The organism is Faecalibacter sp. (assembly GCF_057177045.1).
This window is the reverse complement of record NZ_CM169987.1, coordinates 922743-1384115: the sequence shown is the minus strand read 5'-3', so window position 1 is coordinate 1384115 and position 461373 is coordinate 922743. Positions and strand designations below refer to the sequence as shown.

390 protein-coding genes, 13 tRNA genes, 1 rRNA gene, 3 pseudogenes and 4 riboswitches (2 of these 411 running past the window's edge) are annotated in these 461373 nt (G+C 32.6%); of the genes and pseudogenes, 230 read left to right on the top strand and 177 right to left on the bottom strand.

Annotation, left to right across the window (positions count from 1 at the left end):
- Together AC1QSP_RS06275 and AC1QSP_RS06270 are read left to right on the top strand one after the other, a co-directional pair.
- Nucleotides 1–168, top strand: partial view of a SusC/RagA family TonB-linked outer membrane protein gene (locus AC1QSP_RS06275; RefSeq protein WP_484080267.1) — the final stretch only. The gene continues 2781 nt to the left of window position 1, outside the view; the window shows 168 of its 2949 coding nt (coding positions 2782–2949); its start codon lies beyond the left edge, outside the window; the stop codon is at nucleotides 166–168.
- A gap of 10 nt (nucleotides 169–178) precedes the next feature.
- A complete protein-coding gene (locus AC1QSP_RS06270) occupies nucleotides 179–1819 on the top strand; it encodes a RagB/SusD family nutrient uptake outer membrane protein (protein WP_484080266.1) in 1641 nt (546 codons plus the stop codon).
- 58 nt (nucleotides 1820–1877) lie between these two features.
- Here AC1QSP_RS06270 and AC1QSP_RS06265 read toward each other — a convergent pair whose 3' ends face one another.
- The 4 genes from AC1QSP_RS06265 to rlmH are packed head-to-tail and all read right to left on the bottom strand — an operon-like array spanning nucleotide 1878 to nucleotide 4673.
- Complete coding sequence (locus tag AC1QSP_RS06265; RefSeq protein WP_484080265.1) at nucleotides 1878–2798, bottom strand: ribonuclease Z; 921 nt, start codon at nucleotides 2796–2798, stop codon at nucleotides 1878–1880.
- A gap of 3 nt (nucleotides 2799–2801) precedes the next feature.
- Nucleotides 2802–3380 (bottom strand): RdgB/HAM1 family non-canonical purine NTP pyrophosphatase, encoded by a 579-nt coding sequence (rdgB, locus tag AC1QSP_RS06260; RefSeq protein WP_484080264.1) that lies wholly within the window; start codon nucleotides 3378–3380, stop codon nucleotides 2802–2804.
- Complete coding sequence (locus AC1QSP_RS06255; protein WP_484080263.1) at nucleotides 3380–4207, bottom strand: lysostaphin resistance A-like protein; 828 nt, start codon at nucleotides 4205–4207, stop codon at nucleotides 3380–3382. The genes rdgB and AC1QSP_RS06255 overlap by 1 nt, the downstream gene beginning before the upstream one ends.
- Nucleotides 4200–4673 carry a 23S rRNA (pseudouridine(1915)-N(3))-methyltransferase RlmH gene (gene rlmH, locus AC1QSP_RS06250; protein ID WP_484080262.1) on the bottom strand — a complete coding sequence of 158 codons (474 nt, stop codon included), beginning with the start codon at nucleotides 4671–4673 and terminating at the stop codon, nucleotides 4200–4202. The genes AC1QSP_RS06255 and rlmH overlap by 8 nt, the downstream gene beginning before the upstream one ends.
- Before the next feature lie 27 nt (nucleotides 4674–4700).
- Between rlmH and AC1QSP_RS06245 the strand changes: the two genes are divergently transcribed.
- Nucleotides 4701–5678 carry a YihY/virulence factor BrkB family protein gene (locus AC1QSP_RS06245; protein ID WP_484080261.1) on the top strand — a complete coding sequence of 326 codons (978 nt, stop codon included), beginning with the start codon at nucleotides 4701–4703 and terminating at the stop codon, nucleotides 5676–5678.
- On the opposite strand, the gene AC1QSP_RS06240 is transcribed toward AC1QSP_RS06245, so the two are convergent.
- Nucleotides 5675–6508 carry an ion transporter gene (locus AC1QSP_RS06240; RefSeq protein ID WP_484080260.1) on the bottom strand — a complete coding sequence of 278 codons (834 nt, stop codon included), beginning with the start codon at nucleotides 6506–6508 and terminating at the stop codon, nucleotides 5675–5677. The two genes, AC1QSP_RS06245 and AC1QSP_RS06240, sit on opposite strands and share 4 nt — an antisense overlap.
- A 72-nt stretch (nucleotides 6509–6580) precedes the next feature.
- On the opposite strand from AC1QSP_RS06240, the gene AC1QSP_RS06235 reads away from it, so the two are divergent.
- Genes AC1QSP_RS06235 through AC1QSP_RS06225 form a run of 3 tightly spaced genes read left to right on the top strand, consistent with a single transcriptional unit; the run spans nucleotide 6581 to nucleotide 11230 of the window.
- Nucleotides 6581–7471, top strand: a complete 891-nt coding sequence (locus AC1QSP_RS06235) for a TIGR01777 family oxidoreductase (RefSeq protein ID WP_484080259.1) — start codon at nucleotides 6581–6583, stop codon at nucleotides 7469–7471.
- 49 nt (nucleotides 7472–7520) lie between these two features.
- Nucleotides 7521–9368 (top strand): DUF3857 domain-containing protein, encoded by a 1848-nt coding sequence (locus AC1QSP_RS06230; RefSeq protein WP_484080258.1) that lies wholly within the window; start codon nucleotides 7521–7523, stop codon nucleotides 9366–9368.
- An 8-nt stretch (nucleotides 9369–9376) separates the two neighbouring features.
- Nucleotides 9377–11230, top strand: a complete 1854-nt coding sequence (locus AC1QSP_RS06225; RefSeq protein ID WP_484080257.1) for a DUF3857 domain-containing protein — start codon at nucleotides 9377–9379, stop codon at nucleotides 11228–11230.
- A gap of 41 nt (nucleotides 11231–11271) precedes the next feature.
- Here AC1QSP_RS06225 and AC1QSP_RS06220 read toward each other — a convergent pair whose 3' ends face one another.
- Both AC1QSP_RS06220 and AC1QSP_RS06215 read right to left on the bottom strand, forming a co-directional pair.
- Entirely contained in the window at nucleotides 11272–12258 is a 987-nt protein-coding gene (locus tag AC1QSP_RS06220; RefSeq protein ID WP_484080256.1) for a LuxE/PaaK family acyltransferase, read from the bottom strand.
- A 34-nt stretch (nucleotides 12259–12292) separates the two neighbouring features.
- Nucleotides 12293–13936: a Na/Pi cotransporter family protein gene (locus AC1QSP_RS06215; protein ID WP_484080255.1), complete on the bottom strand. Its 1644-nt coding sequence runs from the start codon at nucleotides 13934–13936 to the stop codon at nucleotides 12293–12295.
- A gap of 289 nt (nucleotides 13937–14225) precedes the next feature.
- On the opposite strand from AC1QSP_RS06215, the gene AC1QSP_RS06210 reads away from it, so the two are divergent.
- The 5 genes from AC1QSP_RS06210 to AC1QSP_RS06190 all read left to right on the top strand — a co-directional run bounded on the left by AC1QSP_RS06210 (nucleotide 14226) and on the right by AC1QSP_RS06190 (nucleotide 14675).
- Nucleotides 14226–14302: transfer RNA gene (locus tag AC1QSP_RS06210), tRNA-Thr, on the top strand.
- Between the two features lie 15 nt (nucleotides 14303–14317).
- Nucleotides 14318–14399, top strand: a tRNA-Tyr gene (locus AC1QSP_RS06205).
- A gap of 7 nt (nucleotides 14400–14406) precedes the next feature.
- Nucleotides 14407–14480: transfer RNA gene (locus AC1QSP_RS06200), tRNA-Thr, on the top strand.
- A 32-nt stretch (nucleotides 14481–14512) separates the two neighbouring features.
- Nucleotides 14513–14594, top strand: a tRNA-Tyr gene (locus tag AC1QSP_RS06195).
- A gap of 7 nt (nucleotides 14595–14601) precedes the next feature.
- Nucleotides 14602–14675: transfer RNA gene (locus tag AC1QSP_RS06190), tRNA-Thr, on the top strand.
- A 144-nt stretch (nucleotides 14676–14819) separates the two neighbouring features.
- Here the strand turns inward: AC1QSP_RS06190 and AC1QSP_RS06185 are convergent.
- Nucleotides 14820–15578, bottom strand: coding sequence for a 5'-methylthioadenosine/adenosylhomocysteine nucleosidase (locus tag AC1QSP_RS06185; RefSeq protein ID WP_484080254.1), 759 nt, complete (start codon nucleotides 15576–15578; stop codon nucleotides 14820–14822).
- Between the two features lie 203 nt (nucleotides 15579–15781).
- Between AC1QSP_RS06185 and AC1QSP_RS06180 the strand changes: the two genes are divergently transcribed.
- The gene (locus AC1QSP_RS06180; RefSeq protein WP_484080253.1) at nucleotides 15782–16432 is read left to right on the top strand and encodes a YceI family protein; all 651 of its coding nucleotides are present in this window, start codon (nucleotides 15782–15784) and stop codon (nucleotides 16430–16432) included.
- A 282-nt stretch (nucleotides 16433–16714) separates the two neighbouring features.
- Here the strand turns inward: AC1QSP_RS06180 and AC1QSP_RS06175 are convergent, their stop codons facing one another.
- The 4 genes from AC1QSP_RS06175 to AC1QSP_RS06160 all read right to left on the bottom strand — a co-directional run bounded on the left by AC1QSP_RS06175 (nucleotide 16715) and on the right by AC1QSP_RS06160 (nucleotide 20865).
- Nucleotides 16715–18067, bottom strand: coding sequence for a UDP-N-acetylmuramate--L-alanine ligase (locus tag AC1QSP_RS06175; protein WP_484080252.1), 1353 nt, complete (start codon nucleotides 18065–18067; stop codon nucleotides 16715–16717).
- 18 nt (nucleotides 18068–18085) lie between these two features.
- Nucleotides 18086–18982: a lysophospholipid acyltransferase family protein gene (locus AC1QSP_RS06170; RefSeq protein ID WP_484080251.1), complete on the bottom strand. Its 897-nt coding sequence runs from the start codon at nucleotides 18980–18982 to the stop codon at nucleotides 18086–18088.
- Nucleotides 18983–19000: 18 nt separating this feature from the next.
- Entirely contained in the window at nucleotides 19001–19639 is a 639-nt protein-coding gene (locus tag AC1QSP_RS06165) for an NUDIX hydrolase (protein WP_484080250.1), read from the bottom strand.
- 74 nt (nucleotides 19640–19713) lie between these two features.
- The gene (locus AC1QSP_RS06160) at nucleotides 19714–20865 is read right to left on the bottom strand and encodes a hypothetical protein (RefSeq protein WP_484080249.1); all 1152 of its coding nucleotides are present in this window, start codon (nucleotides 20863–20865) and stop codon (nucleotides 19714–19716) included.
- A gap of 191 nt (nucleotides 20866–21056) precedes the next feature.
- Here AC1QSP_RS06160 and AC1QSP_RS06155 point away from each other — a divergent pair, with 191 nt between their 5' ends.
- Nucleotides 21057–23162 carry a M3 family metallopeptidase gene (locus tag AC1QSP_RS06155; protein WP_484080391.1) on the top strand — a complete coding sequence of 702 codons (2106 nt, stop codon included), beginning with the start codon at nucleotides 21057–21059 and terminating at the stop codon, nucleotides 23160–23162.
- A 48-nt stretch (nucleotides 23163–23210) separates the two neighbouring features.
- Here AC1QSP_RS06155 and AC1QSP_RS06150 read toward each other — a convergent pair whose 3' ends face one another.
- Nucleotides 23211–23486: a DUF2798 domain-containing protein gene (locus AC1QSP_RS06150; protein ID WP_484080248.1), complete on the bottom strand. Its 276-nt coding sequence runs from the start codon at nucleotides 23484–23486 to the stop codon at nucleotides 23211–23213.
- A 44-nt stretch (nucleotides 23487–23530) separates the two neighbouring features.
- Complete coding sequence (locus tag AC1QSP_RS06145) at nucleotides 23531–23695, bottom strand: DUF2798 domain-containing protein (RefSeq protein ID WP_484080247.1); 165 nt, start codon at nucleotides 23693–23695, stop codon at nucleotides 23531–23533.
- 216 nt (nucleotides 23696–23911) lie between these two features.
- On the opposite strand from AC1QSP_RS06145, the gene AC1QSP_RS06140 reads away from it, so the two are divergent.
- From AC1QSP_RS06140 to AC1QSP_RS06115, 6 genes are all read left to right on the top strand, one after another.
- Nucleotides 23912–24643: a YebC/PmpR family DNA-binding transcriptional regulator gene (locus AC1QSP_RS06140; protein WP_484080246.1), complete on the top strand. Its 732-nt coding sequence runs from the start codon at nucleotides 23912–23914 to the stop codon at nucleotides 24641–24643.
- 92 nt (nucleotides 24644–24735) lie between these two features.
- Complete coding sequence (locus tag AC1QSP_RS06135; protein WP_484080245.1) at nucleotides 24736–25947, top strand: multidrug effflux MFS transporter; 1212 nt, start codon at nucleotides 24736–24738, stop codon at nucleotides 25945–25947.
- Nucleotides 25948–26083: 136 nt separating this feature from the next.
- Nucleotides 26084–26818, top strand: coding sequence for an MBL fold metallo-hydrolase (locus AC1QSP_RS06130; protein ID WP_484080244.1), 735 nt, complete (start codon nucleotides 26084–26086; stop codon nucleotides 26816–26818).
- 141 nt (nucleotides 26819–26959) lie between these two features.
- Nucleotides 26960–28225, top strand: a complete 1266-nt coding sequence (locus AC1QSP_RS06125; protein WP_323674090.1) for a putative DNA modification/repair radical SAM protein — start codon at nucleotides 26960–26962, stop codon at nucleotides 28223–28225.
- Nucleotides 28225–28989 carry a TIGR03915 family putative DNA repair protein gene (locus AC1QSP_RS06120; protein WP_484080243.1) on the top strand — a complete coding sequence of 255 codons (765 nt, stop codon included), beginning with the start codon at nucleotides 28225–28227 and terminating at the stop codon, nucleotides 28987–28989. The genes AC1QSP_RS06125 and AC1QSP_RS06120 overlap by 1 nt, the downstream gene beginning before the upstream one ends.
- Before the next feature lie 141 nt (nucleotides 28990–29130).
- Nucleotides 29131–29215 (top strand) — tRNA-Ser (locus tag AC1QSP_RS06115).
- Between the two features lie 123 nt (nucleotides 29216–29338).
- Here AC1QSP_RS06115 and AC1QSP_RS06110 read toward each other — a convergent pair.
- Both AC1QSP_RS06110 and AC1QSP_RS06105 read right to left on the bottom strand, forming a co-directional pair.
- Entirely contained in the window at nucleotides 29339–30970 is a 1632-nt protein-coding gene (locus AC1QSP_RS06110; protein ID WP_484080242.1) for an ABC-F family ATP-binding cassette domain-containing protein, read from the bottom strand.
- A gap of 91 nt (nucleotides 30971–31061) precedes the next feature.
- A pseudogene (locus AC1QSP_RS06105) lies at nucleotides 31062–31267 on the bottom strand ((4Fe-4S)-binding protein).
- Nucleotides 31268–31407: 140 nt separating this feature from the next.
- On the opposite strand from AC1QSP_RS06105, the gene AC1QSP_RS06100 reads away from it, so the two are divergent.
- Together AC1QSP_RS06100 and AC1QSP_RS06095 are read left to right on the top strand one after the other, a co-directional pair.
- Nucleotides 31408–31650: a hypothetical protein gene (locus AC1QSP_RS06100; protein ID WP_484080241.1), complete on the top strand. Its 243-nt coding sequence runs from the start codon at nucleotides 31408–31410 to the stop codon at nucleotides 31648–31650.
- Between the two features lie 78 nt (nucleotides 31651–31728).
- Nucleotides 31729–32787 carry a hypothetical protein gene (locus AC1QSP_RS06095; RefSeq protein ID WP_484080240.1) on the top strand — a complete coding sequence of 353 codons (1059 nt, stop codon included), beginning with the start codon at nucleotides 31729–31731 and terminating at the stop codon, nucleotides 32785–32787.
- 28 nt (nucleotides 32788–32815) lie between these two features.
- On the opposite strand, the gene AC1QSP_RS06090 is transcribed toward AC1QSP_RS06095, so the two are convergent.
- The 6 genes from AC1QSP_RS06090 to AC1QSP_RS06065 form a co-directional block, all read right to left on the bottom strand.
- A complete protein-coding gene (locus AC1QSP_RS06090; RefSeq protein ID WP_484080239.1) occupies nucleotides 32816–33085 on the bottom strand; it encodes a hypothetical protein in 270 nt (89 codons plus the stop codon).
- Entirely contained in the window at nucleotides 33082–35982 is a 2901-nt protein-coding gene (locus AC1QSP_RS06085) for a T9SS type A sorting domain-containing protein (protein WP_484080238.1), read from the bottom strand. The genes AC1QSP_RS06090 and AC1QSP_RS06085 overlap by 4 nt, the downstream gene beginning before the upstream one ends.
- 469 nt (nucleotides 35983–36451) lie before the next feature.
- Nucleotides 36452–36724 (bottom strand): hypothetical protein, encoded by a 273-nt coding sequence (locus tag AC1QSP_RS06080; protein ID WP_484080237.1) that lies wholly within the window; start codon nucleotides 36722–36724, stop codon nucleotides 36452–36454.
- Between the two features lie 68 nt (nucleotides 36725–36792).
- Nucleotides 36793–39579 carry a hypothetical protein gene (locus AC1QSP_RS06075; RefSeq protein ID WP_484080236.1) on the bottom strand — a complete coding sequence of 929 codons (2787 nt, stop codon included), beginning with the start codon at nucleotides 39577–39579 and terminating at the stop codon, nucleotides 36793–36795.
- A gap of 115 nt (nucleotides 39580–39694) precedes the next feature.
- Nucleotides 39695–41140, bottom strand: a complete 1446-nt coding sequence (locus AC1QSP_RS06070) for a glyceraldehyde-3-phosphate dehydrogenase (protein WP_484080235.1) — start codon at nucleotides 41138–41140, stop codon at nucleotides 39695–39697.
- A 207-nt stretch (nucleotides 41141–41347) separates the two neighbouring features.
- Nucleotides 41348–44101 carry a T9SS type B sorting domain-containing protein gene (locus tag AC1QSP_RS06065; RefSeq protein ID WP_484080234.1) on the bottom strand — a complete coding sequence of 918 codons (2754 nt, stop codon included), beginning with the start codon at nucleotides 44099–44101 and terminating at the stop codon, nucleotides 41348–41350.
- A gap of 261 nt (nucleotides 44102–44362) precedes the next feature.
- Between AC1QSP_RS06065 and AC1QSP_RS06060 the strand changes: the two genes are divergently transcribed.
- The 9 genes from AC1QSP_RS06060 to AC1QSP_RS06020 all read left to right on the top strand — a co-directional run bounded on the left by AC1QSP_RS06060 (nucleotide 44363) and on the right by AC1QSP_RS06020 (nucleotide 55407).
- Nucleotides 44363–44447: transfer RNA gene (locus AC1QSP_RS06060), tRNA-Ser, on the top strand.
- A 470-nt stretch (nucleotides 44448–44917) separates the two neighbouring features.
- The gene (locus tag AC1QSP_RS06055; protein ID WP_484080233.1) at nucleotides 44918–45427 is read left to right on the top strand and encodes a hypothetical protein; all 510 of its coding nucleotides are present in this window, start codon (nucleotides 44918–44920) and stop codon (nucleotides 45425–45427) included.
- 121 nt (nucleotides 45428–45548) lie between these two features.
- Nucleotides 45549–46229, top strand: a complete 681-nt coding sequence (locus tag AC1QSP_RS06050; protein ID WP_484080232.1) for a response regulator transcription factor — start codon at nucleotides 45549–45551, stop codon at nucleotides 46227–46229.
- Between the two features lies 1 nt (nucleotide 46230).
- Nucleotides 46231–47568, top strand: coding sequence for a sensor histidine kinase (locus AC1QSP_RS06045; protein ID WP_484080231.1), 1338 nt, complete (start codon nucleotides 46231–46233; stop codon nucleotides 47566–47568).
- Between the two features lie 83 nt (nucleotides 47569–47651).
- On the top strand, nucleotides 47652–48905 hold the full coding sequence (locus AC1QSP_RS06040; RefSeq protein ID WP_484080230.1) for a TolC family protein: 1254 nt from the start codon (nucleotides 47652–47654) through the stop codon (nucleotides 48903–48905).
- A gap of 4 nt (nucleotides 48906–48909) precedes the next feature.
- Complete coding sequence (locus AC1QSP_RS06035) at nucleotides 48910–50007, top strand: efflux RND transporter periplasmic adaptor subunit (protein WP_484080229.1); 1098 nt, start codon at nucleotides 48910–48912, stop codon at nucleotides 50005–50007.
- A 4-nt stretch (nucleotides 50008–50011) separates the two neighbouring features.
- Nucleotides 50012–53101, top strand: coding sequence for an efflux RND transporter permease subunit (locus tag AC1QSP_RS06030; RefSeq protein WP_484080228.1), 3090 nt, complete (start codon nucleotides 50012–50014; stop codon nucleotides 53099–53101).
- Between the two features lie 105 nt (nucleotides 53102–53206).
- Complete coding sequence (locus tag AC1QSP_RS06025) at nucleotides 53207–54160, top strand: catalase family protein (protein WP_484080227.1); 954 nt, start codon at nucleotides 53207–53209, stop codon at nucleotides 54158–54160.
- 188 nt (nucleotides 54161–54348) lie between these two features.
- A complete protein-coding gene (locus AC1QSP_RS06020) occupies nucleotides 54349–55407 on the top strand; it encodes a 3-oxoacyl-ACP synthase III family protein (protein WP_484080226.1) in 1059 nt (352 codons plus the stop codon).
- A 55-nt stretch (nucleotides 55408–55462) separates the two neighbouring features.
- Here AC1QSP_RS06020 and nhaA read toward each other — a convergent pair whose 3' ends face one another.
- A complete protein-coding gene (gene nhaA / locus AC1QSP_RS06015) occupies nucleotides 55463–56644 on the bottom strand; it encodes a Na+/H+ antiporter NhaA (protein WP_484080225.1) in 1182 nt (393 codons plus the stop codon).
- A 127-nt stretch (nucleotides 56645–56771) separates the two neighbouring features.
- On the opposite strand from nhaA, the gene AC1QSP_RS06010 reads away from it, so the two are divergent.
- The 7 genes from AC1QSP_RS06010 to AC1QSP_RS05980 all read left to right on the top strand — a co-directional run bounded on the left by AC1QSP_RS06010 (nucleotide 56772) and on the right by AC1QSP_RS05980 (nucleotide 64635).
- Nucleotides 56772–58052 carry a DUF389 domain-containing protein gene (locus AC1QSP_RS06010; RefSeq protein ID WP_484080224.1) on the top strand — a complete coding sequence of 427 codons (1281 nt, stop codon included), beginning with the start codon at nucleotides 56772–56774 and terminating at the stop codon, nucleotides 58050–58052.
- Between the two features lie 411 nt (nucleotides 58053–58463).
- Nucleotides 58464–58766 (top strand): cold-shock protein, encoded by a 303-nt coding sequence (locus tag AC1QSP_RS06005; RefSeq protein WP_484080223.1) that lies wholly within the window; start codon nucleotides 58464–58466, stop codon nucleotides 58764–58766.
- A gap of 402 nt (nucleotides 58767–59168) precedes the next feature.
- Nucleotides 59169–59296: riboswitch (cobalamin riboswitch) on the top strand.
- A 123-nt stretch (nucleotides 59297–59419) separates the two neighbouring features.
- Complete coding sequence (gene cobT, locus AC1QSP_RS06000; protein ID WP_484080222.1) at nucleotides 59420–60448, top strand: nicotinate-nucleotide--dimethylbenzimidazole phosphoribosyltransferase; 1029 nt, start codon at nucleotides 59420–59422, stop codon at nucleotides 60446–60448.
- 1 nt (nucleotide 60449) lies between these two features.
- On the top strand, nucleotides 60450–61256 hold the full coding sequence (locus AC1QSP_RS05995; RefSeq protein WP_484080221.1) for an adenosylcobinamide-GDP ribazoletransferase: 807 nt from the start codon (nucleotides 60450–60452) through the stop codon (nucleotides 61254–61256).
- Nucleotides 61223–61774: an alpha-ribazole phosphatase gene (gene cobC / locus AC1QSP_RS05990; protein WP_484080220.1), complete on the top strand. Its 552-nt coding sequence runs from the start codon at nucleotides 61223–61225 to the stop codon at nucleotides 61772–61774. Before AC1QSP_RS05995 ends, cobC begins: the two co-directional genes overlap by 34 nt.
- Nucleotides 61775–61912: 138 nt before the next feature.
- Nucleotides 61913–62848 carry a hypothetical protein gene (locus AC1QSP_RS05985; protein ID WP_484080219.1) on the top strand — a complete coding sequence of 312 codons (936 nt, stop codon included), beginning with the start codon at nucleotides 61913–61915 and terminating at the stop codon, nucleotides 62846–62848.
- 221 nt (nucleotides 62849–63069) lie between these two features.
- The gene (locus AC1QSP_RS05980) at nucleotides 63070–64635 is read left to right on the top strand and encodes a MutS-related protein (RefSeq protein ID WP_484080218.1); all 1566 of its coding nucleotides are present in this window, start codon (nucleotides 63070–63072) and stop codon (nucleotides 64633–64635) included.
- A 43-nt stretch (nucleotides 64636–64678) separates the two neighbouring features.
- On the opposite strand, the gene AC1QSP_RS05975 is transcribed toward AC1QSP_RS05980, so the two are convergent.
- Nucleotides 64679–65266: a hypothetical protein gene (locus AC1QSP_RS05975; RefSeq protein WP_484080217.1), complete on the bottom strand. Its 588-nt coding sequence runs from the start codon at nucleotides 65264–65266 to the stop codon at nucleotides 64679–64681.
- A gap of 59 nt (nucleotides 65267–65325) precedes the next feature.
- Nucleotides 65326–65424, bottom strand: a riboswitch (SAM-I-IV-variant riboswitch).
- Nucleotides 65425–65513: 89 nt separating this feature from the next.
- Between AC1QSP_RS05975 and AC1QSP_RS05970 the strand changes: the two genes are divergently transcribed.
- Together AC1QSP_RS05970 and ccoG are read left to right on the top strand one after the other, a co-directional pair.
- Nucleotides 65514–66398 carry a helix-turn-helix domain-containing protein gene (locus AC1QSP_RS05970; RefSeq protein WP_484080216.1) on the top strand — a complete coding sequence of 295 codons (885 nt, stop codon included), beginning with the start codon at nucleotides 65514–65516 and terminating at the stop codon, nucleotides 66396–66398.
- 153 nt (nucleotides 66399–66551) lie between these two features.
- Nucleotides 66552–68012 (top strand): cytochrome c oxidase accessory protein CcoG, encoded by a 1461-nt coding sequence (gene ccoG / locus AC1QSP_RS05965; RefSeq protein ID WP_484080215.1) that lies wholly within the window; start codon nucleotides 66552–66554, stop codon nucleotides 68010–68012.
- Between the two features lie 30 nt (nucleotides 68013–68042).
- Here the strand turns inward: ccoG and AC1QSP_RS05960 are convergent, their stop codons facing one another.
- From AC1QSP_RS05960 to AC1QSP_RS05950, 3 genes are all read right to left on the bottom strand, one after another.
- Nucleotides 68043–68378, bottom strand: a complete 336-nt coding sequence (locus tag AC1QSP_RS05960) for a hypothetical protein (protein WP_484080214.1) — start codon at nucleotides 68376–68378, stop codon at nucleotides 68043–68045.
- A 53-nt stretch (nucleotides 68379–68431) separates the two neighbouring features.
- Complete coding sequence (locus AC1QSP_RS05955; protein WP_484080213.1) at nucleotides 68432–68668, bottom strand: hypothetical protein; 237 nt, start codon at nucleotides 68666–68668, stop codon at nucleotides 68432–68434.
- A gap of 159 nt (nucleotides 68669–68827) precedes the next feature.
- Nucleotides 68828–69622: a helix-turn-helix domain-containing protein gene (locus AC1QSP_RS05950; RefSeq protein WP_484080212.1), complete on the bottom strand. Its 795-nt coding sequence runs from the start codon at nucleotides 69620–69622 to the stop codon at nucleotides 68828–68830.
- Between the two features lie 170 nt (nucleotides 69623–69792).
- Here AC1QSP_RS05950 and AC1QSP_RS05945 point away from each other — a divergent pair, with 170 nt between their 5' ends.
- Both AC1QSP_RS05945 and AC1QSP_RS05940 read left to right on the top strand, forming a co-directional pair.
- Entirely contained in the window at nucleotides 69793–70125 is a 333-nt protein-coding gene (locus AC1QSP_RS05945) for a HopJ type III effector protein (RefSeq protein ID WP_484080211.1), read from the top strand.
- 5 nt (nucleotides 70126–70130) lie between these two features.
- Nucleotides 70131–70571 (top strand): energy transducer TonB, encoded by a 441-nt coding sequence (locus AC1QSP_RS05940; protein WP_484080210.1) that lies wholly within the window; start codon nucleotides 70131–70133, stop codon nucleotides 70569–70571.
- A 33-nt stretch (nucleotides 70572–70604) separates the two neighbouring features.
- On the opposite strand, the gene AC1QSP_RS05935 is transcribed toward AC1QSP_RS05940, so the two are convergent.
- Both AC1QSP_RS05935 and AC1QSP_RS05930 read right to left on the bottom strand, forming a co-directional pair.
- Nucleotides 70605–71027, bottom strand: coding sequence for a LexA family protein (locus tag AC1QSP_RS05935; protein ID WP_322969231.1), 423 nt, complete (start codon nucleotides 71025–71027; stop codon nucleotides 70605–70607).
- Nucleotides 71027–72325 carry a Y-family DNA polymerase gene (locus AC1QSP_RS05930; protein WP_484080209.1) on the bottom strand — a complete coding sequence of 433 codons (1299 nt, stop codon included), beginning with the start codon at nucleotides 72323–72325 and terminating at the stop codon, nucleotides 71027–71029. Before AC1QSP_RS05930 ends, AC1QSP_RS05935 begins: the two co-directional genes overlap by 1 nt.
- 112 nt (nucleotides 72326–72437) lie before the next feature.
- Here AC1QSP_RS05930 and AC1QSP_RS05925 point away from each other — a divergent pair, with 112 nt between their 5' ends.
- A complete protein-coding gene (locus tag AC1QSP_RS05925; RefSeq protein WP_484080208.1) occupies nucleotides 72438–72764 on the top strand; it encodes a hypothetical protein in 327 nt (108 codons plus the stop codon).
- 24 nt (nucleotides 72765–72788) lie between these two features.
- Here AC1QSP_RS05925 and AC1QSP_RS05920 read toward each other — a convergent pair whose 3' ends face one another.
- The gene (locus AC1QSP_RS05920) at nucleotides 72789–73277 is read right to left on the bottom strand and encodes an SPOR domain-containing protein (protein ID WP_322969234.1); all 489 of its coding nucleotides are present in this window, start codon (nucleotides 73275–73277) and stop codon (nucleotides 72789–72791) included.
- Nucleotides 73278–73641: 364 nt separating this feature from the next.
- Here AC1QSP_RS05920 and AC1QSP_RS05915 point away from each other — a divergent pair, with 364 nt between their 5' ends.
- Genes AC1QSP_RS05915 through AC1QSP_RS05890 form a run of 6 tightly spaced genes read left to right on the top strand, consistent with a single transcriptional unit; the run spans nucleotide 73642 to nucleotide 82261 of the window.
- A complete protein-coding gene (locus AC1QSP_RS05915) occupies nucleotides 73642–75060 on the top strand; it encodes a c-type cytochrome (RefSeq protein WP_484080207.1) in 1419 nt (472 codons plus the stop codon).
- A 22-nt stretch (nucleotides 75061–75082) separates the two neighbouring features.
- Complete coding sequence (locus AC1QSP_RS05910; RefSeq protein WP_484080206.1) at nucleotides 75083–78241, top strand: TAT-variant-translocated molybdopterin oxidoreductase; 3159 nt, start codon at nucleotides 75083–75085, stop codon at nucleotides 78239–78241.
- A gap of 33 nt (nucleotides 78242–78274) precedes the next feature.
- On the top strand, nucleotides 78275–79678 hold the full coding sequence (gene nrfD / locus AC1QSP_RS05905; protein WP_484080205.1) for an NrfD/PsrC family molybdoenzyme membrane anchor subunit: 1404 nt from the start codon (nucleotides 78275–78277) through the stop codon (nucleotides 79676–79678).
- Nucleotides 79665–80228 carry a DUF3341 domain-containing protein gene (locus tag AC1QSP_RS05900; protein ID WP_323674092.1) on the top strand — a complete coding sequence of 188 codons (564 nt, stop codon included), beginning with the start codon at nucleotides 79665–79667 and terminating at the stop codon, nucleotides 80226–80228. Before nrfD ends, AC1QSP_RS05900 begins: the two co-directional genes overlap by 14 nt.
- Entirely contained in the window at nucleotides 80228–80905 is a 678-nt protein-coding gene (locus AC1QSP_RS05895; protein WP_484080204.1) for a c-type cytochrome, read from the top strand. Before AC1QSP_RS05900 ends, AC1QSP_RS05895 begins: the two co-directional genes overlap by 1 nt.
- A gap of 48 nt (nucleotides 80906–80953) precedes the next feature.
- A complete protein-coding gene (locus AC1QSP_RS05890; RefSeq protein WP_484080203.1) occupies nucleotides 80954–82261 on the top strand; it encodes a hypothetical protein in 1308 nt (435 codons plus the stop codon).
- Between the two features lie 221 nt (nucleotides 82262–82482).
- Here AC1QSP_RS05890 and AC1QSP_RS05885 read toward each other — a convergent pair whose 3' ends face one another.
- Complete coding sequence (locus tag AC1QSP_RS05885; protein WP_484080202.1) at nucleotides 82483–82704, bottom strand: hypothetical protein; 222 nt, start codon at nucleotides 82702–82704, stop codon at nucleotides 82483–82485.
- Nucleotides 82705–82995: 291 nt separating this feature from the next.
- Between AC1QSP_RS05885 and AC1QSP_RS05880 the strand changes: the two genes are divergently transcribed.
- The 3 genes from AC1QSP_RS05880 to AC1QSP_RS05870 are packed head-to-tail and all read left to right on the top strand — an operon-like array spanning nucleotide 82996 to nucleotide 86755.
- Entirely contained in the window at nucleotides 82996–83256 is a 261-nt protein-coding gene (locus AC1QSP_RS05880) for a hypothetical protein (protein ID WP_484080201.1), read from the top strand.
- Between the two features lie 50 nt (nucleotides 83257–83306).
- Nucleotides 83307–84116 carry a GLPGLI family protein gene (locus AC1QSP_RS05875; RefSeq protein ID WP_484080200.1) on the top strand — a complete coding sequence of 270 codons (810 nt, stop codon included), beginning with the start codon at nucleotides 83307–83309 and terminating at the stop codon, nucleotides 84114–84116.
- 14 nt (nucleotides 84117–84130) lie between these two features.
- Nucleotides 84131–86755 (top strand): carboxypeptidase regulatory-like domain-containing protein, encoded by a 2625-nt coding sequence (locus tag AC1QSP_RS05870; protein ID WP_484080199.1) that lies wholly within the window; start codon nucleotides 84131–84133, stop codon nucleotides 86753–86755.
- Between the two features lie 224 nt (nucleotides 86756–86979).
- On the opposite strand, the gene AC1QSP_RS05865 is transcribed toward AC1QSP_RS05870, so the two are convergent.
- The 10 genes from AC1QSP_RS05865 to AC1QSP_RS05820 form a co-directional block, all read right to left on the bottom strand.
- Entirely contained in the window at nucleotides 86980–87291 is a 312-nt protein-coding gene (locus tag AC1QSP_RS05865) for a hypothetical protein (RefSeq protein ID WP_484080198.1), read from the bottom strand.
- 179 nt (nucleotides 87292–87470) lie between these two features.
- A complete protein-coding gene (locus AC1QSP_RS05860) occupies nucleotides 87471–87992 on the bottom strand; it encodes a SixA phosphatase family protein (RefSeq protein ID WP_484080197.1) in 522 nt (173 codons plus the stop codon).
- Between the two features lie 156 nt (nucleotides 87993–88148).
- On the bottom strand, nucleotides 88149–89294 hold the full coding sequence (locus AC1QSP_RS05855; RefSeq protein ID WP_484080196.1) for an acyl-CoA dehydrogenase family protein: 1146 nt from the start codon (nucleotides 89292–89294) through the stop codon (nucleotides 88149–88151).
- Between the two features lie 53 nt (nucleotides 89295–89347).
- Nucleotides 89348–90904, bottom strand: a complete 1557-nt coding sequence (locus AC1QSP_RS05850; protein ID WP_484080195.1) for an acyl-CoA dehydrogenase family protein — start codon at nucleotides 90902–90904, stop codon at nucleotides 89348–89350.
- A gap of 17 nt (nucleotides 90905–90921) precedes the next feature.
- Nucleotides 90922–92607: an AMP-binding protein gene (locus AC1QSP_RS05845; protein WP_484080194.1), complete on the bottom strand. Its 1686-nt coding sequence runs from the start codon at nucleotides 92605–92607 to the stop codon at nucleotides 90922–90924.
- 46 nt (nucleotides 92608–92653) lie between these two features.
- A complete protein-coding gene (locus AC1QSP_RS05840) occupies nucleotides 92654–93424 on the bottom strand; it encodes an SDR family oxidoreductase (RefSeq protein WP_484080193.1) in 771 nt (256 codons plus the stop codon).
- A gap of 2 nt (nucleotides 93425–93426) precedes the next feature.
- Nucleotides 93427–94287, bottom strand: coding sequence for a beta-keto acid cleavage family enzyme (locus AC1QSP_RS05835; RefSeq protein ID WP_194183487.1), 861 nt, complete (start codon nucleotides 94285–94287; stop codon nucleotides 93427–93429).
- A gap of 36 nt (nucleotides 94288–94323) precedes the next feature.
- Nucleotides 94324–95142 (bottom strand): enoyl-CoA hydratase-related protein, encoded by an 819-nt coding sequence (locus tag AC1QSP_RS05830; RefSeq protein ID WP_484080192.1) that lies wholly within the window; start codon nucleotides 95140–95142, stop codon nucleotides 94324–94326.
- Nucleotide 95143: 1 nt separating this feature from the next.
- The gene (locus tag AC1QSP_RS05825) at nucleotides 95144–97099 is read right to left on the bottom strand and encodes an acetyl/propionyl/methylcrotonyl-CoA carboxylase subunit alpha (RefSeq protein ID WP_484080191.1); all 1956 of its coding nucleotides are present in this window, start codon (nucleotides 97097–97099) and stop codon (nucleotides 95144–95146) included.
- 25 nt (nucleotides 97100–97124) lie between these two features.
- A complete protein-coding gene (locus AC1QSP_RS05820; RefSeq protein WP_484080190.1) occupies nucleotides 97125–98720 on the bottom strand; it encodes an acyl-CoA carboxylase subunit beta in 1596 nt (531 codons plus the stop codon).
- 244 nt (nucleotides 98721–98964) lie between these two features.
- On the opposite strand from AC1QSP_RS05820, the gene AC1QSP_RS05815 reads away from it, so the two are divergent.
- The 6 genes from AC1QSP_RS05815 (at nucleotide 98965) to AC1QSP_RS05790 (ending at nucleotide 105754) form a co-directional block, all read left to right on the top strand.
- A complete protein-coding gene (locus tag AC1QSP_RS05815) occupies nucleotides 98965–99597 on the top strand; it encodes a TetR/AcrR family transcriptional regulator (protein WP_484080189.1) in 633 nt (210 codons plus the stop codon).
- Nucleotides 99598–99633: 36 nt separating this feature from the next.
- On the top strand, nucleotides 99634–100833 hold the full coding sequence (locus tag AC1QSP_RS05810) for an acetyl-CoA C-acetyltransferase (protein ID WP_484080188.1): 1200 nt from the start codon (nucleotides 99634–99636) through the stop codon (nucleotides 100831–100833).
- A 17-nt stretch (nucleotides 100834–100850) separates the two neighbouring features.
- Nucleotides 100851–102998 (top strand): 3-hydroxyacyl-CoA dehydrogenase NAD-binding domain-containing protein, encoded by a 2148-nt coding sequence (locus AC1QSP_RS05805; RefSeq protein ID WP_484080187.1) that lies wholly within the window; start codon nucleotides 100851–100853, stop codon nucleotides 102996–102998.
- Between the two features lie 29 nt (nucleotides 102999–103027).
- Nucleotides 103028–104176 (top strand): acyl-CoA dehydrogenase family protein, encoded by a 1149-nt coding sequence (locus AC1QSP_RS05800; protein WP_484080186.1) that lies wholly within the window; start codon nucleotides 103028–103030, stop codon nucleotides 104174–104176.
- Nucleotides 104177–104293: 117 nt separating this feature from the next.
- Nucleotides 104294–105343: a CaiB/BaiF CoA transferase family protein gene (locus tag AC1QSP_RS05795; protein WP_484080185.1), complete on the top strand. Its 1050-nt coding sequence runs from the start codon at nucleotides 104294–104296 to the stop codon at nucleotides 105341–105343.
- Between the two features lie 102 nt (nucleotides 105344–105445).
- Nucleotides 105446–105754 carry a hypothetical protein gene (locus tag AC1QSP_RS05790; protein ID WP_322969264.1) on the top strand — a complete coding sequence of 103 codons (309 nt, stop codon included), beginning with the start codon at nucleotides 105446–105448 and terminating at the stop codon, nucleotides 105752–105754.
- Nucleotides 105755–105811: 57 nt separating this feature from the next.
- Here the strand turns inward: AC1QSP_RS05790 and AC1QSP_RS05785 are convergent, their stop codons facing one another.
- Both AC1QSP_RS05785 and dnaG read right to left on the bottom strand, forming a co-directional pair.
- The gene (locus AC1QSP_RS05785) at nucleotides 105812–106294 is read right to left on the bottom strand and encodes a septal ring lytic transglycosylase RlpA family protein (RefSeq protein WP_484080184.1); all 483 of its coding nucleotides are present in this window, start codon (nucleotides 106292–106294) and stop codon (nucleotides 105812–105814) included.
- 225 nt (nucleotides 106295–106519) lie between these two features.
- Nucleotides 106520–108463 carry a DNA primase gene (dnaG, locus tag AC1QSP_RS05780; RefSeq protein WP_484080183.1) on the bottom strand — a complete coding sequence of 648 codons (1944 nt, stop codon included), beginning with the start codon at nucleotides 108461–108463 and terminating at the stop codon, nucleotides 106520–106522.
- Nucleotides 108464–108703: 240 nt separating this feature from the next.
- On the opposite strand from dnaG, the gene AC1QSP_RS05775 reads away from it, so the two are divergent.
- From AC1QSP_RS05775 to sucD, 3 genes are all read left to right on the top strand, one after another.
- Entirely contained in the window at nucleotides 108704–109492 is a 789-nt protein-coding gene (locus AC1QSP_RS05775) for an META domain-containing protein (protein ID WP_484080182.1), read from the top strand.
- A gap of 84 nt (nucleotides 109493–109576) precedes the next feature.
- Complete coding sequence (locus tag AC1QSP_RS05770; protein ID WP_484080181.1) at nucleotides 109577–110503, top strand: UDP-3-O-(3-hydroxymyristoyl)glucosamine N-acyltransferase; 927 nt, start codon at nucleotides 109577–109579, stop codon at nucleotides 110501–110503.
- A gap of 154 nt (nucleotides 110504–110657) precedes the next feature.
- Nucleotides 110658–111527, top strand: a complete 870-nt coding sequence (gene sucD / locus AC1QSP_RS05765) for a succinate--CoA ligase subunit alpha (protein WP_322969269.1) — start codon at nucleotides 110658–110660, stop codon at nucleotides 111525–111527.
- Between the two features lie 67 nt (nucleotides 111528–111594).
- On the opposite strand, the gene AC1QSP_RS05760 is transcribed toward sucD, so the two are convergent.
- The 7 genes from AC1QSP_RS05760 to scpC form a co-directional block, all read right to left on the bottom strand.
- Nucleotides 111595–112041 carry a KTSC domain-containing protein gene (locus tag AC1QSP_RS05760; protein ID WP_484080180.1) on the bottom strand — a complete coding sequence of 149 codons (447 nt, stop codon included), beginning with the start codon at nucleotides 112039–112041 and terminating at the stop codon, nucleotides 111595–111597.
- A gap of 83 nt (nucleotides 112042–112124) precedes the next feature.
- Complete coding sequence (locus AC1QSP_RS05755; protein ID WP_484080179.1) at nucleotides 112125–113114, bottom strand: hypothetical protein; 990 nt, start codon at nucleotides 113112–113114, stop codon at nucleotides 112125–112127.
- A 35-nt stretch (nucleotides 113115–113149) separates the two neighbouring features.
- Nucleotides 113150–113821, bottom strand: a complete 672-nt coding sequence (locus AC1QSP_RS05750; RefSeq protein WP_484080178.1) for a DUF4240 domain-containing protein — start codon at nucleotides 113819–113821, stop codon at nucleotides 113150–113152.
- A gap of 13 nt (nucleotides 113822–113834) precedes the next feature.
- Entirely contained in the window at nucleotides 113835–114974 is a 1140-nt protein-coding gene (locus AC1QSP_RS05745; protein ID WP_484080177.1) for a glutathionylspermidine synthase family protein, read from the bottom strand.
- Nucleotides 114975–114982: 8 nt separating this feature from the next.
- Nucleotides 114983–115375, bottom strand: a complete 393-nt coding sequence (locus AC1QSP_RS05740; RefSeq protein WP_484080176.1) for a hypothetical protein — start codon at nucleotides 115373–115375, stop codon at nucleotides 114983–114985.
- 7 nt (nucleotides 115376–115382) lie between these two features.
- Complete coding sequence (locus tag AC1QSP_RS05735; RefSeq protein ID WP_484080175.1) at nucleotides 115383–115664, bottom strand: hypothetical protein; 282 nt, start codon at nucleotides 115662–115664, stop codon at nucleotides 115383–115385.
- 91 nt (nucleotides 115665–115755) lie between these two features.
- Nucleotides 115756–117267: a succinyl-CoA:acetate CoA-transferase ScpC gene (scpC, locus tag AC1QSP_RS05730; protein ID WP_484080174.1), complete on the bottom strand. Its 1512-nt coding sequence runs from the start codon at nucleotides 117265–117267 to the stop codon at nucleotides 115756–115758.
- Between the two features lie 191 nt (nucleotides 117268–117458).
- Here scpC and AC1QSP_RS05725 point away from each other — a divergent pair, with 191 nt between their 5' ends.
- Nucleotides 117459–118280, top strand: a complete 822-nt coding sequence (locus tag AC1QSP_RS05725; protein WP_484080173.1) for an AraC family transcriptional regulator — start codon at nucleotides 117459–117461, stop codon at nucleotides 118278–118280.
- A 5-nt stretch (nucleotides 118281–118285) separates the two neighbouring features.
- The gene (locus AC1QSP_RS05720) at nucleotides 118286–118945 is read left to right on the top strand and encodes an alpha/beta hydrolase (protein WP_484080172.1); all 660 of its coding nucleotides are present in this window, start codon (nucleotides 118286–118288) and stop codon (nucleotides 118943–118945) included.
- A gap of 42 nt (nucleotides 118946–118987) precedes the next feature.
- Here AC1QSP_RS05720 and truB read toward each other — a convergent pair whose 3' ends face one another.
- The 4 genes from truB to AC1QSP_RS05700 are packed head-to-tail and all read right to left on the bottom strand — an operon-like array spanning nucleotide 118988 to nucleotide 121770.
- Nucleotides 118988–119689 carry a tRNA pseudouridine(55) synthase TruB gene (gene truB / locus AC1QSP_RS05715; RefSeq protein ID WP_484080171.1) on the bottom strand — a complete coding sequence of 234 codons (702 nt, stop codon included), beginning with the start codon at nucleotides 119687–119689 and terminating at the stop codon, nucleotides 118988–118990.
- A 4-nt stretch (nucleotides 119690–119693) separates the two neighbouring features.
- Nucleotides 119694–120575, bottom strand: coding sequence for an undecaprenyl-diphosphate phosphatase (locus AC1QSP_RS05710; protein ID WP_484080170.1), 882 nt, complete (start codon nucleotides 120573–120575; stop codon nucleotides 119694–119696).
- Complete coding sequence (locus AC1QSP_RS05705; protein WP_484080169.1) at nucleotides 120575–120877, bottom strand: DUF3098 domain-containing protein; 303 nt, start codon at nucleotides 120875–120877, stop codon at nucleotides 120575–120577. Before AC1QSP_RS05705 ends, AC1QSP_RS05710 begins: the two co-directional genes overlap by 1 nt.
- Complete coding sequence (locus tag AC1QSP_RS05700; protein ID WP_484080168.1) at nucleotides 120877–121770, bottom strand: cell division protein FtsX; 894 nt, start codon at nucleotides 121768–121770, stop codon at nucleotides 120877–120879. The genes AC1QSP_RS05705 and AC1QSP_RS05700 overlap by 1 nt, the downstream gene beginning before the upstream one ends.
- 96 nt (nucleotides 121771–121866) lie before the next feature.
- Between AC1QSP_RS05700 and rsmA the strand changes: the two genes are divergently transcribed.
- Both rsmA and mgtE read left to right on the top strand, forming a co-directional pair.
- Nucleotides 121867–122634, top strand: a complete 768-nt coding sequence (gene rsmA, locus AC1QSP_RS05695) for a 16S rRNA (adenine(1518)-N(6)/adenine(1519)-N(6))-dimethyltransferase RsmA (RefSeq protein ID WP_322969283.1) — start codon at nucleotides 121867–121869, stop codon at nucleotides 122632–122634.
- Between the two features lie 4 nt (nucleotides 122635–122638).
- On the top strand, nucleotides 122639–123994 hold the full coding sequence (gene mgtE / locus AC1QSP_RS05690) for a magnesium transporter (protein WP_484080167.1): 1356 nt from the start codon (nucleotides 122639–122641) through the stop codon (nucleotides 123992–123994).
- A 56-nt stretch (nucleotides 123995–124050) separates the two neighbouring features.
- On the opposite strand, the gene AC1QSP_RS05685 is transcribed toward mgtE, so the two are convergent.
- Entirely contained in the window at nucleotides 124051–125094 is a 1044-nt protein-coding gene (locus AC1QSP_RS05685; RefSeq protein WP_484080166.1) for a sensor histidine kinase, read from the bottom strand.
- A gap of 265 nt (nucleotides 125095–125359) precedes the next feature.
- On the opposite strand from AC1QSP_RS05685, the gene AC1QSP_RS05680 reads away from it, so the two are divergent.
- From AC1QSP_RS05680 to AC1QSP_RS05670, 3 genes are all read left to right on the top strand, one after another.
- Complete coding sequence (locus tag AC1QSP_RS05680; RefSeq protein WP_484080165.1) at nucleotides 125360–128140, top strand: 2-oxoglutarate dehydrogenase E1 component; 2781 nt, start codon at nucleotides 125360–125362, stop codon at nucleotides 128138–128140.
- A 10-nt stretch (nucleotides 128141–128150) separates the two neighbouring features.
- Complete coding sequence (gene odhB / locus AC1QSP_RS05675; RefSeq protein ID WP_484080390.1) at nucleotides 128151–129401, top strand: 2-oxoglutarate dehydrogenase complex dihydrolipoyllysine-residue succinyltransferase; 1251 nt, start codon at nucleotides 128151–128153, stop codon at nucleotides 129399–129401.
- A gap of 116 nt (nucleotides 129402–129517) precedes the next feature.
- Nucleotides 129518–130249 (top strand): hypothetical protein, encoded by a 732-nt coding sequence (locus tag AC1QSP_RS05670; RefSeq protein WP_484080164.1) that lies wholly within the window; start codon nucleotides 129518–129520, stop codon nucleotides 130247–130249.
- A 62-nt stretch (nucleotides 130250–130311) separates the two neighbouring features.
- On the opposite strand, the gene AC1QSP_RS05665 is transcribed toward AC1QSP_RS05670, so the two are convergent.
- Both AC1QSP_RS05665 and AC1QSP_RS05660 read right to left on the bottom strand, forming a co-directional pair.
- Nucleotides 130312–131892: an FMN-binding glutamate synthase family protein gene (locus tag AC1QSP_RS05665; RefSeq protein WP_484080163.1), complete on the bottom strand. Its 1581-nt coding sequence runs from the start codon at nucleotides 131890–131892 to the stop codon at nucleotides 130312–130314.
- A gap of 229 nt (nucleotides 131893–132121) precedes the next feature.
- Nucleotides 132122–133708 (bottom strand): ABC transporter substrate-binding protein, encoded by a 1587-nt coding sequence (locus tag AC1QSP_RS05660; RefSeq protein ID WP_484080162.1) that lies wholly within the window; start codon nucleotides 133706–133708, stop codon nucleotides 132122–132124.
- Between the two features lie 67 nt (nucleotides 133709–133775).
- Here AC1QSP_RS05660 and mtaB point away from each other — a divergent pair, with 67 nt between their 5' ends.
- From mtaB to AC1QSP_RS05640, 4 genes are all read left to right on the top strand, one after another.
- A complete protein-coding gene (mtaB, locus tag AC1QSP_RS05655; RefSeq protein WP_322969291.1) occupies nucleotides 133776–135116 on the top strand; it encodes a tRNA (N(6)-L-threonylcarbamoyladenosine(37)-C(2))-methylthiotransferase MtaB in 1341 nt (446 codons plus the stop codon).
- Nucleotides 135117–135137: 21 nt separating this feature from the next.
- The gene (locus AC1QSP_RS05650; RefSeq protein WP_484080161.1) at nucleotides 135138–135776 is read left to right on the top strand and encodes a porin family protein; all 639 of its coding nucleotides are present in this window, start codon (nucleotides 135138–135140) and stop codon (nucleotides 135774–135776) included.
- 99 nt (nucleotides 135777–135875) lie between these two features.
- Nucleotides 135876–136400, top strand: coding sequence for a DUF4136 domain-containing protein (locus tag AC1QSP_RS05645; protein WP_484080160.1), 525 nt, complete (start codon nucleotides 135876–135878; stop codon nucleotides 136398–136400).
- 67 nt (nucleotides 136401–136467) lie between these two features.
- Nucleotides 136468–137067 (top strand): porin family protein, encoded by a 600-nt coding sequence (locus AC1QSP_RS05640; RefSeq protein ID WP_484080159.1) that lies wholly within the window; start codon nucleotides 136468–136470, stop codon nucleotides 137065–137067.
- A 51-nt stretch (nucleotides 137068–137118) separates the two neighbouring features.
- On the opposite strand, the gene AC1QSP_RS05635 is transcribed toward AC1QSP_RS05640, so the two are convergent.
- Nucleotides 137119–138198: a TerC family protein gene (locus AC1QSP_RS05635; protein ID WP_484080158.1), complete on the bottom strand. Its 1080-nt coding sequence runs from the start codon at nucleotides 138196–138198 to the stop codon at nucleotides 137119–137121.
- Nucleotides 138199–138300: 102 nt separating this feature from the next.
- Between AC1QSP_RS05635 and AC1QSP_RS05630 the strand changes: the two genes are divergently transcribed.
- The 4 genes from AC1QSP_RS05630 to lon all read left to right on the top strand — a co-directional run bounded on the left by AC1QSP_RS05630 (nucleotide 138301) and on the right by lon (nucleotide 145041).
- The gene (locus tag AC1QSP_RS05630) at nucleotides 138301–140043 is read left to right on the top strand and encodes a glycoside hydrolase family 3 protein (RefSeq protein WP_484080157.1); all 1743 of its coding nucleotides are present in this window, start codon (nucleotides 138301–138303) and stop codon (nucleotides 140041–140043) included.
- A complete protein-coding gene (locus AC1QSP_RS05625; RefSeq protein WP_484080389.1) occupies nucleotides 140037–141176 on the top strand; it encodes a serine hydrolase domain-containing protein in 1140 nt (379 codons plus the stop codon). The genes AC1QSP_RS05630 and AC1QSP_RS05625 overlap by 7 nt, the downstream gene beginning before the upstream one ends.
- A 21-nt stretch (nucleotides 141177–141197) precedes the next feature.
- A complete protein-coding gene (bshA, locus tag AC1QSP_RS05620; RefSeq protein ID WP_484080388.1) occupies nucleotides 141198–142322 on the top strand; it encodes an N-acetyl-alpha-D-glucosaminyl L-malate synthase BshA in 1125 nt (374 codons plus the stop codon).
- A 304-nt stretch (nucleotides 142323–142626) separates the two neighbouring features.
- Nucleotides 142627–145041, top strand: coding sequence for an endopeptidase La (gene lon / locus AC1QSP_RS05615; RefSeq protein ID WP_484080156.1), 2415 nt, complete (start codon nucleotides 142627–142629; stop codon nucleotides 145039–145041).
- A gap of 50 nt (nucleotides 145042–145091) precedes the next feature.
- Here lon and pncB read toward each other — a convergent pair whose 3' ends face one another.
- Both pncB and AC1QSP_RS05605 read right to left on the bottom strand, forming a co-directional pair.
- Nucleotides 145092–146294, bottom strand: a complete 1203-nt coding sequence (gene pncB / locus AC1QSP_RS05610; protein WP_484080155.1) for a nicotinate phosphoribosyltransferase — start codon at nucleotides 146292–146294, stop codon at nucleotides 145092–145094.
- A 90-nt stretch (nucleotides 146295–146384) separates the two neighbouring features.
- Nucleotides 146385–147113, bottom strand: coding sequence for a hypothetical protein (locus AC1QSP_RS05605; protein ID WP_484080154.1), 729 nt, complete (start codon nucleotides 147111–147113; stop codon nucleotides 146385–146387).
- A gap of 70 nt (nucleotides 147114–147183) precedes the next feature.
- On the opposite strand from AC1QSP_RS05605, the gene AC1QSP_RS05600 reads away from it, so the two are divergent.
- A complete protein-coding gene (locus AC1QSP_RS05600; protein ID WP_322969300.1) occupies nucleotides 147184–147576 on the top strand; it encodes an RNA-binding S4 domain-containing protein in 393 nt (130 codons plus the stop codon).
- 10 nt (nucleotides 147577–147586) lie between these two features.
- Here the strand turns inward: AC1QSP_RS05600 and AC1QSP_RS05595 are convergent, their stop codons facing one another.
- Together AC1QSP_RS05595 and AC1QSP_RS05590 are read right to left on the bottom strand one after the other, a co-directional pair.
- Nucleotides 147587–148099 carry a shikimate kinase gene (locus AC1QSP_RS05595; protein ID WP_484080153.1) on the bottom strand — a complete coding sequence of 171 codons (513 nt, stop codon included), beginning with the start codon at nucleotides 148097–148099 and terminating at the stop codon, nucleotides 147587–147589.
- A 22-nt stretch (nucleotides 148100–148121) separates the two neighbouring features.
- A complete protein-coding gene (locus AC1QSP_RS05590; RefSeq protein ID WP_484080152.1) occupies nucleotides 148122–148724 on the bottom strand; it encodes a hypothetical protein in 603 nt (200 codons plus the stop codon).
- A 277-nt stretch (nucleotides 148725–149001) separates the two neighbouring features.
- On the opposite strand from AC1QSP_RS05590, the gene AC1QSP_RS05585 reads away from it, so the two are divergent.
- The 10 genes from AC1QSP_RS05585 (at nucleotide 149002) to typA (ending at nucleotide 156666) form a co-directional block, all read left to right on the top strand.
- Nucleotides 149002–149074 (top strand) — tRNA-Lys (locus AC1QSP_RS05585).
- Nucleotides 149075–149197: 123 nt separating this feature from the next.
- Nucleotides 149198–149270: transfer RNA gene (locus AC1QSP_RS05580), tRNA-Lys, on the top strand.
- A gap of 50 nt (nucleotides 149271–149320) precedes the next feature.
- Nucleotides 149321–149393 (top strand) — tRNA-Lys (locus tag AC1QSP_RS05575).
- Nucleotides 149394–149443: 50 nt separating this feature from the next.
- Nucleotides 149444–149516: transfer RNA gene (locus AC1QSP_RS05570), tRNA-Lys, on the top strand.
- 50 nt (nucleotides 149517–149566) lie between these two features.
- Nucleotides 149567–149639: transfer RNA gene (locus AC1QSP_RS05565), tRNA-Lys, on the top strand.
- A gap of 50 nt (nucleotides 149640–149689) precedes the next feature.
- Nucleotides 149690–149762: transfer RNA gene (locus tag AC1QSP_RS05560), tRNA-Lys, on the top strand.
- A gap of 93 nt (nucleotides 149763–149855) precedes the next feature.
- Nucleotides 149856–152981, top strand: a complete 3126-nt coding sequence (locus tag AC1QSP_RS05555) for a hypothetical protein (protein WP_484080151.1) — start codon at nucleotides 149856–149858, stop codon at nucleotides 152979–152981.
- Nucleotides 152982–153045: 64 nt separating this feature from the next.
- Nucleotides 153046–153699, top strand: coding sequence for a DUF2306 domain-containing protein (locus AC1QSP_RS05550; RefSeq protein WP_484080150.1), 654 nt, complete (start codon nucleotides 153046–153048; stop codon nucleotides 153697–153699).
- The gene (locus AC1QSP_RS05545) at nucleotides 153692–154612 is read left to right on the top strand and encodes a YARHG domain-containing protein (RefSeq protein ID WP_484080149.1); all 921 of its coding nucleotides are present in this window, start codon (nucleotides 153692–153694) and stop codon (nucleotides 154610–154612) included. The genes AC1QSP_RS05550 and AC1QSP_RS05545 overlap by 8 nt, the downstream gene beginning before the upstream one ends.
- A 248-nt stretch (nucleotides 154613–154860) precedes the next feature.
- Complete coding sequence (gene typA / locus AC1QSP_RS05540) at nucleotides 154861–156666, top strand: translational GTPase TypA (RefSeq protein WP_484080148.1); 1806 nt, start codon at nucleotides 154861–154863, stop codon at nucleotides 156664–156666.
- A gap of 452 nt (nucleotides 156667–157118) precedes the next feature.
- Here typA and AC1QSP_RS05535 read toward each other — a convergent pair whose 3' ends face one another.
- From AC1QSP_RS05535 to AC1QSP_RS05525, 3 genes are all read right to left on the bottom strand, one after another.
- Entirely contained in the window at nucleotides 157119–157430 is a 312-nt protein-coding gene (locus tag AC1QSP_RS05535; protein WP_484080147.1) for a hypothetical protein, read from the bottom strand.
- A 3-nt stretch (nucleotides 157431–157433) separates the two neighbouring features.
- A complete protein-coding gene (locus AC1QSP_RS05530) occupies nucleotides 157434–159707 on the bottom strand; it encodes a choice-of-anchor L domain-containing protein (protein WP_484080146.1) in 2274 nt (757 codons plus the stop codon).
- A gap of 136 nt (nucleotides 159708–159843) precedes the next feature.
- On the bottom strand, nucleotides 159844–160239 hold the full coding sequence (locus AC1QSP_RS05525; RefSeq protein WP_322969317.1) for a hypothetical protein: 396 nt from the start codon (nucleotides 160237–160239) through the stop codon (nucleotides 159844–159846).
- 41 nt (nucleotides 160240–160280) lie between these two features.
- Between AC1QSP_RS05525 and AC1QSP_RS05520 the strand changes: the two genes are divergently transcribed.
- The 3 genes from AC1QSP_RS05520 to AC1QSP_RS05510 all read left to right on the top strand — a co-directional run bounded on the left by AC1QSP_RS05520 (nucleotide 160281) and on the right by AC1QSP_RS05510 (nucleotide 161950).
- The gene (locus AC1QSP_RS05520) at nucleotides 160281–160874 is read left to right on the top strand and encodes an NUDIX hydrolase (RefSeq protein WP_484080145.1); all 594 of its coding nucleotides are present in this window, start codon (nucleotides 160281–160283) and stop codon (nucleotides 160872–160874) included.
- An 18-nt stretch (nucleotides 160875–160892) separates the two neighbouring features.
- Entirely contained in the window at nucleotides 160893–161462 is a 570-nt protein-coding gene (locus AC1QSP_RS05515) for a DUF4920 domain-containing protein (protein ID WP_484080144.1), read from the top strand.
- 83 nt (nucleotides 161463–161545) lie between these two features.
- Nucleotides 161546–161950, top strand: a complete 405-nt coding sequence (locus AC1QSP_RS05510; RefSeq protein ID WP_484080143.1) for a hypothetical protein — start codon at nucleotides 161546–161548, stop codon at nucleotides 161948–161950.
- Nucleotides 161951–161975: 25 nt separating this feature from the next.
- Here the strand turns inward: AC1QSP_RS05510 and AC1QSP_RS05505 are convergent, their stop codons facing one another.
- Nucleotides 161976–162809: a GH25 family lysozyme gene (locus tag AC1QSP_RS05505; RefSeq protein ID WP_484080142.1), complete on the bottom strand. Its 834-nt coding sequence runs from the start codon at nucleotides 162807–162809 to the stop codon at nucleotides 161976–161978.
- Nucleotides 162810–162890: 81 nt separating this feature from the next.
- On the opposite strand from AC1QSP_RS05505, the gene menA reads away from it, so the two are divergent.
- Nucleotides 162891–163817 (top strand): 1,4-dihydroxy-2-naphthoate octaprenyltransferase, encoded by a 927-nt coding sequence (gene menA / locus AC1QSP_RS05500; protein ID WP_322969322.1) that lies wholly within the window; start codon nucleotides 162891–162893, stop codon nucleotides 163815–163817.
- Nucleotides 163818–163832: 15 nt separating this feature from the next.
- Entirely contained in the window at nucleotides 163833–164513 is a 681-nt protein-coding gene (locus tag AC1QSP_RS05495) for a metal-dependent hydrolase (RefSeq protein WP_484080141.1), read from the top strand.
- Nucleotides 164514–164569: 56 nt separating this feature from the next.
- On the opposite strand, the gene AC1QSP_RS05490 is transcribed toward AC1QSP_RS05495, so the two are convergent.
- Entirely contained in the window at nucleotides 164570–165940 is a 1371-nt protein-coding gene (locus AC1QSP_RS05490; protein WP_484080140.1) for a hypothetical protein, read from the bottom strand.
- A gap of 384 nt (nucleotides 165941–166324) precedes the next feature.
- Between AC1QSP_RS05490 and AC1QSP_RS05485 the strand changes: the two genes are divergently transcribed.
- Both AC1QSP_RS05485 and AC1QSP_RS05480 read left to right on the top strand, forming a co-directional pair.
- A complete protein-coding gene (locus AC1QSP_RS05485) occupies nucleotides 166325–166576 on the top strand; it encodes a type B 50S ribosomal protein L31 (RefSeq protein ID WP_322969325.1) in 252 nt (83 codons plus the stop codon).
- 153 nt (nucleotides 166577–166729) lie between these two features.
- Entirely contained in the window at nucleotides 166730–167896 is a 1167-nt protein-coding gene (locus tag AC1QSP_RS05480) for a proline dehydrogenase family protein (protein WP_484080139.1), read from the top strand.
- 50 nt (nucleotides 167897–167946) lie between these two features.
- On the opposite strand, the gene AC1QSP_RS05475 is transcribed toward AC1QSP_RS05480, so the two are convergent.
- Both AC1QSP_RS05475 and AC1QSP_RS05470 read right to left on the bottom strand, forming a co-directional pair.
- Nucleotides 167947–168249: a hypothetical protein gene (locus AC1QSP_RS05475; protein WP_322969327.1), complete on the bottom strand. Its 303-nt coding sequence runs from the start codon at nucleotides 168247–168249 to the stop codon at nucleotides 167947–167949.
- A gap of 170 nt (nucleotides 168250–168419) precedes the next feature.
- Nucleotides 168420–168956 carry a hypothetical protein gene (locus AC1QSP_RS05470; RefSeq protein WP_484080138.1) on the bottom strand — a complete coding sequence of 179 codons (537 nt, stop codon included), beginning with the start codon at nucleotides 168954–168956 and terminating at the stop codon, nucleotides 168420–168422.
- 64 nt (nucleotides 168957–169020) lie between these two features.
- Here AC1QSP_RS05470 and priA point away from each other — a divergent pair, with 64 nt between their 5' ends.
- The 8 genes from priA (at nucleotide 169021) to AC1QSP_RS05430 (ending at nucleotide 182507) form a co-directional block, all read left to right on the top strand.
- Nucleotides 169021–171480, top strand: coding sequence for a replication restart helicase PriA (gene priA, locus AC1QSP_RS05465; RefSeq protein WP_484080137.1), 2460 nt, complete (start codon nucleotides 169021–169023; stop codon nucleotides 171478–171480).
- A 112-nt stretch (nucleotides 171481–171592) separates the two neighbouring features.
- Nucleotides 171593–172282 (top strand): ABC transporter ATP-binding protein, encoded by a 690-nt coding sequence (locus tag AC1QSP_RS05460; protein WP_484080387.1) that lies wholly within the window; start codon nucleotides 171593–171595, stop codon nucleotides 172280–172282.
- 12 nt (nucleotides 172283–172294) lie between these two features.
- Complete coding sequence (locus AC1QSP_RS05455; protein ID WP_484080136.1) at nucleotides 172295–173524, top strand: ABC transporter permease; 1230 nt, start codon at nucleotides 172295–172297, stop codon at nucleotides 173522–173524.
- Complete coding sequence (locus AC1QSP_RS05450; protein WP_484080135.1) at nucleotides 173524–174777, top strand: ABC transporter permease; 1254 nt, start codon at nucleotides 173524–173526, stop codon at nucleotides 174775–174777. Before AC1QSP_RS05455 ends, AC1QSP_RS05450 begins: the two co-directional genes overlap by 1 nt.
- Nucleotides 174778–174798: 21 nt before the next feature.
- Nucleotides 174799–175929: an efflux RND transporter periplasmic adaptor subunit gene (locus AC1QSP_RS05445; RefSeq protein ID WP_484080134.1), complete on the top strand. Its 1131-nt coding sequence runs from the start codon at nucleotides 174799–174801 to the stop codon at nucleotides 175927–175929.
- Between the two features lie 451 nt (nucleotides 175930–176380).
- Nucleotides 176381–179413 (top strand): SusC/RagA family TonB-linked outer membrane protein, encoded by a 3033-nt coding sequence (locus tag AC1QSP_RS05440; RefSeq protein WP_484080133.1) that lies wholly within the window; start codon nucleotides 176381–176383, stop codon nucleotides 179411–179413.
- Nucleotides 179414–179426: 13 nt separating this feature from the next.
- A complete protein-coding gene (locus AC1QSP_RS05435) occupies nucleotides 179427–180857 on the top strand; it encodes a RagB/SusD family nutrient uptake outer membrane protein (protein WP_484080132.1) in 1431 nt (476 codons plus the stop codon).
- A 444-nt stretch (nucleotides 180858–181301) separates the two neighbouring features.
- On the top strand, nucleotides 181302–182507 hold the full coding sequence (locus tag AC1QSP_RS05430) for an IS256 family transposase (RefSeq protein WP_225539945.1): 1206 nt from the start codon (nucleotides 181302–181304) through the stop codon (nucleotides 182505–182507).
- Nucleotides 182508–182872: 365 nt separating this feature from the next.
- On the opposite strand, the gene AC1QSP_RS05425 is transcribed toward AC1QSP_RS05430, so the two are convergent.
- Nucleotides 182873–184135 (bottom strand): exo-beta-N-acetylmuramidase NamZ family protein, encoded by a 1263-nt coding sequence (locus AC1QSP_RS05425; protein WP_484080131.1) that lies wholly within the window; start codon nucleotides 184133–184135, stop codon nucleotides 182873–182875.
- An 83-nt stretch (nucleotides 184136–184218) separates the two neighbouring features.
- Here AC1QSP_RS05425 and AC1QSP_RS05420 point away from each other — a divergent pair, with 83 nt between their 5' ends.
- From AC1QSP_RS05420 to lptB, 3 genes are read left to right on the top strand one after another with little or no spacing between them, the layout of a single operon-like run.
- Entirely contained in the window at nucleotides 184219–185448 is a 1230-nt protein-coding gene (locus tag AC1QSP_RS05420; protein WP_484080130.1) for an ABC transporter permease, read from the top strand.
- A 28-nt stretch (nucleotides 185449–185476) separates the two neighbouring features.
- Complete coding sequence (locus AC1QSP_RS05415; protein WP_484080129.1) at nucleotides 185477–186838, top strand: pyridoxal-phosphate dependent enzyme; 1362 nt, start codon at nucleotides 185477–185479, stop codon at nucleotides 186836–186838.
- Nucleotides 186839–186864: 26 nt separating this feature from the next.
- Nucleotides 186865–187593 carry an LPS export ABC transporter ATP-binding protein gene (gene lptB / locus AC1QSP_RS05410; protein ID WP_323674096.1) on the top strand — a complete coding sequence of 243 codons (729 nt, stop codon included), beginning with the start codon at nucleotides 186865–186867 and terminating at the stop codon, nucleotides 187591–187593.
- Between the two features lie 62 nt (nucleotides 187594–187655).
- Here the strand turns inward: lptB and AC1QSP_RS05405 are convergent, their stop codons facing one another.
- Both AC1QSP_RS05405 and AC1QSP_RS05400 read right to left on the bottom strand, forming a co-directional pair.
- Nucleotides 187656–187877: a hypothetical protein gene (locus AC1QSP_RS05405; protein ID WP_322969342.1), complete on the bottom strand. Its 222-nt coding sequence runs from the start codon at nucleotides 187875–187877 to the stop codon at nucleotides 187656–187658.
- 93 nt (nucleotides 187878–187970) lie between these two features.
- Entirely contained in the window at nucleotides 187971–188105 is a 135-nt protein-coding gene (locus AC1QSP_RS05400; RefSeq protein WP_322969343.1) for a 30S ribosomal protein THX, read from the bottom strand.
- A gap of 112 nt (nucleotides 188106–188217) precedes the next feature.
- Here AC1QSP_RS05400 and AC1QSP_RS05395 point away from each other — a divergent pair, with 112 nt between their 5' ends.
- The 4 genes from AC1QSP_RS05395 to AC1QSP_RS05380 are packed head-to-tail and all read left to right on the top strand — an operon-like array spanning nucleotide 188218 to nucleotide 193539.
- Nucleotides 188218–189093 (top strand): bestrophin family protein, encoded by an 876-nt coding sequence (locus tag AC1QSP_RS05395; RefSeq protein WP_484080128.1) that lies wholly within the window; start codon nucleotides 188218–188220, stop codon nucleotides 189091–189093.
- 9 nt (nucleotides 189094–189102) lie between these two features.
- Entirely contained in the window at nucleotides 189103–189288 is a 186-nt protein-coding gene (locus AC1QSP_RS05390; RefSeq protein ID WP_484080127.1) for a hypothetical protein, read from the top strand.
- Nucleotides 189289–189291: 3 nt separating this feature from the next.
- Nucleotides 189292–190497, top strand: coding sequence for a metallophosphoesterase family protein (locus tag AC1QSP_RS05385; RefSeq protein ID WP_484080126.1), 1206 nt, complete (start codon nucleotides 189292–189294; stop codon nucleotides 190495–190497).
- 3 nt (nucleotides 190498–190500) lie between these two features.
- Entirely contained in the window at nucleotides 190501–193539 is a 3039-nt protein-coding gene (locus tag AC1QSP_RS05380; RefSeq protein ID WP_484080125.1) for an AAA family ATPase, read from the top strand.
- A 232-nt stretch (nucleotides 193540–193771) separates the two neighbouring features.
- Here the strand turns inward: AC1QSP_RS05380 and AC1QSP_RS05375 are convergent, their stop codons facing one another.
- From AC1QSP_RS05375 to AC1QSP_RS05365, 3 genes are read right to left on the bottom strand one after another with little or no spacing between them, the layout of a single operon-like run.
- On the bottom strand, nucleotides 193772–194155 hold the full coding sequence (locus AC1QSP_RS05375) for a hypothetical protein (RefSeq protein WP_322969348.1): 384 nt from the start codon (nucleotides 194153–194155) through the stop codon (nucleotides 193772–193774).
- A gap of 1 nt (nucleotide 194156) precedes the next feature.
- A complete protein-coding gene (locus tag AC1QSP_RS05370; RefSeq protein WP_484080124.1) occupies nucleotides 194157–194372 on the bottom strand; it encodes a VF530 family protein in 216 nt (71 codons plus the stop codon).
- 42 nt (nucleotides 194373–194414) lie between these two features.
- Entirely contained in the window at nucleotides 194415–195320 is a 906-nt protein-coding gene (locus tag AC1QSP_RS05365; protein ID WP_484080123.1) for a hypothetical protein, read from the bottom strand.
- Between the two features lie 154 nt (nucleotides 195321–195474).
- Between AC1QSP_RS05365 and rlmF the strand changes: the two genes are divergently transcribed.
- Complete coding sequence (gene rlmF / locus AC1QSP_RS05360) at nucleotides 195475–196392, top strand: 23S rRNA (adenine(1618)-N(6))-methyltransferase RlmF (protein ID WP_484080122.1); 918 nt, start codon at nucleotides 195475–195477, stop codon at nucleotides 196390–196392.
- Between the two features lie 60 nt (nucleotides 196393–196452).
- A complete protein-coding gene (locus tag AC1QSP_RS05355) occupies nucleotides 196453–196731 on the top strand; it encodes a DUF1294 domain-containing protein (protein WP_322969352.1) in 279 nt (92 codons plus the stop codon).
- Between the two features lie 47 nt (nucleotides 196732–196778).
- On the opposite strand, the gene AC1QSP_RS05350 is transcribed toward AC1QSP_RS05355, so the two are convergent.
- Nucleotides 196779–198350: a M20/M25/M40 family metallo-hydrolase gene (locus tag AC1QSP_RS05350; RefSeq protein ID WP_484080121.1), complete on the bottom strand. Its 1572-nt coding sequence runs from the start codon at nucleotides 198348–198350 to the stop codon at nucleotides 196779–196781.
- A 262-nt stretch (nucleotides 198351–198612) separates the two neighbouring features.
- On the opposite strand from AC1QSP_RS05350, the gene AC1QSP_RS05345 reads away from it, so the two are divergent.
- A complete protein-coding gene (locus AC1QSP_RS05345) occupies nucleotides 198613–199110 on the top strand; it encodes a hypothetical protein (protein ID WP_484080120.1) in 498 nt (165 codons plus the stop codon).
- Nucleotides 199111–199173: 63 nt separating this feature from the next.
- Here AC1QSP_RS05345 and AC1QSP_RS05340 read toward each other — a convergent pair whose 3' ends face one another.
- Both AC1QSP_RS05340 and AC1QSP_RS05335 read right to left on the bottom strand, forming a co-directional pair.
- Nucleotides 199174–199602, bottom strand: a complete 429-nt coding sequence (locus tag AC1QSP_RS05340; RefSeq protein ID WP_484080119.1) for an Hsp20/alpha crystallin family protein — start codon at nucleotides 199600–199602, stop codon at nucleotides 199174–199176.
- Between the two features lie 174 nt (nucleotides 199603–199776).
- Nucleotides 199777–200568 (bottom strand): S1/P1 nuclease, encoded by a 792-nt coding sequence (locus AC1QSP_RS05335; RefSeq protein ID WP_484080118.1) that lies wholly within the window; start codon nucleotides 200566–200568, stop codon nucleotides 199777–199779.
- Nucleotides 200569–200817: 249 nt separating this feature from the next.
- On the opposite strand from AC1QSP_RS05335, the gene AC1QSP_RS05330 reads away from it, so the two are divergent.
- From AC1QSP_RS05330 to AC1QSP_RS05310, 5 genes are all read left to right on the top strand, one after another.
- Nucleotides 200818–201159: a PadR family transcriptional regulator gene (locus tag AC1QSP_RS05330; RefSeq protein ID WP_322969357.1), complete on the top strand. Its 342-nt coding sequence runs from the start codon at nucleotides 200818–200820 to the stop codon at nucleotides 201157–201159.
- On the top strand, nucleotides 201152–202912 hold the full coding sequence (locus AC1QSP_RS05325) for a PspC domain-containing protein (protein ID WP_484080117.1): 1761 nt from the start codon (nucleotides 201152–201154) through the stop codon (nucleotides 202910–202912). The genes AC1QSP_RS05330 and AC1QSP_RS05325 overlap by 8 nt, the downstream gene beginning before the upstream one ends.
- 117 nt (nucleotides 202913–203029) lie before the next feature.
- Nucleotides 203030–203590, top strand: a complete 561-nt coding sequence (locus tag AC1QSP_RS05320) for a 1-acyl-sn-glycerol-3-phosphate acyltransferase (protein ID WP_484080116.1) — start codon at nucleotides 203030–203032, stop codon at nucleotides 203588–203590.
- A 2-nt stretch (nucleotides 203591–203592) separates the two neighbouring features.
- Nucleotides 203593–204015, top strand: a complete 423-nt coding sequence (locus AC1QSP_RS05315; protein ID WP_484080115.1) for a PaaI family thioesterase — start codon at nucleotides 203593–203595, stop codon at nucleotides 204013–204015.
- Nucleotides 204005–205012 carry an isochorismate synthase gene (locus AC1QSP_RS05310; RefSeq protein ID WP_484080114.1) on the top strand — a complete coding sequence of 336 codons (1008 nt, stop codon included), beginning with the start codon at nucleotides 204005–204007 and terminating at the stop codon, nucleotides 205010–205012. Before AC1QSP_RS05315 ends, AC1QSP_RS05310 begins: the two co-directional genes overlap by 11 nt.
- 6 nt (nucleotides 205013–205018) lie before the next feature.
- Here AC1QSP_RS05310 and AC1QSP_RS05305 read toward each other — a convergent pair whose 3' ends face one another.
- Genes AC1QSP_RS05305 through AC1QSP_RS05285 form a run of 5 tightly spaced genes read right to left on the bottom strand, consistent with a single transcriptional unit; the run spans nucleotide 205019 to nucleotide 209987 of the window.
- Nucleotides 205019–205906 carry a Ppx/GppA phosphatase family protein gene (locus tag AC1QSP_RS05305; protein ID WP_484080113.1) on the bottom strand — a complete coding sequence of 296 codons (888 nt, stop codon included), beginning with the start codon at nucleotides 205904–205906 and terminating at the stop codon, nucleotides 205019–205021.
- Entirely contained in the window at nucleotides 205896–207962 is a 2067-nt protein-coding gene (ppk1, locus tag AC1QSP_RS05300) for a polyphosphate kinase 1 (RefSeq protein ID WP_484080112.1), read from the bottom strand. The genes AC1QSP_RS05305 and ppk1 overlap by 11 nt, the downstream gene beginning before the upstream one ends.
- Complete coding sequence (locus AC1QSP_RS05295; RefSeq protein WP_484080111.1) at nucleotides 207959–208444, bottom strand: SixA phosphatase family protein; 486 nt, start codon at nucleotides 208442–208444, stop codon at nucleotides 207959–207961. Before AC1QSP_RS05295 ends, ppk1 begins: the two co-directional genes overlap by 4 nt.
- A gap of 50 nt (nucleotides 208445–208494) precedes the next feature.
- Nucleotides 208495–208932 carry an acyl-CoA thioesterase gene (locus AC1QSP_RS05290; protein ID WP_484080110.1) on the bottom strand — a complete coding sequence of 146 codons (438 nt, stop codon included), beginning with the start codon at nucleotides 208930–208932 and terminating at the stop codon, nucleotides 208495–208497.
- A 20-nt stretch (nucleotides 208933–208952) separates the two neighbouring features.
- On the bottom strand, nucleotides 208953–209987 hold the full coding sequence (locus AC1QSP_RS05285) for an AI-2E family transporter (protein ID WP_484080109.1): 1035 nt from the start codon (nucleotides 209985–209987) through the stop codon (nucleotides 208953–208955).
- Between the two features lie 213 nt (nucleotides 209988–210200).
- On the opposite strand from AC1QSP_RS05285, the gene AC1QSP_RS05280 reads away from it, so the two are divergent.
- Entirely contained in the window at nucleotides 210201–210977 is a 777-nt protein-coding gene (locus AC1QSP_RS05280) for a hypothetical protein (protein WP_484080108.1), read from the top strand.
- Between the two features lie 4 nt (nucleotides 210978–210981).
- Nucleotides 210982–211560 (top strand): hypothetical protein, encoded by a 579-nt coding sequence (locus tag AC1QSP_RS05275; RefSeq protein ID WP_484080107.1) that lies wholly within the window; start codon nucleotides 210982–210984, stop codon nucleotides 211558–211560.
- Between the two features lie 49 nt (nucleotides 211561–211609).
- Here AC1QSP_RS05275 and AC1QSP_RS05270 read toward each other — a convergent pair whose 3' ends face one another.
- On the bottom strand, nucleotides 211610–212494 hold the full coding sequence (locus tag AC1QSP_RS05270; protein ID WP_416233880.1) for a NifU family protein: 885 nt from the start codon (nucleotides 212492–212494) through the stop codon (nucleotides 211610–211612).
- A 58-nt stretch (nucleotides 212495–212552) separates the two neighbouring features.
- Between AC1QSP_RS05270 and AC1QSP_RS05265 the strand changes: the two genes are divergently transcribed.
- Both AC1QSP_RS05265 and AC1QSP_RS05260 read left to right on the top strand, forming a co-directional pair.
- Nucleotides 212553–213065, top strand: coding sequence for a gamma carbonic anhydrase family protein (locus tag AC1QSP_RS05265; protein ID WP_484080106.1), 513 nt, complete (start codon nucleotides 212553–212555; stop codon nucleotides 213063–213065).
- A complete protein-coding gene (locus AC1QSP_RS05260; protein ID WP_484080105.1) occupies nucleotides 213065–213391 on the top strand; it encodes a hypothetical protein in 327 nt (108 codons plus the stop codon). The genes AC1QSP_RS05265 and AC1QSP_RS05260 overlap by 1 nt, the downstream gene beginning before the upstream one ends.
- 38 nt (nucleotides 213392–213429) lie before the next feature.
- Here AC1QSP_RS05260 and AC1QSP_RS05255 read toward each other — a convergent pair whose 3' ends face one another.
- The 4 genes from AC1QSP_RS05255 to AC1QSP_RS05240 form a co-directional block, all read right to left on the bottom strand.
- The gene (locus AC1QSP_RS05255) at nucleotides 213430–213771 is read right to left on the bottom strand and encodes an MmcQ/YjbR family DNA-binding protein (RefSeq protein ID WP_484080104.1); all 342 of its coding nucleotides are present in this window, start codon (nucleotides 213769–213771) and stop codon (nucleotides 213430–213432) included.
- 12 nt (nucleotides 213772–213783) lie between these two features.
- Complete coding sequence (locus AC1QSP_RS05250; RefSeq protein WP_484080103.1) at nucleotides 213784–214368, bottom strand: DUF5715 family protein; 585 nt, start codon at nucleotides 214366–214368, stop codon at nucleotides 213784–213786.
- A gap of 109 nt (nucleotides 214369–214477) precedes the next feature.
- Nucleotides 214478–215140, bottom strand: coding sequence for a DUF5715 family protein (locus tag AC1QSP_RS05245; RefSeq protein WP_484080102.1), 663 nt, complete (start codon nucleotides 215138–215140; stop codon nucleotides 214478–214480).
- Between the two features lie 261 nt (nucleotides 215141–215401).
- Entirely contained in the window at nucleotides 215402–218116 is a 2715-nt protein-coding gene (locus AC1QSP_RS05240; RefSeq protein ID WP_484080101.1) for a T9SS type B sorting domain-containing protein, read from the bottom strand.
- A gap of 145 nt (nucleotides 218117–218261) precedes the next feature.
- Here AC1QSP_RS05240 and AC1QSP_RS05235 point away from each other — a divergent pair, with 145 nt between their 5' ends.
- The 5 genes from AC1QSP_RS05235 (at nucleotide 218262) to AC1QSP_RS05215 (ending at nucleotide 221844) form a co-directional block, all read left to right on the top strand.
- Nucleotides 218262–219137 (top strand): carbon-nitrogen hydrolase, encoded by an 876-nt coding sequence (locus AC1QSP_RS05235; RefSeq protein ID WP_322969377.1) that lies wholly within the window; start codon nucleotides 218262–218264, stop codon nucleotides 219135–219137.
- A gap of 22 nt (nucleotides 219138–219159) precedes the next feature.
- Nucleotides 219160–219864, top strand: coding sequence for a BlaB/IND/MUS family subclass B1 metallo-beta-lactamase (gene bla, locus AC1QSP_RS05230; protein WP_484080100.1), 705 nt, complete (start codon nucleotides 219160–219162; stop codon nucleotides 219862–219864).
- 1 nt (nucleotide 219865) lies between these two features.
- Nucleotides 219866–220927, top strand: a complete 1062-nt coding sequence (locus AC1QSP_RS05225; RefSeq protein WP_484080099.1) for an agmatine deiminase family protein — start codon at nucleotides 219866–219868, stop codon at nucleotides 220925–220927.
- Between the two features lie 66 nt (nucleotides 220928–220993).
- Nucleotides 220994–221260 carry a hypothetical protein gene (locus tag AC1QSP_RS05220; RefSeq protein WP_484080098.1) on the top strand — a complete coding sequence of 89 codons (267 nt, stop codon included), beginning with the start codon at nucleotides 220994–220996 and terminating at the stop codon, nucleotides 221258–221260.
- Nucleotides 221257–221844 carry a hypothetical protein gene (locus AC1QSP_RS05215; protein WP_484080097.1) on the top strand — a complete coding sequence of 196 codons (588 nt, stop codon included), beginning with the start codon at nucleotides 221257–221259 and terminating at the stop codon, nucleotides 221842–221844. The genes AC1QSP_RS05220 and AC1QSP_RS05215 overlap by 4 nt, the downstream gene beginning before the upstream one ends.
- A gap of 34 nt (nucleotides 221845–221878) precedes the next feature.
- Here AC1QSP_RS05215 and AC1QSP_RS05210 read toward each other — a convergent pair whose 3' ends face one another.
- Both AC1QSP_RS05210 and AC1QSP_RS05205 read right to left on the bottom strand, forming a co-directional pair.
- A complete protein-coding gene (locus AC1QSP_RS05210) occupies nucleotides 221879–222781 on the bottom strand; it encodes a T9SS type A sorting domain-containing protein (protein ID WP_484080096.1) in 903 nt (300 codons plus the stop codon).
- Between the two features lie 92 nt (nucleotides 222782–222873).
- Nucleotides 222874–223641 carry a glycerophosphodiester phosphodiesterase gene (locus tag AC1QSP_RS05205; protein ID WP_484080095.1) on the bottom strand — a complete coding sequence of 256 codons (768 nt, stop codon included), beginning with the start codon at nucleotides 223639–223641 and terminating at the stop codon, nucleotides 222874–222876.
- Nucleotides 223642–223793: 152 nt separating this feature from the next.
- Here AC1QSP_RS05205 and AC1QSP_RS05200 point away from each other — a divergent pair, with 152 nt between their 5' ends.
- The 3 genes from AC1QSP_RS05200 (at nucleotide 223794) to AC1QSP_RS05190 (ending at nucleotide 230248) form a co-directional block, all read left to right on the top strand.
- Nucleotides 223794–225356, top strand: a complete 1563-nt coding sequence (locus AC1QSP_RS05200; RefSeq protein ID WP_484080094.1) for a calcineurin-like phosphoesterase C-terminal domain-containing protein — start codon at nucleotides 223794–223796, stop codon at nucleotides 225354–225356.
- Nucleotides 225357–225578: 222 nt separating this feature from the next.
- Nucleotides 225579–228785, top strand: coding sequence for a SusC/RagA family TonB-linked outer membrane protein (locus AC1QSP_RS05195; RefSeq protein WP_484080093.1), 3207 nt, complete (start codon nucleotides 225579–225581; stop codon nucleotides 228783–228785).
- A gap of 20 nt (nucleotides 228786–228805) precedes the next feature.
- Complete coding sequence (locus AC1QSP_RS05190) at nucleotides 228806–230248, top strand: SusD/RagB family nutrient-binding outer membrane lipoprotein (RefSeq protein WP_484080092.1); 1443 nt, start codon at nucleotides 228806–228808, stop codon at nucleotides 230246–230248.
- A gap of 51 nt (nucleotides 230249–230299) precedes the next feature.
- On the opposite strand, the gene AC1QSP_RS05185 is transcribed toward AC1QSP_RS05190, so the two are convergent.
- Nucleotides 230300–230701 carry a DUF2314 domain-containing protein gene (locus AC1QSP_RS05185; RefSeq protein WP_484080091.1) on the bottom strand — a complete coding sequence of 134 codons (402 nt, stop codon included), beginning with the start codon at nucleotides 230699–230701 and terminating at the stop codon, nucleotides 230300–230302.
- A 230-nt stretch (nucleotides 230702–230931) separates the two neighbouring features.
- Here AC1QSP_RS05185 and AC1QSP_RS05180 point away from each other — a divergent pair, with 230 nt between their 5' ends.
- Nucleotides 230932–231561: a murein L,D-transpeptidase catalytic domain-containing protein gene (locus AC1QSP_RS05180; RefSeq protein WP_484080090.1), complete on the top strand. Its 630-nt coding sequence runs from the start codon at nucleotides 230932–230934 to the stop codon at nucleotides 231559–231561.
- A 363-nt stretch (nucleotides 231562–231924) separates the two neighbouring features.
- Here AC1QSP_RS05180 and AC1QSP_RS05175 read toward each other — a convergent pair whose 3' ends face one another.
- Complete coding sequence (locus tag AC1QSP_RS05175; RefSeq protein WP_484080089.1) at nucleotides 231925–232383, bottom strand: MaoC family dehydratase; 459 nt, start codon at nucleotides 232381–232383, stop codon at nucleotides 231925–231927.
- 219 nt (nucleotides 232384–232602) lie between these two features.
- On the opposite strand from AC1QSP_RS05175, the gene katG reads away from it, so the two are divergent.
- The 9 genes from katG (at nucleotide 232603) to AC1QSP_RS05130 (ending at nucleotide 246091) form a co-directional block, all read left to right on the top strand.
- Nucleotides 232603–234876 (top strand): catalase/peroxidase HPI, encoded by a 2274-nt coding sequence (gene katG / locus AC1QSP_RS05170; protein WP_484080088.1) that lies wholly within the window; start codon nucleotides 232603–232605, stop codon nucleotides 234874–234876.
- A 656-nt stretch (nucleotides 234877–235532) separates the two neighbouring features.
- Nucleotides 235533–236528 carry a helix-turn-helix transcriptional regulator gene (locus tag AC1QSP_RS05165; protein WP_484080087.1) on the top strand — a complete coding sequence of 332 codons (996 nt, stop codon included), beginning with the start codon at nucleotides 235533–235535 and terminating at the stop codon, nucleotides 236526–236528.
- Complete coding sequence (locus AC1QSP_RS05160; RefSeq protein ID WP_484080086.1) at nucleotides 236525–238153, top strand: AAA family ATPase; 1629 nt, start codon at nucleotides 236525–236527, stop codon at nucleotides 238151–238153. The genes AC1QSP_RS05165 and AC1QSP_RS05160 overlap by 4 nt, the downstream gene beginning before the upstream one ends.
- Entirely contained in the window at nucleotides 238143–239213 is a 1071-nt protein-coding gene (locus tag AC1QSP_RS05155) for a hypothetical protein (protein ID WP_484080085.1), read from the top strand. The genes AC1QSP_RS05160 and AC1QSP_RS05155 overlap by 11 nt, the downstream gene beginning before the upstream one ends.
- A 159-nt stretch (nucleotides 239214–239372) precedes the next feature.
- Nucleotides 239373–243020 carry an AlbA family DNA-binding domain-containing protein gene (locus tag AC1QSP_RS05150; protein ID WP_484080084.1) on the top strand — a complete coding sequence of 1216 codons (3648 nt, stop codon included), beginning with the start codon at nucleotides 239373–239375 and terminating at the stop codon, nucleotides 243018–243020.
- Between the two features lie 418 nt (nucleotides 243021–243438).
- On the top strand, nucleotides 243439–243993 hold the full coding sequence (locus AC1QSP_RS05145; RefSeq protein WP_484080083.1) for a hypothetical protein: 555 nt from the start codon (nucleotides 243439–243441) through the stop codon (nucleotides 243991–243993).
- Nucleotide 243994: 1 nt separating this feature from the next.
- Nucleotides 243995–244654, top strand: a complete 660-nt coding sequence (locus AC1QSP_RS05140) for a hypothetical protein (protein ID WP_484080082.1) — start codon at nucleotides 243995–243997, stop codon at nucleotides 244652–244654.
- Nucleotides 244655–244939: 285 nt separating this feature from the next.
- Entirely contained in the window at nucleotides 244940–245497 is a 558-nt protein-coding gene (locus AC1QSP_RS05135) for a hypothetical protein (RefSeq protein WP_484080081.1), read from the top strand.
- Between the two features lie 18 nt (nucleotides 245498–245515).
- Complete coding sequence (locus AC1QSP_RS05130; RefSeq protein WP_484080080.1) at nucleotides 245516–246091, top strand: hypothetical protein; 576 nt, start codon at nucleotides 245516–245518, stop codon at nucleotides 246089–246091.
- 35 nt (nucleotides 246092–246126) lie between these two features.
- Here AC1QSP_RS05130 and AC1QSP_RS05125 read toward each other — a convergent pair whose 3' ends face one another.
- Complete coding sequence (locus AC1QSP_RS05125) at nucleotides 246127–246729, bottom strand: hypothetical protein (RefSeq protein ID WP_484080079.1); 603 nt, start codon at nucleotides 246727–246729, stop codon at nucleotides 246127–246129.
- Nucleotides 246730–246821: 92 nt separating this feature from the next.
- On the opposite strand from AC1QSP_RS05125, the gene AC1QSP_RS05120 reads away from it, so the two are divergent.
- From AC1QSP_RS05120 to AC1QSP_RS05040, 17 genes are all read left to right on the top strand, one after another.
- A complete protein-coding gene (locus AC1QSP_RS05120; RefSeq protein ID WP_484080078.1) occupies nucleotides 246822–247541 on the top strand; it encodes a hypothetical protein in 720 nt (239 codons plus the stop codon).
- 64 nt (nucleotides 247542–247605) lie between these two features.
- Nucleotides 247606–250107, top strand: a complete 2502-nt coding sequence (locus AC1QSP_RS05115; protein WP_484080077.1) for an N-6 DNA methylase — start codon at nucleotides 247606–247608, stop codon at nucleotides 250105–250107.
- Nucleotides 250094–251329, top strand: coding sequence for a hypothetical protein (locus AC1QSP_RS05110; protein ID WP_484080076.1), 1236 nt, complete (start codon nucleotides 250094–250096; stop codon nucleotides 251327–251329). Before AC1QSP_RS05115 ends, AC1QSP_RS05110 begins: the two co-directional genes overlap by 14 nt.
- 83 nt (nucleotides 251330–251412) lie before the next feature.
- On the top strand, nucleotides 251413–252960 hold the full coding sequence (locus AC1QSP_RS05105; RefSeq protein ID WP_484080075.1) for a type I restriction-modification system subunit M: 1548 nt from the start codon (nucleotides 251413–251415) through the stop codon (nucleotides 252958–252960).
- A complete protein-coding gene (locus tag AC1QSP_RS05100) occupies nucleotides 252957–254132 on the top strand; it encodes a restriction endonuclease subunit S (protein WP_484080074.1) in 1176 nt (391 codons plus the stop codon). Before AC1QSP_RS05105 ends, AC1QSP_RS05100 begins: the two co-directional genes overlap by 4 nt.
- Before the next feature lie 436 nt (nucleotides 254133–254568).
- Nucleotides 254569–254868 carry a GIY-YIG nuclease family protein gene (locus AC1QSP_RS05095; protein ID WP_291049589.1) on the top strand — a complete coding sequence of 100 codons (300 nt, stop codon included), beginning with the start codon at nucleotides 254569–254571 and terminating at the stop codon, nucleotides 254866–254868.
- A complete protein-coding gene (locus AC1QSP_RS05090; protein ID WP_484080073.1) occupies nucleotides 254858–255340 on the top strand; it encodes a hypothetical protein in 483 nt (160 codons plus the stop codon). Before AC1QSP_RS05095 ends, AC1QSP_RS05090 begins: the two co-directional genes overlap by 11 nt.
- Before the next feature lie 55 nt (nucleotides 255341–255395).
- Complete coding sequence (locus tag AC1QSP_RS05085; protein ID WP_484080072.1) at nucleotides 255396–258497, top strand: type I restriction endonuclease subunit R; 3102 nt, start codon at nucleotides 255396–255398, stop codon at nucleotides 258495–258497.
- A 155-nt stretch (nucleotides 258498–258652) separates the two neighbouring features.
- A complete protein-coding gene (locus tag AC1QSP_RS05080) occupies nucleotides 258653–260182 on the top strand; it encodes a hypothetical protein (RefSeq protein WP_484080071.1) in 1530 nt (509 codons plus the stop codon).
- Nucleotides 260169–261911, top strand: coding sequence for a hypothetical protein (locus tag AC1QSP_RS05075; protein WP_484080070.1), 1743 nt, complete (start codon nucleotides 260169–260171; stop codon nucleotides 261909–261911). Before AC1QSP_RS05080 ends, AC1QSP_RS05075 begins: the two co-directional genes overlap by 14 nt.
- A gap of 4 nt (nucleotides 261912–261915) precedes the next feature.
- Nucleotides 261916–262752 carry a hypothetical protein gene (locus tag AC1QSP_RS05070; protein ID WP_484080069.1) on the top strand — a complete coding sequence of 279 codons (837 nt, stop codon included), beginning with the start codon at nucleotides 261916–261918 and terminating at the stop codon, nucleotides 262750–262752.
- Entirely contained in the window at nucleotides 262749–267890 is a 5142-nt protein-coding gene (locus AC1QSP_RS05065; protein WP_484080068.1) for a DEAD/DEAH box helicase, read from the top strand. Before AC1QSP_RS05070 ends, AC1QSP_RS05065 begins: the two co-directional genes overlap by 4 nt.
- Nucleotides 267891–268235: 345 nt before the next feature.
- Nucleotides 268236–269948 carry a RecQ family ATP-dependent DNA helicase gene (locus AC1QSP_RS05060; RefSeq protein ID WP_484080067.1) on the top strand — a complete coding sequence of 571 codons (1713 nt, stop codon included), beginning with the start codon at nucleotides 268236–268238 and terminating at the stop codon, nucleotides 269946–269948.
- 104 nt (nucleotides 269949–270052) lie between these two features.
- On the top strand, nucleotides 270053–271429 hold the full coding sequence (locus tag AC1QSP_RS05055) for a helicase-related protein (protein ID WP_484080066.1): 1377 nt from the start codon (nucleotides 270053–270055) through the stop codon (nucleotides 271427–271429).
- Between the two features lie 4 nt (nucleotides 271430–271433).
- The gene (drmB, locus tag AC1QSP_RS05050; protein ID WP_484080065.1) at nucleotides 271434–273719 is read left to right on the top strand and encodes a DrmB family protein; all 2286 of its coding nucleotides are present in this window, start codon (nucleotides 271434–271436) and stop codon (nucleotides 273717–273719) included.
- Nucleotides 273720–274193: 474 nt separating this feature from the next.
- Complete coding sequence (dcm, locus tag AC1QSP_RS05045) at nucleotides 274194–275474, top strand: DNA (cytosine-5-)-methyltransferase (protein ID WP_484080064.1); 1281 nt, start codon at nucleotides 274194–274196, stop codon at nucleotides 275472–275474.
- A gap of 59 nt (nucleotides 275475–275533) precedes the next feature.
- Nucleotides 275534–276931 carry a Sau3AI family type II restriction endonuclease gene (locus AC1QSP_RS05040; RefSeq protein WP_484080063.1) on the top strand — a complete coding sequence of 466 codons (1398 nt, stop codon included), beginning with the start codon at nucleotides 275534–275536 and terminating at the stop codon, nucleotides 276929–276931.
- Between the two features lie 1631 nt (nucleotides 276932–278562).
- On the opposite strand, the gene AC1QSP_RS05035 is transcribed toward AC1QSP_RS05040, so the two are convergent.
- Both AC1QSP_RS05035 and AC1QSP_RS05030 read right to left on the bottom strand, forming a co-directional pair.
- A complete protein-coding gene (locus AC1QSP_RS05035) occupies nucleotides 278563–278757 on the bottom strand; it encodes a cold-shock protein (protein WP_322969403.1) in 195 nt (64 codons plus the stop codon).
- A 57-nt stretch (nucleotides 278758–278814) separates the two neighbouring features.
- Nucleotides 278815–279951: a DEAD/DEAH box helicase gene (locus AC1QSP_RS05030; RefSeq protein ID WP_484080062.1), complete on the bottom strand. Its 1137-nt coding sequence runs from the start codon at nucleotides 279949–279951 to the stop codon at nucleotides 278815–278817.
- Nucleotides 279952–280961: 1010 nt separating this feature from the next.
- Nucleotides 280962–281098, top strand: a riboswitch (cobalamin riboswitch).
- A 102-nt stretch (nucleotides 281099–281200) separates the two neighbouring features.
- On the opposite strand from AC1QSP_RS05030, the gene AC1QSP_RS05025 reads away from it, so the two are divergent.
- Nucleotides 281201–281773, top strand: coding sequence for a DUF6580 family putative transport protein (locus AC1QSP_RS05025; RefSeq protein WP_484080061.1), 573 nt, complete (start codon nucleotides 281201–281203; stop codon nucleotides 281771–281773).
- A gap of 73 nt (nucleotides 281774–281846) precedes the next feature.
- Here AC1QSP_RS05025 and AC1QSP_RS05020 read toward each other — a convergent pair whose 3' ends face one another.
- A complete protein-coding gene (locus AC1QSP_RS05020) occupies nucleotides 281847–282983 on the bottom strand; it encodes a YncE family protein (protein WP_484080060.1) in 1137 nt (378 codons plus the stop codon).
- A complete protein-coding gene (locus tag AC1QSP_RS05015) occupies nucleotides 282980–284974 on the bottom strand; it encodes a TonB-dependent receptor (RefSeq protein WP_484080059.1) in 1995 nt (664 codons plus the stop codon). Before AC1QSP_RS05015 ends, AC1QSP_RS05020 begins: the two co-directional genes overlap by 4 nt.
- A gap of 109 nt (nucleotides 284975–285083) precedes the next feature.
- Nucleotides 285084–285269, bottom strand: a riboswitch (cobalamin riboswitch).
- 1375 nt (nucleotides 285270–286644) lie between these two features.
- Here AC1QSP_RS05015 and AC1QSP_RS05010 point away from each other — a divergent pair.
- The 5 genes from AC1QSP_RS05010 to AC1QSP_RS04990 all read left to right on the top strand — a co-directional run bounded on the left by AC1QSP_RS05010 (nucleotide 286645) and on the right by AC1QSP_RS04990 (nucleotide 293512).
- Nucleotides 286645–287217: an NINE protein gene (locus AC1QSP_RS05010; RefSeq protein ID WP_484080058.1), complete on the top strand. Its 573-nt coding sequence runs from the start codon at nucleotides 286645–286647 to the stop codon at nucleotides 287215–287217.
- A 4-nt stretch (nucleotides 287218–287221) separates the two neighbouring features.
- Complete coding sequence (locus AC1QSP_RS05005) at nucleotides 287222–288883, top strand: GIY-YIG nuclease family protein (protein ID WP_484080057.1); 1662 nt, start codon at nucleotides 287222–287224, stop codon at nucleotides 288881–288883.
- A 111-nt stretch (nucleotides 288884–288994) separates the two neighbouring features.
- Nucleotides 288995–289708, top strand: a complete 714-nt coding sequence (locus tag AC1QSP_RS05000) for an HNH endonuclease (RefSeq protein WP_484080056.1) — start codon at nucleotides 288995–288997, stop codon at nucleotides 289706–289708.
- Between the two features lie 61 nt (nucleotides 289709–289769).
- On the top strand, nucleotides 289770–291836 hold the full coding sequence (locus AC1QSP_RS04995) for an ATP-dependent nuclease (RefSeq protein WP_484080055.1): 2067 nt from the start codon (nucleotides 289770–289772) through the stop codon (nucleotides 291834–291836).
- The gene (locus AC1QSP_RS04990) at nucleotides 291827–293512 is read left to right on the top strand and encodes a UvrD-helicase domain-containing protein (RefSeq protein ID WP_484080054.1); all 1686 of its coding nucleotides are present in this window, start codon (nucleotides 291827–291829) and stop codon (nucleotides 293510–293512) included. Before AC1QSP_RS04995 ends, AC1QSP_RS04990 begins: the two co-directional genes overlap by 10 nt.
- 1311 nt (nucleotides 293513–294823) lie before the next feature.
- On the opposite strand, the gene AC1QSP_RS04985 is transcribed toward AC1QSP_RS04990, so the two are convergent.
- Nucleotides 294824–295900 carry an HpaII family restriction endonuclease gene (locus AC1QSP_RS04985; RefSeq protein WP_484080053.1) on the bottom strand — a complete coding sequence of 359 codons (1077 nt, stop codon included), beginning with the start codon at nucleotides 295898–295900 and terminating at the stop codon, nucleotides 294824–294826.
- A complete protein-coding gene (locus tag AC1QSP_RS04980; RefSeq protein ID WP_484080052.1) occupies nucleotides 295897–297156 on the bottom strand; it encodes a DNA cytosine methyltransferase in 1260 nt (419 codons plus the stop codon). The genes AC1QSP_RS04985 and AC1QSP_RS04980 overlap by 4 nt, the downstream gene beginning before the upstream one ends.
- 532 nt (nucleotides 297157–297688) lie before the next feature.
- On the opposite strand from AC1QSP_RS04980, the gene AC1QSP_RS04975 reads away from it, so the two are divergent.
- Nucleotides 297689–298666 (top strand): IS110 family RNA-guided transposase, encoded by a 978-nt coding sequence (locus AC1QSP_RS04975; RefSeq protein ID WP_484080051.1) that lies wholly within the window; start codon nucleotides 297689–297691, stop codon nucleotides 298664–298666.
- Nucleotides 298667–298710: 44 nt separating this feature from the next.
- Here AC1QSP_RS04975 and AC1QSP_RS04970 read toward each other — a convergent pair whose 3' ends face one another.
- Together AC1QSP_RS04970 and AC1QSP_RS04965 are read right to left on the bottom strand one after the other, a co-directional pair.
- Entirely contained in the window at nucleotides 298711–299562 is an 852-nt protein-coding gene (locus tag AC1QSP_RS04970) for a S1 family peptidase (protein WP_484080050.1), read from the bottom strand.
- Nucleotides 299563–299783: 221 nt separating this feature from the next.
- Nucleotides 299784–301586: a hypothetical protein gene (locus AC1QSP_RS04965; RefSeq protein WP_484080049.1), complete on the bottom strand. Its 1803-nt coding sequence runs from the start codon at nucleotides 301584–301586 to the stop codon at nucleotides 299784–299786.
- Between the two features lie 460 nt (nucleotides 301587–302046).
- On the opposite strand from AC1QSP_RS04965, the gene AC1QSP_RS04960 reads away from it, so the two are divergent.
- Nucleotides 302047–303024: an IS110 family RNA-guided transposase gene (locus AC1QSP_RS04960; protein WP_484080048.1), complete on the top strand. Its 978-nt coding sequence runs from the start codon at nucleotides 302047–302049 to the stop codon at nucleotides 303022–303024.
- Between the two features lie 230 nt (nucleotides 303025–303254).
- Here the strand turns inward: AC1QSP_RS04960 and AC1QSP_RS04955 are convergent, their stop codons facing one another.
- Nucleotides 303255–304460 (bottom strand): IS256 family transposase, encoded by a 1206-nt coding sequence (locus AC1QSP_RS04955; protein ID WP_225539945.1) that lies wholly within the window; start codon nucleotides 304458–304460, stop codon nucleotides 303255–303257.
- An 85-nt stretch (nucleotides 304461–304545) separates the two neighbouring features.
- On the opposite strand from AC1QSP_RS04955, the gene AC1QSP_RS04950 reads away from it, so the two are divergent.
- The 16 genes from AC1QSP_RS04950 to AC1QSP_RS04875 all read left to right on the top strand — a co-directional run bounded on the left by AC1QSP_RS04950 (nucleotide 304546) and on the right by AC1QSP_RS04875 (nucleotide 319968).
- Entirely contained in the window at nucleotides 304546–305502 is a 957-nt protein-coding gene (locus tag AC1QSP_RS04950; RefSeq protein ID WP_484080047.1) for a helix-turn-helix domain-containing protein, read from the top strand.
- A 124-nt stretch (nucleotides 305503–305626) separates the two neighbouring features.
- Nucleotides 305627–306382 (top strand): hypothetical protein, encoded by a 756-nt coding sequence (locus AC1QSP_RS04945; protein ID WP_484080046.1) that lies wholly within the window; start codon nucleotides 305627–305629, stop codon nucleotides 306380–306382.
- On the top strand, nucleotides 306379–306795 hold the full coding sequence (locus AC1QSP_RS04940; protein WP_484080045.1) for a DUF5675 family protein: 417 nt from the start codon (nucleotides 306379–306381) through the stop codon (nucleotides 306793–306795). The genes AC1QSP_RS04945 and AC1QSP_RS04940 overlap by 4 nt, the downstream gene beginning before the upstream one ends.
- Nucleotides 306782–307003, top strand: coding sequence for a hypothetical protein (locus AC1QSP_RS04935; RefSeq protein ID WP_322969465.1), 222 nt, complete (start codon nucleotides 306782–306784; stop codon nucleotides 307001–307003). Before AC1QSP_RS04940 ends, AC1QSP_RS04935 begins: the two co-directional genes overlap by 14 nt.
- A complete protein-coding gene (locus tag AC1QSP_RS04930; RefSeq protein ID WP_484080044.1) occupies nucleotides 306993–307166 on the top strand; it encodes a hypothetical protein in 174 nt (57 codons plus the stop codon). The genes AC1QSP_RS04935 and AC1QSP_RS04930 overlap by 11 nt, the downstream gene beginning before the upstream one ends.
- 558 nt (nucleotides 307167–307724) lie before the next feature.
- A complete protein-coding gene (locus tag AC1QSP_RS04925; RefSeq protein ID WP_484080043.1) occupies nucleotides 307725–309095 on the top strand; it encodes a hypothetical protein in 1371 nt (456 codons plus the stop codon).
- A 4-nt stretch (nucleotides 309096–309099) separates the two neighbouring features.
- Entirely contained in the window at nucleotides 309100–309495 is a 396-nt protein-coding gene (locus AC1QSP_RS04920) for a hypothetical protein (protein ID WP_484080042.1), read from the top strand.
- 2 nt (nucleotides 309496–309497) lie between these two features.
- The gene (locus AC1QSP_RS04915) at nucleotides 309498–311015 is read left to right on the top strand and encodes a hypothetical protein (protein ID WP_484080041.1); all 1518 of its coding nucleotides are present in this window, start codon (nucleotides 309498–309500) and stop codon (nucleotides 311013–311015) included.
- Nucleotide 311016: 1 nt separating this feature from the next.
- Nucleotides 311017–314382, top strand: a complete 3366-nt coding sequence (locus tag AC1QSP_RS04910) for a hypothetical protein (RefSeq protein WP_484080040.1) — start codon at nucleotides 311017–311019, stop codon at nucleotides 314380–314382.
- Nucleotides 314372–315496, top strand: coding sequence for a hypothetical protein (locus AC1QSP_RS04905; protein ID WP_484080039.1), 1125 nt, complete (start codon nucleotides 314372–314374; stop codon nucleotides 315494–315496). The genes AC1QSP_RS04910 and AC1QSP_RS04905 overlap by 11 nt, the downstream gene beginning before the upstream one ends.
- Nucleotides 315489–317141, top strand: coding sequence for a hypothetical protein (locus tag AC1QSP_RS04900; protein WP_484080038.1), 1653 nt, complete (start codon nucleotides 315489–315491; stop codon nucleotides 317139–317141). Before AC1QSP_RS04905 ends, AC1QSP_RS04900 begins: the two co-directional genes overlap by 8 nt.
- Nucleotides 317134–317856, top strand: coding sequence for a hypothetical protein (locus AC1QSP_RS04895; RefSeq protein WP_484080037.1), 723 nt, complete (start codon nucleotides 317134–317136; stop codon nucleotides 317854–317856). The genes AC1QSP_RS04900 and AC1QSP_RS04895 overlap by 8 nt, the downstream gene beginning before the upstream one ends.
- Nucleotides 317849–318421, top strand: a complete 573-nt coding sequence (locus AC1QSP_RS04890; RefSeq protein WP_484080036.1) for a retropepsin-like aspartic protease family protein — start codon at nucleotides 317849–317851, stop codon at nucleotides 318419–318421. The genes AC1QSP_RS04895 and AC1QSP_RS04890 overlap by 8 nt, the downstream gene beginning before the upstream one ends.
- Complete coding sequence (locus AC1QSP_RS04885) at nucleotides 318421–318975, top strand: thermonuclease family protein (RefSeq protein WP_484080035.1); 555 nt, start codon at nucleotides 318421–318423, stop codon at nucleotides 318973–318975. The genes AC1QSP_RS04890 and AC1QSP_RS04885 overlap by 1 nt, the downstream gene beginning before the upstream one ends.
- A gap of 2 nt (nucleotides 318976–318977) precedes the next feature.
- The gene (locus AC1QSP_RS04880; RefSeq protein WP_484080034.1) at nucleotides 318978–319304 is read left to right on the top strand and encodes a DUF6804 family protein; all 327 of its coding nucleotides are present in this window, start codon (nucleotides 318978–318980) and stop codon (nucleotides 319302–319304) included.
- A gap of 43 nt (nucleotides 319305–319347) precedes the next feature.
- Complete coding sequence (locus tag AC1QSP_RS04875; protein ID WP_484080033.1) at nucleotides 319348–319968, top strand: hypothetical protein; 621 nt, start codon at nucleotides 319348–319350, stop codon at nucleotides 319966–319968.
- A gap of 49 nt (nucleotides 319969–320017) precedes the next feature.
- On the opposite strand, the gene AC1QSP_RS04870 is transcribed toward AC1QSP_RS04875, so the two are convergent.
- The 13 genes from AC1QSP_RS04870 to AC1QSP_RS04810 form a co-directional block, all read right to left on the bottom strand.
- Nucleotides 320018–321589, bottom strand: coding sequence for a hypothetical protein (locus AC1QSP_RS04870; protein WP_484080032.1), 1572 nt, complete (start codon nucleotides 321587–321589; stop codon nucleotides 320018–320020).
- A gap of 108 nt (nucleotides 321590–321697) precedes the next feature.
- The gene (locus tag AC1QSP_RS04865; protein WP_484080031.1) at nucleotides 321698–322693 is read right to left on the bottom strand and encodes an ADP-ribosylglycohydrolase family protein; all 996 of its coding nucleotides are present in this window, start codon (nucleotides 322691–322693) and stop codon (nucleotides 321698–321700) included.
- Between the two features lie 74 nt (nucleotides 322694–322767).
- Nucleotides 322768–323394: a vWA domain-containing protein gene (locus tag AC1QSP_RS04860; RefSeq protein WP_484080030.1), complete on the bottom strand. Its 627-nt coding sequence runs from the start codon at nucleotides 323392–323394 to the stop codon at nucleotides 322768–322770.
- Entirely contained in the window at nucleotides 323375–323647 is a 273-nt protein-coding gene (locus AC1QSP_RS04855) for a hypothetical protein (protein ID WP_484080029.1), read from the bottom strand. Before AC1QSP_RS04855 ends, AC1QSP_RS04860 begins: the two co-directional genes overlap by 20 nt.
- 243 nt (nucleotides 323648–323890) lie before the next feature.
- On the bottom strand, nucleotides 323891–325153 hold the full coding sequence (locus AC1QSP_RS04850; protein ID WP_484080028.1) for an ADP-ribosylglycohydrolase family protein: 1263 nt from the start codon (nucleotides 325151–325153) through the stop codon (nucleotides 323891–323893).
- Between the two features lie 246 nt (nucleotides 325154–325399).
- Nucleotides 325400–326416: a helix-turn-helix transcriptional regulator gene (locus AC1QSP_RS04845; protein WP_484080027.1), complete on the bottom strand. Its 1017-nt coding sequence runs from the start codon at nucleotides 326414–326416 to the stop codon at nucleotides 325400–325402.
- On the bottom strand, nucleotides 326417–329572 hold the full coding sequence (locus AC1QSP_RS04840; protein ID WP_484080026.1) for a UvrD-helicase domain-containing protein: 3156 nt from the start codon (nucleotides 329570–329572) through the stop codon (nucleotides 326417–326419).
- A gap of 1 nt (nucleotide 329573) precedes the next feature.
- Nucleotides 329574–332558, bottom strand: a complete 2985-nt coding sequence (locus tag AC1QSP_RS04835; protein WP_484080025.1) for an exodeoxyribonuclease V subunit gamma — start codon at nucleotides 332556–332558, stop codon at nucleotides 329574–329576.
- Nucleotides 332559–334340 (bottom strand): exodeoxyribonuclease V subunit alpha, encoded by a 1782-nt coding sequence (recD, locus tag AC1QSP_RS04830; RefSeq protein WP_484080024.1) that lies wholly within the window; start codon nucleotides 334338–334340, stop codon nucleotides 332559–332561. It abuts the gene before it with no gap.
- Nucleotides 334341–334392: 52 nt separating this feature from the next.
- Nucleotides 334393–335175 carry a hypothetical protein gene (locus tag AC1QSP_RS04825; RefSeq protein ID WP_484080023.1) on the bottom strand — a complete coding sequence of 261 codons (783 nt, stop codon included), beginning with the start codon at nucleotides 335173–335175 and terminating at the stop codon, nucleotides 334393–334395.
- 67 nt (nucleotides 335176–335242) lie between these two features.
- Nucleotides 335243–335845, bottom strand: coding sequence for a hypothetical protein (locus tag AC1QSP_RS04820; protein ID WP_484080022.1), 603 nt, complete (start codon nucleotides 335843–335845; stop codon nucleotides 335243–335245).
- Nucleotides 335838–336542 carry a hypothetical protein gene (locus AC1QSP_RS04815; protein WP_484080021.1) on the bottom strand — a complete coding sequence of 235 codons (705 nt, stop codon included), beginning with the start codon at nucleotides 336540–336542 and terminating at the stop codon, nucleotides 335838–335840. Before AC1QSP_RS04815 ends, AC1QSP_RS04820 begins: the two co-directional genes overlap by 8 nt.
- Nucleotides 336543–338623: 2081 nt before the next feature.
- Nucleotides 338624–338821, bottom strand: coding sequence for a cold-shock protein (locus AC1QSP_RS04810; RefSeq protein WP_484080386.1), 198 nt, complete (start codon nucleotides 338819–338821; stop codon nucleotides 338624–338626).
- A gap of 3098 nt (nucleotides 338822–341919) precedes the next feature.
- Between AC1QSP_RS04810 and sbnA the strand changes: the two genes are divergently transcribed.
- The 6 genes from sbnA (at nucleotide 341920) to AC1QSP_RS04780 (ending at nucleotide 349811) form a co-directional block, all read left to right on the top strand.
- Complete coding sequence (gene sbnA, locus AC1QSP_RS04805) at nucleotides 341920–342906, top strand: 2,3-diaminopropionate biosynthesis protein SbnA (protein ID WP_484080020.1); 987 nt, start codon at nucleotides 341920–341922, stop codon at nucleotides 342904–342906.
- Nucleotides 342882–344696, top strand: coding sequence for an FAD/NAD(P)-binding protein (locus tag AC1QSP_RS04800; protein WP_484080019.1), 1815 nt, complete (start codon nucleotides 342882–342884; stop codon nucleotides 344694–344696). The genes sbnA and AC1QSP_RS04800 overlap by 25 nt, the downstream gene beginning before the upstream one ends.
- Nucleotides 344697–344708: 12 nt before the next feature.
- Nucleotides 344709–346124, top strand: a complete 1416-nt coding sequence (locus AC1QSP_RS04795) for a Y4yA family PLP-dependent enzyme (RefSeq protein ID WP_484080018.1) — start codon at nucleotides 344709–344711, stop codon at nucleotides 346122–346124.
- A gap of 358 nt (nucleotides 346125–346482) precedes the next feature.
- On the top strand, nucleotides 346483–346857 hold the full coding sequence (locus AC1QSP_RS04790; protein ID WP_322969472.1) for a hypothetical protein: 375 nt from the start codon (nucleotides 346483–346485) through the stop codon (nucleotides 346855–346857).
- Nucleotides 346858–346962: 105 nt separating this feature from the next.
- Complete coding sequence (locus AC1QSP_RS04785; protein WP_484080017.1) at nucleotides 346963–348681, top strand: S41 family peptidase; 1719 nt, start codon at nucleotides 346963–346965, stop codon at nucleotides 348679–348681.
- A 170-nt stretch (nucleotides 348682–348851) separates the two neighbouring features.
- Nucleotides 348852–349811, top strand: a complete 960-nt coding sequence (locus AC1QSP_RS04780) for a fasciclin domain-containing protein (protein ID WP_484080016.1) — start codon at nucleotides 348852–348854, stop codon at nucleotides 349809–349811.
- 61 nt (nucleotides 349812–349872) lie between these two features.
- Here AC1QSP_RS04780 and AC1QSP_RS04775 read toward each other — a convergent pair whose 3' ends face one another.
- Entirely contained in the window at nucleotides 349873–351333 is a 1461-nt protein-coding gene (locus AC1QSP_RS04775; RefSeq protein WP_484080015.1) for a ligand-binding sensor domain-containing protein, read from the bottom strand.
- Nucleotides 351334–351592: 259 nt separating this feature from the next.
- On the bottom strand, nucleotides 351593–352138 hold the full coding sequence (locus AC1QSP_RS04770; protein ID WP_484080014.1) for a GNAT family N-acetyltransferase: 546 nt from the start codon (nucleotides 352136–352138) through the stop codon (nucleotides 351593–351595).
- A 138-nt stretch (nucleotides 352139–352276) separates the two neighbouring features.
- Between AC1QSP_RS04770 and AC1QSP_RS04765 the strand changes: the two genes are divergently transcribed.
- Complete coding sequence (locus tag AC1QSP_RS04765) at nucleotides 352277–354073, top strand: chloride channel protein (RefSeq protein WP_484080013.1); 1797 nt, start codon at nucleotides 352277–352279, stop codon at nucleotides 354071–354073.
- A 14-nt stretch (nucleotides 354074–354087) separates the two neighbouring features.
- Here the strand turns inward: AC1QSP_RS04765 and AC1QSP_RS04760 are convergent, their stop codons facing one another.
- From AC1QSP_RS04760 to AC1QSP_RS04715, 10 genes and pseudogenes are all read right to left on the bottom strand, one after another.
- Nucleotides 354088–354600 (bottom strand): hypothetical protein, encoded by a 513-nt coding sequence (locus AC1QSP_RS04760; protein ID WP_484080012.1) that lies wholly within the window; start codon nucleotides 354598–354600, stop codon nucleotides 354088–354090.
- Between the two features lie 54 nt (nucleotides 354601–354654).
- Entirely contained in the window at nucleotides 354655–355200 is a 546-nt protein-coding gene (locus AC1QSP_RS04755; RefSeq protein WP_484080011.1) for an RDD family protein, read from the bottom strand.
- Nucleotides 355201–356554: 1354 nt separating this feature from the next.
- Nucleotides 356555–357148: a hypothetical protein gene (locus tag AC1QSP_RS04750; protein ID WP_484080010.1), complete on the bottom strand. Its 594-nt coding sequence runs from the start codon at nucleotides 357146–357148 to the stop codon at nucleotides 356555–356557.
- A gap of 53 nt (nucleotides 357149–357201) precedes the next feature.
- Nucleotides 357202–357363, bottom strand: a pseudogene (locus AC1QSP_RS04745) (IS30 family transposase); the annotation flags it as partial.
- A gap of 306 nt (nucleotides 357364–357669) precedes the next feature.
- Nucleotides 357670–358161 carry a hypothetical protein gene (locus tag AC1QSP_RS04740; protein ID WP_484080009.1) on the bottom strand — a complete coding sequence of 164 codons (492 nt, stop codon included), beginning with the start codon at nucleotides 358159–358161 and terminating at the stop codon, nucleotides 357670–357672.
- Between the two features lie 94 nt (nucleotides 358162–358255).
- Nucleotides 358256–358402: pseudogene (locus tag AC1QSP_RS04735) on the bottom strand (IS30 family transposase); the annotation flags it as partial.
- A gap of 275 nt (nucleotides 358403–358677) precedes the next feature.
- Nucleotides 358678–359013: a hypothetical protein gene (locus AC1QSP_RS04730; protein WP_484080008.1), complete on the bottom strand. Its 336-nt coding sequence runs from the start codon at nucleotides 359011–359013 to the stop codon at nucleotides 358678–358680.
- Nucleotides 359014–359065: 52 nt separating this feature from the next.
- The gene (locus tag AC1QSP_RS04725; protein ID WP_484080007.1) at nucleotides 359066–359803 is read right to left on the bottom strand and encodes a hypothetical protein; all 738 of its coding nucleotides are present in this window, start codon (nucleotides 359801–359803) and stop codon (nucleotides 359066–359068) included.
- Nucleotides 359804–360076: 273 nt separating this feature from the next.
- Nucleotides 360077–360997, bottom strand: a complete 921-nt coding sequence (locus AC1QSP_RS04720) for a tetratricopeptide repeat protein (protein ID WP_484080006.1) — start codon at nucleotides 360995–360997, stop codon at nucleotides 360077–360079.
- Between the two features lie 236 nt (nucleotides 360998–361233).
- Nucleotides 361234–361821: a DUF6155 family protein gene (locus tag AC1QSP_RS04715; RefSeq protein ID WP_484080005.1), complete on the bottom strand. Its 588-nt coding sequence runs from the start codon at nucleotides 361819–361821 to the stop codon at nucleotides 361234–361236.
- Between the two features lie 181 nt (nucleotides 361822–362002).
- Between AC1QSP_RS04715 and AC1QSP_RS04710 the strand changes: the two genes are divergently transcribed.
- From AC1QSP_RS04710 to AC1QSP_RS04610, 21 genes are all read left to right on the top strand, one after another.
- Complete coding sequence (locus tag AC1QSP_RS04710; protein WP_484080004.1) at nucleotides 362003–363592, top strand: IS1182 family transposase; 1590 nt, start codon at nucleotides 362003–362005, stop codon at nucleotides 363590–363592.
- An 813-nt stretch (nucleotides 363593–364405) separates the two neighbouring features.
- Nucleotides 364406–365413, top strand: coding sequence for an IS110 family RNA-guided transposase (locus AC1QSP_RS04705; RefSeq protein ID WP_484079968.1), 1008 nt, complete (start codon nucleotides 364406–364408; stop codon nucleotides 365411–365413).
- A 240-nt stretch (nucleotides 365414–365653) separates the two neighbouring features.
- Nucleotides 365654–366160, top strand: a complete 507-nt coding sequence (locus AC1QSP_RS04700; RefSeq protein WP_484080003.1) for a site-specific integrase — start codon at nucleotides 365654–365656, stop codon at nucleotides 366158–366160.
- A gap of 88 nt (nucleotides 366161–366248) precedes the next feature.
- The gene (locus tag AC1QSP_RS04695; protein WP_484080002.1) at nucleotides 366249–366503 is read left to right on the top strand and encodes a type II toxin-antitoxin system Phd/YefM family antitoxin; all 255 of its coding nucleotides are present in this window, start codon (nucleotides 366249–366251) and stop codon (nucleotides 366501–366503) included.
- Nucleotides 366504–366761, top strand: a complete 258-nt coding sequence (locus AC1QSP_RS04690; protein ID WP_114999210.1) for a Txe/YoeB family addiction module toxin — start codon at nucleotides 366504–366506, stop codon at nucleotides 366759–366761.
- Nucleotides 366762–366951: 190 nt separating this feature from the next.
- Entirely contained in the window at nucleotides 366952–367281 is a 330-nt protein-coding gene (locus AC1QSP_RS04685) for an ArsR/SmtB family transcription factor (RefSeq protein ID WP_484080001.1), read from the top strand.
- Between the two features lie 58 nt (nucleotides 367282–367339).
- Nucleotides 367340–367807, top strand: coding sequence for a DUF6428 family protein (locus AC1QSP_RS04680; RefSeq protein ID WP_484080000.1), 468 nt, complete (start codon nucleotides 367340–367342; stop codon nucleotides 367805–367807).
- 15 nt (nucleotides 367808–367822) lie between these two features.
- Entirely contained in the window at nucleotides 367823–368437 is a 615-nt protein-coding gene (locus tag AC1QSP_RS04675) for a low molecular weight phosphatase family protein (RefSeq protein ID WP_484079999.1), read from the top strand.
- Between the two features lie 1017 nt (nucleotides 368438–369454).
- Nucleotides 369455–370141 carry a hypothetical protein gene (locus tag AC1QSP_RS04670; protein ID WP_484079998.1) on the top strand — a complete coding sequence of 229 codons (687 nt, stop codon included), beginning with the start codon at nucleotides 369455–369457 and terminating at the stop codon, nucleotides 370139–370141.
- Nucleotides 370142–370203: 62 nt separating this feature from the next.
- Nucleotides 370204–370761 carry a hypothetical protein gene (locus AC1QSP_RS04665; RefSeq protein WP_484079997.1) on the top strand — a complete coding sequence of 186 codons (558 nt, stop codon included), beginning with the start codon at nucleotides 370204–370206 and terminating at the stop codon, nucleotides 370759–370761.
- A gap of 218 nt (nucleotides 370762–370979) precedes the next feature.
- The gene (locus AC1QSP_RS04660) at nucleotides 370980–371264 is read left to right on the top strand and encodes a helix-turn-helix domain-containing protein (RefSeq protein ID WP_322969519.1); all 285 of its coding nucleotides are present in this window, start codon (nucleotides 370980–370982) and stop codon (nucleotides 371262–371264) included.
- A gap of 304 nt (nucleotides 371265–371568) precedes the next feature.
- Nucleotides 371569–373911 (top strand): VapE domain-containing protein, encoded by a 2343-nt coding sequence (locus tag AC1QSP_RS04655; RefSeq protein ID WP_484079996.1) that lies wholly within the window; start codon nucleotides 371569–371571, stop codon nucleotides 373909–373911.
- Nucleotides 373912–374664: 753 nt separating this feature from the next.
- Nucleotides 374665–375390, top strand: a complete 726-nt coding sequence (locus AC1QSP_RS04650; RefSeq protein WP_484079995.1) for a hypothetical protein — start codon at nucleotides 374665–374667, stop codon at nucleotides 375388–375390.
- Nucleotides 375391–375585: 195 nt separating this feature from the next.
- Entirely contained in the window at nucleotides 375586–376314 is a 729-nt protein-coding gene (locus AC1QSP_RS04645) for a hypothetical protein (protein WP_484079994.1), read from the top strand.
- A 306-nt stretch (nucleotides 376315–376620) separates the two neighbouring features.
- Nucleotides 376621–376860, top strand: a complete 240-nt coding sequence (locus tag AC1QSP_RS04640) for a helix-turn-helix transcriptional regulator (protein ID WP_484079993.1) — start codon at nucleotides 376621–376623, stop codon at nucleotides 376858–376860.
- 31 nt (nucleotides 376861–376891) lie between these two features.
- A protein-coding gene (locus AC1QSP_RS04635) for an IS3 family transposase (protein ID WP_484079992.1) occupies nucleotides 376892–378249 on the top strand; the annotation gives its coding sequence in 2 pieces (ribosomal slippage) (nucleotides 376892–377227 and nucleotides 377230–378249; 1356 coding nt in all).
- A 106-nt stretch (nucleotides 378250–378355) separates the two neighbouring features.
- Nucleotides 378356–379846: an Eco57I restriction-modification methylase domain-containing protein gene (locus tag AC1QSP_RS04630; protein WP_484079991.1), complete on the top strand. Its 1491-nt coding sequence runs from the start codon at nucleotides 378356–378358 to the stop codon at nucleotides 379844–379846.
- 5 nt (nucleotides 379847–379851) lie between these two features.
- Nucleotides 379852–380760, top strand: coding sequence for a DUF5655 domain-containing protein (locus AC1QSP_RS04625; RefSeq protein ID WP_484079990.1), 909 nt, complete (start codon nucleotides 379852–379854; stop codon nucleotides 380758–380760).
- A 139-nt stretch (nucleotides 380761–380899) separates the two neighbouring features.
- Nucleotides 380900–381982, top strand: a complete 1083-nt coding sequence (locus AC1QSP_RS04620; RefSeq protein ID WP_484079989.1) for a nucleotidyltransferase-like protein — start codon at nucleotides 380900–380902, stop codon at nucleotides 381980–381982.
- A 1-nt stretch (nucleotide 381983) separates the two neighbouring features.
- Nucleotides 381984–382907, top strand: a complete 924-nt coding sequence (locus AC1QSP_RS04615; protein ID WP_484079988.1) for an STING domain-containing protein — start codon at nucleotides 381984–381986, stop codon at nucleotides 382905–382907.
- A gap of 1073 nt (nucleotides 382908–383980) precedes the next feature.
- Complete coding sequence (locus AC1QSP_RS04610) at nucleotides 383981–385996, top strand: BCCT family transporter (RefSeq protein ID WP_484079987.1); 2016 nt, start codon at nucleotides 383981–383983, stop codon at nucleotides 385994–385996.
- Nucleotides 385997–386759: 763 nt separating this feature from the next.
- On the opposite strand, the gene AC1QSP_RS04605 is transcribed toward AC1QSP_RS04610, so the two are convergent.
- The 4 genes from AC1QSP_RS04605 to AC1QSP_RS04590 form a co-directional block, all read right to left on the bottom strand.
- The gene (locus tag AC1QSP_RS04605) at nucleotides 386760–387008 is read right to left on the bottom strand and encodes a hypothetical protein (protein WP_484079986.1); all 249 of its coding nucleotides are present in this window, start codon (nucleotides 387006–387008) and stop codon (nucleotides 386760–386762) included.
- Nucleotides 386995–387261, bottom strand: a complete 267-nt coding sequence (locus AC1QSP_RS04600) for a hypothetical protein (RefSeq protein WP_068599396.1) — start codon at nucleotides 387259–387261, stop codon at nucleotides 386995–386997. The genes AC1QSP_RS04605 and AC1QSP_RS04600 overlap by 14 nt, the downstream gene beginning before the upstream one ends.
- 11 nt (nucleotides 387262–387272) lie before the next feature.
- Entirely contained in the window at nucleotides 387273–387725 is a 453-nt protein-coding gene (locus tag AC1QSP_RS04595; RefSeq protein WP_484079985.1) for a DUF5675 family protein, read from the bottom strand.
- Nucleotides 387726–387796: 71 nt separating this feature from the next.
- Entirely contained in the window at nucleotides 387797–388600 is an 804-nt protein-coding gene (locus tag AC1QSP_RS04590; protein ID WP_484079984.1) for a hypothetical protein, read from the bottom strand.
- A 95-nt stretch (nucleotides 388601–388695) separates the two neighbouring features.
- On the opposite strand from AC1QSP_RS04590, the gene AC1QSP_RS04585 reads away from it, so the two are divergent.
- Complete coding sequence (locus AC1QSP_RS04585) at nucleotides 388696–389187, top strand: thermonuclease family protein (protein ID WP_484079983.1); 492 nt, start codon at nucleotides 388696–388698, stop codon at nucleotides 389185–389187.
- A gap of 187 nt (nucleotides 389188–389374) precedes the next feature.
- Here AC1QSP_RS04585 and drmB (AC1QSP_RS04580) read toward each other — a convergent pair whose 3' ends face one another.
- The 4 genes from drmB (AC1QSP_RS04580) to AC1QSP_RS04565 form a co-directional block, all read right to left on the bottom strand.
- Nucleotides 389375–391312 (bottom strand): DrmB family protein, encoded by a 1938-nt coding sequence (drmB, locus tag AC1QSP_RS04580; RefSeq protein WP_484079982.1) that lies wholly within the window; start codon nucleotides 391310–391312, stop codon nucleotides 389375–389377.
- Nucleotides 391312–394902 (bottom strand): helicase-related protein, encoded by a 3591-nt coding sequence (locus AC1QSP_RS04575; protein WP_484079981.1) that lies wholly within the window; start codon nucleotides 394900–394902, stop codon nucleotides 391312–391314. Before AC1QSP_RS04575 ends, drmB (AC1QSP_RS04580) begins: the two co-directional genes overlap by 1 nt.
- The gene (locus AC1QSP_RS04570) at nucleotides 394895–397339 is read right to left on the bottom strand and encodes a hypothetical protein (RefSeq protein WP_484079980.1); all 2445 of its coding nucleotides are present in this window, start codon (nucleotides 397337–397339) and stop codon (nucleotides 394895–394897) included. Before AC1QSP_RS04570 ends, AC1QSP_RS04575 begins: the two co-directional genes overlap by 8 nt.
- A 243-nt stretch (nucleotides 397340–397582) precedes the next feature.
- Nucleotides 397583–397927, bottom strand: coding sequence for an SdpI family protein (locus AC1QSP_RS04565; protein WP_484079979.1), 345 nt, complete (start codon nucleotides 397925–397927; stop codon nucleotides 397583–397585).
- Nucleotides 397928–398283: 356 nt separating this feature from the next.
- Between AC1QSP_RS04565 and AC1QSP_RS04560 the strand changes: the two genes are divergently transcribed.
- Nucleotides 398284–399291 (top strand): IS110 family RNA-guided transposase, encoded by a 1008-nt coding sequence (locus AC1QSP_RS04560; protein WP_484079978.1) that lies wholly within the window; start codon nucleotides 398284–398286, stop codon nucleotides 399289–399291.
- Between the two features lie 229 nt (nucleotides 399292–399520).
- Here the strand turns inward: AC1QSP_RS04560 and AC1QSP_RS04555 are convergent, their stop codons facing one another.
- The 10 genes from AC1QSP_RS04555 to AC1QSP_RS04510 form a co-directional block, all read right to left on the bottom strand.
- Nucleotides 399521–399922: a DUF5958 family protein gene (locus AC1QSP_RS04555; RefSeq protein ID WP_484079977.1), complete on the bottom strand. Its 402-nt coding sequence runs from the start codon at nucleotides 399920–399922 to the stop codon at nucleotides 399521–399523.
- Nucleotides 399922–400209 (bottom strand): hypothetical protein, encoded by a 288-nt coding sequence (locus AC1QSP_RS04550; protein WP_484079976.1) that lies wholly within the window; start codon nucleotides 400207–400209, stop codon nucleotides 399922–399924. Before AC1QSP_RS04550 ends, AC1QSP_RS04555 begins: the two co-directional genes overlap by 1 nt.
- Nucleotides 400210–400415: 206 nt before the next feature.
- Entirely contained in the window at nucleotides 400416–400871 is a 456-nt protein-coding gene (locus tag AC1QSP_RS04545; RefSeq protein ID WP_484079975.1) for an SMI1/KNR4 family protein, read from the bottom strand.
- Between the two features lie 238 nt (nucleotides 400872–401109).
- A complete protein-coding gene (locus AC1QSP_RS04540) occupies nucleotides 401110–401640 on the bottom strand; it encodes a hypothetical protein (protein ID WP_194184013.1) in 531 nt (176 codons plus the stop codon).
- Nucleotides 401641–401866: 226 nt separating this feature from the next.
- On the bottom strand, nucleotides 401867–403105 hold the full coding sequence (locus tag AC1QSP_RS04535; RefSeq protein ID WP_484079974.1) for a hypothetical protein: 1239 nt from the start codon (nucleotides 403103–403105) through the stop codon (nucleotides 401867–401869).
- Nucleotides 403106–403346: 241 nt separating this feature from the next.
- Nucleotides 403347–403766: a hypothetical protein gene (locus AC1QSP_RS04530; RefSeq protein ID WP_484079973.1), complete on the bottom strand. Its 420-nt coding sequence runs from the start codon at nucleotides 403764–403766 to the stop codon at nucleotides 403347–403349.
- Between the two features lie 229 nt (nucleotides 403767–403995).
- The gene (locus tag AC1QSP_RS04525) at nucleotides 403996–404598 is read right to left on the bottom strand and encodes a hypothetical protein (protein ID WP_484079972.1); all 603 of its coding nucleotides are present in this window, start codon (nucleotides 404596–404598) and stop codon (nucleotides 403996–403998) included.
- A gap of 223 nt (nucleotides 404599–404821) precedes the next feature.
- Nucleotides 404822–406234 carry a M1 family aminopeptidase gene (locus AC1QSP_RS04520; RefSeq protein WP_484079971.1) on the bottom strand — a complete coding sequence of 471 codons (1413 nt, stop codon included), beginning with the start codon at nucleotides 406232–406234 and terminating at the stop codon, nucleotides 404822–404824.
- A 243-nt stretch (nucleotides 406235–406477) separates the two neighbouring features.
- Complete coding sequence (locus tag AC1QSP_RS04515) at nucleotides 406478–407290, bottom strand: hypothetical protein (RefSeq protein ID WP_484079970.1); 813 nt, start codon at nucleotides 407288–407290, stop codon at nucleotides 406478–406480.
- A gap of 208 nt (nucleotides 407291–407498) precedes the next feature.
- Nucleotides 407499–408728 (bottom strand): WG repeat-containing protein, encoded by a 1230-nt coding sequence (locus AC1QSP_RS04510; protein ID WP_484079969.1) that lies wholly within the window; start codon nucleotides 408726–408728, stop codon nucleotides 407499–407501.
- 244 nt (nucleotides 408729–408972) lie between these two features.
- Between AC1QSP_RS04510 and AC1QSP_RS04505 the strand changes: the two genes are divergently transcribed.
- Entirely contained in the window at nucleotides 408973–409980 is a 1008-nt protein-coding gene (locus AC1QSP_RS04505) for an IS110 family RNA-guided transposase (protein WP_484079968.1), read from the top strand.
- A 241-nt stretch (nucleotides 409981–410221) separates the two neighbouring features.
- Here AC1QSP_RS04505 and AC1QSP_RS04500 read toward each other — a convergent pair whose 3' ends face one another.
- The gene (locus AC1QSP_RS04500) at nucleotides 410222–410608 is read right to left on the bottom strand and encodes a DUF2750 domain-containing protein (protein WP_484079967.1); all 387 of its coding nucleotides are present in this window, start codon (nucleotides 410606–410608) and stop codon (nucleotides 410222–410224) included.
- A 434-nt stretch (nucleotides 410609–411042) separates the two neighbouring features.
- Here AC1QSP_RS04500 and AC1QSP_RS04495 point away from each other — a divergent pair, with 434 nt between their 5' ends.
- Nucleotides 411043–412020, top strand: coding sequence for an IS110 family RNA-guided transposase (locus AC1QSP_RS04495; RefSeq protein ID WP_484079966.1), 978 nt, complete (start codon nucleotides 411043–411045; stop codon nucleotides 412018–412020).
- Between the two features lie 39 nt (nucleotides 412021–412059).
- Here the strand turns inward: AC1QSP_RS04495 and AC1QSP_RS04490 are convergent, their stop codons facing one another.
- From AC1QSP_RS04490 to AC1QSP_RS04400, 19 genes are all read right to left on the bottom strand, one after another.
- A complete protein-coding gene (locus AC1QSP_RS04490; protein ID WP_484079965.1) occupies nucleotides 412060–412479 on the bottom strand; it encodes a hypothetical protein in 420 nt (139 codons plus the stop codon).
- 173 nt (nucleotides 412480–412652) lie between these two features.
- Nucleotides 412653–413819, bottom strand: coding sequence for a tetracycline-inactivating monooxygenase Tet(X) (gene tet(X) / locus AC1QSP_RS04485; RefSeq protein WP_330557606.1), 1167 nt, complete (start codon nucleotides 413817–413819; stop codon nucleotides 412653–412655).
- A 150-nt stretch (nucleotides 413820–413969) separates the two neighbouring features.
- Nucleotides 413970–414833, bottom strand: coding sequence for an aminoglycoside 6-adenylyltransferase AadS (locus AC1QSP_RS04480; protein ID WP_003013318.1), 864 nt, complete (start codon nucleotides 414831–414833; stop codon nucleotides 413970–413972).
- Nucleotides 414834–415062: 229 nt separating this feature from the next.
- Nucleotides 415063–415665, bottom strand: coding sequence for a DUF4468 domain-containing protein (locus AC1QSP_RS04475; protein ID WP_484079964.1), 603 nt, complete (start codon nucleotides 415663–415665; stop codon nucleotides 415063–415065).
- A gap of 924 nt (nucleotides 415666–416589) precedes the next feature.
- On the bottom strand, nucleotides 416590–416994 hold the full coding sequence (locus AC1QSP_RS04470) for a hypothetical protein (RefSeq protein ID WP_484079963.1): 405 nt from the start codon (nucleotides 416992–416994) through the stop codon (nucleotides 416590–416592).
- A 231-nt stretch (nucleotides 416995–417225) separates the two neighbouring features.
- Nucleotides 417226–417909 (bottom strand): hypothetical protein, encoded by a 684-nt coding sequence (locus AC1QSP_RS04465; protein WP_484079962.1) that lies wholly within the window; start codon nucleotides 417907–417909, stop codon nucleotides 417226–417228.
- A gap of 214 nt (nucleotides 417910–418123) precedes the next feature.
- A complete protein-coding gene (locus AC1QSP_RS04460; RefSeq protein ID WP_484079961.1) occupies nucleotides 418124–418489 on the bottom strand; it encodes a hypothetical protein in 366 nt (121 codons plus the stop codon).
- A gap of 223 nt (nucleotides 418490–418712) precedes the next feature.
- On the bottom strand, nucleotides 418713–419096 hold the full coding sequence (locus tag AC1QSP_RS04455) for an NTF2 fold immunity protein (protein ID WP_484079960.1): 384 nt from the start codon (nucleotides 419094–419096) through the stop codon (nucleotides 418713–418715).
- Between the two features lie 729 nt (nucleotides 419097–419825).
- The gene (locus tag AC1QSP_RS04450; protein WP_484079959.1) at nucleotides 419826–420305 is read right to left on the bottom strand and encodes a hypothetical protein; all 480 of its coding nucleotides are present in this window, start codon (nucleotides 420303–420305) and stop codon (nucleotides 419826–419828) included.
- 231 nt (nucleotides 420306–420536) lie between these two features.
- Nucleotides 420537–421238: a DUF6994 family protein gene (locus tag AC1QSP_RS04445; RefSeq protein ID WP_484079958.1), complete on the bottom strand. Its 702-nt coding sequence runs from the start codon at nucleotides 421236–421238 to the stop codon at nucleotides 420537–420539.
- 229 nt (nucleotides 421239–421467) lie between these two features.
- The gene (locus AC1QSP_RS04440; protein WP_484079957.1) at nucleotides 421468–422076 is read right to left on the bottom strand and encodes a DUF417 family protein; all 609 of its coding nucleotides are present in this window, start codon (nucleotides 422074–422076) and stop codon (nucleotides 421468–421470) included.
- A gap of 79 nt (nucleotides 422077–422155) precedes the next feature.
- Nucleotides 422156–422629 (bottom strand): helix-turn-helix domain-containing protein, encoded by a 474-nt coding sequence (locus tag AC1QSP_RS04435; RefSeq protein WP_484079956.1) that lies wholly within the window; start codon nucleotides 422627–422629, stop codon nucleotides 422156–422158.
- 484 nt (nucleotides 422630–423113) lie between these two features.
- Nucleotides 423114–423641 carry a hypothetical protein gene (locus AC1QSP_RS04430; RefSeq protein ID WP_484079955.1) on the bottom strand — a complete coding sequence of 176 codons (528 nt, stop codon included), beginning with the start codon at nucleotides 423639–423641 and terminating at the stop codon, nucleotides 423114–423116.
- Nucleotides 423642–423859: 218 nt separating this feature from the next.
- On the bottom strand, nucleotides 423860–424606 hold the full coding sequence (locus AC1QSP_RS04425) for a hypothetical protein (RefSeq protein ID WP_484079954.1): 747 nt from the start codon (nucleotides 424604–424606) through the stop codon (nucleotides 423860–423862).
- Nucleotides 424607–424824: 218 nt separating this feature from the next.
- Complete coding sequence (locus tag AC1QSP_RS04420; RefSeq protein WP_484079954.1) at nucleotides 424825–425571, bottom strand: hypothetical protein; 747 nt, start codon at nucleotides 425569–425571, stop codon at nucleotides 424825–424827.
- A 215-nt stretch (nucleotides 425572–425786) separates the two neighbouring features.
- Nucleotides 425787–426173, bottom strand: a complete 387-nt coding sequence (locus AC1QSP_RS04415; RefSeq protein WP_484079953.1) for a DUF2750 domain-containing protein — start codon at nucleotides 426171–426173, stop codon at nucleotides 425787–425789.
- A 210-nt stretch (nucleotides 426174–426383) separates the two neighbouring features.
- Nucleotides 426384–427166 (bottom strand): lincosamide nucleotidyltransferase Lnu(H), encoded by a 783-nt coding sequence (lnu(H), locus tag AC1QSP_RS04410; protein WP_051021433.1) that lies wholly within the window; start codon nucleotides 427164–427166, stop codon nucleotides 426384–426386.
- Between the two features lie 339 nt (nucleotides 427167–427505).
- A complete protein-coding gene (locus AC1QSP_RS04405) occupies nucleotides 427506–428234 on the bottom strand; it encodes a class I SAM-dependent methyltransferase (protein WP_484079952.1) in 729 nt (242 codons plus the stop codon).
- Nucleotides 428235–428449: 215 nt separating this feature from the next.
- Entirely contained in the window at nucleotides 428450–429019 is a 570-nt protein-coding gene (locus AC1QSP_RS04400; RefSeq protein ID WP_484079951.1) for a hypothetical protein, read from the bottom strand.
- Nucleotides 429020–429184: 165 nt separating this feature from the next.
- On the opposite strand from AC1QSP_RS04400, the gene xerA reads away from it, so the two are divergent.
- On the top strand, nucleotides 429185–430252 hold the full coding sequence (gene xerA, locus AC1QSP_RS04395; protein ID WP_484079950.1) for a site-specific tyrosine recombinase/integron integrase: 1068 nt from the start codon (nucleotides 429185–429187) through the stop codon (nucleotides 430250–430252).
- Here the strand turns inward: xerA and dinB are convergent.
- The 4 genes from dinB to AC1QSP_RS04375 are packed head-to-tail and all read right to left on the bottom strand — an operon-like array spanning nucleotide 430247 to nucleotide 435388.
- Complete coding sequence (gene dinB / locus AC1QSP_RS04390) at nucleotides 430247–431329, bottom strand: DNA polymerase IV (protein WP_484079949.1); 1083 nt, start codon at nucleotides 431327–431329, stop codon at nucleotides 430247–430249. The two genes, xerA and dinB, sit on opposite strands and share 6 nt — an antisense overlap.
- A gap of 20 nt (nucleotides 431330–431349) precedes the next feature.
- Nucleotides 431350–433668 carry a monovalent cation:proton antiporter family protein gene (locus AC1QSP_RS04385; protein WP_484079948.1) on the bottom strand — a complete coding sequence of 773 codons (2319 nt, stop codon included), beginning with the start codon at nucleotides 433666–433668 and terminating at the stop codon, nucleotides 431350–431352.
- A 29-nt stretch (nucleotides 433669–433697) separates the two neighbouring features.
- Entirely contained in the window at nucleotides 433698–434405 is a 708-nt protein-coding gene (locus AC1QSP_RS04380; RefSeq protein WP_484079947.1) for a class I SAM-dependent methyltransferase, read from the bottom strand.
- Between the two features lie 23 nt (nucleotides 434406–434428).
- Nucleotides 434429–435388, bottom strand: coding sequence for a YpdA family putative bacillithiol disulfide reductase (locus AC1QSP_RS04375; protein ID WP_484080385.1), 960 nt, complete (start codon nucleotides 435386–435388; stop codon nucleotides 434429–434431).
- A gap of 136 nt (nucleotides 435389–435524) precedes the next feature.
- Between AC1QSP_RS04375 and AC1QSP_RS04370 the strand changes: the two genes are divergently transcribed.
- From AC1QSP_RS04370 to AC1QSP_RS04345, 6 genes are all read left to right on the top strand, one after another.
- The gene (locus tag AC1QSP_RS04370; RefSeq protein ID WP_484079946.1) at nucleotides 435525–436112 is read left to right on the top strand and encodes a TetR/AcrR family transcriptional regulator; all 588 of its coding nucleotides are present in this window, start codon (nucleotides 435525–435527) and stop codon (nucleotides 436110–436112) included.
- Between the two features lie 14 nt (nucleotides 436113–436126).
- The gene (locus AC1QSP_RS04365) at nucleotides 436127–437458 is read left to right on the top strand and encodes a TolC family protein (RefSeq protein ID WP_484079945.1); all 1332 of its coding nucleotides are present in this window, start codon (nucleotides 436127–436129) and stop codon (nucleotides 437456–437458) included.
- Between the two features lie 19 nt (nucleotides 437459–437477).
- A complete protein-coding gene (locus tag AC1QSP_RS04360; RefSeq protein ID WP_484079944.1) occupies nucleotides 437478–438548 on the top strand; it encodes an efflux RND transporter periplasmic adaptor subunit in 1071 nt (356 codons plus the stop codon).
- Nucleotides 438549–438557: 9 nt separating this feature from the next.
- Nucleotides 438558–441722 (top strand): efflux RND transporter permease subunit, encoded by a 3165-nt coding sequence (locus AC1QSP_RS04355; RefSeq protein WP_484079943.1) that lies wholly within the window; start codon nucleotides 438558–438560, stop codon nucleotides 441720–441722.
- 72 nt (nucleotides 441723–441794) lie between these two features.
- Entirely contained in the window at nucleotides 441795–442589 is a 795-nt protein-coding gene (locus AC1QSP_RS04350) for a hypothetical protein (protein WP_484079942.1), read from the top strand.
- 61 nt (nucleotides 442590–442650) lie between these two features.
- Nucleotides 442651–443382 carry a hypothetical protein gene (locus tag AC1QSP_RS04345; RefSeq protein ID WP_484079941.1) on the top strand — a complete coding sequence of 244 codons (732 nt, stop codon included), beginning with the start codon at nucleotides 442651–442653 and terminating at the stop codon, nucleotides 443380–443382.
- Nucleotides 443383–443417: 35 nt separating this feature from the next.
- On the opposite strand, the gene AC1QSP_RS04340 is transcribed toward AC1QSP_RS04345, so the two are convergent.
- Nucleotides 443418–444002 (bottom strand): PhnA domain-containing protein, encoded by a 585-nt coding sequence (locus AC1QSP_RS04340; protein WP_322969552.1) that lies wholly within the window; start codon nucleotides 444000–444002, stop codon nucleotides 443418–443420.
- Between the two features lie 94 nt (nucleotides 444003–444096).
- On the opposite strand from AC1QSP_RS04340, the gene AC1QSP_RS04335 reads away from it, so the two are divergent.
- Entirely contained in the window at nucleotides 444097–444948 is an 852-nt protein-coding gene (locus AC1QSP_RS04335) for a restriction endonuclease (protein ID WP_484079940.1), read from the top strand.
- 34 nt (nucleotides 444949–444982) lie between these two features.
- Here the strand turns inward: AC1QSP_RS04335 and AC1QSP_RS04330 are convergent, their stop codons facing one another.
- Nucleotides 444983–445462: a DUF4268 domain-containing protein gene (locus AC1QSP_RS04330; protein ID WP_322969554.1), complete on the bottom strand. Its 480-nt coding sequence runs from the start codon at nucleotides 445460–445462 to the stop codon at nucleotides 444983–444985.
- Between the two features lie 104 nt (nucleotides 445463–445566).
- On the opposite strand from AC1QSP_RS04330, the gene AC1QSP_RS04325 reads away from it, so the two are divergent.
- From AC1QSP_RS04325 to AC1QSP_RS04305, 5 genes are all read left to right on the top strand, one after another.
- Nucleotides 445567–446061, top strand: coding sequence for a TlpA family protein disulfide reductase (locus AC1QSP_RS04325; RefSeq protein WP_322969555.1), 495 nt, complete (start codon nucleotides 445567–445569; stop codon nucleotides 446059–446061).
- A 13-nt stretch (nucleotides 446062–446074) separates the two neighbouring features.
- Nucleotides 446075–446680 (top strand): thioredoxin family protein, encoded by a 606-nt coding sequence (locus AC1QSP_RS04320; protein ID WP_484079939.1) that lies wholly within the window; start codon nucleotides 446075–446077, stop codon nucleotides 446678–446680.
- Nucleotides 446681–446906: 226 nt separating this feature from the next.
- Nucleotides 446907–447866 (top strand): zinc metalloprotease, encoded by a 960-nt coding sequence (locus AC1QSP_RS04315; RefSeq protein WP_484079938.1) that lies wholly within the window; start codon nucleotides 446907–446909, stop codon nucleotides 447864–447866.
- 99 nt (nucleotides 447867–447965) lie between these two features.
- Nucleotides 447966–448421 (top strand): hypothetical protein, encoded by a 456-nt coding sequence (locus AC1QSP_RS04310; protein WP_484079937.1) that lies wholly within the window; start codon nucleotides 447966–447968, stop codon nucleotides 448419–448421.
- 1 nt (nucleotide 448422) lies between these two features.
- Complete coding sequence (locus AC1QSP_RS04305) at nucleotides 448423–449322, top strand: MBL fold metallo-hydrolase (RefSeq protein ID WP_484079936.1); 900 nt, start codon at nucleotides 448423–448425, stop codon at nucleotides 449320–449322.
- Nucleotides 449323–449351: 29 nt separating this feature from the next.
- Here the strand turns inward: AC1QSP_RS04305 and AC1QSP_RS04300 are convergent, their stop codons facing one another.
- From AC1QSP_RS04300 to AC1QSP_RS04290, 3 genes are read right to left on the bottom strand one after another with little or no spacing between them, the layout of a single operon-like run.
- A complete protein-coding gene (locus AC1QSP_RS04300) occupies nucleotides 449352–449627 on the bottom strand; it encodes a hypothetical protein (RefSeq protein ID WP_484079935.1) in 276 nt (91 codons plus the stop codon).
- Nucleotides 449627–450388, bottom strand: coding sequence for a GH12 family glycosyl hydrolase domain-containing protein (locus AC1QSP_RS04295; protein ID WP_484079934.1), 762 nt, complete (start codon nucleotides 450386–450388; stop codon nucleotides 449627–449629). The genes AC1QSP_RS04300 and AC1QSP_RS04295 overlap by 1 nt, the downstream gene beginning before the upstream one ends.
- A 54-nt stretch (nucleotides 450389–450442) precedes the next feature.
- The gene (locus tag AC1QSP_RS04290; RefSeq protein WP_484079933.1) at nucleotides 450443–451384 is read right to left on the bottom strand and encodes an NAD(P)H-dependent flavin oxidoreductase; all 942 of its coding nucleotides are present in this window, start codon (nucleotides 451382–451384) and stop codon (nucleotides 450443–450445) included.
- A gap of 168 nt (nucleotides 451385–451552) precedes the next feature.
- On the opposite strand from AC1QSP_RS04290, the gene AC1QSP_RS04285 reads away from it, so the two are divergent.
- From AC1QSP_RS04285 to AC1QSP_RS04275, 3 genes are all read left to right on the top strand, one after another.
- Nucleotides 451553–451774 (top strand): DUF2795 domain-containing protein, encoded by a 222-nt coding sequence (locus tag AC1QSP_RS04285; protein WP_019976296.1) that lies wholly within the window; start codon nucleotides 451553–451555, stop codon nucleotides 451772–451774.
- A 131-nt stretch (nucleotides 451775–451905) separates the two neighbouring features.
- Entirely contained in the window at nucleotides 451906–455025 is a 3120-nt protein-coding gene (gene secA, locus AC1QSP_RS04280) for a preprotein translocase subunit SecA (RefSeq protein WP_322969563.1), read from the top strand.
- 57 nt (nucleotides 455026–455082) lie between these two features.
- Complete coding sequence (locus AC1QSP_RS04275) at nucleotides 455083–455595, top strand: YqiA/YcfP family alpha/beta fold hydrolase (protein ID WP_484079932.1); 513 nt, start codon at nucleotides 455083–455085, stop codon at nucleotides 455593–455595.
- A gap of 48 nt (nucleotides 455596–455643) precedes the next feature.
- On the opposite strand, the gene AC1QSP_RS04270 is transcribed toward AC1QSP_RS04275, so the two are convergent.
- From AC1QSP_RS04270 to AC1QSP_RS04260, 3 genes are read right to left on the bottom strand one after another with little or no spacing between them, the layout of a single operon-like run.
- Nucleotides 455644–455976 (bottom strand): hypothetical protein, encoded by a 333-nt coding sequence (locus AC1QSP_RS04270; protein ID WP_484079931.1) that lies wholly within the window; start codon nucleotides 455974–455976, stop codon nucleotides 455644–455646.
- Complete coding sequence (locus AC1QSP_RS04265; protein ID WP_484079930.1) at nucleotides 455966–456316, bottom strand: phage holin family protein; 351 nt, start codon at nucleotides 456314–456316, stop codon at nucleotides 455966–455968. The genes AC1QSP_RS04270 and AC1QSP_RS04265 overlap by 11 nt, the downstream gene beginning before the upstream one ends.
- 54 nt (nucleotides 456317–456370) lie before the next feature.
- Nucleotides 456371–456718, bottom strand: coding sequence for a YtxH domain-containing protein (locus AC1QSP_RS04260; protein WP_322969568.1), 348 nt, complete (start codon nucleotides 456716–456718; stop codon nucleotides 456371–456373).
- Between the two features lie 100 nt (nucleotides 456719–456818).
- On the opposite strand from AC1QSP_RS04260, the gene AC1QSP_RS04255 reads away from it, so the two are divergent.
- The 3 genes from AC1QSP_RS04255 to AC1QSP_RS04245 all read left to right on the top strand — a co-directional run.
- Complete coding sequence (locus AC1QSP_RS04255; RefSeq protein WP_322969569.1) at nucleotides 456819–458018, top strand: pyridoxal phosphate-dependent aminotransferase; 1200 nt, start codon at nucleotides 456819–456821, stop codon at nucleotides 458016–458018.
- Between the two features lie 67 nt (nucleotides 458019–458085).
- Complete coding sequence (murB, locus tag AC1QSP_RS04250; protein WP_484079929.1) at nucleotides 458086–459105, top strand: UDP-N-acetylmuramate dehydrogenase; 1020 nt, start codon at nucleotides 458086–458088, stop codon at nucleotides 459103–459105.
- 1288 nt (nucleotides 459106–460393) lie between these two features.
- Nucleotides 460394–461373: ribosomal RNA gene (locus AC1QSP_RS04245) — 16S ribosomal RNA — on the top strand; it runs 537 nt beyond the window's last position.

Genomic DNA, 461373 nt, shown 5'->3' with positions numbered 1-461373 from the left:
ACGTCTAAAATGGGTGTGAAAGGTTTAGGGATTTATATCTCAGGAGATAATTTATGGACTTCAACAAAATATACTGGATCCGATATTGAGGCTGCAATATCAGGTGATAGAACATCAAATTATCCAAACCCTAAGCGTTTTACGATGGGTGTTAATCTAACTTTTTAATACTTAAGAAATGAAGAAATCAATATATTTATTAGCATCGATTGCTCTTTTAGGTTTTTCGTCTTGCGAATTAGATTATGAACCTTACAATAGCTTACCTGAAGGACAAGTGGACATGATTCAAGGTTCAGCGGAAAATATTACCATTGGAAATTATAGCCAGTTAAAAAATTGGGTAGAAAATTGGCATCGAATAACAGAATATCCAGGGGATAATGTAGCATTAAGTGGAACAACGACTGATAACTTAATGTATAATTACAATTACAAACGCATTGTCAACAATTCACGCGTCAATAATTATTGGGCGTATTCCTATCGAATTATTGCAGGTACAAATACAGTATTAGCCCGTTTAACAGAAGGAAGTAGTGAGGCTAACGATCAGATTATTGCTGAAAATTTATACATCAGAAGTTTAATTTATTTCTATTTAACGAATGTATTTGGTAAGCCTTATAATCAAAGCCCTGCCACGAACTTAGCTGTTCCATTAAAATTAAATGATGATCCGAATGAAAATTTACCAAGAAATACAGTACAGGAGGTGTATGCTCAGATTTTAACGGATCTGCTTAAGGCTGAAAATTTATTTACCAACGAATCGCGTGATAAAATTTATGCTTCTAAGGAAGCGGTACAAGCCTTATTAGCACGAGTGTACTTGTATATGGGCGATAACCAAAAGGCTATTGAGTATTCCGATAAAGTCATCAATTCGGGGAAATTTTCATTGATTACAACGGATAAATACAAAGATTTTGCAGTAACGACACCAGAAAACAATCCAGAAAATATTTTTTCAATCAAATTTTTAAAAGACACAGATTATCCTAACAACGGTTGGTATACCATTGGATCGATGTATGCAAATATTGATGGATCAGGTTGGGGAGAAATGTATGCATCTCGAAAATATTTAGAATTGGTTCGCAAGTACCCAGAAGATGTTCGTTACAGTTTAATCCAACCAGTCGTGGTTAACGAAAACGAATTACATGCTTATTATGTCAACGATAATTACGCTTATAGTAGTGTTGTGGTGACTAAAAATGGGGATGACTATACTTATTTAGATAATGGAACAACAAAAAATTTAATAAAACGTTCGAATGGAGCAGGTGCATTTCAGTATTTTATCTCTATAAATGGGATTGAAAAAACAGTCTTAATTGATAAGAAATTAGATAACCGAAATGGATATTTAAAATATTATATCCTAAAATGTTCAGGACAAGAAGGGCAAGCACAATTATGGTCTCCAGTTATTTCAAGATTAAGTGAAATGTATTTAATTCGTGCGGAAGCTAATGCTAAGCTTGGTAATGATGCAGCAGCATTAAATGATGTGAATATCATCCGTTCGCGTGCTGGAATTCCAAATGAAGGACTATGGACAATGGCTAATTTAAATGAACTTTCTGTAATGGATGTTGTGATGCAAGAACGACAATTGGAGTTAGCTTGGGAAGGACATCGTAAATTTGACGTTTATCGCAATGGATTGACGATGGATCGTCGTTATCCAGGAACCCATTTATCAGGTACAGATCCATATTATGAAATTTCACCAACAGCAAATTATATCGTAGAATACATTCCAGAGCAACAAATAATTTTATCGAATGGAGTTTTAGTCCAAAATCAATAAATCAATAAATAAAAAACCGTCGATAACGACGGTTTTTTATTTAATATAGAAAATAAGATTATTCTTTGATTTTAATCGTACCAATTAATTTCGGTAAAACAGTATTTTCAAATTCTTGTTTTGCTTCTTCTAATAAAACACTGTAATCATGATAACGATTAGAAAAATGACCTAAAACCAATTTTCCGACTTCGGCTTGTTTAGCAATCATTCCTGCTTCTTTGGCTGTGGTATGACCAGTATAAGTTGCCAATTCTTTCGCTTCGTGTAAGAATGTGCTTTCATGATACAATAAATCGACTCCTTTTATCAGCGGAACGATATCTGGTTTATAGCGCGTGTCCGAACAATAGGCATAGCTTAAGGGACGAGGTCCATCAAATGTCAAGTCCTCATTCTCGATGATCGATCCATCTTCCATAACAAAATCACGACCATTTTTTAGATTTTGATAATCGCAAATTTCAATTTCTGGATATTGTTCGATGGCGTCCATATTTAATTTACGCTGCTTTGGTTTTTCACGAAACAAATATCCGTTGGTGTAGATGCGATGATTTAATGGAATAGAAAAGACCTCTACTTTTTCATCTTCGAAAACCAATACTGATTTTTTTCCTGATAATTCATTAAAATTGATCTCAAAAGAGCAATTCGATTCGGTCAATCGCAATTGCGTCATAATGAATTCTTCAATTCCTTTTGGTCCATGAATGTATAAGGGAGTATCACGTCCTAATAATTGTAAAGTAGAAATTAACCCTACTAAACCAAACACATGATCTCCATGTAAATGCGAAATAAATATATGATTAATTCGATTGAATTTCGCTTTGGCTTTCCTTAATTGCACCTGAGTTCCTTCACCACAATCAATTAAAAAATAGCGTTCTGCGATATTCAATAATTGTGATGTTGGATGCGTGTACGCTGTGGGGACAGCCGAGTTAAATCCAAGAATAGTTAATTCTAAACTCAATGTTTATGCGTTTATGTTGGTTAAATAATGATTTAATTGTTCAACAGCTCTTCCTCTATGGCTCATACTGTTTTTTTGTTCAGCAGTCATTTGTGCAAATGATTCGGTATAGCCTTCTGGAATAAAAATCGGATCGTATCCAAAGCCATCTGCTCCTAATATTTCTGTGGAAATCGTTCCATTTACTCGTCCTTCAAAGAAATGTTCTTCTCCATTTAAAATTAAACAGAATACAGCAATAAAGTAAGCCTTACGGTTTTCAATCCCTTTCATTTCTTCTAACACCTTTGCAATATTATCTTCTGACTTTCCCGTACCTGCATAACGCGCTGAGTAAACGCCAGGAGCTCCATTTAATCCTTCAATTACTAAACCAGAATCGTCAGCAAATACATGTACTCCTGTTTTTTGGTAAATGGTTTGAGCTTTGATGCGGGCATTTTCTTCAAATGTATCACCTGTTTCTTCTATTTCATCATGAAAATTAATTTCAGTTAATGATTTGAACTGGATATTTTGAGGAAGCATTTGTTTAACTTCTTCTAATTTATGTTGATTATGTGTAGCAAAAATAAGTTCCATTATAAGTTGATTTTTTTATGTGTTATACGGTATAAAATGAAGCAAAAAACCAATGCGAAAAGGGTGAATATACTAATACTTATAAAATCAGAAGTATCAAAAACACTTTCTTCCATGGAGTTGCTTTGCATCATGAGCGTGTAGGATAAAAGATTGTTTAAGGCATGTAAAGCAACCGGTAATCCCAATGATTTGGTACGATAATAAACAAATCCAAATATACATCCTAAAAGGCCAGCGCCTACAAACTGCCAAGGATTAAGGTGAGCCATACCAAAAATAATTCCGCTAATCAGAATCGCTAATACGGGATTAACTTTATAATTAAGCATTCCTTTTAGGATAATTCCGCGGAATAGAACTTCTTCTAACAAGGGCGCAAGAATGCAAACCATTATAAATCCTGCTACTTTATAATCCAATAGCATTGTAAAAGAAGTCTCAAAATTTTTGTACAAATCACTTAAAACCCCATCTGTTGGAATCAATGTGGTTAAAAATTCGCATAACGGTAAAAAGCTAATCCAAATGACCACAGACAAAATAATTTCGGTGATCGAAACTTTTGTTTTGAAATCCTGAATAATGTATTGAGAATTGGTTCGTAAAGTTCCTAATAGAATTCCAATTGCTGCGAATAACCCTAGCCCAAATCCAAATGGTAATAATACATGGTTGAGTATGGGGTAGTAAAAGGTAGGGAATTGGATAACAGCACCTAAAATTTGTAACGTAAAAACAGCAATTAAGCTATAAAAAAAGGCTCTTCCGATTCCGAAAGCAATAGGAGAATTACTTGTCAATTTCGAATCATTTGTGTTATTCATGGTGGTATGGTTTACCCTGCAATATACTAAATCCGCGGTAGATTTGTTCAGTTAAAAATAATCGAACCATTTGATGAGTAAACGTCATATTAGAAAGTGACATTTTTTTATTTCCACGGTTATAAACTGCTTCATCAAAACCATAAGGACCACCAATGACAAAAACCAAATTTTTCACCGATTGATTCATATAATTTTGGATATCTTGAGCAAACTGCATAGATGTAGGTTGCTTTCCTTTCTCATCCAAAATAATCACATAATCGGTATTCACAATTTTAGCTAAAATTTGTTCAGCTTCTTTTTGTTTTTGTTGAATTTCAGATAGATTCTTCCTATTTTTAAGGTCAGGGATTTCAATTCGTTGGTAGTTGATATGAGATGGTAATCGATTTTCATATTTCTGAAGAAGCATTTCGATGGCTTTTTCGTCTGTTTTACCGATGCAGATTGTTGTAATATTCATGAATGCAAAAATTCGAAGTACAAAAATATGAGCATTATCCAAACTTTTAAAACTTATTCAGGATATAATTCAATTAAAAGTTGGACACAATCCACAATGATTAATGCTGAATTGCATATTTCCATGTACGATTTCTTAAAAGTGTTTTGGATTCGTGTAATGAAAGGTAATTTTCCATTACGTTCAGCAGCCGTATCATGGATTATTTTCTTTAGTATGTTTCCTTTTATTTTATTCTTGTTTAGTATTCTACCGCATTTGCCCTATTATTTAGAAATCAAAAAATTGTTATTCACCCAATTTTTACCTCAATTACTTCCGCATCATGTCAGTAATGAAGTGATTGCATATGTTGATAAAACAACGACTGAACAGGGAAATAAAAAAGTGGATTGGTATTTAATTTTGGTAACTATATTTATGTCATCCAATGCCATTCAAGGAATTATCAATTCTTTTAATGTTTCATACCAAAATGTTTACATTAAACGAAAGAATTCAACTTCTCGCATTATATCCATCGTGTTGACTTTATTCTTTACATTTTTTATTATTATTCAAGTGGGGATTGCTTATTATTCTTCAGTCATTTGGAAATACATGACCAAAGTAGATTTTCTATCCATATTGGGGCAATTTTCATATTTAATCAATTATTTTTCGATTTTTATGTTTTATTTTATTTCCATGTGTATGTTGTATACGTTTGGACCAAACCATAAAAAGACTAAAAGTACAGTGATCCCTGGAGCATTATTAACATCGATTTTATTTGTGTTGACTGTGATTGGATTTAATTTGTATCTAAAGAAATTTACCAACATCGATTTATTGTACGGCTCATTAGGATTAGTAATGATTATGATGATTTTTGTCTATTTTAATGTCATTCTAATGTTGGTAGGGTACGAATTAAATATGTCGATTAATTATGCAAAAAACTATTCGAAATTAAGCGATATCAAAAGTGAAAATGTAATTCGATTAAATACAGAAGAAATTTAATAATTTAATTTGCCACCACAAGTTTTACAATATTTAGCGCCATCCAAATGATAATCATCTCCACAACTCGGGCACATTTCAGTATTTTTTGGAACATCTTGATTTGAAAATTTATTCATTTCCATCGTCACTATACCAGTAGGAACAGCAATGATTCCATAACCGATAATCATCACTACAGAAGCTAAAAATTGTCCAAATCCTGTAACGGGAGAAATATCACCATAACCAACAGTTGTCAGCGTAACAACAGCCCAATAAATACTGATTGGTATACTCGTAAAACCAGATTCGGGATGATTGCGTTCGACCATATACATGATGGATCCAATAACAACAACAATAAGCATAACAAAAGAAAGGAAGACAATGATTTTGTTTCGACTTTCTTTTAACCCCAACACAAGTACATTTTTACCATGTGTGAATTGTGTTAATCCAAATATACGGAATACACGAAGTAAACGTAGAATTCGAATGTTGGCTAAGAATTTTCCTGCTGGGAAAAATAACCCTATATAAAATGGTAAAATGGATAATAAATCGATTATTCCATAAAAACTAAAAATATATCGCCATGGTTTTTTGACCGAAAAAATACGGAGACCATATTCGATGGTAAATAAACTGGTTAAAATCCATTCAGAAATGATTAAAACTTTATGGTATCGAGCATTGATGGATGGAATAGATTCAAGCATTATCATTCCAACGCTGATAAGTATAAGAAGGAGTAAACAAATGTCAAATAATTTGCCTTGTCGCGTATTCGCTTCAAAAACGGTATCGAAAATACGTTGTCTTAAACGTTCTTTTTCGTCTTTTTCCATTTTTAGAAACGGAAAACGGTTTTTTAACATTGTTTAGGATTTAGTTTATACTAAATTAGAAAAAAAATAAATATGAATATACTTCTTACGGGTGGAACTGGATTTATTGGTGATCAATTAGTACGTCAATTAATTGAAAAAGGGCATAAAGTTCGTATTCTAACACGCGAAAAAGAAGTGGAACCGCCCTATTATTCTTGGAGTAAATCATCAATTGATGAAAAAGTATTTGAAAATTTGGATGGTATCATTCATCTAGCGGGTGCTCCATTATTAAATTCGTGGACCAAATCATATAAAAAAGAAATAATAGATAGCCGTGTGGATACAGCAAATTTATTATTTAATAAAGTAAAAGAATTCAATATTCCGTTGAAATTTTTTGTTTCTGCAGGGGGGGCTAGTTACTATGGTCAAAATACATCAAACCAAATTTTTGAAGAAGGAGACTCACCCGGAAATGATTTTTTAGCGGAAGTATGCGTTCAATGGGAAAATGCCGCATTTCAATTTGAGCAATTAGGAACTCGTGTTGTGGTGATTCGCACACCGATGGTATTGGATCGAAAAGCAGACGCCTATCGTAAAATGAAAACTCCTACACAATTTGGTTTGGGAGCTTGCTTAGGTTCTGGGAAACAATGGACAACTTGGATTCATTTAGAAGATTTGTGCCGAATTTATAGTGCTGCCATCGAAAATGAAAATTACAAAGGTCCAATAAATGCAGTAACAAATGATCAGATGACGCATAAAACATTTATGGATAGATTAGCACATCATTTACATACGAAGATTCGTCTTCCGAATATTCCTTCAGTTTTGGTGAAAATCGGAATGGGAGAGAAGGCAGTTATAATTTTAGAAGGATCACGATTATCGAATCTGAAATTAAGTCAAAACCATTTTACATTTAAATATCCCACATTAGATAAAGCTCTAAATGAAATAATTGCAAAATGATTATTTGTTTCATTTATATATAATTGTATTTTTGAGCAATCAATTCATTATGCAATTTAAATTACTACTACCTACACTATTAATTGGAATGTTATTCTCTAATGTTTCAGGCCAAAAATCATTACCGAATTTTAAAAAGTTAACACCTCATCAACTTGAACTAAAAGAAGTTTCGTTCGAAAAAGATGCTTCTGCGGTTATCCTCGATGAAGATGGATTCTTGGATCTTTCGGACGGAGGTTATCAATTAACCACCAAAAGGAGAATTAAAATTTTAGATGAAAGCGCGATAAATGAAGGCAATATCCGGTTGATATTTTATGGTAAAGATAAAATACAGCACATAGGTTCGGTAAGAGCTCAAGCTATTAATCTGGTAAATGGAGAATACGTCAGCACTCCTGTTCAAGACAAAGATATTTATACCGTAGATATTAACTCGTTGTACAAAGCGGTTCAATTTGCTGTTCCTAATGTTAAAGTGGGAACAATTATCGAATATCAATACATTTTAAGTAGTCAACCAATTTATAAAATTGATGCATGGGAATTTCAACATGATTATCCTACGCTAGAAAGTACCCTGAAAATTAAAAATATGTTCAGTACAGGTTATGGGAAATTATTTTCTGGAAATAAATTATTGAGCAAATACAACAATAAAATAGAAGGAGATACGTGGACTTTAAATGATATTCCAAGTTCTAAACTAATTAAATATGTTCTGAATCCAAAAAACCAACTGGAAGCGATTTATTTGCAATCTTCAAATCTACGTCATTGGACTGATCTTAAAAAAGATTTAAAAGATATATACTACTTAACGGAGAATCCTTCATCTGTTAAATCATTTGCAAATGCTATATCGAATGGAGCTACAGAAAAAGAAACATTAGATCAAGTGGTGAACCATTTTAATAACCATTTTACATGGAATAAAATTTACGGGATTTATGCCTCAAAATCTCAGAAGGACATTATTCTTGAACGTACCGGAAATCAGGCGGAACTAAATTTATTGTTTCGACAAGTTTTAAAACAAAAAGGAATTAATGCTGATTTGGTATTACTTTCTTCGCGCAAAAACGGAAAATTATTAACAAAATACCCTTTTCTTCAACAATTTGATAATGTAGTGAATAAGGTAGTGCTAAATGATGGTTCTAGTTATTTGATAAATATTGTTGATGTTCCGAAAAATGATTACAAGTATGCCCCACTTTATCTCTTCAATGATTATGGATTTGTTATGGATGATGGTAAAGAGGAAAAATTTGTACAAATGCATCAATTTTTATCCGTACATGATGTAGACTTCAAATATAATTTTCAAGATGGAAAATTGAAAGAAGTCCGTAAAGATCATCTGATAGGATATCATTACAATGAACAAATTTCTGATGCTAGAGAAATGATTTCAACGCATGTGAAATCACCTGTTTCTATGAATTATGATGGTACGAGTAATGCTTTACAATTTAAAGATGGTAAATATTCGATTACCCATCAATCAGAAGTAAATACATCTTCATTAGGTACATTTTATACCTTACAAAATCCGTTAAAAAATTTCATATCCTTATATACGTTTGACGAAGAAAAAAGATTATACCCTATAGAATTTAATTTTCCTTACTATTATAAAATATTAGTAACATCAGAAATTCCAGATGGTTTTGAAGTTTTAATTTCAAATAAGTTTAATCAAACCATTCGTACGAATGATCAATTAATATATAGCCAAACCTTTGCTCAAAAAGGGAATGTTTTACAAGTATTATATGAATTTTATTTAGGCCAATCCAATTTTCCTGCTTCGGATTATCAAGTATTGAAAGAACATTTTGCTAAAATTCAAACGGAAATCCAAAAAGAAATTACTCTAAAAAAGAAATAACTGATTGTATGAAGAAAACCAATCCTTTGCAACTATTTTTAGTCACTTTATGTTTCGCAATACCTACCTATGCCCAATTATCGTTAGATGGATTTTCTAAGATTACGAATGAACAATTGGAATTAAAATCAGTGGAATTTGAAAAAGATGCTGATGCGGTAATTTTAGATGAAGAAGCTTTTTTTAATGTATATGTAGGAGGCTATCAATTAAAAGTGAAGCGACGCATTAAAATTTTAAATGAAAAAGCATTTGATGTTGCAAATATTGAAATCCTATATTATTCGAAAGATAAAACAGAAAAAATTTCAAAAATAAGTGCGCAAACTATTAATTCTGTTGATGGATCATTTGAACATTTACCCGTTAATAGTAAAGATATTTTTGATGTTGAACATCATCGGGATTATAATGCAATTCGATTTACTTTTCCGAATGTTAAGGTGGGTTCTATTTTAGAATATCAGTATACTTTGACAAGTAATAACATTTATTTTGCTGATCCATGGTATTTTCAACATGAAATTCCAACCCTAAAAAGTAAGTTTTCTTCTAAGATTCAAGTCAATGGATTACACACGAAATTATTGATAGGGAATCGAATCATGTCTAAATATCCGAAGTTTGATAAATGGCTAAATGAATTTGAGTTATCCAATATACCAAGTTTAAAAGAAGTAAAGTATGCGTATAATCCAAAAAAACGAGCTGAAAGCATTCGACTTCAATTCACAAAATTTGATACGTATCCTGAATTCAAAAAAGATTTTGAAAAATACAATCTTTTGAATGAAAGTGAATTTGCAATTAAAAAATACGCTCAAGATATTCCTGATGGGAAAACAGAAATGGAGACCTTATTTAATGTCATGAAGCAATTCAAAAAAGATTTTAGATGGGATAATTACAGAGGTATTATTGCAAATAATTCACAACGCGTAACATTAAATACGAAAGTTGGAAATTTAGCGGAATTGAATACAATTTTAAAAGATATCTTAAAACAAAAAGGATTTAAAACCAATTTAATTCTCTTGTCGTCTCGTATACATGATAAAAATTTAAATTCAATACCTTATATTGATAGTTTTGATTATTTGGTCAACTATATCGAATTAAAAAATAGGGATAACTTTATCGTTAATGCAGTAGATATTCCAGAAAATGATTTACGTTTTGCAGATTTAAATCTTTACAATGATAAAGCATTTCTGTTGGATGATTCAAAAGAAGGTCGAATTGTCGTGTTGAACCAATTTTTATCAGAGTATACAGCTGATTTTAAATACACATTTCGTAATGGTCAAATCACTGAAATTCGAAAAGATGCTTTCAACGGTTTCTTTTATGATAAAAATGAAAAAGATGCAAGTGTAATGGTGCAGCAATACATCAAGGCGCCAATTGCTGTCGATCAAACAACTCAGAATGCACCATTAAATTATAGCAATAACCGTTACGTAGTAGGACATTTTTCTAAAAGTCCCATCCCGACCAATACAACGTTTTTTCAGATTGAAAATCCTTTAGAAGATTTCTTAATGCCACTTCGATTTGATGAATTGGTAAGGCAAAATCCAATTGAATTTGACTTTCCATATTTATTTAAAATTAATGTGATGGTTGAAATTCCTTCAGATTATGAAGTAATTGTACCTACTCAATTTGAACAAACAATTCATCAATCCAATGACTTAGTCTATGCACAGCGAATGATTCAAAAGGAGAATCAATTGAATATTTCGTATGAATTATATTTAGGGAAAGCAGTTTTTGAAGCAAAAGATTATGCTTTAGTGAAGCAATTTTTTGAGACAGCTCAGAAAAAGGCTGTTCAACAAATTACACTTAAAAAGAAATGATAAAAAAGAAAAACCTCAGTAATTCTACTGAGGTTTTTTTATTATTCATTAATGACCATTAAATTGCATCCGCGTACATCCGAATGGTCAAAACGGCCTAAAATTTCAAATTGGTTGTCACTTACTTTTTTACCAAGATCATCAGTCGCAATAAATGAACACGAATTAACATTAGCTAGATCAATCACATTCACACCTCCTGTTTTACCCATGTCCACATAATGCATTGGATCTTCCGTTTCGCGAATCATCATTTTCATCCATTGAGGCGTTTTAAACGTTAAATCACCACGAGAATAGCCTTGACTCAATAATTCGGTCATTCCATATTCGGAATGAATTTCATTAGTTCCAAAACCTTCTTTTAGGATGCGATGTAACTCCTCTCGAGTAATTTCCTTTTTACGTCCTTTCATTCCACCAGTTTCCATCACGATGGTATTTTTAAGCTTCATTTGATAGTTTTCTACAAAATCCATCAAAGCAAAGGAAACACCAATTAAAATGGCCTTTTTGCCTGTTTTTTCATGGGCGATGAGGTGATCATATAATTCGTCATGATTATACAAATAGAATCCATTTTCAGGACGACCTGATTTTTCAATCCAGTATTCTACCATATCAATCAATGATGAACCTGTACGTTCTAGATAGGATGGAAGCAAAGCAAAGATGGTATAATCCGTTAAAGGACCGTAAAATTGTTCAAAACATTTTTCCAAACTGTAATGATACAGGGCCAAATCGCTAACTAAGTGTCGACTTGTAGTCATTCCTGTTGTTCCTGAGCTGGTGAATATTTTTTCTGCAGGCTGATTCCCAGTGACAATATCGTATTGTTTAAAAAACTTTATGGGTAAAAATGGAATTTGCTCTAAAGTTTTTACGTCTTCAATAGCAACACCTAAATGTTTAATAAATGTACGGTATACGGGATTTTCAGTCGCTTGAAATTGGAAAACTTCTAACGCTTTCGTTAAAAATTCACGCTCATTTTGTATCGAAAAAATACTTTTTACATCTTGCATGCTGCAAAATTACAAACTAATCAGTATTATCAAACTATTGCTCATTTAGTTTTGCAATTGTTTTATTGGCGCGGAATAAATGATCTCCCAACTGCTCGTAATGCTGAATCATTTCTTTGTAATACAATGCACTTAGCGTTGCTAACTTTTCTTTATCAATCGTACGCATCAAATTGTTTTCTGCATCTTTATACGTAGCATTGATAGAACGTTCAATGATTTCGGCTTCTTTTATGGATATTTCGAATTGATTTTCGCTAATATTTTGATTGAGTATAGTGGTCGCCTGATCCAATTGATTCTGTAAAACAATTAAATAATCTCTCATTCTTGGCGTAAAATAACTGTTTGTGATTCGTCGTTTGCGATGGATGGATGCTATTTTAATGGCAATATCGCCTACCGATTCCAGATGATTACATAAAGTAATTAATTGATGGACCTCAAAACGGTTTTCATTCGGCAAATCCAAATCAGAGATTTCATTTAAAAATGTTTTTACTTCATATTCTAAATCGTCTCCATCTTTTTCCAGTTGGTAGATGCGTTCCCTAAAAATAATCATTTTTTCTTCATCACTTTCTGTAATCATTCGGCCCAAGGTATGTACTATTTGACGGGTAGTACCTGCTAAACGAATCATCTTTTTATTGGTTTCGTGGCGGTATAAATCAGAATTTGTACCAAATGGAATGGAAAAGAACTCTACTTTTTGTTCATTAATATAAGTGTTAGCTTTTAATTTTTGATGACAAAATTTAACGATTTGACCTAAAAAGGGATAAAAAAGAATGACTCCGATGATATTGCAAAGGATATCAAAAGTAATGAGTAGGATGCTATCATTGGAAGTAAACATTTTAATGAAAGCTATGAGGTATTCGCCCACAAACAAAAATAAGAGCGCACAAACAATATTGAAAATTGTATGAAATCCGGCAACCATCTTGGTTTGGTAATTTCCAATAACAGCAACCAAATGTGCAGTAATGGTTGTACCAATATTTGCTCCTAAAACCATCATGGCCGCCAATTCAATGGGTAAGCCTTTACCAATTAATAATAGAGCAATTGTAATAGTTGCAGTTGAAAAATGCACCAGAAGGGTTAACCCAAACCCAATTCCAATAAATATCAATTGAGTTAATATTCCGTATTGATTCAAATTAAGAATGAGATGTTGAACATCTTCTCCTTCAAAACTCGGTAAAAATAATTTGATAAAATGGATAGCAATGAAAAGCAGCGAGAGTGCAATAAGAATTCCACCCGATTTACGAATGTTTTTCTTTTTAGCCCAATATAAAGGTAAGGCCAAGAAAAGAAGAGGCAAAGCAATCATCAGAAAATCGAATGTTAATCCTAAATAAACAAACCAAAGGGTAAGGGTTGTTCCAATGTTTGCACCTAAAATTAATCCAAAAGCTTTTTTCAAATTAATTATACCAGCATTGATAAATCCCAATATAAATACAGATGCAGCAGAAGAGGATTGTAATGTGGTTGTAAATAATGTTCCGGCTACAATAGTCGAAAAATTATTAGGAGTAATCGAATTGATTGTTCGTTTAAAATTAGAGCCCGATATAGCTTGTAAATTTTCGCTCAAAAATTTTATCGCAAAAATAAACAAGGCAATCGCGCCTAAAATCTGTAAAATTTGGATCAGAATGTGCATCTAAGTTTTAATAGTGTACAAAAATAAATCAAGTTTTGTTAACTGAATATTATGTTTGCATCGAAAAAACAGAAAAGGAGCAAAAAAAAGTTGAATTTTTTTTAAAACGTAAAAATTTGAAAATCAAATTCTATGCTAAAAAACCAAAAAAAAGTTGAATTTTTTTTTCAAAAATACTTGCGTGATAAAAAAACTCGCCCTAATATTGCACCACGAAAACGATACGACAGTGGTTAACACAACAGCGTTGAGGTTTTCAAATTTGAAATTATTATTTTAAATATTTTTCGCCGATGTAGCTCAGTTGGCCAGAGCAGCTGATTTGTAATCAGCAGGTCGTGGGTTCGAATCCCTCCATCGGCTCCAGAAAAATTATAGGTTGGGGAGATACTCAAGCGGCCAACGAGGACGGACTGTAAATCCGTTGGTTTCACCTTCGCAGGTTCGAATCCTGCTCTCCCCACACAATTGCCGATGTAGCTCAGTTGGCCAGAGCAGCTGATTTGTAATCAGCAGGTCGTGGGTTCGAATCCCTCCATCGGCTCAACAATTTTTTTGAAATAATATTTACAAGGCGGGGAGATACTCAAGCGGCCAACGAGGACGGACTGTAAATCCGTTGGTTTCACCTTCGCAGGTTCGAATCCTGCTCTCCCCACGCAAATGCCGATGTAGCTCAGTTGGCCAGAGCAGCTGATTTGTAATCAGCAGGTCGTGGGTTCGAATCCCTCCATCGGCTCAAAAAAAGAAGTATATACGATATGCTTCTTTTTTTTATATCTTTATTTTACTAAAAATCTTCAAATTATTTCTAACTTCATTTAAGTTTTAAATTTTTTATTAATGTGTGCATCATAAAAAAAAGCCCTTTTTTAAGGACTTTTTATTTGATGATGTGTTTAATTATTTCAATCGAATAGATATTCGAAATTTTCTCTGTAAATCGTGTGAAATCAATAGTGGAATGCTGATCGGCTTCATCTGAAATCGTACGAATAATTACAAACGGAATCCCAAATTCATAACATACTTGAGCCACTGCAGCACCTTCCATTTCAACACATAAAGTTTCTGGTAATAATTCTAACAAATGATCTTTTTGGGTTTGATCTCTAAAAAACTGATCTCCTGAAGCAATTAATCCAATATGTAAGGATGGTTGATGAATATGAAATTGTTCTAAGTCGTCACTCGATATGACATGATGCAAATAGTTTTGATCAAAAATATGTTGGATACTCTCATTGGCTTGTTGAATAAGATCGTTAGCACTTTTAAAATGTGATTTGCCAATCAAAGGGATTTCAAAAGTGGGGAATAATGGATAAGCATCCATATCATGTTGCACCAATTCTGATCCAATTACAATATCCCCAATCTTAAGATGATTTGAGATTCCTCCAGCAACACCCGTAAAAATTAATTCAGTGATATTAAATTTTAAAATTAACGTTGAAACGGTTGCTGATGCAGCAACTTTTCCGATACGTGAATAAACGACCACCACTTGCTGATCGTTAATTGTACCTTTATAATACGTTCGTTTTCCGATTCGGTATCCTTCTTTGTCTTTTAATAATTCAATTACCCCTGTGATTTCTTCCGGTAAAGCGCCCATTATACCAATAATACGCTGCGTCATATAACTGTTATTTTCTGTATTTATAAATTGTGCAATAAATCTCGTACATTAAGATGAACGGAAGACATAAAATGATTAATAAAGTATTAAGGATATGTTTTATTGCTTTCATCGGGTAAAGGTAGAGATTAATCAGGAATTGATAAAAATCAATAGTTAATATCGTCTTTGTTGATGTATATTCGTATGAGTTTATAATCGATATGAAAAAAATTGCAATAGTATTAGGAGTAATTGGAGTAACCATGTTTAGTTGTTCTGAAAATAAAACAGAGCAAGTGGTGGATACCGCAGTAGAAGAAATTGAAGTGTCTCAAGAAGAACCATCGGATATTGTAGAAGGTGTTGTAAAAAACTCTACAGTTCAATGGACAGGATTTAAAACAAGTGAAAAAGTTGCCGTATCTGGAACATTTCATGCAGTACAAGTAACGGATACAAAGGAAGGAAAAACTCCAGAAGAAGTTCTACAAGGGGCTAAAGTCCGTGTGGTTGTTTCATCCATTAATTCAGGCTTAGAAGATCGTGACGGGAAACTAAAAATGATCTTTTTTGGAGCAATGGAAAACACATCAGATATTTATGGTGTAATTAATTTTAAAGGAGGTAAAACCTACATTACTTTTACTTTAAACAATGTATCAAAAGAATACGAAGTAACATCAAAATTTGAAAATAACATCTTTACAATAAATACAACGGTTGATTTAGTTGATTTCAATGCTAATCCAGCAGTAGAAGCTTTAAACAAAGCGTGCGGTGATTTACATAAAGGTGCGGATGGAATCTCTAAAACATGGACTGAAGTTGAAATCCAAGGTCAAATTGAATTTACAGAAGATTTCGGTAAATAATTGATTTTATGATAAAAAATAAAAAGCTGTAAGATTTTCTTACAGCTTTTTTGTGCTTTCAAATTTAATTAAGTTATGAAACAAAAACAGTTATATATTTTTTATTCGTTTTCTTAATATTATCTAAAATAATCAAAAAAATAAGTTAAACAATATTTTTTTACGATTATTTTTTATTGAAATACTTGTTTTTGTGAAATTATTTCCTTAAAAATTCATTAACTATCTGATTCTTAGAAAATAAAAAAGCGAAATCTATGGATAGATTTCGCTAAAAAAAATTTATGATTGAAATACTTCATTTAAGTTCATTCCGCCAAAACTACCTGAACTCATCATCAAAAAGACTTTGTTAGACTTGTCCATTTGATTCAAATATGCATGTAATTCTTGTGAAGATGTAAAGACTAAAATGGAATCGTCACCAAATGCTTTTTTAATATCTTCTGGAGAGATCATTTCCATACGCTTTATTTTTAAAGCTTCAGGATCATAATTTACAATTTTAATATCAGCTTTATCTAATGCTCCTTTGTATTGAACTAAGAATTCAGGATTCAAAGAAGAATATGTATGGATTTCTAAGCAAGCTATCACTTCTTTGTCTTGATACTGCGCTTTTACAGCATTTGTAACCGATGTTACTTTACTTGGCGCATGTGCAAAATCTTTATAAGCTACAAAATCTTTCGTACGATTAATCAGCTCTAAACGTTTTGAGGCTCCTTTGAACGATTGAATGGCTTCGTTGAAGTCATCGTCCATCATTCCAAGTTGTTTACAAATGGCGCGTGCACCTTCTAAATTCATTAAATTATGATCTCCAAATACTTCTAATGGAATCGGTCCATCTTCAGTTTCTAAATAGGTGATTCCATCTTGAATGGTAGATTCAGGAATTTGATAAGGGAATTTTTTAAGCGCTCGTTCCGCTTTTTCTACGACATCAACGACTTCAGCATCGGTTTGGTTATAGATTAAAGCACCACCATTTACAATACTATCGATAAATTTAGAAAATTGTTCTTTATAGGATTCAAATGTGGGAAATACATTAATATGATCCCAAGCAATACCAGAAATTAAGGCAATATTTGGTTGGTATAATAAAAATTTTGAACGTCGATCTAAGGCCGATGATAAATATTCATCACCTTCCATAATCATAAATTCATTTTCCTCAGTTAATTTGACCATCACATCAAAACCTTCAAGTTGTGCACCTACCATATAATCAACATCGATACCATGGTAATGTAAACAATGTAAGACCATGGAAGTAATGGTTGTTTTACCATGTGATCCCCCAATGACTACACGCGTTTTATCTTTCGATTGCTCGTAAAGGTATTCGGGATAAGAATAGATTTTGATGCCTAATTCTTGGGCACGTAACATTTCTGGATTATCGGCATGGGCATGCATTCCTAAAATTACCGCATCTAAATCGGTAGTAATTTTTTCAGGAAACCAACCCATTTCTTCGGGTAACAATCCTCTTTGAGCTAAGCGGGTTCTCGAAGGTTCAAAAATGGCATCATCAGATCCTGAAACCTGATATCCTTTTTCATGCAATGCGATGGCTAAATTGTGCATTGCACTTCCACCAATCGCAATAAAATGTACTTTTTTCATTTCGTTATGGGATCGAAATTATTCGTTGTGTTTTTCTTTTTCTGCTTCGTTTAATGTTGCGATTTCTTCATCTTCATCATAATCTTCATCATCTTCGTTTAAGTAATCATCTAAAGACTTGTCTTTGATTTCTTCTAAGATTTCTTCAATTGGACGAACTTTATTGAATTCTGGAGATTGTTCTATCGCATCCATGATTTTTTTCATGATATCATCAGACGATTCATTTTCAAAATCAAATTGCAATGGATCTTTAAAGGTCATTGTAGCATTAATACCGCGTTTCTTAATTTTTAAACCTTTTTTATCAAAGGCGCGACGGAAACCATCAATCACAACAGGAATGACAATAGGATTGTTTTTACGAATTAAATGGGCAGTACCGCGACGACCAGGAGCAAAAGCTTTTGTTGTTCCTTGCGGAAATGTCACTACCCATCCATTTTCCAATGCTTTATCAATGTTATTAACTTCCGTTAAATCCACTTTACGATTAATGTCCTGACCTTTGGCACGCCATGTACGTTTTACAGTAACTGCTCCTGTATAAGCAAACAATTTGGTTAAAACATTATCTTTCATCGTTTCCTCCGCAGCCACATAATAAAAGTCAATCTTCGGATTTAACAAGTAAACTGGATTTTTGATGGTATCGATAAATCCATTTTTTACACTACAAAAGACATGATACATGGCGAAAACATCCGCAAAGTATGTCTGATGATTAGATACAAATAAGACATTTTGTGAAGGTAAATTCACTAATTTTTCAGTTCCAGAGACTTTTAATTTATTAAAGCCATTGTATCGGTTGTATGTAAATGAACCTAATAAAAAGATTAATGAACGTTTTAAAAAATATAAATGTCCAAATGCATCTCTATAAAAGTTCTTTTTCTTTGATTTCTGTGCCAATTTATTCGTTTTATTGGTTTATAAATTTAAGTGATATTTGATCACATCTTTAAACTCTTCTAAGATCATTGCTGTAGCTCCCCATATGAATTCATCATCCCCGATGTTATAACCTGGAATTTCAACTTGATGACCTGAAAATTCTTTGACAAATGTTTCAGGTTCAGCGTTTAAAAATGCTTCTAAATCAAGAGGAATTACATATTCTACTTCTGACTCATCAGGTACAAATTGAGGAGTTCCGTGATGAACGCCAATAAAAGGATAAACAATGAAATTGCTTGGAGGAATAAAGATTTCTGAAAGTTGTTTAACAATTTCAATATCCTCATCGAAAACACCCAATTCCTCTACGGTTTCTCGAATAGCCGTTTGATCCAATGAAATATCTTGTTCTTCAAATTGCCCACCTGGCAATGAAAATTGATGCGAATGTGCACCATCGTAAGAAACGCGCATGGTAATTGGAAATTCGATTTCACCATAGTCATTTTCATACAACATAATTAATACAGACGCTACACGTGGATTGGTACGTTTAATTAATTCTAAGTCATATTTTTCTCGATAGGGTGGAGATAATTTCTCATGAGAATCCCAAGCTGGTAAAGGTTCTACAGATTCGGATAAAATATATTTAAGTTCTTCTAAATTCAAAATAGGATTTTTAATCTAAATGAAATTCAAAGGTAATTATTTTATACCAAATAATAATTTGTTGATCTGTAAATCTACCCGCTTGTTATTTTAGTTTTTCGCGTTCGTAATAGAGGAATAATAACGAGGATAAAAATAATACCAATGGTACCGCCAATGATGTAATACATGTTTCTTCCAAAGAAGGTTTTATTTACTTTTCTTTCGTTACTGTTAAGGTATTTTTTAATGTTTTCTGTTAATTGTTCTCCTTTCGATTGAAAGACCAGGATTTCGTTATCGCAAATTTTTTTGTATTCCAACATCTTTTCCTCATTTCCCATTAAACGATAAGAATCGCTTAAATTACAAATGATTTTATTATAAATATTGGTTTTAAAATTATGATTCAGACATAATTTTTCACCTTCTAAACCATAAATTAAACCTTTATCTGCTTGATCCGTAAGATTATGCAAGTGATTAATGTTGCTTAAAATGGCAATGCGTAAACGTAGATCATCATTTCCGGTATAGCGTAGCGCTTTTTTAAACATCATAATGGCATGATTGTTATCGATATTTACATAAGAAATGGCCAGATGATTATAGCGGTGTGCAAGCATAAGACTAAAATCAATTTCACTAAAAAATCGCTGAACATTTTCGATATTTTCAATACTACGTGTAATGTTTTTCTGTTTAACATCAATAGTGTTCCCTTTCACACGCAATCCAACAAGATAATCTGCAATTGACTCGACGTATATTGCTTCTTTATCGTCTAAATGTGGAATGATAGAACGTATTTTTTCAAGTATACGATCACACTCATTATTGATGTTATGAAGATAAAAGAAATGATAGAACCGATTTAGTAAAAGGACATATGAAATCGAATGTTCATATACAGGGTTATTAATCGTCTCATCATAAAGTTCAATCAATAACTTATAATTTTCTTGATGATTATAATATTCAGCGAGAAGTTGATTAAATGTATTGATATAATGAGGATTTTTTTCTTTTATACTTTGATCAATATTTTGATGCAATAATTGATGATCCTTTGCTAAGAAGCGTAAAGATCTGAAATTGGTTAAAATTTGGTTATAATGATGTTCAAATTTAGCTTCAAAATGAGGTTTTTCTGATGGGAATAATTCTCGTGCATTAACGATAAAGAGATTAAAAAATAAAAATGCAATAAAAATATTGACTTTATAAAATAGACGTAAAGGCCTCATATGATTTATTCTGTACTGCTTGAATTTGATCAAAATATTACATGAAAGATAGGAATTAGTTTTTACATATAGAAAAGGAATTGATAAAATCAATAAATGGTTTAATGAAAAAAGCCAGAACAAATGAGAATTTAAAAGATAGTTTGTGAGTCGTTATTTTATCGCTTAATTTAGCTTCAAAGAAATGAATGATGTATAGAAAAAAACTATTTTTTGGAATGCTTATGGGTTCTACACTATTGATGAATTCTTGTTCTAAAACTGGAAATGCGGTTTGGGATGAATCAAATTATTTTTATAAAGTAAGTACTTTACCATACGGAACAACTGATTTTAGCAAGATCAAGACAGAAGATTTTAAACCTGCTTTAATCGAAGGAATGCGTCAACAAATTGAAGAAATCAATGCGATTGCCAACCAAAAAGATGCACCTACTTTTGAAAATACGATTGTAGAATTAGAAAAATCAGGACAATTATTAAATCGTATTTCTCCTTCATTTAATGTTTTAACGGGAACTGAAACCAACGAAACATTACAAGCCTTAGAAGAAGAATTATCACCAAAATTTGCCGCTCACAGTGATGCCATTTACTTAAATACGGCATTATTTAATCGTGTAAAATCGGTATATAACCAAAAAGCGCAATTAGATTTAGATACAGAATCAGCTCGTTTATTAGAAACGTATTATAATCGTTTTGTGTTAGCGGGAGCTGCTTTACCAGAAGCTGAAAAAGTAAAATTGAAAAAAATTAATGAAGAAATCGCTTCATTAAACACAAAATTTGGAAATCAGTTATTGAATGCGACAAAATCGGGGAGCGTAACGTTTACTAAAGAAGAGTTAGACGGTTTATCGGATCAAGATTTAGAAGCATTAAAACAAGCGGATGGTACATACAAGGTAGCACTTTTAAACACAACACAACAGCCAGAATTACAAAGTTTAAACCGTAAAGATACGCGTCAAAAATTGTATGATGCAGCTTGGAATCGTACGACGAAAGGGGATGCCAATGATACGCGTCAAACGATTTTAGATATCGCGAATAAAAGAGCAGAGAAAGCGAAATTATTAGGATACGAAAATTATGCGCAATGGTCGTTAAAAAACCAAATGGCAAAAACACCTGAAGCGGTAAATACATTCTTAGGAAATATGATCGCCGTTTCATCTAAAATGGCTGAAAAAGAAGCGGAGGAGATTCAAAATTTAATCAATCAAGACAAAGCGCCATTTGAATTAACTGCGGCAGATTGGAATTTCTATTCTGAAAAAATTCGTAAAGCAAAATACGATTTAGACGAAAATGAAATCAAACCCTATTTAGAAGTTTGGTCGATTTTAGAGAACGGAGTTTTCTTTATGGCGAACAAATTATATGGAATGACATACGAAGAGCGTAAAGATATTCCAACATGGAACAAGGATGTTCGTGTCTATGAATTATTCAATGAGGATAAATCTTCAATTGGATTATTTTATGTGGATTTCTTTAAACGTGATTCAAAACAAGGAGGGGCTTGGATGAGTAATATTGTAGAGCAATCAACTTTATTCAATCAAAAACCCGTGATCTACAATGTATGTAATTATACAAAAGCACCAGAAGGTCAAAAAACATTGATCACATTTGACGATACGATTACCATGTTCCACGAATTTGGACATGCTTTACATGGTTTATTCGCTACGCAAAAATACCCTTCATTATCTGGAACGAATGTGGCACGTGATTTCGTAGAATTCCCATCACAATTTCATGAGCATTTTGCCTCTTATCCGGAAGTATTAAAGAATTATGCAAAACATTACCAAACAGGTGAAGTGATGCCAGATGCTTTAATTTCGAAAATGGAAAAAGCGAAAAACTTTAACAAAGGATACGCATTAACAGAGATTTTATCTGCTGCTGCTTTAGACATGTCTTGGCATACAATCGGTGCAGATCAGAAAATTACGGATGCTGAACAATTTGAGACGGAAGCTTTAATCAAAAATAATACAGCATTAAAAGCAGTTCCACCTCGTTATCGTTCAACATTTTTTAGCCATGTATTTGGTGGAGGATATGCTGCTGGGTATTATGCTTATTTATGGGCAGAAATGTTAGATCATGATGCTTTCCAATGGTTAAAAGAAAACGGAGGGATGACACGTGAAAACGGTCAAATTTTAAGAGATAAGATTTTCTCTCGTGGAAATTCAGAAGACTATACAGAAATGTATAAAAAATTCAGAGGAAAAGAAGCGTCAATTGAACCAATGTTACAATACCACGGTTTAAAATAATTCGTGCACCATCATACAAAAAAGGCGAAACATTAGTTTCGCCTTTTTTTATTTTTCTATTTCTACGATTGTGCCTAAAGGAAACAATTTTCGAAAGATTATTCCGACAAATGGTCCCGCTAAAATAACTTGTAACGGATATGCCATGATAAAATTAGTAGGAATTGCTTTAAGCCAATTGAAGAACCATTCATCATTAAATTCAGAAAATAACAACGAACAAATGGTCGACATGATGATCACCATTTGAGTGACGAAACATAAAGCTGAAATTAAAATTTTCTTTGGTAAAGGATCCGTCTCTTTTACAAATTTAGAAATCAAATACATAGCTGATTTGCCGACGAAAAACCATTCTACAGCAAAAGCTATCGGATAGGTAATTGGAAAAAGTAGTCAAGTTTTTTTAGAGCTTCTAGCGTAAACCCTTCGTGTTGAATAACGTTATAACTCGTCATTCCTAAACACATCACAATAACCATCAAAAAAGTGTACACCAAGTGTTCTCTTTTGTTTACTGGTATTTGAATCATATTGATTTGTTTTAAATATTAAATTGAAGAAGTAAATTTAATAGATTAGAATTATGATTATTTAGCTTAATCATCAATTAAAATTATAAAGATTATAGAATCTTTTGATGCGATCTTTTAATTTGTAGAATTTTAAAAATGGGAAGAAAAAATTAGAAGACTTGTACTTGCATTTTTTTTGTTAAAACGATAAATTTGCACAACAAAATATTAATCATGGGAAGAGCTTTTGAATTTAGAAAAGGGCGTAAATTGAAACGTTGGGCAGCTATGTCTAAAGCGTTTACTAAAATTGGGAAAGATATCGTAATGGCAGTAAAAGCTGGAGGACCTGACCCACATTCAAATTCACACTTACGTGCAGTAATCCAAAATGCGAAAGCTGCAAACATGCCAAAGGATAATATCGAGCGTGCAATTAAAAAAGCATCAGATAAAAATACTGAAAACTATAAAGAAGTAATTTTCGAAGGGTATGGACCTCACGGAATTGCAATCTTAGTAGAAACTTCAACAAACAACAATAACCGTACAGTAGCAAATGTTCGTTCTTACTTCAACAAATGTAATGGACAATTAGGAACTCAAGGTTCTGTAGAATTTATGTTCGATCACATCTGTAACTTCAAAATCCAAAAACCTGAAGGAGTGGATATGGAAGAATTAGAATTTGAAATGATCGATTACGGGGTAGAAGAAATCTTCGAAGACGAAGATGGAATCGTTTTAATTGCTCCATTCGAAAATTACGGGACAATCTTCAAATCGTTAGAAGAAGGAGGTTACGAAATTATTTCTTCTGAATTTGAGCGTATTCCTCAAACAACAAAAGAATTAACGGAAGAGCAAAAAGCAGACATCGAAAAATTATTAGAAAAATTTGACGAGGACGAAGACGTGAACAACGTTTACCACACGATGAAAGAAGACGAGGAAGATGAAGCTTAATTGCTTTTACTCGTAAAACTTATAACCAAAAGCCTTTCCATTGGGAAAGGCTTTTTTATTTTGTATATTTAATACCCCATATTTTTTTAATTATGCCAACTCCACTATTGATTCCTCAAAAAAACTTAGGAAAAAAAGGATTGATCTTTTTGATTTTCCTATTAAATATGACTGGTCCAATTTCCACGGATATGTATCTCGCGGCATTTCCTACTTTATTGCGAGAATTTAATACGACTTCCTCAATGCTCAACTTTACCTTAGTTGGTTTCTTTATCAGTTTTGCAATCGGAATGCTTTTTATCGGTCCATTAAGTGATAAGGTGGGGCGTAAGCCCGTTTTATTGGGTGGAATTTTCATCTACGGTTTGTCTTCCCTTTTTTGTTCCTTTTCAACTTCTGTCGAAATGATGATTTTCTTTCGAATCACCCAAGCCATAGGAGCGGGTGGGATGATATCCGTTTCTACGGCTATGATAAAGGATACTTTTTCAGATGAAGAAAGGCCTCGTATCATTGCATTGCTTCAGATGTTAGGGGTTTTTGCACCAACCATTGCACCGTTAATTGGAGCGCAAATTATTCAATATTTCTCTTGGCAAGTAACGTTCGACGTATTGGTCGCTTTGTCTATCCTTTCGTTTACAATAAGTTTATTTGTGACCGAAACGCTACTTCCTGAAAAACGATTAGCCGGTAATATTTTCCAAAGTATTTTATCATTAGGTGATATTTTAAAAAACAAACCTTTTATGACCTTTTTGGTTGCGATGGGTGGAACTGCAATTATCTATATGGCATTTCTAGCCGTAAGTTCTTATATCTATATTGAATGGTTTAAACTGTCCGAAACAGAATACAGTTTTTTCTTTGCCGCTAATTCTTTATTATTAATTGTGGGGCCTAATGTCTACCTGAAAGTTAGAAATCGATTCACTTCTGCTCAGATTATTCAATTTACATTTGCGCTGTTGGTCTTAGCAGGATTCTTAATCATATTCGTTGGGAAATATTCGCCTTATTTATTTTTACTAACTTTTTTCCCTGTTACGTTTAGTAATAGTTTTTTAAGAGCTTTTGCTTCTAATATTTTATTGGGACAGAAAGAAATGAATTCGGGAGGAGCAGCATCCATTATTAATTTTTCAAATACTGCATTGGGATCATTAGGAATGATGATTGGTGCTATCGGATGGTCGAATTATGTAGAGGGGCTTGGATATACTGCGTTAATTGCCATGATGATAAGCATTTCGTGTTGGGTAGTTTTTGTAAAAAAAGGCTACAAATTGCATGGGATATGATGCCTTAAATTTTTTACCATCTTACGGGTATAGCATAGTTATTTCGTTTTAAAGCATAAATATATTCAATCGGTTTCTGTAGAAATTTAATGAAATCGTCGTATTTTTGCGGTCATTTTGTCGTAATAAAGTAAGAATGATTAAAATTTATCCGTTAAGAGAAGTACAATATCAAGTGAATAAATCCAAAGAATTTAACCTTGTTGAAAACATAGACTTAGTTGATGAAACCAATGGCTATGTCTTAACGGTACGTCCCTTTTTAGTTCATTATAATGATGAATTAATTTTAATAGATGCTGGTTTTGGATTACATCAAGACGGACGATCGGCTTTGGTTGATCGTATCGAAGAAATAGGATTTTATCCATCAGCCATAACTCGCATTTTAGTTTCACATTTACATAAAGATCATGTGGGTGGATTAGGTCAAATGAGCAATGGAAAATTAACGACATATTTTCCTAATGCTAAAATTTATATCCACGAAGATGAAATGATTTATACAATGGCGTTGGATGGACATACGTCGTATAATTATGATATCATCAAAGGATTACAATATCATCCTCAAGTAGTGTATATACGAGAGGAAGCAGGAGAAATTATTCCTGGTGTTCGATTTGAGAAAGTAGGAGGTCATGTTCCACATCAAATGGTTTTCTGGATTACAGACGAAGAGGATATCGTTTTCTATGGTGCTGATAATCTTCCACAGTTAAGCTATCTGAAATATGATATGGCATTTAAAAATGATGTGGATGGTAAAGTAGCACAAGAATGTCGCCGTGTATGGGTGGATCAAATGAACCAAGAACATTGGACAGTTTTATTCTATCACGGTAAACGTACAGCAATTAAAAAATTTTAACAACTATATCAGGAGCTCTAAATTGATTTAGAGCTTTTTTTATAGGTTTTATTTAAGACGAAATTGATTCAAATTTAACGTTTACCACGACATAGGTTGACTTCATTGCTGTTTATTTTTGCTTTGCAAACAGTTGATATGATGAATTTTGATCGTGTAAGTGAAAAACTGAATATTCTGGCAGATGCTGCGAAGTATGATGTGTCTTGTTCTTCAAGCGGAGGAAGCCGAAAAAATACAAACAAAGGGTTAGGAGATTCAAAAGCATCAGGTATTTGTCATACCTATACAGAAGATGGTCGATGTGTATCCTTACTTAAAATTCTTTTAACCAACCATTGCATTTACGATTGTGCTTTTTGTGTATCTCGTAAAAGTAATGATGTTCAACGTGCCGCGTTTACTGTTGATGAGGTGGTTGATCTTACCATTAATTTTTACCGCAGAAATTATATTGAAGGATTATTTTTAAGTTCGGGAATCTTTAAAAACGCTGATTTTACAATGGAGCGTTTGGTTCGTATTGCAAAGAAACTTCGTTTAGAACATCGTTTCAACGGTTATATCCATCTTAAAACCATTCCAGGTGCTTCAGAAGAATTATTGACCGAAGCAGGTTTATATGCCGATCGTATGTCGATTAATTTAGAAATGCCTACAGAAGCCGGTTTAAAATTAGTGGCACCAGATAAATCACATGAAGATGTGAAAAAGCCATTGAATTTTGTAAATCATAAAATGATTCAGTTCAAGGACGAGAAAAAGTTAATCAAATCGGTTCCAAAATTTGTACCTGCAGGTCAATCGACTCAAATGGTCATTGGGGCAACACCCGAAAATGATTTTCAAATCATGTCTACAGCTCATCAGTACTACAAAGATTTTAATTTAAAGCGGGTGTATTATTCCGGATTTATTCCTATTAATCACAACGATCAATTGCTGCCTTCGATTGGGACACAACCTCCTTTGTTGCGCGAAAATAGATTGTACCAAACGGATTGGTTGATGCGTTTTTATCAATTTGATGTCCATGAGATTTTAAATGAATCCAATCCTCATTTGGATACCGATATCGACCCTAAATTAAGTTATGCATTACGCAATTTAGACCAATTTCCGATTGATATCAATACGGCGGATTATCATCAAATTTTAAGAATTCCAGGCGTAGGGGTGAAGTCGGCGAAGAAAATTGTAGCAGCACGTCGTTTTGGAAAGATTAGAACGTATCAATTAAAAAGCTTAGGGATTGCGTACAATCGTGCCCGATATTTTATGCGCTGCGAGGATGATCAATACCAACGATTAGAACTTTTACCCACTCAAATCAAAAGTCGAATTTTAGGGAACTCCCAAAGTAAATACTTGAAAACAAATCCGAATCAATTGCAATTGTTTGTGTAATGGAAAATTATGTGTTCGATGGATCATTAGACGGTTTATTAACGTTGATTTTCGATTTTTATAACCGAAAGCCAGGTCAAATTAAAGTTTGGTCTGAACGCGATTTTATGCCTTCAATGTTTGATACGACATACGAAGTTGTAACAGATGAAGAAAAGGCCAATCGTGTCCGAAAAAAATTGAAATCCAAATTATCGAAACAAGGTTGGCGAAATTTATATTGTACCTATTTATCAGAACAAGCAGAAGCCTATCAGCATATTTTCGAATTTGCCCGATATGTAATTGATTCCCCTGTAGAGGTGGAAACAAATTTTGGGAACGAACATGTTTTGTATTTGGCCCAAATGGAACGTAAAGTAAACCGCGAAAAACACCATTTCGAAGCATTTATTCGTTTTGAAGCATTACCCGATGGCACTTTTTATTCAACGGTTGAACCCAAGTATCATGTATTGCCTTTGCTTTTAAACCATTTTAAAAATCGATATGCCGATCAAGATTGGATCATTTACGATTTGGTTCGTAAAACAGGTTTACTTTATTCAAAAGTAGAGGAGAAGGTGATGCCGATACATTTGGAATTTGCGCCCAAACAAAATCATTCGATTGTCAAATCTTTTGAACCAACAGAAGAGCAATACCAACATTTATGGAAAGGGTATTTTAAATCGGCCAATATTCCAGCCCGTAAAAATACCAAATTACACGTTCAATTGTTGCCTAGACGCTTCTGGAAATACCTTACGGAAAAAGAATTTTAAATTATTTTAAAATTTATTTTCCTGAATACGTTTAAGTTAAGAAAAACTTTAAAAAAAAGTCACAAAAACGCTTGGAAAACCCGATGAAATGGGCTTATATTTGCACCAGCAATAACGCAAAAGACCGCGTTTAACACAACTGGAGAGTTGGCAGAGTGGTCGAATGCGGCAGTCTTGAAAACTGTTGAGGGTCACACCTCCGGGGGTTCGAATCCCTCACTCTCCGCTAAAAGCCTTGAAGTTTCTACTTCGAGGCTTTTTTTATGTACCTTTATGAGAATGATTATCCATAAAAAATCCCTGCATTCAATATGCAGGGATTTTTATTAATATACAATATCGTAATTTGTTACTTTTCAATCTCACTTAAAGATTCCATTTTCTTCAACGCTAAAAAACCTTTGATATCTTCAAAGTGCTCTTTTACCCGTTGATTCCCAAATTCAAAAACTTTTTCGGCTAAACCATCCAAGAAATCACGATCGTGTGAAACTAAAATTACAGTTCCTTCAAAATCACGTAAAGCATCTTTAATAATATCCTTTGTTTTCATATCCAAATGATTTGTTGGCTCATCTAAGATTAAAACATTGTAAGGTTCAAGTAATAATTTAACCATCGCCAATCGTGTTTTTTCACCACCAGACAATACTTTTACTTTTTTATCAATATCATCCCCTTTAAACATAAAAGCGCCTAAGATATTTTTGATCTGCGTACGAACATCTCCTTCTGCGATACGATCAACTGTTTCGAAAATCGTTAAATCCTCATCCAATAACGACGCTTGATTTTGCGCGAAATATCCAATTTGTGCATTGTGCCCAATTTCTAATTTCCCTTCGAAATCAATTTCACCCATAATAGCTTTGATCATCGTTGATTTACCTTCTCCATTTTTACCAACTAACGCGACCTTTTGCCCTCTTTCAATAACCATGTTAGCATCTTTAAACACCACATGATCACCATAAGCTTTCGATAAACCTTCTACCGTCACAGGATATTGCCCTGAACGTGCAGCTGGTGGAAATTTTAATTTTAACGCGGATGTATCTACCTCATCAATTTCGATAATTTCTAATTTTTCTAACATGCGTACACGAGACTGTACTTGCTCTGTTTTGGAAAATGTTCCACGAAAACGCTCAATAAATGCTTTGTTTTCGGCAATAAATTTTTGTTGCTCATCATAGGCTTTCTGCTGATGCATGCGACGATCTTGACGCAACACTAAATAATCTGAATATTTAGCTTTATAATCATAAATACGTCCCATCGTAACTTCGATTGTACGATTGGTAATATTATCCACAAAGGCACGGTCATGCGAAATCACCATCACTGCTTTCGCTTGATTTTTCAAAAAGTCCTCTAACCATTGAATCGAATCAATATCCAAGTGATTGGTTGGCTCATCCAACAAGATTAAATCAGGTTGTTGCAAAAGGATTTTGGCCAATTCGATACGCATACGCCATCCTCCAGAAAATTCAGAAGTTGGACGATCCAAATCTTCTTGTGCAAATCCCATCCCTTTCAGAACTTTCTCGACCTCTGCTTCGTAATTCACTTCTTCGATGGAATAAAATTTTTCACTCACTTCCGTCATGCGTTCAATTAACTTCATATAATCATCACTTTCATAATCAGTGCGAATCGTTAATTGTTCATTGATTTCATCAATCTCACGCTTCATCGATAAATAGGCCTCAAATGCTTTAGAGGTTTCTTCACGAACAGTACAATTATCTTCCGTTAATAAATGTTGTGGTAAATAAGCAATTACTGCTTCTTTAGGTGCAGCAATATTTCCTTGTGATGGTTTATTAATTCCTGCAACAATTTTTAATAGTGTCGATTTTCCTGCACCATTTTTACCCATTAAGGCAATTTTATCATTTTCGTTTATCACGAAACTAACACCACTAAATAAAGTTGTTGAACCAAATTGTACGGCAACATCATTAACTGTAATCATAACGTATTCTAATAAATTCGTGCAAAGATAATTGAACATTTCATACCTTATGATACAAAATCACTTCCCCTCACGAATAAAAATGTACGCTCTACTCTTTAATGCTTAATGCTCCTGAAGGACATTGTGCCACTTGAGCTCGTAATTCGTCCGAAGTTGCATTTTCGGGTTTTATCCAAGTCTCGCTTTTGGATTATAGACTCTTGGCAATAATTGCACACAGTTTGTCGCATGCTGACATAACTTTGGCTTCCATAGAATGGTTACTTCTCCATTCGAATATTCGTGTACATCCATAATTTTATTTCTTTTTCTTAAAGATAAAACATAAGAAATCAATCCGTTAAGAAGATGTGTTAAAAAATCATAGAATTTTATATATGATTAACACATTAATTTATTGAATAGCCGTAATTTTGTAGCCTACAATAGTAATTATGGAAGAGATTAAAGACGAGGTAACTCTTAAATTCTTAAAATACTGGGAACAGCGTTTTAAAATGATATTTGAACAAAATACCAATTGGACAAAATTATTTTTAACGATTGAACAGCAAAATTTACCTAACGGACTAACGATTGAAAAGTTTTGCACAACTTACAGTCAAGAATTTCAAATGAACATTTCATTTAAAAAAGACGAAAACGCGAATCATTACGATTTAACGATAACACGCTAAACTCAGTTTTTAAAACTGAGTTTTTTTTTGTTTTAAACATCGATTTTCCTTCCTATTTTAGTGCATTAGACCATTCTTATGAAAGATGTAAAAATTGAATTTAGAAAACCCATTTATCCCATCAATGAAACATTAGATGCGTATCTTCAGAAATACAATCGGAAAACCAAATCGAGTTTACAATATGACGATTTGTTACGTTTCAGTGGATATGTAGCATTAGAAGACAAAGATGGCAATGATACGCATTGGTTGGGCGTATATTATTCGGAATTTGAACATCAGGAAATCGAAGCAAGTTTAAATAAAATCTATACACTGCTGCATTCTGATGGGGATGAAGATACATTACCTTATTTAACCGTTGATTCGATTGATTACTGCACATTTGGAAATTCTAAACCTTTTCGAATCCGAGTGCGTAATATTCTAAATGATAATTACACCAATTATTACATCAAGAAGGCCGATGCCTCACGGGTTTATGGATTAGAGATGGAAGAAATTCTATCCCCTCATCGCATCAACTTTTTGGTCGATGGAGATACTTTGATCGAAGAACATATTCTTGGAATTCCGGGAGATGTATTTATCTCAAAATTCTTAGACAAATGCTCGGAATTGGAAAAGAATCAGATTGCAAAAGAATTTGTGAAATTTAATGAACGTTGCTTTATTGGGTTATTAGGCGATATGCGATCGTATAACTATGTTGTGATTCCGATGCACGATTTCGATCAAGTATTTTACCGCATACGCCCCATCGATTTTGATCAGCAATCGTATGAAGGCAATTTAAAGATTTACCGACCACAATATTTTAAAGAAAATAAAGTGATGGTGGATTTGGTGATGAATCGTTTAAAACCCAATTCAATTGAACAATACCGAAAAGAAGTTCGTTCATTAATTGTTAAGCGGGTTTCGAACAGTAATAAACGATTCAAAGATTTAATGAAAGTGATGAAACAGGACCATATAGCTCCTCCCCATCATATGGAACAATTAAAAACAGGCTTCAAAAAATTCCTGCGCAACTCCAGGTTCGAGCAGTGTCAAAATATGGGAGAAATTACAGAGCTTGCCATTGCCGTGACCATCGAAAATTATAATTCCTCGAAAGATCAGATCAAATAAAAAAGCCTCCCATCAGGAGGCTTTTATTTTAATTGGATTTTATGGTTTGATTTAATTCTTTTCTGTAATAGAACCCTAATCCCACAGCTGCTACGGCTAAAAGCGGTAGGTAGTCGTTGATGGGGGCTACAGGAAAGGGTGGCGTGAAATTTTCGGTTTCATCATTCTCAACTTTTTGATCTTCTATTTCAATAGTTTCATTTGTGAAAAATCCAAGAGAATTTTGTTTTTGTTCATTATCAAATTGGCCAAATACAAGATTTAAGCTGAAAATATATAATATTATAAATCTTATCATTTTACTATTTTTCGTTTAATTACTCGACCATCTTCTAATTCAAAAGAAACATAATATACTCCTCGAGGCAAAAGTTTATTAATTTGAACTTCTTTAGAATTCAATAAGTTTTTATATTCTATTTTAGATCCATTCGAATTAAAAATAGTGATTGCTTTTATATTTTTTATAGCTTTAGCAAATAGTTCTTGATCTTTTTTATACACTATTAAATCCTGATTATAATCTACTGTAGTTAGGTCTAATGTATTTTGTCCTTTGTAAAATACAACAAATCTATCAGTAAATTCACCCGCTTCAGATTCAAAAGAATACTCTGGAGTTAAAAATAGATCGATAATTTCTTCTGTATAAAGATCTTTTAAATACAACCCTTCTACTTCGTCAAAAACACCATCAAAATCATTAAGTTTTATTTTATAATTTCCACTTTCTGATAATTTTAATAGAAATTGAACTTCATCTTCTACTTTTAATGGGAATTCTCGACCTTCAATTAAATAATGATTTTGATTATTTAAGATGACAAATTGATTAGATTTATTTTCTAAGACTTTAAAATCATATAACGGGTCATAGCTATTGGTAGCACCATCTATATAAGAAACTAAGACTGTATTTATTTCGTTAAGATCTTGATATAAACCTAAAATATAGCGGGACTTCTCCTCTTGAACACGTTCATTGACAAACGTTTTAGTCATGTCATAAGATTTCTGACTATGTTCGAACTTTACAACGGCAGATGTAGGAGGAGTAGCTGATAACACTCCTACGAATCCAACACCTACATCTATTTTATCGATGTTCAAATTATTTTCACATCCTGATAAATTACAATTAATCCAATAATCATTAGAAGTATAATTTCCTATCGCAAAATCCCAATGATTACTATTTTTCCATATTCTCACTCCTTGTAAAACAGTACTGTTACTATTTAAAAAGCGAGTAATACTTAATGGTGCGGTATAAGGATTTCCTAAATTATAGCTTCCCGAATTAACAATTGGAGATAAAGTGATTAATGGATTTGTATTGTTCGGTACACCATAATATTTACTTTCAACTATAGTAGGGATATTTGTAGAGTTGGTAGATAAGTATCTATTTCCATTTTGTCTTTGTAAACCTAAACCTATTCCTAATGAAAAAGTATTATTAGTAGTATAATCTATCCAACTATTTGTAGAAGGACTAAAAGTAAATACCCTTACATTATTATCAGAAAATGCTCCAGCATTAATATCTCCTTTTATAAGTTGACCAGCAACAGGTGAGGAGAACATGTTTGTATCATATCTAAAATAATCTATTTTAGTTTTAAAAGCTGCGTTTCCAGTGACTTCGGCATTTTCATCTAATAATAGATAGGCTCCTTTTTCAAAAGTTAATGTTGCTTGGGGATTAATTTCTAGTTTCTCTGCAACTCGTAAATAGTTACCCTCTTTTACAACGATATTGCCTTTTTCTACAACTAAATCCCTTGCAATAACATCTGTGTTGATATCTTGTCTTAAAATAGCTTTACTATTAATATTAGGTTCACCTTTATCCCATGTATTATCTTCCCAAATCGTTACATTTGCTGGGGTGCATTGGATTTTAATATTTGCAATAAAAACAGCATTTTTATTTGAATCAGATGGACTTCCAATATATAAACTTGAATTTAAAGGTACATTAGTAAATATATATGAATAAGTTTCATAATCTGAATTATTACTTGGAAAAGAATCAATAGTACACCTTGTACAATTTGAAGCTCTTTTTATGGATTGAATATGCTGAGGTCTTATAAATTGATTATTATCATTAACAAATCCGATAGTAACTTTCGGAGCTACGTTATTCTCAGTTCTACCTGAAACTTGATATTCGACAACTACAGTACCTAAAATATTCCCTAAAGATTTGGTTTTTATAGAAGCACCAGATTTAAGTAAAAGTTTTCCATTCCCATTCCCAAACAAAATATCACCTGAGATTTTACTAAAAGCATAATCTTCAGGGAAAATAGTTGAATTATTATTATTTAGGAAAGAATGATTAAAACATATATTCTGAGGATTAATAATAGTTACAGTAATTGTTTTTTTATAACTCGGCACATTATTGTGGGCTGCAACAGTAGCAACAATATCTACAGAACCAATTTTAGTATAACTTATTCTTCTAGTTGTATTATTAATATTAGCATTTCCATTAATATCGGAATGATTTAATAATTGGTAAGTTATAGCTCCTCCAGTTTCGGAAACACTTGGTAAGAATTCACTAAAACCTTGATTTACTGTTTTATTCTGCAACTCATCCAATTTTATCTGTCTATATAAATTTATATCAGATGATGAACTTACTAAAGTTACATTATTGCCGTCAAACTTCATGTACTGTTTATCATGATTAGTATAATTACTTTTAACTGAATTATGAAAAATCGTCCAATAATGATTGGAGTTATTTTGATTAAAAGAGTTAGACCATCCATAATTTACATAATGTACAATAAATCTGAAATAATCATTTATTAAATAACTTTGATTACCGGTATTAAAAATACTATAAGTATTTCCTTCTCTATTTTGTAACGTCCATTTTATAGCATTGTTTCCAGGAGCATGGGTAAAATATTCTTTACCATCTAAAAATTGTTTCGTAACTGGAGTGCTTCCTAACACATCCACATCGAATAAACGCGTAGGTAATGAATTATTAACTGCACGAGTTCCAGCTTGATTAACAATTAAATAATTAGAATTTATAATTTCATTATTGTTTGTGACTTTAAAATATGCATCATAAACATTTATATCAATCTGCCCTAAAACAACATGTGATATAAGCATCAATTTTAAGCTCAATAAGCTCATCAGAAGATGTCGAAGTTTTTTCATAAGCTTGTTTTTTATTAGTTAGTTTTATTTTTATTCATTCAAAATTGAATGTTCAAAATTAAATAAAATTGTTAAAATAAAACATACCTAATAAAAGGTAACTCATTTATAATCAGTTATTATCGTTTAACTTATTGATATTGTTGTATATTCAGTTTACTAATATTGCAAAATATTTTATTTCATTAATTTAATTGATTAAATCATAAAAAATACTTATAAATTCTTAAACTTTTAAAGTACTATTCAATAATATTTTAATCATTTTAAACGTTTATTGTTTTTAAAACGGATATTATGGAATTTTCATTTAAATCATCCATTTTTGCATTTAATCCCTTTTTTCATCTAAAAAAATGTAAAAAAAATAACATCAATTTTAACTAAAGATATTGTTCGGAGGTATCGAAAGTGAACCTTATGCAAAACCATATTTGGATTAAATCATATTTAAAATAGCCTTATATTTTTATGTTCTCAATTTGGAATGTAAACGAGAAATAAGATACACACCAATCCAAAGCAATACATAAACTTTATGATGGATTGAAACGGGAATTTCGATATCCGCTGGATAACATTCATTGGTTAAAGGATCTACTACACATTCCTTGATCAACTGTACCTCATCTAGTTCATCTTGCTTAAAAGCATTAAAAAAGGAATTGGAAGGGTCTTCCGTTGGAGTAGGATCAGAAAAAAAATCAATGCGATTGTTCTCTATAGTATTTGAAACACTCATTGAATGTTTATTAGCAGAAAATGTTATTAAATGAATCATTACAAAAGCAGTAAATACAAACCTCTTTTTCATAAGATAATAGATTTATGTTTTACTCGACCATTCGATAAAGTTAACCGCAAGTGAAATACACCTCTTCCAAACATTGGAAGAGGTATATGTTTGGCATAAATATTTTCTTCATAATGAACCTGCTCCCCTACACTTGAAAATACATTTAAGGAAAGAATTTCTTGAGTCGAACGTATTTCCAACTGATGATTATTCCGATAAATAATCAAATCATCGGATACCTCATTAGAAGGAAGGCTCAAAAAAGAATCTTCCTCATATTCGATATAAAAACGAGAAGGATAATCGCCTGCTGTGGCGCCAAATTCATAGGGATCCTCTTTACTCAGATTAAACTTGATCTGATTTTCTGTATCCACCAAATAAATGGGGTTCGATTCAAAAACTCCTTCCTTTTGTTCTAATTTAATCGCATATTCTCCCGAAGCATTTGCTCTAAAATATAATGGCACACGATCTCGGATATCAAAAGGAGCTTGTCGACCTTCAATAATCATTGGCTGTTGATTCGAATAAGAAAGAATAAAAGAATATGGAAGCGATAGATGACGCGCATCAAATTGCTCATCAAAACCATTTGTTGCCCCTTCTACATATCCAATTAAGATTTGATTTTCCTGATTTTCCTGAAAATTTAAACTTAACCAATACCGATCTTTGGAAAGGGATGGTCGATTCAGCGTGATAGAGGAAGAAGTTACTTCACGCATCGAATCCTCGAATACCATGGTGGTATCTTCTGAAATTCGGGCTATAAAACCTACACCTGGTCCAATATGAGTTGCTGCCCCCATGGAACTTCCTGTACGATTATAAGCATACCAAGTTTGGGTATGATAACGTGCTGGAGACGACCCAGGGACATAATGGGCATGTTCATTCCAAAAATATAAGGTTTTTACAAGTGGATTCTTAGCTAAAAATTTTTCCATGGAAAGAGGAGATGGATAAGGATTTCCAACACCATGATCCCCTAAACCATTTGCCGATTTTGTCGCAGGAATATGATATGTACCATGATGAGGTACTCCAGTAAACTTCCCTGTAAAAGGTATCCCTAAATCATTTCCCATAAAAGGATAATTCGTCCCTACTTGAATGGCCGTACCTTTTGCGGGTTGAAAAAACAAATCCGTAGATCTAATCCAATGGCGATTCGCTTCATCATAATTATAGACCGCTGAGGGATTAAAAATAAATCCTGTATCATCATTTTCAGCAGATTTTAAAATTTTTTGCCCCGATACAGGTGACGACCAAAATTTAGAATCATATCCATAAAAGCGTGCATTTCGTATAAATGTGGCATGTCCTTTATTCATTGCTGACGAATTTCGTTGCACTAAATAGGCTCCTTCTTGAAAAACAACTGAATGATGAAATGAATTATCATATTCATTATCTAAAACAATGGAAGTCGCAGATGGAATAACGATATCCTCTTCGATATGCAATGATTTGGCCTCAAATGAAGTTAACCGACTTCCCTCCCCTCTTAAAATTGCAACTTTATTGATCAATGGTTCACCATACAGCCATTCATTCCCATCCCATACGACACCATCCTTTGTTTTCAATTCAATTTCATTGGACAATGCCGAAGAAAGCCCTTCTTTTTTTGCTCGAACAGTATAGAAATAGGTCGTGTCTGGTTCTAAATCTAGGATCGGAAAAGAAGCGCTCATACTGGTCATGGAATAGGGAGATAAGGGAAGCAATTCTTTGACTACTCCTTCCGAAACAATGGTTAAATCATCCAAATACAAAACTCTCGACCCATTCTTGAAGATAAATTGTGCTTCATCAGGAGGATTCGGAATAGCATAAGTAAATAATTGAAATTGATCATTTGTTATCGGAAAGTTTATTAGATCAATTATCTCATCATTGACCATCACACGAAGCGTAACACTTGTATCATTTGTCCCTTTTTTGGCATAAAAGGAAATCGATTTTGGCTTAAAAAATACAGGAGAAGTCAATTGACCTTGATCAGCTTGTAATTGCGCCCCATAATTACCTGAATAACGTTGAGTTGTTCGCAATACATGATCTAAAATCCATCGGCCACCAATCAAATCAGCTTCCCATAATGCTTCATATCCTGTTGTATCTAAACCATGCTCAAAACTTTCGGTTTGAGTAATGACTCTATTTTTATAATCAAAAACATTGATTTCAATAGAATCATACGCATGAGCATACTCCCAATTTGGAATAAAATGATCGACACTTACATAAGAAGGAGACAAAGCAATTGGAGCGGGTAAAACCGAAGTCCATGCAACGTTATCAATGGTTACATGGCGATTTCCGTTGGCAATTGAGGTCGGAAAAGCAATTCGAATGACCACATTACCTTCCTTAAACACCGGAATGGTTTGCGTATAAATGGTTGAATCTTCTCCACTTGTATTCCCAAAAATGGGCGACAAAAAAACTTCTTCTTGATTGACAGTGACGGTTAATATTCGATTATTGCCTCCTGTAAATGCTTTTCGGTATTGAAATGAAAATTCACCTACACCATTCGGAATATGAAATTCAACCGCGCTCGGACTTGGATCAGCATCATTTCGCCGTAACATAATTCCTTTTCCTGAAATCGGATAATCACCTGCATTTCGGCAATGATAATAGACCACTGTTGTTCCTGAAGTTTCACTTCCAAAACTTCCATCTTTAAAATTTTCAGTTAAGTCTGTGGTATTAAAACGCTCGATTCCTTGAGCGAAAAGGAATGGAGTTGTAAATAGAAGTAAAATTCGTACAAATCTTTCCATAAGCACGTATAGTTCTAATATTCAACAACTTAAATTTATAATATTTTTTTAAAAACAAAAAAAAATCCGCCAGTAAATACTGACGGATTAATTTTAATAAAGGGAAAAAATACTATTAATAGTATGTATATCTTCTAACTTGTGCAATATATTTCGCTAAACGCATCACTTGGTGGCTGTATCCGTATTCATTATCATACCATACATACATCACCACGTTTTTACCATCTGCTGAAACAATTGTCGCATTACTATCAAAAATAGAGGGTGCTGAAGTTCCAACGATATCCGAAGAAACCAATTCGTTATTTAACGAATATTTAATTTGTTCCACTAATTTACCTTCTAACGCGGCATTTTTCATGATTTGATTTAAACCTTCGACTGAAGTTTCTTTTCCAACTTCTAAGTTTAACACCACTAAAGATCCATTTGGAACTGGTACACGAATCGCATTCGACGTTAATTTACCAGCCAATACTGGTAAAGCTTTTGCCACTGCACTTCCTGCTCCTGTTTCTGTAATAACCATATTTAAAGCGGCAGCACGACCACGACGGTATTTTTTGTGCATGTTATCCACTAAATTTTGGTCATTCGTATAAGCATGAATGGTTTCTAAATGCCCTTTCACTACACCCAAATGATCTTCGACTACTTTTAAAATTGGAGTAATCGCATTTGTTGTACAAGAAGCGGCAGAGAAAATCTTCACTTCTTCCGGATTATAATCTTCGTGATTAACTCCGTAAACAATATTTGGAACTCCTTTACCTGGAGCTGTTAATAACACTTGAGAGGCACCTTTCGCTGTTAAATGACGCGATAAAGCGGCTTCGTCTTTAAATACACCTGTATTATCAATAATTAAAGCATTATTGATTCCGTACGCTGTATAATCAATATCTTCAGGTTGAGCTGCAGAAATCATTGTAACAGGAACACCATTAACGATTAACGCATTGTTTTCAATATCGGCTTCTACCGTTCCATTGAAATCACCGTGTACAGAATCTAAACGTAATAATGAAGCTCGTTTTTCTAATAAAACAGCATCCACTTTATCACGTGTAACGACTGCACGTAAACGTAATTGCCCACCTTTACCTGCTTGAGAAGCTAATTCTCTTGCCAATAAACGTCCAATACGACCAAATCCGTACAATACAACATCTTTTGGTGCTATCGTTTTATGATTTTTGCTATCTTCTAATTTAGATTGAACAAATGCCTCTACAGAATCGAAAGCGTCTTTTTCTGTAATATATTCTGATGCTAATTTACCGATATCTAAACGTGATGCTGGTAACTGCGCACCTGAGATGGCTTTCGCAATAGCTAATGTATCATGAATTGTAATTGGTTTTCCTACGAACTCTTCAGCATATTGGTGTAAGTTGATAATATCACTGACGTTACGATCAACAATTTGGTTACGGAAAATAACTAATTCAATTGATTGATCATACCATAAATCAGAAACGATTTTAATGAATTCAACAACTTTTTTATTCTTCTCCGTTTGTAAAGCAAGTTGCTGCTCATAAGAAGTATTACTCATTACAGATTTGTTTTTTGTGTTATAATTTATTTGCACACAAAAATAATCAATTATAACGATTTCGTGAATTTATTTTCGTTTTTCTAACAATAATCATATTTCAATGAAAATGTCTAAAATACGTGAAACGCTTAAAACCAATTTCCCTTTGATAATCAAGAATTAAGATCTTTTAGCCTATTTAAATCATTATAATAGATATGGGGATTATTTTTTATTTTTTAATAAAACACTTCCTGTAAATGTGGTATGACCTGGAATTTTAATCACATACCAATAGGAATCGGAAGGCTGAATTTTAAGCTGATATTTCCCATCCCAGACTTCATTTTCGTAGGACATTACTTTATCAACAAGCAGTTTTCCGAAACGATTAAAAATCTGTACATGTACATCTGTATATCGCTCCAATCCCTTTAATCTCCATACATCATTATAATAATCCGTATTAGGCGAAAGGAAATTCACCCATTTAAAAATAACCACATTATGGTGTATTGTAATACATCCTTTTCCACTTCGTACATATATCGTATAAATACCTTCCGAAAGATTTACGAAAACGTTTTCGTATTGCCAATTTTCACCATCGATACTATACATTAAATCTTCACCTTCTGCTGTGATAATAATCTGACGGTTATCATTTACTTTAACTTCCGTAATGAGAACGGGAGGATAATCAGTAACTGTAAAATCAATAGCTCTTCGACAACCGTTTTCGTTCGTTACCACTAATGTATAGCGTCCTGGATTTTGAAGGATTACCGAAGCGTGATCAAGCTCTTGATTGGCATCTTCACCAGTTAGTCCAATCCATTGGTAAGTATATCCTTCGTGTACAGGCCCCGACACTTCAATACGATCTCCCATACATTTTTCAATATCTTCAATCGTAAACAAAGGCACTTCTGAAGGTTGAAAAGTCAATTCCACCACCTCATCACATAAACTTCCAAATAGTTTAACTTTTGCATACACTTTTTTTGTTTCATTTAATATTCGAAGGGTTGTAATAGAATTTCTATTCGCTTCAAGATCGTCAATGGATTCAAAATATTGAATATGCAATACAGATGATGTTCCTAATAACGCTTCAATGCGTTCATTGTAATTCGATAATTGTAAGACTTCTGCTTGATCATACGCAATACAAATCACAATCGGTTCTAAACTATGGTAAGTTGTTTGCGCATGGTTTAATGTAATAGTCGTTATCCCCGTACAACCTGTTTCTGTTACTGCACGAACATAAATAATCTCATTGTTCACGGTAGATTCATACAAAGACGGTAAAGGATTTATATTTTCTAAAGCCTCTTCTTCTGTTAAATGATAGGTGTAGGCATATTGTTCTTCTGCATTGATTTGTTCTTGAGCGCTATCCAAATCAAATAATAGGCTTCCATCCAAATCGGCATCACATGCTTCTAGTGTTGCCGATTGTAAAACGGGTAATGGATTAACAACAGCCACAAAATACACTTCTAGTTCGCCAAATTCTATGGTTTGTACAATTAATTTTATTTCATACAATCCTGGTGTTGTGTAATAATGAATAGGCGATGCTTCCGTTGAAGTACTTCCATCACCAAAATCCCAAGCATACGATTGTACCGTCATGCCTATTTCTTCGTAAAATGAAAATTGCACTCCATTGCCTAAACACAAGGTTGATAAACCACCCAAAGGAACACAATCGATACGGAAAATACCTGAACTAAAAAAAGGAGGCAGTCCATAACGGGTATTTACATTGTACGTATAGTAAGGAAAAACCACTCCTCTCTCTTCAAACATTGGATTGCTATAGTCATCTGCATTCGCGATATGCGACAAATAATCCTTATAATCTCTACTGTAATAAATTTTCTTGTTTATCGCCAATTGTAATGCTCCACGTGCTGTAAACAGAGCGCTCGGCGTGTCCAATACCGAATAACGATTTAATACACGTTTGGTTGCTTTAATCGGATCAGCACCACCCGTATATGAAGGATTATTTAAAAGGTTTTTATATACCATCAACTCCCCATGCGACCATTCTCCTACATTATTGATTAGGGTATGATAATCCACATTGGCATATAAATTTTCGTTGTTGCTTGAAAATTCGATTCCGTAAGGCGAACCTGATGTGTCCAATACCGTTTCATCGGTAACTCGCCCATTGGAATTATCAAATCGATACAATCCTAAATATCCAGGATAAGCATTGGCATAGGGACCATTGGTCGGATAATAATCATCTGAAGGCGTCATTTGACCAAAGGGGATGCTATCATAATTCAAATTGGTTAAATGTGCTATGGCTAACGTACGCCCATTCGGTGAGATTTTTAAATAACCTCGTGCATTCACTGGATAGGTTCTTTTATCAATCTGGGGTCCAATGATTGAAAGTATAGGTTGATGCTGTACTCCATCTGCCGTCACCAAATAACTGTAGAATTTATCCTCAAAATGGGTAACCACCCAAAAGTCTTTTAAGTTTCGATGCCGAACAGCTGCAATTTTTTCTGAGACAAGGGGTAATAAATTATTATTCGTGGGATGAATAACTTCTCCCATCCCTTGATTTAGATTCATATCTACCACATAATAATTTAACCCTTCGTTTGTGGTATAGGTCGGTGTAGCACGATCATCTGCTCCTACCGTAAAAATAATATATTTCTTAGGCTGCGAAGGATAGGGTACAACAATAGCTGATTGCGTACTGGAAGAATTCCCTTTCAAACGAGTTCCATTTACCATGACTTGATGCTCTCGCGTATACACGGTCGTACCATCAGTATAAAATTGGAGATTTCCTTGTTGATCTGAAATGGATGCACAACCTTCTCCTGTATATAACTGTCCTCCTTCAACAGGTATGGCTTGATCTCCCTCGAATCGTAATCCCATATATTGTCCAAAGTACCAATTAATGGTTTCCAATTGGGCTTTTGCAGTAGTCATAAATAAAAAGAGAATGAGACAGGAATAAAAGATTTTGAGCATATATGTTATGGATTTACTTTATTGTTTTACAAATTTAAACGAATATTAAAATCAGAGTTGAAAATTTCAAAAAAAATAAGTTTGATATTTAATTGTAATCCAAAGTATTAAAAAATATTTTAAAATTTATTGAAAGTTTTTTTAAAAAAACATTTGGAAAAACAAAAAAGCATTCTATATTTGCACTCGCAATAACGCAATAGACCGCGTTACACAACTGGAGAGTTGGCAGAGTGGTCGAATGCGGCAGTCTTGAAAACTGTTGAGGGTCACACCTCCGGGGGTTCGAATCCCTCACTCTCCGCTAAAAGCCTTGAAGTTCTACTTCGAGGCTTTTTTTATGCCTTAAAATTACTTCTTTTTATCATCCTCCATTATAAAATCAAAATAAACCATTACCGAAATTAAATTTTAAAGATCTCTATTTATTACATTGTAAAAATTAATGATTGTTACTTTTAGCAGTTATTAATATACTTCCATTCAGTCTAAAGTCTACAATATATCAACCAATAAATGCAATATTTATTAGTAAAATAAAAGCAAAATTTTCCCTTAGTATGACATAAAAAAACTTTTTCTTCGATGTCTATGATGGATTTATTTTTGAATAATTTGTTAAATATAAATCTTGTTTAAATAATTAATCTTTAAAATAATAAACAATTAAAAATAATTAATTAGACATCAAACGAATTGATTGTTAGTCTTTTATTTTAATATATGTTTGCTTAATTCGTATATTTACAAAATTAAAACTAACTAAACTTAACCATGTATAAACTTACAACGATATTATTCGTAATTATATCTGGAATTCTTGCTTATACGACGTATTCTTATAAAGATCAGTATGATTTAGTCAAAGAAGAACGAGATGTTTTAAAAATTGAAATTTCAAACCTTGAAGAAGATAAAAAAAATCTGAATGCTAAAGTAAAAGATCTAGAGGATGTACTAAAATCTTTAGGGAAAGAAGTAGAAGTTTTAGAACGCAAAGTTTCAGGTGAACAATCTTTATATCGCGTCAATGATCGATTGACGCAGCGCAATTCAAATGCATCAAATAATATCATTGAAACAAAAATTGATGGAACTTTTAATGGGTGGAATGGTGAGTCAATTTTCAAAATGAAAAATGGTTCTGTTTGGCAACAAGCAAGCTATGCTTATCAATATCATTATGCTTATAATCCTGATGTAACAATTTATCTAAAAGATGGTAAAAATTACATGAAAGTTGAGGGAGTTAATGAAGCACTTCATGTCAAACGTATTAAATAATTTGCGAATCATTTGTAATGCGGGTCTAAGACTATTTTAGGCCACATTAAAATTTGATTAGAATCATTGTATACGTTTTCATTTTACATGCTATACTATAATTTTGTAAAAAAGAAAAAGGATGCAAATTATTCTCATCGAAGACGATAAACGAATTAGCGATTTTATTCTAAAAGGCTTAGAAGAAAACGGTCATTTTGTAACATTATGTAAAAGTGCAGAAGACTTTTTGAAAAATCATATTTACACACCATCGGATTTGATTATTTGTGATATTATGCTTCCGGGGATGGACGGTATGCAGTTGGTACAAACCATTCGCTACAAAAAAATCTATACGCCTATTCTGATGTTAACAGCTCTAAGTTCGGTGCAAGATAAAGTATCAGCGCTAGATTTTGGTGCCGATGATTATATGACCAAACCTTTTCATTTTGATGAGTTATTATCTCGAATCAATGCTTTAACCCGCCGTTTTCAGTATGCTCAAAAAGAAGAAAAATCGAATGTATTTCTTTTTGGAGACGTTGCAGTAGATGTACAACAACATCAAGTTAAAGTTGCCGATGAAGAAGTGGTATTATCCCCGCGCGAATTCAAATTACTAAATTATCTGATTGAAAATGCCAATAAAGCCGTTTCAAGAATTCAGATTTTAAATGCCGTTTGGGGAATTACATTCGAAAACCACACCAATGTCGTGGATGTTTATATTTCGTATTTGAGAAATAAAATCGAGAAAAATCAAAAGTATATTTTCACAATCAAAGGCGTAGGTTATATGTTAAAAACAGCGGAATAAGATGAAATTAAGAAATCGTTTATCCCTTTATGCAGTTTTAATATTCAGTATTATCATTCTGACGGTGTCGGCTATCGTCTACTTTACGTTTTATTCCACGATGGAGAAAAAGGAGATGAAAGCCTTGGAAAGTAAATCGCTTCTCGCAGCCATCTACTATTTGGAACAAGATGAGTTATCTTCTACTGAACACGAAAATATTAAAAGTCAATTATTAAAAACGATTTCTCGTAAGAATATTGCCATTTATAGCATCAACGATCAAAAAGTAAATGGAGAAATGCAGCAAGATACAAGCATCTCTGACGAATTTTTGAGTTTAGTTCGCCAGGAGAAAGAAGCTGCCTTTCAAACCGATGATTATTTTTACCACGGATTATTTTACACCGATAACCAAGGGGATTTTGTCGTCATTGCGCGCGAACCCAAAGTCGAATTCAACGACCAAATGCATTCCTTATTGCAAATTATCACCTTTGTTTCTCTTTTAGGTTTGGCTATTATTTTTGTTTTCTCTCAATATTTAGGCTACATCGCCTATCAACCCATCACGCATTTTATCGCCCAAATTAAAAATAGAAACGGTATCAATTTCAACGAGCCTATCGTTCTTCAAGATTCTTATACAGAGATTAAAGAATTAACCTCGACGTACAATACCTTTATCAATCAATTGGCGCAAACGTTTCACGTGCAGAAAAATTTTATCGACTACGTTTCCCACGAATTACGTACACCCATTACCGCATTAATGGGAACTTTAGAAGTAACGAAACAAAAAGCAAGGACGTCAGAAGAATACCAAGATGCTTTACAACAACTGAAACAATATACTACCGATTTACAAGAAACCATCGATCAGATGATGTTACTTTCGGGCGCGAAAACTAACTTTGAATTATCTCCTATTCGCATCGACGAAGTTATTTGGGAAATTATCGAGAATCAGATTGTTTATCATCAAGCCGATATTAAAGTAGATTTGGATGTAGCCAACGACCAATTGCTCACTGTGAATGGAAACAACCAATTACTGAATGTCGCCATTGGAAACTTAATTTCGAACGCAATTAAATATTCGGACAATCAGCAAATTCAAATTCAATTCACGACAGCTGAAAATCGTTTAATTCTTCTCATTAAAGACACCGGAATTGGAATTGAAGCAAACGATTTACCGAATATTCGTCAAAACTTCTTCCGTGGGAAAAATACAGCCAATTACCAAGGAAAAGGAATAGGTCTATCCATTGCGGATATTATATTTAAAATACACCATATCGAATTGGAGATTTTACCTAATCATCCGAAAGGAAGCATTATGCGCTTAACTTTCTAGTGCAATTCTAATCATTTTCTAATCTACCTTAAAATTTACCTTAATGTTAGATATCTAGTTTTGAACCTTGTTAAAATCTAGATATGAAACATCTTTTATTTTCTGTCGCTATTGTTTGTGCCGCATCAGAAATACAAGCACAAACCATCACCTTAACCGATCTCGAAAATCAATTCATCCAAAACAATACGCAACTTTTAGCGTCAAAGTTTACTATTGATAAAGTCCAAGCGGAAATCATTCAAGAAAAGCTTTGGCCTAATCCTACACTTTCGATTTCTGAAGTGAATCTTTGGAAAACGTACAATATTGAAACGCAACCTTATTTGTTCGGAAAGTATGGTCAAAATCAACAAATCGCTGTTGAATTGGAACAATTGATAGAAACGGCTGGTAAACGTAAAAAACGTGTGGCCTTAAAACAATTGGAGCAACAATCCGCAGCTTTTGATTACGAAGAAATTTTGCGTGAACTCCGCAAAGATTTGCGTCTGGCTTTTCATCAGTTAAACCGTATTCAGCAAGAAGCAACACAGCTCAAAGAAATGGTAACGTTGTATACGCAAATGAGTGAACAATACCAACGTCAAGCGCAATTGAAAAATATTGCAACAGCGGATCTCTATCGCGTACAAACCGAATTAATGGGGTTACAAAAAGAGCAAATCGAGTTGGAAAATGAACGTTTAGAAGCGTTGAACAAACTCCGAATCTTAACCCATAATCCTGCATTAGAAATCGATCTGATTTCATTTCCACAAAATCAGATTCAACTTTCGAAAAATCTTCCGTTCAATCTTCTAGAAATCGCCCAAAAACAAAACGTGGGGTTGAAACGCCAAGAAAACGAAGAAGCCAAAGCACAACAAGTATTGACTTTAGAAAAAGCACAGAAAACACCGGATTTGAGAGTTCAAATGAATTATGATCGTGGGGGAAATATTATGCGCGATTTTATAGGCGTTGGGATCAGTTTTGATTTACCCGTTTTCAATACCAATAAAGGAAATATCAAAGCGGCGGAAATCGGAATACAGCAACAGCAATTCAATAAACAAACTTTAGAAAATAATCTGACGCAATCCATTCATCAACTGCAAAACCAATTGATCCGAATGGAACAGATGCTAGAAAATTGGCCGAATGCTCAACGAGAAAACCAGAAACAAATGGTGGAGATTTACAAAAAGCATTTGCAAAACAAACAAGTGACTTTATTAGAATTTATTGATTTTACCCAAGCCTATCGCGAAGCCAATCAAGCCTATTTGCAATTGCAACAAACCTATCAAAACACATTCGAAGAATTACAATATATCGTAGGACAAGATTTTTAATCGCATGAATAAATCCATATACATTTTAGCTGCATTGCTAGTTATTTTAAACAGCTGTCAGCAAAAGGAAGACCAAAAACCCGTTGAAACAAACAAAAAAGAAACCTTTTGTTTGAATGAACAATTGAAGAAATCAACGACGATTTCCACGATTTCAGAACAACCGATTTACGAGCAATTAACACTTTCGGGGAAAGTAGAATACAATGAAAATGACTTAGTAGCTTACAAAAGTTTACTCCAAGGTGTAGTCAATAAAGTCAATTTTGAATTGGGAGATTATGTGCGCCAAGGACAAGTTTTAGCGGTAGTCAAATCGACAGAAGTACAATCGATGGTGCAAGAACGCCGCTATTACCAAAATCAAATCGATGCATTACGTAAACAAATCAAATCCAAGAAAGAATTATTAAACGATGGAATGGCTGCTCAACCCGAAGTATTGGCTTTGGAACACGAATTGCGTGCTGCTCAAATTGAGTGGGATAAAGTAAATGCTACCTTGAATATGTATCGTGCTATTGGTGATGGTCAGTTCCAAATTCTTTCGCCTAAAAACGGCTACATCGTCCAGAAAAACATAAGTGCAGGGCAATCCATTGCCAATGATGCGGATGAAGCTTTGTTTTCGATTTCTAATCTAAAACAGGTTTGGGTCATGGTAAATATTTACGCCAGCAACCTGAAATATGTCAAACAAGGTGATCGTGTGAAAGTAAAAACCGTGGCTTTCCCGGATCGTATTTATACCGGTAAAATCGATAAAATCTACAATGTTTTTGATGATAATGAACACGTGATTAAAGCACGCGTAGTGTTAGAAAATCAAGATTTAAACCTGATGCCTGGTTTAAGTGCAGACATCATCATTGACAAAGAAAATGTAATAGGGACCGCTTTTGCCATTCCAAATGCAGCCAAAGTGTTTGAAAACAACAAAGAATATGTAGTCGTGTACAAAGACGATTGTACGATGGAAGTGCACAAAATTACGCCCATCGCTTCCAATGCAGAATTCACTTATGTGGAAGAAAAATTTGCAAAGAACGAAAAGATCATCAGTTCCAACGCTTTGCTTTTAGTGGAAGAATTAAACAAATAAGCCGATGCAGAAATTAGTACAAGCCGTCGTAACCTTCTCGTTACGCAATACAACATTTGTTTTATTTGCCACCTTGGCCTTGTTATTTGGTGGGATTTATGCGTTAAAACATACGCCAATTGAAGCCTTTCCGGATGTAACCAATACTAGAGCACGTATTATTACGCAATGGCCGGGACGAAGTGCCGAAGAAATGGAAAAATTGGTGACACTACCCATTTCGAAAGTGATGAACAGTATTCCGCATAAATCCAATATTCGTTCGATTTCCTTATTCGGGTTGTCGGTGGTAACCGTTCAATTTGAAGATGGAGTCGATGATTTTTATGCGCAACAATATGTGTCCAATAAATTAAGTGGCGTCGATTTACCGCAAGGTGCCGATGCTTCTATCGAACCGCCTTCTGGTGCGACAGGAGAAATTTTTCGTTATGTGATCAAATCGGATTTACCGATTAAAGAAGTCACAGCCATACAAGATTGGGTGATTGAGCGTGAATTGCTTTCGGTACCTGGAGTGGCCGATGTGGTGAGCTTTGGTGGTGAGGAAAAAACCTATGAAATTAAAATCAATTCTACGGAACTTAAGAATTATGATTTATCGCCTTTGGATGTGTATGAAGCCGTTTCAAAATCGAATATTAACGTAGGTGGAGACGTGATTCAACAAGGGGATCAAGCGTATGTGGTACGTGGAGTTGGTTTGTTGGATAAAATCCAAGACATCGGAAATATTACAGTAAAATTAAACGGTTCTACCCCAATTTTGATTAAAAATGTAGCCGAAGTAGTCGTTTCAAGCAAACCACGCTTAGGTCAGGTTGGCTACAACCAACAAGACGATTTGGTAGAAGGTATTGTCATTATGTTACGAGGTGAAAATCCATCGGAAGTTATTGGCAATTTGAAACAAAAAATCGAAGAATTAAACGAACGTACTTTACCAGATAATGTAAAAATTGAAACCGTAGTCGATCGTACCAAATTGGTGGATAATACTGTAAAAACCGTAGCAAAGAACATCGTGGAAGGTGTTTTATTGGTTTCCTTAATCGTCTTTATTTTCTTGTACAACTGGAAATCAACGTTCATCGTTGCTTCCGTGATTCCTTTAGCGTTCTTGTTTGCTATTATTATGCTTAAAATCCAAGGATTGCCTGCGAATTTAATTTCGATGGGAGCTTTAGATTTTGGTTTATTGCTTGAAGGAACATTGGTGATTGTAGAAACGGTATTTGTGGCTTTAGCGACGATGCAACATAAAGTTGGTCTAGAACGCTTTGCGAAAATGAGTAAAATGGGGGTGATTAAGAAAAGTGCCGGAAGTGTTGCTTCTTATATTTTCTTTGCCTTAATCATTTTAATTGTAGCCCTGTTACCCATTTTCTCTTTCCAAAAAGTAGAAGGGAAAATGTTTACGCCTTTAGCATTTACGTTAGGATACGCTTTATTAGGTTCCTTAATCTTGAGTTTAACCTACGTTCCCGCGATGTGTAAGTTGTTGTTCATCAAAAACATTGAAGAAAAGGAAAACATCATTTCAAGATTTTGCTCGAATGTAATCTTTAAATTATTTACGATTTCGTTCAAAGCCAAAACGATTACAATAGCGGTATTTATTGGTTTGCTTTCTATTTGTGTCGTGAAATTTATGAACTATGGATCTGAATTTTTACCACAACTGAACGAAGGGTCGATTTACGTGCGTGCAACATTGCCGAATAGCATCAATTTACAAGAATCAACACGTCTAACGAAAGAAATGAAAACCTTGTTGATGAAAGATGCCGATGAGATTGATTTTATCTTAACGCAAACGGGTAGACCAAACGATGGAACCGATCCTACAGGCTTCTTTAACATCGAATTCAACATTCAATTAAAAGATGCATCAGCATGGACAAGAGGATTATCGAAGGATGAAATCATACAAGAAATGCGTCAGAAATTAGCGAATTATCCCGGGATTACCTTTGGGTTTTCTCAACCAATTCAAGATAACGTCGAAGAATATGTAGCTGGTGTAAAGAGTTCGTTGGTGATTAAAATTTTCGGGGATGATTTGTATGATTTAGAACGCTATGCGAACAAAGTAGCAAAGTCAATTGAAAAGGTGCAAGGAATAACCGACATCAATGTCTATAAAAACATTGGTTTACCCGAATTGAAAATTCAATTGCACGATACCAAAATGGCACGTTACGGCATCAATACGGCCGATGTTCAAGCCGTAATTGAAATGACAATTGGTGGGCAAGCGGCAACGAAATTCTATGAAAACGACCGTCAGTTTGATGTTATTCTTCGTTTTGAAAAAGACTACCGCGATTCGCCAGAGAAAATTGGGAATATCTTGATTCCAACCAGCAACGGACAAAATGTACCGCTTCAAGAAATAGCTACGATTGGCTACAAAACCGGACCTGCGTTTATTTACCGAGAAGGGAATAGCCGTTATATCGGTGTAGGATTTAGTATTGATGGTCGTGATTTAGGTTCTACCATTGCTGAAGCGAAAAAAGTTGTTGCCAAAGAAGTGCAATTGCCAAAAGACAATTATATGGAATGGGCGGGTGAATTTGAAAGTAAAGAACGTGCGTCGAAACAATTGATGACGGTAATTCCGATTTCATTGATTTTGATTCTGTTGCTTTTATACAGCAATTTCGGAAATATGAAAGATACGGCTTTAGCTGCCATTACAATTCCATTTGCCTTTATCGGCGGATTTTTATCGTTATGGATGACAAATACGATCTTCGGAATTTCAGCCGGAATTGGATTAATTATCCTATTTGGAGTAAACACGATTAACGGAATTATCTTAATTGCAGTGATGAAAGAAAATCTGAAAGATTATCCTTTGGTACAAGCCATTACTTTAGGTGTAAAAAGCCGAATCCGTTCCATCTTAATGATTGCTTTAATGGGTTCATTGGGATTATTACCCGCAGCCTTATCGACAGGAATGGGATCCGAGATCCAAAAACCTTTAGCGATTATGATTGTGGGTGGGTTAATGATTTGCTTGGTCTTATCGTTTACCGTTTTGCCAGCGGTGTTTTATATGGCGTATAGGAAGCAAAAACAATAATTTTAAATAATATTAATAAATAAACCCGTTATTCAAATTTAGAGTAATGGGTTTTATTTATGTGTAAATCATATTTTTATGGATTTAAATTTGATGAGGTAAAGTATGAAGAATAAATTAATTTATAATCCAACATATGACCATTTATCCGATGTAGAAATAAAAATATTGGCTGAACTTGGTGATGCTATCCAATCATATGTTCGAAAAACTCCTCAAGTAAACGACATTAATTACAAAACAAGAGATGTACATGCAACAACATATGGTGCTCTAAAAGGTAAAATATTATTTGATAATGAAATTATAAATGAAGGTTTATTCCCTCAAGAGGAATTAGATGTTTTGTTACGTATTTCTAATTCACATCTCAAATTGGTCAATGGATTTCATTTACCAGCCTTTGGCCTTGCCTTAAAAATTTTAAAAGGGAACGAAACTTGGGCCAATTATCCTTTGGTTAATTTTCCATTATTTCCATTTACAAAAGTAAAGCATTTTTTAAAAGTATTTATCCATATTAATGGGCTATATTCACAAAAAGGGTTAAAAAAGTTGAATCATTTGTTGGGGTTAAATTATCATTTAATCACATCACTTCCAGCGATGATGTATAAAGATCTTTTTAAACATGGATTTATATTGTTCAAGAATCGGAACAAATTTATCATGCATTTTGATTATCACTCCATTGGAGTTTATCGTTGGGGCCATCATTTGATTAAAATAAAATTAAAACCAATTTCAGAAGTTGGTGAATATTCTTCAATTGAAGAATTTATGAAAGTAAATAAAGCCTATCACGCAGACTTATATATTCAATTTGCATATAATGAAAAAAAACAGCCCATAAATCGACTGAATAAGGAATGGACAAATTCACCTTTTATAAAAGTTGGAAAAATTATTTGTGATGAGTTATTAGATCCTTTAAGTGCTGACGTAGAAGCATTGTCCTTTAATCCTTTTGAAAGTAAAGTAAATTTGAGACCAGTAGGAAGAATACAAAAATTACGGAATTATGCTTATCAATCATCCCTAAAAGCGCGTCAATCGTAATGTAAATAATTGATTTAAAGAAATGTTTGTTTTATTGAGTAATATTTGTATATCAATAATATTCATTCGATTTTTTTTGAAATTTGATAATAGGCATGATAAAATTTTGTTAATTACCGTAATTTTAGTTTTAACAATTAAAAATTTTGCAAATTGTATCCGATTACGATTACAATCAGAATACAAATATGCCAAATTTTTTTACTGGAGTAGGTCACTACATTCCTACCCAAACCATTTCCAATTTATTCTTTAACGAACACACTTTTTTAAACGAACAAGGAGAAACTTTAACACAAGACAATGCGACGATTGCCGCAAAACTAAAGCAAATTACAGGCGTTGAGGAACGTCGTTATGCTAGGGAAGATCAAGTAACTTCTGATTTAGGGTATATGGCAGCAACAGCAGCAATATCTGATGCGGGCATTGATCCTGAAACTTTAGATTATATAATTTTTGCTCACAATTTTGGTGATGTGAAATTCAATACCATTCAATCGGATACTGTACCAAGTTTAGCTTCACGAGTAAAGCATTTGCTTCAAATTAAAAATCCATATTGCGTGGCTTATGATATTTTATTTGGATGTCCAGGTTGGGTTGAAGCTGTTATCCAAGCGAATACTTTTATTAATGCTGGAGTTGCCAAAAGATGTTTGGTGATTGGAGCAGAAACACTTTCTCGCGTTGTTGATCCACACGATCGTGATACGATGATTTATGCAGATGGAGCAGGAGCTGTAGTGATTGAAAAATCAAATGATGAAAAAGGAATAAAAGCACACTTATCTGCATCATTTGCAAATGAAGAAAAAGATTATTTATTTTTTGGAAAATCATATAACAATTCCAATTGTCCAAATACAAAATACATTAAGATGTTTGGACGCAAAATTTATGAGTTTGCATTAACTCAAGTGCCTCAAGCCATGAAAAAATGTTTGGATGATAGTCCGTATGAAATTCAAGACATCAGTAAAATCATAATCCATCAAGCTAATGAAAAGATGGATGAGGCGATAGTTAATCGTTTTTATCGTCAATTTAAAATGCCAGTTCCGGAAAATATTATGCCTATGGTGATTCAAAAATTAGGAAATAGCAGTGTTGCAACAGTGCCTATTTTATTAAAAATGATATTGAACGGAGAGGTAGAAAATCATGAAATTAACGAAGGAGATGTCGTTATATTTGCATCAGTGGGTGCCGGTATGAACATCAATACTTTTATCTATCAATTTTAGAAATTAAAATAATTGAAATAAAAAAAAGCTCAGAAACCTCTGAGCTTTTTGTGTTTTATATTTTATCTTTATTTGGATTTCCTGCCATTTTAAGCACGATAAATCCAATAATTCCTGCAAGAAGTGAAGTTAAAAGAACTGCAAGTTTAGCTTCTTCCACATGAAGAGGATCACTGAACGATAGAATGGAAATAAAAATCGACATCGTAAATCCAATTCCTGCTAATAAACCGACACCTACCATATGCATTAAATTACTATTTAATGGCAATTGACCAATACCTAGTTTGGAACATATAAAAGTCGTGGTAACAATACCTATTGGCTTTCCTATCAATAAACCTAATCCAATTCCTAATCCCAAAGGAGAAGTTAATCCTTCGATCATTTCTGATTGTATAGTAATATTTGTATTAGCGAATGCAAAAATGGGAATAATTAAAAAATTGACAGGTTTTACAAGCGCATGCTCGAGTTTTTCTAAAGGAGATTCGACATCTGTCTCATTGGTAGGTAATGTTAATGCTACTAATACACCAGCAATGGTAGCATGTATACCTGAATGATGAACAAAATACCAAATAAATACACCTGGAATAAGGTATAAATAAGGATTTTGAACTTTCATTCGATTCATGACAATTAAAACTATCATCCCTATACCTGCATATGCTAATGCGTCAAAATGTATCCCTGAAGAGTAAAAGATGGCAATAACTAAAATCGCAATTAAATCATCAACGATGGCTAAAGCAGCTAAAAAGATTTTTAAACTTGTTGGTACCCGTTTATCCAATAAAGAAATCACCGCTAAGGCAAAGGCAATATCTGTAGCCATAGGAATACCCCAACCTTCAGATGTATCTAAACCATTATTTAAGAAAATATAAATCAATGCTGGAACAATAGCGCCTCCTATAGCAGCTAGAATGGGTAAGATGGCTTTTTTAGGAGAAGAAAGTTCACCTTCTACAATTTCTCGTTTAATTTCTAGTCCTACAAGTAAAAAGAAAATAGCCATCAAACCATCATTTATCCAGAGACTGATGCTATACTTTAAATGAATATTTTCATTTTCATACCCAATTGTAGTGTCTAAAATACTTTGAAGTGTTTCGGCTAAAGGTGAATTAGCGACAATAAGAGATAAAATCACACAGATAAAGAGCAAAGCTCCACCAAAATTACTCGATTGTACAAAATCTTTAAAAACCTTTAAATTGATTTTTTGCGTCATATTTAATAGTTATAATTGATAATTGCGCAAGATATAACATTTAAAATATCTATAATAATATCAAGATATTTTACTAGATTAGAATATGATAATTTAAGACTTAACCTAAACTTAAAAATAATCGATAATGAAAATCTATAATCTATTCAATTTACATACAGGCGAAGAGAATAAAGATAAAGTACGTGAGGATGTAATTAAGAATATATCCTTTAAAGGTGCCAACCTTTGGATTTTGGCTTGTGCAATTTTGATTGCTTCGATAGGACTTAATGTCAATTCTACGGCAGTTATTATTGGAGCCATGTTAATCTCTCCTTTAATGGGACCCATTGTAGGATCGGGTTTTTCGTTGGCAACTTATGATTTTAATTTGTTGAAACGTTCCGTTAAAAATCTATTGATAGCCACCGTGGTTGGATTTATAGTTTCCGCACTTTATTTTTATATCAGTCCTTTCAAAGATGTACAATCCGAATTATTAGCGCGTACTTCTCCAACAATTTATGATGTACTGATTGCATTTTTTGGAGGAATTGTTGGAGCAGTTTCTATTACCAGAGAAGATAAAGGAAATCCTATACCGGGTGTTGCGATAGCCACAGCGCTTATGCCTCCACTTTGTACAGCAGGATTTGGTTTCGCTACAATGAATTTTAAATTCGTTGCAGGAGCATTATACTTATACAGTATCAATTGTTTTTTTATTGGGATTTCAACATTTTTAGTCTTAAAATATTTAAAATATCAACCCGTTAAAACTCAAAATGAAGCATTTGATAAAAAAGTTCGGATTGCTATTACAGTTTTGGTTTCATTATTGGTCATTCCAAGTTTTTATTTGGCTTTTAATCTTTTAGAAGAAAAGAAATTTACGCAAAATGTAGAACGTTTTATTCAAAATGAATTTGCCGATAAAGGTTATACTCTGATTTATAAAAAAACTAATTTTAATCAATCCCCTAAAAAGATTGAATTAGCGTTCTTATCCAAAAAATTTGATTCCATAGAAATTAAAAATCTTAATGAACGATTAAAAAATTATCAAATCAACGGAACTCAATTGGATATTCGCCAAAATTCATCTGATTTGAAAGATGAAATATTAAAAGAATTACAAACAAATAATTCATTAGATGCCGAAAAAGATGTTCGTATCAAACAATTGATCAAACAATTGGAGGATCAAAAAGTAGGGGATTATAAAACGGTGGAAGAAGTAAAAATATTATTTCCTACGATTCAGTCCATTTCTTTTGGAAAGACCACGCAGTATATAACAAAAGATTCCATAAAAGATCATTTGGTCGTAGTGTATTCATCCAATGCATCCATTGATGATAAAAAATTAAAGGATTGGTTACAATCAAAATTTGAACGTGATAGTTTATTTTTAATTAAAAATTAGATCAATTTTATTGAAGAAATGGATATATCCTTCTTCTTAAATCATTGGAATGATTAAAATATTTTAATTGGATTTTATCTTAAGTGTGATTTTATATTTTATTAAAATTTTAATATTTCAAATGTTATAATTTTAATAAAATCGAAATATTTAAACTAATTTCTTATAAAGTTGTTATTTATCCAATTATTCATTGTATATTTGTACCAATATCAGAGTTTAGATATTATAGTTATAAACTTAATTGTTTACATACATTTTTTATATGTTTTGACTGCGGTCATACACTTCTTAAAACAATTGTATTTTTCCATTAAATTATTACCTAAAGTATTTTCAATTTTATTGAATTTTAATTCTCCAATATTACGTGCTATTATCACACGCTAAACGATAATAAATCCGGGGGAATTGAAGGAGAAGTACTCATTTTATTTTAATCGTCTAGTTCCTTTAGATATTTCGGTGAAACAATTCGAATATTCTCCCATTTATCATGTAGAAATACAAAAAATTACAATTATGCAAGAAGGAACAGTAAAGTTTTTTAATGAAACAAAAGGATTTGGTTTCATTACAGTAGAATCAACAGGAAAAGAAGTATTTGTTCATACTTCAAATTTAATCGATAGTATCAGAGAAAATGATAGAGTATCTTTTAACGTAGAAGAAGGTCAAAAAGGACCTATGGCTACACGTGTTAAAAGAATCTAATATCCATATATATCTTCTAGATTTAGAAAATAGTTTTCGTACTATAATCTTTATATGAAGGTAAAATATTTTTATTATTCATTAAGAAATCGAGCTGTTTCAATTCATTTGAAATGGCTCTTTTTTTTGTCCATTTTTTCTTTCATCGGATTAATCAAATTTACGTTGTTTAAATATTCATCCATTTAATCTTTTAATGGAAAAAATCAAGGGTATACGATTAAGTGTAAACCCTTGAATAACTAGTAAAATTGAATGATATAATAATACTAAAAATGATTTATATAATTGATATTTAATTATTTATCAAAATATATTCCACTTCAAAAAAATTGATATCAACGAGATGTTATATTGATAAACGTTTTATTTTTAGTTTTTTCCTCTATTTCAGAAATATCAATTACATTTACATTAGAGTATATTACAACGATGTAAATAGGGAATCGTGTGAAATTCACGAACTGTCGCGCAACTGTAAGTAGGTTTAATCTACAAGTCAGGATACCTATGCTTTACTATAATTCCGCGGGATGATTTATGGTGATCCACTTCAAGTTGTTGAGGTGAATTTCTTTCATGCATTTCAATCGTAACAAAATAATGTTACTGGAATTTTAGGTTAACACTGAAATCATTAAAACGATAAAATAATGCAAGCTGAAACACAAAAAGAAATCACTTTCGACCAATCTTTACAGAGCAAAATCGATCTTAAAACAAAACCATTAGGGGCTTTAGGAATGTTAGAAGAACTGGCCTTTAAAATAGGTAAAATTCAACAATCGTTAGAACCCGAATTAAAGAATCCTCACATTTTATTATTTGCAGCAGATCATGGAGTTGCAAAAGCAGGAGTAAGTGCTTATCCACCTGAAGTCACTTTTCAAATGGTAATGAATATTTTACAGGGTGGAGCAGCGGTGACCGTTTTTGGAAAACAAAATGGTTTAACCATTAAAACCATTGATGCGGGAGTTAATTATGATTTTGGTAACATTAAAGGATTAATTGATGCTAAAGTTGGATATGGAACCAAAAACTTTATAATTGATCAAGCAATGACAAGAGAGCAATTAAATCAATGTTTAACATTATCTGCTCAAATTGTACAAGAAGTAAAATTAACAGGTTGTAATGTAATTGGTTTTGGAGAAATGGGAATTGGTAACACTTCCTCTGCTTCGATGATTATGCATCAATCTACGGGTATAGACTTGGACGAATGTATTGGGCGTGGAACAGGATTAGATGATGAACAATTAGAACGTAAAAAAGCGTTGTTGCAACAAGCGAATGATTATCATGGAGTATTATCAGATCCAATGGAAATTTTACAAACCTATGGAGGTTTTGAGGTGGCCCAAATATGTGGGGCAATGATCGAAGCATACAAACAAAAAATGATACTAATGGTAGATGGATTTATCGCAACCAGTGCATTTTTAGTCGCTTATGCAATGCATCCTGAGATAATAGATTACGCTGTATTCTGTCATAACAGTAATGAAATTGGTCATCAAAAAATGTTAGCTCATTTGGGTGTTCAACCCATATTACAACTCAACATGAGAGTTGGAGAAGGAACCGGTTGTGCCTTAGCTTATCCCATGTTAGAAAATGCTGTTGCATTTCTAAATAAAATGGCAAGTTTTGATAGTGCAGGAGTATCAAACAAATAAAATGAAACATCAATTTCAATTATTTCTAATCGCCATTATGTTCTATACTCGAATTCCTATACGAGTGAATGTAGCGTATACGGATGAAAAACTAAATGCTTCGACACGTTACTTTCCATTGATAGGTTATGTAGTAGGGGCGATTTCATTTATAGGATTTTATTTGACTCAATTTATTCTTCCTATAGAATTAGCCATACTTGCATCTTTTATTGTAGGGATACTAACTACAGGTGCTTTTCATGAAGACGGTTTGGCAGACTTTTTTGATGGATTTGGAGGGGGATGGACAACAGAGAAAATCCTTGATATCATGAAGGATTCTCGTGTGGGGACCTACGGAATGGTTGCATCCCTTGTTCAACTGGCTATTAAATTTTATACGTTGTTTTATTTAGTAAATATGATGCTTCCGTTCGGTATGCATTGGATTTTTTTACTATTTATCATTTATCACAGTTTAGCACGATTTACGGCTATTCAACTTTGTTTTTTATTGGATTATATTCGATTGGATGAAACCAGTAAAGCAAAACCTATAGCTAAAAAACAATCATGGAAAGAAATTTTAGGAGTATACATTTTTGGTTTATTTCCTGTGAGCATTTTGATACTCCAATTTCCTCTTTTTTTAGGGGTGTTTATTCCAATTATGTTTTTGATTTTTTATTTCAAATCCTATCTGAAACAATGGATTGGTGGTTATACGGGTGATTGTTTAGGTGCAGTTGAACAAATTGCGGAAGGAGTTATATTGCTAACCATACTTGCCTTATGGAAATATATATCATTCGACATACTTCCGTAGCAGTTCCAAAAGGAACTTGTTATGGTCAATATGATGTGGATTTAGCTGATACATTTTTGGATGAAGTTATAGATTATCAACAAAAATTACCTCAAAGTTTTGATGCGGTCTATAGTAGTCCGTTAAAACGTTGTATGGCTTTAGCAGAGCAAATCGCTAATAATGTTATTATGGATGAACGATTGCAAGAAATGAATTTTGGTAATTGGGAAATGAAACATTGGAATGATATTCCTAAAGAAGAATCCATTAACTGGTCTCAAAATTTTGATGTAATTTCTCCACCTCATGGAGAAACGTATCAAGAGGTGTATGATCGTGTATTTGATTTCTATCGTTCATTGAAGGCAAATCTTAGCCATGATAAAGTTTTAATTGTAACGCATGCGGGGATTATACGCTGCTTCTGGGCTATAATTTTAGAATTAAAGCTAAAAAATGCGTTTAAAATTCCAATCCATTTTGGTGAAGTGCTGGTGATCGATTCAACGTATGATTTAATTCTACAAAAATCTTAACGCGCAAATCAGTTACAATTTAAATGATTTGTGAACGAAGGTTAAGAATGTTATATACTATAAAATGAAAGGATAATCACGGTTCAGATTTATGAATCGTGTTTCTTTTTTCAGTGGAATTGAGACTATCTTTACACCATGAAAAAAGTACTTTTCATTATTTTATGTGTGCTCGAAATTTTATGGATTTCTACGGTTTCGTTTGAGTTTTTCTTACGTGCAATCCCGAATGATTTTACTCGAAAACTACATTCTTTTGAAAAGGTAAAAGATGAAGTTGAAATTTTGATATTGGGAAGTTCTCATACGTATGTGGGGCTGAATCCAATATTTTTCGATCAAAAGACGTTCAATTTAGCTTATTCGTCTCAATCCATCGATTTAGATGCTAAAATATGGGATAGAGTAAAATCTCAACTCCCGCGCCTTAAAACCATCATTATACCAATTTCTTATTTTAGTTATGGTTATGCATTAGAAGATGGAAATTCTGCCCATAAAATTAAAAACTACAATATTTATTATTCAATTTATTCGCATACGTTTCAAGTTGAAAACCAATTGGAAATTTTAAATCAATCCATTCAGCGCAATGGGCAACGTTTGAATCGAGCATCTAAAAATACAGAAGCTTTTGTTTTTGTCGATCACAATGGTTTTAATGACCGGAGAATTCCTAAAAAAGAGATCGATTGGGAAAAAAGTGCGGCTCATGCCGTACAGAATCATACCCAAAATTTGAAGGATGATAAAATCAAAACTAGAATTCGGATGCATGTAAATCTTTTGGAAGAAATGATGCAATGGAGTGCTAAGCGAGGGATTAAAATCATATTGATTTCTACTCCGGTAACTCATTTTTATTATTCGCGAATAAATCCCCAACAATTGGATCATTGGAGAAGAACCACCTTAGACTTAAGTACAAAATATAAACATGTAGAATGGTTAAATTATTTCGAAAATGATTCTATTTTTACAACTCAAGATTTTCAAGATGCAGATCACCTCAATAAAAACGGTGCAGCGAAATTATCACTTCTCGTAAATCAATTCATTAATCAAAGCAACTAATTATAATAATGGAACAATATTCCAACTTACAATCTCAATTTCAAACCGACTTAAGCTTACTTAAAAATCGAAAAAGTATATTGAGTAATCTTCGTTTATTATTTTTTGTACTTTTTGCAGTAGCGTTTTATTTCTATGTTTCAAAAGATAATTTGTCAATTTTATTGGTTTCGTTCGCTTTATTTTTTGTGTTTATGGTATTCGTGGTGAAATCCACGAATGTGGGAAAAAAAATCACGTATTTAGAGGACGCTTTACATGCTTTGGATGTTATTTTTAAAGATGATCAGCCCAATTTATTTCATCATTTTGATGGAGAATTTTTTAACAATGTATACAACAAAGATTTAGATATCATTGAAGGGCAATCCTTGTTTAATCGCATCAATAAAACTCAGTCGGCTATAGGAAGTTTTCGTTTAAAGCATTTTTTGTCGCATGTGTTATTGAATAAAAATCAAATTCTTCTTCGTCAAAAAGCATTTTCAGAACTGAAAGAGAAAAGATCATTTATCGTTGCGTTTTTAACATTATCCAAACGTGCAGGAATTCAACAACGTGAAATATTTGGTGCCATTCAACGTCAATTTTTAGGGAAAAATATTCAACTTATTCCAATCATTTTCACGTTTATTCATAGTGTATTTTTCATTTATTTAGCTACAATTGGTTTTGATAAAAAAGCTGTTTTTTTCTGGATTGTAATTTCGATTCCAATTGGCTTTATCACTAATTTATTGTTTAAAAATAAAGTGAATCAAGCCCTTTCTTACGCTTTTGTTACAGCTGATCAATTACAAAATTTGATTGATTTATTTGCACTTGTGGAAAAAGAATCTTTTCAAGAGGAATTGAATCAAACGGCACAAAAACAATTAATTTCAGATTCGGATAAAGCATCAGATCAATTGAGAAAGGTTCGTTCCTCTCTAGAAAGTTTAGAAGCGGTAGGTTTTCCAATTATCGGATTTTTATTGAATAATTTTTTATTGTGGAGGTTGTTTTTTACAGTTCAAATCGAAAAACGAATAGAGAATGTAGCTGTAAATAATGTCCAATGGATTGATGGGATTTCTAATTTGGAAGCTTACATCTCATTCGCCATTTTCAATGATAAATTTTCATCTTTCACTACACCAATGGTATCGGATCATGTTTTTGATCTTCAATTGCGACAGGCGTTTCATCCTCTATTGAATGAAGAAATCGCTGTGAAAAATAGTTTCAAAAGTCAACGAAAAAATAATATTGCGATAATTACAGGAGCCAATATGGCCGGTAAAAGTACGTTTTTGCGTACCGTTGGTACCAATTTGGTGTTAGCAATGAATGGAGCGAATGTCAGTGCAGAGGAGATGGTATTTTATCCGATGGATATTTTTACAAGTATCCGTACAGTGGATAATCTATCGTCAGGAGATTCGTATTTCAAAAATGAAATCAATAAATTGAAAATATTAATTGATCGTTTGGATCAAAATTTACCACAATATATTATTCTGGATGAGATTTTAAAAGGAACAAATTCCCAAGATAAATTGATTGGTTCACAAAAATTTTTAGAAAAATTAATGCAACATCCAACCAATTTGTTGTGTTTTATCGCAACACATGATTTAGAATTAACGAAGATGGAAGAAGAACATCCTAATCATATTGTGAACTACTGTTTTGAGCTAAAAAATGTAGATGAACATTATTATTCGGATTATCAATTACGAAAAGGTACAACTCAAGTGATGAACGCGATTTATTTAATGAAAGAATTTAAAATCATCGATGCATAATATCAAAAAGACCTTCTTAGAAGGTCTTTTTTTTAAAAATTATTTATTTTTCCCAGATGGCAATAACTTCATTATTTCGGTAAACAGTTGCTTTTTGTAAACCTCGATAAAAAGGTCCTTTATCGATAATAATTTGCAAAGGTAAATGGCTGATTTGTTTACGAATTTCCTCATTTGGGAATGTTTGAACTTGATTTCGAAAAGCGATAAAAATATCGTTTTCTTTGAGAAATTTCAGATCATCTTCTTGGATGATTTTTACATCTTGTTCGCTTAAGAAAAATTGATCTAAGATGTAATCAAATGTTACTTTTCTTTTACCTTTTAACTCAGGATGTTCGTTCAAGAAAATTCTTAATTCATTCAGAATTTTGTAAAAAGGACCAATCATTGGCGGCTTAGGAATCTTAAGTTCAAATAAATTGCCATCAATTAAGCGCAAAGGTTGATTTAATTGCAATTGATTTTGATACAATAGATGCTGATAATTAAAACCACGTTCAATAAATGATTCTTTGATTTGATCCAATAATTCTTCATTACGAATCGGAACCAATTGATTGATAAATTCAATTAATTCGACGTTTTCTAATTGTTGAAATACGACATTCAACGGGCTTGCTGTTGACATACAATAAAAATGTTTAAATGAATAAATGTTTTATTGTATTTCGATAAATAAGAAGGGAAATGTTACGTTTATTTTGGATTGTAATCCCGTATTATTTGACCACCGTGGAGACTTCTCTCGGTTGGTATCGCGCAAATATGCGATTCGAAATACTAGGCAAATCTACGAGTTATTTTTAATTTTCCAAATTCAATGTACATTCAAACGCAAATTTTTACCTTTAACCTGTAGATAAAAAAACGTAAAGATGAAGGATAAACAGGAATTTCCCACGTTTGATATTTGTAATTTAAATACAGATAAAAATATTAACGAATTATTTTCTGTCGATCGTTTCAAAGGATATGTGGATAGTAATCCTCATTTAAAACAAATGCACAATCACCATTATTTTCATTTGGTTTACTTTACGGAAGGGAGTGGAGAACATATTATTGATTTTGAGAGTTTTCCTGTGCAATCTGGTATGATTTATTTTATGCGTCCTGGTCAAGTGCATCAATGGCGATTTAAACATCAATACGATGGATATGTCATTAATTTTAGTGCGAATTTTTTTGATTGGTTAGGTATTCACTCAGGGATTTTGCATCAATTTTCATTTTTTAAAAGTATGCAATTGCATCATCAAGTCACTATGATTAACGAAGAACAATCGGAGATCGTAGTGCCAATTTTCGAGCATATTTTGAAAGAACATGCCATGAATCATTCTTCTTCAAATCTTAAAATTGCAACTTTATTACTACAATTGTTTATTGATGTTAATCGTTTTTTTAACCCAATGGAAAATTCGCTTAACGAATATCAATCGGTATTAATTCATAATTTTAAGGATCTGATTGAGCAATTTTTTAAAGAGAAAAGATTGCCAAAAGAATATGCAGAAATGTTATACATTACTCCTAATCATCTCAATGCATTATGCAAGGATGTTCTCGGAATTTCAGCTGGTGAATTAATAAGAAATCGCGTGGTATTAGAAGCAAAACGATTATTGGTAAATAAAGAAATGACTGTCAGCGAAGTAGCTTATGTATTAAATTTTCAAGATGTTTCTTATTTTGTGAAATTCTTTAAAAAATATACTGCATTAACACCAGAGCAATTCAGGAAACAATACTATTTATAATCACTATATTTTCTTTTTTTATTGTTTTTCAATATGTTATAAATTGCTAATTTTTGTTTTTATTCAATCCGTAAAAAGTACCATATAATCGTCGAATAAGACAATGGTTAAGGGATTTGCACCTTCTAACTTTGTTTGACAATTTGATGTTATATGAACAAAAAAACTGAACAACATTTCTCATGGGAATATGCTGAGGAAAATGAAGCTTTCCGAAATGCGGTTGCTACCATGGAGAAAAATGGAACAAGAAAGTGGGTGTATGCGAAAAAGCCTGCAGGGAAATATACCAATTACCGAACAATTCTTTCTGTTATATTATTAGCCTTATTGGTTATTTTACCTCTTATTACATTGCCTAATGGAAATCCAATTTTCAAATTTGATGTGTTCAATACTCAATTCGTTTTGTTTGGATATCCCTTCTTTACAACAGATTTTTTCTTGCTTGCGTTTGGAATGATTATATGCGTTGTTTTTGTGATTTTATTTACAACCGTATATGGTCGAATATTTTGTGGCTGGTTTTGTCCTCAAACTATTTTTTTAGAGTTTGTATTTCGTAAAATTGAATATCTCATAGAAGGAGATCGTAACAAACAAATGCGATTAGATAAGCAAGAATGGAATGAAGAAAAAATAATTAAACGTGGATCAAAATGGTTTATTTATTACCTCATTTCTTTTTTTGTAGTGAATATCTTAATGGCCTATATCGTGGGAATGGATTTTTTAAAATCAATGTATAGAGATTCACCCTCAGAACATATTGGGAAATTTATAGGAATGTTCATTTTCAGTTGGCTGTTTTTCTTTGTTTTTGCATGGTTTAGAGAGCAGGCATGTACTCTTGTATGTCCATATGGCCGCTTACAAGGTGTATTAATTGATAAACATACCATGCAAGTTTCTTATGATTATAAGCGAGGTGAAGGACGTTCGAAATTTAGAAAAAACGAAGATCGAAAAGCATTAGGTAAGGGCGATTGTATCGATTGTGGGCAATGTGTGGCAGTATGTCCTACAGGGATTGATATTCGAAATGGATCACAGTTAGAATGCGTCAATTGTACAGCATGTATGGATGTATGTGATGAAGTGATGGAAAAAATTAATTTACCCAAAGGTTTGATTCGTTATGCATCGGAAGATAACATTAAAGAAGGTAAACCTTTTCAGGTTTCGATTCGAATGGTAGCATTTTCAGTAATATTGATAGCAATGGTTGCTGGATTAGGTGCTTTTGTAATGAACCGAAGTGATGTAGAAGCAAAATTTTTGCAGATTCCTGGAAGTGATTATAAAGAAGAAGGAATTTTGATTGTTAATACGTTACAGTATAGTTTGATGAATAAAACGAATCAATCGCATCAATTAAAAGCAATTGTATTATCTCATCCTAAAAGTAAAGTAGAATTAGTGTCAGATCGTCATCAAATGATTTATATAGAACCAGGTGAGTTGAAGCAAGGGTTTGTGAAAGTAAAAATACCTCGTTCCGAATTGTCTTCATATAAAGAATTAATTCATATTCAATTAGTCGATGAAAATAACCGTACAATTGATACTTATAAAATCAGTTTTATGGCACCCTTTGATATTGGGATTGAATAAAAAAAAACACCTCTATTAGAGGTGTTTTTTTTATGGAATTGATTTAATCTCTTGTTTATTTTTAAGCATATGTTGTACAAAAACAAAGAACTCAAAAACACCAATGAATAGAATGAAATAGGCAAATAATTCTGTACATTCTTCAGCCGCATTTTTAACATCACGTGTATAGTTTTCGGTTCCTTCGACTACTATCCAAAATTTTTTTCGACCAAACATTCGCGAGAAAATCAATAATGTTGTAAAGCCCAAAAAGAGTATTCCAGATGAGGCGGAACTTATGAATTTTTCAAGTTCAGTAAGAATGGATTTTCGATGTTTGTAAATATAATAAGAAAGTAAGATGGTGTATGTTATGCTTATCATTTTCCAACTGTGTTCTCCAATGGTAGAGTCTAAAAATGCATCTTGTTCACGGATTAAAAAACACCAAAAATTAAAAGCAAGAGATATCGAATGCCATGAAATCCTTTGGTAAAAGCAAGAAAAATTAGCATTAAACCTAACAATACATTTTGTAGTTTTTCAACATAACTGGATTCGGCAATCTTTACAATATCATCGTCGTATAAGGCATCGAGGTGCATAACTTCCATTAAACCATAAACTATTGCTGCATAAATAATATAGCGTAAAAAAGTAAATTTCATCTTCATATAATCATTGTCATTTATTATATTCTTTAAAAATAATTGTAGTGCGTTTGAATCATTATGGAGCGTAAAGCATAATGATAAAACAGAAAGAATGCCGGCAAAAGTAGAGGAAATTTAAATTTACAAAGTAGTTTAAATTTCGTTAAAAATGGTTTCTAATTAACCTACTTCGTAGGATGATTTTTGATACGTTTTTGGGGTGATGTTAGTGTTTCGCTTAAAAAATTTTGTAAACGAAGAGGCATCAGAAAAGCCAAGTTTATCGGCTACATTTTGAATGGATAGGTTTTCGTCCTTTAATAGTTTTTTAGCTTCTGATAAAATCATTTGATCAATAATTTTTCGAGGTGTTTCTTGTGTTGTGGCTTTGACAGAACTGATGAGATGTTTAGGAGTGATATTTAATTGGTCTGCAAAATATTCCACACCTTTCAATTGATTGATGTTGAGTAAAACAAAAAAGTTAGAGGTAATAATTTGAGCTCGTGATAATTCTGTGATGTGATGCTGTTGATGGTTAAGGAATAATTGGATGATTTCGTAACTGATTAAAGTAAAGACTGATTTAATTTTTTGAAAACTGAATAATGTTTTGGCTTCTGTTAATTTTTCTTCAAATAAATCAAATAATCGATTAAAATAAACGTATTGATCAGGGGTTAAATTTTCTTTGGAAAATTTTTTAATACGAAATAAATGTAAAGGTTCAATCGAGTAAAACGGCTCAGAAAATAAAGGCACTAGATTGTTGTGTACGCCGATAATAGTTACCTCACAATCTCCAGATGCCTCTACCAATTTTATAGTAAGAAAAGGTCTAAATCCAATTAATTGTTTTGAATTAACGGTTGTGATTTCATTTTCGATTGTAAGCGTTAAATTTCCTTTATGACAAACTAAAATACCAGAATATTCTTGATTAACTTCTTGCATCTCTGTTGAGAGGCATGACATTAATCCTTTTTTGATGAAGAATGATTCATTTAAAGATGTGCTGCAATTATTCAAAACATAAAGTTTAAAAAGAACAAAATTACAACGAAGTCTCCATTCGTGTGTAACTGAAGTTACCTATCGATGATGGATGGGATTATTTAATTATTTTTGTTTAAAACATAAATCGTATGGCGCAAGAAATTTTAAAAGGCTTAGAAGAAGGGAAAGTGATTTTTAATGATGTAATCGCTTATATTGAATCAAAATATATTCATACACCAACAGCTTTTAAAAATGGGATGCAGAAAAATGCTGCAGATCAAAATCAAGGAAGTGCAAAAGTGTTAGCTTTTGGTCAATTAGAAAATTTATCCGTAGAGGATACGTTAAAATTATTTGCAGAACATTATCAGTCTGTTTTAGATTCACCAGAAGGAGAAGATCATCAAAATATACGTCAGTTTATGGCCAATGGATGGGAAGGTGTATCTTTTGATGGTGAAGTTTTGATTTTAAAATAATCACAATGAAACAATTAACACTATTATTTTTATGCTTTGCCGCTTTATCGTGTGCACAAGAGACGAAGACACATGGATTAAAAGCAGAATCAATCACTTATACTTCTAAAGAGGTTGATCAAATGGCTGTTTTTGAGGGTTGTGATTTGTATCCAACCACTCAGGAAAATGTAACTTGTTTTTCGAATATGATGAATCAAATATTCATTCAGTTTTTTAAAACTAAATTTGATGTTACAACATTACCGAAAGGAGTGGTTAAAATTACCTATGTGATTGGTAAGGATGGAAAATTGAAAGATTTTAAAGGACAAGGAAATGAAGAACTAATTCCTTATGCTTTAGAAGTTTTTGAAGAAATAAATCAAACGATTTCGTTTCAGCCAGCAACTAAAAATGGTGTTTCGGTTGATGTTAAATTTGCAATGCCAATTAAGAATGAATAGTATAAAAAGGAAGCTAACATAGCTTCCTTATTTTTATACATGTTTAATGATATATGTGACTATTCCCCATACCATAAAATCATTGTCTTCTGTAATACGTATGGGTGAAAATTTTTTGTTATACGGAATAAGCCAAAGGCAATCACGATCAACTTTGATGCGCTTTACAGTAAATTCACCATCCACCATACAAACAGCAATTTTACCATTTGCAGGTTCTAGACTTTTATCGATTACTAAAATGTCCCCTTCGTCCATATCGGCGTCAATCATCGAGTCTCCTTTTACACGTGCATAAAAAGTTGATTCTCTATTTTTTACCAAGGCAACATCCAAACTAATTTTGTCGGTTTTAAAATCTTCAGCAGGAGATGGAAATCCGGCTTGTATAGGATTTTCCATAAGAATGGCTTCTCTTCCTTTAACGATTTGTGGGGAGTTAATTATTAATTTCATTAGGCGATATTTAAGTCAATTTGTATTAAATCATTAATATTTGTTGTGAAATTTTTCGATAGATGTGCTTGACGCATTTTCCATGTGCGGTCCAAATCTTGAATGCCTAATTTTATTTTAGGTTCACCCATTTTTCGGTTCAGTCTATCAATGGCTTTCATTAAATCGTTGTGGCGATAATCTTGTTCATCAAAAAGGTTAAGTTGTTTTTCGCTTGCTTGACTAAAAGAAGTTACAATGACACCGGCTCTTTTATAGGCATATCCTTCTCTGAAAATCATATCCAGCGCTTTGATCGCATAATTGCATAACGTGAGATTCGAATTACTTCCATAAGGCAATTGTAAAGTAACCGTTCGTCGGTATTGCATGGTTTCTTTTTGTGGATTGGTTTGGATCAAAACAGAAAGAAGATGAGCATCCGAATTTTGTTTGCGTAATTTTTCAGCACATGAAATAGCAAATGTAGCGACACGTTCTTTCACAAATTCATATTCCCGCTCGTCTCTTTCAAATGATCGGGTAGTGGCAATGGATTGTTTGGTTTTGATGTCTTCTAAACGGAGAACAGATTCTCCAAGTAATTCTTTTTTTAATCGGAGTTCAACAATTGAAAATTCTTTTTTAACATAGCTATCGCTCAGTTGTGTAAAATCGTACGCTGTATTAATATTAAGTGAACGTAATCGAGCTGCTAAACGTCTGCCGATTCCCCAAACTTCTTCAATGGTTAACCATTTTAAAGCTTTGATTCGTTTTTGATCCGTATCCAAAAGATAAACACCATTCAACTGATCCGGAAATTTTTTTGCGATTTTATTAGCAACTTTAGCTAATGCTTTGGTTGGAGCCATGCCAACACATACGGGAATACCTAAGCTTTTTTTTAGATCTTGTTTGATTTGCCTTCCGATGGTATCCCATTCATAAAAATGCTCGAATCCATTAAATTCTAAAAATGACTCGTCAATAGAATACACTTCAAAGTCTGGCGTGTAACGTTGCAAAATATTCATGACGCGTTGGCTCATATCTGCATATAAATTATAATTGCTTGAAAAAACTTTTACATTATGTTTTTTAAACAATGGTTGATATTGATATGCAGGAGCACCCATAGGTATTCCTAATCGTTTCGCTTCATCTGAACGAGATACAACACATCCATCGTTGTTGGATAATACAACGACAGGTTTGGAAAGGTATTGAGGATTAAACAACCTTTCGCAGCTTACGTAGAAATTATTACAATCGATTAATGCATACATGCCGACAAAACTATTGGCTATTACGGACAATGTATGGCGTTGAATAAAAGTATTGTAAATATTTGTTAAAGATTGAAAATTAGAATGATAGCTTAAATTAATTTGGTTAAATTCATCATAATAATATAAAAACCAACTGATTATGTTTGAATGTAAACAATACCATTATGCTTCATCGAGTAAAGCGTTGTCGCGATTAAAGAAAAAAGGTTATGAAGTCGATTTTAATTTACTCCAAAATCGAATATTGGATTATCCACAAGATTTTAAAATCATTTATATTTTTCGTTATGAAGGAGAATCGTCACCCGAAGATTGTTCTACAGTGTACGGAATAGAATGTGTATCCAGTGGAGAAAAAGGAGTATTTGTAATGGGGAATCCCGCCTATGATGGTTCAGGTGCTTCGAATCTTTTGCATCAGATCGAAATAGAAGGTCGATTAAATCAAAAAAGAGAAATTGCATAAAAACAATTTCTCTTTTTTTATCTCTTATTTAGCGCGTCGGCATAAAACCTTATAAGGTATAGCGAACGAACTGTTGTATTTTGATTTTAATCTTCGAATGTCTGGGTTGGCAGAAGATTTTGTAAAATAATCTCCAACTAATACACGGTAGTCAGGAGCGAAATAAACAACTTGTGCACTCATGCCTGGGTAAGCTCGTTCAAATTCATTCTTTACTTTATCAGCATCTCCGCGGTTTTTCGAGTAATAAATTTGAATCTTAAATCCATTAATTTGTGTTTGAGTTGCACACGGATCTGAAGCATTGGCTTTAGGAGGGTCTTTTTTTACCACCACTTTTTTTACAGGAGCAGGGCAAGAGGCATCCTCTTTTGCTGTGATCACTTGATTAATTCGCTGATCTAACTCTATTTTTAATGTTCCTTTATTTTGAATAATGACGGTATCTATTTTTTCCTGTGAAAAAACGACCGTTGTAAAGAGCATTAAGAGTAATGCAATAAAATTTTTCATGAATGAATTAATTTAGGCAAATATAGTTTGAACTTTAATAGTTACAAAAAATTAATCTTTCCAAAACAAAAAGCATGCTAAAATGATAAGAAGATGTTATGTTAAACAGAAAAAAATGTAAAAAAAATCATTTAAAGCGGGAAATAATTCGTTTGATTTTGACTGATTTGAATAAGCATTGAACTCATTTATATTTCAATAGGAAAGCGGTATTAATTTAGAATCTTTTTAAATTAAGATGAATGACAAAGTTCAGTATAGAATCTTTATGATTTTATTAAGTATTGAAAGTATTTTTGCTGTTAGTTAAGTGTTCAAAATAAAAACTAATTAAAAGTAAACAACGAACTGAGAAATTAAGTAAATGAAGGCAAGATTTCTAACGAGAATACGTTTATGGAGTGCCGCGGTTCTTATGGCCACGTTCTCCCTTACTCAAGCCCAAGACGCTGGAAAAGGCTACGAGTTATTCGAGCAAAATTGTACAGCTTGTCACCAGATTGATGGCAAATTGATTGGACCAGAATTACGTAACGTTGAAAAACGTCTGATGGACGAACAAGGTTTAGGTAAGGAATGGTTACACGCTTGGATCAAAGACAACAAAGCATTACGTGAGTCAGGTGACGCGTATGCGAACAAGGTTTATGCTGAAAATAATAACACAGAGATGTTAGCTTTCCCAGGGCTTTCAGAAGGTGATATTGATAATATTTTAGCATATACTGCAGACCCAGATGGTGGGAAAGCTGCTTTCGAAGCTGCTAAGGCAGAAAAAGAAGCGGCAGAAAAAGCTGCAAAAGACGCTTCTAAACAAGGAGGTGGAGGAGCTTCAACAGGAATTATTGCTGTTGGTTTCGTCGTTTTAGCTGCATTATTATTATGGATTTTAGCACGTGTTAATGCATTAGTGAAAGCTACTTCATTAAACGAATTAGATCCTAAAGTTGCAAAAACAGCTCAATCATTCTCAGCTACTTTTGAGAAATACAAAAAAGTTGCTGGTTTAGCTGTAGGTGTTTTAGCATTCTTCGCATTATTTAATGTATACTGGGGAATGATGGGAGTTGGTGTTGATAAAGGTTATGAGCCTGAACAACCAATTTATTTCTCTCACAAAGTTCACGCTGGTGTTCAAGGAATCGACTGTCAATACTGTCACAGTTCTGCGAAATACGGTAAAGTATCTGGAATTCCATCTACTAACGTATGTATGAACTGTCACAAGTCAATCAAAGAATACAAAGGGGAGTACTTTGAGGAAGATTTAGTAGCTTCTGGAAAATTTGCTGATGGGAATGAAGTTAAAAAGTTCTATACAGGAGAAATCCAAAAAATGTATAAAGCGATTGGATGGAACCCAGAAACGAATAAATATGAAGGTACACAAAAACCTATCGAATGGGTACGTATCCACAATATGCCAGATTTCGTTTACTTCAGCCACGCACAACACGTTGTTGCTGGTGAGCAAGCTATCTTAAAAGCAATTAAAGAGGGAACTATTCCAAATGCTGCTGAATTAAATATCGGTGGTGGAGATCAAGTATGTTTTGCATGTCACGGACGCGTTGATGAAATGAACGAAGTGAGAATGGCAAATGACTTCACTATGGGATGGTGTATTGAGTGTCACAGAACTACTGAGGTAGATATGGACAACGGGTATAACAAAGAATATTACGCAGAACTACACGAGAAGTTGAAAAAACAATACGGTGACGCTACTAAAGTTACAGTAGATGCTATCGGAGGTTTAGAGTGTGGTAAATGTCATTATTAATATAAAAAAGAGAGGAGTATAAATGGCTTCGAAGAAAAATTACTGGAGAAGTTTTGAGGAGTTAACTGACAATACTTTAAATGAAAAGTTAACTACCAACGAATTTGCAGAGGAAATTCCTGTAGATAATTTCTTAGGGAATGAAAGCGCCATGGAGAATAACCAAACTTCACGTCGTGACTTTTTGAAGATTTTAGGGTTCAGTACAGCTGCTGTTACATTAGCAGCCTGTGAAGCTCCAATCGTAAAATCTGTTCCTTACGTAGTTAAACCAGAGGATATCAATCCAGGTGTACCTACATATTATGCATCAACAATTTTTGATGGATACGATTATGCTAACGTATTAGTACGTACTAGAGAAGGTCGTCCAATCCGTATCGATGCAAATAAAGGAGCAAAATATTTTGGTTCTACAAATGCTCGTGTTCAAGCATCTGTATTATCATTATATGATTCAGATAAAATTAAAACACCATTAGTAAATAGCGGTGATAAATTCAAACAAACTTCTTGGGAAGATGTGGATGCTAAAGTAACAAAAGCTTTAGCTTCATTAGGAGGTAAAAAAGCAGTGATCTTAACTTCTTCTATTCCTTCACCATCAACGAAGAAATTAATTGCAGAATTTGCTGCTAAATATCCAACAGTTCAACACGTAGTTTATGATGCTATTTCTTATTCAAATGGATTAGATGCTGCACAAGAATTCTATGGAAAAAGAGAATTACCTTACTACGAATTAGCAAATGCTGAATTAGTTGTTTCTTTTAACGCTGATTTCTTAGCTGATTACAACGGAGGTGGTATGGAAGGATCATACGCTGCAGCTCGTAAACCAGGAGCTTCAATGTTACGTCACATCCAAGTTGAATCTGTTTTATCTTTAACTGGTGCTAATGCGGATACACGTTTCCCATTAAAACCAACAGAAACTGAAAAAGTTTTAGCAGAAGTTTACAATGGATTACAAGGTGGATCTGTTTCTTCTAAAGAAGCGAAAGCGATTGTAGCAGAGTTACAAGCAAAAGGATCTAAAGCTGTTGTAATGGCTGATGGTTCTAAAGAAGCTTATACTTTAGCATTTGCTATCAACCAAATTTTAGGTTCAGTAGCTGTTTCTAATAAAGCAGTATTATTAAAAGAATCAAATGACGCGGTATTTAATCAATTCATCAACGAAGCAAAAGCAGGTCAAGTTGGTGTATTATTCACTTACCAAGTTAACCCAGTATACAATAGTAATAAATCTAAAGATGTTGAAGCGGCATTTAAATCTATTGGTTTAAAAGTGGCAATGGCAGAAAAATTAGATGAAACTGCTTCTTTAGCTGATGTTGTAGCACCAGTAACACACGCATTAGAGTCTTGGAATGATTTTAACCCTTTAACAGGAGTTTATTCATTACAACAACCAACAATTCGTCGTGTATTTGATTCTCGTCAGTTCCAAGATTCATTAATCGCTTGGATGACAGGAGTAACAAAAGTCGTAGAAACTGAAGATCCAAATGATCCAATCATGCAAATGGCTGTTTCTGCAACAAGACAAAAAGTTTCTCCTTACTTCTTATACGTTAAAAACAACTGGGAATCAGCAATCTTACCTCAATTAGGTGTTGATTTTAACAAAGCTTTATACAACGGATACAATGAATCTCAAGAAGCAACTTCATTTGCAGGAAATAGCGGAGTAGCTGCTGCAGCTGCTGCAAAATTAGCTGCTGGAAAAGCTTCAGAATGGGAAATTCAATTCTATGCTAAAGCTGGATTAGGAGATGGTACACAAGCAAATAACCCTTGGTTACAAGAGTTACCAGATCCAATTACAAGAAACTCTTGGGATAACTACTTAACAGTAAATCCAATGGATGCTGAGAAGTTAGGAATCAAAATTCAAGATAACTACAATGTAACAAACGGAAGAATGCAATTCGATGGTGAATTCGTTAACGTAACTGTTAATGGAAAAACAATTGAAGTTCCAGTATTCATCCAACCAGGTCAAGCGTTAGGTACTGTAGGTTTAGCCTTCGGATACGGACGTACAAAAGCTGGTAAAGTTGCAAATGGAGTAGGGGTTAATGCTTATGAAATTTATGCAGGAAATGTAGGTGCGACTAACGTGAAGATTGAAAAATCTTCTCGTACAGACAAACACCCATTTGCTAACATGCAACAACAACCTACTTTAATGGGACGTTACGAAATCGCTCGTGAAGTTTCTTTAAATGATTTCATCAATACAGATCGTCAAGAATGGAACCCATCAGCTATTATGCCAACATGGAGAGGAACTACTCCAACAGGTGAAGTAGATATTTGGGCATCATTTGATCGTTCAGTAGGACCACACTTCAACTTATCAATCGACATGAATGCATGTACGGGTTGTGGTGCTTGTGTTATCGCTTGTCAAGCGGAAAACAACGTTCCTGTTGTAGGTAAAGATGAAATGCGTCGTTCTCGTGATATGTACTGGTTAAGAATCGACCGTTACTATTCTGATGTTACTTACCAAGATGAAGCAGGTCGTTTAACTCAGAAAATTGCGTTAGAGTCTGATCCAGATAACGAGCCACAACAATACAAACGTTTAATTAAACCAGAGGCTGAAAATCCAGACGTGATCTTCCAACCAATGATGTGTCAACACTGTAACCACGCTCCTTGTGAGACTGTATGTCCAGTTGCTGCAACATCTCACGGTCGTCAAGGTCAAAATATGATGGCATACAACCGTTGTGTTGGTACTCGTTACTGTGCAAACAACTGTCCTTATAAAGTACGTCGTTTCAACTGGTTTAACTACAACTTCAACGAGAAGTTCGATTTCCACATGAACAATGACTTAGGACGTATGGTATTAAACCCAGACGTTGTCGTACGTACGAGAGGGGTTATGGAAAAATGTTCTTTCTGTATCCAACAAACTCAAGCAGCGATCTTAAAAGCTAAGAAAGAAGGACGTCGTGTTACTGATGCTGAATTTAAAGATGCAGCAGCTTGTGCTGGAGCTTGTGGTTCAGGAGCAATGAAGTTTGGTGACATCAATGATGATAACTCTGAAGTAAGACAATTATCAAAAGATAAACGTTCTTATGTGTTATTAGAAGAGATTGGTACTAAACCTAATGTTATCTATCAAGTAAAAGTTAGAAACAGAAAAGAGAACGCATAATTAATTTATTAAAGAATCATAAGGTAAACAAATATGTCACATTACGAATCACAGGTAAGAGAGCCCCTTATTAAAGGACATAAAACCTACCACGATATTTCTAATGACATCGCACGCCCGATTGAGAGTAAAGCAGGTAAACTTTGGTGGACTGCTTTCGGGATTGCATTCGTTGCATTCTTATTAGGTATTGGATGTATCGCCTATACAGTAGGTACTGGTATCGGTGTATGGGGATTAAATAGAACAATTAACTGGGCATGGGATATCACTAACTTCGTATGGTGGGTAGGTATCGGACACGCCGGAACGTTAATTTCAGCCGTTTTATTATTATTCCGTCAAAAATGGAGAATGTCGGTTAACCGTTCTGCGGAAGCCATGACAATCTTCGCCGTTGTACAGGCAGCGTTATTCCCTGTAATCCACATGGGTCGTCCATGGTTAATGTACTGGGTATTCCCAATTCCTAACCAATTCGGTTCATTATGGCCAAACTTTAACTCACCATTATTATGGGACGTATTCGCGATCTCGACTTATTTCTCTGTATCAGTAGTATTCTGGTTCATTGGATTAATTCCTGACTTCGCATTAATTCGTGACCGTGCAACTAAACCATTTGCTAAGAAAATCTACGGAATCTTATCATTTGGATGGGGAGGTAAAGCGAAACACTGGCAACGTTTTGAGGAAATCTCATTAGTATTAGCTGGTTTATGTACACCATTAGTATTCTCTGTACACACTATCGTATCTTTTGACTTCGCAACGTCAGTAATTAAAGGATGGCACTCAACAGTATATCCTCCTTACTTCGTAGCGGGTGCGATTTTCTCAGGTTTCGCGATGGTACAAACATTATTAGGAGTTTTACGTAAAGTATTCCACTATGAAGCTTATATTACACGTAAGCACATCGAGTACATGAACATCGTAATCGTTGTAACTGGAGGTATGGTAGCAGTAGCTTACTTAACTGAGTTATGGATTGCATGGTACTCTGGATCTCGTTACGAAGACTTTACATACTTCTCTCCAGGTGCTGCTACAGGACCTTATTGGTGGGCTTTCTGGGCGTTAATTTTATGTAACGTATTAATCCCAGGTTTATTATGGATCCGTCCAATTCGAAGAAACTTCTTCTGGACTTTCATCATTTCAATCGTAGTTAACGTTGGTATGTGGTTCGAGCGTTTCGATATCATCGTAATCAACTTATCTCGTGACTACTTACCATCAAGCTGGACTATGTTTATGCCAACGTTCGTTGACGTAGGTATCTTCGTAGGAACAAACGGATTCTTCTTTGTATTATACTTATTGTACGCACGTACATTCCCAGTATTACCACAAGCTGAATTAAAAACTATTTTGAAATCATCTGGCGAAAGCTACAAAAAACATCATACTGAAGATGAGCATCACGAACACTAAAATCGTATATGGTCTTTACGGAGACGACGATGATTTAATGAAAGCAGTAAAGTCAATTCGTAAACAAGGTATTACAATTGATGAAGTGTATACACCATTTCCTGTTCACCATTTAGATAAAGCTTTAGGTTTAAAGAAAACTCGTATTTCTGACATTGGTTTTTTCTATGGTTTATTTGGAACGACGTTAGCAGCGACAATGACATGGTTTATCATGAATCATGACTGGGCACAAGATATTGGTGGTAAACCATCATTCTCTTGGGGTCAAAATATGCCTGCGTTTATTCCAATTATGTTCGAGTTAACGGTATTCTGTGCAGCGCACTTTATGTCATGGACATATTTATTCCGTAATAAATTATATCCAGGTGCAGCACCTCAAAATCCAGATCCTCGTACAACAGATGATAAATTCATGATTGAAATTCACACTACTGATGTAGAGAAAATCAAAAATGTATTTATTGAAACAGGAGCAGAGGAAGTAACTGTAAAAGGTGATTTCCCTCAATCGAATGTTAACAATTTAGTACAAGAAGAAGCATAATGAAAAAGACAGCACTATTTTTAGGATTAGCAGCGGGAGTTCTTGTAACTTCTTGTTCAGATAAAAAACGTACGCCAAGTATCGTTTACATGCCAGACATGTACTATGCAACGGCTTATGATCCTTATCAAAAAGCAAATGCGAAGTATCCAACAACGGATGCTCCATCAGATGTGCCAGTTTTCAATGCACACTACAATATGTCTGCTTTAGAATCTGTTGAAGGTTCTGTAGCGCGTACTGACGGTGACATTCTTCCTTGGCCATATAAAAACAATAACGCAGGTTATGCTCAAGCTAAAGCTGTAACTGCATCTCCTTTACAAGGGGATAAAGCCAAAGATTTAGAAAGAGGTAAAAAATTATTTGGGCAAAACTGTGCGGTATGTCACGGAACAGCAGGAGATGGACAAGGTTCTATTGTTCAATCGAAAGCTTACTCAGGTGTACCTACATATGGTGAACGTGATATTACTGTCGGTTCTATCTATCACGTAATTATGTATGGTAAAAATGCGATGGGTTCTTATGCCTCTCAATTAACACCTGCAGATCGTTGGAGAGTTGCTGAATACGTTATGAGTTTGAAAAATGGTGGGGCAGAAGCTGCACCAGCTGCGGAAGCTCCTGCAGCGGAAGCTGAAGCATCAACAGAACAAACAACTAACGAAAAATAATCAAATAAGTTAATTATCATGCAATATACATTTTCCCCAAAATTGAAAATGACTTCTCTTATCATGATTGTGGTAGGGGTAGTACTTTACGGGATTGGATTTTTCTTACATCAATCTGATGTAGCAAATTCAACTGACTATATTAATGGATTAATTCAAGCAGATCCAACACAATTTTATGGTGATTTCGTATCTGATTCTTATTTATCATTAAATACAGATCACGAAGCACATATGGAACATTTATTAAATTTATTAAAAAACCGTCCTTGGGCTGCTTTTTATGTTCCTGCATATTTTTCTTTTGGTATCGCTGCTTCAGCTTTATTCTACTTATCAATCCAATTCGTTGCTAATGCAGGTTGGTCTATGGTAGTTACTCGTGTAATGGAAGGTATTGCTTCTTACTTACCAGTTGCTTCTGTATTATTGTTAGTAGTTGTAATCGGTTCTGCAATGCACTGGAATCACTTATTCCACTGGATGGCGGCTGATTTAATTGATCCAGAAAGCGCTAACTATGATATTTTCATGGCGAACAAAGCACAGTTATGGTTAAATACTCCATTCTGGGTTATCCGTTGTGTTATCTACTTAGTCGTATTATCAGCAATGGTTCCTGTAATCAAAAATGCAACTCGTAAATTAGATGAAAATCCTGGTGATAAAGGATTATTCTCTTCTTTATATACAAAATCTGTTTTATACATCGTTTTCTTCGCAATCTTCTCTGCAGCATTTGCATGGGATTTCGTAATGTCGTTAGATCCTCACTGGTTCTCTTCATTATTTATGTGGTACGGAATGGTTTCATACTTAGTTTCTGCGGTTTCTATTATGGCAATCATCTCAATCTACTTAAAAAGAAAAGGATCTTTACCATTATTCAATGACAACCACTTACATGATTTAACTAAATACATGTTCGGTTTCTCATTATTATGGTCTTACTTATGGTTCTGTCAGTTCATGTTACAATGGTATGCGAACATTCCTGAGGAAGTTCAATACTTTGAGCAACGTATGGCGCAATACCCTTACTACTTCTGGATGTTAGCAGTAAACTTATTTGCACCATTCTTAATCTTAGTTTCTTCTTCAATGAAACGTCGTTTCAACATTGTATTTGCTATGGGATTCTTAATTGTATTTGGTCACTACTGGGACTTCTACAACCAAATTATGCCAGCAGCTGTTGGACCATTCCACAACTTCGGATTCATGGAGATTGGAGCTTTAGTTGGAATTGCAGGTTTATTTACTTTCGTAGTAATGAATGCAATTTCTAAATTAAACTTAGAAGCTAAAGGTCACCCTTACTTCCACGAATCAAAAATTTACGAATACCCATTCTAATCAGAACGGTTATCATAAATACTTAAAAGCCCGATGCATTTGCATCGGGCTTTTTTTATGTTTTTATATTAAATAGATCTTCTTTTAATTTCTAATTGAATAATGAATTGATAAATTTCATCATCTGTACCAAGAGATCCTAAAACGTACACACCTTTTTCACCAGTTTCGTTGTTTACGATTCCATACACGGATGATTCGTCATCTGGATTAGAAGCTCCTTAGTAACGGTAGATATATGTAATGTCAAATAGTTCTGGCTTAGCTTTAATTTGCTCTTTTTCGATATTATAATCATTTGTATACCCAAGTTCTTTTAATTCTTCTAAAGCGATACTTAAAGATTTGTATCGGTATTGTAATTTTTCTTTCATATTATTTAGGTTTGCTCTATCTTTCTCAAATAACATTCCAATCATTGTTAATAATAAATTGATTATCAATCTGAACTATATTAAATTCTATATTACTTAGCTGTTATTTGTCTTTAAATAGCTTTTTGTTTTTAGTATATATGTAAAAAAATATCAATTTTATATATTAATTTATAAAACTTAACATGATGATAAATAAGACAGTAAGTGTTTAATTATAAGAAAATATTAGTTAATTTATAATATTTGACAACAATAGTTCTATTGATTTGCATATTATTATTGAAGTAATTAACGTTAATGAGATGGTTATAGGTTGCAAACTATAACTAAAGAATTAAAAACTAAATTACTTTAAAAATGAAAAAAATGTTATTAGCAAGTGCTTTTGCTCTTTTCGGAACGTTCGCAATGGCGAATGATACTGATCAAATATTAACTTATCAATTAGAAGAAACGGTAAGGGAATGTGCTACTTTTCAATCTAAAACAGAATGTGGTGGATATTATACCGCTTGTCATAATGGGGAAGGTATTGATACTGATAAATTGGATGCGGGTGATAGAGCTATGTGCGATGCTTTAAAAGAAATTGAGCAGTCAGCTCCTGGTTACGAATAAAATTATTATAGGCTCTATTCTAGAGCCTATTTCTTTAAAACTATAAAATCATGAAGAATTACTTTTTATTATTTTGCTTTGTCATCATTAATTATAATTGCTTTGCTCAGCATAAACTCACTTATGATTATACCTATTATTATGACAGTCTTCGTCCTACTAATGTTATAGCAAATGAAGTTGCTGTAATTCAAACTTTGAAAGAGCGATTTTATTTTGAAGTGAATAAAATAAAAAAAATAGAAGTAGATTATTTAGCATGGAAAAATAAAGAAGATCCTCAAGTAACTTGGGAAAAACAAGGAAATATTCCGTATTCTAAATTAAATAATTATTTCATTCAAGATAATAATGGAATTTCGATATTTCATTCAAGTACCGATCGATTTATAGCTAAACTAAACTTGGATGAAACTCAGCAATGGATCTTATCAGATGCTAAGCATGAGAATACTAATCTAAAGAAGGCAACGACAACTTATTTAGGAAGAAATTGGATTGCGTGGTATGACGAAACAATTCCGATTAATGATGGTCCTTTTTTGTTTAAAGGATTACCAGGTTTAATCGTAGAATTACAAGATGATCATGGATATTTTCATTGGAAGTTGGCATCGTATAAAATGAATTATGATGATAATAATTATACACGAGAATTGTTAGATTACAGAATACCTAAGGCAATGGCAATTTCAGAAAATGAGTTAAAAAATGTGTTTAAACAATTTTTTTACGATCCAGGAACATCGATATCATCATCCGGAATTGTTGTTGATGAAGAAAAGATGAAAAAAATGATTGAATTTCGTAAATCGCAAATTCATCGTTATTTAATCCCTGATTTATGGACGTATTTATAAAATAAGTTAACATTTTGAAACCACAACTTTTCCTACTATTCCTATTTATAGCCCAAATTCTTTTTGCGCAACTTACAATTTCTGGTAAAATTACAAATGAAAAAGGACAAGCTATCGCTGGTGCAAATGTTATTTTATCGCCAAGCGATGAAGATAAAACATTGACTTATTTTATTACCAAAGCCGATGGGAATTTTACGTTAACACTTAAAGAATCCTTGTACGAAATGTACGAGGTAAAAGTGCGAGCCATGAATTATGCCTTTGCTTCCGATTTAGTCAACGAATCAACTTCTAATTTTGATTTTACATTGCAAGAAAAAGCAATTGAGCTAAAAGAAGTGCAATTGAAGCAACCTGCAGTGCGAAAAAAAGGCGATACTATTGCTTACGATGTAACGAACTTTAAAGATATACAAGATCGTACAATAGCTGATGTCATCAAAAAAATGCCAGGAATAGAGATCGAATCTTCTGGTCGTATTTTGTATCAAGGCGAACCCATTAATAAGTATTATATAGAAGGAATGGATCTTTTGGGTGGTAAATATGCTTTAGCAAACGAAAATCTATCCGCAGATGCAGTAGATAAAGTGCAAATTTTAGAAAATCATCAACCCATCAAAATGTTAGATAGTTTGGTTGTTAGTTCTAAAGCTGCATTAAATATCAAACTTAAAAATAAAATAACGTATTCTGGTAAAGCAGAAATCGGTTTAGGTGTTTCGCCATTGTTGTATCAAACCAATATTACACCAATGTTGTTTAAAAAGAAACAGCAAATGATTGGTTCTTACCAATCCAATAATCGTGGTGAAGATGTAACGAAACAAATGGATATATTATCTTTGGAAGATCTTTTAAATCATACTGAACGTTTTTCTAATGAAGGTTGGTTAGGTATATCTTCAGTACAAACGCCTCATTTTAACGAAAAAAGATGGTTGGATAATGCTGTTCAATTAGGTACTTGGAATCATTTGTTTAAATTAAATAAAGAACTCGATTTACGTTTTAATTTGTCGTATACCAACGATTACCAAAAGCAAATAGGGCAAAGTACAAAACAATATTTTTTACCATCTGGAAATTTATTGTTAAATGAACAGAAGCGTAATCATCTTCAATCTGAAAATTTATCAGCAAAAGCGACATTACTACGCAATAGTACAGATAATTATCTTCAAAACGAAATAGAATTTAGAGGTGCATGGAATCGTTCGCATGGTTATTTAAGAAGGAATAATGAATTAGTTGATCAAATCGTTCAAAAACCAAATCAAGAATTTGCCAATCAATTCAAAATCATAAAGAAAATAGGAAAGCAGTTGGTAACTATTCGTTCATCTATTTCTTACAAAGATTATCAAGAAGAGTTATCTATTTCTCCTGGAGTTTTTATTGATATGATTAACCAAAATCAAAACTATCAAAATGCTTTTCAACGCATAGATTTTAATAAATTTTCGACCAACAATTTTATTGAATTTTCGAAAGGAATTCAATCGATTTCGGTGCATTCAAAAATCGGATTTGGATATCTCAACCAAACAATGGAAAGTAATTTGTATGCTGATGAAATGCGTATTGGTAATCATTTTACAAATGATGTGAATTGGTCCATATTTAATTACTATTGGGATAATCGTTTCGAATATAGAAAAGGAAATTTTAGAACCACTCTTTTGTTACCCATAGAAATGAATCATCTTCAGATGAAAAATCTAGTTAAGAATGAAGAAATGAATCGTTTGTTCGTGAATCCGAATTTATTTTTATCATACAAATTATCCAATCAATGGGAATTACGATCTACAAACACATACAAACAGAGTTTAGGAAGTTTATCACAAATACATGAGAATTATATTTTATACAATTACAACACAATACAACAGCGTGACGGAAAATTAAATGAACGTAATTCTTGGATTTCTTCTATAAAAGCTGAATACAAAAATCCAATCAAAGCTAGGTTCATTAATTTGGGGTATAATTATTCGTGGATAGAAAATACTTTATTGAATAATTATCAATTTAATTCAGATGCAAGTTCCATTTTACAAGTTGTAGAACAAACCAATCATCAATTATCCCATAACTTAAATGCTAAGTTTAGTCAATATTTTTCAAAATTAAAATCAACTTTCGAAGTTGAAATTTTTCAACAATGGTCTAAAAATGATGAATATCTCAACAATGCATTTATTGAAGTCAATAACCAAATAACCAACATAAAAACAGGTGTGAAATTTCGTCAGTTAAGTTGGATGACATTTGAATATAACTATTCATGGTTTAACTACAGAAGCAAGATGATGGTTGATCCATCGCGTAAAATAGTCAACCAAGAGCATCAATTGGGGTTCCATTTTTTTCCAGCCGATCGTCATTATATCAAATTGAATATGGATGCTTATATTAATGATGATTCTAGGTTAAATCCAAATTCTTTTTTTGGCGATTTGATGTATCGATACACGTTAAAGAAAAAGAAAATCGATTTCGAATTAACAGCTTATAATCTGTTCAACGAAAAATATTTTTCTCAAAACAGTTTAAGTTCGTATTACGAAATGCGCTATCAATACAAGCTAAGACCAACACAAATTATGCTAACAACACGTTTTACGTTTTAAAATATAAACTTCCTTTTGTGGAAGTTTTTTTTATTTTGGACGTTCCCTTCGGTCGGGTTTCCCTTTACAATTAATGCTATTGAAAAGGATTTCTAACGTTCCTGCAAAGCAAACAATGAAGATAAACCTTAATGAATTTTAATCTTAAATAAGCTACGGATAACAATATTTATAAATGTGATATAAAAACAGCCCGATGCAAATGCATCGAGCTGTTTTTATGTTTAATGTTCAATATTTCTTCTTTTGATTTCTAAATCAATAATAAATTGATCAATCTCATCATCTGTTCCTAATGATCCTAAGACATAAACACCTTTGTCACCATTTTCATTATTAATGATACCATAAACAGAGGATTCATCTCCAGGATTTGTCGCTCCTTCGTAGCGGTAGATATACGTGATGTCAAAGACGTCAGGATTTACTCGAATACAATCCTTTTCAAGATTATAATCAATGGTATAACCTAATGCTTTTAGTTCCTCTAAGGCAATACTTGCAGATTTGTATTGGTATTGAATTTTTTCTTTCATAACATGTAGATTTTAAGTGAATTGGACAAATAATATACCAATTTTATTTCTGGAAACTTAATATCAAATGCACAAGTATAATTCTTGTTCAAACGTACTATTTTTTAATTGGTTTGATGATGAGAATGAACAAAGTAGGGTATCAATTAATGAATGAGAATTTACTAAATCATTGTAAATTATTCTCCATATTTCAATTGAAGCATATTCACAGAATGATCGTTACCGTTGACTTGAATAATATAAACATTATCAAATTCCGTTTCAGGAATCTCAATGTTATGTTGTGTAAGGCGTTCGATATTCACGGGAAGTGTATTAGAATGTCCGACGAGTAAGATGGTTTTACCTTTGTATTTATTTGTTAGATGATCCGTTAATAAACTAAAGGTGGCATCTACATCATAGCTATTAATCTTCAAATTATTTTGTTCCGCTACCATTTGGGCTGTTTGTTGGGTTCTTTTCAGTGGAGTGGTATAAATAGCATCAATTTTGACATTAGAAAGTAGTCTTGCTAGCGCTTGCGCACGTTTTTTACCATTTTCACTCAATTCTGTATTCGGTGTATGATCCGCTTTTTCGGCATGTCTTACTAAAATAAAGGTTGTAATTTTTGAATTATTTGCACTTTGCGCCCATATATTTTGATGGCAAAAAATACATAGAAGGACCAAAATAGATGAAATATAATTTCGCATATATAAATTTTGGTGCAATTTAAATACTATTTTAAGCTAGATGTGAATTATTCAAATGATTTTATGTATTGAATAATTAAAATGTTCATTGGTAGAAATAAAAAAGTACAACCTTGTGAGTTGCACTTCTTGAAAAATCATAATTGCTGTATTTATTTAAGCGGCATCGTACTTTTTATCGTCTATGACCATCTTCGAAATAATTTCAAACATAATTTCTTGTGAACCACCTCCGATGGTACCGATTCTTGCATCACGATACATGCGAGCTAAATAGTGGTCTTCGCGTACGCCTAAATCGTCCATAATCTCGATACATTTGATGATTATTTTATCGGCTAATGCTGTTGCATTTACTTTAGCAACCGAACATTCTAATACCATATATTCACCCTCATTATGATTTTTACAACATTGATAAACATATTGTTTAGAAAGTTCTACATCCGCTACCATTTGAGCTAAATCATGACGTTTTTGTTGATTATCTGCACCTTTCAATAATTTTGCTTTTTGTTGAATGGTATATTCTAAAGCATTTACTGCATCGTTAATCGAACCTAAAGCCATCGAAAGTCTTTCGTATTGAAGTCCTCCCATTAAATAAAAGAAACCGCTTCCTTCTGTACCGATTAAATTTTCTACGGGTACTTTTACATTATTGAATCCTAATTCAGCGGTGTCTGAAGCATGCCAACCCATTTTTTCGATTGGATTTTTCGTAATTCCTTCAGCATCTGCATCAATAATCAACAAAGAAAATCCTGCGAAACCTGCGTTGGGATCAGTTTTTACAACGGTCACATAAAAGTCACCTAAGATTCCGTTCGTGATAAATGTTTTAGAACCATTGACGATGTAATGATCGCCATTTTTTATAGCTGTTGTTTTAGCATTGGCAACATCCGAACCACCACCTGGTTCAGTAATTCCCATGCAACAATTCATATCGCCTTGGATAACAGCTTTTAGGTATTTGTTTTTTAAGAAATCAGATCCATACTTGTGAATATAGGGTAGTGCCATTTGAGTAATCCCAAAAGCAGCATTAAAACCACCACTTCTAATTTTTGAAACTTCCTCTACTAATAAGACATTGTACCAGAAATCGCGATTGGTTCCACCGTATTCTTCTGGAAAACCAAAACCAAGATAACCTCGTTCCCCCATTTTTTTCCAAATGGATTTCGGGATATGTTTTTCCTTTTCCCATTGGTCGATATAGGGTTGAACTTCTTGATCAAAGAATGCTCTTATTTCTTTTCTTTTTTCTTCGTGTTCAGCTGTATAATATCTACTCATAACTAATCCAATTAAAAAAAGGCTGTATTCCTACAGCCTTTTTATTTTAATTTTTAACCTAATAAAGACTGTAATTTCATTGCAACGCCCATATCTCCTTTGATCTGAACTTTTCCGCCCATTACGGCATTCATTGGATTTAATTTTCCAGATAATAAATCAGCTAAATCTTCTTTTGAAACTTTTAACGTACAATCAGTATCTTGATCGTCCTGAGAAACTACGTTAGCTCCACCTTTACCATCGATTACGATAACTTCTCCTCCTAAATCGAATTTTAATGAGTTTCCGATTGCTGATGCTTTTTCTGCGTTCGTTTTGATAACGTCTAATAAATTTAAATCTGACATAATTGTGTTTTTTTCTTGATTAGTATTTGTAGTATGATTATTTGTTGATTGTCCGTTTAATTTTGGTGCAGCATTGTTACTCGCTGGTTTTGTGCTATGTGCTGAATCGTAAGATACATCATCTATCACCATTTTTGCAATAATTTCGCGCATAATTTCTGATGTTCCACCACCAATTGTTCCTACACGTGTATCACGATACATACGAGCGATTTTAAATTCCTCTGTAAATCCATATCCACCGAAGAATTGTAACGATTCGTTGATGACTCTACTCGATAGTTCAGTTGATTGAAGTTTAGCAATTGAACATTCTTTTACCGCATATTCCCCTTCGTTTTGTAATTGGGCACAGTAATAGACATAGTTTTTCGTTACTTCGATATCTGCGGTCATTTGCGCTACACGATGACGTAAAACTTGGAAACGATTAATTTTACGACCAAATGCTTCACGTTGGTTCATATACTCTAAAGCGTAATTTAATGCACATTCAGAAGCAGCAGTTCCCATAATTGCTCCTGCTAAACGCTCTAATTGTAATCCTCCCATTAAGTAAATAAATCCTAAACCTTCTTGTCCTAATAAATTTTCTTTTGGAACTTTTACGTTATCAAAGCTGATTTCTGCTGTATCTGATGAATGCCAACCTAATTTTTCTATTTTAGTTGTCGTTACACCTGCAGATTCACGATCAATTAATAATAAAGAGACGCCTTTTACACCAGCTTCTGGATCTGTTTTCACAACCGTTACATAATAATCGCCGTAGATTCCGTTCGTGATGAATGTTTTTGATCCGTTTACCACATAATGATCTCCTTCTAATTTAGCCGTCGTACGGATATTTGCTGCATCCGATCCAGCACCAGGTTCAGTAATCGCAATGGCAGAAACTTTATCTCCCGCAATTGTTGGCATTAAATAGTTTTCTTTAATGAAATCTGAACCGTGTTTCATTAAATATGGTGAAGACATGTATTGAATTACTGCAAAAGTAATCGCAAACCCTCCTGAAAAGATTGAAGAAATTTCTTCTAAGAAAATCACAGAGTAGTAGAAATCTAAATCCATTCCTCCGTATTGTTCTGGCATATTTAATCCTAAATAGCCCATTTCACCCATTTTCTTGATGACCTCACGAGGTATCTTATTCTCTTTTTCCCATTGGTCGATATAAGGCGTAACTTCTTTGTTTAAAAATTGTTTTAACGAATCTCTAAATGCTTTGTGTTCGTCTGTAAACTTAATATTTTTCATTTTTTGTGATTTTGTTTTTAAGCCCAAATAATTTTTTCAGTTTTGGTAACCCATTGTCCGAATTTATCTTGGTATTTATCTTGAACCAAGTTTCGTTTTACTTTTAGGGTTGGTGTAAGAATCTTATTTTCAATGGTCCATTCGTCACTGATAATGACAATATGAGAAAGACGTTGGAAATTGATTAATTCTTCATTCACACGTTTTAATTCAGGTAAAAGGGTTTCTTCAATTTCTTGTTTTGATTTCGCTTTTCCAATTTCAGAAAGACGGATCAAAGCTAATGGCTGCGCTAATCCTAATCCAACAACGACAATTTGTTCGATGTTTTCGTTGGTTCCGAATTTCCATTCGATAGGAGAAGGAACTACATATTTTCCTTTAGAGGTTTTGAATGCATCTTGAATACGTCCATCGATGTACAAATATCCGTCTTCGTCTAATCGTCCACGGTCTCCGGTGTGTAACCAACCATCTTCGATGACTTCTGCACTTTTCTCTGGATTTTTATAATAACCTTGTAAAATAGAGGGACCTTTTAATAAGATTTCGTGTGTTTCTTCATCAATTCTTAATTGTAAACCATCAATTGGTAATCCAACCGTTCCGGTTTTTTGATTTCCTGGAGGTGTTAAAATCGTAAGACCAGTTGTTTCGGTCATACCATAAACTTCTCGTAAGTGTAATCCTAAATCGGCATACCATTTTTTTAATTCGGGTGGAATAGGAGCAGCCGCTGTAATTGGGTGAACCATGCGTGATAGTCCTAATTTTTGTTTGATTTTTTTCTTTACAATTCCAGAGACAATCGGAATTTTAAATAATAAATCTAAACGTTTTTGTGGCATTTTTTCTAAAACTCCTAATTGGAATTTTGACCATAAATGGGGAACAGTAAACATCAAGGTAGGTTGCGTATCTTGGATATTTTGAACAAACGTATTGATATTTTCTACGAAAGAGATTGTTCCTCCAGTAATCAAACACGCCATTTCAACAGCCATTCGCTCACCAATGTGATTTAAAGGAAGAACGGAAATAAAATGGGCATTCCCAATGATTTCGCGTAAACCAATCACATGTTTTGTCGTTTCAACTTTAATGACATGACGCATGTTGCCATACGTTAAGATTACTCCTTTTGGACTTCCGGTCGTTCCGGATGTAAATAAAATCGTCCAAATATCATCATCAGCAAAAGTTGGTTGATAATCTTTTACCTCAGACGTCTCTATGATTTCATCCCATTTAATTCCTCGATCAATCTTAGAATGACCCGGATGATCTTTAAAGGTAAATATTTCTACATCGGCTGGAATTACTGCCTTAATTTGATCCCATGTTTCTAATTTGCCGACGAATAAGAATTTTGAATCACTTTCTTTTAAAACGACTTCGAATTCCGATGCGTTTAAATTTGGGTAGAAAGGCGTAGAGATTGCCCCTAACATTAAGATTGCTAAATCTGTAATTACCCATTCGGCACAGTTTTTAGAAATAATTCCGACATGTGTATTTTTAGTCACACCTTTTTGTTCTAAGAAATGTGCAAGTTTGCGGGCTTGTTCACCAACTTCTTTGTATGTATAAGTTGTCCATTCGCGGCCTTTTGGCTGGCGAAGAAATACCTCATTTGGTTTTTCTTTTTCCCAATGGAAAAAGAAATCCGTGAATGCGGGATTGTTAAATTGTGGAAATGACATAATAGTGGAAATTTTGTGGTTTTGTGTTATTTCTTGTGGTTATATCCTATAATGTAAATACATCTCCCCAAAGTCTTTGACCGCCGTCAACATACAAGGTTTCTCCCGTAATAAATTTGGCATAAGGACTCGCTAAAAATAATACCGCATGAGCAACATCATCCGTCGATCCTAATTCGTTTACTGGAACTGTTTTGGCAATTCCTTCTACCAATTCCTTTGGATAGCGTTCTAATCCTGTGGATTGGATGATTCCAGGCGCAACCGCATTAATTTTAATGCCTTGTCTTGCCCATTCAATGGCTAATGATTTCGTTAAATTATCTACACCTGCGCGTGCTGCTCCTGTGTGAGACATTCCAGGAAATCCTTTAAAAATATTCGCAATAATGTTGACAATATTTCCTTTCTTTTGTTCTAAGAAGAAAGTATTGGCCATGGTTTGCGTCATATAAAATGTACCGTTTAGATTATTGTTAATCACCGAAGTCCATCCATTGAAAGATAAATCTTTGGCTAATGAAGGGAATTGACCCCCGGCATTATTCACTAATATATCTAAACGTCCATATTTCTCTTTGATGTAATCTGCTAATTGTTGAATTTGTTCTTGTTCGCGAATATCACAGATTTGGTACGTCACTTCTCCTGCATCTTGCAATTTTTCAATCGCTTTTTGCAGTTTTTCTTCGTTACGACCTGTAATCACTACTTTGGCTCCGTTTTCTAAGAATTGTTTCGCAATGCTGAATCCAATTCCACTTCCGCCACCCGTAACTAATACAATTTGGTCTTGAAATGAATCCTGTAAAATCATACTTATGAGATTCTAGGAATGTTTAAAATTTGACGTGTTTCTTCAATAGAAGCAGGTTCTTTTCCTACCATACGAGCTAAACGAACAGCAGCATCAACTAATTCACCGTTTGATTTTGCCATTTCTCCTTCTGGTAAATAGAAGTTATCTTCTAATCCAACACGGAAGTTTCCTCCTAAAGTTAAAGCAGCAGCAGCTAATGCCCATTGCTTACGTCCAATTCCGATAACCTGCCAAACTGAATCTGGTGGTAATGTATTGACTTGATGCACTAAGTTTTGTGTCGTTGGCGCAATTCCTCCTAAAACACCCATTACTAATGAATAGATATATGGTTTTTCCATAATACCCATATCGATAATTGGTAAAGAGTTATTGATATGACCGTTATCGAAACATTCCATTTCTGGACGAGTTCCAGCCGCTTTCATTCTTTCCATAAAGAATTGAATGTCTTTGAATGGATTCGCGAAAACGAAATCGTGGTAAAATTGTTTTTTCTCTTTTGAGTAAATCGCATAATTCATTGAACCCATATTTAATGCTGCCGTTTCTGGCTTTAAAGCATCAATTTGGTGAATACGCTCTTCGTTTGGAATTCCGATTGCTCCAGTAGAATAATTGATGATCACATCTGGACAATGTTTACGCACTTCTTCGTGAATTCTTGTATATGTTTCTACATCATACGCTGGTAATCCATTGTCTTGACGCGCGTGAATGTGAACGATAGACGCCCCAGCTTCTACAGCTAATTTTGCTTCTAATCCAATTTCTTCTGGCGTATATGGAATATATGGACATTGATTTCTGTTTGCTAAGGCTCCAGTTAATGCCGCTGTGATGACTACTTTATTTTTCATTTTTTGTGGTTTTGTGTTTTGATATGTTGTTTTAGTTTATTCTCCTTTCCATTCCGGTTGACGCTTTTCTCTAAAAGCCGCAATTCCTTCTTGTGCATCTTTGGAACCGATGGCTTGCATGAGCATTCCGAATAAATATTCGTTTTCTGCTTTTACGTCTTTTTCTTTTAATTTTTTGTAGGCTGTTAATCCTAGTCGAATGGCGTTCGGTGAGTTTTCGAATAAAGTCGATAAGATTTCGTTTACTTTCTCATCCGTATTCTCTGTTACGTGTGTGATTAATCCATCCGTTAACGCTTCTTCCGCTGAAATACTTTTCCCTGTAATGCACCAATCGATGACTTTACGAGCAGGCATTACTTCCAACAAACTGCTCATGACTTGAAAAGGGTATAAGCCACGCTTCACTTCGGGTAAACCAAATTCTACCGATGGTTTTGCAACGACGTAGTTACAACCTGTCATGATTAACATTCCACCTGCTAATACATTTTTATCGACTTGAGCGATACAAGGTTTTGTTAGATTATTAAAGAACTCATTGATTAAGACTTTATCATTTGGGAATGGAATCGTTGAAACAATTTCTTCCGATCCACCTTGAAATGCTTTTAAATCGGCTCCGGCACAAAAAATATCTCCGTTTGCTTTTAAAACGACTGCCCAAACGTCTTTCGCTTGATTCGCATATTCCAAAGCAAATGCTAATTCATTCACCATATGTGGATGCAAAGCGTTCTTTTTTTCTGGACGATTTAACGTAATCGATAAGGTATGATTTGCTTCTTCAACGATTAAAAATTGAAACGTTTGCTCGTGTAATTTTGCAACTAATTCTGTTTCGAAGTATCCCATTTTATGCAATTTTTAAGAGTAAATAATCCGCTTCGATGCTTTGTGCTTTTTCCACAAAGATTTCTTCTACCACACCATCTTTATCGGCAACCACTGGAATTTCCATTTTCATTGAAGATAAGATAATTAGTGTTTGACCTTCTTTTACTTCGTCACCTACATTCACTCGAATGTCGATGATTTCAGCTGGCATAGGTGAGGTATAACCACCTTCTACCTTTTCTTGTTTTTTTGGAGGGAAACGATCCACATATTTTACATCTAAACTTCCAAAATTTGGATGTTGAATAAAATACGTTTGATCTTTATGTAATACGGTGTATGTTTCTTTTTTACCGTTAATGATCAAATGGATTTGAGCATCTTTAAAATCGATAATAGTAACTTCATAATTTGAATCTCCAATTGAATATGCTAAAGATTTTCCAACGGTACGATAGTTTACTTTTGTTTGATTATCATTGATTTCAAACGTATCCCATTGTCCTTGAGAGAAGCTGTTTCTCCAACCAATTAATGAATGATTATGCTTATTTCTTTCAGCATAACGAGCAGCTGAAACCGCAATTAACGCTTCATTGATGTATGGATCAGTTGACGCTTTTTCAAACGAATAAGATGTTTCTAAGAATTTAGTATGATAATCTCCTGATTGAACGTGCTCATTTTTGATTAAATCCAATAAGAAATCTTGATTCGTCGTTACACCTAAACATTTTGTATGCTCTAATGTATATTGCATCTTACGAAACGCTTCATCACGTGTATTGCCGTGCACGATGATTTTCGCAATCATTGGATCGTAGAATAAAGAAATTTCTGATCCAGATTCAATTCCAGACTCAATTCTTAATCCATCCACTTTTGGTAGTTCGAATAATTCGATTTTACCAGTCGCTGGCATATAATTGTTCGAAGCATCTTCCGCATACAAACGTAATTCCATCGCATAGCCAGAAGATTTTACGTCTTCTTGTTTGATGGCTAAAGCTTTTCCTTCTGCCGAATCAATTTGCATTTTCACTAAGTCTAATCCTGTAATTTCTTCCGTTACGGGATGCTCAACTTGTAAACGTGTATTTACTTCTAAGAAATAGAACGATTCGTCTTTGTCTGAATACACAAACTCTACCGTTCCTGCATTGTCATAGTTTAACGCTTTTGCTACACGACAAGCTATTTCTCCCATTTCCTCTCTTTTCGCTTGTGATAAAATTGGCGACGGAGATTCTTCCAATACTTTTTGGTAACGACGTTGAATTGAACATTCTCTTTCTAATAAATGAATCACATTCCCGTGTTTATCACCAAAAATTTGGAACTCGATATGGCGTGCATTTTCGATGTATTTTTCGATGATTAAATGATCGTCCCCAAAAGCAGATTTAGATTCGCGTTTCGCCGCTTCGATTGCGTTTTCAATTTCGCTTTCGTTGTTGACGATACGCATTCCTTTTCCACCTCCACCAGCAGAAGCTTTTAATAATAAAGGAAATCCAATTTTTAAGGCTTCTTGTGTTAAGGTTTCGATGCTTTGATCGTCTTTATTGTATCCAGGAATAGTAGGAATTTGATGTTCCTCCATAATTTTTTTCGCAATGGATTTAGAACCCATTTGGCGAATTGCATTGGCGTTAGGACCAATAAAAGTTACACCTTCAGCTTCGCAACGTTCTGCGAAATCGGCATTTTCGGATAAGAAACCATAACCTGGGTGGATAGCATCAGCTCCAGATTTTTTAATGATTTCAACTATTTTTTCGACATTGATATACGTATCAGCTGGTTGATTTCCTGGTAAGTGATATGCTTCATCTGCTTGTTTTACAAATAAAGCATCTTGATCAGCATCCGAGAATACAGCGATAGATTTTATCCCCAATTGTTTACACGTACGAATAATACGGCAAGCAATTTCTCCTCGGTTGATAATTATAATGGATTTAATCGATTTCATTTTGTTGTGCATTTTGAGTTTTAAATTACATACGGAAGATTCCAAATTTACCTGAAGCATTAAATGCTTTGTTGTGGATGACTTTCATACAAATTTTTAAGTAGTTGCGTGTTTCCACTGGATTAATGATTCCATCATCAAATTGTTCGCTCGTCGCAAACCAAGCATTTGATTTTTTCTCCGCTTCCATAATCATAAACTGTTGCATCATTTTCGCTTGCTCTTCGTCGTATGGTTTTCCTGTTTTCTCAGCCGCTTCACGTTGGATAATATCCATCACACCTGCTAACTGTTCAGGTCCCATTACGGCGATTTTCGAGTTTGGATACGTAAATAAGAAACGAGGTTGGTACGATTGACCATTCATCGCGTAGTTTCCTGCGCCGTAAGAAGATCCAACCATAATGGTAATTGTTGGTGTTTCACAATTAGAAACTGCATTGATTAATTTCGCACCATTTTTAATGATTCCTTCTTCTTCGTATTTACGACCAACCATAAATCCTGTAATATTCTGTAAAAACAATAAAGGAACATTGGATTGATTACATAACTGAATGAATTGTGCCCCTTTGTTCGCTGATTCAGAGAAAAGAACTCCATTATTTCCGATGATACCGATTTTGTATCCGTTGATGTGTGCCCAACCTGTTACTAATGTATTTCCGTATTCTGGTTTAAATTCAGAGAACTCAGAACCATCTACGATACGCGCAATTAATTCGCGGCAATCGTAAGGCACTTTAATATCTGGACTGATGATGCCTAAAATATCATTTGGATCGTATAAAGGTTCAACTATGGCACATTTATCCGGTTGCATTTCATCCGCTGGACGAATAAATTGAACGATTTCACGTGCAATACGGATTCCATCTACTTCGTCTTCTGCTAAATAATCAGAAACTCCTGAAATTTTAGAATGCATCGCAGCACCTCCTAAACTTTCGTCATCAACTACTTCTTTTGTCGCCATTTTTACTAATGGAGGACCAGCTAAGAATACTTTGGCTTGGTCTTTTACAAAAATGGCATAATCAGACATTCCAGGAACATAAGCTCCACCTGCAGTTGCATTTCCGAAAACAACCGAAATCGTTGGGAAACCTGCTTTAGAACGTCTTGTAATATCACGGAAAGTCGTTCCACCGAAGTTGAAGATTTTTTCTTGTTCTGGTAAATTAGCTCCAGCACTCTCCACTAAATTGATAGTAGGTAATCCGTTTTCCATTGCGATTTCTCCAATACGAATCGACTTTCTTAAGGTCGCATAATCAATAGCTCCACCTTTATTTGTCGCTACGTTAGAAGTAATCATACATAATCTTCCAGAGACTAAACCAATTCCGGCAACTGAAGTTCCTCCAGGTCCGAATCCTTTTCCTTCTAATCCTACTAATGGTAATAATTCTAAAAAGAAACTGTCTTGGTCTAATAATAATTCGACACGTTCTCTGGCTAATAATTTTCCTTTGTCTTTGGCGCGTTGAATGTGCTTTTCAGCACCTTGAAAACGGCTTTCTTCCAGATGAAGATCAAGTTTTTTCAAAAGCTCAAGCATACCTTCTTTGTTCTTTAGGTATTGTTCAGCTTTCGTATTGATTTTAGTTTGAAAGATCATATTTTTTGTGGTTTTGTTTAAATTTTATTTTAGTAATCTTGTACTAAGTTAGAACAAACATACTAAAAAATATTTTTCATTTACAAATTAAATTTTAAAAATATTTTCACTAATATATTGATATACAAAGAATAAATAAACAAAAGATTTAATTATTTAATTAGGACAAAGTTTCAAAAAATTGAAATAATTCTTTTTAAATTAGAACAGAATTACTAATATTGTTGTGCTTGAAAGAATAAAGATGTCAAGGAATACGAAGGATAATATTTTATACAACGCATTAGAGTTGTTTAATACGAGAGGAGAGAGCGAAGTAACATTAAGAGATATTGCTTCAGCTTGTGAAATGAGTTTAGGAAATTTGGCTTATCACTATAAGAATAAGTCCTACATTATTTCAGCATTGTTCAGAAATATGTTGGAAGAACGTAAGCAAATTTTACGTAAAGTAAAAGAATTGCCACGTTTTCAAACACTGAATGATCAATTAGAGCCATTAATTGATTTGAATTACAAATACCGATTTTTCTATTTGGATTCAACGAACATCGAGCGTAATCATCCCACGATTGGTCGTTTACAGAGTCGTTATGCCAAATTCTTGATTCATTATGTGCATTCGGCAATGGAATATACTGTGGCTACTGAAAATATGAAACCTGAAAAAATCAAAGGACATTATATAAAGGTTGCTGAAATCTGTTGGACGTTGTTTAATTTTTCGATTGAACGCACTCGAATTTTAGAAGAATCCAATCACGTCAATGCAAAGGAATTACGATTAATGTTATGGAATGTGATTTATCCTTTGTTAACCGAAAAAGGATTTAAAACCCTTCGAAAAGTATTGGTTCAAGATCTTGAATCACTTTAAAATCAAAACACAAAACCACAAAAAAATAAATAAAGTATGAATGCTTATATCTACGATGCAGTACGAACTGTGAGAGGTAAAGGAAACAAAAATGGAGCCTTACTTCCAATTACTCCGACACAATTAGGAGCGCAGCTTTTAACGCATTTAAAAGACGATAAAAATTTAGATCCAAAATTAGTAGAAGACCTAATGTTAGGTTGTGTTTCTCAGGTAATGGATCAAGGCGCAAATATTGCCAAAACAATTGCTCAAGTTTCGAATTACGGGGATCACTTATGCGGATATACGTTAAACCGTTTTTGTGGTTCAGGATTAGAAGCGATCAATCAAGCAGCAGCTTATACAAAATCGGGGTACAAAAATTTAGTATTAGCAGGTGGAGTAGAAAGTATGTCGCGTGTGGCAATGGGTGCTGATGGTGGAGCAATGGCAGTAGATCCTGCAGCTGCATTATACGGTATGTTTATTCCACAAGGTGTTTCTGCCGATTTAATTGCAACAAGAGAAGGATATTCTCGTCAAGATTTAGATGCTTTTGCTGTTGAGTCGCAAAGAAGAGCGTTGAATGCAGAGAAGAACGGTTATTTCAAATCTAGAATCCCCGTAAAAGATATTAATGGGTTTGATATTTTAACGTACGATGAAAATGTACGTGAATCATCGTTAGAGTCATTGGCTAAATTAAATCCATCGTTCGAAATGATGGGAAAAATGGGCGGATTTGATGCAGTAGCTATCAATCGTTACCCAGAAGTTTCAGAAATTAATCACGTTCATCATCCAGGAAATTCTTCGGCTATTGTCGACGGTGCTGCAGTGGCAATCATCGGAAACGAAGAAGGAGGAAAAGCAGCTGGTTTAACGCCAAGAGCAAAAATTGTTTCGATGGCAATGGTAGGAACTGATCCAACCATTATGTTAACAGGTCCGGTTCCAGCAACCGAATTAGCGCTGAAAAATGCAGGAATGAACATTAATGATATTGATTTATTTGAAGTGAACGAAGCGTTCGCTGCGATTCCAATGTATTTAATGGATAAGTTAAATGTTCACCACGACAAAGTCAATGTTAATGGTGGAGCAATCGCCATGGGACATCCACTTGGAGCTACAGGTTGTATGTTGATGGGAACATTAATCGATGAGTTAGAGCGCCGCGATTTACAAACAGGTTTAGTAACGCTTTGTATAGGTGGTGGAATGGGTATCGCAACGATTATCGAACGTGTTTAACTTTAAATGAAACTGAAATGACAACTAATCAATATTTTACATTAGAAACAGATGAAAATGGAATCGTAATCATCACAATGGATATGAAGGATTATCCTTTTAATATGTTTGTGAGCGATTTCTTAAAATTATACTTCGAAACTTTACAAGTTGAACTAGCAAAACCAGAAGTGAAAGGTTCAATTTTACGTTCGGCTCGTCCAGAATTTATGGCAGGAGCAGACATCAATTTATTATTGAACAAACCTGGAGATGCCGAAGCGTTCTTAAAAGATTTATTAAGCTTCCACGAGCAATCGCTAAAATTAGAAGAGTTCAAAAAACCGATGGTCGTTTTAATTAACGGAAACTGTTTAGGTGGTGGATACGAATTATCATTAATGAATAATCATCGTATCGCTTTATCAGGTTCGTACCAAATCGGATTACCAGAAGCCAAATTAGGATTATTCCCAGGTGGTGGAGGTACCATCAAATTATCTCGTTTATTCGGATTAGAGAAAACAGCTAAAATAGTTTTACAAGGACAAACGTTCCGTCCAGCTGATGCTTTAAAAGAAGGTTTAATTGACGAAATGGTTGATACACCAGAAGAATTATTAGCGAAAGGAAAAGCGTTTATTTTGGCGAATCCACAAGTGGAACAACCTTGGTCGAATCCAAAACATAAAATTCCAGGAGGAGGTTTAAAAACACCATCAGGTTATATGACGATGGTTGGATCAATCGGAAACTTACGTAAAAATTCTTACGGGAATTATCCAGGATTAAACTACGCTTTACAAGCCTTACACGATAGTATCGATTTACCGATGAATCGTGCGTTAGAAATCGAAGCGCGTTATTTTACAAAAGCGTTGTATTCGGATGTAACGACAAACATTATTCGTACAGGATTCTTCGGAATTAACGATGCGAAAAAAGGTAAATCTAAACCAAAAGGATTCGAAAAGAAAACGACTCAAAAATTAGGAATTTTAGGTGCTGGAATGATGGGTGCCGGAATTGCTTATGTTTCGGCGAAAGCGGGAATGGATGTGGTTTTAAAAGATGTTTCGGTTGAAAATGCTGAAAAAGGTAAAGCATACTCAGAAAATTTATTAAAAGGAGCAATAGCAAAAGGTCGTTCGACACAAGAAAAAGCAGATGCACTTTTAAACAAGATATTACCTACAGCTACTGTAGATGATTTAAAAGATTGTGATTTAATCATCGAGGCTGTATTTGAAGACCCTCAATTAAAAGCTATTGTAACAAAAGAAAGTGAACCAATGATTAAATCTGACGGTTTCTTCGCATCTAATACATCAACATTGCCAATTTCTCGTTTAGCAGAAGCTTCTGTCAATCCAGAGAAATTCATTGGTATTCACTTCTTTTCACCGGTCGATAAAATGCCATTGGTTGAAATTATTGTTGGAAAACAAACGTCTGACGAAACATTAGCACACGCAATTGATTATGTGACGCAAATTGGAAAAGTGCCGATTGTCGTGAATGATTCTCACGGATTCTTTACGTCACGTGTATTTGGTTTCTACAATTTCGAAGCTGCGGCAATGGTGTTGGAAGGGATTAATCCACAAACGATTGAAAATGTAGCAAAACAAGCCGGAATGGCAATTGGACCTTTAGCCGTGATGGATGAGGTTTCGATTGAGTTAATCTTACGTGTAATTGCTCAAAAAGAATCGTTAAATGATAACGAAAAACAATTAAAAGATTTCTTCCAAAAAATGGCTGATGCAGGTCGTTTAGGGAAAAAAGTAGGAAAAGGTTTCTACGATTACCCAGAAGGAGGAAAGAAAACACTTTGGAAAAACGAATTCGTTGAAGTCAAAGCAGAACAAACAGTATCGAACGAAGATATTGCGAAGCGTTTAATGCACGCGATGGCTTTAGATAGCTACCGTTGTTTAGAAGAAGGCGTTTTAAACACGACGTTGGATGGAGATATCGGTTCAATGTTAGGTTTAGGTTTCGCACCACATACAGGAGGTGTTTTCTCTTACATTGATATGGTCGGAATCCAACAATTCGTAGCAGATTGTGATCGTTTCTTACCAAACGGAAATCAATGGGAAGTGCCACAATCATTACGCGATTTAGCCGCTCAGAATTTTAAATTCTATACAGGAAATACTCAAAATTGGACAAAAAAATAAGTTTATAAAACACACAAAACCACAAAAAAATGAAATCACTTTATTTTAATGAAGACCACGAATTATTTCGTCAATCGGTAGTTGAATATGTTAATAAAAAGAAACCATTCTTCGACCAATGGGAAGAAGAGCGTCAAGTTCCAAAATCGGTTTGGAAAGAGATGGGAGATATGGGATTCTTAGGTTTAATGTACGATGAAAAGTACGGCGGATCTAATGTCGATTTCTTCTATTCGGTGATCTTAATGGAGGAAATGGCAAAAGCCGGAAATGCTGGTTTATTAGGAGGTTTCTCTGTTCACTCGTATATGGCGACGAACCATATTAATAACATTGGGTCAGAAGAATTAAAACAAAAATATTTAGTACCATCTATTGCAGGTGATATTTTAGGAGCGATTGCTTTTACAGAGCCAAACGCAGGTTCGGATGTACAAGGAATTACAACTTTTGCAAAGAAAGAAGGGGATCATTACATCATCAATGGTTCTAAAACATACATTACAAGCGGATGTTCAGCAGATTATTTCTTAACATTATGTAAGACTGAAGCTGGTTTTGATATTATTGTAATCGATGGTGATGCACCTGGAATTACACGTAATAAATTAAATAAAATCGGTTTACATTCTTCGGATACGGCAGAAATTTTCTTCCAGGATGTAAAAATTCCAACCTCTAATTTAGTTGGAAACGAAGGAATGGGATTCTATTATGTCATGGAGTCTTTCCAATTAGAGCGTTTATGTTGTGCAATTATGGCGATTGGTGCAATGGATACGATTATTACTGAAACACTAGAGTTTATGAAAAATCGTAAAGCCTTTGGTCGTCCAATTGCTTACTTCCAAGTTTTACGTCATCGTCTAGCCGATTATTGTACCGATTTAGAATGTATTCGTTCGTTAACATACGAAACATGTTGGCGTTTTATGAATGGTGAATATGCAATTAAACAAGCCTCAATGTGTAAATTAAAAGCAACAGAATTACAAAACGAAGTGGTAGCTGGATGTTTACAAATGCACGGTGGAGCAGGATATATGGAAGATTATCCAATTGCACGTTATTTCCGTGATGCGCGTGTCGGAACAATTTACGGTGGTTCATCAGAAATTATGCGTGAAATTATCGCTAAAGTAGTCGTGGACGACGTACAATTTGGTAAAGTCTATTAATGTGTTTCTAATATAGATATTTCTTGATTTTTTTATGGTGAAGTCAGAAAATGCGAAAGTAGCAAACGAGGATTGCAGTCCTTGAATGCTACTTTTTTTATAATATAAAAATAATGAATGATGAACATATTAAACGGAATAAAAATACTTGATTTTTCAAGGTTACTTCCAGGTCCAATGGCAACCAAACAATTAATGCAAATGGGCGCGGAAGTCATAAAAATAGAACATCCGAATAAACCAGAGTTAACACGATTAATTCCTCCTTTTGAAGATGGAATATCGGTTTCTTATTTGATGGTGAATAAAGGCAAAGAAGTTCGTCAAATTCAATACGAAACGGAAGAAGGAAGAAATGAAATTTATGAATTGGTAAAAAAAGTGGATGTATTAGTTGAGACATTTCGTCCCGGAACAATGCAAACATTAGGTTTTGATTATGATACTTTAAAAACCATTAATCCGAAATTAATTTATGTTTCCTGTACTTCTTATGGTCAATCTGGACCTTATGCACATTTGGCGGGACACGATCTTAATTTTATGGCGTATTCTGGTTTATTGGCAAATAATGTCAATGCGGATGGAAATATTACGATGCCCTCTTATCAAGTCGCGGATTTATATGGAGGAACGGAGCAAATTATCAATTCGGTTTTGTTAGGAATTATTCAACGTACAAAAACAGCAAAAGGAGATTGGTTTGATGTTTCGATTACGGAAGCAGCATTACCGATGAATGCCCTATTAGCTCCTCCTGTTTGGTACAATGAAAAAGCTCAAGCGTTTGATGTATTAAGTGGTAAACTACCACATTATACTTATTATAAGTGTAAAGATGGAAAGTTCGTAGTCCTTGCAGGATTAGAAGATAAATTTTGGCAAAATCTATGCACGAAATTAGGTCGTGAAGAGTGGAAAAGCGAAAACCTAATGACCTTGATTCACCGTCAAGATATTCGACAAGAATTGATTGATTTATTTTTAACCAAAACTAGAAATGAATGGGTGGAATATTTTCAAGATACAGAAGTATGTTTTTCACCTGTTTTAGAATTTGAAGAAACTTTGACTGATCCGCATTTTGTAACGAAAAAAATTTATGAATATACCGAAGATAGAAAACATATTATCGGTTTTAATCTCGGCATTAAGCAATTGGATTAGTCCATTGTATTTGTTTGTATAATTTGATGTTTAGATGCCTATTTAGGCATCTTTTTGTATTTTGGTAGGATAATTGAAGAATATGATTGTAAAGATTAAAGTATGAGAAGTTTAAGAAAGTTAAGTTTAATTTTATTTGTAGGAATCATCGGATTTTTTGCCACGGGTTGTAATGGTACAACTTCGGTATATGGTTTAGAAAAATCTGGAAAGCATACGCATCACAAAAAACATCCGAAAAAGAAGCCAGGTTATCATACTCGTTATGAGAATCGTAAGCCAATGCCTCCTGGACATAAAAAGAAGGTGTATGGCGATCAATCGGCTAAGCGTCATGCGCCAGGTCAAAACAAATATAAAAAGCATAAAGCGCCAAAACCAAAGAAACATCACAAAGGAAAACATAAATAATAATAAAAGGACGAAACACATGTTTCGTCCTTTCTAACTTTAATATCTAAGAATCGTTTACTTAACGACTTCCATTTCTATATTTAACGTACCAGAATTAACTGATCCGATTTCTTCGAAAGCTGCTCGACTTAAATCTAAAACTCTAGATTTGGTATGAGGGCCTCTATCATTAATCTTTACAATGACAGATTTTCCATTTTTTACGTTAGTAACTTTAACTTTTGTTCCGAATGGTAAAGTTCGGTGTGCTGCTGTCAATTCTTCTTTATCGTAAACTTCACCACTTGAAGTCTTTTTACCGTGAAATTTGTCTGCATACCAAGAAACAATTCCAGTGATTCTGTTTTTTGCTTCTTCTACTACAGCTTCAACTTCATTTGTTGATTTTTCTACTGTAGTTGTTGCAATTTTTAACTCTTTGTCCTTAATTGGATTTTCTGTTAAAATTAACTCAGAGTTAAAATTTTTATTACTCTCAGCTTTTGCTATTGGAGCTATCGTTAGCATTGCTAAAAATGCAAAAATGCTTATTTTCATCCTTTAGATTTTCTGATTACTTTATCTAATATAGGAAACGATTTTAAAAATTCGACATAACTCCTTTTTTTGATGGTGTTATGTATGCATAGTTCTTCTGTATCGTACTGATAGATTGAATTTCAAGAGGTTGTTAAATTATAGTTAAAAAAAATACAGTTTGTTAAAAAAAATAGGAAACTTTTTAAAGATTCCTAGTTAAATTATTGTGTATCAGTGATAAAATCAGATGATTCGGTCAAGATGAGCATTTAAGAAGTTTTTAATCTTTGTTAATTCCATAATTTTTGAAAAAATTGTGGTACGATCTTCGTCTAATAATTCTGTTGATTTGGATTGATCCATTAACATTTTGATTTCGTTTTCCACAAAAATTGTTTTATATCTTAATAATAAATTAAATAGATTTTTTTCTACAGATTCTTCAATACTGGTCACATGAATCCCTTGTTTTTCTTTCCAATTTTCGCTAATCGAATATTTGTCCAACATGAGTGAAGTAGCCAATTGAGAAAGTTCATAATCTTCTGAACGAGAAAAGTACTCTCCCGTACGTAATTCTCCTTGTTCTAATCCTTCTATGACTAAATCGATTATGCGTTGATAAGGAGCATGTGAAAGGGTTAATTCATTATGAAGGAATTGATTAACAATTTCTTCATTTACAGTAGTTTCATACAAATTGTTTTGATCGTCTTTTAATTGAACTTTCAAATTTCCAAATTGCATAATCATTTTAATGATATCTCGCTCAACAATTAAATGTTGATTCACTACTTCATTTTGATTCTTAGTCGCTACAATCTTTAATTTAGAAGGATTGTTGGCAGCAGGTGAAATTGTGGTGTACTGATCAGATGGAGTATTATTTAAACGTTGAGCTAAAGCCTTAAATAAGACTTCTTCTCGTATATCCATAATTTTTGCAGTTTCCATAATATACAATTCACGTTGAATAATATTTGGAATCATGGCAATGGAATTAATGATTTCTCGAATTAACTCCGATTTTTTTGCTGGATCATTTTTCGCTTCATCTAAGAAGATATTGGCTTTGAATTTTATAAAATCCGTAGCTTTTTCTTTAATATAAGCGGATATTTCAGAAGCAGAATGTTTACGCGCAAACGAATCTGGATCTTCTCCTTCCGGAAATAATAATACTTTTACATTTAACTCTTGTTCAAGGATCAAATCAATCCCTCGGAAAGATGCTTTTATTCCCGCTGGATCACCATCATACATGATGACAATGTTTTGAGTCAAACGTTTAATGATTCGAATTTGCTCTTTTGTTAACGCTGTACCCGAACTGGCTACTACATTTTCAATCCCCGCTTGATGCATGGATAATACATCCGTATAACCTTCAACCAAGAAACATTGGTCATTTTTTAAGATGGCTTGCTTGGACTGAAATAAACCATATAAGGTGTTACTCTTGTGGTAAATTTCGTTTTCAGGAGAATTTAGATATTTAGCAGCCTTTATATCATTGCGAAGTATTCGTCCACCAAATCCAATTGGTCTACCTGAAAAACTATAGATTGGAAAAATAACGCGGTCTCTGAATTTATCAAAACGCTTTCCGTCTTCTTTATAGGAAACTAACCCAGAGGCCTCAATGATTTCTTTCGAATAACCTTTCTTTTCTGCATAATCAGCAAAAGCACTCCAAGCATTGGGCGAATATCCTAATTCAAATTTTTTGATGATTTCATTCGTAAAACCACGTTCTTTGAAATAAGACAATCCAATCATTTGACCTTCCTCTGTTTCGTTTAACTGTTGAACAAAGAAATTTTTAGCGACATCTGTTAAAAGATATAAACTCTCTTTTGTTTTTTGAGCCTCAACTTGTTCTGCACTAAAGTCAACATCATCCTCTATTTCGATATTGTAGCGTTTGGCCAACCAACGTAAGGCTTCTGGATAACTGAATTGTTCGATTTCCATTACAAACGATACCACATTTCCACCTTTACCGGTAGAAAAATCTTTCCAGATTTGTTTGGCAGGAGATACGACAAAAGAAGGAGTACGTTCCTCTGAAAATGGGGAAAGTCCTTTAAAATTACTTCCTGCACGTTTTAATTGAACAAAATCTCCAATTACTTCTTCTACACGAGCGGTATTAAAAATTGTATCTATTGTACTTTTAGAAATCAAGGGTATAAATTTTTTTTTAGTCGAATAATAATTCTAGTATTAGATCTAGAGGAATAGATTATTAATGTTTACAAAATTAATTTATATAAATTGATATTATAATAATTTATTCTATAAATCCTGCATCGATTAATTTTAATGAATTCAAATAAGCTGAAAATTAACTTTATTTAGGTGGCGAATTTTTTTTGGTACAATATTCGTTATGTTGCAAATATCATTACAATTAAAGAATTACCTATGAGAAATACTATTTTAAGAATGATGTTTGTTGGAATATTAGCAACTGCATTTACATCTTCTTGCTCAACTACTCTACCAGGAATTACACAACCAACGGATAATAATTCGATTTTAGGAAAATGGGAATTGGATTATATTCAAACAAATGACGGAAAGTCATTAGCTGAAAGTTACCCAATGGGCGCTCCATATTTAAATTTTGTTTCCAATAAAATTTTGAATGCATCAGATGGGTGTAATACATTAAATGGAGGAGTAACTGTATCAAATAATGAAATTTCATTTGGTAATATGGCTGCTACAATGAAAGCATGTGATGGTGTAAACGATCGAGCATTCAGTTCAAAATTACAAGGAATATTGAAATATTCAATTTCGGATGATACATTAACATTAATCCAAGATGATATTGCGATTATGCGTTTCAAAAGACCGATGAATTTACAAGGATCTTGGGTTTTAGAAGAATTTATTGGAAAAGATCGTTCGGCTAAAACTTTAGATCAACGTTTCCCAAATAAAAAACCAACAGTAACTTTCCAAAATGGTCAAATTTCTGGGAATAATGGGTGTAATAACATAACAGGTGGTTATGTTGCAATTGGTAAAACGCTTAAAATAGGGAATATAGCGACTACTCGTATGGCATGTGATGGTGTGGATGAAGTATCATTCAACGAACGCTTTAATGCAGTAGATAGCTACCAAATCGAGAATGGTAAATTGGTTTTATATGCGAATGGTGTAAAAACTATGGTCTTTGGAAATTTAAAACAACCAAGATAATCGTGATAAACCACATCATATATCAGCCGCTCGTATATCGAGTGGCTTTTTTTATTTAGTATATTTGTACATTAAATTTTTAAAATGAAATTTCCAAGAATATATCAATTACAAGAAGTTGCATCGATTATCGACGCAAAATATGTTGGTGATGCTGATTTTCCTGTTCATGGAATAAATGAAATTCATCGTGTAGAAGCAGGAGATATTGTTTTTGTCGATCATCCAAAATACTATGATAAAGCGTTAGAATCTGCAGCAACAATTGTATTAATCAATAAAGAGGTTGAATGTCCACAAGGTAAAGCTTTAATTATATCAGATGATCCTTTCCGTGATTTTGTAAAAATTGGACAGTATTTTTTACCTTTTGAAAAAGCGACAAATCACATTAGCCCTACAGCAGTGATTGGTGAAGGAACAATTATTCAACCTGGAGCATTTATTGGGAATCATGTTACAATTGGTAAAAATTGTGTGATTCATGCGAATGTAACGATTAATGATCATGCAATTATTGGTGATGATGTTATCATTCGTTCGGGAACCGTATTAGGAGCAGATGCTTTTTATTATAAAAAACGTGATACAGGATTTGATCGTTTGAAATCGGTTGGGAATGTAATTATTGAAAACAAAGTCGAAATTGGTGCCAATTGTACAATCGACCGAGGAGTAACAGCTTCTACAATTATTGGAGAGGGGACTATTATGGATAACTTAATTCAAATTGGTCACGATACAGTAATTGGTAAAAAATGTTTAATTGCATCACAAGTTGGAATTGCAGGATGTGTAAATGTAGAAGATGAGGTTTCGATTTGGGGACAAGTTGGAATTACAAGTGGTGTAACCATAGGAGCGAAAGCTGTATTACTTGCGCAAGCAGGGGTAAGCAAATCATTAGAAGGTGGAAAATCTTATTTTGGATATCCGGCGGAGGAAGCAAGAGGATTATATAAAAAGATGGCTGTCACGGAATTAATGGTGAAAGATTTCAAAAGAAAATAATATATTTATTCAAAACCGACATAACGTCGGTTTTTTTTATGATAAAAATCTGCATTCAAATAGAGTGTTTTAGATAAAAACTAGTGTATTTTTTACATTGAATTATTTTTTAATATGATTCAAACTTCTATATTTGTCTAAATTAAAAATCACAATGTCTGTATTAGTAAACAAAGATTCGAGAATAATCGTACAAGGATTCACTGGGAAGGAAGGAACTTTCCACGCTGAGCAAATGATTGAGTACGGAACAAACGTAGTAGGAGGGGTAACACCAGGAAAAGGAGGTCAAACTCACTTAGGATTACCAATCTTCAATACAGTAAAAGATGCAGTTGAACAAGCAGGTGCTGATGTATCAATTATCTTCGTTCCACCAGCATTCGCAGGAGATGCTGTTATGGAAGCTGCTGAAGCAGGAATCAAAGTAATTATTTGTATTACGGAAGGTATTCCAGTAGAAGATATGGTTAAAGTACAAGCGTATGTAGACCAAAGAGATGTTACTTTAATTGGTCCAAACTGTCCAGGAGTAATTACATCTGAAGAAGCTAAAGTTGGTATTATGCCAGGATTTATCTTCAAAAAAGGGAAAGTAGGTATCGTTTCTAAATCAGGAACTTTAACGTACGAAGCTGCTGACCAAGTGGTAAAAGCTGGTTACGGAATTTCTACAGCAATTGGAATTGGTGGTGATCCAATCATTGGAACAACAACAAAAGAAGCTGTTGAATTATTTATGAATGATCCAGAAACAGAATGTATCGTTATGATCGGTGAGATTGGTGGACAGTTAGAAGCTGAAGCTGCTCGTTGGATTAAAGAAAATGGTACGAAACCAGTCGTAGGATTTATTGCAGGACAAACAGCTCCTAAAGGTCGTACAATGGGACATGCAGGTGCTATCGTAGGTGGTGCGGATGATACTGCTCAAGCAAAGATGGCAATTATGGAAGAATGTGGAATCCACGTTGTGGCTTCTCCAGCGGACATTGGTGCTACAGTTGCTAAAGTATTAGGATAATCTTTAGAAAATAGATTTAGTTTATATAGAAAAGGAGAACCATTTGGTTCTCCTTTTTGTATGTCAATTATTCTGCAGTTGCTTTAGCAGCTTTGCGAAATAAATATTTTCCATAAAGGTGACGTTTAGCAAAGCGACTCGCAGAATCAGCGTTACACATTTTACCAAATACATTTTTAGGAACACCTAAATATTCAAATGTAGTACCATCCAAGTGAATAACTGTTAACGTTTGTTTTTCCAGATAGAAATCTTTAATAATGTAATTATTAAATGTCTCATTATATTCTGCTTGTAACTTTTCGTGCGTTTCGTTATTGATACTAACTAAGAAGTGATAGGCTTCAATGACTTTCTTGCTTCGTTCTTCAGCAGCAAGGCGTCCTGGCTCATCATCTACGAATTTATCTGGATGCGCTTCTTTCATCGCGTTACGGTAAATTGTTTTTAATGCTTTTAATGTGACATCTTTATCAACTTCTAGTAACTTTCTGTATTCAATAACTCTTTTCATATAATATAATACCCTAAAATGGCGTGCAAAAGTAGGGCTTTAATTTTACTTTATCATCCTCAAAGCCATTCGTTGTGAAAATATTATGAGTAAAGAGAATTCAATCGATATAATGAATGTCCTATGCCAAACAATGGAGTGATGATAATAATTAAATTAAAAAAAGAATGATCTGGTTCTTCTAAATTTGCATCCAATAGAAACTCGTTCAGATATTTTATTTTTTTAATTGTAACCATATCTCTATTGATAAAATGAGAAGAAAAATAAGGTTGAGTGATTAAATGATGAGCATAATTAAATTCATTCGCATCCACGAAAAGGGTAATGTAGTCTTTCGCGCTCAACAATTTCTCGCGATTAACTTTTGGATAATCTCGTGTACGAACAACGAACATTTTTTTATAACCTTTTAGAAAAATTCGATATTGATAGGTCTTGTTTTTTGTGGATTCTTGAATATATTCTTCGGGAGGATAAGTCATTTTCCCTTGAATTTCTTTTAGCGTATTGGTTTGTGGGATAAAATATTGTTCCAAATTGAAACCTACTGAAAATATAAAAATTGTAATACAAATAAATAGATAAACCAATAGATGTCCTTTAGTTTCAAATTTTTCGTTTGATGGATAATTATAATCAGTAGAGTTGGAATGTTGTTCCAAATAACCTACTAATTCCTCAAAAAGATAAGGGTTGTGGTATTGATTGAATGAATAAACTTTCCGATTTTGATCAAACAATTGAATTTGTTGATATTCCGCGGGTTTAATATAATCTTTACTATTCTTCGAAGATTGTATGATGACATTATAGTAATCGAAGGATATGGATTTTTTTAACCATAAAAATTGAATGTGAAGTTGACGAGGTGAGAAGTGGTAAACTTCTTTTTGTTGACCTAACCAAAAATAAAGTTGCACACCAACTAGAATGGATAAGAAAAAAAAATTATCCCATTCGATAAAATTAGTGAATACAAGGATGATATATAACACAACAGAAATTAGGGATATATTGCGCCATAAGTCTCTATCTGTGGTATACGGAATAAAATTTGTTTTAAAAATCATAAATAAAAAAACGGACTTACGTCCGTTTTCGTATATTATTCGATATCGAATTCATCGCTACGATCTTCGTCATCGTCTTCGTCATCATCTTCATAATGCGTAAGGTTTTCGATGAAAATAGTATATAATCTTGGACAAATAGCCTGATACGTTGTGATGTTATCTTCTTCCCAATTCAATTCGATTTCAGGATAGTTTTCTTCGAAATAATGAAAATTTTCATAATCAATATAATCATGAATGTCTTTTTCAAAAACTTTAAGAAAAGCCTCGTTTGCAATACTTCCAAACATTTCAAATTCATACAGATCATCTTCATTAAATCCGTCTTCAAAATATTTGGCTAAATTGTCTGGATCCATCATGGCATCCGTAAAAATTTGTTTGCCTTGAGAAATTAACCATAATCTGAAATATTGAAAACCATCATCTGAACAACCGTCATTCATGATTGTTGCTGCACACCATAGTTCACTTTGGTACGATTGATACATAAAAAATTCAGTACGCAATCTAAACCCAATAATATCTTCAGCAGTTAATAAACTTAATTCATTGATTAAGTTTTCTTCTTGTTGCTCTAAAGTATCTGCAGTTGATAATGAGTTTTCGATGATTTGCCAATACAAATCAATGTCTAACATCTCAGAAATTTTTTCTGTGGGTAATGATGCAGATGAATTAAATAAATTGTCTAAAAAACTCATATTCTATATAATGTTATTCAATAATATGTGGTACAAATCGACTTTTATCTGTTGTAATGATTTGATCACTTTCTCTTATAGTAATACCACAAGATTCCTGACCAATAATCCAACTTCCAATAATCGAATATCCTGTTTCCTCTTGATGAAGTTCGGCTAAAGCTTGATAAATAAATCCTTCTTCACCGTATTCACCTGTGCTATGTTCTACCAATTGGTCGTTTTTGTAAACTTCGATGTTTGCTCCTTCACGAGATAACAAAGGTTTCTTTACATAATCCTTCAGTTGATGAGGTTGTTCAAAATAACTTTCTAACAATAACGGATGATTTGGATAGAGTTCCCATAATACAGCTAAAATGGCTTTGTTGGATAAAATCATTTTCCAAGCTGGTTCAATCCAATTGGCTTTTATTTCATCATTTTTTATATTATAGGCAAACATTTCATTGACCATCCATTCCCAAGGATATAATTTAAAAATATCTGTAATTGGTTCTTCTTCTAAATCTACAAAATTTATGTTATTCCAACCAATATCATCGATATAAATTAATTTGGTTGTGATACCTGCTTGTATGGCACAGTCTCTTAAATATTCAACATTCGTAAGGTCTTCTAAGGATTCTCTTACACATGTAAAATGCAGTATATCACCTTTTAAATAAGGTTTTAGCATTTTCCAAGTTTCGATTAATTTATCATGTACCGCATTAAATTGATCTTTTGTATCCCCAAAATAATTTTCCATCCAAAGCCATTGCACTACTCCACACTCAAATAATGAGGTTGGCGTATCGGCATTAAATTCTAAAAGCTTCAATTGTTTGTGTTGATCAAATGCAAAATCAAATCTTCCGTAGATGCTTGGAGTATCATTTTCCCAAGAATCAATTAAATAAGGTTGAATAAATTTTGGGATTTTAAACTCATCCAATCGATTGTTTTGAATCACATGTTCTACGGCATTGATACACATTTCCCACAATTGGTTTGATGCTTCAAAAATAGAATCAGCTTCCTTTTCAGTGAGTGAGAAATAATAATCTTCAACCCAATAGGTTTTATTTTGTTCATCAGTATGATATCCAAATCCTATGTTTTCTAATCGTTCTTGCCAATTAGCGTCCTTCTGTAAACGTTTTAATTCCATTTTATGTTTTATGATGATACAGTTCGGGAAGAAGAGGATTTACCAAATCCGCCACGTACAGTCTGACCTTTTAAAGCATTTGCTTTTGCTGTATTTGTTCCAACATTAGATTGTTGATGAAGTCCTGGGCTTGCATAACCCATTCCTCCTGAAAGACTACGAAATGCCATAAACCACAATAAAGATGATCCCATAGAACCCATTCCTCCATTATGATTTTGTTGCGCATAGTTTTCTGTAACGTCTGTATATGGAGCAGTTGAGTCTGCACGCATATAAACTTTTTGTGCATTATTAGTAACGGCTGGTGCATCTTCCACTTTTTTCATGCAAGAGGCTAAAACCGATGAAACCAATACTAAGGTAACCACTTTGCTTGCTTTTTTACTTTTTTGATTCATAGCTTTTTTATTGGATGGTAACATAAATTGGAACAGATGTATTCGCTGAATCAATGATCGGAGCTTTGGCTGTCACCAGTGTATCAATTTTTTCTCCAATGATTTGATTATTTGCCCAAATTTTCTGTTTGGTAATATGTAAAGTAGAATCTCCAATCGTTTTGGTTGTCAAAATCACTTCTCGTGCTGATTTTTGATCCAATTGTTCTAAATTTTGTTCAGGTGTATTTTCCGTCTGACATGCGATAAAGAATGGTGCGATTAGAGCACTAAATACTAATTTTTTCATAATGATTTTGATCTCTAACAAATTTACATTTTTCCCATAAAAAAAGCACCTTCTCTAAAGAAAGTGCTTTAAAATATCTGATTGCTGTTGATTATCCAACTAAAGTTTCAGTTTCTGCTTTTTTCATAGAACCTGTTTGTTTTAAACGTGTGTGCCATGAGAAAGCTTCTTCTAAAATGTGAGGAGTTTGTCCACCTCTTTCAGCACAAGCTCTTTCGAAGTAAGACATTAACTCTTGTTTATAATCTGGGTGAACACAGTTGTTAATGATTTCGATCGCTCTTTCACGTGGAGCTAAACCTCTTAAATCAGCTAAACCTTGTTCTGTAACGATAATATCAACGTCATGTTCTGTGTGGTCTACGTGAGATACCATAGGAACAATAGAAGAAATATTTCCACCTTTAGCTATAGAAGCTGTTACGAAAATTGAAATATAAGCATTACGAGCAAAATCACCAGAACCTCCAATACCATTCATCATATGTGTTCCTGATACGTGTGTAGAGTTTACATTACCATAGATATCACATTCTAATGATGTATTAATTCCAATGATACCTAAACGACGGATAACTTCTGCTGAATTTGAAATCGCTTGTGGACGTAAACAAATTTTATCTTTGTAAAATTCGATGTTACCCATTACACGATCGTAACATTCTTGAGAAACAGTCATTGAAGATGCTGAAGCGAAATTCATTTTTCCTGAATCAATTAAATCGAATGTTGAATCTTGTAAAACTTCAGAATACATCACTAAGTTTTCAAAATCAGAGTGCTCTAACCCACCTAATACAGCGTTAGCAACTTTTCCGATTCCACATTGTAATGGCATTAATTCTTTTGTTAATCGTCCTGCCTCAACTTCTTTTTCAAAGAAATTTACAATGTTTTTAGCAATAGCAGATGTTGCTTCGTCAGCAGGAACAATATCACCAGCCATATCGTGAATATCGTGGAAAACGATACCTACAACTTTAGATGGATCAATTTTAATTGAGTCTGTTCCAATTTTAGAATCACATGAAGTAATATTAATAGGAGTACGAGATCCATAAGCTTCTACTTTATAAATATCGTGTACTCCGCGAATAGAAGTAGGGATAGAAGTATTAATCTCTAAGATAATTTTGTCTGCACTTTCAGCAATATCTACGTTGTTACCTACAGAAGTTGTAGGAACGATAGAACCATCTTCTAAAATTTCAGTTACTTCTAATACAGCAATGTCAATTTTAAATTCACCATTTAAAATATGTTCTGCTGTTTCTCCTAAGTGTTGGTCAATGAATAATACATTACCAGCATTTATATTTTTACGTAAAACAGTATCTACTTGGAAAGGTAAACGTTTTTTTAACGCACCACTTTCAGCTAACGCAGCATCTGTTCCGTGACCTAAAGAAGCACCTGTAATTAAAGTAATTTCTAAATCTTCCGATTTAGCACGCTCTGCAACAGCTTTTAAAACTACTTTTGTATCACCACCTCTAGTAAAGCCACTGGCACCAACGACCATACCATTCTCAAAAAACTGAGCTGATTCTTGGGCAGTCATTACCTTTGACTGTAGGTCAGTTAATTTAATTCTTTCTAACATAATGCAACTTTTTTCTTTACTTTTCAATAATTATACCTTTATTTCTAAAGGGAATTACAAAATTTAGAAAATATTAACGGGTAGCAATATTAAAAAAAGACAATTATTTATCAAAAAAAGACATATTTATTTGTGTATTTTGTACAATATATCAAATAAAGTATTATCTTAGTTTTAACTTATACAAAGCTATGAATATAAACCTAGATACTAAATTAGACACACGTTATTACTTAACAGAAATTGATAAAAATCCAAACTCAATCTTCTGTTATCATAAAGAAATATCGGAAGCTTATGTGGTTGAGCATAAACACGATAAAGGGCAATTTCTTTATTGTGAAGGTGGGATAGTTTACGTAAAGATAGGGAAGGATACGTACTATTTACCTGCTCGACACTTTATGTGGATACCTCCAGGCGCTGAACATAGTATACACCCAAATACACCAGATGTGATAATGAGGAACTTATATTTTCCGATATCAGAGTTGGATCATGTATTTTTTAAGAGAGTAGGAATTTACCCTGCAGATGGATTATTGTTAGAACTACTATTATTTTCTAACAAATGGATGGGAGATATTACAAATGAACAACGCAGTGATTATATTGTGGCACAAGCGTTTAAGGAATTATTGCCTCGAATTAGTAAAAATAGTTTAAAATTAACGTTGCCATTACCTTCTGATGAACGACTAAAAAAGATTGTTCAATTCTTGGAAGATAATATGGATACTTCGATCACAATGAAGAAAATTACTGCTGAATTTGGTTTCAGTGAACGATCATTGTCACGATTATTCCAAAAAGATTTACAAATGACTTTTGTACAATATTTCACAATTTTGAGAATGTTACGTGCTTTAAAATTATTAATTGACGGAACATATTCGATCAGTGAAATTTCATTAATGGTAGGATATAACAGTTTACCAACTTTTAGTAATACGTTCCAGAAAGTAATTGGAGTTCGTCCAACAGATTATTCAAAAAAGAAAGATATCTTATAATATAAATGAAAATATACCAAATTAGTGGGTTAGGTGCAAATGGAAATGCGTTTAGAAATCTACAATTAGAAAAAGATTTCGAACAAATATATGTGCCTTGGCTAAATCCAGAAAAGGAGGAGACTTTAGCCCATTATACGGAAAGAATGTTAGATCATATTAATCCCACAGAAGATTTTCTTCTGATGGGATTATCTTTTGGTGGGATAATCGTACAAGAAATGAATCGTTTTGTTAACCCAAAACATACGTTCTTAATTTCAACGGTAAAGAATAGAGAAGAATTACCTTTATTATTTAGATTTTCTTCTCGTACCAATGCACATAAAGTTATTCCAATGAGTTTTTTAACTTCGGATCATGTGTTTTCTTACATGATGTTGCGCAAATTGTATTACACCAAAAAACAAGATGCATTGGATGATATTTTCGAATTTAAAGACCCTGAATATCTCCGTTGGTCGATTCATAAGATTGTGAATTGGAAACATTCTGAAGCTTACAAAGAAGAAAATTTAACGCATATCCATGGCAACAAAGACATTGTTTTTCCGATTGGGAATATCAAGGATTGTCAAGTAATTGATGGTGGAACACACATCATGGTGATGCAAAAACCAAAAGCTGTGAGCAAAGAAATTAATCAAGTTTTGATTCAATTATAAAAAAATAGTCACCCTTTTGGATGACTATTTTATGATTATATTTTAATCTTCTATATTTTCTTCGAAGTATGATTTTTCAAGTGCTGAATTATCAGCATTAATTACGTCAAATTCTCCGATTTTAGTTCGTCTTAAAGCAGTTAAATATCCACCAGAATTTAATGCTTTTCCAAAATCAAATGCTAAAGAACGAATGTAAGTTCCTTTCGAACATTTTACTTCGAAATCAACAAATGGTAAATCGATTTTAGTGATTTTAAATTCTTCAATGGTAATTTGACGAGATTTTCTTTCAATTTCCTGTCCTTCACGTGCTAATTCGTACAAACGTTTACCATCCACTTTAATGGCAGAGTGCATAGGAGGGAATTGTTCAATTTCTCCAATAAATTGTTTTGTCGTTTCGTGAATTAATTCTTCTGTAATATGTTCTGTAGGAAATGTTTGATTTTCTTCAGATTCTAAATCATATGTTGGTGTTGTTACACCTAATTTAATTGTTCCGGTATAGACTTTTTCTTGCGCCTGAAATTCGTCAATACGTTTGGTCCATTTCCCTGTACAAATTAATAATAAACCTGTTGCTTTAGGATCTAAAGTTCCGGCATGACCAACCTTTATCTTTTTAAGATTATACGCTTTACGAATATTCCAACGAATTTTATTTACAGCATCAAAAGAAGTCCAGTCTAATGGTTTATCAATCAAAAAAACGTGCCCTTCTTGTATCTTTTCTACATTCATAATTTTATTGTTGAATCATTGTGGTTTCAACAGTTGTAGGTTTGTTGTCTTCAGAAGAAGTTTGCGGATTGTTCCAAAAATAGATTAATAAGAATATTCCAATAACAATTCTGTACCATCCCCAAAATTTGAATCCGTATTTAGTTAATACAGAAATAAATGTTTTAACAGCGATTAAAGCAACCACAAATGCAACCACATTTCCGATTAAGAATAAGATAATATGTTCTTGATCTTGAAGAATCATTTCGTAACCTTTCATCGGATTAGCTGTGTTTTCGCCCCATGTTTTTACAAAAACAGAATACACAGTAACAGCTAACATAGTAGGAACAGCTAAAAAGAAAGAAAATTCTGCTGCAGCTTTACGAGATAAACCTTGTGTCATACCACCAATAATAGAAGCCGCAGAACGAGAAGTACCTGGCATCATTGCTAAACATTGCCAAAAACCAATTGTTAATGCTTTTTTAATGGTAATTTCTTTTTCATCATCAATTTTAGGGTTTTTAAACCATTTATCTACAAATAGTAAAATGATTCCACCAAAAACTAACATTCCTGAAATAGCAACTTGATTTCCTAAAACTGCTTCGATTTTATCATCAAATAATTTTCCTAAAATTAATGCTGGAATTACAGCAATAGCAAGTTTGATATAAAAATTGAAATTAAAATTCTCGAAATTGAAGAACTTTTTCCAATACAGTACAACGATCGATAAAATTGCTCCAAATTGAATTGACACTTGGAACATTTTTAAAAATTCACTTTCAGGTAGCCCCATAAGTGCGGCTGTAAATCCCATGTGAGCTGTTGAAGATATTGGTAAATATTCTGTTAATCCTTCTACAATAGCAATGATGATTGCTTCTAAAGTGTTCATTATTTTTCTTTATTCGGGTTGATTAAAATGGCATAAATTTCCACGATGAAACCTGAAATTACTAAAAATGGAGCTAAACGAATTCTGCGCCATGAATAGATGTCTTCGTTCCAATAAGTTGGGTCAAAAGTTCCATCAGGTGTCGTATTTGCATCTGCACCAGTCATTAAGATAAATCCTAAAGCAATTAATGCGATTCCTACACCCATCCAAATGTAATTGCGTTTTCCAAATAAAAAGGTAAAATCAGAACCCTTAGAAGATTCTGATTTTGTAATATTTTGTTTATGAATTGTACTCATTAGTATAATTGGTCAGTTTTTAATCGTAAATATCTCCAAGCTGCAAATAAAGTACTGAATAGAGCGATTAATACGCCTAATCCAACTAATACAGCAATTAAATATCCAAATTGTGGATTCCATAATAATAAACCGATACGTGTAGCCAATAAGTACCATAAGATTCCGATACCGATAATGGCAATTACAGCCGCTAATAATCCTAATAAAGCACCTTCTAATAAGAAAGGTTTCATAATAAATCGGCGACGTGCCCCAACTAATTGCATCGTTTTGATGCTAAAACGTTTGGCGTAAATTTTAAGACGAATCGAGTTATTGATTAAAATAATTACAATGACTAAGAAAATTCCAGCAAAAATCATTAACCAAAACGTAATGGTATTAATACTCTTGTGGATGGCCATCATAGCTTCACGATCACTCTTTACTTCATCAATGATTGGATTTGCACTTAATTTGGTCATAATCGAATCGATTTGTTCAATCGAATTGATTTTTTTAGGATCCAACGTGATTTGTACCGATGGCGGATAAATATTAGCCTCAAATATTTCTTGATCATTGATCCCTAAATCAAGTTTAGCAATCTTAGAAGCTTCTTCTTTACTAATGTATTTTGTTGCTTCTACGAAGTCATATTTTAATTTTAAGGAATCGATATATTCCTGTTGCATTGAAAATTCCTTGTCTTTTAATTTAGGATCATCAACATCATTAAAATAAGCTTCAATTTTTAATTCTCTTTTTAGATGTTCTGCGTAACTTTGTGCATTAATTACAATTAATCCAAATACACCTAATAAAAATAAAACTAAAGATATACTAATAACGACTGTTATGTTAGATGAGCGAAGTCTTCCTTTCTCAAATTTATCGTTCGTTTTTGACATTTGGGCTATTTTTGGGGCTAAGATAAAAAAAACTTATTTCGAAACATACATTATGCCAACGAAATTGGTTAAAGAAAATATAAAATTTAAAGAAATTTGAAAGTAAAAGCAAAAAAACATTTAGGTCAACATTTTTTGAATGATGAGAATATTGCACGTGATATTGCCGAGGGATTAACTTGGGAAGGATATGACCGTGTGTTAGAGATTGGTCCAGGAATGGGAGTGTTGACTAAATATATCTTACAAGCAAAAAGAAATATTGAGGTAGTGGAAATCGATACCGAATCTGTAGAGTATCTACAAGAAGTGTATCAACCATTTTATCCTGGTTTCAAGATCCATTCGGAGGATTTCTTGAAGATGAATTTTGCTGAAAAATTTAATGAACAAGTAGCTATTTTAGGAAACTTCCCTTATAATATTTCTTCACAGATTATTTTTAAAGCTTTAGAAGAACGTGAAACGGTTCCTGAATTATGCGGAATGTTCCAAAAAGAAGTGGCCGAACGTATAGCTTCTAAAAAAGGAACCAAAGATTATGGTATACTTTCTGTATTAGCACAAGCATACTATAAATGTGATTACCTTTTTACAGTTCCTGAAAACGTTTTTACACCTCCACCAAAAGTGAAGTCAGGTGTCATTATTATGAAACGTTACCGAACTGAAATTGAAGGAATCACACAAGAACGTTTTTTCCAAGTGGTAAAAGCAGGTTTTGGGCAACGCCGTAAAACCTTAAGAAATGCTTTAAAATCTTTAGGAATTCCAGAACAATTAAACGATCATGAATTCTTAAATTTACGCGCTGAACAGTTGTCAGTAGAAGATTTTATCGAGTTAACTAAATTGATGCAATAAGCTTATGAATGTAGAAATTACAAAAGACTTTATCGGAGTACTTATAGAAAAAATTAATGAACAAAATGCGAAAGCAGTCAAGGAAATGTTGGATGGATTACATCCCGCCGATATTGCCGAATTGTTTGATGAACTTTCTACCAAAGAGCAAGCTTTTGTAATTGATCTTTTAGAAAATGACACTTCCGCTGATATTCTTTTAGAATTAGAAGAGGATGATCGTAAAAAAATCTTACATACATTTTCGGCTAAAGAAATTGCGAATGAAGTAATTAATGAAATGGATACCGATGATGCGGTGGATATCATTAATGAACTTTCAGATCGCAAGAAGAATGAAGTTATCGCACAAATCGAAGATAAAGAACAAGCAAAGGAAATTGTTGAGTTACTTCGTTATGATGAAGATACGGCCGGAGGTTTAATGGGGAAGGAGCTGATCAAAGTGAATAAAGGCTGGTCGGTTATTACTGCAATTAAACAAATGCGTAAGCAAGCGGAAGAATTAGAAGAGGTTTTTTCAATTTATGTCGTTGATGATGATGATGTCTTATTAGGAACTTTATCGCTAAAAAAATTCTTAACGACTTCTGCCAATACCAAAGTAGAGGATGTATACAATGATAAGATTCAATATGTGAATATTGATACACCTGATTTGGAAGTTGCGAAAGTAATAGAAAAGTATGATTTATATGAAGTTCCAGTAATTGATGAATTGAAACGTTTAGTTGGTGTAATTACAGTGGATGACGTATTAGACGTGATTCGAGAAGAAGCGGAAGAAAATTATCAATTAGCAGCCGGGATTACTCAAAACGTCGATTCAGATGACAGCATCTTAAAATTAACAAAAGCCCGTTTACCTTGGTTAATGATTGGGATGTTAGGAGGTTTAGGTGCAGCGTCAATCATGTCTGGCTTCGAATCCGCTTTAGAAAAATATACCATTTTATTGATGTTCGTTCCATTAATCCAATCTACGGCAGGGAATGTTGGGATTCAATCTTCTGCTATTGTGGTTCAGGGGCTAGCGAATGGTTCAATTAAAGGCGGGATTTTTAAACGATTAGGTAAAGAATTTTTATTGGGATTATTAAATGGTCTTGGTATTGCCTTAGTGGTTTTATTAATTACTCATTTTGTTTTCGGTACATCTTATTATGTATCAATGACGATATGTGTTGCATTGGTTGCTGTAATTATTAACGCAGCGATTATTGGGACGTTTATTCCAATTTTTTTAAATGGTCGAGGCATTGATCCTGCGGTTTCTACGGGACCATTTATTACCACAAGTAATGATATTTTAGGTGTGTTTATCTATTTTATGATTGCCAAATCAATTTTAGGGTTTTAAACGATAACTTAGTTATATAAAAATTAAAAAGCCGATTGCATAGCAATCGGCTTTTTTTATCGCTTCAATGAAATTTTAAAAGTTGTTCCCTTTTCTTTTGAAGATTCAGAAACATAAATTTTACCACGGTGATAATCTTCAATAATTCGTTTTGCTAATGAAAGTCCTAAGCCCCAACCTCTTTTTTTGGTTGTAAAACCCGGTTGAAAAATTTTCTTTTGAATTTTTTGTGGAATTCCGGGACCAGTATCTTTAATCGATGTAACAATAAATTGACCTTCTTGCTGAATTTCAATATCAAGTACGCCTTTATTTTGCATCGCATCAGCGGCATTTTTAATTAAATTTTCCAATACCCAACTGTATAATAAAGGATTAAATTTTACATTGATTTCTTCATAATCGGTGATGAAATTTATTTCGATCCCTTGACTAATACGTTCACGTAAATAATGAAGTGTTGATTGAGTTGCATCGATAAGGTTAATGGTTTGCAATTCTGCAGTTGATCCAATTTTAGAAAATCGTTCAGCTATATGTTTTAGTCGATTAATATCCTTTTCAATCTCTTGGATAGGCGTTTGATCAATCTCTTCAAATTTTAATAATTCGACCCATCCCATCAAAGAAGATAGAGGCGTACCAATTTGATGAGCTGTTTCTTTGGCCATACCTGCCCATAAATAACTTTTTTCAGTATCTCGAATGGTTTTAAAATACCAATACGAAAACAAGAAAAACAAAAGGATAAGTGCAATGATGATGAATGGGAAATATTGTAATTGATTTAATAATTTAGAGTTGGAGTAATACACATGGTTTTTTCCATCTGGTAAATCAATCTCCACATGCATGTTTTGATGAATAATTTTCTCAGCATATTTTCTCAACTTGATTGAATCTTCTGTAATTTCAGAATCAATATTTTTAGTGAAGTTGATATTGTTTTTTTCATCAATCAGAATGACAGGAATGGTGGAATTATCTTCGATTAAACGAAATAAAAAATCTTGAGTTTTAGGATCAATATATTCTGTTTGACTGATTAACTCTAACGATTTCGCATAATTTTCAATTTTTGATTTTTCGACTTGCTTCAATTGGGTGACAATTTGGAGCGAAACCCATATCGTTAGCGCGAAAATTATACAGATTAAAATGAAGCCAATCCATTGATTGGGTAGTTTTTTGCTTAAATATTCGTACATAAAAATCTGAAAAATTTCAAATATTAATATCAAATGTAATAATTATTTGATTATAATATATTTTTATGGCGAGATAAGATAAATATGATGAAAGTAATTTTTTTAAAATAGTTAAATGCTTTACTTTTGTCTCTAAATCTCATAGAGAGTAAAATTTATGGATCGTTTTTCATTTTTAAACGCCGCCCATATCGAGTTTATAGGCGACTTATATGACCAGTATATCCAATATCCGGATAGTGTAGAACCTAGTTGGAAAGCATTTTTCCAAGGGTATGATTTCGCAAACGCGACTTATGATGGAGAGCCATTGTTTGTAGCTTCAGCTCCTGCAAGAGAGACTAAAGTTGTACAGCAAGTGGTAAATCCAGCTGTAGCTCCGCAAATTTCTGAGAATGTTCAGAAGGAATTCAAGGTTATTAACTTAATTAATGCTTACCGTACAAGAGGGCATTTATTTACAAAAACTAACCCTGTTAGAGAGCGCAGAAAGTGGGAACCAACATTAGCTTTAGAAAACTTCGGTTTATCTCAAGCTGATTTAAACCAAACTTTCACAGCAGGAGAAATCTTAGGAATTGGTGGTGCAATCACTTTAAAAGAGATCATCAACCATTTAGAAGAAATGTACTGTGATTCTATCGGAGTAGAGTACATGTATGTTAGAGAACCTCAGAAAATCGAGTGGATTCAGCATTGGTTAAACCAAAACTTAAACCACCCAAAATTATCGAAGGAAGAAAAAGAGAGAATTTTATTTAAGTTAAATCAAGCAACTGCTTTTGAAAACTTCTTAAATACAAAATACGTTGGACAAAAACGTTTCTCTGTTGAAGGTAATGAATCTTTAATCCCAGGATTAGATACATTAATCAACCGTTCTTCTGATTTAGGTGTTGAAGAAGTAATCGTAGGTATGGCTCACCGTGGTCGTCTTAACGTATTAGCAAACATCTTTGGAAAATCTTATTCTCAAATCTTCTCTGAGTTCGAAGGTAAAGCTTTCGACACTGATTTAGTTGCAGGCGATGTGAAATATCACATGGGATCTACAAACAAGATTCAAGCAATTAATGGTAAAGAAATCAAAATTAACTTAGCGCCAAACCCATCTCACTTAGAAACTGTAGATGCAGTTGTTGAAGGGATTACTCGTGCTAAAGCTGAAACAGATTATAACGAAGACTACTCTAAAATCTTACCTGTATTAATCCATGGTGATGCTGCTGTAGCTGGACAAGGTATCGTGTACGAAGTATTACAAATGATGTCTTTAGAAGGATACAAAACAGGAGGTACAGTTCACGTTGTGGTAAATAACCAAATTGGTTTCACAACGAACTATTTAGATTCTCGTTCGTCAACATATTGTACAGATATTGCTAAAGTAACTTTATCACCAGTATTACATGTAAATGCTGATGATGCTGAAGCAGTAGTACACGCTTTCCGTTTTGCAGCAGATTACCGTGCAAAATTCGGACAAGATGTATTCATTGACTTATTAGGTTACCGTAAATATGGACACAACGAAGGTGATGAGCCTAAGTTCACACAACCTAAATTATACGATATCATCGCAAAACACCCAAATCCACGTCAAATTTATTTAGATAAATTATTAAAAGAAGGTGCGATTGGAGAAGATATCGTTAAACAAAAAGAAGAAGAATTTAAAGCTTTATTAGAAGAAAACTTTGCAGCTTCTAAAGAGATTGAACGTAATAAATTATTCCCTTTCATGCCAGAAGAATGGGAAGATTACACAATTGCTGAAGGGGATAAAGTATTCGAAAAAGTAAATACAGCTTACGATGCTGAAGCATTGAAAGAAATTGCTAAGAAAATTTCTACAATTCCTGCAGATAAAAAATTCATTCGTAAAATTGTTCGTTTAGTAGAAGGACGTGCAAAAATGATCGAAGAAGATAAAATCGATTGGGGATTAGGAGAAGCATTAGCATTTGGATCAATCTTAAAAGATGGACGTGATATCCGTTTATCAGGAGAAGACGTTCAACGTGGTACTTTCTCTCATCGTCACGCAGTAATTAAAACTGAAGACACAGAAGAAAAAGTAACATTATTAAATCACATCGCAGAAGAGCAAGGGAAATTTAGAGTATACAACTCTTTATTATCTGAATACGGTGTATTAGGTTTTGATTACGGATATGCAATGGCAAATCCAAAAGCGTTAACTATTTGGGAAGCACAATTTGGTGATTTTATGAATGGTGCGCAAATTATGATCGACCAATACATTACTGCGGCTGAAGATAAATGGAGATTACAAAACGGATTAGTAATGTTATTACCTCACGGATACGAAGGACAAGGTGCTGAACACTCTTCTGCACGTTTAGAGCGTTTCTTACAGGCAACGGCAGATAATAACATGTTTGTAGCTAACATTACAACTCCTGCTAACTTCTTCCATGCTTTAAGAAGACAAGTGGTTACTGATTACCGTAAACCATTAGTAGTAATGTCACCAAAATCATTATTACGTCATCCACAAGCTGTATCTAAATTAGAAGATTTCTCTAACGGATCATTCCAAGAAATCATCGAAGATACATTTGTAGATCCTAAAAAAGCGAAAAAAGTGGTATTCTGTTCAGGTAAAATTTACTATGAATTAGCAAAAAAACGCGAAGAATTAGGAGATACAACTACAGCAATCGTACGTATCGAGCAATTATATCCAATCCAAGAAGGACGTGTGGAAGAAATTGTAGCGAAATACGGTAAAGCTGAATTAATCTGGGCACAAGAAGAACCAGAAAATATGGGAGCATGGGGTTACATTTTACGTAAATTCCGTAAACTTCCTTTCGAAGTAGTTTCGCCTAAAGAATCTGCTGCTACAGCTCCTGGTTCTAGCAAAAGATGGGCTGCAATCTACGAAGATGTAATTAATAGAGTTTTCAAATAAAATAAAGCTAATAGATATGTTAGAAATGAAAGTCCCTTCACCAGGGGAGTCTATCACAGAAGTAGAAATCGCTACTTGGTTAGTTAAAGATGGTGATTATGTAGAAAAAGACCAAGCAATTGCTGAGGTTGATTCAGATAAAGCAACATTAGAGTTACCAGCAGAAGAAGCAGGTATCATCTATTTAAAAGCTGAAGAAGGAGATGTAGTAGAGGTAGGACAAGTTGTTTGTCACATCGATACTGCTGCTGCTAAACCAGCAGGTGCTGCTGCACCAGCTGTAGAAGCTCCTAAAGCTGAAGTTAAAGAAGAAGTTAAAGCTGCTCCTGCACCTGCTGCTGCTCCAGCACCAGCTGCACCTGCGACTCCAGCTCCAACTTACGCTACAGGAACTCCATCACCAGCTGCTAAAAAAGTTTTAGACGAGAAAGGTGTTGATGCTGCTCAAGTAGTAGGTACAGGACGTGACGGACGTATTACTCAAGCTGACGCTGTTCGCTATACTCCAGCAATGGGTCAAGCTCCAGTTTCAGGTGTACGTTCTTCTTCAGAGAAAAAATTATCTTCATTACGTCGTAAAATTGCTCAACGTTTAGTTTCTGTTAAAAACGAAACTGCAATGTTAACAACATTCAACGAAGTTGATATGTCTGCAATTTTCGCATTACGTAACGAATATAAAGACGAGTTTAAAGCAAAACACGGTGTAGGATTAGGATTTATGTCTTTCTTCACTAAAGCGGTTACTCGTGCATTAGAGTTATACCCAGACGTAAACTCTATGATTGATGGTGATTACCAAGTGAAATTTGATTACTCTGACATTTCAGTTGCTGTATCAGGACCAAAAGGTTTAATGGTGCCAGTAGTTCGTAATGCTGAGAACTTAACTTTCCGTGGTGTAGAGCAATCAATTAAAGATTTAGCAATCAAAGTTCGTGATGGAAAAATCACAGTTGATGAAATGACAGGAGGTACATTTACAATCACTAACGGTGGTGTATTTGGATCTATGATGTCTACTCCAATCATCAACCCACCTCAATCAGGTATCTTAGGTATGCACAATATCGTTGAGCGTCCAATCGCTAAAAACGGTCAAGTGGTTATCGCACCTATGATGTACATTGCTTTATCTTATGACCACCGTATTATTGACGGACGTGAATCAGTTGGATTCTTAGTTGCCGTTAAAGAAGGGGTTGAAGATCCAGTAAATGTTTTAATGGGAGGTGATCCTCGTAAAGCTTTAGAATTATAATTTTTTAAAAAGATTATAACATCCATAAATTAAAAGCCGCTCGTAGAGCGGCTTTTTTATTTTTTTAAGTCTTGATTTGCTAATTAATTAATACCTTTAATAGAAATCTAGCAAAAATGAAGAAATTAATAATTTGTATACTCGCTACATTATCCGTTAACTATGTAGATGCACAATTAAATTTAAATAATGAAAATACGGAGTTAGTAATTGAAAATTCTACAATCGAAAAGGTTTATTTAAAGAAAGGAAGTGATAAAATATTTTTGAAAAATGATTCAATTATTTTTCAAAGAGATTATTATAATTTCAATACGAAAGAAACTTACACGTTTGAGAAACAATTAAAGAATCGAGGCTTTAATGTTCCTTTAAATCAATTACAAGATTTAGATAACGGTCAACAAGTCATTGACAGACCACCTATTTATATAGAAACTTATTTTTCGGATGAAACTAAGGGTAAACAAATGATTTACTCTAATGACATAATTGAAGGATTATTTAATAATTTATATAATCAATTGAATAAAGAAATTGATGCGTATTTCAATCAATTACCATCAGGGAAATATACATATTCTACTTTTATTAATCGAAGAGTAAAAGATAATAATTCTGATTTTTATAAAGAGATTGAAAACAACCTAATTGAAAAAGGTATAGAGGATGAAGATATATATAATCAACCAATCATTTACATTAATAAAGTTCAATCGACATTTGATGAATTGAATAAATTAAGAAAAAATGAGATAAAATCCTATAAAGTTATTAAGGGTGAGGATGCAATTAAAATTTATGGATATTCTACTAAAAATGGATTAGTTATTATTGAAACGAAATAGTATAAATAAAAAGCGACTTGAATACTCAAGTCGCTTTTTATTTATATGAATATAATCTTAAATTATCTCGTTAATGCTGAATTCTTTTTGATTTCAGCTAAAACTTCTGCTTTTGGACGACCAAGATATGCTCCTTCTTCTACGATAGGATATAATTGATCGTATGACATAATGCGTGTGTTATCTACGCGTAAATTAACGTGTGTACGGTTGAAATCACGGTGCGATTTAACTCCAGTGGCAGAAATTAATTCAGATAAAATATGCATTGTTTTCTTGTGGAAGTTATACATACGTGTTGCTTTATCTTCTACATCTAATCCTTTCATTAAATCTCGATCTTGCGTTGCAACTCCAACAGGACATGTATTCGTATTACATTGTAACGCTTGAATACAACCTACTGCCATCATCATCGCACGTGCAGAATAAACTAAATCTGCACCAATTGCCATCACACGAGCAATATGGAAAGATGAAATGATTTTACCTGATGCAATCACACGAATATCTTTCTTTAAATTATAACCTCTTAATGTATCTACAGCAAAAGCTAAACCATCTAATAAAGGCATACCTAACGAGTTCGAGAACTCTACTGGAGCAGCTCCTGTACCACCTTCACCACCATCAATAACGATAAAGTCAGGTTTAATACCCGTATTGATAATTGCTTCACAAATTTCAATAAACTCTTCTTTTATACCAATACATAATTTAAAACCTACAGGTTTACCACCAGATAAATCACGTAATTTTTTAATGAAATGTAACATTCCTTCAGCATCAGAGAAAGCCGAGTGAGAAGGAGGTGAGTCTACAGTTGTATATGGTTCTACTGCACGAATTGCAGCAATTTCTGGTGTATTTTTGTTGGCTGGTAAAATTCCTCCGTGACCTGGTTTAGCCCCTTGAGAAATTTTTAACTCAATCATTTTTACATTTGGTAAAGTTGCTCGCTCCACATATTTATCTGGATCAAAACCACCATCAGCTGCACGGCATCCGAAATATCCTGTACCGATTTGCCAAATTAAATCTCCTCCTGGTTGCAAGTGATAAGGTGAGATACCACCTTCTCCTGTATTATGTGCAAAATTACCTAATTTCGCCCCTTTGTTCATGGCTAATACAGCATTTTCACTTAACGATCCGAAAGACATGGCAGAAATGTTTAATAAACTTGCCAAATAAGGTTGTTTACAATCTTCACCACCAATTTTTACACGTGGATCATCTGCATGCTGAATTTTTCCTGCATACATCGAGTGATTCAACCATTCGTATCCAGCTTCGTAAACATCCAATTGAGTACCAAATGGAACTGTGTCAATTACATTTTTAGCACGACGATAAACCATAGAACGCATCAAACGATCGATAGGTTTACCTTCTGTATCTGTCTCAACGAAATACTGCATGATTTCAGGACGAATACTTTCTAACATGTAACGGAAATTTCCAATCACAGGATAGTTTCGACGAATAGCATGTCTTTTTTGAGTCATATCGTAAATTCCTACGATAATTAAAGGTGCTACGATTACAAATGTCCATAGAATCCCTGACCAGAAGTAAGAAATTCCTAAAATAGCAAGAACAAGTACTACAGAAATGATTACAAAACCTTGTCTAACTTTCATAAGTTTTACTTATTTAAATAATAGTTCAATTAAAGTTCAAATATATTTAAAAAAAGGCATTCAAAATTATCTATTTGATATTTTTTGTGGAACTTTTTTTAATTTTTTGATGATGTAAGGTCGGATTCGATTAAAAAGTTTTTAAATATTATTACAGAATAAAATCATTCTTAGAAAGTTTACACTTCAATCTTAAATTATCTCTAAAAAAAAGGATTTTATTTTGATTTTACTTCTCCTTGTAAACACGCGTTAAATCCAAAATTTTGATGGGGCTCATTTGAAAACCTTTCACCTTTTTATTCAAAAAGATCGCTGTTTGATCATAAAATAAAGGCAAAATAGGAGTTGATTTCATCATTAATGCATCCATTTTTTCGTAAATCGCTGCTCTTTCGTCAAGGTTATGGATTAAAAATGATTGTTCATACAATTGATCAAATGACTCGTTTTTATAGTGCGAGTAATTTGGACCTTCAGGGGCTAAATTTTTCGAATAATACAACGAAAGAAAATTCTCAGCATCGGGATAATCTGCCCCCCAATTGGCTCTGAACAATGAGAATTTTCCTGTCGATTTTCCATCACGCATTGTTGGCCCTGGCACAACATTTACTTGTACAGGTAATCCAAGTTTAGCCATTTCAGCGGAGATGTATTCACAAATATCGACGTATTCTTGTACTGTGGTCAGTTCAATAGGTTTTATGGATTTATGATCCTTTTTATAATTTGCGATAAGTGTTCTTGCTTTTTTTGGATCGTATTTAAATCCAGAGTCGGCAGAATATCCTGGTAATCCTTTTGGAATAAATCCACCATCAGCAGGGAAAGCCAAACCTTTCATCATATACTTGATGATTTTATTTTTATCTACACCATAATTTAAAGCTTCGCGTAATCTTGAATCAATGGCATCTTGATGATCCAAATAAAAACATAAGTATACAGTACTTAAATATGGTGATTTTATCAATGAAATTTGATCAGCATATTTTGGATTGAGCTCACCAATAGGATTTAAAATTTCGTCTTTATAAGATGGATCTAAATCGGCCATCATATCAATATTCCCTTTAATTAATTCAAGAAATTCTGAATTCTTTTCCGGTAAAAAGGTAATGTTTACAGCTTCCAAATATGGTAAACGAGTTCCTTTCTCATCAAATTCAAAATACAAGGGATTTTTGCGCAATACCATTTTCACATTGTCATCCCAAATTTTAAATTGAAATGGTCCAGTACCAATGGGATGTTTTAAGAAACCTTCATTCCCGTCTTTAAATAATTCGTGGGGAACAACAGAAGCATACTTCATCGATATTAATCCTAAAAAAGGAGGGAAGGCATCATTTAAATTTATTTGTAGAACCGAATCATTAATGGCTATATAATCTTTAATATTATTCATAATCCATCCGCCCGATCCACCAGCTTTGGGATCTTTTAAACGATTGAATGAAAAGACAAAGTCTTGCGCCACAACATTTCGTGTTGAATCTTTACCAAAAATTTCATGGGAATGAAAAAAAACATCTTGGCGTAGAGTAAAGGTATATGTTTTTCCATCTTCAGAGATTTCCCACTTTCTGGCTATATCTGGTTGTATTTGTAAGTCTTGATCAATTTTAACTAAACTGTTATAAATTAAATTACAAGCCCAGTTATTCGCTTGAGTTCTAGCATTGATTGGATCTAATGAAGAAATATTATCGTATCGATTAAGTTTGAAAATTTGACTCGAATCGATATCTTTTTTTGATTGACAACCGATGAAAGCGAATATTAATAAAATGTAAGATAAGTGTTTAATCATTCTGAAACATGAATTTTTATAGTTCAAAACTATGCAATATTTATTGCAAATGTATAAATTTGCAGCTATGATTAATCAAACAAAAAAAGTTGCATTCCATACGTTAGGATGTAAATTGAATTTTTCTGAAACGTCCACTATTGCTCGAAATTTAAAAGATCATGGATATCAGAAGGTTGAATTTACAGATTCGGCGGACGTCTATGTGATTAATACATGTTCGGTAACAGCAAATGCAGATAGAGAATGTAGAACGATTGTAAAGAATGCTTTAAAAGCAAATCCAGATGGATTTGTTGTTGTGGTTGGTTGTTATGCCCAATTAAAACCTGAAGAAATCGCACAAATGGAAGGTGTTGATTTAGTTTTAGGTGCAGCAGAAAAATTTAATGTCGCTCAATATTTAGAAAATTTAAATAAACAAGAGGAAGCCATTATCCATTCATGTGAAATTGAAGAAGCTGATTTTTATGTCGGATCTTACTCAATTGGAGATCGTACACGTGCTTTCTTAAAAGTTCAGGATGGATGTGATTATAAATGTACGTATTGTACAATTCCTTTAGCACGTGGAATTTCTCGTTCGGATACCATGGACAATGTGTTAAAAAATGCGAGAGAGATTGCTGAAAAAGGAATTAAAGAAATCGTATTGACAGGCGTAAATATTGGAGATTACGGAAAAGGAGAATTTGGAAATAAGAAACACGAACATACCTTCTTAGAATTAGTTCAAGAATTGGATAAGGTGGATAATATTGATCGTATTCGTATTTCGTCAATTGAACCCAACTTATTAAAGAACGAAACAATTGAATTTGTATCAAAAAGTGAGCGATTTGTACCTCACTTCCATATTCCATTACAATCTGGTAGCGACGAGATACTAAAAAAGATGAAACGTCGTTATTTATCTAATTTGTACATAGATCGTGTTACAAAAATTAGAGAAGTTTTACCACATGCTTGCATTGGAGTAGACGTAATTGTTGGTTTCCCTGGAGAAACTGAAGAATTATTTTTAGAAACTTATAATTTTTTAAACCAATTACCAATAAGTTATTTACACGTATTTACTTATTCAGAACGTGATAACACGGAAGCAATTGGATTTGAAGGAGTGGTAGATCCAGCAGAACGTAAACGCCGTAATAAAATGTTACGCATTTTATCGGAGAAAAAACGTCAGGCATTCTATCAAACTCAATTAGGATCAACGCAAAAAGTGTTATGGGAGCATGATAACAAAGAAGGGAAAATGTTTGGATTCACAGAAAATTATGTGAAAGTTCAAACGGATTTTGATGCTTCACTTGTTAATCAAACTCAACTCGTAGAACTAATTCGTATAAATCACAATGGTAACGTCGAAGTAAAAATAAAAGAACAAGAACCTATATTATCATAAAAACTCTATTAAAACTTATACATGAAGACACCTAAACTTAAGTTTTTACTTGTACTAACAAGTATATTTTTATCGTTACCAGCTATGGCTCAATTACAACTTGGAGCGAAACTTGGCGGAGGATTATCGAACTATAAAAATATTCACGAAAATTCTCAGTCACGTATTGCTGTACAAGCCGGTTTTTTAGCAAAGTATCAACTGGAAATGGGATACTATAGAAATTTCCGTAATTATATTCAAGCGGAATTATTATATAGTACAATTGGAGAAGAAAATGGACCTTATAAAATTAATGTCAACTATTTGACAATTCCATTGATGTATCAACATTATTTATCGGATTCAGATAATGATTTCTTTGTGGAATTTGGTCCACAAGTGCAGTTTGTTATTTTTGATAGAATTGATCAGTTCGCATCTCCAAATCCAAACATGCCATGGTTAGGTTCAGATAACAATGTTTTAAACAAGTTTGATGTCGCAATTAATGGAGGAGTAGGATTCTCATACCAACGAAAATTTGAAATTGGATTACGTTACAGTTGGGGATTAGTTGATTCTTGGGATTTTAAATACAAGGACAATGATTTCAATAGAACGTCATTAATATCATTATCGTTATCTTACTTATTAGATTTTAATCCACGTTATTATTAATAATAATCATTTAAAAAACGGAATTTTATAAAATTCCGTTTTTTTTATTCATAATTCTGCAGTATTTTTAGATGAGTTATTAAGTTTTAAAGCAATACTATGAGACAGTTATCTTTTATATTTTTAATGGTGGGAGCTTTTATCCTTACAAGTTGTGGTGCAGTAAGTGTATCGACAGATTATGATCGAACGGCTAATTTCAACACGTATAAGACTTATTCATTTCATCAAAAAGGATTAGATAAATTAAAGGTAAATGATCTTGATAAACGCCGTTTAATTAGTGCAATTGAACAAGAAATGTCCAATAAAGGATTTATAAAAGTAAATTCAGATGCTGATCTTGTGGTGAATGTATTAACAAGTTCGTCACAAGAAGTGTACATTAATAACGATCGTTTTGGAGGTTATGGTTATGGATATTGGGGTGGAATGTATCCTACAGTATCCGATTATACGTCAGGTAAAATTATTCTAGATATTGTAGATGATAAACGAAATATATTGGTGTGGCAAGGAATAGGAAATGGACTAAATGTGGACAACGTTTCAGCTAAATCGGAAAAAATTCCACAAGCTGTAAATGAAATCTTGAAAAAATTTCCACCACAACCTAAAAAATAAAAAAAATGATAGCCCTTGAAATTTCAAGGGTTATTTTTTTTACCTTTATCTAAGTAAAAACCTACTTATGAAAAAACTACAAACGAAATTATTATCTTCTCTATTTATCCTTGCTTCTTCATGTGCATTTTCACAATTCCAATTTGGTGCAAAAATAGGTGGAGGATTGAGTAACACTACTGTTGTACATGGTATTTCAAAAGAACGTATTGGATTATTAGGCGGTTTAGTGGGGAAATATCAATTATCTTCTCGTACAGAAGATCACTACATACAGGCTGAAATTTTATATACCAATCAAGGAGAGTACTCTGTCGATCGCAGTGGAAATAAATACAAAGCTTTTGTGGATTATCTGAATATTCCCATCATGTATAAGTTTTATTTTGATGATCAGGGAAGTGATTTTTTCTTAGAAGCGGGACCACAAGTTGGATTTGTGATATCAGATAAAATTGATCCTTTAGGACCAGAAGCACAAAACAATGATTTAAAATCATTTGATCTTGCTTTTAATGTAGGTGTAGGTTATTCTTATAATCGAACATTTGAAGCAAATATTCGATACGGTATTGGTTTAGTCGATACATATGGTTATAAAAAATGGGAAAACGATATTAATCGCACATCATTTTTAACTTTAGGACTAACATACTTTTTTAATTAAATAGACAAAAGAAGGCATCTTTACAAGATGCCTTTTTTATTGTTATAAATTTTATTCAACTGTTTTTTTGTTGGATAATAATGACCAAATTATAGTGATGAGTAATATTCCTCCAATAATACTTAGTGAGACGGTTGACTCGAAGTGATAGAATGGCATAATGATCATTTTAATCCCAATAAAGGTTAAAATAACGGCTAAACCATAATGCAATTTATTGAATTTGTCCATTGAATTAGCTAAAAGAAAATACAATGAACGTAATCCTAAAATGGCAAATATATTCGAAGAGTATAATATGAAAGGATCATTTGGTGCTATTGCGAAAATTGCTGGGATACTATCTACAGCAAAGACTAAATCTGTAATTTCAATCACAGCTAATGCAACAAATAATGGCGTTGCCATTTTTACTCCATTTTGAACAGTAAAAAATTTATCTTGATCAAAATTTGGAGAAACTTTATAGAATTTATGAACCAATCGTACGCCAAAATTCTTAGATAAATCTTGATCATCATCGTCATTTGAAGAAGACCATGATTTAATTCCGGCTACAATTAAAAAGAACCCAAATAAAGTTAAGATTACATTAGGGCGATAAAATTGTTTCGTTACAAAATTGGCATGTTCTACGGCATCATTGTCTAAAACAAAATTAAAATCCCCAAGTGAAAATGCAGGTAAATAAGTTAGCTTAATTAATTCCACTCCTGCAAATATGAAAATGGCACGGAAGAACAATGCTCCTAAAATTCCCCAGAATAATACTTTATGCTGATATTCTTTTGGAATTTTAAAGAATCCAAATACTAAAATAAATACAAAGAGATTATCGACAGATAGTGCTTTTTCAATCCAATATGCCGCCTGAAATTGTGAAAATTTTTCCATTGCAAAGGCATGACCATCTGCATTTCGAAAAACCATATAAACAATTCCACTAAAAATCATGGCCAAGGATATCCATACAATAGTCCAAGTCAAAGCTTCTTTGTTGGATACAGCATGTGCATTCTTATTGAAAACTCCTAAATCCAATAGCAGCATAACAATTACTGCCACGGCAAATCCAGTAATCAATCCTGGATGGTTTAACATGTTGTCTTGTACGACAGCCATTAACGACATAGATATATAATTTAATTAATTTTTTGATTAAATTTGAAACAATTATTTTGTAAATATAATCTAAATATTAAGGTTAGAATTTACAAAATTTATTATTAATCTATGAAAAAATATTTATTCGCCATACTTTCATCCTTTACATTATTTGTAAATGCACAACAAGATTCACCTTTATATGTAGATTCTATCCAATTGAAATGGGTTGATGATCAATATCAAGCCATGTCTTTGGAGGAGAAAGTGGGACAGTTATTTGTCGTAGCGGCTTATTCTAATCGCGATGTAGCCCATGAAAATGAAATTTTAAAATTAATCCAAGAAGAACATGTTGGTGGTTTGATTTTTATGCAGGATCAAGCTGTAAAACAAATCGAATTAACGAATCGATACCAAGCAGCATCTAAAACGCCTTTAATTATTGGTGTGGATGGAGAATGGGGATTAGCGATGCGCTTAAAAGGGGTAGAACGCTTTCCTTGGAATATGACGTTTGGTGCGTTACAAGATGAACAATTGGTTTTTGAAGCAGGCCAGCAAATAGGGAAACAATCGAACCGTATGGGAATTCATTTTAATTTTGCTCCATCGGTTGATGTAAATGTCAATCCAAATAATCCAATCATTGGAAACCGTTCTTATGGTTCTGATCCAGAAAATGTAGGAAAAAAAGGAGCTGCATTTATGAAGGGACAACAGTCTATGGGGGTATTGGCATCTGCTAAACATTTTCCTGGGCATGGAGATACAGATCAAGATTCGCATAAAACATTGCCTTTAATATCAGCCAATAAAGCGGATTTGGAAAAATATCATGTGGCACCATTTCGCCAATTAATCAAAGAAGGTGTTCAAGCTGTTATGGTAGCACATCTTAATGTTCCTGCTTTAGAACCTGATCCGAAAACACCTTCAACCCTATCTAAAAAAATCATAACTGATTATCTAAAGGGTGAACTTAACTTTAAAGGAATTGTTATTACAGATGCTTTAAATATGGATGGTGTAGCTAAAATGTATGCACCAGGAGAAGTGGATTATCGTGCTTTTGTTGCGGGGAATGATATGTTATTATTTTCTCAAGGGGTAAAAACAGGTAAGCAAAAAATAATTTCTGCTTTTGAAAAAGGTGAAATTACTGAAGAGCGTTTAGCTGAGAGTGTCAAGAAAATTCTGATGGCGAAATATTTGGTAGGTCTTCATCAATTTCAACCTTTAGTAGCGACAAACGTAATCGAAGATTTAAACTCTGATGAAAATTTAGCATTAACGCAAAAGATATTTGAACAAGCTTCTACTGTGGTTAAAAATGATAACCAAATTCTACCTATACAAGATTTAACGTCTAAAATTGCCTTTGTTCCATTAGAACAAAACGATTATAAAGAGTTTTATACACATTTAAGAAAATATGCGGATGTCGAATTGGTTCAAATATCAAATCCATCTCAATTGTCAAAATTAGCAAAATATGACTATGTAATTTATGGTGCATTTTTATCTAATGAAAGTGTATATAAATCATATAAATTATCAGAAAATTCAAAATCAATTCTTAAAGCAACTCCTACTGATAAGAAAACGATTTTTACGTTATTTACAAGTCCATACGGTTTAAAAGATGTGGACTTAACGAATCTAGATGCTGTATTAGTCCAATACCAAAATACTAAAAATACACAGCAAATCGCACCTCAAGTAATCTTTGGAGCAATTGAAGGGAACGGTAAATTACCCGTTGATATTAATGCTCATCTAAAGTATGGACAACAGATTAAAACCAATCCAATTGATCGTTTAGGTTTTACATCGCCAAATAACGTTGGTGTTAGTAAAAAAAAATTCTAAAAATTGACGAAATTGCTCAAGATGCGATCCGAAAAAATCTCACACCTGGAATGCAAATCATCGTTGCAAAACAAGGAAAAGTAATTTATGATCAGGTATTTGGAGTCCAAGATAAAAATTCAAAGAAAGAACTGAAGTGGGACGATCTTTACGATGTTGCTTCAGTGACAAAAGTTACTGCTTCAATTCCTTTAATTATGAAGGAGTTTGAAGCAGGTAAACTTCATTTCAATCAAACCTTAGGGGAAATCGATTCTGATTTACTTCATTCCAATAAATCTTCTTTAAAAGTTCGCGAGGTATTAGCTCATCAATCGGGTTTAGCACCTTGGATCGGATTCTATAAGGAAACTGTAAATGTTAAAAATGCTCGTCTTTATTTGGATTTTTATTCCCGTAAACAAGATGAAGAACATCCTTATCGCGTTACAGATAATATTTACATTATTAAATCGATTAAAGATTCCATATATGAAGATATCAAATTATCACCATTAGGTAAAAAAACATATGAATATTCTGATTTGGGATATTATATTTTTCAGAAACGAATTGAAGGTGATTATAAAATGTCTTACAATGAATTACTGCAAGAGAAATTTTATCGTCCATTAGGAATGTATCGTACGACCTATAATCCAAAAGAGAAATTTGATTTGGATGTGATAGTACCTACGGCTTATGATAAAACATATCGCAATCAATTGATTCATGGATATGTTCATGATCAAGGAGCAGCTATGATGGGTGGAATAGCGGGACATGCAGGACTTTTTTCAAATGCTATGGATTTAGCGAAATTGATGCAGATGTATTTGAATAAAGGAAAATATGGCGGTAGAGAATTTATCAAATCTGATGTAATCAATCAATTTACTGAAAAACAATACCCAACGTCGAACCGAGGAGCAGGATTTGATAAAACATTGGTCAAATCTATACGTGGAGCTTCTACAGAAGCTTATGGCCATACAGGATTTACTGGTACAATGGTTTGGGCAGATCCTAAATATGACTTGATATATATCTTTTTAAGTAATCGAGTGAATATAAGTGAAGAGAATAACCTACTTTCATCAAAAAAAGTAAGAGAAAATATATTGCAAGCCATTTACGACGCATTTTTACCTTAAATTTGAATTATGAAATCAACAATGAAAATCGGAATTGTTTGTTATCCAACATATGGAGGTAGTGGTATTGTCGCTACCGAATTAGGAATAGATTTAGCAGAAAAAGGACACGAAGTTCATTTCTTCAGTACAAATGTTCCTGCACGACTAAATATAAAATTACCCAACATATACTTTCATCGTATTCACGTTGAAAATTATCCATTATTCCAATATCAGCCGTATGATTTGGCATTAAGTACTATTTTATATGATAAAATTTTACACTATGAATTGGATTTAATTCATGTTCATTATGCTATTCCACATGCTTATGCGGCTTATTTTACCAAACAAATGTTAGCACGTAAAGGATATCATTTGCCTATTGTAACTACATTGCATGGAACTGATATTACTTTAGTCGGAAAACATCCGGTATATAAGACCGCTGTTGAATTTTCGATTAACGAATCAGATATTGTGACTTCTGTTTCGGAAAGTTTAAAACAAGACACTTTAAAGATTTTTGACATTACGAATGATATTAAAGTCGTTCCAAACTTTATCGATAACGAACAATATTTGCCAGAAAAATGTGTATGTTGTCGTAATAATTTTGCGGAGCCAAATGAGAAAGTCATTCTTCATACGTCAAACTTGAGAAAAGTAAAACGAATTCAAGATGTGATTTCTACGTTTAATTTAATTCAGAAGAAAATTCCATCAAAATTGATTATTGCGGGAGAAGGACCTGAGTGGGATTTGGCGGACCAAATGATTCAAGAATTTGGAATCCAAGATAAAGTAAAAAGTTTAGGAATGGTGAGTGATTTAAATGATGTTTTAAAAGCTGCGGATCTATTTTTATTACCTTCTGAACAAGAAAGTTTTGGTCTAGCTGCTTTAGAAGCAATGGCGGCTAATGTACCTGTAGTTTCTTCTAATGCTGGAGGTATTCCAGAAGTAAACATTAATGGAGTGACAGGATTTGTCTGTCCTGTAGGAGATGTTGAGATGATGGCAGAAAAAGCCATTTATATCTTAGAAGATGATGCGAGACAACGACAATTCAGTCAAAATGCAAAAGATCAAGCCTTGACATTTGACAAGAATAATATTTTACCTCAATACGAAGATTTGTATCGTCAATTGATTAAACAATAAATTTTAAATCGGGAATATTCCCGATTTTTTTATTCTTAATGAATAAAGATTATTGATTTTTTAATCTTTAGGAGTCGTTCAACGAATCGATATCTATTATCTTTGTTAGCCATCAATGCGCTAGAGAACTGACATTATAGGTCATTGGCATAAAGATTGAATTATTTAACATAAACAAAATCTGACCAAGTTTTTTCAGGTAATTTGCTGAAATTTGGTGGTTAAACCTTTCAGTTGACTTGAAGTGAACTGACAAATTAAATTATTATCAATAAGTAAAGACATATTGTCATTAAATAATAGAATGGAAGAAGAAATTGAATTAATTCCTTTAATGAGTAAGGAAGAAGAAATTAAGATGCAAAAGCAAGATATTCCCTCTTCATTACCCATATTATCATTAAGAAATACGGTTCTTTTCCCAGGAGTTGTTGCTCCGATTACTGCCGGAAGAGATAAATCTATAAAATTATTAACTGAAGCTTATAAAGGTGATCGAATCATTGGAGTATTATCTCAAAAAGATGTGGCTGTAGAAGATCCATCTCCAGAAGATTTATTTCAAGTGGGTACTGTCGCACGTATTATGCGCTTAATTAAATTACCGGATGGAAATATCACGGTAATTCTACAAGGTGTAAAACGTTTTAAAGCGGAAGAATTTACTGACGTTGATCCTTATTTTAAGGGGAATGTTGAAATTCTTACGGAAAAAGTTCCAACAGCTCGTAATAAGGAATATCCTATCATCATCGATTCGATTCGTGATTTAGCGTATCAAATTGTAGAGGAAAATCCAATGTTACCTTCAGAAGCAGCTAATGCTATTCGTAGTATTGAGAGTAAGACATTTCTTATCAATTTTGTAGCTTCTAATCTAACCTTATCGTTAGAAGAGAAACAATTGTTGTTAGAAGTATCTGATCTTAAATTAAGAGCCTTAGAAGTGATGCGTTACATGAACGTAGAGCTTCAAAAGTTAGAATTAAAAAATTCGATTCAGAATAAAGTTCGAAAAGAATTAGATCAGCAACAAAAAGAATATTTCTTACATCAACAAATCAAATCGATCCAAGAAGAGCTGGGTGGAAATACGACGGAAGAAGAAATCAACGAAATGCGTAAACGTGCGCAAAATAAGCGTTGGTCGGAAGAAACAGCAAACCATTTTGATAAAGAAATCAATCGTTTGTCTCGTCTTAATCCTCAAATGCCAGAACATAATATTCAGCGTAACTACTTAGAGTTTATGTTGGATTTACCATGGAACGAGTATACAAAAGATGTATTTGACTTAAAGAATGCACAAAAAATATTAGATTCTGATCATTATGGATTAGAAGATGTAAAAGAACGTATTATCGAACATTTAGCTGTTTTAAAATTAAAAGGCGATATGCGTGCACCTATTTTATGTTTATATGGCCCTCCAGGCGTAGGGAAAACATCTTTAGGGACTTCAATTGCTAAAGCGGTAGGTCGTAAATATGTTCGTATGTCTTTGGGAGGATTACATGATGAATCTGAAATTAGAGGGCATCGTAAAACCTATATTGGTGCAATGCCAGGTCGTATTTTACAATCGATAAAAAAGGCTGAATCTTCGAATCCTGTTTTCGTTTTAGACGAAATTGATAAGATGACTGCAAGCAATCATGGAGATCCATCTTCTGCCATGTTGGAAGTTTTAGATCCCGAGCAAAATAATGCATTCCATGATAATTTCTTAGAGTTAGGATATGATTTATCAAAGGTGTTTTTCATTGCTACCGCAAATAATATTGGAAATATTCCAACGCCTTTACGCGATCGTATGGAAATGATCAATATCTCAGGATATACGATTGAAGAAAAATCCGAGATAGTTAAGAAACATTTATTGCCAAAACAATTAAAAGAACATGGGATTCCTGAGAAATCAGTGGTATTAGGTAAAAAGGAAATTGAATTTTTAATTACTGGATATACACGAGAGTCTGGAGTTCGTAATCTGAATCAAAAAGTAGCGAAATTGGTACGTAATGCAGCCAAACACATCGCGATGGAAGAGGATTACAATACAAAATACTCAATCGATGATATCGAAAAGATTTTAGGACCATCCATTACACCAGAGCGTTATGAAAACAACGAAGTTCCAGGAGTTGTTGTTGGTTTAGCTTGGACAAGTGTGGGAGGTGATATTTTATTCATTGAATCGATTTTATCGAAAGGGAAAGGTGGTTTATCGATCACAGGTAACTTAGGGAATGTCATGAAAGAATCAGCTACGATTGCTTTAGAATACATCAAGGCACATGCTGAAGAATATGATTTATCACCAGAAGTGTTCGAAAATTATAAAGTTCATATTCACGTCCCAGAAGGTGCAACACCTAAAGACGGACCATCAGCTGGGATTACGATGTTAACATCCTTAATGTCATCATTTACGCAACGTAAAGTTAAAGCAAAATTAGCGATGACAGGTGAGATTACATTACGAGGTAAAGTATTACCTGTTGGTGGAATCAAAGAGAAAATTTTAGCTGCTAAGCGTGCAGATATTAAAGAAATCATCTTGTGCGAAGATAACCGAAAAGATGTAGAAGATATCAAACAAGAGTACTTGAAAGGTTTAACTTTCCATTATGTGAAAGAGATGAAAGAAGTACTTGATATAGCTCTTACAAACCAAAAGGTAAAAGGAGCGAAAGACTTTTCTACACTAAAGAAATAATAATAAAAAAAAGCGATCCGATGAGGTCGCTTTTTTTATGTTTTATAGAATTAACTTAATACTTCTGGATTGGCTTTAATCTCTCCTAATTGAAGAATTTCTTTCGCTAATCGAATATCATTTTCTGTACCGGTATGTTTATTTTTTTCGTCTGAAAGTTTCACAACTCCTGTCCATGGAATATCATATGATGAGATTTCAGTTAATTTCATTACAATATTCATTGCACGTAATCCAACATCATTGGTAAGGTTTGTTCCAATACCAAAGGATAATCCAATACGTCCTTTGAAGGCATTTGTGATGGTTTCTACTTTTTCTGAATTTAATCCATCCGAGAAAATAATCGTCTTGTGTTGAGGATTAATACCCATTTTCTCATAATGTGCAATGACTTTTTCTCCAAATTCGATAGGATCTCCTGAATCATGACGAACTCCATCAAATAATTTGGATAATTTCTTATCGAATTGACGGAAGAAAATATCAGAAGTATAAGTATCAGTTAAAGCAATTCCTAAATCTCCATAATAAACTTTAACCCAGCGATCCAAACTCATCGAATTGGCCACTTTATAACCAAAACGAGCTGCGTGGAACATAAACCATTCGTGCGCATGTGTACCAATTGGTTTTACTCCATATTTGTGTGCAAAATGAACATTTGAAGATCCAACAAAACTTTTACCTGAATGATTAACCAATTCGTTCATAACCACATCATGGACTTCGTACGAGTGGCGACGACGAGTACCAAAATCAGCTACAGTTACCCCTAATTGATTGTACAAATCGACTTTATCACTTGTATTATGAGTTACTTCGTCATTACTCATACGTGGAGCTTCTGTTAAGGTATAGAAAACTTCACTAATTAATGCCAATAAAGGAACTTCCCAAAGTATTGTTCGGTACCAATTTCCTTCTACTTCTACAGAAACATCTTTACCATCTTGTGAAATTTTCACTTCACTCGGATCATAACGATACCCTTGTAAAAAATCCAAATAAGCAGGACTGATATATGGACAATTTTCATGTAAGAAATCTTTCTCGCTTTTCGTTAGTGCTAAGTCTGCCATCGCATTCACTTGGCGCTGTAATTCTTCAGCAAAACCTTCCGGAAATTCATGTTGCCCACGATTAATAAATTTATAGCGTGCAATAACATCAGGGTAAAGTTTGGTTACCGCATATTGCATGGTAAACTTGTAGAAGTCATTATCTAGTATCGAGTGGAATATTGTTTTCATTTTTATAGGTCTATTTTACTCAAAAATATAAATTAAATAAAAAACCATCACATGAAATGATGGTTTTTTAGGGATTTATTAAATTTTAACTTATTGTCTTGGCGTTACTTTGTGTAATTCAAAGTTGAAGATAAAAGAGTAATCTCTGTAATATCTATCCGATAAATTTGATCCAGTGTAAACTTTATTACGTCCAAATGCTAAACGTGATGGTAAGATGATTACCCCTTGAAAATTATATAAATCACGACCATTAGTTCCTGTTGATTTAAATTTCTTTAAAGCATCTGCAAAATAGGGTAATTCGATATGCTCTCTTTTTACTCCGTTTTCTATTAAGGCATCTGTTAATTTCGCAAAATAGAATGAAGGATCTTTTACAGCAGAACCATCACCTGAATTGATGGAATTAGCAAAATCCATTACTGATCCATATTTGTATTTATAATCAGTATCGTCCGTAGCTTGGAAAAATTTTGCATCATATGATAATAGAATTTCTGAAGCATCATTACTTACAATCGTTGCACTATCTGCTGTAACACCCGGACGCATTGCATAATAATATCCTGCAGGATCTTTGATGGCTAAATCCTTTAATTTAGGGTATTGATCATCCTCGTTACCTGTTATTGTATCAAATTTGATTAATTTCCCGTTGGTAGGGTTAAAATAGTGTTGCTCTAAATACTCTTCAATGGCTTGATCGTCCAACGAATTTCTTTGTTCTACGCTTAATTCTTTACTATCGTCATCACTTTTACAGCTCGTGAAAAAAGCACTTGTTGCTAATAAAGCTACAAAGAATTTCTTTATCATGTATTTTCGGTTTAAATTGCGAATTTAGAAAAAATATTTATCCCAAAGTTAAGAAATTGTTAGAATTAATATGAGAGTAGATAAATTTCTTTGGAGTGTAAGGTATTATAAGACGAGGGCTTTAGCTACCGACGCTTTAAAAAAGAATCGTGTAAAAATAAATGGTGCAGTAGTCAAAGCTTCTAAAGAAGTGATACCTGGAGATCATGTAGAAGTAAAGAAAGATCAAATTAATCTTTCTTTTAAAGTGATTCAAGTGCCAAAAAGTCGAATAGGGGCGAAGCTTTTGAGCTTACATATTGTGGATACAACCCCTAAAGAAGAGTATGAAGTATTAGAATTGCGTAAATTATCTCAAGATTATTACCGCGAAAAAGGAGAAGGGAGACCAACGAAAAAAGACCGCCGCGAATTGGATGATTACATTTCGGGCGATCAGTTTTTATTAGAAGATTTAGAGTAATCTAAATCTTTTATTTTTTTATCAATGCCATGATTTCATTCAATACTTCGAATGAACTTTGATGAACGATAGAAATGGTATGTTTTGCTTTTTGATAATAAGCATTGCGCTCGAACAAATGTTTGGCAATAAACTCCGTCAATTCTTCTGCAGGTAAATGAGCGATTAAAGGACGCGAATTTTTTTTGTTTTCAAGACGTTTCACCAATTGTGGCAATTGAACGCGAAGAAATATGGATTCTGAGTATTTATTGATCACATCAATATTGTCATAATAAACAGGAGTTCCACCACCTACTGATAATACAATATTTGTATTATGTAAAACTTCATGCAAAGCTTCACGTTCTCTTTTTCGAAATCCCAGCTCACCATAAGTTTCAAAAATTTCTGAAACAGTCATCTGGTATTTTTCTTCAATGTAGCCATCCAGGTCAATAAATTCATACCCTAAAGCTTTAGCTAAGTCTTTTCCTGTAGTGGTTTTCCCACTCCCCATATAGCCAATAAGAGAAATAATCATTTGTTAAAATCGGTATTAAAGTTTAATCAACAGGAAGATCTTCCGAATAGAAAATGGTTAGTTTAGCATACCCACCATAAGTGTTGATTTGATAAGAATAAGAATTTTTTAAATTACGATTATCCCAACGATCAATTTCATAAGTTACTTTGAAATCTTCATTCGTTGCTACAGTGTTCGAACGATAAAAGCGCGCTTTCTTGGCTAATTTTTCAATTTCTATTTTATATTGATTCAGGTATTTAATCGGAAAACTATATTGCAGTTTATAAACGATTTCTTGAGAAATTTCAATAGCTGAAACTTGATTCAGGAAAAAGATTCCTTCCTTTGATTGTTTTATTTTTAATGAATCGGCACGGTCTATATTATAAATGTAAAGATTCTTTCCGTAAGATGCTTTTGTGAAACAATTCTTATCCATATAAGCATCCATCGTTTGCTGATCAGCTTTTATTAAATCTTTAAGTTCATCAAGAGTCATCATACTATGTAACTCATCTGCTTGTTCAGGAGTACATTTAGTGGTTACTGTAGTATTTTCTACAGCACTATCATTTTTCTCTTTGCAAGACTCAAAGAAAAGTGAACTTAATAAAAGTGTAATCAATAATTTTTGACGCATGTTTAATTTTTCCTATTTCAATTATAACTTCAGGAAGGTTGGTTTTACTTTAAAAACGCAACAAATATAAAAGAATTTTAACGTCGGCTCTTTTTATTTTATGGTAAACCTTTGTGAAATTTTAAAAGATTTAGATGAGAACTTACAAAGTTAAATAAAATTTTAAATGATAAGTTTCTATTTTAGAAATGATTAAATTTTTTTCTTAAAAAAAGATGAAGATATGTTTGCAAAATTGAATTTAATCGCCCTATATTTGCAGTCGAATTAAGGAAATGACCTGGTAGCTCAGTTGGTAGAGCACAACACTTTTAATGTTGGGGTCCTGGGTTCGAGCCCCAGCCAGGTCACTAATTCTTGTGACAATTTCCTAATTTGAATGGAAGAGTTCTTTTAGAAAATTTTTAAGAAAAAACTTAATTTTCGTTTTGTAGTGTGAAAATTTTAAATACCTTTGCACTCCGAAAAACGGAGACCTGGTAGCTCAGTTGGTAGAGCACAACACTTTTAATGTTGGGGTCCTGGGTTCGAGCCCCAGCCAGGTCACAAACTTCATGTTACTAAGAAGTCTAAAAACAGTAACACTCCAAAACGGAGACCTGGTAGCTCAGTTGGTAGAGCACAACACTTTTAATGTTGGGGTCCTGGGTTCGAGCCCCAGCCAGGTCACAAACTTCATGTTACCAAGAAGTCTAAAAACAGTAACACTCCAAAACGGAGACCTGGTAGCTCAGTTGGTAGAGCACAACACTTTTAATGTTGGGGTCCTGGGTTCGAGCCCCAGCCAGGTCACAAACTTCATGTTACCAAGAAGTCTAAAAACAGTAACACTCCAAAACGGAGACCTGGTAGCTCAGTTGGTAGAGCACAACACTTTTAATGTTGGGGTCCTGGGTTCGAGCCCCAGCCAGGTCACAAACTTCATGTTACTAAGAAGTCTAAAAACAGTAACACTCCAAAACGGAGACCTGGTAGCTCAGTTGGTAGAGCACAACACTTTTAATGTTGGGGTCCTGGGTTCGAGCCCCAGCCAGGTCACAAGAAGCCAAGCGAATTGCTTGGCTTTTTTTTATGCCATAAACTCCTATCGAATTCACTTCTCTTATCGTGAATAAATGGTCGCCTAGTATCATGAAAAACAAAAAGACAAAATCATCTTACGGGATGAAAATTTTAAAATTACTGTTGGTTATAATGATCAGCGTAGTTTCGCTATTGTTTGTAACGCCTTATCTTTTCAAGGATCAAATAGATCAGGGAATAAAAGAAATTGCTAAAAATTATATCAAAACAGAAGTCAGGTTTAAAGAACTGAATGTCTCTTTCTTTACACATTTCCCAAAGCTTACTGTGACGTTAACTGAATCTTCTATTCAAGGTGCTTCACCGTTTGAAAATGCATCTGTTGTTCGTGCAAAACAAATCGCATTAGGTGTTGATCTTCCTTCTCTATTAGGAGATAAAATTATATTTAATGAATTATTTATCGACGAAGCATCGATTGAGCTTCAAATTGATTCCTTAGGACGCAATAACTATGATGTGATGGTTCCAACTGATGAATTAAATGAACAGGAGTCATCTCCAGTCGGTTTAATTTTAAACGATATTCGAATTACCAATTCCAATGTCGTTTATAAAGATCAAGCCACTAAGGTGGAATTGGATTTAAAGGGGTTAGATTATAATGGTTTACTGGATTTTAGAAACAATCAATTGACGTTGAATGCTGATCTAGCAATTAAGCAATCTTTATTTACATTTGATCAAGAAAAGTATATCAAAAATTTACCATTAGCAGGTCATGTTCACACGGTAATTGATATGGAACGATTGTTTTTTGATTTTAAAGACAATCAATTGAAGTTAGCAGAATTTCCATTTGAATTAAAAGGAACATTCCAATTGCTAGAGGAACAATCGAATTATGATTTAAAAATTACCTCGAATAAAAACCAGCTTTCATCAATTCCTCCAATTGTTCCAGAGGCATATCAAGAGTATTTTAAAGCATTACAATTAGGAGGGACATCCGATATTGTATTCACGATGAAAGGGACAATGGATGAAAAGAATAATCAAAATCCTGATATACGCATCGAGACGGTCATAAAAGACGGACAAGTTAATTATAATCACTCTAAAACACCTTTACAAAAATTAAACGTGAAAGCGTTGGTTGATTTACCATCGTTAAATCCAGACCAATTGAATCTAAAAGTCGATCAATTGGATTTTAAATTATTGGATGGTAACACAAATGCAACATTTGAATTTAAAGCGGGACAAAATTGGTTTACACAAGGAAAAATTAATTCATCATTGGATTTAGAAGCTTTGAAAAATGCAACTGGATTTAAAACCCTAGCAACAAAAGGAGCTTTAAATTTAGAAGGTGAATGGAAAGGAAATTTGATTTTATCCAAGTTGAATCATATTGTCAATGTGCCGACGTTTCAAATGAAGGCAAATTTGGATCAAGGCTATTTAAAGCTAGATGAAATGCCAGCAGCATTAGAGCAAATTTCATTTGATTTAGAAGCGCATAATACAGATGGACGTATTCATCATACCGCGATAAATATTCATCACATCAATGCGAAGGCACTTAACAATTATATTGTAGGAAATTTTAACATTCAAAATCTGAAACAATTTCCAATACAAGCAGCCTTAGAAGCTAAAATTCGATTAGAGGATATTTATAAAATTTATCCTTTGGAAGGAATTGATTTAAAAGGTGATTTATTGGCTTCGATGAAAGCCAATGGGATCTATGACCCTCAACGCAAACGTGTTCCTGTGACGCAAACCAAACTTGTCGTAAAAAATGGTTATTTGCGTATGCATGATTTGCCATCATTACCCATGGAAAATATTTCCATTGAAACCCATATTAAAAGTGGCCGAGGATCATTTCAGGATTTAAATATTAAAGTTCTTCCTATCTCTTTTACATTGGCAGGTAAACCTTTTATGATAAATGCTGATTTAAAAGATTTTAATCACTTGAATTATCGTATTCATTCGAAAGGACAATTAAAATTAGGAGATTTTTATCAACTTTTTCCGATTGAGGGATTGGATGTGGATGGATTAATCACTGCAAATTTAGGCTTACAAGGTAAAAATGGTGCAGCATTAGAAAATATCCAAAACAGAGGTTTTGTAAAACTTGAAAACATTACCATCAATACCAAATTCTTTCCAAGCAAATTTAAAGTGAAAGAAGGGTTGTTTAAATTTAATGGGAAAGATTTGATGTTCCAGAATGTGAAAGCACGATACAGACGCAATCAATTCGTGTTTGAGGGTAAAGTGTCTAATTATATTAATTATGCTTTAAAAGAGAATGAAAATCTTTTAGGTGAAATAAAATTTAATACCAAATCGGTTAACTTAAATGATTTTATGGCTTTCAATTCAGGAACGAATTCAAACGCGACTTCGGATGAAGGTGTGATTTTGCTTCCTAAGAATGTCGCTTTAAAAATTGAAGGGTCAGCAGATCAAGTAAAGTTTAATGATTTGAAATTAAACCATTTTAAAGGAGACCTACAATTGAATAAAGGAACATTGGTGCTCAATGATACGCAATTTGGATTAATAGGTTCATCGTTTTTATTCAATGGTTCATATCGTCCTCTGAATGGGCGCCATGCTCGATTTAGTTTTGATGTAAAAGGCTCTAATTTTGATATTCAGCGTGCCTATAAAGAAATTAGTTTATTCCGAGAAATGGTTAGTGCAGCAGAAAAAGCACATGGTAAAGCTTCTTTGGATTATCATTTGGAAGGAGATTTAGGAGTTGATATGTTTCCTCGTTTAAAGACCGTAAAAGGAAAAGGTGTGCTCATCATCGAAGATGTTCAATTTATGGGATTTAAAGTGTTTAATTCCGTAGCTGAACGTACTTCAACGAATGCTTTACATGATGCAAAATTGAAACAAGTTAAAGTTAAGACATCAATCGAAAATAATGTCATGACCATTGAGCGCACCAAGTTTAAAGTCGCAGGATTTAGACCACGTATTGAAGGGCAAGTGACACTAGATGGATATATGAATATAGGAATGCGTTTGGGATTGCCTCCTTTTGGAATTATTGGTATTCCAATTAAAATTACAGGTCCAGCCGATCAATTTGATGTTGAAGTTGGTCGATATGAAAAAGAGCAATTGAACCAAACCGATGAAGAATATGCAGAATATCAAAAATTGTTAGAAGAAGAAAAGACGAAAGTCACACAACCATAACTTCCTAAAAGGCTTTAGAAATTCTAAAGCCTTTTTTTATGCTATTATTAAGAATGATTTATCTTTGGATAAAACTAAACGATTGAATTTCAGTTCTAAAAATATTTCTTGGAAAAAAGTTTTTGCACTATTGATTTGGATGTATTTTTCGATTTTAATGGTGCAAATTACTTTAGAATATATTCCAATACAATTGGATGTCTCATTTCTATCCATTAAACAAGAGGAAGTCACAGCAGTTTTTGGATATATTCCTATGTTCTACATTCATGTATATTCGTCTCTATTTGTTCTTGTTATCGGAATGGTTCAATTATTTCAATTAAAGTCTATTGTACATCGTGTTTTAGGATATGTATATGTATTTATTTTAATCTTATTTGCAGCGCCTTCGGGTATTTTTATCGGAATTTATGCTAATGGTGGGGGATGGGCTCAGTTGGCCTTTGTTCTACTGGGTGTATTATGGTTATTTTACACCATACGATCAATGATGCGTATTCGAAATCAAGATTACAAAGGACATCAATTTGATATGTGGAGAAGTTATGCTCTTACACTTTCTGCGCTAACCTTACGTGCTTGGAAGGTTGGTATTGTTTATTTCTTTCAACCCAATCCTTTGGATGCTTATATCATCGTAGCTTGGCTTGGATGGGTATTAAATTTGATTGGTATAGAATTATACATCCACCATAAAATAAAAAACTATGAATAAATTAAGCTTCTTCCTTTTACCATTCTTCATCTTAATGGCTTGTAAAAATGAAAAGATTAATCATTTAGAAACCAAAGAACCTATTACAGAACAACAAAACGATATTGTAGAGGTTGATGCAGAAGTTGGATTATGGTATGGTCTCTTTATTGCGGATTCGTTGGACTACGATAACGAAAATTATTATTCGAGCATTAATCGAATCAGTATTTTCATTCAGAAAATTACAAACAATAATCAGGTTGAAGGGTATTCCGTATCTGCAGGAAATAAACGTCCATTCAAAGGGGTATTAACCAAAACAGATTCGACGGATTATATTGTGGTTAGTGAACCTGGAGATCATAAATATGATGGTACGTTTAAATTTAATGTGGCTAAAAACTATGATTCAATCTATGGTATATGGATTTCGAAACGTACAGATATGCCCGTACGCACCCGAAAGTTTAGTTTAAAGAAAACGCAATTTAAATATGATCCTGACTTAATGTTGAAGCCTCAAATCTTTGAGTATGATGAAGGAGTAGAGGAAACATATCCAGTAGTGGATTGGTTTTCGAGTAAAACAAAAAAAGAAGTATATGATGGAGAAGAATATGTAATCAATGTTAATCGGGCAGCTTCAGATGCGATTTATCAGATCAATGCTTCAACGAAAAAATTAACTGAAAAAGATTTAAAAAATCTCCGAAAATTAGATTTAGAAATCATTCGAAATTCCATTTATGCGCGACACGGATATTCTTTTTCCAATAAAGGTGTTCGACAGTATTTTGATTTTGTTGAATGGTATGTTCCCTTATATACGAATGTAGAAGATAAAATTACACCACTTGAAAAAGAAAATATCGTTTTATTGAAACGATTAGAAAAATATGCGGAAGACCATTATGATCAATTTGGACGATAAGATTCGCTATTAGGCAACAAATATCGTACAAAATGGTAAAAATATGATTTTAAGCGTAAAAAATGCTTAAAATCCTCGTGAAATTTATCATTATCCGTTAATCAATCTTTAAAAAAGAGAATGGTTTTCTAAAAATATTTCACAAAATTTACGTTTTTCTAAATAGATATATGAATTGATTAAATTAAATAAAATTTATAGTAATAAAAAATAATTTTATCGTAAATTTGCACCCATAATTTTCAAGAATGCAACAGAACATTAGAAATATTGCGATTATCGCACACGTTGACCACGGTAAAACGACGTTGGTTGATAAAATTCTTCATTCAACAAATGTTTTCAGAGAAAACCAAGAGTCGGGTGAATTAATCATGGATAACAATGATATCGAGCGTGAAAGAGGGATTACGATCTTCTCTAAAAATGCTTCGGTAGAGTACAAAGGAGTTAAAATTAACGTTATCGACACTCCTGGTCACGCGGATTTCGGTGGTGAAGTTGAGCGTGTATTGAAAATGGCTGATGGTGTAATCTTATTAGTTGATGCTTTCGAGGGACCAATGCCTCAAACGCGTTTCGTTTTATCTAAAGCGTTAGAATTAGGATTAAAACCATTAGTAGTAATTAATAAAGTAGATAAAGAAAACTGTCGTCCTGATGAGGTTCACGATAAAGTATTCGAATTATTCTTCAACTTAGATGCGACAGAAGAGCAATTAGACTTCCCTGCATTCTACGGTTCTTCTAAACAAGGATGGTTCAATACAGAAAACGTTCCTACAGAAAATATCTTACCTTTAATGGATGGTATTTTAGAGCACGTTCCAGCTCCAGAGGCTTACGAAGGTACTTTACAAATGCAAATTACCTCTTTAGATTATTCTAAATTCTTAGGACGTATCGCGGTTGGTAAAGTTTCTCGTGGAGTAATTAAAGAAGGAGATTGGATTGCATTAGCAAAACCTGATGGAACTTCTAAAAAACACAAAGTTAAAGAATTATACACATTCTCTGGTTTAGGGAAAGTAAAAGCAACGGAAGTAAAAGCAGGAGATATCTGTGCTGTTGTTGGTATCGATGGTTTCCAAATTGGGGATACAATTGCTGATGCTGAAAACCCAGAAGCATTACCAGTAATGCACATCGACGAACCTACAATGAATATGTCTTTCGGAATTAACAACTCTCCATTCTTTGGTAAAGATGGTAAATTCGTTACTTCTCGTCACTTAGTAGATCGTTTAACTGATGAGTTAGAGCGTAACTTAGCGTTACGTGTAGAACCAACAGAAGATTCGAATACGCAATTAGTATACGGACGTGGTATCATGCACTTATCGGTATTAATCGAAACAATGCGTCGTGAAGGATATGAGTTAACAGTTGGGCAACCACAAGTTATCTTCAAAGAAATTGACGGTGTTAAATGTGAACCATATGAAACATTAGTAATTGATGTTCCAGATAACTACGCTTCTAAAGCAATCGACTTAGTAACTCAACGTAAAGGTGATTTATTAGTAATGGAAGCGAAAGAAGGAATGCAACACTTAGAATTCGAAATTCCATCTCGTGGATTAATCGGATTACGTTCTTTAATGTTAACGAACACTGCAGGTGAGGCTGTAATGGCACACAACTTCTTAGAGTACAAACCATTCAAAGGAGCAATTGCTGGACGTTCTGCAGGAGTAATTATTTCTAAAGATCAAGGTGTAGCAACTCCTTACTCAATCGATAAATTACAAGATCGTGGTAAATTCTTTATCGAGCCAGGTGAAGAAGTATACGAAGGTATGATCGTTGGAGAGCACTCTCGTAACAATGACTTAGTGGTAAACGTAATTGAGGCGAAAAAATTAAATAACATTCGTGCAGCTGGTAAAGATGATTCATCTTCTATTGCGCCTAAAATCGAAATGACTTTAGAAGAATGTATGGAGTACATCCAAGCGGATGAATGTATCGAGGTAACTCCAAACTACATTCGTTTACGTAAAATTCACTTAAAAGAAACTGACCGTAAGCGTTACGAAAAATCAATGGGATAATATCAATCCATATCATATTTTAAAACCTGATCAATTTTGATCAGGTTTTTTTATTTAAGAACAAATCCTCAATTTTATGAAATGTATTCGATATGATAAAATCAATTGTTTTTGAAAATCCAAAATATTTTAAGTTTAAAATAAATGAATAAAATGGCGATAAAAGAATATAATGGGAAATATTACGCCAAAAATCGTTTCGTATTTTAATTGAGAAGCCTGGAGTCTATAGATAGGCTTAGAATTCAAAGAAATTAAAATAAATAATTTGATTTTAAACTATAGAATAACAAATTCTAGTTTGAGTCAACAATTGCAAATTTTTTAAGTTAAAAATTATTAAAAACCAGAAGATTAAACGGTTGAAAAATATTGGGAACAGCAGATACGCTCCCTTCAGACTATAATAGTGTAGCAATAAAAAAGGACGTTCAATAACGTCCTTATTCTATTTATAGAAGTGGTATTAGTCGATTTAATACAGCATTTAAATCGTGCTGAAATGCGCTGTATTGTTGTATTTCACCTTCTGTTTTGAAGGTTGAAAGATTAAAGCCTTCTTCAATATCATTATACCAAATAATAAATGTTTTCCATTTTGCAATAACCCAGAAATTATCATCAATCACGTCCTTACAATGCCATATTTCAGGAGAACATTTGATGCTGTTCCAAAATGTTTCATTGGTTTGTTCTAATTCTTGTTCAGCCATAAAAAGTTCCATCATTAAATCTTTTTTAGGCAATGCTGTCCAATTTTCCATAAATTATTTACTTTTTACCAAGATAGAATTAGTCTGCCTGTTCACTTGTTCAGATCCAGGTTCTGTCCATTCTAATGTATACCAATAATTGCCCGAAGCTACAGTTTTTCCATTAAAAGTTCCGTCCCAAATGAAATGATTAGTTGTCGAACCTTCAAATAAAATATGACCGTAGCGATTGTATACCTGAAATTTTGGATTCAGTTTATACATTAAATCGGAATAATCCAAAACATCATTTATGCCATCAGAATTAGGTGAAATGAAATTCACCATATTAACGATAGAAAATGTTTGAAATACAGGAAGACATTCATTAGAAGGTTGAACTGCAATGGTGTGATTTCCGATCGAAACATTATAAAATATATGAGAATTTTGAAAATTTCCATCATCTAAAGCATACATGTATGATGGATTGGGATTGGCTACAATTACTGTTACCGTATTTCCTGACACGATTATATTTTCGATGACTGGATTTTCTTCAGCATGTACAACTACTTCTTGGGTGTAAAAACAACCATTCAACTCTAATCGAACATGATATGTTCCAACTGGTACATCTGTTATTATTGGTGAAGTGGATCCGTTGTGTAGCCATAAATAAGATTCAAATCCATCGCCAGCATTTAAGGTAGTGGTAGCACCTTCACAAATTGTTTGATCCACTAAAGTTTCAGATCTTTTGGCTTGTTTTAATACAAAAGAAATCGACATAATATTCTCACATAAATCTGCTTGAGAAAAACGGATGTAAAAGGTCATATTTCCTGTTAGAATTTGTTGGTCTCGAATGGGATTTATATTGTTTCTCGCATCTATTTCTGAGGTAAAGAATCGATAATCATCATTTAAATTTGGAATAAATGTGAGGTAATCTTCAAGATTGATCGCTTCTTGATGATCTAATAATTCATCACAAATTTCAATTGTGGGAATTGGATCAGCTGAACTTAATGTTTTTTTTGAAAATGAAATTGGATGAAATACTGAAGAACATCGGTCTGTACTAATCGCCACAAAAATGGTTTTGCTATGTTCTGATGTGGTAAAATCTAATTGATGAATTTCACTTCGATTGGCTTCTGCATCTGCAAGCGTATTATAATACTTTATTTGAACTGTATTTGCATTCGCTATAATTTGATGATTGTAATCCATTAAATTAAGGGTTACACTGCCGTCTAAATCTTCATCACAAAATTCAAAGTGATTTTGTAGTATTAGTAAATTGGAATAATATTCGATTTTTCTTTCAGCAGTAATTGTACAACCTGAAGATAAAAGAATTTCGACTCTATAATTTCCTGGCAAATTTACAATATAAGTTGCATCTGTAGCTCCAATGATCTCTACATTATCCTTATACCATTTATAGGACGTTGCATTGGGTGTTGTAGCATCTAGAATGGTTGTTTCACCAAGACAAAGGGCATTATTTGTCGCTACCAATAAATCTTCACCCAAATCTTTACCTCCCGAAAAACTACCTGCTTTTAAGAAAACACCAGAATCATACAATCCATTGCCTTGATCGGCAATCACCAATTTAATATGGTATTTTTTACCAGGGATAATATTTGCAACCGCGTTTAATACAACAGTTTCACCATTAAAATTGGTAGCAGAATGACCAATATTAAACTGTCTAAAATACTGAGGATTGATAGGAGGGCACAAACCTCCATTACCAAATATTGTTAAAACAGAAACAGGAATTGAGGTATAAGGAATAACCGCAATATTTTGATAATCATCTCTGGAATCAACTTCTTTGATTAAAAAAGCAAAACCATCTGTATAGCCACAGCGACCTTCGGAAGCCGTACGTAAATATTGTTCTGAAGCGAAGATATATTCAAAAGTAATACGATCATCCTGAAGTGAGATAAAATAAAACTCTAGAATCGTGGCATCCAATGTGTTTTGAATTTCTAAAGCTTCTTCCAAATCTCGATCGCCTTCCCAATTATTCGCCGTAAAGCTTTGTAAATAATTATTTGGGCCTACGGCAGCATTTAAATTTCCTGTCGATAGAAGGATACCATTTTCTAATGGAAAATCAGATGTTCCTTTATCAAAATATCCATAACTGATAAATCCCGATTGATGATACCCAGAAATTTCAATCGAACGTTCATCGATTTCTATACAATCTGATCCAAGAAATATATCTTTAACCAATTGTGTGGGAGTATACGATGAATTAACTTGAATGAATTGTGCCTGAACACTGATTGTAAAGAGTAGAAATAAATGGTAAATGTATTTCATATGAATTTCTTCTAATTACAAATTTACGAGAATTATTGCTCCAATCGATTGTTATTCAAGTGTAACAATTGTTAAAATTGGACAAAAAAAATCGCTCCTTTAGAAAAGAAGCGATTGATATCGTATAGAAAATGATTTAGATTTTCCCTAAATTTTCTGCAATAGTATTGATGAATGAAGTTAAAGGTCCTTTGGCCATCATTTCGATCATCATGTTGAATTTTCCATCAAAATCCAATTGAACATCCGATGCATTTTCATCTACCGCTTCGATGTTAATCGTCAACGTATAATCAAATGCTGGAGCTGGAGATTCAAAAACAATTTGTGAGGGTTCATTTGTTTCTTTTAAACGCATTCCAACTTTTGGTAAAGCACCAACTCCTACAGTAAATCCCTTTCCAGACTCGTGAATTTCAAATGATTTCGTGTCTGCTGGCATCAACTGTTCATAGTTTTGCATGTTTACTAAGAAATCGTATGCTTCTTGTTGATTTTTAGAGAAACGTACTTTATTTGTATTTACCTTCATATTCCTGTGAGTTTTTTATAAATTTGTATCAAATCGCTCAAATGTACAAAGTTTTTTTTAATGAGAGTTTATTGACTTTCGATCAAGAATCAAAGCCAGAAGCAAAAAATATTTTATATCATCACGAATCTAATTTTGATGAAGCATTTCATCTGTTATCTAGTTCGGCCGTAAAACATGTAAATATTATAAGTGTTTCGATTGATGAGGTTTGGAATCAGTTCAAGAACTATTTTAAGTTGATTCAAGCAGCTGGTGGTATTGTGCGTAATCCTAAAGATGACTATCTGTTTATCTATCGATTAGGAAAATGGGATTTACCGAAAGGAAAGATGGAAGAGGGCGAAACCAAAGAAGAATCTGCTATTCGAGAGATTGAAGAGGAATGCAGTATTACACCATTAGAGTTAAAACAATTCTTAATGGCTACCTACCATATTTATTACCAAAAAGAATACATCATCAAAGAAACATTTTGGTTCGAAGTGTTCTATGAAGGAACTGAAACGCCTCAACCTCAGATCGAAGAAGGAATAGAAGAAGTGGTTTGGAAAAAGAAAGAGGAGATTGATGCGTTGATGAATAATTCGTATCCAAACATCCAATTATTAGTAAATAATTATTTAGATTTGTAATAAATAAGAAAAATTATCATGAAAAAATATATTTTAGGAGTTTGTGCAGTAATGGCTTTTGCCGTATCAACTCAGGCACAATCTAAAAAAGAAGATAAAAAGGCGAAAACAGAAAAGATTACGAAAGCGCAGAAAAATATCTTAGCTAAAGGTTCAGCTACAGTTTCTGATTTATATGCGTATCAAGTATATGGCGAATCGTTTGATGTTAAAAATACGTTGACTCATACCGAATTAGGGAAGTTATATGACAACATGAAAGATGGCGATGTGATTGAAAATGTTCAATTTAAATCGACAATCGAATCGGTTTGTAAAAAGAAAGGATGTTGGATGAAAGTAGATTTAGGAAAAGGGGAAGAGCAATCATTTGTTCGTTTCAAAGACTATGGATTCTTTATGCCTTTGGAAGGTGAAAAATCAGATGTTATTGTGCATGGTAAAGCCTTCGTAAGTGAAATTTCAGTAGAAAAATTACGTCACTACGCTGAAGATGCAGGACAATCAAAAGAAGAAATTGCTAAAATCACAAAACCTCAATTGCAATTTAATTTTGAGGCTGATGGTGTTTTTGTTAAAGAAAACTAATACTTTTAGCATCTAAAATATTAAAAACCTTTCATTCTTTTGAAAGGTTTTTTTATATCATTTGACCACAAAAATTTATTCGCATGTTTCAAAAGCTATTAGGGAAAAATATATCTAACGATGAGGTTGTTCAATACTTTAAATCCTTGAAAAGTGAGCCTATTCAACGCGAAAATAATGTTTCTAATCTTTATGATTATGAATGGTTATTCAAGGAAGATGGAATTTTAATCACAGTCTTAAATTCAATTATTATTTCGATTAAGGTTTACTTTTCTCCTACACCAATTTGTCAACCATTTCGAGATGAATTTGTATGGGGATTAAGTTATATTAGCTCAGAAAATGATATTAAAAAGCAATTTGATTTTCCAGAAAATTTAAATCGAGAGCCTATGCGTGCGGATAATATCTATCAACATGAAAATTGCACAGTCGCTTTCGATGCTATGACGGGAGAAATAAACTACGGTGAAATTCGACTTTAATGATCTTGGTTCTATTGCTAAGATATTATAACGTCAGATTTTTTAAACCATCAACGGTTCCATTATAAATGTTGACATCCACTTTATATGAGGTTCCTTTAATTTGTGCTTTTTCAGTGAATTGCCAAAAATTCCAATGGGATTTCATGTCTTCTACAAAGAAATTGTAATTGGCAATCCAAATGATATAGCCTTCAAAATGAGGACGTAAAAAATCTTCAAAATATTTATCCGAAGTATAAATAATCGGTTGAATCCCGTAATGATCTTCGATGATGGAACACCAATTTTTTAAACCCTCAATTAATCGCTCCATAGATTGTGTACGAGGCATCGTTTCTATATCCAATACGGGTGGCAAATCCCCAGATTTTAAATTAACATTTCGGATGAAATTTTGTGCTTGTGCAGTGGAATTTTCATCAGGTCGGTAAAAATGGTAAGCCCCACGAATAAAATCGTTTTGTTTCGCTCCTTCCCAATTCTCATCAAATTTTTTATCCGTATTGAATCCACCCATGGTTGATCGGATAAAAACAAAATTAATCGGATAAATGTCGTAAATGGTTTTCATTTGAGCCCAATCAATATCACCTTGATATTGGGAAACATCCAAACCGAATGTTTTTAGATAATATCGATCCATGACTTCAATATTTCTTACATCGTATTTCGTTAATTTTTCTACCGAATTTTCAGTTTCTCCTTTTAGTTTACGTGAAACAGTTTTCATCCAATAGTTAATTCCATGGCGATAATGTACAGTAAAGGCCACGAGAACAATTGTTATTACCCCGAAAAAGATGAATTTATACGGGAATTCTTGTTTTTTTTTCGATGTAGATTTTTTCTTCGCCATAAAATAAAACAGGATTTGGATTTACAATAATACTACGAAAAGATTTACGTTGAAAACGATTTCTTAATTATCTTTGTTTCTATGAAAAAATGGATTCTTGCCGCACGTTTGCGAACGTTACCACTTTCGTTAAGTGGTTTATTACTTGCAGGTTTTATAGCGAAATACGAAGGATTTTACCAAACAGATATCTTTGTATTATCAATGTTGACGACTTTAGCATTCCAAATTTTATCCAACTTTGCCAATGATTATGGTGATGCTGTAAAAGGAACAGATGATCATCGCGTGGGAGAGCAGCGTGCTGTAGCATCAGGACTTATTACTCAAAAAGAAATGAAAACAGCTATAGGATTAATGGTGGTAATCTCATTGGTCTGCATTGCCGCTTTATTATACGTTTCTTTTATCCCTGATCACATGAATTACCTTTATATTTTTATAGGATTAGGAATCGCTTCAATTTTAGCTGCGATGTTCTATACCATGGGAAAAAAACCATATGGATACATGGGATTAGGTGATGTATTTGTATTTATCTTCTTTGGTTTAGTAGCTGTTTTGGGAGGTGAATTTCTGTATTCTAAAATGTTCAATTGGTGGAATGTTCTTCCAGCGGCTGCAATGGGATTTTGGAGTATGGCCGTATTAAATTTAAACAATATGCGTGATGTGGAGAATGATGTGAAAAACAATAAAATTACAATTGCGTCACGTTTAGGTTTTGAGAAAAGCAAAATTTACCAACTAATATTAATGACTTTACCTTTTATTTGTGGAGCTGCATATGTTGTAAATTTACCTGGGAAAGAAGGAAAAGTTTCGGTCTTGGTCTTCTTAATTTTAATCCTCTTAGCTAACAATATTCGCCGAGAAATTTTTAAAGTAAAGGAACCTAAAGAATATGATAAGTTTCTGAAACCTGTCGCTATGATGGCCTTATTCTTCGCTATTTTATTAGGATATGGTTTAATAGGTTTTTCTTTTATAGATACATTAGTTCGATAAAAAAAATCATAAAATATGAAAGTACAATACTTAGGACATGCTTCTTTATTAATTGAAGCCAATGGGAAATCGATTGTAGTGGATCCATTTATTACGCCAAATGAATTAGCGAAAAATATTGATTTTGCCAACCTGAAAGCCGATTATATTGTAATAACACATGCGCACCAAGATCATGTGTACGATGTTGAAGAATTAGCAAAAAGAACAGATGCATTAATCATCTCCAATGCTGAAATTGCAGGATATTACGGAGCAAAAGGTTTAAATGCTCATGGGATGAATACAGGAGGAATGTATGAATTCGATTTTGGTAAAATTAAATCTACTATTGCTTTCCATTCTTCCTCGTTTGCTGATGGAACATATGGAGGAGATCCGAATGGTTACATCATCGAAGCAGATGGTAAACGTATTTACATTGCAGGAGATACTGCTTTAACGTATGAAATGAAATTGATTCCTGAAATGGTAGGGGAAATTCACTTAGCGGTTTTACCGATTGGAGACAACTTTACGATGGGGGCAAAAGATGCTGTTATTGCTGCAGAATTTGTTGGAGCAACAAAAGTATTAGGATATCATTACGATACTTTTCCTCCAATCAAAATTGATAAAGGAATTGCCAAATCAACTTTCTTTAACAAAAATGTAGAATTGGTATTATTAGAAATAGGAGAGGACTTAACCGTATAATCTTTTCATATCAAAGTAAAAAATCCAGTTCGATTGAACTGGATTTTTTTTATTTTTTATTGAAACGCTCCTAATGTTGGATTTGTCCCTCTTGGGATTCCATAATAATCCAAAGGATATTGTTGTGCTATACTCACTTTACCAGCATTTAAAGCAGGCGAATTTTCCAATACGTTTAATTGATTAGCAGTATAGATTGGATTTACAAATAAAGGGTCACCTACAATTGAATTGGAGAATCCTAGTGCAGATAAAACATTTAGTTCTGCAGTATTAACATTCTTGAATAGGTTGGTGTCAAAAGAATAATTAAATCCTACGCCTTCTCGACGATCAAAAACAACTGCGTTAGGAGTTCTTTGGTTATAAAATATGCAATTCCCAAAAGTTGCTTGTGTTAATGCATTCGTATCATCCAGTGTATAATTGCTTAAATATAAACTATATGCTGGTCCAGCTGTTCCTACTAAATTAAAAAAGTTTGCGAAAGTAGAATGGTAAAAGGCATATTCTCCACCATTTTCTACGGCAAAGGAAGCTAAATTAGCATTATTCAAAATCACATTATGACCATTAATTTTCGCATTATTGGCCAAAATACCATAAGATTGGTGATTCACAATAAATGAATTCTGAATATTAAGTTCCGCTTGATTGACTTTAAGTCCGGTATCACCACCAATAATTTTTGCATATTGTATGAATGAACGACTATTTGATTTCAGCTCAATATGTTTCCATTGATTCGGAATTGAATCATATTTTTTATCATGACGTGAAGAACGGAATTTAACTTCATTCCCCAAAGCGCCATTCACATTCAATTCAGCATTTTGATCAATTGTTAAACTCGCATTGGGTTTAAAATATACTTTAGTCCCTTCTGCAATATCCAAACGATTCGTTACGGTTAAATTACCTTCGATAACATGGGCTTGATCTGCATCCCATTGAGCCGAAACAATATTTTCGTTAGCAGAATGAAGTTGTGCTTTTTCAATCCATGAAATTAATTTGACATGTTGTTGGCGTTGCGTAGACTCAATTAAAATCTCATCATCATAAAATGGATTTATTGGAGCTTCTTGTGCATCGATTTCTACGAATACAAATAAACTATCATTCTTGCGGATAGGAATATTTGTAAAAGAAGATCCTGCTTGTCCATCCACATTTATATTAAAGTAGGATTGATCACCTTTGGCTAAAGCAATACGAGGAATGACCAAATCTTTATCTTCGGGATTATAAATTTTTAACACATAGGTCTCCGATTTAGAGAAATTATAAACTGTATCAACAGAAATGGTATCTTGACTAAATCGTAGATCAGAAGAGATGGGATCAAAATCGAAATCCTCACGGCACGATTGGAAAGCGACCAATGATCCTATACCAAGGCCTACAATTAATGTTCTAATATTCATAGATGGGATGTTTATACGTTTAAAACTACTAAAATATTAAAATATTGTTAGAGGATTTACCTAAATGGAAATAATATCGACGATAACAAATTTAACCTATTGATTTGTATCGTTTTTGATGAGTTAAGAAGAAAAATAATGGAAAATTATTTGAAAGGTTTGATTATTAAAAACACAATTTATATATTTGCACGAGTAAAATAATTAACATAAAACTTAATTATCAAACCTCTATTTCCAAGAAGCCCATTACACTCGGAATAGTTGTTTGAAAAGCCAAGTGAAGAAATATAAAATTTCATAATAAATCACTCAATTTATTATATAATTAAATTTTTATTTCTATATTTGCGCCCGATTAAGTTTAGAAAGAAGATTTTTAAAATGAAAAAAGATATCCACCCAACAAATTACCGTTTAGTAGCATTCAAAGATATGTCTAACGAAGAAGTATTCATCACTAAATCTTGTGCTGAAACGAAAGATACTATCGAAATCGAAGGAGTTGAATACCCATTATTCAAAATGGAGATCTCTTCTACTTCTCACCCTTTCTACACAGGTAAAGTGAAATTAGTAGATACAGCTGGTCGTATCGACAAATTCAAAAACAAATACGCTAAAAGAGCTAAATAATAATAGCAATAAAAATATTAAGCACTTTTGCTTAATTAATTACTATTGTTATATTAAGATAGAAAAAACCTACAAGATTCTTGTAGGTTTTTTTATTGCATTATACTTGCATTCTTGTTACATTTGTCTTAACATAAACAAACAAAATATAGAATGTCTTTATTCGACAATACAGAACATGCTTTCAGCTCAAAAAGTGATGCTGAATTAAAAAAAGCACATTACTTATTTCAGTTAATCGGAAATCCTACATTAACGAATTTTGGTACATTGTTTTTTAAGTTGCCTTTTGCAACTAATTTACCGTTGGTAAAACCTGTGATTAAGGAGACGATTTACAAACAATTTGTAGGTGGTGAAACAGCTGAAGAGGGTGTTAAAGTTGCGAAAGACTTATTTAAATATGGAGTAAGTTCTATTTTAGATTATTCTGTAGAAGGTCAAACAGAAGAAGCAGAATTTGATCATGTAAAGGATGTGATGTTGCACTTGGTCGAAATAGCCAAAAACAACCGCGAAATTCCTTTCGTTGTGTTTAAACCAACCGCTTTTGGACGAATCGAATTATTCGAGAAAGTAGGAAAAAAACAAGCTTTATCTGCAGAAGAGCAAAAGAAATGGGAGAATATTCGTTCTCGATTTGATATCGTATGTAAAGCTGGTTTTGATGCTGATGTTAATATCATGGTGGATGCTGAAGAATCTTGGATGCAAGATGCTGCTGATGATTTAACGGATGAAATGATGGTCAAATACAATGTTAATCGTCCATTGATTTGGAATACATTGCAAATGTATCGTCATGATCGTTTGGCTTATCTAAAACAAATGTATGAGAAAGCCAATCGTGAAGGGTATTATTTAGGGTATAAAGTAGTTCGTGGAGCGTATATGGAAAAAGAACGTGAGCGTGCACAGGCAGAAGGATATCCATCGCCAATTCAACCGAACAAAGAAGCGTCTGATCGTGATTATAACGCAGCAATTCGTTTTATTGTAGATCATCATGAACGATTTGGATTATTTGCAGGTTCTCATAATGAGTTTTCGTGCGAATTATTAATCCAATTATTAACAGAAAAAGGAATTCAGCCATCAAACCGTAATTTCTGGTTCGGGCAATTGTATGGAATGAGCGATAACATTTCATTTAACTTAGCGCACTTAGGATATAATATTGCAAAATATTTACCTTATGGTCCAATCAAAGAAGTTATGCCTTATTTAATTCGTCGTGCTCAAGAAAATACTTCAGTAGCAGGACAAACGGGTAGAGAATTAGGATTAATCAAAAAAGAATTAGAACGTCGTAAAAAATAATCGACGATTTAATCGATAAAATATAAGCCATCAAATCATGATGGCTTTTTTTATTGTGAAAAATCTAAAAATAATAGGGCTAATGCGTCTTCTTCCACCTTCACCTGATGGATGACCTTCGCAGGGATTTCGTATTGCTGATATTCCGTTAATGTCACAATTTCAATTTTTGAGTCAATAATGACTTGTCCTTTGATTAAGATCATCTTTGTGATTACAGGTAACCGATGATCCACCAATTTCATGCCCTTCTTTAATCCAATAGCTACAATACGTGTGGTATTATTTCTAAAAATAACACGCATTAAAGGTTTCTCACAAGTCGATAAATTATCAATGATACTTTTCAGCATAATTATAGGTTGGTTTTAATGTAATATACAACCTAATTTTCAGATTTTAAAGAATTTAAATCTTAAAAATTTGATAAGAATTATGTGTTTTATCAAACATTCTAAAGTATGAATATTCACTGTTCATATGATTCTTGGATTAAGGAACGATTAATTATATGAAAATTTGATTACTCAATAGGAGTTATTTCAAGCATATACGGAAGGTTTAATAAACCATATTTTTTTGTTAAGTGAAAGGATTGATTACCGTACAAATAGTTATCATCTCCTTTTTTAATCGCATATTGATGCAGAATTTGATCATCAACTTCATCTTTCTTGAATTGGTATTTATAGGATGCTACAGATGAAGTATACATACGATTGATGTAAAGCATTCCATTAAATAACAGAGAGGATAAAATAGCAGTAATTAATATGATGCCAATGCAACAAGTAGCGATAAACATAAACCAATTTAATCTGAAATAACGTTTAATCACATGATGTTCCCTTTTCTTGAACTTTTTGATGATGGATCTGATGACTATAAGTATTACGATTAAAAATGAGAGAAATATAAAATAATTAAAATAACTCTCGTCTATTTTATCAATAAAGTGTTGATTGTAAAGTTGGCTTAAACCTAATGCTGATTTACTCCACCAACTGATTACAAAATATCCTAAAATATAAAAAAGAGTGGTTTTAAAAAAAGATCTCATTGTAATGCTTTGTACGCTTAAATCTACTAAAAATCTTATTAACTTGCCAAATTAAAAAAGGAGAATGAATACAGGTTACTTTGCTGAAATGATATTACCGCTAAATTTAGAAGGAACATTTACGTATCATCTAACGGACTCTGATTTGCAGCAAATTAAAATTGGACAACGTGTTGCAGTACCTTTTGGTACGCAAAAATTATATACAGGTATTGTTCATTCTATTCATCAAAATAAACCCGAATTATATAAAACCAAAAGGATACATGCTTTTTTGGATGATGCACCGATGGTCACTCCATTTCAAATTCAGTTTTGGGAATGGATCGCTAATTATTACATGTGTTCCTTAGGTGATGTTTTTCGAAATGCCTTTCCATCTGCTCTTAAATTAGAATCTCAAACTTTTGTACGTTTAATAAATCCTGATTACGCTTCAATAGAAGATTTAAATGACCATGAATATTTAGTGTTTGAAGCACTGAAGTTACGTCAAATCATTTCTGTAGAAGAAGCAGCGTTAATTGTCGATGAAAAATCCGCTATTCCTACGTTAAAATTATTGATTGATAAAGGCATTATTCAATTGGACGAAAAGATTCAGGAAAAATATACACCTAAAATTGATAATTATGTAAGAATACATCCCCAAATAAAAGGGAATGACCAAGCTTTTATGGCTGTTTTGGATGGGTTAAATCGTGCGCAGAAACAACGGGAAGCGCTATTGCAATTGATCACTTTAGAAACACAATCGCCTGATCAACCCATTAAAGTAGCAGATTTCGTGAAAATGGGAACTACGAATGCTGTTGTGAAAGCCTTGGCTGATAAAAGGGCTGTTGAAATCTATCAGCATCAAACTTCTCGAGTGGATGAATCTGAATTGGATAAAGAAGAAACGCATCAATTAACTTTAAAGCAAAACGAAGTTTTAGATCAAATCAAAACAGAATTTGCTACTAAAAATACGGTTCTATTACATGGGGTAACATCCAGTGGAAAGACAGAAATTTATTTAAAATTGATGGAGCAGGTTATTAAAAAAGGAAATAAAATTCTGTATCTGTTACCTGAAATTTCAGTCACAACTCAAATTGTTCATCGCATCAAAAAGCATTTTGGAGAGCGTGTTGGAGTATATCATTCCAAATTCAACCAAAATGAGCGTGTGGAACTTTGGCAGAAAACCTTACAAGGTGATTTTGATATTATTATTGGTCCAAGAACTGCGCTTTTTATGCCATTTGAAAAATTAGGTTTGATTATCGTGGATGAAGAACATGAGTCGACCTATAAACAAATGGATGCTAAACCATATTTTCAAGCTCGCGATATGGCCATGCTTTTAGGATCGATGATGAAAGCAAAAGTTCTTTTAGGTTCAGCTACACCTTCCATCGAAAGTTATTACAATGCGATACAAGGGAAATATGGTTATGTGGAATTAAAAGAACGTTTTGGAAATGTCAAATTACCCGATATCCAATTGGTCGATTTAAAGAAAGCACAAAAAGAAAAGGAAATGACCTACGATATTTCTCATGTGTTACGTGATGAAATAATTGAACAATTAAAAGAAAAAAAACAAATCATCTTATTCCAAAATCGTCGTGGTTATGCCCCAATTATGGAATGTAATTCCTGTGGTCATACGCCAGAATGTCCCAACTGTGATGTGAGTTTAACTTATCATAAATTTTCCAACCAATTAAAATGTCATTATTGTGGATATGCGCAAGCAAAACCAAATCGTTGTGTGAGTTGTGGTTCAGTTGAACTCAACACGAAAGGATTAGGAACGGAACAGATCGAAGATCAATTGTTGGAAATTTTTCCAGAAGCTCGTATTCGCCGAATGGATGTGGATGCGATGCGAGGAAAATTTGCTTATGAAAAATTGATCGAGGATTTCGAAAATAAAGAAGTCGATATTTTAGTGGGAACACAAATGATCACCAAAGGATTTGATTTTGGAAATGTGAGTATGGTAGGTGTTATTCGTGCCGATTCTTTATTGAATTTTCCAGATTTTAGAGCGCATGAAAAAGCGTTTCAGTTGTTAACGCAAGTAGCGGGTCGTTCAGGTCGACGATTAGATCAAGGAAAAGTATTGATTCAGTCTTATCAGCCAGAACACCAAATTTTACAAAATGTAACGACCTATAATTACCATCAAACGATGAAGGATATTTTGTATGAGCGAAAAGAATTTTTTTATCCGCCCTTTGCTCGTTTAATTAATTTGAGATTTAAGCATAAGAATAAGGAGCGATTGGATAAAACTGCCGCTCAGTTGGTGCAATTATTAAAACCAAGTTTTGATTCGCGATGTTTGTTAGGACCAGAAGCCCCAGCAATTAGTCGAATTAATAATTTGTACATTACCGATGTTATGATTAAAATATTACCCCATCAATCCCCGGTAAAAGTAAAACAATTGATAAAGAAAGAAATTGAACGTTTGCATACCATAGCGGCATATCGATCAGTTCGTATCGATGTTGATGTAGATCCTATGTAAAAATTGAATCCTGATTTGTTCAGGATTTTTTTGTTTAAAAATGAAACAATATGTTGCAATTAACGACTGATGTTTTATCTTTATTCAATAGACTTAGTTTGTACGTATGGCAATGATATCGATAAAGGATTTGAATAAATCCTATAAGATGGGAAAAAATTCACTTCATGTTCTAAAAGGAATCAATTTAGAAGTGGAAGAAGGAGAATTTGTAGCAATTATGGGGTCATCGGGTTCAGGGAAATCGACATTATTAAATATCATTGGAATGTTAGATGAACACGATACAGGAATTTATGATTTGGATGGGTTTCGTATCGAAAAACTAAACGAAACGAAAGCAGCAAACTATCGCAATAAATTTTTAGGTTTTATTTTTCAATCATATAATTTGATCAACTTCAAAAATGTACTTGAAAACGTTGCTTTACCATTATATTATCAAAAAGTTAAACGCTCGGAACGAAATAAAATCGCTATGGGGTATTTAGAACGTGTAGGACTGCAACCTTGGGCCAATCATATGCCCAATGAATTGTCTGGAGGACAAAAACAACGTGTTGCAATCGCGCGTGCCTTAGCTGCAAGGCCCAAATTATTATTAGCCGATGAACCAACGGGTGCTTTAGATACAAAAACATCCCACGAAGTCATGCGATTAATTCAAGAAATTAATGACGAAGGAAAAACGATTTTAATGGTAACACATGAAGATGATATTGCACAAATGTGTAAACGAATCGTTCGATTGAAAGATGGAGTGATCATCAGTGATGAAAAAATTAATCAAGTACGTGTATAATTTTTTTGCTATATGTTTGATATCGATCGTTGGAGCGAAATATGGGCTTCTATTTCAAGTAACAAATTAAGAACGTCTTTGTCGGGGCTTACCATTGCTTTGGCATTGTTTGTTTTTATCACGTTATTTGGATTAGGAAATGGCTTACAAAAAGGCTTTCAACAACAATTTTTCAATGCAAATTCATTAAATATTACGATTTCCGGAGGGACAACAATGGAATCGTATAATGGATTTACTAAAGGACGACAAATTACCATTAAAGAAGCCGATCATTATTTTATCAAAGAATCATTCAAAGATCAAATTAAATATTCGACAACTACAATTGCAAAATCAGATACAGTAAAAAGCGCTAGTAATTCAGGTAGTTATTCCATTACAGGAGTTACGCCAGATTATATTGAAATGATTAATGAAGAAGTGACTCTTGGACGTTTTATTAATCAAAAGGATATTGATCAACAGCAAAAAAGTGTCGTTGTGGGGCGTTTAGTGGCTCAGGATTTTTATCCCAATCAAATTGCTATTGGTAAATATCTTCAGATAGGGAAAGGGGTTTATCAAATTGTAGGAGTTTTTGAAAGTAAAGATGGGGGAGACAATGCGGAGCGTGCTCTATATGCACCGTTGTCAACCTTTAAAACCATTTATGCAACGGATGATGTTTCCTCAATCATAATTACTCCAAAAGATAATTTATCTTTAACTGATATTAAGAAATTGGCCAATACCATCGAATATAATTTGAAGGTACGTTATTCCATAGCTCCTAGTGATTTTAGTGGTATACGGATACGAAATGCCGCAGAGTCGATGGAAGAGACGGATAGTTTCTTTTTTGCGTTAACCATAATCGTGTTTATTATTGGTGGCGGAAGTCTAATTGCTGGAATTGTAAGTATTGGTAATATTATGGTGTTTAGTGTGAAAGAACGAACGAAAGAAATAGGTATTCGTAAAGCTTTGGGTGCAACACCGTTTTCAGTATTATCACTTATTATGCAAGAAGCGATTCTTATCACTTTAGTTTTTGGTGCATTAGGAATTTTATTAGCATCATTGGTGGTAGAAAATATTGGAGATTCGTTGGAAGATTATTTTATATATGATCCTGGTGTTGAATCAAAATCATTGATATTAGCAACCTTGATTTTATTTATTGCAGGAACAATTTCCGGATTAATTCCGGCATTACGTGCAGCGCGCATTAAACCTATAGAAGCATTAAGAGACGAGTAATGAATTGGAAATTATTATTTGATATAGACGCTTGGAGCGAAGTATACGCTGCTATACGTAAAAATAAATTACGTACCATTCTAACGATGATTGGGGTGGCGTGGGGAATGTTTTTATTTGTGTTGTTGCTTGGTGTAACTCGAGGAATGCAAAATGGATTTGACCGGAATTTAGCTGATGCTGCGACCAATTCTTTATTTGTTTGGGGAGGAACAACATCGATGCCACATCAAGGCTTTCAGAAAGGGCGACTAATTGAATTGAAAATGAGTGATGTTAAACGAATCGAAAATCAATTTCCACAAATCTCATTGATTGCTCCTCGGAACAATATGCCTAATTCTGTGGTTGCTTATGGAACAAAATATAATTTTTACACGGTAAATGGAGATTATCCTGACCAAAACCGAATGTTTGGAAAAGATATTATTTATGGCCGTTTTATCAATGAAGACGACATTAAGACAGAAGCAAAGATTTGTGTTTTAGGAATTGAAATCGTTGAGAATTTCTTCAAAGAGACAAAAGATGCTATGGGAGAACGCATCCGAATAGGTGATAGTTATTATACCATTGTCGGGATTTATGATTCTCCATCATCACCTGTAGAAACCAAAGATCAAATATTTATTCCTTTCACAACATTTCAAAAAGTTTATAATCAAGGTGAAAAAATTCAGTATCTTTCTTTATCATTACCTAATGATTATGATATTGTCGCATTTGAAAAGCAATTAAAATCATATTTAAAACAAATTAAGAATATTGCCCCATCAGATGATCAAGCGTTAGGTGGTTTTAATTTAGGAGAAATGCTGGGTAAAATCATGACCTTTGTAAAAGGAATGCAATTTTTAGCCATTGTAGTGGGAGCGTTAACTTTATTTTCTGGAGTAATTGCCATTTCAAGTATTTTATTAATTACAGTTTCAGAACGCACAAAAGAATTTGGAATCCGAAGAGCTTTAGGGGCTATTCCGACTCAAATTAGAGGTCAAATTTTATTGGAATCTGTCGTCTTAACATTGATTGCTGGTTTGGCAGGGATTGTAGGTGCAGGATTAATTTTAATGGTTTTAAATGAGTTTGTAATTCCAAATAATGATAGCATACCGATTTATAATGCGTCGATCGATTTGTTTACATTATTTGCAGCATTAACGATTATGGTTGTAATGGCAACTTTAGCAGGTTTAATTCCTGCACAACGTGCAATAGCCATAAAACCAATTGACGCTTTAAGAGAAGAATAACAGAGCTATAGATATCAATCGATGAAGAAATTTTTAAAAATAGGTGGGATTATTTTATTTATTGGATTAGTGGTCGGAGTGATTGCTTATTTTGGTAAAAAAAATAGTCAAGAAAATCAAGTCTATGAAGTGACTGAACCTTTTGTAGGAAATATTGAGGTGAAAGCTGTGGCTACAGGAGAAGTTAAACCTGTAGAGACCATTGAAATTAAACCTAATATTTCAGGGGTAATCAAATCAATTAATGTATCTGAAGGGCAATTTGTAGAAAAAGGACAATTAATTGCAGAAATTCGAGTGGTGCCAAATGTGGCCAATTTAAACTCGGCATTACAAAGTATTCGTGCAGCCGAAATTCAAGTGAATCTTCAACAAAAGGAGTTTAACCGTGCACAAACTTTATACAACCAAGGTGTTATTCCTAAAGCGGATTATGATAATGCTTTAGCGGCTTATCAAAATGCACAACAAACACTGCGTCAAGCAGAGGCGAGCTATAAAGTAGCACAAACTGGTGTTGCTCCTGGTTTGGAATCGTATGCAACCACACGTATTACAGCAACAACTTCTGGAGTTATTTTAGATATTCCAGTAGAAATCGGAAATATGGTGCAAGAAATCAATAATTTCTCTACGGGGACTACAATTGCAACAATGGCGGATATCAATAAAATGATTTTTGCGGGTAAAGTAGATGAAGCAGAAGTAGGTAAATTGAAAGAAGGAATGAAGATCAATGTCTCGATAGGGGCGATTCCAGATAAAGTATTTACTGCGATTTTAGATTTTATTTCACCTCAAGGGGTGGCAAGTAATGGTGTTGTACAATTCGAAATTAAAGCACCTATTCAATTGGATTCAAAATATTTTGTTCGTGCAGGATATTCTGCAAATGCAGAAGTGGTAACTTCAAGTGCTTCCAATGTGTTGTTGATTAAAACGGCTCATGTTCGTTACGATGAAAAGCAGAAACCTTACGTGGATGTTTTAAAATCTGGAAGTGGTTCAGATGCAACTTATGAGAAAAAATATATTACATTAGGCATTACAGATGGAGTAAATGTACAAGTAAAATCAGGGCTACAAAAAACGGATAAAATTAAAATTTGGAATACCGATTTAGAAAAACCAAATGGATCAGGTCCTCACTAAATCAAAAAAATATCTTAAAGCGGCAATATTCTTAACATATTGCCGTTTTTATATTTTCATAAATATTCAACACTATAGATTTAACTGCTTAGCATAAAGGCATTAAATCGGTTAAAAATTTCTTATAATCATTCTAAATAGTATATTTATTCATTGAATTTTGTATATATACATTTTAAAGCCTTATTGATTAAATATTATAATTGATTGTAATTCTATATCTTCACGAATTGCATTAACATTAAAAAAAAATATTATTTTAAAAAATATATATCCTTTTAATTAAGGATGTCCTCTTAAATTTTGTTAAAATATTTATCATATAAGCGATAATTATCCATTAAAATAGCTATTTCATAAATTAAATTTTTACGCTTAATTCTTTTTTAAATAAAATTTTAAGTTTTTAAGGTAAATGGTCAACTTTACCCCCTTAAAATTTTTTGACAAAATGAAGAGAAGATTAACATCTTTGAGTTTGTTAGCTTTCCTAGGATTAGGAACGTTAGCTTTTGCTCAGGTAACGGGTGTAGTAAATGATGCTGATGGATTCCCAGAATCTGATGTTGAAGTTACTGTTAAAGGAACTGATAAGGTTGCTTACACAGATATGGATGGTGCTTTTGATATTGATGCTCAAATTGGAGACGTATTAGTCATCAATGGAAAAGAGTTCAACGTAACATCGAATACTTTAGGGACATTAAATTATGTTGATCCTAAAAAACAAGAAACTGTAGAATTAGGTACAGTAAATATTTTAGGTTCAATTAAATTAGATCCTACTCAAAAAATTGGTTCTTTCGAAACAATTAAACGTGATGATTTAGAACAAACTCCAGTAGCTTCTGTGGATGAGGTTTTAAATGGTCGTGTGGCTGGTTTAAACTTCTCAACAGGTGGTGGTCAACCAGGTTCTGCTAACGTTATTGCAATTCGTGGTGCAGGTTCGTTCGTTGGAACAACAAACCCATTATATGTAATTGATGGTGTTGTTGTAGGTAAAGGTGATGATAACTCAGGGGTAATGACTTCATTCAACCCATTATCATCAATTGATCCTAACCAAATTGAATCAATTACAGTTTTAAAAGATGCTTCTTCAACAGCTTTATATGGAGCACGTGGAGCAAATGGGGTAATTGTAGTTAAAACAAAACGTGGTAAATTCAACCAAAAAACAAAATTCAATGTAGCGACAGAAATGTCGATTCAAGATATTGCTTTTGATAAAGCGAAATTCTTAAATTCAGAAGATTTTGTAAAATGGGGTGGATTATCATTCTATAATACAGGAGAATTTTCTTCTCAACTAGAAGCTCAAAATTACTTCTCAGACGATGTTATCGGATGGGATGGTAAAACAAACGAAGATTGGACAAAAGCAATTCAACGTGATATGTCTACTGTTCGTACATACAGTTTCTCTGCAACAGGAGGTTCTGATAACACTTCTTTCCGTACAGGTTTTTCTTACTATGATAATGATCCATTAATTATCAACTCTAAATTCGACCGTTTATCAGCGTCTTTAGCAGTTGATCACAAAGCTTCAGATCGTTTCAAATTAGGAACTAACTTAAACTATTCTCGTGTACAAAATAAAACGTATGCGGATGCAGGAGCGTACTCTAACCCATGGGCTACTCGTTGGACAATTATTCCAACATTACCTGTTTATAATGCGGATGGTTCGTATAATCTAAATTTATTAGGGAATAAAGATTTTAACCCGGTAGGTTTACAAAAAGAAAATAAAGTTGGTGGTACAGTTAACACGTTCTTAGCTTCTGTTTACGGTGACTACCAAATCATCAAAGATTTATCATTCAACTCTCAATTTGGTACACAATACCAAAACTTAGATGAAACGTTATACTGGAATCCATATTTTGGAGATGGTCAACGTACGAATGGTTATATGTACGAATCTCAAAGCCAATATACAGATTGGAACTGGGTAAACACTTTAACTTACAACAAAAAATTTGGTGATCGTCACGAATTAATTGCAAATGCTGGTTGGGAATACCAAGAGCACATTGGAAAAATTCGTGCTCAAGATAAACAAAACTTTATCTTAAACGGAATGTATATGGATAATGCTTCACAAGCTTTATCAATTTCTGGAAACCGAATCAAATGGACTCAAATTTCTTACTTCGGACGTTTAAATTATATTTTTGATGGAAAATATACAGTAAACGGACAAGTTCGTCGTGATGCAAACTCAACATTAGGAATCAATGACCAAGCTGGTCTATTCTGGTCTGTGGGTGGATCTTGGGCAATGAACAAAGATTTAAACATTCGTTTCGTTGATAACTTAACATTACGTGCAAACTATGGTGAAATTGGTAACGTACCTTACGCTGATGGATGGGGTAACCAATACAACAGCTACTCAACGTTAGCAAATACAAGAAACTATGGTGATGCAGGGGTATTAATCGTTGATACTGCAGGAAATCCAGATTTAAAATGGGAAATTTCTAAACAAGCCAACATTGGTTTAGATTACTCTTTATTCAATGGATTCTTATCAGGTACAATTGATGCCTACAACAAACGTACTGAAGATGCCATCTTCCCTGTACAAATTCCTTCAGAAACGCCTTCATCAGCAAATTCTATCATGAAAAATGTGGGTGAAATCGTTAATAAAGGGATTGAGGCAACAGTTACTGTTCGTCCTTTCCGTGGAGATTTCAACTGGAACATTAGTGCAAACTTCGCTTACAATAAATCAGAAGTTGGAGATTTAATTGACAACGATGCTATTTATTTAGAAGGTGGTAATAAAGCTGTTCAATCAGGTCGTTTATTCGGTGAATACTACATGGTAGGATGGGCTGGAGTAGATCAATCAAATGGTAATCCATTATTCTACACTGACGAAACGGAAACAGAAACAACTTCTAACTATAATGAAGCTTCTAAGTATTTCCAAGATAAATCACCATTCCCTAAATATATGGCTGGTTTAAGAAATGACTTAAGCTACAAAAATATTACGTTATCTGTCTTCTTATCTGGACAATTTGAGTATTCAGTAATCGATAGATTCTCAAACTACATCTACAATGATGGAGCTTATTACGATATCAACGTTTATCAAGAGGCATTAACAGACAGCTGGACTCCACAAAATACTACAGCTTCTAACCCAATGCAGGTGTATGGTAACGGTACTGGTTCAAACAAAATGTCAACTCGTTTCTTACGTGATGGTGATCACATCCGTTTAAAAGAAGTAAAATTAGCTTATAGTTTAGGTGATAAGTTAGAAAAATCAGGAATCAGTAACTTAACAGTTTATGTTCGTGCAACGAACTTAGCGACTTGGGCGTTTGATAAAAAATTAACGTTCGACCCTGAAACAAACTCAAACAGCTATTCTTACGGATGGCAAGGTAAAGGGACTTATGATTATACATCTCCAATCATGAGAAGTTTCTCAGTAGGTGTATCAGTTGATTTCTAAAAAGTAGAGTAAAATGAAAAAGATAACAATATTAGCGATTACTGCATTTATGGTAAGTTTTTCTTCATGTTCAGAAGATTTATTAGACCAAACGCCAGTTAATACAATTACATACGATGGTAATTCTACCATCAAATCAGCTAGTGATATGGAAGCTGCCCTTAATGGGATGTACAGCGAATTTGCTTCAGCAGATGCATTAGCAACAGACGGAATCGTTTTAGGAGAGTTAATCTCTGATAACGCTTTTATTTCAAGAAGAAATGATGGTCGTTTCAAGATCACTAATACAATGACTTGGACACCTTCAGATACGAATAATGATTTCGTGATTTACAACAAATTATATGATGTTGTAGGGATGGCTAACTTAATCATCAACTCTGATTTAGAAGAGACTGATGTTGTGAAAGGTTTTAAAGCGCAAGCTTATGCTGCACGTGGTATTGCATTTTACTACTTAGCATCTTTCTATGCAGCAAACCCAACATCTGGAGAAAACCAAGAGTATGGTATTGCAATTCATACAGGTGAATACAATCCTAATGCTTACTATGGTCGTTCGACAGTTGCTGAAACGTATGCTCAAATTATTTCGGATTTAGAAAATGGTATTTCTGAATATAACGAATCGACAGTAAATAAAGGATATTTATCTGCAACAGCTTCTCGTTTAATGTTAGCGAAAGCTTACTTAACTCGTGGAGCTGCAGGAGATTACCAAAAAGCAATTCAGTATGCGGATGAAGCATTAGCTTCTAATACAACTATTACTGCAACAGAATTAAATTCTTATTTCAAAGGAACAACTTCTGGTGAATTAAATAATCAACCAGAAACAGTATTTGAAATTAATATGTCTGTTATTGCAAACCCAGGGGTTAACCGTGCAATTTCTGCATTCTATGACCCTTATGGAGCGAAAAACTATTTAATGTTCCGTGCCGATTTCATCAACTCAATTTCGGATGATGATGCGCGTAAAGCATTATTTACTCAAGAAAATGCATCTGAAAATGATGATCCTAAAGGATACTACGTACAGAAATTTACACAAACAGTTGATGGAACAAACTTCATCGGAAATGTTCGTGTATTACGTTTAACAGAAGCTAAATTCATCAAATGGGAAGCCATGGCTAAATTAGGTCAAGGTGCTGCAGCTTTAGCTGAATTAAATGAATTTGCTGCTGAACGTGGTGGAGCTCAATATGAAGGTGATGCATTAACAGCAATTTTAGCTGAAAAACGTATCGAATTCTTAGGAGAGGGACAACGTTTCCACGATTTAAAACGTAATAACTTAGGATTTGTTAAAACAACAAATGTAGAAGGTAATATTGCTGATGTACCTGCAAACAGCAAGTACTTCTTCTTCCCAATCCCAAGTTCAACGTTGAACTTAAACCGTGCTATGACACAATTCCCAGGGTGGGGTAACTAAAATATCATCCAATTCAATAAGAAAAAGGAGAGCATTTGCTCTCCTTTTTTATGGATTATAATTTCGATTTATATTTTAAATCTTTTCCTTTACTTCGATTACAAACTCATTCGATGAAAATTAGGAATAGATGGTTCGTATTAAAAAGAAGAGAATAAGATAAAAATACTTCTCATGTAGACGAACAGTAAGTTTAGATCTTCGCACTGTTTCTGTGATAATTTCCAGGTGATCATAAAGAAATGGAAATGCAATAAAATCAATGATTAAAGATAAAGTAATCAAGAATACGCGAGAAATTAGGATTAATTTTCGATAATGATTCAGATTATTTATCCATAAAAAATGGCAGTATCCAAAAAACTGTGTAAACATAAAATAGGGTGGGTTATTATAACTCACCTTTATTTTTTTTTTAATTACATTTATAAAACACAGTTTGTTATGAAGAAATCTGTCGGCAAAATGATCAAAGATCAAGGTTTATTAGAAGGCGTTAAAACGCAAGAAGACCTTAGTAAATTACTAAAAGAACTCCATTCAGAATTATTAGAAGCCATGCTCCATGGCGAGCTTGAAGCACATTTAGGCTATTCAAAAAATGAAAAAAGTGATAATTCTAATTCACGAAATGGGACTACTTCCAAACGTATAAAAAGCGAATACGGAGAATCTACAATAGAAGTTCCACGTGATCGAGAGGGTAGTTTTGAGCCTATAATTGTTCCAAAGCATCAATCCAAATCAGTTTCAGTCGAAAATATGGTGATATCGCTATACGCTAAAGGTCTGAGTGTATCGGATATCGAATCGGAACTTTACGAATTATATGGTTATAAACTCTCTACTTCTGCGATATCTATCATCACCGATAAAGTGAATCAGCAAGTATTAGATTGGCAAAACCGTCCATTAGAATCGGTTTATTGCATTGTTTGGATGGATGGTATCGTTTTTAAAGTTCGACAAGCCGGAAAAGTGATAAATAAGACTATTTATTTAGCCGTTGGTCTAAACCGTGAAGGATACAAAGAAATCCTTGGAATGTGGCTTGGAGAGAACGAGTCTGCTGCTTTTTGGCAAGGTGTAATGACAGATTTAAAAGTTCGTGGTGTGGAAGATATTTTGGTTTCTGTAACCGATAATTTGCATGGTTTTACACAAGCAATTAGCAATATTTTCCCTCAAACAAACACGCAAATTTGCGTAGTTCATCAGATCAGAAATTCAGCTCGATATGTGGTGTGGAAAGATAAAAAAGAGTTTACTTCGGATATGAAATTAATTTATAATGCGACAAGCAGAGAAATGGCGGCGCATGAATTAGATCGTTTTGCAGAAAAATGGAATCAAAAATATCCTTATGCAATACAATCTTGGAGAAAGAATTGGGACGAATTAACCGTATTTTTTGACTTTCCGGTAGAAATTAGAAAAATTATATATACCACTAATTTAATTGAAAATCTAAATGGAAAAGTCCGTAAATACACTAAAAATAAGATGGTTTTCCCAACGGATGATGCGCTTAAAAAATCGGTATATTTATCCTTAATGCAGATATCCAAAAAATGGACAAAACCAATTCAAAACTGGGGATTAATTTTAAATCAATTTTTAGCTATATTTGAAAAAAGGGTTCAACTATAAAATAGTCAAACCCATCTGAAATATGTTTACACAAAATTTTGGACAGTGTCTAAAAAATATCCTTCAATAAAAGGCTAACTTCAGAACTTACGATGAAAATGAAAATTTTAGGATATAACCTGGGTAAATCCGCTTTATTTAATTCATCTTCGATCAAATTCGGTTCGAATTCATTAATATTTTCTTCTTTCTCTTTATCAAATATTAATTGGCATTATTTCTTCTTCCGAAAAAGATCTTCCTTTTTCTTTTAAAATTTCAAATGCAAATTCAATTGCTGTAGATGTATAGCGCGAATTAGAAGCAATGTGTTTTTTCAGTTCAGTCGTCAGAATTTTATTTAATACCGATTTTTATCCCATCGATTAATCTTGATACATCAAATATTTTGCTCTTACTTTTTTAAATTCTTCCAAATCCTTTTGCCAAGTCGCTTTGATGCGTTCTTCCGACCATCCTGCTTCAATTTGTTTTCTCAATTCAGCTGTTCCAGATAATTGATCAATCCATAATTTTTTGCCATTCATTGTCCAAAATGGTTGCTTCGTATTGTTTTGATACGCATTAATCAACCATTGCAATGAAATTTCATCCATATACAATTCATCCGATAAATCTTCACCGTAACAAATTTCATCTTTAAACTTTGGACTTGTCGCTCCAGGTTTTGAAGTTGGCGTATATTGGAAAGGCATATTTTTTAAATAAGGTGAACCATAAACCTGAAACTGAAAATCTGTACCTCTTCCTTCGTTTACATTTGTTCCTTCAAACAAACACGTACTTGGGTAAAGGTTAATCGCACGGTCGTTCGGTAAATTTGGCGATGGTTTTACCGGTAAAGTATAACGCATTTTATGATTGTAATCTTTTAAGGGAATCACTGTCAAATCGGCTTTCATTTTATTTTTCAACCAGCCTTCTCCATTAATCATTTGTGCATATTCGCCAATTGTCATTCCGTAAACAATCGGAACCTTATGCATCCCCACAAAGGAAGTAAATTCAGGTTGCATCAATGGCCCGTCGATATAATGTGCATTTGGATTTGGACGATCCAAAACAATCACTTGATTGCCTTGTTCGGCAGCCGCTTCCATAACATAATGTAATGTCGAAATATAGGTATAGAAACGCGCACCAACATCTTGCATATCGAAGAGTAAAATATCAACATCTTTGATTTGATCAGCTGTTGGTTTACGGTTATTTCCGTACAATGAAACAATAGGTAATCCTGTTTTAGAATCTACACCCGATTTGACCTTAGCGCCTGCATCGGCATCACCTCGAAATCCGTGCTCAGGCGAATAGATTTTAACCACATTTATTTTTTGATCCAATAAAAAATCAACCAAATGAATGGTATTGTCCTTATAATCTAAATTTTTTGCATTTGTCCTTAAGATTCCAGTTTGATTGGAAACGACTCCAATTTTTTTCCCTTTTAATAAATGCAAATAGGCTTCTGTATTTTCAGCACCAAGGCCAATTTCTAAACCATAAATCAAATCTAATTTCTTGTTCGCCCCTGCAAATTCGGTAGCATAATCGGTAGTTTGTGAAATTGAAAAAATCGGAGTGCTTAGAAGTAAAGCAATTGATGTATATTTGACAAGTTTTTTCATAGTGATAATAGCGTTATCATGGGGTTGAAACAGAGACGATTTAAAAGATATCGTCTGATTGTATCATTGTAAAAATTAATAATTTGAACTTTTCTTGGTGGTTTTCTAAAAAAATAGCACTTGGTAAAAATACTAAAAATAACTTATCAAGTATTATCATTCGTATTGGTCAAGTTGCCGTGGCTTTAGGAATTATCGTTTCTTTGGTCACGATTTCTACGGGTGTCGGTGCGCGAAAAGCAATCAAAAGTAAATTAGCCGATTTCAACGGTCATATTACGATTCGTAATTATAACAGCAATAATTCTTTAAATTCAGATTCTTTATCGCTTAAGCAAGCATTTTATCCAACATTTAAAAATGTACCCGACGTGGTCCACGTGCAAGCCATTGCCAACAAAAGTGGGGTGATTCGGACAGCCGAGAACTTTAGTGGAGTAGTGTTTAAAGGCGTTGGGACAGATTACGATTCGGTACGATTTGAAAATTTCTTGGTAAAAGGCCATTTTCCACGCGTCAACAAAGACTCAATGACGGATGATGTGGTATTATCCAAGAAAATTGCAGACGAATTAAAATTGGATGTCGACAGTTCATTCGTGATGTATTTTATTCGCGAAGACAGTAACCCTGTTTATCGTCGTTTTAATGTACGTGGGATTTACAAATCCGATATCAAAAACTTTGATGATATCGTAATGTTAGGGGATATCAAACACGTACAAAACTTAAATAAATGGGACAGTACGACGGTGGGAGGATTTGAATTGTTTGTCAAAGATGTAGAAGATATAGAAACTGCTGCAGCTCAAGTCGCTCAAAATATTCCGTATAATTTATTGTCTGAATCCGCGACATCATCCTTTGCACAAATCAACGAATGGATCACCATTTTTGATAAGAATATTGTTATCATTGTCGTGATTATGCTTTTTGTCGTGATCATTAATATGGTGATGGTTTTATTGATTTTGATTTTAGAACGTACGCAATCCATCGGATTATTAAAAGCATTTGGGGCAACCAATTGGAAGGTCAGAACATTATTTATCAATTATGCCATCTTTATTATGTTTCCAGGGTTAGTAGCAGGAAATGTAATTGGATTAGGATTATTATTGATTCAGAAATATTTTAAAATCATCAAATTGCCAGCAGAAAATTATTATATCTCTGTTGCGCCGGTGTATTTAGATTTTGGAACAATCGCATTGCTTAATATTGGTGCTATTATAATTTGTGCAATTGTATTACTTTTGCCATCGTATATGATTGCTAAGATTACACCATCAAAAGCGATAAATTTTAGATAATTTTTTTAAGAAAATAAATAAGTGTAGAATGAAATACGCAAATAATATATTAGAAACAATTGGTAACACGCCTTTAGTAAAATTAAACCATATTACTAAAGATTTACCTTGTACAGTTTTAGCAAAGGTTGAATATTTTAACCCAGGACATTCTTGTAAAGACCGTATGGCTTTAAAGATGGTTGAGGATGCTGAAAAAGACGGACGTTTAGTTCCAGGTGGTACAATTATCGAAGGTACTTCTGGAAATACAGGAATGGGATTAGCTTTAGCTGCAATTATCAAAGGTTATAAATTAATTTGTGTTATTACAGATAAGCAATCTAAAGAGAAAATGGATATTTTACGTGCCGTAGGTGCGAAAGTAGTAGTTTGTCCAACAGATGTTGAGCCAACAGATCCACGTTCTTATTACTCAGTTTCTAAACGTTTAGCAGAAGAAACACCTAACGGATGGTACGTGAATCAATACGATAATCCATCGAATGCTTTAGCCAACTATGAGCAAACTGGACCAGAAATTTGGGAACAAACAGAAGGAAAAGTAACGCACTTTATCGTAGGTGTTGGAACAGGAGGAACAATTTCTGGAGTTGGAAAATACTTAAAAGAGCAAAATCCTAACGTTAAAGTATGGGGAGTTGATACTTACGGATCAGTTTTCAAAAAATACAAAGAGACTGGAATTTTTGACGAAAACGAGGTTTATTCTTATGTAACGGAAGGAATTGGTGAAGATATTTTACCAGAAAATGTAGATTTTGATGTAATTGATGGTTTCACAAAAGTTACAGATAAAGATGCAGCGGTTTACACGCGTCGTTTAGCATTAGAAGAAGGTTTATTTGTAGGGATGTCTTCTGGATCTGCGATTAAAGGATTATTACAAATGAAGGACGAATTTGGTCCAGACGATGTTGTTGTTGTTTTATTCCACGATTCAGGTTCTCGTTACGTAGGTAAAATTTTCAATGATGATTGGATGCGCGATAGAGGTTACTTAGAAGATGAGGTTAAAACAGCTGCGGATTTAATTCAAGAGCACATCGATAAACCATTGGTAATTGCTCGTACTGAAGAATTAGCTTCTCATGCAATCGATCGTATGCGTCGTTTCAAAATCTCTCAAATTCCAGTGGTTGATATCAACGGATTTGCAGGTTCATTAGACGAATCAGATTTATTCCAAGCATTTATGCAAGATCCTAATGTAGCAGAAAAACCAATTCGTGAGATTATGGGTGCAGCTTATCCAATTGTAAAAGCAAATGCTTCAGTTGAAGAAGTTTCTAAATTAATTACGAAAGAAAATCAAGCCGTATTGATTGAGTTAGAGAATGGTAAACACCATATCATTACAAAATACGATATTATCAATTCGATTAAATAAAAACGTATCTTTACGACGATATGGGAATTGTATTAAGAGGAGAAAATTTAATTAAAGATTACGGCAAAAAACACGTCGTAAAAGGAGTTTCTTTCCAAGTAGAGCAAGGAGAAATTATTGGATTATTAGGTCCGAATGGAGCAGGAAAAACAACCTCATTTTATATGATTGTTGGTTTAGTTCAAGCGACACAAGGGCGTGTATTCTTGGATAAACACGATATTACTAAAGATCCCATGTATAAGCGAGCGCAAAAAGGAATTGGTTACTTAGCGCAAGAAGCTTCGATTTTCCGTAAACTATCGGTGGAAGATAACATCAAATCGGTTTTACAATTCACTAAACTTTCGGCGAAAGAACAACAAATGAAAGTTGATGCTTTAATCGAGGAATTCTCATTAGAACACGTACGTCGTAACCGTGGAGATTTATTGTCAGGAGGGGAGCGCCGTCGTTGCGAAATTGCACGATGTTTAGCAACTGAACCTAAGTTTATCTTATTGGATGAGCCATTTGCTGGAGTTGACCCGATTGCTGTGGAAGACATTCAGAAAATTGTTCGTTCTTTAAAAGATAAGAATATTGGAATCTTAATTACCGACCACAACGTATCGCAAACATTAGCCATTACCGATAAAACATACATTATGTTTGAAGGTAAAATCTTAAAATCTGGTTCACCGGAAGAGTTGGCAAATGATCCTGATGTACGTCGTGTGTACTTAGGAGAAAACTTCACGTATCAACAGATTTAGAATTTATTTTAATTCATTTATATAGTAATCCCTTTAACTTTTGATTAAAGGGATTTTTTTATTTAATTGGTTTTATACTGTTCTTTAAATTTCTTTAACCATTCATCTAATTCGTGGCGTTGCACATACAAACGTTTTTCTTCAGTATAACGAGGTGATGTGTAAAAGATCTCGTAGAAAGGCATACTGCCATTGCCTACTTTCTCGATTTTATTGACCACAATATTTAACTGTGCTAATTCGTTTTTGAAGTTTTGAAATTCGTCTAAAACAGATGTTGTCATTTTTTGAAAGTTTTTAGTAATGGCTAAGATAAAAATTGTCCATAAAAAAAGCTGAAAACCAATTTTGATTTTCAGCTTAAAAATTCTAAAATCTTACGCTTTTTTAGACTCCTTTACTTCTGGTTGATCTACATCATCAACATATCGGTAAACTTTGCGAGGACGAGTCTTTCCGTATGATCCATTAACAATTTTTCCTCGACGTGTCTTCTTATCTCCTTTTCCCATTGTGAGTTTGTTTAAAGTGAATAATAAACTTTCGATAGGTTAAATATAGTCGCTTTCATGGATAAAACCAAATTCTTCTTATTTTTGAGTCAAACGATTATTGAATAATACCATGAAAATTTATAACTCAAGAGAATGGCTGAGCGCTGTCACTAAAATTCACCAATCGGATACTTTCCGAAAATTAATTCCGTATATCATTCTGATGGGGTGTTATGCATTTGCAGTGGCTTATATCGAATTGAATTATATCAATCTTAGGGAAAAATCTTGGTTAAAAGAAATTACAACTGTACATTCGCTATTGGGTTTTGTGATCTCTATGCTTTTGGTTTTTCGAACAAATTCGGCATATGATCGTTGGTGGGAAGGCCGTAAACAATGGGGAACATTGACTAATATTTCACGTACTTTCGCCATGAAAATGGATAGTATTTTGCCTTCAGATGATCACGAAAATCGCGACTTCTTTCAAACAATGATTCCAATGTTTTCAAAATCACTGTTTTCCTTTCTTCGAAGTGATTATTCTACTTTTATGTTAGATGAAGACCGTTTTGAGTCGTTTGATTTACAATCCAAGCATGGACCTAATCAAGTGAATCGATTAATGTACAATAAAATCAATGAGTTGCATCAAATAGGATTGTTGACCGGTGATCAATTGATTGTTCTGGATAAAGAATTGACTGATTTTAATAATGTTTGTGGCGCTTGTGAACGAATCAAAAATACACCTATCCCATATTCATACAGTTCATTTATCAAAAAATTTATCGTGTTATATGTCGTAACTTTGCCTATCGGATTAGTATTTTCAATGGGATACTTTGTCGCAATTGCTGTTCCATTTATTTTTTATGTCTTAGCTTCTTTAGAATTAATTGCTGAGTCAATTGAAGAACCCTTTGGAACAGATTCAGATGATTTACCGATTGAACAAATTACCCTTAATATCGAAAAACATGTCGGCGAAATTTTGAATTAGCGACATATTATGGCACAAAAACCCTTTAGATTTACAGCGATGAGTAGAAATACAGATGCAAATAAAAAATTGCATAAAAAGAAATTGGATCAAAAAAAACGTAAAGTACAAGAAGCAGAGGCTGAACGTAAGGCGCGATTAAAAAGCATCAATCAACAATTTAACGAAAAAAACAAACCAACGAACGAAGAATAATTTATGAAGATTCTACATACGGCCGATTGGCATTTAGGGAAAAGACTTGACCATTTTTCTCGACTTGAGGAACAAAAATTAATAATGGATGAGATTGTTCAAATAGCAGATGAACAAAATGTAGATTTAGTTTTGATTGCAGGGGATTTATTTGACACCTTTAATCCGAGTGTAGAGGCGGTAGAATTATTTTATAAAACCCTAAAACGTTTGGCTAAAAATGGACAACGTCCTGTGGTAGCGATTGGCGGAAATCATGATTCTCCTGATCGTATTGATGCACCCGATCCATTAGCCCGAGAATGTGGAATTATTTTAATTGGTCATCCAAACGCTGTGATTTCACCATTTGCCTTAGAAACTTTTAAGATTACCCATTCGGACGAAGGTTTTCTCGAAATGAAATTGAATCATGTCTCTTATCCAATCCGAATTGTACATACAGCTTATGCCAACGAGATTCGATTAAAGCAATTTTTCGGAGAAGAAAAAGAGAAAGAATTGAATCGAGTTTTGCAAGAAAAATGGGGACAAATTGCAAATCTATATTGCGATGAAAAAGGTGTTAATCTGTTAATGGCACATTTGTACATGAACAAACGCGGTGCTGAATTATTAGAAGAACCAGAGGGGGAGAAACCGATTAAAATTGGGAATGCCGATATGGTGTATTCGGATGGGATTCCTGCACAAATTCAATATTCAGCTTTAGGACATTTGCATGGTTACAATAATGTGGGTACGACCGAAAAACCTGTGGTTTATTCGTCTTCTCCATTATGCTATAGTTTCAGTGAAGCGGGGCAAACGAAATATGTATCGATTATAGATGCTGTACCTAATCAACCGGTTCAATTTGAAGCCATTCCTTTAAAGAATGGTCGTGCATTAGTACGTAAAACATTTGATAAGGTTGAAAGTGCAGTCGAATGGTTAAGAGATAATCCTTATACTTTAGTCGAATTAACAATAGAGAGTGATACTTTTCTTAAAGCGGAAGATCGAAAATTAATTTATCAATCCCATGATGGAATCATCCATTTGATCCCTAAAATTAAGAATCAAATGAAGGAAGATTTGGTGTATAAAGAAATTAACTTAAATCAAGACATGAAAGATTTATTCAAAGATTATTTCAAATCGAAGAATGCCAATCAAGAACCGAATGATGAAATAATGGATTTGTTTAACGAAATTTTAAATGCCTAAGCTATGATTCCAGTTCAACTGACAATAGAAGGTTTATATTCTTATCAACAAAGACAAACGATCCAATTTGATGATTTAATCGATGCGGGATTATTCGGTATTTTTGGAGCCGTTGGTTCAGGGAAATCCTCTATTTTAGAAGCAATTACCTTTGCTTTATATGGTGAAACAGAACGTTTGAATGCGAGAGAAAAACGCTCGTATAATATGATGAATCTAAAATCGAATGTATCTTATATCGAATTCGATTTTTTGAATCATGAAGATAAATTATTTCGTATCACCAGAGAGTTTAAACGAAATTCGAAACGATTTGAAGAGATCAAAGCACCTACAGTCGTTTTTTATGAAAAGGTTAATGAGCAATGGATTCCATTGGATCATAGTAATGCTGAGCGTATTATAGGTTTAAGTTATGCCAATTTCAAACGAACAATCATCATTCCTCAAGGTCAATTCAAAGAATTTATTGAGTTAGGTGCAACTGATCGTACAAAGATGATGAAAGAAATTTTTAATCTTCACAAATACGATTTACAAGAGAATGCGGCAAAATTAGCCAAAGAAAATCAAGCCGAATTACATAAAATCGAAGGGAAACTTCAAGGTTTTGAAGCGGTTTCTTTAGAAATCATTCAAGAAAATCAAAATCAATTAAAAATTGAAGAAGGGCAATATGAAACCGTATTAAAAGAATTTAATGCCGTGAATGAATCCTTTCAACGTTTAAAAGCATTGAAATTAGATGTTGAATCTTTAAAAGCCAAGAAAATTCAATTTGATCAATTGCATGGTCAAAAAGAATCCATGGATCAACAACAATTGGCATTAGAGCGTTATGAAAAACTTTACCATGCCTTTCACCAACTGTTAATTGATCAAGTTAAATTGCAACAAGCAAAAAAAGAAGATGAAAATGCTTTAACGCAACAGCAACTACAAAACGAACAAATAGAAAACCAAATCAAAGAAGTGACACTTCAATTAAAAGCCATTCAAAAAGATTTTGAAGCTTTGGCTGACAAACGAGTGGAAGAAAATGATTTGGAACTTATTATTCAAAATTTAGCGTTTTCGAAAGAAATTGAAAAATTAAAAGAGCGTACATCAAATGGAAGTAAAGAAGTTGAAAAAGTTCAACTTCATCAAAAGTCAATTGAGGAACAATTAAAATTGAATGAAATGGAATTCAGTCAGTTGAATCAACAACGATTAGATCCACAAATTTTAATGGCAGTTGATCATTGGTTTACAAAAAATAATTCCATTCAAGAAGCCTTCAAATTACAAGCGAAAAAAATTGAACAATTCAAAGATCAAGCAGATCAGTTGATATCATTTTTTGAGGCTGAAAATATTAATATAGATACGGTTGAAGCTGATTTCGAAGTTTTAAAAGAGAATTTAGCAAAAAATAAAACCACTTTACAGCAACAAAAGAGTGAGGTTGAAGTTCAGCAAAAATTGGCTCATTTCGTACATAATCTACATGATGGTGAAGCATGCCCGTTATGTGGGTCATTAGAACATCCTCATATTGTAGAAATGAATGATGTCACGGCATCTTTGGAGGCTGTAAAAGCTGAAATTCAAGCCATAGAATTCCAACAAGAGGAAATTCAGAAAAGATACACATTAATTCAACAAAAGTGTTATCAATTTCAATTGGTTCAACAACAATTGGATCAAGAGAAACGAAGAATAATAGAAATAGAAGAAGAAAGGAATGTGCACATCAAAACGTTCGAATGGAAAGAATTTGATGCGAATAATTATGAAATTTTTCATTCTAAAAAAGAAGAAGCTTTAGCTTTAAACCAAACATTAGAAAAGAAAAATCAAGCGATTACTTTATTACGCGAGCAATTGGATAAAGCTCGTTCCGATGTAGAAAAGTTCCAAAAATATTTGGAAAACTTTAAATTAGAAGAAGCTGAAAAAGCGAGTCAAATCAAACAAAATATTTCGAATTTAAAAATCTTACGTTTTGACGACTTTGTTCAAAAAGAAAGTGATGAGGTTAAAATTCAATTGGATCAATTAAAGGCATTCAATCAAAAGACTGAAAAAGAGTATCAATTGTACCAGCTTCAGCTTAATGATTTGAATCCGAAATTGGCAGCACAACAAACTTCGATTGCTTTGTTGAAACAACGTATCGAAGATCAAAAAGTGGAAGAACAAACCCTTTATAAAACGATAGAGGCCACGCTAAAAGAAATGAATTTAGAGTCTATCGACGAAGTTAAATTCATTCTTGATCAAAAATTAGATGTATTGACGCTTCGAAAAAGAATGGAAGAATTTAGAATTCAATATGAAACTCTAAAAAATTCTATTGTGGAATTAGAACAGAAGTTAGAAAATCTTTCATTTGATGAGAATATCTTTGAAGAACAGCAGCAGTTATTTTCTCAAGCGGAAGAAAAGTTAAAACATGCCAATGAATTGGTTATTAATCGTAAAACTGAAATTGACCGATTATCTAAAGCGTATGAGGATAAAAAAGAAATTTTAGAAGTACAGCATCAGCTTCAAAAACGAGCAGATTTGCTTAAGTTATTTGGTAATATGTTTAAAGGTGCTGGGTTTGTGCAATATGTTTCATCAATATATTTAAAACAATTGTGCGAAAATGCCAATGTACGTTTCCATCGCATGACCAGAAACCAATTGAGTTTACAAATCAATGAAAACCATGATTTTGAAATCATTGATTATTTAAATGAAGGACGACCACGAAGTGTAAAAACATTATCGGGAGGACAAGCTTTCCAAGTCTCATTAAGTTTGGCATTGGCATTAGCTGAAAGTGTTCAAACGAATTTAAAAGCAGGAAGAAATTTCTTCTTTATTGACGAAGGTTTTGGAACACAAGATGGAGATGCTGTAAATATCGTTTTTGAAACGCTAAATCATTTGCATAAAGAGAACCGTATTGTAGGAATTATATCTCACGTGGAAGAGTTGAAAGAACGTATTCCAGTTGCATTAAATATTGTCAAAGACGAAGAAAAAGGAAGTCAAATTGAGGTGATTTAAAATTTTGGCATAGTTTTGGTTTTTAAGGGGTTACAACTTAATGAAAACCATCCTATGAATACAATGATTAGAAGACAAGATTTACTTCAATTGCTGATGAATACAGGAACTGAAGTAAAGATCGAAGAATATTTAAATGCTTTGTTTAACAGTATAGAAGCTGTAAATTAAGACATAAAAAAATCCCTAACGCGAAAAGGTGTTGGGGATTTTCTATTGATATTTAATTTTTTTATCCAAATAATACGTGGTAGACATCACTATGATTTCGAGGGATGTTACGACATTCAAATCCGCCGGGTTGGGGAATTACTTCAATCAAATCAAACGATTTACAACTTTTAGGTAGCCCTTTAAAAAATAAAGTAAAATTTAAAGAAGAACCTTGAGGAATATGTGTCCAATGAGGATACATGGTAATTCCTTCTGCATGAATCAAAGGATAACGAATACCCGTAAAATTATCAATGATGTAAGTGGATTTCCAAATACGTGCAGCATCTGCAAATTCAGTACAATCCATATGGCAATGAACAATAACTTGCGATTCTTCCTCGATATTCGTTAAAAGCTCAGTCGCAATAAAAATTTCTTTTTCTAATTCAACTTCAGCCATTTTACTTGATTTTTTTTACATATAATTCTTCCACTTTTTTACGTGCCCAATCGGTTTTACGCAAAAATTTAAGCGAAGATTTTAGGCTTGGATTTTCATTAAAGCATTTGATATTAATTTCTCGGCCTAAACCTTCCCATCCGCCATAATACAATACCAAAGCTTCTATAATATCATCTAAACGTTTACCATGCAATGGATTGTTCTTTTGCTCCATAAAAATTAATTAAGTCACAAAATTACAAAATATTCTTGAGGGTTACTTGAGGATAAATTCTAATTCTTTTACAATTTCTTGTTGATCAACTTCGATAAAATCACGTTTGATTTGGTATAATATAACGCCAGAATCGTGTGTAGCCTGAAAAACCTTACTGATATAATCAAAATTTTGAATCTGATCCATATCCTTTACTTCTTTCGAAATAATGGTTTCTAAGGTTGACTTTACTTCGCCCAATAAATTTTGTTCTGTAGGAAGAGTTTCAGAATATAAGGTATAGACCTGATCCTCTGTATTGTAATTTTCAAATTCGATGGAACGATTATAAATGATCTTATTTCGAGTAACGGGATTGATGCTTTCAAATTTTGATTTTGTAGGCGAATTGGTCTTAATTGCATTTCCATAGAACAAGTGAAAGGTATTGATTTTACTTGCAATCAATTGTTCGGTTACATCTTCATTACCAAAGACACGATCCAATGCTGTTTTAAACGCTTCTTTGTCTTTTTCATTCGGGATAGATGTTCCCAATATTTCTACAAAATTCTTGTTGTATGCGACGATTTCCTCAAAATTTAATAAGTCTTGAAAAACACCTTGAGCATTGGTTTTAAATACAAATTTTTGAGGTCCTAATTTTGATTTAAATTGTTCGCGCATCGGCGAGGGTACTTGAGTGTAATCTGGATGTGTAATCCATTCGATGGTATAAGAATGTTCATCTTTTTCAAGAACATTAATCGTTAAATCGAATGTTTTATTTTTTTTAATGATGGTATCTTGATCACGAACTTGATATTCTTTTTCGTTTTGAATGTATTCAAAATTATCACCTTTTTCCCAATACGGTAAAACAGCCACTTGTTTATTGATGCTATCAAATTGGGCCAATAATGGGGTTACGGTTAATAAAAATAGGATATGAAAAAGGAGTTTCATCTTACGAAATTTGTCTTGTAAAAATGTAAGCTAAGTTAAAGGTTTATTCGATAGCAAAGGTTGAAAGTTTGAAGAAATTTAAAATTTTATTCGACAAATCATCGAGAAAAGATAAATCTTAATAAAATGACGTATTTTTGCACAAAATAAAGGTATGAATACATCAGAAGGGAATAAATCGATCAAGAAATTACATTCACGTAATCGTCATTTAGCGCCATATAATTTTGAGAAATTATGTGCAATATATCCTGTTTTACGTCAATACATTATTCCTAATCATAAAACTGATGAACCAACCATTAATTTCTCGGACCGTAATGCCGTTAAAGCATTAAATAAAGCGTTATTAAAAACGTATTATGATATTGATTATTGGGAATTACCAGCGGATAATTTATGTCCTCCAATTCCTGGACGCGCTGACTATATTCATTACGTAGCGGATTTACTTGCCGAAAGTCGAGATGGTGTAATTCCAAGAGGAAAAGATGTAAAAGTTTTGGACGTCGGAGTAGGAGCAAACTGTATTTATCCTATTGTTGGAAATTACGAGTACGATTGGAATTTTGTGGGAGCTGAATTGGATTATTTATCTCATAAAAATGCTTCTGAAATTGTACGTAAAAATGCACGATTACGCAATAAAGTGGATATTCGTTTACAATATAATCCGAGCAATATTTTTACCAATATCATCAAGCAAGGAGAAAAATTTGATGTGTCGATTTGTAATCCTCCATTCTTTAGTTCGAATAAAGAAGTAATGGAACAAACGATGCGAAAATTAAAAAACTTAGGAAATAAATCGGATCAAAAACCTATTCAAAACTTCGGAGGTAACAATTCTGAATTATGGTGCAGAGGAGGTGAGCGCGTATTTATTTCGAATATGATTAAAGAAAGTGTGAAATACAAACACCAAGTGAGATGGTTTACAACATTGGTTTCGAAAAAAGATAATTTACGTCCATTGAAAATTTTATTGGAACGCGTGAAAGCTCGTGAAGTAAAAATTATTAATATGGAACAAGGAAATAAAGTAACACGCTTATTGGTGTGGCGATTTTAATAATGTAAATCCTAATTTCTTTATTGATTTAGGATTTTTTTATTCATCAAACGTTATAGCATGGAATATGTACTGTATTATGGACTGGGAATTAATCTTTTCACCTATGTGTTGTTTGGATTGGATAAAGTGAAGGCACGCAATAAAAAATGGCGAATTCCTGAAAATACATTATTCTTTTTATCATTTATAGGTGGAAGTATTGGGGCTCTTTTGGCGATGAAGAAATTCAGACATAAAACCCAAAAATCAGAGTTTAAAAATGTCATCTATTTAATCCTTACAATACAATTGGCATTACTTATTTTTATCCTTTGGCAATTGTATATTAAAACATAAAAAAACCACTTCATAAGAAGTGGTTTTTTACGTTATAGAAATTTATTTTATTTAAAGTACGCATCAGAAGTACGTGCTGGACCTTTAACCGCTGGCCATTCCATTGGTTTTCCATCTCTACCCATCGGTAAAACACGCTTGTCACGGTTGACTAATGTTTCTTCTTGGTCAGCCATATACGTTAAAGTAGCTGCTAAAATAGCATTACTCTGAATTTCATCAAAAACAATTTTATCGTAGGTATCTTTATTCGTATGCCAAGTATACGTACCGTAACCCCAGTTTAACGAACTTAACATAAATCCTGGTACACCTGCTGCAACAAAAGAAGCGTGATCAGATCCACCTCCACCAGGAGTTCCTGGGAATTCCGTTTTAATGTGTTTTGTGATGTCGTTTGGAACTGCAGATAACCAACGGGTCATGTATTCGTATGATTTTTCGAAACCAGATCCGTTGATGTTTACGACACGTCCCGTTCCATTATCTAAATTGAAAACAGCTTGTGTATTTTTAACGATTTCTGGATGATCTTCAACAAAGGCACGAGAACCGTTTAATCCTTGTTCTTCACTTCCCCATAAACAGATTAAGATTGTTCGTTTGTTGTTTGGGTATAATTTTTTGATGGTACGGATCGTTTCCATCATCGCAATTGTTCCTGTACCATTATCAGTTGCTCCTTGTGCACCATCCCATGAATCAAAGTGAGCCGATAAAATGATGTATTCATTTGGTTTCTCTTTCCCTTTGATTTCACCAATAATGTTGAAGGTTTTAGCAACACCTGTATGCTTTGATTGTGCGTTTAATGATAATTTAGGAGCCGTTCCATTTTCTGCTAAACGGTATAACATTCCATAATCCTCATTCGAAATATCGATCATAGGAATTTTTGTTGTTTTAGCTCCGAAAATGCGGTTTGCTCCCATAATTCCTGTCCAATACGAAATCGCTACTGCTGCTGCACCATTTTCTTCTAAAACAGCTGGTAATGTATTGTTATTGTATCCTGTTACTTTGATAGAGTTAGCCCATGCTTCGTTCGCCTTCTTTTTTTCTGCAGAAATCTTGTCGTATAATTCTTCAGTTCCATACTCTTTGTATTGATAATCTGAACGACCGTGTTTCTGATTCTGAGACATTAAAACAATTTTCCCTTTTACTTTTGGTAACCATGCTTTAAATTCCGCTTCTGAAGAGAAAACTGGCATCGCAATAACTTCGGCATGAATAGCTTTTTTAGTTGCTGGTGACCATGCCAATTGTGTTGCTTCAATGTTTTTTGCACGAGGATAAGTCATATCCACGTGTGTTAATCCTCTTTCCCATGCTTTCCATGTTCCATAGTCTTCACGACGCGCATCAATTCCCCATGCTTTTAATGTTTTTAAAGCCCAATCTCCGGCTTGATCCATTTGAGGAGAACCCACTAAACGTGGTCCAATCCCATCTAATAATTCATGCGCAATTTTTTCCAATTGCGAGTTGTTTTTCACTTCATTTACAAAGCTCTCAACCGTTGGATTTAGCTTTTGTTGAGCAGGCGCCATTTGTGCCTGTACAGTGATTGCAGTACCAAAAATGGCTGCATAAGTCAATGTATTAATCAGTTTCATGTGTTGTTATTTTTAGCTAAAATAAAGGATTAATTCTCGGAATAAAAAGAATTTTTATAAAAATCAATCCTTCTGAAACTCTATTGGTTTAAAGGTATTTAATGTATAAATATTGAATAAGTATTGATTTTAAGAGGTTTAAACTAAATTTTATACAGTTCTCAACTTAGACTAATCCTAAATGTAAACTTTAACGTTGTTTGAACGAGTAATGTGAATATTTGGCAAAAACTTTGTTTATGGTGTACTTCAAAATTGAATCATGAAATTTTTATATATTTTACTCCTTCCCTTGCTTATTTTTTCGTGTTCACGTAAAAATTCATTGGATCATTCCCCAGAAGATAAAATCGAACGAACTGCTATAAAAGTACCTTATGAATTGGGATCGAATTATTTTGTGAAAAATAATGTGGATTTATCGAACTTAAATAAATCATATTTGGATTCAAAAATCATTTTTGATTCTATTTTTGGCATTGCTCGAACAATGAGTAAAGAAAGTGATCCTACACCGATTGATTTTACCCAACAAATCGTTATTCCTATTATTTTAGAAGAAACGAATATAGGTTCAACCATTACGGTGGATTCTGTGAATAAAATTGGAAATCATTTAAAAATTCGATACACTGTAACAGAAGTTCAACCCATTTCGTATATCGTGCAACCATGTGAACTGATAATTATTAATCGAAAAGAAATTTCGGATTTAAATGAACTAGAATTATCATTTGAAAAGACAACAAAAGTGCTATAATAAAAAAATCCAGTCAATAATTTGACTGGATTTTGATAAACAACTAATATGAAAAATAATTTATTAAGCAATGCTTAAACTTCTTTTCTCTTTTTGAGGCTCTTCTATTCTTTTAGGCAATTCGAATTTTAAAATGCCATCGACATAAGCCACTTTAATCTCATCTTGATTTACAATTTCAGGTAAAGCAAATGTTCTTCGGAATGAGGCATAATTAAATTCTTTACGAATATATTTTCCTTGCTCGTTTTCTGAATTTTGTGCACTTTCACTGAAATTGACAATCAATACATCTTCTTCAATCTCTAATTTGAAATCTTCTTTCTTTTTCCCTGGGATAGCTAATTCAATTTCAAATCGATTATCAAATTCTAATATATTTACTGCAGGCATATTTAATGAACTTGCAGGAACTACATTTTGATTAAATACTTCATTTAAAAGGTTAGGTAACCAAATGTTTTTATTTTTTTGTTGATATGATTGTACCATTTTAATATTGTTTTTTGTTTGTACAGCATAATACAAATACAATGCAAATGAAAAATACAAGACAAAATGACTTAATTTTATTATTAAAATCAGACAAAAAGACAGTTTTTATGTTTTTAGAATAAAAAAAACCGACTCTTTTACAGAATCGGTTGATTATGGAATTCGGAAATTTTATCCGAAGATATCGTTTAATACTTTTGATAAGCGCAATCCTCCTTTTAATAATTGACTTTCTACAGTATATTTATTTTCGAAGTGGTAACGGTAACCTAATTTATCATCCATTTTAACATCACCATAAATGACGTTCGCTGCTTGGTATGATTCATAAATCCAATCTAAAAAAGTTCCCTTTTTTAATTCTTCATTTTGTTTTTTGTTAAAAATGTCCAATACATTCGAATATTCTGTATACGAATATCCTTCATAATCAACTAATTTAGAATCCCATACCGCATGAATATTAGTATTGTCTCTAAACCATTGAACTTTAATTTTATTTCCACCTAAATCTTCTAAACGACCTACATGTAGAGGTTGATGAGCATCGCCCATGATGTGGATCAAGAAATATAAGTATTCTCTTTTTGTCTCAATAGAAAGGTTTTTATTTTCTTTCAATTCTTTCATAAAGAAAAGTCCTTTCTTATACATATTCACATCCGAAGAATTTTCTAATGCAACATTATATTCTTCACGGTTCATTCCTGATGGAATATTAACATAGTGATAAGAATCAGCGTGATCCCAGTGGTTATCTGATTTGATAAAATCAGGCCAGTTTGCCCAATATGCCAATTGTTGGTTCCCAATGACTTTCGTAATTTCTTTACGTGCTTTCTTAGAAATGTTTTGTTCAGCGATTTGTGCTACCACTCGGTGTCCTGTTAATCCCCATGCAGAAGCTTTTGATGCCATTAATAAACATGTTAAAGCAAATGCACCCGTAACTAATTTTTTCATGTATTGTATTCTAATTTGATGCAAATGTAAGGTTTATAATCCCTTTGATGGAATGATTTTTCAACATCCCCAAACATAAATATGTTTTTTTTGAAATTTTAACATTTCTCTCCAACCTTTATAAATACTACTTTGCAAGGAAATGAAGACTGAGATTTTAATATAGAACTAAATTTATTTAGGTACTTTGTTTTGCATAATACTATATTTTTTATATATATTTGTATAACAAAATAAAACAACAGAATAATGAATATCGAGAAAACAAAAATTCAGATGCGTAAAGGTGTACTGGAATATTGTATTCTTAGCATTATTAAAAAAGGAGATGCCTATGCATCAGATATCATTGATGAGTTGAAAAAAGCAGAAATGATTGTTGTTGAAGGAACATTATATCCTTTATTAACACGCCTAAAAAACGATAACCTTTTACAATACCGCTGGGAAGAATCAACTGCAGGGCCACCTCGAAAATATTATGCTTTAACAGATGAGGGAGAATTATTCCTTCAAGAATTAGCAGAAACATGGAATCAACTGATTGAAGCTGTAGATAAAGTAACTAAAGAAACACTAAAAAATGGATAAAACAATATCAATAAGTCTTGGAGGATTTTCATTTATCATTGATGAAAATGCTTACGCGAAATTAAAAACATATTTACAAGATGTTCGCAATTCATTACGTGGAACGGAAGGAGTAGAGGATATTATTGAAGATGTCGAAATCCGTATTTCTGAGTTATTTCGTGATCGAATCAAATTTAGAGAAGTGGTAAACGATGATGATGTTAATTTCGTGATTGCGACAATGGGACATCCTAATCAATACAAAGTAGAAGAGGATGAAAATGAGTCAATTTCCAACCCATCATCTTATTCACAGCCGTCATTTGAAACGAAAAACAACAAACGATTATTCCGCGATCCAGATGATAAAGTAATGACCGGTTTATCTGCTGGTTTAGCACACTACTTAGGGTTAGATCCATGGGCTGTTCGTGCGACGTGGTTAGTTCTTGGAATCTTAGGATTATTTACAGGATTTTCATTTTTACTAGTGGTCGTATGTTATTTCATCCTGTTGATTTTCGTCCCAAAAGCGAAGACAACTTCAGAAAAACTACAGATGTATGGGAAACCTGCCAATATCGAAACATTAAAAAAAAACGCCGAACAGGCAAGTGAGGTAGTTATCTCAGGAGGTCGTGAACTAAGCAATAAATTAGGTGGTGCATTCGGTGTATTAGGGAAATTCATCCTTTGGTTTATCGGATTTATTATCTTGATGATTGGTATCGGTTTAATCATTGGGGGCTGTGCTATTGCATTCACAACTTGGATGGATGTACCAACTGAACTATTTGGTTATCTGATTGAGGAGCAATGGATGAGTATTGCGACAAAAATTTTAGGTGGCGTATTAATGATTATTCCTGGAATTCTACTGACGATTCTTGGTCTAAGATGCTTTACAAGAATTAAAACCAGTAAAGCCTTAATCATTGGTTCGATTGTCGCTTGGTTTATCGCTTTGATTACCATCATTGGATTTACGGCGAGTACAGCTGCTAAATTCAAGAATGAAGTAGAATTAAATAAGAATTCAGTTTTAACGATTCCATCGGATACTTTAGTGGTCAATTTTAGAGAAGAAAATTCAGGAGATTATATCTTTAAATCGTTTGATGATTTTGATCAATTGATTGATGAAAATGGAAACCTTGTCATCAAGTTGAGTGATAAAATTACATTGAAATCTAGTGACGATGCCAATTATCGATTAGAGGTCAAATATTCATCTCGTGGAGGAAATTCAAATGAATCAAAGCGAAATTTAGAAGCAATGGTGTATGATTTTAATGTTTCAGGGAATCAATTAACATTAGATGAATTCTTTAAGATTAAACCCGAAGGTAAATTCAGAAAGCAAGACATTAAAATTACATTATATGTTCCTCAAGGCAAATATGTTCAAATGCGATCTGTAGATACAGTAATTTTAACAGATGCGGACGGAGATAAAGATTACTATTATGAAAATAATAATAAGATCTTTAAGAATTTAGGCCAAAAATTCGTATGTTTGAACTGTGAAACAAACGATCATTTTGACGAAGAAAATGACGTAATGTATGATGCGGATGGCATAGAAATACGTTCGAATAATGGAACGAAAAATGCTAAGGTTAGTATTGATCAAAATGGGATTCAAATTCAAACCAACGAAGGAAATGTAGGTATTTCTACTCCATCAAAAAATAAAAACAACCCTATAAACTATAAAGATGATACAGATTCTATTCACATTAACTACGGAGATCATCAAAACAATCGTTAATTTTTTCATCTAACATTGTACGATATAAGACAAAGGATAACCCACAAGGTTATCCTTTTTTTTATTATTTGTTGGAAAGATAATTTGGTTAAATTTACATTCACACAAACAAAAAAAATGAAGAAAACGATTGGTAAACTCATGCTGGATATAGTCGGCTGGAAATTAGACAATCATCTGGATTTATCTGCTATTGATAAATGTGTTTTGGTCTGTGCACCCCATACTTCCAATTGGGATTTTTATTTTACCATTGCTGCTTTTTGGCAAATGGGTATCCCGATGAAGATGTTTATTAAAGATGCTTGGACAAAACCATGGTATGGATACTTTATCAAACAATTGGGAGGAATAGGTATTGATCGTACACAAAATAAAAATATGGTAGAATTTGCTTCTCAACTTTTAAAAAGTTCAGCGCATTTGTACTTAATCAATACACCCGAAGGTACGCGCTCCTATTCGCCAAAATGGAAAACAGGGTTTTATTATATAGCCCAAGAAGCACAAGTCCCAATAGTTTTAGGATATTGTGATTATAAAGAGAAACGAGCAGGATTATCCAAAATTGTCCCAGTAGAAAATCGAACATTGGAAGAAATATTAGCAGAAATAGAAGCTTTCTATCAAAATGTTACCGCTAAATATCCCGAAAAATTTAACAAAAAAATCTATTAACCATGTCAAAAGAAGTCGTTGCACAATTAAATAAAATGTCAGAGAATACTTTAATTTCTCATCTAAACATAGAATTTACGGAAGCAGGAGAAGATTATTTAAAAGCTTCCATGCCCGTTTCATCCATCGTCCATCAACCCTTTGGAATGCTTCATGGTGGTGCAAGTGTGGTCTTAGCAGAATCATTAGGAAGTAGTCTGTCGAATTATATTTTGAATGATCCTCGATATGTTGCCGTTGGTCAACAAATTGATGCCAATCATTTGCGTTCCAAAACCAGTGGTACCGTTTATGGACATGCGACCGTTGTCAAAAAAGGAAGAACGTCCCATTTAATAAAAATTGAAATCACAGATGAACACGGAAAATTAATCTGTTATAGTCATTTAACTAATGCCATCATTCCAAATCCTCATGCAAAATAATTTTCAAGAGCAGTTAAATCAATTGATTGCAAAAGAAACTTCGTTTTTACTCTTCAGAAAACCAAATACCGAAAGGGTAGAGTTGTGGTTTGATGAACAAAAGGGTGAAAATCAATTTGTATTCCATCCTTTTAATCAACAAGAGCCTATCGTCTTTCATATGAATGAAATTATGCATATGCCCATTGCTGATTTGAAGTTGAACATAACGTTGCCATATGCAACACATGATGAAAGTATTACATATGAACAATACCTTCAATTAATAGAAGATACAGTTCATGAATTGAATCATTCGTCTACTCAAAAAATTGTCATTTCGAGAATTAAAGAAATTCCTAATAGGGGTGTGCGATTGGATGAATCTTTAAAACATATTCATCAAACCTATCCTCAAGCCTTTGTGTACTTATGGTATAGCAAAGAAAATGGAGTATGGATTGGTGCTTCGCCCGAATTGTTATTGGAAGAAGAAAATTTAACGATTCAGACCGTATCATTAGCTGGAACTTTACCCAAAGAAGAAGAATGGACTGCTAAAGAAATTCACGAACAACAAGTTGTAACTGATTATATCGTCTCGAAATTACAAGGGTTTAAACACATTCAAGTGGATGGACCACATACTGTAGATGCAGGATTTTTTAATCATTTGAAATCATTTATTTCAGCTGAAGTTCCCCATTACCAAGCGGTAGAAGAAACCTTGCGTCAATTGCATCCCACTCCTGCGGTTTGTGGAATGCCAAAAGAGCAAGCGAAAGCATTTATTTTAGCTCATGAAGGCTATGATCGTAAATATTATGCAGGCTATTTTGGATTCAAAACACCGACAAAATCTCAATATTTTGTGAATTTACGTTGTGCGCAAATTTTTTCAAACACTGTCAAATTATATGTTGGAGGAGGTATTATGCCCGATAGTGATCCAGAAAAAGAGTGGAAGGAAACGGAATTGAAATCAAAAACAATCGGCAACCTATTGGTTACCGATTAAGTGATATTATTTTGAAAGATCACGGTACAAAGCACGAATAATTCCGTCCGAAAGTCCAATTTTCGGAACGTGGATTTTCGTTGCTTTCGACCATTTTAGAACATTCGAATAGATCTCTAAAGCATATACAACAACGTCTGCACGGTCGGGTTTCATATTGAAGTTTTGCATTCGTTCATCCGTTGTCATTGTTTGTAAAACACTGTAATGTTTTTTGACATAAGTTGCACCAAGTGGTGTTCCCAGTTTTACTCCCGAATATTTGTACACGTGGTTGATATTCCCTCCCGAACCAATTAATTCAATTTCTTCAGAGCCAATATTTTCTTTGATCCAAGCATGCATGGCTGGAAAAGTAGATGGATCCACCTGATTATCCAATAATCGTACGGTACCCACTTCAAATGACTTGGATGCAAAAATTTTATTGTCTTTTAATAAGGTTAATTCTGTACTACCACCACCGACGTCGACGTACAAATAGGTTTTATGATCTTTTACAAAAGAACTTAATTCAGTCGAAAATAAAAGTTCTGCTTCCGTTTTTCCATCAATAATTTGGATATCAATTCCGCAGTGTTTTTTTACTTTTTCAACAATTTTAGTTCCATTTTTCGCTTCACGCATAGCAGAAGTGGCAAAGGCACGATAGTGTTCTACGCCATAGACTTTCATCATTAATGCATAGGAATGCATGGCATCACAAATCCGCTCTTTATTGCTTTCTGATACTTTTCCATCGGTGAATACATCATGCCCCAGACGAATTGGCATTCGGACAATACTTGTTTTATTAAATACCGGAGTTTTGCCTTCTTCTTCGTACACAAAATTGATTAATAGTCGAACGGCATTCGATCCGATATCAATGGCTCCAAGTTTTCTAATCTTCATTTATTTCCTCATTTAGTTTTTGTAGATATTCATATGTTGAGAATTGCGAACGATTTGCTGCTTCCTCGTTGCTGCGGTACGTTAGCGATTCATTCTCATCAATTATTCGTGCTTTCACATTATCATGAAAACTCAAGTTAAAAGTATCAATAATTATTTTTTTAATGTTTTGATCATAGATGGGGCAAGCCACTTCGACACGATAATCCAAGTTTCGGGTCATCATATCAGCAGACGAAATGTATACTTTGTCTTCTCCAGCATTTTTGAACCAATAAATTCTTGGATGCTCTAAAAATTTGTCGATAACACTTACACATTCTATGTTTTCAGACAGTCCTTTTTTACCAGGGATTAAACAATTAACTCCACGCACCACCAATCGTATTTTAACTCCTTTTTGAGAAGCTTTATACAGTAAATCAATAATTTCTTTATCTGCTAAACTGTTCAGCTTCATGTTGATTTCAGCTTCTAAACCACTTTTTTGATTTTTGATTTCACGTTTAATGGCTTTAATAATTTTATTTCGAGTTCCATGGGGTGACACCATTAAATGGTGGTAGGTTTGTATCAAATAGTTTTTGTCAAAAAATTTGAAGACTTGGTCGATTTCTTTTGTAATCCCAGGATTCGATGTGATGTAGGTATAATCGGTATAGATTTTAGCCGTTTTGGCATGGAAATTTCCAGTACTAATAATCGCAAAGCGTTCAGCAATGCCTTCTTCTGGAAGACGTTCAATATAACCTATTTTCGAATGCACTTTAAGTCCAGGAACACCAAAAATCACGTTGACACCAGCTTCTTGTAATTTTTTCGACCACATGGCATTGTTAGATTCATCAAAACGTGCGCGCAATTCGAGAATCGCAGTCACTTCTTTCCTATTCATCGCTGCATTGATGAGTGAATGCATGATTTGCGAATCTTTAGCGACACGATAAACCGTTAATTTGATTTTTTTGACTTTTGGATCAATCGCTGCTTCGCGAAGAAATTTTAAAAGCAAAGAGTAATCTTGATAAGGAGCAAAAATCATTTCATCATGTTCCGTAAAGGCCTTAAAATAACTTTTGTATTGCGTTGGACGTTTCTGAACAATTGGTTTAATTTTATCGTAAGTCAATCCTTCGATTCCAAACGATGGAAAACCAATTAAATCGCGTTTATTATGGTATTTACCACCTGGAATAATACTATCGTAATCATCTAAATTTAATTTCTCCAGAAAGAAATTTAAGGTATCTGGTGCTATTGTACGGTCATACACCAAACGCACAGGCTCACCCGTTTTACGTTCTTCTAAAGAATGAATCACTTTTTCATATAAACTGTGCTCTAAATCATTATCAAAGTTCAATTCACTATCCCTTGAAATTTTAATGGAATGTGCTTCGATGGTTTCATATTCAAATGTTCTGAAAATTTCATTCAAGTGATAACGAATGATATCTTCCAAATACATGACATAATATTTTTGTCCCCATTTAGGCAACAAAATAAAACGATCAAATAAATGAGTTGGAACGATGATTAAGGCGTATTCAGGCCCTTCTGAAGTGGTCATTTTTACGGCTAAATAAAAAGATCCATCACGTAAAGGAGGAACTTTAATTTTATCGTTTAAAACAAAAACACCGACATTGTGTATTACTTCATCATTGAAATATTCGGTAATATATTCTTTGTATTTGATGGGTAAGGTTGTATCATCAATTACGAAAATATTATGTTCTTCTAATTGTTTGAACAATTCTTCATACAATTGATCATACTTTTCCCTTTGTTTGGTTACAATGCTGTTGATTTCTTCAATTAATTCTTCATCCGATTGTCCAGGGACAATATTCGAATACACTTTATCGACATCTTTTAACTGTATAGATCGAATAATAGCCGAATAACGCACCGAGTAAAATTCATCTAAATTATTGGAATAAATCCCTAAAAATCGTATTCGTTCAAGCAATGGTACATTTTCATCTGCCGCCTCTTGTAAAACACGGGCATTGAATTTTAACCAGCTTATCTCTCTATTTATGTATCTCTTCATTCTAATTCTTTCGGGAATATTATATGTTGGGTTGTTCCTTTCGTTAAATTGGACCAATTGGCTTCATCAAAGGTAATCCACACCACACCTGATGTGGGGATATTCATAATAAATTCTGATCCTAATTCATATGCAATATCAGTAAATGCTGGATTATGTCCAAATATGATGAGATGATCCATCCTATCATCTTGTGACTTAATCCACTGCAGTAATGCCATATGAGAAAAAGTGTATAAGGCTTTATCGTATTGGATTTCGACCTTAGGAAATGCAATTTTTTGAGCAATTTGTGCCGTTTGTTTGGCCCGATTAGCAATGCTCGAAAAAACATACTGAGGTTCAAAATCCAAAATTAATTTTAATTTTTCGGCAGATAGTGGTGTTCGATGTATGCCCTTTTCATTTAAGGTACGAAACTGGTCGGTTACATTTTCATCCCATCTGCTTTTGCCATGTCGAAATAAAATCAGGTTTTTCATAGGATTGGTTTATAAAAAAAGTCATCAGCAAAACTGATGACTAAATATACTTAATTTTCTAAAGATGGCTCATACGTGATGAAATCATTCTTTAACCAATCGGGTATGGCAATACTTTTTCCGATGGATAAATCAATTAATACCTGTGTACTTAATCCTTTAGCATGTAAAATCGGTTGACCATTCGCATCATCAGATAAAATAATGTATTCAAAATCAAATGATTTGGATCCAACTTTTGAAACGCGCATTCCTACACGTGGATTTTTAGCATCAATTTTTAATTCTTTAGCATAATCACATTCGATGTGCGCAATGACAAACATATTTTTATGCCAATCCCAATTTTTAGATGCCGTTAGCATATAATAACTTCTACCGGTTTGGAAATAATCAAAATAATAGACATTATTGACATGTCCAATGGGATCTAAATCATTCCAACGAATTTCAAGGGGTCTAAAAAAGATAAAATCTTCAATACTCATTTTTTGTTTTTTTGTGGTTATTACTCTTCAGGGTTTGGATCAACAAACTCTGATTTGTATAATTTAATCAACCATAAAAATACAGAAAAAAGGATAGGACCGAAAATAATTCCAATAAATCCAAAGAGATTAATTCCAATAATCACCCCAAATATGGTAACCAATGGATGAACATCCGCCATTTTCTTTTGGAGCATAAATCGAATGAGATTATCCGACAATCCCACTACCACAAAACTATAAATTAATAAACCAATGGCGTTACCGTTATCCCCTTGTACAAATAATACTACGGCTAATGGTATATAAATTAAAGCAGCGCCTACGACAGGAAGCATGGCTGCAAATATGGTTAGGATAAACCATGTAAAGGCACCTTCTACTCCAAAAATGAGATATCCAATGTATGCTATGATAGCTTGTATCAATGCTGTTAAAGGAACACCAACAGCATTGGAAATGACCAATTGACGTAAATCGGAATTCATGTTTTTCAGGTTTCGAATTTTTAAAGGGATGTACTGATAAAATCCTTGTTCTAATTTTTTATGCTTCATCAACATAAAATAAGACAATAAAAAGGCGACTCCTAATTGGACAAACATATCCAAAGAGGCATTCAACAAAGTTTGAAGGATGCTCGTCCCAGCCTGAGTAAGCTTAGAAATATTGTTTTCGCTGAAAATATCAATATTGAATTGTTGATTCAATAAATCAATGAATTTTTTGATTTGAGCCTCGATTTTATCCGTATCATTCAACATGATCATGACCTTATTCGTAAGGGTATGTATTAAAATGTATAAAGGCAAAATGATACAAATAGCACTTGCAAGGATCAGAAGGACCACACTTAAAGTTTTGTTCATTTTTTTGGTTTGGGTCATCCAATTTAAAGGATTAAAAAGGAGAACATAAATACAAATGGCACCTAAGATTCCGGGAAGGAAAGCGAACACATTTTTTAAGATTAAACCAAAAACGATCAGAATCAAAATTAAAAATCCAAGTTGGAGTAAGACGTTATTGGATACGTACTGTTTGTTGTTATTCATAAATGGTTGTTGTAATTAAGGTTACTTTCTCTCAATCAAAATCAATGCAAAAAATGCTGGGTGAAAACAATAAATAAAAATCGATCATTGATTTTTTTAAAAAATGAGATAAAAATGCGGGGAAAATTGGAAATCGGGACAGGTTCAAGCGAAATAGAATTCGATATTTCAATAAAACTTTTATTTTAGCACTCGATTTATAAACATAAAACCATGATCAGAAAAATTTTATTCACTGCTGCTTGCATAGCATCGACTTTTGTAAGTGCTCAACAAACAATTATTGATAACATCAATTTTGATGAAAAAACCCTATTAGTTGGTATGGCGAGTGAATACAATACCGATTCGACTTACCATAAATACAATTTCTATATTGACAATCCAACCAAACTAAACAATGTCAAATTGAATTTAGAATATGGTTATGAAATGCAGAATAAAGTAACCGATCAGAATCATTTTATGATTTATGCGATTAAAGATCGTAAAATTATTGATCAGTGGTTGGTCAATCCTCGTTTGTATAATATTTTTCACAATGGTGTAGCTTATTCTTTTGATGCGGATAAATTAGAAAATGTAGCCAAAGGAAATCCATTGCGTTACCAAGTAGAAACGTTAACGTTTAAAAATCAAAAAGAATACGTAAAGGCGAAAAAAGAATTGGATCGAAATCAAGCCATTTTTTTAATGTATGAGCCTAATTTTACTTATGAAGGTGGTTTTGAAGTGTCGATCAAAAAAACGGATGCCATTGCAACTTCTGAACAAGCGGAACAATTGGTTCGTGATTTGATAAAAACCTATTATAAAAAAGAGGTTTCTGTGCAATATGCGCTAAATGAACGAAACTTAATGGATCGTTCTCAATTTACATTAAGTATTGCTGGTCCAAAAACAGTTTTTGATAAATTTAAAATGGAAAACGCTGAGATAGGAGCGTGGATTCCTGAAATTTATGAAGCTGTCATTGTCAAGAAAAAATAACGTTATGCAATCACAATTTGAAAAGATATTAGAACATTCAAAAAATACTCAATCCATTATAGCCATTTTCCAAGATGCGTCCAATACCGATTTTTGGGCAGGTTATATTGTGGATTATAATGAAGAGTTTTTTATCCTGCAACACATTACCAAATATGGTAAAAAAGATGGTTTAATCATTGAACCTTTTTATAAAATTCGACGCATTGATAAAGATGAATACTGTAAGTGCTTGCAATATGTCTTTAAAAATCATCAGGAATTGGATAAAGAAGAGGCTTTAAATTTAAGCATTGCTAAAGATGATAACTGGGTGTATAATGCATTACAACAAATCAATGGTGAAACAGATTATATTGTTCGAATTTCTGTAGGCAATGATTCTCGATTTGCAGGATTTGTGACAGATGTCACTGAAATTGATTTCAAGCTAAAATGCATTGGTCATGATGGGCAAGATGAAGGAAATTTATATTTCCTTACCGAAGATGTCAATTCGTTTCGCATTAATGATTTAGAAGCAAGAAGACGATTGATGCTTTATAATTTTAGACAATCGGTTGACTTTTATATTGAAGATTAAATAAAAAAACCTCATCCATCGATGAGGTTTTTTTTATCTTAAAAGTTAATTATCCATTAACGGCTTCCACATTGTTCACCACATCGGGTAACATTTGTTTCAATAACCCTTCAATTCCGTTTTTCAATGTTGCAGTTGAAGATGGACAACCCGAACATGCTCCTTGTAATAACATTTTAGCTGTACGAGTTTCTTCATCAAATTCAATTAATTCAATATTTCCACCATCGTTTTGAACCGCTGGCTGAACATATTCATCTAAAATGGCTTTAATTTGTTCTTCTACATCTGTAAATTCTTCACGAGGTTTTACGACAACTTCTTCTGGAGCTTCCGTTTTGAACTCATAGAATTCTTCGAAAACCATTCCACCCGCTTGTAAATAATTTAAGATAAACGAACGAACGTCCATTGTCCACAAATCCCAATCTTCTGAATCATCTTTTGTCAACGAAACATAGTTTTCAGTTAAGAAAATTTCTTTCACAAAAGGATATTCTTTGAAAATGGCAACAGCTAAAGGTACGCCTGCCGCTTTTTCGCGATCTTTAATTTCAATGATTTCAGGTACTAAAGGGGCATTGGCCACAAACTTCATAACCGCTGGGTTAGGCGTCATTTCAGCATATACGGTGTAAGGCTGTTTCTTTTGTTGGTAAAGGATGATTCCTTCCTCTAAATGCTCATTCACGATTTCTAATAAATCATCTTTTACATCATCCCAAGACACACCGTCAATTTTTTCAATTGCAACAAAATTAGCTGTGATAAAAACTTGTTGAATGAATGGTATAGTAAGTAAAACTTGTGCAAGGGGAGATTCAGTAGCCGAAGAATCTTTCGTAAATTCAACGCCTCCTTGTGTTAACGTTTCGTCACAAACGAACTTTAACACATTTTCATTAGGTGTATTTTCTGTATATACTCTCATAATAAATACAAATTTAATGGATTTAGTTGTATATTTTTGTTGATGTATAATAATTTTTTAAATGGCGATTATAAAAGAATTAAATGGGAAACATCCCCAAATGGGAGTGAATTGTTTTGTTGCAGATAATGCAGTAATTGTAGGTGATGTACAAATGGGAGATGATTGTTCCATTTGGTTTTCAGCAGTAATTCGTGGCGATGTTCATTTCATTCAAATGGGGAATAAAGTGAACATTCAAGATAATGCTACAATTCATGCCACCTATCAAAAATCACCAACTATAATTGGAAACAATGTATCGATTGGTCACAATGCCATTGTGCATGGTTGCACGATACGTGATAATGTGTTAATCGGTATGGGAGCAATTGTCATGGATGATTGTGTGGTGGAGTCTAATTCTTTAATTGCTGCTGGAGCTGTTTTAACCAAAGGAACACATGTAAAAGAAGGAGAATTATGGGCAGGTGTGCCTGCAAAGAAAGTAAAAGATGTACCTCAACATTTGAAAGAAGGAGAAATTGAACGTATTGCAAATAATTATTTAATGTACAGCAGTTGGTATAAATAATGGATTTTTCGTTTCAATTACTACATCCTGTTTACGATATTTTAAATGATGAAGTAGATGTCATCGTAAAATTTCATTCAAGTCAAGAAGAATATCACGTTACATTTATGACTTATCAAAGAGCTCAAGAAATTTTTAAAGCGCAACCTTTTTCGATTTTTTCAACCACTGTATTTGTGCAACAACTTACTGAACAGGAAATGGAAAATGCTTTGCAACAGGTGATGAACACTCAGGGAGCTTCTTTCATTTTTTATCCGTTGAATGAGCCATCACGAATAGCATTATTTAGAAAACTTGAACGAGAGAATTCAGGTCATCAATGAAAAAAGCGGAATTTATAATTCTGCTTTTTTATATCATTTTATACAGGTCTTTTGGATTTGGGAAGATTTAGTATCACCAATTCATATGAATCTTTGATCCATTGTTTAATCAGTTTATCTTTTACATCTTCATTTACCCGTATGGTATTCCAATGCTTTTTATTCATATGATATCCTGGTGTTACAGCTTGGTAACGTTCCCGTAATTCAATTGCGAGGTCTGGATCACATTTAACATTTAGTGCTTGAAAGGGATTGATATTGGCTAAGCAAAATAGTTTACCTGCAATTGAAAACACTAATGTGTCATCTCCAAAAGGAAATTTTTCTTCCACGTGTGGAAACGATAAACAATAGGTTCTTAATTCTTCAATATGCATTTATAATACTGTTTATCGAACAACGATATGATAACAACGACTCAAGCGTTCTTTCACAAAATAAATTCGTCCTTGTTTTTGGAATGAGGTTAGAATACGATTTAATGCTTGATCCAAAGTTTGATTGGTAGCTAAATGATGATTAAATCGGACATAAGAAATATCAAATGATGAACCGTAGCTGTGGGCACTATCATTCGACGAGGCATTAGAATTGACACCTCGTAAACGATCTTGATCTTTTAGCGTTCGTGTTAAAGATGTAACCACAAAGAAATTTTGTCCCGTTTCGCGCACAAATTCTCGAGCAATATCGCGCAATGTTTGATTGGCTTTAGGAATCAAGTAGGGATGACTATGAGTTAAATCGGCTGTACGAAATCCATATCCTCTTTGTTTGACTTTGACCAACTTACCTTGGCTAATGTATTTGTCCAAATGTTTTTTATCCTTAATTAATTCTGTGCGATGGGATTTGGCAGCATTCAGATGCTTTTTGTACTCCTCCGTTGGGGGAATGATCACACGTTTTTGAGCCAAAACAATGCAAGTTTGTAACAGGATAAATCCAATAATAAATAATGATTTTCTAGACATAGCGCAAAAATAAGTGGTTGAATACTTATATGGAATAAATCGAAGGTTTAAAATTAATCAAATCGATATAAAAATAAAAAAAATCTCACTTTTCAGTGAGATTTATGAATTATACTGCTGTATTTCTTATGGTCACGTGGAAACAAGGTTGCCTTCTTTCTTTGATGTAATAAATTTTACCCTCTGCTTCCAGCTGTTGTAAAATGTTTTCTACGACACGTTCCAAAGCACTATTTCGGCCCACTTTATCGCCATATTTGGAATAAGAGATATCAAATGAAGCACCATAACTGTGGGCACTATGGCCTTTGGCAGCATTACTGTTTACCCGTCTTAAACGATTTTGACTTTCAATGGTACGAGTTAAAGAGGAAATACTTAATTCTTGATTGGTTTCTTTGTAAAAGAGTGAGGAGATTTCTTTTAAAATCAAATAAGATGTTTGATTTAGAAATGGTCTACTGTGCGTCAACTTTTGTACTTTATAACCTTCACCTTCTTCAGCAACCGGAATCAATTTGTTGGCTAAAATTAAAGAATCCATGTGTTCATTATTCATAATTAAAGGAATATTGAACGATTCAGCCGCATGTAAATGATCCTGATACGTGATTTTTTTTACTTCGTTTGCTTCTGTTTTTACCTCTTCCGAAGAACTAATAACAGAACCACCGAAACTTGAAAATGATGCGTTAGAAACAAAAGAAGCTTCGTTTTGTGCAAATAAGAACGAGGTTCCCAGCAGTGAAAACGTTAGCAATAAATTTTTCATTTAATCTTTTTTATTTTTCAAACTGCTTGCTAAATTATTCATTTATAATTGAAACATTCAGAATTTAATTTTAAACTTTCTTAAATTATTCTTAATAAATGACCAATTTGAATAATAACTATCTTAATTTAAATGGAAAATATTGCTAAAAAATAATTTCGAACCGAGAGTATTTTCTTAAAGATTTGAAGCCACCATTAGATTTGAAAGCCTTATTTTTTGACAAACGTTTGTTTTTGGGGTTTATATTTTATAAAAAAATTAATTCTGATTATTTATCACAACATACCCTTCAAAAATGGTGTGTGTAGAAGTCGTTAAAGTATACCAATACGATCCGGATGGTAAAGGTTTTCCATGGACTCTACCATCCCATAAAATATTCGAATGGTTCACACGGTTTTCGAACAATTGGCGTCCTTGTCGGTTGTAAATTAAAACATCAATCCATTCATATTTTTCAAATCCTTTAATTTGCCAAACGTCATTTATTCCGTCTCCATTCGGACTAATGAAATTGGTGATTTTATTACTGATGATTTTTTCCGTATAAACAATACATCCTGCATCTCCTTTTTGTCTTATCCAAAGCAAATATTCGCCAAGAGGTAAATGAATAGTTGTCCCATTGTTCCAAGTGGTTCCTTCATCGATGCTGAATTCAAAATCATTTGGCATCTGATTACCATAATCGATAATCAGATTCGAATTTTGATCCACTATCGTTCTTACTTGTATGGGAGAAGAGCTTGTGACTTCAAAAGTTGAAGTAAATTGACATCCAGATTCATTGGTTACCGTTACCGAATAATTTCCTGCTTTTGTGATTCGTATGCTTCGTCCGTTGATGTTTTGATTGAGATCTTCCCCTTGTAAATTATTCCATTGTATGTGTTCCGATGGGATGTTATCAGGGAGTGTATAAATGGTTTCACCTTCAAAAGGACAAATTTCTCGCGAATCAAGAGAAAAAAGAGTTGGATAGTTAATATTTAATTGAAGCGCGATGATTTCATCACAGCCTTCAAAGTTTTGTTGACGAACAAATAAAGTGAGTGTTGTTTGATCAGAAGTCAGGCTGATATTATCGGTGATATGATTCTGAAAATTTTCAGCCTCTTGATGCGTCTCAAAAATATAAACGGATTGATGGTACAAAGATTGGATATCTGAAGGTCGAATAAAAAAGACAATATCAAACGAAGCACATAAACGGCTTGTTTGGTCAATAATGGTACCTTCATTAAGTTTAAAGCGAATCTCTGTAATAGAAATACATCCTCCTTTATTAATTATACGTGCCCATATGGAAGGTGTTTCTGTATTCCCTTGAATCATTAAATTTTCTAAAGCGTCACGATTATTCTGTGCATCCGCTTGAGTCGAGTGATAAGACACATGAGCCGCTTGTTCCCCTAAAAAAGTCGTGAAATTTTCAAGATGATATCCTGCTATGCCATCACCATTGGTATCGCATTCAACCATTTCATACACCGGAAGATCAATGGTGTCATATATTTGGATGGTTTTCTTGTAAATTTGCCCATTTATGGTAACCGTAATAGTATAGATGCCTGGATTGGTATATATGTGTTCAGGGACATGCTCTTCGGATGTATTTCCATCACCAAAATCCCAAAAAATAGATAAAATTTCTTGATTATTGTTCACCCAAAATTTCAAAGGAGTATGGATACAAGCATTATCTCCATCAAAAGTGTTGTATATTTTTAGTTCTTCTTTTAAAAAATTTGAAATAAAATTGGGAAGACCATTTTGATTTAATGCTTGCTCATTGATGTTAAAACTTCGATATAAGAATTGAGCCTCATTTAAATCTTTTTCAGGATAGTTAATGACGCTTAATAATTTTGTCCGACGGTCGGTATAATAAATCTTACCATTTACCGCTAATTGCATATCGCCAATCATATTTCTTGGCGAATCCCCATAAAAATACAATTCATGTTTATACAAATTTTCGGTATTGAATTGGAAAATGATATTGACGAGATTATTGGCTCCTTGATAATATAAATATTTGCCTGAAGGGGAAAATTCAATCCCATTATAAACGAAGATATTTCGTTTTTCAACTAAATATTCTTCGGATACTTGACCTGTTATGGGATCAAATTCATATAAAAATAAACGACCAGGATGATTTGAACTTTCATTGGTCGCTTCTAAAAATAATGGAGCAGTGTCTAAAACATCCTCACTTACACTTTCTACAATTACATTATTTTGATGAGCCACAGCTAACTTTTTTCCATTGGTCGAAAATTTCATTTGTCCTTTTGCATTCCCATAATAACCATCAAATTTACTCCAGTAAGGTGTAGTTGAAACAATCGGCATGTGAATACCTTCGGACGTAATTAAATAACTGTAAAAACGATTCTCAAAATGGGTAAGTACCCAAATATCTTTTTGATTGTGATGGTAAGTGGCCGCTAATTTTTGAGAGGAACGATTAAGAAGTATATTATTATCAGGTTTAATAATTGAGCGATTATTATGACTAAGGTCAATGATATAATAATTTAAGCCGAGATTAATCGATTCATCTATAATGTTTAATGGAGCGTAAATTTCTAATGAGCGAATCACGAAAAGATAATATTTATCCCGATGATTAGGTATAGGGACAATTATACTAGATTGTGTACTTTCATGATTTCCTAAAATTTCAAATCCACGAGGAATGATTTCTTGATGCAAATGATCAAAAACTTTTTGACCGTTGGTATAGACAATTAAATTACCATTTATATCCGAATAACTACTCGATCCATGTTGACTAAGCATCCGAGAATTATTTTGTGAAATATTGGGAATTGCATTTCCAAAAGGAAATATGATTTCGCCTTTATTTCCAAAAAACCAATGGGCAGCTTGCATTTGTGCAGAGACCTCTGCAGAAAAGAAAAAAGGAGATAAGAGGATCAATAGAATGTAGAAAAACTTTGACATAGCAGGAGGGTTATTGTTGTAAAAATAATCATTTTAATCCAGTTCTTTGTTAAATCATTGATTTGTGCTTTCGTTGAACGATAAAGTAAAAGAATATCATTATTTTTGTCTTTCATATTAATTTTACGATTTATCAATTTTCGAAATGGCAAAAGTTAAAGTTGGAATGGTACAAATGACTTGTACTAAAGACAAACAAGAAAATTTAAATAAAGCGATTGAGCAAATCAGAGTAGCAGCAGCGAAAGGGGCTCAAATCGTATGTTTACAAGAATTATTTACATCATTATATTTCTGCGATGTTGAAGATTATGATAACTTCGATTTAGCAGAAGCGATTCCTGGACCATCAACTGATGCATTATCTGTTGTAGCGAAAGAATTAGGTGTAGTCATTATCGCTTCATTATTTGAAAAACGTGCCCAAGGGTTATATCATAACACGACAGCAATCTTAGATGCAGATGGTGAATATTTAGGGAAATACCGCAAAATGCACATCCCAGATGATCCTGCATTCTACGAAAAATTCTACTTTACACCAGGTGACTTAGGATACAAAGTATTCAATACAAAGTTCGGTAAAGTTGGTGTTTTAATTTGTTGGGATCAATGGTATCCAGAAGCTTCTCGTATCACAGCATTAATGGGAGCGGACATTTTATTCTACCCAACAGCAATTGGATGGGCTACAGATCAAGACGAAGAAACAAACCAAGATCAATACAACGCTTGGCAAACAATTCAACGTTCGCACGCAGTTGCCAATGGTGTTCCTGTCATTTCAGTGAATCGTGTTGGATTCGAACAAGATGGTGCCATGAAATTCTGGGGAGGTTCTTTCGCAGCAAATGCGCAAGGGAAATTATTATACTTAGCTTCTCACGATAATGAAGAAACGGAAGTGGTCGAATTGGATTTAAATGAATCGGATTATTTCCGTAAACACTGGCCATTCTTAAGAGATCGTCGCATCGAAACTTACGCTCCAATTACGAAGCGTTTCTTGGATGAAGATTAAGATCAATATACAATATTTCAAAATGTATTGGATAGGAATTCTATTGCTATTCAGTACATTTTTATATGCCCAAAATGCACCTTTGATCATCGAACAAATCCATCCCAAAGTATTTGTTCATACCACGTTTAATACATTTAATGGGAAGCAATATGCCGCCAATGGAATGTATTTGGTCACCAAAAAAGGAATTGTTTTATTTGATACACCTTGGGATGAAACCCAATATCAACCGATTTTGGATTCGATTCAAGCAAAACATCATTTGCCTGTAATCGCTGTGTTTGCCTCACATTCACACGAAGATCGTGCAGGTGGATTTGATTATTATAATACCATTGGAATTCCGACTTATGCAACAAAAGAAACCAATGCGATTTTAAAAGCAAATGATAAATCAATTGCAACAAATGAAATTGAATTAGGAAAAACCTATAAAATTGGTGGAGAACGTTTCATAATTGAATATTTTGGAAAAGGGCATACAACAGATAATACGATCGTTTGGTTACCGAAATATCACATCTTAAATGGTGGTTGCTTAGTAAAAAGTACAGAGGCTACCGATTTAGGTAATATTGCTGAAGCGGATGTAAAAGCTTGGCCAACGACGATTCAAAAAATCATGCATCACCATCCAAACATTAAATTGGTAATTGCTGGACATGACGATTGGAAAACCCAAGGGCATTTGGAACATACCTTACAACTTTTAAAACAGAATTAAATTGAACACAATAGATACATCAAAATTTCCTAAAGATTTAGGTTACCGTTTCCCTGCAGAATGGGAAGAGCACGAAGCGACGTGGTTATCGTGGCCACACAAAGAAGCCTCTTGGCCAGATCGTATTCACTTCATTTATCCAGCATATGCACAGTTTATTGCTGAATTATCAAAAGGTGAGAAAGTTCGCATCAATGTAAAAGATGAAGAAATGAAAGCGTTTGCTTTATCACACATCGAAAAAACGGATGCAGATTTATCGCAAGTTGAATTTTACTTTTTCGAAACGAACGATGCATGGTGTCGTGATCACGGACCAGCTTTCTTAGTGAATAAAGAAAATGTTGAAAATCCAAAAGTAATTGTCGATTGGGGATTCAATGCGTGGGGAGGAAAATATCCACCATTCGAAAACGACGATGTAATTCCAACTAAAATTGGAGAAGCATTTAATATCCCAGTTTTCTATCCAGGAATTATTATGGAAGGTGGTTCAGTCGAATTCAATGGAAAAAATACATTGATGACTTCTAAATCGTGTTTATTAAATGAAAATCGTAATCCAGAATATTCACAAGAGCAAATCGAAGAATTTTTAAGAAATTACTACGGTGTTTCTCAAATTCTTTGGGTGGAAGATGGAATTGTTGGTGACGATACCGATGGTCACATCGATGATACGATTCGTTTCGTGAATGAGGATACGGTTTTAACGGTTGTGGAAGAGGATGAAAACGACGACAACTACGAGTTATTACAAGTGAATCTTCGCCAATTACAAGAAATGAAATTGGAAGATGGTCGTCCATTAAACATTATCCAATTACCAATGCCGGATGGCGTTTATTGCGAAGGAGAGCGTTTACCTGCGTCTTATGCGAATTTCTATATTGCCAATAAATCGGTGATTGTTCCAACATATCGTTGTGCTAAAGATGAGGTGGCGTTAGAAATCATTCAAAAATGTTTCCCAGATCGTAAAGTCGTTGGAATTGATTCAACTGATATCATTTGGGGATTGGGATCTTTCCACTGTTTGAGTCAACAAGAACCAAAAATATAATTTGAAATCCGATTCGTTAGAGTCGGATTTTTTTATTCGACTATATTTGCGAAATAACACTATTGAATGATTAGACTATTCTCTTTAATTTTTATGACATTCTTCTTGTGGGGATGTAACAAAATCCCTTTCACCATGGATTGGGAAGGCAAATGGAACTTCAAATCCTATAAAGCCCATGATATTCAAGCGTTATATCAACATTTTAAGATCAGAAAAAGTGGTGAAATTGATGAATTTATGTTGCCTTTAGTAGGAGCTGATTATGTTTTTTTGAATGAAGGTAAAGCATATAGTTTATCCGGAATGCACTATCAGTCGGGGATTATGTGATTCAAGACGATTTTATATGGATCAATGGACAAAAGGCCTTTCAAATCATCGAAGGAAATCCCGATCGCATCATTTTAAAACCATTGGGATTCATTTTTAATCAAGATGATGCCACAGCTAACGATGTATTTTTAACGTACGAAAAAGATCATCAATACACGACTTTTGAATTGGATTATACAGCTCCCAAATACAATGCTTGGCGAAACCAATCCAAGGATAAAGAAAAGCGACAAGATATCATCAACCGTTTAAAACAACAAGTGGAATATTCGCGTATATATTTCGAAAAGGAATCCAAATTGCATCAGATGGTGAAAACCATTGGGGTCGAATTGCCATTTCTTTTTTATAACAATGGGGTAGTCGTAGAAAAATTTCATCCTGCACAGAAATGGTTGAAATATTATCAAAATTATGAAGATCAAACTTTCGCTTATAATATGCTTTTGCATGCGTTTAAACAATCCACGTATGAAATCATAGAAGCCGACGACATCTTAGCGTACAATTCCATTATTTTTAATCGAATGCAAGATTATTTGGAAACGCTTAACGTTTCGATTCCTTCTGAAGAAGAATAAAAAAGCCCAACATTAAGGGCTTTTTTTCGAAGAATTATTTTTTTATGAATTTCTTTGATGTTGTACTTTGATTTGTTTTAATTTTTAGAACATAAGCTCCTGATTGAAGGTTTTGTACCGGAATACTTGAAGCTGTTGTCGATTGAATCAGACGTCCAGTTAAGTCATAAATTTCAGCAGATTGTAGGGCTTCATTTGTTTTGATTTGGATGACATCAATCACAGGGTTAGGATAAATCGAAATCATGGATTTTTTTGTATCCACAGTTCCTAAATTTGCTAAAGGTTGAATTTGAATGTTGTCAACATTTAAACTTGTTCCCATATCAAACATATAAAAATCCAATGCGGCCAATTGCGTTCCCGTTTCAAATGCTTCTTCATAAATAAAGGTATCATTGAAGTATAAACGAAATACTTGTGCATCAAAATCAACATCATATCGAATGGTATACCAACGGTCATTTTCATAGGTTAAGCCTTCAATTTCACTCAACCATCCATTGGTTCCACCATAAATGGTATTGTCGAAGCCAAAATTAAATTGCGCCAAGGATACTAAATTTTCATCCACTAAATCCAATAAAATTTCAGATCCATTATCCAGTCCAGTAAATGTACTTTCAACATAGACATCCATGGAAATACTAAAGTTTTCTTGCACCGGTTGGGTAAAATAAAAACCACCGACATAATCTAGAATGTTTTGAGCTGTAATACGAAACGAACGGTTACCATGAGTTGCTCGTTGGTCAGAAACGATTACTTCAGGCGTATATGTTTCACCTTCGCTCGGATCGTACAATAACCATCCGTTCTGATTTTCTATCGAACCTAAGGTATATCCTTCCGATGCTTCAAATGAAATTGAATTTTGTGCCTGAGACCCATTCGATAGAAATAAAGCAGTGGATAAAAAGAGTAAAATTTTCTTCATGTATTTTTTTTATTAAAAGTACTATAATATTTAATAGAAAAAAATCCTTACCATTGATTTGATAAGGATTGTTCTGAGGAGAATGGATACCGTTAATGTTTCATATTCAATTTCGATTGTAACATAAGCGGTTGATCGGTAGAAATGAATTGAATGTTCTGTTGTATCAACTCATCCATGATGTTTTCATCATTAATGGTCCAGCTGTTGGTTATTAATCCTAATGCATGGGCTTCATTGATCCAAGTGGGATGTTTTTGAAATACTTTATAATGATAATCGATCCCATTCCATCCTTTGGCTTGGACTTCTGATGGCGATAAGTCACCATTCAGGTATGAAACAATAACATTTGGTTGTTGTCGTTTCAATTGATCGCAAATATGAGCACTAAATGAAATATACTCGACTTGATGCTCTAAATTGTATGCTTTAACAAGAGCTAAAATCTGTTTAACCGCTTGTTGCTCTCTTGCTTTCTCTTCATGCGATTTAATTTCAAGAATTAATTTCAAATGAGGGAATTTTTTTCCTTCCTCCAGGTAAGCACTTAAGGTTGGTATTTTCTCCCCATTTTTCAACGTATAATTCTGAAACTCTTCATAATTGGATGTTTCAATCCGTTTACCATCAATTTCATGATCATGGAATACGATTAAAACATCATCTTTGGTCAAATGAATATCCAATTCGCTTCCATAAAATTGATGTTGACCTGCTAATCTCAGTGCCATGATGGAGTTTTGGGCACTCCCTTCCGATTTCCAAAAACCGCGGTGCGCAATAATTTGTGTGGATTGTGCTTGTGCCATCATAGAGGATAAAATAATAAAGCTTGAAGTTATGAATTTCTTGAACATGGAACATTTATTTTCTTGGACAAATGTACTTGGAAAATGAGATGAAAAATCGCTCCTCAAGAGATACAACAATTATTTAAACTAGCGTTAACGATAATTTAAAATACCTTTCATTTCCTTTCTACACCTTTGTTCCATCTAAAAAACAACACATGAAAAGACAACTGATTACCTGTACATTTTTATTGTCTGGTTGGTTTCTACATGCCCAAAATGTAGCGAGAGGAATCATTTACGAAGACCATAATCGCAACGGAATATTCGATCAAAATGAAAAGCGATTACCTCACATATTGGTGAGTAATGGAATTGATATCGTACCATCCAACGACCAAGGAGAATATGAAATTCCAGTAACCGATGAAACCATTTTATTTGTTATCAAACCTTCAAATTATCAATTTGCGGTATTAAAAAATCAATTGCCTCAATCGTATTATATCCACAAGCCTAAAGGTTCACCAGCATTAAAATATGGAGGATCTAAACCTACAGGACCTTTACCGAAATCCATAGATTTTGGTTTGGTACCTACTTCAGAAGGAAATGAGTTTTCTGCTTTGGTATTCGGAGACCCACAAGCGTACACGATGGAGGAAGTGGAGTATTTTTCAAAAGGAATTGTACAAGAATTGAAAGGTGTAAAAAACATGCAATTTGGAATTTCTTTGGGCGATTTGGTTGGAGATGATTTGGTGTTGCATCAGCCGTATATCCATGCTGTTAAAGCCATTGGTATTCCTTGGTACAATGTGATGGGGAATCATGATATGGATTATGATGCTTCAGAAGATCGTTATGCTGATGATACATTTGAAAATAATTTTGGACCAGCGAATTATTCTTTTAATGTTGGAAAGGCACATTTTATTGTATTGGATAATATTTTGTATCCTGATCCTCGCGATAACAAAGGATATTGGGGAGGATTTCGAGAAGATCAATTAAAATTTATAGCAAACGATTTAAAATATGTATATAAAGATCAACTCATCGTTTTAGCATTTCATATTCCCTTGCAACACCATCATGAAGATGCATTTAAAAATGAATCCCGTCAACGATTGTTTGATTTATTAAAAGATTTTCCACATACGGTATCCTTGTCAGCACATACACATTTGCAACAGCAATTGTATTATGGGAAAGAAGAAGGATGGCATCAAGAAAAGCCTCATCATGAATACAATGTAGGGACGACTTCGGGTGATTGGTATTCGGGTGAGAAGGATTCGAATGGTGTTCCAGTATCTACGATGCGTGATGGTACACCAAAAGGATATGCGATTTTAAAGGTCAAAGGAAATCGCTATTCGTTTGATTACAAAGTAGCGAATCAACCCCAAGCGTATCAAATGAATATTTATCACACCCAACGTATTCCACAAGGTTCGAAAAGTAAAGCCGTGTTAATGGTTAATTTCTTTATGGGAAGAGCGGGAGATGTTGTCGAATATCAGTTGAATGGAGGAGAATGGAAAAAGATGAATTATTCGCCTGCTGTGGATTACCATTATTTGAAAACCATCATGAATTTTGATGAAGATGCTCTCCAATTTCAAGGTAAACGACCTTCGGATGCTGTGACTTCCACGCATATGTGGTCGGTCCGATTACCTTCTAAAATTAGTGGTAAGCATCATATTCGAGTGCGTGCGACCGATCAATACGGAAATGTCCATTATGGGACCGCCGATTACGAAGTGGTGAAATAATCCCTTTTTTCTTCGTTTGTTTGATGAGTCTTAAGTGTTCTTAAGGCTCATTATTGTTTTAATAACATGAAGAAAACGTTAATTCCTTCAGCCTATTTCTTAGGATTTAACCATTTCTTTAAAAACGCTTAAAATTCGCTTAATCTCCTTCAGGTGTAAGACCAATAGCTTTGTGACAACTTAACAATACACAGACAAAGCAACTTATTAAGTACTCTACGTATGAAAAAAAGACACCTTCCCATGGTTATCGCTTGTAGTTTAATGACCATGTCCACCGTACAAGCTTATACCAATCATTCCATCACTTATGAAACCTTAGACCTAAATGAGCAAGGACCTATAAAAGGTCGAATTACAGACGCTGACGGTTTGGGCGTCGCCGATGCCGAAATAACGATTTTAGGGACGGATTATGTCACCTATACGGATCCGGAAGGATTTTTTGATTTTGGGATTCATGTCCCGGATGCTAAAATTCTCGTGACCTCGTTGGAACATGATGCTGTCGAAATACAAGTACCAGCCAATGGAAGAATAGAGATTCAATTGAAATCTCCGGAAGTTAACCAACTATCAGAAGTAGTGGTTACTGCCTTAGGGATTAAACGAGAGGAACGAAAATTAGGATTTTCTCAACAAACCATTGGATCAGATGAATTGGCGACAGCAGAAGCTCAGAACTGGTCATCCGGTTTAAAAGGAAAAGTAGCGGGTTTACAAATTACATCAGCTTCTTCTGGGCCGATCAACTCACAAGGAATTAAATTAAGAGGAAATAATTCCCTTGATCAGAATAAAAACTATGCTTTAATTGTGATTGATGGTGTGCCGATGAGTACAGAAATGACTTCTTCGGGCAATGATACGGCTTATATGGGGAACGATTCTCCCGTTGATTTTGGAAATGCCTTATCCGAAATTAATCAGAATGACATCGAAAGTGTAACGGTACTGAAAGGACCAGCTGCTGCGGCATTATATGGTTCACGAGCAGCCAATGGGGCATTAATCATTACTACCAAATCTGGGAACAGTAAAAATCGTTTAGGGGTAGAAATCAAATCCACGACTTCCATCGATGTGGTCAATCATTGGCCCGATTACCAATACGAATATGGACAAGGAACAGGGAAGCAATTGGATGCCCATGGAAATCCATATTACTCCTATGGTGCTACAGAAGATGGACCCAATACTTCAAGCACATCTTCTGCATTTGGCCCACGTTTCGACGGCCAACTTTTCTATCAATATGATCCCACACGGGAAGGACGCGGATTAGAACGAACGCCTTGGATTCCTTATAAAAATACACATCGTGGCTTTTGGAATACAGGATTTACACATCATCATTCGGTAACCTTATCGGGAGGCGGACCACAAGGAAGCTTTAGGGCGTCTCTTGGTCATTTGAAAAATACATGGATTATGCCCAATACCGGATACGAGAATTATACGGCATCCTTGAATGGAAATTATAAATTATCGGACCATATTACCGTTTCATCCGTTGTTAATTATACCCGAAAAACATCCGACAATTTACCGAGTACAGGATATAACAATGGATCGATCGCCTATTTTATGATTATGCATTCGCCGAATATCAGTTTGGATTGGTATAAGCCACGATGGAAACAAGGATTTGATGGTGTACAAATGATTCGGCCATTCAGTTCTTATATCGATAATCCCTATGTCATCGCTTATGAGGCTGTGAACCCAATGCGCAGTTCGCAAATTGTAGGTCATGTAAAGGCTGATTTTAAATTATCCAATAAGTTCAATTTTATGTTGAGGGGTGCCTTAAATACCTTTACCCAATTCCGTGAACAAAAACGTCCATTTGATCTGAATCGGTCTCCACAAGGAAGTTACAGACGCCAAGATATTACAAAAATGGAATCCAATATCGATTTCTTATTGAACTATTCGGATCGATTCGGAGATTTTACCCTAGATGCAAATTTCGGGGGGAATCGCTTAAATTATGAATATACGAGCATGACGGCCATTGCAGATCAATTGAGTGCACCTGGGATTTATAAATTGACCAATTCTCTAACGCCTGTGCGATCAGTGACAGGAGATTCGAATAAAAAAGTGAACTCCTTATATGGAATGGTATCTTTCGGATGGAAGAATCAAATTTTCGTTGACATTACCGGTCGTAACGATTGGTCTTCGACGTTGCCGGCAGGGAATAATTCATTCTTTTACCCTTCGGTAACCACCAGTTTTATTTTATCGGATCTCTTGAAGATAAAGGGGCCATTCGATTACATTAAATATCGTGCAGCATTTGCTCAAGTTGGTAATGATACGGATCCATATCGTACGAATAAATATTACGATAATTCAGTTTTTCCATCGTCGAATGAAGTCGCGAATACATTATATAATTTAAATCTAAAACCAGAAATGGTCACATCTTGGGAAACAGGAATTGAATTCCAAATGTTCAAAAAACGTTTAGGATTAGATTTTACGGTGTATCAACAAAATACAGACCATCAAATTCTACGGGTTCCTATTGATCCTACTTCGGGATACAATTACCGTTACATCAATGGAGGAGAAATTCAAAACCGAGGGATAGAAATCGCTGCAAATCTAACACCGATCAAATCTGGTGATTTTAAATGGGACATGAACTGGACCTGGTCTACCAATGAGAATAAAGTGATTTCATTAGCCGATGGAGTAGAAGGAAATCAACAAATCATTGCTACAGCTGGAACTGTTTCGATGATTGCCGTACCTGGACAATCGTCAACCGCATTATATGGGTATACTTTTGTCCGTAACGAACAAGGTCAAATTATATATGATCCCCATACAGGATTGCCCGTTCGACCAACAGAAATTGAATATGTGGGAGATGCAACACCTGATTGGAGAGCGGGATTAACGAATACGTTTCGATATAAACATTTACGTTTCAGTTTGACTTTCGATGGTCAATATGGTGGAATTGTTTATTCTCAATCGTATCATAAGTTGATGGAACAAGGGAAATTGAAAGATTCATTGCCAGGTCGAAAGGATGGATTTATTGTAGGGGATGGCGTCATTCAGCATGCGGATGGTACTTATTCACCAAATACGAAGGAAGTGGATTTAGCCACTTATTATGGGGATTATTATCGTCGTGCGAATGTAGAATCCAATTCCTTTGATGCTTCCTATCTGAAATTAAGAGAAATTAGTTTAACGTATGATTTTCCACAAAAATTAATTCAAAAAACAGGATTATCCCATGTATCATTAACGGCGTTTGGACGAGATTTATGGATCATCAGTGATTTCCCAATGTATGATCCTGAAACTGCTGCACTGAATGGAAATTCATATGTTCCAGGAGTAGAAATGGGGCAAATACCATCGACAGCTACTTATGGTTTAACCCTAAAAGCATCGTTCTAATCTTAATTCACATCACAACAATGAAAAAATATACAATCACATGCATAACTGCAATTTGCATGACCTTAGGCATAACATCTTGTACCGACCAATTTGAAGAAACCAACATCAACCCTAATTTAATTTCAGAAATCACTTCTGGAGCAGTTTTAAATCCAGTTATTTATACGATGCTCAGCAATAATACGGCTAAAAATTATGATATTACGGCCCAATTGATGCAAGTGCATATTCCTTATCCCAGCAATGCATTAGGAGTACATCGTTATGATATTACCCAAGGGACTGGAAACTCAACATGGACCACGACATATACCCAATTGATTAATCTCGAAGAAATGCTAAAGGTGAGTCGTGAAAAAGGAGATGTGAACTATGAGGCCATTGCTTTGACATTAAGGGCGTGGATGATGTCCAATTTAACAGATATGTTTGGGGATGTTCCCTTTTCGGAAGCGGCTCAGGGAGAATCTGGAAATTTTACGCCAAAATTTGATCGTCAAAAAGAGATTTATGCCCAAATTTTTGAGGACTTAGAATATGCCAATCATTTATATCAAAACAGTTTGGGGATGAAATATGGGGCAGATATTTTATTCCATGGCGACCTTACAAAATGGCGAAAATTAACGAATTCCCTTCACCTTCGTTTATTATTGCGGGTGTCCAATCAACCTGATTTTAATTCGTGGGAACAAATGCAGCGTATTTTAAACGATGAAGCAACATATCCTGTGTTTACATCCAATGAAGATGCAGCTGTTTTGCAGGTAACAGGTATAGCACCTAATCTTTCGCCATGGCAACGCGAACAAGATTATCGTGATAATCGCGCATTCGCTTCTTTTTTTGTGGATGGGCTAAATGCTATGAATGATCCTCGCTTGCCTTTCTTTGTGACCCAAGCGAGTTCCAATGATGGTCAATTGTTAGGCTATCAAGGCATTCCAGCGGCTTATGATGGCAATAGTGCTCAATTTAACTTTACACCCTCGCGTCCCAATACCACTTTTGTAGAGGAACCCATGAAAATGGTCTTAATGTCTTATGCTGAAGTGGAGTTTATTAAAGCTGAAATGGCTTTAAAAGGTTACTTTTCAAATGCAGATTTGCATTATACCAATGGAATAAAGGCAGCTATTGCTTTGTGGACTGGAACTGAACCTACAGAAGATTATCTGTTGCAAGAAAGTGTAGCATTCAATGGGACCTTGGAACAACTGATGACTCAGAAATATTATGCCTTATTTTTTACGGATTTTCAGCAATGGTACGAATACCGACGAACAGGATATCCTGTATTGCCTAAAACAAGCACGATGTTGAATCAGCAGCAAGTTCCCAACCGTTTGCTGTATCCTACTTCTGCCCAAAATTTAAATCCGATCCATTATCAACAAGCTGTGGAAGCGATGGGAGGCGATCGTATTGATGTAAAGGTATGGTGGGAATCCATTCCTTAATTATTTTAGAAATCAGGTATAAAGAAAGACTTTCAAAAGGAGAGTCTTTTTTTATGGAATAGAGTCCCATTTTAATTGCGTTTCAGCATCAAATATTTTTTGTTCTTCTTCTGAAAGGCGTTGACGCATTAATTTCAATGTATATCCTCCTGCTAATAAGTATTGGTTTTCAATCACCATCCAATCGGTAATAAGATCGATCGGGATTTCAATGAGGTCATGCTGTTGAACTTCTGTTATATAGAGAGGTTGATTGTCGACTCGACCTGACAATTGACCGTTTTCTTTAACAACATCCGTAATCCAAAGATGTTCTTTTCCGCCCGGATATAGAATCCCAATTTTAACTGCAAATATTCTGTTTTGTGGGGATTCTATGTAGTTTTCAAAGATGGAAAATTGAACTTTTGCTTGGGCTATGGCATCATTCATTTCTGTATCATCATAGTCCATCCATGTCACATTTCGAGAATTCTGATTCTCCTCCGAAACTGATTTGAAAGGGGGGCTCGGTTGGCATGCCAAAAGGCAATACCACAAACTGATACTAAAAAGGGGTGTTAATGTGGTGGTTTTCATGCGTGCATGGCATTAGTCCCATAAAAATAGAATGATTTTGGGAATCCATGCCATTAAATCTATTTAAATTAAACAATAAAGGATAAAGTTATTAAATTTAATCCATGAACAAAAAACGAATGTTACGATTAATCATAGGTTGTTTATTTCTCCTATGGTCTTGCCAAGAAAATAAAATGTCCGATGGGGAAGAACAACAATCCCCTCTACCGTTAATAACGGAAAAGGCCCAAGAAGCTTATCGCTTTGTTCAAGCCCAAGGGATGAATACCGATTTTTGTATATTGATTGACTTCAGTCTACATTCGGGACGTAAGCGTTTTTTTGTATGGGATTTTCAACAAAATCAAGTCGTGGAATCTTTCCTCGTAAGTCATGGTGCGGGATCTCACCCTTGGAGTGGAACAGCTTCTAAGGAAAGTCCTTCCTTTAGTAACGAAGATGGTAGTCATTTGTCTTCTCTAGGGAAATATGCGATTGGAGAGCGGGGATGGAGCAACTGGGGAATTCATGTGAAATATTTGTTGCATGGATTAGAAGAACAGAATTCCAATGCCTTAAAACGAGTAATTGTGCTGCATTCTTGGGAAAGGGTTTCGGATAATGAAGTCTATCCCACAGGTACACCGGAAGGATGGGGATGTCCCGCAGTTTCCAATCAAGCAATGGAGACGTTAGATGGTTATTTAAAAAATGTAAATCAACCCGTTTTATTATGGGTTTATACGAATTAAAGTAGATTAAAAATGATTTTAAACGCTTATAATTAATTAGTTGAAATTATATTACGCCTAGAAGAATAAATTTTAATTGTTTTATTAACTGAAATATGGGTTTTATAAATCGTCCTCTAAAATCAGTACAAATTGTCGTTTATTTGTATCATATTAATAAGCCTAACCAACTTAAACTTTATATAGCACATTTGATTTATTAGTGTATTTGAAATTCAAGTGTTATTTTTACAAACGTAGAGCGAGTTCAATGCCCCAATAATTGAATTCGCTTTTTTAAATTTTCTTATATTGTGTATTTAAAAAAGGACGATGAATTCCTCATCGTCCTTTTTTTGTATATTTTGAGTTGTTCTGTTTTTGTTAGGCAAAGTGGTACAAGAAAACCACATCTCCTGTATAGGCCGATTTCTTTTCTCCTTTGATTTCTAAATCAGCAGAAATAACCACTTTGATAATTCCTCTAAGATTCGAAATGGATTTTAATTTAGCATTTAAACGCACTTCATTATCGACTAAAACTGGTTGACCAAATTTGATATTTTCAATCCCATAATTAATTTCCATTTTTACATTATGAACCTCAGCAATTTGTTTCCATAAATAAGGGATTAATGACAATGTTAAATAACCGTGTGCAATCGTTGATTTAAACGGTCCTTCGTTTTGTGCTTTTTCCTCATTCACATGAATCCATTGGTGATCCAATGTCGCTTCAGCAAATTTATTGATTTGATCTTGATCAATTTTGTGCCAATCTGAAACTCCAATCGGTTTACCTTCAAATGCTTTGTATTCCTCGAAATTGTTTATGATAACCATTATTCTTAACTTTTAGTTGAGTTTGTCGACCAAAAGTAATGATATATATCTAATATCGGAAAAAAAATAAGGGTCAACCATAATTTATAACATTTTTTCACACTGATGTTAAAAGTTCATCAAAATTTCTAATTCGTCAATAGAGGAAAAGAATTTTTAAAATCAATGATTTCATCCTATCTTTAAATCATTCATAAATCAATACATAAACAATTCAATATGGAAAATCACGGAGGAGACATCTCTAAATGCCCATTTCATAATGGGAGCATGCAACAAGGACAACCGAACAGTGCAGCTGGACGTGGAACACAGAATAAAGATTGGTGGCCTAACCAATTGAACTTAAATATTCTAAAACAACATGATACAAAAACCAATCCAATGGGAGCGGATTTTGATTATGCAGAAGAATTTAAAACACTCGATTTAGAAGCTTTAAAAGCAGACTTACATGCGTTAATGACGGATTCTCAGGATTGGTGGCCGGCTGATTTCGGACACTATGGACCATTATTTATTCGTATGGCTTGGCACTCTGCAGGAACATACCGTGTACAAGATGGTCGTGGTGGTGCTGGAGAAGGACAACAGCGCTTTGCACCATTAAATTCATGGCCAGATAATGTGTCATTGGATAAAGCGCGTCGTTTGTTATGGCCGATCAAACAAAAATACGGACGTAAAATTTCGTGGGCAGATTTAATGATCTTAACAGGAAATGTCGCATTAGAATCTATGGGATTCAAAACTTTAGGATTTGCTGGAGGACGTGCTGATGTTTGGGAACCAAATCAAGATGTGTATTGGGGTTCTGAAAAAACATGGTTAGCAGGTGACGTACGTTACGGAAGTGGTGGATCATCGGGAGTGGAAGGTGATGATGCAATCATTGCGGAAGATAGCAACAGTGAAAAACACCGTACACGTGATTTGGATAATCCATTGGCAGCGGTACAAATGGGATTAATCTATGTGAATCCAGAAGGACCAGATGGAAATCCTGATCCAATTGCTTCAGCTAAGGATATCCGTGATACGTTTGGACGTATGGCCATGAATGATGAAGAAACATTGGCATTAATCGCTGGTGGACATACCTTCGGGAAAACGCATGGTGCAGGACCCGCAGATCATGTAGGAGAGGATCCAGAAGCAGCAGGATTAGAAGCTCAAGGGTTAGGATGGCACAATACCTTTGGTACGGGTAAAGGGGGAGATACCATTACATCAGGTTTAGAAGTAACTTGGACATCGAAACCAACGGAATGGTCGAACTTATTCTTATCGTACTTATTTGGATTCGAGTGGGAATTAACTCAATCACCTGCTGGCGCTCACCAATGGGTAGCGAAAGATGTGGGAGAAATTATTCCTCATGCACACGATCCAAATAAAAAATTACGTCCAACCATGTTAACGTCGGATTTAGCTTTACGTTTTGATCCAGAATATGAAAAAATTGGGCGTCGTTTCTTGGAAAATCCAGCTGAATTTGAAGATGCTTTCCGTAAAGCTTGGTTCAAATTAACACACCGTGATATGGGACCACGTAGCCGTTACTTAGGACCAGACGTACCACAAGAAGAATTTGTATGGCAAGATCCGATTCCAGCAGTGGATTATGAATTAATCAATGAAGATGATATCGCAACCTTAAAACAACAAATTTTAGGCTTAGGTTTATCGGTTTCTGAATTGGTGGGTACTGCATGGGCTTCTGCTTCAACGTTCCGTGGTTCAGATAAGCGTGGAGGAGCGAATGGGGCGCGTATCCGTTTAGAACCAATGAAAAACTGGGAAGTGAATAATCCAGTTCAATTGGCTAAAGTTTTAAAGGCTTACGAAGGCTTACAAGCCTCTTTTGGTAAAAAAGTTTCTATTGCAGATTTAATTGTTTTAGGAGGTGCAGCAGGGATCGAGAAAGCTGCTAAAGATGCTGGTTATGATATGACAGTTCCATTTACACCTGGTCGTGCAGACGCTTCGCAAGATCAAACGGATATTGAATCAATCCAATGGTTAGAGCCGGTAGCAGATGGTTTCAGAAACTATCGTAAATACACTAATATGGCTGTTTCAACAGAGGAATTATTAATTGATAAAGCGCAATTATTAACATTAAATGTACCAGAATTAGTGGTATTATTTGGTGGTTTACGTGCGATTAATATCAATTACAATGGATCAAACCATGGAATTTTCACGGATCGTCCAGGACAATTAACCAATGATTTCTTTGTGAATTTATTGGATATGTCGACTGAATGGAAAGCCATGGATCATTCGAAAGAAACATATTTAGGATCTTGTCGTAAAACAGGAGCGGCGAAATACACAGGGACTCGCAACGACTTAGTTTTCGGATCGAACTCTGAATTACGTTCTATTGCGGAAGTGTATGCTTCTGCAGATGCCAACGAAAAATTTGTCAATGATTTCGTTAAAGCATGGAACAAAGTTATGAATGCCGATCGATTTGATTTAAAATAATTACATCGCATATAAATAAAAAAAGGAGCTTGTATAAGCTCCTTTTTTTATGGAGTTTCCCTTCACTTAAGAACGGTTATCATCAGTTCAAATTAGAATGAGTTTAGATTTGAATAAATATTTAAAAATATTATTACAAAAAGTATTATTGTTTTTTTAACATTTAATATCTTTAAGAGGTATATGTGGATTCACACGTATATAACACCAATTTACTTACATGAGAGCTGCGAACATTCAGTTGTTGGCGGCTCTTTTTGCTTTAGGTTTAAGACTTAAGGGAATTAGGAATGATGAATTAGGAATTAGGAATTAAGGAATTAGGAATTAGGAATGATGAATGATGAATGATGAATGATGAATTGTAAAATGTAAAAAGAATTACGAAATACGAATTACGAATTACGAATTACGATTTTTGCCATACGCCATACGCCATACGCCATACGCCATACGCCATACGCCATACGCCATACGCCTAACGTTTGAGATGGAAAGTGAAAAGTGAAAAAAGAAAAGTGAATAGTGAAAAACGAAAAATTTACTTTTGTTCTAACTTCTAACTTCTAACTTCTAACTTCTAACTTCTAGAAATTTTTAATCTATTTCGGGAGGGAGGGATAAAATAATTACCTTTACGGTATATATGAATAGAGATGGCGAATAATAAAAATTCATTTCAACGCTTAAAATTGTTGGATAATTTATTTCAGAAAAAGAGTGAAAATAACCACGTCGAAGGTATTTTGAGTTATCTTGAAAGTTGTGATATCCATGTGAGTCGACGTACAATTTATGATGATATCAAATTTTTAAAGTCAGAGAATGGATATGCTGCACCGTTGGTGAAAGAAAAAGTAACATTTGGACGTGAAATGATCTATTTTTATAAAGATCCTACGTTTTCCATTGTTCATTCGCCCATTGATCAACAACAGAAAAAAGCGGTTTATGAAGCCATTGAATACTTGGAGCAATTTAAACAAGTAAAGGGATTTGAGACTATGGGTTCCATTGTAACAGAATTACGTTCGAGTTTGGATATGAATGCCAATAAAAAGAAAATTATATCGTTTTCTGAAGTGAAAGATTTGAAAGGAATTGAATTTTTACAACCTTTATTTCAACATATTACTGATGAGAATGTATTAACGATAGAATATCAAACGTTTTATTCGGATGAAGTCCACTGCTTGACGATTTCTCCTTATCATTTAAAACAATACAATAACCGTTGGTTTTTATTTGGATGGAATCATGCTATCTCCAAATTACAGAACCTTCCTTTGGATCGTATTCACTCCATTATCCGTGATTCATCTTCTCGTTATATTCCGACGGAACTTGATTTTACAACGTATTTCAATACCATTATTGGAGTAACATTACCCGATACGCCGATCGAAAAAATTCGACTTCAATTTACACCCCAACGATTGCCTTATGTTAAGACGAAACCCCTTCATATGACGCAGAATGTGCATCAAAATGTGGTTCAAATTACCTTGCGTATTAATCGTGAGTTGATCAGTTTGCTTCAAAGTTTTGGATCAGATGTGGTGGTGCTTGAACCTCAACATTTGGCGGAAACGCTAAAAACATCTTCCACTGATCTTATGGAAAAATACAATGCATTTAACGTGGTGGAATGAGAGTCTCAAATTTTAGAAAGTACAAAAATTCGCCATGGATTGATTTAAAAGCCATTAATTGTTTTGTCGGAACGAATGGTTCGGGGAAATCGACGATGGTAAAAGCCTATTTGTTGTTATATGCTTATTTAAAAGCGAATAAATTATTTGAAATTGATTTTTCCCATGAATTGTTTCAATCTTTATATGTGCAATCGTTTGAAGATTTGTGCTGTAAACAGGATGCTGGGAATGAACTGGTCAAAATTGAATTGGATATCCATGAGGTCGAATATGAATTGCACTTAACCGCGCATCCATTGCCTGGTTTTGCCAAAGTCGCCTACTTAAAAATCGATAATCCGCACGAACAAGTGAAGTATGAATTTTTTCAAAACGATGAACTTGCTCAAAAAACAGGGTATGATAAGCAAATAAAAATTACCTTTTGGTCGAATGATGCTTATGAAGATGAGGTGATGGAGGATCTTGAACATCGGTTGAACCAAAAGACGAAATCTCCAAAGGCTCAGTTGAAAAAATTACTACGTTTTTTTAATTCAAGAAATGCAGAAGATTCAGTCGAAAGGAATTTTGAACGATTATCAGAAGAAATGCCAATGATGTCGATCCATAAAAATGCATCATTTTTGGACAACGCTTTTTTCAATGATCAACCGTTGCATGAATATGTGTACGATTCTAATCATCGTGGAATTGCCCATCGATTTGATAACGAGATTATTGGGAGTTTCAAGTATTTTATGAATTATTTTGCTTACACCAACAAATGGAATTCGGATTATACGTTCGAATATCAGTTTAATAGTTATTTGGAAAATCAAATGGAGGTGAATCAGGATGCCGTAATTGCTCATTATCGTATGAATCATTATTTTCATGGGTTAGGGCTGGCACAGACGTTGGTTGATTTATCGTTGCATTATTTGCCCTTAAATTTCAGAAAGTATAGTCGATTGCTAAAGATTAGTGATCGTGGAGATGATTTGGCCCAGCTTGTTCATCGCTATGCATCTACGGAAAGCGATACGACAGCAGCAGCCCATGCATTCATTACCCAATGGATGGGACCCTCTCGTTTTGGCATTGGGGATGGGTTTAGTATTGAATTGGTGTATCATGATTCATACTTGGTTCGTATAGGAAATGAGGGATTATCCCTTCATGAGCTTGGTTCAGGACAAATCCAATTGATGAAAATATTATTCCAAATGGGGCTAATCATCAAACAAAATAAGGGGGGAGCCACTCTACTTTTGGAAGAACCTGAATTAAATTTGCATCCTTCGCTTCAATCCAAATTAGCGGATTTATTTGTGGATACGTACCATACTTTACAGCGAATCACTAATCGTCCCGATACTTTTTCATTTCAATTGATTTTAGAAACGCATTCCGAGTATATCATTCGACGTATCCAAGTGTTGATTGCGACAGAAGAGGTAAATTCATCTTTATTTTCGATTTATTATTTTCCACAACCATCAGATCAATCGCCTTATGCCATCCAAATGAATGAAATGGGAGTGATGAACAAAAATTTCGGGAAGGGGTTCTTTGATGAAGCCTCTCATCACACCTTAGCTTTAATTAAACGACAATTGAACAATTCCAATGAAGCATAAGATTAAACTTTCGAAACCTATTTTTGAAACTTTGGTAAAGCAATCTACTGCTATGGATGGTTGGATGGAGATGATTCAAAATACCCAACTGGTGGAGGTGGAATTAGACGAACCATTGGCGGAAATTAAGGAAGATCTCCTAAATGTAGACAGCGCCTTGTTTCAATATACGATGGCGAATGGTGGAAAGTTACCCCATACAAAAGATGCTGTTGTGAATCAATTGGAAACCACAACGGTGTATCCTTATACTACGATTTTATTGCCCGGAGAAGAATTATCGCCCATTTCTTCCACAGGAACATTAGGTGTGGCCAGCGAAGAATTGCCGATGAATCCGTATAAGATTCGAAAGTATTTCAAGAAATTCATCAAAAATGAAGAAGTTATTGTCAAATCATCCAAAGGTTGGGAAGCCTTATTGCGTAATCGTATATCCACGATTAATTCAGCGTTAATGATCGATCCCTATCTTTTTCATTTGGATAAACAAGTGGAATCTACAACAGATCAAACGTTAGATGCGCTTGTAGAAAATAACCTTAAGGAATTATTTGATCAACTTCTCCCGAGAACATGTGCAGTTCCTTTTCACCTTTTAATCGCCACCAAACGAGGCGTATTGGATGCTGAATATCATCTGTATTATTCGGCAAACTATTATAAAACCATTTTTGAACGTTTGGTCGATGTTATTTCTTCCTTACGGGATTATCCCATTGAAATTGAGTTGATGGTTCCAAACTATTTGAATCATTCGCGTAAATTAATTACGAATTATTATACCATTACGTGTGATAAGGGATTTAAATTATTTGATGGACATCGGGCCATTGCTTCCAATGATTTTCGCATGGAACCCCATTTTTTAACGACGGATGAAGAGTATGGTGATATACAATTTATGGAAGTGATAAAAATTATGGAAGAATTTTCGGGCTATTACAAACATATGAAACAAAATTTGGAGGCCTTTGGTTGGAAAAACAATGAACGTTATTTGTATTTTTCAACCCAATCTTCTCCACATATACCTTTTAATCGATTGGTGGTACGATAAAATAATTAGGGATGGAAGGCCCTATTTCCGTTGGATGTAGAAGATGTTAGGGATATTTTCTTTCCAAGAAGGATTTACTGTTTTACAGTTATTTTATTCCTCTGCAAAAATATTGCACACTTGAACCATATGTTTGTATTCCACTTTAAAACAAATCATATGAATCAGCATCATTTACATCAAACGTACATTGTCCTATCGCATCATGAAAATTATTCGATGATCGAACATCGTTCTCAGCATACGAAACACCGTTGTTTTGTCCTGCCAGTTGCCGAAAATGAAGAAATTATCTTGTATCATCAAGGGATGCGTTGGGATGGTGAGCCCCAATTTCAAATCAGTATATTAAATTATTACCAGGCCAACCATACCTATACGTTTGAGTTGGTGCGTGAGCAGGAAAAAGCACTTGTGATCACGTCCAATCATCATTTGATGTTAGGTGCACCTTTAGCCATTAAAGAAGATCCTTTTCAAACGGAATTTACACTAAAAGTAAATGATTTGGACTTGGATCAAAATCGATTATTGTTCGCTATGGATCATTTGGTGAAGGCCATTGACTATTCTGTTTTTGAAAAAGAGCACATTTATCATTTGCCTGTGCATTCTGTTTTTACGAAAAAAAATGGAAATCACTATCTTTTGGTTCGTTATCAGAATCAAGATTTTGAAGTTGCACTTCCAGAAGGTTTTCCAGCGGTAGCAGTAGGTACAGAAGTTCCAGTCGTATATAAGACTAAAAAGGGAAAATCATATTTGAATTTAATCAAATCCTATATTATTCAGCACAGTTACGAAGTCAAAAAGGCCTATCCTTTTTTATTGATGGAAAAGAAAGTGGATGAAAATTCAGGACTTATGCGTTGGGTTTTGAAAGATCACTATGGCTTTATTCATTTCTATCAACCGGATTGTGATGTTCATTTTCCGATTGCCTTCGATCAAACGAAGATTGGAGATACCGTGGAATTATATGTGATTCGCATGATAAATGAAGGTTATTTGGAGTTGCGTTCTCAGTTGACGGATTGGTCTGAAAAATCATATGATGTGAAGGATGTATTTGCAAGTATTGGAATGCCAGAAGCGGTGATGTCCCACTTTTACCATCAAGAAAACCAAATTCAAGACTATTTGGCCAACCAACGCCTTGAATTCAATTATTTAGAACAACACGAATTAAAGGAAAATATTTGGGTGTTTTCTTTTATCAATTATTTGGATTTAGAAATTCATCGCATGCTTTCGAAAGAAGAAATTGAGGAAGCTCAAACACGAATTCAGCTCCTTATCCGTTTAGAAGAGTGGGTATTGGGAGGATCAGATTATTTAACCGTATTTTCTCCATTTAAGCAGCAAAATATTATCTCGAAAGCTGAACGTAAATTAGAACAAGTGCGTGGAATGCAAGAAGCCATCGCCCTTTTTATCGCTGGAGAGGCGATCCCTTATTTGGAAAAAATTCATTCCCAATTGGGGCTTAGTGGATATTTGTCTGTAAGACAAGTCCATCAATTGAAATCGATGTTGCAATGTTCAAGTTATGGATATTTTTCGATGAACAATGAAATGATTTTAACGTGCATCGAAATTGGTTTCAAGAAGAAATTATTTTCCGAAAGTGATTTATGGTCGATACAATTATCATTAGGAAAAATTTTAAAAGAATTTTCAAGTCTTTTAAAAGACAGCATGGATGAGGATCATCATTGGAAAGGCAATGCGTCCATCCAAACGGCTATTCATGCCGCCTATGTTTTATTAAAGATTTCCTATCCGACGCTAACGGTGAATGCGCGTGTGCATCAAAGTGTACGGTTGTTGCGTTTTTTCCATTTGTATCACGATGAGAAAGTTTATTTGGATTGTGCAATGGACATGTTGATTCGCCAATGTTATTTGGTCCCGGATAATCATTCGTCTGTGTTTGATTTGACGGTGGATGATATTCGTTTGTCGTTATCGGAACCGATGCATGCTTCCTACCAGTGGTCTAATGCAGGGAAAGTATATGCAGCGGATCAGCAGTTGTATGTTGTACCCAAAAATTTAATGCACCGAAATTTCCATCAGGTTGAAAATTCCTTAATCAATTATCATGGGTTACATGTGGTATCATATCCAGAAATTGCACCCATCAATCTCTCTGCCGATACCACAGATTTGATCCATCAAGTTTTAGATATCATTTATTATAAGCATAATGAACCTGTTCAGCAGGATACTCCTTTCCATGATATACCTCGTGATTTGTTTTATGAGGGGAAAGTTAAATCAAACTTTGCCAATAGTCATTGTTTTTTACGGGTAGAGGAGGAAGAGGTTCGATTTGAATCTTTGCTACACTATAGTGTGCTGCATGGTTCTCGTGTTTTTGAACGGGTGAATGATTATCTTCAACCTTCAGATGTTATTCGTTTTAAGATTGATCATATTAAAGGCCAAAAAGTTCATATCACTCCAGAGCCATTATTGAATGCGTTTGCAGAAAAAGTTCTGGTTCAACCGATCAAAACCACAGCGGTATTGGTACGTCAATATGAGAACCGTTTGTTTTTTGTTACAAAAGAAGGTTATCCGGTTGTTCATTTTACGAATACGCCTCATGCATTTACTGTTCAAAGTTATTATGAAATGACGTTGATTAAGTACAATGCTCCGTATCATTTTTTTGAAGTTTCAGCAGAATCGATCCATCAAATTGGGGAAGATTTAGCGATTGATGCTCGTTCGGCTTATCGCTCGTATTTAATGGCTGCTGATGTGTTGGTTGAAGAGGGGGTATCAACAGAAGAGGAATTGGAGAGGCCAATGGATCAACGTATTCATACAACTTGTTTCACCCTATTTCATGTGATGCAAGCCCGTTTGCGTTATTTGGACGATGTCCATGAATTGATTGTGAATTATTTTTTATTGGCGACTATTACAAGCTATTTAAAAATTGGGAAATCTTTTGAATTTGTGGGGAAATTAGAAGCTTTAAAAGCTTCTTTCCAGCATGATGTTCAGCCATCAACTTTGGACAAAAATGAGGAGTTGACGGCCCATGAACTTTTATCCTATTTGGATTCAGAAGTTACTCAATTGCCGGGGCAACATGCACCAGACTCCCCCTTATTTGCTTTGAAAAAATTAATAGAAGCTCATAATTTGATTCAGAAGCTAGATCCTGCACATCCTCACGAGGGCTATTTAAAACAGTTGATACAAGAACAAATGCTTCAATTCGATGGGGATGATTTGGCGTTGAATTTACGATTAAAAGAACGTCAATCTGTAATGAAAATAGCTCCTGTTACCAATCTGGGAATGGAAAGTAAATCCCAAGAATTTAAATCATCGTTTTATTACTCGGCTTCGGAGGAGAAGCAAGCGGATGTGATTATGCGTACGATTAATGGATTCTTAAATTCGTATGAAGGAGGTCAATTATATATAGGGGTGAATGATAAAGGCGATATTATCGGATTGGAAAAAGACTTTCAATTTCATGGTATTCGTCGTTCAAAAGATCAATATTTAAGCGATATTTTACGATCAATAGATTATACTTTTCCCAAAATGATCAGTACGTTGTATTTGGATTTTAAATTCCACCAGGTAAACCAACGGGAGTATTTGGAAATTTCAATCAAACCTTTTGATCAACCCATACCTCTTCAGAAAAAATTCTATCAAAGACAGGGCAATCGTACGGTTCTTTTAGAAGGAAGTGATTTATTGGACTTTTTCCACTATAAATCTTCAGGGACTGTTCCTATGAAGTCTACCGGAACTTTGGGGATGATGTCGTTGTAAAATGTAAAAAGAATTACGAATTACGAATTACGAATTACGAATTTTGCTTAACGCATAACGCATAACGCATAACGCATAACGCATAACGCTTAACGGTTTTTAAGTGTTTATGTGGTTAAGTTTTGAAGTTGGACGTAAGACCTAAGGAATTAGGAATGATGAATTGTAAAATGTAAGATGTAAAATGTACAATGTAAAAAGAATTACGAATTACGAAATACGAATTTTGCTTAACGCCTTATGCCTAACGTTTGAGATGGAAAGTGAAAAAAGAAAAGTGAAAAGTGAATAGTGAAAAACGAAAAATTTACTTTTCTTCTAACTTCTAACTTCTAACTTCTAACTTCTAACTCCTCCATTTTTATCCGTGAAAATTAATTGCACAGTTGAGCCTTACTTTAGCGGAAACGATTGAACGATGGAAAATTTAGAACAACAAAGAATTTATATTGCTTCTGAACCCTATATTGGGTTGGGTGTGACGACTTTTGATATTATAGAAGAGGAGGAAAGAATTGGCTTTTTTAATGAATTGGAAGGGATTGTTATGAATGGTGAATTTGCACCAGATGAGGTCACGGATATTTTAATCTCCTTTCTTGGATTGGTTTGTTTTGATGAAATATTGGAGAACTTGAATTTAGATTTTTTCGAAGCATATCATTGTCTACATCTTGGGTATTGGATAGAAGAAAAGCAACAATACATTCATAATTTTATTCAAAAGTGGTTAGATGTAGACCGAAGAGAATTTCATCATATGTTGGATTTAACGTATACGACAGAAGGTTTTGAGGATGAAGAATACTATTCCAATGGAAAATTAAAATCCATTTCCGTCATGAATGAGGTAGAGTCTTATGATTTAAATTTTCCAATTGACTATAAAGGGGAATATCATTTTCTTCAATTATTTATTGAAGAATCAAAGTACCATGAATTATTATTTGATTTACATGAATTAATCCGTTAATATGAAAACAATTGAACACTTTAAAAAGACGCGTGAAGTCTTTATCGACGACGAACCATTTATCGCATTGGGAAATTATCCGTATGATGATACTCCTACCTTTTTTGAACAATTGAAATTTGATTCGGCAGAACAAACATTAGCATTTCTCTTAGAAAAGAATCATTTATCCTCTTTTTTTAGAAGTTTAAGTGCTTGTGATTTTTTGGTAGGGAATGGATGGATTGAATTACCTGATCTTGAAGGAGATGCTGATGATTGGGATGAACCCATTGTACCCATTACCTATAAAGATGTACCAGTGGAAGGGTTGGAACAATTAGCGGATACTGTTGGGATGCGATTAGCTCGATACATGCATATTAATCGTCGCGATGTGTATCGATTGGTTGCAAATTGGTCTCGTAAAAATGGATATTTCAATGGAGTTGATGCTACTTGGGAGGAAGTGGAATGTCACGTGGAGGAAGTATATGATGAGAATATGATACACTATGGAATCATTATCGATGGTTATCACGAATACGCCGTAGAATTTCCAGAAACGTTTGAAGGGAATCAAGATACTTTGGAACAAATTTATATTCCAGCTGAAAAATTCGATGATTTTATCCGTCAAGTAAACGTATTTCTTCAAGATTATGTGGCGTTTTATCGTTAAGGAGAAAGAGAATTAGGAATGATGGATTAAGAATTAGGAATTAGAAATTACGAAATACGAATTATGAATTACGAATTTTGCTTAACGCATAACGCTTAACGCCTAACGTTTGAGATGGAAAGTGAAAAAAGAAAAGTGAATAGTGGAAATTGAAAAGTGAATAGTGAATAGTGAAAATCGAAAAATTTACTTTTGTTCTAACTTCTAGCATCTCAATTTTCATCCGTGAAAATAAATTGCATACTTATCCCATACTTTCGCACACGAATTACTTATTTCACTCCTATGAAAGAAATTATACCACAACCTTTACTGATTAATCATACTCCTGTTATTGCCCTAGGAGAGAGCTATTATTTTGCCTATGATGAAAATGGAATTGAATCCATTCAAAATGATTTTGAAGATTATTTAAATGGAAAAGCAATTGAACATTTAATTCCATTACAAATTCAATTTTTACGATTGCTGTATGATTATTTTGAGGGTGAGGATGAAGATAGAGTATTAGCGGATGAATATTTTATGGATGAATGTTGTCCTACAATCGTTCAATTTATTCATCAGAACGATGAGCAACTTAAAGTGGTTGTCGAAAAATGGGTAAATCCCAACAATAAAGATTTAATCCATCTGTTTGATTTGAGTGCTACATCGTTAGATCGTTATTTTGAAGTCGATTATACAGTCGATTCAAAAGCAATTATACCTCTTGTTGATCAGACCTATACCATCGAATTTCCTCCTCATTACGCGGGTAATAAAGTTTATAATCAACTCTTTGTGGAGCAAGCTTATTACGAAGACTTAATGAAAGACATTAAACAAACTTTTATAATTTAAATTTTATACCTCATCCCTATGGAAAATTCATTAAAAAATAGAACCTATATTATTAACGGAGAAGAATTTATAGGATTAGATGGTTATTACTATCATCCAGAAAATAAAAAAGAAGAACGCTTTGAAAATTTTGATTCGTTTGAGCATTATTTAAAGCAAGAACGTGCGAAAGGTAATCCTCATTTTACAGCTTATTTGTTGTATTGTTTCAAAGAACTAAAGCATATGGATTTCGAAGATGAGGTCATTGCGCATCTATTCCCTTTCGTCAAAGAATTCGTATCTAAAAATCAAAATGAAATTGCTGCTTTTGTATCGAAATGGTGGGATGAAGAATCGCAGGCGTATCATCAGGTTTTAGATTTATCGGACGCTGAAGAAGGGATTGAAGATCATCATTTACATTTGGATGATCAGGGGAATGGTTATATCATTGGGATTGTTTTTAATTCAAAAAACAATCAAGATGCCTACTTCTTTGAATATCCTTATGCAAAAACATACGAAGCATGTGATGAATTTCAGTTGTTTATTCCAAAAGAGAAATATGAGGAATTGATGCTGGATTTATACGGGATATTTGAAGAATATTAAGAAAAGCGTCTGGATAGACGCTTTTTATTTATAATCTAAAAATAATATCCCTCCAAATAGTGGTAACCATCGATTTCATCTCTTTGGTTTTTAAAGATCACATAGGGATCATTGGGTTGATCTTCATAAGCCATGTATTCCTCTTCGTTTGTAAACGTTACATCGCGAAGGACAATGTTATATCCCAACAATATGAATTTCTTTTCTAAATCATACGTTTTGTTTTTACCCTCAATCACGGTTTGATCCGATTGCATCTGATCTAGTTCCTTTATAATATCATTGTATAAATTTCCTTCAATTGGAACAAAATGTTTTAAATGCTTTAACTGATAAAAAAGTTGAAATGGAGTAGTTTGAGTAAGTGCATCGTGCATTACTATAAATAATTCTTCTGGATGATTTGTTGCCCCAATTTCAATGTATGCAGCAAAATCTCTTAACTCATAAGTGATATATATTGACTCAGCAGTAGATTTGATTTTGTCCCAATTTTGCACATAGATATCTTTCATTTGAGTCTTGAAGTACTCTTCATTATTTTCGATGTACTGAAAAATTTGCTCAAATAAATCATCAATTTTATCTTCCAATGCTATTTTCGTAGTTGGTTTTAATTGTAAAGTAGGGTAATTCATTTCTTATTTTTAAAACTAATAATGTTCATGTTATTCTTTCGAAATATATATAAAATAAATAATATATTTACGTTAATACTATATTTTATAAAATGACACAAAACTTCTATTTAAAAAAAGTAAATGGCTTATTTGTTTTTGGTCGTCCCTGTCCAATAGAAGGTCAATTTCAAACTATTATTGATGAATCGCAAGTTCATTTGTTGCTCAATGGTATAGATGGACTGGATATTCATGACGATTATTCATCTGATTTTTCAGTTGTTTCTGAAGATTTAGGATTTAATGAACCATACATACAATCTTTAGGTATTGATTTGAAAGGGTATCGTGCAATTGATAGCAATCTTACGATTTCGCGCTTTACGTTGAATCGTAATGAAGAAGGAGATTTACAAGAAGCCGTGCTCATCCAAGAAGATGGCATCAATAAAACCGAATATTTGATCTATACCGAAGATTCACAGTATAAAATGTTGGATGTTTTATTTGATGAACGCGTATTAGCTCAAACACGAGAAGCGGTTATTGAATTTTTAATGGAGGCATTGGAAGAAAATATGTATTATTCTATTCTAGGTTTAGTGGATTACTTATTTACTGAAAAAAAATTATACAGTCTGCTGGAGTTGCATGTACTATGGGTGATTGATGAAATCAACGCGTATTTGACTTCTTATGGACAATCAGAGCCTACTTTTCAATTAACGAATGAAAAATGCGATAAAAATGGAAGTTTGGATTATGGTGATTTTATCGTAGAAGGGAAGTTGAATAAGGCTTTATTGAAAAATTTTAATAAAGAGTATTAATTGAATCAACTATGCAAAACTATTGCATACATTGGTGTTATTTTTACAGTCTAATACTTTTCCTATGAAGAAAGATTTTCTTAAAGTGTTTTCTACTGAGATTAGAAATCATTTTGATTTTGTTGCCGTAGCATTATTTTATCGTTCTATAACAAGTTGTGATTATGGTTTTCATATTCCATTTAAGCATGAAAAAATTAGATCGGTTGAAGATTTTATTAATTCATTAAATGTATTGATTCAACACAATCCAAGTCTTATTGAGGTAATAGATGCTGTAGAATATGGGGTTGATGCATCTGAAATTACTGATGAACAGGTTGAAAAATTCTTTGCTTATGAAGTAGAGTATACAGATCAATATCCGATATTATTTGAGCAAGTAATTGATTATTATATTGAAAATAACCGAAAAGGTTTATACACAACACCCAAAGAAATTTCGGAAATTATTAATCGCCTACTTGCTCTTTCACATACTAGTACTTCTTCAATTAAGATTTATAATCCATGTAGTGGAATTGGAAAATTAGCCTTAGGAATAAAATCTCTACATCCAGAAAATTTGTCGATTTATGGAGAAGAATTGAATTCTAAATTAGTGAAATATGCGAGGATGTTGGCGATTATTCAAAGACGTGAAGATCTGAAATATGCAGTAAAGCATGTGATTACCGACTCTTTAATCCTAGATTCTGAATATCAAAATACATTTGATGTAGTCCTTTCACATCCATCTTTTCGTACAAATTTATCAGATGAAGAGAAATTGTATATCCAAAAAAGATGGGGAGATTTACCTGAGCGAATAATTGGTAGATCTAGTGATGTTGCCTATATTTTGAATGGTCTAGATGCATTAAAAGAAGGTGGTACGCTGTTTTATTTTGTTCCTAAGTTGATTAGTAATATCTTAGAACGATTAGGTTTTACTAAATATTTGCTGGATAACGGTTTAATTGAAGGGATGATTCAATTGCCTTTAAGAATTGTCAATGAAGGTTCCTATGAATCAGTTCTACTTATTCTCTCAAAAAAAGAAAACGATCAAGTTTTTTTTGTAGATGCTAGTCATTCTTTTGAAAAAGATCAATATATTAATCGAATCACCGATGAATCTATTGATCAAATCGTAGAAGTTTGGAAATCCAAAAAACAAATTGATAATTATTCTTTGGCTGTTGGTTACGAAATAATTCGTTCAGAAGGTTTGGTTTTAGATTTTAAACATTATTGGATGATTCATGAATTGGAACATACCTCTAAAAAATTAGTACCTGTTACCTCGTTTTTAAGAAGATTACCTCGTATTGAAGCAGATCCTAAAGGTTTTAAGTTGATTAAAATAAAAGATCTTTCAACCTCACCATTTAATTATAAAATCAATCGAGATGATTTAGAAATATGTACTGAAAATGAACTTGGATTTCAAAAAATTTCTGACAAAGCTCTTTTAATAGCGTCTGCTGGTGAGAGTTTGAGATGTTCTGTTATTTATGCTTCGGAAGAAAATCCTGTTTTTTTATATCGAAATATATTGGCTTTTGAAATAGTACCAGATCAAATTGATGAAGGGTATCTGATGCTTCAATTATTTTCTCCATTCTTGGTAGAACAATTAGATGCTTTTGCTACAGGTCGACAGGGGATAGCAAAATTATTCCATTATAAAGATTTTGTCAAATTACAGATTGAAATCATTAGTCCTCATGTTGAAGAACAGCAATTAATTTACCAAGCGAGTAAATTACAACATGATAAAGACCAAATCAAAGAGGCCAATTTGCAAAGTACAATTGATTTATTGATTCAGCAACATACCAATGAAATCCAATGGCAATTGCACGATCTACGCAATTCAGAATTGTTAGCGATAAAAAATAAATCTCATCTCTTGATGAATGCGTTGCAACAACTGCCAGATATTGGACATCAAATCGTTGACGAGCGTAGAGGTTTAACACTTTCTTCGGTCATTCATAATCTGTTTCATAATGCATCAAATTTGACGCGAAAACTATCTGAAATTTACCAAAATGCAGAAACAATAGGTTTGAAAGAAGAAATAAATATCATTTCCTTTCTGCTTGATTTTGAAAAAAATCAACAGTATATTGACAGAGAAATTGTAAATATTGAATTTATTGGTTTAGAAAAATTTGAGGATCCGGTATGTAAGATCGAATGTTCGGTGGGCGACTTAACGCGTGTCATGAATAATATTTTCGAGAATATATTTCGACATGGATTTGAAAGTGCACCCAAAAAGGATTTCTCTGTTATCCGTATTGAATTTTTATCGATGGGAGATCAAGAATTAACGGTTCAAATTTCAAATAACGGTAATTATATTCCTGTATCTTCAGAAGATTATTTTGCCAATGGTGGATTCCAAGGACGAACAGGTAATACAGGAAAAGGTGGGTATATGATCAAACAATTAATGGAAAGAAATGGAAATACAGTTTCTATAGATGTTTTTGAAACAGATGATCCGATTGATTTTACGTTTCGAATAAATTTAAATTTTCCATTACTAATCGTAGAAGAAGATGAAGAGATATAAAGTACTTTTTATTGATGATAATTATGAGGCAGAATCCATTCAGGATTTTGCTTCATTGGCCTACAATAAATCCATTGATCTAATTTTTGAACGCTATCATTTAGATGGTATGGAAGTATTGAAAAAAGATGTGAATCACGATATACAAGCCGTTATATTGGATGCGACAGGTTTTTTGGATAAAGAAGATAACGAGTACACAAATATAGGATTAAAACATTCCTTAAATACTCTAAAAGATTTATCAAAAAAACGTCAGATTCCTTGGTTTGTCTATACAGGAGCATCGAGAAATTCGACTTCCGAATTTTTACGTGAAATTGGATTATATCAAAAAGAAATTAAGTATGGACGTGAAGCATTAATTATTTATACGAAAACACTACACGAAGACGAATTGTTAGAAGATATTGTCATCGAAATTAATCAAATAGAAAAAACTTCGGTTTTATCTCAGTACAAAGAGGTTTTAGAAATTGCAAAAGAATTGAATTTTACCTCAGATGATCTTTCAGTATTTCGAGAAATTCTATGTGCTGTTCATCTTAAGCATGAATCCAGTAACAGTATTTATCTAAATACTATTCGTAAAATGGTAGAATATGTGTATCGTGGGCTTTACGATTTGAAAATTTTACATGAAAAATGCATCGATGAAAAAGGAAAAATAAACTTATCGGAATCGACTCATTTCCTATCGGGACAAGAGACGAAACATCTTAAGATAAAGAGTAAAAAGCCTCATTTTCCACAGATTTTATCGTTTAGCATTAAAAATGTCAATCATATAGCTGCAGCTAGTTCGCATACGACTAATCAACAAGCTACCGAAAATATGAATTTCCAAATGTATCAACAAGAGATACCGAATTCTTATTTATTGCATCTATTGGTTTTTACGGTTTGTGATTTATTTCTGTGGTATAAAAATTATACTCTGGCGAATCCAGATCCTGCAATTAATCAGTCCTTTTGGGAAGATATTATCGAACCTGAAAAAATAGTACACCAGCCGAAGACCAATTGGATAGAAGGTAAAATTGCAAATTTATATCAAGATGGATCAGGATTTTTTATTTCGAATGATGAAAAATTTAAATTGAAAATCCCTCCATATTTGGTTATGAGTGATTACAAAGAAGATGCTCCAATTAAAATTACAACAAAAGATAGAATCATTAAACATATAGATCAGCTGGAATTAATTCCAATTGAAGATTAAATTTAACCTATGCAAAAAGATTGCATACTTAGCAACTATATTTGCAGATAAATAAATAAACTTAAACGGATAAAATATACTGAATGACAAATACAGCCCAAAGAGCAGAACTACAAGCTAAAATCTGGAAAATCGCCAACGAAGTACGTGGCTCAGTAGACGGATGGGATTTCAAACACTTTGTGTTAGGAACACTATTCTACCGTTTTATTAGTGAAAACTTTACCAATTACATCGAAGGTGGAGATGAAAGCGTAAACTATGCAAAATTAGCAGACGACATTATCACACCAGAAATCAAAGACGACGCCATCAAAACAAAAGGATACTTCATTTACCCAAGTCAATTGTTTTGTAATGTAGTCGATAAAGCACACAAAAATTCAAACTTAAATACAGATCTAAAAGCGATATTCACAGATATTGAAAACTCCGCGAATGGATACGAGTCTGAACAAGATATCAAAGGGTTATTCGCCGATTTTGATACAACAAGTACACGTTTAGGAAATACCGTAGAAGATAAAAACAAACGATTAACTGCAATCCTTAAAGGAGTTGCCGAGTTAAATTTTGGAAGTTTCGAAGATAGTCAAATCGACTTATTCGGGGATGCGTACGAATTCTTAATTTCTAACTATGCAGCCAATGCAGGGAAATCGGGAGGTGAATTTTTTACACCTCAAAACGTATCAAAACTGATTGCGCAATTAGCGATGCACAAACAGACTTCGGTGAACAAAATCTACGATCCTGCCGCTGGTTCTGGATCATTATTATTACAAGCTAAAAAACACTTCGATAACCACATTATCGAAGATGGATTCTTTGGACAAGAAATCAATCATACAACCTACAACTTAGCACGTATGAATATGTTTTTGCACAATGTCAATTACGATAAATTCAATATCCAATTAGGAGATACGTTAACTGATCCTCATTTTATCGACGATAAACCTTTCGATGCCATTGTGTCAAATCCTCCTTATTCGGTAAATTGGGTAGGTTCGGATGATCCCACGTTAATTAACGACGATCGTTTTGCACCTGCAGGAGTTTTAGCACCAAAATCAAAAGCTGATTTTGCCTTTGTCTTACATGCGCTTAATTACTTATCAAGCAAAGGGCGTGCAGCCATTGTATGTTTCCCTGGAATTTTCTACCGTGGTGGAGCAGAACAAAAAATCAGAAAATACTTGGTGGACAACAACTTTGTAGAAACCGTAATTAGCTTACCTGCAAATTTATTCTTCGGTACTTCGATTGGGGTAAACATCTTAGTGTTATCAAAGCACAAATCCGAGAATACCACACAATTTATCGATGCAACAAGTGAAGACTTCTACAAGAAAGTTACCAATAACAACATGTTAGAGGATGTGCATATCGAGAAGATTATGCAGTTATTCGATTCGAAAGAAAATGTAGAACACGTTGCTTTAACGATAGACAATGCGAAAATTGCAGAAAACGATTACAACCTTTCGGTAAGTTCGTATGTAGAAGCAGTAGATACACGCGAAGTGATAGACATTGAAGTCTTAAATACCCAGCTAGCAGAAACTGTAAACAACATTACAACGTTACGCACAGCAATTGATAACCTAATTAAAGAAATCGAAGGATGAGCAAATTAGACGAGTTATTACAAGGGGTTGATGTGGATTGGATTAAACTTGGAAATGAACAGTTTATAGAGATTGCAAATAATGGAAGAAAACCAGTAAAAGCATCTTTAAGATCAAGTGGGGAAATTCCTTATTATGGTGCCAATAATATCCAAGATTATGTTGAAGGATTTACTCACGATGGTGAATATGTATTGATAGCTGAAGATGGTTCATCAAGTCTTGAAAATTATTCAATACAATATACAAATGGTAAGTTTTGGGCAAATAATCATGTACATGTTTTAAAAGGAAAGAATAGTATTGAAACAAAATTCCTTTATTATTATTTAAAAATTATAAATTTTAAACCTTATTTAACTGGTGGTGAAAGGGCTAAACTTACAAAAGGTAGAATGCTTGAAATCCAATTCCCAATCCCTTGTCCAGATAATCCAGAAAAATCTCTTGAAATCCAACAAGAAATTGTTCGTGTTTTAGACGAATTAACTTCTTTAACCAACCAATTAAAAACCGAATTAGAAACGGAACGCCAAAACCGTAAAAAACAATTCGAATTCTTCCGTGAGCAGTTGTTTAGGTTTGAGGAAGGTAAGGCAGAATGGAAAAGTTTAAAAGATGTTGCAGAATATTCAAAGAAAAGAATAAACTTCACATTTCTAAATGAATCAAATTATGTAGGTGTAGATAATTTATTACAAAATAGAGGTGGTAAAATAAATTCAAAACATATACCAACAGAAGGTAATTCAACAGCATTTTTAACTAATAATATTTTAATTGGAAATATTAGACCTTACTTAAAAAAAATATGGTTAGCTGATTGCGATGGTGGTTCAAATGGAGATGTATTAGTTATTAATATTATTGATAAAATAATTCATCATAAATATTTATACCATATTCTTTCAAATGATGAATTTTTTAAATACAATATGCAACATGCAAAGGGTGCAAAAATGCCACGTGGAAATAAACAAAAAATAATGGAATATATTTTTCCAATCCCATCATTAGCAGAACAAGAACGAATTGTAAAACTCTTAGATCAATTCGATGCAACACATACAGCCATCGAAGAAGAAATTACAAAAGAAATTAAACTAAGAACCCAACAATACGAATATTACAGAGAAAAGTTATTAAGCTTCCCGTCATTGCGAACAACGTGAAGCAATCCACATCATTGCGAGCAAAGTGAAGCAATCCAGGAACCAACGCAAAGTGAAGCAAACCACGTAATCACGAGTGTAACAAACGTCATTGTGCACTCACCGTCATTGCGAACAACGTGAAGCAATCCAGGAACCAACGCAAAGCGAAGCAAACCACGTAATCACGAGTGTAACAAACGTCATTGTACACTCACCGTCATTGCGAACAACGTGAAGCAATCCAGGAACCAACGCAAAGTGAAGCAAACCACGTAATCACGAGTGTAACAAACGTCATTGTGCACTCACCGTCATTGCGAGCAAAGTGAAGCAATCCAGGAACCAACGCAAAGCGAAGCAAACCACGTAATCACGAGTGTAACAAACGTCATTGTGCACTCACCGTCATTGCGAGCAAAGCGAAGCAATCCAGAACCCAAACCAGTAAACCAAAATGAAAAAAGGAGGTGTAGTCTATATTATGGCAAACAAAAGAAACGGTACTCTATACACAGGCGTAACAGCCGATCTAAAAAGACGTGTATACGAGCATAAAACAAAATATAATCCCGAATCTTTTACGGCAAAATATAACTGCACAATCTTAGTTTATTACAAAAGCTTCCATTCAATTGAAGACGCAATAACAGAGGAAAAAAGAATAAAAGCAGGTAACCGAAAAAATAAATTAAAACAAATAGAAACACTCAACCCAAATTGGATTGACTTATGGGATGAAATTAATGAATGGTAACTCCACGTCATTGCTCACTCACCGTTATTGCGAACAACGTGAAGCAATCCAATCATTGCTCACTCACCGTCATTGCGAACAACGTGAAGCAATCCAGTCATTGCTCACTCACCGTCATCGCGAACAACGTGAAGCAATCCAATCATTGCTCACTCACCGTCATTGCGAACAGCGTGAAGCAATCCAATCATTGCTCACTCACCGTCATTGCGAACAGCGTGAAGCAATCCAATCATTGCTCACTCACCGTCATTGCGAACAGCGTGAAGCAATCCAATCATTGCTCACTCACCGTCATTGCGAACAGCGTGAAGCAATCCAATCATTGCTCACTCACCGTCATCGCGAACAACGTGAAGCAATCCAATCATTGCTCACTCACCGTCATTGCGAACAACGTGAAGCAATCCATAAAAAAACGCAACATATTGCTCACGTCATTTCGAGCAATGCAATGCAATTTAGAAAGTGAAACAAATTAGAATCTAAACCATACAACCCATTAACAGCTACTAGAATAACATAAGATGTACAAGACTATCGCAGAATCCAACAATTACATTGTATTGGACAAATACACCAAATTCTACGAATTAAATGAAGCTCCAGTGGCTTATCAATCAGAAGCTGCCTTAGAAAAAGAATTCATCCAAGATTTAATTAATCTGGGATACGAAAATCCGACTCATCTCAAATCAACGGAAGCTATGTTAGTCAATGTGCGTACACAATTACAAGCATTGAATAATATGGTATTTACCGATAACGAATGGGCGCGTTTTCTTGTAGAATATTTAGATAAACCAAGTGATAGTTTAGTCGATAAATCGCGTAAACTTCACGATAACCACATCTACGATTTTGTGTTTGATGATGGACACATCCAAAATATCTATTTAGTCGATAAAGAGAATATTACACGTAATAAAGTACAGGTTATCTCACAGGTCGAACAAACTGGTTCGCACGCCAATCGTTACGATGTAACTATTTTGGTCAACGGATTACCGATGATTCAAGTAGAGCTGAAGAAACGTGGCGTAGCCATTCGCGAAGCGTTTAATCAAGTCCATCGTTATTCCAAAGAGAGCTTTAATTCAGATAATTCGCTATTCAAATACTTGCAGTTGTTTGTAATTTCGAATGGAACAGATACACGTTATTTTGCCAATACCGTTACGCGTAACAAAAACAGTTACGATTTCACGATGAATTGGGCAAAAGCAGATAATACCTTAATCAAAGATTTAAAGGATTTTACAGCCACATTTTTTCAAAAAAACACGTTATTAAATGTATTACTAACGTATACGGTTTTAGACATCAAAGATACATTATTGGTCATGCGACCTTATCAGATTGCAGCAACCGAACGTATTTTATGGAAAATTAAAAGTGCTTATCAAACCAAAAAATGGTCATCTTTAGAAAGTGGTGGGTACATTTGGCATACTACCGGTTCAGGGAAAACCTTAACCAGTTTCAAAGCTGCTCGTTTAGCCACTAAATTAGATTTTATCGATAAAGTATTTTTCGTGGTAGACCGTAAGGATTTAGACTTTCAGACCATGAAAGAATACCAAAAATTTTCGCCTGATAGTGTCAACGGTTCAAACAGTACAGCAGGTTTAAAACGAAATATCGAAAAAGACGACAACAAAATTATTGTGACGACCATTCAGAAGTTAAACAACTTAATGAAGGGGGATCAAGAGCTGGATATTTACAATAAACAAGTTGTTTTCATATTTGATGAAGCCCACCGTTCTCAATTTGGTGAAGCCCAAAAAAATCTGCAAAAGAAATTCAAAAAATATTACCAATTCGGATTTACAGGAACGCCAATTTTCCCTGAAAATGCATTGGGTGCAGAAACTACAGCTAGTGTTTTTGGAACTGAATTACATTCTTATGTGATTACAGATGCCATCAGAGATGAAAAGGTATTAAAATTCAAAGTGGATTATCACAATGTTAAACCTCAATTCAAAGGGGTTGAGACAGAAATAGATGAAAAGAAATTGAATGCAGAAGATGCGAAGAAAGCCTTTCTGCATCCTGCACGTATCAGCGAAATTTCGAAATACATCTTACAAAATTACCGCATTAAAACACACCGTACAAAAGGCGGAAATAACGGTTTCAATGCGATGTTTGCCGTGAGTAGCGTAGAAGCAGCTAAACATTATTACGAAGAATTAAACCGTCAGCAAATAGACAGTGAAAAACCGTTGAAGATTGCGACGATTTTTTCTTTTGCAGCGAACGAAGAACAATCAGCAATTGGTGAAATCATAGACGAATCATTCGAGCCTTCTGCTTTAAACAGTACAGCAAAAGAATTCTTAACGAAAGCCATCAACGATTACAATAAGATGTTCAAAACAAGTTATGGTGTAGATAGCGATGAATTCCAGAATTACTACCGTGATCTTTCAGAAAGAGTAAAAAACAAAGAAATCGATTTATTAATCGTTGTCGGTATGTTTTTAACTGGATTTGACGCACCAAAATTAAATACCTTATTCGTTGATAAAAACTTACGTTACCATGGTTTAATTCAAGCATTTTCTCGTACCAATCGTATCTTAGATGCAACAAAATCTTTTGGAAATATTGTTACATTCCGCGATTTAGAACAAGCAACGATTGATGCCATCACATTATTTGGAAATAAAAACACGAAGAATGTTGTTTTAGAGAAAAGCTACAAAGAATATTTAGAAGGTTTTACCGACGCTTCAACAGGTGATGCACGTAGAGGATTTATTGAAGTAGTTAACGAATTAAATACAAAATTCCCAAATCCAGATGCAATTGAAAAGGAGAAGGATAAAAAGGAGTTTACAAAATTATTTGGGGAATACTTACGTGTTGAAAATATCTTACAAAACTACGATGAATTCACAAGTCTAAAAGCCTTACAAAGCATTGACCAAAGCGATACGACTGCTGTAGAAGAATTCAAAGAAATATACCATGTTTCAGATGATGATTTAGCTGTGATGCAAAAGATTCAGTTGTTACCACAACGTGTAGAACAAGATTATCGTTCGACGTATAATGATATTCGTGATTGGTTAAGAAAAGAAAAAGAAGGGAAACAACCAGAAGATGGTGGAATCGATTGGGATGATGTAGTTTTTGAAGTTGATTTATTAAAATCTCAAGAAATTAATTTAGATTACATCTTAGAATTAATCTTCGAGCACAACAAAAAAACAAAAAACAAAGCCGAATTAGTTGAAGAAATAAGTCGAGTAATTCGTGCAAGTATTGGGAATAGAGGAAAAGAATCTTTAGTAGTGGATTTCATTAACGAAACAGATTTAGATTCCATACCAGATAAAGCAACGGTTATTGATTCGTTCTTTAAATATGCGCAAGTCAAACAAAAAGAAGAAGCGACTGAATTAATCGTAGAGGAAAACTTAAACGAAGAAGCGACAAAACGCTACATCGAATCTTCTTTAAAACGGGAATACGCAAGTTCTAACGGTACAGAATTAAATGCCATTTTACCAAAAATGAGTCCGTTAAATCCACAATACCTAACAAAGAAACAAACCGTATTTCAACGCATCAGTGCGTTTATAGATAAGTTTAAAGGTGTTGGTGGTAGAATATAATCAATCCTATTGCACCTCATCATAATATTTAACCTCAATCATTCATTGGTTGAGGTTTTTTTTAAACTATATTTTTGCTTTTATACAATATTTACTATAATTTGCGTTTTCATCTTGAATTAAGGCATAATATTTAATTTTCCAAACCCTTCTCTATGAATTATCGTCTATTTAATCGAGCCGTATATTCCTATTATATTGAAAATCTGATACGAGGTGAATATAATACCCTTACAATTCCCAAAAGTGATTTTGAATCATTAATTGAGGATGAAAGTATTATTAGAACATTTAAAGAAATAAAAGATAACGATTGGTCTTTGTTGTTGAATTATGAAAGTTCAATACCGAAATATTTTGGATTATTAGCCTTACAATGCCATGCTGCATTTATGATGCAAAATGATAGGAATGCAACTGTGGCTAATTTTAGGGATCGATTTATTGTTTTAACGGGTATTTCATCAGCCCAACGATTACAACAGCTATTCTCAGAAAATTATAATGAAAATTTAAATATTCAAGAAAAGTTATGGTTACATGCAAAAAGCTTTTTTGAGCAAAAAGATATATTATTATCTATCCCAGAACCAAAATCGAACGCTGGAAGATATACACAATATCCAGAATCACAATGTATTTTGAATTATGAAGATTTAAAAGAGTATCGAAATTTTTATCAATTTATTTATTCTAATTATGAAACCATACATTTTGATGATTTTATTTCTGAATATAAGAAATATAGATCTCGTTTAATTCAACAACTGACTCGAGAAAATAATTTTAGGATTCTTTCCGAAAATGATGAGAAGATAAAAAGAAGACAAATATTTGATTTCTATATTTCATCGGAATGGATGAAATTCAATAGTGCTTTGCCTAAAAGGAATATTACTACAGAGAACTATATTGCGACAATTGAAAATGATGTGGTTATTTTTTATGATGAAGCTTTTGATGAAGTGGATAATCCATATCCTTTTATCCGAAAAAATGATATTACGTTATTTAGAAAGGATAAAATATATCAAACAGAGTTTTCGATGTGTAAACAAATTGAATTGGAAAATTCTTATATTGTTCTGACTTCTTCTCAGGAATTATATGATCAATTGCAATCAAATATAGTTAAGCCCTTAAAGCTTAAAGAAGGTTTACCTTCAATTTATGCTGTATTGATTGATATAAATGATCAAATTCCTGAATTTCTAAACGATTATCATACCAAAATATATCCGATAAAAATCATTGGAAAAAAAATTAGTACCAAACGACAATATCTTGAATCTAATCCCCCTCGTATTGAATCAATTGACGGAACGCCTTTTCGATTATATCGTGATCAACAAAGAGTAGTTAATAATCAACCAAATGGTTCAGGAAAATATATAATAAAAGTGAATGGGTTTTCAACTTATACATTCGAAATAGTTAAACCAATTTCAATAATGGATCATATCGAATTACCCGAAATTCAACTTGACTTGAAAAAAATGGAATATTCATCTGAAGGTGTTATGCACGGATTTTATATTAATTCGATAGATGACTCAACAGAAGAAGAATTTACCATTAATCAATGGATTAATGTAATAATAGATCCCCAAAAACAATTTAAAAGAAAAGAATCTCAACATATTATAAAAAACGCACTAAACCAATATAACGATGGAAAACATTAATAAAATAATAGCGATAACTTTAGATCGTGCATTTGATGGTAAAGGAGGTAATTGTAAAGTAATTGGAGTTGAAATTGAAAATGAATACATCAATGATCCAGAAAAAATTCAAGAAATATTCCATACCTCAGGAGTTATATTTTCGAATAAAATTTATGAGTATGGAGAGAATATCCAACTAAATGATTTAATTGAAATAACTCCATCAAAAATCAATTTTGATGTAGATACCAATCGAAATATTTATGTTGGTTTAAGAAGTGTTGTTAAAATTGGTATACCTGTTATTGATATTCCTTCAGATTATGTAGCTGAAGATTATTTGGATTTGGAAAATATTTCGAAATTTCTTTTTTCAAAAAATTTATTACCAGAACATTTCACACGAATTTATCTATGTGATAATATAGATATTTTTGGTCCATTTAAAATTGAAAAGAATAGTATTTTACCTCTGGTAGGTAAAGAAACCAATGCGTTTGAATACCATATTGAAGAATTAATTGAAGATGATTTTTTAGAGCATTTGTATTTAATTCGAGAACCCCATACAAAGATAAAAAATGTAGATTGCAGTACACCAGCACAATTGGTTGAATTTTTAAAAGATCGAATATCAATTGATCGAGCAGATTTGAATTTAATTTTAGATGTAAGAAAAAAAATTACTGAAATAAATCAACAAAATACAGGACTAGATGCTGTAAGGCTTAAGCGAGCTGAAAACTACTTGCATCAATTAACCATTTCTTTCAAACAATTAGAGCAACTGTATCAAAATGAGTCAGCATGGTCAATTGTGATTAAAAATACAATTGATCAGCATGTTGAAGAATTTAAGGCTTTAGCGATGAAAGATATAAAAGAGAATATACGCTATCAGGAACGAATCCTAAGTGAGAAAAAGGTTGAATTGGTTTATTATGAGGATTTAATTCAAGAAGAACACAAAAAATTGGAGGCAATTAAAGAACAGATGGAAGTAATGAGTTCAAAAAAAGAAGAAATAGTAGCTTCCATTAAAGTGATGGCGGATATCCAACCACTAACTCATTCAAATATTCAATCCAAGAATTTGATTGAAGACCAAGGTCGTGTTGAATATTTAGATCATTTGGCGGGTAAGCCAAATTTCACAAATTTGTATGATTTTTATGATGATTTGAAAGATGAATATAAATTTCGTATTCCTCACGAAGGAAAATATGAGGAGGGACTAATTCTTTTAAAGAATAATCATTTTTTTTTAGCCAACAATACAGCATTTGTACTTAATTTATTACGTCAGATAGGAGATGCTAAAATTGCAATTCAACATGCAGAGGCAGATTGGTTAAAATTTAAATCATGGCGAGATAATGGATTTTTATCTGTGATAGAGCAGGCTTCTAAGGACACCCATCATCATTATTTTTACATTTTGCAAGATTTTAATATCGCTAGTTTTGAATGTTATGGAAAACCTATTTTAGATATTTCAAATAAAATTAGAGCGACAATTGATGGAGTACATTCTCTTCCATCAAATTTAAAAATTATATTAATCCGCACCGATGAGGAAATTGAGGGATTTGGATTTGAATTAAATGCATCAACTTTTAAAAACTGGAAATGTTTACCACATTTAAATTCGGTTAATCTATTGGATATTCCAACAGAGGAGGTTATTGACTTAAATCTTATTAAGTTCAATAAAGCAGCACAAGACTATAGTGACGAATATTTCTAGAAGTATGGAAAAGTTTTTATATGATGTATTTATTTATAATTATGCATTAGGAAAAACATCAATCAAATTTGAAAAGATTAAAAATTTATTAAGGGAAGAAAATCAAGTTTCTCAACTATCTCCATTTTATGACTTATTACGATTAGGAATAATTGACCAAGTAGATGAAAATAGATATGGTTTAACGGCATCAAAAATATTTACAAGTATTAATGGAGAATATAGTTTAGGGGTTAACTTACCTACTTCTTTTTTAAATGAAAATGTTGAAAAAATACATGCACATTACTTGGGATTAACTGTTTTTAAATTTGTAGAATGGGAGGATAAAAACTATAATGTTGAATATAATTTACATCTAATTTCGAAAGAACTAAAATCATTTAAACAAATGATTAAAAATTGGAATACAATTGATGAGGAGTATATTAATACCTGTATACATTTAGAAAAATATGATTATTTCAAAAATAATTGGATAGCTGTCAAAAAATACGATGATGATTTTGCGCTTTATAAACGATTTATACATCACGAGTCTTTTTTTGAATATGTATTTAAATATTTTAATAAGTTTTATCAAATTAAAGCCAGTGAATCTGAAAAAATATTATTTATACGATTAATAATGGCAAAACAACCATCATTTGTTTATCATCAAAAACTTAAGTTATTAAAGGTCAATAAAGGGATCTTGCTACCTAATTTTATTTATAAAATATTTTTCATTACACATGTTTTAAATTCAGGTGAATTCCCAACTAAAAATCAATTTAATTTAAATAAAAAGCAGGTACAACAAATACTTAATCCTCTTAAACTAGTATATACTAAGCGATGAAAGAAAATTTATTTAATGTTTGGACAGATTTAAAAACTACATATCAAAAATACATTGACACTAGTTTATTTTTTAGTAATAAAAAGTTAGAAGATGAACGAAATGAATTATTGAATTCTGATGACACGATAACAAAATATCCGATAATAGAGTTTACCCCCAAATATGAAAGTTATGATACAATCGAAAATATTTGTGATGAATTAGATCTCGATCAACGGTTTTCATCTTTTGTTAGAAAAGGATTATTCCCAAATTTTGGAACTCACAAAAGTCAACTTTATATGCATCAATTTGAATCATTCAAAACAGCGGTTATTGAGCGTAAAAATTTGATTGTGACTACAGGTACTGGTTCAGGAAAAACGGAATGTTTTTTATTTCCGTTATTTTATGATATCCTAAATGAAAAGTTAAATTCTACAAAAGAGAGGTCTTCACGCCCTGCTGTACGTGGATTAATACTATATCCATTGAATGCCTTAGCAGAAGATCAAATGAGACGTTTAAGACGAACATTATCTACGGCTGAAGTGATTGAATGGTTTGATGAGTCGTTAAATAGTGATTATATTACATTTGCACGTTATACAGGATTAACACCAGTTTCTGGAAATCGAGAAAATCGTACGAGTCAAAATAAGAATAGAAAAGCATTAGAGCAATATGATTCAGAGTGGAATGCTTTAAAATTATTAGTTGAACAAGACCAGGAGATTACTCCAGATTATTTATTAGATATACCGAATCGAGATTATCCTGAAATAGAGTTATGTGATCGTTGGTCAATTCAAGATACTCCGCCTGATATTTTAATTACAAATTACAGCATGTTAAATATTATGCTGAATCGTAAGGAAGAAGAAGGGATATTTGAAGAAACAAGAAAATGGCTTGAGGAATCAGAAGATCATGTTTTTCATTTGGTGATAGATGAATTGCATTCTTATCGCGGCACTGGTGGAACAGAAGTTGCATACTTAATTCGATTATTGTTGCATCGATTAGGATTAGCACCAGATTCAAAACAATTGCAATTTTTGTGTTCAAGTGCATCGATGCAAGATACTCCTCGTGTAAAAAAATTTATATCAGGATTTTTCGGTATTAATGAGACACAAATTAATGAACGATTTACGATTGTAAAAGATTACAAAGTAGAAATACAACCACAAAAAAATATTCTTTCAGCAACAGATTTTATAAATCTGGATCAATTAGATGATGAAGAATTGGATAATTTATTTGAAAAATATAATGTATTAAATCATTTAAAATTTCACTTAATACAGCCAAAAGAAGCAGATAAATTAGCCATTGATCTTTTTCCCCATGATGAATTTAATATTGCAATAGAAGCATTAACTCAAATATTAGCTTCACTTACTTTATTGAAAGATCATAAAGGGAATACTCTTCAGCCCATTCGTTCCCATTTCTTTTTTCGGAATGTCGATGGACTATGGGCATGTGTAAATCCTCAATGTACGCAAGTTGATAAACATTTTCAATTTGATGGTAGAAATGTAGGTAAATTATATAAAAGACCTCAATCTAAATGTGGATGTGGTTCAGTGGTATTAGAAGTATTAAATTGTCGACAGTGTGGAGAAATCTATCTAGAATCTTGGTTAGATAAACAATCAGAAACGACAACTAATTTACATTCATTAATTCAGAATCCAACATTAGATAAAGATCGTTTTATAAGTCGTGTTATTTACAATAATAATAATGGTAAGATTTCAATTGATGATTTAGATGAAAATAATAATAAGGAATTGTCGAATTGGAATTTTATATCGTTAAATCATAAGAACAATGAATGGTCATTTGATCGTATTCATCAAAATGCGTTGGTTTTTAATGTAAATAATGATTATCAAGCGCGATATCCTAATGTATGTGTATGTTGCGGAACAAGTTTAAGAGAAGATCGCTTGGATGAAAATTCATTAACTCCCATCCATCGTCATTATACAGGGGTACAAAAAATAAACCAATTGATGGCAGATGGATTAATGCGATCATTACAAAAAAAAGATTCTAAAACAGCTAAACTAGTATTATTTTCTGATAGTAGACAAGCAGCTGCTAAATTGGCTGCAGGAATTGAATTGGATCATTATAAAGATTTGGTCAGATACTTCCTACTTAAAGGATTAGATAAAGAATCATCTGTATTTGAATTATTAATTGATTTTTTAAATGATGAAATTTCAAAAGAAAATAAACGTTTGTTACGTCAAAAGAAACGAGAAAATGAAAAAATTGAAGTATTATATAATGCTATAGAAGATTATCATGATGAACCTGATGAAAATGTATATCAACGTTTACTTCAAAAAATAAAACAAGATTCGAAAGCTGGTATTTCCATTCAAAACATTGTAGACAAAATTGCAGTTGGATTTTATAAACAGGGAATAAATCCTGGAGGACCTAAAGATTCATTACTTTATGATTCTAATGGCTTACCTTGGCATTTACAAATAGATTTTGAGGTCGAATATTTTAAAGAATTTGAGGATGTACCTTTTTATAAAAAATTGAGAAAATCATTAAATGATGAGATCATTATAAGTTTATTAGCTGGAAGTAGGAGGTCATTTGAATCCTTAAATATAGGGTATTTAAAACCTAATATACAAGGGGACTGTACATATTCGATTTCGTTTATTACCAATTGTATTAAATTATTGGGGGAATCGTATCGAATAGAATCAAGCCAAATGAATACTAATTTTACGTCTTTACCCCAAAAAATATGGAAATATGCAAGGGCATGTTTAGGCTTCAAAGGTTATCGTCATCCTTTTAAAAATGAATTTTTAGCTATTTTACAAAGTAACCGTTTGAATAGGGATAATAAATTTGTATTAACTGGAAGTGGGTTAAATTTCGTATTAAAAGAAGATCATCAAGATACTTTTGTATGTAATACATGTAGTAATATTCAATTAATTAATTTTGAGAATATTTGTACCAATTGTTGCAATCCAACCTTAGAAAAAGCAGAAAATGAAATAATTGAAAGAATATTAAATCGTAATTATTACCTTCATCTTACGAAAATGCAGCGGAATGAAAATTTACGATTGCACTGTGAGGAGCTTTCTGGACAGACAGATTCTAATGAAGCAAGAAATCGTCAACGACTGTTTCAAGGACGGTTGTTAGATCATGAAAATAAATTGGTTGAAGAAATTGATTTATTAAGTGTTACTACGACTATGGAAGCAGGTGTAGATATTGGATCTTTAACTGCTGTTATGATGGGAAATGTTCCACCGCAAAGATTTAATTATCAACAGCGTGTAGGGCGTGCTGGTCGTAGAGGTAGTCCAGTATCGATAGCACTAACAGTTGCTAAAGGAAATTCTCATGATCAAACACATTATAATGAATCTCATCGTATGGTTTCTGCTACACCAGCTGATCCATATTTAGAGATGAATCGTGAGCAAATTTTCTTAAGATTTGTTTACAAAGAAATATTAAATCGTGTTTTTAAAAATGAAAATGTTAATTCTTCAAATGTTCATGGTAATTTTGGGAAAGATTATGAATGGCCAAATAACCGTAAAAAATTAATCTCATTTGTAGAAAACAATCAACATGAGGTATTTCATATTATTGAGAAGTTAAGAATAGGGGCAAATATTGTAATGCCTACTCCTCAGATCTATGAAGAAAAAATTTTGAAGTTAACTCAGGAAATTGATGGTATTTGTGCAAATAAAATTGACTTTCCTCAAATTGATTTAAGTGAAAAATTGGCTAATGCAGGAATTTTACCTTTATTTGGATTCCCTACGCAAGTTAGAGCTTTGTATGAAAGAGCTCCGACACGACTTCCTGCGGAAAATGTAGTTTCAAGAAGTTTATCACTAGCTATATCTGAATTTGCTCCAGGTGGAGAAATAATAAAAGATAAGAAAATATTAAAGAGTGTAGGAATTGTATCTTATGGATATAGTCATGGACAAGTTATTGAAGAAGATTTATCTCATTCTTTAAGAACAGGAGTATATCGTTGTGTTAATTGTAAAACCATTCATTCAATTCCAACAGATGATAAAAAATGTTTACAATGTAAACATTCTTTAAAAGAACTTAATGTTATATCTCCAAAAGGATTTTGTATTGATTATGATCATCCTTCAAAAGATTTTGATGGTCGTTTTGAATTTAATTCCAGAGCAGGTGAAATTTCGTTGGATCCAAATTCTAATTTAACAAATGAAGTTGTTTTAAAAAATATTTTGATTTCATCGAACGTAATACCTGATGAAGGTATTGTTCATCAAATCAATGATAATAATGGTGAATTATTTAAATTAGGAAAGATTCGTAATACAAATCGATGGGTTGTCAAAGACTTGCTTCATGATAAAAATATAAGTGTAATTCAAGAGAATAATTTCGCTTTAATTGCAACTCAAAAAACTGGAGTTCTTACTTTGCAATTACAAAAGATGAATAATAACTATTTTTTTGATCCAACAAATGTATATCAGAAAGCAATTTTTCTATCATGGGGTTATTTAGTTCGTAAGTCAATTTGTGATGAATTAGATATAGAAATTTCTGAATTTAATTTGGGATATAGAATTTCTCCATCGTCACAAAATCATGAAATCTTTCTTGTTGAAACTGCAGATAATGGTGCAGGATACACGAACTACTTAAATGGAAATTCAGATTTAGAAATTAGTCAAAAGGTATTCATATCAAATTTATTACCTGGAGGAAAAATTTTTAATTCTTTAACTAAAGAATCACATCAACACGATTGTAATTCTTCGTGTTATGATTGCTTAAGAGATTATTATAACCAAAATCATCATAATTTATTGAATTGGAGATTTGCGTTAGATCTGGCCATGATATCTGAAAATAGTATGGTCGATTTAGATTTTACTCAAGTTTATTGGGAAGATTATTTTAACAATTTTTTGACTCATTTAATAATGAATAAATATGATTCGAGACTTGTTTATGATGAATACTATTACTATTTTCAACAAAAAGATGGTCTAAAAACGGTTATTATCCATCCTTTTTGGAGTGATGAATATATAAAAACTTTACTTAATCAATCATTTGATGCATCGATTCATTTGATGGAAATATAATATTGATAATATAATTTTAGTTATGCGTGAAAACAAATAAACTATTTTTTTATTACTATAAATAGATAAACTTTAAGATTTAAAAGAGTTTTCAAAATTCAATACTTAAAATCTTTAAAACATTTACGAAATTAATTTTTATCACTAACACCATAAGTTTATGTATTATATAAATGAGTCTGATTAACAATCGGACTCATTTTTTTCAGAAATATTATTGGTTAGCTAATAAATAATATTGCATTTTAATTAATTAGAGATATAACTTCATTTCAATTCATTAATATTAATATCTTTGGTAAAGCATTTAAAAGCATATGTTTTAATCAAAAATACCTCCCAACAGTGTTAGATACATGTTCGCAACAATCGCCTATTGTTTTTATTGATTTGGAAGTACAACCGGAAACCCAAAAAATTATAGCTATAGGTTGTGTCGATCTTTATCATCACCAATCCTTTCCTCATCCCAATGCCTTACTGGATTTCTTGCAATCTTACCAATTTATTTGTGGACATCATATTTTGGAACATGATATTCCAGTGCTAAAATCGTTTTCTCCAAATTGGAATGTATCCGCTTATCACGTGATTGATACGTTAGTATGGTCCCCTTTATTGTTTCCATCTAAAGCTTTCCATCATTTAGGGAAAGATGAAAAATTAATAGCGGATGCTGCCAATAATCCTGTAAGTGATGCTATTAAAGCAAAGCATTTATTTTTTGAATTGGTAAATGCTTTTCATGCATGTGATACACGCTGGCAACAGATTATGTATGGACTATTGCATCGCCATCCTTCTTTTTCTGGTTTTTTTCAATATCTTCAATTTAAGACCAAAGAATTTTCTTTAGTTGAACTTATACAAAGCTATTTTCATTCGGCAATTTGTTCTACAATTTCACTTGAACAGTTCATCGCAAAAGATTCTATCGCGCTCGCCTATAGTCTAGCTTTAATTAATGGATTTATGAAGAATGAAAATGCCCATGCAGTGATTCCACGATGGGTGATCAAAAATTATCCTGAAGTAGAGCAAATGGTTAAACGATTGCGTAATACCCCTTGTGTAAAAGGGTGTAATTATTGTGCACAATCATTAGATGCAAAGTTAGGATTAAAACGTTTTTTTGGGTTTGATTCTTATCGAAATTATGGTGGTATTCCTTTGCAAGAACAAGCTGTTCAATCTGCTCTTGCCCATCATTCATTATTGGCAGTATTCCCAACAGGAGGTGGAAAATCAATTACGTTTCAAGTTCCAGCCTTAATGAATGGTGAAAATAGCAATGCATTAACCGTTATTTTATCGCCATTGCAATCTTTGATGAAGGATCAAGTGGATAATCTTGAAAGGCAAGGGATTACAAGTGCGGTGACGATTAATGGATTATTGGATCCGATAGAACGTGCGAAAGCATTTGAACGTGTGGAAGATGGATCGGCTAAGCTTTTGTATTTGTCTCCAGAAGCTTTACGATCGAAAACCATCGAACGTTTGTTATTGCATCGACAGATTGCCCGTTTTGTGATAGACGAAGCCCATTGTTTTTCGTCTTGGGGACAAGATTTTAGAGTTGATTATTTATATATAGGTGATTTTATAGCCCGTTTACAAGCTTTAAAAACATTAGAAGAGCCTATTCCTGTCTCATGTTTTACTGCAACGGCTAAGCAAAATGTCATTGAAGATATACAATCTTACTTTAAAGAAAAGTTAGGGTTAACGTTGGATTTGTTTACTGCTTCTGTAGAAAGAGTTAACTTAAAGTATAAAGTATTTCGGAAAGAGAGTGAAGAAGATAAATACCTTACGTTAAGGGATTTGTTGGAAGAGAAGAATTGTCCTACCATTGTATATGTCTCTCGTACCAAAAAAGCATATGATTTATCCGAACGTTTGAGTAAAGATGGTTTTAATGCGAGACCTTACCATGGGAAGATGGATAAGCAAGAAAAGTCAGAAAATCAAAATGCCTTTATACGAGGTGATGTCCAAATCATGGTAGCTACTTCAGCTTTTGGTATGGGCGTAGATAAAAAGGACGTGGATTAAGAGGAAATTATTTACCTCCAGATCTAATTATTCAAGACGAATTACATTTATTAGTGGGGCCATTAGGGTCTGCAACAGGATTATTCGAGACAGCTATTGATGTATTGACAACCAGAGAAGATGGAACAAGGGCTAAAGTTATTTCATCAACAGCAACAACGCGTAATACCCAAAGTCAGATTGCCGCACTTTTTGGTCGTGATGTTTCGATTTTTCCTAAACCAGGTGTAGAAGCAGATGATTCTTTTTTTGCTTTTTATAAAAGAAAAAAAGATAATGAAGGTAATATACAATATATTTCAAAAAGAAAGTATTTAGGGATGTTACCTACAGGACGTACACAGGTTTGGATGCAATTTCGTATTGCTGCATTAGCACTTGTTCATAGAGCTATATTTGAAACAGAAAATGGACCTAAGAAGATTATAAATTTTGAAGAATTTGATGCATCATACACCGAAGCAATCAACTATTATTTTTCGGTTATATCCTATTTTAATAGTTTAAAAGAGGTTGGGAAAACTCAAGCACAAGTACAAACCTATTTACTAAAAGAGGTTCGTAAATTGTTCCATGCGAATAGTTATCCAAATAATTTATTAGAATGTTTCTATACATATGGCCCTATTAATGAAACAGAATTAACAGGGAGATTATCTGGGGAAGAAGTCGTTAAGGAATTGGATAGAGTTAAAGCAGATTGGAATCCAATCAAACGTTTTGCTTTAAAAGATGCCGATGGGAAAATTATAAGGGGTAGTATTCCTCCTGAATTTATTGTTGCCACGAATATGATTTCTGTTGGATTAGATGTAGGTCGATTCAATACGATTATTATGAATTCAATGCCAAGAAATACAGCTGAATATATTCAGGCTAGTAGCCGTGTTGGGCGTAACAAAGAAGGTATCGTTTTTACAGTTCATCACCCTTATAAATCAAGAGATATTTCTCATTTCGAGAAATTCGAAGAGTTTCATGAAAAAATGTATAGTTATGTAGAGCCAATTTCTATTACACCTTATACAAAAAAAGCATTAAAAAAATATTTAGGTTTATACTTAGCTACAATGTTAAGACATCATTTAGATTTTCCTAATAGAAGAGATGTTGAAAATATAATTAATGCTGATATAGAAATTTTGTTAAATAACCTTTTAGCTCCTTTCAATAAAAGAAAAGAGATGCTACAAAAAATAAATCCTACTTTATTACAGTTATTAAATGATTCTAATTTAGAAGACATTAAATCAATTCTTTTGGAGGCTTTAGAATATTGGAATACCACCGTTTCAAAACATTTAATTGATAATAAGGTTACTGTTTTTAATAACGCAGTAAATAATAAAAATCAAAATCAAGAAAATCTTTTTATAGATATAGATGAATATGATGGGAATTATGAAAATTCACTATGGAGAATTCCAGGGTCGTTGCGTATTGTTGAACCAGAAGCTGTAATTAAAATCTCTACGAATTAATTTTATGAAAATTATAAATAACAATCAATTTAATCAAGGAATTAGTAAATATAAATTACTTTCTTCTACTGCTGGTGTTGGTTCTATAATCACAACAAAATTTGGGAATTATGTCTTAATAAAAGATATTAATAAATGGACATTTTTTAATAAATTAAATAATAAAATAAATTCAATTAAATCATCTTTAAGTAATGAAAAAGATATTGTTAATTCAATTTATAGTTATTGTACTGAAAATGGTTTAGATGTTATAGAAGATCATCGATTTGTTAAATTTATAAAAAAAGAGAAGGACTTAGATAATTTAACCAGTTTAGTCGGGATTCCTCATATTTCATTAAACGATTCTTTTAATACGCCTAATTGGAACAACCATCCAATAAAAAAAGCTAATCCAGATGCAAGTGTAAATAATTTTTTAATTAATGGAACTTTATTTCCTAAGTGGTTTAGAAATAATAAAGGCGAATTCAAAGAATTATATAAATGGGAGCAAGATTGGAAAATGAAATGTGAGAAAGATTCTACAATTACCCGTCAACAATTTGCACCACCAAGAGATGCTAAGGCGATTCCTTATCATACAAAAAATATTAAAAATGTAGAAGGGCGTATCGTTCAATATTCAGAATATCCTCTATTAACACAAAGTAATTTAATTTTACAATGCCACAACGGGCATTTGTCTGATATTCCTTGGCCTAAATTTTTAAGATGGAAAACTGAAAAAATTCTGAATAGGAATAAGGAGATAGAGGAGGATCATGCTGAAAATTTATTTAAAATAGAAAATTGTTGTGCTTCTCCTGATATTAAATGGACTGAAAATAAAACGAAGGCAGACGGATATGGTAGTGTTTATATCGAATGTAAGAAATGCGGTCATGGTACAGGTAAAGATGGTTATCCTAAAATTAATCTAGAAGGGATTACAAATATTAATCCATTATGTAAAGGGGAAAAACCATGGGAAAACAGTTTTGAAGATGGTGAAAACTATTTTTCAAAGGAAAGATGCGAAAAAACGAAAACAACAACTTGTTGTGCTAAAAACAGTCATGAAGAAGAACACATGAAGGTGGCATTAGTTACAGCAAACAATACCTATTATGCCAACACCTTTTCAAGTGTATATGTACCTGAATATTTAGTGAGTGGGGTTGATAAGATTTATGATGATATTTTAAAGGTGTTAGAAGAAGATTTTGAAGCAGACCATAAAGATGATAATCAGTTAACTAAAGAAGAATATTTTGAAAATTACAATTTAAAATCATTTAAGAATTTTTTAAAATTAAAGAACATTAATTTTGATGATGAAATTGAAAATTTATTTAATGAAATCAAGATATTATTTTTAAATTCTAAAGTTAAAGAAGAGAGTGATAATGATAATAAAGATTTAGTTGATACACAATTAAATTATCGTTATGATGAGTTCAAGTGCTTTATTAATAATGATCAAGTGTATGAAAATAACTTATCGTATAATAATATCGAATTAACAGACGGATTATCTGAATATTTTGATAAAATTTTACAGATAGAGGAATTAAATGTAACAAGCATACAATTAAATTTTTCTAGAGTTAAACCAATAGAAAGAATCTTAAAAAACGGGGAAATTGTTTATTCATCAAAGGGTCAGAATATCTACAGTAATTATTCAAACGAAATTTATGCACTTCCTGCTGTATTATTTAGAGGAGAAGGAATTTTTATTCAATTTAATGAAGAAAAAATTAAAGAATGGATAGACAGAAATAATGAAAGATTATACGAACGCTTTACAAAACAAATTAAAAAACCAAAAGAAGGTGAAAAAGGGGAAGCTTTAAAACTGAAATTACATCGTAATAATTTTAAGCATTATCTAATTCATTCGTTCTCACATATGATTATGAGAGAGCTTGAGTTTACATGTGGTTATCCTACAGCTAGTTTAAAAGAACGTCTTTATATTTCTGGTAATGATGATAACAAACTAATGGCTGGTGTACTAATTTATACCTCAGATGGTGCTGAAGGTAGTATGGGTGGTTTAATGAATCAAGCATTTACTAATAATTTTGAAGTTTTACTAAAAAATGGGTTAAATAGAAATTTAGAATGTTCTTCTGATCCATTATGTTGGGAGTCAGATGGACAAGGGATTTATGATTTAAATTTATCTTCTTGTTTTTCTTGTTCATTAATTTCAGAAACTGCATGTGAAGAAATGAATTTAGGTTTAGATCGTAGAGTTTTAGTTGATCAAGAATTTGGTTTTTTTAATGAAATAATTTAAAGTATTATTGTAGTAAAGGAGAACATATCGTTCTCCTTTTGTTTTAAAAAATTATCTAATACATAAAAACGTATTATTAATAAATTTGTAAAGTCCATTTATACATCTTATTTAATATATATTAAATCTCGTTATATAAATTAAAAATTATTATTGCTAATAAGTATTTAATAATTCAACAAAAATTACAAAATATATTCCTAAGAATATTTTAAATAATTAAAATATATAGACGCATATCTCTTTATTCGACAGTTTATAAAATATAATTCAATGCTAATTGAAGTTATTTATAAAAGAAACTATTCGGAATAATGATTTAATCTAAATGTTTTTAAATGCAATATTATAATTAGATTCAAATGATTTATACTATTCCATTTTAGAATTTAAAATATATTTAGTTTGATGAATAAAAAAAAGAAGCCATATTTTGTCGTTTAACTTTGTATTTTTGCACACAGAATTTTTAATATGAAACAGATTAAAGTAGTTGAATTATTTGCAGGTGTGGGTGGTTTTAGATTAGGTCTAGAAGGTTGGAATAACAAATCTTGTTGTTCAAATTATTCAGAAGAATTTAAAACACCATTTAAAGTTGTATGGAGTAACCAATGGGAGCCTTCAACTAAGATTCAACATGCATCAATGGTTTATGAAAATCGTTGGGGGAGTGAAAATCATAGTAACGAAAATATTGAAGAAGTAGTAAAAGATTGTTCAGTAATTCCTGATCATGATATGCTAGTTGGTGGTTTTCCTTGCCAAGATTATTCTGTAGCAACAACATTAAAAAATTCTAAAGGTTTATTAGGTAAAAAAGGAGTACTATGGTGGTCTATTCATAAAATCTTATCAGATAAAGAACAGAAACCAAAATACTTATTTTTAGAAAATGTAGACCGTTTATTAAATTCACCTTCAAAACAAAGAGGTCGTGATTTTGCTATCATCTTACAGAGTTTAAATGAATTAGGATATATCGTTGAATGGCGTGTGATAAATGCAGCTGAATATGGATTTCCTCAAAGAAGAAGAAGAACATTCATTTTAGCTTATCACAATACTTCTGAAATTTATAATACGATTAAAAATGAAATTCCTTCGAATTGGATTTTAGAAAACGGTACAATTGCAGAGGCATTTCCAGCTACTAACGCATTAGGTTTAAATCCAACAGTATTCAAACTAGAAGATGATATTGTAAAAATTTCTGATAACTTCAATGTAAACGGAAAGAAAACACCGTTTGAAAATTCTGGAATTATGATTGATGGTGAAGTAACTTCTATTAAGACTTTACCTAATTATGATGGAGAATATACTGTATTAGGAGATATCTTAATTGATGTAGATGATGTCGATAAAGAATATTTTATCGATGCTGAAGATTTTCCTAAATGGGAATATTTAAAAGGTGCTAAAAAAGAAATTCGTAAAAATGCCGATGGATACGAATACAATTATAGCGAAGGTGGAATGGTTTTTCCAGATGCTTTAGATAATGCTTCTCGTACAATTATTACTGGTGAAGGTGGAAAATCAGCGTCAAGATTTAAACATGTAGTTAATACTTCGAAAGGTCCAAGAAGACTTACGCCTATTGAATTAGAAAGACTAAATATGTTTCCTGATCATCATACAGAATTAGATAAAGTAACAGATACAAAACGAGCGTTTTTTATGGGAAATGCTTTAGTTGTTGGAGTGATTGAAAAAATAGGACGATCTTTAATAAATAAAATTTCAAAGTAGCCATTGGCTACTTTTTTTATATCCTTATATTTACTTTTAAACTATATTTTATTTTTTAAATGTCTAATAATTATAACCAATCAAACAAACAGTCAATTCTAGACTATGCTGCTAAATTAAAAGGCAAAACATTGAGAGATATTTTAAATCCCGAAACGATTGATAATTTTTACGGTGGTAAAGGTTCTTTTGGGCAATTTGTCGAAGAACATTACTTCGGTTATCAAATTAATTCTGTTTCAGAACCCGATTTTAAAGAGGTAGGAATGGAATTGAAATGTTCTGCATTAAAAGAAATTAAAAATGGTGATTATCGTGCAAAGGAACGCTTAGTTTTAAATATCATTAATTACATGAATGTAGTGAGTGAGAGTTTTGAAACAAGTTCATTTTGGAATAAAAATGCAAATATCTTATTGATATTCTATTTGTATGAAAAAGAAAAATTACCGTTTGATTATATCATTAAGCTGATAGGTGAATGGGAATTTCCAGTACAAGATTTAGAAATTATAAAAAATGATTGGCTAACAATTACAAATAAAATTAAAGCAGGTAAAGCACACGAACTTTCAGAAGGTGATACATTTTATTTAGGAGCTTGTACAAAGGGAGCTAATGCAAGTTCAGTAAGGGAACAACCTTTTTCTGATATTCCAGCAAAACAACGTGCATTTTCTTTTAAAACAGGTTATGTAAATCATATTATTGCTTCTATCTCTGGTGGTAAACAAGGCTATGGTAAGTTATTAGATAATCGTACACTATCAGCTTCACAAAATTTAGAAGATTATATTCTTAGCAAATTTGAGAAATATAAAAATAAATCGATTACTCAAATTATAGATTCATTAGGTATTGAATTAAATCCTAAAGCAAAAAGTTTTACAGCAAGCCTTACGAATGCATTGTTAGGGATTGAATTAGATCAGAAAATTGAAGAGTTCGAAAAAGCTGAATTAATTGTAAAGACAGTTCGTTTAAATGAAAACAATTTACCCAAAGAAGATATTTCTTTTCCAACATTTAAATATACTAAATTGGTGAAAGAGGAGTGGGAGGATTCTGATTTCAAAGATATCCTTGAGCATAAATTTTTATTCATTTTTCTTAAATATAAAGGGGATGAATTATATTTTGAAAAAGCACAATTCTGGAATATGAATTATGAGCATCGCCTAGAAGCAAAAAGAGTATGGGAAAATACCAAAGAAATTATTGCCAAAGGTGATATAGTAAAAGGATTCAAAACGAATAAGAATGGAGAGGTTAGGCGTTTAACTAACTTTCCTTCTAAAAAAGATAGTGCTGTAGCTCATGTTCGCCCTCATGCACAAAATGCTAACGATACATATTTATTGCCAATTCCTGATCAATATTCAGGTTATACAGAGTACACCAAACATTGTTTTTGGCTCAATGCTAGTTTTGTAAGAGATGAAATTTATTTAAAATGATACTATTTCCTTCTTAAAATTATATCAATCCCTCCCAATCGGATTATCTTGTAGTTCAAATTGAACCATGTGATGATTGGGATTCAATCGAAGTGAATTATAAAGATTTTAAAGAATATCAGGAATTAAAAGGTTCTGCTTATGCCAAAGCGGGGACCCCTTTTGTGATAACCTTGGATCGAATATTAAAATAATTTCAGGTTAATTTCCTTTCAAAAAATATACCTTACCTCAACAGATTTGTTGAGGTTTTTTTTTATTAATCTATACTCCAAAATCATCTCGATATGACGAAATTCTATTTTAAGATGTGGAGGATGAGAAGCTGAAACCAATTCAGCTTGAAAGGGAGAGTTTGTAAATCATCGGTGCACTATTTAATTACTACCATAACAAGGTTTGATATTATTCTTTGACAGGTACAGAATGACAAGGTCTGGTCCAATAACGATTGTAATGAAGATATTACGTATTACTTAAAACGTACCACGTAAAACCTAATAAAATTGGCCTTTAGATTTGCAGTCGATATGGTTAAATTTCGTCTAATTTCTCGATACAAAAATCAAAGATTTTCACTCGAAATGACGAAATTCTATTTCTAGGTGTAGGGGATGAGAAGCTGAAACCAATTTAGCTTGACAGGGAGCGTTTGTAAATTATCGGTGTACTATTTAAGTACTACCACAAGAAGCCTAGATATTATTCTTTGACAGGTACAGAATGACAAGGTCTGGTCCAATAACGATTGTAATGAAGAAAAGAATGTATCACTTAAAACGTAGTTAATAAAAGATTGGCATTTAAAACATCCGCGTAAAGAAAATCCTTTTCTCTAAGGACAAGAATGAATTAGCGAATGATTTAATTCATTCCCTTAGAGAAAAGATTTTTAGCGATGATGTTTTACAGCCTTGACTTTTTTGTTTCGTTTTTGTGTCAAGACAAAAATGAAAAAATATCTATTTTGATTTTTTTGGTTCCTTTTTTATTCAAGTAAAAAGTGATGAATATAGAATTAACTATTTGATCTTTCGTCTAATTTCTGGATACAAAAATCAAAGATTTTCACTCGAAATGACGAAATTAATTTTCTGGATGTAGTGAATAAGAAGCTGAAACAACTTCAGCTTGACAGGAAGTGATTATTAATAAACGATTGTATTGAAGATATTACGTATTACTTAAAACGTACCACGTACAACCCAATAAAAATTGGCCTTTAGATTTGCAGTCGATATGGTTAAATTTCGTCTAATTTCTGGATACAAAAATCAAAGATTTTCACTCGAAATGACGAAATTAATTTTCTGGATGTAGTGAATAAGAAGCTGAAACAACTTCAGCTTGACAGGAAGTGATTATTAATAAACGATTGTATTGAAGATATTACGTATTACTTAAAACGTACCACGTACAACCCAATAAAAATTGGCCTTTAGATTTGCAGTCGATATGGTTAAATTTCGTCTAATTTCTCGATACAAAAATCAAAGATTTTCACTCGAAATGACGAAATTATATTTCTAGGTGTAGGGGATGAGAAGCTGAGATGAATCCAGTTATTCAAGCTTAATGTAAAAAAAATCCTCTATAAATAGAGGATTTACAAAAGCTACGAATATGAACAATTACTTTTTTAGACGAACGTTTACAGCGTTCATTCCTCTTTGCCCTTGTTCTAAATCATAAGTCACCACATCATTTTCATAGATCGAATCGATTAGCCCTGAATTATGTACGAATATGTCTTTATTGTTGTCTTCTGTTGATATAAATCCGAAACCTTTTGTTTCATCAAAGAATTTTACTGTACCTTCTTTCATTGTATTTTTTTTAATTTTATTTTTTTCTTCGTTTAATTTGTAGGTATCCCATTGTGCTTAACTCAAATGGAATGCACAACTTGTATTGGGATTAATCGGAAGTTTAAATCCAATTAATTTTTGAATATCTCTTAGTTCGCTTCTTTCATCTTTGGAACAAAAGGAAACCGCTTCACCAAAATTTCCACCACGTCCTGTTCGACCAATGCGATGCACATAGGTTTCAGGCACATTCGGCATTTCATAATTAACCACAAACGATAATTCGTCGATATCAATTCCTCTCGAGGCAATATCGGTAGCAATTAAGACTGTAATGCGGTTATTCTTAAAATCGTCTAATGCATTCTGACGTGCATTTTGCGATTTGTTTCCGTGAATAGCTGCGGTTTTAACCCCTAAATTATTTAGCGTCTTCATTAATTGATCTGCACCATGTTTTGTTCGCGTAAACACGAGCGAGCGTTTAAGTTTTTGACCTCTTAAAATTTCAATTAACAATTCTTCTTTCTTTTTATTTTCTACCATATAAACCGATTGTGTAACCGATTCTGTTGTAGATGAAATGGGAGAAACTATTATTTGTTGAGGTTGTTTTAATATCGTTTCAGCAAAACTTTTAATTTTCTGGGGCATTGTAGCCGAGAAAAACAGCGTTTGGCGATTTTTGGGAATATACTTCAGAATTTTCTTTATATCGTTAACAAATCCCATGTCTAACATGCGGTCCGCTTCATCTAATACCAAGATTTCAACTTCATTTAAATGCACATAACCTTGTTCGATCAAATCCATTAAGCGACCTGGCGTTGCAATTAAGATATCTACTCCTCGGTTCAAGGCTGTTACTTGGCCACGTTGACGAACTCCACCATAAATGGCAATGTTCGAAAGGCGTAAACTTCCTTTATATAAATTAAAATTTTCATTGATTTGTACGGCCAATTCTCGTGTTGGAGTTAATACTAAGGTACGAATGGCTTTGCTTTTTTTCGGTGTCTGTTGCATCAATTGGATAATTGGAATTGCAAATGCAGCCGTTTTTCCTGTTCCTGTTTGCGCACATCCTATGATGTCGTTGCCCTTTAAAATGGTAGGAATACTTCTTTCTTGAATTTCTGTTGGTTGGGTGTATCCAGCGGTTTCAATAGCTTTTAAAATCGGCTGAATAATGTCTAATTGGTTAAATGTCATGTAATAAATTTACCGTCAAGCGGCGTTATATCGTAGAATTGATGGATAATTTTAGTTCCATTTCAATTCTGGATGTTTTTTTTGGAATTATTTTCTCTTCAAATGGAAGGAATTAATCATCATCAAAAGATGACGATTTTTATTCGGTTTTCTGATCCAATGTTTTCAAATGGATTGAAAGAGGGTTCAATTGAACATAGGGGAGTAATACTGATAAATTTTCGAACGTACATATCTTCATTATTTTTAATTCAGATTAAAATTTTAATGAGCTGTAGAAGCGAAAACTGTAAAGTAAGATAAACTGTGCAGCAATTGCAAAAGGCAGAACCTTTAAATAATAACTTTGCAAATATAGGTTTAATAATTTAATAAATCACTAAAAAATACAATAATAAATAAGTATCTATTAAAAATTATTTATTTTTTTTATCATCTAAGCAATATGATTTTATAATTTAGAATCATAATGAAGCTTTGGGATTGATTATTGATTTAAACATTTTCATGAAAATAATTCGTCCAATTGATATTTCTAAATTGATCATTAAGAAAACGCTCGAAGGAGATTTTGTACTTATTAATCAAACGAATGATTTAAAATCTTATTTTATCATTCCTTGTATCTCTTTAAATAAAGCTCAATATAATTTCATGTTAATTCGAGAAGCTCATCCTGGGGAAGTACTACAATTTTGACATAAGTTTTATTAAAAAAATAAAATTCCCTTTTTCTTTTCATTCTCAATATATATTAATCAACCTTAATATTCAATTACAGATCTCTTTATTTCTGTAATGCTTTATAGTGTTCTTTGATCTCATTTTTGAATAATAAAGTACATCATTCATCCAACAAATCATTACATTTCTTTAAACCCATCCTACAAAGATTGCATCCAACGGGCAGAAGAAGATAATTCTTGGCGTTATCGTTTCATTAATCCGACTGAAAAGGAAGTTTTACAAGAAATAAATGAAACTTAAATTATTTTTAGAGGTCAACGCTATAAAAATATTTCATATTTTTACGCTATTCGTTTGATGTAAAATACATCCGTAGGGAATCGTGTGAAATTCACGAACTGTCGCGCAACTGTAAATAGATGATAAATCTAAAGTCAGATACCTATTACGAATCATAACTATATTTCCGCGGAATGAACTATGGTAAGATCTTTCTTTCTATCGATTGATTTTATACAATTTTCAGACTGCTGTTTAATAATTAAAACCAAAAAATTATAAAATGAAAACAGCAAAAATTAATGTAAAACAAATTTTAGTCCTAGCACTTATTCTAATGGTAGCTTCAACGCGACTAATGACATTTTTACCCAACTTTTCTCCTTTAACTGCAATTTGCTTATTTGGTGCAGCTTATTTTGCAAAAAAGTGGCAAGCCTTTATTATTCCATTAGCATGTGTATGGATCAGTGATGTGTTAGTCAATAATTATATTTATGGAGAATACTTCGAATCATTTACGTGGTTTTACCAAGGATTTTATTGGCAATATGCAGCATACTTAATCATTGCTTTACTTGGAATTTTAGGGCTTAAAAAAGTTACGCCTTTACGTGTTATGGGGATGGGATTAGGAAGTACAATTTTCTTCTTTTTATTTTCAAACTTTGGAGTTTGGATTTCATCAGGCATGTATGCAAAAACTTTCGAAGGATTAATTCAATGTTATGTAGCCGGAATCCCTTTTATTAAAGGAACTTTAATTGGAGATTTAGGATTTTCAGCATTGTTATTTGGAACATTTGCACTAGCACAAAAACAAATTCCAGATTTAAACGTCAATTCATTAAAATAAAAAAACGCTCTACTTAGTAGAGCGTTTTTAGTTTCTGTTATTATTCTAACCACAGTATAAATGACAGATTTTTTTATTGATATACAAATGCAAGATGAGCAGGAATATTTCCTCCTGTTGTTTTCCATTTTAAAGTTCCATCTTTTGCAAAACAATAGATATAACCATCCGATACATAATTTGCAGCATCAGTTATAAAAATATCACCGTTAAATTGGTTCACAGCTATACCGTAAGGAGTCTCTATTTGATCCACTATGGGATTATTAATTAAACGATCACTTACTTGTTGCTCTGTTCTAACATTAATGATCCCATACGTCTTTTCATAACTGAATGTTTCGTAGCTGAATTCATTCGAGTAGTAATACAAATAATCTCCGACTATAGTAAAGTTGGATACGGGGATATTAAATGTTTTTTTGATTTGATGTGTTCTCGAATCAATCACATATAGATTAGAAGCTACATCATAGTAATTTCCACGTGTTGTCACATACAAATCTCCATCACTATCTTTTTTAATTCGATGCAGATTAACTTCCACATCTATTTTTTGTGTTTCTGTAAAGGTATTTAAATCAACCACTGATACAGTACGATCATAGTCAGGATAACGATATCCTCCTGAATTTGCAACGTATAAATTTTGACCTACAATTTCCAGTTCATCCGGTTGATAACCGACGGTCACTTCTCGACTAATCGCAAAGTTTATCGTATCAAATTCTACAACTTTACCTAAGGGTGCGCTTGGATCAGTCGCTATCGGTCCAGCATAAGAAGTAGCATAACCTTTTCCATCTTTAAAGGTTAAGTATCGACCATTTTCTAATGGTATCGTAGCAATATGACGAGCTGTCTTCACATCCATTACTTCAATAAAATTCGAGGCATTAATCACAGAATACAACTTGCCTCCATAAATTTTAATATCGTTTCCTACATCACCCAAAGAACGTACTATTTCAGGATTCGCAGTACTATAAATATTACGACTATACGTTCCCGTTGTTAAGTCCATAAAATCAATCGAAGCTTTGTTCGATCCCATATTCCCTTCATTCAACAGGTAAAATCCTGTAATGGCTGTAGGCTCTGGCTGTCCAATAACTTCTTGATCATTTCCTACAATACGATCATCATCATTACAACTGAATGTGGCAAATGAAAGCCCCATCAATAAACTAAGACGAATAAATTTTCTCATAAATATGCACTAATAATTAATTTAAATTGACGACCTGGCATTGGATAATTTAAAACGATATCATAATATTTATTCATAATATTATTGATCTCGAAAGATCCATTTAAGCGGATGTTTTTTAATTCAAATGATTTCTGAATCGATAAATCGTGCGTAAACCAAGGTTTGATATAATTGTATTTGTTGTTATTTTGATTAGCATCATAACGTTCTCCTACATATAGAAAACTATAATTAAATCCCCATGTCCTATAAGTGGAATTCATTACAAATGAGCCACTATGTACAGGGACATAAGGTATTTGATCCTTATAATAACTTCGGTTAGGTGAAGTATAATCTTGGGCTTGTTGATAAGTATAGTTGAGCGTTGTTTTTAATACTAATTTTCCGACATCAAACGCACCTTGTAATTTAACATCTGCTCCTTTGATTTGAACTTTTCCAAGATTCATCATCATCCATCGGAACATACTTCCATTAGGTGCAGCTATAATTTTATCTTCAACTTCATTATAATAAGCATCTACCTTAGCGTTCAAATAATGCAATCGGCCTAATTTCTTCCACGTATAATCTAATCCCAAATTATACTGATTGGTATATTCTGGTTTTAAATTCGAATACCCGATGTTAGTGTAATACAAATCATTGAACGTTGGCATTCGAAATACTCGTTTATAAAAAGCATTGATATAGAATTCTTTGGTATTCAATGGTTGATAACTTCCTATGATCGTTGGTGTCCATACGGTTTTATCTGGCGCACTGGTATTCATTTCCACTTGTTCTCGCACAAATGATCCCAATATACTTCCTTGTAATTTCAAGTGTTTAAATTGATAAGTAGTAGCTAACGCTACTAATTGCGTATAACGTTGTGGATAAGAAAAGTTTTTTAATGTCGCATCCAATTGATTGTATTGAAAATCATAAGCTACATTCATATCCCAATTGGATTGGATTTTATAGTAATGAGCCGACGAAAAATAAAATTCTTGTTGGGTATATTTATTTTGTGTTTTTATGGATGAAACAGTATCAACATAATGCGTAAAGTCGTGCGCATATTTTAGATTGATTCGCGATTCAAATTTTCCCCATTTTTTTTGGATACTTCCTTGTGCAAAATAATTTTTATCCGTTAAAGTTTGTCCTTTTGCACCAAATCCATTCCGAATAATGGCAGCGGGTATACCACGATCAGACAAATAACTATAGCCTTTTACATTCCAATTTAAAGTTCCGTGCTGACCATAAAATCCAACTTCAAATCTTTTAGCCTCTATTTGCCCATCTTTACGAATAGCAGTTGTATCATGCGCTATACTGTTATCTGCATTTCGTTTTATTACACGAAATTTATATTCTCCATCACTTTTTACATATTCTGTACTGATTGATGTAGAAATTTTATCACTGATTTTATATTCAAATCGTGCTGATGGATTAATCAATTGGATAGATCCAGTCTTGTAACGTACTGTTAAATTGTAATTCTTTGATTCAAAAACTGGTTTTTTAGATTGTAAATAGATGGAGGATGCTGATGCATAATCTTTTGCAGATTGAAAAATGTTACTTTTTTGACCATTATACAACGAAATACTTTCTAAATCATCTAATGAATATTTACCTAAATCCACCACACCATTTTGTGCATTTCCTAATTGTATGCCATCATAATATACACCCACGTGCTGACTTCCCATACTACGGACATCAACCGTCTTCAGACCACCTACACCACCATAATCTTTTAGTTGAACGCCAGAAAAATAGCGTAAGGCATCAGCAACAGTATGACTGTTCAGACGTGTTAATGTTGCTCCCTCTAAAGTTTGAGGCGCAATTAGTTCTAAAGGTTTTGAATGATTGAGATTTACTTGTTGCAAATGATACACAGAATCTTTCACCTCTTGTCCATCAACAAAAGATCCTAATCCTATAATACAAAGGCAACAAAAGTAAAGCTGATATATAGTTCTCATTAGCATTTTACGTTTGTTGCTAACGAGAATATAAAGAAGTTAATTTAAGCTACACCTTTACAGGTATTCAGTTAAATTAGTATTCTTCGCTTTAGGTCCCGAAAGCAAATCAATTCTTATACTCTTGGTAGGTCTTCTGACTTACTCCATTCTAAAAACCTTCCCATTCTTAACTGGAACAGTGGTATTTCTTTTAGAACTTTTACGGAGCTTACAGCAGCGGGTTTGTTCAGGATTTTCACCTGATTCCCTGTTACCGAAATGTTACTTTCGCACCAAAAGTGGTTCAAATGTATCATTTTTTTACTGATTTACAATATGCATTTATGTTAAGGATGAACTTTAATGTTGTCTTTCGCGATCTTAACATTATTTATAAAGAAACAAACATTTGTCATCCTAAACTGGTTACTGTGGTCACTCAAAGTACGGTCCCTGAGGCCCTCGAAGCGCGGTCCCTGAGGCCCTCGAAGGGAGCATAGTCGAAGTTGAGGATCTCATCAAATGAGTAACACTCACAACCCTCAACCCATAACTCTTTCCCCACTTTGAGTAATTTTCGTTGCTCCAGCAAATGAAAATTGTATCGAAAGATTAGACAATAAAAATATTGCCTGAAAATCGCAGACGTTAAGAAAATAAATTGAAGAAGAGATCAGAATGAATTACCGAGCGATAGCGAGTGATTTAATTCATTCCTCGGAATCAATTTAGTTTTAGTCGAAGATTTTAGCAATGTCTTTTTTGGTTCGTTTTTTTGACGAAAAAAATGAACATAGAGTAAATATTAAAATCTGTCACCCTAAAGCACGGCCACTGAGGCTCTCGAAGGGAGCGTAGTCAAAGTGCAAGGTCACATCCAGCTAGTCACCCTGAACAGGTCACTGTAGTCACCCGAAGTGTGGTCCCTGAGGTTCTCGAAGGGAGCGTAGTCGAAGTGCAAGGTCACATCCAGCTAGTCATCCTGAACTGGTCACTGAGCATAGTCGAAGTGGAGGATCTCATCAAATGAGTAACACTCACAACCCTCAACCCATAACTCTTTCCCCACTTTGAGTAATTTTCGTTGCTCCAGCAAATGAAAATTGTATCGAAAGATTAGACAATAAAAATATTGCCTGAAAATCGCAGACGTTAAGAAAATAAATTGAAGAAGAGATCAGAATGAATTACCGAGCGATAGCGAGTGATTTAATTCATTCCTCGGAATCAATTTAGTTTTAGTCGAAGATTTTAGCAATGTCTTTTTTGGTTCGTTTTTTTGACGAAAAAAATGAACATAGAGTAAATATTAAAATCTGTCACCCTAAAGCAGGTCCCTGAGGCCCTCGAAGGGAGCGTAGTCGAAGTGCAGGATCTCATCATACGAGTCATCCTGAACTCGTTTCAGGATCTCATCATGCGAGTCACCCTGAACAGGTCACTGTAGTCACCCGAAGTGTGGTCCCTGAGGTTCTCGAAGGGAGCGTAGTCGAAGTGCAAGGTCACATCCAGCTAGTCATCCTGAACTGGTCACTGAGCATATCGAAGCGTAGCATCTCATTACCAGCATAAAAATATTGTATTCAGAAATAATATTTTAAAAAATTGAAAAATGTATAGAAATTCTATTATAAAAAATTCAATATTTTCGTTTATAGTTTATATATTTTACACTTAAATATAAACCTATGAAAAACAAAACAGTAGCTATATTGTTAGCTTTATTATTAGGTGGTCTAGGAGGCCATCAATTTTATCTGGGTAATAATGGTAAAGGGATTCTTTATTTAATCTTCTGTTGGACATTTATACCTGTTATTATTGCAATTATAGACATCATTTTACTTTTAATGATGAGTGAAGATAAATTCAATAACAAGTATAATAAAAGTATGACTATTCAACCAATTATTCAGAATTTTCATCATTATCATAATTCTTCTGAACCTGCTGTTATTAAAAGTAATCAGTTACCAAAAGAAGAAACTAAGATAAGAGACGATTCAAAAGCCTATTTATCTTATATCAAAAATACTGACTTAGAAAGTATTGAAAATGGAAATTACACTGAATTTTCTTATGAATGGTACTTAAAACAAATGATAATTTATTTCAGAAAAACTTTAGAATATTCAAAAAAAGAAGATTCTCCAAATTATTCAAATTTTAAAGATTTTGAGAAGAAAGTTAATGAGATGAACTTATCACGTAATGTCCCAGAAATTAATTATTGGGATTATTTTTCAGCATTTTTAAATTAATAGTATGATAGAAGTTTTATTAATTATTGTATTAGCAGTTCTTTTAACGATATACTTTTTAAAATCTAAAAATTTAAAAGAAGAAAGCATAAAATTAAAAGAAGATAACCACCACTTAAAAAATGCGTTGGATTCATTTAAATTAAAATCTGAAACTTTAACAATCGAGAAAGAAGCATTGATTGAAAAAAATCAAAAACTTCGATTACATAACAACGAATTAATTATCTATCAGGATATTTTAGATATTCAAGCAGAATGTGAACGTCTTAAAAAGAATAACGAGATAGTATGTAATCAATTAAGAAATGAATGGTTTAATACAATCCATCAAGCTAAAGAAGAAGCCAAAACAATTCGTAATGAAGCAAATGATTTTGCAAAAAGAAAAACAAACGAAATATCATTATTATATGATAGTGCTTTAAAAGAATCTCAGCGAATTGTTGAAAATGCTGAAAAAAGAGCTGAAAACATTGGTGGTGATGCTTACAGAAGTTTGCGTGAAGCTGATCGTATAGCTGATACAATCAAAGCAATGAAAAATGTTATCCAAGGTTATGGAAATGAATACATTATTCCTACTTATACTATTTTAGATGATTTAGAACAAGAGTATTCTCATAAAGATGCTGGTATTGAACTGAAAAAATTAAGACAAAACAATAAAAAGTTGATTACTGATCGTAAAGCTGCCGAATGTGATTATGTTGATCCAGAGCGTAGAAAAACAGCTATTGATTTTGTTTTAGATGCTTATACAGGTAAGGTAGATTCTATTCTATCAGGAGTTAAAAAGGATAATTATGGTATTCTTTTACAGAAAATTAATGATGCTTTTGTGTTAGTAAATTTCAATGGGAAAGCTTTTAGAAATGCAAGAATAACAAGAGAATTTCATGAAGCTAAAATTGAAGAATTAAGATTAGCAGTGATTTTACAAGAATTAAAAGCCCAAGAATTAGAAGAGCAAAGAGAGATTAGAGAACAAATCAGAGAAGAAGAAAGAGCGAGAAGAGAATTTGAAAAAGCAATTAGAGAAGCTGAAAAAGAGGAGCAAACTTTAAAGAAATTAATTGAAAAAGCACAAAACCAAGTTGCCAAAGCGAATGAAGAACAAAAGTTATTATTCGAAGAAAAATTACGTGAACTAGAAGAAAAATTAGTTCAAGCAGAAGAAAAAAATCAGCGAGCAATCTCAATGGCTCAACAAACAAAAAGAGGCAATGTTTATATTATTTCAAATATTGGTTCGTTTGGTGAAGATGTCTTTAAAATTGGTATGACGAGAAGGCTTGAGCCTTTAGATCGTGTTAGAGAGTTAGGCGATGCATCTGTTCCTTTTGAATTTGATGTGCATGCAATGATTTATTCGGATGATGCTCCTGCATTAGAGAGGCAACTACATCGTAAATTCTTGACTGCACAATTGAATAAAATCAATCCTAGAAAAGAATTCTTTAGGCTCTCATTAAATGAACTTAAATCTTTTGTTGATGAATTAGGTATTGAAACAAAATGGACATTAAAAGCCGAAGCAAGACAATACCGAGAAACATTAAAGCTTGAGGAAGAAATGAAAAATAATGAAGAATTGAGAGAACAATGGGAAGATTACCAAGAAGAAATAGATCCTGTAACTTTTGAAGATAGTATTGAAGAATAAATTTATAATTAAAACCTCAACTCCCCAGTTGAGGTTCTTTTATTTCTAATTCTATTTTCATTTTAATAATAATTTTTTAATACATTTATTTTCAATTAACTAACTTTTAATATGAATCAATATACTAAGTCAGAATGGAAAAAATTTCGTGATGAACTAATAGAATTAGACAATTATAAATGTAGAGAATGTAAAAGATCTAATTCGGAGGTAATTCTTCAAGTTCATCATAAAAGATATATTCCTGGGCATTTACCTTGGCAATATCCTTTAGAAGATTGTGAAACTTTATGTAAATATTGTCATGCCGTTAAACATCAAATTATTAGACCTTCAACAGGATGGGAATTCATTACACAAGAAGATTTAGGAGATCTAAATGGTACATGCCAAAATTGTAATACAACTATTAGACATATGTTCCTTATTCAACATAAAGATTGGGGTATAATGGAAGTAGGTACAAATTGTTGTGATAAGCTAACAGATACAATTTTAGCATCTAACTTAGTCGAATCTCAAACCAGTTATTTCAATAGAAAAAAGCGATTTTTAAATTCGATTCGCTGGAAGCAAGATAAAAATATATATTTTATATCTCAAGGTTCATTTGAGATTCAAATTCAAGAAAAAGATAAAGATATTTTCGTCTTAACAATACACAATATTCAGGGTAAAAACCTTTATTATTCTTTAAACGAAGCAAAGGAAAAAGCTTTCGATGTTATTGAGAGTAATATTTTTCTAGATTATTTAAAAAAACATAATATACCTTTTAAAGATAAAAAACAAAAGAAAAAATCTAATATCAAAAAGACTTCGTAATCTTTATAATAACAATATTACATATACGTTTAATTAATGTTATTTTATTAATTAAACGTATATGTACATATCAAAAATAAATATAAATAATTTTCGAAACTTTAAGAGTAAAGAAATTGAATTTAACGACGGTGTAAATGTTATTATAGGACATAATAATGCAGGTAAGACTAATTTAATAAAAGCATTATCTCTAGTGATTGACTCTAATAATTCTAAAAGATTAGAAGTAGATGATTTTCATAAGAATATAACATTATCAGAATTAAAATCTGCTCCTCCAAAAATTAGCATTTCTATTACTATAAAAAAAGGTAAAGAAGAGGAACCCGATGACTTAGTCATGATTTCAAATTGGTTAACTAAATTGGATAATGATTATGAAGCTGTATTAACATATGAATTTTTTCTCCCAGAAAAAAAAGTCGAGGAATACATTGCTGAAATGGAATTAATTGACAATGATGATGATAAGGCAGTCTTCAAAGCTTGGAAAATTTTAAAACATAATTTTATAAGATATTATGTATATAAAATTTGGGGTGGTGATATTGTTAATCAAACTACTGCAGACAATGAATCATTAAAGAAAATTGATTTTCAATTTCTTAATGCTATTAGAGATGTTGAGAGAGATATGTTAACGGGAAGAAATACATTGCTTAGAGAGGTATTTGATTTTTTTATGGATTATGATATAAAAATTAATGAAACATTAGGTGATGTACAAAAATACCAGCAAATAAAAGCTAAAAAAGAAGAATTCTCAACAAAAGCAGATGTGCTAATTAATGAGCTTGATGAAAGGATAAAACTAGGGAAAGATAAGATTTTGGATTATGCTAAAAGTACAGGTGCATCATTTAATAAAGCTACTCCCAACTTCGAAGGTTCGATATCTGAAAATGAGATGTATTCAGTATTAAAACTTATAGTTGAATATGAAAGCGGAATTAAAATTCCTGCAACCCATAATGGTTTAGGATATAATAATTTAATTTTTATGTCTTTACTTCTAGCAAAAATGCAAGTAAATGCAGATGTAAATTATTTAGATACAAATGCTAAGGTATTTACTACATTAGCAATCGAAGAACCAGAAGCTCATCTACATCCAGCAATGCAATATAAATTCTTAAAATTTTTAAATGAGAATAAGGAAGAAAAGAAAGTTAGACAAATATTTGTAACGACTCATTCAACGCATATTACTTCAGCTGTTTCATTAGATGAGATTATCTGTTTACATAATGAAAATGGAGAAACAAATATAGGCTATCCAAGTAAGGTTTTTGAAGATGATAAGAGTAAAAAATATGTTCAAAGGTTTTTAGATGCAACCAAATCAGATATGCTTTTTGCTCAAAAGGTACTATTTGTTGAAGGGATTGCAGAACAACTATTAATGTCAATATTTGCAAATTATATGGATGAATCTCTAGAAGACAATCATGTTGCTATAATTAACGTAGGTGGACGATATTTCTCACATTTTTTAACTCTTTTTGATAGTGAAAAAAATAATTCAATACCTAAAAAAATAGTTTGTTTAACCGATAGAGATCCCGAAAGTAAAGCAAAACCCGATGGTAGATTTAAAAAGTGTTATCCATACGAATTAAACATAGATAACGAAAACTATGAATATCGAACAAATACTAACGCAGATTTGTATCCAAATGGAACTCACTCTAATATCACGTTCTATACTCAACCATCTGATTTAGGAAAAACATTTGAATATGACTTAATTTTTAATAATCCAGCATGTGAATTACTAGTAACAGATTCTATAAGTAATAGAGAAGAAATATTACAACTAATGGCTCTATATAAAACAGAAGGTACAACTTTTCATGATTTATTGGCAATATTGCCTGATGGCGTAAAAAATAAAGAAAACAAACGAATAAAAGATAGCATCAATGCTAATTCAGTTTTAACGGATGACCAAAAAAAGAGAGCAATTATAGCATCAAGGTATTTGAATTCGATTGGAAAAGGTGAAAATGCCTTAGAAATTTGTTATGCACTTCAAGAAAATTTCAGTAAGAAAAGTACTGAAGATTTTATAGATTTTATTATCCCCGAATATATTAAAGAAGCGATTAAAGAGTTATGCAAATAAATACTATTACTTCTGATTATATTTTATCAGATATAGATAATCATTTTAAAGTTTCAGCAGGACCTGGTGCTGGAAAAACACATTGGTTAGTTAATCATATAAAACATGTGTTGCATAATTCTGACAAACTTTTTAGAACAAAGAAAATTGCTTGCATTACATATACAAATATCGCAGTAGAAACTATTCTTAATCGACTTGGTACATCAGCTGAACGAGCTGAAGTATCAACAATTCATAGTTTTTTGTATAATAATATTTTAAAGCCTTATGCTTCTTTTATCGCAATTGAGTTTGGGCTAGATGTATCTGTAATGGATGGTCACGATGACACAGTTTTATCAAACTACTCTTTTTTGCAAGAATGGAAAACACGAACTGGACAATTAAGAATTCAGGATAACAAAAAACTAATCGAAGCTTTTACCAAATTAAGATGGAAATTTGATGGTGATGAACTTAAAGTAAAAACAGAATACCCAATTTTAATTGGAGGTTATCCTATTAGAAATGATTCATACTTTGAATATAAAAAAATGATGTGGGAAAAAGGATATATTCATCATGAAGATGTACTTTTTTTTAGTTATCAAATAATAGAAAAATTCCCATTTGTCTTAGATGTTTTAAACAGTAAATTTCCATATATTTTTATAGATGAATTCCAAGATAGTAATCCTATTCAAGTAGAAATAATAAAAAAAATAGCAACAAAGAATACAACAATTGGTATTATAGGTGATGTCGCACAATCAATATATAAATTTCAAGGAGCTGATTGTACACAATTCGAATTATTTACATTACCAAATATTGCAAATTATATTTTAGAGGAAAACAGAAGAAGTAGTAATGAAATAATTGATGTTTTAAATTTCATTAGAACAGATATATCACAAATTAAATTTAGAAATTTCACTAACGTAAAACCTTCAATTTTCATTGGAGATATGGACAATGCATTAAGAAACGCTAAAGACGTTTGTGTTGGTGAAAAGATATATACTCTATCTAGGAATAATATAACATCGAATGCCATGAAAGCAGAAATAAACGGCACTGGCTTAGATAATACATTATTGGATAAACTTAAGGAAGTCGATTCTAATAACAGAAGTAAATTAATTTACTCATGTATTAGGGGAATTGCTTATGCTAGAGAAAATAAGTTCAAGGACGCTATCAAAGAATTAGAAAAATATTTTAATTATAAAACAGATAAGATTCGTGGTAAGAAGAAAGCTCTAAAATATATCACAATTTTTCTAGAAAATTTTTCCGAATTTGAAAATAGTTCTTTATTAGAGTTTTCTGAATTTATAAGAAACAACATAGATTCAGAAATGACAAAGGTAACAAGAGGTGCTGTTAAGCTATTTTATGAAAATAATACATTTAATAAGCTTTATCTATGTGTATCAATCCCAGAAGATTTAAGTTTACATAAAACAATTCATAAAGCGAAGGGTGATGAATTTGATAACGTATTGTTGGTTTTAAAAGAAGAAAGTGATATGGATTTTTTACTGAACAAAAATCTATCTAGTAATGAAGAACATAGAATAAATTATGTTGGTTGTAGTAGGGCTAAGAATAGGTTATTTATATCCGTTCCATCATTATCAGATGAAAAGAAAGAAATATTGACACCTCTATTTGAGATACATAATATATAAAACTCATTCCCCAACTCAATTAAAATTCAGTTGGGGATTTTTTTTAGCTGCCAACAAAAGCAAAAAACTCAGTCCATCACATTCCAAAACAGAGAGCAACCAGCCGCGGTCCCTGAGGTCCCTCGAAGGGCCAAAGCTATGTTTACATAACATGGCATTATAGTCGCCTGACGGGCTTCGGGGACAAGCCCACTATAATCATATTATGTAAAATAGCTGCTTCCTTTACCTGTCCGATGCAGAGTGTATCTCATATCGTTTTTTGCCCTTGTTGAAGTTTTAAATTATTAGACATCAGAATTGGCATTTAAAACGATACCGTTAAGAAAATGAAACGTGAGAAGGTTAAGAATGAATTACCGACCGTAGGGAGCGATTTAATTCATTCCCGGATCACGGTTTCATTTTTAGGTCGATCGTTTTATAGCCTTGATTTGCTTGTGCTGAGCCTGTCGAAGCATTGGTTCCTTTTTTCATCAAGGAAAAAAGAACAATCAAAATAAAAAGTAATATACCTAAGCTCCACTAGAGCATCTCCTTTTAATTTCAAATGTTAGGTGCAAAAAATGTTTGATTAGCGATAAGAATCCACCATGAAGATATAATCTTTCCTAAGAAGAAAACTCTTAAATAAAGAAAAAATAGCCTCTAAATCGTCAGCGTGAAGAAAATCATTTTGATGAAGGACAAGTATATATAAAAGAAAAATATTGCATGAAAATCGTAGACTTTAATAAAATAAATTGAAGGAGAGATAAAGAATGATTTAGCGAATGATAGTGAGTCATTTAAATCATTCCTCGGATGAAATTTATTTTTAGTCGAAGATTTTAGCAATGTCTTTTTTGGTTCGTTTTTTTGACGAAAAAAATGAACATATTAAAATGTACCTAAGCTCCACTGGAGCTTCTTCTTTTAATTTCAAATCCGCCACCCTCATCAATGGATGCATTGCCCCGTTTTTGAAAGCCTGATTCCCATGAAAACAACCTTAACTCGCCAATTTTTAATACAATCGAATAAACAATAAAAACCCCTCATTCATTGAAGAACAAGGGGTTTGTTTAATTCTAACTATTTTACCAAATTTTAATGAGTGAATATAATTCTCACACTAATTTAAAAAGTAATTAACTAAAAGTCAATAATGTAAAGCAAAAAAAATCCAACAAAAAGAACCGCAAAGGTCTATCAGTTGCATTTTAACCCAAAATAAACCTCGTTTAAAAAGGCTTAAACGAGGTCATATATGATTTTATTTTGTTGAGTTTTGAGTTGTGCAACGGTTACCGATGTTACACGCTGGCGCAGTTATATAAATCTAATTTGTAAGTTTAGTTTGAAATATAGTTTGTCGCTTTCTTTGTAAATACTTCCGAATTCGTGTCTTGAACTACTAGCAGTTTCAAACTTTGTATTTGAATAAAGATAATCTTCAAACTCATTACGGTTGTATATATGATAACACAAAACTTCTCCATTTTCTTTTACGACTAAATATCCACCTGTTGCATCAAGTTGTCCAGTCCAGACTTTTGATGGCATCATTCCAAGCGCAATATCTGTTATAAATCGTTTGAATTTATATGTATAAAAAGGATGATTATTCTCTAAATCAAAGTTCAAAGGATTAGTTTCGTTAATTGAATTTATTAACTCCACACTTTTAGATAAACTCGAAGTAAAGAATTTTTTTAGAGTTTCTGAAACAATTTTTGGTAATGCTGAATCTATCAGAATTAAATTATTTCCAAAAATTGAACTTTCCGTTTTGATAAAATTTAAAGTACCACCTAACGAATAAATTTCTTCAATTCTATCTTTTATTTTACTTCTTGTGTCAATTGAGTTAATCGAATTAATTTGTTCGTCAGTCAAATTGGTATTTTCAATTTCATAAATGAAATTAGTGGTTTTACCAGCGTTTAGTAGAGTAGAAGCTCCACCTAATTGGGATTTAATACTAAAACCTAATTCTGGTTTTGTTCCTGTTCTTTGGTCGTGTATAACAATTCTAATATCACTTTTAACTGATGATTTAGCTTTGATAGATTGACTTTGATAAGAATTTATAAAATTTTCAATCTCTGGGATTGAGAAAGTAGCATTTGTTTTCTCTTTTAATTTTTGTAAAAGAATAATTGCATTTTCTTGAAATTGAGCAATTGAAATTCTAAATTCTTCATCGTTATTTTTAATTAAAACAATATCATCATCGTAAGAAAATTCAAAAGTTCCATTCGATTCATCTCTAAGAACTTTAATAATTGGGAAAATAAGTGATTCGATTTTATTCAAATCACTATCTCCAGCGAATAATCGTTTATCTGCAATAATTTTAAGAAGGGCATAAACCTCACTCCATTCACCTTTATTTCCAGTTATCATTTAGTTTTCAGTATTAGTTTTAAAATTTCATTTGCTGTTGCTTGAATAGCTGGTACGGCAACGGAGTTGCCGAACTGCTTATAAGCAGATGCGTCAGCAACTGGAATAATATAATTATCTGGAAAACCTTGTAATCTTGCCCATTCTCTTGGAGTCATTTTGCGGATTCCTTCTCGATTTACCTCACCTTTAATTTTGGTTGTTGGAGTGAAATCAGTAATTCTATGGTCTAAAACTAAATTCCTTTCACGTCCCATTCCACCACAAACAACAGCGTTAGCTGTTTGATTATCTTTGATAATCTCGTAGCCAAAACCGTTTCCTTTGTTTTCGTGTCTTGCTTTATGATTAACAAGTGTTTGAAGATATTGAGTTGAAAGATAATATTTTGTTTCAACTACATTTTCCTCTTTAACGTCTGCAAAAGTAGAATTTTGATTAGTTGGTTTTGGATAATTGAATTTATCAATATTTAAACTTGGGTGAAAACCAACAATATAAATACGTTCTCTATTTTGTGGAACACCAAAATCTTTAGCATTCACAATCTGAGGTTCAGGTACGAAATAACCTAAGTCATTACGTAAAACATTTAAAATAGTTTCTAAGGTTTTACCTTTATCGTGACTTCTTAAACCTTTTACATTTTCTAAAAAGAATGCTTTTGGTTGTTTACGTTTGATAATTTCAGCAACATCGAAAAATAATGTTCCTCTTGTATCTTCAAATCCTCCACGTTTTCCAGCGATTGAAAATGCTTGACAAGGAAAGCCTGCACAAAGTACATCAAATCCGTCTGGAATATATTGTTTAGTTTCTTCCTTTGTAATATCACCAAATGGAGTTTCTCCAAAATTAGCACGATATGTTTTTTGCGCTTGTTTATCCCATTCGCTCGTAAAAACGCATTTTCCACCAAGGTTTTGTAAAGCCAAACGGAAACCACCAATTCCAGCAAATAAATCTATAAATTTAAATTTTGGTTTTTCTATAGGTAGAAATGGAACATTTTCATTATTGAAAAGTTCTAATTGAAAATTACTTTCAGTAAAATAATTTGTATAATCTTCTGAAACGTAATTTTTTAAAATTTCGTTGGTATATTCAATTGCGTCACTTTTATAAAATTGTGACACTCCGTTTTTGTTGTTATGAAGATAATGGGTTATCACAGCATCTTTCACATCAAAATCAACGATAGGATTTTTTCTATCGTTTCTAATTTTCTCAAGTGATATTTTTTCCAAAACTTTCATTAATTCAAATTCTCTATAATTGAATGCAATTTACAAAAAATATCCGTTGATTTTAAAAGTGGGATTTTATGCGCAGAGTTTGGGAGCGCTTGAGTGTAACGAGCCGAGTATTTGCGAAAGTGTTAGCTTCGGCGAAGCCAACTAAGGGAGAGAACTTCAACGTTAGTTGAACTCCGTCCGTTCAAGCAAATTGCTTGGCTAAAACTAAATTAGTGTATTGTTTTAAGAAAAGCAATTTTGCGAGCGGAAAATATTGACAAAAAAGTTAACCTTCAACCCCCCGTTTTTTCGCAAATACTATCCTATGTTTGTAATTGATTATATTTAAGATATATAGCAAATAAAAAAAGAAAGAACTAAATGAGCAGATTAAGATCGTAAATACTATTAAGCATAAAGCTTCACTAACATGATAATCCCTGCTCATTTCTTGCCAAAAACCGTACAGTTTATTTGAACAAAAAGTTCGTGCTAGGATAGTAGGTTTCATTGCAAGATTAGTTCTCTCCTATAGAAATTAAATATAGAACAAATGAATGAAAAAATCAACTATTGTGGTATTGATGTATCAAATGAAACGTTAGATCTTTATTTTAAAAATAAGGAAGGAATAGAACAACATTTACAAGTTTCCAATACGTTAACTGGATTTAGAAAACTTCTAAAAGAAGCAGGAAATAATACACATTTCGTAATGGAGGCAACAGGAGTTTATCATTTGAATTTAATATTCTTTTTGAATGAAAAAAAATGTTGTTTTAGTGTTGCAAACGCGCTTCAAATCAAGCGTTATATTCAGATGCATTTAGAACGTAATAAATCGGATAAAAAAGATGCGAAAAGGATTTATGAATATGGCTGTGATCGGGAACCAGAAAAATACACAATGCCCGATTCATCGTACTTTGAATGTCGCTCGTTAAATAATTCGATCCATGATTTAACTAAGGAAATCACAAAATTTAGTAATCAAATTCATAGTCTAAAGAAGTGTCCATTTAATGCAAAAAAGATAGAAAAAAGCTTCCTTAAGATCATCAAATTATTAAAAGAAGAGAAGTCGAAATTAGAGCTTGAATTGCATACCAAATTGGTAGAATGGGATGAAGAAACACTCCACTTAATAAGCAGTGTGAAAGGAATAGGAAAGCGATCAGCAGCAGAATTAATGGTTTATACGCAAAGTTTTAAAGACATGGAATCGTATAAACAATTAATCTCTTATGCAGGATTAAGTCCGACCGAATATCGAAGTGGAAGTAGTATTCGAGGTCGAGTACGAATATGTAAACAAGGAGGTAAACAACTAAGAAATATGTTGTATATGTGTGCCTTGAATGCCAAGAAAAGTAATGGCTATTGTCGCGCATTATATGATCGATTAGTAGAGAAAGGAAAAAACAAAAAAGCAGCGTTAATCGCAGTGTGCAATAAGCTGCTTAAATTAGTATTTGGAGTGGTAAAAAATAAAACATTTTACCATGAAAATTTTGTTGTAAAAATTGCTTAAAAAACTTGTTTTTTTACACAGTTCATGTTATCTGCTGACTTAATTTAAAATTTCTTAAAATTATAATTTATAGATTGATTAGAATTATATTGTGGTGCTTTTTTAAACTTTTCGTATACTTCAATAGTTTCTAAAATATGATCGACTGGTTCTACAATTGATAGTCCAGTGTTGTCTTCAAAAATTATTCTTGGTCTTTTAGTCTGAAGACTAACTGCCGTATCTTGATAAGGAATATATGATTTTATAATACCAATTAATGCAGCTTTATTATTAACTTTAGTTCCTTCAATATTAATAACTTCAGGTTTCAAAATTACTGGTCCTCCACTATTACCAGGAAATACTAATGCATCTACAATGTAATCAGATTTGCGATTCTCGAACATATCTCTAATTCTAGCAATACAACCACCTCTCAAAATAACGTGTTGTCTATCAGTACCAATTAATCCCATAGGAAATCCTAAGATAAAAACACCATCACCTTCTGTTGTTTCAATATCAATTAAATCGTTTTTTGTGAAACAATGATTATCTGATTGAAAAAAAGAAAATTTCATATCTTCTTTTTGTAATAATTGTGCATTTATTGTAATAATAGCAATATCAACATTAGAGTCAGGGTGTTCAAATCTATTACTATTATTAAGTTTTATTGAATAATCTTTTGCTGGCTTATTATCTTGAGGATTAAATCGTATAATTATATCATTTAAATTTTCAATAACGTGTTTGTTTGTAACTAAAAATATCTCATAATTACTTTTTTCTTCATCAATTTTACTTTTTAAATTTCCATATAGGAATCCTGTACCTATCCATTTCTTTTCAGTTTTATTAGATATTCCGATTCCTACTACACAGTCAAGAAAAAAAGGAGGTATTAGTGCCATTTTAGAGTTTTTAAGTTTGCAGATAACGGGCCGCGGCTTTGCGATAGTGACGGATTAGAAAGCCTAAACTTTCAATTTAGTACTAACTTGAGCAACGGCTTTTTTATATTTACTAAAATAAGAAAAAAGGAAATATAAAAAGCTGTTGCGGATAAAAATGCACGACTATCTAAATTCCCCTTTACCCGCCATTTCGCAAAACCGATGTTAGCTGATGTAATTTAAGGTTTACAGTAGATTGTTACTTCTGTGCTTAATTCTTGACAACTTGATATTAATGATGATACAAACCATAAAATTTGTATAGTTTCATTTCTTTCTGCAAAGTAAATGCCATTTGCTAAATTATCTAAATATGTTTCAAGAGCAGATTTAGAAATAAAGTCTATAACAAGTATAACTTGTTTTCTAAGATAAGGGTTATTAATAGTTTCTTTAAATTGATTAATTATCTCATTAGAATTTTGACCTTTTCTAATTCTTTTTATTGATGTATTAACACTGCTTGAACTATTGTAATTAGAGTCCCAAATACCTCTTTTTGTTTCAAGTTGAAAATCTTGAGGTGTTAAATTACCTAAGTTTTTTTGAGCTTGACCAACAATGTCTTGAAAAGCCGATGCAGAGGCGTTAGATGTTTTATGCTTCGAATGTATAAAAGTAACTATATTATCAGTTAATCCAATATGATCTGCCCATTCTTTTGATAAATCATCACATATAAAGTAATCAAATTGATTTTGAAAATTATCTTCTACAAACCTAAATATTGAATTATTTTCAAATAATGTAGATGTGGATAAGAAATTGCCTTTTTCAGAAGTGACATTATTCAAATCAATATGCGTTTGAAATATTTTTAAAAAATTAGGTATGTTGCCTAGTAATCTACTGTCTTTAAATAATTTTCTGTTTGAATATGCTAAATCAATATTATCAAAATTAATGATAAATGAATTTTTTCCATTTATGTATTCTGTTATTGAAACTTCATTCCCATTGTCATGAATAATTTTTACATTTTTCAATTTTTGTGAACGTACGGTGATAGATTTATCATTAAGTCTTATTTCTAAATCTTTACTAGTTGTATTAACTATTTCATATACACCATTATTGAAAACTACTTTGCAAAGACGTTCAAACTTACTTAAAAAGCTGTTTAGATTTATTTCTTTATCAAAAAATTCTCCATTTTCTAGAGTAAGTCTAATTATAACTTTATTTATTAATCCTTGTTCAAAATCTGAGTAAATATTGCTAAAATTAAATAGAATGGAAATAGGAACTAAAGTGTTTTTAAGTGATTCATAATCTTGTGGCTCAGCAAAAATGGATAAAAATGTATTAGTGTTAATGTGATTTTTAATTTGTTGAACAAGATTCTTAGACCATATACAAAAGTTTTCTATAGAATTTTTTTTACCGAATTTATTTATTCTCGATGAATTAAGCATCAGTGATGTTTTTTCATCATTATTTTTTAAACGTAAGGAGTTTAATAGATAGTTATTGGCCCCAAGTGCAGAAAAGTTTTCTTTCAAATCAATTGCTTCCACAGTTTTTTCTCTAACTGCTTTATCAGATACATTAAGATTTTTAAGTGAAAATTTTTCAAAACTAGTATCGTCATTAACAAATAATGTTGATAAAACTGAATAATCAAGTGGTTTAAATAATTTAATGAAATCCTGAAGTTTACTTATGTTTTTTTTGCTAATTACTATAAAATTTTCTATCTCGACAATTAGTAAATAGGCAATCTTTTCTTCTTCCCAATGAATTAATTCTTCTTCTATAAACGTCGGTTTTGTAGTGTACTTAAAAACACAAATTGAATAATGAATATCTCCATTTAATTGTAAACGTATTGAATTTAATAAGTAGTTTCCTGTTTTGACAGATGATACAGTTCTGAAAACTTCTGTTATCCTATTATTAGATATTTGTACATTATCACAATTTTCATAAAAATATGCATTTTCATTAATTAAAATGTTTTCAATTTTTTCTTGAATTGTCATAGAGTTCGTGGTTAATTATATCAGCTAACGAGCCGGGTATTTGCGAAAGCGTTAGCTTCGGCGAAGCCAACTAAGGGAGAGAACTTCAACGAGAGTTGAATTCCGTCCGTTCAAGCAAATGGCGCCGGCTATGAAACTAAATTAGATTAAAGTTTTTAGATAAGCAATTTAGCGAGTGGAAAATAATGACATAAAAGTTAGCCTTCAGCCCGTTTTTTGCAAATACGATCCTATGTTTGTAATTGATTATATTTAAGATATATAGTAACAAAAAAAAGAAAGAACTCAATGGGCAGATTAAGATCGTAAATACTATTAAGCATAAAGCTTCGCTAACATGATAATCCCTGCTCATTTCTTGCCAAAAACCGTACAGTTTATTTGAACAAAAAGTTCGTGCTAGGATAGTAGGTTTCATTGCAAGATTAGTTCTCTCCTATAGAAATTAAATATAGAACAAATGAATGAAAAAATCAACTATTGTGGTATTGATGTATCAAATGAAACGTTAGATCTTTATTTTAAAAATAAGGAAGGAATAGAACAACATTTACAAGTTTCCAATACGTTAACTGGATTTAGAAAACTTCTAAAAGAAGCAGGAAATAATACACATTTCGTAATGGAAGCAACAGGAGTTTATCATTTGAATTTAATATTTTTTTTGAATGAAAAAAAATGTTGTTTTAGTGTTGTAAATGCGCTTCAAATCAAGCGTTATATTCAGATGCATTTAGAACGTAATAAATCGGATAAAAAAGATGCGAAAAGGATTTATGAATATGGCTGTGATCGTGAACCAGAAAAATACACAATGCCCGATTCATCGTACTTTGAATGTCGCTCGTTAAATAATTCGATCCATGATTTAACTAAGGAAATCACGAAATTTAGCAATCAAATTCATAGTCTAAAGAAGTGTCCATTTAATGCAAAAAAGATAGAAAAAAGCTTCCTTAAGATCATCAAATTATTAAAAGAAGAGAAGTCGAAATTAGAGCTTGAATTGCATACCAAATTGGTAGAATGGGATGAAGAAACACTCCACTTAATAAGCAGTGTGAAAGGAATAGGAAAGCGATCAGCAGCAGAAATAATGGTTTATACGCAAAGTTTTAAAGACATGGAATCGTATAAACAATTAATCTCTTATGCAGGATTAAGTCCGACCGAATATCGAAGTGGAAGTAGTATTCGAGGTCGAGTACGAATATGTAAACAAGGAGGTAAACAACTAAGAAATATGTTGTATATGTGTGCCTTGAATGCTAAGAAAAGTAATGGTTATTGTCGTGCATTATATGATCGATTAGTAGAAAAAGGAAAAAACAAAAAAGCAGCGTTAATCGCAGTATGCAATAAGCTGCTTAAATTAGTATTTGGAGTGGTAAAAAATAAAACATTTTACCATGAAAATTTTGTTGTAAAAATTGATTAAAAAACTTGTTTTTTTACACAGTTCATGTTAGCTGATGTTTTTATTGATTACAGCTTGGTTGTAAAATAGTTTCAGATGCTTTAGTTAAGTAAAATATACTTTCTGATTTATATATTTTATTGCTTTTACAAAATTTAAAAGTAAAATAAGGAGTTTTAAAATCTGGAGTATTAATTTCAAGACACTGTCCAAAATTTTGTGTAAACATATTTCAGATGGGTTTGACTATTTTATAGTTGAACCCTTTTTTCAAATATAGCTAAAAATTGATTTAAAATTAATCCCCAGTTTTGAATTGGTTTTGTCCATTTTTTGGATATCTGCATTAAGGATAAATATACCGATTTTTTAAGCGCATCATCCGTTGGGAAAACCATCTTATTTTTAGTGTATTTACGGACTTTTCCATTTAGATTTTCAATTAAATTAGTGGTATATATAATTTTTCTAATTTCTACCGGAAAGTCAAAAAATACGGTTAATTCGTCCCAATTCTTTCTCCAAGATTGTATTGCATAAGGATATTTTTGATTCCATTTTTCTGCAAAACGATCTAATTCATGCGCCGCCATTTCTCTGCTTGTCGCATTATAAATTAATTTCATATCCGAAGTAAACTCTTTTTTATCTTTCCACACCACATATCGAGCTGAATTTCTGATCTGATGAACTACGCAAATTTGCGTGTTTGTTTGAGGGAAAATATTGCTAATTGCTTGTGTAAAACCATGCAAATTATCGGTTACAGAAACCAAAATATCTTCCACACCACGAACTTTTAAATCTGTCATTACACCTTGCCAAAAAGCAGCAGACTCGTTCTCTCCAAGCCACATTCCAAGGATTTCTTTGTATCCTTCACGGTTTAGACCAACGGCTAAATAAATAGTCTTATTTATCACTTTTCCGGCTTGTCGAACTTTAAAAACGATACCATCCATCCAAACAATGCAATAAACCGATTCTAATGGACGGTTTTGCCAATCTAATACTTGCTGATTCACTTTATCGGTGATGATAGATATCGCAGAAGTAGAGAGTTTATAACCATATAATTCGTAAAGTTCCGATTCGATATCCGATACACTCAGACCTTTAGCGTATAGCGATATCACCATATTTTCGACTGAAACTGATTTGGATTGATGCTTTGGAACAATTATAGGCTCAAAACTACCCTCTCGATCACGTGGAACTTCTATTGTAGATTCTCCGTATTCGCTTTTTATACGTTTGGAAGTAGTCCCATTTCGTGAATTAGAATTATCACTTTTTTCATTTTTTGAATAGCCTAAATGTGCTTCAAGCTCGCCATGGAGCATGGCTTCTAATAATTCTGAATGGAGTTCTTTTAGTAATTTACTAAGGTCTTCTTGCGTTTTAACGCCTTCTAATAAACCTTGATCTTTGATCATTTTGCCGACAGATTTCTTCATAACAAACTGTGTTTTATAAATGTAATTAAAAAAAAAATAAAGGTGAGTTATAATAACCCACCCTATTTTATGTTTACACAGTTTTTTGGATACTGCCATCAGTTATTTCGAATGGGCCAGAGCAATCGATCAATTTTATAGCCTTAATTATCAAACATCAATTCAGCAACTTAAAACCTTAGAAAATATTTTTATTGAAAGAGATGACTTTAATACGTTGGCATCTTTATATGAATATTTAGGATTATCCTATCACAAATTAAATCAAAACGATAGTACGATCTTTTATCTTAATAAAGTAGATAGCATTTTTAATATCCATCCCAACATAGATGTTGATTATAGAAATTGTGTAGATGTCTTATATAAAATTCAAAGTACTAATCGTGATGTAAATAATCAAGATTATTATATCAATCAATTATTGAAATTCGATAAAATCAATCATGATAGAATTTCCATGTTGCCTCATAAAGCGTTACAAATCACTAATTCCAATAAAAATTTAAACCATACGAAAAATATGATGAGATACATCGGTATATCACTTGCTGCAACAAGTTTATTGTGTATCGGAATGAATAAAAGAGGAAAATATAGAAAGTTATTAGCCTCAAAGAAAATAAATTCAAAAGTGAAATTAAATCAATTGAAAGAATCAAGCATTAATCCATCAATTATACACGAGATTGAAATGAAACTTGAAAAATTTGAAAATAATCATGGATATTTAAAGGATAACATTTCTTTAAAATCGCTTGCAGCTGATTTAAACACGAATTCTTTATACTTATCTTATGTCATAAATAAACAAAAGAAATCAAATTTTAATACATATATCAACACGCTAAGAATTAACTATCTATTAAATCAATTAGAAAAAAATCCAAAATACTTGAATTATTCTTTAAAAGGTTTAGCACAAGAAATTGGATTTAAAACTGCAAGACATTTTACAGAACAGTTTTATAGAGTCACAAGTCAAAAACCTTTAGAATACATCAAAAATAAATATAATACAAATGATAAATCATGTAATTAAATGTATTTTTTGTCATATAATGGTCTGAAAATGACATGACTATTGTGATTTAATTTTGGCTTTTTAAACTTTGTACAACCATTGCGCAATGGAATTTTTAATGTTAAACTTTAAATTCCAAATTATGGCTAAACAAAAAGGATTTCTAAAACTAAGAGGTTCTATTGGAGATATGAACTTCTACAAGTCAAAAGATGGTTATATGGTTCGTGAAAAGTCATCATTGGACCGTAATACAATTTTAAGTGATCCACGTTTTCAAAGAACACGTGAAAACATGGAAGAATTTAAAAATGCAGGAGTGGCTGGAAAATTACTTCGTAATGCGTTTAATGCCTTAACAAAAAATGCAAAGGATAGTCGTTTAACTTCTCGTTTAACGAAAGTCATGCACATGTGCTTAAAAGAGGACTCAACAAGTCCGAGAGGTCAAAGAAATGTTCACCTAGGAAATCAACTATTATTAAAAGGGTTTGATTTCAATGCAGGGGGGATTTGGGCAAAATCGGTATTAATTCAAATTCAATCCAACATTGATCGTTCTTCTGGATTAACATCCATTACGTTTCCAGAATATAACGCATTAGATTTAATCATCGCACCTCAAGGTGCTACTCATTATCGATTTATCGCTTCTGCAACTGAAATTGATTTTCAAAATAATACCTACAATACCAAAACATCATATTCTGATGAGTTAGAATATAATGAAATTGTAGTTCCAACATTTACATTAGAAAATGAAATTAACGCCAATTCTGATGCTACAATTGCATTAGCTGTAGCAATTGAATTTTATCAAGAGGTCAATACTGTGCTGTATCCTTTAAAAAATGGAAGTTTCAATTGTGCTAACTTATTTGATATTCAGTTACCATGATAAAACTTGAATTAATTAGAAAGTATAATCCAAAGGGTACAAATGGCATATTAATGTTCGAGAAGCAAATAATTTGTCAAACGATTGAATTACCATGGAAGAATAATGAAAAAAATATATCATGTATTCCTGAAGGGTGTTATCAAATCGTGAAAAGATTTTCTAGTCGATTTAAAAATCATTTTTGGATTAAAAATGTACCCAACAGATCATTGATATTAATTCATCCTGCAAATAATGCAATTAAAGAATTACAAGGATGTATTGCTCCAGTATTAAAAACAATTAATCATGGAGTAGGTGAGTATTCAAGAAAAGCCTTTGAAAAATTATCAAATGTTTTAAATCCAATTCTTGAATCTAATCAAATCGTATTTATTCATATTAAAAATAGTCAAAATGAATCTATATAATCGGTTCAAAGCTCCAACACCTAAACTTTTTAGAAACTTAAGAAATATAGGTCTTACAATGGCTACAATTGGAGGAGTTATACTTTCTGCTCCTGTGGTATTACCCGCTACAATTATCACAATTGGGGGATACATTACAGTGGCAGGTGGCGTGATCTCCGCAATAAGTCAATTAACAGTTGATGATCATGCAACCAATGATGAATAATAATGATTCATCATTAATGTTCGGTACAGTTGGAGGTACGATTTCAAGCATGTATGCATCTATACAATGGTCCGAATTTGCATATACAATTATTATGGCAATTGTAGGAGCTATATGCAGTTATTTGACATCTTATTATATGCAAAAGTTAAATAAATATTAGCCGTTTTAAGAAAATATTTATAACTTATAAGATGACTTACGAAGGTTAATAGTAGGATTCTAAAAATTCACTGATATGAGAAATGATCTTAAGAGAATTGTTATTTACCCAAAGGATGTATCTATACTAACTGGTAAAGGATACAGACAAAGTCTTAGACTTTTAAAAAATGCAAAGCATAAGCTAGGGAAAGATGAACATGATTTTCTTACGTTCGATGAATTTTTAACGGTGTATAAAATTAAATCCTAGTATTCCTGAAGGCCTCCACTCGTGGAGGCCTTTTATTTTCACAACAACTTAATGATTATAAAATCGTAGCTTCATATTAAAACAATAGAATAATTGAGTAAATTATGGATTTCCGTAAATCATTTATTTTAAAATAATTTATATTTGTATTTTTAGTATATTGTAATATTTGTTAAAAATATAATAATGAAGATTTTAAATAAAATAAATTCAATATTGATAGTTGTTTTTTGTTTGGTAATTTTAGGGTTGTTTAGTTTGAATAGCTGTAATAATGATTCTTTTAAAATAGAGTTACTTCGTACAATGAGAGAGGATAGGTTCATTGATTCAGATGAATGTGGTCATCTGAAAGAATTTATTAAAAGTGATGAGAGAAAATATAGCCATTTATTTGTTAATAATATGTTGGATGAAAAACTATTTAATGAGTTTTTAGCAAATTATTTACAAAATGAATTAAAAGGATATAGCGACGTAAAAATAGCATGTCAGAAGCAAGAAAAAACGACGGTTAATATTTATATCGAAAATTCGGGAAGTATGGATGGTTACATCAATGGTAACACAATTTATAAATCGAATTTATCGGATTTAATTGTTCAAACAAGAGGTGTTTTTGGTATTGGCAATACAAATACATTTTTTGTTAACTCTAATGCTTATCAATCGAATTCAGAAGATATTAAAAATTTTATTTCTAAAATCAGTGCGAATAATACAGAATATAAGCAAGGAAATACATCCACTTCTGAATTAAATGAAACATTAAAATTAATCTTGTCAAAATCAAATGCTAATAATATTTCTATTTTATTATCAGATTTTATTTACTCTTTAGATAAAAATCAAAATACGCAAGACGGATTAGGGATTGGAAAATCATTAACAAAAGATGCATTCTTACAACATTTAAATAAACATCCTGTTTCAACATTGATTTTAAAATTCAATTCTGATTTTAATGGTCGTTATTATACAGCAAATAATGTGGTAATAAATTATAACGGGAAAAGACCTTATTATGTATTAGCAATCGGTAATGACGAGATTTTGAGAAACTTTATGAAGCAAATTCAGCTGAGTAACTTAAAAGGATTTGAGAACAGTTACTATATTTCTAATTCAGGTAGTTTTAAGCCAGTTTACGAAGTTTTTGATGCAAAAACGAATATTGGAACTTTTCGTATAGATCGAGAATCTACAAAAGATCAAATTATGCTAAATCAAGTAAAGATGGATAATGGAATTTTTCAATTTACTGTTGCTGTTGATTTTTCTGATGTACCTGATCAAAAAATTGTTTTGGATCCAACGAATTATAATATCGTAGGTGATTTTAAAATTAATGCTATAACTCCAAGAACAGATCGTTTTATTAATGAAAACTTTTCATCAGGCATTGCCAATAAAGTTAAGCAATCTAAAGCTACTCATTTTATTACAGTAGAATCAACACAATCAAATTTTGATAAAAAGCTTTCGATTCAATTGACGAATAAAAAACCGAATTGGGTGGTTAAATCATCAACTGAAAATGATTCGAATATTTCATCCAATGCATTAACAACATTTGGATTCAATTATTTCGTTGATGGTATTTACGAAGCTTACAATCTTAAAAATAATAATACAAACAACGACTTCTTAAGTTTGAATTTTACTCTAAATAAATAATACTATGTTTAATGAATTTTTTGCGTCTATTTATGAGACGTTTACGTATTCGAATGAATTTTCAGGAGATTTATATAACGAGAACATTTATCAAATTCTAGGATTTGTTCTATTGTTTACGTGTATTCTAGTTCCATTTTTATATTATAAAGTTATTGATAAAGTCCATTTGGCTAAATTGTTTATATGGGTAGTTGTTGTATTGATTCCTGTTTTGTTCAATTTTGCATTTGCATACAGTTATCCTAACAATCTTTTTGTTGGTTTAGGAATAGAATATGATTCGAATGACTATTTGTCATTAGCTACAGTTAATGCGGTTTTCGCATTAGTTCTTACGTTAATCTTTTCTATAATTTTCAAAAATTTCAGTACAAATACAAAGAAAATTCCTTTTTAATTATGCCTAAACTATATATTTTCGGAATCGGAGGAACGGGTTCTAGAACAATTAAATCTTTAGCAATGCTTTTAGCTTCTGGAGTAAAAACAAATTACGAAATCGTCCCAATCATTATCGATCCAGATAAATCAGCTGCAGATGTAAATCGTACAGTTAAAATCTTAAATAATTATTCAAATATCCATAATAAAATCAGTACAAGTGAGCAGAATACGTTCTTTAAGAATAAAATCAGTACACTTGGAAGTATTATTAATGATAAGCACGGTCGTGTAATTTCGGATCAATATGTTATTAATTTAGAAGGTTTAAATGGTGATAACTTTAGAAATTTTATTAATTTTTCAACTTTAGATGCTAATAATTCAGATTTGACTTCTTTATTATTTTCTGAACAAAATTTAGATTTAAACTTAAAGGTTGGATTTAAGGGAAATCCAAATATAGGAAGTGTAGTTTTGAATAGTTTTACGAAGTCTCAAACCTTCCGATATTTTGCTGATTCATTTGAAGAAGATGATCGAATTTTTATTATCAGTTCTATTTTTGGTGGAACAGGAGCTGCAGGTTTTCCATTATTACTAAAAAATTTAAGAGAAGGAAATATTGGTGGTAAACATCATCAACAAATTAAAAATGCAGTTATTGGAGCTATATCTGTTTTGCCTTATTTTAAATTGAATACGGATGAGAATTCAGTAATTGATAGCCATACCTTTAATTCAAAAGCAAAATCTGCTTTACATTATTATTATAAAAATATTTCAGGAAATCAAGCATTAAATTCGATGTATTACATCGGTGATAATGCGGATAACTTGTACAAAAATAGCGAAGGTGGACAAACACAGAGGAATGATGCTCATTTTGTAGAGTTAGCTGCAGCTTTGTCAATCATTGATTTTGCAAATGACGAGAACTTGTATACAATAAATGGGAAAGCTGAAAATCCGAAATACAAAGAATTTGGGGTTAAAGAAGATGTGAATACATTAAACTTTAAACATCTTCATGAATCTACCCAATTTATCGTTAAGAAGAATCTAACTAAACTTTTCTATTTTAACTTATTCTGTAATGATGTTTTAAAAGATAAATTGGACCAACGTTTTGCAAGTGATGGAACATATCGTATTGATAGCAATTTCTTAAATCAAACATTTTATACAAGCTTAACTGAATTCTTTAAATCATTCAGAGTTTGGTTAGGAGAATTAAGTAGAAATCAGGTTTCATTTAAACCATTTATCATAGATTATCTTACAGATGATGAAACAAAAGAAATTACAGATATTAAATATGATAACTCTAATATTTACAACTTAGTAAATGGAGTGGACGCTAAGAATTCAGGTATCTTTTCAAAATTAATGAGCTCAAAAAATTATGATTTTTACGTTCAAAAATTAAATGAAATTGATAAAAACAATTCAGCTAATTTCACTTCAATAGAAACAAAATTTGTAGAATTATTTTCTCAAGGAACAGAAGAATTAATAAAAGAAAAATTATTCTAAAATGGCAAAAGTATTTAGATTAACATCAGGTCAAGGTTTAGAACATTGGGCTGATTCGCAGGTGTTAGATAGTACAGTTATCGAATCGATTTCTACAAAAGATGGAGATAACACAAGAAAAGAACCAACATCTATTCCAAGTCCTTTTGCACGTTTAGATTTAATTAGAACAGCATTTAAAATTGTTGCAGAAAATAATGATTTAACTGGTACATCTGTTCATCATAAAATGGTTTCTGATACATTAGATTTATTGGAATTATCATTTAATTATGATAATATTCCTGGTTTAAGTATTTCGTATTGGGATAAGAAAAGTCATCTTAAATTATTAACTGAATCGAATGATCCAAAACATCGTTTATATGGTGAAACCTTGGCGTTATATTTAAGTCAAGATAATGACTCATTTAATTTTAATGAGTTTAATGGATTTTATATTTTCAAGTATAATCACCAAGTTATCGGGGGGACCTCTCCAATGACTTTATTTTTTACGTCTGCCAATAATTTATTTGAAATTACAAAAGGACTGAGAATTAATAATAATGATGTCTTATTTGATAATGATTATTGTCCACTTTTCAACCGAGATGTAGAGTTTATAAAATATTTATTTAGTTTGTTTGTTCAGCATCCATTGTTAAAAAATAAAATGGTGAGTTTCTATAATTATTTAGAAGCGACTCTAAAAAAATTAAATGAAACAAATTTTGAATTATACAACGAAATTAACTTATTCACAGAAGATAACAATTTCTTATCTAATTGTAAATCGTTAACGAATGGTGTTGGAGGACAAGATGTAGAGATTTTTGGAATTCCATTAAACAAACGAAGCGGAGAAATGCCTATTGAATCTGAGTCTGAATTTTTAATTCATTCTGATCGTTTTAAAAATTTATATCCTAATCAAAAACAACCTTTAGTATTACAAAATAACTTCAATAAATCTTTGAAATATACAAGTAGTACATTCTCTTGGGATTTAAATTTTCGTGTTCCTTATGTAGATCATAATGCTTTAGAAGAAAGATCATTACCTGGAGTTATCGTTAAATATCCTTACTTAACCGTAAGTGATTTCTTAGAACCGGTAATTTTTGAATTTGATTATGCATTAAATTCAAAAGCATTTTATAATGGAATTGCAAAGAATAATGAAAATTCTGATGTAAGTTACACTTTACCATTAACCAAAAGATTTTTTGATTTTTTTACCATTGAGGATTTAATGAATAAAAAAATCAATGGTAATCCAATGCTTGAAATTACTGCATTTTCTGCAAGTGTGGAAGTCGTACTTAGAATTCCTATAAATGAAGGAAAAGATGTAATTACATTTACTAGAAAATACGAATCTAAGGAAGCTTCTTTTGATAAAGATTTAAGACCTGATTTAGTAAATAATAAAGGTGTGATTGAAAAATTGGATGCAGCAGTAGCTATATATCCGTTTGTTAAGTCAGAGTTTATTAATGAATATAGAATAGGTTTATATAAAATGAGAGATTATAATGTGAAACTAAATTATTATAACTCTAGCAATACGCCTAATCGAATTTTAGCTTCTAAGTTAAGAGGGCAAGAATTAGTTAAATCATCATATGATCTAGTAGAAAAATCATTTGAATATATTACCATTTCACAATTTGATTATCAAAATATAATTGTGCCAAAATGGAAGATTCAAAAAGCAAAAAATGATGTATATACTTTTGCAATAGATTTTGGTACTACAAATACGCATATCGAATACCAAATAAATAATTCAGAGCCAAAAGCGTTTGAAATTGTAGATAATGATATTCAATATCAATCAACTATAGATCCAGAATTTATTAATATAGGAGATGTTTCCGATGCTTTAGATATGCATGATTCAGCTATAATAATTGAATTAATGCCGGCTTTAATCAATTTAGATTCAGATTATAATTTTCCAATTAGAACAGTATTAACTCATAAAAAAGATTTAAATAAATCTGTCCCTACATTTTCATTGATGGATTATTCAATTCCATTTGTTTATCAAAAGAAAGTTATACCGTTAGATAATGAAATTAAATCAAATTTAAAATGGAATAAACAGACAAATTTAGATGTAGAAAAATATTTAGAAGAATTAATATTATTATTAAAGAATAAAGTAGTTTTTAATAATGGAGATCTAGAAAAGACAAAAATTAGATGGTCTTATCCGTTGAGTATGTCTAAGGCTCGTTTGATTAATTTAGAAAGTGTTTTTGAAAACTTGATTGAAAAACATTTTAGTAATAATGTAGAAATTGAAAAATTTTCAGAATCTCTTGTACCATTTCAATATTTAATTAAAAAACAAGGAATTGTTTCTCTGAATAAACCTGTAGCATCGATTGATATGGGTGGAGGAACAGTTGATTTGGTAATTTATTATAAAAATGAGCCACAATTAATAACTTCTTTTAAATTAGGGGTAAATACATTATTCGGCAATGGATTTAATAAATCTAAAGAATTAAACGCATATAAAGGATTTTATGAAGAGATTATTAAATCATTAAACGATAATAATAAATCTGATTTAGAATCTATTGCTGGTAATTTATTATTTAATTCAAATGATTTTACAGACTTAGCAACGTTTGCTTTTTCACTTGAAAATAATAAAGAATTAATAGAAGAAAATATTGAAATATCATTCAATAAGATGCTTTCAGCTAGTGGAGATTTAATTATTGTTTTCTTGTTATACTATTCATCAATGATATACCATTTAGCTAAAATTATGAAGCTAAATAATCTGGAATCTCCTAATGCTATAACATTTACTGGGAATGGATCAAGAATTTTAAATGTTATTGATTCTTCCAAAAAATCTAAAATTTTATCTGAATTAACTGCACTTATTTTTGAAAAAGTTTATCAACAAGATGTTGACTCAATTAAAATTGGTAGATATGATAATCCTAAAGAAATGACTGCAAAAGGTATGATTTACGCTAGTAAGGATTATAAGATAAATGATTTAAGTTTTACTTTAATTGGGGATGTTAATAACACTACTTCAGACACGTATGAAAACGTAGAAAATTATATTAGCGATGTTGAAATAGAATTTTCAAATTTCATTGATTTATTTTTTGATTTAAATAAAGATTTTAGTTTCACGGATAATTTTGAAATTTCTCAAACTCGTTTAAATGAGTTTAAATCTTTTATTAAGTCTACATCAAAAGACGAATTATTATTAGGTATTCACGAAAGAGTTAGTGAATTAAATAATCAATTAGATACTCCTATAAATGAATCTTTATTCTTCTATCCTTTAATCGGGATTTTAAACAGTTTAGCAACTCATATAATTGAAGATGATTATGAGAAATAAATATATTATAATGTTGATGGTAGTTTTTACTACCATCAATTTATATGCTGGATTTCAAATTCCAGAAAATGAACTTAAAAATGAAATTTCCTTTTTTTTAATTGAAAAATTAAATGAAAATCAAAAAAATAATAACAAATCTGATTTAGATAATGTTTTTAAAAATTTTGACAATATCATTAATAATGATAAAAAACTGAAGATAGAATATGATGAACTTTTAAAAGAGTTTAGAAAAAAAAATAGTGAGTTCAATTTTCAAAATATAGACGACTTAAAATTAGCCTTAAGAAGTGGAAATCAGCATAGAACAATTTCGAATGAAAAGGTTGAAGTTAATAGTAATGAAAATATAGAAGATAGCTCTAAAATATGGTTAACAGCATTTATTGTATTGTTATCTTTAAATATAGCTGTAATAACTTTTTTCTTGAAGAATAAGTTTGTAGATAATAAATCTGAATTAATTAATAATTCAAAAAGTGAAATGAATCAGGATAGGGTCAATTACAAAAATTCTTTAGATGATTTAAAAATATCATTAAATCAATTTAGTGATTATCTGCATATTGATTATTCAAATAATAAAATTTCTCTTAAAGAAGGTATTGTTTTTAGTAAGAAAAATATTTCGTCTAATAAAATTATTGAGGAAACAGTTATAAAAACTGAGAAAAATAATATAAATGATAAATCAATCGATGAAATTGAATCTAATATTTCAGTTAAAAAAGAGGAATCATTACAAACAGAAAAAGCTGATAATAATAATTTTTCAGAAGATTTGAAAGCAAATATTATCAAAAAATTTTATGCTAATAAATTTAACAAAAATGGATACTTTGATAATAGTTTTTTATCGACTTTCGAATTAGATAATTCAGTTTATTTGATTGAAATTGAAGAAGGAAAAGGAACTTTTAGTTTTATTAATAGTAATTACTCAATACAAAGATCTTTAAATTCACCAGAAAACTACATCAAGCCATTTTGTGATAATCAAAATGCGTTCAATCCTAAAGCGACTAAAATTGTAACAATAGAACCTGGGATTGTAATTAGAGATGGTGATATATGGAAAGTTCAAACTAAAGCTCAAATTAAATATGAATAATTTATTTACAATAATTGAAATTGGTTTAGTTGTTTTAATCATTATTCTTCAAATCAAATACTTTAATGAAACGAGAATTGCAATTGGTAAATTAAAAAGTTTTTTACCTGCAATTAATCAACTAAATATTGAAAAGTTAAAAATATCTTCTACAGATTTAGTTAAAAGAAATCCTAAAGAAATCCTAAATAATTTTAATCATTTAAAAGAAGATGAATTTGAATTTTTAGATCCAGATTTATATAACAATGAAGATCAAATAAATCTATTCAATCAAGAGACAACAGAATTAAACTTAATCTCTCCAGACAAGAAATTTGATACTTCTTTTGATGAGGTAAAGGAATCTTTAAATGTTTATTTAATAAAAAATAAAGGAACGGTTGCTGATTTTAACTTAATAAAAGATATCATCGAACGTAATGTAGATGCAGAAGACGAATATATTTCTCAGACTATAAATACTCCATTATACTTAGGTTTAATGGGGACAATGTTAGGAATTATTTTCGGATTATTTAATTTATATTTCATACAAGGAAGTGGACAAGATATTTTTGATAAAGGTATTTCGAGTTTCTTAGTCAGTGTGGCAATAGCAATGATAGCTAGTTTTTTAGGCCTTTTGTTAACTGTAGGTAATTCTGTTTTTGGGTATAAAAATGCGCATAAAATGATAGAGAAAAACAAGAATGATCTTTATACATTGATACAAACAGAATTAATGCCTTTAATCAATCAAAGTGTTTCTTCGAGTGTCTCGACATTAAAAGATGTTTTATTAAAGTTTAATGCTGACTTTGGAACGAACTTAGGTAAATTGGATAAAATGTTTGCCAAAAATTATAAAACTGTTACTGCGCAAGCTACTATTTTAAGCTCGTTAGAATCTATCGATATCAACAATTTTGCTAAAGCAAATGTAAAAGTTCTGAAAGAGTTAAAAGAAACTGTACCAAACTTAGAAAAGTTTAATGCAGCGTTAAATTCATCTGATCGCTTAATTAACAATACAGAAAACTTAAGTAGAGAAATTAATCAAATTCTTCAAAGAACAAATGATTTTAGTTTAATAGCTCAGGGAATAGATCAACGTATTGAAGAGACGCGTACAGTAATGGAATATTTAAAAACACACATTTCTAAATTTGAATCTAATGATGAATTATTGATGAAATGGGTGATGAAAGCAGATGATTCAATGTCTCGTACTGTTACTGAATATCAAAAATTAATTGATACACAAAAAGAAGGGATTAAGCAAATGACAATGAAAGAAGCTGAATTGTTAGAAAAAGCTTTTGAAGAAAACCGTTCTTATTTTGCTAATCTAAAATATCTTGAAGATTTAAAGGATTCGAATAATCAATTAGCTGATAAATCGAATGCAATAGCTGAAATTAAGTCAGAGTTAGAAGCATTTAAGATTTTCTTTGATCGAACGAATTCTACTTTAGAAAAAAGTAATGAACTAGCTAAAGAATCTAAAATAACTTTAGAAAAAACATCTGAAACAATTCATAATTCTGCACAAGTAATAGAAAAATCTGCACGAGCAGTAGAGTCTATTCCTAATCGAATTAAAGTGGACGTTATATCGGATATTTTTAAAAACCCCTTTAAAAAGAAGAAAATAAATGGCTAAAAAAAAGGATCAGGGAATGTTCTGGGTTAGTTTCTCAGATTTAATGACCAGTTTGTTTTTTATTGTTTTAGTCTTGTTTGTCATCACCTTTATTTCTCAACAAAAACAAGTTGAAGATTTGCAGAAAAAACTTGAAGTGTATGATATGGTTGAACGCAACGTAAAACCATTAAAAGAAAATAGTAATCTTTTTAAGTATGAAGAAAATTACAAACGTTTTGTTTTAAGTTTTGATGTAAAATATACTTTAGCAAGGTATAAAATTGAGGAAGGAGATATTGATAATTTTTCATTAACTGCATCCAAAATTAAGGAAGCGGGGGTTGAATTAAAAAAAATTATTGATCAACTTGAAGTTGAAAAACGAAATAATCCTAATTTTCAAAATGTATCCTATATCGTCATTATTTCGGGTTATGCTTCAAAACTTTTAAAACCTGAATTAGATAAAGATTATGAATTAAGTTATTTAAGAGCTTTAAATCTTTGGAAATTTTGGTTGGTCAATGGGATCAATTTCGAAGACGAAAAATATAACGGATTAATCGATTTACAAATTTCTGGAAATGGTTGGGGTGGAGTAGGTCGACATCAATATACGATTGATGATATGTCGAATAAAGAGCAAATAAATCAATTTTATCATACCGAAACGAAGAATCAACGTTTCATCATTCAAATTGTACCTAAAATTACTAATCCAGAAAATGAATAAAATAGCTATATTAATAGGATGCCTTTTAATTTTTGGATGTTCAAAATCTGGAAGAAGAAATCATCATACACCGAATCATGAATCAGCTTTTGTAGAAAATAATGAAAGTGAAATATCACCTGTTGTTATTCCAGAAGTTAAAGAAATAGTCTCGAAAGAAGAATTAAAACCCATTAGAAATGAGATTGTCTTGCCTTTTGAAACAGACGGAGGAGTGAAAATTGTAAATATTAAAGTTAACAACATTCCTTTAGATTTTATTTTTGATACAGGAGCAAGTTTAATTTCTATTTCAGAGACAGAAGCAAGATTTTTAGTCAAACAAGGAACTTTGACTGAGGAGGATTTTTTAGGCGTTCAAGAATTTATTGATGCCAATGGTGATGTGTCTGAGGGTTTACTAGTCAATCTAAGAGAAATAGATATTGAAGGCTATAAATTATATAATGTAAAAGCTTCTATTGTTCAGAATGCTAATGCTCCATTGCTCTTAGGGCAATCACTTTTAGAAAAATTTGCTCAAGTTACCATTGATAATAGAAATGAAAAAATCTTATTAAAATAATGAGAATAGTTTTAATTGTCTCTCTCATATTATCGATTATTTCTTGTCAATCCAAAAGTTCTAAACGAAATAAAACTGATTATTCACAAAAAGAAAATACCCAAAATATTTCTGTTGAGAAGAATAGAAAGCCATCTTTATCTTCTGATTCCTATTTTGTGTTTAAAGTAATTGATGGTGATACTTTCTATTGTTATGATTCAAATAATAATGAATTAAAAGTTCGACTTATAGGTATTGATACTCCAGAAACAAGAAATCGTTTCAAGAAGAAGAAAGGATATTATGGTGTTGAAGCTAAAAATTATTTAACAGAATTAATTCTAAATCAATCAGTTAAATTAGAATTTGATTTAGATAAATACGATCAATACAACCGAGTATTAGCTTATGCTTACTTGGATGATAAATTTGTTAATGCAGAGTTAGTAAAGAACGGATTCGCTAGAATAATGACCATTCAGCCAAATTCAAAATACGCCGAATTATTTTATGAACTTCAAGTTAGAGCCAGAGAAAATAAAATAGGACTTTGGGCTGTAGAAGAATATTAAATATGAAAAATACAAATCGTTTTAATTTAAGCAATAAAAATATAAAAAGTTTATTTTTAGTCAATAGTATTGTGCTTTTTATTGCTTGTTTACCAATGCCCTATGGATTTTATCCATTTATTAGAACAGTAGTTTGTTTGATTTCAATTTTGATAATTTACAATTACATTCAAAAGAATAAATCATTTGATCAAATCATTATTTTAGGATTAATAGCAGTTCTTTTTAATCCACTCTTTCCAGTATTTTTAAATAATAAATTTATATGGATTTTGGTTGATTTAGGACTAGGTTATTATTTCTATAGATTATATAAAAAAGTTAAATAAGGATTGGTAATTAACCTTTAATCAATATAATATATAATTTTAAATGAAAAAACAAAATAAAGAGGTATTCTGGATTAGTTATGGAGATATCATGACAAGTTTATTCTTTATTATGTTAGTTTTATTTGGGCTTTATCAAATGAGAGTCTCAGCTAGTCTAAATGAATTAAAAGAAATTAAAGAAATTCAATATGCATTAGAAAATTTAGATAAGCGATATTTTAAATTTGATGAAAAAAATAAACGTTATAAGCTGAAAACTGAGGTTAATTTCAAAAGTAATAGTTATAACATTTTAGACATTCCTTTTGAAAAAAGATTATTATTAAAAGAAGCGGGTAAAAATATTTATGATTTAATGTTAAAATTGAATCAAGAAAATCCAAATGTAAATTATTTACTTGTTATCGAAGGAAATACTCAACGTTCAATGAAAAATCATTTATTAAGACCGACTGATGGTTATCGTCTGAGTTATAATAGAGCATTAGCTTTAATGTATTATTGGCTTATAAGTGGGTATGATTTTAGGAAATTAGATAATTGCGAATTATTAATAGTAGGTAGTGGATATTTCAGCAAATCAAGAGAAGAAAATGAAGTCGAAAATCGCAAATTTACAATCCAAATAACACCTAAAATTGGTGAATTTTTAGAAAAATAGTCTATACCAAACCCCTTGTATTCGCAAGGGGTTTTTTATATTTTTTGGTTTACTGCCATACTTCCAGAAGGTCATGTAAGATTTCGATGGTACAATGGGACGAGAGGTTCAATTCAAAGTACCGGTCTTTTCTCCCGTATCGAATCAGTTTTTTTGATTCGGGAAGAAGTTTTAATTGATGGGCGCTGTGATTGATATGGTCCACATAATGCTTTAGGGTATGTTCGCGGCATGTGGTTCCTACCATTTCGGAGGATAAGTCCCTTAATAAATGATCAACGTTAACTGTTATGCGGCCTTTGTTTTTTTCCATTCGTTTGTACAGAAAATGTTCTATGATTTTAGGGATTAGACCATAGTTCCAATCCATCTGATGTAAGGCAAAATATTGCACATTGGGGAAGAGGTGATGGGCTATAAGGCCATTCGATTCTAATCCAATGATTTCTGGAATATCGCCACAATGCGTTGGTCGGTTATCCAAGAATACCCGATTAATGATGGGGTCAGGACCTTCTTCTTCCTCGTATGGAGGTTGTATTTGGTACAAATTGTACACATTCCATTCGCGCTCTTCAAATGGTATTTCTTTTCGGTAAAGAGAAACATACTTGAAAATCCCTTTGCACAAGCAGATGGGTTGATCTGCTGTCATTTGGTTGATCTCGATGAAGTAGGTGGATTTCCCTTGTCTTTCTTCGAGATGAACGGTGTACGTTGCTTCAGGATCAGGAGTCCCTCGCATGGCGTAGCGTTCAAAGGAACGAAACGAATGGACAATTTTGGTTTTTAGGGTTTGGGCCTTTCCAAAATCAATGGGATCCGCTTCTGCAGGAAATTGATAATGGTAATGATAACGCAATACATTCTCTACATATTTGGTCTCGAATTGTAAATAATCCATGATGAATAAATCCTCTTTGTTCATGAATTCGCGGTATTTTAAAAATAATGTTTCTTCAGGCGCCGAGGGATTATAGATTTTAATCAATTCGTTGACACGGTCCAACAACATTAGAAATTGGCGTGTATCGGTATCGTATCCTTGGGATTTCAAGTAATGAAAGATGTAACGGGTTGGAATTTTTAAAAATAAAGGTTCTTGATCGTATAACATCAAACAAATTTTGCGAACCATTTGGTCGTATAATTTCTTTTTTTTGGCTTGATCCCATGGCCATAGTTCCACTTCGGCTTCTTTGGGAAACAGGTGGATGGTTTTGTTTTCACTTTCTTTATAGACTAGCACCAATTGAATAATGGCTAAGGTTTGAGGGTCTGTTTGAATCATCAGGTATTCCACATTGTCCTCTACTTCTTGGGCTTTAAACATGAGCAATTGACGTTTACGGAACAAGAGATTCATGTCTGAGCTCATGATTTGTTGTACATATGGATCTTGGGCATGTGCCTCTGAGGTTAACTGATGATACAATCCATCGGCAATTGTATTTTGACCTTGTACCAATCGCACGGCAATGGTCTGCTGATGAATTGGAAAAGTCTCCAAGGCATAAGGGGTTTCATATTTTCTAACCCCTTCATAAGGTGTCATTTTGTAATTGACATATCCACAAGAGAAGTGGGCATGTTGTTTTTTTTCGAATAAGATGTTAGACATGGCATAAGATTAAAATTTAAAAAAATCCCTCTCGAAATTCGAGAGGGAAAACAGCATAGCATCGTATAAATTCATTCGGAAGAAATTCATTCGAGGGATGTATCCTTCCTATTGTTCCTTCTTATGTTCACATTTCAAAGGTAGATCATTTTGTTCTGGCCCATACAAGTGATCCAATTGATCGGCTAAGGCCATGATTTCCTCTTTGCGCTTTAAGGGAGCAAGCCATTCTTCGGGAATGGATTCGTACCCGTATTTTAGAGCTGCTAAACCTCCTGTGATGGCAGCATTGGTATCTGTATCCCCACCATACGAAATGGCTTTTAGTACCGCCTCACGGTACGAATTGGTTGATAAGAAACTATGAATGGCAATTTCAAGGGATCCCACCACATAACCATTGGGATCAGCATCAATTGGTTTTTTCTCATATTCTTCTTCAAAGAAATTCCCAAAGACATCACCAACATTCAATAATCCCACACATATCTGAATTTCATTCAAATAGTCTTGAGGGGTGAATGTTTCGCGGTGATGGACAATTTTTAGGGCCAAATCCATGTAAATGATTGCGCTATGAATGGCGATGGAATGGGCATGTGTACATGAAGTTACTTTTTCGCAAATGGCATAGACATCTGAGAATAAGCGATTTTGTACAAACGGCAAAAGCGGTAGAATGCGCATCAATGCCCCATTACCATTTGATCGGATATCGTTTGGTCCACACGTACTGGCATCTCCCGTCTGGTCGAATTTGGTAATGGCTTTTAAAATGGTATTGCCAATATCGAATACTTCACCATCAGCTGTCCAATGGCCTTCGTGCAGCCATTGGCTGTATAATTTCATTAAGCGTGTGGTCGTTGGTGTACCCCCCAGTAAAAATTCGGCCGTACATAAACTCATGGCTGTATCATCGGTATAAGTTCCCACTGGTTTTCCCCATGTACCAAATCCCGTCAAACGGTGAGGTTCATTTTGATAATTGGAAGCAATGGCTTCCATATCCAATTCGTTTGCTGCTTTAAATTCCACTGGAGCTCCTAATGCATCTGCTGCAGCGATTCCTAATAAGATATGTTTTGACATCTGATTCATCATAAGTGTGTTTTTTCGTTGTTTTTTAAAATAAAGGGGAATTTCTTCCCCTTCAGGTTTAAGTGTGTTAGAAAATCTTATTCGTCTTCAGAGAAATAAGATTTGGTTTCATTTCTTGAAATGCTATCGTAAAATCGAATTCGCGATGCACTTTCCTGTTCAAACATGGATTGAATGCCTGGTTTAGTTTTCTGAAAACGTAAGGTATTTTCAATGGATAGTTCATTTGAAATGCCTTGGATATCATGATCCGTTCCGATGTAGGTAAAGGTCCAATGCTGTTGGGATAATTCTTCAATCATCTTTTTCAACTCTTTGCCACAGTATTCTACGGATGCGTTTTCCATCCCATCTGTAAAGATGCTCACCAAAACATGGGTTTCATCGGATTCCCCCATTTGTCTTTTGATGGAATGGATTCCAGCTGCCAACGCATCAAAAAGAGGAGTTCCTCCATTGGGACGATAGGCCTCTGCATTCAATTCCTCCAATTGGTCGATGGGTGCCTGTTCCAAGTGAAATTGAATGTGGTTGGTGTTGAAGGTCATCCATGTGATGTCGTGAATTTGATTTGGGAATTTTTTTGCCGCATTTTTGATGGTTTGTACAGTTTCATTGAATCCCGAAATCATTTCTTTTTCGATGGAGTGCATGGATCCACTTTCATCTAAAATCAATAGATTTTTAACAATTATTTTTTTCATGGGTTAAGGTTGGTTTTAAGGTTAATTTCATCAGGTGAATAAGCTTTTCAGTTTTCACGATGGTGTATCCTATGGAATTCAGGGTTTGAACAATATCTTCATCTGACGTCCAATCGATGGCGTAGGGGATATGTTCCGGATGTGCTTCCAAGTCTTCCAATCGTTCTCTGATTTCTTGCCATAAATCATGATCCAAGTTCGTCCAATAGCATTTGATATTGGCGATTAGGTCTTTATCGTTTTGGTACTTCATGGCTTACAGTTCATACCATCCTAACGATAATATTCGAAATAGTTTGCCCCATTTCTTTTTAAAATTGGCTTCAAAAGCTTCGTATGATCCGTCGTCCCAGTGGTGGTTATTTTTCATTGTGTTTCGGTTTAAGTTCGGTTAGTATTCTTTTGATTGTATTCCAGCATCATTTGTTTTATGCTTCTGGTACAAATGTAATATCAATGTGTGCAATATATTTTCCTACATTTCATTTTTAAGCCATTAGGCTAAATTTTTTATATAAATTTCGATGTTGTTGATTTCATAATAATCCTTCTTCGTTTGGTTGAATGCGGGATATTGTTCTGCCAAATATTTGATGTGACAACAGGGATCAAATTCATAATCAAAATGATTCCCTACGGTAATGGGTTCATCATTCAATTCGATGTAATTGTATTTGACTCCATAAGCAAACATCAGGTTACAGTAGATGGGGTACCAATAATCATAAAATTCTTCTGTTGTGGTGTCCAAATGATCCACGGCCATAAATTGGTCTTTGTAGAAGATAATTTCGTCCCCATACGTTTTACGCGCGAGGTAAAACAAATGGCGTTTATGATAATGGGTAATGGGCTCGTATATAGGAAATTCAATCGTTTTATGAAATTTTTTCTCTAATTTTCGAGCCAATTTTTTAATGGCTTTTTTGTTTTTCAACGTGGTTCTCCAATCCTTAGGGATGGCTTTTACACCATAATAGATGCCCGCGATGGCTCCCGTAAAGGTGATGGTTTCCGACGGATGATGTTTTGCTGTTGCAGCTTCTAAAACGGCTTCTTCATAACTTTCTGTATTCATAAAAGCATGAAGGCATTGTTGAATCATCAGCAACGTATCATGGGGGTAGAAGTAATCTTCTACCGGTTGGTTCAAAAACTCTGGATCCGCCAACCCTTTAAAATAATCGTAATTGGCTTCACAAAAATTCATGGCGACTTGTTGCAGTTCTTTAAACGCGACGTTTTTGTTTTTAAAGCGCAGCAAATGATGGATGAATTGGTAACATAAGGTAAAGCAACGAATGTTATATTCTTCACGGGTAATCGGTCGAAAACTTTGACCAAAGAATCGAAAGCGATCATCAAACTTTTTCTTCAATAAAGGTAAGATGATGGGTACTAATCGAATCATGTCGCTGGCAATCAAATGAGGTTCGCTTAGGGCAGGGATTTTCTTAAAATCTTTTCCTCCTTGAACGTCGTAAATCACTGATGATAAATGTTCGTTGATGGTTTTCAGTGATTTGGTTGACGTTACCCATTTTTTTTCTTGCAAATTTTGGTGGTACTGGATGTACAATTGGTTCCAATCCTCTTCTCCAGAAATTAAAAATTCAGCGGTATAAAGCGCTAGCGTGGCGTTTAATGAATAGGATTGGGATTCCTTATCCGAACTGATGGTACGGTATTCTTTTAAGCGTGCGGCATAAGCATCTGCAGCCACTAATCCAAATAGTAAATCGTGTCCTAAGTTTTGCATGGGGTTTAGGTTTTGTAATTCGCAATGTTGTTTCTGAACAATGCAAATTTACCGTGGAAGTCGGAAAGGAATTTTCCATGGTGTAATTTCCATTAAAAGCCCATCCGAAGATGGGCTGATGTTCGTTCATTCACATTCAAAAATCACCGTGATGGTGATTACGCTGCAATAGTACTTCAAAAGTGTGCAGTTTATCTTCAAGGATAATGAATTCATAAAAAAAAGCCCATCATTTGATGGGCTTTTTTATTGATATTTTTCAAATTGTTTTAAGATTCGGGATTTGATTTTTTCGCGTAAAGCAACAGGTTTTATGACCTCAATTTGTTCCCCATAGCCTAGAATCCATTGTTCTAATTCGTAGTTGGGTACGAGTTTAACGGTGATCGTTGATTCGTGTTCTTTGATGATTTGACTTTCATCAATGGGGGTATTTTTTAGATAATTCATTAAACTTTGGTCCACCTTTAATTCGATTGGAATAGGCACTAAATTTTCGTTTATGGTAATTCCTAGATTATGTTTGAACCATGTCTCCGGATTGATGGTTTTGGATTTGGGATAATATTTTTTCTCGTGATTGACCTCAATGGATAAAATACGGTCCAACGCCAAGCAAGGGTAAGGAACTTTGGCTTTGCTGTCGTGATTAAAGCCGTACACATACCACATGTGTTTGTGCTCTTTGATGAAATAGGGTGAAATGTTATAAAATTTCTTATTCTTGTTGAATCCTTGGTACCCTATTTTTATTACTTCGGCATTTCGAATGCATTTATACAATAGATCGATGTATTGTTGGATGCGTTCGTCAAACTTTTTGGGTTCGTCAAAAAAAACAATGGTTTCTAAGGTATTCTTCTCATCGGTGGCATGATCAATCGATTGTTTTAAGCGGGTATTCAATGTTTGGATCCATAATAAATTTTGAATCGATTTTTTGGTTTTAATCAATGCTTGAAATTCTTTTAACTCGGCTAAATCTTCTTTGGAAATGATATCATTTTTGATGGAAAGGCTTACATTTTTATAATAGTAATACGTTTCTTTTCCGATTCGACCTTCACCAATTTCTATGGGGTATTGCACCCCATTGACCAAACATTTCTTTTCGCGTAGAGCGGTGATGTAATTGTAAACCGTTTTAATGTCGACGTTTAATTTCTGTGCCAACAATTTTTTCGTGTTGGATGTTCGATCTTTCTTTAGGAGTTCTTCCAAATAAATTAATTTGTCTTGTTTGGTTTTTAAATCTTTTACCATTTATGCTAAAGCTTCATGAATAACTGCTAATTCCTCTTTTGTAATTCGATTGGTGAAAATACCTGTCGTTTCATTTTGACGCATCCCACGAACGAATAAATAAATCACTCCTCCAAAATGTGTGTCATAGTCATAGTTTGGCATTCGTGATGCTAAGTATTTGTCTAACGCATACGTATAGATGGTGTATTGTAAGTGGTAGTTGTTGATACGCATGGCTTCCAATACATTCGGTCGAATATAATCTTCCACTTGGTTGCCTAAGAAATTGGTTTTCCAATCCAGAATATAATATTTTCCTTCATGCTCGAACACTAAATCGATTAACCCGTTGAGCATTCCGTAATAGTCTTTGGTATCGATTAATGAAAAGTCTAAATCATCACGTTTAATATCTTCTAATTTTGAAAGATTCAGTTGGTTTGCTCGGATGTCAAACTCCAATTCGTTGATTTTATTGGTGTTGGAAACATCAGCCAATGTAATCGATTTTCCATCGATGTTGATTGGAGTTTGTAAGACATGTTGAATAAATAAAGGAAGTTGTTTTTCGTAAATTTCCTTTTTATTCGGTGCAAATTTTCTGATGGCATTCTGAATAATCTTATCCCATTGGTCTTGGTTGGTAAAATCAATGTATTCAAACAACTGGTGAATCAAATTACCCGTGGTTGTCCCTTTTACTAAATCTTCAAAAATAAATTTTTCGTACGATGCTTCATCGTATTCCACCTCATTGTACATGGCTGCAAAATGGCCATGGTTACCACTTAATCCACTGAACGACATTTTACGGTATTTGGCGTCAGCAATCGTTAATGCAGGGACAGGTATTGGATTAATGTTTTGTGATTGTTGTGTTATATATTTTCGTTGTGTTTCTTTAAATGAAAAGTTTGGAAATTTTTCTTTATGGAGTTGAAGATATAGTCCATTCATTTTTTTATCTCCTTTACTTGATGTTTTTATTTTTCCTTTTGAATAAGTAAAAATGGCATATTTAGCTCTGGTTACTGCAACATAAATCAAACGTCTTATTTCTTGTTTACTTGCATCAGTAAACAATTTATTATTATAAGCTGTGTTTTTATAACTTATGTCATAATTATAATTAGAACCATTATGATATTTATAAAATTGAGCGTAAGAGTTTTTAATTGACTGATTAATATCGTTAGTAAATACATAATCAAATTCTAACCCTTTACTTTTATGAATCGTCATTAATTGCACGGCATTCTCATCAGTTTCTAAACGAGTGATGAATTCATCATCATCTCCAATATTATTTTGTTCTATTTTTTGAATTAAATCTGAAAAGCTATAATTATTTCGGGTCTGTATGTGCTGTAATTGTTCTGCAATTTGGTTACAATTTGCCCAAAATTGTTGGTGATTTTCTATATGCTGAATGGCATTATGATTGATTTTAAAATCTTCAAAAATTGTTTTTAACGTATCGTATATCCCTTTCTCATTCGCTAGAATAGAATAGTTATAAAATTGATTAATTAACGGCGTCAAATCTAAATTTTGGATAAAATCAACCGAATAATTAAACACCTGATGATTTAAAAATAATAATATGTCTACTTTTTTTCTATGTTCGATTGCCCTAACGATCGTTTTTATAAAATTAAATTCAGCTGATCTGAAAATTTTATCTTCATTGACAATCACAGAAGGGATTCCTTGTTTAATTAATTCATTTTTAAATTTGTATAAATCTTTATTGTTCCTAGATAAAAATGCAATTTGATTTGGTTTAATTTTACCCTCAGAAGAATCAGAATTCTCTCCATAAGTTAATAATGAAAGAACATCTTTAGCGATTGTTTCTAAATCTTCAAATTGATTCACAAAAAACGCGTTAGTTTGATTTATTCCATCATAGATAAATGTTACATCGTCTTGATGAAATGAATCTACGGGATGGTGTTGAATTGCATTTTCTTGTGTCGCAAAATAGAAAGGATTGTACCCATCATATGTATTGTTATCATCAAAAAGTTGATTATAAGCTTTAACTAATGGTTTCGATGACCTATAATTCTTGTTTAAAGAATAGTGATTTTCGATATCATTTTTTGCTTTTAAATAGGTGTTTATATCAGCATTTCTAAAACTGTAGATTGCTTGTTTAGGGTCGCCAATGTAAAAAACGATGTGTTGATTATGATGAAAAATTGTTTTAAAAATATGATATTGATTTGCATCCGTATCTTGAAATTCGTCAACAAATAAAGCTTTGTATTTATTATTCAAACATTCAATAACAAAATGTGCTGTTTCTGCTAAGTTTTTAATAATGGCATCAAATGAGAATATATTAAACTGTTCTATTTGTTGTTCTATCTGATGATTGGAATTAAATTTAATTATAGCATTAAAAACAAATTCTACATTTTTAGTTTCCTTTAATTCCTTTAACTTTTTTTCTAAATTATTATCTAAAGGACTTAAAACATTAGAATAATACGCTATGTATTCATCGAAATTAAATAATTTAGAATCGCCTTTGTTTTTCAAAAAATCGTTTAAATTTTGAATCGATAATATCGGTGAACTTTCATTTCTTTCAATATCTGAATTATAGTTGGAGAATTTGATTTCTAATATTGAAGCAATATCCTCTAAAGAAAGATTATACAATTCTTTTCGAATAAATTTAATACTTTCTTGTGTATAAAATTGTCCTAAATCTTTCACCAACTCCTTCCCAAACGCTTCCCCCGTTTCAAATGCAAATTCACCTAATGTACGTTGGCAGAATCCATGAATGGTGAAAATGTTTAATTCATCCAATTGGTTGATGGCTTTTGCTAAATTGTCTTTTGCTACCTCACAATTTCGATCCACGACATCTTTTAATTGTTTAGGATCAGGTTGAAATGATGCATCCGTTGCATAACGATAGGCTTGTCGGATAAAGGCACGCACGCGTTGTTGTAATTCGGCTGTTGCAGCTTCCGTAAAGGTTACCATCAAAATTTCTTTCGGTAGCATGCCTTGTTCGACGATTAATCGTACGGCCATAACGGCCAATGAAAAGGTTTTTCCCGTTCCAGCACTGGCTTCAATTAAATTTTTCCCCTCAAGAGGAGTCGTTAAAACATTAAACGATTTTATTTTGGTTGCATTTTGAGTTTCCATCATTTTAGGCGTTCATTAGGTTAAAAATTAGGTTATGATTCTGAATAAAGCGTTGAGTTAGTGCTTCATTCTCTTCAAAAATGGGTTTACCGATGGTCTGTGCTACATACTCACTTAAATAGCTATCGTTATCCAAATTAGATTTAAGCGTTTCAAAATCTTCTATTTCTTCCAATTTAAATGGCATATAAAATGGATTCAATTCTTCCGATAAATAATGTTTCAATAGATCTTCAATCGATATGATTTCGTTCACAATTGCTTTATTAAATGGATCAATTTCAACGGTTTTATCTGTTTTATAAATCAAAGAAGATTTCTCTTGATCTAAATCCAATAGGATGGACTTGATTAACCATTCCAATTTGTATTTATTCTTATTGGTTGAAAGAATAGGGAAAATCAATTCCTCATCGTAAAGATTGATTTTACCTTTGATGGTGTATGTCGTTGCATCCCATTTTATCTTGTATTCTACTTCCTTTTCTTGAATAGTTTTGCCTTTCGTTTTCTCGTAAAACGTTTGGACGACTTCCTCGTATTTATTCATCGCTTGATCGGCGTAATAAACTCCTAATTGATTCAATGGCAACTTGCCTTGTAACTTGAATTGGCGTAGCTCTTGTAATTTCTCTTCAAGAGATAAGTCAAAATAATTTTTAGGATGGCTAATGAAATGGTCTCGAATTGCCCAATCTATTAATGCATCGGTTTCTAAAATTTCATGATTCGATAGCTCATTGCTTTTCTCGTTGATATAAATCCCTAATTTTTTGTTGTAAAAATGTTTGAACGAATCTTTGAAGAAATCAATGAAGTTCTTCATTGGGATTACAACTTCTTTCGGATGCTCTTTAGACACAGGTTCTAATGTTTCCAGTCCTTCTAATATTGTTTTACTTAATGAATGATGTTGAGTATAACTGTATAGTGCATTATGATCTTGGTTGTATTTTGTACTGAATCCATGCAAAGGATGATGCGTCACTATTAATTGGTTGTTGGTTAAATCCATCAATTGCTCCAATACAATACTTGGAGGTAATTCTTTATTGTTCTTTGGCGAATATGAATTGTAACTTAATAACAACAGTTCTTTGGTTTGCAAGATGATTTGCAAAAAGTTGTATTTGTCTTTTTCTTTTCTTGAATTGGCTTTATGCTCTGCATGGTGTTGTAACAAATCAAACGATAACGCTTGATCATGACTTGGATAATTGTTATAATTTAATCCTAAAACGGCTGAAACTGTTGAAGGAATTACTTGTGTATTTTTCAATTCGGTAAAGGTAATCCCATTGGTATTTGGTCGAACCACGGATGGAATTTCAGCAAAATAACCTTTCAACATCGATAACCACGTCCTGAAAGCCAATTGTTCATTGTTTTGGTTTTGCAATTGGTTGATGAACCCTAAAAAGTTAGTGATGTAGGGATCAGCTTCAACTTGTAAAAATGTTTCAATGAATTGATGGGTCGTATCTATCCATTGTTGAATATTTTGTTCTTGATCAAAAATCATTTTGAATTCCATTAATTTTCGGACAAAATATTCTAAAGCCATCAATTGATTGTATCCAGCACCTTCGGTCGCATCAATTAATTCGTGGGTTTGATTGTAGGTTTCATCCCCAATTAAACTACCTAAAATCAAACGTTCTAAACCTTTTTTCCAAGAAATTAAATCCAATTCAATTGACGAATCCCCTTCGTAACCGTAGCGGATATTGGCGATTGAAATCCAGTGACGGATGGCATCAAAATCACTAAAACCAAATTTTTGAGCAACGTTCGGCATTTGAATGATGCCCATTAATTCTTCAGGATTTAGTTTGTCTAAATCGTATTTTAAAAGTGCTTCTAAGGCATGTAATGATGTATTTTGCTGATAGGTATATTCCCCGAAAATACGGTATGGAATTTTAGCTTCTTCGTTCGAGAAAAAGTAATGAATCGCAGGAATATACTGTTTGATGTCATTGCAATATACTGTGATCTCTCTTGATTGATGCTCTTTGTTTTGTTCAAATCGTTTGACCAAATGATTAAATAACCCTTCGACCTCGCGGTATGGCGTATAATGCCCATCAATCTTCAAGGTTTGATCTGGAATAAACGCTGTGTTTTTTCCCTTGAGCAAATTTTGAATTTGAGTTAGTGCAGTTGAAGAATCATCCATCATTTCCTCCATTTCTATAAAATAGGGTTGAGGTAAATGGGCTTCAATAATTTGTTGATTCCCTTTCCATAACGTGGCTAAATGGTTAGCGTCAGCATTTTTAGGTGTTGCTAATTGATGGATATTCACCTGAATTCCATGGCTTAAATGATTTAAAATATCCAACTGTGCCACAGAAAGCGTTTCTGTTCGAACGACATGTACTGTGGGGATTTTAGTTTTTAGATCCTTTAAATCTGATGATTTAATTTGCGCATAAATTTCAAACTCATCGTATAGGTTTGCATTTATTATTTTCGCTCTTACAATTTTCCATAAAGCCAATTGCCATTTTTCATCATTTGAATCTTCTTCATTAAAATTCAACACCTCTTTTTCCCAATTCATCACAATCGAAGGTTGAAACTTGATATAATTTGAAAATAACCCATACATCTTCTGCGCTAATCCAAAACGTTTTGAGGCATTGTTTTGATAATAATTGGTCACTTTAGGAAAAGCGTTTTTATCCAGTTCATCTAATGCATCAAAAATAAATGATGTCGTCTGCGTAGGAGAGATGTAGCTCGATGTAAATGTATCGGGCTTGATGGTATGGAAAATCAGTTGCGCAAAGTCATTCCAATGCTTGAAGCTTAAATTTGCTGCAATACCATTGGCGTCTGCTAATTGCTCTTTGATGTAATTTTGTGTAATGCTGTTTGCGCCAACGATGAATTCCGGCTGAAAAATGGATTGTGTACTATTTTTAATATCAAGGGCTAATTGTGCGATTAACGATTGATACGAAGGGCTGTGATAAATTTTCATTTAGTTTTGGTTTAGGCGTTCAACAATTCCAGAAACACGATTGATTTTACGATTGATTCCATCCGTTAAAACTTGATCAGTCGCATGAACAATGATTTCTTTTTTTGCACGAGTGATTCCTGTGTAAATCAATTCTTTGGTTAAAATTTTACTTTCATTTTGAGGTAAAACCATTAAGACGTGATTAAACTCTGAACCTTGGGATTTATGGATCGTCATGGCATAAACGGTTTCGAGATCGTTCAATAATGCGGCGGCAACTTCTTTAATTTCATTATCCATTAAGAAATAGGCTTTTGGAATCCCATTTTCCACGCGAATAATCCCAATATCACCATTGTACAATTCCAATTCGGGTGTGTTTTTCGTAATTAAAATTGGACGATTGTGGTATAAAACCTGATCTGTACGAATTAATTTCTTACTTTTTAAAGCGGTTTCGATCAATGCATTGTAGTGATAAACACCGTATTTCCCATTTCGAACGGCACATAAAACACGTACATTATTTAACTTTTCTAATGCAATTTTTATATCAGCTTCATTGATGTAATCTTCGTAAAGCCCGATCATACGATTCAAATCGATTTCGTCATAATTTGAATGGATTGCTGCAAAATCATTTGCAGTCGTTTGATGATCTCCTTGTTTAAATTTTAAAACCCCATCTAAATCTTCCTCTAAAACTGCAGCACTTAATAATCCGATTTGACTATCCGAAGTAAAACGTCTGCTGATTTCTAAACCTGTTATTTTACCGGTCAATGGATTTTTGGGATTAGAATTCAAGTATTGCATATTTATGGGATACGTCGATAATTTTTGATTCACTAAATCGATAAATTCTTTCGAAAATTGGTTTACCGTTTTATATTCGTTAGATTTTATACTCTCGCATAAATCCTTTAACAACGAACCTGCTTCAATAGAAGATAATTGATTTTGATCGCCAAGAATAATCACTCTTGTTCTATTTTCATCAATGGCTTCCATTAATTTTGTAAACAAAGGCACATCAATCATCGAAGCTTCATCCACAATAATGACATCATAATCCAATGGATTACTAGTATTGTGTTTGAAATGGTGTGAGTTAGGAATATATCCTAGCAAACGATGAATGGTTGATGAAATGGGAGGGGTGATTTTATCCATCAACAACTTTTGATAGATTCCATTCGCACTTAACGTTTCTTTCATACGTGCAGCGGCTTTTCCGGTTTGTGCCGTCATTGCAATTTTCAAATCAGGTTGTTCTTGCTGAATGATGTATAAAAGTTTAGCGATAGTCGTTGTTTTCCCTGTTCCTGGACCGCCCGTTAAGATTGAAAATTGCTGAATATATCCATTGATTGCCCCCACAAATTGCCAATCCACAGGATTTGGTTGTAAGGAAATAGTTTCTAAATCTTGATCATAAAGAGAGGCATCAATTGTTAATTTTTCAATCAATTGATAACGTTCTGTCTGTTTGTCATCACTTATTTTTTGAAAACGTTGAATCGTTTCTAAAAATCTACTTTCGTAGTTGAAATATTTATAGCAATAAAATTTATTGTTTTGAATGATAAACGGTTTAATGTCTGATGGATCATTTGAAACCAATGGAGATGACATTACACGATTTGAATCCATAGGATATGGTTTTAAATCATCAATGGAATGTATTGTATCAATATCAAAACAGATGTTTCCATCCTGTAAGGATTTATGGGCCCAATAGGCAAAAGGGTATAGGGTATCGTCTTCCCAATAGGAAGCGAATTGTTGGTGAATATTCATCGTTTTTAAAGTAAAGTTTAGCGTGGGTTAATTTAGTAAAAAATCTTATAACCTATATTGTGATATTTTTCTTGTTTTTCTTGAATTTGGAAAGGATGATGGTTCTTTTATACTCGTCATTGAAGAAATCTAACCATTCATAGCAAGGCCAGACCGAATCGCTAAATATACTCAGTGCACGTTCCAATACCAATGGAGGCATTGGAATTTTATTTTCTAAAGCATTTTGTTGAATGGACTGAAACAAGCGGGCGTTGGGATTGGTAAACTCTGTCCAATTATCTCCTATGCCTTCTGCTGTATCAATTAATACAACGCCTTTCGGGTTGATTTTATTTTGACGGTATAAAATTTCAAATGTGATGGCCGCTTCACCAGCAATGTGTAACAATGAGATTTGTTTATATTTTGGAGGATTCACTACCGTATTTTCTTGGGATTCGTCCCATTCGAATACCGACCATAGGGCAAAGGGTTGCACCATTTCTCCCTTGAAACGTTGGTGGATAAAATCCATTTTCAAACGTTTTTTTTCATGGGGTGTCAAAGTCAATTCCGGTTGATCCCCTGATGGATTAAGTTCGTGCATGTCAATTTCTTTTGAACCGATCAATTGGTATCCTGGTGGAATTAAATCATTCTTCAAGGCGTTATACAATTGGTCTTTGCTCATTGAATAATCCACATGAACAAAACTTTTACTGAACTTGTGCATAAGCTTAATTGCCGTTCCGTCAATTCCCGATGCGGGATAGAAGATACTGTTATTTAAGATCTCTAGTACATCAAATTTTAATGGGAAGTTTTCTGCAGTGGCTTGTTGGAAAGGATTCATTGTATTCTATTTGGAATTAGGATGAATGAAAGAGGTATAAACCATGTTTATACCTCTTGAGCTTATTTTAAATGTATTCTTGAATTGGAGTTGTTACTCGATAGGTCGAATGAACTTTTTCGATCCAGTCTTCGATGGTCTTTTCGTAGGTGGTTTTCATTGTTTTCGCCGTTTCAATAAAATTATCCACGATGAGATCATAATGAAGATCTTCCTGTTTTTCGCATTCTCCCATACCCATCATATCATTTAACGTGATTTTCGTCTCCTCTACCATTTCATTTAATAAACGGAGTTCGTGTTTAATTTTACGCGGTTTATTTTCCAAAAATGCAGTTTTAATTCGGTCTTCCATCTCACGCAATGCTGGAGTAATGGTTTTTATCATCAGGTCTCGAACCAAATACCTTAGTATTTCCAAATCTTCGATGACATGATTGATGGGTGGAATAAACTCTTCGCTATAGGAATTAGTAATCTCATGATCAAAGCAATCGGCTTCATAATTGATGTACTCTTCCATATCGATTAGGGGATAGTCTACATCATCGATTTTGCCTTCTGCTTCATAATCTTTGAAATAAGGTGCATTGGTGTAAAAATTGTCAAATAAAAATTGATAATAATCGACAGCATGAGTTAAGTGGAGCATTGGATAGTGATTAAGCATTTGTTGGTTGTTTTTCTAGGGTTATATGATTTTTTAATATTTCTTGGAACAATTCCATTTCTTCTTCGCAATATGTTGCCATATAATGGGCTAAGTTGTTCACATATTTTTTGACCATTTCTTCATGATTATCCAAAAGGTTCTTTTGTTGGTAAACAATGATATCATGTAAAGGACTATCGGATTCAAATTGCTTCAATTCTTCTTTTAGGAAATCCAGAACTTTGACTGTTTGCGAAAGTTGTTGATCAATTTTTTTCAAGTATTCGCTTAGTTGGTAATGGTTTTCTTCCAAGTAATGATTCAAAATTTCTTTTTTTGATTCATTTAAAATTTGACGGAAATCATCCAGCATTAAATCGTGAAGCACACTTTTTAAAAAGTTAGCTTGCAATTGGCAATCATTTTCTTCCTTGTTGGTATAGAAGTCTTCATTGATTTTTTTGCTGACGTCTAAATCTTGAAATTGGTAAAGGATTGGAAAATATTGCCATCTGTTTTCGGCATAATACTTACTATAAAACTGAAGGCAGTATTCTCTCATATTTTTTCGACTTCCGAAAATGCTGAATTTTTCGCCATACATTAGATCCTTCGCAGGTTTATATGGAGAATTGAAAAGATATTCTTCGTTGATGATTTCAGTCAAGTAATAGATGTAGAAATCCGCAGGATTTTTGATTTTAAGCATATTCATAGTTGAGCGATTTTATATTTCGTTTTCAAATATAGCCTAGATGTATGCAGTTTATTTACACACATTTTTTTAGTGCTATTTTTTTTATTGATTTAGTTTGTTGTTTTTCAACAAGACAAAATTAGGGTCTAACTCGGCAAAGAATTTTCCAGGTTGGTAAAAGGACTATTGGATAGGAGGAATGGAGATTGTAATGTGAATAATTAATTTTGCTTAACGCTTAACGCTTAACGCTTAACGCTTAACGCTTAACGCTTAACGCTCAACGGTTAAAGGTTTTGAGTGATGAGTGATGAATTTTGAAATTTTAATTTTGTTCTAAAATCTAACATCATGGGTTTTCATCAAGGAAAAAAGAACGAGAAACATTTTTTTATTTGATCAAGAGAAACAATAATACGACTAAATTTCGTCTAATTTCTCGATACAAAAATCAAAGATTTTCACTCGAAATGACGAAATTCTATTTTGGGATGAGAAGCTGAAAACAGTTCAGCTTGACTGGAAGAGTTTGTAAATAAACGATGAATTTAAATCTAAATATCTCACTACCGTCACTTCGAGTGAATTTTCGAAATGCAATGTAGAAAATTTGTATCGAGAAGTAAGATGTTAACAGAAATAAAATATTGCCTGAAAATCGCAGACGTTAAAAAAATAAATTGAAGAAGAGATTTGAATGAATTACCGAGCGATAGCGAGCGATTTAATACATTCCTCTGAATCAATTTATTTTTAGTCGAAGATTTTAGCAATGTCTTTTTTGGTTCGTTTTTTTGACGAAAAAAATGAACATAATTTTTTTTATTGCTAATCTTGGAAAGCGTGGATTACTTGTATTGAGCATGCCGAAGTATTGTTTCTTTTTTTCATGAAGCAAAAAAGTAATATAAAGTTATTTGAAATGATTTCGGTTGTACCTAAGTTCTCAGAATTATACTGAAAGCATTAATTTTTCCACAAGCGTAGAATGACAAGACCAGTTATAAAAAAAATAATTAAAGAAAATACGTAAAACTTAAAACGTATAACCTACAACTTCATGGTTTTCTACAATGAAAAAAGAACGAGAAACATTGGTTTATTTGATCAAGGGAAACAATAATACAATTAAATTTCGTCTAATTTCTCGATACAAAAATCAAAGATTTTCACTCGAAATGACGAAATTCTATTTTTGGATGAGAAGCTGAAACAAGTTAGTTCAGCTTGACTGGAAGAGTTTGTAACTAAACGATGAATTTAAATCTAAATATCTCACTACCGTCACTTCGAGTGATTTTCGTTGCTTCAGCATAAGAAAATTGTATTGATAAATTAGACGTTAATAGGAATAAAAATATTGCCTGAAAATCGCAGACGTTAAAAAAAAAAATTGAAGAAGAGATTTGAATGAATTACCGAGCGATAGCGAGCGATTTAATACATTCCTCTGAATCAATTTATTTTTAGTCGAAGATTTTAGCAATGTCTTTTTTGGTTCGTTTTTTTGACGAAAAAAATGAACATAATTTTTTTTATTGCTAATCTTGGAAAGCGTTGATTACTTGTATTGAGCATGCCGAAGTATTGTTTCTTTTCTTAATGAAGCAAAAAAGTAAAATAAAGTTATTTGAAATGATTTCGGTTGTACCGAAGTTCTCAGAATTATACTGACAGCTTTAATTTTTCCACTAGCTCAGAATGCCAAGACCAGTTATAAAAAAATAATTAAAGAAAATACGTAAAACTTAAAACGTATAACCTACAACTTCATGAGTTCTTATCAAGGAAAAAGTGATGAATATAGAAGTATCTATTAGATCTTTCGAATCATTTTTCGATACAAAAATCATTTATTTCATTCTTAGACAAGGACAGAATTCAAGACCAGGTCCATAACAAAACCATTGAAAATAATAGGTAAACTTAAATAAGGGGGAAAAATCTTCGAATATATTCCTATGAGAGGATGAATGATTGAAGTCAATCATAAGAGTGGGAGAACAGAATATATTCGGAGATGATCAAAAAAAGAATGAATTATTCTTTCAATTGATCATGTGTAAAAGCTTGATGCTTTAAATTTGAGGGAGTTCCGTTTAATGTTGTGTATCGATTAATCGAACATTCACAGCATTTAAACCATTATGGCCATTTTCAATTTCAAAAATCACTTTATCATTTGGTCTCACATGATCTTTTAATTCACTGATGTGTACAAAAATATCTTTCTTACCTGTCGTGATAAATCCGAAACGTTTTGTTTTATTGAAAAACTTCACTCGACCTTCTTGCAAATCATTTTTAGGAAATAAATTCTTGTGATTTAATACCGTGAAATAATCCGTGATTTTTAAGGTTAACTTTTTAAGGTAGTTCTTAATCACAGGCTGAATTTGAAGGATCCAACCGTTGGCATTGGTTTGAATTAAATATTCTTCTAAAGTCATGTTTAATGGTGTTGTAAATTCTTTTGTTTTATTCATAAATTAAATTTTGGTTAATAATATTGTTTTGAAATTCATGTATAACAAATGGTATACGACATGAAATCCGTTTAAAACTTCTTTTTGAAAATAAATAAGTACTATTGAAAAGGAGAAGAAAATCCTAATCGATTAGGATTGAAATTTCAATTATATCACATTTTGTGATGAATGAAGTAACTTTTATTTATGCAAATATACAATAAATATTTAATGTAAGCACTATTAATAAAAAGTTACTTGATTTATTAAAAGATTAAAATGGTGAATTTTGTTTAACGCTTAACGCTTAATGGTTGTGAGTGATGAATTTTGAAATTTTACTTTTGTTCTAAAATCTAAAATCTAACAATTATAGAAAATACGTAAAACTTAAAACGTATAACCTACAACTTCATGGGTTTTCATCAATGAAAAAAGAATGAGAAACATTGGTTTATTTGATCAAGGTTAACAGTAATACAATTAAATTTCGTATCATTTCTCGATACAAAAATCAAAGATTTTCACTCGAAATGACGAAATTCTATTTTAAGATGTGCAGGATGAGAAGCTGAAACAAGTTAGTTCAGCTTGACTGGAAGAGTTTGTAAATAAACGATGAATTTAAATCTAAATATCTCACTACCGTCACTTCGAGTGATTTTCGTTGCCTTCGCAAAAGAAAATTGTATCGAGAAGTAAGACGTTAATAGAAATAAAAATATTGCCTGAAAATCGCAGACGTTAAAAAAATAAATTGAAGAAGAGATTTGAATGAATTACCGAGCGATAGCGAGCGATTTAATACATTCCTCTGAATCAATTTATTTTTAGTCGAAGATTTTAGCAATGTCTTTTTTGGTTCGTTTTTTTGACGAAAAAAATGAACATAATTTTTTTTATTGCTAATCTTGGAAAGCGTTGATTACTTGTATTGAGCATGCCGAAGTATTGTTTCTTTTCTTAATGAAGCAAAAAAGTAAAATAAAGTTATTTGAAATGATTTCGGTTGTACCGAAGTTCTCAGAATTATACTGACAGCTTTAATTTTTCCACTAGCTCAGAATGCCAAGACCAGTTATAAAAAAATAATTAAAGAAAATACGTAAAACTTAAAACGTATAACCTACAACTTCATGGGGTTTCATCAATGAAAAAAGAATGAGAAACATTGGTTTATTTGATCAAGGGAAACAATAATACAATTAAATTTCGTATCATTTCTCGATACAAAAATCAAAGATTTTCACTCGAAATGACGAAATTCTATTTTGGGATGAGAAGCTGAAACAAGTTCAGCTTGACTGGTAGAGTTTGTAAATAAACGATGAATTTAAATCTAAATATCTCACTACCGTCACTTCGAGTGATTTTCGTTGCTTCAGCATAAGAAAATTGTATCGATAAATTAGAGGTTAATAGAAATAAAAATATTGCCTGAAAATCGCAGACGTTAAGAAAATAAATTGAAGAAGAGATTAGAATGAATTACCGAGCGATAGCGAGAGATTTAATACATTCCTCTGAATCAATTTATTTTTAGTCGAAGATTTTAGCAATGTCTTTTTTGGTTCGTTTTTTTGACGAAAAAAATGAACATAATTTTTTAATTGCTAATCTTGGAAAGCGTGGATTACTTGTATTGAGCATGCCGAAGTATTGTTTCTTTTTTTCATGAAGCAAAAAAGTAATATAAAGTTATTTGAAATGATTTCGGTTGTACCTAAGTTCTCAGAATTATACTGAAAGCATTAATTTTTCCACAAGCGTAGAATGACAAGACCAGTTATAAAAAAAAATAATTAAAGAAAATACGTAAAACTTAAAACGTATAACCTACAACTTCATGGTTTTCTACAATGAAAAAAGAACGAGAAACATTGGATTATTTGATCAAGGGAAACAATAATACAACTAAATTTCGTATCATTTCTCGATACAAAAATTAAAGATATTTACTCGAAATGACGAAATTTTATTTTGCGATAAGAAGCTGAAAACAGTTCCGCTTGACTGGTAGAGTTTGTATATAAACGATGAACTTAAATCCAAATATCTCACTTCCGTCACTTCGAGTGATTTTCGTTGCTTCAGCATAAGAAAATTGTATCGAGAAGTAAGACGTTTGATCTAATTTCTCATTATTATAGTTATTATTCTTCAACAGCATCAGAGTATTAATATAAAAATCCCTTTTAAAATTTCAAAAGGGATTACCTAACTAACTTAAACCTAATCTGCAATGAAGCCTATGTAGATTTCTCTGCGAGCAAAGATAAAATAAAAAGTATTTATCAATAGTGGTATTGTGTTATTCTTAATGAGTATATTTTACGGGTTTTGGATCGAAAACGACTCATATTGAATAAAATAGTGGTTTTGGATTTGGATATATCAAATACTTTATTATGAATTGTTGCTTTTTCGAACAATTTTGGAAAAAGTTTATTTTATGAGAAGATAGGGGGGATTTAATCGGATCGAATCGTTTATTACAGAAAAAGGTTTGAATGGAGCAATAATGGATTGGTTTTATATGATTGTAAATGTTTAATAAATGTATAAGATGTTGAAATAAAAATTTTTGTGTAATTTAAATTTATTTAATAATTTAGTTCTAAACCTATAGCAGAGCTATTCATTCTTTATTGTGATGTACATTAAAGTGTAATGCTACGATTTATCAACCTAGACCAATTGTAAAATTGGTCTTTTTTTATGTCTAAATATAGCGGTGATCAACTTCCTACAATTTCCATGCGCTTTTAGCGATGTGTTTAAAAATTAATTCGTTATATTTAAAATAATCAATTCAAATTGATGAAAAAATACGCTTTTCAGGAATTTATTTTCTATAGTTAGAAAAGTAAGCAAGTGAACCGATGATATCATCTAGCACTTGAAACCACCTAAACTAAAATGAGAACATGAATAATCAAGAGAACGTAGGGATTTTATCCTGTATAGGGAATACACCTTTAATTGAACTGGTCCGTCTATTTCATTCCTCAACCATTCGATTATACGGGAAGATGGAAATGTTTAATCCTGGCGGAAGTATCAAAGACCGCACAGCATATCATATCATAAAGAATGCTTTAAAACAGGGGAATCTAAAAGAAAATAGTACGGTCATTGAATCCACTTCTGGAAATATGGGCATTGGATTAGCCCGAATTTGTCATTTTTTGGGTTTGAAATTGATTTTAGTCACCGATCCTCATATCAATACGATGTGTGTTACGATTTTAAAAGCATTTAAAGCACAGATAATCACCGTTGATCAACATGATGGTAAAGGTGGTTATTTGAATACTCGATTGGAAAAAGTGCAGCAATTGTTAACAGAAATTCCAGATAGTTTTTGGCCGAATCAGTATCATAATATGGACAATCCCTTAGTACATGAGCAAACCTTTGTAGAGATTGTTCAATCGCTAGGGAAAAATCCCGATTATATCTTTGTGTCTACCAGTACATGTGGAACGTTACGCGGTTTAGCAGATGCCATCGAAAAGTACAAGGCTCCAACCAAAATGATTGCTGTAGATGCCAAAGGAAGTGTCATTTTTGGAGATGAACCTCAAAAACGGATTATTCCAGGAATGGGTGCAAGTCGAAAATCGACTTTTGTACAAATGAATCAAGTGCATCAAGTGGTCCACATATCAGATCAAGAAACCGTAGAAGGCTGTCATCAATTGTTAAATGCAGAAAGCATTTTAGCAGGAGGGTCATCAGGTGCATTGGTTAAAGCCCTTGAAAAGACGATTTCCTCTTTACCTGAAGAAGCCCTTGTGGTTGCAATTTTCCCTGATAATGGCGAACGATATTTGCAAACCATTTATTCAGAGGATTGGGTTCATCAACATTTTAAAATGATAAAGCAATGGTTTGGAAAACAGAAGATTTGAATCCGATGGCTTTGCAAATTCCGATGGATGTAAAAAAATATGTACATCATTCGAGACAGGATTTGGACTCAACGTTATCTGCCCATGTGATTGGTATAGTTGGGGGAGGACCAAAAGGAATGTATCTTGTTGAAGAGTTATTTCGACAACTCCGTTCCGAAGAACAAATTCCTCCGATTGAAATTTTTTGGTGGAATGAAACCTCAAATTTTGGGAGTGGTCCCAATTATGATCCCGAACAGCCAGATTATTTGTTGATCAATTATTGCATTGGACATGTGGATGCATGGGATCAAAATTCTAGTGCCTCTTCCGACCAATTAAATTTGATGCAATGGTTGGAAAAATTTCAAGTTCATTCACAAACGGTGCGACCTACAGATTATGCTTCTCGTGCAGTTGTAGGACTCTATTTGCAAGATACACTTTTGAAAATATTGGCTCAAAAGCCTCCGCAGGTCAAGATCACCCTCTTGGATGAAGAAGTACAGAATGTACATCGGATTTCCAACAATCGGTTGAAAATAGAATCTCTTCACCATAGCCTAGAAGTTGATCATTTAATGATGGCAACAGGTCATTGTTATCAGAATGCACCTTTGGTTAAATTGGATAAAGATACGCTTCCATCAACTTATTTTTCCTCCGCTTATCCTTTGGATCAATTGAATGGTATTCCACCCAAAGAAAAAGTTGGAATTATCGGTTGGGGTTTAACGTTTATTGATGTTGCATTGGCCTTAACAGAAGGTAAAGGTGGACGATTTGATGGTCACGGTAATTATCAGCCCAGTGGAAACGAACCTGTTTTATTGCCTTTTTCAAGAAATCAAATCCCTATTATGCCCCGAGGTCCTATCTATGGGGAACAAACCTATGCATTGCAATTATTAACTGAAGAATGGTGGACTGCGTTCATAGAAAAATCGAAAAACGAACCCATCGATTTTAGTCAAGAAATAGTACCAAAATTGGAGCAAGAAATTCAATTCGCTTATTATAGCACACTGCTACAACAGCGCGATAAGAAAATCGTCACAGCATACATTCAAGATTTACCAGAATCGGAACGTTTTTCTATGAATCACCTCTTATTTCCAAAACTTCCGGTGAAAACTTCGGTTCAAGAGGCTTACATTGAATACATCACCTTTTTTATCGAAGAAGCGGAAAAAGGAGAATTAAAAAGTCCTCTCATGGCCGCCGCTGCAGTGTGGCGGGAAGCATCGCCATACATTGCACAAGTGTATGCTTTTGGTGGATTTACAGGAGCATCTCAACGTGATTTGGATCAAGAGCTTTTTGGAGCATTTTGTCGTACGAGCTATGGGCCACCGATAGCGAACATGAAGAAAATATTGGCGTTGATTAAAGCGAATGTGATTCAAATGATTTCTACAGAATCATTATCCATCGCACATTTTCCAAGAGAGAATAAATTTCAATTAAAAGCTACGAAGCAACGAGAAATGGTGGATTATATCATTGATGCCCGTATCGCTCGTCCCAATTTAATGCAACATAATTCGAGGATTTATCAGCAAATGTATACTCATAATTTGGTCCAAGCATTCGACAATGAGGGCTATCTTCCGGGGGTGATATCCATGCAATCTACTGGTAAAATTAAGCACCCTGAGGATTGGTCCATTTATTTATATGGGAGCAATACGGAAGGAATCCTTTTCGATAATGATTCTTTATCCCGAAAGAAAAATAATTTGGCTCCATCCATTATTTCAACAATCATTCATCAGATGAAAACAAAACCTTTTCATTTCATTCCTTAAAAACAAACAATTATGAATACAATACATCAACCTGAAACATCACTTTCATTAACGCCCTTATTGCATGAATGGGTCCATCAATTGGTGGCTGATTCAGAAGGTTTAGTACAAGCCATTCAGAAGCATCAATCCCCATTGAATGTCCATCATTTGACTCCCTTTCATGAAAATATTTCTGCTTATCGTTCCGTATTTGATGCATTAGGTGTTCAACATAAAATTTATTTTGCGCGAAAAGCCAATAAATGCATGGCTTTTCCTTTGGAAGCTTCAAAAGCTAGTCAAGGTGCTGATACTGCAAGTTATCGTGAACTTAAGCAATGTTTAGATGCAGGAATTCATTCCGATCATCTGATTCTTACAGGATCGGTGAAGAATGAGAAACTATTGCAATTGGCGGTGGATCATCACGTCACCATTGTTTTGGATAATCAAGATGAATGGGAATTGCTCCAAAAAATTATTCACGAACAACAAAAAAAAGTCACTGTAAATATTCGATTAGGCGGTTTCCAATTTGAAGGGGAAACTTTGCCCACACGCTTTGGGTTTTTATTGGATGATGCATTTCAATTCATTCAATACTTGAACGAACATGAAGAATATGTAGATTATACAGGACTGCATTTTCATTTGAATGGCTATTCTGTCGATCAACGGGTGGCTGCTCTTGAGCAATCCATTCAATTAATCGACCGTCTGAAGACAGTTGGGATAAATACGTATTCCTTGGATATTGGTGGAGGACTATTGATGAATTATTTAGCCGATGCATCCGAATGGGAGAATTTTCATCGTGAATTAAAACGGGCTGTGATGGGCGAACGTCCTGCGTTAACCTATCAAAATGATCCCCTAGGAATGGTTAAAATTCATGATCAACTGTATGGAGAACCAACGGTTTATCCTTACTACAATACGTTGCATAAAGAAGGTATTCTGAAGGCTATTTTAACGGCTACATCAGCTCATTATGAACAACCTATTTTTAAGTTGCTTATCGAACGAGGAATCGAGTTACGCATGGAACCTGGGCGTTCTTTATTGGATCAATGTGGAGTAACTGTAGCTAGAGTTGCTTTCCGAAAAAAAGATACGGATGGAAATTGGCTTTTTGGTTTGGAAATGAATCGTACCCAATTGAGAAGTTCAAGTGCAGATTTTTTATTGGATCCTATTCATCTCCCTATCCATAAAAACTCAGAAAATGAAGTCATAGCTGGTTATTTAGTTGGTGCCTATTGCTTAGAGCAAGAATTTATTTTAAAACGAAAAATTACATTCCAACAATTTCCAGCCGTAGGAGATTTGATTATTTTTCCGAATACTGCTGGTTATATGATGCATTTCTTTGAATCTGAAGCGCATATGTTTGAATTGGCGGCAAATGTTATATACGACAACGGGCATTTTGTGGAGGATCTGTAATGGCTTTAACAATTTGCATTTGAAAAGTTTTTGGGTTCGACTTAGGGGGTAAAAAAAATAATAGTGAAAAATGAAAAGAGAAAAATGAAAAATGAAAAGAGAAAAATGAAAAATGAAAAAATAAAAGTGAAAATTTAATTTTGCTTAACGCTTAACGCTTAACGCTTAACGCTTAACGCTTAACGCTTAACGCTTAACGCTTAACGCTTAACGCTTAACGCTTAACGCTTAACAACTAACACCTCCACCTTGATTATTAATTGTTACTTTTGATGAAATTAATTTCGCGTAATACAAATGAGCTGAGAGGGTCTAAAATCATTTCTGAAGGCTTGTGTGGCGCATAAAACAAAAGACGATGAAAATTCATGAAGCCTACGATATTGGAAAATTATATGGATTAATTATTGAGTTGAGAAGTAAACGATTGAATCATCATATTTCGTTACATCCCAATCGATTGATTGATTTGAGAGAGAATATCGATATTTTAGCACAAGGGTTTGGAGCCCATGAATTAGTGATTTATCAGGATGAATTCTTGGGTGATCATGCTCCAAAATTATCTTTAGAAGAAGAATACCAAAGTCAAGAACATATTCAATTGACACTGGAATCCAATTATAAGGATTTAATACAAGTGCTACAGAAATATTATGAATCTGAAGATTCAGAAATGTTGATTGAAGATCTTTTTACGATATACGAAGCAGAAGTCGATCAGAGCTTCTAATGATAATGCCTCAACCCTTGGTTGAGGTATTTTTTTTGGTTTAAAGGAAAAATGACTTTACACCATATTGAAAATGAATTATCTTCGATACAGATACGATAAACCATGAAGAAATATTTATATCTGTTGGGATTCTTTTCGCTGTTCTGGAGCATTCAAAGTTGCGCACAGAAAAAGAAACCCCTTATTGATCCGGAACCCGTTGAATCGTCCCAAATCTCAATAAGTTCATTGAATAAATCTCAAATCCAAGCGTTAGATCGTTTAGGTCGTGTTTGGGGATTTTTAAAATACCATCATCCGATGGTAGGAGAAGGGAAATATGATTGGGATCAAGAATTATTTCGAATTTTGACCAATTATTTAGTAGCTTCTACCCCTCAAGAACAGGAAAAATATCTTTTAGATTGGATTGAAACCTTAGGTGAAATTCCGCCTTGTACATCGTGTGCTCCATCTTCAGCTGAAGCCGTTCAACGTGCCCATCATGATTGGATTAATACTTCATTATCTTATGAACCGTTGAAACAAAAATTGACTGAAATATACCACAATCGTTATCAGGGGAAACATTATTATGTGACGACAAATAAAGGAAATGGCGCTGTGGAGTTCATCCATGAAAAGATATACCCTGAAACGCCGTATCCCGATGCAGCAACACGATTATTGGCGCTGTACAGGTATTGGAACAACATTCAATATTTTTATCCGTACAAACATTTGACCGACCAATCTTGGGACAGCATATTGATACCCTATATTCCAAAATTTATCGATGCTTCTGATGAATTGGCCTATGAATTAGTAGTCTTGCAATTAATGGCTGAAACCAATGATTCTCATGCGATGATAAAAGCTGGAAATGATCAAATCCTGAAGCAAAAAGGACAATATTATGCATCTTTTCGAGGGGCATTTATAGAAGATCAATTCATTATGGTAGATGATTATCAACCTCAATTCACTTCATCCATTGGTATTCAAAAAGGTGATCGTATCACACGCATTAATGGAAAATATGTAGAAGATATGGTAAAGGAATTAGCCTCGTATTATCCTGCATCGAATAAAGGATCTTATTTGCGTAATCTTGCAATGGATCTTTTGCGTTCTAATCAATCGACAATGAATATAACTTTTGAATCGAATGGGAAATCAATGGAACAAACAATTCCTTTGTATCCGAAAGATCAATTGGATTATTATACCTGGTACAAAACGAATCCTCTAGATAAAGGATACCATGTCATGGAAAATAATTTGGGATACATTTCCATTGCCACTCTCAAGGAAAAAGATATTTTGAGGTTGAAAAAAGATTTAATTTCCACGAAAGGGATCATTATCGACCTTCGTAATTACCCTAATCTTCGGTTACCAGAAGAATTAGCAAGTTATTTTGTAAAAGATAAAGTTCCATATGCTAAATTTTCGTTTCCCAACGTCCAACATCCTGGAGAATTTCTTTTTAGCGCTGAAAATATATTGCGAAAGCAAAAGGTAACGTATACTGGTAAAGTGGTGGTATTAATCAATGAAGTAACCCAAAGTGCAGCCGAATTTTTGACCATGGCGCTGAAAGTAGGTCCACAAACGATAATTATGGGGAATCAAACCGCTGGAGCAGATGGAAATGTCATTTCGATAATCCTTCCAGGTGGAATTGAATCATGGGTTTCAGGTTTAGGCGTCTATTATCCTGATGGTAGAGAAACCCAACGAATTGGTATCGTTCCGGATATAGAAGTGAAACCCACACGAAAAGGGATCCAAGCAAATCGCGATGAAGTTCTTGAAGCTGCGATAGCATATTTGAAATAAATTCGATAATCCGACAGATAAAGTGGTCGGATTTTTTATTTGTAAAATTTAAAATAGTATTATAATAAACTAAATAATGGATTTTATAATGTTGAAATAGTATCAAAATGTTCTTTAATTGAGTTTAATAGTATATTTTTATCCTATTAAATCAAACCAATAAAAAACATATGAAATTAAAATCAATGGTAAAATCGATGACCAAAGTGGGCCTAGGTTTAGTGATGACAGGAACGGTAATGGTATCATGTAGCGATGATGACGATAATCAACTGGAAGTTTCTTCCAATCAAACAATTGCTTCTATCGTTACTTCAACACCCGCATTTTCGACATTAAGTCAAGCGGTAACAAAAGCAGGACTAGGTGCCACATTAAATGGTAATGGTGAATTCACGACCTTTGCTCCCAATAATGCCGCATTCGAAGCCAGTGGAATTACAAATGCAACGTTAGCAAGTTTAACTGCAGAACAAACAAAAGATATTTTATTGTATCATACGTTAGCCAGTAAAGTTGCTTCATCAGCAGTACCTGCAGGACCTAATGCAAAAGTAACAACTGCTCAAGGGGATGCTGTATATGTCACTAAAGATACCCGTGGGGTATTCGTGAATGGTTGGAAAGTGAATCAAGCGGATATTATGGCTTCGAATGGTGTTATTCACGCCATCGAACGTGTTCTAATACCAGCATCAGGAAACGTGGTAGAAACAGCTCAAGGAAATGAGAATTTATCGTATTTAGTGGCTGCAGTAGTTAGAGCTAGCCAAGGCAATACAAACGTAGCGAATGTCTTAGCTTCAACAGAAGGTTTAACGGTATTTGCACCTACAAACCAAGCGTTTATCAATGCTGGTTTTCCTACAATTGCATCGATTCAGGCTGCTGACCCAGAAGTATTAACCTCAATCTTAACATACCATGTGGTAGGAGCCCGTGCTTTTTCATCGGATTTAAGTAACAATCAAACCCTAGGAACTGTTCAAGGAGGAAATTTAGTTGTAAATATCGGAAATCAAGTTACAATAAAAGGTAGAGCGAATGCTTCAGCATCCGTTGTGTTGGCTCCTAATACATTAGCAACGAATGGAGTGATACACGTGATTGATCAAGTGTTATTACCATAAGTTAAATTTTTAGTAGTGATGGTAAAGCCTCAAGATCTCTTGAGGCTTTTATTTTTTTGATTTATTTTTTTTGCATTTTTACGACACCTTGTCGTGTAGCCAAGTAGAGATTTCCTTCTGCATCTAAAGCTAAGTTAGATAGGTATGAAGTTGGAATTGCTGAATTTTTGTTGTGGTAATTTTCCCAATTCCCATTTAAATCATATCGAACCAAACCTGCACGATCAGTAGAAATCCATACCACTTTTTCGTTCTTGTCGTATACAATCGCATTGGTATGGTTAAAGGGTAATCCGGAATTATCAGTGGTGAATTGTGTGAATTTTCCATCTGCTGAATAAATGGCAATCCCTTCATTGCGATTGATTTTTCCTTTGTTCTTATCCCCAAATTCATATAACGTGAAATAAACATTTCCTTGTTCATCCTCTGTGAACGCTGTAATGCATTTTCCATTCAATATGGTTTGAGTCTTTTCAAAATTTATTGTCTTTCCGTGTTCATCAATCATCATCGTTCCCTCAAAAGTTCCGATCCATAATCGATTTTTTGAATCACGTTGCGCAAAATACACGCGGTTTGATGGTAAATCTTTCCATTGTTTTTGAGTATACGAAGTCCATTGATTGTCTTTTAAAATGGTAAGTCCTTGATCTGAACAAAAAAACACTTCTTTTGTCCGATGATTGGTGTAAATATCATATACCGATTCAATTCCTGTAGTGGATGGATCATGTTTTGTCCACTCCTTTCCTGTAGTACTATAAATTGAATTCATAGCATAGGTCCAAATGGTTTGTTGGTGATCGATCGCTAATGTGTTAAAATGAGCGAAATTCCCATTGGGATATTGAAGTTGTGGTAGGGTAAAGAAAGTTTGATTCTCCCATTTCGTCATGTATTCATCTGCTGTTACCCAAATTGCACCATTGGCATCGATGGCGATATAATCATTTTGATTGCTGGGAATGTTCGAATTTTTATTATTCCAAACCGTAAAATGATAGGACGGTAGATTTTCGTTTTTATAAGTATAATGGGTGTTGAAGATCTCAGGATCTTTGGGATGATCAAAATTTGCTTTAAACGCATTCATATCCACACGTTCAATACCTGCAGTTGCAACACCATTGGTTATATTGAGACTAAAGTTGACTGAAGTTTTTTCTTCTATTTGACCATCTGTGATAGCAGGTGACCATTTTTTCGTCGCATTGATAATGGCAATCACTTTGGCAGTTAAAGGATGATTAGATGAATCCGTATGGGATAACACACAAGGTTTTCCTTTTTTATCGACCAATACTTGCAATGTTAGTTTACCTGAAATTCCTTTTAGTTCAGGAATAGCATTTATTTTATCAATGGCTTCATGTAACGTTTCATCCTTTATCGTTACTTTTTGATCACCACAATCCAAGCAAAATCGATCCACTTTGCATTGATCTAATTTGATCGGAAATATGTTTTGTCCATAGCTATAGATGCTTAGTAAGCAGATGGTTAATAATTGTTTCTTCATGTGTATTAATGGTTTGTAGATTTATTCCTCAAGTATTTTGATGGATCATTGCTTACATACAGGATAGAAAAACGATTCAGTGAACAAAGGAAATATTCCTTTATATTGGGCGAATACTTCCAACGAAACGTTCTAACATGGAGTAGAACTTTTCTTTGAATTCGAAATCTAATATATCCTATTTTATCGATGAGGTTCTCAAAATAATGAAATTCGAAAATACCATATTGAAACATAAGATACAACGATTGGATAACTTTTATTTTTTAAGTTCCCAATATATAAATTCTTCGTCTTGAGCGATTCGAATAAATTGTAGTTTTTCCAACAAGCGAATTGAACCATTATTGTCATGATAGGTTGCTGCGGTAATGGCTTCAAGCTGTTGATTGGCTAATGCCCATTGTACAATTGCCTCACATGCTTCGAATGCAAACCCTTGTCGACGTTTTTCCTTCACAATTCCATAACCTAAATCACATGTATTTTGAATGAATTGATACCCCTTGAATCCTACATCGCCAATAATGGTACGAGTATCTTTTTCGATAATCATCCAAGATTCAAAACCTGTTGGTTGATGGATTTTAGTTAATGTGTTTAAGGTACGAGGTAAAGATTCTAAAATATCTTCATCGGGCCAATAATCGGAAGAATTCAATTGTAAAGCATCAAACCATGAATAATCACCTTGGAGAGTGGCTAGACAAATGCTTTTTGTAAATGGAAGCAATTCAAGGCGTTCGGTCTGAATGGAAAATGGGTGAGAAGTCGTATTGATCAATGCTAATATTTTAGGTGTCAAAAATAAAACATTATCTTTTGTTTTAGCGTTTATTTCTAAAAATCATAGGATCTCATTCTTAAGCGATGGCTCTCAAAAGAAAGCGTTATATTGGAATTGAAATGTTTTTAATCCGATGTTTAAGTTCTAAATTTGCGTATGCCAAAATCAGTACGAAAACTATTCCTAGAAAAGTTTAAAAATTTTATCCATTTTTTTCAAGATTTATTAAAACTCCTACAAAACATCTTGAACGAAAAACAGTTTTTATATTTATCCTGTATCTTGGTATCCATATCATCGGCGGCGGCAGTAATTGTTTTAAAAACGTTCGCCCACAAAGTGTTGCAAATCAGTTCTTCGATCAATGCGTTGTTAAAATTGCCGTATGCCAATAGTATTTTTCCAGTCATTGGAATTCTACTCACGATTGTAGTGGTTCAAAAATTTTTAAATGGATCGATTCAAAAAGGTACGTCTCAAATTATGATTGCGGTGGCGCAGAAATCGGGGATAATGCCTAAAAAACAAATGTATTCCCAAATTATTACCAGCTCGTTAACGGTAGGTATGGGAGGTTCCGCGGGGTTAGAATCACCCATTACCATTACGGGAGCGGCATTTGGATCAAACTATGCCCAATACTATCATTTCAATTATAAAAATAGGACCTTATTATTGGCTTGTGGAGTAGCTTCCGGAATTGCAACAGCTTTTAATGCCCCTATTGCAGGTGTTTTATTTGCCATCGAAGTCGTATTGGCAGATATGAGTGTGACAGCTTTTATCCCTTTGCTATTGTCCTCTGCAACAGGCTCTATTATCGGAAATTTAGTTTTTGGCGATCAAATACTTTTGAGTTTTAAAAATCAATTGGGATTTGATTATCACAATACCTTTTATTACATCTTATTGGGTGTTTTGGGAGGGTTAGTTTCCATCTACCATGCCCGAATGTTTCGAAAAGTGGAACATCAAATCAGTCATCGGTACAAAAATCCCTATATGAAGGGAATATTTGGGGCCAGTTTGTTGGCATTGTTGATTTTTATATTTCCAACCTTATTTGGTGAAGGTTATGAAAGCATATTATTTTTAGCGAATGATGAATCCAATCAGCTGGTCAATAATTCATTATTGGAATCATTTAGTGATCATCCTTGGGTTTTATTGTTCATCGTGGTGTGTATAATGCTGGTAAAATCCATTGCGACAGGATTAACTTTAGGGAGTGGTGGAAATGGAGGAAATTTTGCTCCTTCATTATTTGTTGGTTCTTATCTTGGATTTGTCGTTTCCAAATTTTTTCAATTGTTGGGATTTCAAGATATCCCTCTGCAAAATTTTACAGTGGTCGGAATGGCCGCTTTATTGAGTGGTCTATTTCATGCGCCTTTAACGGCTATTTTCTTAATCGCTGAAATTACCAGTGGTTATGGACTTATTGTACCTTTAATGATTGTGTCATCGATTAGTTTTGCTATTTCACGACGTTTTGATAAATATTCAATGGATATTTATGCAGTTGCTGATCAAGGAATTGTCTTTACCTCGGATAAAGACTCGAATTTATTGAATAAAATTGATGTGTTTAATACGTATCAATCGGATATTAAAACCCTAAAAGAAGGATGTACATTTGACGAAGTTGCTCATTTATTTCAAGAAAATGAACAACTTTTTATTCCGATTCTTAACGCAGATGATGAGGTCGTAGGCGAAATACGATGGAATGATTTTAAGCATCATAACGCCGAAAGTTTTACTCCTACAATTATCCGATCAGTAAAAACTTTTTCGATTTTTAATGCAGCACGTACAATTTTAAATCATATGAATGACCAAAATGAGCATTATGTCCTTTTAACCAAAGAAAACAAGTATGCCGGATACCTTTCGAAAGAGTATCTGATGGATCATTACCGCAAGAATTTAAAGCAATTGCGAATTGAATAATAAATGCTATCGTTTTATTTTTTGGTTAATGCAGATGCGATTTTATCACTAAACATGAATCCCATCAAGGCTAAGAATGAAGAAATTCCGCTGCCTAAAAATATGTACGTTAAACTTTCTTGATATTTTCCTTCAGCACTAATGTAAGTAACCAATTCTTTGATAAATATTGGAAGCTGAAAAATTAAAATCGTAATACATACCAACAAAACACCAATTTGAGTAAATTTTGGAAGTTGTAGCTGTTCACTTTCAATTTTTTGATCACCAAAATGTTTATCAATCTTCAAAAATTTTAGCATCAATTCTGTTTTATAGATTGTGGTATAATAGATTCCAAATAGAATAATCAATACGACGATTATGGTAATTAGCGGAAATGGGATGAATGTTTCTATACCAGGATAAAATAGATCCATATTGAAAAGATAATTAATTTGTTCTGGGATGAAAGAAGTGAAAATAAAAAGGATAAAAAATAATCCGATGAATTTTAATACAATAGCAATGAAATTTTTTATAGTCATGTATAGAGGGGTTATGAAACGAATTTAAGGTTTTTTTTTAATGCAACTGGTATTTTATGCGATGTTATCATTAAGTTTACTGAGTAAATAGTTATATTCATCACCAGTTACACACCACGTATTTGATTGTATATCATGAGGAAGTTGATCTGTTGATTTACCTTCAAAATATGAAATGAAAAAAAATCTTGATATGAATATAGCAGGCTTATTTAAATTACGAATAAATGCTTGATATAAAGTAATTTTATCAGCATATTCATTAATAACATACGTGTTAGTTAGAAATTTACCTAAAGTTTGTTGAAACTTATATTCTGTAAAAGTGTAATATAAAATAAGTATGATAGGTGATGAAAGTTGTAGATACAATTTTGCGGATTTCAATAAAAAAAGATCATCTAAAATTTTTGAAATTACAGACAATGATAAAATAAGAATTGTAATATCGATAATGAAGTTTAAAATTCTAATGCTAAATTTTGCAGATATTACTTTACGATTAACTTCCACATCAGTTAAAATTCGAACCCTTTCATTAAATTCATTTATAGTATAAATGGATTTGGAATGTTTTTCTTTAATATCAGTTATTTTCATTCAATAAGATCGTTTAAAAGGTCGTGGATTGGAGGAGTAGTGAAATCAATCGGTTTAATTAAAACAATTTCCATAACTGAGCATCACATTTCTATTTTTATTAATTGACTGATATGTTCCGTATACATTAATATTCTCAATATCATTATCTCATATTTTTTTGTTTCCAAATATGAGATAATTATCAGAAAATTTTAAATTTTTATTTCTATTATGTTTTTCAGAGTTATTATGTAATATTAAAACAGGTAATAGATTAAATATTATGTAATAAACTAATATCATAAAAGAAATTAAAGGTATATCATAATAGAACAGAAAAGTAAAAATAAATGCAAAAGAAATTACTGTATTAATAATTAGATGTTTCAGATTCTTAAATTCAGATTTGATATTAATTTTAAATTCAATGTCAGTATTTCTCATTAAAATTACAGTTCGAGCCGTGTATTTACCTGCGGTGTTGCTTCGCGGTGCGAAAGCGTTAGTTTCGGCGAAGCCTACTAAAGGAGAGAATTTCAACGTGAGTTGAACTCCGTCTATTTGAGCAAATGGCTCTGTTTCTAAAATAAATTAGTCTATTGTTTTAAGAAAATCAATTTTGTGAGCGGAAAAGAAGGGGCTGAAAGTTGGATTTTATCCTGAGCATGTTGAAGGGTTTAGCCAGTTTTTCGCGAAATACTATCTTAGCCGACGTTTTTTATTGTTTTATTAAAATATTATTCTATAAAGCAAGAAAGTGAAAGGTAATAAATTTATGAATATCCAAAATAAATATTTTACATAGTTCTCTTTATGTACATAAACGAGAAAAAATGTATTTAGTATTGAAAAAAGTATTCCGAAGTAAAAAAGGAATAACATTAAAGGTGAACCAATTTTATAAACGAAACTTCCTCTAAAATTTTCCAGATAAATTTTTGTTTGCATAGAAAAGAAACAAATTAGAATAATAAATATTCCACTAAAATTAGTCCATTTTTTAAGTCGATTCATTTATATTAAAATTATTAAATATTGATTTCTTTAAGAAATCCATTAAATTACAGCAACAACTTTATAGATTTAAATTTTAGTAAACAAGTTTTTTGAAAAAATGTCGGCTAACGAGCCGAGTATTTACCTGCGGTGCTGCTTCGTGGTGCTAAAGCTTTAGCTTCGGCGAAGCCAACTAAGGGAGATAACTTCAACGTGAATTGAACTACATCCGTTCAAGCAAATGGCGCCGGCTATGAAACTAAATTAGTGTATTGTTTTAAGAAAAGCAATTTTGCGAGCGGAAAAAGATGGGATGAAAGTTGGATTTTATTCGGAGCTTGTCGAAGGGTTCAGCTTGTTTTTTGCATATACTATTTTATTTTATATTACTATTTAAATACTGTATTTCAGATTCAATTAGATTGAACTCATTTTGTGAAATTATATTTTCTGTTAATCGTTCTAATATTTTTATAAATTTATAATCTTTAAAATTATCTCCAGTTCTAAATGTACCACTTTTAGATTGATTCGCAAATACGAAACGTACTCCGTCAATAGCGAAATTATTTATATTTGAATATTGAGTATTACTTAAGATTATATCGGATTTTTTTAATAGTAATTCAATAATATGATTATTTATTTGGGAAGTAAACTCCTCAACTTTTAAATTTTCATAATCTTTTGCATACCATATATTTTCCTCTACTTTAGTTACAATACCATAAAAATCATTATTGGATTTCACTACTCTCAATGAATATTCAGCTTGAAATGATGGTAAAACGATAAGTTTTAAAAAAGTATTCTTGTAATTATCTTTTAAAAGTTTATTTCGAACTTTTGTATAATAATTAAAAAGACTTTCAGGCATTGTTAAGATACTTTCATTTGGATTTAAATTTTGGCCAAAAGAAAAAGTAAAATTAATAGATATAATTATAAATGTAAGTAAAATTCGAATCATGGCGGTTTCAAGTTGCTAATGCAACGTTAGTATAAAAATAGTAAAAATTTTGATTATTTGATTTGTTGAATAATCATCCGATTAAAAACTTGTGCTGGCGAATATCCATCAAGAACTTTTCGAGGTCTTTCATTAAGTTCCCTTTGCACTTTTTTAAGTTCTTTTTCTGAGTAAATCGAAAGGTCAGTTCCTTTGGGAAAATAATCTCTTAAAAGCATAAGCGAACAAACATTTTCTCTTAGCCGCCCTATGCCATAATCTGAAGAAATACCTGAAATTTACGCCTAAAAAGTCCAAATTACTAGCCCAAATCTGTGCCTTACCAAAGGTAAAGTATGCTATTTTTAAAATAGGTGAATTAGACTTTAAAATCCGCTTTTTAAAACCACTTTATTTTTAATTATTTTGAATATACTCCAAAAATAAACCTCGTTTAAAAAGGCTTAAACGAGGTCATATATGATTTTATTTTGTTGAGTTTTGAGTTGTGCAACGGTTACCGATGTTATCTGCAGGTTCTTTTAAAAGATTGGAGGAATTGGATTCTCAAATTTTCCATATTTTAAATATTCAAAAAGCATCAATAAAATATAAATATTTGCTAATAAACTTAAAAATGCCAAACCATAATAAATAAATTTATGCTTGTTATGATTAATTAAAATTTGATTTTCTTTTTCAAGCTGAATTATTTCAAAATATTTATTTTCTAAAGAATTTGATTCTTCAAAATATATTTTAATATTATCACCAATATTAATTTGATTATTAAGATCGTTATAATTTTGAGTCACAGAATAAATTTTGAACTTTTTTTCAATATTAGAAAGTTGTAAGTAAAATATATCCTTATTATTCTTTGATTTTGTAACTCCTTTATCAATTACTTTCTTTTCAATTTTAGAATATTTAGATAAGTTTTTAGAAGCGTTCTCGTAGAAAGTATAAGTCAAAATTGAAAACAATAATAAACCAAATAAAGCGGCGAATATATTTATAATTTTTGTTAGCATTTTTTTTTACGTAAGCTTTGGAGGGCCGTTTTAAGTTGCTAATGCAACGTTTGTATAAAAATAGTAAAAATTTTGATGATTTGATTTGTTGAATAATCATTCGATTAAAAACTTGGGTTGGTGAATATCCATCAAGTACTTTTCGAGGTCTTTCATTAAGTTCACGTTGCACTTTTTTCAGTTCTTTTTCAGAGTAAATCGAAAGGTCAGTTCCTTTGGGAAAATAATCTCTTAAAAGCCCAAGAGCACAAACATGTTCTCTTAGCCGCCTTATGCTATAACCTGAAGAAATACCTGAAATTTACGCCTAAAAAGTCAAAATTACTTGCCCAAATAAAGGTACAGCATGCTATTTTTAAAACAGGTGAATTAGACTTTAAAATCCGCTTTTTAAAACCACTTTATTTTTAATTATTTTGAATATACTCCAAAAATAAACCTCGTTGAAAAAGGCTTAAACGAGGTCATATATGATTTTATTTTGTTGAGTTTTGAGTTGTGCAACGGTTACCGATGTTAGCAGAAGTTTTTATGTTTGGATTTCTGTTGTAAATAATATTGTCCAAATGAAAATAAGCCTATTAGTAGATTTACTATAGCTATTTTATCGTCGAATGATTTAATCAGAAAAATGTTTAGAATAGAAAAAATCAAATAAGCTATAACAGGGATGATTAAAAAATCTTTTTTAGAACTAAAATTTAAATTTAATGGGTAAAGTACTACTCCAAACATTAAAGTTCCCATTGTTAGATAATAAAAATAAATGTCATTAACATCTTTTTTGAATAACACAACGTAAATTATAGGTAATAATGACAATATAAACAATGCTGCTATTATTTTTTTCATAATGCAAATTTTTAGAAAAAGTCTGTCTATTAGACAGCCTTTGATTATTGTGTTAGTTATCACAATCCTCATTTACAGCTATAGAAACTACGGCTCCTTGGATAATCGACCATACTGGACCACCAAATAAACCTAAACCTGCACCTACAGCGTCAGCCGCAATTACACCAGAACTACATTTCATTTTAGCTTTTGCTGATGTACCGTTTAAATTCCAAAGATTATTAGAAGCAATAAGAACTTCTTTATAAACATCAATGAATTTACTTTCATAAATTCCAGTTGCATTATACGAATCTAAAAATGAGATTTTGTCCTTAAAAGAAATTTCATCATTAAGTGTCAGTTCTTTTAAATCTTGGGCAAAAGTTTTGGAAATTTTTTTGTCCAATAAAAATTTATTAAAACCATTATCAATTATATTTTCTAACTGGTTTGGATTGATAGAAAAAGCATTATATTCAGACTTAATAAAATTGTAATTATCATCTACCTCAAAATTTCTCATTAAATCTGGATACTTGTCAGTCATTAATTTTATTACAGAGTTTTCAATTTCCTTAATAGTCTTTTTATGACCGTCATCGTTGTTTAAAAATAATTCAACCGCAATGTTATGGTATTCAGCGATTTGTTTTGAGGTAAGTTCAGAAGAGTTTTTACTTAGAACGGAAAGTTCCGATTGTGATTTAACTTGATAATTTGTAACATCATCATCACTACAAGATGTTAAAGAAAAAAATATTAAACTAATAAAAATGGTTAACAAAAAAATCTTTAAAGTTTTCATACTATTAAATTTAAAAATGTTAAACAAATAATTAATAAATTTTTAATTTCTTTTTGGGTGGTTATCCCTATACAACCTGCTTCTAAAATTTAATATTTAGAATAAAACAATACTTGTACCAAATTGATAATAAGTTTCATATTGACGGTTTTTACTAACAAAATTTCTGCTAACGGGCCGCGTATTGGCGATAGTGGCGGATTAGAAAGCCAAAACTTTCAATATTTCTCTTAGCCCGCCATTTTGCAAAACCGATGTTATGGGCAGTTTTTCTTATTTACAATGTTCATTTATTCGTTCTTTTGCATATTCCGCACCGTTTTCAAAAGCTTTATTCCAATTTTTGCAAGCTCTCTTTTTGTCTTTTAGGTTAAAGTATGTGTTTCCTAAATTAAAATAAGCTTGTTGTTTTTCTTCAGCTTCTAATTTGTCAAGTTTCAAAACAGTTTCATAGTCAGCGATTGCACCTTGATAATCTCCATTTTCGTCTTTTAATCCACCACGATTTATAAATGCACTAACAAATTTAGGAGCAATTTCGATTGCTTTGTCGTAGTCTTTGAGTGCAGATTTCCAAGTGTAAAGTTCGTTTTTCACAATGGCTCTTGAATAATAAGCGTTTGGGTCTGTTGGGTCAATTTGTATAGTCAAAGTCCAATTAAATATTGCACCGCTTAAATCTCCATTGTTGTAACACTCTAATCCTTTGTCAAAATAGTAATCTGCTTTTGAAGAGTCAATTTCAGGAAATTTTTGGTCTTTCGGGTCAAATGGTCCACCGTAAGCGTCAAGTTTTGAGTCAAATTCGTAACCACGTTTATACATATCTAAACCCCAATAAAGCAAGTTGTCCGCTGTCATTGGAATTTCATTTGTCTCACCGTTGATTTCCCACAATTTCCCGTATTTCTTTACTTCTTGAACAGTGTATGGATAATGTAACTTTATAAATTCTCCGAGTTTTTGTAAGTTTTCTTTTTTGTCTGATATAAAAGTGAAGTCCATTTTTGTTAAGCAGTTGTCTTTAAGTCCGCTTTTAACCATATTATTAAAAACGTCTTCGGCAGAAACCATTTCTTTTCCAAATCCGTCCACAAAATTGTCCCAAGTAAAAAATTTCTGTTCAATTTTCTTTTGTCCGCAAGCTGTTAAAGTTGTTAGTGAAAGTAAAAAAGTCAATATCTTATTTTTCATTCGTGGTGTCGGATTTAAAATTGCCCATAACGTTTCGGGGCTTGGCGTCAGTGGCGGAAATTGAAGCGAAAAGTTTCAATTTAGCGACACGGTAAGCAAAAGCCAATTTATTGAATAAATTTAAGAAAAAAGGCAATATAATTGGCTTTTTGCGGAATAGAAAGCCGAAACTTTAAATTTAGCCTTAACCCGCCATTTCGCCAAACCCTTGTTATAGCCAGTGGTTCTTTCAGTTGTCATTGTCCGGCCAGTTTTATTATTTTTTCGTTTTCTTGTGTTTCGTTGTTGTCGTCTTCATAATCTTCTTCGTCTTCTGTTGGATAAAAGTCAATCCAAACTTGCACTAAATAGTCGTGAAAACCCCAACCAATTCCGCTCGTGTCGTCAACAACTTTTCCAACTCGGTCTTCAAATTTGTCAAGAAGATTTTCTTTTCTCATCAAAGTCAAGCTATCAACAAAAGTTGTCGCCAAGCTTTTATAAAAAGTTTCATTGATGTCTCCGAAATCATTTGTAAATTTTACTCCTGTCTCAACGTAGCATAGCATCAAGTCAGCAAGTAATTCTGTCGATGTCCCGAGTTTTTTGAAGTCGCTAATTGCTTGTTTACCGTCTTTAAGTTTATAGTTGTAACCACGTTTAGGGTAAAACGCTTCAAATACTTTGGCCCTATATTTTTCAAAAAGTTTTCTCTCGTCTGGATTTACATAAAAGTCAAAAAACTCTTTTACTGATTTGTTCTTTTTATACAAGTCGGCAACAAGGTCAATTAGTTTGTCCTTGTCCAGTTTTTTAAGTTCTTTTTTTATGTCAGTCAGTCCCATATTTTATTTGTTATTTCGGTCGTCCTACCATTGGCTAAAACTAAATTAATTGAAAGTTTTTAGAAAAGCAATTTTGCGAGCGGAAAAAGATGGGATGAAAGTTTACTTTCAGCCCGTTTTTCGCAAATAGTATGTGCTTGTTGCACAACTATAATAACGTAAAATTTCTTAACTTGTTATTATGCAAGGCAAAAAAGAATTTACACCCCAATTATTTTACGATTTAAGTTTAGATCGATTGGTACCTTTGGATAATTACTACCGAATAATACAGCGAGAATTATCATTTGATTTTCTTTATCAAGCGACCTCAAAATATTATGGAAAAGAAGGTCAAAAAAGTATTGATCCTGTGGTCTTTTTCAAGATCTTATTGGTGGGTTATTTAAACAACATCAACAGTGATCGGGCATTGATTCGCTACTGTAGCAATTGTTTAGATGTACGTTTATTTTTAGGCTATGATTTAAATGAAGATTTACCTTGGCACTCAACCATTAGCCGAACACGTCAATTATTAGGAGAAGAAGTTTTTTTAGAATTGTTTCGTCAAGTGTTAAGTCTTTGTGTTAAAAAAGGGATGGTGCAAGGTCGTCGTCAAGCGGTGGATAGTGCATTTATCAAGGCCAATGCCAGCATGGATAGTTTGGTTGAAAAAGAAGTGTTAGAAGATGCTTCTGCTTATGTCAACGAATTAGAAGAAAATAGTGAATATAAAGTCACTTCAACACGAAAAAAGTTAGTTGAACAACACCATAATTGGAAAAAAGAAGAATTTAAAGCGATGCCAGCCGCTCGAAAAAGTGTACAAATCAATGAGGATGGCGAAGAAATTCGGCCCAAATTTTTAAGCAATCATACCCATTATAGTCCAACGGATCCGGATGCTAAAATCTCTACCAAACCAGGAAAACCGAGACAATTAAATTATGCCGGTCAATTAGCCGTAGATGATAAACACCATGTCATAACGGGCGCCTGTGCCAGTACAGCAGGGAGCAAGGACAGTGCGATTTTTTCAGAAATCATGAATCAAACCTTGGCAAATTTTAAGGGTAATGAGATGCAAATTGATCAAGTCTTGGCAGATGCAGGTTACAGCAGTGGAGAAAGTTTAGGGTATTGTGAAACCCACGGAATCGATGCTTATATTCCTAATTTTGGACAATATAAACCTGATCGCGAAGGCTTTATTTTCAACAAAGAATTAAATCAATACCAATGCATTCAAGAAGGTGGAAATCGAGCAATCTTACCCTTTAAACGTATTTTAACCGATAGTAAAGGTTACCAAAAGAAAAGTTATCGAAGCAGCGAAAAATCGTGTGCAGACTGCCCTTTAAGACCGTCATGTTGTGGAAAAGTAACAAAGTTCAAAAAAATCGAAGAAAGCATTCACAAGCCCTTATACGATCGGATGCACGAGAAAATTACCCAAAATAAACGGTATTTTAAACAGATGGTCAAGAGACGAAGTGCTACGGTAGAACCCGTTTTAGGTACTTTAATCAACCATCACAATATGAAACGCATCAATAGCCGAGGAATGGCCCAAGCGAACAAACATGTTCTCTTAGCCGCTCTTTGCTATAACTTAAAGAAATACCTGAAATTTACGCCTAAAAAATCCAAATTACTTGCCCAAATATGTGCCTTACCAAAGGTAAAGTATGGCACTCTAAAAGCAGGTCATATTGGGCTTGAAGATTTGCTTTTTTCTACCACTTTATTTTTAATTATTGAATATACTCCAAAAATAAACCTCGCTTAAAAAGGCTTAAACGAGGTCATATATGATTTTATTTTGTTGAGTTTTGAGTTGTGCAACGGTTACCTATGTTGTACGCAGTTTTTATTGTTTTGATAATTTCGTTTTGCTATTTAATAGATTGTATATTTTTTTTGTATTCTCTGAAACTTCGTTCCACTCACCAACAGAATTATATTCGCAAGTTAAAGTTGTATTTCTATCAATAAATTTTAGTTTCACGTTTCCAACATAATCGGAAGCGTTTGCGTCAGTTAATTTAGGGTTTGTAATAGAGCTAAAAATCCAATCTTTTAGACTGTCCTTTTCACTTTTATTAAGATGAATTTTTGTGTACACAGTGTCTTCAATAATATATTTTTGGGGAATATCGTAAATTCCATCATTCCAAATTATGTTTTCAACTTCAGCGCTATCGGAATTTCTTTCGACAGTAATCTTTTGAAATTGAGTAATTATTTCAAGCCTTTCCCAAAAGTTTTCTTTTTGTTTTTCTGGTTGCTTTTCACACGAAATTAAAAAAAATAGAAAAAAAGTATAATAATTCTCATTCTTTGATTTGGTTACGGTTTTTCATAAAATTGCGTACAACGAGCCGCGGCTTGGCCTTTACTTTGTTTTTTATTAAATTACTTATAAAAAAGGATTGTAGAAGTGACCTATCGGCTTGGCAAGATTTCGAGATCTATACTTCGCATTAGTCTTCTACAAATCCTTTTACAAAAGTTGATCAGCTTCAAATAGAATGAGAGACATCGAGGTCTACTAAAGGCTATAAAGTAATCAACTCCTTTTATAAATCTTAATTTCAAATGTATGAAAAAGTATTTGTATTTTATTGGTATTGATGTATCTAAATTAAAATTAGATGTAACGATTTGTAAAGAAAATGAACTTCATCAATCCCATCATTTTATCGTAACAAATGATAAAAAAGGATTAAAGGAGCTTTTACAGTTTTTAAAAAAGAGAGAAATTCACACATCAGACGTACTTTTTAGTTTTGAAGATACCGGTGTGTATTCTATGCCATTGTGTTGTTTTTTATCGGATCAAGAGTTGGATTATTGGATGATTCCAGCAATTGAAATCAAACGAAGTAAAGGACTTGTACGTGGTAAATCAGACAAAGCCGATTCGAAGGATATTGCCATTTATTCTCATACACATTTTTACAAATTGAGATTAGGTAAAATTCCAGAAAAAGATCTTTTAAAACTTCGCTTATTATTTACAGAACGTGAGAAATTACTTAAGGCCATCAAGGTTTTAGACAGTACAAAAGAAGGTATAGAATATTTACCAAAAGAGGTGTTTTCTGAGATAGAGCGCGTGAATAAATCGACCATAAATCACCTAAAGAAAGCCATTGAAAAGATAGAAAAACGAATGCAAGAAATTGTAAAAATGAATGATGAATTGCATCATCAAAATAAACTCATACAAAGTATTCCTGGCTTAGGTCCGATGACATCAATCTATTTGATATTAGTAACCAAAGGATTTACAACCTTTAAAAATTCACGTCAATTAAGTTGTTATGCTGGCGTAGCTCCGTTTGAATACAGCTCAGGAAGTTCAATCAAAGGACGAACGAAAGTAAGTCATTTTGCCGATAAAAAACTAAAATCATTGCTTAATATGTGTGCAATGAATGCAAAGAAATGTGATCCAGAATTAAAGCTCTATTACGAAAAGAAATTGGAAGAAGGGAAATCAAAAATGTTGGTTCTAAATAATATCCGATGCAAACTATTAGGAAGAGTATTTGCAGTAATCAATCGTGGATCTGCTTATGTAAATATTCAAAAATTTGCAGCATAAAAAAATAGAAAAAAAACATAAAAAAAACATAAAAAAGGTTTGTTTTTATCCATAGAATGCGAAGTGCGGGCTTGAATTGAGCGAAAGTTCAATTTAGACCGAGACGTAGCCAAAGCTGTGAGCCTTTTGGTAAATTTAATAAAAAAACAAAAGCAATCAGCTTTTGGCGAATAAAAAGGCGAGAAGTTCAATTTAGCACTTAATCCCGCATTTTGCCAAGCCGATGTATTCTTTCGCGATATGTTTATTTTCAGCTGTTATGCAGGAGGATTACGCTTTAGCGATGTCGTAACTTTGCAATGGAAAAACTACAACGAAACAGAACAACGCATCAGTTTAGACATCCGAAAAACGCACCGCTCTCACCAATTCAAAATCGGTAAAACGGCCATCGAAATACTAAAGAAATACAAAACCGAAAATTCTCAACCGGAAGATTTTATTTTTCCGGTTATTCAAGACGATGATTTCTTTTTAAAGACCAGAGAATACCAAGCCAAATACATTTCCAACAAAAATGCATTATGCGGGCAGAAACTGCGTCGAATGGGGAAAGAATTAGAGTTTCCATTTACGTTACAATTTCACCTGAGCCGTCACACTTTTGCAACCCAAGCACTTGCTAACGGGATGCGTATTGAGTGTGTTTCGAAGCTTCTCGATCATTCAGATATCGGAATCACCCAAATTTATGCGAAGATCGTCAACGACGAATTAGACAAAGCCGTCGAGCAATTCATTGAATAGTAAATGTTTATTTTAAAATGATGGATGAAAATAGATTTTGAAAATCAAAATATTGTACATATATTTGTACATAATAAAATACAAGATTATGTTAATAGCAAGTGTTTCAGATTTCAGAAAAGATATTAAATCTTACTTAGATAGAGTTTCAAAGAATTTTGAAACCTTAATCATCAACAGAGGGAAAGATTCTGGTATTGTGGTCATGTCATTAGAAGAGTACAATTCTTTAATGGCTACAAATCACGAATTATCCTCTCGTATCAATGAATCAAGATTAGATGCTGCCATTGAAAAATTAAAAAGTGATCAATCCTTTGAAAGAGAATTAATCGAAGAATAGATGAAATATATTTTCGTAGATGAGTCTTGGGAAGATTATTTATTTTGGCAAAAAACCGATAAGAAAAAAGTAAAGCGAATCAATGATTTATTGAAAGATATTTCACGTACTCCTTTTACTGGTATAGGGAAACCAGAGCCATTAAAACATAAATATTCAGGGTTTTGGTCACGTAGAATAGATGAAGAACATCGTTTAATTTACAAGTACGAAGACGGTCAGATATTAATAGCAAAGTGCCGTTTTCATTACGATTAAATAATTAATTTCAAACGTATAAATAAAAATAGAATTCTGTTGGGTTGAAAAACTTAACAGAATTTTTTTTTATCCTAAAATCGTAAACGAAGAATTAGACAAAGTTGTAGAGCAATATATGGAATAATTAACATAAAAATTTTTATTATCCCTAAAACATATCGTAATATTGCAATGATAATTTTTTAGAATGGGAACAACTAAATCGGAAATCTTTACGGACGAGCAAAATAAACTAGCTACTTTGTTCAAAGTATTAGGACATCCAGCTCGAGTGGCTATCCTTCAGTATATCATCAAACAAAATGCCTGTATTTGTACAGATCTTGTGGATGAACTTGGCTTAGCACAAGCTACGATTTCTCAACACTTAAAAGAACTTAAGAAAATCGGAATCATTCAAGGTTCTATTGAAGGGAAATCTGTTTGCTATTGTATTGATGAAAAGGTTTGGGCTTCGATTCAAAATGAATTTTCGTGTTTTTTTAATCAAAATGTAAAAATAGAGAAATGCTGTTAAGGCATTTTTTTAAAATCAATCATCGTAATATTACGATTAATATAATATTTTAAATAAAATGAAACTTTCTGAAATCAAAGAAATTCTACCAACATTAGAGAATGTTGAATTTCAATTAGAGGATGGTACTTTTGTACCAGAACATTTCCACGTGACTGAAGTGGGAGAAATCACAAAGAAATTTATTGATTGTGGTGGAGTCATGAGAAATGAAAAAGTGGTGAACTTCCAATTGTGGAATGCAGACGATTATGAACATCGTTTAAAGCCAGGAAAATTATTAAACATTATTCGTTTATCCGAAAATAAATTAGGGATCGAAGACGCCGAAATTGAAGTAGAATATCAATCGACTACAATTGGGAAATACGATTTACAATTTAATGGAAAACATTTCATTTTAAAAAATAAAAAAACGGCTTGTCTAGCGGAAGATGCTTGTGGTATTCCTGTTGCAACACAAAATAAATTTAGAGTAATAGAAGAAAAATCTTCTTGTTGTACACCTAATTCTGGATGTTGTTAGGCAGAATTTTTTATAATGAACAAAGCATTAAAAAATACAGTAGAAGAAATTCTAAAAATCAAGACAATAAGTGACCAAAGGTATGCAATTTTGCAACCTTTGGTTGCTTATATTCAAGAAAAAGTAAATGATAACCAAACTATAAATCTCAACTTCATTTGTACACACAATTCTCGAAGAAGTCATTTAGCACAAGTATGGGCACAATTTGCTTCATATTTTTATAAGGTTCAAAATGTAAATTGTTATGCTGGAGGAACTGAAGAAACAGCATTGTTTCCAAAAGTAGTTGAAACGCTAATCAATCAAGGCTTTCAAATCTTTAAAATCGCAGATAGTAATAATCCAATTTATGCCATAAAATTCGATGAGAATAGTTTACCAATTATTGGTTTTTCTAAAAAGTATGATGATGCTTATAATCCAGTTTCAAACTTTGCTGCTATACTTACTTGCTCGCAAGCAGATGAGGGTTGCCCCTATATTCCAGGAGCAGAAAAACGAATTACAATAACTTACGAAGATCCTAAAATTTCGGATGGTACAACCGAACAAGCAGAAGTTTACCATCAACGTAGTATTCAAATTGCTACCGAAATGATGTTTGTCTTCTCTCAAATTACGGTATAAAAATGCCCCCATATTTAAAAATTTTTAGATAGATACCTAACCTTTCAACGTAGAAAGTAGAATACACTCTTTAAGCATCACCATAAATTAAAGCATGTACAAACGCAAATATTTTTAAAAATATGTACGTCTTTTTTTTCTAATTGTACGTGATTTTAAAAATATGTACGTCATTTTTTCTAATTGTACGTGATTTTAAAAATATGTACGTCTTTTTTTCTAATTGTACGTGATTTTAAAAATATGTACGTGTTTTTTTCTAAGTGTACGCGATTTTGAAAATATGTACGTGTTTTTTTCTAAGTGTACGCGATTTTGAAAATATGTACGTCTTTTTTTCTAATTGTACGTGATTTTAAAAATATGTACGTCTTTTTTTCTAATTGTACGTGATTTTTAAAAATTGTACGTCTTTTTTTATAAGTGTACGCGATTTTAAAAATATGTACGTCCATTTTCCCAAATGCAATACATGGAGTAAAAATGCAATATCGTTCATAAGCGACATATTTTGGCTTGATTACCATTTACTTTAGAATAAATTACGAAAAACAAAATGCGAACAAAGTTGACATATGTATTCATCAATAAAATTCAAATTAGCTTTATTTATCACATTTGAGAAGCGAAACAAATCATTGACATTTTTATATATAATGTAAACAAAGTTTGCTTTTTGTGAAAAATAACGAATTAAAATTGATGAAAATATAGATTTAAGTTATTGGTTTTCTTTTTTTTTGCGTAAACTAAAACTATGTATAAAAGTAAATTTAAAATCAAAGTTTAATTTTTATGATGGATTATCTTAACATTCAAGAAGTAGGATTTAACGAGATCACTTTACTTAAATCATCAGATGAATCCAACAGCATTTTTGACATGAAATCCGATGATGATTTTTCCAATCTTCGTTATTGCACTTCAATTATTTAGAAGCTTTTAGAAATTTCGATTTCAGATGTACTCAATTTTATTTACCATCACGTTCAAATGGTCATTCAAAAACTGATTTGGTTGGATCAGTTTGAAAAACTCATTGCTGCAAACGAAAAGATATTTCGTAAGACTAAAATTGTAGCCAAAATGATGAAGATTTATACGTCTATCGAAAGTAAACGTGTTAAACTCAAACTGCTTTCATCGGTAAATGTGACGACCAGACCAAAAGCCAAGTTCATTAATGCCGAATCCGAAGAACGTTATTTTTCATTTCATCAAACTTCCAAAAAGTTAGAACAGATGGAGGATTATTGTGAACAGATTCTATTTCTGACACAGGAAAAGCACGAATATGAACAAGCTGTATTGGAATTTGAGAACAAGAAACTGGAGAACTTCGCGATTCAATGCCAAAAGAAAATTGAGCATCTGCAACATATGCGCAAACTGAAAGACGAGTTAATGCAAGCCGAATTAAAAGCGGCTCATCAAAAAGCAGATTTCAAGAAATTGCAATTCAATGGCAACGTCAATCAGCTAGTCGATATCTTTTACCAACTATCAAGAGAATTATTTGTCGATGGCAAATCTTTTCTCGATGGCGAACTCAATGATATTGCAAAAGTCATCGTAGCAAGTTTCGTGGATAAAGATGGAAACGACCTTAGTTTAAAAACCGTTCGTACCATTCTCACACCCTCCAGAGAAGATAAAAGGCCAAACGGAGACAAACGAATTGAAATAGAAGATATAGTAAATTGATATTTTTGCAATAATTCTTAATAGTTTATATATTCGTTTTTATTTAATTATTTAATTTTGATATGAAAAAATTATTATTACCATTTGCGTTTATTTTATTAAATGTAAATGCTTTTGCTCAAAATGTTGAAGAACCTGAATTTGTTGGAGAAGCTATTTATTTAAAAAACGATGATTCATATGTTAATTTAGAAAAAAGTTTAACTCAAACAAGAACTGTTGCCTCAACAGGGTTAATAATGACGGGAATAGGAAAAGTGAGACAACAAATTCAGATTGAGGGATGTTGTTCTAAAACTTTAATTAAAAAGAATGAAGATGTAAGATTTATTATTAGAAATATTGATAATAATACTGATCCTATGGCTGTTATTCAAGTTTTCAAATTTGAACAAAAGAAAAAATATAGAAGGGCAGAATTATCAGCAATTAGTTCTTTAGGATCATCTAAAAGTAACAATTTAGAGTATGTTTCTTTTGTTGGTAAGAAATATGGTCAAAGTTCTTATTTAATTAAATTATCCGTTAGCGAACCAGGTGAATATGGTATAATTGTTTCTAATCCTAATACATTGAATGAAACACAAACTGTAGTTTCAACATTTACAATTGTAGATTAATTACAAAATAAATAAAATCCTAATCCTAACTTCCGAGTTAGGATTTTTTTTGCTCCAAAAAGTCTTACGACCACCATAAGACCTTGAAGACAACATCACCTATTATCCCTTTATTCAAGCGATTTTCAAAAAAAAATAGTCTTATAAGACCAACATAAGACCAAGCGACTTTTTTTCATCCATTTCCTTTGCTTCAGAATTTTAAAACACAAAAAAATATGGAAGCAATTATTTTAACAAAAGATCAATACGATGCAATCGTAAATCAATTAGAGGAAATCAAAAAGAAGCTAAACAAAGCCTTGTCTTCAAAGCAAGACACATTTATGGACAACCAAGAATTCATCATGCTGATGAAAATCTCGAAACGTACGGCCCAAACCTGGCGAGACGAAGGTAAAATCTCCTTCTGCCAAGTCGGAAGCAAAATCTACTACAAAATGTCCGACGTCGAAAAGCTACTAAACGAACACTACAACAAAGCATTTTCTAACAAACGCTAAAAAAAAATAGAGTATCGGCATCTAAATCAAACTGGCATAACAATTCGCAGACGAGCGTCAATCCATTGAGAGAAGCGCAAAAATGTTTACCGACTGAAAGGAGTGATTTAAACATTTTAGTGTAACGAAATGAAGATTGACCGTCGAGAATTGAAGCCTTGATCTTTTGGTTCGTTTTGGATCAAGCCAAAATGAACATAATAATAGCTAACATCTCAAATGTTTTTGTGTCAAGACAAGAACCAAAGTAGAGAACAGTCTATTCAAACGTAAAACTTATAACGTAGAACATAAAACGTAAACAATGAAATTCACCTTATTCCAAAACTTCAACGAAGTCATCAACACAGTTCCAGTAGAACAAATCGTCACAGAAATCAAAGAAGGAACATACAAAAGCCAAATCCTGTACTTGCGCAAATCCTTAGAACAAGGCAAGATGGAACCTTATGAAAAAGCAAAGAAATCACTATTGGCTTTTACACCAAGTGCCACATTCAAAGGCGGTCGAAAATTAGACTACCTTCAAAATTACAACCAAATCATTGTACTGGATATTGATAAAGTCGAACAAAAAAAGTTAGCCGAAATCAAACAAAAAGCCATCGAATTAAGTACAACATTTGTCGCTTTTATCAGTCCATCCAACAACGGATTAAAGCTGTTCATCAAGGTTTCAACGTACCAAGACGAACACAAAAACACGTACAACATTGTAAAAGAATTTTACGAAAAAGAGTTACAAATCGAAATTGACAAATCCGGAAAAGACATTACCAGGCTATGCTTCTACTCCTACGATCCAGAAATCTTTTTCAACCCAAATGCAGATATATTTCTGGTCACTGAGCGAAGCCGAAGTGCAGAACCTCATTCGTCTTGTCATTTCGAGCTTGTCGAGAAATCTAATTCAGTTAGTCATCCTGAACTTGTTTCAGGATCTCATCACGCTCGTCATCCTTTTCAAAATAGCTCCCCAGAACAGGTCACTGAGCGTAGTCGAAGTGCAGGATCTCATCAAATGAGTAACACCCAAAACCCACAACCCCAAACCCACAACTCCAATGAAACACATCGAAACAATACACAGAATAGTTTTAAAGAAACGTATCAAACCCCATTTACACCAGATACAAATACGCTCATTGAACATTGCGTCAGATTCACAAAACAGAAAATGGATTATGTCGAAGGAAACCGAAATAACTTTGTACATCAATTAGCGTGTAACCTAAACCGAAAAGGAATCAGTTATGCAGAAGCATTAGGTTTCATTTTATCCGATTACAATTACAACGAAATAGAAGTAATGAACGCAGTAAAAAGTGCGTACAACAATACACACGAATTTGGCACAGATAAGGAGTATAAAACACCAAAAACAAATGCTAAACGTTCCCTGAGCGGAGTCGAAGGGAGCGAAGTCGAAGGGGATGATGACGAAGAAAAACCTGCTGCCATAGAACGCTTAGAAATGTTCCTAAATAAAAGGTACAACTTTAGGTACAATATTGTAACTGGCAAACTGGAATACCGTAATATAACCAAAAGAAATTCCTCCCCATTGGGGAGGTCAGGTGGGGCTTTTAAGCCTATAACCGACTTTGTAGAAAACTCCATATTAAGAGAAGTTCTAAAAGCAAAAGTGAAATGCAGCATTCAAGGTTTACGCTATTTATTGCTATCGGATTATGTGGAACAATTTGATCCATTCAAAGAGTATTTTTCATCCTTACCAGAGATAAATCAAGAAGTCGATTACATCACCGAATTAGCAAATACCATCACAACAACCAATCAAGAATTATGGTTAGAGTGTTTTAAAAAATGGTTTATCGCCATGGTGGCTTGTGTAACAAATGAAAAAGTAGTCAATCAAACAGTAATTGTATTCAGTGGGAAACAAGGAATAGGAAAAACAACCTGGATGGAAAAGTTAGTTCCTAAGCCATTAAAAGAGTATTTATTTTCTGGAACAATTAATCCGAACAACAAAGACACACTAATTCATTTAGCTGAATGTATGCTCATCAACCTAGACGAATTAGAAAACCTAAACAAAACTGAAATAGGATCATTAAAAGAAATCATTACCAAATCCCATATCCGAATGAGAAAAGCATACGGACACAACAACGAAACATTACCTCGTAGAGCTTCATTTGCAGGAAGTGTTAATACAGCACAATTCCTAAATGATACCACAGGTTCTCGTCGTTTCTTATGTTTCGAGGTCGAATACATCGAATATCATCATAATGTCAATTTAGACAACTGTTACAAACAAGCATTACAACTAATTGATGATGGTTTCCGATTCTGGTTCAACAACGAAGAAATTAAAGCCATCAACGAAAACAACGAGAAATACCAAATCAAATCTCCAGAAGAAGAATTGCTACTAACGTGGTTCGAAAAAGCCGACAGAGAAACAGCAACAGCTTTTCTCAACACCACACAAATAGCTACAAGGTTAGCCTATTTCGGTAACATCAACATCAACAATTCAACCGTCAGTCAGTTAGGAAAAGCATTAAAGAAATTAGGCTTTTTAAGAGTTACAAAAGGTAAAAATTATGTGTATGCCGTAAAGGAAAAAGATTATGACCAAGTACAAAAAGAGTCTAAAATTTTAGATGAAGAATAAATTCGGCATTTAAAACGATACCGTTAAGAAAATGAATATTGAGTAGGACAAGAATAAATTACCGACTTTAAGGAGCGATTTAATTTATTCCCGAATCAATATTCACTTTTAGGTTAATCGTTTTATAGCCTTGACTTTTTTGTTTCGTTTTTGTGTCAAGACAAATCCATAGGATTCATGAATACAATATTTATAAAATAATAAAGCCATGAATAAAAATGAAAGTAAACAATTTTAGTTCGTTTTAGATCACGACAAAATGAATTTAAATAAGGGAATTTAAGTTTACTGATGACAAAAAAATGACTTAAATTTTATTCAAAATGATCTTACGGAAGATAAAACCCAAACAAGTGAATTTTTCATCCCATTACTTTACACTTCATCATTTTTCACGCCGTAACTTCCGTAACTTATTTTCACCAAAAAAGAAAATTGTAAAATCACCAAAATAAAAAAACTGTCCTCATCGGCTAAAAACTACGCATAGGAGAACATATCGTTCTCCTTTTTGCATTCTTTTCTTCGTTTAAAACTTTTTTTTTCAAACCTCAAAAAACAAAAAAATCTTTTTGCTCAATTTTACTTACGGAAGCTACGGAAGCGTTAAATATCAAGAATTATTATAAAGATTCTTTTGTTAAAATTTAGTAACTGATGATACAACTTTATTATTTAATATACTTTATTGATAATGTTTGTATATTCGTTAATACAAAAGTTAGTGGCAAGCTTTCAAGAAACCAACTAAATATGAAAGAAGATAAACAAGATTTAATCACGAAAAGTATTACAGACAAAAAAGATGCTAAAAACATTTTATTCAAATTATGGAATGACTCAGTTATTAGTCAAATAATAGCAAGTGGTTTGTTAATCTTGATTCCTATTTTTACAGCGTTTATTGTTAAATTCCTAGATTATAAAAATATAAAAACTCTTTTTCAAGACTTTCTTAGGTTAGAAGTTAAATTATATATTCTATTATTAATTTCAATAATTTTAATATTATTATATTTCTTGTATTTAAAATTCATAAAAAATAAGAATGCTGTTGAAAAAAATATTCTAAACGAAAAAGTTGGATTTTATAGATTTGGAGATTTAAATAATATTCTTTTAACAACAGAAATTGAACTACCTGATGAATTGGCATTTAAAGCTGGCACAAAGAATTTAAATCTTCTGACAGCATTTGAAATATTCCTACCATATTTTAATTCAGGAATAGATTGGGATCATCCTACATCAGAAGGCTCATTTATATATTATAATTTAGGACCAACACTAATGTCATATGGTTTATGTGAAAAAATTCCATCTTTATCTAACAACACGGATGGAAATATAAATAGCTATGAATTTCAAACTTCAGCTAATGGTTATAAATTTTTTGCACTACTTGAAACCATAGATAGAATAAGAAACTCAAAAGCGTATATGACTGAATTCGAAAACAAAAACAAAGCCAGCCACTAACAAAGGTTTGGCGCAATGGCGGGTTAAGGCTTAAATTGAAGTTTCGGCATTCTATTTCGCAAAAAGCCAATTATATTGACTTTTTTCTTAAATTTATTCAATTAATTGGCTTTTGCTTACCGTGTCGCTAAATTGAAACTTTTCGCTTCAATTTCCGCCACTGACGCCAAGCCCAGAAACGTTAGCGGAAATTGTATGGAAAACTTATCTGAAGAATTTGAAGATATTATTATTAGTTACTTTGAAGAAATTAGTGATTTCATTACTAAATCTAATACTTCTAGAATTAATTCAAGTAAGAAATATAAAACTGAAGAATCAAAAATTGATAAACTTTCAGATTTGAGAATTCTTATAGATGGCTTATTCCTTAAAATTTCAAAAAATTTTTATACTCCAACCAAAGAAATAAATGATAATATATCTTATCAAATAAGTATTTGCGCTTCTTTTTTAAGGACACATTTTTTAATTAATAAATTAATAATGGAAGGTGACATTATTGAAGCAACTACATTAATTAGAAAGCAATTAGAAGCATCAACAAGATTTTCAGAGCTTGAGAAAAAAGAACTTATTAAGTTAACAAAAAAAACTCCAAACGTTAATAACGAATCTAAAGGAGCAACAAAAGAACTATATTCAACTCTATCCGAAATTGCACATACAGGAAGTTTAGATGTAGCAAACCTAATAACAATAATAGACGAAAATGAAGATGTAGCAAGAGCAAATATATTTCCGTTTTTTAGTACGGATAGTCTTCAATGCTATAAATTTCAAGCTTATATTTCCTTTAATTTTTTAGGTAAATATCTTCTTTTTACTAAAAAAATATATCCAGAAAATAATATAGATCAAGAAATGAAAATGTTTGTCATTTTACACAAACTAATAAATGATGTATCATTATTCAAAGATTAATAACAACTTCTGCTAACACCAGTAACCGTTGCACAACTCAAAACTCAACAAAAATAAAATCAAATACAACCTCGTTTAACTTTTTTAAACGAGTTTTTTTATTAGTTAAATTCCCTCCAAAAACAAAAATTTCTTTTTACTGAAATTTGCTTACTTAGATTAATTTCCCCAGAAATTCGATTAGTTAAACATCAAATATCCTACCGTTTACTTCTATTAAAAAAGATTAAAATTAATTTCAATTTTCTACTCAACTACTTATTTAATTCAATAAATTAGCATCATATGCGTATTAATTAATACAGAATGAAAATCAACAGATTAAAAATTGTATTAGCTGAAAAAGATAAAACGAGTAAGTGGTTATCTTATGAGTTAGGCAAAAGCGAAAGCACAATATCAAGATGGTGTACTAACGAAATTCAACCTTCATTAGAAACTTTAGTTACGATAGCAACTATTTTAGATATTGATGTTAAAGAATTATTGTATTCAACTAAATGTAAATCGTCAGCAAAAAGTGGACATCTAAGACCTAAAATTTAAGGTAGTGTTTTTAAAAGCATTAACTTTAATTATGGCAACATCCAAAAAATCCACTCCAGAGAAATATGTAAAAGATATTCGTCAAAATACAAGACGAATATTTACAGCGGAACAAAAGATTTTAATTGTCATGGAAGCTTTACGAGCAGAAACTTCCATAGCTGAACTTTGTAGAAAATATAGCATTAGTCAATCTCAATATTATAAGTGGAATAAAGAATTTCTAGAAGCTGGTAAAAAGCGATTATCTGGTGACATTACTCGAGAAGCTACAAGTGATGATGTCAGTGAATTACGCAAAGAAAACCAGCGTTTAAAAGAGATTGTAGCTGATTTGGTTGTACGTTATGATATCGTAAAAAAAACTTTGAACTCGTTGGATTAAAAACAAAATTCAAGAAATATATGCGATTATCAGCAAGTGAAAAACACGAAATTATACAGATTGTAACTCGTTCTGAAATTGGAGTTAAACGAACTTTAGCGGAATTTGGAATTGCACGGAGTACCTTCTATAAATGGTACTCAAATTATTTAGAAAATGGATTTGAAGGTTTAGAATCAAAAAATTATTCAACCCATCGAAAATGGAATAGTATACCTGATTCTCAGAAGGATTTAATTGTAGAATTAGCGTTGGATTATCCTGAATTATCTGCTAGAGAACTGGCTTTTAAAATGACCGATGAATTAGGGATTTATATCTCAGAATCGAGTGTTTATCGGATATTGAAGCAGAGAGATTTAATTCCAGCACCCAATCATATTTTAATTTCAGCCGCAAACGAATTTAAAGATAAAACTAATTTTGTTCATCAAATGTGGCAGACTGATTTTACTTATTTTAAAATTATAGGATGGGGATGGTATTATTTAAGCACGATTTTAGACGATTACAGTCGATATATTATTCATTGGGAATTATGCAGTTCGATGAAGGCAGAAGACGTAAAAAGAACTGTAAAAACAGCAATTGAAAAAGCGAAATTAAAGACGAAACAGAAACCAAAATTACTATCAGATAATGGCCCTTGTTATGTGTCAAGTGAATTAAAAGATTACTTGAAAAATACGCAAAAAATGGAGCATGTTAGAGGTAAACCACTACACCCGCAAACCCAAGGGAAAATCGAAAGGTATCACAGGACAATGAAAAATGTAGTAAAATTAGATCATTATTACCATCCTGATGAGCTGATTGAAGCCTTGAATAAGTTTGTAGAAAATTATAACAATTGCAGGTGTCATGAGGCTTTGAACAATCTCACACCTGCCGATATATATTTTGGTAGAGCAGATAGAATTCTAGAACGAAGAGCAATTATTAAACAACAAACAATCGCAAAAAGAAGACAATTGTATTTTCAAGAAAAAATAATAAATTTATAAACCAAACACTCTCTTAATTTTTAGAAAGAAGTGTCTCATTTATTTTGACAACATACATACAAGAATATTAAATAATTTGGGATTAAATATTAAAATTCTTACTTTATTGAATGATAATATTAACCCTTTTATTCTTAAAGAATTAGATTATAAAATACATAATATAAATTCTTTAGCCAATGATGATCGTCTATCTGAACTTGATCGTGCAACAATTGCTTTAAATAAATTTAGTAGATTATCCGATTCAGAAGTAGTCACACCTAAAAATGTAGCTAAATCAATACTAGAATTAATTCCTGAAGCAAGTGTAAAAACTGATTATAAAATATTAGATATAGCAAGTAAACAAGGTGAATTTGTTTATGCTGCATTTGAGAAATTTGGTAAAGATGTAGCAAACAATTTTTACTCTATCCCTACATCTAACATTGCTTATGAATTTACACGTAAAGTTTATACTTTATTAGGGCTAGATATTAATAAAATAGAAAAAAATTACTCATCATACGATTTGTTAAATAGAGATGATATTGTAATCAATAATGAAATTAAAATAAATAATTCAGCAATGAAATTTGATGCTATTGTTGGTAATCCTCCTTATCAAGAGAAAGATGGTGGCGCAGGTGCAAGTGCTTTACCAATCTATAATTTGTTTGTAGATATTGCTAAAAGTATAAATCCTCAATATATATCTATGATTATTCCTACAAGATGGTTTTCTGGTGGGAAAAATTTAAATGAGTTTAGAAATGAAATGTTAAATGATATTCATATATCAGAATTGCACGATTTTCTAGATCCAAAAATGCTTTTCAAAGAAACTAACAATAGAGGTGGAATATGCTACTTTTTATGGGATAAAAACTATAATAACACAGTTGATTTAATCAAAATTTCAACATATAAATCAGATATACCAAGAATAAACTATCGTTTGTTAAAGAATGATGATAATGACATCTATATTCGTCATCAAGAAGCATTAGAAATAATTTCTAAAATAAAATCAGATTCAAATTTTGAATCTTTTGAAAGTATTGTATCTGCTAGAAAGCCTTTCAATATAGAAAGTAACATTATTAAGAAAACTGATGTATTTATAGATACGAAATTAGACGAAAATTATATAAAATGTTATGGTAAGGGTAAAAAAATTGGTTATATAAAAACAGATTTAGTTACTAAAAATGCAGATTGGATAAATAAATTTAAAGTATTTACACCGAGAGCAAATAATATTGGCACAGAATTACAAGATGATAACCTTAATACATTTATAGGTGAGCCTGGATCTGTTTGTACTGAAGCATATATGTTTTTTGGAGTAAATTTAAATTTAGATTTAACTTCAAGTGAAAATTTATGTAAATATGTTTCTACTAAATTTAGTAGATTTTTGCATAGCTTATCTAAAGCAAGTCATGATGCAACAAGTAAAACATATAAGTTTATACCTGTTCAAGACTTTACAGAAAATTCTGACATTGATTGGACAAAAGATCTTAGTAATATCGACTTACAATTGTATGAAAAATATAAATTATCAAATGAAGAAATTCAGTTTATTGAAGAATCTATAAAACCTATGTAATCAATATGTTTATATATAAGAATTCTAAAGAAAATTTTTCAAGATTAAACGAAAAGCATTTTAAACTTGAAAAGGATATTCAAATATTATTTGAATCAAACTTAGGTTTATTAACAGGATTAAAGTTTATAAAATCTGAATTTACTATAAAAAGTAACCGTATTGATACATTGGCATTTGATGAAGAAAGTAAATCTTTTGTAATAATTGAATACAAGCGAAGTCAAAATTACTCTGTCATTGATCAAGGTGTTTCGTATTTAAATTTACTGCTTGAATATAAAGCTGATTTTATTGTTGAATATAATGAAACTCAAAGCGAAAATTTAAAACGTAATGATGTTGATTGGTCACAAACTAGAATCATTTTTGTATCACCTTCATTTACTGAATTTCAAAAGCAATCTTCAAACTTTAAGGATTTGTCTATAGAATTATGGGAAATTAAACAGTTTGAAAATGATTTAATTATTGTAAATCCAATAAAAAAATCAAAGTCGGCTCCAAGTATTAAGCAAGTACAACAAAATGAAGATTCGGAAATTTCTAAAATTGCTAAGGAAATTAAAGTATATACAGAAGAAGAACACTTAGAAGGAAAAAATGATGATATAATTGAATTATACGAATCTTATAAAGAAGCAATTTTAAAACTATCTACTGATATTGAAATTGAACCTAAGAAAATGTATATAGCATTTAAAAAAGGGAAAAATGTAGTAGACATTCGTATTCAACAGAAAAATTTAATTTTCTGGATTAATATGAAAAAAGGAACTTTAGATGATCCTAAAAATATAGTGATTGATTGTTCAAGCAAAGGACATTATGGGAATGGTGATTATGAACTCTCTATTTCCGATACTAACAATCTAGAATATATCATGAGTTTAATCAAACAAGCAATTATATAAATTCTAATTATTTAAATAAAACACTCATTTTGAGTGTTTTTTTATGTTTAATAATTGCAAACGACATAGTTTGTCTTTGAGGTATTGTAAATTAGAGCAAAGTAATGAAAGTCATTACTAATGAACCAATTAACACTTTATGGCAAAGAATTATACTTCTTTAGTAGACCGAGTTATATCAAGGTCAAATCCGGAAAATCTACCGTACACAAAATTGTTTGGAGAAGATTTTAATCGAGATTATTTAAATGTAGCTGGAAATAAAATTTTACAGTACATTAAACTATCAATGCAAGGCGTTGGTAAAGAATACACAGATAAAAGTTTTCAAGCAGGTGATGCTGTTAAAAATCATTTATCAAATGTATTATCATCGGTAAATTATGAATATCAGGGATCTGTTATGACCAATACACACATTAAAGGTAACAGTGATATAGATTTATTAGTGATATCTAATAAGTCGTATTTCTTCGATTATGATATAAAACCAAAATACGATGAAGCAATTAGTTATTTCAAGTTAAACGAAACGCAAAAGCAAAGGGTATCATCTCATTTAAATGCTACTTCTTACTCAGGTGATACATTACAAGATTTAAGAACAAATAGAATTGAATCAGAAAAGAAGTTAAAGTCTGTTTATACAATTTTCAATAATGAAAAAGCTAAATGTATTCAGATTACAAATCAAAATTTTCATCGAGATGTAGATATTGTATTTGCTTCGTGGCACAAAACATTTGAAGGAATTAAAGAAGCAAATAATAAAAAAAATAAGATTAAAATTTATGATTACCATCAACACGAATTAGGTCGAGTTGAATCTCCTTTTATTAGTATTGATTTTATTAATGAAAAAGATAGTAGCGTGAATGGTAGATTAAAGAAAATGATTCGATTTATTAAAACAATAAAAGCCGATAGTGATGTTGAAATCAAGCTTTCGAGCTTCGATATCAATGCAATTTGTTTTAATATCCCTATTTATAAATACCAAGATAAAATTTATTATGAGTTAGTGAAAGTTATCTATGATGAATTTACATTAATAATATCTGATGTGAATTACAGAAATTCTATAAAATCAGTAGATGGTAGTGAATATATATTTTATGGTAAAGAAGATAAAATGACAAGATTACGACAAGTTGTTTTAGAAATCGATCAACTTAGAAAAGATTTAGAAAGAAATATTTTAACTACTAAAATTTATAGCTAAAATGAAACCAAGAATATTTATAGGAAGTTCATCAGAAGAATTACATTACGCAACTAAAGTAAAAAGATTATTGGAGCCAGAATTTGATGTGGTAATTTGGGATGATAATTTATGGGAAAAATCCACTTTTAAATTAAATAATAACTTTTTAAATGATTTACTAAAAGCTCCTTTAAAATTTGATTATGGTATTTTAATTGGTACCCCAGATGATCAAGTTACAAAAAGAAATAAAGAGGTTTTACAAGCACGCGATAATATTTTATTTGAACTAGGTCTTTTTATCGGTAGAATGGGCATAAAAAAATGTTGTTTTTTGGTAAAGAATGAGGTTGATATAATGAATGATTTATCAGGTATATTTTTATCAAAATTTACTGATATAAATTTATTTGAAAAAGTAGACGAGATTAAAAATCATTTTCTTTTGGATAAAAGTGATTCAATTAATTTCTTCCCTTCAAATACCTTAGCAACTGGATATTTTGAAAATTTTGTAAACCAAATTTGTAAGCATTATTTAGACAAAGGGAGTATACAAATAGAAGAGAAATCATTTACAGATATTAGTTTCAAAATTTTAATTCCAAATCATATTAGTGAAAATATAACGACACAATTTCAACTAATAAAAAGAAAATTGGATGTTAAGCAATTTGATATTGATTGTTTTGGTAGAATGCGACCGTTTAACGTGAATGCTAAATTATTAGGTGAGAATAAAATAGAAATCATTGATTTTCCAACAACTATATCAGGGATTAATTTTGCAATTAAGGAGCTTTTACCAGAAGAATATAAAGAAAACAATGCTGAATACCAACATATTCTTAAACGCGAATTAAACCGTTTTGCAAATACTTTAGAATCATTAATTGCTAGAAATCATTTATCCGATATGATTGAAATAGTTCGAGAAGATTAAGATACACAATAATTAATTTTTATAACTCCCCAACCAATTTTTAATAGGTTGGGGCTTTTTTTTGCACCAAAATTAAAAACTCAAAACCCATCACCCAACAACCACAACATTTTCCACATCTGCCAACAACCACAAAAAAATCCATCCAGAATCCAACAAACAACAATTCAATATCTCTCAAACGTTTCGGAAGTAAAACCCATCCAACAGCGCATAATTCGTATATACGCAATACCTTTTTCGGGCTGCATCGCATTAACATTGAATATCGGTAAAAAAAGGTACTGCGTATATACGCCAGGCCATTAACCGCAATAACTTTCGCTGTTGCCCTATAGTCTAAGGATTTTGCAAATAGGCTTCTTTCGTTCTAAACACGAACTTCCGTTTTCAAAAGCCGTATTTTGGTTTTGATGAAGTAGCAGTATTGCCACAATCATTTTTGCGCTAACGATTTACTCCAATAATGCGCAACTTCACCTCCTTACAATAACCATCATTTAAACCCACCAAAAAACAAGGATAAATAAAATGGCATTTCGATTAGCAGACGAGTGTCAATACATTGAGTGAAACGTAAAAATGTTTACTGACCGAAGATTTGAGATTAAGAGGAGAAATCATGAGATGATTTCGGTTTAAAATTTAAACATTTTAGAGAAGCGAAATGAATATTGACCGTCGAGAATCGTAGCCTTGACTTTTTTGGTTCGTTTTTGTGTCAAGACAAAAATGAACATATAATAAAATGGGAGTTGCACACCATTTACGCAAAACAAGCCTAAAATAAGCTTTCCTTACAGTCAAGCCCATTTTTGAACGGCTTTTCGTTACACACAAAAATGCTCGTTAGGCATTTGAGATTAAGAGGAGAAGCTATACTGATGATGTCAATCTAAATCAAAAATAGAATAATGGGAAAACTTTTATAATTTCAATAGACCACATGGTTCATTTAAAGGAAAAACTCCTTATGAAGTACTAAAATCAAAACTAAAATAATTATATTTAAGGTCTACGAAGTGATGAAGTACGACACGTGAAAAAATTATTATTAAACAATTCTAAACTATATGATAAAAATTACCAAAATAAAAACCACATTAAGTAAAGGCGTAGTCATTCCAAGTTTAATTTTTATTATTGGAATATGCTTGTTATCTGCAATTTATCCAAAACTTACTGAAAGCTTACTAAATACTGTCAAGAATTTTATTTTCATTAATCTCAATTATGTTTATATCTGGTCGGTTACGATTTTTGTGATTTTTTTGATCTATCTAATTTTTAGTAAATATGGTAATATACGTTTGGGAAGGAACGATAGTAAACCAGACTATTCTTTCTTTTCATGGATTTCAATGCTATTTGCTGCAGGTATGGGGATTGGACTGATGTATTTCAGCGTTGCTGAGCCGATGCAACATTACTCTAATGAAGTTTTTGCTGGAAATTCAGTAGTACAGCGTGCCAAAGATGCGCAGTTATATACATTTTTTCATTGGGGTATCCATGCTTGGGCAATTTATTGTATTGTTGGATTGTCTTTAGCTTATTTTACTTATCGTTACCGTTTACCACTTTCTTTACGAAGTTGTTTTTATCCTTTACTAAAAGATAAAATCAAAGGTAAATGGGGAAATGCGATTGATGTTTTTGCACTATGCAGTACTTTTTTCGGTATTACGACTACTTTGGGATTTGGTGTGGTTCAAATCAATTCTGGTTTGGAAATATTGGGCGTTTTACCAACGAGTAGCTTTCTTTATCAAGTATTGATTGTAGTAGTATTAGTTTCGATTTCTATCATTTCTGCCGTAAGCGGAGTTGATAAAGGTGTAAGAATATTAAGTAACGTCAATATTATTAGTGTTGCGATGCTTTTACTTTTCGTCTTGATTCTTGGCCCTACCATCTATCTGATAGGTAGTTTTACAGATGGTATTGGAAATTATATCAGTAACTTTTTTAACCTTACTTTTAACACACATGTTTATGAACCTGAAATGCAACCATGGTTTTATGATTGGACAATACTATATTGGGCATGGTGGATTTCGTGGTCTCCTTATGTAGGATTGTTTATTGCTAAGATTTCAAAAGGAAGAACGATAAGAGAGTTTATTGTAGCAGTTTTGATTATACCAACTTTATTCAATTTTATATGGATGTCTGTTTTTGGTAATAGTGCGATATGGTTTGATGTTAATGTAGCTAACGGGGCGTTGAGTCAATTAGCAAGCAATCCTGATGCCCTGATGTTTCGATTTCTAGAATATTTACCATTAACAAATATTGCTAGTTTTTTTACAATTGCCATTATCATCATTTTTTTTGTCACTTCCGCAGATTCTGGAATGTTTGTAATGAATAGTATTGCTACTAAAAATGCCAAGAATTCTCCTAAATGGCAAACTGTAGGATGGGGATTTTTACTTTCTGTACTAGCATTATTATTACTTAATGCTGGGGGACTGGCTGCTTTACAGAGTATGACACTAATTACAGCTTTACCGTTTTCCATTATTATGTTATTATTTATTGTAAGCCTTGTTAAGGCTTTGTCCATTGATAAAAGCTATTATGAACGTGATTTTTCAGTATCTACTATTCCTTGGTCGGGAACCTCTTGGCGAGAAAGATTACAACAAATTGTTTCATTCAATGATAAGGAATCAGTTAGTGGTTTCATTAATACAACTGTACATGAAGCATTTTCGGATTTGCAAAAAGAGTTTGCTAAAAATGGTATTGTTGCGAAAATAAATTTTCATGAAAATCCTGAGAGGGCTGAAATTGAAATAAAATATGATGTAGTAAATAATTTTATTTACGGTGTGATGAGTGATTCAAAAATTATATCGGATTATTTGCTTAATGAAGATAATTTGCCAGATATAGAAAATAACCGGACTTTTTATCCTAAATCATATTTTGGTGACGATAGAGAAGGTTATGATGTTCAGTTATTTACTAAAAATGAGCTTATCTCTGATGTACTGAAGCATTATGAACGATTTATTGAAATTATTTCTGAAGAAAAGAATGAAATGTTTATTAGTAGTAATATAAATCGAAGATTAAAATAAGAAGATATTCAAGACTTACGAAATATTAAATGACCCTATCAAGCTTGAGAAGCTTCGGGTTTAAATGCCACGCACCCCCGCCACCCAAGAAAGCGGTTGCAGGTTCAGAAAAAGCAAAAGTTTTTTAGTAAGGTACATTGGTGTATTGCGCTAAATCGCTAGTCGCATCACATCGTTCGGTACTACACACTAACGTGTTCCGTAACCCCTCACTTTTGTGCTGCTTGATAGCTTATTAGCCCACACCAATTGGCTCGGTGTAGCAAAACATCCTATCGGATGTTCAGCTACATTCCCTCGCCACCTTATTTTGAAGTTGATTTGCTTTTCTTCACCTGCGCGAGTTGCCCCAGTGCGTTTTATCCGAAATAGACACACCAAAATTCACAAAAAAGATAGCAAAGTTAGTTAATGGTCGTTTTACGTCAAGGTCAAGCCCTTCGGGTTTCTCACAAAATCTCCACCCATTCGGGTAGTATTTTGCTCGAAAACCTTGCCTTTAAAACGCCCAATCCTGATGGTATGGCTTTCTTTTTTTTCTCTTTTTTTCTTTTCAAAATGATTTTGAAGGGAAGGATATTTGCTTCTTCGATTTCCTCAATCCGATTCCACTTTTTCGACAACGTTCCGACTTCGATTCGGAGTTAAAGCGTACATATTCCACCTCTATAGATAATTGGGTGCAGTGATCACGCATAAAAAAATCTCACCATTACGATGAGATTTCAAAAAGTCCTGAAAGTCCTGTTAAGGTCTTTTTAGACTATTTTTTATTTGGATCATTATCTGCTTCATCTATCTTGACAGCAGTTTGAGCAACAGCACTTGCAATTGCACCACCTAAAGCCAAATATCCAGCTACTGAAACAATTGTTGCAGGTAAAACAACTGGAGCAGCTAAGATGGTTCCGCTTATCGCAGTTAAAGCTAATCCCACATTACGAACGATTTTAAACCATTTAGGAGTTTCATTGGTTACACGTTCTACTAAATTTAAACTATCCTTTTTCATCACGTTTATTTTTAAGATTCAACATTTCAAGAGTTGTAATTCTTGATTCTAAATATTCGACACGTTGGCTGAGTAAATCATAACTGTTTTTAAATTCGGTTTTGATCAATAAAGCCATCGTTTTTACTTCTGTAATATCCTTTTCCATTTTCTTAAAATCGGAATGTAATTGCTTAATAAAGTAAGCAACCACTGCCAATAATAAACTTGAAACTGAACCGAAAAGGACATTTAAAACCAATTCATTTTCCATAGCTCACGATTTTAGAATTGAAAATTATTCTCGATACGAATATGATTTTCTTTGCTTTTGGCAATCTTCAAAAGTTTAGGATAAACCATATCATACGCCTTACGACTATGCGTAACTTGATAATCACTATTGATCAATTCAAAACCAAACCCAGTCAACGGACATCCTGCAGTTTGTAAATAGGTATTACCAATATGGATGTACACATAATCAAAATTCGGAAGCTTATCAATTTCAATCATACCTTCGTGAACTTTCCCCATCAGATTTTTATACTTGGTATTCATACCGCCCCAAGAATTGACAATCAATTGATAATCACCTGTAGGAATTGCAGTTTGCTTCGGTATCTTATCGGCTCGAATCTTATCTTCTAACAAATAGCATTGAAAGATTCCATCAATGTATAAATGACTCAACGTACTTTGCTTTCCTTGAGCCACACGCACAATTTTTACACGCATCATTCAATTATTTAAGATGAAACAAAAAAGAGTCTTTTCAAATCGAAAAGACTCTTTAACCAACCAACAGCTTAAAAAGCATCTTCGATTTTCAAGCAGTTTCCAGAGGCGAAAGGATAATAGTTTCCGTTGACTTCTTGGAAAAACTCAATACCAATACACTGTACAACCGTTACGTTATTTGCTAAAGTTGGCGCACCTGGTAAAGCTGCCGAAATCGTATCTCCGGCATAGGGAGTATTTAACGGAATATAATCCGAGTATGTAACAACATTCAATTCGTTATTGATTGGATCATCAGCTTCATAATTTCCAGTCGTAGGATTGAAAGAGAAATCAGCTAATACAGCCAATGCATTAATCAATCGGAAATGTGTAGATCCTGCAGGAGCAGAAACCAATTCAGCAGGATTAAATGCAGCAACTACAAAATCTGCTTCGTTTCTATCTACATTATGTTCCACATCATAAGGCGCATTAAAAACACCATTAATAGAAAGTCTTTTGTCAAACTCAAAGCCTACTAAATATTGACGTTGAGTAGAAATCTCAACTTTACGATAACCTCTGGCTTCAGTACCATCTTCCAAATTGATTTTCTTCATTACAGAAGTTAATCGACCTGTCACTTGGCTATCTGCCATTTTACTCATTACTTGTGATAGAGCGGTACGAAGTGATTTCCCTGCCTTAGCACAACCACCAAACTCATTCATATTTTCACGAGTACGTTCAAACTCAGGCGCAGTTTTTACTTGCTGAGCAGTAGGACCACCAACTAAACCTGCATAAAATCCTGGTTGTCCTTTAATTTTAAAATGACGAACATCTCCAATCGTACCGATGTATTTCATCAAACCTTTTTGTCTTGCCATAACAATAAATTTTTTAGTTAAACAATTGATATTAATCGTATTACAAATTTGGTTGATTAAATTTGTATAGACAATATGTAACTAATTGCAATACAATGAAATACAGTGCTAAAGAACCTTATTACGTGGAAACATTTTATAATGTATTAGAAATCAAAGATGCAGATACTTTGGTTGTGAAACACGCCTTTTCGAAAGAAGAAAAAGAAATCAGATTATACGGAATAGATGCACCAGAAATCCGAATGAATAAAAAATTAAAAATAGATGAAGAAAAAACACATCTTCCTGCAAGTTTGTTGATCGAGTTGGGATGGGAAGCCAGAAATTACCTGACTAACGTTTTATCTGTTGATGAAAGAATAACCATAATCACAGAAATAAAAAATGCCTACGATTTTTATCATAGGCAATTAGGTTATGTTATCCTGGAATCAGGCGAATGTTTGAATGAATTATTGCTTCAAAATGGATATGCAAAAGCATCAAGAGACTATTATTGTTCCAAATTAGCCGAATATCAGTTGATGAATCGTACTGCTCAGATGAATAAAGTCGGATTATATGCTCGAATTTCCCATTTTTAAGCCCAGATCAAATGTTAAAGTTTCGTTTTTTATGGCTTAAAATCTAAGCTCAACAAAGATTAAAAACAAACTTTTTCAATTGTTGTACTTATGTTGTACCAAATGCTATAAAATGAGTAACCAACCCACTAAAATAAAGACTTTGCAAAGAAACTTTGGATAATACGATGTTATGCGACCGCCCTTTTCACGGTTTGTTTATTAAGTCTTTAAAATATCCGTAATCTTTGTCAATTAAAATTCTTCTATCCAGATAACAATTGAATTTTTCGCAAGATGTTTCGGGCAACAAAGTACAACTGAAACAAGCTGAAAGATTCAAGTTTGCTACACCTTGTCCGTGTGTATGATAACAAATCGGGTCTGTTGCACAGTCAGTAGCACGAATCATAGCAGATTCAATAAGCTTTCCAATTTTATTATCATCGCAAATAGAAGTAATTCCTCCGTAACTGCCTTCTGACCCGGCAATTGTGTATATCAAAACTCCATTCATTCCAAGTTCATCGTCAATGTAAAGTCGTTCTTGAATAGATGTTGATGGATATCCACATAAATACTCTAATTCCTTAATGATTAAATGCGAAAAAGTATGTATTAAAACATATTTTGGGTTTAACTCAAAATCATCATTTAAGTGTGATTCAAAATGGCTTTGATTTCCGATAAGAATTGATACTCGTTCTTTTATCTTTGGATTGTGCTCAATCCAATTATTTAAAATTTCATTGTTAAATTCAAAGAAGATTCCTTCACCAAAACTTTCTATTGCAGGCAAATATTTTGTGGATTTGCCAAAAGAAGAAGTGAATTTTTTCACAATGCTCTCTTTTGTTACTTTTTCCGAGTCTTCATCCTTCAAAATCAAATTTGATGAAATCGGTTCTTGTCGTGTAAAAGATGTTTGAACAGATGTAATTTTTATTTTATCCATTTTGAAAATGGATTTTAGTAAATCTTTTTGATATAAAGATTCATCAATTTTTTCAAAGATTAATTTGTTTTCAATACTTTGAGGTGTAGTTTTACTGGTTATGTATCTATACTCATCAAATCTGTATTGATTTTCTGTTTTTGCAATTTCAAGTTCTCGTTCACTAAAATTTTTGTTGATTAAATCTTGAATTAGTTGTTCAGAAAATTCTCTCCCACTCTCTTTTTTTAGAATCTTAATAATCTGTGAAACAGTAAAATCATCCTCATAATATTCTTTTATTTTTTTTATAAGTGCTTCATTTAATTCATCATTTGCTGGTATGTAAATACTCGATAAAATATTTGGATAATAAACACTATTACTAGAACGGATAACAGGTTTGAATAAAATGTCTGTTTCTTTTGAGTTTGGTATTAAATCTTGGATTTTTACTCTTAAATTGAACAGACCTGAAAGGGTGGTAAAGTTTAATTGTTCACCGCTTTTTCTTTTTGCAATTATCCAAATACCTTTCAAATCGTCTAATTTGTCAGAAGTTTTATATTCAAAAAATGCATCATCCGGAACTTGAATGTTCCCAAGTGTAATAATATCCTCTTCGTTTATGGTTTCAGTAGTTTCTTTTTTGTCTTCTTTTTTCTTGTTTTTAAACATTGCCCATTTATCCCAAGGAATATCGGCTATTTCTCCATTAGGAGATGTCAAGACAAAGCGAACTTGCTCTAAGTCAAATAATTTTCTTTTTTTTTCTCGATTTTTAACATAACAATTATAACATTTTGGTGGATAAAAATTCTCTTTATGTTCTGAATTTACGTTGTTCTCCCAATTTCTTTTCCAATTATCAATTCTGTCAAAGCGGTGACAATTATTACAATAAAACCATTCTGGAAAATATTTGGCTGACAAAAAAGCAAATGGATTTTCGGGCTTAAATCCTTGTTTTAAATCGTTAACAGGGATTTTTACCAAGTGCTCTAATTCTTGAAAATATCTGCTTAGACGATTTTTAAAACGTTTATCAATTATGAAATTATGTTCTTCAAAATTTCCGTTTACGGTTTGGAAAAATGGCCATTCATTAAAATTATCAATCAGTATCGAACCGTCTCTTGTTTCTATAATAGAACCAACACCACCATAAGAACTAATGGCTTTTCTTGTTTGTATTTGCTCAAATTGTCCCATTACTTATTTATTATTTTTACAATGCTGTTTGTATCTATTTCTCTCATTGACATCATCAAACTCCAATCATCTAAATCAGACATTTTTTTAATCAGAATTTTGTAAGTCAAATCGCCTTCTTTGGTTGTCCATTTTTCGGCTAAAACTTTCAGTTTTTCTAAAGCATAATCCAATTGTTTTTTGTTTTTAATTCGCTCTGAAATAAAACTTTCAAGTTCTCTATAATCTCCTGTAAAATCTTTTGCTCGTTTGTCTAAATATAAACCTTGTTTGTGTCTTACATAACAAACCAGCAAACTCGCTAAAACTTTATCTAAAGCAATTTCTGTAAATGGTGTAACACTTAACGGTTCAACGAATTTGTAATAAGCGTTGTTGAACGGAACGTAATTTTCAAAATAGGATTTATCTCTTGAACGATTAGCGTCCAATAAATTTATTACAATTCCTTTGTCTTTTCGTCCTACACGGCTTGATGCTTGAATGTATTCGGCAACGTTTTTAGGTTGTCCGTTCATTAACATTACATTCAATCGTTCAATATCAATACCAACTGAAAACATATTGGAAGCCAAAACCAAATCTACCGAATTTTGAACGAAATTATAACCATCTTTTGCAACCAAGCTAAATGGCATTTCTAATTCGTTTAATAGTTTTTTGATAGAATTACTTTCAATTCTGCTCGTCAATTCTTTTGTTCTTCCTGCAAGTCCGAAATAATTAAAACCATAAGTTTGTTTTGGCAGTTGATAGCGATTATGTAAGAGTTTTAAAAAGTCTGAAATTTCCGCAGGGACTTTATTATAAACTTTTCCAACATCTCGCAAACTATTGTAGAATGAAACAATCGTCCAAAAATTATTTTCTCTATGTATTGCTTCTTCTTGCGTTAAACTTTCTTTTACTCTGTAATATTTAAACAATTTAATTCTTGCCAAAAGCAAATTTCCTAAAATTCGTATTTGCGAGTTTAAAGCAGTTTTCCCTGTTGGCATAAAGCCAATATGTTTTCGTTTGCTTTCAGTTGAAACATAAGAAAAGAAATTATCGTCATAAGTTACACCCATTGGTGGGAAAATGTTCAATTCTCTATTTCCATATAGCATTTTAACTTGTTGCTCAGTATTTCTTGTCGTTGCTGTTGATGTAATGATTTTGGGTTTTCTTTTTCCTTTTGTAGATAGTAATTCAACGATTGATTCGTATAAACCAGTGATAGAACCTAAAGGACCACTTAACAAGTGTAATTCATCTTGAATAATTAAGTCGGGTGGTAATTTCTTTTCATCTTGTGAATTGAAAAGATGGTGTCCTTCTTCTCTGTGTGAGAGCATTGCGAATTTATCAACTGTTGCAAAAAGCAAAGTCGGTGGATTTTGATAAATTTTATCATCAACAAAATAAATTGGCAATTCTGCATTAAACGCACAACTTGGATTTAAGCAATTAGTTGAGAAAGTATTGTTTGTTGCTTTGTAACCTAAATCAAATCTTCCTGAATTATTTTGAGAAACCAAATTACAACCGCACCAAGAACAGCTTGTAATAGGAAAAGTATTTGCTTTCCGATAATCTCCTGCTTTTTTGTTATTCAGTTTTGTTATTTCAGCAAACGTTTTTTTGAATATTGTTTGAGCATCTTTATATGAATTTGGTGTTGTAGAAGCACCAACCCACATTCCAATAGAAACTTTATCATCACCAAAGAAATAATCTTCATTTGGTTTGAAAAATCGTCTTAAAAAATCTAAAGAAAGAATCAATTTTGTTGCACGTTCAAACTGTTGTGCAGTCAATAAACGCAATGTATAACGCATAATCACAGAAACTCCGTCCGAATCCTTTCCGTGTAAAATTCTTCTGCTAATTATCGTAAAAGCTGTAATTGCCAAATACGCTTCTGTTTTTCCTCCACCTGTCGGAAACCAAAGCAAATCAACAACGTTGTTTCTGTCGTCAGAATCTTCGTTGATTGTAGATTCTATGTTTAAAAGGAAAAACGCTAATTGGAAAGGTCTGTAATTGGGCTTGAATGTGTGATTTTTGAAAAAATCTAAACTATTGTACTCAAAATCACTTTTGATTTCTGATAACTCAATTCCTTTATTTCCAAATAAATCTTTGTTTGAGATTAACATTTGAATATACATTGCTGTATTTGCCAACAAAAAGGCTTTAAAAGCAACTTTGTTTTCATTTAGAAAGTCTATATTCTTAATTAATCTTTCGTATGTTTTATTTTGCTTTTCTAAAATGGTGTTTAGCGGTTTTTTAAAATTGTCTTCTGCAGTTGTTTTTTCTTGTTCAGTTATCCAATTCTTGTACTCTTGTGCAAAAAGTTTCAATTTTTGAATGATTGTTGATTTGTCTAAATCACTCCAAATTGAAAGTTTTTTTAATTCAGTAATGTCTTTCAAATTTTCAGGGAAATCCTCTTTAAAAGCATTACTATAATTTTTAATGTCAACTTCAGGTAAAAAAGTAGTTTTTAATTCCGTTGGTTTTTTTTCGTCATTCCAGGTAACCGCACAACCGTGTCCGATTGCAAAAGAGTGTTCTTTTCTATATTGAAAATTGATTATGTTTAATTCTTCATCAAAAGGATTTATTTCTGAAAGTTGTTTGTAAGGTAAAAACGTCGTTCCTGTAATTGAAATTTCTCCTTGAAATATTGAATTTATATTTAATTGTTCATTACTGAACGAGAATTTATTTTTTGGATGGTTAAGTCTATTTGCTAACAAAATTTTTATGAATTTTCCATAATGTGTTTCATAAATCTTTTTGTAAAAGCAAGTGACAATTGAATTGTCGTCTTGATTTAGATCTAATGGATACTCTTTAGATTCATCAATATTTACCTCTGTTAGATTTACTTCAACAATTTTAGGTTCAATCTTCACTCTTTTCCATAGCCGACCTAATAGTAATTCTCCTTTTTTGTAGGCTACACTGTCAATTAGCTCTGTCTGTTGTTCATTTTCTTTAAATCGATTTCTATAAGTATGAACAGATAAGTCTCCTTTGTCAAATTCCTCTTTGTTCAAAGACATTAATCCGTTTTCATACTTAAAATATTTGCTTACTGAATTGTATGGGTTTTCAGAAAATTTTTTGAAATCATCTTCAGAAATTTCAATAGTTGCTTCAGTAGGTTTAATTTGGATGTACTTAGCGTAATTGAATGTCACAGTTAAAGTTTCTGCATCTTTCGGAACACAGAATGTTAAACCAAAATTGGTTGGAAAATATTGATTAGCTTCAGAATATTCTTTTTCTAACTCTACATTTTTACTTTTGTCAATATCTTCATCAAAATTTTCATCAGTACTATTAGTTTCAGGAATTACTGTTTCAATATTATCATCTTCAATTTCTGCATTTGCATCGTGTGTTTCTTTTTCTCCGATAGAAACTTCCATATCACGTTCAGGGAACAGAATGCCTGAATAATATCTACTTAATGGATAATCAGAAATTATTTCGTTATCAATATCAGAAATAAAGACATCAGAACCGGGTCCAATCAAATTATTTTTGATTGTGTCCCGAAATATCAATCTCGGCTCTTTTAAATAGTTATTCATCTACCAAAGTCTTTTTTATAATTGTTTTTTCTTGAATTGTTGCTGTTAGTTTTTCTAAAATTTCATTCGGTAATTTTTTTAGAGAATCACTTTTTTCTTCTTTATTAGAAGCAACAAAATCTAATAAATCATTACCCAAAATCTTTCCTGCTTGTTGCCTTATGGAATGGTCTTTTTTAGAATAAATCTTGAATTTTTCAAATTCAGTTACGATTAAATCGTTTGAACGATTGTTCTTCAAACAAAAATCTCGAATAACTTCCAAAGTTCTCACTCTTGGAAATCTTGTTGAGGATTTTTCGTCCAAATACAAGCGAAAAGTATTGTAATTTATCTTGAATGATGTAAATAAAGCTTCGAAAAATTTTTCTGTGCTATTAAAATTTTTAGACAAATCTTTCAAAGTTAATTTCCAACTGTCTGCATATTTATCAAACGAATCTAATAAATTTTCTGTATCGAATATCTTGAGGATTTTTCTAAAATCTTCCTTACTATTGTTTTGGTAGAATCGGATAGTAGCATTTACATAGACTTCTCCAATTGTCGTTTTTATTTGTTCGCCATTTTCAATTAGAAAAACACCTTTTGAAGAATCAAATCTATCTTTGGTTCCGTCACTAAATTCAATTTCATAAATTGCTTGTTCTTTTGGTAAATCAATAGTTTCATATGGATTGTTTCTAAAACTTTCACTATTCAAGTCAAAAGAAAATATATCATCTAATTCTCTTTTTTTCAATTCTGTTGAATGAGTGAAATTTGTTTGAAAAAATTCTAATCTATCCTTGTGATTCAATTTGGTCTTTTCTTGATTTTGATATGAATGTTCAACATTGTCAAAAGATATTTCATCTAAATTTTCGTAACAAAGAATTTCGCAAATTCCCTTTATTGATTTAATTTTAGAGTATAATTCAAGGTTGTTTAGGTACGGGATAATTACAACTCGGCTATGAGAATTTAACTGTTCATCATTCAACCATTTTTCTAAATAGAGCTTTGAATTGTCAATTCTTTTGTCGCTGATTAAACGAATGTTGTTTATTCTTTCGTTCTTTATTTGATTGTAAACTGCATCATACATTTTCTTTTCAACAATCAAATAAAATGTTTTCGTATGATTTCCTTTTGCTTTTAGTTTGATGTAATTCCATTTCAAATTCTCGCTTTCCAAGGTGCTTGAAATTTTGGAAAACAAAACAAATATTCGGTCGGTGTAACCCTTGATTGTGTTTGGGTTATAAATGTTTTTGTTGTAAAAAAGATTGTTTAATTCTTGAGAAAAAGAATCACTTTGAAAGTAATGATTTAATCGATCTAAATATTCTTGATAAATACCTTTTGAAAGATTCGTATTTACTAAAATGATTCTCAGAAAGAAATTAGTATATTTCAAAATGAAAGCTAGATTTACATTACTCTCATCTTTTATTTTTTGAATTTCTTGTTGTAACTCTAAAAACAACGAATAAAGATTGCTGTTATTTAGTTTTATTTTTGTTATTTCATTTGGAGTCTCATTGTTTGCAATTTTTACTTCATCGTTTGACCACAACCATTCTATAAAATGATTTGCAGAATTTGGTTTATCTGTACCAATAATTATAATGTTTTTGTATTTATCCCTGTATTTTTCTTGTAGAATAAAATCAAAACAATTCCGGTATTTAGCATCACCAATAATTATAATTTCATCAAACTGTTGATTTTCGTTCAAAAGAAAGTTTTGTGCTGAAGGGAAGTCGTTGCAGCACTCAACCAAGTAACTAAAAAATGGTAAGTCATTGCTGATTTTTCCATTTTTATTCGTGTATCTAATTGGCAAAAATTTACTTTCCCTAAAAAATTGCTTTTCAGCAATTACCAAGGTTCTGTTTTTAAAATCGGTTATAAAAGGAAAGTTGTCGCTAAATACATTATTTAGAAAACAAACATAGTTGTCGATATTATTAGAAGTGTTTCTCCCATTTGATAAGTTAGGATTTATTTTGTAAAATTTATGACCGCTAATTGTGAAACTTCCTTCTCCCTCATTTTTTTTAGGAAATTTATATTTTAGAGTTAAACCTGTTGGACTTTTTCTAACAACTTGAAAAACTCTTTTTCTTCTATGAGAATATACTAAATCACCTCCATCAATAGGAGGATTTGTAGATTCATAATTAAAGTAGTTTTGATATAGTTTAATTAAGACAATTGAATGAAAAATCGAAGCAAAAAAATTTTCTCTATATTCTTCCTCAGGTATGCTTATAAAAAAATCCTTTTTTTCAGAGTTGTCGTTTAGAATATATTGATAAATCAAATGAAAGTTTACGATGTCAAATACGCTGTATTTTTCAAAATCAGTTTCACGTAAATTGATTTCGTTTGAATAACATTCTTGTATTTCTTTATGAATTAAATCTAAGTAGTTTTGGATTTGATTTTTCATTAAATAACAATTGTGTTTCCAATGGTGTTAGTTTAGGGTGTCGCATAACGAGAAACGGCTTGGCTGCAGCTCGGGCTAAATAGGCGAGAAGTTCGACGATTTCACCAAGCGTAACAAAACCATTTCCGATTACTAAAATAATCAAAAAAGTAATTGGAAATGGTTTTGTAGTATAAATTTTCAATCAGTTGGATGTGGCACATTAACCCGAGTTGCGCCAAACCGATGTTGTACGACGTTTTTTTATTTCTCAATTCTTTTTAGTTTTTTTTCCGTTAAATAAAATATTCCGAAACACATTATGAACATTAATCCCAAACTTAATATTAAACCAACATTTTCATTAATTTTAAAATTTGATAAGATTAATAGGAATGAAGAGTAAAATATACCCAGTATTATCATAATTCTTGCGGAATATTTTTGTGATAAATTCCAATTTGTTTCATTCTTCATAGAATTTTTTGTTCTGTATCCATACAAAGAGTTAATTTTTTTTGGAGGGAATTTATAAAGTATAATTCCAGCAATAATAAAAACTGAACCAATTAATAAAGCATTTATAAAAATAGGATTTTCAAAATTCATTTTAAAGCTATTTTATCTATAAAAAAATCATTTCTAAAATTCAAATCCAATCAAGATTGATTTTTAAACTGTCTTCATTAATATTCAAAAAAAATTCTTTTATACAAATGTTTGGATAAAATGTCGTACAACGGGCCGTGGCTTGGCCTTTACTTTGTTTTTTATTAAATTACTTATAAAAAAGGATTGTAGAAGTGACCTATCGGCTTGGCAAGATTTCGAGATCTATACTTCGCATTAGTCTTCTACAAATCCTTTTACAAAAGTTGATCAGCTTCAAATAGAATGAGAGACATCGAGGTCTACTAAAGGCTATAAAGTAATCAACTCCTTTTATAAATCTTAATTTCAAATGTATGAAAAAGTATTTGTATTTTATTGGTATTGATGTATCTAAATTAAAATTAGATGTAACGATTTGCAAAGAAAATGAACTTCATCAATCCCATCATTTTATCGTAACAAATGATAAAAAAGGATTAAAGGAGCTTTTACAGTTTTTAAAAAAGAGAGAAATTCACACATCAGACGTACTTTTTAGTTTTGAAGATAGCGGTGTGTATTCTATGCCATTGTGTTGTTTTTTATCGGATCAAGAGTTGGATTATTGGATGATTCCAGCAATTGAAATCAAACGAAGTAAAGGACTTGTACGTGGTAAATCAGACAAAGCCGATTCGAAGGATATTGCCATTTATTCTCATACACATTTTTACAAATTGAGATTAGGTAAAATTCCAGAAAAAGATCTTTTAAAACTTCGCTTATTATTTACAGAACGTGAGAAATTACTTAAGGCCATCAAGGTTTTAGACAGTACAAAAGAAGGTATAGAATATTTACCAAAAGAGGTGTTTTCTGAGATAGAGCGCGTGAATAAATCGACCATAAATCACCTAAAGAAAGCCATTGAAAAGATAGAAAAACGAATGCAAGAAATTGTAAAAATGAATGATGAATTGCATCATCAAAATAAACTCATACAAAGTATTCCTGGCTTAGGTCCGATGACATCAATCTATTTGATATTAGTAACCAAAGGATTTACAACCTTTAAAAATTCACGTCAATTAAGTTGTTATGCTGGCGTAGCTCCGTTTGAATACAGCTCAGGAAGTTCAATCAAAGGACGAACGAAAGTAAGTCATTTTGCCGATAAAAAACTAAAATCATTGCTTAATATGTGTGCAATGAATGCAAAGAAATGTGATCCAGAATTAAAGCTCTATTACGAAAAGAAATTGGAAGAAGGGAAATCAAAAATGTTGGTTCTAAATAATATCCGATGCAAACTATTAGGAAGAGTATTTGCAGTAATCAATCGTGGATCTGCTTATGTAAATATTCAAAAATTTGCAGCATAAAAAAATAGAAAAAAAATATAAAAAAGGTTTGTTTTTATCCATAGAATGCGAAGTGCGGGCTTGAATTGAGCGAAAGTTCAATTCAGACCGAGACGTAGCCAAAGCTGTGAGCCTTTTGGTAAATTTAATAAAAAAAACAAAAGCAAACAGCTTTTGGCGGATAAAATAGGCGAGAAGTTCAATTTTGCACTTCACCCCGCATTTTGCCAAGCCGATGTTAGCGGCAGTATTATTTTATATTGTGCCATTCGTGTCCACAACCATTTACACATTCTGTTTTTCGTCTATGAGTATCTGTTTCTTTAAATATCCATAACAAAGAAATTATTATCTTTTCTTGTTCGCTTTTTGATAGTTTTTCAAGTTTGTCAAATGCAATTTTAGTTGAAAACGATTTTAAAATTATAATTGGTGTAAAAGTCGGTTTTAATGGAATCGTGGTAATTGCTTTTTGATATGTTTCTGAATTGTAATCTATTTTGTTTGGAATTGAATTATAGATGTAATTTCTTAAATGAATGAAAACTTTTTTAAAGTCAAAATTTTGGTTAGTTAAAATAGTTTTGCAACCAATTTCAAAATCAATTTGATTCTGCGCAATTTGATTTATTAAAATTTCTATTTTATTCATTAGTTTATCACAAAATATTCGTCTATTGTTTCGTTTTCATCTGTTATAACTAACGCAAAATATCCGATTTCATTTTTTAGGTTGTTTAATAATGGTGTTTGAAATTTATTATATCCCAATTCAGTTTTAAAATGTTCAATATTTTTTATGTTTATCGAGATATTTTTGTTTTCAATATCCAAATCATCACAAGTATGAATTTCAAGAATTTTTAAAAATGATTTTTCAATTTTTTCTTTAATTTCAAACTTTTCAATTAGGTGCTTGATTTGCGATGTCGTTGTCATAATATTGCCGCTAACGAGCCGAGTATTTGCGAAAAACGGGAGAGAAATTGAGCGAAAGCTCAAGTTCGTCCGTTCAAGCAAATTGCTTGGCTAAAACTAAATTAATTGAAAGTTTTTAGAAAAGCAATTTTGCGAGTGGAAAAAGATGGGATGAAAGTTTACTTTCAGCCCGTTTTTTGCGAAATACTTTGTTGTACGCAGTTTATTTAATATTCATCTTCCATAGTTTTGTCAATCCAATCTATGAAATTTTTCCATTTATAATTTGGGTTAGATTCAATAGCGTTTGAGTTATGGTCAAAAATCACAATAGGATATTCAGATTTAGAACTTCTATTATCAAAACACCAAAAATCTCCATTATCTTGTTTGAAAGGTGTTAGATATTCGGGTAATTTTAATTCTGCATAATCTTTTAATACTTCTTCTAAACTCATGTAAGGTTCAAGTAAGCTATTTGCAAAACCAAATCCATCAAAAGCAAAATTTCCGATCGGAATTTCTTTGCAATATTTTAGTTGAAATTCGATAAATGATTTCGGAAACTGACATTTATATTTTTCAATTAGTTTATTCAATTCCGTTTCATTCGGTTCAGGATAATTCGGTGGGAACGCTGGTTCTCGTTCAGAATATTTTGATTTTATATCTTCAAATGTCATATTTTGAAAAATTGCGTACAACGAGCCAAGTATTTGCGAAGAACGGGAGAGAATTTGAGCGAAAGCTCAAGTTTGTCCGTTCAAGCAAATTGCTTGGCTAAAACTAATTTAAGTTGAAGTTTTTAGAAAAGCAATTTTGCGAGCGGAAAAAGATGGGATGTAAGTTGGATTTTATCCTGACCCTGTCGAAGGATTCAGCCCGTTTTTTGCGAAATACTTTGTTAGCTGTAGTCGTGCTTTACATTATTATTTTAGTTTCAAGAGCAATTTTTTTATCGTTTGAAACTAACAGATTGTCTTTAAATCCGAATGCAATTTTGTCATCATCATTTATGAATTCAGCAGCACTAATATAAATTTCAGTTGTGTTTTCAAACTTTATTGTAATAAATTGAGGGTAAGGTTCTCCAAATTCATTTTCCCATCCAATTTCAACAGCTTTAATTTTTTGGCCAATAACGTTTTTCCAAAATTCATTTTCTGAAAGATTCCATTTTATTGTTTTGGTAAAAATAGTTTTTTCATTAATTTTTATTCCTAATGCATACTGTGTAAATTCAGAATCCCAGTAAAATTCTATCGTGTTTTTTTCGGTAATAAAGAAAATCGAGTAATCAATTGTATGAATTTTTGAAGACCTTGTTTCAAAAAATGGAGTAGGTTTTTCTGGATTATAATTTATTTCTGCATATTCAATTTTTTGGATTTTTTCACCAATTATTTTTTTGCATTTATTTTTAAAATTAATGTGTTTTTCGGATAGTTTCATTTTTGCGAAATCTTAGGAAGATTACAGCTAACGGGCCGCGTATTGGCGATAGTGGCAGATTAGAAAGCCAAAACTTTCAATCTTGCACTAACCTAAGCAACAGCCTTTTATTATTTTCTAAATTTATGAAAAAAGGAAATATAAAAGGCTGTTGCGACAAAAAAAGAGAAACTTTCAATTTCTCTCATAAACCGCCATTTCGCCAATACGATGTTATATGCCGTTTTTACTTCATTTCTTCAATTGGAATTTGATTTTTTGAGTTACTAATTATAACAGCATAATCAATAAAATCGGTAGTTGATTTACCAATAAGGTATTTTCCATTACTTTTTTTTAGAAACAAATTAACTTCTATCAAATCAGTTTCTTTATTATAAGGTGTATTTACATTATTAAGCCTGAAAAGAGTTATATCTGATAGTTTTGTACTTTTCAATTTGCTAATACCTCTAAAATATTCTTTCCAATAGTCTCCAATTCCATAGCCCTTTTCAGTTGTAAACTTTTGGTAATTTCCTTTTTTGTCATAAATTTTATCCCAAAGAACTTCGCTTTTAGTTAAATAACCAATTATTGAAATGACCTTATCCTTTTTATAAATCTCATTTTCAATTAGTCGAGTGAAAAATGAAGGATAATTTTTTTCTCGTTCTTTTTGGATATGAAAAAAACCATATTTAGCAAATTGCTTTTTTGACTCAAGTTTGTAAATCTCTTTTAAAGAAATATAATTATCATAAATAATTTTTTCTCGTTCACTTTTTTCTTCAAAAGTATAATCAATGTTTTTAATAATGTGATTAAAACTTATCGTATCCTTAATTTGATGAATATATAGGTCTTTATTAGTTTTATAATCCGTTATGAAGTTTTTTAAAAGTAAAGCAACTTCTTTATTACGAATACTAAAATCTAAATCTTTATTAGTGAATATATTTTTTAATTCTTCATTTAAAGTCCAATCTTCAATATTTTCAGTTAAAAATAAAATATGCTTTATAGGAAATTTATATTCGTTGATAATATCAAAACCAATTATTTTTATTGGATTATTTTTATATGATTGATTTAGTAATCTCAAGTTTTTCCAATGTTCAAAAGTCTCAATAGTTCCTTCTTGGCTTACAATTGTTTGAAATGCTAAAGTCAATTCTTTTAAAAGTTCTTCATTGCCTGTATCTAAATATTGTTGAAAGTAAAATGCTTGACTAAAATTTGTTTCTGGAATATAATAATCAAGTGCATTCTGTTTTTTAAGATTTTTAATTAAATAGAGTTCAGCTTCATATGTTTTAGCACTTCCGTGATAAGCTCCAAAACCAAGAATATTAAAATCTGTTTGAGGAAAATTAAAATCAGGTTCTTCAAGGTCAAAACGGTTTTGTTTTAAGTAATCTTTTTTATTCTGTGAAAAAACAATTAGAGATATTATTAGTGTAAAAAAAGTGAATATATTTTTCATTGAATTTCTGTAAAATGGCATATAACGAGCCGAGTATTTGCGAAGAACGGGAGAGAATTTGAGCGAAAGCTCAAGTTTGTCCGTTCAAGCAAATTGCTTGGCTAAAACTAATTTAAGTTGAAGTTTTTAGAAAAGCAATTTTGCGAGTATAAAAAGATGGTATGAAAGTTGGATTTTATCCTGAGCTTGTCGAAGGGTTCAGCCCGTTTTTTGCGAAATACTTTGTTATCTGCAGTTTTTATTAATTGTTTTCGATCAATATTTTTCGTTTGTTGATGAATTTTTTTGACATTTTATATTCAAAAAGATAATCACAATAGCAATCACAAAGTGAGGAAGCTTTAAAGTTTGCAAAGAATTTTATTTCAGTTTTAGAAATTATCAAACTATCATTTGGTTTTTGACAACAATCACTTATCGTTTTGAAACTTATAAAAACACTGTCTTGTTTTTCATCTTTTTGAAAATCAAATATTTTTTTGATTCCATTATTTTTTATGTCTTCTTCAGTTATAAATTTTATTGGAATTCCATTTTTGTCATTGCACAAATCTTTTCCTGAAAATTTATAATTAATCTTTTCATATTTATTACAGCCAAATAATGTAATAATTAAAATGATAAATATTGCTGAAATCTTTTTGTTAATCACGGTTGGCATAAAATTGCAGATAACGAGCCGAGTATTTGCGAAGAACGGGAGAGAATTTGAACGAAGTTCAAGTTCAGCCGTTCAAGCAAATTGCTTGGCTAAAACTAAATTAATTGAAAGTTTTTAGAAAAGCAATTTTGCGAGTATAAAAAGATGGTATGAAAGTTGGATTTTATCCTGAGCTTGTCGAAGGGTTCAGCCCGTTTTTCGCAAATGCTATGTTAGCTGCTGGCATTTATTATTTAGACTGAACGATGAAATCATATTCATGTTCGGTAAAATAAAATGGAATATTAGCCCATTCTAAATTATTATTTTTAGCAGTTAAATGTACTTTATGTATAAATTGCATAAACTTTGAAATAATGATTTGCTCAGTCCAATCTCTTGCATCTTGCAACTCTTGAGAAACTTCATCATTTTCAATTAAGTTTTCAAAGTTTTCAAATAAATTCTGAAAATCTTCAAGTCCAGTTAAAACAAATTCTTCCTTAGTCATTATTTCAGGATTGCAATCTGATAACCATTCCATATCTTCAGGATTATAGCCGCCATCAAATTCAAAAGCAAAACATTGTATATACCACTTTTCAGTATTTATATCAAATTCGTTTAATTCAAAATAGAATGCTTTTATTTCTGAGTGCTTAGAGATTTTCTTATAAAAAGAATCGATCCATTTAATACAATCTTCCACATTATTTGTAAATGAATGCTCTAATATTTTATGAAATGAAGTTTGGTTAATTTCATTTAAATGTTTTTTTGCAATAGTTATTGCATTCTCAAAATTTAACTTTTCAAGTTCATAATTTATTTTTTCAGCAAAATCAAAGTTCATATGTAATTTTTTTAATGCTTGCAGCTAACGTTTCGGGTATTGCCGAAGGCGGGGAAATCGAAGCTGAAAGTTTCGATTTTGCACCGAGGCTAGCCAAAACGAATTATTATGAGTTAAATTTAAAAATAAAAAACGAATAAAATTCGTTTTTGGCGGTGAACGAAGAACAAACTTTCAATTTATTACTTCATCCCCGCTTTTGGCAATACCATGTTAGCAGTAGTTATAATAATTTAAGAGTTTCACTTATGTTTTTTACTGTATGCTCTCCGTGAAAAAACTTATTGATAACTTTTGAGTAATCTTTTTCATTTCCAATTACTTCTCGCAATGTACTCTTCATAAAATCCTTATCGGATGTTGGTGTGTCACTCTTTAATAAAAGTCGAATCCACTGTTTCATTTTTTCTTTCCCGATTTCTTTTTCTATGCTAAATAAAATCAAAGGTTGATAATCATAACCGTAAGTTTCTCTGTCGTTAATGTCAGCTAAACTGGAAATCTCTCCGATTGGTTTAAATTTAAAATCTTCATCTTCTACATACTCCAAACTACTTTTGAGCGATTCTTTAACTTTCTGTTCCATTCCTATGCTCTCAGCAAATTTTAAAGACATAAATTCCGCAAAACCTTCGTCAAGCAAATTCTCTAATGTAGTGTTACAATTTTTTATTGTTCCAAAATAATAATGGCTCAATTCGTGTGCCAATGTCAATAAAAATCCTCCTTCCAATTGTTTGTCAAAAGTTGCCTTCAAATCACTTGGCGGATTACCACAAATTGTAAAAGTTGGATTACTAGCAAAAGCAAAATAACCTTTTTCATTTGCGGTCAAATATGCCTGTACCCAATGTACTTTTTCGAGATATGAGATATTGGTATAAGAACTCAAAAAATCTACAACCTTGCCATTAATTTCATCAAATTCAGCAACCTGATTTTTCGTAAAATCTGCATTTAACAACGTAATATTTTCGGCTTCTTGTATATCATATTTTCCGATGAAAATATAAGGTTCTCTTGGGCTTTCGCTTACGAAATGTCCTCTTTTGGCATTTATAGGTTTTGAGCCATTAATGTAAATTTGTTCGCAGTCTTCACAAATGAGTTCAATATCATATTTTACAAGTTCGTATTGAAAGTCATTGTCAATATCATACAATGTAGGAAACCAAGCAGATTGATAGCCATCCATTCGTAATAATCCATTCATAAAGGCTATATTGCCTCTCCAATCGGCTTTTTGATAATTTTCAGAAATGGTATCATTAATAACTGGAAATTTACCAACGTATCTAAAGCGCAATTTTTTTGGTAGAAATTTTTGACCTTTCACATCAGCTGGAAAATAGTACGAAACCGATTCGTAAGTTTGTAAGCTATCCGACAATTCACGTTTATATCCAAGTAAAAACTCGTTAGGTTCTACACTTTGTATGTTAAGGATATTCAATCCCTTATTTAAGCGTATAAGATAATTGTTGATTTGAGAATAATCACTTAAAATAATATCACACTCAATTGTCCCATTTTCAACCGAAAATTTTGCTGTACCTGATATTTTTGGGATTTTATCTTGAGCATTTGTTGTTAAACTCATTAATAAAGATAAAAGAATAATAAAATTTTGTTTCATTTGTTTGAAGATATTTCTACTACATATGTCGGTCATAATTACTGCTAACGTTTCGAGGCTTGGCGATAGTGCGGGCTTGAATTGAGCGAAAGTTCAATTCAGACCGAAACTAAGCCAAAGCCAATTTCTATTTGCTAATTTAAACAAAAAGCCAATAAAATTGGCTTTTGGCGACTTAATATGCACAAAAGTTCAATTTTGCACTTAACCCGCATTTCGCCAAGCCGATGTTGTGTGTAGTTTTTATTTTAGATTAATAATCACTGAAAATTCCGAATTAACGTATATATTTCCAACAGTTGCTGGTTTCCATTTGGTCTCGTTGATTAACTTAAATGCTAAATTTTTAATCGATTCGTGATAAGATTTATTGTAATTTTCTTTTTTAGCTTCTACATCAAAGTATGTAATGTAATAATTATTTATAGTCGCATTTCCCAATCTATCTACATAAACATCTATTCTTATATTCGCAACACCGTTTCCATTTTCTTTATTTGTAACTATATAGTTTCTATCGTATTTATTAAACAATTCGTCAAATTTTTCCTGTAATCCAGTATGATATTCTGAATCATAAAATTTATCCCCTGGAAATAAAGCAGGTTTATTCCATATGCCATTTAAACCGTGTTTTGAAAATACTAAATCTGTTTTTTTTCGTATCCAAATACTATCTGATAAAAAGTGAATAGAATCAATAAATTTACTTCCATATTTTTCTTCAAAAACCAAGTTTATTAATTCACAATAGCAATTTTGACGTTTATTTTCATAAACTATATCAGAATAATGAGCAATTTTGATTTCTATGTTTTTAGAATTTAGAATACTATCGAATTCTTTAGTGTGCCTTTCTTCTTCCAAATTTGATAGCATTCCATAGCTTTTACAATAAATATTTTTTTTATTTTTTAAATCGTTTTCTGCCTTTTTTACAGCACTTAAACAATTTGTATCATTTGTATGAATTTCATCAATGAATTTCTGAATAGTATCATTCTTCTCACAAGACAATGATAGAATTAAAAATAATAGAAAAATTATTTGTTTCATTTTGGAGAAAATTACACACAACGTTTCGAGGCTTGGCGATAGTGCGGGCTTGAATTGAGCGAAAGTTCAATTCAGACCGAAACTAAGCCAAAGCCAATTTCTATTTGCTAAATTACAAAAAAAGCCAATAGAATTGGCTTTTTGCGGATTAAGAAGACGAAAATTTCAACTTAGACGGAACCCCGCCATTTTGCAAAACCCTTGTTGGCTACAGTGTTTTTATTTTTTCATACAATTCGTTCATTTCATATTCTATTGGAATCACTATAATTCCTTTATCGTTTATTATTCCCCATTTTTTGTCAATTCTTGCTAGAGCAATTGATTGAGAATATTTTTTAGGTTTAATTTTTCCAAATCCAAGAACAGTACTTTCGTCCCCTTCAATTAATTTGAGTTCGTCATATTTTTGAGATAACAGTTTTTTGTTTTCATAATCCCAAACTTGCCATTTATTATTTTTTTCTAACGCAGTTATTCCTTTAAATTCACTTAATACATTGTCGTAATCAAACTCCAATAATATTTTATCTTTAAAATTCACTATTCCCCATTTTAAGCTGTCTGAAGCCACTACTTGTTTTTTGAATGGAATTCCTAAACTTTGGTATTTGAAATCTAAAACGGTTTCATTTTTAGTGTTTATAATTCCAGCTTTTCCGTTTTTTCTTGCAATTGCCAAACTGTCAATGAATATGTAATTTAAATCGTATTGGCACTTAATAACCTCTTCGCCTTTTGTATTTATATAACCAAAATAGTTTCCTTCTCGAACTTTGGATAATCCGTCATAAAACTCTCCAATTACCATATACTTGAATTCGGTTAATTGTTTAAATTTGTTGTCGAAAAGAGCATAATTTCCATTTAGTTCTTTTGTTGCAATTATGAAATTGTTTGAGAGAAATTGAATCCAAGAGAAAATAGGTTCTAAAATTTCATTTCCTAAACTATCAACAACACCATACTTGTTTGTTATTTCTCGTGTGTCATAAACTTCAGAACTATCGATTATTTTGTACGATTGTTTATTTACTATAAAAAATTCTTTTTCGGGTTTAATATGATAGTATTTTGGCGGTAAAATTATTTTGTTTTGCGAGGTTATTATTCCTAAATTGTATTCTCCAAAATATTTTGCACGATAACCAAAAACGAATTTGTCATTTCCTACATAACTCAAATACTCATACTTTGTTGGAATAATCTGTTTGTTTTGTTTGTCAATTATTCCTAAACTATCATTTTGAGTAATTACTGCATAGTTTTCTATAAATTTTCTCGCATATTGATATTGAGGTTCAATAATCACTTCTCCAAGTTCATTTTTGTAACCATAAAATCCATTTGATTCAAAAGGTTTTAATTCTTGAGCCAATAATCCTTGTTTAGAAAGACAAAGTGTTAATATTAGTACTATTGTTATATGTATTCTCATTTTTCAACATTGTAGCCAACGGGCCGCGGCTTGGCCTTTACTTTGTTTTTTATTAAATTACTTATAAAAAAGGATTGTAGAAGTGACCTATCGGCTTGGCAAGATTTCGAGATCTATACTTCGCATTAGTCTTCTACAAATCCTTTTACAAAAGTTGATCAGCTTCAAATAGAATGAGAGACATCGAGGTCTACTAAAGGCTATAAAGTAATCAACTCCTTTTATAAATCTTAATTTCAAATGTATGAAAAAGTATTTGTATTTTATTGGTATTGATGTATCTAAATTAAAATTAGATGTAACGATTTGTAAAGAAAATGAACTTCATCAATCCCATCATTTTATCGTAACAAATGATAAAAAAGGATTAAAGGAGCTTTTACAGTTTTTAAAAAAGAGAGAAATTCACACATCAGACGTACTTTTTAGTTTTGAAGATACCGGTGTGTATTCTATGCCATTGTGTTGTTTTTTATCGGATCAAGAGTTGGATTATTGGATGATTCCAGCAATTGAAATCAAACGAAGTAAAGGACTTGTACGTGGTAAATCAGACAAAGCCGATTCGAAGGATATTGCCATTTATTCTCATACACATTTTTACAAATTGAGATTAGGTAAAATTCCAGAAAAAGATCTTTTAAAACTTCGCTTATTATTTACAGAACGTGAGAAATTACTTAAGGCCATCAAGGTTTTAGACAGTACAAAAGAAGGTATAGAATATTTACCAAAAGAGGTGTTTTCTGAGATAGAGCGCGTGAATAAATCGACCATAAATCACCTAAAGAAAGCCATTGAAAAGATAGAAAAACGAATGCAAGAAATTGTAAAAATGAATGATGAATTGCATCATCAAAATAAACTCATACAAAGTATTCCTGGCTTAGGTCCGATGACATCAATCTATTTGATATTAGTAACCAAAGGATTTACAACCTTTAAAAATTCACGTCAATTAAGTTGTTATGCTGGCGTAGCTCCGTTTGAATACAGCTCAGGAAGTTCAATCAAAGGACGAACGAAAGTAAGTCATTTTGCCGATAAAAAACTAAAATCATTGCTTAATATGTGTGCAATGAATGCAAAGAAATGTGATCCAGAATTAAAGCTCTATTACGAAAAGAAATTGGAAGAAGGGAAATCAAAAATGTTGGTTCTAAATAATATCCGATGCAAACTATTAGGAAGAGTATTTGCAGTAATCAATCGTGGATCTGCTTATGTAAATATTCAAAAATTTGCAGCATAAAAAAATAGAAAAAAAACATAAAAAAAACATAAAAAAGGTTTGTTTTTATCCATAGAATGCGAAGTGCGGGCTTGAATTGAGCAAAAGTTCAATTCAGACCGAAACGTAGCCAAAGCTGTGAGCCTTTTGGTAAATTTAATAAAAAAACAAAAGCAAACAGCTTTTGGCGGATAAAAAGGCGAGAAGTTCAATTTTGCACTTAACCCCGCATTTTGCCAAGCCGATGTTAGCTGATGCCGCATTAATATTTATCTAATTCTTCTTTTAAGTCACTTATAAATTCTTCTAAATCAACAACGAAACCAGTTTTCAACCCAATTGGAAAAATGTTTAGTAAATAATTTTCATTTGAAACTAAATCTATTATTTCATCTTGTAAATCATCAAGAGATAATTCTTTAATTTTAAATTTTTTCCATTCATCAATTAAACATAATTCCGCAAATTCTTTAAAATTCCATAGAGGAAAAAGTTGATGATTTTCAAGCTCGGAAATTACATAATTATTATTTTCGTCTTTTAGAGTATAAAAGATTTCTAAATCAGCTAATTTCTTAATGAAATATTTATATCTCTCAAAAGGATTTAGTTTAGAAACATTTTCAATTTCTTGAATATTTATTTTCATATGTTTTTTGGGTGCGGTTTCAGCTAACGAGCCGAGTATTTGCGAAGAACGGGGAGAAATTGAGCGAAAGCTCAAGTTCGTGTGTTCAAGCAAATTGCTCTTTTCTAAAACTAATTTAGTTTAATGTTTTAAGAAAAGCAATTTTGCGAGTGGAAAAAGATAGGGTGAAAGTTTACTTTCAGCCCGTTTTTTGCAAATACTTTCCTATGTTTGTAATTGATTATATTTAAGATATATAGCAAATAAAAAAAGAAAGAACTCAATGGGCAGATTAAGATCGTAAATACTATTAAGCATAAAGCTTCGCTAACATGATAATCCCTGCTCATTTCTTGCCAAAAACCGTACAGTTTATTTGAACAAAAAGTTCGTGCTAGGATAGTAGGTTTCATTGCAAGATTAGTTCTCTCCTATAGAAATTAAATATAGAACAAATGAATGAAAAAATCAACTATTGTGGTATTGATGTATCAAATGAAACGTTAGATCTTTATTTTAAAAATAAGGAAGGAATAGAACAACATTTACAAGTTTCCAATACGTTAACTGGATTTAGAAAACTTCTAAAAGAAGTAGGAAATAATACACATTTCGTAATGGAAGCAACAGGAGTTTATCATTTGAATTTAATATTTTTTTTGAATGAAAAAAAATGTTGTTTTAGTGTTGTAAATGCGCTTCAAATCAAGCGTTATATTCAGATGCATTTAGAACGTAATAAATCGGATAAAAAAGATGCGAAAAGGATTTATGAATATGGCTGTGATCGGGAACCAGAAAAATACACAATGCCCGATTCATCGTACTTTGAATGTCGCTCGTTAAATAATTCGATCCATGATTTAACTAAGGAAATCACGAAATTTAGCAATCAAATTCATAGTCTAAAGAAGTGTCCATTTAATGCAAAAAAGATAGAAAAAAGCTTCCTTAAGATCATCAAATTATTAAAAGAAGAGAAGTCGAAATTAGAGCTTGAATTGCATACCAAATTGGTAGAATGGGATGAAGAAACACTCCACTTAATAAGCAGTGTGAAAGGAATAGGAAAGCGATCAGCAGCAGAATTAATGGTTTATACGCAAAGTTTTAAAGACATGGAATCGTATAAACAATTAATCTCTTATGCAGGATTAAGTCCGACCGAATATCGAAGTGGAAGTAGTATTCGAGGTCGAGTACGAATATGTAAACAAGGAGGTAAACAACTAAGAAATATCTTGTATATGTGCGCTTTAAATGCCAAGAAAAGTAATGGTTATTGTCGTGCATTATATGATCGATTAGTAGAGAAAGGAAAGAACAAAAAAGCAGCGTTAATCGCTGTGTGCAATAAGCTGCTTAAATTGGTATTTGGAGTGGTAAAAAATAAAACATTTTACCATGAAAATTTTGTTGTAAAAATTGATTAAAAAACTTGTTTTTTTACACAGTTCATGTTAGCTGTAGTGCTATTGTTGATTTATTTCTAAACCATTAGTGTTTAAACTCTTGTAAAAAATTGAAATTTTAGAAATCGCAGATGCCTTTTGTAGTGTGTCATTATCTACAATAATGAATGCTCCTAATTGTTCCATAGTTGAAACTATAGGTTTTATTCTTTTCATTCTGAATGTATAGATATTTTTCAGGTGTATTTTATCATTAGTTATTTTTTCTATTGAATTCTTAAAAGAAACTATGTGAATAGTGTCCTTTATAGAATTTTTAGTATCTGTCACTTTAAAGTATGAGTATTTTTCAGAATCTCTTATTTCAATAACTTTTACAGTCATTTCAATTTCCTCATCATTTAAATAATGAGCACTCCTTAAAGAATTACAAGCTGTAAAAATTAATAATAATATGATTAGATAACAGAATGTTTTCATTTACAGTTTTTTTTGTCGCATTACAGCTAACGGCTGGCAAATTGGCGATGGAGCCGACTTTTAGCACAAATGTTGAATAGAATTACTAATCTTCAACATTGCACAAAAGTTCAATAGAAGTACTTCACCGGCTCTATTGCCAATTTGTTTGTTATGTGCCGTTTTATTCCATTTTATACATTTAACAATTGCTGAAACGTAAAGTCGGGTTTAAACATTTCAATTTCGTTTTGAGTTGATTCTTCTTGTGCTTCTTTGCCATAGATAAACATTTGCTGTTCATAATTTTCAATAGCCTCTTCAATGCTGTTAAATTTCCCATTGGTCAGATTATCCGACAATATCAAGGCATCCATCAACCCGCTGTTTACGCCTTGTCCTGCAAAAGGAGGCATCAAATGAGCAGCATCTCCAATCATCGTTATGGGTAATGGACGCTTACTTTTCCAAGACTTACCTAAGGGAAATATTCGTGTCGCTAACCCTACAAAAGATGATGTCACACGAATCAGTTCTTTGTAGCGTTCATCCCAATCGGAAAATTTTTTCAGGAGAAAATCAACGACACTATTTCTGTCTTGAAAATCTACCAGAGTCTTGCTTTTCCATTCATCAGATGTTTTAAAACTTATTCCAAAATGCAATGCACCATTATTATTAGGATTCGCAAATAATAAATTACCTTGATGAGCAGCCATTAGCCGGTTTCCATTGCATAGCTGAAAAAATCCAGGACAGTTCACCTCTGGTTGATGAATATCGGCTTGTATATTGAAAGTACCTGTTTCTTCAACTTCCGTGTCGGTAACAAATTTTCTTACTTTAGACATTCCACCATTGGCAATAATAACCAGATCTGCTGTTTCACTCGGTTTATCTTCAAAAGTTAGTGTCCACTTCTCCTTATCAGGTTCAAGGGTAACAAGTTTTCTATCCCAAATGACGGTATTGTTTTGTAAACTATTCAATAAGATAGTCCTTAAATCATTTCTGTTTATTTCTGGATTGTCGAACCGATTTTCGGGCTTTACATTTTTGGTGGTTAAAATATTGCCCTTTTCATCAGCAATATTTACACCCATTGGCAAAGCTAAGTCATAATACGTTTGCAGCAATCCTGCTTTTTTCATTGCTTCCTGTCCCGAATCCCTGTGCAGATCAAGTGTCCCGCCAAAGATCCTGGCATCCCGATTTTTGTCTCTTTCGTAAACTGTAACGTCTACGCCGTTTTGTTGTAACAATCTCGCCATAGTCAGCCCAACGGGGCCGCCACCAATTATTGCAACGTTCTTATCACTAAGTAAATTCATTTGTTTGTCTGTATCTATTCGCATTGTCATTCAAAAATGGCCCATAACGTGCCGCGTATTGGCGATGGGCGGGATTTTTAGCACTGAACTTTAATCGAAGAACAGAAGTTGAATTTTGCACTTCCGTTGATACGAAGCCGTTCAGCCCGCCTATTGCCAATACGATGTTGTACGACGTAGTTATGTTTTGGGTTTTAGTCCAGCTAAATATTTTCGTATGTCATTTTCTAATTTATCCGGGTATTTGTACTCTAATTTTTTTGACAATTCAGTTCCTATTTCTGAAACTAAATCAGTCATTGAAAATAGAGCAGTCCAATTTTCCTTTATATCGCTCCCTGAAAATGTTTGTTCTGTTTTAGCCCACATTTCCTGGTTAAGATACTTTTTGAAAAGCCGTCCATATTTATTGGTCGTTATGTTCCAATTGTGTTCACTTGCAATGTGCCATTCAATTAAAGGAATTAAATATTCTGTGCGAATAACGGTTTCCGACATAAATTTCGCATAGAATATTTCATCTCTCACAAGACACTTTGCCACGTAAGTTGTGTCCCACCAAAAATCGTTTATTAGATTTTGAAACTCTTTTTCAGACGGTTTTTTGATAATGGAAATTTGATAAGTTGGTTTCAGCATTTGCTTTGTAATACCATCTTTATCAATTAAAATTTTATAACCAATATCCCAATCTTCTGGTAATTCTTTCTCTTGCGTTTCCTTTATAAATTTTGATTTGCTGTAAAGTTTAAAATCTACTTTCACACCGTCTTCATAAAGTAGCATTTTCATTGCGTGTTTATGGTTAAAACAACTTTCGTCTTCTTCAATCATAGCAATTGGATTTCCGAATTTAAGCGTCCAGCTTTTGTCTGAAATGTAATTTGTATTATCCTCAAAAACAAATTCAATGTCTAAATCACTAAATTCGTCAACAAGTGCTAAAGGATTTACAAGTGAACTTGTCAGAAGAAGAACTCTTACATCTTCGTTTTTCTCCGACCATTCTATAATTGTTCTTAACTTTTCTTCTCTGACTTTCATTTTGTTTGGTTCGGTTTTACTATGTCGTACAACGAGCCGAGTATTTGCGAAGAACGGGAGAGAAATTGAGCGAAACCTCAAGTTCGTGCGTTCAAGCAAATTGCTCTTTTCTGAAACTAAATTAGTTTATTGTTTTAAGAAAAGCAATTTTGCGAGTGGAAAAAGATGGGCTGAAAGTTTACTTTCAGCCCGTTTTTTTGCAAATGCGATGTTAGCAGAAGTGTTGTTATTACCAATCAGAGTTTTCAACAGCTTTTGAAGTACTTCCTTCCTTTATAGCTTTTTCAACACCTTCAAGAGTTTTGATTGCTTTTTGATAAGATTTATAGAACGCTTTTGACATTACTGTTTTTTGACCTCCTTTTTCATTTATAGGATATTCATTTGCGATTTTCATAGTAGAATATGATGGTGGAGTACTTCCTCCTGTAATTTTTTTCTCATATTCAGTTAATGTTACTATTGCTCTTGCTTTTCCATCTTTTGCATCAACTCGTAAAATATGCCATGCATCAACATATGTCGTAATTATTGAAATCCCGATATGAACATTGTCATATATTCCCTTACCTACGAGTAATCCAGCTTCTTTATCTTGATTTTGAATTACAGATTTTCCACTTACATAGTTATAGGTAAAATAATTAAATGCTCTATTATATATATCATCTTTTGACAGTCCTGGAGCTTCAATAATTTTTACAAAAGTTACATTTCCATTATCATCCAATTCCCATTTCCCTTTAATTTCTTCGAGCATTTCTTTTGCAGATTGTGCATAAGATATAACACTAAATAATGTTAAAAAGAGTAGTAAAATTGTTTTTTTCATAGTTTAAAAATTAAAATTTAGGATTGTAAAAATATTATTTATTTTTTTATTCTATTACGGAAAACCCTATTTTGTATTTTGTTGTGTAAACATTTCTGCTAACGGGCCGCGGCTTAGCGAAGTGCGGGCTTGAATTGAGCGAAAGTTCAATTCAGACCGAGACGTAGCCAAAGCTGTGAGCCTTTTGGTAAATTTAATAAAAAAACAAAAGCAAACAGCTTTTGGCGGATAAAAAGGCGAGAAGTTCAATTTTGCACTTAACCCCGCATTTTGCCAAGCCGATGTTAGCTGTAGTTATAACTTTTAAGTATCTTATTAAAGACTTCTAATAATAATGCAGATATTATAAATGCAATGGAAAAAAATGTAAAATTAGAAAACGTTTCATTTAGATATAGTCGGAAATCTAAACCATACAATTTTTCTAAATAATTACGACTTATTATCATACTTATTACTAAGCCAATTCCAGATGATAATATAATCGATATGAATTTTACCGATTTTTGAATTTTACTAAATTCATTATTATGTTTTTGAATTGAATAAATTAAAGATAAACCAAAAGTTATTACTAATATAAAATATTGTGAAATTTCAGTAATTCCACTCTTTCTGAATGGAGATTCTATTATGAAAGACATTAAAGTTATAATTATCAATGCAGATAGAACTTTCTTAATTGAGAATAGCATTTTATAGGTTCAGAGATTTTATAATTACAGCTAACGAGCCGAGTATTTGCGAAGAACGGGAGGAAATTGAACGAAGTTCAAATTCGTCACGAACTGAGCAAATTGCTCTTTTGTTTTTATAAATTTAAGAAATAAATTGAAACAAGAACAATTTTGCGTTGAGAAAAACATAGGCTGAAAGTTTACTTTCAGACCGTTTTTCGCAAAATACCATGTTAGCAGAAGTATTTTATTTAAATGAGTTTCCATTATAAATTGCTGTTTCAATTTCAAAATTTAATCTATTTACTAATCTTAAAAGTTCAATTGGATAATAATTTCGTAAAATAGCTTGATTTTCATTTATTGATACTCCAAATCTTAAGTATGAAAATGTTACTTTATGATTAGAGACTAATTTTTCTAATTCAATACAGTTTATATTAAGAAATTGAATAGCATCATTAATTTGACCATTCAAATTGTCCATTTCTTTATTTGATATTTTAATTGATATAATATAATTTTCGTTTAATCTTTTTTTTAGAGAATTTGTAAATTCACCTTTTTCATCAATTTTAAAGTTTGGTAAAGTAGTTGTTTTTATAAATTCCTTAAACGAATCGGTATCACTATAAATTTCTAATATACACATTTCAAATTTTAGTATTTTAAACAGTTTTAGGGGAAATATTTCTGCTAACGGGAAACGCATTGGCGAAGTGGCGGATAAATTGGACGAAAAGTTCAATTTAGCAGTAACGTAGCCGATGTGTTTCCACAGAAGCTAAATTATTAAAAAAAGCTGAATGTGGAACACATTCGGCGGAATAAAATGCACAAAAGTTGAAGTTTGCACTTCACCCGCCATTTTGCCAATGCGATGTTATACGACGTTTTTCTTTTCTATATTATTTATTTTTTCGGCTACTTTTAAGCAACTTTCATAATTTCCTAAAACTCCGATTGTTTTCGTTTCAATTTCGTGAAGTTTTTCTGCAATTTTAGTTGTATCAGAATTAGATTTTACAAGTTTGAGAATTAATGGAGTATAACTTTGATATTCATCTCTTGGAGCAATATCATTAACTCCGATTGGATCCCAATCTTCCCACAATATCTGGTCAATTTGTTGATATAGATTTAGAAATTTTCCCTTGCTTCTAAATTTTTCTTTTAATTCGTTTTTGTCAAGATTGTAGTTTCCATTTTCAAGATATTCTTTCCATAATTGAACGTTTTTTATATTTATGTCGTATCCAATTATTGGATTATCCCAATCGAAAATAACATTACTTATTTCGTCTCCATTCCAATCAAAATATTCAGAAGCAATTAGTGAAAAAGCAATAGCATTTAAATCTTCACTATCAAGTTTTTGAGCAATAAAATCATCACACAATTTTATTAAATGTTCTTTTCGAACTTCAAATTCTCCGTCATTAATCTGTTCAACGTAAACACTTGTTGTGTCAAATCCAGTTTTAGTTTGGCTATTTTTTACGTCAGATTTTAAATCATCTATCGTAATTTTATTTTCAAAATATTCTTTTAATTTCTGTTCGGTCATTTCGGGTAAAATGTCGTATAACGAGCTGAGTATTTGCGAAGAACGGGGAGAATTTGAACGAAGTTCAAGTTCGTACGTTCAAGCAAATTGCTCTTTTCTAAAACTAATTTAAGTTTAAGTTTTTAGAAAAGCAATTTTGCGGTGGAAAAAGATGGGCTGAAAGTTTACTTTCAGACCGTTTTTTGCAAAAACTATGTTAGCTGATGTTTTTTTATTAGATATGATTGAAGACAAACTTTAAAGTTTTGTTATGCTTATATATTTTAATATTTGATGGTTCTGATTGATTTGTGAAATTCTCATAATAATATTCATTATTATTTGATTTCCAATTTGGATCTACCAAAATTAATGAATCTACTTGATGAATTATTTTTTGAAAATTATTTTCGTCAAATTGTAACATAATATTAATTTCAAAATCTGCGATTCCTGTACTTTGAGTTTCATTTTGTAATATTTTAAAATCTTTTGGTAAAATTAAGTTAGAATTTTCAGAGATTAATTTAATTCTATTTTTACCACAACTAATTAAAGTAAAGCAAATTATAAAAATATATATCAGATTGTTTTTATTCATAAGTTCTGAATTTAAAAATAGCAGCTAACGGGCCGCGGCTTGGCGAAGTGCGGGCTTGAATTGAGCGAAAGTTCAATTCAGACCGAAACGTAGCCAAAGCTGTGAGCCTTTTGGTAAATTTAATAAAAAAACAAAAGCAAACAGCTTTTGGCGGATAAAAAGGATAGAAGTTCAATTTTGCACTTAAACCCGCATTTTGCCAAGCCGATGTTAGCTGTAGTAGTTATTTTCCGTGAGTTATTCTAATAATTTCACTATTTAAAGAATTAATTATTATCAAAAATGTTCCTCCAACATAATTTTTAGGAAGAGTTCCAGAGATTACATAGTAGTTTTCAATTTTGTGTATTTTATACGGTTTCTGATTGATGATATTATTTTCACCATAAATTTCAAACAAAATTGATTCCGCAACTTTTATAGCTGTTGAGTCGTTTTTAATAATAGGAGTTTTGTTATCTATTACATTATGAACTCTATTATTTTTTAGTGTTTCTTCTAAAACTTCTTTAGCATATTTTTCTCCAAGAATTAATTTTTGATTATTTTCTTGAGCACAAGAAATATTAATTATACTTAAAAATAGAAGAATCAATAGATGTTTCATTTTTTGAGGAATTTTTGGAACTATTACAGCTAACGAGCCGAGTATTTGCGAAGAACGGGAGAGAAATTGAACGAAGTTCAAGTTCGTACGTTCAAGCAAATTGCTCTTTTCTAAAACTAAATTAGTTTATTGTTTTAAGAAAAGCAATTTTGCGAGCGGAAAAATAATGGATGAAAGTTTACTTTCAACCCGTTTTTTCGCAAATAGTATGTTAGCTGCTGGTGAATTAAAGAAAGTATATAAAATTATATATTGCTTTTAGAATTCCTAAAATAATTCGCAGTCAATTTAACAGTTGAGAATAAACTTGAAGCTATTAATAACCACATCATTAAATAATTAGTTCTAAACGGAGATTCAGTGAAAAAGTTAGTCATAGAAGCTAAACATAAAAACAAACCAATTAAAGCAAATACCCAAAATATAATTAAAACATTTTTTTTGGGGTTTAAATACCAATTATTCTGTGTATTTGGATGTTCCATATTTATTTAATTTTTGTTGTTAAAAAACATATGTAATTTGCTAGCACACTTGCAGCTAACGTTTTGGGTATTGCCGAAGGCGGGGAAATCGAAGCGGAAAGTTTCGATTTTGCACCGAGGCAAGCCAAAACGAATTTTTGTGAGTTAAATTTAAAAATAAAAAACGAATAAAATTCGTTTTTGGCGGAGATAGTAGCACAAACTTTGAATTTTGCTCTTTAGCCCCGTTTTTGGCAATACCTTGTTAGCTGTAGTGCTTTTTATAATAATTTTTTGCGATTTTTATGAATTCAGTCGTATCCATTTCTGGAATTTGTTCGTAGTTTATGTATCCATACTTACTTTGAGTAAATAATTTAAGTTCCTCGTAATATTCATCTTCAATTTTAGTACTATTTTTTAGAGTATTACAATATAAACCAAATATTATTTTCTTATCAGTTGTGAAAAAAATCATTGCTCCCTTTAAGTCTTCGTTTTTTGTATTGTTCCAATAAAGAGAATATTCTGCACTTGAATTTTGAACTAAGAATCTTATTATTTGATAATCATTTTGAAAAATAAACTCTGTTTCATCTTCATATTGGGGATACTCATATTCACTAGCACTTTCATTTCTTTCAGGAATAAAATGATTCAAGAATTCAAATATAAATTTTTCGTTTCTATTGTCATTTAATACATAGCAATCGGCATAAGTTCCATTATATTCAAATTTGTTCATTATTTACAAAAATTTGTTTATGACGGCTGATTAAAGCATTACAGCTAACGGGCCGCGGCTTGGCGAAGTGCGGGCTTGAATTGAGCGAAAGTTCAATTCAGACCGATACGTAGCCAAAGCAGTGAGCCTTTTGGTAAATTTAATAAAAAAAACAAAAGCAAACAGCTTTTGGCGGATAAAAAGGCGAGAAGTTCAATTTTGCACTTAACCCCGCATTTTGCCAAGCCGATGTTACCTGCTGTGCATATTTATTATTCGATTATTTCTTTTAATTATTTTATCGATTGTTTCTGTTTTATAAGATTTATATTCTTCAACATTTTGTGGTAAGGGTGAACGTTCAAAATTGTCAAATGGAAGACAAAATTTTACTTCGTAGTTTTCAGTTACAAAATCTTGGAGTAAAAAGAAGTTTATATAATTTTCAAAGTTTACGAAAAGTTTGAAAAATTCCTCATAACGACTAATAGCATTATAAAGTGGACTTTGTTCGTTCAAGTAAAATAATCTAATACATTCAAGTGTTAAGTCAAATCTATCACTTATTTTTCGATTTACAACTCTAGCTTGATTAATTGTGAAACCATTTTTCTTATGAGCAGGAAAAACAATATGTCCTCCAATTGTTCTTGCTATATGTTTAAATTCTTCTCTTTCTTGTTCAGTTAACCAATCATCAAATCGACCTTTATATTTTCCAACAAAATGAGGACACATTCTGTCACTTGAAAGATTATCAATTAAATTATTTTTTAAAACAATTCTACCAAATTTACCTCCAATTTTTAAAGTTTCTAATGAGAAGGAATGTTCTGAAGGAAGTTCTTTACTCCATAAATATTTATGAATTTCGTAAAGTTTTGGACTGTCAGAATCTGGATCGCCACAAAGGCTATCTTTTCTAAAATCAAAATTTATGTCGATTTCAATCATTTAAACTTTCAGTATTATGCGCAATTTTTGGATGCATTGCAGGTAACGGGCCGCGTATTGGCGATAGTGGCGGATTAGAAAGCCAAAACTTCCAATCTTGCACTAAGCTAAGCAACAGCCTTTTATTATTTTCTAAATTTATGAAAAAAGGAAATATAAAAGGCTGTTGCGACAAAAAAAGGAGAAACTTTCAATTTCTCCCTTAAACCGCCATTTCGCCAATACGGTGTTAGCTGTAGTTTTTTGTTAACTTTCTTGCACTATCCGATGCAATAATTAATCCTCCGGCCAACATAATAATATCTTTTATGACTAGTCTGCCTGCTCCAGAAAGATAAGGGAAACCAAATTGTGGCGTTGGAAAATCTCCTCCTAAATTGGGAACATAAACTTCTGGAGTTGTAATAAGAAATGATAGTGTAACTAATGACATCCCAAAAGTTAAAAGACCTCCAATCATACCGATTTTAGGAAACCAAATGCCTAATAATACGAATAAACCAATGATGCAAATTACACTACCCAAGCCATAAGAAAATAAATAGGTTCCATTTTCTTGATGCCAATCTATATTTTTCTGAACGGTTTTTCCTTCAGGATTTTTATGCAATGTATATTCAGCAACGTTTTTTTCATTTTCATTTAATGCTGTTTTCCCTGAATTATTGTAGAAAAAACTCATCAATGGACTATTGGTAACAAATGGAACAATGCCATCTGCTTCATATTGATACGCTTTTAATCCTCCGATCCAAGCCATAACAACAAAGATGGAAATACGAATTAAATTGATAAAGTTGGATTGTTGAGACGCTAAAAATAATGCTAAAATTTTCACTTGATGTATATTAATGATGCTAGCAAATTTAGTACACGCTTAAGTCAAAAAGAATAGACAAATCAGTGAATAACCTAGACTATTTTGCCACGATTGAAATGCCTACATTTTTTCTGTATGAACTTGGTGAAACGCCAACATTCTTTTTAAAATATCGACTGAAATAAAATTCATCCTCAAAATTCAATTCTTGAGCAATTTCTTTGATTGATTTATAAGTGAGATGAAGTAATTTTTTAGCTTCTAAAATTACACGTTCATTAATGAGTTGTGAAGGTGATTTTGAGAACTGTTTTTTTACTTTTTTACTGAAAGCATCAGTTGATAAAGAAAATTCAGCCGCATAAAATGCTATACTTCTTTCCGTTTTGTAATGCTTTTCTACCAAATCTTGAAATTGAATCAAATCTTTATTAGGTAACTCATTAGGATTTAAATCAGTGAGATATTTTGATTTTTCTTTACTAGAAATTGACAATATTAATTGCAAATAAGATTTAACAATCGAATCCGTAAATGGGCTTACTATTTCATTTTGAATCTCGATTTTCATTTTTTCAATTGTATTTACAATTTCATCATAATAGGATTTATTGATATTGAAAAAAGGTTTTTCGTAAATATTATTGAATAAAATTCCGTTGCACGAAATCATATTTTTATGATATTCAATACAATAATAATCACCGTGAAACTGAATTAATATCAATTCTGTTTTATTAGCATCAAGCCATTTAAATTGTTGGTAAGGAGTAAGAAATAAAATTGTAGAGCTAGAACATACATATTGAGTCAAATTAATTTCAAACTTTGCCGAAGTATCAAATACCAAAATTTGGTAAAAAGGACAGTTTATCGGCTTTAAAAAGTTATGGCTATTAGTGTTTTGTATGGTAATCTGGTTCAAAAGTGACGTTTTTTAAAATTACAGCTAACGGGCCGAGTATTTGCGAAGAACGGGAGAGAATTTGAGCGAAAGCTCAAGTTCGTGCGTTCAAGCAAATTGCTCTTTTCTGAAACTAAATTAGTTTATTGTTTTAAGAAAAGCAATTTTGCGAGTGGAAAAAGATGGGATGAAAGTTTACTTTCAGCTCGTTTTTTGCAAATATTATGTTGTATGTAGTTGTTTTCTCAGTATGATTAATTCTAACGTTTTGATTTTCGATTTGTATTTTTAAACTATCATTTCTCAAATTTTTTATTTCTGTGAGAACATAATCATTTCCATCTTTTACTAGTATTTTGATCTTTGGACATTTAGGAACACAACCAACATAAATATGTTTCGAATTGAAAAAACCTTCATTATTAGTCTTTAATAACCCTGAAATATATTTTTGTCCTAAGAAATCATTTTTTGTTATTAATGAGTCTGAATTTTTAGTGTTGACTTTATTTCCTAGATATTTAATAGTATCATTTTTTTTAAATATTAAGTAAATTTCAGCGTTTTCGATTGGATTATTTTCTGAATCAACAACATGTCCTGTCACATTTAAAAAACCATGACAGGACGTTAAAAATAAACAAATTAATAATTGAAAATATATAAATTTAAGTTTCATAGATTTTTTTTACAATTACATACAACGAGCCGAGTATTTGCGAAGAACGGGAGAGAATTTGAGCGAAAGCTCAAGTTCGTTCCGTTCAAGCAAATTGCTTGGCTAAAACTAAATTAATTGAAAGTTTTAAGAAAAGCAATTTTGCGAGCGGAAAAAGATGGGATGAAAGTTTACTCTCAGCCCGTTTTTTCGCAAATACTGTGTTATGCGACGTTTTTTTAAGCCAATCCTGCAACATTAAAAACTTCTATTTTTTTCTTTGTTAAGTTTAATAAAATAAAAATATTGCATTTTCCTCCGTCATGCATTTGAATAATATGTTTTCTAAAACTTTCCAACTCATATTTATCTTCACAAAAGCATTTTATATAAACATATTTCTCACCTTTAACATTTTTATATGCGACAATTTGCTTTAGATATTTATTGTATGGGTAAATGTTAGTATTATCCTTAAATTCAGCTTTTAGAAAGTTTTCAATCTCATAAATATCTGTCTCGCTTAAATCTATGTTTTCGTTCTTATCATTTTCGTTCTCCTTTTCATAGTTAAAAACAGCATAGTTTTGGAATTTTGAAAAATCAATCAAATTGTTGACCTTTAATTTTGTAGAATCAATTTTCATTCTAAATGTCATTCCATCATTAAAAAAATCGATATAACCATTTTTTAAGGATGCTTTTTTTGATTTTCCAAATTCTAATCTTGATGGGAAAAATTCAATACTGTCATTTTTTATTTTTAGATGACCTCTAAAATTCTCCACTTTGTCATAATAATTTCCATTCACAGTGATATTTAAAACATAAGTACTATCAGAGAAAATCTTAAATGTTGATACACTCTGATTTTCAAATGAATTTTTGTCAGAAGCAATTAGTAATATTTCTGTCTCTTTCTCAGTTTTTTTATTACAACAAATAAATAGAAATGAAATTAGTAGTAGAAAAGTTTTTTTAATCATAGTTTCTGAAAAAAATGTTGCATAACGAGCCGAGTATTTGCGAAGAACGGGAGAGAATTTGAGCGAAAGCTCAAGTTCGTTCCGTTCAAGCAAATTGCTTGGCTAAAACTAAATTAATTGAAAGTTTTAAGAAAAGCAATTTTGCGAGCGGAAAAAGATGGGATGAAAGTTTACTCTCAGCCCGTTTTTTCGCAAATACTGTGTTATGCGACGTTTTTTTAAGCCAATCCTGCAACATTAAAAACTTCTATTTTTTTCTTTGTTAAGTTTAATAAAATAAAAATATTGCATTTTCCTCCGTCATGCATTTGAATAATATGTTTTCTAAAACTTTCCAACTCATATTTATCTTCACAAAAGCATTTTATATAAACATATTTCTCACCTTTAACATTTTTATATGCGACAATTTGCTTTAGATATTTATTGTATGGGTAAATGTTAGTATTATCCTTAAATTCAGCTTTTAGAAAGTTTTCAATCTCATAAATATCTGTCTCGCTTAAATCTATGTTTTCGTTCTTATCATTTTCGTTCTCCTTTTCATAGTTAAAAACAGCATAGTTTTGGAATTTTGAAAAATCAATCAAATTGTTGACCTTTAATTTTGTAGAATCAATTTTCATTCTAAATGTCATTCCATCATTAAAAAAATCGATATAACCATTTTTTAAGGATGCTTTTTTTGATTTTCCAAATTCTAATCTTGATGGGAAAAATTCAATACTGTCATTTTTTATTTTTAGATGACCTCTAAAATTCTCCACTTTGTCATAATAATTTCCATTCACAGTGATATTTAAAACATAAGTACTATCAGAGAAAATCTTAAATGTTGATACACTCTGATTTTCAAATGAATTTTTGTCAGAAGCAATTAGTAATATTTCTGTCTCTTTCTCAGTTTTTTTATTACAACAAATAAATAGAAATGAAATTAGTAGTAGAAAAGTTTTTTTAATCATAGTTTCTGAAAAAAATGTTGCATAACGAGCCGAGTATTTGCGAAGAACGGGAGAGAACTTGAACGAAGTTCAAGTTCGTACGTTCAAGCAAATTGCTTGGCTGAAACTAAATTAATTGAAAGTTTTAAGAAAAGCAATTTTGCGAGTGGAAAAAGATGGGATGAAAGTTTACTTTCAGACCGTTTTTCGCAAATACTATGTTAGCTGATGCCGCATTAATATTTATCTAATTCTTCCTTTAAGTCTCGTACAAATTCTTCTAAATTAACAACGTATCCGGTTTTCAAACCAACTGGAAAAACATTCAGTAAATAATTTTCATCTGAAATTAAATCAATTATTTCATTTTGTAAATCATCAAGAGTTAGTTCTGCAATTTCAAAGTTTTTCCATTCATCAATTAAACATAATTCTGCAAACTCTTTAAAGTTCCATAGAGGGAAAAGTTGATGATTTTCAAGCTCAGAAATTATATAATTTTCATTTTCGTCTTTTAAAGTGTAAAAGATTTCAAAATCAGCCAATTTTTTAATGAAATATTTATATCTATCTAAAGGTTTTAGTTTAGAAACATTTTCAATTTCTTGAATATTAATTTTCATACGGATTTTTGTGTGCGGTTTCAGCTAACGGGCCGCGGCTTGGCGATAGTGGCGGATTAGAAAGCCAAAACTTTCAATCTTTCACTAACTTGAGCAACAGCTTTTTATTATTTACTAAATTAACAAAAAAGGAAATATAAAAAGCTGTTGCGACAAAAAATGTACGAACTTTCTATATTTCCCATAACCCGCCATTTCGCCAAACCGATGTTAGCGGTAGTTTTTTCTTATTTCATGTAGGATTTCTTTCATTTTTGGTTCAATATTTAGTTCGTCAAATAGTTTTTCCGATAAATTTAATGAGTTTTCAAAAGCTAAAATTATATTTTTAGGATTTAAATCCGATGTTACTGTTTTATACGCAAAATACCAAGTCGTATCAATATCCTTTTCAAGACTTTTAGTTGGACTTTCCCAATGTTGGGTTTTGTTTGTTCTTGCTCTAATAAGCCAAAGCAAATATTTCTGAACATTTGATAAACTATGATGAGCATGAGCAAATTCTTCTCGCTTAATTAAGTTGCTTGTTGTCAGTATAACATTCAGTAATGATTGACTTAACCACAAGATGTTTTCATTTGTTATTCTTTCGGGCGATTTCGTTTTGATTTGATTTAGTGTTTTCGTTAAATGTCCGTCTTTGTCGATTAGGTTCATTTGGTCAAAATCGCTAAATGCAACAATTCCGTCCCAAGATTTGATAATTTCAATTTCCTCCGTTTTTAAAAAATGAAATTCGCCTCTGACCATATTCTCAAAAATAGCAACTTCGCTTCCATATTCATTTGTAAAATATAAAGCCACAGGATGAATTTGATTTACCCATTTTTCCGACGAGAAATTTTCTTTATTTTTTAAAAAGATGTAAAATTCGATATCAGAATATTTATCTCCTTCGCTTTTAGTAAATGAACCATACATAAAAACAGCGGAAACATTTTCGTCTTGTTGAGCTATAGATTTTGTTTTGTTAATCATTTGTAACTGCGTCATTTCTTCTAATTTTTAAAAGTTGATAATAGAAATTCTCACTGCTTTTTGAAAGCAATAAAAAAGTTTCACTTTTTTTATTTTGAACAGTTACTTATAGCTTCATCGGATTATATTTTTTTATGTTCAACATTCTGTTTGGTAAAATTACCGCTAACGTTTTGGGTATTGCCGAAGGCGGGGAAATCGAAGCTGTAAGTTTCGATTTTGCACCGAGGCGAGCCAAAACGAATTTTTGTGAGTTAAATTTACAATACAAAAACGAATAAAATTCGTTTTTGGCGTAATAGTAGGGTAGAACCTTGAATTTTGCACTTAAGCCCCGCTTTTGGCAATACCTTGTTAGGTGCAGTCATTTTTTCTTCCTGTAATTCCAGTTGCACAACCCCAAAAGTACTCATGATACTCAATTTCGAGATTGTGTTTTTCAAAAATATTTTTAGTAACAGTACAATCTTTAAAATTTTCCGTATAAGTCCAAAGCATTTTATAATCATCTGGATTACCTAAAAACAATTTCCCAAGAATTGGTATCATTTTTCCTAAATAAAAACTGTACAAAAATAATAGGATTGGATTTTTGGGTTTAGAAATTTCTATAAATGAAAATTGTCCGTCTTTTTTCAAAATCCTATTTAAGTTTTCAGCTAAAATATTTAATTGATCTTCATTGAAAGTTTTTAATCCAAATGCACTATAAATCCTGTCAAATTGGTTACTTCTAAGTTTATTTTTTAATATATTTTGCTGCAATACTTTAAAACTATTACCAAACTTTTTCAGACTTTTTTCTCGACTTTTTGTAACCATTTCATCTGAAAAGTCTAAACCAATAAATTCTGCATTTGGATACTTTTTAATCAAAATATTCCAATTTTCGCCCAGTCCAGACAATAAGTCAAGTACTTTAATTTCATTATTCGAATGGTCAATTTTATTAATAAATTGTTTACGCCATAAAATTGAAAACCCAAATGATGTAATAAAATTCATTCTGTCGTATGAACTAGACATTTGATTAAAAAGATTTTTTACAAATTCAGGTTCATAAATGTTTATATTTTTCTGCACGAGTTTTTGATAATGATTGCACCTAACGAGCCGAGTATTTGCGAAGAACGGGGAGAATTTGAGCGAAAGCTCAAGTACGTCCGTTCAAGCAAATTGCTTGGCTAAAACTAAATTAGTGTATTGTTTTAAGAAAAGCAATTTTGCGAGGGGAAAATTATGATATAAAAGTTAACCTTCAGCCCGTTTTTTGCGAAATACTTTGTTAGCTGTAGTATTTATTTTTTAAACCTTATTGTTTTAATAGCTTTTTGAAGCTCTTCTTGTTCTTTCACATTTAAGTTAATTCCATAAAGTGTTAGTTTAATATTCTTATCATATTCACTTTGAGATATGCTGTCAAAATATACACCTGTAATACCTTTTCCATTAATTATTGGATATTTAATTTTACATTTTAAACCATCAATTGTATCCCAAGCAATATTTGTTGTTCTAAAAATATCGTTATCAACTTTATGTACATCTTTGACCATAACGTAATTAGCTTTTTTATAACTTTCTTTCATCTCCTCACTTGAAGATTCCCATAATGCACTATCCATTAAAATAGGAATTCTATCTTCAAGGTTATTTGAATAGTAGCCTAGATCAAATCTTATAGTGTCGTTATTTTCAGTTATAAATCCACCAATTTCACTATCTACACCTTGAAATTCTACTTTTTGCCATTTTTCTGGTATTTGAATTGAGAAACTATCAAAATCTAAAGTAAGTTTTTTATTAGATTTATTTTCATGACAACCAAAGAATAAAATAGTTGTAAGTAATAAATGCAAAATTTTCATAGTAGTGAATTAAATATTACAGCTAACACTCAAATATACGTATTATATTTTTACTATACAAATATTGTTTTACACATTTAAATACTTAATATTTAGCGGGATATAATTTTAATTGGTAAATTATATCAAAATCAGTTTTATAGAACAATCCAACTTCGACAATCTATGAATCAAGTCAATTTAAAATATTTTTCTTTCGAATTAGGAGAGCATAAAGGAGAGAAAGTTATTTGGGTAAAATTTGATCAAAATAAAACGTCAATTTTACCAATTAGGCAAATAACAACTACAAAATATTCTGCTTCACGTAAAATGTGGTACATCAAAGATCACAACCAAAACAGAAAACGTGTTGGGATAAAGGATTTGTTGTTTCAGAATTTTGTGGATTTGCCCGAAACTCATCAAATAGAATTTGAGAGATTTTTGCAAACATTAAAACTAAAAGCATATAGTCCAAATACCATCAAAACGTATAGTAATGAACTGATTCCTTTTTTCAAAACTTTCGAGAATTACCATCCAAAGGAGATTACTCAAGATCTCATTCGTCGATATTTATTGTATTGTGCAGAGGTGCAGCAATTGTCCGAATTTACCATAAATTCTCGAATGAATGCAATTAAATTTTACTACGAGCAAGTATTGCATTATCACCGAATGTTTTTTGAAATACCTCGACCAAAAAAGCCCAAAATTTTACCTAAAGTTTTATCCGTTGAGGAGGTGAGGAAAATAATAAATCTTACAACCAATTTTAAACATCAAATGATTTTGAAATGCATTTATGGGATGGGTTTAAGAGTTAGTGAATTGATTAATCTAAAGATCGAGGATATTGATAGTAATGTTATGTTGGTACATATTAAATCTGCAAAGGGAAAAAAAGATAGAATAGTTATTCTGCCAGAAAGTTTATTACTTCATTTACGCGAATATTTCAAAATTTATCGTCCACAAGATTATTTATTCGAAAATAAATACGGAAATAAAATGTCCGATCGGTCGGTGCAGGCTATTTTTAAAAAGAGTTTAGAATTAAGTGGTTCTCGGAAAAAGGTAGGTGTACATAGTTTAAGGCATTCTTTTGCTACGCATTTGTTAGAGAATGGAACAGATGTTACGCTAATTCAGCAATTATTGGGGCATAATAGTATCAAAACAACTTTAACGTATACACATGTTTCTAAAAATTCGTTACAGAAAATACAATCGCCATTGGATCGTTTATGAATCAGTCGGTTCAAAATTAATCTCTAATTGTCGGCCTTCGGATAATTTATAATCCGTAAGATTAGAAACTGATACGCCTAACAAACGTACAGATTGTAGTGGATCATAGGCATCTTCCATAAGATCCATCACCAATTGACGAAACAATAATTCATTTTTAAGGGGGTGGATCAATGTTTTACTCTTACTAACAACAGAAAAATCACTGTATTTAATTTTGACAGTAACAGTACGCCCATACACATTATGACTCGAACACCATCTCCAAACATCGTCCACTTCAGGAATAATTCCTTGTTGCAATTGGTTCAACGACGTAAGATCTTCTGTAAACGTATTTTCAGAACCCACCGATTTACGGATGCGTGTGGCATTAACTTCTCGATAATCTTCTCCGCGAGCAATTTGATAATAGTATTGCCCTGATTTCCCAAACTCCTTTAATAATTTTTCCAACGAAAGTTGCCTTAAGTCATAGCCGTTGTGTATGCCCATATTCGACATGCGTTCTGCTGTAACTTTTCCTATGCCATGAAATTTTCGAATGGACAACTCCGCTACAAAATCCAAGGCCATTTTAGGAGTTACCACAAACATTCCGTGTGGTTTTCGGTAATCCGAAGCGATCTTAGCTAAAAATTTATTGTACGAAATTCCCGCAGATGCAGTGAGCTGTGTTCGTTCATATATTTTTTGTAAAATTTCTTTCGCAATATCGGTGGCAACACCCATCCGTTTCTTATTTTCGGTCACGTCCAAATAAGCCTCATCCAACGACAAAGGCTCTACCAAATCCGTATATTCATAGAAAATATCCCGAATTTCTTGGGAAACCTGTTGATACACATCAAATCGAGGCTTTACGAAAATTAGCTTTGGACATTTACGCTTGGCCACAACAGATGGCATAGCCGACTTTACACCATATCGACGTGCCTCGTAACTTGCAGTAGCCACAACGCCACGTTCCGCACTTCCACCTACTGCAATACATTGTCCACGCAATGCTGGATGATCCCGTTGCTCTACAGATGCATAGAATGCATCCATGTCGATATGTATAATTTTACGAAGCATGAATGCAAAAGTATAAGCTCTTACTTTAAATTATATGTTTTGATAAATTCTTTTAACTTTTTCTTATCAGCTACAATGGTTAGATAATCGCCCGCTTCAATAATGGCATCACGATCAGGATTGTAACTAATCATTCCATCCCTTTCGATCGAAACAACAATACCATGGGTTGTATCTTTTACCCATCCCACATCTTGGTATGCTACATCAGCAACGCCTTTCGGGATAACCACTTTATCCATCGTAATATCAATACGATCTTTTACAGATTCTGTAGGTATCGATTCACCAATAATGCTTAGGTATTTTTCAAATTTTTGTATCTGCTCATCCGTTCCAATAATTCCAATTTCATCCAAAGGATAAAGTACATCCGTACTCGTTGGCATTTGGATAATACGATCTCCACGTTTGATATACGCAATATTAATATGGAATTTGGTACGCCAATTCAATTCGCCCAATGGCACACCTATAAAATTCGCATGACGCGGAACTTCCATCTCAGATATATGTGTATTATCCCAAGTGTATTGATAGTTATCTTTCAGTTGTGCTTGTCGTTTTTCTTCAATGATTTCTCGCTCATTAAGATTATAAAGGAAACGATTTTGAATAATGCTGTAAATGGTATTAAAATGTTTCGATAAAAAATACAAAGCCGTTAATATAAAGACAATCAACAAGGCAACCGCGATTTCACTCGAGAAAAATTGATAATAGATAAATACAATTAATCCCAATATGAATAAAATTCTTAAAGCAAATAATCCGATGATTGGCGCACGATTGTACTTAGATTCATGCCAGAAATCGGTCATCAATTGTTTCGAAACACGATTTCCCACCAACGCCCATAAGAAAGGAGCGGAAATAAAGAACGTTAATACCAATGTAATTAAATTGGCAAGAAAGGGACTTACCGTATCATACAGCATGATCAAAATAAAACTCTTGGTAAAAAATGCAATGGCAATAACAATAACAGTATTCAACGCCAGATTTTTAATTGTTCGAGTCAATATCATTTTCCATTGGTTTTCATCTTGAATATGTTGCGTATCGGATGAATAACGATCAATTGATTTTAAAACTTTTTGAGGTAATATTTTGTTTAAAATTTCATACGTTTTTTCAGAAGATTTCATCAAATAAGGGGTAGTAAAGGTGGTAATGGCAGATACCCCTACAGCTACAGGAAATAAGAAGTCACTGGTTACTCCAAGAGACAATCCCAATCCAGCAACTATAAAAGCAAATTCTCCAATTTGCGCCATACTCATCCCAACTTGTACCGATTGCTTTAGCGGTTGACCCGATAATAATGCACCAATACTTGTAAAAAGAAGTTTTCCAAAAATGGTAATCAATGTCACAACTAAAATGGCCCACTTATGTTCAATCATAGAAGCAGGATCAATCATCATACCGATAGAAACGAAGAAAATGGTAGCAAATAATGTTTTAACCGATTGTAAAGTATGCTCGATTTTCTCGGCATAAATCGTCTCTGCCAATATCGATCCCATGACAAATGCTCCTAATTCTATCGAAAAACCAACACGATCAGCAATGTAGACCATTCCTAAACATAACCCGATGGATAAAATTAATAACGTTTCATCATCCAAATATTTTTTAATGGCACGTAAAAATGATGGGATAACAAAGATTCCTCCCAAAAACCAAACCGCCAAAAAGAATCCAAGCTTAATCAACGAACTGAACATTTCAGCGCCATCAAACTGTTGACTAACCGCCATCGTTGATAAAATGACCATTAATAAGATCACCACTATATCTTCCACAATCAAAATTCCGAAAACAACGTTTGCAAATTTCTTTCGTTTTAGTTTCAGCTCATCAAAGGCACGGATAATAATAGTTGTAGACGAACTGGCCAGTAATCCTCCTAAGAAAATACTGTCCATTTGCGACCAACCCATCAGCTGCCCCGCATAATATCCCACAGCGATAATGCAAATAATTTCTACAAGGGCGGTAATGGAGGCGCTTCCTCCAACATTCAGAAGTTTTTTGAAACTAAACTCAAGCCCCAAACTAAAGAGTAAAAAAATCACTCCAATTTTTGCCCAAATTTCAATACTGTGTTCATCAGCTACCGTTGGTAAATAGGTGAAATGAGGTCCAACCAAAAAGCCGGCTATAATGTATCCTAATACAAGAGGTTGATTAATACGTTTAAATATTAAAGTGGTAATTGCTCCTACACCTAAAATCAAACCTAAGTCGATAATTATTTTTGGCAAGTGTTCTTCCATATATGCGTTTAGATTAAGTCCCACTAATTTAATGATTTTAATTGGGACAACGCACATGAAAAAAGCGTTAAACTTTCGTTTAACGCTTAATTTATAGTGATTTTAGCTAAATATGAATCCTCTTCTTTCATCAGTCGTTTACACTTCAATCCATGGTGCTCGCACGCATTTTTTAAAGTGTCAAAATCCAAATACAACCACTCGATCGGTTCTTCTTGCATGCCTTTATAATGGACAATAAAGTCTACTTCGCCATAATAATTTTTGTCCCCAGGAATCCATTTACCACCATCATCATCATCATCAAACATATAAATAATATCAGTTCCATCGATTAAAATTTGTCCACCTTCGTTCAACAAGGCTTTTAATTTTTCTAAATAGGCACCAATAACAAATAAATTTTGGAAAATTCCTGTTCCATTCATTAAAAGAAGGATCGTGTCGTAGCGTTCTTCTGTAGATAAATCCAACAAATGAATGGCTTCTGTATGCTTTACACCTCTCAATCGGCAAGCCTCGATGGCTTTTGGAGAAAGATCAATTGCTTTTACTTCAAAACCTTTATCTTGCAAATATAAAGTGTGTGATCCTGCACCAGCTCCCACATCTAACGTTTTTCCTTGGGCTAAGGTCAATGCTTTTTGTTCAAAAGCGGGCATCTCATCAAAGTCCCTAAAGAGATAGTCAATAGGCATGACATCTAATTCTGAAATAGATGTTTCAGTATATAAATTCTCAGGATGGTTTTCCGTTTGGTAATCCAAAATGGCCTGTCCAAATAAGTCTTTCATGCTGCAAAAATAAGATTATCGATTTAAATCACTTCTTTTAGATGCGAGATTATTTGTTGAGCATGTACCCTCGAGTTTTCTATAAACCAAATATTGGTTTGCAATCCCCCACAGACAACTCCAGCAAGGTATAACCCTTCCACATTTGTTTCTAATGTTTCTTCGTTATAGGTAGGGGTAAGATAATGATCGTCTTGTAATGTAATTCCCGCAGATGTTAAAAATTGAAAGTTAGGTTCATATCCGGTCATGGCCAATACAGAATCCGCTTGAATTGATTGTGGTATCGAATTGCTGGTAAATTTAACATGTGTAGGAGTAAAAGCTTCAATTTCAGTATTAAAGTAAGCTTTAATACTTCCTTCTGCTATTCGATTTTCAATATCTGGTCGTACCCAATATTTTAACTTCGAGGTAAATTCACTCCCTCGAATCAACATTGTGACATTTGCCCCTTTACGGTAACATTCTAGGGCAGCATCCACCGCTGAATTATTAGCACCTATAACCACAACTTCTTGTAGGATATAGGGATGGGCTTCTTTAAAATAATGATGCACGTGCGGTAAATCTTCGCCCGGTACGTTTAATCGATGGGGGACATCATAAAAACCAGTGGCGATAATCACTTTTTTGGATTCGTAACGTGCTTTAGATGTAACAAATTCAAATCGTTCAGTTTTTTGTAGAGATACTACTTCTTCGTGCAAATGAATGTTCAAATCAAAAAAGCGCGTAACATTTCTGTAATATTCTAATGCTTCTTGGCGCCCAGGTTTTGGAGCGATGCAATTGAATGGAATTTCACCAATTTCTAATCGTTCTGCTGTAGAGAAAAAGGTCATGTACAACGGATAATGATACAAGCTATTGGTTAATGTCCCTTTCTCTAATATCAAATAACTTAAATTATTTTTTTTCGCTTCTATGGCACAGGCCAAACCAATGGGACCTCCACCAACGATTATTACATCATAAATCATAATCAAAGGTACAATTATTGAATGGGCTATGGAAGTCCTTGAAACGTGAATTTATGTTAAAATAGTTTGACAATTTTGTTAAACGAATATGTATTAATACTTTTGTTTAACATTTTTGTCAAAACAAGGATTGGATATGATAGAAAAGAAAGATCAAACCGAATATATTATCAAAGAAACAGCTAAACGTTTATTTTTTAAAGAAGGTAAATTTAATGCGACAACGCAAGAAATAGCGGATGCTGCAGGGGTAAATCGAACATTGATTAATTATTATTTCAGATCACGAAATAATTTATTCAAAACAGTATTTGATGAAGCTAAAAAAATGGAAGTGAGTAAGATTGATTCCATCATGTTATCCAATTTGGATTTCAAACAAAAAATCTCACATTTTATTGATACCAGTTTAGAAATGAATCATGAGTATCCGTATTTGGAAACCTATATTGTTTCTCAAATTAATCAAGGATTAACCTATAAAAGAGAAAATGTAAAAGAACAATCAGAGGAATTTTTTAAAAATGTTAAAAAAGCCATGGAAGAGGGGATTATCGAACCGATGGAACCCATTCAGTTTTTATTGAACATGGTGTCTTTGATTAATTTTCCATTGGCGATGCGTCCGTTGTTACAAGAGAATTTACAAATTACGGATGAGGTATATCAACAACTTTTAAAAGATCGTAAAGAAATTGTTTTAAAAACTTTATTTAAAAACTAATTGAACAACAGTATATGAAAATGACCAATAGTTCCAAAAGGTTACGTTGGATAGGCCTTACCGTCCTTTTAGCTTTTTTTCAGACCGTTTCGGCTCAACAAACGCTAACGTTAAAACAAGCAATTGATTTTGCATTGCAAAACAAAGCGGAAGCACAAAAGGCAAAATTAGAAGTGCAAAGAGGAGATTTAAAAATTAAGGAAGCTCGTGCAGGAGCATTGCCTCAAATATCAGCTTCTGGTGCATTGCAATATAATGCTATCATACAAGAAACAGCCTTACAAATGAATGATCAACTGATGGTTATTAAAATGGGACAACCATGGAATACCAACGCCGCGGTATCCGTTTACCAAAATATCTTTGATCAAAGGGTTTTTACAGGTTTAAAAGCAGCAAAATCAACCCGAGAATTTTATCAAATCAATGCTCAATTAACCGATGAACAAGTCATCGAACGTGTAGCTACAGCTTATTATCAAGTGTTTGTAACGGAACAAAAATTAAAAAACGTAGATGCTTCGTATGAAAATACAACGAAAGTGAGAAACGTGATCAAAAGTTTATTTGATAATGGATTGGCTAAAGAAATTGATTTAGATCGTACCAATGTTGGATTAGTAAACATTCAATCAAATCGTCAACAAATTCTTAATGCTGTACAATTGCAGGAAAATGCCTTGAAGTTTTACATGGGAATGCCGATTGATACTGAAATTGAATTGGTTGAAGATGAAGTGAAAATCAATGAATACTTATTAGAAGAAAAATTTGATTATACCAAACGTACAGAAGTTGCTGCTGTGTTAAAACAGAAAGAATTGTTGGGATATAATTTAGAAGCTACTAAAGCAGCTTTATATCCTACAGTTGGTTTAGCAGCAAATTATGGGGTAAATGGTTTTGGTTCTAATTTTCCATTGCATAATTCAACGTATTGGTCAAATGTTGCCAATTTCGCCTTACAAGTAAAAATTCCAATTTTTACAGGGGGAGCAACCAAATCTAAAATTGCTCAAGCTCAATTGGATATTGATGCTTTAGATATCGATATCAAAGACATGTTATTGGGCCTTGATTTGGAATATAATAATGCCAAAACTCAGATTGAAAATTTAATTGTTAATCTTAAAAATCAAGAAGAGAATGTCACATTGGCCGAAAAAGTATTTAATAATACACAAGCCAATTATCAGCATGGTTTAGCCACTTTAACCGAAGTGATTGATGCTGAACAAGCATTTACGGAGGCGAAAAACAATTATTCAAATGTCTTATTAGAATACAAAGTTGCTGAAGTCGCTTTATTAAAAGCAAGAGGAGAATTAAACACAATTATACAATAATCGACGTAAAATACATAGAATGAAATTAGGTAAAACTTTACTTTGGGTCGTAGCTGCTGTTCTTATATTAGGAGGTGGATATTATATTATCGAAAAAAATAAAGAGAAACAAGAAAACGAAGTAGCTATTGTGGCTTCTAAAATTGAAGAAATTGCTGTGAATACAGCGAAATTACAATACAAAGACTTATCAACGGACTATGTCGTGAATGGGAATTTTGAACCCATTCAAGAAATGACGTTCCCTTCTGAAATGTCAGGTCGTATTGTGAAAGTGTTAGTAAATGAAGGCGATTATGTGCGTGTGGGGCAAACTTTAGCAACCATCAAAAAGGATGCAATTGAAGTAGATTTAACGCAAGCGCAAAATAATTTACAAAATGCTATTATTGATAATCAACGTTATGAAAACGCTTACAAAACAGGAGGTGTAACAAAACAACAAGTGGATCATTCGCGCTTACAATTAAAAAATGCACGTGCAGCAGTAGAAGCTCAAGGATTACGTGTACGTGATACCAACGTGAAGGCAACGATTGCAGGTGTCGTAAACAAACGTTACATCGAGCCAGGATCTGTTGTAGCACCTGGTGCTCAAATGTTTGATATTGTAAATGTTTCTCGTTTAAAATTAAAAGTTTCGGTCAACGAAAGCGAAATTGTCAACTTAAAACTAGGACAAAATGTAAAAGTTTTGGCTTCTGTTTTACCTGATGACGAATTTGTAGGGAAAATCACCTTCATCGCTCCTAAAGCAGATGCATCACTTAATTTCCCTGTCGAAGTGGAAGTTTCTAACAACAATAAGTTAAAAGCCGGAATGTATGGTACAGCCGTTTTCTCTCAAGCTAATGATGACGCAGCAACAAAAGCTTTAGCAGTAATTCCTTCTTCTGCTTTTGTCAATGGTGTATCTTCTAACACCGTTTTCGTAGTAGAAAATGGAATCGCTAAATTAACGAAAGTGGTTTCGGGTCGAGTGATTGGCGATGAAGTCGAAATTTTATCAGGGTTAAAACAAGGGGCTGAAGTGGTCACTTCTGGTCAAATTAATTTAACGGATGGAGCAAAAGTGAGAGTAGTAAAATAATCGCGTGTAATGAAATTAGCTGAAATATCAATCAAACGACCTACGCTGATTATCGTATTGTTTACGATTCTGACATTAGGTGGTTTATTAAGTTACTCGAGTTTGGGGTATGAATTAATCCCAAAATTTGAGGTGAATGTGGTGACTGTATCGACCATCTATCCAGGAGCGTCTCCAGGGGAGGTAGAAAATTCGGTAACCAAGAAAATTGAGGATGCCGTATCCTCATTAGAAAATGTAAAAAAGGTCGAATCTAAATCTTACGAGAGTTTATCCATCGTAATGATTACCCTAAATGCTGATGCCGATGCCGACTTTGCATTGAATGATGCTCAGCGTAAAATCAATCAAATCGTATCAGATTTACCAGATGACGTGGAAGAACCTTCATTAAGTAAATTCTCCATGTCAGATTTACCCATCATTACAGCAGGGGTTTCTTCAGATAAATTAAATGATAAAGAATTATACGACCTTTTAGATAAAAAAGTAGAACCCATTTTAGCACGTGTGAAAGGGGTGGCTCAAGTGAATTTAATTGGGGGACAAGAACGTGAAATTCAAGTACGTTTAGATGCTAAAAAACTTGAAGGGTATGGTTTATCAGTACCACAAGTTCAACAAGCCATCTTAACTTCCAACTTAGATTTCCCAACTGGGAACATTAAAACAAGAGAAAATTCTACCATTATTCGTTTATCCGGAAAATACAAATCGGTAGAAGAATTAAATAACTTGGTCATTACATCCAATAACGGTATCCAAGTGCGTTTATCGCAAGTAGCCTTTGTGTATGATGCTCAAAAAGAAGTGGATAAGGTTGCACGTTTAAATCAAGAGCCGTCGATCATCTTCCAAGTGGTAAAACAATCGGATGCCAATGCGGTAGAAGTTTCTGCTTTAATTAAACAAGCAACAGAAGAAATTCAAACTCAATTCGAAAAAGAAGGGTTAAAGATTCGTATCATGAATGATACTTCAGTCTTTACCTTAAACGCAGCCAATTCCGTAGTTTTCGACTTAGTGCTAGCCATTGTGTTAGTAGCAGTGGTAATGTTACTGTTCTTACACAGTATTCGAAATGCCTTTATCGTAATGGTCGCAATTCCAGCTTCTTTAATAGCAACTTTTATTGGAATGGAATTATTAGGATATACCCTAAACTTAATGACTTTATTAGGACTATCCTTGGTGGTAGGGATTCTGGTGGATGATGCCATTGTTGTTTTGGAAAACATCTACCGTCATATGGAAATGGGAAAATCACGAATCCGTGCATCTTATGATGGGGCAGCTGAAATTGGATTTACCGTAACGGCGATTACATTAGTTATTGTAGTGGTTTTCTTACCTATTGCTTTATCGACAGGTTTAGTTGCGGGGATTATTGGACAATTCTGTGTTACAGTAGTTATTGCGACGATGCTCTCATTATTGTCTTCGTTTACAATTGTTCCTTGGCTATCGTCTCGTTTCGGTAAATTAGAACATTTAACAGGTAAAAATTTATTTGAGAAATTCATTTTAGGTTTCGAAAAAATCTTAAACAATTTTACCCATTGGATTGCTGATTTATTGAAATGGTGTTTAAAAAATACATTTACAAAAATAGCGTCAATTGTTGGGGCAATTTTATTATTAGTGGCTTCTGTGATGTTAGTGCCGCTAGGGTATATTGGAACAGGTTTCTTCCCAAAAATTGATAAAGGTGAATTTTTAGTCCAAATTGAATTACCTAAAGATGCGTCAATTGAACAAACCAATCAAAAAACCATTGAAATAGAACGTTTCTTACGTGATAAATCTGAGATTGTTGATATGATTACAACGGTTGGACAACAATCAGGTGGTTTTGGTGGATCTCAAGCTACGGCATATCAGTCTGAAATTGACGTGATCTTAGTAGATAAATCTAAACGTGAAGATAATTCATCGATTTATGCCGCTAAAATTAAGCGTGAATTACAAGATAAATTTGTTGGTGTAAAAATTAAAACCGTTCCTGTGGGATTAATTGGAGCTGAAAATGCACCATTAAAGTTAACGGTAACAGGGACAGATTATGAATCGGCAGCAAAATTTGCACAACAAACATTGGATATTTTAAAGGAAATTCCAGGCTCTTCTGAACCAGAATTAACCTCAGAAGATGGGAATCCAGAAATTACCGTTTCTGTTGATCGTGATAAAATGGCTGCATTAGGGTTAAACTTACAAACGGTAGGGGTAACCATGCAAACTGCTTTTTCTGGAAATACGGATGGTAAATTCCGCGCCGGTGAATACGAATACGATATCAATATTCAGTTTGATGATTTCAACCGTCGTTCAATTGATGATGTGCGTAACATTATTTTTGTGAACAATGCAGGTCAACAAATTAAATTAAGTCAATTTGCACAAGTGGTGCAAGGTTCTGGTCCTTCGTTATTAGAACGTCGGGACAAAACTGCTGCAGTATCGATCGAATCACAAGTGGTTGGTCGTGCAGTAGGTACTGTTGCCAATGAATGGATGGCTGAAATTGAAAAATTGGATAAGCCAGCAGGAGTTGATTATACATGGGGTGGTGATATGGAAAACCAAACGGAAGGATTCGGAACATTAGGAATCGCTTTAATAGCAGCCATCATTTTAGTGTACTTAGTGATGGTAGCACTTTACGATTCGTTTGTTTATCCTTTTGTGGTATTATTCTCAATTCCATTATCTTTAATCGGGGTTTTTGTAATATTAGCCTTAACCAATAATTCCTTAAATGTATTTACCATTCTAGGGATGATTATGTTGATTGGTTTAGTATGTAAAAATGCCATCTTATTAGTCGATTTTACCAATCAACGTAAGGATGCTGGAGAAACTACTTATAATGCTTTATTACAAGCCAACCATGCACGTCTACGTCCAATCTTAATGACGACGATTGCAATGGTTTTCGGGATGATTCCAATTGCAATGGCTAAAGGTGCCGGTGCTGAAATGAACAATGGTTTAGCATGGGTAATTATTGGAGGATTAATTTCATCATTATTCTTAACATTAATTATCGTGCCTGTTGTATACTCTATTTTCGATAGCTTAATTCGTAAATTTACATCAGGTGATCCTATAGATTATGAGGCAGAAATGAAAGCCGATTATGAAGAAGTTCAAATCAAAGAAGAATGGGAGTAATTCCAATCGTTAAAATACAAATTAGCCGTTCATTACTGAACGGCTTTTTTTATTTTTACCGAAATCAATTGTATGAAAAACTTACTACTATTAATTTCTTTATTGGCATCTATTGGAATAGATGCACAAACATTATCCAACAATCTTAAAGGGAGCTATACTTCGAATAACAAAACAACCATGTTTAATTCCTTTCATTTTGATGGGAAGGGTAAAGTTAAAGTCAATGAGAATGAAGATGAATATATCTTTTACGAAAAGAATGATTCAATTTATATTATCGTTGATAAAACGTCTTTCACTTTTGCAAAAAAATCGAAAGGTGAGTTATTAGGAACATCCGATTGGGTAAAAGACGTGAAGTATAAATCCAAATCAAAGAGTTTTGATGATGAACCTATAAATCCAAATCAAGAGAAATATTTAAAACTTTTAGATCAATATTATGAATTGAATTTTAAAGAAACGTTTAATTTAATTTTTAGTAGTCAACCAGATGATCGTTTGCAATTGATAGAAAATATTCAAAAGAAGAACCAAGCAATTTGTGCAAAAGATTTTGATTTAGCTTGTGTGCAAGAATTTGCTTATCGATTAACCAATATGGTAGGAGGGTTAGATCGTATTTTAAATGAATCTTCTGCAGAAGTAAAAGACGATCCAGGTTTATTGGATTTAGGAAAAAAAATTATTCGTCTTGGTAATCCGAATGGATATGGATTAATTGCCAGCTATTATCTTGTATTAGGAAATGAAGAGGAATCGGATAAATACTTGAATCAAGGGTTGGAAATGGGGTGCAAAATGTGCTTAGAAATAGAAATGAACAAACTTCTTAAAGGATTAGAGGAAGAAATTGAAAATTAAACCTTTAAAAGAGAATCAATTCGATTCTCTTTTTTTATATTTAAAAGAATTAACACACACTATGAGGCATTTGAATTTTTGTTTTTTACTCTTATTCGTTGGGGGAGCTAGTACTGGATGGGCTCAACCCAAAAATGATTTGGTTGGAATCTACGAAGGAGGAAAAAAAAATACCTATTCTTCGTTTGAATTTAGAGGTAATGGATACGTTCGGATCAATGAATCGTTAAATGGGGAATATTTTCATGAAAATGATTCGCTGTATATATTCACAGGGATCGATGTGGCAATCTATGAAATTTCAAAAGCCAAATTAAAAGGATTATCTCAATGGGTGAAAAATGAATCCTTAAAATTAACACGTGATGGAGAAGGGGTACATTTCCCGAATCCTCAACGCGCCAATTGGCTTAAAAGTTATTACCTTAACAATTACTTTATTCCTACTGTAGATCAACAATCGGAAGAACAAATTTCGGACATATTAAATCGCATGAATGAGATCAATCATCACTTGTGTATGGAAGGGTTAGACTTAGGATGTCTCCAAAATTTTTCGTATTTATTGATGCAATATGATGAAAATCTTCAAAGCCCTTCCAACGGTTATTGGACAAATCTATTTCAATTAGCTCAACGCGTAATACAATTGGGGAATTCGGATGGCTACGGGTTAATGTATTCGTATCATTTGTTGAGGGATGAAACCGAACTTGCTGAAAAAGTTTTAAATCAAGGAGTCGATTTAGGAAGTCAATTATGTCTAAAATTATTATTAGATCATGAACAATAAAAAAGGGAAACCATTTTGTTTCCCTAATTCAAGTATTAAGCTTGTTTCTTTACATATTTTGTTAAAATGACAATGGACTGCCCTTCTACTTTTCCTTCTATTTGCTCATGATTATCATGCACTAATCGGATATTACGAACCGCTGTTCCTATTTTAGCATTAAGAGAAGATCCTTTGACATCCAAATCTTTTGTCAACGTAACTGTATCCCCATTGGCTAAAATATTTCCATTGCAATCTTTATGCAATTGAACGCTTCCATCATTGATATGATCTCCTGAAGCTTTGGCCCATTCTAAAGTGTCATCATCGAAATACATCATATCTAGGGCATCGGCTGCCCAGCTCTCATGACGAAAACGGTTTAACATTCGCCAAGATAAAACTTGTACACCTGGCACTTCACTCCACATTGAACTTAATAAAATAGGCTCCCAAAATGCTGCATCCAACTCTTCTCGTTTTTCGACTTGTGCTAAACATTTATCACTGATTAAAATAATGCGATCGGGATTGCTTGTGGCATCAGGATTAACTTCATAAATGTTTAATTTTCCTGTCGCTCCACTCAATTCACATTGGTTACCGCTACGTTCTTGTAAAAGTGTTTCTAATTTCATGATTGATTATATAAGTGCTGCAAAGATAAACTTTATTTTATTTTTTACGCTTTCACGATAGAATACTATAAATTAGAGTTTTAAAATTACCACAATGAAAGTAACCAAATATAACGGCGAATTAGTTGATTATAATCCAAAAGCATTAAAAATATCATTAACCAAATCAGGTGCTTCCAAAGAAGAAGTCGAAGAGGTTTTTGAATTATTGTCTAAAGATATTTACGATGGTATAGGTACCCAAGACCTGTATAATCTTGCTTTTGAAAGTTTAAAACGATATCGAAATTCGTATGCAGCACGTTATAGCCTTAAAAAAGCTTTACGAGATCTCGGTCCAGAAGGGTATTATTTTGAGAAATACATCAAAAGATTGATGGAAAGTGTAGGTTTTCAAGCAGTGAATGGACAAACCGTTCAAGGGGATGCTGTAACGCACGAAATTGATGTCATTGCTCAAAAAGATGAAGTATTGTATTTCTGCGAATGTAAATTTCGAAATGATATTGATGCAAAAATCAGTGTGACAACTCCCATGTATTTTATGTCACGTATGATTGATGTTAAAAATAGAACGTTCACCTATTTTGGGAAAACACTTCATCCAACCAAAGGTTTTTTAGTAACGAATGCCTACTTTACATCAGATTCAGTAGATTGGGCAAAACATTATAACATTGGAATGATTTCATGGAATTATCCAGATCAAATGAGTTTAAAATATCTTATCGATAATTTAGCCATCTATCCAGTAACTTGCCTAACTTCTCTGACCAAAGAGCAGCATAAAGTATTGATGGATGCTGGATGTTTATTGGTGAAAGATATTTTAAATCAAGAAGATTATCTTAAATCACTTAAATTACCCAACCATCTAATTGATCAATTGGTAGAAGAAGCCAATGAATTAATTGCCATCGACACCATCGAATGTGTGATTCAATAATAAAAAAAGCTCATCTTAGATGAGCTTTTATCGTTTATTTAAATATTTCAAAACTTTCTTTATGATCCACCCAAAATTCATCCAAATTCATCATGCGTTCTTTTAGAAAAGAAATGATAGTTGGCCAATCCGAATCCCTAAAAATGCTCACATTTTCTAAACGAATTTTAATGGTAGAGATAGCCTTACCATCTTCATCATAATCATCTTTTGTCCATACCCATTCATCCCCAACATAACTTTTAAGAACAATTTCATATTCTTCAAATTGTTCCCATATCAAATGATTAAAATCGGGATCGGGATGATCAATCTGTACGTATACTTCGGCAAATTTACGATCGACATTCGAACGAAAATAAATTCCTTTTACACCAGTCTTATAATTGATCCAATTAATGCTTTCTCCTTCCGCATTCTTTTGCAATTTCATATAACTTCCGTACGAAATCCAAAAATCTTTTTTCTTTTGGTATGCTTCTTCCTTTGAGTACAAATCAATTCTTTTTCGCAAAATTCGAAATTTTAAATTGATTTACAAAAAAAGCGTTAAAATCAACCGGTTTATTTTATCTGTTGATGAAAATCGACTAATTTTAATCGAAATTTAAAGAAATAATGAAATTACTTTCAACCCTAGCTTTTGTAGGAATTATGACCTTGGGGCAGCTAACATTACAAGCACAAAATGTCGAAGTGATTAAATACGAACAATTGTTCGAAAAAACGCAACAAGATAACGATCAATTGATAGTGGTCAATTTTTGGGCAACGTGGTGTGGACCTTGTGTTGAAGAAATGCCTCATTTTGTAGAATTAAATGAGAAATACAAAGACCAACAAAATTTTAAATTGTTATTTGTTTCATTGGATCGTTCGAAACAAGTGGATAAAGTAAAGCAATTCATCAACGATTATAAAATTAATGCGGAAGTGGTACTATTAGATGATAATAAACGTATGAACGAATGGATTCCAAAAGTAGATGCGACATGGAATGGTAATATTCCTGTAACTGTATTATATAAAAATAAGGAAAAACTACATTTTGTAGGTGCTGCTATGGAAAAGGATGAATTAGAGCAATTGATAAAAATGTATATGAACCAATAAAACCACAAACAGGATGAAAAATGCTAGAAAACTTTTACTAACACTAACTTTACTATTGATCAGCTTCATGGGGTATGCCCAATACAAGATAGGGGATAATGCCATGGATTTTCAATTGAAGAATATTGATGGAAGAGAGGTTTCATTAAGTCAATTTCAGCAGGCCAAAGGATTCATAGTGATTTTTACATGTAATCATTGCCCATATGCCAAAGCCTATGAAGATCGCATCATTGCCCTTGATCAAAAATATAAACCGCTAGGATATCCTGTCATTGCAATCAACCCAAACGATCCTGAAGTGCAACCTCAAGATAGCTTTAAAGAAATGCAAATTCGTGCCAAAGAAAAAGGATTTACTTTTCCATACCTATTGGATGAAGGTCAAAAAATTTATCCCGTATATGGTGCGACTAAAACCCCACATGTCTTTATTTTAAATAAAGAAAAGGATAAAAATGTGGTTAGATACATCGGCGCAATCGATAATAATTATGAAGATGAGAATGATGTGAGCGAATTTTATGTTCAAGATGCGCTCAATTCTTTATTAAATGGACAAAAAATTGCCGTTCCTACGACAGTAGCAATTGGATGTACCATTAAGGTTAAAAAATAAGAAGTTTATAATAGACAAGCGAAATAGGTTATTGATTTTCAATAGCCTATTTTTTTTCAATTAAAAAATTCACACAAGATTGGATATTATTTTAAAAATGTATTAATCATTTAACAGTTATTGTTAAAAATAATGAAAAAAAATCGTATAAAAATTAAGTATATTCTATTTGTTATTTGATTTTTCTTTATTAATTTTAAGTAATTAACACTAATAAATGATTGATATGAAGAAAATTGTAATGTTACTGTCTGCAGTAATGATGTTCACAGCTTGTTCGGAAGATGATAAAGCAGAACAACTCCAAATGGAAGATCCAACCACTGAAGTTGCCAACAAAAGAGGTTGTGCAACGGATGAGGTTTTTCAAGCGCAATTAGCTGCTGATCCTGCTTTGGCCGCTCGAATGGAAATGATTGAAGAACAAGCACAAGAGTTTGATCTTTCTGAAGCCCGTTTAGTGAATGGTGAAATTGTGATTCCAGTGGTAGTTAATGTTTTATATAAAACGAATGCAGAAAATATTTCGGTGGCTCAAATTCAATCCCAAATCGATGTATTAAACAAAGATTTTAATGCAGCAAATTCAGATTTTGCCAATGTGCCATCAGTGTTTGCTGGAGTAAAAGCCAATGTTGGAATTCGATTTGAATTGGATCAAGTGCGTCGCAAATACGTGAATAAAACGTCTTGGGGTACGGCAGATCAAATGAAAAAATCGGCAGGTTTAACGCCTTTAGAACCGACAAAAAAATTAAACCTTTGGGTATGTACAATCGGAGGTGGAATTCTAGGTTATGCCCAATTTCCAGGAGGATCTTCTGCAACGGATGGAGTAGTTATTGATTCAAAATATTTAGGAACAACAGGTACAGCAACTTATCCATTTAACTTAGGGCGTACAGCCACGCATGAAGTTGGACATTGGATGAATTTAAGACACATTTGGGGAGATACCAATTGTGGGACTGATTATGTAGCGGATACGCCAACTCATAATACGGCGAATTATGGAGTACCGACTTTCCCTCATTACAGTACGTGTTCAGGTACACCTATCGAAATGACCATGAATTACATGGATTATAGTGATGATAGAGGTTTGTACATGTTTACCAATGGTCAAAAAGCAAGAATGTTATCTTTATTCAGCCCAGGAGGGGCGAGATATTCATTTGCACAATAATCCGTGCAATACCTTTAACTTACGAAAAAAACACTTGGAATTATTTCCAAGTGTTTTTTATTTATTGTAAGTTTAAAAGACCAAACCAAAAACCTACATATGAACAAGAAACATATTCGAAAAGAAGTAATTGCCCATTTAACAACGTTAAAACAAAATGAAATCGACGCTCTGAAACATTCTCATGGCATTTATTCCGATGGTGCCGATTTGGATGAAGAGTCGAGCCTTGGATATGATGATTTTGCACAACAAAGTCAATCGACAGATTCAGCCATGAATTTAGAATTCCGTATCAAACAAGCGGAAGAAAATCTAGAATGGTTTAAAAACATCCAAATGGATGATGCCAAAGGCATTCAAGAAGGAAATGTGGTGGTAACCAATAAAGTGAACTTTGTGATTGGTTTAGCTTTTAAAGATTTTCAATGGAATCAAGAAAATTTTGTTGGAATCAGTACCAATGCACCAATTTTTGAAGCATTGTCGGGGAAAAAAGAAGGGGATCATTTTAATTTTAATGGAATTGATTATACCATAGAAGAAATATTATAACATGCCAAAAATTCATACAATTGATTTATTTTTTCAAGAAGAAAATCACTCAATTGCCGCGTATTTAATCGAATCATCTAAAGGGCCTGTACTTGTTGAAGTGGGGCCGATGACAACATTTGAACATCTTAAAAAAGGAATTGAAACCATCGGCTTTCAAGTCGAAGACATTCAACACGTGTTTTTAACGCATATCCATTTTGATCATGCGGGAGCCGCTTGGAAATTCGCCGAACATGGAGCGAAAATTTATGTTCATCCCATAGGCCTCCCTCATTTGCATCAACCGGAAAAATTATGGAATTCCGCAGCCCAAATTTATGGAGAAGATATGGATCGTTTATGGGGTGAAATGAAATCCATCCCCTATGATCAATTAATCTCGGCTGAAGATGGAAATGCTTTTGATTTTAATGAGTTTCAAATCAAGGTAATAGATACACCTGGACACGCCATTCATCATAATGCATATCAAATCGATGATATAATTTTTACAGGCGATGTCGCAGGGGTTAAAATAGAGGATGGACCAATTGTGCCACCGTGCCCGCCACCAGACATTAATCTGAAGGTATGGAAAAATTCGATCAAGAAATTGAAAAGCCTACGACCTACAGCGTTGTACTTAACCCATTATGGGAGACAAGAACAGCCAGATAAGGTATTAGATGAATTAGAAATCATGTTAGATGATTGGGCAAATTACATCAAACCTCATTTCGATCAGCAAACGCCAGTAGAAGCAATTATACCAGAATTTATGGCGTATACGCAAGATCAACTTCGTTCGAAAGGTGTTCGAGAAGAATTAATCAAAACCTACGAGTATGCCAATCCAAGTTGGATGTCAGTCAATGGTCTTTTACGCTATTGGAAATTAAAAGAACAAGGCCGAATTTAAAGATACTAAGCTGTCCATTTCGGACAGCTTTATTTGATTTTGGGGAGAAGATGTAGTTTTTTATTGTTGATGTACACTTTTCGCTGAAACGATATTCCTCCTTCGCTCTCAATGGCACTGTAATCAATCTGGCGTAGCTCCAATTGATGACGAATAGCCCATAAATAACCTTGTCGTGAAACTCCAAATGCTCGAATTCCTACTGCGTTGTTGATGCATTCAGCGAGTTCTTCATCGTTTAATAACTCCAATTGTTTTGTGAAATAAAGAAAATAATCCTTTCCCGTGATTAGATTTTCCATCATTATTGAATTTTAACATCGTAGTTGAACAATTTAAGTTGACCTGATGCATTTAAAACTTCTGTGCCAAACTCAAAAGAGGAAAGATAAATCGCCTTAGTCATATCTGGCTGTTTGAGGATATAGTGTATAAAAGGCATTAGATTTAATTTTCCCTTGGTACGTTTTTGTTGCCGCACAAATGCAATGTATTTCCAACCTTTTTGCAATTCTTTCTTATACAAATCGCCAATATAAATTTCGTAATTTCCATCGGAAGTAAAAAGAATACCTTTTTTCTTCCCAAAGGGTTTAAATTTTTGATAATCTTCCCAAATCATAATTTCAGCTGTAATCGATTCAAATCCGACCTTCGGTTGATCATGCAGCCAAAAATCAAAGGCTAGATTATATTTACCTTTTGTTGTTAGGAGATCCGTATCATATTCTACTTCAAATTCTTGAAGGTTTTTAAGATTCTTATAAAAATTAGGTGCCGGCAATTGGGAAAGATCTCCCCACGGACTGACACCGAGCGATAACATCGGATATCCTAAAACACCGTAAGATTTTTGAGGAACAGTCCAACGCCAGCCAACGATGGAATCAGAGGTGAATATAGTTTGGGTATACGTTCCTTTCTTTATTTTAAATTGTCCCCATTGATTATTATTTAAAATATAATTTTTCCATTGAATCGTATCACCGCTGTGATGCTTTTCGACAGATTGTGCTTGAGTCCATGAGATCCAACTGAAACTAAGTACGATTAAAAATTTCATCATAAAAGAAAAGGACACCTTTGAGGATGTCCTGATAAAGTTAATGAAAATCGTCCATTATAATTTTGAAATTCGTTCTTTTGCACGGTTAAAATCAACAATTAATTCATCAAATACTTCTTGTACAGTAGGAATCGATTGGATTAAAGCGGATACTTGTCCAATTTCTAATTCACCGTGATCCAAATCGCCTTCAAACATACCTTTCTTTGATCGTCCACGTCCCAAATGTTCTTTTAATGCTTCAGGTGTCGTTCCATTTTGATACATTTCTTGAACTTCATGATAGAATTGATTCTTGATTAAACGTACCGGCGCTAACTCTTTTAACGTAAGTTGAGTATCACCTTCCTGTGCCTTTACAATTTCTTGCTTAAATGCATCACAAGCAGATGATTCTTGTGTAGCCGCGAAACGAGATCCTATCTGAACTCCATCAGCACCTAATGCCATAGCTGCCAGCATCTGTGCACCTGTCGCGATTCCTCCGGCTGCAATTAAAGGGATGTCGATGTGTTGGCGTACATTTGGAATAAGACATAGGGTAGTCGTTTCGTCTCTGCCATTATGTCCACCTGCTTCAAATCCTTCTGCCACGACAGCATCAACTCCAGCATCAACACATTTTTGTGCAAATTTTGTACTACTCACCACATGAGCTACTGTAATTCCTTCTTTTTGCAGAGTCTCTGTCCATGTTTTTGGATTACCCGCTGAAGTAAAGACTGTTTGTACCCCTTCTGAAATAATAATCTCCATAATTTCTTCAAGGTTAGGATATAACATGGGAACATTGACCCCAAAAGGTTTGTTAGTCGCTTGTTTGCACTTGATAATGTGTTCTTTAAGAACATCGGGATACATGCTTCCGGCACCAATTAAACCTAACCCTCCCGCATTACTGACTGCAGAGGCTAAACGCCAACCACTATTCCAAATCATTCCACCTTGAATAATCGGATATTTTATTGCAAATATTTTTGTTATATTCGTGTCCATTTTATTATATTTAGTTGCTAAAAATAAAAAAAATATAATTAAGTATTTGAAGTGGTGAAAAAGTTTGAACTGACAGTTTGTCTTTGGCAAATTATTTGATTCGGGCTTTTTGAATTTTGAATAAAATAATAGAGTTCTGCTCTACTAAACAATAAAAAAGATATAACTATGTATTGGACTTTAGAATTGGCATCTTACTTAAGTGATGCACCATGGCCAGCGACAAAAGATGAATTAATTGATTATGCAATTCGTACGGGAGCTCCTTTAGAAGTAGTAGAAAACTTACAATCTATTGAAGACGAAGGGGATTCTTACGAAAGTATCGAAGAAATCTGGGCTGACTATCCAACGGATGATGATTTCCTTTGGAACGAAGACGAATATTAAAATAAAAAAGCCCATATTGGGGCTTTTTTCAATTCTATAACTTCTATTACAAACATAGTTGATGTATATTTGTATCCAAAAGATAACACTTTCATTTTTAGTGGTTCTTTTGGATTAGAACGAACAACCATATGAATATTATAAATAAAATTTTACAAGGTTTCTTAGGGAATAAAAACGAGAAAGATGTAAAAGAATTACGTAAATACGTAGATTTAGCCAATAGTTTTGGCCCATCTTTAGAGGCCTTAACAATTGATGAATTAAGAGGTAGAACACTACATTTTAAAAAACAATTAAAAGATGCTACTGTTGATTTTACTGCTCAAATTGATGAGTTAAAACAAAAAGTAGAAGCAACAGAAGATTTTACAGAAAAAGAGCAAATCTATGCTCAAATTGATAAAATCAATAAAGAAGCTTATCAAGTCGAAGAAAAAATCTTAACAGAAATTCTTCCGGAAGCTTTTGCTGTTTTACGTGAAACGGGGCGTCGTTTTACAAACAACGAACAGTTAGAAGTTACGGCTTGGGATTATGATAAAGAATTAGCACAGCAAGGAGTAGATTATGTCACTTTAAAAGACGAAAATACAGCCATTTGGTACAACGAATGGGATGCTGCTGGTCGTAAAGTGAAATGGGACATGGCACACTATGACGTTCAATTCATTGGTGGTGCTGCATTACACTTAGGTAAAATTGCAGAGATGCAAACCGGGGAAGGGAAAACATTAGTGGCTACTTTACCAATTTACTTAAATGCCTTAACTGGACGCGGAGTTCACTTAGTAACGGTGAATGATTATTTAGCGAAACGTGATATGGCATGGATGCGTCCAATCTTTAACTTCCACGGTTTAACAGTGGATTGTATTGATAATCACCAACCAAACTCTCCAGGACGTCGTAACGCCTATGCATGTGATATCGTTTATGGTACAAACAACGAATTTGGTTTCGATTATTTACGTGATAATATGGCGAACGAGCCTAGTGCATTAGTTCAACGTGAGTTAAACTTTGCCATTGTCGATGAGGTCGATTCAGTATTAATCGATGATGCTCGTACACCATTAATTATTTCTGGTCCTGTACCTCAAGGTGATCGTCACGAATTCGATGTATTAAAGCCAAAAATTGATACTTTATACCACATCCAACGTGAAATGTTAGGGAAAACATTGAATGAGGCGAAAGCTTTATTCAAAGCTGGAGATTTAAAAGAAGGTGGTTTCAAGTTGTACCAAGTATACCGTGGTTTACCAAAGTATAAACCTTTAATTAAATTCTTATCGCAAGACGGTGTTCGTGCTCAATTACAAAAAACAGAAGGATACTTCATTCAAGATAATAACCGTGAAATGCCTAAAGTGGATCAACACTTATATTTCACAATCGATGAAAAATCAAATCAATCGGATTTAACGGATAAAGGAATTGAGTATTTATCGAAAGGTATGGAAGATGAAAACTTCTTCATCTTACCTGATGTTTCGACAAATATTGCTGCAATTGAAAACTCAGGAAAACCAATCGAGGAAATTGCGCAAATGAAAGAGGATTTCTTCCGTGATTTCTCAATTAAATCGGAACGTATCCATACAATGTCTCAATTGTTAAAAGCCTATACATTATTCGAAAAAGATAATGAATATGTAGTGGTAGACGGTGAAGTAAAAATTGTAGACGAGTCGACAGGTCGTATTATGGATGGTCGTCGTTATTCGGATGGATTACACCAAGCCATCGAAGCCAAAGAAAATGTAAAAATTGAAGCAGCTACTCAAACTTTCGCAACGGTTACATTACAGAATTATTTCCGTATGTACAACAAGTTAGGAGGGATGACTGGTACTGCCGAGACGGAAGCAGGTGAATTCTGGGAAATCTATAAATTAGATGTTGTTTCTATTCCTACTAACCGTCCAATTTTACGTCAAGATAAAAACGATGTAGTGTTTAAAACGAATCGTGAAAAATACAAAGCGGTTATTGAAGAGATTGAAAAATTGTCTCAAGTGGATAAACGTCCTGTATTGGTGGGTACAACGAATGTTGAAGTTTCCGAATTATTATCGAAAGCTTTAAAATTGAGAGGTATTCCTCATAATGTCTTAAATGCCAAATTACATAAAAAAGAAGCAGATATCGTAACAGAGGCTGGTCGTCCTGGTGCAGTAACAATTGCAACGAATATGGCAGGTCGTGGTACCGATATTAAATTAACTAAAGAAGTAAAAGATCTAGGTGGTTTAGCTATTATTGGTACTGAACGCCATGATTCACGTCGTGTTGACCGTCAGTTACGTGGTCGTGCGGGTCGTCAAGGTGATCCAGGTTCTTCTCAATTCTTTATCTCATTAGAAGATTCGTTAATGCGTTTATTCGGTTCTGAACGAATTGCAAAATTAATGGACCGTATGGGACATAAAGATGGGGAAGTAATTGAACACTCTATGATTACGAAATCAATCGAACGTGCACAGAAAAAAGTAGAAGAAAACAACTTTGGGGTTCGTAAACGTCTTTTAGAGTATGATGACGTAATGAATAAACAACGTGAAGTAATCTACAAACGTCGTCACAATGCCTTATTTGGTGATCGCTTAGAAGTGGATATCGCAAATATGATTTTCGATGTTTCTGCTGCCATTGTGAAAGAAAACAAAGAGTTTGATGATTTCAAACAATTTGAATTAGATTTAATCAAATACTTTACAATGGGTACTCCTGTTGATGAAGCAACGTTCAAATCAACAAGCGCAAAAGAATTGGTAAATATTGTAAATGCAGCAGCGTTAGCTGATTATAAAGCGCGTATGGAGTATGTCGCTGAAACAGCTTTCCCTGTTATTGCTGGGGTTTACGAAAATCAAGGACATATGTTCTCTCGTATCCAAGTACCATTTACAGATGGAATTCGTCAAATGACAGTGGTATGCGATTTAAAAGAAGCTTACGAATCAAAAGGAAAAACAATTGTAAAAGATTTCGAAAAATCAATTGTTTTATCTTTAATTGATGATAACTGGAAAGAACATTTACGTGATGTGGATGATTTACGTCGTACTTCTCAAAATGCGGTTTATGAGCAAAAAGATCCATTGATTGTTTATAAACAAGAATCTTTCATGATTTTCCAACGCATGTTAGATACTGTGAATAAGGAAATTATTTCATTCTTATTCAAAGGAGAATTACCAAATGCGAAAAAATCAGAAGAGCAAGCTGAAGAACAACAAGCTTAATTCAATTTTATTCAATATATTTAAAATCCATAACTCCAAAGGTTATGGATTTTTTTTATGAAAACAGATTGGACAGGAATTTATTTGCATGGATATCAAGGGTATGTCACTCCTGAAAAGAAAATATTTTTAGAAGGATTAGGGGAAATTTATGCGCCTACCATAGATTATGATCAACAGCCAACCATTATTTTTCAATTGTTGGAACAGTTTAAAGATCAAAAATTAGATTTTGTGGCTGGAACAAGTCTTGGAGGTTTATTAATCTATCATGTCGCGATGATGCTGGAAGTTCCTTGCTTACTATTAAATCCTGCTGTAACAGCTTTGGAACAGGTCAAACCATTTTTGCCTCAAGAAGCATTGAAGAGAAAGCATTCTTCAAAACTAATGGTTCTAACAGGGATGGAAGACGAAATGGTGGACCCTTTAAAACAAATCGATTTCTTTGAGAATAGATATACTTCAACCCAAGATTTTCAATTGATACAAGATTCAAGTTTAGGTCATTTCGTACCCTATGAAACGTTTGAAGCTACCTTTCATGCATTTTTTAAATTTTTGAAATAAAAAAAAGACATCACTAACGATGTCTTTTTTTTATTTGTAATCTGAAGATTATAATTTGTTTTTGATGTAATTCTGCACCTTATCCGTAATAATGGGAACGGCGATCATAATTAAACCGGAAATTAAGATTTTACTCAATCCCTTCATCGGGTATTTTTCACTTGCTCGATTTCCTAACCATTGAAGCGAATCTTCGATCTTAGAAGAGGCAAATGATGCATCATTCGTAAATGTACTAATCATATTGACCGCTTTATTTACAACTGAATTTTCTTGCACTTTCTCCGATTGCCTCATTTCTGCTTTTAAGCGTCGTTTGGCTTTTCTTAGGTCTTCTAAATTCCTAATAGGCTTCTTTTTTAACGTTTGATTATTCTTCATCGTCTTCATCATCATCTTCATCGTTAATTAATGCACTCATAGCGTTTTGAACAGCGATATTCGCAATCATTAATTTTAATTTATTGCGGAAAACAATACATAAAATTAAAAATAGAAAATAACTCCCTGTAACTGCTAAAAATCCTAATCCATTATTATCAAAATAGTTTCCTAAAAGGAATCCAGCAGCTATGCTACCTAATAAAATTAAAAATAATAAGGATACGGCTAAGATAAGAACGTAAACACCACCAGCAAGCATATTACTTGTAGAATCTACAATGTCATATTTTGCTAATGTAATACGTTGATTAATGTATGTCTTTAAATCTCCGAACATGATGGACTTGGCTAGAATTAGATCTTTAAAAAAAGTTTATTTCAAATTCGTAGATTAAACACCTACATTTTCTTGAAACTCGTCTTTGACTTCTTTAGCTTTATCTTTAGCTTTTCCTTTGACGTCTTCAGCTTTTGCTAATAATTCATCTTTTTGTTCAGCTAATTTTGCTTTTACTTCTTCTAATTTCGCTTCTAATTCAGCTTTCGCTTTTTTCGCTTTCTCAGAAAAATCGCCAGCGTATTTATCTAAATCTTTTTTGTATTTATCAGCTTCTTTTTTTAATTTTTTACGTGTATCTGCTCCAGATTCAGGTGCATATAATAACCCTACAACTGCTCCAATTGCTGTACCGATTGCTAATCCTGCTAATAATTTTGTAGCATTATTTAATTTACTCATAACAAAGTTTTTTTTATAGATTAAACGAATTGTATATTTACACTCTAAAATTACAAAAACAATACCAAATAATTAAAGCAAACAATAAATTATTTAAGAAATGTTAGTTTTATCAGATAAATCACAAAATATGCCGGCGTCGCCAATTCGTAAGTTAGTGCCTTACGCAGATGCTGCAAAACAGAGAGGTACTAAAGTTTATCATTTAAATATTGGTCAACCCGATATCGAATCACCTCAAGCGGTTTTAGAAGGTTTGAAAAACTTTCCTTCAAACATTATTTCCTATACACATTCTGAAGGAACTTTAGAATACCGTCAAGCCTTAGCAGCTTACTATAATAATCGTGGGATTGATGTCACTGAAAAAGATTTTATTGCTACATTGGGTGGATCAGAAGCCTTATTATTCATCTTCGGTATTATTGCTAATCCAGGTGATGAAGTGATTATTCCTGAACCATTTTATGCGAATTATAATGGATTTACGTGTGAAAATGATGTGAATATTGTTCCAGTTCCTTCTTCAATTGATAATAACTTTGGTTTACCTCCTGTAGAAGAATTTGCGAAAAAAATTACAGATAAAACACGTGCGATCTTAATTTGTAACCCTGGTAACCCTACGGGTTATGTGTATTCGAAAGAAGAATTAGAACAATTAAAGGAAATTGTTTTAGAACACGATATTTATTTAATTGCAGATGAAGTATATGCCGAGTATTTATACACGGAAGAACCTTTTACATCAATTTTAAGTTTTCCTGAATTAAAAAATCATGCGATTGTAATTGATTCTGAATCGAAACGTTTTTCTTTATGTGGAGCGCGTTCAGGAGCAATCGTAACTCGCAATCAAGAATTCATGAATGTAGCGATGCGTTTTGCACAAGCGCGTTTAAGTCCAGTGGAATTATCACAATATATGGCGACTTTAGCGCATCAAAATGTTGGAACATACTTTGAAGATTGTCGTGCAGAATATTTAAAACGTCGTGATGTTTTAGTGAACGGATTAAAAGAAATTCCAGGTGTAGTGGTTCCAAATCCAAAAGGAGCGTTTTATTGCATGATTCAATTGCCAGTAGATAATGCCGAAAAATTTGCAATTTGGCTATTGGAGTCTTTTAATTCAAATGGAGAAACGGTAATGTTAGCACCAGGTGCTGGATTCTACAGTACACCAAATTCAGGGGTGCAAGAAGTTCGTTTGGCATATGTCTTAAAAGAGGAAGATTTGGTACGCTCAGTGGCGATTTTAAAAGAAGCTTTAGAGCAATATCCAGGTACAATTAGATAATTTCGAAATAATAGAATCAATGCATGGGTCCATTTGGATCATTTTTCATTGGATAAAATAGAACAAGATGAATATCATCGAAAATTTTTCTTTAAAATTATACAACACGTTTGGGGTAGAGGCGAAAGCAGATTATTTTGTAGAAGCCAACAGTTTTACGGATTTGAAAAAAGCATTGCTTTTTCGTCGTCAAAAGAATTTGGAAATTTTATTTATTGGCGGAGGAAGTAATATGCTTTTTGTGAATGATTTTAAAGGATTGGCTTTAAAATTAAACTTAAAAGGAATCGAAATTGTGAAGGAAGATGACGATTTTGTTTGGGTTAAAGCGCAAGGAAGTGAAAATTGGCATCAATTTATCCAATGGACATTGACGCAGGATTATGGTGGATTGGAAAATTTATCTTTAATTCCTGGGAATGTTGGAACAGCTCCGATTCAAAATATTGGTGCTTATGGTGTTGAAGCAAAAGATACCATTACGGAAGTTCAAGCTTTAGCATTGGAAACAGGGGATGAACGAATCTTTACAAACGAAGAATGTCATTTTGGATACCGTGAATCCATTTTTAAAAATGGATTGAGAGGTCAATATGTTTTAGTGGCAGTAACGTTTAAATTATCGAAACGCAACCACCAATTAAAAACAGGGTATGGTGCGATTCAACAAGAATTGGAAGCGGAAGGAATTCTTCATCCAACCATTCAAGATGTGTCTAATGCCGTTATTCGTATCCGTGAATCGAAATTACCTGACCCCGCACAAATTGGAAATTCAGGGAGTTTCTTCAAGAATCCTGTGATTTCGAAAGAAAAGTTTGAAGAGGTAATTGCTCAACACCCAACCATGGTGCATTATCCAACTGAAAACGGAGTTAAAATTGCTGCAGGATGGTTAATTGAACAAGCGGGTTGGAAAGGTAAACGTTTTGGAGATGCCGGAGTGCATGATAAACAAGCTTTAGTTTTAGTGAATCATGGAAAAGCTACGGGGAAAGAAATTTATGATCTTTCTGAACAAATTATTCAAGATATTCAATCGAAATTCAATATTACACTCGAAAGAGAAGTTAACATGATCAAATAATCATAAAAGGAATCCATCAGGGTTCCTTTTTTTGTTCTATTGGTGATGTGTTGAATGTTGAAATGGATCGTTATTCTACATCTTACGATAGACATTAGTGGTAAGAAGTATAACCAAAGAGATTCACTGCCCGATAAATCTTATCAATACATTAAGAAATGTACGAATCACAACTGATCAATATGGAATTTGAAACAGGTCGATTAATGACTCAAAATAGTTGTCCTCTTAAATTCTTAAATGTCCTTTGACTGACCTTTTCGAGTTGAATTTCTATTGATGTTGTATAGCGGTTATATGGCCATTGTATTGGAATTGTATAGGCGTTATATTGATCTTCTATAGGTTTTGTATTGGGTTTAACCGGAGTTTGTATTGATGTCATAATTTGGTGAATGTGATAATGAGTTAATTTGAGCATGAGATAATCATGCTATTCTTATAATTTAATTTTTGGTCATTTTGAGCTTGTCTCAGGATTCCATACGATCTATTATAGGATAAGAAGTTGAAACGCGTCCAGCTTGACAAGTTTATCCTTATGTCTTATTTAAGTTGTTATGGGTTGTAGGTTCTGGGTTATTTTGTATAAAGTAAAATGTAAAATGAAAAATGATTAGTGAATAACTAAAAGTGAAAAGTGAAAATTGAAAAATTTACTTTTGTACTAATTTCTAATTTCTAATTTCTAATTTCTAATTTCGCATTACGTATTACGTATTACGCCTTACGCATTACTTCTCACCAATCATTCATAATTCAAAATTCCTAATTCATAATTACATCTAACTACTAATTACTATCCCCATCCCTCAAGGCTATATACAGTATAGATAAAGTATGGATAGTGCATCAAATTGTATATTTATACATTGAAAAACCTTTCTTGAAAATTATTTCAAAAAATATAAAACTAACAATCAGTTGTTTAGAAGATAAATGTAAAATAATTGTAAACTTGATTTGGAAGTTTAAAATAAAGCGTCTTATATTTGCACTCACAATACGGAAGAAGAGTAGTATTGAAAATTGAAATCGCAAGGTAAATGACCGAAATTGATAACGAAGAAAAATAAATGAAAATTTATTTTGTAGTTTAAAAATAAGTATTACCTTTGCAACCGCAAACAACGAAAGAAGTTTGCATGACTAGAGAAGTTCATTTGAAATTACAATATAGACAGAAGAAATAAAAGCCGAATATAAATTAGGTCAATCCTTAAATAATAGAGTCATAAGGAAATTCGAAGTTGTAAAACATAAGCAGAAATGCTAAAAGAAATTATTTACAATGGAGAGTTTGATCCTGGCTCAGGATGAACGCTAGCGGGAGGCTTAACACATGCAAGCCGAGGGGTAGAGATAGCTTGCTATCTTGAGACCGGCGCACGGGTGCGTAACGCGTATGCAACTTGCCCTACTGAAAGGGATAGCCCAGAGAAATTTGGATTAATACCTTATAATAAATTTCATTGCATGATGAGATTTTGAAAGATTTATCGCAGTAGGATAGGCATGCGTCAGATTAGCTAGTTGGTGAGGTAACGGCTCACCAAGGCGATGATCTGTAGGGGGCCTGAGAGGGTGAACCCCCACACTGGTACTGAGACACGGACCAGACTCCTACGGGAGGCAGCAGTGAGGAATATTGGACAATGGGTGCAAGCCTGATCCAGCCATCCCGCGTGAAGGATGACGGCCTTATGGGTTGTAAACTTCTTTTATATGGGGATAAACCTACTCACGTGTGAGTAGCTGAAGGTACCATATGAATAAGCACCGGCTAACTCCGTGCCAGCAGCCGCGGTAATACGGAGGGTGCAAGCGTTATCCGGATTTATTGGGTTTAAAGGGTCCGTAGGCGGACCAATAAGTCAGTGGTGAAAGCCCATCGCTTAACGATGGAACTGCCATTGATACTGTTGGTCTTGAGTGAGGTTGCAGTGGCTGGAATGTGTAGTGTAGCGGTGAAATGCTTAGATATTACGCAGAACACCAATTGCGAAGGCAGGTCACTAAGCCTCAACTGACGCTGATGGACGAAAGCGTGGGGAGCGAACAGGATTAGATACCCTGGTAGTCCACGCCGTAAACGATGGATACTTGCTGTTGGGCGTAAGTTCAGTGGCTAAGCGAAAGTTATAAGTATCCCACCTGGGGAGTACGTTCGCAAGAATGAAACTCAAAGGAATTGACGGGGGCCCGCACAAGCGGTGGAGCATGTGGTTTAATTCGATGATACGCGAGGAACCTTACCAAGGCTTAAAT

What these genes read in the sequence shown, in the direction of transcription:
- AC1QSP_RS06270 (WP_484080266.1), top strand. Translation starts at nt 179, where the DNA reads ATGAAGAAATCAATATATTTATTAGCATCGATTGCTCTTTTAGGTTTT.
- rdgB (WP_484080264.1), bottom strand. Translation starts at nt 3,380, where the DNA reads ATGGAACTTATTTTTGCTACACATAATCAACATAAATTAGAAGAAGTT.
- AC1QSP_RS06255 (WP_484080263.1), bottom strand. Translation starts at nt 4,207, where the DNA reads ATGAATAACACAAATGATTCGAAATTGACAAGTAATTCTCCTATTGCT.
- rlmH (WP_484080262.1), bottom strand. Translation starts at nt 4,673, where the DNA reads ATGAATATTACAACAATCTGCATCGGTAAAACAGACGAAAAAGCCATC.
- AC1QSP_RS06245 (WP_484080261.1), top strand. Translation starts at nt 4,701, where the DNA reads ATGAGCATTATCCAAACTTTTAAAACTTATTCAGGATATAATTCAATT.
- AC1QSP_RS06240 (WP_484080260.1), bottom strand. Translation starts at nt 6,508, where the DNA reads ATGGAAAAAGACGAAAAAGAACGTTTAAGACAACGTATTTTCGATACC.
- AC1QSP_RS06235 (WP_484080259.1), top strand. Translation starts at nt 6,581, where the DNA reads ATGAATATACTTCTTACGGGTGGAACTGGATTTATTGGTGATCAATTA.
- AC1QSP_RS06230 (WP_484080258.1), top strand. Translation starts at nt 7,521, where the DNA reads ATGCAATTTAAATTACTACTACCTACACTATTAATTGGAATGTTATTC.
- AC1QSP_RS06225 (WP_484080257.1), top strand. Translation starts at nt 9,377, where the DNA reads ATGAAGAAAACCAATCCTTTGCAACTATTTTTAGTCACTTTATGTTTC.
- AC1QSP_RS06220 (WP_484080256.1), bottom strand. Translation starts at nt 12,258, where the DNA reads ATGCAAGATGTAAAAAGTATTTTTTCGATACAAAATGAGCGTGAATTT.
- AC1QSP_RS06215 (WP_484080255.1), bottom strand. Translation starts at nt 13,936, where the DNA reads ATGCACATTCTGATCCAAATTTTACAGATTTTAGGCGCGATTGCCTTG.
- AC1QSP_RS06185 (WP_484080254.1), bottom strand. Translation starts at nt 15,578, where the DNA reads ATGACGCAGCGTATTATTGGTATAATGGGCGCTTTACCGGAAGAAATC.
- AC1QSP_RS06180 (WP_484080253.1), top strand. Translation starts at nt 15,782, where the DNA reads ATGAAAAAAATTGCAATAGTATTAGGAGTAATTGGAGTAACCATGTTT.
- AC1QSP_RS06175 (WP_484080252.1), bottom strand. Translation starts at nt 18,067, where the DNA reads ATGAAAAAAGTACATTTTATTGCGATTGGTGGAAGTGCAATGCACAAT.
- AC1QSP_RS06160 (WP_484080249.1), bottom strand. Translation starts at nt 20,865, where the DNA reads ATGAGGCCTTTACGTCTATTTTATAAAGTCAATATTTTTATTGCATTT.
- AC1QSP_RS06155 (WP_484080391.1), top strand. Translation starts at nt 21,057, where the DNA reads ATGTATAGAAAAAAACTATTTTTTGGAATGCTTATGGGTTCTACACTA.
- AC1QSP_RS06145 (WP_484080247.1), bottom strand. Translation starts at nt 23,695, where the DNA reads ATGATTCAAATACCAGTAAACAAAAGAGAACACTTGGTGTACACTTTT.
- AC1QSP_RS06140 (WP_484080246.1), top strand. Translation starts at nt 23,912, where the DNA reads ATGGGAAGAGCTTTTGAATTTAGAAAAGGGCGTAAATTGAAACGTTGG.
- AC1QSP_RS06135 (WP_484080245.1), top strand. Translation starts at nt 24,736, where the DNA reads ATGCCAACTCCACTATTGATTCCTCAAAAAAACTTAGGAAAAAAAGGA.
- AC1QSP_RS06130 (WP_484080244.1), top strand. Translation starts at nt 26,084, where the DNA reads ATGATTAAAATTTATCCGTTAAGAGAAGTACAATATCAAGTGAATAAA.
- AC1QSP_RS06125 (WP_323674090.1), top strand. Translation starts at nt 26,960, where the DNA reads ATGAATTTTGATCGTGTAAGTGAAAAACTGAATATTCTGGCAGATGCT.
- AC1QSP_RS06120 (WP_484080243.1), top strand. Translation starts at nt 28,225, where the DNA reads ATGGAAAATTATGTGTTCGATGGATCATTAGACGGTTTATTAACGTTG.
- AC1QSP_RS06110 (WP_484080242.1), bottom strand. Translation starts at nt 30,970, where the DNA reads ATGATTACAGTTAATGATGTTGCCGTACAATTTGGTTCAACAACTTTA.
- AC1QSP_RS06100 (WP_484080241.1), top strand. Translation starts at nt 31,408, where the DNA reads ATGGAAGAGATTAAAGACGAGGTAACTCTTAAATTCTTAAAATACTGG.
- AC1QSP_RS06095 (WP_484080240.1), top strand. Translation starts at nt 31,729, where the DNA reads ATGAAAGATGTAAAAATTGAATTTAGAAAACCCATTTATCCCATCAAT.
- AC1QSP_RS06090 (WP_484080239.1), bottom strand. Translation starts at nt 33,085, where the DNA reads ATGATAAGATTTATAATATTATATATTTTCAGCTTAAATCTTGTATTT.
- AC1QSP_RS06085 (WP_484080238.1), bottom strand. Translation starts at nt 35,982, where the DNA reads ATGAAAAAACTTCGACATCTTCTGATGAGCTTATTGAGCTTAAAATTG.
- AC1QSP_RS06080 (WP_484080237.1), bottom strand. Translation starts at nt 36,724, where the DNA reads ATGAGTGTTTCAAATACTATAGAGAACAATCGCATTGATTTTTTTTCT.
- AC1QSP_RS06075 (WP_484080236.1), bottom strand. Translation starts at nt 39,579, where the DNA reads ATGGAAAGATTTGTACGAATTTTACTTCTATTTACAACTCCATTCCTT.
- AC1QSP_RS06070 (WP_484080235.1), bottom strand. Translation starts at nt 41,140, where the DNA reads ATGAGTAATACTTCTTATGAGCAGCAACTTGCTTTACAAACGGAGAAG.
- AC1QSP_RS06065 (WP_484080234.1), bottom strand. Translation starts at nt 44,101, where the DNA reads ATGACTACTGCAAAAGCCCAATTGGAAACCATTAATTGGTACTTTGGA.
- AC1QSP_RS06055 (WP_484080233.1), top strand. Translation starts at nt 44,918, where the DNA reads ATGTATAAACTTACAACGATATTATTCGTAATTATATCTGGAATTCTT.
- AC1QSP_RS06050 (WP_484080232.1), top strand. Translation starts at nt 45,549, where the DNA reads ATGCAAATTATTCTCATCGAAGACGATAAACGAATTAGCGATTTTATT.
- AC1QSP_RS06045 (WP_484080231.1), top strand. Translation starts at nt 46,231, where the DNA reads ATGAAATTAAGAAATCGTTTATCCCTTTATGCAGTTTTAATATTCAGT.
- AC1QSP_RS06040 (WP_484080230.1), top strand. Translation starts at nt 47,652, where the DNA reads ATGAAACATCTTTTATTTTCTGTCGCTATTGTTTGTGCCGCATCAGAA.
- AC1QSP_RS06035 (WP_484080229.1), top strand. Translation starts at nt 48,910, where the DNA reads ATGAATAAATCCATATACATTTTAGCTGCATTGCTAGTTATTTTAAAC.
- AC1QSP_RS06030 (WP_484080228.1), top strand. Translation starts at nt 50,012, where the DNA reads ATGCAGAAATTAGTACAAGCCGTCGTAACCTTCTCGTTACGCAATACA.
- AC1QSP_RS06025 (WP_484080227.1), top strand. Translation starts at nt 53,207, where the DNA reads ATGAAGAATAAATTAATTTATAATCCAACATATGACCATTTATCCGAT.
- AC1QSP_RS06020 (WP_484080226.1), top strand. Translation starts at nt 54,349, where the DNA reads ATGCCAAATTTTTTTACTGGAGTAGGTCACTACATTCCTACCCAAACC.
- nhaA (WP_484080225.1), bottom strand. Translation starts at nt 56,644, where the DNA reads ATGACGCAAAAAATCAATTTAAAGGTTTTTAAAGATTTTGTACAATCG.
- AC1QSP_RS06010 (WP_484080224.1), top strand. Translation starts at nt 56,772, where the DNA reads ATGAAAATCTATAATCTATTCAATTTACATACAGGCGAAGAGAATAAA.
- cobT (WP_484080222.1), top strand. Translation starts at nt 59,420, where the DNA reads ATGCAAGCTGAAACACAAAAAGAAATCACTTTCGACCAATCTTTACAG.
- AC1QSP_RS05995 (WP_484080221.1), top strand. Translation starts at nt 60,450, where the DNA reads ATGAAACATCAATTTCAATTATTTCTAATCGCCATTATGTTCTATACT.
- cobC (WP_484080220.1), top strand. Translation starts at nt 61,223, where the DNA reads ATGGAAATATATATCATTCGACATACTTCCGTAGCAGTTCCAAAAGGA.
- AC1QSP_RS05985 (WP_484080219.1), top strand. Translation starts at nt 61,913, where the DNA reads ATGAAAAAAGTACTTTTCATTATTTTATGTGTGCTCGAAATTTTATGG.
- AC1QSP_RS05975 (WP_484080217.1), bottom strand. Translation starts at nt 65,266, where the DNA reads ATGTCAACAGCAAGCCCGTTGAATGTCGTATTTCAACAATTAGAAAAC.
- AC1QSP_RS05970 (WP_484080216.1), top strand. Translation starts at nt 65,514, where the DNA reads ATGAAGGATAAACAGGAATTTCCCACGTTTGATATTTGTAATTTAAAT.
- ccoG (WP_484080215.1), top strand. Translation starts at nt 66,552, where the DNA reads ATGAACAAAAAAACTGAACAACATTTCTCATGGGAATATGCTGAGGAA.
- AC1QSP_RS05960 (WP_484080214.1), bottom strand. Translation starts at nt 68,378, where the DNA reads ATGATAAGCATAACATACACCATCTTACTTTCTTATTATATTTACAAA.
- AC1QSP_RS05955 (WP_484080213.1), bottom strand. Translation starts at nt 68,668, where the DNA reads ATGAAGATGAAATTTACTTTTTTACGCTATATTATTTATGCAGCAATA.
- AC1QSP_RS05950 (WP_484080212.1), bottom strand. Translation starts at nt 69,622, where the DNA reads ATGTCATGCCTCTCAACAGAGATGCAAGAAGTTAATCAAGAATATTCT.
- AC1QSP_RS05945 (WP_484080211.1), top strand. Translation starts at nt 69,793, where the DNA reads ATGGCGCAAGAAATTTTAAAAGGCTTAGAAGAAGGGAAAGTGATTTTT.
- AC1QSP_RS05940 (WP_484080210.1), top strand. Translation starts at nt 70,131, where the DNA reads ATGAAACAATTAACACTATTATTTTTATGCTTTGCCGCTTTATCGTGT.
- AC1QSP_RS05935 (WP_322969231.1), bottom strand. Translation starts at nt 71,027, where the DNA reads ATGAAATTAATAATTAACTCCCCACAAATCGTTAAAGGAAGAGAAGCC.
- AC1QSP_RS05925 (WP_484080208.1), top strand. Translation starts at nt 72,438, where the DNA reads ATGTTTGAATGTAAACAATACCATTATGCTTCATCGAGTAAAGCGTTG.
- AC1QSP_RS05920 (WP_322969234.1), bottom strand. Translation starts at nt 73,277, where the DNA reads ATGAAAAATTTTATTGCATTACTCTTAATGCTCTTTACAACGGTCGTT.
- AC1QSP_RS05915 (WP_484080207.1), top strand. Translation starts at nt 73,642, where the DNA reads ATGAAGGCAAGATTTCTAACGAGAATACGTTTATGGAGTGCCGCGGTT.
- AC1QSP_RS05910 (WP_484080206.1), top strand. Translation starts at nt 75,083, where the DNA reads ATGGCTTCGAAGAAAAATTACTGGAGAAGTTTTGAGGAGTTAACTGAC.
- nrfD (WP_484080205.1), top strand. Translation starts at nt 78,275, where the DNA reads ATGTCACATTACGAATCACAGGTAAGAGAGCCCCTTATTAAAGGACAT.
- AC1QSP_RS05895 (WP_484080204.1), top strand. Translation starts at nt 80,228, where the DNA reads ATGAAAAAGACAGCACTATTTTTAGGATTAGCAGCGGGAGTTCTTGTA.
- AC1QSP_RS05890 (WP_484080203.1), top strand. Translation starts at nt 80,954, where the DNA reads ATGACTTCTCTTATCATGATTGTGGTAGGGGTAGTACTTTACGGGATT.
- AC1QSP_RS05880 (WP_484080201.1), top strand. Translation starts at nt 82,996, where the DNA reads ATGAAAAAAATGTTATTAGCAAGTGCTTTTGCTCTTTTCGGAACGTTC.
- AC1QSP_RS05875 (WP_484080200.1), top strand. Translation starts at nt 83,307, where the DNA reads ATGAAGAATTACTTTTTATTATTTTGCTTTGTCATCATTAATTATAAT.
- AC1QSP_RS05865 (WP_484080198.1), bottom strand. Translation starts at nt 87,291, where the DNA reads ATGAAAGAAAAAATTCAATACCAATACAAATCTGCAAGTATTGCCTTA.
- AC1QSP_RS05860 (WP_484080197.1), bottom strand. Translation starts at nt 87,992, where the DNA reads ATGCGAAATTATATTTCATCTATTTTGGTCCTTCTATGTATTTTTTGC.
- AC1QSP_RS05855 (WP_484080196.1), bottom strand. Translation starts at nt 89,294, where the DNA reads ATGAGTAGATATTATACAGCTGAACACGAAGAAAAAAGAAAAGAAATA.
- AC1QSP_RS05850 (WP_484080195.1), bottom strand. Translation starts at nt 90,904, where the DNA reads ATGAAAAATATTAAGTTTACAGACGAACACAAAGCATTTAGAGATTCG.
- AC1QSP_RS05845 (WP_484080194.1), bottom strand. Translation starts at nt 92,607, where the DNA reads ATGTCATTTCCACAATTTAACAATCCCGCATTCACGGATTTCTTTTTC.
- AC1QSP_RS05840 (WP_484080193.1), bottom strand. Translation starts at nt 93,424, where the DNA reads ATGATTTTACAGGATTCATTTCAAGACCAAATTGTATTAGTTACGGGT.
- AC1QSP_RS05835 (WP_194183487.1), bottom strand. Translation starts at nt 94,287, where the DNA reads ATGAAAAATAAAGTAGTCATCACAGCGGCATTAACTGGAGCCTTAGCA.
- AC1QSP_RS05830 (WP_484080192.1), bottom strand. Translation starts at nt 95,142, where the DNA reads ATGGGATACTTCGAAACAGAATTAGTTGCAAAATTACACGAGCAAACG.
- AC1QSP_RS05825 (WP_484080191.1), bottom strand. Translation starts at nt 97,099, where the DNA reads ATGAAATCGATTAAATCCATTATAATTATCAACCGAGGAGAAATTGCT.
- AC1QSP_RS05820 (WP_484080190.1), bottom strand. Translation starts at nt 98,720, where the DNA reads ATGATCTTTCAAACTAAAATCAATACGAAAGCTGAACAATACCTAAAG.
- AC1QSP_RS05815 (WP_484080189.1), top strand. Translation starts at nt 98,965, where the DNA reads ATGTCAAGGAATACGAAGGATAATATTTTATACAACGCATTAGAGTTG.
- AC1QSP_RS05810 (WP_484080188.1), top strand. Translation starts at nt 99,634, where the DNA reads ATGAATGCTTATATCTACGATGCAGTACGAACTGTGAGAGGTAAAGGA.
- AC1QSP_RS05805 (WP_484080187.1), top strand. Translation starts at nt 100,851, where the DNA reads ATGACAACTAATCAATATTTTACATTAGAAACAGATGAAAATGGAATC.
- AC1QSP_RS05800 (WP_484080186.1), top strand. Translation starts at nt 103,028, where the DNA reads ATGAAATCACTTTATTTTAATGAAGACCACGAATTATTTCGTCAATCG.
- AC1QSP_RS05795 (WP_484080185.1), top strand. Translation starts at nt 104,294, where the DNA reads ATGATGAACATATTAAACGGAATAAAAATACTTGATTTTTCAAGGTTA.
- AC1QSP_RS05790 (WP_322969264.1), top strand. Translation starts at nt 105,446, where the DNA reads ATGAGAAGTTTAAGAAAGTTAAGTTTAATTTTATTTGTAGGAATCATC.
- AC1QSP_RS05785 (WP_484080184.1), bottom strand. Translation starts at nt 106,294, where the DNA reads ATGAAAATAAGCATTTTTGCATTTTTAGCAATGCTAACGATAGCTCCA.
- AC1QSP_RS05775 (WP_484080182.1), top strand. Translation starts at nt 108,704, where the DNA reads ATGAGAAATACTATTTTAAGAATGATGTTTGTTGGAATATTAGCAACT.
- AC1QSP_RS05770 (WP_484080181.1), top strand. Translation starts at nt 109,577, where the DNA reads ATGAAATTTCCAAGAATATATCAATTACAAGAAGTTGCATCGATTATC.
- sucD (WP_322969269.1), top strand. Translation starts at nt 110,658, where the DNA reads ATGTCTGTATTAGTAAACAAAGATTCGAGAATAATCGTACAAGGATTC.
- AC1QSP_RS05760 (WP_484080180.1), bottom strand. Translation starts at nt 112,041, where the DNA reads ATGAAAAGAGTTATTGAATACAGAAAGTTACTAGAAGTTGATAAAGAT.
- AC1QSP_RS05755 (WP_484080179.1), bottom strand. Translation starts at nt 113,114, where the DNA reads ATGATTTTTAAAACAAATTTTATTCCGTATACCACAGATAGAGACTTA.
- AC1QSP_RS05750 (WP_484080178.1), bottom strand. Translation starts at nt 113,821, where the DNA reads ATGAGTTTTTTAGACAATTTATTTAATTCATCTGCATCATTACCCACA.
- AC1QSP_RS05745 (WP_484080177.1), bottom strand. Translation starts at nt 114,974, where the DNA reads ATGGAATTAAAACGTTTACAGAAGGACGCTAATTGGCAAGAACGATTA.
- AC1QSP_RS05740 (WP_484080176.1), bottom strand. Translation starts at nt 115,375, where the DNA reads ATGAATCAAAAAAGTAAAAAAGCAAGCAAAGTGGTTACCTTAGTATTG.
- AC1QSP_RS05735 (WP_484080175.1), bottom strand. Translation starts at nt 115,664, where the DNA reads ATGAAAAAATTAGTATTTAGTGCTCTAATCGCACCATTCTTTATCGCA.
- scpC (WP_484080174.1), bottom strand. Translation starts at nt 117,267, where the DNA reads ATGTTAGAAAGAATTAAATTAACTGACCTACAGTCAAAGGTAATGACT.
- AC1QSP_RS05725 (WP_484080173.1), top strand. Translation starts at nt 117,459, where the DNA reads ATGAATATAAACCTAGATACTAAATTAGACACACGTTATTACTTAACA.
- AC1QSP_RS05720 (WP_484080172.1), top strand. Translation starts at nt 118,286, where the DNA reads ATGAAAATATACCAAATTAGTGGGTTAGGTGCAAATGGAAATGCGTTT.
- truB (WP_484080171.1), bottom strand. Translation starts at nt 119,689, where the DNA reads ATGAATGTAGAAAAGATACAAGAAGGGCACGTTTTTTTGATTGATAAA.
- AC1QSP_RS05710 (WP_484080170.1), bottom strand. Translation starts at nt 120,575, where the DNA reads ATGAACACTTTAGAAGCAATCATCATTGCTATTGTAGAAGGATTAACA.
- AC1QSP_RS05705 (WP_484080169.1), bottom strand. Translation starts at nt 120,877, where the DNA reads ATGAGTACAATTCATAAACAAAATATTACAAAATCAGAATCTTCTAAG.
- AC1QSP_RS05700 (WP_484080168.1), bottom strand. Translation starts at nt 121,770, where the DNA reads ATGTCAAAAACGAACGATAAATTTGAGAAAGGAAGACTTCGCTCATCT.
- mgtE (WP_484080167.1), top strand. Translation starts at nt 122,639, where the DNA reads ATGAATGTAGAAATTACAAAAGACTTTATCGGAGTACTTATAGAAAAA.
- AC1QSP_RS05680 (WP_484080165.1), top strand. Translation starts at nt 125,360, where the DNA reads ATGGATCGTTTTTCATTTTTAAACGCCGCCCATATCGAGTTTATAGGC.
- AC1QSP_RS05670 (WP_484080164.1), top strand. Translation starts at nt 129,518, where the DNA reads ATGAAGAAATTAATAATTTGTATACTCGCTACATTATCCGTTAACTAT.
- AC1QSP_RS05665 (WP_484080163.1), bottom strand. Translation starts at nt 131,892, where the DNA reads ATGAAAGTTAGACAAGGTTTTGTAATCATTTCTGTAGTACTTGTTCTT.
- AC1QSP_RS05660 (WP_484080162.1), bottom strand. Translation starts at nt 133,708, where the DNA reads ATGATTAAACACTTATCTTACATTTTATTAATATTCGCTTTCATCGGT.
- mtaB (WP_322969291.1), top strand. Translation starts at nt 133,776, where the DNA reads ATGATTAATCAAACAAAAAAAGTTGCATTCCATACGTTAGGATGTAAA.
- AC1QSP_RS05650 (WP_484080161.1), top strand. Translation starts at nt 135,138, where the DNA reads ATGAAGACACCTAAACTTAAGTTTTTACTTGTACTAACAAGTATATTT.
- AC1QSP_RS05645 (WP_484080160.1), top strand. Translation starts at nt 135,876, where the DNA reads ATGAGACAGTTATCTTTTATATTTTTAATGGTGGGAGCTTTTATCCTT.
- AC1QSP_RS05640 (WP_484080159.1), top strand. Translation starts at nt 136,468, where the DNA reads ATGAAAAAACTACAAACGAAATTATTATCTTCTCTATTTATCCTTGCT.
- AC1QSP_RS05635 (WP_484080158.1), bottom strand. Translation starts at nt 138,198, where the DNA reads ATGTCGTTAATGGCTGTCGTACAAGACAACATGTTAAACCATCCAGGA.
- AC1QSP_RS05630 (WP_484080157.1), top strand. Translation starts at nt 138,301, where the DNA reads ATGAAAAAATATTTATTCGCCATACTTTCATCCTTTACATTATTTGTA.
- bshA (WP_484080388.1), top strand. Translation starts at nt 141,198, where the DNA reads ATGAAAATCGGAATTGTTTGTTATCCAACATATGGAGGTAGTGGTATT.
- lon (WP_484080156.1), top strand. Translation starts at nt 142,627, where the DNA reads ATGGAAGAAGAAATTGAATTAATTCCTTTAATGAGTAAGGAAGAAGAA.
- pncB (WP_484080155.1), bottom strand. Translation starts at nt 146,294, where the DNA reads ATGAAAACAATATTCCACTCGATACTAGATAATGACTTCTACAAGTTT.
- AC1QSP_RS05605 (WP_484080154.1), bottom strand. Translation starts at nt 147,113, where the DNA reads ATGATAAAGAAATTCTTTGTAGCTTTATTAGCAACAAGTGCTTTTTTC.
- AC1QSP_RS05600 (WP_322969300.1), top strand. Translation starts at nt 147,184, where the DNA reads ATGAGAGTAGATAAATTTCTTTGGAGTGTAAGGTATTATAAGACGAGG.
- AC1QSP_RS05595 (WP_484080153.1), bottom strand. Translation starts at nt 148,099, where the DNA reads ATGATTATTTCTCTTATTGGCTATATGGGGAGTGGGAAAACCACTACA.
- AC1QSP_RS05590 (WP_484080152.1), bottom strand. Translation starts at nt 148,724, where the DNA reads ATGCGTCAAAAATTATTGATTACACTTTTATTAAGTTCACTTTTCTTT.
- AC1QSP_RS05555 (WP_484080151.1), top strand. Translation starts at nt 149,856, where the DNA reads ATGAAAAACAAAAAGACAAAATCATCTTACGGGATGAAAATTTTAAAA.
- AC1QSP_RS05545 (WP_484080149.1), top strand. Translation starts at nt 153,692, where the DNA reads ATGAATAAATTAAGCTTCTTCCTTTTACCATTCTTCATCTTAATGGCT.
- typA (WP_484080148.1), top strand. Translation starts at nt 154,861, where the DNA reads ATGCAACAGAACATTAGAAATATTGCGATTATCGCACACGTTGACCAC.
- AC1QSP_RS05535 (WP_484080147.1), bottom strand. Translation starts at nt 157,430, where the DNA reads ATGGAAAATTGGACAGCATTGCCTAAAAAAGATTTAATGATGGAACTT.
- AC1QSP_RS05530 (WP_484080146.1), bottom strand. Translation starts at nt 159,707, where the DNA reads ATGAAATACATTTACCATTTATTTCTACTCTTTACAATCAGTGTTCAG.
- AC1QSP_RS05525 (WP_322969317.1), bottom strand. Translation starts at nt 160,239, where the DNA reads ATGAAGGTAAATACAAATAAAGTACGTTTCTCTAAAAATCAACAAGAA.
- AC1QSP_RS05520 (WP_484080145.1), top strand. Translation starts at nt 160,281, where the DNA reads ATGTACAAAGTTTTTTTTAATGAGAGTTTATTGACTTTCGATCAAGAA.
- AC1QSP_RS05515 (WP_484080144.1), top strand. Translation starts at nt 160,893, where the DNA reads ATGAAAAAATATATTTTAGGAGTTTGTGCAGTAATGGCTTTTGCCGTA.
- AC1QSP_RS05510 (WP_484080143.1), top strand. Translation starts at nt 161,546, where the DNA reads ATGTTTCAAAAGCTATTAGGGAAAAATATATCTAACGATGAGGTTGTT.
- AC1QSP_RS05505 (WP_484080142.1), bottom strand. Translation starts at nt 162,809, where the DNA reads ATGGCGAAGAAAAAATCTACATCGAAAAAAAAACAAGAATTCCCGTAT.
- menA (WP_322969322.1), top strand. Translation starts at nt 162,891, where the DNA reads ATGAAAAAATGGATTCTTGCCGCACGTTTGCGAACGTTACCACTTTCG.
- AC1QSP_RS05495 (WP_484080141.1), top strand. Translation starts at nt 163,833, where the DNA reads ATGAAAGTACAATACTTAGGACATGCTTCTTTATTAATTGAAGCCAAT.
- AC1QSP_RS05490 (WP_484080140.1), bottom strand. Translation starts at nt 165,940, where the DNA reads ATGAATATTAGAACATTAATTGTAGGCCTTGGTATAGGATCATTGGTC.
- AC1QSP_RS05485 (WP_322969325.1), top strand. Translation starts at nt 166,325, where the DNA reads ATGAAAAAAGATATCCACCCAACAAATTACCGTTTAGTAGCATTCAAA.
- AC1QSP_RS05480 (WP_484080139.1), top strand. Translation starts at nt 166,730, where the DNA reads ATGTCTTTATTCGACAATACAGAACATGCTTTCAGCTCAAAAAGTGAT.
- AC1QSP_RS05475 (WP_322969327.1), bottom strand. Translation starts at nt 168,249, where the DNA reads ATGCTGAAAAGTATCATTGATAATTTATCGACTTGTGAGAAACCTTTA.
- AC1QSP_RS05470 (WP_484080138.1), bottom strand. Translation starts at nt 168,956, where the DNA reads ATGAGATCTTTTTTTAAAACCACTCTTTTTTATATTTTAGGATATTTT.
- priA (WP_484080137.1), top strand. Translation starts at nt 169,021, where the DNA reads ATGAATACAGGTTACTTTGCTGAAATGATATTACCGCTAAATTTAGAA.
- AC1QSP_RS05460 (WP_484080387.1), top strand. Translation starts at nt 171,593, where the DNA reads ATGATATCGATAAAGGATTTGAATAAATCCTATAAGATGGGAAAAAAT.
- AC1QSP_RS05455 (WP_484080136.1), top strand. Translation starts at nt 172,295, where the DNA reads ATGTTTGATATCGATCGTTGGAGCGAAATATGGGCTTCTATTTCAAGT.
- AC1QSP_RS05450 (WP_484080135.1), top strand. Translation starts at nt 173,524, where the DNA reads ATGAATTGGAAATTATTATTTGATATAGACGCTTGGAGCGAAGTATAC.
- AC1QSP_RS05445 (WP_484080134.1), top strand. Translation starts at nt 174,799, where the DNA reads ATGAAGAAATTTTTAAAAATAGGTGGGATTATTTTATTTATTGGATTA.
- AC1QSP_RS05440 (WP_484080133.1), top strand. Translation starts at nt 176,381, where the DNA reads ATGAAGAGAAGATTAACATCTTTGAGTTTGTTAGCTTTCCTAGGATTA.
- AC1QSP_RS05435 (WP_484080132.1), top strand. Translation starts at nt 179,427, where the DNA reads ATGAAAAAGATAACAATATTAGCGATTACTGCATTTATGGTAAGTTTT.
- AC1QSP_RS05430 (WP_225539945.1), top strand. Translation starts at nt 181,302, where the DNA reads ATGAAGAAATCTGTCGGCAAAATGATCAAAGATCAAGGTTTATTAGAA.
- AC1QSP_RS05425 (WP_484080131.1), bottom strand. Translation starts at nt 184,135, where the DNA reads ATGAAAAAACTTGTCAAATATACATCAATTGCTTTACTTCTAAGCACT.
- AC1QSP_RS05415 (WP_484080129.1), top strand. Translation starts at nt 185,477, where the DNA reads ATGAAATACGCAAATAATATATTAGAAACAATTGGTAACACGCCTTTA.
- AC1QSP_RS05405 (WP_322969342.1), bottom strand. Translation starts at nt 187,877, where the DNA reads ATGACAACATCTGTTTTAGACGAATTTCAAAACTTCAAAAACGAATTA.
- AC1QSP_RS05400 (WP_322969343.1), bottom strand. Translation starts at nt 188,105, where the DNA reads ATGGGAAAAGGAGATAAGAAGACACGTCGAGGAAAAATTGTTAATGGA.
- AC1QSP_RS05395 (WP_484080128.1), top strand. Translation starts at nt 188,218, where the DNA reads ATGAAAATTTATAACTCAAGAGAATGGCTGAGCGCTGTCACTAAAATT.
- AC1QSP_RS05390 (WP_484080127.1), top strand. Translation starts at nt 189,103, where the DNA reads ATGGCACAAAAACCCTTTAGATTTACAGCGATGAGTAGAAATACAGAT.
- AC1QSP_RS05385 (WP_484080126.1), top strand. Translation starts at nt 189,292, where the DNA reads ATGAAGATTCTACATACGGCCGATTGGCATTTAGGGAAAAGACTTGAC.
- AC1QSP_RS05380 (WP_484080125.1), top strand. Translation starts at nt 190,501, where the DNA reads ATGATTCCAGTTCAACTGACAATAGAAGGTTTATATTCTTATCAACAA.
- AC1QSP_RS05375 (WP_322969348.1), bottom strand. Translation starts at nt 194,155, where the DNA reads ATGGCTGAAGTTGAATTAGAAAAAGAAATTTTTATTGCGACTGAGCTT.
- AC1QSP_RS05370 (WP_484080124.1), bottom strand. Translation starts at nt 194,372, where the DNA reads ATGGAGCAAAAGAACAATCCATTGCATGGTAAACGTTTAGATGATATT.
- AC1QSP_RS05365 (WP_484080123.1), bottom strand. Translation starts at nt 195,320, where the DNA reads ATGAAACTCCTTTTTCATATCCTATTTTTATTAACCGTAACCCCATTA.
- rlmF (WP_484080122.1), top strand. Translation starts at nt 195,475, where the DNA reads ATGAATACATCAGAAGGGAATAAATCGATCAAGAAATTACATTCACGT.
- AC1QSP_RS05355 (WP_322969352.1), top strand. Translation starts at nt 196,453, where the DNA reads ATGGAATATGTACTGTATTATGGACTGGGAATTAATCTTTTCACCTAT.
- AC1QSP_RS05350 (WP_484080121.1), bottom strand. Translation starts at nt 198,350, where the DNA reads ATGAAACTGATTAATACATTGACTTATGCAGCCATTTTTGGTACTGCA.
- AC1QSP_RS05345 (WP_484080120.1), top strand. Translation starts at nt 198,613, where the DNA reads ATGAAATTTTTATATATTTTACTCCTTCCCTTGCTTATTTTTTCGTGT.
- AC1QSP_RS05340 (WP_484080119.1), bottom strand. Translation starts at nt 199,602, where the DNA reads ATGGTACAATCATATCAACAAAAAAATAAAAACATTTGGTTACCTAAC.
- AC1QSP_RS05335 (WP_484080118.1), bottom strand. Translation starts at nt 200,568, where the DNA reads ATGAAAAAATTAGTTACGGGTGCATTTGCTTTAACATGTTTATTAATG.
- AC1QSP_RS05330 (WP_322969357.1), top strand. Translation starts at nt 200,818, where the DNA reads ATGAATATCGAGAAAACAAAAATTCAGATGCGTAAAGGTGTACTGGAA.
- AC1QSP_RS05325 (WP_484080117.1), top strand. Translation starts at nt 201,152, where the DNA reads ATGGATAAAACAATATCAATAAGTCTTGGAGGATTTTCATTTATCATT.
- AC1QSP_RS05320 (WP_484080116.1), top strand. Translation starts at nt 203,030, where the DNA reads ATGAAGAAAACGATTGGTAAACTCATGCTGGATATAGTCGGCTGGAAA.
- AC1QSP_RS05315 (WP_484080115.1), top strand. Translation starts at nt 203,593, where the DNA reads ATGTCAAAAGAAGTCGTTGCACAATTAAATAAAATGTCAGAGAATACT.
- AC1QSP_RS05310 (WP_484080114.1), top strand. Translation starts at nt 204,005, where the DNA reads ATGCAAAATAATTTTCAAGAGCAGTTAAATCAATTGATTGCAAAAGAA.
- AC1QSP_RS05305 (WP_484080113.1), bottom strand. Translation starts at nt 205,906, where the DNA reads ATGAAGATTAGAAAACTTGGAGCCATTGATATCGGATCGAATGCCGTT.
- ppk1 (WP_484080112.1), bottom strand. Translation starts at nt 207,962, where the DNA reads ATGAAGAGATACATAAATAGAGAGATAAGCTGGTTAAAATTCAATGCC.
- AC1QSP_RS05295 (WP_484080111.1), bottom strand. Translation starts at nt 208,444, where the DNA reads ATGAAAAACCTGATTTTATTTCGACATGGCAAAAGCAGATGGGATGAA.
- AC1QSP_RS05290 (WP_484080110.1), bottom strand. Translation starts at nt 208,932, where the DNA reads ATGAGTATTGAAGATTTTATCTTTTTTAGACCCCTTGAAATTCGTTGG.
- AC1QSP_RS05285 (WP_484080109.1), bottom strand. Translation starts at nt 209,987, where the DNA reads ATGAATAACAACAAACAGTACGTATCCAATAACGTCTTACTCCAACTT.
- AC1QSP_RS05280 (WP_484080108.1), top strand. Translation starts at nt 210,201, where the DNA reads ATGATCAGAAAAATTTTATTCACTGCTGCTTGCATAGCATCGACTTTT.
- AC1QSP_RS05275 (WP_484080107.1), top strand. Translation starts at nt 210,982, where the DNA reads ATGCAATCACAATTTGAAAAGATATTAGAACATTCAAAAAATACTCAA.
- AC1QSP_RS05265 (WP_484080106.1), top strand. Translation starts at nt 212,553, where the DNA reads ATGGCGATTATAAAAGAATTAAATGGGAAACATCCCCAAATGGGAGTG.
- AC1QSP_RS05260 (WP_484080105.1), top strand. Translation starts at nt 213,065, where the DNA reads ATGGATTTTTCGTTTCAATTACTACATCCTGTTTACGATATTTTAAAT.
- AC1QSP_RS05255 (WP_484080104.1), bottom strand. Translation starts at nt 213,771, where the DNA reads ATGCATATTGAAGAATTAAGAACCTATTGTTTATCGTTTCCACACGTG.
- AC1QSP_RS05250 (WP_484080103.1), bottom strand. Translation starts at nt 214,368, where the DNA reads ATGTCTAGAAAATCATTATTTATTATTGGATTTATCCTGTTACAAACT.
- AC1QSP_RS05245 (WP_484080102.1), bottom strand. Translation starts at nt 215,140, where the DNA reads ATGAAAAATTTATTGCTAACGTTTTCACTGCTGGGAACCTCGTTCTTA.
- AC1QSP_RS05240 (WP_484080101.1), bottom strand. Translation starts at nt 218,116, where the DNA reads ATGTCAAAGTTTTTCTACATTCTATTGATCCTCTTATCTCCTTTTTTC.
- AC1QSP_RS05235 (WP_322969377.1), top strand. Translation starts at nt 218,262, where the DNA reads ATGGCAAAAGTTAAAGTTGGAATGGTACAAATGACTTGTACTAAAGAC.
- bla (WP_484080100.1), top strand. Translation starts at nt 219,160, where the DNA reads ATGTATTGGATAGGAATTCTATTGCTATTCAGTACATTTTTATATGCC.
- AC1QSP_RS05220 (WP_484080098.1), top strand. Translation starts at nt 220,994, where the DNA reads ATGATTAGACTATTCTCTTTAATTTTTATGACATTCTTCTTGTGGGGA.
- AC1QSP_RS05210 (WP_484080096.1), bottom strand. Translation starts at nt 222,781, where the DNA reads ATGAAGAAAATTTTACTCTTTTTATCCACTGCTTTATTTCTATCGAAT.
- AC1QSP_RS05205 (WP_484080095.1), bottom strand. Translation starts at nt 223,641, where the DNA reads ATGTTCAAGAAATTCATAACTTCAAGCTTTATTATTTTATCCTCTATG.
- AC1QSP_RS05200 (WP_484080094.1), top strand. Translation starts at nt 223,794, where the DNA reads ATGAAAAGACAACTGATTACCTGTACATTTTTATTGTCTGGTTGGTTT.
- AC1QSP_RS05195 (WP_484080093.1), top strand. Translation starts at nt 225,579, where the DNA reads ATGAAAAAAAGACACCTTCCCATGGTTATCGCTTGTAGTTTAATGACC.
- AC1QSP_RS05190 (WP_484080092.1), top strand. Translation starts at nt 228,806, where the DNA reads ATGAAAAAATATACAATCACATGCATAACTGCAATTTGCATGACCTTA.
- AC1QSP_RS05185 (WP_484080091.1), bottom strand. Translation starts at nt 230,701, where the DNA reads ATGGACTATGATGATACAGAAATGAATGATGCCATAGCCCAAGCAAAA.
- AC1QSP_RS05180 (WP_484080090.1), top strand. Translation starts at nt 230,932, where the DNA reads ATGAACAAAAAACGAATGTTACGATTAATCATAGGTTGTTTATTTCTC.
- AC1QSP_RS05175 (WP_484080089.1), bottom strand. Translation starts at nt 232,383, where the DNA reads ATGGTTATCATAAACAATTTCGAGGAATACAAAGCATTTGAAGGTAAA.
- katG (WP_484080088.1), top strand. Translation starts at nt 232,603, where the DNA reads ATGGAAAATCACGGAGGAGACATCTCTAAATGCCCATTTCATAATGGG.
- AC1QSP_RS05165 (WP_484080087.1), top strand. Translation starts at nt 235,533, where the DNA reads ATGGCGAATAATAAAAATTCATTTCAACGCTTAAAATTGTTGGATAAT.
- AC1QSP_RS05160 (WP_484080086.1), top strand. Translation starts at nt 236,525, where the DNA reads ATGAGAGTCTCAAATTTTAGAAAGTACAAAAATTCGCCATGGATTGAT.
- AC1QSP_RS05155 (WP_484080085.1), top strand. Translation starts at nt 238,143, where the DNA reads ATGAAGCATAAGATTAAACTTTCGAAACCTATTTTTGAAACTTTGGTA.
- AC1QSP_RS05150 (WP_484080084.1), top strand. Translation starts at nt 239,373, where the DNA reads ATGAATCAGCATCATTTACATCAAACGTACATTGTCCTATCGCATCAT.
- AC1QSP_RS05145 (WP_484080083.1), top strand. Translation starts at nt 243,439, where the DNA reads ATGGAAAATTTAGAACAACAAAGAATTTATATTGCTTCTGAACCCTAT.
- AC1QSP_RS05140 (WP_484080082.1), top strand. Translation starts at nt 243,995, where the DNA reads ATGAAAACAATTGAACACTTTAAAAAGACGCGTGAAGTCTTTATCGAC.
- AC1QSP_RS05135 (WP_484080081.1), top strand. Translation starts at nt 244,940, where the DNA reads ATGAAAGAAATTATACCACAACCTTTACTGATTAATCATACTCCTGTT.
- AC1QSP_RS05130 (WP_484080080.1), top strand. Translation starts at nt 245,516, where the DNA reads ATGGAAAATTCATTAAAAAATAGAACCTATATTATTAACGGAGAAGAA.
- AC1QSP_RS05125 (WP_484080079.1), bottom strand. Translation starts at nt 246,729, where the DNA reads ATGAATTACCCTACTTTACAATTAAAACCAACTACGAAAATAGCATTG.
- AC1QSP_RS05120 (WP_484080078.1), top strand. Translation starts at nt 246,822, where the DNA reads ATGACACAAAACTTCTATTTAAAAAAAGTAAATGGCTTATTTGTTTTT.
- AC1QSP_RS05115 (WP_484080077.1), top strand. Translation starts at nt 247,606, where the DNA reads ATGAAGAAAGATTTTCTTAAAGTGTTTTCTACTGAGATTAGAAATCAT.
- AC1QSP_RS05110 (WP_484080076.1), top strand. Translation starts at nt 250,094, where the DNA reads ATGAAGAGATATAAAGTACTTTTTATTGATGATAATTATGAGGCAGAA.
- AC1QSP_RS05105 (WP_484080075.1), top strand. Translation starts at nt 251,413, where the DNA reads ATGACAAATACAGCCCAAAGAGCAGAACTACAAGCTAAAATCTGGAAA.
- AC1QSP_RS05100 (WP_484080074.1), top strand. Translation starts at nt 252,957, where the DNA reads ATGAGCAAATTAGACGAGTTATTACAAGGGGTTGATGTGGATTGGATT.
- AC1QSP_RS05095 (WP_291049589.1), top strand. Translation starts at nt 254,569, where the DNA reads ATGAAAAAAGGAGGTGTAGTCTATATTATGGCAAACAAAAGAAACGGT.
- AC1QSP_RS05090 (WP_484080073.1), top strand. Translation starts at nt 254,858, where the DNA reads ATGAATGGTAACTCCACGTCATTGCTCACTCACCGTTATTGCGAACAA.
- AC1QSP_RS05085 (WP_484080072.1), top strand. Translation starts at nt 255,396, where the DNA reads ATGTACAAGACTATCGCAGAATCCAACAATTACATTGTATTGGACAAA.
- AC1QSP_RS05080 (WP_484080071.1), top strand. Translation starts at nt 258,653, where the DNA reads ATGAATTATCGTCTATTTAATCGAGCCGTATATTCCTATTATATTGAA.
- AC1QSP_RS05075 (WP_484080070.1), top strand. Translation starts at nt 260,169, where the DNA reads ATGGAAAACATTAATAAAATAATAGCGATAACTTTAGATCGTGCATTT.
- AC1QSP_RS05070 (WP_484080069.1), top strand. Translation starts at nt 261,916, where the DNA reads ATGGAAAAGTTTTTATATGATGTATTTATTTATAATTATGCATTAGGA.
- AC1QSP_RS05065 (WP_484080068.1), top strand. Translation starts at nt 262,749, where the DNA reads ATGAAAGAAAATTTATTTAATGTTTGGACAGATTTAAAAACTACATAT.
- drmB (WP_484080065.1), top strand. Translation starts at nt 271,434, where the DNA reads ATGAAAATTATAAATAACAATCAATTTAATCAAGGAATTAGTAAATAT.
- dcm (WP_484080064.1), top strand. Translation starts at nt 274,194, where the DNA reads ATGAAACAGATTAAAGTAGTTGAATTATTTGCAGGTGTGGGTGGTTTT.
- AC1QSP_RS05040 (WP_484080063.1), top strand. Translation starts at nt 275,534, where the DNA reads ATGTCTAATAATTATAACCAATCAAACAAACAGTCAATTCTAGACTAT.
- AC1QSP_RS05035 (WP_322969403.1), bottom strand. Translation starts at nt 278,757, where the DNA reads ATGAAAGAAGGTACAGTAAAATTCTTTGATGAAACAAAAGGTTTCGGA.
- AC1QSP_RS05030 (WP_484080062.1), bottom strand. Translation starts at nt 279,951, where the DNA reads ATGACATTTAACCAATTAGACATTATTCAGCCGATTTTAAAAGCTATT.
- AC1QSP_RS05025 (WP_484080061.1), top strand. Translation starts at nt 281,201, where the DNA reads ATGAAAACAGCAAAAATTAATGTAAAACAAATTTTAGTCCTAGCACTT.
- AC1QSP_RS05020 (WP_484080060.1), bottom strand. Translation starts at nt 282,983, where the DNA reads ATGAGAAAATTTATTCGTCTTAGTTTATTGATGGGGCTTTCATTTGCC.
- AC1QSP_RS05015 (WP_484080059.1), bottom strand. Translation starts at nt 284,974, where the DNA reads ATGAGAACTATATATCAGCTTTACTTTTGTTGCCTTTGTATTATAGGA.
- AC1QSP_RS05010 (WP_484080058.1), top strand. Translation starts at nt 286,645, where the DNA reads ATGAAAAACAAAACAGTAGCTATATTGTTAGCTTTATTATTAGGTGGT.
- AC1QSP_RS05005 (WP_484080057.1), top strand. Translation starts at nt 287,222, where the DNA reads ATGATAGAAGTTTTATTAATTATTGTATTAGCAGTTCTTTTAACGATA.
- AC1QSP_RS05000 (WP_484080056.1), top strand. Translation starts at nt 288,995, where the DNA reads ATGAATCAATATACTAAGTCAGAATGGAAAAAATTTCGTGATGAACTA.
- AC1QSP_RS04995 (WP_484080055.1), top strand. Translation starts at nt 289,770, where the DNA reads ATGTACATATCAAAAATAAATATAAATAATTTTCGAAACTTTAAGAGT.
- AC1QSP_RS04990 (WP_484080054.1), top strand. Translation starts at nt 291,827, where the DNA reads ATGCAAATAAATACTATTACTTCTGATTATATTTTATCAGATATAGAT.
- AC1QSP_RS04985 (WP_484080053.1), bottom strand. Translation starts at nt 295,900, where the DNA reads ATGATAACTGGAAATAAAGGTGAATGGAGTGAGGTTTATGCCCTTCTT.
- AC1QSP_RS04980 (WP_484080052.1), bottom strand. Translation starts at nt 297,156, where the DNA reads ATGAAAGTTTTGGAAAAAATATCACTTGAGAAAATTAGAAACGATAGA.
- AC1QSP_RS04975 (WP_484080051.1), top strand. Translation starts at nt 297,689, where the DNA reads ATGAATGAAAAAATCAACTATTGTGGTATTGATGTATCAAATGAAACG.
- AC1QSP_RS04970 (WP_484080050.1), bottom strand. Translation starts at nt 299,562, where the DNA reads ATGGCACTAATACCTCCTTTTTTTCTTGACTGTGTAGTAGGAATCGGA.
- AC1QSP_RS04965 (WP_484080049.1), bottom strand. Translation starts at nt 301,586, where the DNA reads ATGACAATTCAAGAAAAAATTGAAAACATTTTAATTAATGAAAATGCA.
- AC1QSP_RS04960 (WP_484080048.1), top strand. Translation starts at nt 302,047, where the DNA reads ATGAATGAAAAAATCAACTATTGTGGTATTGATGTATCAAATGAAACG.
- AC1QSP_RS04955 (WP_225539945.1), bottom strand. Translation starts at nt 304,460, where the DNA reads ATGAAGAAATCTGTCGGCAAAATGATCAAAGATCAAGGTTTATTAGAA.
- AC1QSP_RS04945 (WP_484080046.1), top strand. Translation starts at nt 305,627, where the DNA reads ATGGCTAAACAAAAAGGATTTCTAAAACTAAGAGGTTCTATTGGAGAT.
- AC1QSP_RS04940 (WP_484080045.1), top strand. Translation starts at nt 306,379, where the DNA reads ATGATAAAACTTGAATTAATTAGAAAGTATAATCCAAAGGGTACAAAT.
- AC1QSP_RS04935 (WP_322969465.1), top strand. Translation starts at nt 306,782, where the DNA reads ATGAATCTATATAATCGGTTCAAAGCTCCAACACCTAAACTTTTTAGA.
- AC1QSP_RS04930 (WP_484080044.1), top strand. Translation starts at nt 306,993, where the DNA reads ATGATGAATAATAATGATTCATCATTAATGTTCGGTACAGTTGGAGGT.
- AC1QSP_RS04925 (WP_484080043.1), top strand. Translation starts at nt 307,725, where the DNA reads ATGAGAGAGGATAGGTTCATTGATTCAGATGAATGTGGTCATCTGAAA.
- AC1QSP_RS04920 (WP_484080042.1), top strand. Translation starts at nt 309,100, where the DNA reads ATGTTTAATGAATTTTTTGCGTCTATTTATGAGACGTTTACGTATTCG.
- AC1QSP_RS04915 (WP_484080041.1), top strand. Translation starts at nt 309,498, where the DNA reads ATGCCTAAACTATATATTTTCGGAATCGGAGGAACGGGTTCTAGAACA.
- AC1QSP_RS04910 (WP_484080040.1), top strand. Translation starts at nt 311,017, where the DNA reads ATGGCAAAAGTATTTAGATTAACATCAGGTCAAGGTTTAGAACATTGG.
- AC1QSP_RS04905 (WP_484080039.1), top strand. Translation starts at nt 314,372, where the DNA reads ATGAGAAATAAATATATTATAATGTTGATGGTAGTTTTTACTACCATC.
- AC1QSP_RS04900 (WP_484080038.1), top strand. Translation starts at nt 315,489, where the DNA reads ATGAATAATTTATTTACAATAATTGAAATTGGTTTAGTTGTTTTAATC.
- AC1QSP_RS04895 (WP_484080037.1), top strand. Translation starts at nt 317,134, where the DNA reads ATGGCTAAAAAAAAGGATCAGGGAATGTTCTGGGTTAGTTTCTCAGAT.
- AC1QSP_RS04890 (WP_484080036.1), top strand. Translation starts at nt 317,849, where the DNA reads ATGAATAAAATAGCTATATTAATAGGATGCCTTTTAATTTTTGGATGT.
- AC1QSP_RS04885 (WP_484080035.1), top strand. Translation starts at nt 318,421, where the DNA reads ATGAGAATAGTTTTAATTGTCTCTCTCATATTATCGATTATTTCTTGT.
- AC1QSP_RS04880 (WP_484080034.1), top strand. Translation starts at nt 318,978, where the DNA reads ATGAAAAATACAAATCGTTTTAATTTAAGCAATAAAAATATAAAAAGT.
- AC1QSP_RS04875 (WP_484080033.1), top strand. Translation starts at nt 319,348, where the DNA reads ATGAAAAAACAAAATAAAGAGGTATTCTGGATTAGTTATGGAGATATC.
- AC1QSP_RS04870 (WP_484080032.1), bottom strand. Translation starts at nt 321,589, where the DNA reads ATGTCTAACATCTTATTCGAAAAAAAACAACATGCCCACTTCTCTTGT.
- AC1QSP_RS04865 (WP_484080031.1), bottom strand. Translation starts at nt 322,693, where the DNA reads ATGATGAATCAGATGTCAAAACATATCTTATTAGGAATCGCTGCAGCA.
- AC1QSP_RS04860 (WP_484080030.1), bottom strand. Translation starts at nt 323,394, where the DNA reads ATGAAAAAAATAATTGTTAAAAATCTATTGATTTTAGATGAAAGTGGA.
- AC1QSP_RS04855 (WP_484080029.1), bottom strand. Translation starts at nt 323,647, where the DNA reads ATGAAGTACCAAAACGATAAAGACCTAATCGCCAATATCAAATGCTAT.
- AC1QSP_RS04850 (WP_484080028.1), bottom strand. Translation starts at nt 325,153, where the DNA reads ATGCAAAACTTAGGACACGATTTACTATTTGGATTAGTGGCTGCAGAT.
- AC1QSP_RS04845 (WP_484080027.1), bottom strand. Translation starts at nt 326,416, where the DNA reads ATGGTAAAAGATTTAAAAACCAAACAAGACAAATTAATTTATTTGGAA.
- AC1QSP_RS04840 (WP_484080026.1), bottom strand. Translation starts at nt 329,572, where the DNA reads ATGATGGAAACTCAAAATGCAACCAAAATAAAATCGTTTAATGTTTTA.
- AC1QSP_RS04835 (WP_484080025.1), bottom strand. Translation starts at nt 332,558, where the DNA reads ATGAAAATTTATCACAGCCCTTCGTATCAATCGTTAATCGCACAATTA.
- recD (WP_484080024.1), bottom strand. Translation starts at nt 334,340, where the DNA reads ATGAATATTCACCAACAATTCGCTTCCTATTGGGAAGACGATACCCTA.
- AC1QSP_RS04825 (WP_484080023.1), bottom strand. Translation starts at nt 335,175, where the DNA reads ATGAATCCTTTCCAACAAGCCACTGCAGAAAACTTCCCATTAAAATTT.
- AC1QSP_RS04820 (WP_484080022.1), bottom strand. Translation starts at nt 335,845, where the DNA reads ATGCTTAATCACTATCCAATGCTCCACTTAACTCATGCTGTCGATTAT.
- AC1QSP_RS04815 (WP_484080021.1), bottom strand. Translation starts at nt 336,542, where the DNA reads ATGAATATGCTTAAAATCAAAAATCCTGCGGATTTCTACATCTATTAC.
- sbnA (WP_484080020.1), top strand. Translation starts at nt 341,920, where the DNA reads ATGAATAATCAAGAGAACGTAGGGATTTTATCCTGTATAGGGAATACA.
- AC1QSP_RS04800 (WP_484080019.1), top strand. Translation starts at nt 342,882, where the DNA reads ATGGTTTGGAAAACAGAAGATTTGAATCCGATGGCTTTGCAAATTCCG.
- AC1QSP_RS04795 (WP_484080018.1), top strand. Translation starts at nt 344,709, where the DNA reads ATGAATACAATACATCAACCTGAAACATCACTTTCATTAACGCCCTTA.
- AC1QSP_RS04790 (WP_322969472.1), top strand. Translation starts at nt 346,483, where the DNA reads ATGAAAATTCATGAAGCCTACGATATTGGAAAATTATATGGATTAATT.
- AC1QSP_RS04785 (WP_484080017.1), top strand. Translation starts at nt 346,963, where the DNA reads ATGAAGAAATATTTATATCTGTTGGGATTCTTTTCGCTGTTCTGGAGC.
- AC1QSP_RS04780 (WP_484080016.1), top strand. Translation starts at nt 348,852, where the DNA reads ATGAAATTAAAATCAATGGTAAAATCGATGACCAAAGTGGGCCTAGGT.
- AC1QSP_RS04775 (WP_484080015.1), bottom strand. Translation starts at nt 351,333, where the DNA reads ATGAAGAAACAATTATTAACCATCTGCTTACTAAGCATCTATAGCTAT.
- AC1QSP_RS04765 (WP_484080013.1), top strand. Translation starts at nt 352,277, where the DNA reads ATGCCAAAATCAGTACGAAAACTATTCCTAGAAAAGTTTAAAAATTTT.
- AC1QSP_RS04760 (WP_484080012.1), bottom strand. Translation starts at nt 354,600, where the DNA reads ATGACTATAAAAAATTTCATTGCTATTGTATTAAAATTCATCGGATTA.
- AC1QSP_RS04755 (WP_484080011.1), bottom strand. Translation starts at nt 355,200, where the DNA reads ATGAAAATAACTGATATTAAAGAAAAACATTCCAAATCCATTTATACT.
- AC1QSP_RS04750 (WP_484080010.1), bottom strand. Translation starts at nt 357,148, where the DNA reads ATGATTCGAATTTTACTTACATTTATAATTATATCTATTAATTTTACT.
- AC1QSP_RS04740 (WP_484080009.1), bottom strand. Translation starts at nt 358,161, where the DNA reads ATGCTAACAAAAATTATAAATATATTCGCCGCTTTATTTGGTTTATTA.
- AC1QSP_RS04730 (WP_484080008.1), bottom strand. Translation starts at nt 359,013, where the DNA reads ATGAAAAAAATAATAGCAGCATTGTTTATATTGTCATTATTACCTATA.
- AC1QSP_RS04725 (WP_484080007.1), bottom strand. Translation starts at nt 359,803, where the DNA reads ATGAAAACTTTAAAGATTTTTTTGTTAACCATTTTTATTAGTTTAATA.
- AC1QSP_RS04720 (WP_484080006.1), bottom strand. Translation starts at nt 360,997, where the DNA reads ATGAAAAATAAGATATTGACTTTTTTACTTTCACTAACAACTTTAACA.
- AC1QSP_RS04715 (WP_484080005.1), bottom strand. Translation starts at nt 361,821, where the DNA reads ATGGGACTGACTGACATAAAAAAAGAACTTAAAAAACTGGACAAGGAC.
- AC1QSP_RS04710 (WP_484080004.1), top strand. Translation starts at nt 362,003, where the DNA reads ATGCAAGGCAAAAAAGAATTTACACCCCAATTATTTTACGATTTAAGT.
- AC1QSP_RS04705 (WP_484079968.1), top strand. Translation starts at nt 364,406, where the DNA reads ATGAAAAAGTATTTGTATTTTATTGGTATTGATGTATCTAAATTAAAA.
- AC1QSP_RS04700 (WP_484080003.1), top strand. Translation starts at nt 365,654, where the DNA reads ATGTTTATTTTCAGCTGTTATGCAGGAGGATTACGCTTTAGCGATGTC.
- AC1QSP_RS04695 (WP_484080002.1), top strand. Translation starts at nt 366,249, where the DNA reads ATGTTAATAGCAAGTGTTTCAGATTTCAGAAAAGATATTAAATCTTAC.
- AC1QSP_RS04690 (WP_114999210.1), top strand. Translation starts at nt 366,504, where the DNA reads ATGAAATATATTTTCGTAGATGAGTCTTGGGAAGATTATTTATTTTGG.
- AC1QSP_RS04685 (WP_484080001.1), top strand. Translation starts at nt 366,952, where the DNA reads ATGGGAACAACTAAATCGGAAATCTTTACGGACGAGCAAAATAAACTA.
- AC1QSP_RS04680 (WP_484080000.1), top strand. Translation starts at nt 367,340, where the DNA reads ATGAAACTTTCTGAAATCAAAGAAATTCTACCAACATTAGAGAATGTT.
- AC1QSP_RS04675 (WP_484079999.1), top strand. Translation starts at nt 367,823, where the DNA reads ATGAACAAAGCATTAAAAAATACAGTAGAAGAAATTCTAAAAATCAAG.
- AC1QSP_RS04665 (WP_484079997.1), top strand. Translation starts at nt 370,204, where the DNA reads ATGAAAAAATTATTATTACCATTTGCGTTTATTTTATTAAATGTAAAT.
- AC1QSP_RS04660 (WP_322969519.1), top strand. Translation starts at nt 370,980, where the DNA reads ATGGAAGCAATTATTTTAACAAAAGATCAATACGATGCAATCGTAAAT.
- AC1QSP_RS04655 (WP_484079996.1), top strand. Translation starts at nt 371,569, where the DNA reads ATGAAATTCACCTTATTCCAAAACTTCAACGAAGTCATCAACACAGTT.
- AC1QSP_RS04650 (WP_484079995.1), top strand. Translation starts at nt 374,665, where the DNA reads ATGAAAGAAGATAAACAAGATTTAATCACGAAAAGTATTACAGACAAA.
- AC1QSP_RS04645 (WP_484079994.1), top strand. Translation starts at nt 375,586, where the DNA reads ATGGAAAACTTATCTGAAGAATTTGAAGATATTATTATTAGTTACTTT.
- AC1QSP_RS04640 (WP_484079993.1), top strand. Translation starts at nt 376,621, where the DNA reads ATGAAAATCAACAGATTAAAAATTGTATTAGCTGAAAAAGATAAAACG.
- AC1QSP_RS04625 (WP_484079990.1), top strand. Translation starts at nt 379,852, where the DNA reads ATGTTTATATATAAGAATTCTAAAGAAAATTTTTCAAGATTAAACGAA.
- AC1QSP_RS04620 (WP_484079989.1), top strand. Translation starts at nt 380,900, where the DNA reads ATGGCAAAGAATTATACTTCTTTAGTAGACCGAGTTATATCAAGGTCA.
- AC1QSP_RS04615 (WP_484079988.1), top strand. Translation starts at nt 381,984, where the DNA reads ATGAAACCAAGAATATTTATAGGAAGTTCATCAGAAGAATTACATTAC.
- AC1QSP_RS04610 (WP_484079987.1), top strand. Translation starts at nt 383,981, where the DNA reads ATGATAAAAATTACCAAAATAAAAACCACATTAAGTAAAGGCGTAGTC.
- AC1QSP_RS04605 (WP_484079986.1), bottom strand. Translation starts at nt 387,008, where the DNA reads ATGAAAAAGGATAGTTTAAATTTAGTAGAACGTGTAACCAATGAAACT.
- AC1QSP_RS04600 (WP_068599396.1), bottom strand. Translation starts at nt 387,261, where the DNA reads ATGGAAAATGAATTGGTTTTAAATGTCCTTTTCGGTTCAGTTTCAAGT.
- AC1QSP_RS04595 (WP_484079985.1), bottom strand. Translation starts at nt 387,725, where the DNA reads ATGCGTGTAAAAATTGTGCGTGTGGCTCAAGGAAAGCAAAGTACGTTG.
- AC1QSP_RS04590 (WP_484079984.1), bottom strand. Translation starts at nt 388,600, where the DNA reads ATGGCAAGACAAAAAGGTTTGATGAAATACATCGGTACGATTGGAGAT.
- AC1QSP_RS04585 (WP_484079983.1), top strand. Translation starts at nt 388,696, where the DNA reads ATGAAATACAGTGCTAAAGAACCTTATTACGTGGAAACATTTTATAAT.
- drmB (WP_484079982.1), bottom strand. Translation starts at nt 391,312, where the DNA reads ATGGGACAATTTGAGCAAATACAAACAAGAAAAGCCATTAGTTCTTAT.
- AC1QSP_RS04575 (WP_484079981.1), bottom strand. Translation starts at nt 394,902, where the DNA reads ATGAATAACTATTTAAAAGAGCCGAGATTGATATTTCGGGACACAATC.
- AC1QSP_RS04570 (WP_484079980.1), bottom strand. Translation starts at nt 397,339, where the DNA reads ATGAAAAATCAAATCCAAAACTACTTAGATTTAATTCATAAAGAAATA.
- AC1QSP_RS04565 (WP_484079979.1), bottom strand. Translation starts at nt 397,927, where the DNA reads ATGAATTTTGAAAATCCTATTTTTATAAATGCTTTATTAATTGGTTCA.
- AC1QSP_RS04560 (WP_484079978.1), top strand. Translation starts at nt 398,284, where the DNA reads ATGAAAAAGTATTTGTATTTTATTGGTATTGATGTATCTAAATTAAAA.
- AC1QSP_RS04555 (WP_484079977.1), bottom strand. Translation starts at nt 399,922, where the DNA reads ATGAATAAAATAGAAATTTTAATAAATCAAATTGCGCAGAATCAAATT.
- AC1QSP_RS04550 (WP_484079976.1), bottom strand. Translation starts at nt 400,209, where the DNA reads ATGACAACGACATCGCAAATCAAGCACCTAATTGAAAAGTTTGAAATT.
- AC1QSP_RS04545 (WP_484079975.1), bottom strand. Translation starts at nt 400,871, where the DNA reads ATGACATTTGAAGATATAAAATCAAAATATTCTGAACGAGAACCAGCG.
- AC1QSP_RS04540 (WP_194184013.1), bottom strand. Translation starts at nt 401,640, where the DNA reads ATGAAACTATCCGAAAAACACATTAATTTTAAAAATAAATGCAAAAAA.
- AC1QSP_RS04535 (WP_484079974.1), bottom strand. Translation starts at nt 403,105, where the DNA reads ATGAAAAATATATTCACTTTTTTTACACTAATAATATCTCTAATTGTT.
- AC1QSP_RS04530 (WP_484079973.1), bottom strand. Translation starts at nt 403,766, where the DNA reads ATGCCAACCGTGATTAACAAAAAGATTTCAGCAATATTTATCATTTTA.
- AC1QSP_RS04525 (WP_484079972.1), bottom strand. Translation starts at nt 404,598, where the DNA reads ATGAACTTTGATTTTGCTGAAAAAATAAATTATGAACTTGAAAAGTTA.
- AC1QSP_RS04520 (WP_484079971.1), bottom strand. Translation starts at nt 406,234, where the DNA reads ATGAAACAAAATTTTATTATTCTTTTATCTTTATTAATGAGTTTAACA.
- AC1QSP_RS04515 (WP_484079970.1), bottom strand. Translation starts at nt 407,290, where the DNA reads ATGAAACAAATAATTTTTCTATTATTTTTAATTCTATCATTGTCTTGT.
- AC1QSP_RS04510 (WP_484079969.1), bottom strand. Translation starts at nt 408,728, where the DNA reads ATGAGAATACATATAACAATAGTACTAATATTAACACTTTGTCTTTCT.
- AC1QSP_RS04505 (WP_484079968.1), top strand. Translation starts at nt 408,973, where the DNA reads ATGAAAAAGTATTTGTATTTTATTGGTATTGATGTATCTAAATTAAAA.
- AC1QSP_RS04500 (WP_484079967.1), bottom strand. Translation starts at nt 410,608, where the DNA reads ATGAAAATAAATATTCAAGAAATTGAAAATGTTTCTAAACTAAATCCT.
- AC1QSP_RS04495 (WP_484079966.1), top strand. Translation starts at nt 411,043, where the DNA reads ATGAATGAAAAAATCAACTATTGTGGTATTGATGTATCAAATGAAACG.
- AC1QSP_RS04490 (WP_484079965.1), bottom strand. Translation starts at nt 412,479, where the DNA reads ATGAAAACATTCTGTTATCTAATCATATTATTATTAATTTTTACAGCT.
- AC1QSP_RS04480 (WP_003013318.1), bottom strand. Translation starts at nt 414,833, where the DNA reads ATGAAAGTCAGAGAAGAAAAGTTAAGAACAATTATAGAATGGTCGGAG.
- AC1QSP_RS04475 (WP_484079964.1), bottom strand. Translation starts at nt 415,665, where the DNA reads ATGAAAAAAACAATTTTACTACTCTTTTTAACATTATTTAGTGTTATA.
- AC1QSP_RS04470 (WP_484079963.1), bottom strand. Translation starts at nt 416,994, where the DNA reads ATGTGTATATTAGAAATTTATAGTGATACCGATTCGTTTAAGGAATTT.
- AC1QSP_RS04465 (WP_484079962.1), bottom strand. Translation starts at nt 417,909, where the DNA reads ATGACCGAACAGAAATTAAAAGAATATTTTGAAAATAAAATTACGATA.
- AC1QSP_RS04460 (WP_484079961.1), bottom strand. Translation starts at nt 418,489, where the DNA reads ATGAATAAAAACAATCTGATATATATTTTTATAATTTGCTTTACTTTA.
- AC1QSP_RS04455 (WP_484079960.1), bottom strand. Translation starts at nt 419,096, where the DNA reads ATGAAACATCTATTGATTCTTCTATTTTTAAGTATAATTAATATTTCT.
- AC1QSP_RS04450 (WP_484079959.1), bottom strand. Translation starts at nt 420,305, where the DNA reads ATGAACAAATTTGAATATAATGGAACTTATGCCGATTGCTATGTATTA.
- AC1QSP_RS04445 (WP_484079958.1), bottom strand. Translation starts at nt 421,238, where the DNA reads ATGATTGAAATCGACATAAATTTTGATTTTAGAAAAGATAGCCTTTGT.
- AC1QSP_RS04435 (WP_484079956.1), bottom strand. Translation starts at nt 422,629, where the DNA reads ATGAAAATCGAGATTCAAAATGAAATAGTAAGCCCATTTACGGATTCG.
- AC1QSP_RS04430 (WP_484079955.1), bottom strand. Translation starts at nt 423,641, where the DNA reads ATGAAACTTAAATTTATATATTTTCAATTATTAATTTGTTTATTTTTA.
- AC1QSP_RS04425 (WP_484079954.1), bottom strand. Translation starts at nt 424,606, where the DNA reads ATGATTAAAAAAACTTTTCTACTACTAATTTCATTTCTATTTATTTGT.
- AC1QSP_RS04420 (WP_484079954.1), bottom strand. Translation starts at nt 425,571, where the DNA reads ATGATTAAAAAAACTTTTCTACTACTAATTTCATTTCTATTTATTTGT.
- AC1QSP_RS04415 (WP_484079953.1), bottom strand. Translation starts at nt 426,173, where the DNA reads ATGAAAATTAATATTCAAGAAATTGAAAATGTTTCTAAACTAAAACCT.
- AC1QSP_RS04400 (WP_484079951.1), bottom strand. Translation starts at nt 429,019, where the DNA reads ATGAAAATTTTGCATTTATTACTTACAACTATTTTATTCTTTGGTTGT.
- xerA (WP_484079950.1), top strand. Translation starts at nt 429,185, where the DNA reads ATGAATCAAGTCAATTTAAAATATTTTTCTTTCGAATTAGGAGAGCAT.
- dinB (WP_484079949.1), bottom strand. Translation starts at nt 431,329, where the DNA reads ATGCTTCGTAAAATTATACATATCGACATGGATGCATTCTATGCATCT.
- AC1QSP_RS04385 (WP_484079948.1), bottom strand. Translation starts at nt 433,668, where the DNA reads ATGTGCGTTGTCCCAATTAAAATCATTAAATTAGTGGGACTTAATCTA.
- AC1QSP_RS04380 (WP_484079947.1), bottom strand. Translation starts at nt 434,405, where the DNA reads ATGAAAGACTTATTTGGACAGGCCATTTTGGATTACCAAACGGAAAAC.
- AC1QSP_RS04375 (WP_484080385.1), bottom strand. Translation starts at nt 435,388, where the DNA reads ATGATTTATGATGTAATAATCGTTGGTGGAGGTCCCATTGGTTTGGCC.
- AC1QSP_RS04370 (WP_484079946.1), top strand. Translation starts at nt 435,525, where the DNA reads ATGATAGAAAAGAAAGATCAAACCGAATATATTATCAAAGAAACAGCT.
- AC1QSP_RS04365 (WP_484079945.1), top strand. Translation starts at nt 436,127, where the DNA reads ATGAAAATGACCAATAGTTCCAAAAGGTTACGTTGGATAGGCCTTACC.
- AC1QSP_RS04360 (WP_484079944.1), top strand. Translation starts at nt 437,478, where the DNA reads ATGAAATTAGGTAAAACTTTACTTTGGGTCGTAGCTGCTGTTCTTATA.
- AC1QSP_RS04355 (WP_484079943.1), top strand. Translation starts at nt 438,558, where the DNA reads ATGAAATTAGCTGAAATATCAATCAAACGACCTACGCTGATTATCGTA.
- AC1QSP_RS04350 (WP_484079942.1), top strand. Translation starts at nt 441,795, where the DNA reads ATGAAAAACTTACTACTATTAATTTCTTTATTGGCATCTATTGGAATA.
- AC1QSP_RS04345 (WP_484079941.1), top strand. Translation starts at nt 442,651, where the DNA reads ATGAGGCATTTGAATTTTTGTTTTTTACTCTTATTCGTTGGGGGAGCT.
- AC1QSP_RS04340 (WP_322969552.1), bottom strand. Translation starts at nt 444,002, where the DNA reads ATGAAATTAGAAACACTTTTACAAGAACGTAGCGGTAACCAATGTGAA.
- AC1QSP_RS04335 (WP_484079940.1), top strand. Translation starts at nt 444,097, where the DNA reads ATGAAAGTAACCAAATATAACGGCGAATTAGTTGATTATAATCCAAAA.
- AC1QSP_RS04325 (WP_322969555.1), top strand. Translation starts at nt 445,567, where the DNA reads ATGAAATTACTTTCAACCCTAGCTTTTGTAGGAATTATGACCTTGGGG.
- AC1QSP_RS04320 (WP_484079939.1), top strand. Translation starts at nt 446,075, where the DNA reads ATGAAAAATGCTAGAAAACTTTTACTAACACTAACTTTACTATTGATC.
- AC1QSP_RS04315 (WP_484079938.1), top strand. Translation starts at nt 446,907, where the DNA reads ATGAAGAAAATTGTAATGTTACTGTCTGCAGTAATGATGTTCACAGCT.
- AC1QSP_RS04310 (WP_484079937.1), top strand. Translation starts at nt 447,966, where the DNA reads ATGAACAAGAAACATATTCGAAAAGAAGTAATTGCCCATTTAACAACG.
- AC1QSP_RS04305 (WP_484079936.1), top strand. Translation starts at nt 448,423, where the DNA reads ATGCCAAAAATTCATACAATTGATTTATTTTTTCAAGAAGAAAATCAC.
- AC1QSP_RS04300 (WP_484079935.1), bottom strand. Translation starts at nt 449,627, where the DNA reads ATGATGGAAAATCTAATCACGGGAAAGGATTATTTTCTTTATTTCACA.
- AC1QSP_RS04295 (WP_484079934.1), bottom strand. Translation starts at nt 450,388, where the DNA reads ATGATGAAATTTTTAATCGTACTTAGTTTCAGTTGGATCTCATGGACT.
- AC1QSP_RS04290 (WP_484079933.1), bottom strand. Translation starts at nt 451,384, where the DNA reads ATGGACACGAATATAACAAAAATATTTGCAATAAAATATCCGATTATT.
- AC1QSP_RS04285 (WP_019976296.1), top strand. Translation starts at nt 451,553, where the DNA reads ATGTATTGGACTTTAGAATTGGCATCTTACTTAAGTGATGCACCATGG.
- secA (WP_322969563.1), top strand. Translation starts at nt 451,906, where the DNA reads ATGAATATTATAAATAAAATTTTACAAGGTTTCTTAGGGAATAAAAAC.
- AC1QSP_RS04275 (WP_484079932.1), top strand. Translation starts at nt 455,083, where the DNA reads ATGAAAACAGATTGGACAGGAATTTATTTGCATGGATATCAAGGGTAT.
- AC1QSP_RS04270 (WP_484079931.1), bottom strand. Translation starts at nt 455,976, where the DNA reads ATGAAGAATAATCAAACGTTAAAAAAGAAGCCTATTAGGAATTTAGAA.
- AC1QSP_RS04265 (WP_484079930.1), bottom strand. Translation starts at nt 456,316, where the DNA reads ATGTTCGGAGATTTAAAGACATACATTAATCAACGTATTACATTAGCA.
- AC1QSP_RS04260 (WP_322969568.1), bottom strand. Translation starts at nt 456,718, where the DNA reads ATGAGTAAATTAAATAATGCTACAAAATTATTAGCAGGATTAGCAATC.
- AC1QSP_RS04255 (WP_322969569.1), top strand. Translation starts at nt 456,819, where the DNA reads ATGTTAGTTTTATCAGATAAATCACAAAATATGCCGGCGTCGCCAATT.
- murB (WP_484079929.1), top strand. Translation starts at nt 458,086, where the DNA reads ATGAATATCATCGAAAATTTTTCTTTAAAATTATACAACACGTTTGGG.